The 461,373-nt window shown below is 71.6% G+C and carries 406 protein-coding genes, 6 tRNA genes, 1 other RNA gene, 1 pseudogene and 2 riboswitches (1 of these 416 running past the window's edge); of the genes and pseudogenes, 197 read left to right on the top strand and 217 right to left on the bottom strand.

Translation table 11 applies throughout. The annotated features are described in order from the left end of the window. Position 1 precedes the first annotated feature (1 nt). Positions 2-1,591, top strand: a complete 1,590-nt coding sequence (locus QN157_05280; GenBank protein MDR7555002.1) for an ABC transporter substrate-binding protein — start codon at positions 2-4, stop codon at positions 1,589-1,591. A gap of 41 nt (positions 1,592-1,632) precedes the next feature. Further along, positions 1,633-2,211 carry a redoxin domain-containing protein gene (locus QN157_05285; GenBank protein ID MDR7555003.1) on the top strand — a complete coding sequence of 193 codons (579 nt, stop codon included), beginning with the start codon at positions 1,633-1,635 and terminating at the stop codon, positions 2,209-2,211. A gap of 22 nt (positions 2,212-2,233) precedes the next feature. Here QN157_05285 and QN157_05290 read toward each other — a convergent pair whose 3' ends face one another. After that, on the bottom strand, positions 2,234-2,839 hold the full coding sequence (locus QN157_05290) for an N-acetyltransferase family protein (GenBank protein ID MDR7555004.1): 606 nt from the start codon (positions 2,837-2,839) through the stop codon (positions 2,234-2,236). Positions 2,840-3,176: 337 nt separating this feature from the next. Here QN157_05290 and QN157_05295 point away from each other — a divergent pair, with 337 nt between their 5' ends. The 6 genes from QN157_05295 to QN157_05320 all read left to right on the top strand — a co-directional run bounded on the left by QN157_05295 (position 3,177) and on the right by QN157_05320 (position 10,064). Beyond that, a complete protein-coding gene (locus QN157_05295; GenBank protein ID MDR7555005.1) occupies positions 3,177-4,466 on the top strand; it encodes an ammonium transporter in 1,290 nt (429 codons plus the stop codon). A 46-nt stretch (positions 4,467-4,512) separates the two neighbouring features. Beyond that, positions 4,513-4,875, top strand: a complete 363-nt coding sequence (locus QN157_05300; protein ID MDR7555006.1) for a P-II family nitrogen regulator — start codon at positions 4,513-4,515, stop codon at positions 4,873-4,875. A gap of 559 nt (positions 4,876-5,434) precedes the next feature. Next, the gene (locus QN157_05305; protein ID MDR7555007.1) at positions 5,435-6,583 is read left to right on the top strand and encodes an alanine--glyoxylate aminotransferase family protein; all 1,149 of its coding nucleotides are present in this window, start codon (positions 5,435-5,437) and stop codon (positions 6,581-6,583) included. Between the two features lie 196 nt (positions 6,584-6,779). Beyond that, entirely contained in the window at positions 6,780-8,465 is a 1,686-nt protein-coding gene (serA, locus tag QN157_05310) for a phosphoglycerate dehydrogenase (GenBank protein MDR7555008.1), read from the top strand. A 34-nt stretch (positions 8,466-8,499) separates the two neighbouring features. Beyond that, on the top strand, positions 8,500-9,789 hold the full coding sequence (gene serS, locus QN157_05315) for a serine--tRNA ligase (GenBank protein MDR7555009.1): 1,290 nt from the start codon (positions 8,500-8,502) through the stop codon (positions 9,787-9,789). Next, positions 9,786-10,064, top strand: coding sequence for a hypothetical protein (locus QN157_05320; protein ID MDR7555010.1), 279 nt, complete (start codon positions 9,786-9,788; stop codon positions 10,062-10,064). Before serS ends, QN157_05320 begins: the two co-directional genes overlap by 4 nt. A 209-nt stretch (positions 10,065-10,273) precedes the next feature. On the opposite strand, the gene QN157_05325 is transcribed toward QN157_05320, so the two are convergent. The 3 genes from QN157_05325 to QN157_05335 form a co-directional block, all read right to left on the bottom strand. Next, positions 10,274-12,475 carry a 3'-5' exonuclease gene (locus tag QN157_05325; protein ID MDR7555011.1) on the bottom strand — a complete coding sequence of 734 codons (2,202 nt, stop codon included), beginning with the start codon at positions 12,473-12,475 and terminating at the stop codon, positions 10,274-10,276. Positions 12,476-12,761: 286 nt separating this feature from the next. Next, positions 12,762-13,196 carry a DUF488 domain-containing protein gene (locus QN157_05330; GenBank protein ID MDR7555012.1) on the bottom strand — a complete coding sequence of 145 codons (435 nt, stop codon included), beginning with the start codon at positions 13,194-13,196 and terminating at the stop codon, positions 12,762-12,764. Beyond that, on the bottom strand, positions 13,193-13,807 hold the full coding sequence (locus QN157_05335; GenBank protein MDR7555013.1) for a DUF488 domain-containing protein: 615 nt from the start codon (positions 13,805-13,807) through the stop codon (positions 13,193-13,195). Before QN157_05335 ends, QN157_05330 begins: the two co-directional genes overlap by 4 nt. Before the next feature lie 1,531 nt (positions 13,808-15,338). Here QN157_05335 and QN157_05340 point away from each other — a divergent pair. The 4 genes from QN157_05340 (at position 15,339) to QN157_05355 (ending at position 22,383) form a co-directional block, all read left to right on the top strand. Further along, positions 15,339-16,709 carry an ABC transporter substrate-binding protein gene (locus tag QN157_05340; protein MDR7555014.1) on the top strand — a complete coding sequence of 457 codons (1,371 nt, stop codon included), beginning with the start codon at positions 15,339-15,341 and terminating at the stop codon, positions 16,707-16,709. A 193-nt stretch (positions 16,710-16,902) separates the two neighbouring features. Continuing rightward, positions 16,903-19,272, top strand: coding sequence for a hypothetical protein (locus tag QN157_05345; protein MDR7555015.1), 2,370 nt, complete (start codon positions 16,903-16,905; stop codon positions 19,270-19,272). A 191-nt stretch (positions 19,273-19,463) separates the two neighbouring features. Continuing rightward, on the top strand, positions 19,464-21,674 hold the full coding sequence (locus QN157_05350; protein ID MDR7555016.1) for a copper resistance protein CopC: 2,211 nt from the start codon (positions 19,464-19,466) through the stop codon (positions 21,672-21,674). Positions 21,675-21,714: 40 nt separating this feature from the next. After that, entirely contained in the window at positions 21,715-22,383 is a 669-nt protein-coding gene (locus tag QN157_05355) for a DUF429 domain-containing protein (GenBank protein MDR7555017.1), read from the top strand. 70 nt (positions 22,384-22,453) lie between these two features. Here the strand turns inward: QN157_05355 and QN157_05360 are convergent, their stop codons facing one another. From QN157_05360 to dnaX, 16 genes are all read right to left on the bottom strand, one after another. Continuing rightward, positions 22,454-23,617, bottom strand: a complete 1,164-nt coding sequence (locus tag QN157_05360; protein ID MDR7555018.1) for an ATP-binding protein — start codon at positions 23,615-23,617, stop codon at positions 22,454-22,456. 1,286 nt (positions 23,618-24,903) lie between these two features. After that, positions 24,904-25,422 carry a Holliday junction resolvase-like protein gene (locus QN157_05365; protein MDR7555019.1) on the bottom strand — a complete coding sequence of 173 codons (519 nt, stop codon included), beginning with the start codon at positions 25,420-25,422 and terminating at the stop codon, positions 24,904-24,906. Then, entirely contained in the window at positions 25,422-25,928 is a 507-nt protein-coding gene (locus QN157_05370; GenBank protein ID MDR7555020.1) for a Holliday junction resolvase-like protein, read from the bottom strand. Before QN157_05370 ends, QN157_05365 begins: the two co-directional genes overlap by 1 nt. Before the next feature lie 131 nt (positions 25,929-26,059). Then, the gene (locus QN157_05375) at positions 26,060-26,734 is read right to left on the bottom strand and encodes a DUF4143 domain-containing protein (protein ID MDR7555021.1); all 675 of its coding nucleotides are present in this window, start codon (positions 26,732-26,734) and stop codon (positions 26,060-26,062) included. After that, complete coding sequence (locus QN157_05380) at positions 26,694-27,203, bottom strand: AAA family ATPase (GenBank protein MDR7555022.1); 510 nt, start codon at positions 27,201-27,203, stop codon at positions 26,694-26,696. Before QN157_05380 ends, QN157_05375 begins: the two co-directional genes overlap by 41 nt. Before the next feature lie 99 nt (positions 27,204-27,302). After that, a complete protein-coding gene (locus tag QN157_05385) occupies positions 27,303-28,994 on the bottom strand; it encodes an AMP-binding protein (GenBank protein ID MDR7555023.1) in 1,692 nt (563 codons plus the stop codon). Positions 28,995-28,998: 4 nt separating this feature from the next. Continuing rightward, a complete protein-coding gene (locus QN157_05390; GenBank protein ID MDR7555024.1) occupies positions 28,999-29,790 on the bottom strand; it encodes a hypothetical protein in 792 nt (263 codons plus the stop codon). A 21-nt stretch (positions 29,791-29,811) separates the two neighbouring features. Beyond that, positions 29,812-30,552 (bottom strand): ABC transporter ATP-binding protein, encoded by a 741-nt coding sequence (locus tag QN157_05395; GenBank protein MDR7555025.1) that lies wholly within the window; start codon positions 30,550-30,552, stop codon positions 29,812-29,814. Continuing rightward, positions 30,545-31,291 (bottom strand): ABC transporter ATP-binding protein, encoded by a 747-nt coding sequence (locus QN157_05400; GenBank protein ID MDR7555026.1) that lies wholly within the window; start codon positions 31,289-31,291, stop codon positions 30,545-30,547. The genes QN157_05395 and QN157_05400 overlap by 8 nt, the downstream gene beginning before the upstream one ends. Positions 31,292-31,365: 74 nt before the next feature. After that, positions 31,366-32,385: a branched-chain amino acid ABC transporter permease gene (locus tag QN157_05405; GenBank protein MDR7555027.1), complete on the bottom strand. Its 1,020-nt coding sequence runs from the start codon at positions 32,383-32,385 to the stop codon at positions 31,366-31,368. Further along, the gene (locus tag QN157_05410) at positions 32,382-33,272 is read right to left on the bottom strand and encodes a branched-chain amino acid ABC transporter permease (protein MDR7555028.1); all 891 of its coding nucleotides are present in this window, start codon (positions 33,270-33,272) and stop codon (positions 32,382-32,384) included. Before QN157_05410 ends, QN157_05405 begins: the two co-directional genes overlap by 4 nt. An 82-nt stretch (positions 33,273-33,354) precedes the next feature. Further along, positions 33,355-34,455, bottom strand: a complete 1,101-nt coding sequence (locus QN157_05415; GenBank protein ID MDR7555029.1) for a zinc-binding dehydrogenase — start codon at positions 34,453-34,455, stop codon at positions 33,355-33,357. Positions 34,456-34,675: 220 nt separating this feature from the next. Then, positions 34,676-35,146 (bottom strand): ribonuclease H-like YkuK family protein, encoded by a 471-nt coding sequence (locus tag QN157_05420; GenBank protein MDR7555030.1) that lies wholly within the window; start codon positions 35,144-35,146, stop codon positions 34,676-34,678. A gap of 284 nt (positions 35,147-35,430) precedes the next feature. Next, positions 35,431-36,027 (bottom strand): recombination mediator RecR, encoded by a 597-nt coding sequence (gene recR / locus QN157_05425; protein ID MDR7555031.1) that lies wholly within the window; start codon positions 36,025-36,027, stop codon positions 35,431-35,433. A gap of 29 nt (positions 36,028-36,056) precedes the next feature. Next, entirely contained in the window at positions 36,057-36,377 is a 321-nt protein-coding gene (locus QN157_05430; protein MDR7555032.1) for a YbaB/EbfC family nucleoid-associated protein, read from the bottom strand. A 26-nt stretch (positions 36,378-36,403) separates the two neighbouring features. Then, the gene (gene dnaX, locus QN157_05435) at positions 36,404-38,158 is read right to left on the bottom strand and encodes a DNA polymerase III subunit gamma/tau (protein ID MDR7555033.1); all 1,755 of its coding nucleotides are present in this window, start codon (positions 38,156-38,158) and stop codon (positions 36,404-36,406) included. A gap of 81 nt (positions 38,159-38,239) precedes the next feature. On the opposite strand from dnaX, the gene QN157_05440 reads away from it, so the two are divergent. The 5 genes from QN157_05440 to QN157_05460 all read left to right on the top strand — a co-directional run bounded on the left by QN157_05440 (position 38,240) and on the right by QN157_05460 (position 43,637). Then, positions 38,240-39,073 (top strand): CPBP family intramembrane glutamic endopeptidase, encoded by an 834-nt coding sequence (locus QN157_05440; protein MDR7555034.1) that lies wholly within the window; start codon positions 38,240-38,242, stop codon positions 39,071-39,073. A gap of 194 nt (positions 39,074-39,267) precedes the next feature. After that, complete coding sequence (locus QN157_05445; GenBank protein ID MDR7555035.1) at positions 39,268-40,440, top strand: NEW3 domain-containing protein; 1,173 nt, start codon at positions 39,268-39,270, stop codon at positions 40,438-40,440. Then, positions 40,437-41,378, top strand: coding sequence for an ABC transporter ATP-binding protein (locus QN157_05450; GenBank protein MDR7555036.1), 942 nt, complete (start codon positions 40,437-40,439; stop codon positions 41,376-41,378). Before QN157_05445 ends, QN157_05450 begins: the two co-directional genes overlap by 4 nt. Beyond that, positions 41,375-42,352 (top strand): ABC transporter permease, encoded by a 978-nt coding sequence (locus QN157_05455; GenBank protein ID MDR7555037.1) that lies wholly within the window; start codon positions 41,375-41,377, stop codon positions 42,350-42,352. Before QN157_05450 ends, QN157_05455 begins: the two co-directional genes overlap by 4 nt. A 463-nt stretch (positions 42,353-42,815) precedes the next feature. Beyond that, positions 42,816-43,637, top strand: coding sequence for a hypothetical protein (locus QN157_05460; protein MDR7555038.1), 822 nt, complete (start codon positions 42,816-42,818; stop codon positions 43,635-43,637). Positions 43,638-43,777: 140 nt separating this feature from the next. On the opposite strand, the gene QN157_05465 is transcribed toward QN157_05460, so the two are convergent. From QN157_05465 to QN157_05495, 7 genes are all read right to left on the bottom strand, one after another. Further along, positions 43,778-44,320 (bottom strand): NTPase, encoded by a 543-nt coding sequence (locus QN157_05465; GenBank protein ID MDR7555039.1) that lies wholly within the window; start codon positions 44,318-44,320, stop codon positions 43,778-43,780. 76 nt (positions 44,321-44,396) lie between these two features. Next, positions 44,397-44,714 carry an EthD family reductase gene (locus QN157_05470; protein MDR7555040.1) on the bottom strand — a complete coding sequence of 106 codons (318 nt, stop codon included), beginning with the start codon at positions 44,712-44,714 and terminating at the stop codon, positions 44,397-44,399. 184 nt (positions 44,715-44,898) lie between these two features. Further along, positions 44,899-45,684, bottom strand: coding sequence for an enoyl-ACP reductase (locus QN157_05475; GenBank protein MDR7555041.1), 786 nt, complete (start codon positions 45,682-45,684; stop codon positions 44,899-44,901). A gap of 424 nt (positions 45,685-46,108) precedes the next feature. After that, positions 46,109-46,699 carry a DUF305 domain-containing protein gene (locus tag QN157_05480; protein MDR7555042.1) on the bottom strand — a complete coding sequence of 197 codons (591 nt, stop codon included), beginning with the start codon at positions 46,697-46,699 and terminating at the stop codon, positions 46,109-46,111. Positions 46,700-46,878: 179 nt separating this feature from the next. Then, positions 46,879-47,718: a sulfurtransferase gene (locus QN157_05485; protein MDR7555043.1), complete on the bottom strand. Its 840-nt coding sequence runs from the start codon at positions 47,716-47,718 to the stop codon at positions 46,879-46,881. 56 nt (positions 47,719-47,774) lie between these two features. Beyond that, entirely contained in the window at positions 47,775-47,993 is a 219-nt protein-coding gene (locus tag QN157_05490; protein ID MDR7555044.1) for a hypothetical protein, read from the bottom strand. Then, positions 47,987-49,051 carry a hypothetical protein gene (locus QN157_05495; protein ID MDR7555045.1) on the bottom strand — a complete coding sequence of 355 codons (1,065 nt, stop codon included), beginning with the start codon at positions 49,049-49,051 and terminating at the stop codon, positions 47,987-47,989. Before QN157_05495 ends, QN157_05490 begins: the two co-directional genes overlap by 7 nt. A 504-nt stretch (positions 49,052-49,555) precedes the next feature. Here QN157_05495 and QN157_05500 point away from each other — a divergent pair. From QN157_05500 to QN157_05550, 11 genes are all read left to right on the top strand, one after another. Next, on the top strand, positions 49,556-50,572 hold the full coding sequence (locus tag QN157_05500) for an AI-2E family transporter (protein ID MDR7555046.1): 1,017 nt from the start codon (positions 49,556-49,558) through the stop codon (positions 50,570-50,572). Positions 50,573-51,111: 539 nt separating this feature from the next. Then, the gene (locus QN157_05505) at positions 51,112-52,125 is read left to right on the top strand and encodes an ABC transporter substrate-binding protein (protein MDR7555047.1); all 1,014 of its coding nucleotides are present in this window, start codon (positions 51,112-51,114) and stop codon (positions 52,123-52,125) included. Further along, complete coding sequence (locus QN157_05510) at positions 52,125-52,913, top strand: ABC transporter ATP-binding protein (GenBank protein MDR7555048.1); 789 nt, start codon at positions 52,125-52,127, stop codon at positions 52,911-52,913. The genes QN157_05505 and QN157_05510 overlap by 1 nt, the downstream gene beginning before the upstream one ends. 157 nt (positions 52,914-53,070) lie before the next feature. Further along, on the top strand, positions 53,071-53,877 hold the full coding sequence (locus QN157_05515) for an ABC transporter permease (GenBank protein MDR7555049.1): 807 nt from the start codon (positions 53,071-53,073) through the stop codon (positions 53,875-53,877). A 258-nt stretch (positions 53,878-54,135) separates the two neighbouring features. Then, a complete protein-coding gene (locus QN157_05520) occupies positions 54,136-55,404 on the top strand; it encodes a sugar ABC transporter substrate-binding protein (protein ID MDR7555050.1) in 1,269 nt (422 codons plus the stop codon). A 111-nt stretch (positions 55,405-55,515) separates the two neighbouring features. Then, a complete protein-coding gene (locus QN157_05525) occupies positions 55,516-56,412 on the top strand; it encodes a sugar ABC transporter permease (GenBank protein ID MDR7555051.1) in 897 nt (298 codons plus the stop codon). 3 nt (positions 56,413-56,415) lie between these two features. Beyond that, entirely contained in the window at positions 56,416-57,336 is a 921-nt protein-coding gene (locus QN157_05530; GenBank protein ID MDR7555052.1) for a carbohydrate ABC transporter permease, read from the top strand. A 75-nt stretch (positions 57,337-57,411) separates the two neighbouring features. After that, complete coding sequence (locus QN157_05535) at positions 57,412-58,497, top strand: queuosine salvage family protein (GenBank protein ID MDR7555053.1); 1,086 nt, start codon at positions 57,412-57,414, stop codon at positions 58,495-58,497. A 21-nt stretch (positions 58,498-58,518) separates the two neighbouring features. After that, entirely contained in the window at positions 58,519-59,622 is a 1,104-nt protein-coding gene (locus QN157_05540; protein MDR7555054.1) for a queuosine salvage family protein, read from the top strand. A gap of 257 nt (positions 59,623-59,879) precedes the next feature. Then, positions 59,880-60,818 carry a nucleoside hydrolase gene (locus QN157_05545; protein ID MDR7555055.1) on the top strand — a complete coding sequence of 313 codons (939 nt, stop codon included), beginning with the start codon at positions 59,880-59,882 and terminating at the stop codon, positions 60,816-60,818. A 27-nt stretch (positions 60,819-60,845) separates the two neighbouring features. Further along, entirely contained in the window at positions 60,846-61,646 is an 801-nt protein-coding gene (locus QN157_05550) for a glucose 1-dehydrogenase (protein ID MDR7555056.1), read from the top strand. A 154-nt stretch (positions 61,647-61,800) separates the two neighbouring features. On the opposite strand, the gene QN157_05555 is transcribed toward QN157_05550, so the two are convergent. Then, positions 61,801-62,289, bottom strand: a complete 489-nt coding sequence (locus QN157_05555) for a hypothetical protein (protein MDR7555057.1) — start codon at positions 62,287-62,289, stop codon at positions 61,801-61,803. Positions 62,290-62,418: 129 nt separating this feature from the next. After that, positions 62,419-62,910, bottom strand: a complete 492-nt coding sequence (locus QN157_05560) for a nucleoside 2-deoxyribosyltransferase (protein MDR7555058.1) — start codon at positions 62,908-62,910, stop codon at positions 62,419-62,421. Between the two features lie 423 nt (positions 62,911-63,333). Here QN157_05560 and QN157_05565 point away from each other — a divergent pair, with 423 nt between their 5' ends. From QN157_05565 to QN157_05575, 3 genes are all read left to right on the top strand, one after another. Beyond that, complete coding sequence (locus QN157_05565; GenBank protein ID MDR7555059.1) at positions 63,334-63,708, top strand: cupin domain-containing protein; 375 nt, start codon at positions 63,334-63,336, stop codon at positions 63,706-63,708. Positions 63,709-63,882: 174 nt separating this feature from the next. After that, a tRNA-Lys gene (locus tag QN157_05570) sits at positions 63,883-63,958 on the top strand. A gap of 681 nt (positions 63,959-64,639) precedes the next feature. Beyond that, entirely contained in the window at positions 64,640-65,743 is a 1,104-nt protein-coding gene (locus tag QN157_05575; GenBank protein MDR7555060.1) for an arsenic resistance protein, read from the top strand. 51 nt (positions 65,744-65,794) lie between these two features. Here the strand turns inward: QN157_05575 and QN157_05580 are convergent, their stop codons facing one another. Together QN157_05580 and QN157_05585 are read right to left on the bottom strand one after the other, a co-directional pair. Beyond that, positions 65,795-66,763 carry a kelch repeat-containing protein gene (locus tag QN157_05580; GenBank protein MDR7555061.1) on the bottom strand — a complete coding sequence of 323 codons (969 nt, stop codon included), beginning with the start codon at positions 66,761-66,763 and terminating at the stop codon, positions 65,795-65,797. Positions 66,764-66,809: 46 nt separating this feature from the next. Further along, positions 66,810-67,964, bottom strand: a complete 1,155-nt coding sequence (locus QN157_05585) for a polysaccharide pyruvyl transferase family protein (GenBank protein ID MDR7555062.1) — start codon at positions 67,962-67,964, stop codon at positions 66,810-66,812. 133 nt (positions 67,965-68,097) lie between these two features. Between QN157_05585 and QN157_05590 the strand changes: the two genes are divergently transcribed. Then, the gene (locus tag QN157_05590) at positions 68,098-68,628 is read left to right on the top strand and encodes a DUF402 domain-containing protein (GenBank protein ID MDR7555063.1); all 531 of its coding nucleotides are present in this window, start codon (positions 68,098-68,100) and stop codon (positions 68,626-68,628) included. A gap of 190 nt (positions 68,629-68,818) precedes the next feature. On the opposite strand, the gene QN157_05595 is transcribed toward QN157_05590, so the two are convergent. Next, positions 68,819-69,349: a YSC84-related protein gene (locus tag QN157_05595; GenBank protein MDR7555064.1), complete on the bottom strand. Its 531-nt coding sequence runs from the start codon at positions 69,347-69,349 to the stop codon at positions 68,819-68,821. 275 nt (positions 69,350-69,624) lie between these two features. Further along, positions 69,625-69,831, bottom strand: a complete 207-nt coding sequence (locus tag QN157_05600; protein MDR7555065.1) for a cold-shock protein — start codon at positions 69,829-69,831, stop codon at positions 69,625-69,627. A gap of 410 nt (positions 69,832-70,241) precedes the next feature. Between QN157_05600 and QN157_05605 the strand changes: the two genes are divergently transcribed. After that, positions 70,242-71,015, top strand: coding sequence for an N-acyl homoserine lactonase family protein (locus tag QN157_05605; GenBank protein ID MDR7555066.1), 774 nt, complete (start codon positions 70,242-70,244; stop codon positions 71,013-71,015). Between the two features lie 228 nt (positions 71,016-71,243). Here the strand turns inward: QN157_05605 and QN157_05610 are convergent, their stop codons facing one another. Beyond that, the gene (locus QN157_05610) at positions 71,244-72,986 is read right to left on the bottom strand and encodes an ATP-dependent DNA ligase (GenBank protein ID MDR7555067.1); all 1,743 of its coding nucleotides are present in this window, start codon (positions 72,984-72,986) and stop codon (positions 71,244-71,246) included. 98 nt (positions 72,987-73,084) lie between these two features. Between QN157_05610 and QN157_05615 the strand changes: the two genes are divergently transcribed. Both QN157_05615 and QN157_05620 read left to right on the top strand, forming a co-directional pair. Continuing rightward, positions 73,085-73,759: a methylated-DNA--[protein]-cysteine S-methyltransferase gene (locus tag QN157_05615; GenBank protein ID MDR7555068.1), complete on the top strand. Its 675-nt coding sequence runs from the start codon at positions 73,085-73,087 to the stop codon at positions 73,757-73,759. A 51-nt stretch (positions 73,760-73,810) separates the two neighbouring features. Continuing rightward, positions 73,811-75,148: an aspartate aminotransferase family protein gene (locus tag QN157_05620; protein ID MDR7555069.1), complete on the top strand. Its 1,338-nt coding sequence runs from the start codon at positions 73,811-73,813 to the stop codon at positions 75,146-75,148. 132 nt (positions 75,149-75,280) lie between these two features. Here the strand turns inward: QN157_05620 and QN157_05625 are convergent, their stop codons facing one another. Beyond that, positions 75,281-76,663: a glutamate-1-semialdehyde 2,1-aminomutase gene (locus QN157_05625; GenBank protein MDR7555070.1), complete on the bottom strand. Its 1,383-nt coding sequence runs from the start codon at positions 76,661-76,663 to the stop codon at positions 75,281-75,283. Between the two features lie 253 nt (positions 76,664-76,916). Next, entirely contained in the window at positions 76,917-77,576 is a 660-nt protein-coding gene (locus QN157_05630) for an endonuclease V (GenBank protein ID MDR7555071.1), read from the bottom strand. A gap of 238 nt (positions 77,577-77,814) precedes the next feature. Between QN157_05630 and QN157_05635 the strand changes: the two genes are divergently transcribed. Together QN157_05635 and QN157_05640 are read left to right on the top strand one after the other, a co-directional pair. Further along, the gene (locus tag QN157_05635; protein ID MDR7555072.1) at positions 77,815-78,651 is read left to right on the top strand and encodes a DUF72 domain-containing protein; all 837 of its coding nucleotides are present in this window, start codon (positions 77,815-77,817) and stop codon (positions 78,649-78,651) included. Positions 78,652-78,883: 232 nt separating this feature from the next. Continuing rightward, the gene (locus QN157_05640) at positions 78,884-79,789 is read left to right on the top strand and encodes an SMP-30/gluconolactonase/LRE family protein (GenBank protein ID MDR7555073.1); all 906 of its coding nucleotides are present in this window, start codon (positions 78,884-78,886) and stop codon (positions 79,787-79,789) included. Between the two features lie 74 nt (positions 79,790-79,863). On the opposite strand, the gene QN157_05645 is transcribed toward QN157_05640, so the two are convergent. Continuing rightward, entirely contained in the window at positions 79,864-80,655 is a 792-nt protein-coding gene (locus QN157_05645) for an ABC transporter ATP-binding protein (GenBank protein ID MDR7555074.1), read from the bottom strand. 2 nt (positions 80,656-80,657) lie between these two features. Between QN157_05645 and QN157_05650 the strand changes: the two genes are divergently transcribed. After that, positions 80,658-81,830: an MFS transporter gene (locus tag QN157_05650; protein MDR7555075.1), complete on the top strand. Its 1,173-nt coding sequence runs from the start codon at positions 80,658-80,660 to the stop codon at positions 81,828-81,830. A 70-nt stretch (positions 81,831-81,900) separates the two neighbouring features. Here the strand turns inward: QN157_05650 and QN157_05655 are convergent, their stop codons facing one another. Further along, a complete protein-coding gene (locus QN157_05655; GenBank protein MDR7555076.1) occupies positions 81,901-83,163 on the bottom strand; it encodes a DUF1343 domain-containing protein in 1,263 nt (420 codons plus the stop codon). Between the two features lie 231 nt (positions 83,164-83,394). Between QN157_05655 and QN157_05660 the strand changes: the two genes are divergently transcribed. The 4 genes from QN157_05660 to QN157_05675 all read left to right on the top strand — a co-directional run bounded on the left by QN157_05660 (position 83,395) and on the right by QN157_05675 (position 87,248). After that, entirely contained in the window at positions 83,395-84,576 is a 1,182-nt protein-coding gene (locus QN157_05660; GenBank protein ID MDR7555077.1) for an amidohydrolase family protein, read from the top strand. A gap of 77 nt (positions 84,577-84,653) precedes the next feature. Beyond that, on the top strand, positions 84,654-85,391 hold the full coding sequence (locus QN157_05665; GenBank protein ID MDR7555078.1) for a PilZ domain-containing protein: 738 nt from the start codon (positions 84,654-84,656) through the stop codon (positions 85,389-85,391). A gap of 176 nt (positions 85,392-85,567) precedes the next feature. Continuing rightward, positions 85,568-86,071 (top strand): ferritin, encoded by a 504-nt coding sequence (locus QN157_05670; GenBank protein ID MDR7555079.1) that lies wholly within the window; start codon positions 85,568-85,570, stop codon positions 86,069-86,071. 157 nt (positions 86,072-86,228) lie between these two features. Then, the gene (locus tag QN157_05675) at positions 86,229-87,248 is read left to right on the top strand and encodes a 2-dehydropantoate 2-reductase (protein MDR7555080.1); all 1,020 of its coding nucleotides are present in this window, start codon (positions 86,229-86,231) and stop codon (positions 87,246-87,248) included. 73 nt (positions 87,249-87,321) lie between these two features. Here QN157_05675 and QN157_05680 read toward each other — a convergent pair whose 3' ends face one another. From QN157_05680 to QN157_05705, 6 genes are all read right to left on the bottom strand, one after another. Next, positions 87,322-88,119, bottom strand: a complete 798-nt coding sequence (locus QN157_05680; protein ID MDR7555081.1) for an SDR family oxidoreductase — start codon at positions 88,117-88,119, stop codon at positions 87,322-87,324. A 53-nt stretch (positions 88,120-88,172) separates the two neighbouring features. Next, entirely contained in the window at positions 88,173-89,027 is an 855-nt protein-coding gene (locus QN157_05685) for an ABC transporter permease (GenBank protein MDR7555082.1), read from the bottom strand. Beyond that, positions 89,024-89,872, bottom strand: coding sequence for an ABC transporter permease (locus tag QN157_05690; GenBank protein ID MDR7555083.1), 849 nt, complete (start codon positions 89,870-89,872; stop codon positions 89,024-89,026). Before QN157_05690 ends, QN157_05685 begins: the two co-directional genes overlap by 4 nt. Then, a complete protein-coding gene (locus QN157_05695; GenBank protein ID MDR7555084.1) occupies positions 89,869-90,990 on the bottom strand; it encodes an ABC transporter ATP-binding protein in 1,122 nt (373 codons plus the stop codon). Before QN157_05695 ends, QN157_05690 begins: the two co-directional genes overlap by 4 nt. Before the next feature lie 8 nt (positions 90,991-90,998). Next, positions 90,999-92,057: an extracellular solute-binding protein gene (locus tag QN157_05700; protein ID MDR7555085.1), complete on the bottom strand. Its 1,059-nt coding sequence runs from the start codon at positions 92,055-92,057 to the stop codon at positions 90,999-91,001. Positions 92,058-92,278: 221 nt separating this feature from the next. Continuing rightward, the gene (locus QN157_05705; protein ID MDR7555086.1) at positions 92,279-92,641 is read right to left on the bottom strand and encodes a 4a-hydroxytetrahydrobiopterin dehydratase; all 363 of its coding nucleotides are present in this window, start codon (positions 92,639-92,641) and stop codon (positions 92,279-92,281) included. A gap of 458 nt (positions 92,642-93,099) precedes the next feature. Between QN157_05705 and QN157_05710 the strand changes: the two genes are divergently transcribed. The 3 genes from QN157_05710 (at position 93,100) to QN157_05720 (ending at position 97,101) form a co-directional block, all read left to right on the top strand. Next, positions 93,100-94,623 carry an MDR family MFS transporter gene (locus QN157_05710; GenBank protein MDR7555087.1) on the top strand — a complete coding sequence of 508 codons (1,524 nt, stop codon included), beginning with the start codon at positions 93,100-93,102 and terminating at the stop codon, positions 94,621-94,623. Beyond that, the gene (gene lhgO, locus QN157_05715; protein MDR7555088.1) at positions 94,620-95,849 is read left to right on the top strand and encodes an L-2-hydroxyglutarate oxidase; all 1,230 of its coding nucleotides are present in this window, start codon (positions 94,620-94,622) and stop codon (positions 95,847-95,849) included. Before QN157_05710 ends, lhgO begins: the two co-directional genes overlap by 4 nt. Before the next feature lie 61 nt (positions 95,850-95,910). Continuing rightward, positions 95,911-97,101 (top strand): dipeptidase, encoded by a 1,191-nt coding sequence (locus QN157_05720; GenBank protein ID MDR7555089.1) that lies wholly within the window; start codon positions 95,911-95,913, stop codon positions 97,099-97,101. Positions 97,102-97,169: 68 nt separating this feature from the next. Here QN157_05720 and QN157_05725 read toward each other — a convergent pair whose 3' ends face one another. Continuing rightward, positions 97,170-97,628 (bottom strand): DinB family protein, encoded by a 459-nt coding sequence (locus QN157_05725; GenBank protein MDR7555090.1) that lies wholly within the window; start codon positions 97,626-97,628, stop codon positions 97,170-97,172. Between the two features lie 189 nt (positions 97,629-97,817). Here QN157_05725 and QN157_05730 point away from each other — a divergent pair, with 189 nt between their 5' ends. The 17 genes from QN157_05730 (at position 97,818) to QN157_05810 (ending at position 115,295) form a co-directional block, all read left to right on the top strand. Then, positions 97,818-99,086, top strand: coding sequence for a threonine synthase (locus tag QN157_05730; protein ID MDR7555091.1), 1,269 nt, complete (start codon positions 97,818-97,820; stop codon positions 99,084-99,086). Next, positions 99,086-99,727 (top strand): ABC transporter permease, encoded by a 642-nt coding sequence (locus QN157_05735; GenBank protein ID MDR7555092.1) that lies wholly within the window; start codon positions 99,086-99,088, stop codon positions 99,725-99,727. Before QN157_05730 ends, QN157_05735 begins: the two co-directional genes overlap by 1 nt. Before the next feature lie 58 nt (positions 99,728-99,785). Continuing rightward, positions 99,786-100,691 carry a glycine betaine ABC transporter substrate-binding protein gene (locus QN157_05740; GenBank protein MDR7555093.1) on the top strand — a complete coding sequence of 302 codons (906 nt, stop codon included), beginning with the start codon at positions 99,786-99,788 and terminating at the stop codon, positions 100,689-100,691. 13 nt (positions 100,692-100,704) lie between these two features. Next, positions 100,705-101,361: an ABC transporter permease gene (locus QN157_05745; protein ID MDR7555094.1), complete on the top strand. Its 657-nt coding sequence runs from the start codon at positions 100,705-100,707 to the stop codon at positions 101,359-101,361. 29 nt (positions 101,362-101,390) lie between these two features. After that, the gene (locus tag QN157_05750; GenBank protein MDR7555095.1) at positions 101,391-102,398 is read left to right on the top strand and encodes a succinylglutamate desuccinylase/aspartoacylase family protein; all 1,008 of its coding nucleotides are present in this window, start codon (positions 101,391-101,393) and stop codon (positions 102,396-102,398) included. Between the two features lie 4 nt (positions 102,399-102,402). Continuing rightward, positions 102,403-103,320: an ABC transporter permease gene (locus QN157_05755; GenBank protein ID MDR7555096.1), complete on the top strand. Its 918-nt coding sequence runs from the start codon at positions 102,403-102,405 to the stop codon at positions 103,318-103,320. 2 nt (positions 103,321-103,322) lie between these two features. Continuing rightward, positions 103,323-104,228: an ABC transporter permease gene (locus QN157_05760; GenBank protein MDR7555097.1), complete on the top strand. Its 906-nt coding sequence runs from the start codon at positions 103,323-103,325 to the stop codon at positions 104,226-104,228. A gap of 102 nt (positions 104,229-104,330) precedes the next feature. Continuing rightward, a complete protein-coding gene (locus QN157_05765; GenBank protein ID MDR7555098.1) occupies positions 104,331-105,872 on the top strand; it encodes an ABC transporter substrate-binding protein in 1,542 nt (513 codons plus the stop codon). A gap of 5 nt (positions 105,873-105,877) precedes the next feature. Continuing rightward, positions 105,878-106,900: a membrane dipeptidase gene (locus QN157_05770; GenBank protein ID MDR7555099.1), complete on the top strand. Its 1,023-nt coding sequence runs from the start codon at positions 105,878-105,880 to the stop codon at positions 106,898-106,900. Then, entirely contained in the window at positions 106,893-107,888 is a 996-nt protein-coding gene (locus tag QN157_05775) for a membrane dipeptidase (protein ID MDR7555100.1), read from the top strand. Before QN157_05770 ends, QN157_05775 begins: the two co-directional genes overlap by 8 nt. 136 nt (positions 107,889-108,024) lie before the next feature. Continuing rightward, positions 108,025-108,747, top strand: a complete 723-nt coding sequence (locus QN157_05780) for a GntR family transcriptional regulator (GenBank protein MDR7555101.1) — start codon at positions 108,025-108,027, stop codon at positions 108,745-108,747. Then, a complete protein-coding gene (locus QN157_05785) occupies positions 108,734-110,323 on the top strand; it encodes an ABC transporter substrate-binding protein (GenBank protein MDR7555102.1) in 1,590 nt (529 codons plus the stop codon). Before QN157_05780 ends, QN157_05785 begins: the two co-directional genes overlap by 14 nt. 66 nt (positions 110,324-110,389) lie before the next feature. Next, positions 110,390-111,340 (top strand): ABC transporter permease, encoded by a 951-nt coding sequence (locus QN157_05790; GenBank protein ID MDR7555103.1) that lies wholly within the window; start codon positions 110,390-110,392, stop codon positions 111,338-111,340. Then, a complete protein-coding gene (locus QN157_05795) occupies positions 111,340-112,245 on the top strand; it encodes an ABC transporter permease (GenBank protein MDR7555104.1) in 906 nt (301 codons plus the stop codon). The genes QN157_05790 and QN157_05795 overlap by 1 nt, the downstream gene beginning before the upstream one ends. A 106-nt stretch (positions 112,246-112,351) precedes the next feature. Then, positions 112,352-113,446 carry a Gfo/Idh/MocA family oxidoreductase gene (locus QN157_05800; GenBank protein MDR7555105.1) on the top strand — a complete coding sequence of 365 codons (1,095 nt, stop codon included), beginning with the start codon at positions 112,352-112,354 and terminating at the stop codon, positions 113,444-113,446. Between the two features lie 39 nt (positions 113,447-113,485). Then, the gene (locus tag QN157_05805) at positions 113,486-114,007 is read left to right on the top strand and encodes a pyridoxamine 5'-phosphate oxidase family protein (GenBank protein MDR7555106.1); all 522 of its coding nucleotides are present in this window, start codon (positions 113,486-113,488) and stop codon (positions 114,005-114,007) included. Continuing rightward, on the top strand, positions 113,991-115,295 hold the full coding sequence (locus tag QN157_05810; GenBank protein MDR7555107.1) for a M20 family metallopeptidase: 1,305 nt from the start codon (positions 113,991-113,993) through the stop codon (positions 115,293-115,295). The genes QN157_05805 and QN157_05810 overlap by 17 nt, the downstream gene beginning before the upstream one ends. Before the next feature lie 16 nt (positions 115,296-115,311). Here QN157_05810 and QN157_05815 read toward each other — a convergent pair whose 3' ends face one another. The 5 genes from QN157_05815 to QN157_05835 all read right to left on the bottom strand — a co-directional run bounded on the left by QN157_05815 (position 115,312) and on the right by QN157_05835 (position 120,741). Next, positions 115,312-116,292: a hypothetical protein gene (locus QN157_05815; protein ID MDR7555108.1), complete on the bottom strand. Its 981-nt coding sequence runs from the start codon at positions 116,290-116,292 to the stop codon at positions 115,312-115,314. A gap of 93 nt (positions 116,293-116,385) precedes the next feature. Beyond that, positions 116,386-117,864 (bottom strand): tripartite tricarboxylate transporter permease, encoded by a 1,479-nt coding sequence (locus QN157_05820; GenBank protein ID MDR7555109.1) that lies wholly within the window; start codon positions 117,862-117,864, stop codon positions 116,386-116,388. Positions 117,865-117,867: 3 nt separating this feature from the next. Beyond that, on the bottom strand, positions 117,868-118,425 hold the full coding sequence (locus QN157_05825) for a tripartite tricarboxylate transporter TctB family protein (protein MDR7555110.1): 558 nt from the start codon (positions 118,423-118,425) through the stop codon (positions 117,868-117,870). Between the two features lie 222 nt (positions 118,426-118,647). After that, positions 118,648-119,610: a tripartite tricarboxylate transporter substrate binding protein gene (locus QN157_05830; GenBank protein MDR7555111.1), complete on the bottom strand. Its 963-nt coding sequence runs from the start codon at positions 119,608-119,610 to the stop codon at positions 118,648-118,650. A 198-nt stretch (positions 119,611-119,808) separates the two neighbouring features. Next, positions 119,809-120,741, bottom strand: a complete 933-nt coding sequence (locus tag QN157_05835) for an acetamidase/formamidase family protein (protein ID MDR7555112.1) — start codon at positions 120,739-120,741, stop codon at positions 119,809-119,811. 482 nt (positions 120,742-121,223) lie between these two features. On the opposite strand from QN157_05835, the gene QN157_05840 reads away from it, so the two are divergent. Continuing rightward, positions 121,224-122,054: an aldo/keto reductase gene (locus tag QN157_05840; GenBank protein MDR7555113.1), complete on the top strand. Its 831-nt coding sequence runs from the start codon at positions 121,224-121,226 to the stop codon at positions 122,052-122,054. Between the two features lie 73 nt (positions 122,055-122,127). Next, entirely contained in the window at positions 122,128-123,282 is a 1,155-nt protein-coding gene (locus QN157_05845) for a membrane dipeptidase (protein MDR7555114.1), read from the top strand. Here QN157_05845 and QN157_05850 read toward each other — a convergent pair. From QN157_05850 to QN157_05870, 5 genes are all read right to left on the bottom strand, one after another. Continuing rightward, positions 123,221-124,120: an ABC transporter permease gene (locus QN157_05850; protein MDR7555115.1), complete on the bottom strand. Its 900-nt coding sequence runs from the start codon at positions 124,118-124,120 to the stop codon at positions 123,221-123,223. The genes QN157_05845 and QN157_05850 overlap by 62 nt on opposite strands. 75 nt (positions 124,121-124,195) lie before the next feature. Continuing rightward, positions 124,196-125,137, bottom strand: coding sequence for an ABC transporter permease (locus tag QN157_05855; GenBank protein ID MDR7555116.1), 942 nt, complete (start codon positions 125,135-125,137; stop codon positions 124,196-124,198). Between the two features lie 239 nt (positions 125,138-125,376). Continuing rightward, on the bottom strand, positions 125,377-126,933 hold the full coding sequence (locus tag QN157_05860; protein ID MDR7555117.1) for an ABC transporter substrate-binding protein: 1,557 nt from the start codon (positions 126,931-126,933) through the stop codon (positions 125,377-125,379). 165 nt (positions 126,934-127,098) lie between these two features. Then, positions 127,099-127,767 (bottom strand): LysE family transporter, encoded by a 669-nt coding sequence (locus QN157_05865; GenBank protein MDR7555118.1) that lies wholly within the window; start codon positions 127,765-127,767, stop codon positions 127,099-127,101. A gap of 18 nt (positions 127,768-127,785) precedes the next feature. Further along, the gene (locus QN157_05870; GenBank protein ID MDR7555119.1) at positions 127,786-128,574 is read right to left on the bottom strand and encodes an aldolase/citrate lyase family protein; all 789 of its coding nucleotides are present in this window, start codon (positions 128,572-128,574) and stop codon (positions 127,786-127,788) included. A 219-nt stretch (positions 128,575-128,793) separates the two neighbouring features. Between QN157_05870 and QN157_05875 the strand changes: the two genes are divergently transcribed. The 6 genes from QN157_05875 to QN157_05900 all read left to right on the top strand — a co-directional run bounded on the left by QN157_05875 (position 128,794) and on the right by QN157_05900 (position 134,925). Continuing rightward, the gene (locus tag QN157_05875; GenBank protein MDR7555120.1) at positions 128,794-129,573 is read left to right on the top strand and encodes an MBL fold metallo-hydrolase; all 780 of its coding nucleotides are present in this window, start codon (positions 128,794-128,796) and stop codon (positions 129,571-129,573) included. 81 nt (positions 129,574-129,654) lie between these two features. Further along, positions 129,655-130,479, top strand: a complete 825-nt coding sequence (locus tag QN157_05880; protein MDR7555121.1) for a carbon-nitrogen hydrolase family protein — start codon at positions 129,655-129,657, stop codon at positions 130,477-130,479. A 62-nt stretch (positions 130,480-130,541) separates the two neighbouring features. Beyond that, the gene (locus tag QN157_05885; GenBank protein ID MDR7555122.1) at positions 130,542-131,588 is read left to right on the top strand and encodes a VWA domain-containing protein; all 1,047 of its coding nucleotides are present in this window, start codon (positions 130,542-130,544) and stop codon (positions 131,586-131,588) included. Between the two features lie 81 nt (positions 131,589-131,669). Next, complete coding sequence (locus QN157_05890; protein MDR7555123.1) at positions 131,670-132,662, top strand: zinc ABC transporter substrate-binding protein; 993 nt, start codon at positions 131,670-131,672, stop codon at positions 132,660-132,662. Then, positions 132,659-133,417 (top strand): metal ABC transporter ATP-binding protein, encoded by a 759-nt coding sequence (locus QN157_05895; GenBank protein ID MDR7555124.1) that lies wholly within the window; start codon positions 132,659-132,661, stop codon positions 133,415-133,417. Before QN157_05890 ends, QN157_05895 begins: the two co-directional genes overlap by 4 nt. Then, the gene (locus tag QN157_05900; GenBank protein ID MDR7555125.1) at positions 133,414-134,925 is read left to right on the top strand and encodes a metal ABC transporter permease; all 1,512 of its coding nucleotides are present in this window, start codon (positions 133,414-133,416) and stop codon (positions 134,923-134,925) included. The genes QN157_05895 and QN157_05900 overlap by 4 nt, the downstream gene beginning before the upstream one ends. A gap of 19 nt (positions 134,926-134,944) precedes the next feature. Here the strand turns inward: QN157_05900 and QN157_05905 are convergent, their stop codons facing one another. Further along, positions 134,945-136,357 carry an MBL fold metallo-hydrolase gene (locus QN157_05905; GenBank protein ID MDR7555126.1) on the bottom strand — a complete coding sequence of 471 codons (1,413 nt, stop codon included), beginning with the start codon at positions 136,355-136,357 and terminating at the stop codon, positions 134,945-134,947. 41 nt (positions 136,358-136,398) lie between these two features. Next, positions 136,399-136,902 carry a DinB family protein gene (locus QN157_05910; protein MDR7555127.1) on the bottom strand — a complete coding sequence of 168 codons (504 nt, stop codon included), beginning with the start codon at positions 136,900-136,902 and terminating at the stop codon, positions 136,399-136,401. A gap of 150 nt (positions 136,903-137,052) precedes the next feature. Here QN157_05910 and QN157_05915 point away from each other — a divergent pair, with 150 nt between their 5' ends. Genes QN157_05915 through QN157_05925 form a run of 3 tightly spaced genes read left to right on the top strand, consistent with a single transcriptional unit; the run spans position 137,053 to position 139,866 of the window. After that, a complete protein-coding gene (locus QN157_05915; GenBank protein MDR7555128.1) occupies positions 137,053-137,739 on the top strand; it encodes a hypothetical protein in 687 nt (228 codons plus the stop codon). A gap of 28 nt (positions 137,740-137,767) precedes the next feature. Then, a complete protein-coding gene (locus QN157_05920; protein MDR7555129.1) occupies positions 137,768-139,027 on the top strand; it encodes an FAD-dependent oxidoreductase in 1,260 nt (419 codons plus the stop codon). A 23-nt stretch (positions 139,028-139,050) separates the two neighbouring features. Continuing rightward, positions 139,051-139,866, top strand: coding sequence for an MBL fold metallo-hydrolase (locus QN157_05925; GenBank protein MDR7555130.1), 816 nt, complete (start codon positions 139,051-139,053; stop codon positions 139,864-139,866). 117 nt (positions 139,867-139,983) lie between these two features. On the opposite strand, the gene QN157_05930 is transcribed toward QN157_05925, so the two are convergent. Beyond that, positions 139,984-141,906, bottom strand: coding sequence for an ABC-F family ATP-binding cassette domain-containing protein (locus QN157_05930; GenBank protein MDR7555131.1), 1,923 nt, complete (start codon positions 141,904-141,906; stop codon positions 139,984-139,986). Between the two features lie 307 nt (positions 141,907-142,213). Between QN157_05930 and QN157_05935 the strand changes: the two genes are divergently transcribed. Next, positions 142,214-142,909, top strand: coding sequence for an RraA family protein (locus tag QN157_05935; GenBank protein MDR7555132.1), 696 nt, complete (start codon positions 142,214-142,216; stop codon positions 142,907-142,909). 74 nt (positions 142,910-142,983) lie between these two features. Here QN157_05935 and QN157_05940 read toward each other — a convergent pair whose 3' ends face one another. Continuing rightward, a complete protein-coding gene (locus tag QN157_05940) occupies positions 142,984-143,340 on the bottom strand; it encodes a cupin domain-containing protein (GenBank protein ID MDR7555133.1) in 357 nt (118 codons plus the stop codon). Between the two features lie 143 nt (positions 143,341-143,483). Between QN157_05940 and QN157_05945 the strand changes: the two genes are divergently transcribed. From QN157_05945 to QN157_05960, 4 genes are all read left to right on the top strand, one after another. Then, positions 143,484-144,425, top strand: coding sequence for an aldo/keto reductase (locus tag QN157_05945; GenBank protein MDR7555134.1), 942 nt, complete (start codon positions 143,484-143,486; stop codon positions 144,423-144,425). 184 nt (positions 144,426-144,609) lie between these two features. Further along, positions 144,610-145,626, top strand: a complete 1,017-nt coding sequence (locus QN157_05950) for an ABC transporter substrate-binding protein (protein MDR7555135.1) — start codon at positions 144,610-144,612, stop codon at positions 145,624-145,626. A gap of 68 nt (positions 145,627-145,694) precedes the next feature. Continuing rightward, on the top strand, positions 145,695-147,314 hold the full coding sequence (locus tag QN157_05955; protein MDR7555136.1) for an iron ABC transporter permease: 1,620 nt from the start codon (positions 145,695-145,697) through the stop codon (positions 147,312-147,314). After that, entirely contained in the window at positions 147,315-148,418 is a 1,104-nt protein-coding gene (locus tag QN157_05960; protein ID MDR7555137.1) for an ABC transporter ATP-binding protein, read from the top strand. A gap of 78 nt (positions 148,419-148,496) precedes the next feature. Here the strand turns inward: QN157_05960 and QN157_05965 are convergent, their stop codons facing one another. Next, positions 148,497-148,676, bottom strand: coding sequence for a hypothetical protein (locus QN157_05965; GenBank protein MDR7555138.1), 180 nt, complete (start codon positions 148,674-148,676; stop codon positions 148,497-148,499). Positions 148,677-148,996: 320 nt separating this feature from the next. Beyond that, positions 148,997-149,347 carry an SPW repeat protein gene (locus QN157_05970; protein MDR7555139.1) on the bottom strand — a complete coding sequence of 117 codons (351 nt, stop codon included), beginning with the start codon at positions 149,345-149,347 and terminating at the stop codon, positions 148,997-148,999. Positions 149,348-149,766: 419 nt separating this feature from the next. Between QN157_05970 and folE the strand changes: the two genes are divergently transcribed. The 7 genes from folE to QN157_06005 all read left to right on the top strand — a co-directional run bounded on the left by folE (position 149,767) and on the right by QN157_06005 (position 155,102). Continuing rightward, positions 149,767-150,405 carry a GTP cyclohydrolase I FolE gene (folE, locus tag QN157_05975; GenBank protein MDR7555140.1) on the top strand — a complete coding sequence of 213 codons (639 nt, stop codon included), beginning with the start codon at positions 149,767-149,769 and terminating at the stop codon, positions 150,403-150,405. A gap of 35 nt (positions 150,406-150,440) precedes the next feature. Beyond that, the gene (locus tag QN157_05980; protein ID MDR7555141.1) at positions 150,441-151,172 is read left to right on the top strand and encodes an SDR family oxidoreductase; all 732 of its coding nucleotides are present in this window, start codon (positions 150,441-150,443) and stop codon (positions 151,170-151,172) included. 21 nt (positions 151,173-151,193) lie between these two features. Then, on the top strand, positions 151,194-151,553 hold the full coding sequence (gene folB, locus QN157_05985) for a dihydroneopterin aldolase (GenBank protein ID MDR7555142.1): 360 nt from the start codon (positions 151,194-151,196) through the stop codon (positions 151,551-151,553). Further along, the gene (gene folK, locus QN157_05990; GenBank protein ID MDR7555143.1) at positions 151,550-152,086 is read left to right on the top strand and encodes a 2-amino-4-hydroxy-6-hydroxymethyldihydropteridine diphosphokinase; all 537 of its coding nucleotides are present in this window, start codon (positions 151,550-151,552) and stop codon (positions 152,084-152,086) included. Before folB ends, folK begins: the two co-directional genes overlap by 4 nt. Positions 152,087-152,116: 30 nt before the next feature. After that, positions 152,117-153,400 (top strand): four-carbon acid sugar kinase family protein, encoded by a 1,284-nt coding sequence (locus QN157_05995; protein ID MDR7555144.1) that lies wholly within the window; start codon positions 152,117-152,119, stop codon positions 153,398-153,400. Further along, positions 153,388-154,374 (top strand): 4-hydroxythreonine-4-phosphate dehydrogenase PdxA, encoded by a 987-nt coding sequence (gene pdxA, locus QN157_06000; GenBank protein MDR7555145.1) that lies wholly within the window; start codon positions 153,388-153,390, stop codon positions 154,372-154,374. Before QN157_05995 ends, pdxA begins: the two co-directional genes overlap by 13 nt. Before the next feature lie 71 nt (positions 154,375-154,445). Beyond that, the gene (locus QN157_06005) at positions 154,446-155,102 is read left to right on the top strand and encodes a hypothetical protein (protein ID MDR7555146.1); all 657 of its coding nucleotides are present in this window, start codon (positions 154,446-154,448) and stop codon (positions 155,100-155,102) included. A gap of 47 nt (positions 155,103-155,149) precedes the next feature. Here the strand turns inward: QN157_06005 and QN157_06010 are convergent, their stop codons facing one another. Both QN157_06010 and QN157_06015 read right to left on the bottom strand, forming a co-directional pair. Continuing rightward, a complete protein-coding gene (locus tag QN157_06010) occupies positions 155,150-155,728 on the bottom strand; it encodes a hypothetical protein (GenBank protein ID MDR7555147.1) in 579 nt (192 codons plus the stop codon). After that, positions 155,716-156,201, bottom strand: coding sequence for an isoprenylcysteine carboxylmethyltransferase family protein (locus QN157_06015; protein MDR7555148.1), 486 nt, complete (start codon positions 156,199-156,201; stop codon positions 155,716-155,718). The genes QN157_06010 and QN157_06015 overlap by 13 nt, the downstream gene beginning before the upstream one ends. A 234-nt stretch (positions 156,202-156,435) precedes the next feature. On the opposite strand from QN157_06015, the gene QN157_06020 reads away from it, so the two are divergent. After that, entirely contained in the window at positions 156,436-157,137 is a 702-nt protein-coding gene (locus QN157_06020) for a hypothetical protein (GenBank protein ID MDR7555149.1), read from the top strand. Between the two features lie 255 nt (positions 157,138-157,392). On the opposite strand, the gene QN157_06025 is transcribed toward QN157_06020, so the two are convergent. Continuing rightward, complete coding sequence (locus QN157_06025) at positions 157,393-158,871, bottom strand: aldehyde dehydrogenase family protein (protein MDR7555150.1); 1,479 nt, start codon at positions 158,869-158,871, stop codon at positions 157,393-157,395. Positions 158,872-159,101: 230 nt separating this feature from the next. Between QN157_06025 and QN157_06030 the strand changes: the two genes are divergently transcribed. Then, entirely contained in the window at positions 159,102-159,968 is an 867-nt protein-coding gene (locus tag QN157_06030; protein ID MDR7555151.1) for a type 1 glutamine amidotransferase, read from the top strand. A gap of 144 nt (positions 159,969-160,112) precedes the next feature. On the opposite strand, the gene QN157_06035 is transcribed toward QN157_06030, so the two are convergent. The 13 genes from QN157_06035 to QN157_06095 form a co-directional block, all read right to left on the bottom strand. After that, positions 160,113-161,018 carry a CehA/McbA family metallohydrolase gene (locus QN157_06035; GenBank protein MDR7555152.1) on the bottom strand — a complete coding sequence of 302 codons (906 nt, stop codon included), beginning with the start codon at positions 161,016-161,018 and terminating at the stop codon, positions 160,113-160,115. 222 nt (positions 161,019-161,240) lie between these two features. Beyond that, positions 161,241-162,548, bottom strand: a complete 1,308-nt coding sequence (locus QN157_06040; protein MDR7555153.1) for an MFS transporter — start codon at positions 162,546-162,548, stop codon at positions 161,241-161,243. Continuing rightward, positions 162,541-163,485: a choline/ethanolamine kinase family protein gene (locus QN157_06045; protein MDR7555154.1), complete on the bottom strand. Its 945-nt coding sequence runs from the start codon at positions 163,483-163,485 to the stop codon at positions 162,541-162,543. Before QN157_06045 ends, QN157_06040 begins: the two co-directional genes overlap by 8 nt. An 82-nt stretch (positions 163,486-163,567) precedes the next feature. Further along, positions 163,568-163,846, bottom strand: a complete 279-nt coding sequence (locus QN157_06050) for a virulence factor (protein ID MDR7555155.1) — start codon at positions 163,844-163,846, stop codon at positions 163,568-163,570. A 145-nt stretch (positions 163,847-163,991) separates the two neighbouring features. Then, on the bottom strand, positions 163,992-164,663 hold the full coding sequence (locus QN157_06055) for a corrinoid protein (GenBank protein MDR7555156.1): 672 nt from the start codon (positions 164,661-164,663) through the stop codon (positions 163,992-163,994). Between the two features lie 19 nt (positions 164,664-164,682). Continuing rightward, on the bottom strand, positions 164,683-166,056 hold the full coding sequence (locus QN157_06060; protein ID MDR7555157.1) for a monomethylamine:corrinoid methyltransferase: 1,374 nt from the start codon (positions 166,054-166,056) through the stop codon (positions 164,683-164,685). Positions 166,057-166,163: 107 nt separating this feature from the next. Further along, a complete protein-coding gene (locus tag QN157_06065; GenBank protein MDR7555158.1) occupies positions 166,164-167,075 on the bottom strand; it encodes a homocysteine S-methyltransferase family protein in 912 nt (303 codons plus the stop codon). A gap of 20 nt (positions 167,076-167,095) precedes the next feature. Further along, the gene (locus QN157_06070; protein ID MDR7555159.1) at positions 167,096-169,015 is read right to left on the bottom strand and encodes an ASKHA domain-containing protein; all 1,920 of its coding nucleotides are present in this window, start codon (positions 169,013-169,015) and stop codon (positions 167,096-167,098) included. Positions 169,016-169,029: 14 nt separating this feature from the next. Further along, on the bottom strand, positions 169,030-169,653 hold the full coding sequence (locus QN157_06075) for a vitamin B12 dependent-methionine synthase activation domain-containing protein (GenBank protein MDR7555160.1): 624 nt from the start codon (positions 169,651-169,653) through the stop codon (positions 169,030-169,032). A gap of 118 nt (positions 169,654-169,771) precedes the next feature. Then, complete coding sequence (locus tag QN157_06080) at positions 169,772-171,460, bottom strand: formate--tetrahydrofolate ligase (protein MDR7555161.1); 1,689 nt, start codon at positions 171,458-171,460, stop codon at positions 169,772-169,774. Then, on the bottom strand, positions 171,457-172,281 hold the full coding sequence (locus QN157_06085; GenBank protein MDR7555162.1) for a dihydropteroate synthase: 825 nt from the start codon (positions 172,279-172,281) through the stop codon (positions 171,457-171,459). Before QN157_06085 ends, QN157_06080 begins: the two co-directional genes overlap by 4 nt. After that, positions 172,263-173,834, bottom strand: coding sequence for a methylenetetrahydrofolate reductase C-terminal domain-containing protein (locus QN157_06090; GenBank protein ID MDR7555163.1), 1,572 nt, complete (start codon positions 173,832-173,834; stop codon positions 172,263-172,265). The genes QN157_06085 and QN157_06090 overlap by 19 nt, the downstream gene beginning before the upstream one ends. 220 nt (positions 173,835-174,054) lie before the next feature. Further along, positions 174,055-175,323 (bottom strand): response regulator transcription factor, encoded by a 1,269-nt coding sequence (locus QN157_06095; protein ID MDR7555164.1) that lies wholly within the window; start codon positions 175,321-175,323, stop codon positions 174,055-174,057. Between the two features lie 576 nt (positions 175,324-175,899). Between QN157_06095 and QN157_06100 the strand changes: the two genes are divergently transcribed. The 6 genes from QN157_06100 (at position 175,900) to QN157_06125 (ending at position 185,438) form a co-directional block, all read left to right on the top strand. Beyond that, entirely contained in the window at positions 175,900-178,320 is a 2,421-nt protein-coding gene (locus tag QN157_06100; GenBank protein ID MDR7555165.1) for an FAD-dependent oxidoreductase, read from the top strand. A 10-nt stretch (positions 178,321-178,330) separates the two neighbouring features. Then, positions 178,331-180,967 carry an FAD-dependent oxidoreductase gene (locus QN157_06105; GenBank protein MDR7555166.1) on the top strand — a complete coding sequence of 879 codons (2,637 nt, stop codon included), beginning with the start codon at positions 178,331-178,333 and terminating at the stop codon, positions 180,965-180,967. Positions 180,968-181,234: 267 nt separating this feature from the next. Next, entirely contained in the window at positions 181,235-182,422 is a 1,188-nt protein-coding gene (locus tag QN157_06110; GenBank protein ID MDR7555167.1) for an ABC transporter substrate-binding protein, read from the top strand. 33 nt (positions 182,423-182,455) lie between these two features. Then, entirely contained in the window at positions 182,456-183,364 is a 909-nt protein-coding gene (locus tag QN157_06115; GenBank protein ID MDR7555168.1) for a hypothetical protein, read from the top strand. A gap of 121 nt (positions 183,365-183,485) precedes the next feature. Next, a complete protein-coding gene (locus QN157_06120; GenBank protein MDR7555169.1) occupies positions 183,486-184,274 on the top strand; it encodes an ABC transporter permease subunit in 789 nt (262 codons plus the stop codon). A 3-nt stretch (positions 184,275-184,277) separates the two neighbouring features. Next, positions 184,278-185,438: an ABC transporter ATP-binding protein gene (locus QN157_06125; GenBank protein MDR7555170.1), complete on the top strand. Its 1,161-nt coding sequence runs from the start codon at positions 184,278-184,280 to the stop codon at positions 185,436-185,438. A 124-nt stretch (positions 185,439-185,562) separates the two neighbouring features. Here QN157_06125 and QN157_06130 read toward each other — a convergent pair whose 3' ends face one another. The 8 genes from QN157_06130 to QN157_06165 form a co-directional block, all read right to left on the bottom strand. Then, positions 185,563-186,690, bottom strand: coding sequence for a 2-aminoethylphosphonate--pyruvate transaminase (locus tag QN157_06130; protein MDR7555171.1), 1,128 nt, complete (start codon positions 186,688-186,690; stop codon positions 185,563-185,565). A 4-nt stretch (positions 186,691-186,694) separates the two neighbouring features. After that, complete coding sequence (locus QN157_06135) at positions 186,695-188,401, bottom strand: putative 2-aminoethylphosphonate ABC transporter permease subunit (protein MDR7555172.1); 1,707 nt, start codon at positions 188,399-188,401, stop codon at positions 186,695-186,697. A 3-nt stretch (positions 188,402-188,404) separates the two neighbouring features. Continuing rightward, positions 188,405-189,520, bottom strand: coding sequence for a putative 2-aminoethylphosphonate ABC transporter ATP-binding protein (locus QN157_06140; GenBank protein ID MDR7555173.1), 1,116 nt, complete (start codon positions 189,518-189,520; stop codon positions 188,405-188,407). Between the two features lie 117 nt (positions 189,521-189,637). Further along, positions 189,638-190,684: a putative 2-aminoethylphosphonate ABC transporter substrate-binding protein gene (locus tag QN157_06145; protein ID MDR7555174.1), complete on the bottom strand. Its 1,047-nt coding sequence runs from the start codon at positions 190,682-190,684 to the stop codon at positions 189,638-189,640. Between the two features lie 157 nt (positions 190,685-190,841). Further along, positions 190,842-192,311 carry an aldehyde dehydrogenase family protein gene (locus tag QN157_06150; GenBank protein MDR7555175.1) on the bottom strand — a complete coding sequence of 490 codons (1,470 nt, stop codon included), beginning with the start codon at positions 192,309-192,311 and terminating at the stop codon, positions 190,842-190,844. A 148-nt stretch (positions 192,312-192,459) separates the two neighbouring features. Then, positions 192,460-193,353, bottom strand: a complete 894-nt coding sequence (locus tag QN157_06155; GenBank protein ID MDR7555176.1) for a citryl-CoA lyase — start codon at positions 193,351-193,353, stop codon at positions 192,460-192,462. Positions 193,354-193,357: 4 nt separating this feature from the next. Next, positions 193,358-194,176, bottom strand: a complete 819-nt coding sequence (locus QN157_06160; GenBank protein MDR7555177.1) for a CoA-transferase — start codon at positions 194,174-194,176, stop codon at positions 193,358-193,360. Beyond that, on the bottom strand, positions 194,176-195,168 hold the full coding sequence (locus tag QN157_06165) for a CoA-transferase (protein MDR7555178.1): 993 nt from the start codon (positions 195,166-195,168) through the stop codon (positions 194,176-194,178). The genes QN157_06160 and QN157_06165 overlap by 1 nt, the downstream gene beginning before the upstream one ends. Before the next feature lie 335 nt (positions 195,169-195,503). On the opposite strand from QN157_06165, the gene QN157_06170 reads away from it, so the two are divergent. The 5 genes from QN157_06170 to QN157_06190 are packed head-to-tail and all read left to right on the top strand — an operon-like array spanning position 195,504 to position 200,685. Then, entirely contained in the window at positions 195,504-196,481 is a 978-nt protein-coding gene (locus QN157_06170; GenBank protein MDR7555179.1) for a LysR family transcriptional regulator, read from the top strand. 18 nt (positions 196,482-196,499) lie between these two features. Continuing rightward, positions 196,500-197,864 carry an aspartate aminotransferase family protein gene (locus QN157_06175; protein MDR7555180.1) on the top strand — a complete coding sequence of 455 codons (1,365 nt, stop codon included), beginning with the start codon at positions 196,500-196,502 and terminating at the stop codon, positions 197,862-197,864. Further along, the gene (locus QN157_06180) at positions 197,861-198,520 is read left to right on the top strand and encodes a histidine phosphatase family protein (GenBank protein ID MDR7555181.1); all 660 of its coding nucleotides are present in this window, start codon (positions 197,861-197,863) and stop codon (positions 198,518-198,520) included. The genes QN157_06175 and QN157_06180 overlap by 4 nt, the downstream gene beginning before the upstream one ends. A 12-nt stretch (positions 198,521-198,532) precedes the next feature. After that, a complete protein-coding gene (locus tag QN157_06185; protein ID MDR7555182.1) occupies positions 198,533-199,858 on the top strand; it encodes a glutamate-cysteine ligase family protein in 1,326 nt (441 codons plus the stop codon). A 56-nt stretch (positions 199,859-199,914) separates the two neighbouring features. Next, the gene (locus QN157_06190; GenBank protein MDR7555183.1) at positions 199,915-200,685 is read left to right on the top strand and encodes a glucose 1-dehydrogenase; all 771 of its coding nucleotides are present in this window, start codon (positions 199,915-199,917) and stop codon (positions 200,683-200,685) included. A gap of 50 nt (positions 200,686-200,735) precedes the next feature. On the opposite strand, the gene QN157_06195 is transcribed toward QN157_06190, so the two are convergent. The 3 genes from QN157_06195 to QN157_06205 are packed head-to-tail and all read right to left on the bottom strand — an operon-like array spanning position 200,736 to position 203,807. Continuing rightward, complete coding sequence (locus QN157_06195; protein ID MDR7555184.1) at positions 200,736-201,593, bottom strand: histidinol-phosphatase; 858 nt, start codon at positions 201,591-201,593, stop codon at positions 200,736-200,738. Next, complete coding sequence (locus tag QN157_06200; protein ID MDR7555185.1) at positions 201,584-202,483, bottom strand: ABC transporter substrate-binding protein; 900 nt, start codon at positions 202,481-202,483, stop codon at positions 201,584-201,586. The genes QN157_06195 and QN157_06200 overlap by 10 nt, the downstream gene beginning before the upstream one ends. 22 nt (positions 202,484-202,505) lie before the next feature. Beyond that, complete coding sequence (locus tag QN157_06205; GenBank protein ID MDR7555186.1) at positions 202,506-203,807, bottom strand: MFS transporter; 1,302 nt, start codon at positions 203,805-203,807, stop codon at positions 202,506-202,508. A gap of 213 nt (positions 203,808-204,020) precedes the next feature. Between QN157_06205 and pckA the strand changes: the two genes are divergently transcribed. Beyond that, positions 204,021-205,622, top strand: a complete 1,602-nt coding sequence (gene pckA / locus QN157_06210; protein MDR7555187.1) for a phosphoenolpyruvate carboxykinase (ATP) — start codon at positions 204,021-204,023, stop codon at positions 205,620-205,622. 123 nt (positions 205,623-205,745) lie between these two features. Next, positions 205,746-206,828, top strand: a complete 1,083-nt coding sequence (locus QN157_06215; protein MDR7555188.1) for an ATP-dependent 6-phosphofructokinase — start codon at positions 205,746-205,748, stop codon at positions 206,826-206,828. 143 nt (positions 206,829-206,971) lie between these two features. Here QN157_06215 and QN157_06220 read toward each other — a convergent pair whose 3' ends face one another. Genes QN157_06220 through QN157_06235 form a run of 4 tightly spaced genes read right to left on the bottom strand, consistent with a single transcriptional unit; the run spans position 206,972 to position 211,198 of the window. After that, positions 206,972-207,739 (bottom strand): ABC transporter permease, encoded by a 768-nt coding sequence (locus QN157_06220; GenBank protein ID MDR7555189.1) that lies wholly within the window; start codon positions 207,737-207,739, stop codon positions 206,972-206,974. After that, complete coding sequence (locus QN157_06225) at positions 207,739-208,692, bottom strand: ABC transporter ATP-binding protein (protein ID MDR7555190.1); 954 nt, start codon at positions 208,690-208,692, stop codon at positions 207,739-207,741. Before QN157_06225 ends, QN157_06220 begins: the two co-directional genes overlap by 1 nt. Next, positions 208,685-210,163 (bottom strand): hemolysin family protein, encoded by a 1,479-nt coding sequence (locus QN157_06230; protein ID MDR7555191.1) that lies wholly within the window; start codon positions 210,161-210,163, stop codon positions 208,685-208,687. The genes QN157_06225 and QN157_06230 overlap by 8 nt, the downstream gene beginning before the upstream one ends. Continuing rightward, positions 210,164-211,198, bottom strand: a complete 1,035-nt coding sequence (locus QN157_06235) for an SIS domain-containing protein (GenBank protein MDR7555192.1) — start codon at positions 211,196-211,198, stop codon at positions 210,164-210,166. A 172-nt stretch (positions 211,199-211,370) separates the two neighbouring features. On the opposite strand from QN157_06235, the gene QN157_06240 reads away from it, so the two are divergent. Together QN157_06240 and QN157_06245 are read left to right on the top strand one after the other, a co-directional pair. Continuing rightward, the gene (locus tag QN157_06240; protein MDR7555193.1) at positions 211,371-211,601 is read left to right on the top strand and encodes a GntR family transcriptional regulator; all 231 of its coding nucleotides are present in this window, start codon (positions 211,371-211,373) and stop codon (positions 211,599-211,601) included. After that, positions 211,598-212,650, top strand: a complete 1,053-nt coding sequence (locus tag QN157_06245; GenBank protein MDR7555194.1) for a DUF4392 domain-containing protein — start codon at positions 211,598-211,600, stop codon at positions 212,648-212,650. Before QN157_06240 ends, QN157_06245 begins: the two co-directional genes overlap by 4 nt. A gap of 197 nt (positions 212,651-212,847) precedes the next feature. Here QN157_06245 and QN157_06250 read toward each other — a convergent pair whose 3' ends face one another. Together QN157_06250 and QN157_06255 are read right to left on the bottom strand one after the other, a co-directional pair. Continuing rightward, the gene (locus tag QN157_06250) at positions 212,848-213,831 is read right to left on the bottom strand and encodes a phosphoglycerate dehydrogenase (GenBank protein ID MDR7555195.1); all 984 of its coding nucleotides are present in this window, start codon (positions 213,829-213,831) and stop codon (positions 212,848-212,850) included. Next, on the bottom strand, positions 213,828-214,763 hold the full coding sequence (locus QN157_06255) for a dihydrodipicolinate synthase family protein (protein ID MDR7555196.1): 936 nt from the start codon (positions 214,761-214,763) through the stop codon (positions 213,828-213,830). Before QN157_06255 ends, QN157_06250 begins: the two co-directional genes overlap by 4 nt. 118 nt (positions 214,764-214,881) lie before the next feature. Here QN157_06255 and QN157_06260 point away from each other — a divergent pair, with 118 nt between their 5' ends. From QN157_06260 to QN157_06285, 6 genes are all read left to right on the top strand, one after another. Beyond that, the gene (locus QN157_06260) at positions 214,882-216,171 is read left to right on the top strand and encodes a Zn-dependent hydrolase (GenBank protein MDR7555197.1); all 1,290 of its coding nucleotides are present in this window, start codon (positions 214,882-214,884) and stop codon (positions 216,169-216,171) included. Positions 216,172-216,402: 231 nt separating this feature from the next. Continuing rightward, the gene (locus QN157_06265; GenBank protein MDR7555198.1) at positions 216,403-217,641 is read left to right on the top strand and encodes an ABC transporter substrate-binding protein; all 1,239 of its coding nucleotides are present in this window, start codon (positions 216,403-216,405) and stop codon (positions 217,639-217,641) included. 86 nt (positions 217,642-217,727) lie between these two features. Then, positions 217,728-218,606, top strand: coding sequence for a branched-chain amino acid ABC transporter permease (locus QN157_06270; GenBank protein MDR7555199.1), 879 nt, complete (start codon positions 217,728-217,730; stop codon positions 218,604-218,606). 7 nt (positions 218,607-218,613) lie between these two features. After that, positions 218,614-219,729, top strand: a complete 1,116-nt coding sequence (locus tag QN157_06275; protein MDR7555200.1) for a branched-chain amino acid ABC transporter permease — start codon at positions 218,614-218,616, stop codon at positions 219,727-219,729. After that, on the top strand, positions 219,722-220,471 hold the full coding sequence (locus QN157_06280) for an ABC transporter ATP-binding protein (GenBank protein ID MDR7555201.1): 750 nt from the start codon (positions 219,722-219,724) through the stop codon (positions 220,469-220,471). The genes QN157_06275 and QN157_06280 overlap by 8 nt, the downstream gene beginning before the upstream one ends. Before the next feature lie 85 nt (positions 220,472-220,556). After that, positions 220,557-221,249 (top strand): ABC transporter ATP-binding protein, encoded by a 693-nt coding sequence (locus tag QN157_06285; GenBank protein MDR7555202.1) that lies wholly within the window; start codon positions 220,557-220,559, stop codon positions 221,247-221,249. 146 nt (positions 221,250-221,395) lie between these two features. Here the strand turns inward: QN157_06285 and QN157_06290 are convergent, their stop codons facing one another. Next, the gene (locus QN157_06290) at positions 221,396-222,559 is read right to left on the bottom strand and encodes a Gfo/Idh/MocA family oxidoreductase (GenBank protein ID MDR7555203.1); all 1,164 of its coding nucleotides are present in this window, start codon (positions 222,557-222,559) and stop codon (positions 221,396-221,398) included. Positions 222,560-222,857: 298 nt separating this feature from the next. On the opposite strand from QN157_06290, the gene QN157_06295 reads away from it, so the two are divergent. From QN157_06295 to QN157_06375, 17 genes are all read left to right on the top strand, one after another. Beyond that, positions 222,858-224,057 (top strand): ROK family transcriptional regulator, encoded by a 1,200-nt coding sequence (locus QN157_06295; protein ID MDR7555204.1) that lies wholly within the window; start codon positions 222,858-222,860, stop codon positions 224,055-224,057. Beyond that, on the top strand, positions 224,054-225,820 hold the full coding sequence (locus QN157_06300) for a CehA/McbA family metallohydrolase (GenBank protein ID MDR7555205.1): 1,767 nt from the start codon (positions 224,054-224,056) through the stop codon (positions 225,818-225,820). Before QN157_06295 ends, QN157_06300 begins: the two co-directional genes overlap by 4 nt. Next, complete coding sequence (locus QN157_06305) at positions 225,820-226,845, top strand: ROK family protein (protein MDR7555206.1); 1,026 nt, start codon at positions 225,820-225,822, stop codon at positions 226,843-226,845. The genes QN157_06300 and QN157_06305 overlap by 1 nt, the downstream gene beginning before the upstream one ends. Beyond that, positions 226,842-227,603 carry an ABC transporter ATP-binding protein gene (locus tag QN157_06310; GenBank protein MDR7555207.1) on the top strand — a complete coding sequence of 254 codons (762 nt, stop codon included), beginning with the start codon at positions 226,842-226,844 and terminating at the stop codon, positions 227,601-227,603. The genes QN157_06305 and QN157_06310 overlap by 4 nt, the downstream gene beginning before the upstream one ends. Continuing rightward, entirely contained in the window at positions 227,587-228,408 is an 822-nt protein-coding gene (locus tag QN157_06315) for an ABC transporter permease (GenBank protein ID MDR7555208.1), read from the top strand. Before QN157_06310 ends, QN157_06315 begins: the two co-directional genes overlap by 17 nt. Next, on the top strand, positions 228,405-229,175 hold the full coding sequence (locus QN157_06320) for an ABC transporter permease (GenBank protein MDR7555209.1): 771 nt from the start codon (positions 228,405-228,407) through the stop codon (positions 229,173-229,175). The genes QN157_06315 and QN157_06320 overlap by 4 nt, the downstream gene beginning before the upstream one ends. A 42-nt stretch (positions 229,176-229,217) precedes the next feature. Next, complete coding sequence (locus QN157_06325; GenBank protein MDR7555210.1) at positions 229,218-230,258, top strand: ABC transporter substrate-binding protein; 1,041 nt, start codon at positions 229,218-229,220, stop codon at positions 230,256-230,258. A gap of 6 nt (positions 230,259-230,264) precedes the next feature. Further along, the gene (locus tag QN157_06330) at positions 230,265-231,299 is read left to right on the top strand and encodes a Gfo/Idh/MocA family oxidoreductase (GenBank protein ID MDR7555211.1); all 1,035 of its coding nucleotides are present in this window, start codon (positions 230,265-230,267) and stop codon (positions 231,297-231,299) included. Further along, a complete protein-coding gene (locus QN157_06335) occupies positions 231,296-232,348 on the top strand; it encodes a Gfo/Idh/MocA family oxidoreductase (GenBank protein MDR7555212.1) in 1,053 nt (350 codons plus the stop codon). Before QN157_06330 ends, QN157_06335 begins: the two co-directional genes overlap by 4 nt. After that, entirely contained in the window at positions 232,348-233,862 is a 1,515-nt protein-coding gene (locus QN157_06340) for a DUF3604 domain-containing protein (protein ID MDR7555213.1), read from the top strand. The genes QN157_06335 and QN157_06340 overlap by 1 nt, the downstream gene beginning before the upstream one ends. 256 nt (positions 233,863-234,118) lie before the next feature. Further along, positions 234,119-235,573 (top strand): type I glutamate--ammonia ligase, encoded by a 1,455-nt coding sequence (glnA, locus tag QN157_06345; protein MDR7555214.1) that lies wholly within the window; start codon positions 234,119-234,121, stop codon positions 235,571-235,573. Positions 235,574-235,914: 341 nt separating this feature from the next. Beyond that, complete coding sequence (locus QN157_06350; protein ID MDR7555215.1) at positions 235,915-236,316, top strand: nitroreductase/quinone reductase family protein; 402 nt, start codon at positions 235,915-235,917, stop codon at positions 236,314-236,316. 341 nt (positions 236,317-236,657) lie between these two features. After that, positions 236,658-238,229, top strand: a complete 1,572-nt coding sequence (locus QN157_06355) for an ABC transporter substrate-binding protein (GenBank protein ID MDR7555216.1) — start codon at positions 236,658-236,660, stop codon at positions 238,227-238,229. Between the two features lie 3 nt (positions 238,230-238,232). Then, the gene (locus QN157_06360) at positions 238,233-239,219 is read left to right on the top strand and encodes an ABC transporter permease (GenBank protein ID MDR7555217.1); all 987 of its coding nucleotides are present in this window, start codon (positions 238,233-238,235) and stop codon (positions 239,217-239,219) included. After that, positions 239,220-240,056, top strand: a complete 837-nt coding sequence (locus tag QN157_06365; GenBank protein MDR7555218.1) for an ABC transporter permease — start codon at positions 239,220-239,222, stop codon at positions 240,054-240,056. A gap of 6 nt (positions 240,057-240,062) precedes the next feature. Beyond that, positions 240,063-241,121: an ABC transporter ATP-binding protein gene (locus QN157_06370; GenBank protein ID MDR7555219.1), complete on the top strand. Its 1,059-nt coding sequence runs from the start codon at positions 240,063-240,065 to the stop codon at positions 241,119-241,121. Beyond that, positions 241,118-242,140 carry an ABC transporter ATP-binding protein gene (locus tag QN157_06375; protein ID MDR7555220.1) on the top strand — a complete coding sequence of 341 codons (1,023 nt, stop codon included), beginning with the start codon at positions 241,118-241,120 and terminating at the stop codon, positions 242,138-242,140. The genes QN157_06370 and QN157_06375 overlap by 4 nt, the downstream gene beginning before the upstream one ends. Before the next feature lie 12 nt (positions 242,141-242,152). Here the strand turns inward: QN157_06375 and QN157_06380 are convergent, their stop codons facing one another. From QN157_06380 to QN157_06395, 4 genes are all read right to left on the bottom strand, one after another. Beyond that, positions 242,153-243,040, bottom strand: coding sequence for an LLM class F420-dependent oxidoreductase (locus tag QN157_06380; GenBank protein MDR7555221.1), 888 nt, complete (start codon positions 243,038-243,040; stop codon positions 242,153-242,155). Positions 243,041-243,260: 220 nt separating this feature from the next. Then, positions 243,261-245,096, bottom strand: a complete 1,836-nt coding sequence (locus QN157_06385; protein MDR7555222.1) for an adenine deaminase C-terminal domain-containing protein — start codon at positions 245,094-245,096, stop codon at positions 243,261-243,263. Between the two features lie 11 nt (positions 245,097-245,107). After that, the gene (locus QN157_06390) at positions 245,108-246,328 is read right to left on the bottom strand and encodes an MFS transporter (protein ID MDR7555223.1); all 1,221 of its coding nucleotides are present in this window, start codon (positions 246,326-246,328) and stop codon (positions 245,108-245,110) included. Positions 246,329-246,600: 272 nt separating this feature from the next. Continuing rightward, positions 246,601-247,131: a hypothetical protein gene (locus tag QN157_06395; GenBank protein MDR7555224.1), complete on the bottom strand. Its 531-nt coding sequence runs from the start codon at positions 247,129-247,131 to the stop codon at positions 246,601-246,603. Positions 247,132-247,649: 518 nt separating this feature from the next. Between QN157_06395 and QN157_06400 the strand changes: the two genes are divergently transcribed. The 7 genes from QN157_06400 (at position 247,650) to QN157_06430 (ending at position 257,313) form a co-directional block, all read left to right on the top strand. Continuing rightward, the gene (locus QN157_06400) at positions 247,650-248,534 is read left to right on the top strand and encodes a restriction endonuclease (GenBank protein MDR7555225.1); all 885 of its coding nucleotides are present in this window, start codon (positions 247,650-247,652) and stop codon (positions 248,532-248,534) included. 315 nt (positions 248,535-248,849) lie between these two features. Then, entirely contained in the window at positions 248,850-250,526 is a 1,677-nt protein-coding gene (locus QN157_06405; GenBank protein MDR7555226.1) for a class I SAM-dependent DNA methyltransferase, read from the top strand. Continuing rightward, on the top strand, positions 250,523-250,831 hold the full coding sequence (locus QN157_06410) for a nucleotidyltransferase domain-containing protein (protein MDR7555227.1): 309 nt from the start codon (positions 250,523-250,525) through the stop codon (positions 250,829-250,831). Before QN157_06405 ends, QN157_06410 begins: the two co-directional genes overlap by 4 nt. Next, complete coding sequence (locus QN157_06415; protein ID MDR7555228.1) at positions 250,821-251,162, top strand: DUF86 domain-containing protein; 342 nt, start codon at positions 250,821-250,823, stop codon at positions 251,160-251,162. The genes QN157_06410 and QN157_06415 overlap by 11 nt, the downstream gene beginning before the upstream one ends. Before the next feature lie 63 nt (positions 251,163-251,225). After that, positions 251,226-252,515: a restriction endonuclease subunit S gene (locus tag QN157_06420; GenBank protein MDR7555229.1), complete on the top strand. Its 1,290-nt coding sequence runs from the start codon at positions 251,226-251,228 to the stop codon at positions 252,513-252,515. Next, positions 252,512-254,167 carry a hypothetical protein gene (locus QN157_06425; protein MDR7555230.1) on the top strand — a complete coding sequence of 552 codons (1,656 nt, stop codon included), beginning with the start codon at positions 252,512-252,514 and terminating at the stop codon, positions 254,165-254,167. The genes QN157_06420 and QN157_06425 overlap by 4 nt, the downstream gene beginning before the upstream one ends. Continuing rightward, positions 254,164-257,313 carry a type I restriction endonuclease subunit R gene (locus QN157_06430; protein ID MDR7555231.1) on the top strand — a complete coding sequence of 1,050 codons (3,150 nt, stop codon included), beginning with the start codon at positions 254,164-254,166 and terminating at the stop codon, positions 257,311-257,313. Before QN157_06425 ends, QN157_06430 begins: the two co-directional genes overlap by 4 nt. A 45-nt stretch (positions 257,314-257,358) precedes the next feature. Here the strand turns inward: QN157_06430 and QN157_06435 are convergent, their stop codons facing one another. From QN157_06435 to QN157_06450, 4 genes are all read right to left on the bottom strand, one after another. Beyond that, the gene (locus tag QN157_06435) at positions 257,359-259,080 is read right to left on the bottom strand and encodes a gamma-glutamyltransferase family protein (GenBank protein ID MDR7555232.1); all 1,722 of its coding nucleotides are present in this window, start codon (positions 259,078-259,080) and stop codon (positions 257,359-257,361) included. A 202-nt stretch (positions 259,081-259,282) separates the two neighbouring features. Next, positions 259,283-260,092, bottom strand: a complete 810-nt coding sequence (locus QN157_06440; GenBank protein MDR7555233.1) for an ABC transporter permease — start codon at positions 260,090-260,092, stop codon at positions 259,283-259,285. A gap of 46 nt (positions 260,093-260,138) precedes the next feature. Then, the gene (locus QN157_06445; GenBank protein MDR7555234.1) at positions 260,139-261,068 is read right to left on the bottom strand and encodes an ABC transporter permease; all 930 of its coding nucleotides are present in this window, start codon (positions 261,066-261,068) and stop codon (positions 260,139-260,141) included. 134 nt (positions 261,069-261,202) lie between these two features. Then, complete coding sequence (locus QN157_06450) at positions 261,203-262,738, bottom strand: ABC transporter substrate-binding protein (GenBank protein ID MDR7555235.1); 1,536 nt, start codon at positions 262,736-262,738, stop codon at positions 261,203-261,205. Positions 262,739-262,962: 224 nt separating this feature from the next. Here QN157_06450 and QN157_06455 point away from each other — a divergent pair, with 224 nt between their 5' ends. Beyond that, positions 262,963-263,418 carry a hypothetical protein gene (locus QN157_06455; protein ID MDR7555236.1) on the top strand — a complete coding sequence of 152 codons (456 nt, stop codon included), beginning with the start codon at positions 262,963-262,965 and terminating at the stop codon, positions 263,416-263,418. A 17-nt stretch (positions 263,419-263,435) separates the two neighbouring features. On the opposite strand, the gene QN157_06460 is transcribed toward QN157_06455, so the two are convergent. The 37 genes from QN157_06460 to QN157_06640 form a co-directional block, all read right to left on the bottom strand. Beyond that, a complete protein-coding gene (locus QN157_06460; protein MDR7555237.1) occupies positions 263,436-264,185 on the bottom strand; it encodes a fumarylacetoacetate hydrolase family protein in 750 nt (249 codons plus the stop codon). An 85-nt stretch (positions 264,186-264,270) separates the two neighbouring features. Next, positions 264,271-265,410 (bottom strand): hypothetical protein, encoded by a 1,140-nt coding sequence (locus QN157_06465; GenBank protein ID MDR7555238.1) that lies wholly within the window; start codon positions 265,408-265,410, stop codon positions 264,271-264,273. Positions 265,411-265,564: 154 nt separating this feature from the next. Then, positions 265,565-267,499 (bottom strand): tripartite tricarboxylate transporter permease, encoded by a 1,935-nt coding sequence (locus QN157_06470; protein MDR7555239.1) that lies wholly within the window; start codon positions 267,497-267,499, stop codon positions 265,565-265,567. 66 nt (positions 267,500-267,565) lie between these two features. After that, complete coding sequence (locus QN157_06475) at positions 267,566-269,884, bottom strand: xanthine dehydrogenase family protein molybdopterin-binding subunit (GenBank protein ID MDR7555240.1); 2,319 nt, start codon at positions 269,882-269,884, stop codon at positions 267,566-267,568. Further along, positions 269,881-271,161, bottom strand: coding sequence for a Xaa-Pro peptidase family protein (locus tag QN157_06480; GenBank protein MDR7555241.1), 1,281 nt, complete (start codon positions 271,159-271,161; stop codon positions 269,881-269,883). Before QN157_06480 ends, QN157_06475 begins: the two co-directional genes overlap by 4 nt. A 76-nt stretch (positions 271,162-271,237) precedes the next feature. Continuing rightward, complete coding sequence (locus tag QN157_06485; GenBank protein ID MDR7555242.1) at positions 271,238-272,068, bottom strand: ABC transporter permease; 831 nt, start codon at positions 272,066-272,068, stop codon at positions 271,238-271,240. Positions 272,069-272,087: 19 nt separating this feature from the next. Then, positions 272,088-272,855: an ABC transporter ATP-binding protein gene (locus tag QN157_06490; GenBank protein MDR7555243.1), complete on the bottom strand. Its 768-nt coding sequence runs from the start codon at positions 272,853-272,855 to the stop codon at positions 272,088-272,090. A 1-nt stretch (position 272,856) separates the two neighbouring features. Next, positions 272,857-273,912: an ABC transporter substrate-binding protein gene (locus tag QN157_06495; GenBank protein MDR7555244.1), complete on the bottom strand. Its 1,056-nt coding sequence runs from the start codon at positions 273,910-273,912 to the stop codon at positions 272,857-272,859. A 21-nt stretch (positions 273,913-273,933) separates the two neighbouring features. Then, positions 273,934-275,136, bottom strand: a complete 1,203-nt coding sequence (locus QN157_06500) for a Xaa-Pro peptidase family protein (protein MDR7555245.1) — start codon at positions 275,134-275,136, stop codon at positions 273,934-273,936. Between the two features lie 45 nt (positions 275,137-275,181). Then, positions 275,182-277,065 carry a TRAP transporter fused permease subunit gene (locus QN157_06505; protein ID MDR7555246.1) on the bottom strand — a complete coding sequence of 628 codons (1,884 nt, stop codon included), beginning with the start codon at positions 277,063-277,065 and terminating at the stop codon, positions 275,182-275,184. A gap of 21 nt (positions 277,066-277,086) precedes the next feature. Further along, a complete protein-coding gene (locus QN157_06510) occupies positions 277,087-278,115 on the bottom strand; it encodes a TAXI family TRAP transporter solute-binding subunit (GenBank protein ID MDR7555247.1) in 1,029 nt (342 codons plus the stop codon). A gap of 204 nt (positions 278,116-278,319) precedes the next feature. After that, on the bottom strand, positions 278,320-279,309 hold the full coding sequence (locus tag QN157_06515; protein ID MDR7555248.1) for an amidohydrolase family protein: 990 nt from the start codon (positions 279,307-279,309) through the stop codon (positions 278,320-278,322). 16 nt (positions 279,310-279,325) lie between these two features. Then, a complete protein-coding gene (locus QN157_06520) occupies positions 279,326-280,303 on the bottom strand; it encodes a DMT family transporter (GenBank protein MDR7555249.1) in 978 nt (325 codons plus the stop codon). Between the two features lie 64 nt (positions 280,304-280,367). After that, positions 280,368-281,429, bottom strand: coding sequence for an alcohol dehydrogenase catalytic domain-containing protein (locus tag QN157_06525; protein ID MDR7555250.1), 1,062 nt, complete (start codon positions 281,427-281,429; stop codon positions 280,368-280,370). Continuing rightward, positions 281,429-282,445, bottom strand: coding sequence for a branched-chain amino acid ABC transporter permease (locus tag QN157_06530; GenBank protein MDR7555251.1), 1,017 nt, complete (start codon positions 282,443-282,445; stop codon positions 281,429-281,431). The genes QN157_06525 and QN157_06530 overlap by 1 nt, the downstream gene beginning before the upstream one ends. Before the next feature lie 4 nt (positions 282,446-282,449). Next, positions 282,450-283,331 carry a branched-chain amino acid ABC transporter permease gene (locus QN157_06535; protein ID MDR7555252.1) on the bottom strand — a complete coding sequence of 294 codons (882 nt, stop codon included), beginning with the start codon at positions 283,329-283,331 and terminating at the stop codon, positions 282,450-282,452. Positions 283,332-283,517: 186 nt separating this feature from the next. Beyond that, entirely contained in the window at positions 283,518-284,282 is a 765-nt protein-coding gene (locus QN157_06540) for an ABC transporter ATP-binding protein (protein MDR7555253.1), read from the bottom strand. Then, complete coding sequence (locus tag QN157_06545) at positions 284,266-284,985, bottom strand: ABC transporter ATP-binding protein (GenBank protein MDR7555254.1); 720 nt, start codon at positions 284,983-284,985, stop codon at positions 284,266-284,268. Before QN157_06545 ends, QN157_06540 begins: the two co-directional genes overlap by 17 nt. 14 nt (positions 284,986-284,999) lie before the next feature. After that, a complete protein-coding gene (locus QN157_06550; protein ID MDR7555255.1) occupies positions 285,000-286,217 on the bottom strand; it encodes an amino acid ABC transporter substrate-binding protein in 1,218 nt (405 codons plus the stop codon). Positions 286,218-286,266: 49 nt separating this feature from the next. After that, positions 286,267-287,664, bottom strand: coding sequence for a dihydrolipoamide acetyltransferase family protein (locus QN157_06555; GenBank protein ID MDR7555256.1), 1,398 nt, complete (start codon positions 287,662-287,664; stop codon positions 286,267-286,269). Positions 287,665-287,673: 9 nt separating this feature from the next. Continuing rightward, positions 287,674-289,020 carry a Xaa-Pro peptidase family protein gene (locus QN157_06560; protein ID MDR7555257.1) on the bottom strand — a complete coding sequence of 449 codons (1,347 nt, stop codon included), beginning with the start codon at positions 289,018-289,020 and terminating at the stop codon, positions 287,674-287,676. Between the two features lie 28 nt (positions 289,021-289,048). Continuing rightward, positions 289,049-290,068, bottom strand: coding sequence for an alpha-ketoacid dehydrogenase subunit beta (locus tag QN157_06565; GenBank protein MDR7555258.1), 1,020 nt, complete (start codon positions 290,066-290,068; stop codon positions 289,049-289,051). Further along, complete coding sequence (locus QN157_06570) at positions 290,061-291,062, bottom strand: thiamine pyrophosphate-dependent dehydrogenase E1 component subunit alpha (GenBank protein ID MDR7555259.1); 1,002 nt, start codon at positions 291,060-291,062, stop codon at positions 290,061-290,063. The genes QN157_06565 and QN157_06570 overlap by 8 nt, the downstream gene beginning before the upstream one ends. Then, on the bottom strand, positions 291,059-291,946 hold the full coding sequence (locus QN157_06575; GenBank protein MDR7555260.1) for an NAD(P)-dependent oxidoreductase: 888 nt from the start codon (positions 291,944-291,946) through the stop codon (positions 291,059-291,061). The genes QN157_06570 and QN157_06575 overlap by 4 nt, the downstream gene beginning before the upstream one ends. Then, a complete protein-coding gene (locus tag QN157_06580; GenBank protein ID MDR7555261.1) occupies positions 291,943-292,665 on the bottom strand; it encodes a FadR/GntR family transcriptional regulator in 723 nt (240 codons plus the stop codon). Before QN157_06580 ends, QN157_06575 begins: the two co-directional genes overlap by 4 nt. A gap of 284 nt (positions 292,666-292,949) precedes the next feature. Further along, complete coding sequence (locus tag QN157_06585; protein ID MDR7555262.1) at positions 292,950-293,804, bottom strand: DUF6282 family protein; 855 nt, start codon at positions 293,802-293,804, stop codon at positions 292,950-292,952. Between the two features lie 170 nt (positions 293,805-293,974). Next, positions 293,975-294,451, bottom strand: coding sequence for a Rid family hydrolase (locus tag QN157_06590; protein ID MDR7555263.1), 477 nt, complete (start codon positions 294,449-294,451; stop codon positions 293,975-293,977). A 1-nt stretch (position 294,452) separates the two neighbouring features. Beyond that, a complete protein-coding gene (locus tag QN157_06595; protein ID MDR7555264.1) occupies positions 294,453-295,160 on the bottom strand; it encodes an ABC transporter ATP-binding protein in 708 nt (235 codons plus the stop codon). Continuing rightward, positions 295,153-295,896, bottom strand: coding sequence for an ABC transporter ATP-binding protein (locus QN157_06600; GenBank protein ID MDR7555265.1), 744 nt, complete (start codon positions 295,894-295,896; stop codon positions 295,153-295,155). The genes QN157_06595 and QN157_06600 overlap by 8 nt, the downstream gene beginning before the upstream one ends. Continuing rightward, complete coding sequence (locus tag QN157_06605) at positions 295,889-297,016, bottom strand: branched-chain amino acid ABC transporter permease (GenBank protein ID MDR7555266.1); 1,128 nt, start codon at positions 297,014-297,016, stop codon at positions 295,889-295,891. Before QN157_06605 ends, QN157_06600 begins: the two co-directional genes overlap by 8 nt. Further along, positions 297,013-297,891 carry a branched-chain amino acid ABC transporter permease gene (locus tag QN157_06610; protein MDR7555267.1) on the bottom strand — a complete coding sequence of 293 codons (879 nt, stop codon included), beginning with the start codon at positions 297,889-297,891 and terminating at the stop codon, positions 297,013-297,015. The genes QN157_06605 and QN157_06610 overlap by 4 nt, the downstream gene beginning before the upstream one ends. Positions 297,892-298,071: 180 nt before the next feature. Further along, on the bottom strand, positions 298,072-299,310 hold the full coding sequence (locus QN157_06615) for an amino acid ABC transporter substrate-binding protein (protein MDR7555268.1): 1,239 nt from the start codon (positions 299,308-299,310) through the stop codon (positions 298,072-298,074). A 53-nt stretch (positions 299,311-299,363) separates the two neighbouring features. After that, complete coding sequence (locus QN157_06620; GenBank protein MDR7555269.1) at positions 299,364-300,287, bottom strand: cupin domain-containing protein; 924 nt, start codon at positions 300,285-300,287, stop codon at positions 299,364-299,366. 171 nt (positions 300,288-300,458) lie between these two features. Continuing rightward, on the bottom strand, positions 300,459-301,160 hold the full coding sequence (locus QN157_06625) for an SDR family oxidoreductase (GenBank protein ID MDR7555270.1): 702 nt from the start codon (positions 301,158-301,160) through the stop codon (positions 300,459-300,461). 332 nt (positions 301,161-301,492) lie between these two features. After that, complete coding sequence (locus tag QN157_06630) at positions 301,493-302,839, bottom strand: amidohydrolase family protein (protein ID MDR7555271.1); 1,347 nt, start codon at positions 302,837-302,839, stop codon at positions 301,493-301,495. Positions 302,840-302,910: 71 nt separating this feature from the next. Continuing rightward, on the bottom strand, positions 302,911-304,014 hold the full coding sequence (locus QN157_06635) for a hypothetical protein (GenBank protein MDR7555272.1): 1,104 nt from the start codon (positions 304,012-304,014) through the stop codon (positions 302,911-302,913). A gap of 108 nt (positions 304,015-304,122) precedes the next feature. After that, positions 304,123-305,202, bottom strand: coding sequence for a hypothetical protein (locus tag QN157_06640; protein ID MDR7555273.1), 1,080 nt, complete (start codon positions 305,200-305,202; stop codon positions 304,123-304,125). A gap of 101 nt (positions 305,203-305,303) precedes the next feature. On the opposite strand from QN157_06640, the gene QN157_06645 reads away from it, so the two are divergent. After that, a complete protein-coding gene (locus QN157_06645; GenBank protein ID MDR7555274.1) occupies positions 305,304-307,799 on the top strand; it encodes an ATP-binding protein in 2,496 nt (831 codons plus the stop codon). Then, on the top strand, positions 307,796-308,761 hold the full coding sequence (locus QN157_06650; GenBank protein ID MDR7555275.1) for a 2-dehydropantoate 2-reductase: 966 nt from the start codon (positions 307,796-307,798) through the stop codon (positions 308,759-308,761). The genes QN157_06645 and QN157_06650 overlap by 4 nt, the downstream gene beginning before the upstream one ends. A 359-nt stretch (positions 308,762-309,120) precedes the next feature. Here QN157_06650 and ffs read toward each other — a convergent pair. Continuing rightward, positions 309,121-309,386, bottom strand: an RNA gene (ffs, locus tag QN157_06655) — signal recognition particle sRNA large type. Between the two features lie 276 nt (positions 309,387-309,662). Between ffs and QN157_06660 the strand changes: the two genes are divergently transcribed. The 3 genes from QN157_06660 to QN157_06670 all read left to right on the top strand — a co-directional run bounded on the left by QN157_06660 (position 309,663) and on the right by QN157_06670 (position 315,083). Then, complete coding sequence (locus QN157_06660; GenBank protein MDR7555276.1) at positions 309,663-311,393, top strand: long-chain fatty acid--CoA ligase; 1,731 nt, start codon at positions 309,663-309,665, stop codon at positions 311,391-311,393. 208 nt (positions 311,394-311,601) lie between these two features. Continuing rightward, positions 311,602-314,721, top strand: a complete 3,120-nt coding sequence (locus tag QN157_06665; protein MDR7555277.1) for a tetratricopeptide repeat protein — start codon at positions 311,602-311,604, stop codon at positions 314,719-314,721. 95 nt (positions 314,722-314,816) lie between these two features. Next, positions 314,817-315,083 carry a DUF4242 domain-containing protein gene (locus QN157_06670; GenBank protein MDR7555278.1) on the top strand — a complete coding sequence of 89 codons (267 nt, stop codon included), beginning with the start codon at positions 314,817-314,819 and terminating at the stop codon, positions 315,081-315,083. A gap of 87 nt (positions 315,084-315,170) precedes the next feature. On the opposite strand, the gene lepB is transcribed toward QN157_06670, so the two are convergent. The 6 genes from lepB to QN157_06700 form a co-directional block, all read right to left on the bottom strand. Then, the gene (lepB, locus tag QN157_06675; GenBank protein ID MDR7555279.1) at positions 315,171-315,740 is read right to left on the bottom strand and encodes a signal peptidase I; all 570 of its coding nucleotides are present in this window, start codon (positions 315,738-315,740) and stop codon (positions 315,171-315,173) included. Positions 315,741-315,868: 128 nt separating this feature from the next. After that, a tRNA-Ser gene (locus tag QN157_06680) sits at positions 315,869-315,963 on the bottom strand. A 108-nt stretch (positions 315,964-316,071) separates the two neighbouring features. Continuing rightward, complete coding sequence (locus QN157_06685) at positions 316,072-316,785, bottom strand: response regulator transcription factor (protein MDR7555280.1); 714 nt, start codon at positions 316,783-316,785, stop codon at positions 316,072-316,074. Continuing rightward, positions 316,782-318,221, bottom strand: a complete 1,440-nt coding sequence (locus tag QN157_06690) for a HAMP domain-containing sensor histidine kinase (protein MDR7555281.1) — start codon at positions 318,219-318,221, stop codon at positions 316,782-316,784. Before QN157_06690 ends, QN157_06685 begins: the two co-directional genes overlap by 4 nt. A gap of 370 nt (positions 318,222-318,591) precedes the next feature. Beyond that, on the bottom strand, positions 318,592-319,518 hold the full coding sequence (locus QN157_06695; protein MDR7555282.1) for a hypothetical protein: 927 nt from the start codon (positions 319,516-319,518) through the stop codon (positions 318,592-318,594). A gap of 287 nt (positions 319,519-319,805) precedes the next feature. After that, positions 319,806-319,895: transfer RNA gene (locus tag QN157_06700), tRNA-Ser, on the bottom strand. A 66-nt stretch (positions 319,896-319,961) separates the two neighbouring features. On the opposite strand from QN157_06700, the gene QN157_06705 reads away from it, so the two are divergent. From QN157_06705 to QN157_06750, 10 genes and pseudogenes are all read left to right on the top strand, one after another. Next, positions 319,962-321,131, top strand: a complete 1,170-nt coding sequence (locus QN157_06705) for a DUF1646 family protein (GenBank protein MDR7555283.1) — start codon at positions 319,962-319,964, stop codon at positions 321,129-321,131. Between the two features lie 358 nt (positions 321,132-321,489). After that, entirely contained in the window at positions 321,490-322,500 is a 1,011-nt protein-coding gene (sppA, locus tag QN157_06710; protein MDR7555284.1) for a signal peptide peptidase SppA, read from the top strand. A 6-nt stretch (positions 322,501-322,506) separates the two neighbouring features. Beyond that, positions 322,507-324,168, top strand: a complete 1,662-nt coding sequence (locus QN157_06715) for a patatin-like phospholipase family protein (GenBank protein MDR7555285.1) — start codon at positions 322,507-322,509, stop codon at positions 324,166-324,168. A gap of 211 nt (positions 324,169-324,379) precedes the next feature. Continuing rightward, positions 324,380-325,723, top strand: coding sequence for an SAF domain-containing protein (locus tag QN157_06720; protein MDR7555286.1), 1,344 nt, complete (start codon positions 324,380-324,382; stop codon positions 325,721-325,723). A 64-nt stretch (positions 325,724-325,787) separates the two neighbouring features. Then, a complete protein-coding gene (locus QN157_06725) occupies positions 325,788-326,840 on the top strand; it encodes a sugar-binding domain-containing protein (protein ID MDR7555287.1) in 1,053 nt (350 codons plus the stop codon). Continuing rightward, a pseudogene (gene pdhA / locus QN157_06730) lies at positions 326,837-327,802 on the top strand (pyruvate dehydrogenase (acetyl-transferring) E1 component subunit alpha). Before QN157_06725 ends, pdhA begins: the two are co-directional and overlap by 4 nt. Positions 327,803-327,972: 170 nt before the next feature. Next, positions 327,973-328,962 carry an alpha-ketoacid dehydrogenase subunit beta gene (locus QN157_06735; GenBank protein ID MDR7555288.1) on the top strand — a complete coding sequence of 330 codons (990 nt, stop codon included), beginning with the start codon at positions 327,973-327,975 and terminating at the stop codon, positions 328,960-328,962. Positions 328,963-328,998: 36 nt separating this feature from the next. Beyond that, the gene (locus QN157_06740) at positions 328,999-330,195 is read left to right on the top strand and encodes a sugar phosphate isomerase/epimerase family protein (protein ID MDR7555289.1); all 1,197 of its coding nucleotides are present in this window, start codon (positions 328,999-329,001) and stop codon (positions 330,193-330,195) included. A 168-nt stretch (positions 330,196-330,363) separates the two neighbouring features. Then, a complete protein-coding gene (locus QN157_06745; protein MDR7555290.1) occupies positions 330,364-331,365 on the top strand; it encodes an ABC transporter substrate-binding protein in 1,002 nt (333 codons plus the stop codon). Positions 331,366-331,370: 5 nt separating this feature from the next. Then, a complete protein-coding gene (locus QN157_06750; GenBank protein MDR7555291.1) occupies positions 331,371-333,095 on the top strand; it encodes an iron ABC transporter permease in 1,725 nt (574 codons plus the stop codon). Between the two features lie 22 nt (positions 333,096-333,117). On the opposite strand, the gene QN157_06755 is transcribed toward QN157_06750, so the two are convergent. From QN157_06755 to QN157_06780, 6 genes are all read right to left on the bottom strand, one after another. Beyond that, positions 333,118-333,771: an HAD-IA family hydrolase gene (locus QN157_06755; GenBank protein MDR7555292.1), complete on the bottom strand. Its 654-nt coding sequence runs from the start codon at positions 333,769-333,771 to the stop codon at positions 333,118-333,120. Between the two features lie 227 nt (positions 333,772-333,998). Next, positions 333,999-335,501 (bottom strand): tripartite tricarboxylate transporter permease, encoded by a 1,503-nt coding sequence (locus QN157_06760; GenBank protein MDR7555293.1) that lies wholly within the window; start codon positions 335,499-335,501, stop codon positions 333,999-334,001. Beyond that, positions 335,498-335,965 (bottom strand): tripartite tricarboxylate transporter TctB family protein, encoded by a 468-nt coding sequence (locus QN157_06765; GenBank protein ID MDR7555294.1) that lies wholly within the window; start codon positions 335,963-335,965, stop codon positions 335,498-335,500. The genes QN157_06760 and QN157_06765 overlap by 4 nt, the downstream gene beginning before the upstream one ends. 43 nt (positions 335,966-336,008) lie before the next feature. Next, positions 336,009-336,989 carry a tripartite tricarboxylate transporter substrate-binding protein gene (locus QN157_06770; protein MDR7555295.1) on the bottom strand — a complete coding sequence of 327 codons (981 nt, stop codon included), beginning with the start codon at positions 336,987-336,989 and terminating at the stop codon, positions 336,009-336,011. Positions 336,990-337,239: 250 nt separating this feature from the next. Continuing rightward, complete coding sequence (locus QN157_06775; GenBank protein ID MDR7555296.1) at positions 337,240-338,688, bottom strand: MmgE/PrpD family protein; 1,449 nt, start codon at positions 338,686-338,688, stop codon at positions 337,240-337,242. 82 nt (positions 338,689-338,770) lie between these two features. Beyond that, positions 338,771-339,673 carry an oxaloacetate decarboxylase gene (locus QN157_06780; protein ID MDR7555297.1) on the bottom strand — a complete coding sequence of 301 codons (903 nt, stop codon included), beginning with the start codon at positions 339,671-339,673 and terminating at the stop codon, positions 338,771-338,773. Positions 339,674-339,764: 91 nt separating this feature from the next. Between QN157_06780 and QN157_06785 the strand changes: the two genes are divergently transcribed. Next, entirely contained in the window at positions 339,765-341,798 is a 2,034-nt protein-coding gene (locus QN157_06785; protein ID MDR7555298.1) for a thioredoxin domain-containing protein, read from the top strand. 23 nt (positions 341,799-341,821) lie between these two features. On the opposite strand, the gene QN157_06790 is transcribed toward QN157_06785, so the two are convergent. Further along, positions 341,822-343,006, bottom strand: coding sequence for a S8 family peptidase (locus QN157_06790; protein MDR7555299.1), 1,185 nt, complete (start codon positions 343,004-343,006; stop codon positions 341,822-341,824). A gap of 390 nt (positions 343,007-343,396) precedes the next feature. Between QN157_06790 and QN157_06795 the strand changes: the two genes are divergently transcribed. Further along, the gene (locus QN157_06795) at positions 343,397-344,863 is read left to right on the top strand and encodes a hypothetical protein (GenBank protein MDR7555300.1); all 1,467 of its coding nucleotides are present in this window, start codon (positions 343,397-343,399) and stop codon (positions 344,861-344,863) included. A 51-nt stretch (positions 344,864-344,914) separates the two neighbouring features. Here the strand turns inward: QN157_06795 and QN157_06800 are convergent, their stop codons facing one another. From QN157_06800 to QN157_06830, 7 genes are all read right to left on the bottom strand, one after another. Beyond that, positions 344,915-345,619, bottom strand: coding sequence for an LLM class flavin-dependent oxidoreductase (locus QN157_06800; GenBank protein ID MDR7555301.1), 705 nt, complete (start codon positions 345,617-345,619; stop codon positions 344,915-344,917). Positions 345,620-345,633: 14 nt separating this feature from the next. Beyond that, positions 345,634-346,896 (bottom strand): amidohydrolase family protein, encoded by a 1,263-nt coding sequence (locus tag QN157_06805; GenBank protein MDR7555302.1) that lies wholly within the window; start codon positions 346,894-346,896, stop codon positions 345,634-345,636. A gap of 166 nt (positions 346,897-347,062) precedes the next feature. After that, on the bottom strand, positions 347,063-348,640 hold the full coding sequence (locus QN157_06810) for an ABC transporter substrate-binding protein (protein ID MDR7555303.1): 1,578 nt from the start codon (positions 348,638-348,640) through the stop codon (positions 347,063-347,065). 95 nt (positions 348,641-348,735) lie between these two features. Further along, positions 348,736-349,629 (bottom strand): ABC transporter permease, encoded by an 894-nt coding sequence (locus QN157_06815; GenBank protein MDR7555304.1) that lies wholly within the window; start codon positions 349,627-349,629, stop codon positions 348,736-348,738. Positions 349,630-349,639: 10 nt separating this feature from the next. Then, on the bottom strand, positions 349,640-350,587 hold the full coding sequence (locus QN157_06820) for an ABC transporter permease (protein ID MDR7555305.1): 948 nt from the start codon (positions 350,585-350,587) through the stop codon (positions 349,640-349,642). Between the two features lie 10 nt (positions 350,588-350,597). Beyond that, positions 350,598-352,394, bottom strand: coding sequence for a M28 family peptidase (locus tag QN157_06825; protein ID MDR7555306.1), 1,797 nt, complete (start codon positions 352,392-352,394; stop codon positions 350,598-350,600). A 38-nt stretch (positions 352,395-352,432) separates the two neighbouring features. Beyond that, complete coding sequence (locus tag QN157_06830; GenBank protein MDR7555307.1) at positions 352,433-353,131, bottom strand: AroM family protein; 699 nt, start codon at positions 353,129-353,131, stop codon at positions 352,433-352,435. A 468-nt stretch (positions 353,132-353,599) separates the two neighbouring features. Here QN157_06830 and QN157_06835 point away from each other — a divergent pair, with 468 nt between their 5' ends. Further along, positions 353,600-354,526 (top strand): hypothetical protein, encoded by a 927-nt coding sequence (locus tag QN157_06835; GenBank protein MDR7555308.1) that lies wholly within the window; start codon positions 353,600-353,602, stop codon positions 354,524-354,526. A 165-nt stretch (positions 354,527-354,691) separates the two neighbouring features. Here QN157_06835 and QN157_06840 read toward each other — a convergent pair whose 3' ends face one another. The 5 genes from QN157_06840 to QN157_06860 are packed head-to-tail and all read right to left on the bottom strand — an operon-like array spanning position 354,692 to position 360,484. After that, entirely contained in the window at positions 354,692-355,816 is a 1,125-nt protein-coding gene (locus tag QN157_06840; GenBank protein MDR7555309.1) for a type IV pilus twitching motility protein PilT, read from the bottom strand. Further along, positions 355,795-357,864 (bottom strand): response regulator, encoded by a 2,070-nt coding sequence (locus QN157_06845; protein MDR7555310.1) that lies wholly within the window; start codon positions 357,862-357,864, stop codon positions 355,795-355,797. Before QN157_06845 ends, QN157_06840 begins: the two co-directional genes overlap by 22 nt. Beyond that, a complete protein-coding gene (locus QN157_06850) occupies positions 357,861-358,346 on the bottom strand; it encodes a response regulator (GenBank protein MDR7555311.1) in 486 nt (161 codons plus the stop codon). Before QN157_06850 ends, QN157_06845 begins: the two co-directional genes overlap by 4 nt. Further along, positions 358,339-359,451: a response regulator gene (locus QN157_06855; protein MDR7555312.1), complete on the bottom strand. Its 1,113-nt coding sequence runs from the start codon at positions 359,449-359,451 to the stop codon at positions 358,339-358,341. The genes QN157_06850 and QN157_06855 overlap by 8 nt, the downstream gene beginning before the upstream one ends. Position 359,452: 1 nt before the next feature. After that, on the bottom strand, positions 359,453-360,484 hold the full coding sequence (locus QN157_06860) for a response regulator (protein ID MDR7555313.1): 1,032 nt from the start codon (positions 360,482-360,484) through the stop codon (positions 359,453-359,455). Positions 360,485-360,833: 349 nt separating this feature from the next. On the opposite strand from QN157_06860, the gene QN157_06865 reads away from it, so the two are divergent. Then, positions 360,834-363,209 carry an FdhF/YdeP family oxidoreductase gene (locus tag QN157_06865; protein ID MDR7555314.1) on the top strand — a complete coding sequence of 792 codons (2,376 nt, stop codon included), beginning with the start codon at positions 360,834-360,836 and terminating at the stop codon, positions 363,207-363,209. 16 nt (positions 363,210-363,225) lie between these two features. Next, positions 363,226-364,167, top strand: coding sequence for a formate dehydrogenase accessory sulfurtransferase FdhD (gene fdhD, locus QN157_06870; GenBank protein ID MDR7555315.1), 942 nt, complete (start codon positions 363,226-363,228; stop codon positions 364,165-364,167). Positions 364,168-364,307: 140 nt separating this feature from the next. On the opposite strand, the gene QN157_06875 is transcribed toward fdhD, so the two are convergent. From QN157_06875 to QN157_06890, 4 genes are all read right to left on the bottom strand, one after another. Next, positions 364,308-365,042: a molybdenum cofactor guanylyltransferase gene (locus QN157_06875; GenBank protein ID MDR7555316.1), complete on the bottom strand. Its 735-nt coding sequence runs from the start codon at positions 365,040-365,042 to the stop codon at positions 364,308-364,310. Between the two features lie 18 nt (positions 365,043-365,060). Then, complete coding sequence (locus QN157_06880) at positions 365,061-365,516, bottom strand: prepilin-type N-terminal cleavage/methylation domain-containing protein (protein MDR7555317.1); 456 nt, start codon at positions 365,514-365,516, stop codon at positions 365,061-365,063. Positions 365,517-365,799: 283 nt separating this feature from the next. Next, positions 365,800-366,045, bottom strand: a complete 246-nt coding sequence (locus tag QN157_06885; protein ID MDR7555318.1) for an Rdx family protein — start codon at positions 366,043-366,045, stop codon at positions 365,800-365,802. Between the two features lie 395 nt (positions 366,046-366,440). Next, positions 366,441-366,953: a hypothetical protein gene (locus QN157_06890; GenBank protein MDR7555319.1), complete on the bottom strand. Its 513-nt coding sequence runs from the start codon at positions 366,951-366,953 to the stop codon at positions 366,441-366,443. Between the two features lie 663 nt (positions 366,954-367,616). On the opposite strand from QN157_06890, the gene glgP reads away from it, so the two are divergent. Beyond that, positions 367,617-369,293, top strand: a complete 1,677-nt coding sequence (glgP, locus tag QN157_06895; GenBank protein MDR7555320.1) for an alpha-glucan family phosphorylase — start codon at positions 367,617-367,619, stop codon at positions 369,291-369,293. Positions 369,294-369,681: 388 nt separating this feature from the next. Here glgP and mnhG read toward each other — a convergent pair whose 3' ends face one another. The 7 genes from mnhG to QN157_06930 form a co-directional block, all read right to left on the bottom strand. After that, positions 369,682-370,104 (bottom strand): monovalent cation/H(+) antiporter subunit G, encoded by a 423-nt coding sequence (gene mnhG / locus QN157_06900; GenBank protein ID MDR7555321.1) that lies wholly within the window; start codon positions 370,102-370,104, stop codon positions 369,682-369,684. Then, positions 370,101-370,364: a monovalent cation/H+ antiporter complex subunit F gene (locus QN157_06905; GenBank protein ID MDR7555322.1), complete on the bottom strand. Its 264-nt coding sequence runs from the start codon at positions 370,362-370,364 to the stop codon at positions 370,101-370,103. Before QN157_06905 ends, mnhG begins: the two co-directional genes overlap by 4 nt. Positions 370,365-370,581: 217 nt before the next feature. Then, positions 370,582-371,049 carry a Na+/H+ antiporter subunit E gene (locus QN157_06910; protein MDR7555323.1) on the bottom strand — a complete coding sequence of 156 codons (468 nt, stop codon included), beginning with the start codon at positions 371,047-371,049 and terminating at the stop codon, positions 370,582-370,584. Further along, positions 371,046-372,656, bottom strand: coding sequence for a Na+/H+ antiporter subunit D (locus QN157_06915; protein ID MDR7555324.1), 1,611 nt, complete (start codon positions 372,654-372,656; stop codon positions 371,046-371,048). Before QN157_06915 ends, QN157_06910 begins: the two co-directional genes overlap by 4 nt. Then, the gene (locus QN157_06920; GenBank protein MDR7555325.1) at positions 372,653-373,000 is read right to left on the bottom strand and encodes a Na+/H+ antiporter subunit C; all 348 of its coding nucleotides are present in this window, start codon (positions 372,998-373,000) and stop codon (positions 372,653-372,655) included. Before QN157_06920 ends, QN157_06915 begins: the two co-directional genes overlap by 4 nt. A gap of 36 nt (positions 373,001-373,036) precedes the next feature. Continuing rightward, positions 373,037-373,453, bottom strand: a complete 417-nt coding sequence (locus QN157_06925) for a Na+/H+ antiporter subunit B (protein ID MDR7555326.1) — start codon at positions 373,451-373,453, stop codon at positions 373,037-373,039. A 65-nt stretch (positions 373,454-373,518) separates the two neighbouring features. Continuing rightward, complete coding sequence (locus QN157_06930; GenBank protein MDR7555327.1) at positions 373,519-376,242, bottom strand: proton-conducting transporter membrane subunit; 2,724 nt, start codon at positions 376,240-376,242, stop codon at positions 373,519-373,521. Between the two features lie 931 nt (positions 376,243-377,173). Here QN157_06930 and QN157_06935 point away from each other — a divergent pair. From QN157_06935 to QN157_06950, 4 genes are all read left to right on the top strand, one after another. Further along, the gene (locus tag QN157_06935; protein MDR7555328.1) at positions 377,174-377,677 is read left to right on the top strand and encodes a transcription termination/antitermination NusG family protein; all 504 of its coding nucleotides are present in this window, start codon (positions 377,174-377,176) and stop codon (positions 377,675-377,677) included. Positions 377,678-378,266: 589 nt separating this feature from the next. Further along, the gene (locus tag QN157_06940) at positions 378,267-378,497 is read left to right on the top strand and encodes a hypothetical protein (protein MDR7555329.1); all 231 of its coding nucleotides are present in this window, start codon (positions 378,267-378,269) and stop codon (positions 378,495-378,497) included. A 363-nt stretch (positions 378,498-378,860) separates the two neighbouring features. Then, complete coding sequence (locus QN157_06945; GenBank protein MDR7555330.1) at positions 378,861-380,090, top strand: SLBB domain-containing protein; 1,230 nt, start codon at positions 378,861-378,863, stop codon at positions 380,088-380,090. A gap of 43 nt (positions 380,091-380,133) precedes the next feature. Further along, the gene (locus QN157_06950; protein MDR7555331.1) at positions 380,134-380,496 is read left to right on the top strand and encodes a zinc ribbon domain-containing protein; all 363 of its coding nucleotides are present in this window, start codon (positions 380,134-380,136) and stop codon (positions 380,494-380,496) included. Between the two features lie 36 nt (positions 380,497-380,532). Here the strand turns inward: QN157_06950 and QN157_06955 are convergent, their stop codons facing one another. Next, a complete protein-coding gene (locus tag QN157_06955) occupies positions 380,533-380,937 on the bottom strand; it encodes a PIN domain-containing protein (GenBank protein ID MDR7555332.1) in 405 nt (134 codons plus the stop codon). Next, the gene (locus tag QN157_06960) at positions 380,934-381,191 is read right to left on the bottom strand and encodes a ribbon-helix-helix protein, CopG family (protein ID MDR7555333.1); all 258 of its coding nucleotides are present in this window, start codon (positions 381,189-381,191) and stop codon (positions 380,934-380,936) included. Before QN157_06960 ends, QN157_06955 begins: the two co-directional genes overlap by 4 nt. A gap of 160 nt (positions 381,192-381,351) precedes the next feature. Between QN157_06960 and QN157_06965 the strand changes: the two genes are divergently transcribed. The 12 genes from QN157_06965 to QN157_07020 all read left to right on the top strand — a co-directional run bounded on the left by QN157_06965 (position 381,352) and on the right by QN157_07020 (position 399,478). Continuing rightward, positions 381,352-383,013 (top strand): capsule assembly Wzi family protein, encoded by a 1,662-nt coding sequence (locus QN157_06965; protein MDR7555334.1) that lies wholly within the window; start codon positions 381,352-381,354, stop codon positions 383,011-383,013. Further along, the gene (locus QN157_06970) at positions 383,003-385,453 is read left to right on the top strand and encodes a polysaccharide biosynthesis tyrosine autokinase (protein ID MDR7555335.1); all 2,451 of its coding nucleotides are present in this window, start codon (positions 383,003-383,005) and stop codon (positions 385,451-385,453) included. The genes QN157_06965 and QN157_06970 overlap by 11 nt, the downstream gene beginning before the upstream one ends. A 299-nt stretch (positions 385,454-385,752) precedes the next feature. Beyond that, positions 385,753-387,987 (top strand): glycosyltransferase family 4 protein, encoded by a 2,235-nt coding sequence (locus QN157_06975; GenBank protein ID MDR7555336.1) that lies wholly within the window; start codon positions 385,753-385,755, stop codon positions 387,985-387,987. Positions 387,988-388,001: 14 nt separating this feature from the next. Then, positions 388,002-389,057 (top strand): glycosyltransferase family 4 protein, encoded by a 1,056-nt coding sequence (locus tag QN157_06980; GenBank protein MDR7555337.1) that lies wholly within the window; start codon positions 388,002-388,004, stop codon positions 389,055-389,057. After that, the gene (locus QN157_06985; protein MDR7555338.1) at positions 389,057-389,710 is read left to right on the top strand and encodes a methyltransferase domain-containing protein; all 654 of its coding nucleotides are present in this window, start codon (positions 389,057-389,059) and stop codon (positions 389,708-389,710) included. The genes QN157_06980 and QN157_06985 overlap by 1 nt, the downstream gene beginning before the upstream one ends. A 262-nt stretch (positions 389,711-389,972) precedes the next feature. After that, the gene (locus tag QN157_06990) at positions 389,973-391,340 is read left to right on the top strand and encodes a hypothetical protein (protein ID MDR7555339.1); all 1,368 of its coding nucleotides are present in this window, start codon (positions 389,973-389,975) and stop codon (positions 391,338-391,340) included. A gap of 98 nt (positions 391,341-391,438) precedes the next feature. Then, on the top strand, positions 391,439-392,602 hold the full coding sequence (locus tag QN157_06995) for a glycosyltransferase family 4 protein (protein ID MDR7555340.1): 1,164 nt from the start codon (positions 391,439-391,441) through the stop codon (positions 392,600-392,602). Continuing rightward, positions 392,599-393,975 (top strand): lipopolysaccharide biosynthesis protein, encoded by a 1,377-nt coding sequence (locus QN157_07000; GenBank protein ID MDR7555341.1) that lies wholly within the window; start codon positions 392,599-392,601, stop codon positions 393,973-393,975. Before QN157_06995 ends, QN157_07000 begins: the two co-directional genes overlap by 4 nt. After that, a complete protein-coding gene (locus QN157_07005) occupies positions 393,972-395,102 on the top strand; it encodes a glycosyltransferase family 4 protein (GenBank protein ID MDR7555342.1) in 1,131 nt (376 codons plus the stop codon). The genes QN157_07000 and QN157_07005 overlap by 4 nt, the downstream gene beginning before the upstream one ends. An 84-nt stretch (positions 395,103-395,186) precedes the next feature. Further along, complete coding sequence (locus QN157_07010) at positions 395,187-396,365, top strand: glycosyltransferase (GenBank protein MDR7555343.1); 1,179 nt, start codon at positions 395,187-395,189, stop codon at positions 396,363-396,365. A gap of 69 nt (positions 396,366-396,434) precedes the next feature. After that, positions 396,435-397,427: a GDP-mannose 4,6-dehydratase gene (locus QN157_07015; GenBank protein ID MDR7555344.1), complete on the top strand. Its 993-nt coding sequence runs from the start codon at positions 396,435-396,437 to the stop codon at positions 397,425-397,427. Between the two features lie 53 nt (positions 397,428-397,480). Continuing rightward, entirely contained in the window at positions 397,481-399,478 is a 1,998-nt protein-coding gene (locus QN157_07020; GenBank protein MDR7555345.1) for a hypothetical protein, read from the top strand. A gap of 98 nt (positions 399,479-399,576) precedes the next feature. Here the strand turns inward: QN157_07020 and QN157_07025 are convergent, their stop codons facing one another. After that, positions 399,577-399,960, bottom strand: a complete 384-nt coding sequence (locus tag QN157_07025; protein ID MDR7555346.1) for a type II toxin-antitoxin system VapC family toxin — start codon at positions 399,958-399,960, stop codon at positions 399,577-399,579. Continuing rightward, complete coding sequence (locus QN157_07030) at positions 399,953-400,207, bottom strand: AbrB/MazE/SpoVT family DNA-binding domain-containing protein (protein ID MDR7555347.1); 255 nt, start codon at positions 400,205-400,207, stop codon at positions 399,953-399,955. The genes QN157_07025 and QN157_07030 overlap by 8 nt, the downstream gene beginning before the upstream one ends. Before the next feature lie 13 nt (positions 400,208-400,220). On the opposite strand from QN157_07030, the gene QN157_07035 reads away from it, so the two are divergent. Beyond that, complete coding sequence (locus QN157_07035; GenBank protein ID MDR7555348.1) at positions 400,221-400,502, top strand: carbamoyltransferase C-terminal domain-containing protein; 282 nt, start codon at positions 400,221-400,223, stop codon at positions 400,500-400,502. Here the strand turns inward: QN157_07035 and QN157_07040 are convergent. Together QN157_07040 and QN157_07045 are read right to left on the bottom strand one after the other, a co-directional pair. Next, on the bottom strand, positions 400,459-400,899 hold the full coding sequence (locus QN157_07040) for a PIN domain-containing protein (protein MDR7555349.1): 441 nt from the start codon (positions 400,897-400,899) through the stop codon (positions 400,459-400,461). The genes QN157_07035 and QN157_07040 overlap by 44 nt on opposite strands. Continuing rightward, positions 400,896-401,183, bottom strand: coding sequence for an AbrB/MazE/SpoVT family DNA-binding domain-containing protein (locus QN157_07045; GenBank protein MDR7555350.1), 288 nt, complete (start codon positions 401,181-401,183; stop codon positions 400,896-400,898). Before QN157_07045 ends, QN157_07040 begins: the two co-directional genes overlap by 4 nt. A gap of 192 nt (positions 401,184-401,375) precedes the next feature. Here QN157_07045 and QN157_07050 point away from each other — a divergent pair, with 192 nt between their 5' ends. From QN157_07050 to QN157_07060, 3 genes are all read left to right on the top strand, one after another. Further along, a complete protein-coding gene (locus QN157_07050) occupies positions 401,376-402,410 on the top strand; it encodes an SDR family oxidoreductase (protein MDR7555351.1) in 1,035 nt (344 codons plus the stop codon). A gap of 139 nt (positions 402,411-402,549) precedes the next feature. Further along, positions 402,550-402,702, top strand: coding sequence for a hypothetical protein (locus QN157_07055; GenBank protein ID MDR7555352.1), 153 nt, complete (start codon positions 402,550-402,552; stop codon positions 402,700-402,702). A 39-nt stretch (positions 402,703-402,741) separates the two neighbouring features. Then, entirely contained in the window at positions 402,742-403,305 is a 564-nt protein-coding gene (locus QN157_07060; protein ID MDR7555353.1) for a Uma2 family endonuclease, read from the top strand. Between the two features lie 625 nt (positions 403,306-403,930). Here the strand turns inward: QN157_07060 and QN157_07065 are convergent. Beyond that, entirely contained in the window at positions 403,931-404,173 is a 243-nt protein-coding gene (locus QN157_07065) for a type II toxin-antitoxin system prevent-host-death family antitoxin (GenBank protein MDR7555354.1), read from the bottom strand. Positions 404,174-404,320: 147 nt separating this feature from the next. Between QN157_07065 and QN157_07070 the strand changes: the two genes are divergently transcribed. The 5 genes from QN157_07070 (at position 404,321) to QN157_07090 (ending at position 407,786) form a co-directional block, all read left to right on the top strand. Further along, positions 404,321-405,682, top strand: a complete 1,362-nt coding sequence (locus tag QN157_07070; GenBank protein MDR7555355.1) for a nucleotide sugar dehydrogenase — start codon at positions 404,321-404,323, stop codon at positions 405,680-405,682. Between the two features lie 56 nt (positions 405,683-405,738). Further along, positions 405,739-406,032: a hypothetical protein gene (locus tag QN157_07075; GenBank protein MDR7555356.1), complete on the top strand. Its 294-nt coding sequence runs from the start codon at positions 405,739-405,741 to the stop codon at positions 406,030-406,032. Between the two features lie 61 nt (positions 406,033-406,093). Then, positions 406,094-406,636, top strand: a complete 543-nt coding sequence (locus QN157_07080; protein MDR7555357.1) for a PIN domain-containing protein — start codon at positions 406,094-406,096, stop codon at positions 406,634-406,636. Positions 406,637-407,157: 521 nt separating this feature from the next. Then, positions 407,158-407,394, top strand: coding sequence for a type II toxin-antitoxin system prevent-host-death family antitoxin (locus QN157_07085; protein ID MDR7555358.1), 237 nt, complete (start codon positions 407,158-407,160; stop codon positions 407,392-407,394). Positions 407,395-407,444: 50 nt separating this feature from the next. Next, a complete protein-coding gene (locus QN157_07090) occupies positions 407,445-407,786 on the top strand; it encodes a type II toxin-antitoxin system VapC family toxin (protein ID MDR7555359.1) in 342 nt (113 codons plus the stop codon). Positions 407,787-407,803: 17 nt separating this feature from the next. Here QN157_07090 and QN157_07095 read toward each other — a convergent pair. Beyond that, positions 407,804-407,879, bottom strand: a tRNA-Arg gene (locus QN157_07095). Positions 407,880-408,107: 228 nt separating this feature from the next. Here QN157_07095 and QN157_07100 point away from each other — a divergent pair. Next, the gene (locus QN157_07100; protein MDR7555360.1) at positions 408,108-408,668 is read left to right on the top strand and encodes a TIGR00730 family Rossman fold protein; all 561 of its coding nucleotides are present in this window, start codon (positions 408,108-408,110) and stop codon (positions 408,666-408,668) included. Positions 408,669-408,722: 54 nt separating this feature from the next. Here QN157_07100 and QN157_07105 read toward each other — a convergent pair whose 3' ends face one another. The 6 genes from QN157_07105 to QN157_07130 form a co-directional block, all read right to left on the bottom strand. Further along, a complete protein-coding gene (locus tag QN157_07105; protein MDR7555361.1) occupies positions 408,723-409,580 on the bottom strand; it encodes an NAD(P)-dependent oxidoreductase in 858 nt (285 codons plus the stop codon). Continuing rightward, positions 409,577-410,836 (bottom strand): GGDEF domain-containing protein, encoded by a 1,260-nt coding sequence (locus QN157_07110; protein MDR7555362.1) that lies wholly within the window; start codon positions 410,834-410,836, stop codon positions 409,577-409,579. The genes QN157_07105 and QN157_07110 overlap by 4 nt, the downstream gene beginning before the upstream one ends. Positions 410,837-410,968: 132 nt before the next feature. Next, positions 410,969-411,997: a diguanylate cyclase gene (locus tag QN157_07115; GenBank protein ID MDR7555363.1), complete on the bottom strand. Its 1,029-nt coding sequence runs from the start codon at positions 411,995-411,997 to the stop codon at positions 410,969-410,971. A 166-nt stretch (positions 411,998-412,163) separates the two neighbouring features. Beyond that, complete coding sequence (locus QN157_07120; GenBank protein MDR7555364.1) at positions 412,164-412,874, bottom strand: HAMP domain-containing sensor histidine kinase; 711 nt, start codon at positions 412,872-412,874, stop codon at positions 412,164-412,166. 142 nt (positions 412,875-413,016) lie between these two features. After that, positions 413,017-413,091, bottom strand: a riboswitch (cyclic di-GMP riboswitch). A gap of 100 nt (positions 413,092-413,191) precedes the next feature. Further along, positions 413,192-413,956 (bottom strand): creatininase family protein, encoded by a 765-nt coding sequence (locus QN157_07125; protein MDR7555365.1) that lies wholly within the window; start codon positions 413,954-413,956, stop codon positions 413,192-413,194. Between the two features lie 135 nt (positions 413,957-414,091). After that, positions 414,092-414,739, bottom strand: a complete 648-nt coding sequence (locus QN157_07130; GenBank protein MDR7555366.1) for a DUF4386 family protein — start codon at positions 414,737-414,739, stop codon at positions 414,092-414,094. Positions 414,740-415,168: 429 nt separating this feature from the next. Here QN157_07130 and QN157_07135 point away from each other — a divergent pair, with 429 nt between their 5' ends. From QN157_07135 to QN157_07145, 3 genes are all read left to right on the top strand, one after another. Next, positions 415,169-417,136, top strand: a complete 1,968-nt coding sequence (locus tag QN157_07135; protein MDR7555367.1) for a TRAP transporter permease — start codon at positions 415,169-415,171, stop codon at positions 417,134-417,136. 81 nt (positions 417,137-417,217) lie between these two features. After that, positions 417,218-418,195 (top strand): TAXI family TRAP transporter solute-binding subunit, encoded by a 978-nt coding sequence (locus QN157_07140; GenBank protein ID MDR7555368.1) that lies wholly within the window; start codon positions 417,218-417,220, stop codon positions 418,193-418,195. Positions 418,196-418,230: 35 nt separating this feature from the next. Then, entirely contained in the window at positions 418,231-418,776 is a 546-nt protein-coding gene (locus QN157_07145) for a DUF1850 domain-containing protein (protein ID MDR7555369.1), read from the top strand. 3 nt (positions 418,777-418,779) lie between these two features. Here QN157_07145 and QN157_07150 read toward each other — a convergent pair whose 3' ends face one another. From QN157_07150 to QN157_07165, 4 genes are all read right to left on the bottom strand, one after another. Further along, complete coding sequence (locus QN157_07150) at positions 418,780-419,802, bottom strand: ABC transporter ATP-binding protein (GenBank protein ID MDR7555370.1); 1,023 nt, start codon at positions 419,800-419,802, stop codon at positions 418,780-418,782. Positions 419,803-419,823: 21 nt separating this feature from the next. Further along, the gene (locus tag QN157_07155) at positions 419,824-420,672 is read right to left on the bottom strand and encodes an ABC transporter permease subunit (GenBank protein ID MDR7555371.1); all 849 of its coding nucleotides are present in this window, start codon (positions 420,670-420,672) and stop codon (positions 419,824-419,826) included. Continuing rightward, complete coding sequence (locus QN157_07160; protein ID MDR7555372.1) at positions 420,669-421,496, bottom strand: sugar ABC transporter permease; 828 nt, start codon at positions 421,494-421,496, stop codon at positions 420,669-420,671. The genes QN157_07155 and QN157_07160 overlap by 4 nt, the downstream gene beginning before the upstream one ends. Before the next feature lie 61 nt (positions 421,497-421,557). Continuing rightward, positions 421,558-422,694: an extracellular solute-binding protein gene (locus QN157_07165; GenBank protein ID MDR7555373.1), complete on the bottom strand. Its 1,137-nt coding sequence runs from the start codon at positions 422,692-422,694 to the stop codon at positions 421,558-421,560. 712 nt (positions 422,695-423,406) lie between these two features. Here QN157_07165 and QN157_07170 point away from each other — a divergent pair. The 4 genes from QN157_07170 to QN157_07185 all read left to right on the top strand — a co-directional run bounded on the left by QN157_07170 (position 423,407) and on the right by QN157_07185 (position 426,085). Continuing rightward, the gene (locus QN157_07170) at positions 423,407-423,871 is read left to right on the top strand and encodes a hypothetical protein (GenBank protein ID MDR7555374.1); all 465 of its coding nucleotides are present in this window, start codon (positions 423,407-423,409) and stop codon (positions 423,869-423,871) included. Between the two features lie 599 nt (positions 423,872-424,470). Next, on the top strand, positions 424,471-425,007 hold the full coding sequence (locus tag QN157_07175) for a thermonuclease family protein (GenBank protein MDR7555375.1): 537 nt from the start codon (positions 424,471-424,473) through the stop codon (positions 425,005-425,007). A 48-nt stretch (positions 425,008-425,055) separates the two neighbouring features. Next, the gene (locus QN157_07180; GenBank protein ID MDR7555376.1) at positions 425,056-425,421 is read left to right on the top strand and encodes a hypothetical protein; all 366 of its coding nucleotides are present in this window, start codon (positions 425,056-425,058) and stop codon (positions 425,419-425,421) included. After that, on the top strand, positions 425,378-426,085 hold the full coding sequence (locus QN157_07185) for a hypothetical protein (protein ID MDR7555377.1): 708 nt from the start codon (positions 425,378-425,380) through the stop codon (positions 426,083-426,085). Before QN157_07180 ends, QN157_07185 begins: the two co-directional genes overlap by 44 nt. Positions 426,086-426,168: 83 nt before the next feature. Here the strand turns inward: QN157_07185 and QN157_07190 are convergent. Beyond that, a tRNA-Arg gene (locus QN157_07190) sits at positions 426,169-426,244 on the bottom strand. 310 nt (positions 426,245-426,554) lie between these two features. Continuing rightward, positions 426,555-426,649 (bottom strand) — tRNA-Ser (locus tag QN157_07195). Positions 426,650-427,035: 386 nt separating this feature from the next. On the opposite strand from QN157_07195, the gene QN157_07200 reads away from it, so the two are divergent. Further along, positions 427,036-428,100, top strand: coding sequence for an Ldh family oxidoreductase (locus tag QN157_07200; protein ID MDR7555378.1), 1,065 nt, complete (start codon positions 427,036-427,038; stop codon positions 428,098-428,100). A gap of 127 nt (positions 428,101-428,227) precedes the next feature. Here QN157_07200 and QN157_07205 read toward each other — a convergent pair whose 3' ends face one another. The 6 genes from QN157_07205 to QN157_07230 form a co-directional block, all read right to left on the bottom strand. Then, the gene (locus QN157_07205) at positions 428,228-428,737 is read right to left on the bottom strand and encodes a DUF309 domain-containing protein (GenBank protein MDR7555379.1); all 510 of its coding nucleotides are present in this window, start codon (positions 428,735-428,737) and stop codon (positions 428,228-428,230) included. 426 nt (positions 428,738-429,163) lie between these two features. After that, positions 429,164-429,613, bottom strand: a complete 450-nt coding sequence (locus tag QN157_07210) for a DUF1844 domain-containing protein (GenBank protein ID MDR7555380.1) — start codon at positions 429,611-429,613, stop codon at positions 429,164-429,166. A gap of 5 nt (positions 429,614-429,618) precedes the next feature. Continuing rightward, positions 429,619-431,670: a TRAP transporter fused permease subunit gene (locus QN157_07215; GenBank protein ID MDR7555381.1), complete on the bottom strand. Its 2,052-nt coding sequence runs from the start codon at positions 431,668-431,670 to the stop codon at positions 429,619-429,621. A gap of 66 nt (positions 431,671-431,736) precedes the next feature. Then, positions 431,737-432,156, bottom strand: a complete 420-nt coding sequence (locus QN157_07220) for a hypothetical protein (protein ID MDR7555382.1) — start codon at positions 432,154-432,156, stop codon at positions 431,737-431,739. 151 nt (positions 432,157-432,307) lie between these two features. Continuing rightward, entirely contained in the window at positions 432,308-433,288 is a 981-nt protein-coding gene (locus QN157_07225) for a TAXI family TRAP transporter solute-binding subunit (protein MDR7555383.1), read from the bottom strand. A 271-nt stretch (positions 433,289-433,559) separates the two neighbouring features. Continuing rightward, the gene (locus tag QN157_07230; protein MDR7555384.1) at positions 433,560-434,426 is read right to left on the bottom strand and encodes a DUF86 domain-containing protein; all 867 of its coding nucleotides are present in this window, start codon (positions 434,424-434,426) and stop codon (positions 433,560-433,562) included. A gap of 428 nt (positions 434,427-434,854) precedes the next feature. Beyond that, positions 434,855-434,967: riboswitch (TPP riboswitch) on the top strand. A 42-nt stretch (positions 434,968-435,009) separates the two neighbouring features. Here QN157_07230 and cytX point away from each other — a divergent pair. Continuing rightward, positions 435,010-436,392: a putative hydroxymethylpyrimidine transporter CytX gene (gene cytX / locus QN157_07235; GenBank protein ID MDR7555385.1), complete on the top strand. Its 1,383-nt coding sequence runs from the start codon at positions 435,010-435,012 to the stop codon at positions 436,390-436,392. A gap of 121 nt (positions 436,393-436,513) precedes the next feature. On the opposite strand, the gene QN157_07240 is transcribed toward cytX, so the two are convergent. The 13 genes from QN157_07240 to QN157_07300 all read right to left on the bottom strand — a co-directional run bounded on the left by QN157_07240 (position 436,514) and on the right by QN157_07300 (position 449,598). Then, entirely contained in the window at positions 436,514-437,404 is an 891-nt protein-coding gene (locus QN157_07240) for an ABC transporter permease (GenBank protein ID MDR7555386.1), read from the bottom strand. A 2-nt stretch (positions 437,405-437,406) separates the two neighbouring features. Further along, a complete protein-coding gene (locus QN157_07245) occupies positions 437,407-438,366 on the bottom strand; it encodes an ABC transporter permease (GenBank protein ID MDR7555387.1) in 960 nt (319 codons plus the stop codon). Positions 438,367-438,430: 64 nt separating this feature from the next. Continuing rightward, positions 438,431-438,898 (bottom strand): hypothetical protein, encoded by a 468-nt coding sequence (locus QN157_07250; GenBank protein ID MDR7555388.1) that lies wholly within the window; start codon positions 438,896-438,898, stop codon positions 438,431-438,433. A 57-nt stretch (positions 438,899-438,955) separates the two neighbouring features. Continuing rightward, positions 438,956-440,473: an ABC transporter substrate-binding protein gene (locus QN157_07255; protein MDR7555389.1), complete on the bottom strand. Its 1,518-nt coding sequence runs from the start codon at positions 440,471-440,473 to the stop codon at positions 438,956-438,958. A 268-nt stretch (positions 440,474-440,741) separates the two neighbouring features. Further along, a complete protein-coding gene (locus QN157_07260) occupies positions 440,742-441,737 on the bottom strand; it encodes a hypothetical protein (protein ID MDR7555390.1) in 996 nt (331 codons plus the stop codon). 197 nt (positions 441,738-441,934) lie between these two features. After that, the gene (locus QN157_07265; protein ID MDR7555391.1) at positions 441,935-442,330 is read right to left on the bottom strand and encodes a plastocyanin/azurin family copper-binding protein; all 396 of its coding nucleotides are present in this window, start codon (positions 442,328-442,330) and stop codon (positions 441,935-441,937) included. Positions 442,331-442,473: 143 nt separating this feature from the next. Further along, positions 442,474-443,379 (bottom strand): ABC transporter permease, encoded by a 906-nt coding sequence (locus tag QN157_07270; protein MDR7555392.1) that lies wholly within the window; start codon positions 443,377-443,379, stop codon positions 442,474-442,476. A 69-nt stretch (positions 443,380-443,448) separates the two neighbouring features. Next, entirely contained in the window at positions 443,449-444,396 is a 948-nt protein-coding gene (locus QN157_07275; GenBank protein ID MDR7555393.1) for an ABC transporter permease, read from the bottom strand. 61 nt (positions 444,397-444,457) lie between these two features. Continuing rightward, positions 444,458-446,047, bottom strand: coding sequence for an ABC transporter substrate-binding protein (locus QN157_07280; GenBank protein ID MDR7555394.1), 1,590 nt, complete (start codon positions 446,045-446,047; stop codon positions 444,458-444,460). 162 nt (positions 446,048-446,209) lie between these two features. Then, positions 446,210-447,193, bottom strand: coding sequence for a uroporphyrinogen decarboxylase family protein (locus QN157_07285; GenBank protein MDR7555395.1), 984 nt, complete (start codon positions 447,191-447,193; stop codon positions 446,210-446,212). A gap of 30 nt (positions 447,194-447,223) precedes the next feature. Further along, a complete protein-coding gene (locus QN157_07290; GenBank protein ID MDR7555396.1) occupies positions 447,224-448,216 on the bottom strand; it encodes a threonine/serine dehydratase in 993 nt (330 codons plus the stop codon). Between the two features lie 192 nt (positions 448,217-448,408). Next, positions 448,409-448,996, bottom strand: coding sequence for a histidine phosphatase family protein (locus QN157_07295; protein MDR7555397.1), 588 nt, complete (start codon positions 448,994-448,996; stop codon positions 448,409-448,411). Positions 448,997-449,088: 92 nt separating this feature from the next. Continuing rightward, a complete protein-coding gene (locus QN157_07300; GenBank protein ID MDR7555398.1) occupies positions 449,089-449,598 on the bottom strand; it encodes a GNAT family N-acetyltransferase in 510 nt (169 codons plus the stop codon). 396 nt (positions 449,599-449,994) lie between these two features. Between QN157_07300 and QN157_07305 the strand changes: the two genes are divergently transcribed. Further along, positions 449,995-450,852 carry an inositol monophosphatase family protein gene (locus QN157_07305; protein ID MDR7555399.1) on the top strand — a complete coding sequence of 286 codons (858 nt, stop codon included), beginning with the start codon at positions 449,995-449,997 and terminating at the stop codon, positions 450,850-450,852. 153 nt (positions 450,853-451,005) lie between these two features. Further along, positions 451,006-451,929: a dihydrodipicolinate synthase family protein gene (locus QN157_07310; GenBank protein MDR7555400.1), complete on the top strand. Its 924-nt coding sequence runs from the start codon at positions 451,006-451,008 to the stop codon at positions 451,927-451,929. Positions 451,930-452,135: 206 nt separating this feature from the next. Here QN157_07310 and QN157_07315 read toward each other — a convergent pair whose 3' ends face one another. Further along, positions 452,136-453,470: a hypothetical protein gene (locus QN157_07315; GenBank protein MDR7555401.1), complete on the bottom strand. Its 1,335-nt coding sequence runs from the start codon at positions 453,468-453,470 to the stop codon at positions 452,136-452,138. A gap of 458 nt (positions 453,471-453,928) precedes the next feature. Between QN157_07315 and QN157_07320 the strand changes: the two genes are divergently transcribed. From QN157_07320 to menE, 6 genes are all read left to right on the top strand, one after another. Continuing rightward, a complete protein-coding gene (locus QN157_07320; GenBank protein ID MDR7555402.1) occupies positions 453,929-454,771 on the top strand; it encodes a TetR/AcrR family transcriptional regulator in 843 nt (280 codons plus the stop codon). A 3-nt stretch (positions 454,772-454,774) separates the two neighbouring features. Next, the gene (locus QN157_07325) at positions 454,775-456,310 is read left to right on the top strand and encodes an isochorismate synthase (GenBank protein ID MDR7555403.1); all 1,536 of its coding nucleotides are present in this window, start codon (positions 454,775-454,777) and stop codon (positions 456,308-456,310) included. Further along, the gene (gene menD, locus QN157_07330; GenBank protein ID MDR7555404.1) at positions 456,307-458,100 is read left to right on the top strand and encodes a 2-succinyl-5-enolpyruvyl-6-hydroxy-3-cyclohexene-1-carboxylic-acid synthase; all 1,794 of its coding nucleotides are present in this window, start codon (positions 456,307-456,309) and stop codon (positions 458,098-458,100) included. Before QN157_07325 ends, menD begins: the two co-directional genes overlap by 4 nt. A 7-nt stretch (positions 458,101-458,107) precedes the next feature. Continuing rightward, the gene (menB, locus tag QN157_07335) at positions 458,108-458,926 is read left to right on the top strand and encodes a 1,4-dihydroxy-2-naphthoyl-CoA synthase (protein MDR7555405.1); all 819 of its coding nucleotides are present in this window, start codon (positions 458,108-458,110) and stop codon (positions 458,924-458,926) included. After that, on the top strand, positions 458,926-459,801 hold the full coding sequence (locus tag QN157_07340) for a 1,4-dihydroxy-2-naphthoate polyprenyltransferase (protein ID MDR7555406.1): 876 nt from the start codon (positions 458,926-458,928) through the stop codon (positions 459,799-459,801). The genes menB and QN157_07340 overlap by 1 nt, the downstream gene beginning before the upstream one ends. A 90-nt stretch (positions 459,802-459,891) precedes the next feature. After that, on the top strand, positions 459,892-461,373 hold the 5' portion of the coding sequence (gene menE, locus QN157_07345) for an o-succinylbenzoate--CoA ligase (protein ID MDR7555407.1). Its footprint extends 855 nt past the window's final position; only the first 1,482 of its 2,337 coding nucleotides appear in the window; it begins with the start codon at positions 459,892-459,894; its stop codon lies beyond the right edge, outside the window.

Raw genomic sequence — 461,373 nt, forward strand, 5'->3', positions numbered from 1 at the left:
GATGGCGAGGGTGCGGGCGATGCCGGGAGCGTGCGCCATGGTGCGGGGCGCCGCGGTGCTCGCGGTGCTCGTGGTCGGAAGCCTCGTCGCCCAGGCCGCCGGTGCACCGGCGGAGCAGCCCGTGCGCGGCGGCGTGCTCCGGGTCGCGCACACCGGCGAGCCGCCGACGCTGGACCTGCACTGGACCACCGGCGCGCCGACGCAGGACGTCGCCATTCACCTCTTCGAGGGGCTCTTCGCGCTCTCGGCCCGCTACCAGGCGAAGCCCCTGCTGGTAGACCGCTGGAGCATGACTTCCGACCGGCGCACGTACACGTTCGCGCTGCGCCGTGGGGTGCTGTTCCACCACGGCCGGGAGCTCGTCGCCGACGACGTGGTGGCGTCGCTGCAGCGGTGGGGCCGTCTGGCCGCCCGGGGCCGCGAGCTGTTCCGCGACGTCGTGGAGCTCGTCGCCGTTGACCCCTCGACGGTGCGCCTCCGGCTGCGCGAGGCCAACGGGCTCGTGCCGCTCGCCCTGGCCATCCCCAGCCAGGGCGCGGTGATCTACCCCCGCGAGGTGGTGGAGGAAGCCGGCAGCGGGCCCATCCGCCGCCTCATCGGTACCGGGCCCTACCGCTTCGTCGAGCATACACCCGACGTGCGCATCCGCCTCGAGCGCTTCGACCGCTACCGCCCCCGCGACGACCCGCCCGACGGCCAGGCCGGCCGGCGCGAGCCGTACCTCGACGCCATCGAGTTCCTCCCCGTGCCCGACGCCTCCGTGCGCATCGCCGGCGTGCAGCGCGGCGACTACCACTTCGCCCACTCGATCCCCACCGACGAGTACCCACGGCTGGCAGCGGTGCCGACCGTGCGGCCGCTGGTGATCACCACGCCGCAGTGGGCCGGCTTCGTGTTCAACCACCGCAGTCCGCTGACCGCCAACCGGGCCCTGCGCCGTGCCGTCGTGGCCGCGCTCGACGAGGAGGCGATCCTGCGCGGGGTCTACGGTCCGCGCCAGTTCTGGCGGACGACGCCCTCGTTCTTCCCGCCCGAGCATCCCCTGTGGACGCCCGCCGGCGGCGAGATCTACCGGGCGCGCGGGCCGGCGGCCGCACGGCCCTGGCTGGAGGCCGCGGGCTACCGCGGGCAGCCGCTGCGATGGATGGCCAGCAGCGAGATGCCCCACCACCTGACCGCGGCGACGATCGCCCGCAGCCAGCTGGAGCAGGCCGGCATCGCCGTGGATTTGCAGGTGATGGACTGGGCCACGCTCGTGCAGCGGCGCAGCCGCCCCGAGGGCTGGGACGTGTTCACCACGACGTTCGGCTTCGTGCCCGACCCGGTCTTCCTGCTGCCGCTGCTGCCCTCGTGGCCGGGGTGGTACGACGACCGGGAGATGGCGGCCCTGCTGCGGCTGCTCACCCGGCACGTCGACCCTGCCGTGCGCGCGGCGCTGTGGGCCCGGGCGCAGGCGCGCTTCTACGACCAGGCGGTGGCGGTGCGGCTGGGTGACTGGTTCCCCCTGCAGCTTTACCGCGCCGAACTGCGGGGCGTGGTCGGCGGCCCGGGCACTTACCACTGGAACGTGTGGTTCGCACGGCACCCCTGAGCGCCGCCCGCCCTGCGCAGCCACAGAGAGGAGGCACACCGATGCGACCCGAGATCGTGCCAGGCGCGACGTTCCCCGACTACGAGCTGCCCGACCACACCGGCACGCGGCGGCGACTCTCGGAGCTGCAGGGGCGAGACGCGCTGATCCTTGTGCTGGCCCGCGGGCACTACTGCCCCAAGGACTTCCACCAGCTCAAGGGCTACGTGGCGTTCTACCCCGAGCTGCGGGTCGGCTATACGCGGCTGGTGACCATCACCACCGACCACCTGCCCGAGCTCAACGAGCTGCGCGACAAGCTGGGCGCCCCCTGGCCGTTCCTCGCCGACCCCATGCGCACGGTCCAGAAGGATCTCGACATCCAGGAGTACACCGATCCGCGCCACGACCCCATGATCCCGTACACCTTCGTGCTGGCCCCGGGCCTGGTGATCTTCAAGATCTACAACGGCTACTGGTACTGGGGCCGGCCCTCGCCCGAGGACCTGCGGCGCGACCTGCGCGAGCTGTTTCAGCAGATTCGTCCCGACTGGAACATCGACACACCCGAGATGAAGGCAGCGTGGGCGCGCGGGGAGCGCGAGCGGTTCTTCCCCTACCGGGCGGCGCCGAAAGGCTGACCGGCGTGTGCGCGGTGCACCCCTAGCCCGACCCCTCTAGCCGCAGCCAGCGGGCGGCTGCCTGCAGGGCGTCGGCCACCGCCGTGGCGTCGCGCAGGTGCGCGAACGGGACCGGCGCTGTGGGCGCGTCGCCAGCCTCGCGCAGCGGGCGTTGCCACCAGCCCACGTCGTGCCAGCGGCCGAGTTTGAACCCGACGTTGCGGTAGACGCCGACCGGCACGAACCCCATCGCCTCGTGCAGCCCCACGCTGGCGGGGTTGGGCAAGCCGATCCCTGCGAAGGCGTTGTAGAACCCCTGCAGGCGGAGGATCTCCAGCAATGCCGCGTAGAGGGCGCGCCCGACGCCGCGGCGCCGGACCGTCGCGGCCACGTAGATCGACACGTCGACGGACCACTGGTAGGCTGCGCGGGTGCGGTGCGGGCTCGCATAGGCGTAGCCCAGGACGCCGCGCTGTGGGGCGCAAACGATCCAGGGGTAGCGCTGCAGCGTCGTGCGGATGCGGTGGGCCATCTCGGCCACCGACGGCGGGTCGACCTCGAACGAGATGGCGGTTTCGCGGACGATCGGCGCGTAGATCGCGCAGATCGCCGGGGCGTCGTCGCGGGTGGCGATGCGCAGCGCGGCCATGACACTCTGTTCGGTGGGCGGGCGCGGTGAGTCCTGCGGGCAGGTGTCGGCGTCGCGAGTTCTCGCGAGGCTTTCGCCCGGGCTTGACAGCCTGGCAGGGCGTGCTACCATGAGCGCAAGTCGAAAGCGTACACTCCACGGGCCGTGACGCCCGCGCCGCCACTGCTGGCGCGGGCGTCGTGCGTTCGAGGGGGAGGGGTGGTCTGCGCGCCCGGGCCGCGACGCCCGTTGCGGACCCGGGCGTTGCTGTGCGCGCACGCGGCGCGGCGTCGGACGGGGTCACGGCGCACCCGCCGCGCCGCGCGGACCACGGAACGCGAACCACGGAGGTGGCGCGATGGCGATCCAACCTGCCGATACGGCGTGGATGCTGGTGGCGACGGCGCTGGTGCTGCTCATGACCCCCGCCCTGGGCTTCTTCTACGGCGGCCTGGTCCGCGCCAAGAATGCGCTCAACACGCTGATGATGAGCGTGGTGGCCCTGGGCGTGGTGGGCGTAGTCTGGGCGGTGCTGGGGTACTCGCTGGCGTTCGCCGAGGGTGGCCCGTGGCTGGGCGGCCTCTCGAAGGCGTTCCTGCGCGACGTGGACCTGGCGCCCCAGGGCACCATCCCTCAGCTCCTCTTCATGGCCTATCAGGGCACCTTTGCCATCATCACCGCGGCCCTGATCTCCGGCGCCATCGTCGAGCGCATGCAGTTCCGCGCCTACGTAGCGTTCCTCGGCCTGTGGGCACTGGTGGTCTACGCGCCGGTAGCGCACTGGGTCTGGGGCGGCGGGTGGCTCGCGCGCCTGGGGGCGCTCGACTTCGCCGGCGGCACGGTCGTCCACGTCAACGCGGGCGCGGCGGCCGCGGTGGCGGCGTTGGCGCTGGGCGCGCGCAAGGACTACGGGCGCCAGGCGATCCTGCCCCACAACGTGCCGTTCACGCTGCTGGGTGCGGGCCTGCTGTGGTTTGGCTGGTTTGGCTTCAACGGCGGCAGCGCGCTGGCGGCCAACGCCAGCGCGGCGCTGGCCTTCGTCAACACCATGCTGGCGCCGGCGGCCACCCTTGTGGTCTGGACGCTACTCGACCTCGTCCGCACCGGACGCGCCACGGCGGTGGGTGCGGCGACCGCCATCGTCGTGGGCCTGGTGGCCATCACGCCGGCTGCCGGCTTCGTCGGCCCGATGGCGGCGCTCGCGCTCGGAGGTGCTGCCGCGGTCCCCAGCTACGGCGTCATCCTCTGGCGGGCGCGCACACGGCTCGACGACTCCCTCGACGTGCTCGCTGCGCACGGTGTGGGCGGCACCGTGGGCGCGCTGCTGACCGGCGTGCTGGCCCACAAGGTCTGGAACGGCACCGCCAATGGCCTGCTGTTCGGCAACCCGCTGCAGCTGGGCGTGCAGGCCGTGGCGGTGCTCGCGGCTGCGGCTTACAGCGCTGCGGGGACGTTCGTGCTGCTGAAGCTGGTGGGCGCGCTGCTGCCGCTGCGCGTGGCGGATCCCGACGAGGAAGGCGTGGGGCTCGACGTGAGCCAGCACGGCGAGGAGGCGTACACGACCGGGGAAGGCGCCATCCTGGTGCTGTCCGAGCCGGCACCGCCTGCGCCGGCACCGGCGCCGTCGCCCGCGGGGAGCCAGGCATGAGGCCGGCAGACGCCGTGCCACACGAGGAGTCGGAGGGAAACCGGGGATGAAACTGGTGGTCGCCGTCGTCCGTCCCGAGAAGCTGACCGCGGTGCTGGAGGCGCTGTTCCACGCCGAGGTCCGCGGGTTGACCATCAGCCGCGTGCAGGGCCACGGCGGCGAGATCGAGCGCGTCCAGACCTACCGCGGCACCACGGTGAAGATGGAGCTGTCGGAGAAGGTGCGGTTGGAGATCGGCGTCTCCGACCACTTCGTCGAGCCCACCGTGCGGGCCATCCTCGAGGCAGGCCGGACCGGCGCCGTGGGCGACGGGAAGATCTTCGTGCTGCCGGTGGAGAAGGTCTACCGCATCCGCACCGGTGAGCAGGACGAGGCCGCGGTCACGCCGGTCGCAACGGTCGGTTCATAGGCGGGCTGCCGCAGCGTGGGAAGGGCCCGTGCGCTGGCCTGGTTCTTTTTGAGACCGGCCAAGCCCCGTACCGGTCCCGGTCCCGACATGGTGTCGTGGCATCCTTCCTTGGGCCTCCCGCTGGGAACGGCGAGCTGTCTGGAAGGCGAACTGGCGGACCTGTGGTGAGCTGGTGCGAGAGGGTTGTCGTCCGCGCGGCCGGATGCTAGTATCGATCGCGATATCGTCAGCATAGCGGCGATGACGGAGACGAGTAGGCGCGGCGCCGCCTGAGGAGAGAGCCGGCGGGCGGTGCGAGCCGGTCGGGCCCGCGACCGAATCCCCTCCTGAGCGGCAGACGATGCCGGCCCGGTGCGCTGGAGGCCGGCCGAAGTCCCCGGGTTGCGCCCGTGACAGCGCGTACGAGGGCCCGGTGGGCCGCGCGGCATCGGTCGCGGCGGCGCGTGATGTTGTGCGGACCGTACGCGCGGATCCCGGGAACGCGAGTGGCACCGCGGGGAGTACCCCGTCTCGAGCGCGAGGCGGGGTGTTTTGTTTAGGGCTTCACAGGAGGTGACCCGTGCAGCAGTACCTGTTGATCCCAGGCCCCACGCCGCTGCCCGAGGAGGTCCTGCGGGCCGGCGCCCGGCAGATGATCAACCACCGCGATCCCGAGTTCGGCCGGCTGCTGGCCGAGATCCTGGCAGCGCTGCGGCGGGTCTTCATGACCCGTCACCCCGTCATCCCCTTCGCGGCGTCGGGCACCGGCGGGCTCGAGGCGGCGCTGGTGAACCTGTGCTCGCCCGGCGACGAGGTGGTGGCGGTCTGCGCCGGGGCGTTCGGCGAGCGGTTCGCCGCCATCGCGGAGGCCTTCGGCCTGCGCGTGCGGCGCATCGAGGTGCCGTGGGGGCAGGCGGTCGATCCCGAGGCGGTGCGCGCGGCCCTGCACGCGACGCCGCGGGCCAGGGCGCTGCTGGTCACCCACAACGAGACGTCGACCGGTGTGCGGCAGGACCTGCAGGCGATCGCCGAGGCGGCGCGCGGCCACGACGCGCTGCTGCTCGCCGACGCCGTCAGCTCGCTGGGTGCCGTGGAGCTGCGCGCCGACGCCTGGGGGCTCGACGTCGTCATCACGGGATCGCAGAAGGCGCTGATGGCGCCGCCGGGCCTGGCGCTCGTCAGCGTCTCCGAGCGGGCGCAGGCCGCCATGCAGACGGCGCGGCTACCGCGCTTCTACTGGGCGTTCGACCGCATGCTGGCCGAGCTCGGTGATGCAGAAGCCTACACGCCGTTCACGCCGGCGATCGGCACCCTCTACGCGCTGCGCGAGGGCCTGCGCCTGGTCGAGGCCGAGGGGCTGGAAGCGCGCTGGGCGCGGCACCGCCGCACCGCGCGCGCGGTGCGGGCGGGCCTGCGGGCCCTGGGGCTGCGGATCGTACCCGACGAGGCGGTGGCCAGCGAGACGGTGACGGCGGTCTGGCTGCCCGACGGGGTCGCGGCCGCGGCGCTGCTGGAGCGCCTGCGGGTCGAGCACGGGGTGACGCTCAGCGGCGGCCAGGGACAGTTCCGGGGCAGGATCGTGCGGTTCGGGCACCTGGGGTGGGTGCCCGACGAGGCCGTGCTGGCGGGGCTGGCGGCCCTCGAGGCGGTGCTGCCGCAGGTGGGCGGGCCGGCCGTCCGGGGCGCGGTGGCTGCCGCCCGCGAGGCGCTGGCGGGCGCGCCGGCGTGACCGATCAGGGGCACAGGATCGCCAGGCACCAGGCGCACGCGCAGCCAGGGGGTGCGCCCGGGGCGCGATCTGCGGGGTATGGAGGCACCAGGTGCGCATGGAGACAGACGCTGCGCTGGCCACCGTTAGGGTACCCGCGGGCAGTCACCCCGCACCGCAGCCCCCTGCGGGTGCGGTGGATGCGCACGTCAATGCCGTGAGGGTACCCGCGAGCAGCCAGACGGCACCGCAGGTGCGCGAGGTGCACGCTGTGCACCGGCGCCGGGACGTCGAGGCGCCTACCGTCGCACCGGGCGCATCGCCGCCGCGGGTCGTCGTGGCCGACGGGCTGGATGCGCTGGGCCTCGAGCGCCTGCGCGTCCGGGCCCGCGTGGACGTCTTCGGCGGGCTCGACGAGGCCGGGCTGATCGAGGCACTGCAGGCCGCCGACGCCGTGATCGTGCGCAGCCGCAGCCGGCTCACCGCCCGGGTGCTGGAGGCGGCGCCGCGCCTGCGGGTGGCGGCCCGCGCGGGCGTCGGGGTGGACAACATCGACGTGGACGCCGCGACGCGATGCGGCATCCTGGTCCTGAACACCCCCGAGAGCAGCACCGTCAGCACCGCCGAGCACACCATGGCGCTGCTGCTGGCGCTGGCGCGCTGGATTCCGCAGGCCAACGCATCGGTGGCGCGCGGCGAGTGGCGACGCGAGGCGTTCGTGGGGAGCGAGCTCTACGGCAAGACCCTGGGCGTCATCGGGTTGGGGAAGATCGGCGCCGAGGTGGCGCGGCGCGCGCAGGCGTTCGGGATGCGGGTGATCGCCCACGATCCGTACATCAGCGAGGACCGGGCCGCGCGCCTGGGTGTCCAGCTGGTCGATCTGCCGGCGCTGCTGACGACCAGCGACGCGGTCACGCTGCACGTGCCGCTGACGCCACGGACGGTGCGACTGCTGGGGCCCGAGCACCTGCAGCGCATGAAGCCCGGCGCGTTGCTGGTCAACTGCGCGCGTGGGGGGCTCGTGGACGAAGACGCCCTGCTGGCGGCGCTGGAAACAGGTCACCTGGGCGGTGCAGCCCTGGACGTGTTCGAGCACGAACCCCCGCAGCGGCGCGCCCTGCTGGCGCATCCACGGGTGGTGGCGACGCCGCACCTGGGCGCGTCCACGCGCGAGGCGCAGCGCTCGGTCGCCGTCGACGTCGCCGAGCAGGTGCTCGACGCGCTGGAAGGGCGACCGGTGCGCGGTGCGGTCAACGCGCCGGCGCTGGTAGCCGAGACCTGGCAGCGGCTGCAGCCCTACCTGGTCCTGGTGCGCCACCTGGGCCTGCTGGCACAGCAGCTCGCCGACGGCCAGATCGAGGCGGTGGAGCTGCGCTACGCGGGCGCGGTGGCGCAGGAGGACCCGGCGCCGCTGACGGCCGCCTTCCTGGTGGGACTGTTCGACGGGGTCTCGGCACGGCCCGTCAACATGGTGAACGCACCGGTGCTGGCGCGCGAGCACGGCATCCGCACCAGCGCGGTGCGCGAGGAGGAGAGCGAGGACTTCCAGAGCCTGGTGGTCGTCACGGTCCGGACCACCCGCGGGCCGCTGGTGCTGGCCGGGACGCTCTTCGGCCACCGGGAGCCGCGCATCACCCGCATCGGCGACTTCCGGCTCGACCTGATCCCGGCCCGCCAGCTGCTCTTCGTGTGGAACGCCGACCGGCCGGGGATGATCGGCAAGGTGGGAACGCTGCTCGGCGCACACGCCATCAACATCGCCAACATGCACGTGGGCCGCATCGCGCCCGGCGGGGGAGCGTTGATGGTGCTGACCGTGGACAGCGACGTCCCCGCCGAGGTGCTGGCGGCGCTGGCCCGGCTCGAGGGGATCAGCGCCGTGCGCGCGGTGCGCCTGGACTGAGCCACGGCGGTCGCACGCCGCGGGAGGCACGACGATGCTCGACCTCAAGAAGATCCGCGATGCGCCCGAGCGCTACCGGGCGGGGCTGCGCAAGCGCGGGCTGGATCCCGGCGCGATCGACGCGGTGCTCGAGGCCGACCGCCGGCGCCGGGAGCTGCTGGCGCAGATCGAGACGCTGCGCGCCGAGCAGAACCGCGCCTCGGCCGAGGTGCCGCGCCTGACGGGCGAGGCGCGCCAGGCGCGCATTGCGACGCTGCGGGACCTGGCCGAGCGGCTGCGGGCGCTGGAGCCGGCCCTGGAGCGCGCCGAAGCCGACCTCGACCGCCTGCTGCGGGCCCTGCCCAACCAGCCCGACGACAGCGTGCCCGACGGGCTGGACGCCTCGGCCAACGTGGTGGTGCGCACCTGGGGCGAGCCGCCGCGGTTCGACTTCCCGCCGGCCGACCACGTCGACCTGGGCGCCCGCCTGGACATCCTGGACTTCGAGCGCGGGGCCAGGGCGGCGGGCTCGCGTTTCTATTACCTGAAGGGCGACGGCGTGCTCCTGGAACTGGCGCTGGTGCGCCTCGCCGTGGACCTGCTGCTGGCCGAGGGCTTCGTGGTGATGGAACCGCCCATGCTGGTGCGCACCGGTGTCATCACGGGGGCCTGGGGCGGGGTGACCTTCGACCCGCAGCAGACCTACAAGGTGGAAACCGACGACCTGGCCCTGATCGGCACCAGCGAGCAGTCCCTGGCCGCCTACCACATGGACGAGATCCTGGACGGGGCCCGCCTGCCCCTGCGCTACGGAGGGCTGTCGTGGTGCTTCCGCCGGGAGGCGGGGTCCTACGGTCGCGACGTCCGCGGGCTGTACCGGGTCCATCAGTTCTTCAAGGTCGAAATGTTTTCGTTCGCCCATCCCGCGCGCTCGGCGGACGAGCACGAGTACCTGGTCAGCCTGGAGGAACGCTACGTGCGCGCCCTGGGCCTGCCCCACCGCGTGGTGCTGTTGTGCGGCGGCGACCTGGGGCTGGCCATGGCCAAGACCTACGACGTCGAGACGTGGATGCCCGGCCGCGGCGGGTGGGGTGAGACACACTCGTGCAGCAACGCCCACGACTTCCAGGCGCGCCGGCTGGGTATCAAGTACCGTGAGGGCCCGCGGGGGTCCGCGGAGTTCGTCCACACCCTGAACGGGACGCTGGTGGCGACCAGCCGGATGCTGATCGCGCTCCTGGAGAACTACCAGCAGGCCGACGGCTCGGTGCGCGTGCCGGAGGTCTTGCAGCCCTACCTCGGCGGTCGCACCGTGCTTCGCCCCCCGTCCCCGGTCGCCCCGTGATCGCCCTGCTCGCCGGCGTGGCGCTGGTGGGCGGGTTCGTCCTGGCAGCGCGCGGCGGCCGGGGTACGCCCGTCCGTTGGCTCGCGTGGGCGGGGGTCGCTGTGGGCGGCGCGGGCGCCTTCTACTGGGACCACCCGCCGTTCGTCTACCTGGCCGACCTGCTCGGGTACTACTACGCCCTGGTGATGCTGGTGGTCTTCTACGCCTCTGCGGGCGTGCTGGTGGGCGCTGTCTACCGGTACCTCGCGCGCTCCCCCGGCCCCCTGCGGCGCTAGGCGATGACGAGTACGCGGTCGAATCTGAGCTTGTTCTAGTACGAAGACACGGCATTCCACGCGGGGGCCGCGTGGCACTTCTATGAGCTCTGCCGGACTGTCATCCAACTACACGGGCAAGCAAGCGCGTGATCGAGCGGATGCGCTGAGAGAAGATCGCGACCGAGACACCGGGAATTTAGAGAGTCCGTGTGTCTGCGCGTCTTCAGCTATGGACACTTGATCAACTGTAGCAACCCCGAGGCGTGGTTGCGTACTGCGCTCAGCGTCAGACGGTAAGCAGCCCGCATCATGGCTGTGTACAAAATACGCCGGGCCCGCTCGAGCTGCTCCGGGTTGTAATCCCGTGATGGTAACCGGCGCTCAGTCACTCCGACGATAAACACCACCGGAAACTCGATGCCCTTTGCACTGAAAGTGGTGATGAGTTTCACGCTGGGCTCAAAGATATCGATGGATCTGCGACCGTCTGCCTTTTCGTAATGTTCAGAAGGGATTCCCCGGGCCTTGAGTTCCCGGGCCGCCCGGTTGAGCAACGCGCGTTCCTGGGCAAATACCGCGATGGCCGACGCCGGCGTACCTTCTTGAATGAGGGTAAAGATACGCTCGGCGATCTCCTTCAGTTCGGCGGTCTCGTCGTCGGCCAGCACCACCTCTGGCGGAGGACCCTCAAGCTCAATCGCCTCGGGCTCCACTAGGTCCTCGGCGAGGTTGCGGCGAAGCCCGGCCAGAAGCGGGGTCGCTGCCTTTACGATGGCGCGGGTGGTCCGGTAGCAGCGGCGCAGCACGGTCACGTGTCCGCCGGTTACCCGAAGACCAGTGTCCGCCCAGCGGAAGCTGGAGCGGTAGACGTTCTGGGCAGCGTCGCCCAGCACCATGAGGTTTCGGTCGGAGCCTTTCTGCACTCGCAACAGTACACGAAAGACCACTGGTAAAAGGTCCTGGGCCTCATCCACCACGACGGCGTCGTAAAGTGGCCAGTCCGGGTGAGATGCCTGCAGGGATTGCAATAGATGGAGCGGCAGCCACTCCCACAACGCTCGTCCTTCTCGCGCGGCCTGCGCCTCAAATCGTTTGAACAGCCGCCATAGGTAGCGCCGCTCGTCCGGCAAGAGGGGAACGCCCCGCCCCAAGCGCTGGGTCTGCTCAGGGTCAACGTAAGCTGCCTCGCCAGGCACTGCTCGGCCGTACATGACCTCGGCGAACTCTTCAAGAATATAATAATTTTCCAGCCGCGCCACGCGCTGGGTCGGCGGAGGCAAGGCAGGATCCTCCCGCAGCGCTTGAAGCATCGAGACAAATTCGTTGCGGCCTGCGAGATTGGGCCTGGGACCGACAAGGTAGCGACTCTGGAGTTCGCTAAGCCACTGGTAGGCCGTCTTGACGGTCACGCCCAAATCCTCGGGGAGGTTGCCGAGAGTATCCTTGAGCATCTGGTAAGCGGAGTCCCTCAGCACCCGGTTGTAGCACAGGAAGAGGATGCGAAGCGATCTTGGCGCTCCCATAAGCAAATGTTCTATCCGCCGGATTCCCACTACAGTCTTGCCTGTGCCGGCTGCCCCCTTCACGATAATGAGGCCCGCATCTTCCCGCTCAATAAGACGACGCTGCTCGTCACTCACCTGTGACAGGAACTTATGGAGAGGCAGGCGCAGGTAACCCGAGAGCTGTTCGACGGATAGCACTGTGAGGCCGGCAGCTGGTCCCACTTCATCTGAAGGCAGCGCTTCGTTCGTACGCCCCACGGCGGGCAACGGAACGGGAATCGGAGCCGATGGGAGACGGCCCTGGTAAAGGGTCTCCAAGGCATCGGCCACTGGCTCCTCGAGACCCACTTCCACGAGGGGCGTCCGGCTGGAGGCCTCCAGGACCGCCGGGATGAGTTCCACGGGAACGCCATGGTAACGCAAGTCGTTCTCCGTAAGGTACTCGCCATAAGTGCCTGGTCGAGCTCCTTGCCGCCGCCAGGGAGAGTCGCGACGGGCGCCGACCAGTGGGGAAGAGACACGGGCCGGATCGGGAGCGCTCGGACGTTCCGGCTGCGCGGGGCCTGCCGTAATCTCCTGGACGACTTGTTCGTGGCTGATATCTCTGTCGTACTTCTCAGCCCACTTGTTAACGGAGTGATCGCCTAGGGTGAGCAGCAGGGAATCGCCCGGACGCCCGTCCACGGGCAGGTCAATGAGACGGTCCGACCTTGACACGCGAGTATGGAAGATCCGGTGCTTTGGGTTGTGGAGTGGGCTGCGCTGCAAGGTGGTGTAGTCCGTCAGCAGGCCCCGTAACACCCGATCCACCGCTCCACGCCTGCGAGGCTTGTCGGTCAGGTAGCGTTGCAGGGCGCGGTGGAACCGCTTGGTAAGCAGCAGCCTGTCAAAGCGCATTGGAGAGGAAGCAGGCGGCTTGGTCATCGATCCCCGCTACCGACGTGGTCTTGAACATCTTGAGTGGCGTACGATTTCCGTCGGGAAAGCGTGTGAGCAACTTCTAAAAGGGGAATCTAGCCATCGGCCCTCGGGGCATCGGCCAGCTGCGGGGCCAGAAGCGCCTCGCGGCTCTAATGAGCGTAAGCGGGCGCTGCTCCTGCAAGCGAATAGTCTAAGATGTGGGTGGTTGGGCGATGGCTGAAATAGCAAACACGGTACTCGAACTTGAAACCTTAGACCCGCATGTAACGAATTCACTGCTCCATTTGGACTACAGGTGAACGATATCAACATCCTTCCACCTGTCTCTTAGGTACTCTGCAACTAGGCGACGATGGCAACGTTCAGGCTTGTGTTCGCTGCAAAGAAGACAAGCGTCCTCGAGTACCGGGCGCGGGAGGGTTTCCTCAATCCTGCGGTCGTGCATCAACTGAAGGAACCGTTGTTCATAGAGAGCCCAGTCGATGCGTCGCTTCTTGTACGCATGGAAAATCTCTTGAGTCGGTGCTAGTTCCGATCTGTGCTCATAACCTATTCCGCAAATGACTCTCAAGAAATACTCCAAATCTCCCTTTTTTGCGAATCCTGCGAGCTGGGAAGCATTGTTTAACCGCACGTCAACAACTTTCTTAACGCCCGCCCGCGTCAATCGCGAGAAAAACGACTCGGCCGTCGTTCTCGTGAACCCGATTGTGTAGAGCTTCACCGTTCCCCTCGTCGTACTGACGTGTGCTGCGTGAAAGACTCGGTGGAGGCAATCTGTTGGCTACGTTTGCTGTATGCTTCGATGACTACTTCTCGGAAGAGGGGAATTGTCGGTAGCTTGAGTTCCTCAAGCAGCCTGGAGAGAGCGTCGTCGTGACTTTCAAGGCGGCCATCCTCGAGAATGTGGTAGCATCGCCAGCCGCGCTCTACAAGGTGCCTGCAGATCAAGATAGCCCGGTGGCAAACTATGGGGTCTTTTTCCGCGCACATGAGAGCCACTCGATGGGTGCTTGCCAGCTGGACTACGCGGTCCAGCCCGGAGCGAAAGAGCGGGGTTTGTGCCAAGAGATCGTACGCTACCTTTCCATCGACGTAGCAAGTGGGATCCGCAGGGCGAGCTCCGAGTTCGCGTCCCAAGTACACGTAGCGTATCCCGATGCTCTCCAAGAGCTGAGAGAATGATTCGCGATTAAACTGTGGATTGAGTCGACTGTATGGGTGGGAACGGACATCAGCAACCGTTCTGATTTCATGAAGGCGCAAGAGTTTGATCACCGTCTCTGTCGAGTGCGTCGAGTGTCCTATCGTGTACAGCACGTTCGTCATGTTCATGTCCTCGCGCGCTCAGGGGTGATGATGGCTGCCGCCAGCTTGTACGCGTACCCTTGAAAGACCTCCCCCAGGGAAACGCAGATAAGGGCGTCCGGCAACGACGCCACTTCGTGGCCCCGCTGAAGGTACTCGCGTTCGATCCAGGGGTCCGTAACGACGATGCGGTAGGGGTGCCCGTTTAGGCGGAAACGAGCTCGTACGCGGCGTCGGGGCGGGCCGGAGCTCCGATCTTCCTGAACGACCTCCAACTGGAGTCTCTCGGGATGGACGAGATAGAGTGACCGGTCCCACCTCGTCGTTTCCGCTTCCGGGACGCGGTCGTTCTCGCCGTGAGAACTTGAGTAGCCGTTGCGCCATAACGGGCCCCGGGGATTTTCAACCGCATCTTGGATTGCTGACCATGTGGCGCGACCTACCAACCTCCAGCAGTGGCCGGAATCGATGACGTGGTTCTCTTGCTGATGACGCTCCGGCTCCCGACGTAAGAGTGGAATGTCAATGATGTCGAGAGGCTCCGGGTCTCGTCCGTTCTCGTAACAGCGCTCTTCCTTAGAGACCTCGCGGGTTGGGCGTGCGCTAACGGGGCGGATCCAGGGTCCGAAGCCTCCCGGGAGCACCTGTCTGCCTGCCACGCACCTGCCAGATGGCGGCTTACGGGAGTTGGCGAAACAGACTATCCTCGCTATGTAGCTCATAGACGTGTAGCTGAGGCGTCAGGTTTGTTGTGCAGATAGCCTAACAGCACCAGGTTGCTTAACTACCTCGGATTATCCAAACATAGCCAACTGATGCAGTGCCGCCGCGACGCAGAGTGGTCATCTCCTGCCTCATGTCGGGGCTGCCAGACCGTTTACGGTACGTAGCCGCCATTGCACCGTGGTCAGCCCGAACCCGCACGGCCTCCCATGCGACTGATTGCTACGGCGCCGGATGTAAAGCGCCAAGACCACGAAGTTTGGAACCTGCTTCTGCCACAGTCCCCACCAGAGTCCCCACGCCAACAGCTGAACGCCAGATGACGCGTACTGCCTCCTTAAGGCTCATCATGAGGGCCCATCATGGTTTCCGTGAGTCTGCGCGGAGATTGCCAGTTTCGCAAACCTCCACGATAGCAGAGGAAACATTGCCATCTTACCACGGCCCCAATACCCCAATAAATGAAGGCTTGCCGGCGAGCAGCCAGGTCGACACTAGAGATCAGTCCACCATTCCAACCACCGCAGTTTTATAGCGTACCAGAAGAGAAGGTGAGTGTGGAAGCCCTCGAACCTATGGCCGTCGCTGCCTTGGCTTGGCCGGGCAAGTGCCTGTGGTACTCAGCCTGTCCCTTGCCCCTCGGCGGCGAGCTCCGGTACCCGCCTGTCCGGCAGGACACCCGCCCGGCCAGCACGAACTGCGGCCCTACAGTCTCCACGATGTCGTGTCCCCAAGGGGGGTGAGAGCGCAGTCGCAGCCGCGCCGTGTACGAGCACTCTTCCGGCCAACGCCCGACTCCGCCACGCGGAGGGGTACTGCAAGGGAGGGGAGAGGCATGTCGGAGGAAGTGAGCCGGAGAGAGTTCCTGAAGTCCCTGGGCGTGACCGTAGGGGCCGCGGCGGTCGGCGGCCTCGCCGGGCAGGCCCTCCAGCCGGCGCCGGTCGAGGCGCAGGCACCACCGCGCGGGCGCATCCCCGACACGCCCTACAAGACCGGGCACATGACGTTCCTCTCGGGCCCAGCCGCGGTGCTCGGTGAGCAGTCGCGCAAGGGCCACCTGCTCGCCGCCGAGGAGATCAACGCCAGGGGCGGGTTGCTCGGCAAGCGCAAGATCGAGACGATCTTCGCCGACGAGGCCGCCGGCACCGACGCCAACGTGAAGGAACTCAAGCGGATGAAGCTGGAGGCGAAGATCGACTGCTTCACGGGCGTCATCTCCAGCGGCAACACCCCGGCCCTGGGACCCGTCGCCGAGGACCTGAAGGTGCTGACGCTCTTCACCGACGGCTGCACCGACTTCCTGTTCGACAAGGCGGTGCCCAACCCGAAGTACATCTTTCGCCTCACCAACATCCAGTCGGCTGACGGGGTGATGTGCGCCCTCGCGGTCGCCCAGGCCTGGCCCGAGGTGCGCAAGATCGCCCACATCCACCCCGACTACTCGTACGGGCGCAACGCCTTCGACCACTTCACGGTGGCGATCCAGAAGCTGCTGCCGGGTACCGAGGTCGTCTCCGAGGCCTGGCCGAAGCTCGGCACCACCGACTTCACGGCCCACATCACCAAGACCCTGTCGGCCAAGCCCGACCTGCTGGTTTCAGCGGTCTGGGGCGGCGACTACATCGCCTTCTACAAGCAGGCGCTGGGCTACGGGCTCTTCAAACAGATGAAGTTCGCCAGCACCATCGCCTTCGGCGTGGCGCCGCACGCCATCGGGAAGGACCACCCGGAGGGCATCGTGGCCGGTGTGCACGCCAACTACTACTGGACGTTCCCCCCGGGCAACAAGTGGCCGCTCAACAACCTGTTCGTGCGCAAGTTCTTCAACCGGTGGAAGGAGTACCCCAACTTCGAGGCCGAGGGCGCCTACGTGGCGCTGTACATGCTGAAGGAGGCCGTCGAGAAGGCCAACCGCCTGGTGGGCGGGTGGCCCGACGACGAGGCGATCATCGCCATGCTCGAGGGCATGATGTACCCCGGCCCGGCCGGGTACTACTACATCCGCCCCGACAACCACCAAGCTTATAAGGACGCCATGACGGGGTTCGCCAAGAACGACCCCAACTACCCGTTCCTCATCCTCGACCCGAGCACGGTCATCACCGTGCCGATCCGCAACATCACCGCGCCGCCGGGCTACCCGCGGGGCGAGCCCACCACCACGTACAAGTGGATTCAGGAGACCTGGCCGCGCGTGCGTGGGTGAGGGCGGCAGGGCTGCGTGCGGGGGCAGCGCCCCGTCGGGGCGCTGCCCCCGTGTCCGTACGCCGTACCGCCATCACGTGCAGGCCCCTGCGACACCCCAGGACCCGCGCCACCCGACGCGCTCCACCACCCTCGTGACGGGCACACTCGCAGGCGGCGTTCTCTGGCGCGCGCGCCGCCGGATGCGCTGGCGGATGCGTTGCCTCGTCGCCCTCACCCTGCTGCTGGCTGCGGGTGTGGGCCCCGTGCAGGCGGGCCACGAGCTCGCCTACTCGCCGGCGTTCTACCCGCACGAGATCCACATCGAGCCTGCAGGCGCCGATGCCGCCGCGCGGCTGCGGCGTGGCGAGCTGCACGCGCTCGTGGGCCTCGACCCGTTCGCGCCGGGCCCGCTGCCAACCGACGTGGCGGCGGTCGCGTCGCTGGGCGCCTATGTGGTGGTCGTCGCCGACGGCCCAACGCTGGCTGGCGCTTCGCGCGACGCCCGCTGCCGCGCGCTGGAGGGCGCGCTGCGCGCGCTGGCCCGCGCGCCCCGCTTCCACGTCCACCCGTATCCCGTGACCCCGTTCCACGAGGACTACCTGTACCACGCCGACCTTGCCCGGGCCGCGCGGGTGCGGTACGCGGCGGCTGGTGGAGACGCCCGTGCGCCGCGCCTGCGCGCGCGGGACGCGCGGGCGGCCGCGCTGCTCGAGGGTGCTGGTGTGGCAGCTCTCCGCCAGGTTGAGACGGCACCGGCCCGCGGGGGCACAGGAACAGCACGCGGCACCCCGGGGCCTCCTGGGGCGGCTGTTCGGACCCCCTGGGACGTGACGGTCGAGGTGGTGCCGATCGAGCAGCTGCTCGCCCGGTGGGCGACGCGGCCGGACGGCGGCCAAGGGCCGCCGTGGGTGCGGGAAGGCTGGTTCCACGCGGTGCTGGTCCTGCGCGGCCATCTGACCGACGCCGAAGGCCAGGCCGTCGACGCTCTGGTGGCGCGCCGTGCGACAGGTACACCGCGCCGGCTGGAGGAGCGCGTGGCGCTGGAGCGCGAGGTCCCGGCGCGCCTGGCCGAGGCCTGCCGCGCGGCGGTCGCCGGGTACGTGCTACGCCGCGAGCCCTACACCACCGAGTTCACCGCCGGCGTCGAGAACGTGGCGTTCGATGCCCACGCGGGGCTGAACGCTCCGATCTTCATCCGCACGGTGAAGCTCAAGGACTTCCCCTGGAACGGCGTGTTGCGCCTGGCCGTCGCGGGCGTGCCGCAGGCGCCGTGGAACCCGCTGGGCGGCTTCACCGATCCCTTCGGCCGCCTGCTGTGGGCCGCGGTCGGTGATCCGGCGCTGCTCACGGCGCCCTACGGTGCCGGCATGGTGCCCAACCGCGTCGTGCCGCGATCGGCGCCCCCGCCGGGGATCGCGGACCGCCTGCGTCGGTGGGTGGCCCAGCTGGCAGGCGGTACCGTCCTCTTGCCCCGTGATACCCTGGCGCCTGACGCCAGCGGCCGGTGGCGTCCGGTGGGTTGGCGCGCGGCGGCGCAGGCCCGCGTGGTATATACGGTACGTACCTCGGCGTTCCACGATGGCACGATGATGACCGCGGCCGATGTGCTGTACCCCTACCTCCTGGCGTTCCGGTGGGGCGCGGCCGGCCCGGCCCACGACCCGCGCCTGGCAGAGGCCACGGCGCTGGTGCGGGCGCACCTGGCCGGGGTGCGCGTGGCGCGCATCGAGGAGACGACGCTCGTTCTGGGCGACCTGCGGCTGCGGTGGCGCGACCCGGTCGTCGAGGTCTACCTGCGCGGCAACCTGCCCAATGCGCACTACCTCGCGGCCCTGGCACCGCCGTGGAGCACCGTTCCCTGGCACCTCATGTACGTGATGGAGGAAGCCGTCCGCCGCGGCCTGGCGGCCTGGTCGGTCGACGAGGCGCGCCGGGACGGGGTGCCACCGCTGGACCTGGTGCGCGACCCTGCGCTCCTCTCGCGCCTGCGCGCGCTCGTCGCCGAGTTCGAAGCCCGTGCCGCCATTCCCCCGGGGCTCGAGGCGTACGTGACGCCGCAGGAGGCACGGCTGCGCTGGCGGGCGCTGGGGCGCTTCGCCGCCCGCACCGGCCATCTGCTGGTGACCGCCGGTCCCTACCGACTCGCACGCTGGGACGGGCAGCGTGCCACGCTGGCGGTGTTCCGCGACCTCACCTACCCGTTGGTGATCGGCGCCTTCGACCGTTATGCGCTTCCCCGGCCCGCGCACGTCGTCGCCCTGCGGGTCGCAGACGGCCAGCTGCGCGTGCGGATCGAGGTCGAGCTCAAGGAGCGCGTGCAACGCGACTACCAGGTCACGCGCGAGGCGCTGCGCGACGACATGCTGCAGGGGACGCCCCGCGTGCGGCCGGTCTGCCGCTTCATCGTCGTTGACCCCGCCGGACGCGTGCTGCAGGTCGGGGAGGCGGCCTACGCCGGCGGCGGCGAGTTCGCTGCGCCGCTGCGGACGTCCGGGCCGGCCACGGTGCTGGTCGCCGCATACCAGGACGAGAACTTCGCAGCACCGCAGATCCACACGCTGGCACTGCCGGGCACGCGATGACGGTGCGAGGTCGCAGCGCCGGGCGAACGCGGAGTGCGGGCTCGCGGGCCCGCTGCCCGGCAGGCCGTAGGATGCGCAGCAGGTTCGGCGGCAGCTTCCGGGGCGGCCGTTGGAAGGTGATGTCGCTGCCCGTTCGTATGGACCGCACGACGCGCGCGACGGACGCGACCGTTCGCGTTGCGTGTGCGGCGGTGCTCGTGCTGCTCGCGGGTGTCTTGTGGCCCCTTCCGGCCCGCGCCCATGCGGTGCTCGACCGCGCGCTGCCCGCGCCCGGCGCCAGCGTGGGCACGCCGCCAGCCGAGGTCGTGCTGGTCTTCAGCGAGCCGATCGACGCTCGGTTCAGCGCCGTCGTCGTGCGCGACGCCAGGGGCGCGCAGGTCTCAGGGCCGGTGCACGCCGGCGACGACGGCAGGACGCTGATCGCGTCCCTGCCGTCCCTCCCCACCGGCGTCTTCACCGTGCGCTGGCGCGTGCTCTCGGCGGTCGATGGCCACGTCACCAGCGGGGTCTACCTCTTCGGCGTGGGCGAGAGCCCGGCTCCCGACCGCGGTGCCGCGCAGCCCCGTCCCGAGCTCGACCGTGTGCTGGCACGCTGGCTCGCGCTGGCGGCGGCGCTGGTGCTCGCGGGCGCGGTCTACGCCCGGCTCCTTGCGTTCGAGCCCGTCGCGCGCCGTCTGGCACCACCCGCGGGCGACCTGCTGCGCGCGCGACTGCGTGCCGTGACGCGTGCCGCCGGTAGCGGCGTCGCGGTGGTCCTGGCCGCCGACCTCCTCCATCAGGCGCACTTGGTGGCCGCAAGCGGCGGTGCCGGCGCAGCGTTCCTGTGGGACAGCCGCACCGGGCAGGTAGCCTTCCTGGGTATCGTCGCTGCGGTGGTGACGGCTGCGCTGGCAGGGCGACCAGGTGGGTCCGGGGGGCGTTTGCCCAGCAGCCGCTCGCCCGGCGACTCCGCCTCTCAAGCGAGGCGGCACCCGCACACCCGGGGCATCCAGGGACGCGACGCCCTGGCGGCCGCCACCGCCAGTGCGATGCTGCTGGCCTTCACCCTGACCGCGCACGCACCACCTGCCGGCCCGCTCGCCATGGTGGCAGACTGGCTGCACCTCGCCGGCGCCGCGGCCTGGCTGGGTGGGCTCGCCGTGCTGGTGCTCGTCGTCCGAGGTCTCGACGATACCGCGCGGGCCGACGTCGCCCGGCTCGTGGTGCGTCCCCTCTCGCGCCTGGCGGCTGCCGGTCTGCTGGTCACCGCGGCCACCGGACTCTACGCAGCCTGGCTCCAGGTGCCGGCGCTGCGGGCGCTGGTGACGACGACCTACGGGCTCGCCCTGCACGTCAAACTGCTGTTGCTGCTTCCGCTGCTGGCCTTCGCCGCGGTGAACCGCTTCCTGCTGCGGCCGCAGCTGGAACGCCAGGCGCACCCGGGGCTGACGCGGCGGTTCGTGCGTTCGGTGACCGGCGAGGTCGGCGTGGCGACGGCCATCGTGCTGGCGGCCGGCGTGCTGACCACGACGCCGCCGGCACGAAGCACCTACGGCGCCAGCGCGCAGACCGCGACGTTGCTCGTGGGCCTTGCGGGCGACACGAAGGTGCAGCTCGTCGTCGACCCTGCCCGCCCCGGCCGCAACCGCTACGAGGTCACCTTCGATGCGTTGTCTAACGCCGCGCAGGACGGACGCGTGCTGCTGCGGTTCGTGAAGCTCGACGAAGACCTCACGCCCACGGCCGTCGTCCTGACCCCTGCCGGTGGCGGGCGGTTCGAGGCACAGGGCGATCACCTCGCGGCCGCCGGCTGGTGGGAGGTCGAGGTCGTGCTCCGCCGTCGTGGTGTGCCCGACGTCTCCACGTTCTTCGCCCTCGACCTCGGCAACGGGCTGCCGGCGCAACGCGACCCCGAGGCGCTCCACCTGCTGCAGGAGGCGCGCGAGGCACCGCTGGGCGCCTGGCGCGAGTGGGAGCAGGTCACCGACGGCGCCGGCAGCCTCGTCATCACCCAATACCGATTGGCGCCACCCGACCGGCTGCACCTGCGCGCCCGCTACGCCCTGGCACCCACCGGCGCTGTCGGCCAGACCGAGGTCGTCGTCATCGGCGACCAGCGGTACGAGCGCCGCGACGGCGGGCCCTGGGTGCACACCACCCTCCGCCAGCCCGTGATCGCCGAAGGGCACCGCGTCTACCTCAAGCTCGCCGAGCACGTCGCCCTGGGGCGCGCGGGGCGCTGCGACGACGAGCCCTGCCGCGTGGTGCTGTGGACCAACCCCGGCGGCAGCCCGGCGTTCGCCGCCTGGATCGGCCAGCGCACCCTGCGGGTGCACCGCCTGTACATGCGCGCGCCGGCGCACTACATGACCGTGCGGCCGTCACCGCCCGACGCGCGTGTGGTCATCACGGCCCCGCGGTAGGGGATGGCGTGCGGGAAGGCCATTCTCTGAGGAGAGAGCGATGAAGGTCGTCGGGGCAGACGCCGCGCGGGGAGGCTGGCTCGCGGTGTGCCTTACTGATGGGAAGTATGCAGAGACCAGCTTCTTTAAAGCATTTGGCGCCTTGCTCGACGCTTTTCCTCAAGCGGCGGTCGTTGCGGTCGATATCCCCGTCGGGCTGCCGCGTGGCGTCCGCCGGGCGGACGAAGAAGCCCGCAAGAGGCTCGGCTCCCAGGCTCGCAGCGTCTTGCCCACGCCGCCCCGTCCCGCACTGCACGAGCGGAATTTTCGCAAAGCCTACGCGATCGCCAGAGCATTGGATGGTCGTCTCACGAAGCAAAGCCACGCCCTCAGTGCGAGGATCGTCGAAGTCGAACGCTACGCTGTCAGGAACTCCCGTATCGTCGAAGTCCACCCCGAAGTGTCGTTTTGGGCGATGAACGGGCAGCAGCCGCTGGCCTTCCCAAAGAGAACGTGGAACGGCCTCATGCTCAGGCTCGACCTGCTGCGGAAGCACGGAATAGAGCTTCCGTCGCAGATTAGCGGGACAGGTCCCGCTTCTGCGGCCGACGTCGTGGATGCTGCCGCGGCTGCCTGGTCCGCGTGGCGGGTGGCCCGGGGCGAGGCGCGGTGCCTCCCAGATCCGCCACCAGATCGCACCAGCACCGACGGTGGGGCGATCTGGTACTGATCACGCCGCGGTCGACGCCGACGATGCTGAGCCACATCCGATGCGCATCTCCCAGGCCTGGGACGCTTCCTCACAGTACCCTCCACCACGGAGCGGCGAGCACGCCGGGTGCCAGCCACTCGAGGGTATTCCCGGCGTGCAGCAGGAGCCCGGCACGAGCCCGGTCGCCGTACTCCGCACGAAACATACGTAGGATGGTGGCGTCCGGCACCCGCGGGCGGGCGGTGACCTTGACCTCTATCGGCAGCAGCTGGTCGCCGGACTCGATCACGAAGTCCACTTCCTGGCCGGCGGCCGTGCGCCAGTAGTAGACTTCTGCACGTTCCAAGCGTGCGTCGCGCCAGGCAATGAGGTCCGTGAGCACCAGGTTCTCGAGGTGAGCGCCCGTCGGCTCTTCCAGTCCCGCCAGGTGCAGCGCCAGGCCGGTATCGGCCCAGTAGAGCTTCGCGGCCTTGATGAGCCGCTTGGTCCGGCTTCCGGCGTATGCCGGAAGGCGCAATGCAAGGTACGAGGTCTCGAGCAGGTTCAACCAGCGGTGCACCGTGGGCTGTGAAAGCCCGATATCCCGGGCGAGCTCGGTCTGGTTGAGAAGCTGGCCCAGCCGGAGGCAGGCCGCGCGCATGAGCCGACGGAAGTCCGGCAGTGCGCTGATGGCCGCCAGGTCCTGGAGGTCCCGCTCCAGGTAGGTGCGCACGTAACCGTCGAACCAGATGCGGCGCTCTGCGGCGCTCCTCGTGTGCAGCGCAGGCGTGGGGAAGCCACCCCGGCGTGCCAGAGCCTTCCAGTCCGCCAGTTCCGCCTCGCCTTCTCGCAGTAGGTCGGTCCACTCTTTTTCCGGTGTCTTCAGCAGATCTTCCCACCGTCCGCACGCGCCGAGTCCGAGCTGCTCCCGCCGGGTCATGGGCCAGAGCGTCAAGTACGTTGCGCGGCCGGCTAGCGATTCGGACACGCGGCGCATCAGGAGCAGATTGGCAGAGCCCGTGAGGAGGAACCGGCCGGGCGTCGGCTCGCGGTCGACGGCCCGCTTGACCGCCAGGAGGAGCTCGGGCGCCCGCTGCACTTCATCGAGGGTGACCGCCTCGCGGCCTCCCACGAGCACCTCCGGGTCGCGACGGGCGGCGTCGAGGACGTCCAGGTCGTCGAGGGACCGGTAGCGGCGGCGGCCAGGCACCAGGAACTGGGCCAGCGTGCTCTTGCCCGTCTGGCGCGCCCCGGTCACCACCACGACGGGCATTACCCCAAGGTACCGGGTGAGAGCAGGGCTGACCGCACGGGGCAAAGCTTTCACGGAATGAATGATAATCATTCACGACACGAATGGCAACCTCATAGCGGGGGCCTTAGCTCGTGGAAGCAGCTCGGTCAGGTTGTGGTTCACGCTGGTTGTCCCGAAGTCCGGCTTGCGTCGGAGGAGCGGCGTGCGTCTCCCGGTCCATGGGCTCGTGGCCCAGGAGGCTTTCCACCTCCGTGACGGTGGTCCGGGACGAGGCGGCGCTACAACCACTTACCTCTGCAGCAGCCGCTCAAGTCGGTTGCGCTCGGCCCTGCTCAGCGAGCGTGGTCTCCATTTGAGAGGATGCTTCAAGGCGTCGTCGAGTGATCTGCGGTCGCCCGCGACCCGCCGCCGGGCATCCAGCCGATCTCTTGTGAGGCGCATGTCCCGAGGGGAAGGTCGACGCAGACGATAGACCGCCAGCCGCTAGCGACGTTCGCGGAACCGCGCTCCGAGGTCCACCGGCTGCACCACACGGTATGGCCCTTCAAAGGAGCCAAGGGGCCTGTGTTTCTCTGAACGCCACCAGCAAAAGCACCAGTCTCCTCCTCTGGCGCGACGGTAGATATCCGCCCCACACTGGAAATACCACACCAACTCCCTCTCGTCCGGGATCCCGTGTTCTTGGACGAGCCGCCGTGCCTCCTGGCGTGCACGCCGCCGTTCCGCCGGAGTCTCCTCGTGGTCTTGGCCTGTAGGGAGCAGCCAAACCCGATCTGCCAGGTGGGCCGACCGGGCCTTCTTGGGTCGCACGGGGCGACGTGGCACCCGGCGGGGCTCCCGTCGGGCCCGGGCTCTCAGAACCTCTTCTGACAGGGGCGTGGCGTCATTCAACAGGCGTCTAACGTAGCGTCGCACGGACTCCACTTCTTTACGTGCTCTGACAACCACGGCAGCCTCTTCCAAACGGTGGCGGGACTCCTCCGACAAATTCATGGATCCGATGACGGCCCGCTTATCGAAGAGCAGCACCTTGGCATGGAGGCTGGAATACTCACTGACCCGGATGCCCTTACGCAGTAGCCTCAGGGCGCCACGGGCATACGAGGCCCCTTCCCGTACCTGCGCTTCGCTCAGATCGGCAACCAGGGTGACGTCGCGCGGCCATTTGAACAAGCGGTCCGACCGTGCCCCCACGAAGGCCACGGCTGCCGTGAGCGAGCGGCTGCCATGTGCGAGCCGGTCGATCTCCTCCCAGAGACGCTCGCCGTATAGGAGCCGTGCCACCATCTCCCCTCCCTTCCTCGTCACGGCGCGTTGCCGCGCCAGGGCACCACGGTTCCATCCTCCTGTACTCGGAGCGCAAGCCACTCCACGTCGCCCTGCCGGATTACCCGTTCGATGGAGCGCTGGAGCCGCTCCCGCACACGGTCCCGTGCCGGCAGGTCCAACAGCACCACCGATCGGAGTCGCGTGCGAGTGCTCAGGCCGTCAAAGACGACGTAGTCCACGGGGTCAAGCAACGGGCGCGCGTCTTTCGGGTAGTACCCGTGCGCAGTGAACAGGGGGTCGCAGGAGCGCAGCCGGCGTCGCAACCGGCGACTCGCCTCCTGCCTCGAGCGCTCCCGCAGCCTGCGAAGCTCCTCTTCAAGGCGTAGCTGGATCCGTTCGAGGCGGTCTTCTTCCACACGGAGCCGGTCGAAGGGGGTTGGGCGAGGCTCCCTCCACCGGTACAGGCGGGCTTCTGAGAGCCGGAAGAGGTCGCCGCAACAGGGACACTGGCAGAGGATCTCCTGAAAGGCCAGCAGGTGGCTTACCCGATCCATCACTCCGCCTCCTGTGCCGTCCGGTCGACCACCCGGAATTCCACCTTGCCGCCCTGCACGGCGTGCTCCACCATGCGCTGGCGCGCGTTGAGTCCTGCGCCTCCTGTCTTCACCTCGACGAACCGGATCGCTTCTACGCGTCCCCGAGAAAGCCCGGGGAAGACCAGGAAGTCGACGGGATCACCCATGGGACGCCATTCGCGATGGGGAACGTCCTTCTGCCGGACAGGGACCACCACTTCCAGGAGCTGCCCGGCCTGCGTGGCGATACTGCTCCGACCCGGGGCGGCCCGCGCCTGTTCTCGCCTTCGGGTGATCTCGTGTCTCCACGACCGCAGCTCCTCCTCCCAGTGCCGCAGCGCCTGCCCGGCAGCGTCGGGGTAGGGACCGCGAGCAGGGAAGAGCAGCGCCTGTCGCAACGAGAAGTTACGCCGGCAGCGGGGGCAGACGGACCTCAGGCCCGGCTCGGACTGCAACGCGCGGATCGTTCGCTCCACGGTGTTCACCACTCGCCTCCTGGTCGCCCATGAGCACGGGCAAATGCAACGCCCTATCCTTGCCCACTTCGCCCGATAGCCATAAGGCATGGCGCCATTGGGATTGCCTCATGGCTCCAGCGACGCCCGCCGGGGCGTTCTTACCCCTCGTGGTGCGAAGCCATCACGCTGCCATCGGTAAGCATCCACTGATAGGCCGGCCAGCAAGTGATGTCCTTGGGCGGATCGGGTAGCGTACCGTCTCTCGTGGGCGTCAGCAACCACCGTTTGGCCTGCGGTCGATGGCGCCCCGCTTCCCGAAGTGCCCGTATCTCCCGCGCGGCGGTATCGGGATCGGAGGCATCGGCACACACCTGCAGCAAATGCTCTGTGCCATCCGGTGCGCGCGCCAGGAAATCCACCTCGTGGCCTTCAGGAGTGCGGACATAGGTCACCTCAGCCCGCCGTCGCTCCAGCTCGATCAGTACCGCCGTCTCGAGGACGTGCCCCAGATTTCCTCGTCCAGAGCGATCGAACACCCGGATAAGGCCCGGATCTACCGGATAGACCTTGCGTGGATTGACCATGCGCTGGCGTGCGGAGTCTGCCTCCATCCATACGGTGCGCACCAGGAAGCAGTCTTCGAGGTAGCCCAGCAGGTGATGGAGGGTGTCCCGGGAGACTGCGATACCCTGGCTCTTCAACACGCCGTGAAACCGTTCGACGCTGAACGAGCTCGCCGCATTCGCCAGAAGATGACGAACCAGCCACCGGAGGGCCACGACGTTGCTCACGTTATGGCGCTCGACCACGTCCCGCAGGATGGCGACGTCCACGTAGTCCCGGAGCAGCTGATGCCAACTTGGCGGATGATCCGGTCACGACCACCTCGGCCGTCCCGCTGTCCAGCAGGCGGCGCACGAAGCGCTCCCAGCCTGGCACGACTTGGATCTCGTCGAAGCACCAGAGGACCTTGCCGAGTTTGGCCGCGTCGGGCACGCGGCGCCCGTACTCCTCCAGTAGAAATCCAAGCTGCGTCCCTTTCAGTCCCGCCAACCGCTCGTCTTCGAAATTCAGGCAGGGCACCAGAACCCGGGCGCCCCCAGCCGCCAGCCGCTCACGGCGCAACTGGTGGACGAATGTGGTCTTGCCCGCCCGGCGCACTCCCGGAATGGCGGTGACCTTCCCGGGAAGCTGTACCGTTCCGTAGACGCGGCGCGGAGTGCCCTCGGGCACAGGACCTCCGGGGAAGTTTGCCGGGGGTTCCGTCAACGCCTCCCGGACGGGTCCGGCGAGCGCGGCCATCGAGGAAGTGGCCCTCCTTCCAAGGAGGAGGGTGATGGGCTTTTTTCTCCTTCTCTGAAGGAGAACAGACCATGTTTTTCTCCTCCGTGCAAGGACAAGTTAACACTTCGATCCTCCCCGCCGTGCCGCCTCCCGCGCCCGCAACTCCGCCCGGCGGATCTTCCCGGTGGTCGTCAGGGGCAGGGCGTCGATGAACTCGATCTCGCGCGGGTACGCGTAGGCGGCCAGGCGGGTCTTCACGTGCTGCTGGATCGCCGCGGCCAGGTCGGGTGAGGGCACATATCCGGCCCGCAGCGTTACGAAGGCCTTGACGATCTGGCCGCGCACGGGGTCGGGTGCGCCGATCACCGCGCATTCGGCCACCGCAGGGTGGGTGAGCAGGCTGCTCTCGACCTCGGCGGGCCCGATGCGGTAGGCGCCGCTCTTGATCACGTCGTCGGTGCGTCCTTCGAAGTAGAAGTAGCCGTCCTCGTCGCATCGGGCCAGGTCGCCGGTGCGCAGCCACACGCTCTGGTACTTGGCGGCGGTGGCCTGCGGGTTGCGCCAGTAGCCCAGGAAGACGACGGGGTCGCCGGGGCCGCGTACTGCGATCTCGCCAGCTTCGCCGGGCGGGGCGGGGGTGCCGTCGTCGCGTAGCACGACCACGTCGTGGCCCGGGAACGCCCTGCCCAGGGAGCCCGGGCGCACGGGATACAGGCGCGAGCAGTTGCCGCAGACCAGGTTCGCCTCGGTCTGGCCGTAGATCTCGTGGAGCAGGACCCCAGGCAGATGGCGGTCGCGCCACTCGAGGATCACCGGGTTGACGGGTTCGCCCCCGCTCATGATCGCCCGCAGCCGCAGGTCGCCAGCCGGCGGCGGCACCTGCATGCACATCTTCAGGGCGGTGGGCGGCAGGAACGCGTGCGTGACGCCATAGGCGGCCATCAGCCGGAACGCGCGCTCGGGATCGAACTTCGTCGTCTCGAACGCCACCACGGGGCCGCCAAATCGCAGCGCCGGGAAGAGCAGGTCGTAGGCGCCGCCGATCCAGGCCCAGTCGGCGGGCGTCCAGTACACTTCCCCGCCCTGGGGCACGAAGTCGAAGTACAGTTGCACGGAGGGCACGTGCCCCAGCAGCACGCGATGGCCGTGCACCGCGCCCTTGGGTGGGCCGGTGGTGCCCGACGTGTAGATGATGAGCGCGGGATCGTCGGGCCCTGTGGCCTCCGGCGTGAACGTGCTCGCCGCTGGGGCGAGCAACACGCGCCACGGCGCGTAGCGGCAGGCGCCGACGCGGCCGCCCTCGGGCAGCTCGGGCAGCTGCGCGTCGTGGACGACGACGACCAGCTGCAGGTCCGGCGTCTGGTCGTGCAGGCCCGCCAGCACGGGCACCACGCGTGGGTCGGCCACAGCCACCCGGCAGCCGCTGTCGGCGAGCCGGTAGGCCAGCGCATCGGGCCCGAACTGGCGTGTGAGCGGCACGGCCACCGCGCCCAGCCAGTAGATAGCGATGTGCGCGGCGGCGGTTTCGGGGCGCTGGTGCAAGATAACCGCCACGCGATCGCCGCGCTGCACGCCGTGGGCGCGCAGGGCGTTGGCCAGGCGCGCGGCCTGCGCGCGCAGGTCGCCGTAGGTCACGGTGGCGCGCGCGCCGGCGTCGGACTCGTAGTGGATGGCGATCCGGTCCGGCGCGGTCTGCGCCCACCGGTCGCACACGTCGACGCCGATGTTATAGGCGGTGGGAATCTCCCAGCGGAAGGCCCGGCGGGCCTCCTCGTAGGGCCGCCCGACGAAGTGCTCGTAGCGGATCACGACCTCAGACGCGCATCGGGGTGGACGGAGTGGAGCCCGGGTCGCGCGGCGCGCCTGCGCCCGACGACCCCGACCCTGGCGCGCCTGCGCCCTGCACCCCCGACCCTGGCGTCCCCAGCGTCCCGGCCGCCACGTGCCAGGCGAGCACGGCGATGCCGGCGAGAACGCCCGCGTAGACGACAAGGGAGAGCGCCTGCGCGGTCCCGCTGAGGGTGGCCAGCGTCTGGCTCGACAGCTCCAGGCCCGAGAGCGCCAGGCCCAGCACCGGCAGCACCGGCGCTCCGCACCCGATGACGCTGCACGGCAGGGTGGAGAACCCCACGGTGGAGAGCAGGGCCCCGGCCACACCGGCGCGCCGGCCGGTGGCGGCGACCGGCACCGCGCACGCCCGCAGCCGGTCGCGCCGCGCATACCACAGCGCGAAGTACGTGGCGAAGAGCAGCGACAACACTACCCACCGCACCACGTCGCGCACCGTGGCCGTGTACCCCCACTCGGCGTCGTCGTACGTGCCGGAGGCGATCACCCAGTAGAGCGCGGCGTTCCAGAGGAACTCGGCCTTGCGCTGCCAGGTGGCCTCGTCGGAGGCGAGCCACGCGGGCAGATTGCGCAGCCAGGGGTTGACCGAGACGTGGTCGGGCGGCTTCCGCGCCACCGTCAGCACCAGGGGCGGCAGCACCACGTTGACGAGGAACACGGCCGCCGCGACGGCGGCGAAGAGGCGGCGGCGTTCACCCACCGCGACGGCGATGCCCGTGAGCGCGCGGCGAACGGCGCGCAGGCGCTGGCGGCTCATCGGACTCCCCCCTTTTACCGGTCAGCCCCGGATAGTGCGCATCACCTCGTCGGCGGCCAGGGCCTGGTCGGGCGTGCCGCTGAAGATGATCTCGCCCCGGTCGATGACGTACAGGCGGTCGGCCACCTTCGCGGCCGTCATGACGTTCGACTCGGCCACCAGCAGCGAGACCCCGGCCGCCTTGATCTGCTTCACCGCATCGGCGAACCGGTGCACCACCACGGGTGCCAGCCCTTCGAACGCCTCGTCCAGCAGCAGCAGCGCCGGCGCCGTGGCCATGGCGCGGCTGATCGCCACCATCTTCTTCTCGCCGCCGCTGAGCAGCAGCCCACGCCGCTGCATCAGGCGGTCGAGCTCGGGGAACAACGTGCGGATCAGCGCCGCGCGGTCGTCGCTTCCGTTCCCGCGGGCACCACCGTTGGGACGAGCGCCCCTGGCCATCCAGAAGCCGATGGCCAGGTGCTCGGCCACCGTCAGGTCCGGGAAGAGCCCGCAGTCCTCCGGCGCGTAGCCCAGGCCCAGGCGCGCGCGGGCGTGGGGCGGCAGCGAAGTGATCGCCCGGCCCTGGAAGGTAATCTCACCGGTGCGGATGGGGACCAGGCCCATGATGGCCTCGAGGGTGGTGGTCTTCCCCGCGCCGTTGCGGCCAACCAGGCAGACGATCTCGCTTGGGCCCACCGCGAGGCTGATCCCGCGCAGCACGTGTGCCGGTCCCCGGTAGGCGTGCAGGTTGCGCACCTCGAGCATGGTGACCTCAGGCATGGCCCAGCAGCGTGGTGACCACCCGGTCGTCCGCGCGGATCTGCTCGGGCGGCCCGTCGGCCAGGATCTGGCCCTGGTGCATGACCAGGATGCGGTCGGAGTACGTGAACACGATGTCCATGTCGTGCTCGACGATGACGGCGGTCAGCCCGCCCTCCCGGCAGACGCTCGCCACCGTGTCCATGATGCGGCCCTTCTCGCGGGTGCCCACGCCGCTGGTGGGCTCGTCCAGCAGCACGAGCTGTGGGCGCAAGGCGTAGGCCACGGCCACGTCCAGCAGCTTGCGCTCGCCCTGGGCCAGGCTGGCGGCCGGCAGATCCCACTTGGGGGCCAGCCCGAACTGCTCCAGGATCGCCATGGCCTCGTCGCGGATCGCCGTGTCGCGCTCGGCCAGGGTCGTGGCCGTGCGGATCTTGCCGTTGCGGGCGAAGAGGGCCAGGCGGACGTTGTCCAGGGCCGTCAGCTGGTCGAACAGGTTCACCAGCTGGAAGCTGCGGGCGATGCCCGCGCGGATGCGCTGTGGGACCGGCAGGTGCGTGATGTCGACGCCCTGGAAGAAGATGCGACCGCGGTCAGGCGCCAGCAGGCCGGTGATCAGGTTCACCAGGGTGGTCTTCCCCGCGCCGTTGGCGCCGACGAGCGAGACCAGCTCCCGGGGCTGGATCGTCAGGCTGACGTCGTCCACGGCGTGCGTCTCGCCGAAGTACTTGCGCAGGTGCTCGGTCACCAGCAGCGCCACGTCAGCCCCTCCGCAGGCGCGGTGCCGACGGCCTCCGTGGGTGCCGGCGCTTCGGCTCACCAGCAGGCGCCACGTCAGCTCCTCCGCAGCCGGGCAGCCAGCCGGGCGCCCGCCCCGACCAGGCCGGTCGGCATGAGCAGCACCAGCAGGACCAGCACCACGCCCAGCACCGCCTGCCAGTAGGTGGCGTAGCCCACCGCGTACGCCTCCAGGTGGTTGAACACCACGGCGCCGATCAGCGGGCCGACGAAGCTCTTGAACCCGCCCAGCACCGTCATGAACACGATGCGGCCCGAGAACGGCCAGTAGAGGACGTCAGGGGTGACGTGGCCGTTGAGCGGGGCCCACAGCGCGCCCGCGATCCCGGTGAACGCCCCCGACAGCACGAACGCCACCAGCCGATAGGTGCGCACCGGCACGCCCACGAACTCGGCGCGCACCTCGTTGTCGCGGATCGCCTGGAGGGCCTTGCCAAACGGCGAATGCACCACGAGCCACAGGGCGCCCACGCACAGCGCGAAGATCGCCAGCACGTAGTAGTAGTAGGTGGTGGCGAGGAAGGTGAGCTTGTCGTCGCCGCCGCCGATCAGCCCGAACAGCAGCGTCGGCGAGGGCACGCGGATGCCGTCGGTCCCGCCGGTGATCCAGAACAGCTTGATGGCCAGGCCCCACAGCACCTGCGAGAGCGCCAGGGCCAGGATCGAGAAGAAGATGCGCGTGTACCGCACGCACACCACGCCGAACACGACGGCCACCACCAGGCTCGACAGGAAGCCGGCCGCCAGGTAGGCCTCCATCGAGGTCAGGTGCAGGTAGCGCACCAAAAAAGCGGTGGTGTAGGCGGCGGTGCCGAAGAACGCCGAGTGGCCGAACGAGAGCAGGCCCGTGTAGCCCAGCAGCAGGTTGAAGGCCAGCGCCGTGATGCCCGCGATGAGGCCGTAGGACAGCAGGATGCGCTGGAACGGCGGGACCTGGGGGATGAAGGGCAGGGCGATCAGCAGGGCCGCGAGGGCGGCCACGTAGCCGGCCCGGCCCAGGGTGCGCGCGGGCGCCGGTCGGGGAATCGCCTCGGTGGACGCCGCCCCGCGGTTCACGCCCGCCGGGCCTCCCGGGTGCCGAACAGCCCGCTGGGCCGTGTGATCAGCACCACGGCCGCGATGAGGTAGAGGATGGCCAGCTCGAGCTCGGGCACGTACTGGATCGCGGCGGTCCGGACGAGCCCCACGATCACGGCGCCCACCAGGGCGCCCTCCAGGCTGCCCAGCCCACCGATGACCACGGCCACGAACGCCAGGATCAGCGCCTCCACGCCCATGCCCAGCACCGCGCCCTGGATGGGCACGATCACCGCGCCGGCCAGCCCCGCCATGAAGCAGCCCAGCACGAACGCCTGCAAGTAGATCCGCCGGACGTCGATGCCCAGGGCGGCGGCCATGCGCATGTCCTGCGAGGTGGCCCGCAGTAACACGCCAAACCGGGTACGGTAGACGAAGGCCCACAGCAGCGCCGCGGCCACGAGCCCGACGAGGATGACCAGCAGGTTGTACGTCGGGTAGGGCGCGCCGAGCACCGTCACCGGCCGGAAGGAGGCCCACAGCGCCGTGGCCGACAGCGGCGTGGGGCCCCAGACGAAGCGCATCAGGTCCTCGAGGAGCAACAGCAGCCCGAAGGTCATCAGCAGCTGGTACTCTTCCGCCCGCCGGTACAGCGGGCGCAGGAACGCCGGCTCGATGAGCGCTCCCACCGCCGCCACCGCGGCCGCGGCCAGAGGGAGCACCGCCAGCAGCGCAGGCGCGGGCAGGCGCGCGGCCAGTCCGCCCACCAGCCAGGCCATGACGTAGGCGCCCACGGCATAGAGGCTGCCGTGGGCGAGGTTGACGATGCGCATGACCCCGTAGATCAGGCTGAGCCCTCCGGCGATCAAGAAGAGGATCGCCGCGTACAGGAGCGCGTTGAGCAGCTGGATGACCAGAATGCTCATGCCGCCTCCGGAGCGGGGCCACCCGGCGGGTTGCTGCAGCAGATTCCCCCGCGACTCCGGGTGATCCTGCCTGTTCACCCGCTCAGGCCATGACCACGATCGCACGGCCCACGATCTCGCCGCGGTCGAGCGCGGCGTACGCCGCCGGCGCTTCCTCCAGGGGCACGCGCTGCGTGATGGCGCGCTGCGGTGCCACGGCGCCCGCGCGCACGAGATGCAGGAGCGCCGGCATGTCCCCCCGCACCCGGGCGCCGTACGACCCGATCAGCTGTACGCTGCGCCGCACCAGGCGCGTGATCTCCACGGGCACCGTGACGTCGCGCGGCGCGATGCCGATCACCACCACCCGGCCACCGTCCCGCACCGCCGCCAGGGCCGCGCGCACCGTCTCGGGCCGGCCCAGGGCCTCGAACGCCACGTCGACGCCGCGGCCGCCGGTGGCCTCCCGCACCGAGGCGGCGACGTCGGTGCGCGTGGCGTTCACCGTGTGCGTGGCGCCCAGCGCGCGTGCCGCCTCGAGCTTGTCGTCGCGCACGTCCACGGCGATGATGGGCGTGGCACCGAATGCCCGGGCCATCTGGACCAGGTTGCTCCCCACCCCGCCCGTGGCCACGACCGCCACCGCCTCGCCCGGGCGGACCGCCGCCTGGTGGCGTACCGCGCCGTAGGCCGTCAGCAGCGCGCACCCCAGCACGCAGGCCTCGGCCAGGGGTACCTCCGGCGGCAGGGGGAAGACGTCGGTGGTGGGGACGACCGCGTACTCGGCCAGACCGCCCATGCTGTACATGGCCAGCGGGGTGCCGTCGCCGCGGTAGAGGCGTGTGGTGCCGTCGTAGAGCACGCCGCGCACGCGGTTGAGCTCGAAGAAGGTCTCGCACAGGTCGTCGCGCCCCTGGGCGCAGAACGCGCAGGTACCGCACGGCATGATGAAGGCGCTGACCACCCGGGTGCCCACCGGCGGACCGGTGACGCCCGGCCCCAGGGCGGCCACCGTGCCCGAGATCTCGTGGCCCAGCACCGCGGGCGTGGGGAACGCGACCTCGCCCTTGATGACGTGGAGGTCGGTGTGACAGACGCCGCAGGCCGCGACCTTGACCAGGACCTCGCCGGCTTTGGGCTGGGGGAGGGGGATCTCCTCCAACCGCAGGGGCGCCCCGACCTCGGCCAGGACCACGGCGCGCATCGGTACCCGAAGACTACGCCGGTTGAGGACGATTTCCTACCGTGCGGGGGCACGAGAGCCCGGCCTCTGCAGGCTATTCTGCTTGCCGCTTCCGATCTGTTACGTCGAGGTGTGAGTGTTGGTATCTTCCGGGGCGTCGGCGTGGGCCCGCCGTCGCGGACCGGCTGGCCCTGCTGCCCCCTAGGTAGCGGCAGACTCTGCTGGCCGCCAGCGCGTGCAGTTACTTGGAGTGCTTGTCGGCGACTTTGGTAGCGCCGTAGGCGTCGGGTTTGATCACGGCGGCGTACCCCGAGCCCGAGACCATGCCGACGACTTCGCGCACGATCTGCCGGGTCTCACCCTGCTGCCCGACGTCCAGGTGGATCTCCACTGGCAGCTTGGAGAGGCCGTTGCGGGCCAGGGCCGCGGTGATCAGGTGCGCGATCTCCAGCGACAGCGACGTCTCGAAGAGGATGCGCTGGCGCAGGCTCTCGATCTTGCGGTTGCGGAACTTGCGGTAGAAGTACCGCCCGCCGTGCCCGACGCGGTGGATGATCACCGCGGTGACGAACGTGGTGTCGTCGGAGAGCAGGGAGTCGGTGCCGATGATCAGGTGGTAGTGCTGGTCGGGTTCGCTGCGGATGTAGCCGACCAGCTGCTGAAACATCTCCTCGAACGACATGCGCCCCGCTGAGGGGCTGACGAACTCCATTGCGGTCGCCTCGGTGCCAGTATACCCCTGACGCGCCCGCCGGTACAAGAACGCCACAGCGGCCGCCGACGTCGGCGGTACCGTCGGCCACGGCGTGGCGCGATGCCCCCACGCCGGGCATCTGCGCAGTCTCGGCGCACCGGGGCGTGGTGTGGCGAGCGGAAGTCGCCAAAGGCATGTCGCGCACGGCCCCCGGCGCGCCAGGGCGTGGTGTGGCAGGCGAAGGTCGCCAGGGGCGTGCCGCGCGCGATCCCGGCGCGCCGGGGCATGATACCGGCGCGTCCCTACAGGTCGCGGCGGCCTTCCAGGGCCCGGGCCAGCGTCACCTCGTCGGCGTACTCCAGGTCGCCGCCCACCGGCAACCCGTGGGCGATGCGCGTGACCCGCACGCCCAGCGGCTTGAGCACCCGCGCCAGGTAGAGCGCGGTGGCCTCACCTTCCACCCGGGGGTTGGTGGCGATGATGACCTCCTCGATGCCGCCAGCCCGCACGCGCTCGACCAGCTGCGCGATCCGGAGATCGTCGGGGCCGATGCCGTCCAGGGGCGAGATCGCCCCGCCCAGCACGTGGTACCGCCCCCGGAACTCCCGGGTGCGCTCCAGGGCCACCACGTCCCGGGGATCCTCGACGACGCAGAGCACCGTCTGCTGCCGCGACGGGTTGGCGCAGATGGCGCACGGGTCGACGTCGGTGATGGCAAAGCAGATGGAGCAGTGGCGCATCTTGGCCTTGACGTCGAGAATCGCCTCGGCCAGCGCGCGAGCCTCCTCGGGCGACAGGCGCAGGATGTAGAACGCCAGCCGCTGGGCCGTCTTGGGCCCCACGGTGGGCATCTTCATGAGTTCGTCGAGCAGCCGCTGCAGCGGTTCGGGGTAGTCCATGCGCACGCGGACGCGGGCCCGGTCCTCCTCTACCGCGGCCAGCCAGGCAGCCCCAGGCCGCCGGCGACTGCCTGCATACGCGCCTCGGCCAGCGCCCGGGCATTGCGCTGTGCCTGGCGCACCGCGGCCAGCACGAGGTCCTGGAGGAGTCCCACGTCGTCGGGGTCGACCGCAGCCGGATCGATGGTCAGGGCCACGAGCTCACCGTGACCGTCGGCCACAGCCTTCACCGCGCCGCCGCCCGCCGTGGCCTCCACCCGCGCCTGGCGCAGCTCGTCCTGCACCCGTTCCATCTCGGCCTGCAGCTTCTGGACCTGCTTCATCATCTTGCCCATGTTGCCCAGTCCCATCGGTCCGCCTCCGTCCGACGGCGACCTCACCCGATCGGCCGCTCGTCGATGATTTCGGCGCCGAACAGCTCCTGGGCGCGCGCGACCAGTGCGGCCGCGTCCGCAGCGCTGGGAGTCGCCGACGCGCTGCGAGGTGGTGCCGTGGGCGCGGGGGTCGCCACCGCGTCCTCCCCCGGCGCCGGTACGGACGCGCTGGCATCGGGCGCGGTGGTCTCGGCGTCAGGGCCGTCCACCAGCCGACACTGGAACCGGAGGGGGCTGCCCAGCACACGCTGCAGCGCTGCCTCGACCACCTCGCGGTTCTCGGGCCGCTGGAGGCTGTCGACGTGAAACTTGTAGACCGAACGCAGCGCGACGACGACGGTCTCGCCCTGGACGTCCACGGGTGTTCCCTCGATGAGCAGCGCATGGCAGAGCATCTTCCGGCGCTTGATGTCCTCGAGCACGCGCGCCCACTGCCGTCGGACGTCCTCGAGGGTGACGACACTGGGAGCGGTGTCCGGCGAGCTTGCGGCGACATGCGGCGGCGTCTCGACGGGGGACGCCGCGCGGCCGGATGAGGCCGATGGCGCACCGGCAGACGGTGCGGTGCTCGTCGGCGGTGCGGCGGCCTGGGGCTTCCCCGCGCCAGCAGCGCGCCGCCCCTCCAGGCGCTCCAGCCGGCTCAGCACCCCCTCCAGCGTGGGATCCATCTCGGGCCGGGCCAGCCGGATCACCGCGACCTCCAGCGCCAGCCGTGGTTGCGTGCTCCACCGTGCGTCGACTACGGCCTCGTTGAGCACCCGCACGGCGCGCAGCAGGTCGGGGATCGTCAGGCCGTCGGTCTGGGCGCGCAGGCGCGCCATGCGCTCCTGGGGGGCGTCGAGGATGGCGGCCGCCTCGTCGCCGCACGTCTTCACCAGCAGGAGGTCGCGCACGTACTCCAGCAACGTCCGCAGCAGCTGCCGCGGGTCCTTGCCGGCGTCGGTGGCGTCCTGCGCCAGGCGCAACGCCGAGGCCACGTCCCGGGCGATCACGGCGTCGGCCAGGGCCGCGGCCGTCTCCTCGTCGACCAGCCCCAGCACGCTGGTGACCAGATCGCGGCCGATCGGCCCGTCGGCGTAGGCGCTGAGCTGATCGAGGATCGACTCGGCATCGCGGACCGACCCGTCGGCACTCCGCGCGATCTGGGCCAGCGCCGCGTCGTCGATCTCCAGCCGCTCCTGCTGTGCGATGGTGCGCAGCCGTCCGACGATCTCGGGAAACGAGACGCGACGGAAGTCGAACCGCTGGCAGCGCGACAGCACCGTCGGTGGGATCCGGTGGGGCTCGGTGGTCACCAGGATGAACACCGCGTGGGCCGGCGGTTCCTCCAGCGTCTTCAGCAGGGCGTTGAAGGCGCTGGTGGACAGCATGTGGACCTCGTCGATGATGTAGACCTTGTAGCGGCTCTGGGCCGGGGCGAGGACGATCTTCTCCTTGAGGTCGCGGATGTCGTCGACGCTGGTGTTGCTGGCACCGTCGATCTCGATGACGTCCATGCTGGTCCCGCGGGCGATCGCCTCGCACGCGTCACACCGGTTGCACGGCGTGGGCGTGGGCCCCTGGGCGCAGTTGAGCGCCTTGGCGAACAGGCGTGCGGTCGTGGTCTTGCCCGTCCCGCGGTGGCCGGCGAACAGGTAGGCATGGGTCGTGCGGCCGGCCCGGATCGCGTTCTGCAGGGTCCGGGTGATGCGTTCCTGGCCGACGATCTCCTCGAACGTCTGCGGCCGCCAGCGGCGATAGAGCGACACGTGGGTCACGATGCGACACCTCGGCCCCGACTACTTCGGCGCGCGGTGGCGCCCTCCTTGCCGTGCGGCGCCGTCCCCGCTACGCTCTGGATGGTGTCCGCGGCGCTCTACCCCCTGCCCAACGTGACCGCCGCCACGGCCGCGCTGCTCGCGCTGGCTGCCGGCGTGGCGCTCCCAGTCTACCTGCTCTTCTACCGTCCGGTCGGCGACGAGCGCACCTGGGGGCTGGCGGAGATCGGCGCCATCTCCATCCTCTTCATGCTGACCCTGCCCGTGGCGTTCGTGCTGGCGGGCGTCGCCGAGCCGTTCACCCTGGCGACCTTCAGCGCCGCCACCCTGCTGCAGAACGGCCTCTTCGTGGGGCTGTCGGCCTACGTCGTCGCCGTCCGGTACCGGCAGGATCTCGGCCGCCTGGGTCTGCGGGCTGCCGGCTGGCCGCAGGCCGCAGCACTTGGGGTGGCCGCCGCCCTCCTGACGGTGCCCCTGGCCATGGGCGCCGAGGACGCGGCGGTCTTCCTCCTCGGGCTCGTGGAAGGACCGGCGCAGGCCGCCGCCCGCGCGGCCGCCGAGCACCTGGACGACCCGTTGCTGCCGGTGCTGTCGACGCTGGGGGGACCGCTGGAGGCGGCGTGGTTCCTGCTGCTGGTGGTGGTGGTCGTGCCCGTGGGCGAGGAAGTGTTCTTCCGCGGCCTGGTGTACGGTGCGCTGCGGGCGCGCTGGGGGGCGCTGGCGGCCGCAGCGACGAGCGCACTGTTCTTCACGGCCGTCCACCTGCAGGTGGTGCACGCCCTGCCGATCTTCCTGCTGGGCGTGGTCCTGGCGGGGTTGTACGAACGCACCGGGACGCTGGTCCCGGCGATCGTCGCCCACGCGGCGAACAACGTCGTGGCGGTCGTGGCGCTGTGGCGGGGGTGGGGGTGGTGAGCTTGCGCCGCCTGGCGCGTGCGGTGGTGCGGCGGCCGCAGCAGGCGCAGACGGCAGAGGCGGGGACGGTGGACTCGCGCCGCCCGGGGAGCCCTGCCGCGCGGCGCGGGCTGCTTGACAAGTTCAGACGCACTCCTCAATTTGTAGGTTTCGGGGGACGTCCTGCACGGTCGAATGCCATGCGGAGGTGGGTCATGCTGCGCCACGTGGGACTGACGGCAGCGCTGGTCTTGGCCTTGAGTCTGCCCGGAGGTGCGGCTCCGGCCCCTGCCGCGTCGCCGGGCTATCGGGGGATCTCGCTCTCCACGCAGTACCCTGCGCAGACGGTGCGATCGGGTGAGCCGGCGTCGTTGACGCTGACCGTCAAGAACTACGGCGAACCGCCCCAGGTCGTGAACCTGCGCGTGGTGGAGGTGGCACGGGGCTGGAAGGCGGTGTTGCTGGGTGGCGGCCGGCCGGTGGACGCGGTCTACGTCGGGCCCGACCAGGAGGTCACGGTGACGCTGCGGCTGGAGCCGCCGGCGGGCGCGCGGGCCGGTACCTATCGGTTTCGGGTCGTGGCCGAGGGCCAGAGCAGCCGCGCCGACCTGCCGCTGCGGCTGACGCTGGGGCAGGTACTGCCGCCGCGGCTGAGCCTGACGCCCGAGCTGCCGGTGCTGCGCGGGCCGGCGACCTCGTCGTTCAAGTACCGCCTGACGCTGAAGAACGACAGCGACCAGGACCTGCTGGTCAGCCTGGAGGCCGACGTGCCCCGGGGCGCGCAGATCAACTTCACCCCGGCGTTCGGCACCCAGCAGGTGACCAGCCTGCCGGTGAAGGCGGGCGAGTCCAAGGACCTCGACGCCGAGGTGACGCTGCCGCGGACGACCAGCGCCGGCACGTACCCGGTTGTCGTCCGCGCCTCTGGCGGCGGCGCGCGGGCCGAGGCGAAGTTGACGCTCGAGGTCACCGGGCGGCCCGACCTGTCCATCACCACGCCCGAGGGGCGGCTCTCGGGCAGCGCCAACGCCGGCCGCGACTCGACGGTGAAGCTGGTGATCAAGAACACCGGCAGCGCGCCGGCGCGCGACGTGGAGTTGTCGGCGTCCGAACCCAGCGGGTGGAAGGTGTCGTTCGAACCGCAGCGGATCGACCAGATCCCGGTGAATGAACAGAAGGAAGTTACCGCCACGATCCGGCCGTCGGCCAAGGCCGTGGCGGGTGACTACATGGTCACGCTGCGGGCCAGCGCCGGTGACGTGTCGACGTCGGCCGACTTCCGGGTGACCGTGCTGACCTCCACGCTGTGGGGCATCGGCGGTATCGCGCTGGTGGCGGTGGCGCTGGCCGTGGTCGGACTGGCGGTGTCGAGGTACGGACGGCGGTGAGCACCCCCGCGCCGGTCATCGAGACCCAGGGCCTGACCAAGCGCTACGGCGCGTTCACGGCCGTCGACAACCTCACCCTGCGCGTGTACGCCGGGGAGGTCTTCGGGCTGCTGGGGCCCAACGGGTCGGGGAAGACCACGACGATCCTCATGCTGCTGGGGCTCACCGAGCCCACCAGCGGGACGGCGCGCGTGCTGGGCGAGGACCCAGCCCGCAACCCGCTGGCGGTGAAGCGACGGGTGGGCTACCTGCCGGACTCGGTGGGTTTCTACGACGAGCTGACCGCTGTGGAGAACCTGGTCTACACCGCCCGCCTCAACGGCCTGCGCGGGCGGGAGGCCGACGAGCGCATCGACGAGGTGCTGGCCCGCATGGGCCTGGCCGACGTGGCCCACAAGCCCGTAGGCACGTTCTCGCGGGGCATGAAACAGCGCCTGGGGCTGGCGGAGATCCTGCTCAAGCGGCCCCAGGTGGCGATCCTCGACGAGCCCACGGCCGGGCTGGACCCGCACGCCGCCCACGAGTTCCTCGACCTGATCCGCGGCCTGCGGGCCGACGGGCTGACGGTGCTGCTCTCCTCCCACCTCCTCCACCAGGTGCAGGCGGTCTGCGACCGGGTCGGGTTGTTCAACAAGGGGAAGATGGTGCTGGAGGGCACGGTGGAGGAGCTGGCCCGGCGCGTGCTGGGCGGCGCCTACCGCATCAGCGTCGAGGTGACCGGCGACGACAACCTCGAGGCCGCGCTGGCCGGGCTGCCCGGCGTTGTCCGCGTGCACCGCGAGCGCCCCGGCCTCTACACCCTCGACACCCAGGCCGACCTGCGGGGTGAGGTGGCACGGCGCATCGCGAGCACCCGGGCCAACCTGCTGGGCATCACCATCGCGCAGCCGAGCCTCGACGAGGTCTACGAGAAGTACTTCCAGGTGAGCGCGGCATGATCCGACGGGAAGGCACACCACAGCGCGAGGGCTCGCCCTGGACTGGCCTGTGGGCCGTGGTGGTCAAGGAGATGGCCGACCACCTCTCCAGCCCACGGATGCGCGTGCTGGAAGGGCTGATCCTGCTGACCGCCATCGGCACCGTCTACCTGGCCATCCAGAACATCCGCCAGACCATCGGTGAAGACCCGTTCTTGTTCCTGCGGCTGTTCACCACGGCGACCGAGCCGCTGAACTACTCGTTCGTGGCGTTCATGGGCTTCCTGATCCCCCTGACGGCGATTGCGCTGGGCTTCGACGCCGTCAACGGCGAGTACAACCGCCGGACGCTCTCCCGGGTGCTGGCGCAGCCCATCTACCGCGACGCCCTGCTGCTGGGCAAGTTCCTCGGGGCGCTCTTCACGCTGACCATCACCCTGCTCGGCCTGTGGCTGCTGGTGACCGGGCTGGGGATCTACCGGCTCGGGGTGATCCCCAGCGGCGAGGAGGTCGCGCGCAGCCTGCTGTTCCTGCTGGCGACCGTCGCCTACGCGGCCATCTGGCTGGCGCTGGCCATGATGTTCTCCGTGCGGTTCCGCCAGCCCGCCACCTCGGCCATGGCCGCGATGGCGATCTGGCTGTTTTTCGCGGTGTTCTGGGACATCATCGTCCGCATCGTCGCGGGCATCGTGCGGCCCGTGCAGTACGGGTTCGGGGAAGAGCAGCTGGCCCAGGCGCAGCTGCAGTTGGCCCTCTCGCGCCTGTCGCCCAACACCCTCTACGCCGAGATGATCCTGGCGTTCCTCAACCCCCAGGTGCGGGCCCTGGGGCCTGTGCTCCTGGCCCAGCTCGAGGGCGCGATCCTGGGCACGCCCCTGCCGCTCTCGCAGAGTCTGTTGCTGGTTTGGCCCCAGCTCACCGGGCTGACCGCGGCCGTGCTGATCCTCTTCGCGATCACCTACGTGAACTTCCAGCGACAGGAAGTGCGGGCGTAGCGAGCACCTCCTGCGTTCCCTGCGCCAGCTGGTGGACCGGATGCTGGCGGAGCTCGGGCCGCCGCCGGGTACCGCGCCGCATGTCCCCGCGGGGGGCACGGCGGTTCCGAGGGCGCCCCGGGGCCGCCGGTGGCCGCGCTCGTGGAAGCGCCTGGTCAACCTCCGCGCGAACCTGTTCGTCGTCGGCCGTCGTTGTCGAACGCTCCGGCACGCGATCGGCCCCACGCGCTGATGCGCACGCGGGTCCGCTTATTGTGTCCGCTGCCCGCGAAGAGGTCCAGCACCACGTCGCCCGTGCGCTGAGGCCCGCACGCGGGTCTACTCATGCTGTCCGCTGCCCGCGAAGGGGTCCGACACCACGTCGCCCGCGCGCTGACGCGCGCACGCGGTGTACCTATTCGGCGCACTGGAGTGGGCAGCCCCGCACGGGTGTGCTAGCATTGACGATAGATCAACTAGAGGGATGAACGTGTTGGAGGCCCGTGTAGACAGGCTCGAGGCGGCCCTCCAGCGACTGGCCGAGGCGCAGGCTCAGACGCAGGTGGAACTGCGCGCGCTGGCCGAGGCCCAGCGGCGGACGGAGCAACGGCTGGACACGCTGACCGCGCGGGTGGACGCCCTGGCCGAGGCCCAGCGACAGACGGAGCAGCGGCTGGAGGCGTTGACAGCGCGGGTGGATACACTGACCGCGCGGCTGGACACGCTGACCGCGCGGGTGGATGCCCTGGCCGAGGCCCAGCGACAGACGGAGCAACGGTTGCAAGCGTTGACGGCACGGGTGGATACCCTGGCCGCACAATTGAGCGAACTGGTGGGACAGGTCTCCCGACTCGCGGGCATTCTGGGAGATGTACGCGGCAGGGTGCTGGAACTCGACTACCGAGAGAAAGCGCACAGCTACTTCTTGAGGATCCTGCGGCGCATCCAGCCGGTGACCCGGATGGAGCTGGCCGCCATGGCCGAGGACGCCGAGCAGCGCGCCCTCCTCTCACTGGACGAGCACGCAGACCTCCTGCAGGCCGACGTGGTCGTCCGCGGGCGGCACCGCGACAGGGACGAAGAGTGCTACCTCGTCGCCGAGGTTTCCGCGGTGATGGATGCACGCGACGTGGAACGGGCGGCGCGCCGAGCACGGCTGCTCGAGCGCATCACCGCCGTGCCGGTAGTGGCCGCGGTGGCCGGGGAGCGCGCCACGGCCGATGCCAGCCGGGAGGCGGCGGCGGCAGGGGTCTGGCTCGTGGTCGACGGGCGCGCGTTCCCGCCGGGGAGCGCCCCCGAGAGCTGACTTCGCGCAGGTCGCCATTTGTCGTTGGTGAACTGCGGTGGCCCTCCTGGGTCAGAGGCGCCGGGGAGCGGTTTCCCGCCGAGAGCAGTCAGCGTCGCAGCGTGGTCGGATCAGGATACGTGCAATCCGCACGCGTGGTTTCACTCTGCGGGTCTTGCCAGGAGCCTTGCGGCCCAGGTTCTGATGGCGTCTTCCACGCGATTCCGGTTGGCGGGCGTGAGGACCTGCACGACCGCGTCCGGATGCCGCTTGAACGCATCGGCCCAGGGGTGCGGGGCGGCGGTGATGGTGGCGAGCAGTGGTACGGACGCGCGAACGATCTCCTCAAGGGTATGGCGGAAGGCTGCGCTCAGGAGCTCCATCTTGCCAATCTCGTCCACCACGACGATGTGCCCCCGCTCCGCTGCGTGGCGGAGGGCAGCCACACCGATCCCCTCCAGGACGGCGAGGTCCACGCCATAGCGCCCGACGCGGTGGGGTGACCGGCCGGCGAGGTCGACATGGGCGAAGACGGCGGAGCGGCCGTCCAGCGTGACAAGGCGAAACCCCGTGCGCGCTCCACCATGTCGGACCTCCTCGGTGTAGAAGCCTCCGGCGCGTCCGCCGAGCCACGTTGTCACCCGCCGGATCAGCGTGGTCTTGCCCACGCCGGGACGGCCTGTGATCAGGAAGATGTCGGCCAATGGGGAATGAGAGTCGAGCGGCCGCGAGGGTGGTGGGTACTCCCGAGGCCCATGGAACCGCTTGGCGATTCGCGCGCTAGACGATCCGGTACTCTTCGGCGAACATCGCGCCCGACTCGGCGCAGAAGTTCGAGAGGTCGAGCATCACCTCGCGGCCGGCGGGCGTGGTGAGGGCGGCTGTGAACGCCTCCTGCGAGTCGAACTCCAGTTCCGCCACCCCCTGCACCAGCGGCTCTCCCCGCGGGGCGCCCGTCACGACGTTGATGGTGTAGCGCCGCAGCCCCTGGAGCTTGTCGCGGGCCAGCGGCGCGTGCACCTCGAGCCAGTAGCGCTTGAACTGCTCGGGGCTCTGTCCGCTCTTGCCGCGCAGCCAGACCAGGACCTTGAACACCATCTCACCTCCCGCTCCGGCGGTTTCACCGGTCCCTCCGTCCCTGCTGTGGGCTCTGTCCCGTCATGCCCCAGACCGGCGGGCGATCCACCGGTCCCTGTGGCCTCGCCATCGTCTACGCCGGTGCCTCGCCCTGCCCCTGGCAGCGCCTGCGCATCGGGCCGTTGGCGGTGACCACCGGCGTCGGCTACGCTGGCGCCTTGCCGCGTACCTCGGCGGCACCCGCGGCGCCCATGACGTGGAACCCGCTGTCAACGAACAGCGTGTTGCCCGTCACGGCGCGCGCCAGGTCGCTGGCGAGGAAGACCGCGGCGTCGCCGACGTCTTCCTGGGTGATGTTGCGCCGCAGCGGCGCCACCTCCGCGACGACGTCGCGGAACGCGCTCAGGCCCCGCACCGCGCTGGCGGCCAGGGTGCGCAGGGGACCGGCGGAGATGGCGTTGACGCGGATGTTGGCCGGTCCCAGCTCGGCGGCCAGGTAGCGTACCTCGCACTCCAGCGCTGCCTTGGCGATGGCCATGACACCGTAGGAGGGCACCACCGCCGTCACCGCGTTGTAGGTCAGCGTCAGGATGGCCCCACCACCTGCGGCCTCCAGGAGCGGGCGTGCGGCACCGGCGACGCGGAGCAGCGAGTAGGCGCTGATCTCCAAGGCCTGCGCGTAGCCCTGGCGCGAGATCTGCGTGAAGGGGCGCGCGAGCTCCTCGCGTCCGGCGAACGCCAGGCAGTGGACCAGCACGTCGAGGGCGCCCCACTGCGTCCGCAGGCCCGCGAACACCGCATCGATCTGCTCGTCGCTTTGGACGTCACATGGGAAGATGGGGAACCGCTCGACGTCGCCCAGCTCGGCCAGCAGCTCGACCAGGTTCTCCTTCAGCCGATCGTTCTGGTACGTGAAGGCCAGTTGCGCGCCCTCGCGGTGGAACGCCCGGGCGATGCCCCAGGCGATGCTGCGCTTGTTGGCGACGCCCATGATCAGGGCCCGCTTGCCGTGCAGGAGCACAGGACACCTCGCTTCGTGGGGTGCAGATTGCGTATCGGCTTCGGGGCCACCGCCCGGCGTCCCTTTTTCGGACGATACGCGCGCATCTGGGAGGGAACATCCGCAGGGTCCGGGGGGCGCCAGGGGGCGGCCCTTGTTCAGGCGTGGCGGGCGTACGGCCGGGGGGGCGCTTTTGGAGCAGCCGCCCGTCGGCCGGTGCGGCTGCGAGAGCGAGCCGCGCGGATGCCGGGTGTCGCGGCCGCCCGACCCCGGACCGCCCGGATACCGTCTGCGGCGGCTTGGGGTGGCCTGGTAGTCGTGGAGGGCTAACGCATAACCACGCAGACCCTCCGATACTGTCGGGGACGCCCGGGGTCGGCCTGGCGTTGTCCTGGCACCGGCACTCTGGCGCGACCTACTTACCGTACCACCGCCGGAGCCAGTCACGCAGCATCGCGGCCTCGCGGGTTTCGGTCTGCACGATCTGCCGGGCCATGGTCCGGACCTCGGCGCGCGAGGCCTTGGTGACCGCCAGTCGCGCCAGCGCCACGCTCTGCTCCAGGTGGGCGGCCATCAGGGGCAGGTAGACCTTCTCCAGCGCTGCCCCCTTGAGGCTGCGCACTTTCTTGACGGGCTCGGTGACGGCGTTGGCGTTGCGCCGGCCGGGCGCGGCGCCGGCAGCCTGCAGCCACGCCAGCATCTGTCGCACCTGCGCGCTCTTGCGGTCGATCACAACCTGGTTCCACTGCAGCAGCTCGGGATGGTCGGCGTTCAGCGTCGCGGCCAGGGCGATCTCGATGGCTTCCTCGTGCACCGGGATCAGCTCGCGCAGGAAGGCCACGTCGAAGGTTGCGCCGTTGAGCGTTGCCAGTGTGGCCAGCGCCGGATGTGGGGCGGGGACAGCGCCCGGCGGCGCGGCGCCCGCAGCAGCCGAGGGGGCAGATGGCGACGCGACGAGCGCCGCGACGACAACGGTGACGAGGGCAAGCGAACCGACCACACGCATGGCACACCTCACGGGAGAGAGTCGTCCGCCCTCCGGCAAGGCGGCACGTGCCGTGTGGAGATGTACCCACCTCGGCCGGCGGGTAGGCGGGGCCGCGCCCCCGCCTACCCGGTCCGAACACGGTACCGCGGCAGGCCGCAGGCCGCTGACGCTGCTCCTCGCTCTCCGACCCTGCCGCGCTACTTCTCGATCGGCACGTTTACCAGGCTGCCGTACTCGGTCCACGAGCCGTCGTAGTTGCGCACGCGAGGGTAGCCCAGCAGCTCACGCAGCACGAACCACGTGTGCGCCGACCGCTCGCCGATGCGGCAGTAGGCGATGACCTCCTTGTCGGGCGTGATGCCCTGGCCTTCGTAGAGCGCGCGTAGTTCGTCGGCCGTCTTGAAGGTGCCGTCCTCGCGGACCGCCATGCCCCAGGGAATGTTCTTGGCGCCGGGGATGTGCCCGCCGCGCTGGGCGCCTTCCTGGGGCAGGTTCTCCGGGGCCAGCAGCTCGCCCGTGTACTCCCTGGGCGAGCGCACGTCGACGAGGCCGTGGCCCGGCTGCCCGAGCCGCGCCAGCACGTAGTCGCGCAGCGCGCGGATCTCCGGGTTGGGGGCCGCCGCGCGGTACTGGGTCTGCGGGTACGATGGCACGTCCTGCACCAGCGGCCGGCCCTCGTCGATCCACTTCCTGCGGCCGCCGTTCATGATGCGCGCGGCGCGGTGCCCGTAGTACTGGAAGATCCAGTAGGCCCACGCGGCGAACCAGTTGTTGTTGTCGCCGTAGAAGACCACAGTGTGGTCGTTGCTGATGCCCGCCTCGCTCAGCAGGGCCTCGAACTGCGCCTGCGAGGGCAGGTCCCGGCGCAGCGGGTCGGTGAGGTCGACCTTCCAGTCGAGGTTCAGAGCGCCGGGGATGTGCCCCTGGTCGTAGGCGGTGCGGTCCACCGACACTTCCACGATCCGTAGGGCCGGGTCGCCCAGGTGCTCGGCGACCCAGCCGGTCTCCACCAGCACATCGGGTTTAACGTAGCCCATGCCCATCCCCCCTTTGTGTGATCTGTGCGACGGGCCCATGTGCCGCGACGTGTGGCTCACCCGTCGGCAGACGCGATGGCGACGATGTGGTGGTAGTGGATCGTCTGACGCGTGCCCGGTGCCCCGTCGGGTTCGACCGTCACCAGGGCGCCGTCGAGGGCGTCGAGCACGCCGAGCACGCGCCCCGTGACCGTCGGACCGCCCGGGGCGCCGGGCGCCAGCGTCAGTGTGGCGCGGCGTCCCACCAGCTGCTGCAGTGCGTCCCGGGTTACCATGTGCGCCTCCCCTGCATCACCGGCACGCTGGGCGCCGCCTCGTCCGCTGCCGGTCGCGGTGCCCGGGGGCGGCCGGCGCGCGCCAGGCGTTGCTCGATGACATCGACCAGCACCGGGAAGGGATCGAACCCCACGACCCGCGGCGCGTCGGCGACGAAGTTCGACAACACGTTGATGTCGTAGTAGTAGCGCCTGCCGTCGCGCCGGCTGATCAGGTACTCGACGCCGCCCAGGTCCAGCCGGGCCGCAGCGGCGATACGCAGTACGTCGTCGATCACCTGCGCAGGCGGCCGGTAGCCTTCCACGCGCAGGTGCCTCTTCGGCAGTTCCACGGGGCAGTAGTCGAACGTCGGGGCGGTAGGCGCCGCTGGTGCATCTGCCCCCTCGGCGTGGCAGATGTCGGCCGGGCAGAGGTTGAAGCCCGCCGACGGGTCCGGGAAGACCTTGATGGCGTACAGGAAGCGGCCATCGAGCACCTCGACCCGCACGATGTGGTCGTCGGCGGGCGCGTGGTACTCCTGCACGAGGGCGATCCCGTCGATCCCCAGCGGCACCGTGCCCGCCCGCGCGGCCGCCTCCAGGTCGTCGGGTCGGTCGAACCGCTGGATGCCCGCGCCGCTGCCGCCGATGTTGGGTTTCACCAGCACTGGGAAGGTGAGCGCCCGGGCGGCCCGGACGGCCTGTGCTGCGGTGTTCACCACCTGCGTGCGGGGATGGGGCAAGCCGAGAGCCGCCAGCAACGTGATCTGTGCGGTTTTCGAGAGTTCCAGGGCAAACGCCGCCGCTCCGTTGATCACCGACACGCCCACGGCCTCCAGCCAGTGCAGGTACGCCAGTGAGGCGAAGATCGCCTGACCGTGCCCGCGCAGGTAGGCCGAGGGGCTCATGCGGTTGACGACGAGGTCATAGGGCGCCTGCCGGCTGGCAGGGTCGAACGACAGATCCGCAGCGTGGATCCGGTCGTAGGGCACGCGCCGGCGGTCGAGCTCGGCGAACAGCGGCACGAACCACTGGGGGTGCTCGTACAGGATGCCAAGGCGTGGTGCGGTGGTCCTCATGCTCTGTCCTCCCGTCGCCCGCGGGCGTCCAGACCCTGCCGCCCGCCCGCGGCGCTACGCGCGTGTGTTGTGGCGTCAAAGCCTGGCTAGGCCGGATGCGCAGGCGAAGGCGTTGCGGCCTTCGCCCGAGGACAGATGCAGTCTCGGGGGAGAGGAACCTCTCGCAGGTGCCGCCACGTCGGCCCCATACTTGCCGTGAATAGTAGCACAGCGCGTCGAGCCGTTCAACCCGAAGGCACGTACAGGCGGACGCCGCGCTGACGGCGGCGGCGCTGCACCACAGCGCGTCGAGCCGTTCAACCCGAAGGCACGGACAGGGGGCACGCGTGGTCGCGGCGTGCGGGCCCGGCCAAAGGCCGCTCCCCGGCCCGGGGCCAGCGCCGCGGCTCGATGGTCGAGCAGCCACGTATCGACGGTCGGGCATCCACGGTCCCCGGATCGCCCGCAGCCCGCAGTGACGGCTACTCCAGGAACCACCCACGCCAGGCGACGAATCCTGGGGACATGGATCGGCGGTGGCTGCGCCTGGCGGCGTGGGGTGGCGGGATCCTGGTGCTCTGGTGGGTACTGGGACAACTGCGTACGCTCACCGGCATGGCCATCGTCGTGCTCATCATCACCTTCCCCATCTATCCCGTGGTCGATTGGCTGGAGGGTCGGGGGCTGGGACGCGCGGCCGCGGCGGCCCTGGTGCTGCTGGGCGTGCTGGCCGGGCTGACCCTCGGGCTCGCCGTGGTCATCCCCTGGCTGGTCGATCAGGTCAACGTGCTCGTCCGCGTCGCGCCGGCCGGGATCCGCGCGGTCACCGAGTTGCTGGCGCGCTGGCAGGCGCAAGTCGCGGAGCCCACGTTCCCCCACCTGCTGCGCACGGCCTGGGAACGTGCCGGCGAGAGCGCCGTCAGCGCCGCCAACGGGCTCGCCTCGCGCCTGGTGAACACGGTGGTCGGGTGGCTGGGCCAGCTCTACCTGGTGCTGCTGCTACCGTTCGTGATCTACTTCGTGTTGCTCGACTACCGGCGCGTGCGCGCGGCGACGCTCGCGCTGCTGTCGCCGCAGGCGCGGCCCCGGGTCGAGCGCCTATTGGGGACGCTGACGCAGACGCTGCGGTGGGGGTTGTGGGCGCAGGTGGTGGTGAGCGGCATCGTGGGTGGCCTGACGGCCATCGGACTCGCGGTGCTCGGCGTGCCCGGGCCCCTGGCGATCGGGCTGTTCGCGGGGGTGGCGGAGGCGATTCCCTACATCGGCGGCTTTGCCACCTACGGGGTGGCGTTGTTGGCGGCGATCCCCCAGGGCGGCGCGGTGTGGCTGTGGGCTGTGGTGGTGGTGACCGTCGTGAAGCTGTTGTCCAACGTCCTCGTGCCGCTCGTGCTGGGGAAGTTCACCCACATCCACCCGCTGGCCATCATCGCGGCGCTCCTGGCCCTGGCGCAGCTATTCGGTCTGGTGGGGATGTTCTTCGCCGTCCCGGTGGTGGTCATCATCCGGGAAGTGCTGGCGTGGTGGCAGGAGGCGCGCCCGTGACCCCGGTGTCCGCGACTTCAGTGCGCCCCTTGCCCTGTCACGCTGGCTATGATAGGTAAGGAGTACCCGCAGCACTGGCGGGTCGTGGTCCCGATGAACGCGATGCCGTCGAGCCGTCGTACCAGATCCAGTCGCCCGCGCGAGTGCATCTGTCCATCGCGAAGGCGCTAGCCTTCGCGTTCCCCCACACAGCCTGATTCCACATCCGGGTGCCGGCCCGTGGGCGCGGGCCCGGAGGTCCTGACCGCAGCCGGGTCGGCAAAGGCTTCTTCGCCGGTCGCCAGCCGCTGACGGCGGTCCGGGCACACGTGCACGGGCCCGTGCGCCGGGCATGCGCCGGGGCTGCGCTGGTACCTCAGGTGCGAGGCCTCTGCCGCGAACGGCGAGTGCGTTGCAGGCGCATGAGGGTGCTGCGACACAGGAGTGACGACGCAGGAGGGAGAGCCATGGACGACACGTTGGAACCGCAGGCTTGGTCCACGCCTGGCGCGGATCCGTCGTGCTGCCCGCCAGATGATGCTGAGCCGAGCGGCGGGTTCATGCCACGGCGCGAGTTCCTGGCGAAGCTGACGCAGTTCGGCCTCGCCGCAGCCGGCCTGGCCTGGCTGGCCGATCGACCCGCGGCGGCGCAGGGGCGTCGGCGCGTGCGGCTGGCGTTCTGCAGCCAGCTGCTGTGCATCATTCCCTACGAGGTCGCCCGGCGCCAGGGTTACTACGCCGAGGCCGGGCTGGACGTGGAGCTCGTCTACTTCCGCGGCGGCACCGCCGCGATGCAGGCCCTGGTGGGCGGCGCGGTCGACTACGCGGCGACGTCGTTCGACGTGGCGCTGGCCGCCGCCGGTCGCGGCGCCGACGTCGTCCGGTTCTTCACCACCGGGCGGCTGCCGCTGTTCGCGCTGGCCGTGGCCCCGCACACGGCGGAAGCGGTGCGTGGGCTGGCCGACCTGCGGGGGCGCACGGTGGGCGTCTCAGGGCTGGGCAACGCCGACCACCTGCTGGCCGTCTACCTGCTCCGGCGTGCCGGCGTGCCGCCGACGGCCGTGCAGTTCGCGGTGCTGGGGCCCAACCTCTTCGAGGCCCTGCGCGCCGGGCACGTCGACGCCGGCATGGTGCAGGAGCCCGCGGCCACCCTGCTGGAGCAGGCCGGCGGGCGCGTGCTCGTCAACCTCATGGACCTGGCCCAGGCGCGCCGGTACCTGGGCGGCCCGTACGAGTTCATGGGCGTGGCGGTCCGCGGCGCCGAATGGCAGGAGCGTCAGGCAGAGATGCGGGCGCTGGCGCAGGCGCTGGGGCGCGCGCTCCGGTTCATCCACTATGGGACCCCGCGGCTGGTGATCGACGCACTGCCGGGCGAGCTCATCGCCGGCGGCGACCGCGCGCTGCTCGAGCAGGTGCTGGCCCGACACCGCAAGTCGCTCTACCCGCAGGACGGCCGGCTCGACCTGGACGCGGCCCGCCGGGTCGTGACGGTGCAGCAGCAGGCAGGCCAGCCAGTGACGGCGGATCTCGGGCGCCTGCTAAACCCGGCGATCGCGGGAGCGGCTGGGCGCTGATGCCGGTCGACGCCGCGCTGGAGATCGTGGGCCTCACGGTCGCCTACGGCCGCCACGAGGTGCTGCGTGACCTCACCCTGGTGGTGCGGGAGGGTGAGTTCGTCGGCCTCGTAGGCCCGTCGGGCTGCGGCAAGAGCACGCTGCTGCGCGCCGTGGCAGGGTTGGTGGTGCCGGCGGCGGGCACGATCGCGGTCTTCGGCCGTCCGGTGGCCGGCTGTATGCCCGAGGTCGGCATCCTCTTCCAGGAAGACGCGCTGCTGCCGTGGCGCACCGCGCGGGACAACGTCGCGCTGGGGCTGCGCTGCCGCGGCGTGCGACCGGACGAGGCGCGCGCCCAGGCCCAGGCGTGGCTCGAGCGCGTGGGGCTGGGGGCGTTCGCCGACCGCTTCCCCCACGAACTCTCCGGTGGCATGAAGCAGCGCGTGGCGCTGGCGCAGGTGCTCGCGCCGCGGCCCCGTGTGTTGTTGATGGACGAGCCCTTCGCCAGCCTCGACGCCATCGTGCGGACGCTGCTCCAGGCGGAGTTCGCGCGGCTGGTGCGCGACGAGCGGCTCACAGTGGTGCTGGTCACCCACGACCTGGAGGAAGCGCTGCTGCTGGCCGACCGCGTCGCGTTGCTCTCGGCGGGGCCGGGCGCGCGCCTGGTCCGGGTCTACGACGTGCCGTTTGCGCACCCGCGCGACCCGGTGCACCTGCGCGGCGCGCCGGCCTTCGGGCGCTTGGTCGAGGCGCTCTGGGAAGACCTGCGGGGTGAGGTGGGCCGAATGGGGTGGGAGGTGATGGTGTGAGCCGTGGCGCGCGACGGCGCCGGGCCGTGCGTGACGTTGACCGCGGAGAGAGGCCAAGCGTGCGGCACCGGCGGACGAGGCCCTGGCATGAGGCGTCTGGCGCGCTGCCTCGCGGTGGGCCATGCGGCGTGCGCTGCGGGCGAGAGGAGGCCCCGGCATGAGGCGTCTGGGCGCGCTGGTGGTGGTTTTGGGCGCGTGGGAAGGGGTCACGCGGTTGCGATGGGTCAGCGCGCTGGTGGTCCCCCCACCGGCGGCCGTGGTGGGCGCCCTGGGAGAGCTGGCGCGAGGCGGTGCGCTCTGGGGACACGTCGGTGCAACCGTCGCAGAGGCGCTGGGCGGCCTGGGCCTGGGTGTCGCTGCGGGCGGGTTGCTGGGCCTGGCGGCGGCATTGCTGCCGCCGGTTGCGGACGTGCTGGCGCCGGTCATGGCCGTGCTGAACGCCGTGCCCCGTGTGATCCTGGCGCCGCTGCTGGTGATCTGGTTTGGCATCGGCATGGCGTCGAAGGTCGCGTTGAGCTTCCTCCTGGTGGCGGTCACGGTGTTCTTCGCCGTCTACGGGGGCATCCGCGAGACCGATCGTCGCCTGATCGAGCGCGTGCGCACGCTCGGCGGTGATGCTTGGGTGGTCATCCGCGAGGTCTACGTGCCCTCGGTGGGCGCCTGGGTGCTCGGCAGCCTCAAGCTGGCCGTCGGCTTCGCGTTCACCGGCGCGGTGGTGGGCGAGTTCGTCGCGTCGAGCCGTGGGCTCGGCTACCTGCTGTCGTTCGCGCAGAGCACCTACAACGCCGCCCTGACCGTCGCCCTCATCGTGCTGGTCATGGCGGTGACGCTGGCGTTGTTTGCCGGGTTGGAGCGCCTGGAACGGCGGCTGCTGCGGTGGAGGACCGGCACGGTCGGCGCTGGTGGGCGGCGCCTGGGGACCGCAGCGCGCACGCCGGCGCGCGGGGAGGCGGTGGTGCCTTGAGGGGGAGGGCGGTCGGGGCGATCCTTGGGGGCCATGCCCGGACACAGTGTAGCCGAGGCTCGATCGACCGACGGGCGATCCTGCCGCTCATGATCCCGGCCGCGACGCGCTGTGGTGTGACGTCACGCAGCGGCCGGGGTCTCCTGCGCCGCGGGCCCGCTGTGGTTTTCTCCTGGTGAAGGAACCCTCTGGAGGCAGCCCGAAGGCTCTGACGGTTTCTCTCCACAGGGAGGGATACAGGCACAGGGGGTGAGGTGAATGTCAGTAAACTTTACGGTCACCCGCTGGCGATGGATGGTCATAGCCGCGGCCATCATGACGCTCCTTATCGTGCTGAGCTCGTGGGGTATCGCTCAACAGCGGGTGACCCTGCGGTTTTGGATGTCGGCGGATCCGGCCCTGGAGCAGGCGATGGATGCGCTGCTGCAGGCCTACATGCGGGTCAACCCCAACGTGACTGTCCAGCGCGACGCGTTCCCGTTCAACGAATACCACCAGAAGCTGACGACGGCCTTTGCTGCGGGCGATCCGCCCGACGTGTTCTGGATGGACGTGCGTACGGCCGCCTTCGCGGCACAGGGGAGCCTCGTGGTCCTCGAGCGGTTCCTGACGCCGCAGAACAAGGCCGATATTCTGGAGTCGGGGCTGATCGAGCCGGTGTGGAAAGGAAAGCTCTACGGCATTCCCATGCACGAACTCACCGAGGGGCTCTTCGTCAATCGCACGATGTTCGAGGAAGCCGGTATTCGCATTCCGCAGCGCCTCAACGAGGCGTGGACGTGGGACGAGTTTGTGTCGATCGCGCGGCGACTGACCAAGCGCACGGGCGATCGCACTGACGTCTGGGGCTTCGGTGTCCTGCGGCACCTGAGCGACTGGCCGATTCTGCCCATCATTTACCAGAACAATGGCGCCGTGCTCAGCCCCGATCTCAAGAAGGCCACCGGCTACCTGAACAGCCCGGCGACAGTCGAGGCGTTGCGCTGGTACCAGGACCTGTTCACGCGGCATCGGGTCATCGCGTTCGATCCAATCCCGGAGGGGTTCCCCGCGGGCAAGATCGCGATCTTCCAGGCGCCGAGCACGTACCGGGCAGTGCTGGATCGGCGGTACCCGGAGTTCAAGTACGCGGTGGTCCCGATGTTCCGCGGGAAGCGGTGCGCGGTGACAGCTGGAGGGTGGAACGTATCGATCTCGGCCAAGACCAAGCATCCCGAGCTGGCGTGGTCACTGGTGGACTGGCTTACCCGGGAACGGCACCAGGAGTGGGTGCGGACCAGCGGGTACCTTCCGGTGCGCAAATCCCTGCTCCAGCGGGACCCGCAGTTTCGTCAGTACCCTTGGAACATCTTCACTGCACAGCTTCAGAGCTGCGCGATCCACCGCCCCCACACGCCCGCCTACAACTTCTTCTTCGACACGTTCCTGGCTATCGCCAAAGACATCGCTCTGGGGCGGGATGTGCAGAGGGTGCTGGACGACGCGGCGGCGCGCCTGGACGCAGCCCTGGCCCGCGGCGGTCGCTAGGCAGGCCGTGATCAGAGCCACGCGGCGGGTCACCCCGCGTCCCGTGGCGGAACCCGGAACCGGATCCACCCGGCCGGGGCGTCCATGAGGCGTGTCGGTCGCCCTGTCCAGGTGCCGCCTCGTGCAGCCCGTGGGTCGGGACTGGCCCGTCAGCGGTACGCCGCTGCGGCGGTCTTTCTGCTCCCGGCCACGGTCGGGATCGTATTGTTCGCGGTCCTCCCGATCCTCCAGGCGCTGCGCCTGAGCTTCTTCGACTACTCCCTACTCAACCCGCAGCTCGTCTTCGTGGGCGGGGCCAACTACGTGCGGGCGGCGCAGGATCCGGTGTTCCGCATTGCCCTGCGCAACACCCTCGTCTACGCTGGGCTGCTCGTCGTGGCGCAGACGGTGGCTGCATTGGGACTCGCGCTGGCCCTGAACCGCCCACTGCGCGGGTTGGCGTTCTTTCGATCAGCCTTCTTCATCCCCGTGGTCACCTCGCTGGTGGTCATCAGCACGGTCTGGAAGCTGCTCTACAACTCCCAGGGGTTCATCAACAGCGTGCTGCAGGCCCTGGGCCTGCCTTCCCAGCCGTTCCTGGCCAGCGCCGACCAGGCCTTGGTGAGCCTGGTAGCCATGAGCGCGTGGAAGGAAGTGGGCTTCTACATGCTCATCTTCCTGGCCGGCCTGCAGGCGATTCCCGCGGATCTCTACGAGAGCGCGGCCATCGACGGGGCCACGGGCTGGCAGAGCTTCTGGCAGATCACCGTACCGCTCCTGCGGCGGGCTGCGGTCTTCGTGGTGGTGGTCGGAACGATCTCGGCCTTCAAGGTGTTCACCCCAGTCTACCTGATGACCGATGGCGGCCCTGCGGACAGCACCATGGTCTTGGTGTTCTACATCTTCCGAACCGCGTTCCGGTACTTCGAGATGGGATTTGCCGCCGCGATGTCGTTCTTGCTGCTGGTGATCGTGCTGGTCTTCACCTTGCTGCAGTTTCGGCTGCTGCGGACCACGGTGGAGTACTGAGCGATGCGGCGGCCTGCAGATGGCTCCCTGGTGGTGCCCGCCCGGGCGAGGCCCCGGGCGGTGGTCTCTCCCTGGGCCGTGGTCCGCCGTGCCAGCGGGCGCGTGGGCCTGTACGCGATGCTGACGGTCCTGGCGGCGATTTTCCTGGTGCCGTACCTCTGGATGGTGGCGTCCTCCCTGCGGCCGCAGGTCGAGATCTTTCGGTACGTGTCGCCGCTATCGTGGCGCACCTTCGTGCCGGAGGTGGTGACGTTCGACGCGTACCGTGAACTGTTTCGGCTGGTACCGTTCCCGTTCTCGCGCTACCTGATGAACAGCGTGATCGTGGCCACCGCGGTCACGGGTCTCAGCCTGATGGTCAACGCCATGGCGGCGTACGCCTTCGCACGCCTAGCCTTTCCCGGGCGCGATGTGCTCTTCGCGCTGTTCCTGGGCACGATGATCGTACCCTTCGAGGTGCTCGCCATTCCCCTCTACCTGCAGGTGCGCGCGCTGGGCTGGGTCAACACGTACCAGGCGCTGATCATTCCGTGGGTTGCGAATCCCCTGGGGATCTTCCTGCTGCGGCAGTTCTTCCAGGAGATTCCCCGGGAGTTGGAGGAGGCTGCCCGGATCGACGGGTGTTCCTATTTTGGCGCGTTCCGCCACGTCGTGCTTCCCAACGCGGTGCCTGCCCTGGTGGCGTTCGCCCTGATTCGGTTTCAGGCCAGCTGGGACGCGTTCCTGTGGCCGTTGATCGCGGCACCGGCGGCCGAGAAGCGTGTGATCCAGGTGGCCATTGCCAGCTTCGTAACCGAGGTGCAGACACGCTGGGACCTGACGTTTGCAGCCAGCACACTGGCCACCGTGCCCATCATCGTTGTCTTTCTCATCCTGCAGCGATACTACGTCCAGGGCGTCGTGATGAGCGGACTCAAGGGGTAGGCACATGGGCTCCGCGAACATCGGCCGACGGCGTGGTGCTGTTTCTGAGGGCGCGAGGCGGAGGAGGAGGGCTGCATGGAGGTACGGACGTACGAGGCGATGCTGGATGCCCTCCGGGCAATCGCGGCGTCTGCTCGTCACGTGACGATCGACCGCGCGCAGTTGGTGCGGGTTGCGGCGGTGCTTCGGGAGCGTCTTGGGGCTGACGACTTCCAGATCCGCCGCGAGCGCCCGGCCTTGGCGCCGGCGGACTGCCTGCAGTTCGCGCTGGTTGCCGGTACCCACAACTTCCTCATCTGGCAACGGATGCCTACTGGGGACGTGGAGCCCTGGCGGGTACACGTCGACGGCGAGGAGCGCTACGGTGCCCCGGCCATCTACGCGTGCCACCTGCGAGCCCTGCGCGCCGGCAAGAACATCCTTGACCCCAACTACCTGGTCTCGATGACACTGGCCGACATGGAGGACTACTACCGGGACGAGCGCACCGGCGCGGTAACCTTGCAATTCCTCCCGGAACGCCTCGCTAAGTTCCATGAGGTAGGGCGGGTCCTCCGTGCCCGCTACCGCGGGTCGTTCGTGACGCTGTTCGAACGCGCCGAGGGCTGGCTGTTCCGTCCCGATGGTCAGGGGATCGTGCAACGGCTGCTCGACGACTTTCCGCTGGCGTATGGCGACTGGCCGTTCTGCAAGCTGATCATGGTGACCGTAGGGAACCTCTACGCCGACCAGGAGTGGCTGGGGCCGCCGGGCACCCCCGTGCGCACGCTGGTGGACCTGCGCGACCCCGAGCATCTGGAGGTGGGTGCCGACTACTATCGACCTTTCTTCCTCTACCGAGTGGGGGTGTTGCGGGTGAGCGAGGCCTTGCGAGAGCATCTGCGGCAACGCGCCCTCATTCCACGCGACAGTCCCATGGAAAGGGAGTACCGGGCCTGGACGATCCTGGCCACGCGCGAACTCGCCGCACACCTGGGCGTGCTTCCGCACGCCCTGGCCACAGAGACGTGGGCCATGGGGTTCATGCGGTGCCGGCCCTGCCACCCGGGGGTGGACCCCGAGACAGTGCCGTGCGACTACCGAGGCGTCTGTCGAGCCTACACGAGCGACCCCGCGCTGATGGAGGCGCTCTGGCCGCTGGTGCTGACCCCATGGTACTGAGCTGACGACTAAGGAGGCCGCATGCCGTACACCTACGAGGCGATGCGTCGAGAGATCGCGGACCTGGTTGGGGCCGCAGTGCACGTGACGATCGACGACGGGGCGCTGGCCGACGTCGCCGTGGTGATGCGGCAGCAGCTGGCCACGGGCGGTACCGCGTTCCAGACCGATCCGCAGCGGTTCCCGGCCGAATCGCCGGCCGAGAACAGCCGTGACACCCTGCAGTTCTACCTCGTCTTGACGTCGCAGGAGTTCTGTATCTGGCGGCGCCGGCCCGACGGGGCGGTGGAGGCCTGGGAGATCACCATCGGCGGGGAGCGCTTCGTAGGGGCACGTGGCATCGCGGCGGCGCACATGCGGGCCCTGCGGCGCGGCCAGCCGATCCTGGATGCGCGCTACCTGGCCGCGATGACCCTCGACGACGTGCGCAACATCTACCGTGACGAGCGAACCGGTCAGGTGACGCTGCAGCTGCTGCCGCAGCGGCTTGCCAAGTACAACGAGCTGGGCCGGGTGCTCCTGGAGCGCTACGACGGGCACGCGGCCAACCTTCTCGAGGCCGCCGACGGCTACCTGTTCCGCGGGGACGACCAGGGGCTGATCCAGCGGCTGCTGCTGGACTTTCCCACGGCGTACTTCGACTGGCCGTTCTGCAAGCTGGCGATGCTCTACCCGAAGTTCCTGAGCACGCGGGCCGTCGACGGTATTCCGACCACGCCGGGCTACCGGAGGCTCGTCCGCATCCGTGACCCCGAACACTTCGAGATCGCCGCCGACTACTACATTCCCCTGTTCTTCATCCGCACCGGGATCTTTCGGATCAGCGCAGACCTGGCCGATCGCCTGCGTGAGCAACGCCTCATCGCCCGTGACAGCCGTATGGAGCGGGAGTACCGTGCGGCGACGGTCACCGCTGGCCGCCGGCTGGCCACAACCACCCACGCGGCGGTCAACGCGGTGGACACCGAGTGCTGGCGCATGGGGTACCTCGGCTGTCGGCCCTGTCGGGTGGGTGTCAGCGACGCTGAGCACCCGTGTGCGTACCGCGGGGTGTCCCGCGCGTTTCAGCGGGAGCACGCGCTCATGGAGCTGCGGTGGCCGCTGGTGCTGACGACGTGCTACTGACGTTGTTGCTGAGGAGGCCGCGTGGCGCGGAGACACGGTGGGCTGGCGAGCAGCGCAGCGCGCTATCCACGTAGCGTAGACACCGTGGAGAGTACCATCGCGCAGCGAGGCGTGTCATCGCGGGGCATGACGCACGGCGCTCTCACGCTTCCTCGCGCCAGTTTGCGCACGCTGCGCGGACGTCGTTGCCCGTGCCCGGGGCGCGGCCGTGCCTCCCTGCCGCAGCCGGAAGCACGCAGCCACCGAGGAGGCCGGGGATGCGGGTGATCATCGATACCGATCCGGGGATCGACGACACCGCGGCGATCTTCCTCGGGCTCGCCGCCGGGCTTGACGTGGATGCGATTACCACGGTCTTTGGCAATACCGACGTCGAGCAGTGTACGCACAACGCCCTGGTCATCCTGGAAGCGGCCGGTCGGCCCGACATCCCGGTGTACCCTGGAGCGGCCCGGCCGCTGCTACGCGAGCCGACGTACGCCAGGGCGATCCACGGACAGAACGGGCTCGGCGACGTTGCGTTCCCCGCGCCAGCGCGGGCCCCCGCGGCAGCAGGCGCAGTGGAGACGCTCATCGAGCGCATCCTGCAGGCACCGGGCGAGATCACCGTGGTGGCGCTGGGGCCGCTCACGAACGTCGCCCTGGCACTCGCCGCGGAACCCCGTGTGGCGCGGGCGGTGCGCCAGATCGTGCTCATGGGGGGCGCCGTGCTCACCTGGGGCAACGTCACGCCGGCTGCCTCGGCGAATCTCTACAACGACCCCGAGGCCGCGCGGATCGTGTACCGCTCGGGAGCACCGCTGGCCCAGGTCGGGCTCGACGTCTGCCGGCCCACTGTGATCACTGCGGCGCACCTTGCGCGCCTGCGGCGGGCAGACAACCCGGCCGTGGGGCTGCTGCTGCAGATCACGCCGTTCATCCAGGAGGCGTACCGGCGTCGTGGGATTGCGGCGGTCGCCGGTGGCGGGGTGCAGTACAATGACGTGGTGTGCATGTCCTATGTCCTTCGCCCCGACCTGTTCCGGGTGCGACGCCTCCCCGTCGACATCGAGACCCAAGGCAGCCTGACCGCGGGGGCCACCGTGGCGGACTTCGACGGGCAGTGGGGGCGGCCCGCGAACGTGGATGTGGCGCTCGAGGTGGACGCGGGGGGCGTAGCGGACGTCTTCACGGAGACGCTGCTCGCCTGGCGCTGACACGCGGTCGACGAGGGGGGCGGATTAGTGCGGCTGGCAGGGAAAGTTGCCGTCGTCACCGGAGGCGCGCAGGGCATCGGACTGGCCATCGCTAGGCGGTTCGGCGCGGAAGGCGCGATGGTGGTGGTCGCCGACGTCGACGAGGAACGGGGAACCCGAGCGGCGGCGATGCTGCAGGGGCACGGAGCCCCGGCGCTGTTCGTGGCCACGGATGTTGCGTGTGCTGACCAGGTGGCCCGGCTCTTCGTCCGGACGGTGGAGGCGTTCGGCCGGGTGGACGTGCTGGTCAACAACGCAGCCCTGGCCCACGGCCCCGGAGTCGAACGCCACTTTCTGGATACCGACGAGGCCACGTGGGACCGCGTGATGGCGGTGAACCTCAAGGGTGTGTACCTGTGCGCGTGGCACGCCGCGCGCCAGATGGTGGCGCGCCGCGCCGGGTGCATCATCAACATGAGCTCGTGCGGCGCCACGCGCGCTCATCGCCATCGAGTCGCCTACGATGCGGCCAAGGGGGCGGTCGAAGCGGCCACACGCGCCATGGCCTTGGATCTGGCACCGTGGGGCATCCGTGTCAATGCCATCGCCCCGGGCGCGATCGCCGTGGAACGACGCAGCCCCGTGGGGGCGGAAGCGCGGACGGCCGTGAGCGACGTCATCCCGTTGGCCCGCATGGGCACCGGCGCCGACGTGGCGGGCGCAGCGGTCTACCTGGCATCCGATGACGCGGCCTACGTGACCGGCACCGTCGTCACCGTCGACGGCGGGCTCTCGGCCCAACTCCGGTCACCGGCGGTCGACGTGAAGATCGTGTTCACGGGCCAGTAGCAGAAGCCACGCATCCCAGCACCGCTGTCGGCAGCCGCTGGTCAGGCGACTGCCGCCAGCTCGGGCACGTGCTGTGGCGCCGAGCGGTTGGTCCGGTGCGCGTATCGTGTGCGCGTAGCGTGCCACCTATGTCTCGTCACGGACCATGGAGCGTTTACGCGATGCCAGCGTCCACGGAAGAGGTCTCATCGGTCCGGCCTGCCCAGCGCAGGAGTTCGGCAGTCGCTTCGGCGAACGAGGAGACGATCCGGCCGCGCTCGTGGATGCACTCGACGACGTAGGCGTTGACCGCACGGGCACCCGCGGCCCAGTCCCACCTGGCCACCCGCGTGTCGTGCAGGACGCCGATGATGCCCTGCTTGGGCATTCCCAGGCGCATCATGGCGTGGAAGGCGCCGATGTGGGCCGCGACGGCGTCGTCGACGCTCAGGCCGTCGAGGATGGCGACGAGGGCGTCGGCTTCGTGTAGGGCGGCGAAGTCATCAGCCACGGTACTCTCAGCGCGGTCGCCGACGGCAGGCGTCCACGTGCCCTCGACGGGAGTGTAGCACGTAATTCCCTTATCCCGGAGCACGCGTGCGCACTTGACCAGGAACTCACGAGCGTAGGGCGTAGCGATGATGCCGGTGAGGAAGACCTTCACGGAATCCCTCCTGCAACATGTAGGTGTGTAGTCGGCGCGGCCAGGCATGCATCGACTCGAGCTGGCAGGGCCGATCTTTCTGAGGCACGGAGAAACACAGTGGGCATGATCGGGGGCCTGGGTATCGCGTCAGAGGAGCAACCCCTCAGCATGCAGCTCCCGGCGCCAGACATCGAGGTGCGCAATGACTTCGTCGAGCGTACGGTAGACGGCGCCCGCGGCTTCGACGGTGCCCAGCGTGAACGCATTGATCGGCGGTGCACCAGCAGCGGCCCGCTTCCATGCACGGGCGTCGGTGAGCAGGCCGAGGATACCCTTTTTCGTCTTGTCGTGCTGCATCAGGCCGTAGAAGATGCCGATCTCAGCTGCGGTGCCGCTGCTGACGTCCGGATCATCCAGCAACGCGACGATTGCGTGGGCGTCTGCGACCATCTTGTAGTCCATCTGGAAGATTTGTGCTGGCGTGAGGACCTTGCCAGTCGCCCGGTCGATTTCATGCACGACGCCGCGCTCGTGTGGCACCAGGCATACGAAGCCCGCGTCTCGTAGGCGCTCGGCATTACGGGCGATGAAGGCGCGATGGTACGGGGTGAACAGCGGACCTGCCATGTAGATCTTCATGGTGTCTCCTTGGTCGAACGCATCTGTGCAATGATTCCGGCCGGGGGCACCCGGTCCCCGCGTGCCGATGGTGGTCCCGGGTGGAGGACTGCTGGACCGCATCCCCTGGCCAGGGTCCCTCCCGTGCTCGACGCATTCGCCTACACGATCGGTCATTCCCCCTCCGAGGGTTGGCTGCGCCGTTGCCCGAGGGTGAAGTGCGAGGGTTAGGAGGCAGCGTGTGATCGGTTGCGACTTCGTTTTGTCCTGGCCTGCAGGCGGCGCTTTCGTGGCTGCGCCGGGCTCTGGATCCTCCTGGCGGGAAGGGTGAATGCAGGCGCCGAAGGGTGGGGAACCGTCCGGGTCGGGGTAGGCGGCGCGCTGTGCACAACCCAATACCATGGGACGGTCGAATGGCGCTCACACTGTAGAGGGGGGACACAGATGCCGCAGGCATCCAGGGCAACAGCATTTCAGGTGGAGGTGGCGGAGGGGTTTGAAGGTCGGTACCAGGAAGTGGGTAGCTACACGATTGGGTTCGAAACCTACACCGCCCATGCAGATTTGACTCCCCTGTTCAAGGGACTCCCAGACGACCGCTGTCAGTGTCCGCACTGGGGCATCGTGCTGCAGGGCAAGCTCGTTTACCACTACGCTGACGGCGACGACGTAAGCACCGCGGGAGAAGCGTACTACGCCGCTCCCGGCCACACCCCCGAGATCTTCCCGGACACCGAGGTCGTCGAGTCCAGCCCTACGGTGGAGTTGAGGAAGACGATGGACGTCGTGATGAAGAACGTTGCGGCGATGGGCGGCTAGGCCGGAAGGCCCTGGGCCTCGGGGCCGCGTTTTTCGGGTGTTCAGAGCGGGATCGTTGCCCCGACGAGGGTGCGGCCCCGGGGGCCGGTCGCACGTTGATTGCCACGGCCGGCCCGCGGTGTTAAGGTGAGAATCTGGAGGCGGCGGCTATCTGACCGCCGCGTGACGGCAGTAGGGCCCTTAGCTCAGCAGGCAGAGCGGCGGGCTTTTAACCCGCGCGTCGGGGGTTCGAGTCCCTCAGGGCCCACCATCACGAGCTGCGCAGACCAGGGGCTCGATTGGGCGAGGGTTCGCAAGGTCTGCCCCTGGTGTCGCACGCACCGCGCTCGTGTGGCGTGACGGGCTGAGCGAGAGCGCAAACTCGGCAAGGCCACCTCGCTAGGCGCGCGCGTTTGCGGCGGACGTGTCGTAGCATTGACGCCCAGCGGTGCGAACACGACACGGCCACCGCTGCTGGACGCACTGAGTACGCGGGCCCGCCCGCGCTTCACGGCTTCACTAGATCTCAGCGACCTCGATGACGACGCCTGGTCGCCGGTGCCGTAAAGCGGTCAGGAGCGCCTCCTCTTGATCGGCGCCCTCCCAGACCAAGCCTCCTGGTGGTTCCCACACTTGAAACCCTGGCATGAGCGTTCACCTCGTGTTCCTGCGCCCGCTCAGCGCTGTGCTTCGACGCGGCCGTTCATGGGTCCGTGGCGCGCGTAGTTGCGAAGGGCCTGTCCGATGCGGCCGGCGCAGACGTGCACTGCCTTCGCCTCATGTACGTGACCATCGGGGCAGTGGCGGTGACCGCGCTGGCCGTCTTCCTGGTCCTGGCCAACACGGCGCCGGGGAGCCTTTGCCATTCCACGGGCGGCGCGTGGGGATTTTCCCGCCGCAGATTTCGGGATGTCCCCGCTATGCTCGCACCGCGGACTGGGGTTGAATGAGGATGGACCTGTACGACAGGAGGCCGCAGGTGACGCCGCCATCGCCCGCCCTGGCACTGGAGACGACGCTGGGCCGCCTCGATCGCCTGCAGCCGTTCTTGCTGCTGAGCGCCATCGCCGTAGGGTTGGCCCTGGCGGCGATGGCTCCGACGGTGGCGGCACGACTGGCCCCCGTGGTCACAGGTGGCGTATTCCTGGTCATCTACTTCATCATGCTTGGCGTGAGCGCACGAGGTGTCATGCGGGCCTTCGCGCGCTGGAAACCGGCCACGGTGGCGGTCGGGATCAATTTCGTGGTGACACCCGCGCTCGCCTGGGTGCTCGGGTATCTGTTTCTGCGCGGCGACCCGGACATTTGGGTGGGGCTCATCCTCTACCTGGTCACGCCCTGCATCGGTTGGTATCTCGTGTTCACCGAATTGGCCAGCGGCGACGTCGAACTCGGTGTCAGCCTCTTGTTCTGGAATGTGGTGCTGCAGATCGTCCTCCTGCCAGTCTACATGGTGGTGCTCGCCGGCGCCGTCGTCCACATCGAACCCTCCGCCATCCTACGCAGCGTGCTCGTCTTCTTGGTCGTGCCGTTTCTGCTGGCGGGTGGCACACGCTGGAGCCTGGGCCGCGCCGGCATTTCCATCGAGCTTGCCAAGCAGCGCCTCAGGCTTCCCTACCTGAAAACGGGCACGCTGATGGCGGTTGTCGCCTCCATGTTTGCATCCCAGGGGTCCGTGGTGTTCGCGAATCCGGCCGTAGTGGTGAAAATGATCCTGCCGGGGCTTGGCTTTTTCGCGACGGCGTTCGGCATGAGTGTCGTGGCGGCCCGGCTCTTTGGGCTCGCGTACCATGAGTTTGCGTTGCTCGTCTTCACCACCTCGGCCCGCAACTCCGAAGCTTCCCTCGCCGTGGCGGTCACCGCGTTCGCCAGCCCGCTGGTGGCGCTCACCGTGGTGATCGGGCCGAGTATCGAGCTGCCCGTGCTGATCCTCATGCTGCACGCCGTGCTGTGGATACGACAGCAGGAATGGTTCGTCGGGTCCCGTGTGGACAGTGCTCGACGGGCGGTGGCAGCGGACGGTCCGCTGCGCCACCGTCCGCTGCACCGACGGTAGGCGGACGGGCATCGAGCATGTGATACGAGGGCGTGGACCTTCAGAGTCTCTTCAGGGCGCAAACGCCTCGTGGGCGTCAGAAGGTCGACTGCCGCCGACGGTGAGCCCGCCCCCCGGCACGTAGATCCATGCGCCCACAGCCGCGGCGCCGGTCCCGTGGCGCGGGGTGGGCATGGGCGCCATAGCTACCCAGCGATCTGCCTGGGGGTCGTAGGCGTCGTTGTCCGGGAAGACGCCGCCCGTCTCCTCGCCCCCGAACACGTAGATGCGCCCGCGCAGCACCGCTGCTGCCACGCCGCTGCGCGGCTTCGGGAGCGGCGCGCGCTCCTCCCATCGGTCGCGGGTGGGGTCGTAGACATGGTGGATGGCGCGGTTGTTGGCGAAGGTGTTGAAGCGGCCTCCGATGGCGTGGATGCGCCCGTCGAGCACCACCAGGCCCAGGTGGTCGCGCGGGCCCGGAAGCGGGGCGCGGGCGTGCCAGCGGTCCGCCGTGGGGTCGTAGACCTCGTGCGTGCCGACGCTCTGCTGGTCGCGGCCGCCGACGAGGTGGAGCAGGCCGCCCAGCTCGACCGCCGAGGCCGCCCCGCGGGGCGCCGGCAGGGGCGCGATGCGCTCCCAGTGGTTTGCGGCGGCGTCGTAGACGTAGGCGTCCGCCACGGCGTTCCGGTTCTGCTCCACGAATCCGCCAAACGCCCAGATGCGTCCCCGACTGCCCACCACCGCGACGTGGTTGAGGCCTCTGGGCATCGGGGCGAGGTCGCGCCAGGCGTCCGCCTGCGGGTCGTAGGCCTGGGTGTAGGGCTGGTCGACGCGGCCATGGGCGTATCCCGCGATCACGTACACCTTGCCGTCGAGGGCCGCGACGCTGACTTCCGTGCGGGGGAATGGCAGTGAGGCCCGCCGTACCCAGCGTCCGGACGTCTCGGCGGCCGCCCCCCGCGTCGCGTGCCCCATACCGACGGCCGGGGCGACGACCGTGCCAGCCACCACCGTCAGGAACTGCCGCCGTGTGATTTCCATGGTCTCCTCCTCACCTCATGGCGTGCATCCCGTCAGCGCGTGGTCGCTACGCGAGAGGGCCCCCACGGGGCCCTGCGGCGGCCGGCGTCGACTGCGCGAACGCCGCGGCGACGTGCAGCGCCTCGTCGAGCGTTCGGGCCCAGTGGACGAGGCGTGAGGGCTGTGTCCAGGTCCGGACGAAGCGCCGGAGCTTCCCGTAGCGGTCGTCGAGCAGCACGTGCGGTCGTTCCAGCAGCATCGCCAGGATGTGGCCGTGCAGGCGGTCGGTGACGACGACGTCGCTGTCGGCGATCAGCCGGACGCCCCTGTGCACCAGCCACGTCGCCAGGGCGTCGTAGGCGGTGAGGCGGGCAGACACCGCGGGAGACACAAGCGGGACGTCGGCCGCTGTCCACCGGGCCATCCGCAGGCGAAGATCGGCCAGCATGATACGCGCGACGTACCGGACGAGCGCTGCCCAGTCGCGGCCCGCGATCGTGACCCAGTCGACCGCCTGCGGATGCTGTCCTCTGGTCAGTGCCGCTTCGTGGTCCCTGCGGAGCAGGAGGAGCACGCGCCGTGTAGGGGCCGGTGCTGCCAGCGGGGCGGCGGCCCCGGGCAGGGGATCGAGCGCAAACGCGGGGTCCGGACACAGGACTGCACGGACACGGAGCTCCTGGTCGACGATCCGCAGGCTCTCGGTATCCCGGACCAGCACGGTGAGGTCGGGATGCCGCCGGAGGACGGCGCCCGCGCGCTCGAGGGCCGCCCGCTGCACGAAGGTGACCGTCTGCGGCAGCAACACGATGGGGCGGTCGGGGCACGCCGCGACGACCGTCTCGCAGAACACCTCGTGGACCGGCCAGAGATCACCCAGCTTGCCACCGCCGTGGAAGAGGATGGGGGTGGCGCGCGGCAGCCTCCGCACCACGGTCGCGCTGAAGGTTCTGCGGTCGGCGGTGTAGAGCACCCGAATCCCGCATCGGTCGAGCAGCGTGCGCTCGCCGGCCCAGATGAGGCTGTCGCCCACGTTGGTGCGGTTGGGGAAGTCGAGCAGCGCGCACGTGCGTGTAGCCCCCAGCACCGCCCGGAGGACGTCGTGCAGCGTGCCCCGCAGCGCGGCGACCAGACCCGTGCCGGCGGAGGGGACAGCGACACCCCGACCACGAAGATCCCGGAGGTGGGTAGCACGGTGGATTCCAGACGCGTGGTGCACGGACACGATCTGCCCCCTTGGGCGGACGCCCCATGCATAGGACGCCACGGGCACGGAAACGGTTTGTTCGTACCAGCGCATCGCGAGGCCGGCGCGGCAGCGTGCGTCGGGGAGCCCCCGTGCGCCGCCCGGTGAGCCCGTGACGGTCCACCCGCCCCGCAGCAAGGGGCAGATCGTGTTTGAGTTCGTGCGCCCGCCGGACCGGCGCGTCGCGTTCACGGCGCACCTGCTCGAGGCCACCGAGCACCTCATCGTGGTTGCCCACGACCTGGCGCCGTCGCGTCCCCTCGACTACGATGGTGTGCCGGTGCTGGCAGCCGGGTATGGGGCCGTGTGGTTCCTGTTCAAGGACCAGCCCTTCGACGTGGGCCGGATCTACCGCCCCGATGGGACCTGGACGGGGTACTACGTCGACGTGCTGGAGCCGGTGCGGTGGCAGGATGCGGACCCGCACACCCTGGACCCTCTCGTGGACCTCTTCCTCGACCTCTGGATCGCGCCCGACGGCAGGCACCTGGTGCTCGACGAAGACGAGTTCGCGGCGGCCGTGCGCCTGGGGCACCTGACCCCCACGCAGGCGGCCCACGCCCGCGCGGTCCTGGACGCGCTCGTGGCGGCCACCGCACGGGGCGAATTCCCGCCGGAGGTCGTGCGGACGTACGCCCTGTAACGGCCCGCGCCGGGGTGTGGTGATGCGGGCTGGGGCTACCGCCTGCTTCCGCGGCGGGCAACGGGGATGCCCCGAGGCAAAGCGCTGCCCGACAGCGCGGCGCAGGCCGGGCAGGCGTCTACCGTCGTCCTACGCGCACGACGCAGCGACGAGTGTACGCCCGACAGTCCGGTACAGGCCGCGCAGCCGTCTACCGGTCGATCTTCGAGATCTTCGCGCCTTCCAGCGTCAGGTTGTACATCAAGCCCTTCTGGCCGATCACGAAGCCCACGATGGGCTTGTTGGCTTTTTGCGTGTCGATCGATGCGTCGGCGCCCAGGTCGACGAGCACCACCGAGCCGTTCACGCCCACCTGCCAGCCGGTGCTGGCGCGGAAGTCGGCCAGCGCCTTGCTGTCGAGGAAGACGATGATGATGTCCTTCTTCTGGGCGCCCAGCTGTAGCCCGATGGAGGCGGCGGCCAGGCTGTAGTAGGCGACCGTGCGTCCGCCGATGCGCAGCGCGCCTTCGCCGTACTCGCCGCCGACGCCGATGCCGGCCTTGATGACGCCGGGGAAGACCAGCACGCCCTTGGCGGTCCGGAGGAACTCGCGGGCGCCCTTGACTTTCTGCATGAACTGGTCCAGCACGGCGTCCACGCCGGCGTCGATCTCCTTCGCCGTCTTGGCGGACGCCGACGGTGCCAGCGCAAGCGTTGCTGCCATCGCGAGGACGACCGCCACCAGGACCCTCCGACCAGCTGCGCTGCGGTCCATCGCCCACCTCCGTGTCGTCGCCAGGCGTCCAGGGCTGTGCCGGCGACGAAAGATGCGGTTCCGTGGAACCGTTACCCGCCCGGCACGGAGATACCTGCTCGGGGCGCGGTGGTGCGGGCGACCGCTCGCTGCTGACAACGCCGCGGGCCCGGGCGCGCAGCGCCCGGGCCCGCTAGGCTCATCATCCCGCTGACAGCCGTCCCCTTCTCCTGTCAGGCGGGAGACGGCGCGGGGCCGCCCGGTTAGCCGATCGGGCGCACCCGCGTGGCCTGCGGTCCCTTCTGGCCCTGGGTCTGCGTGTACTCGACCTTCTGCCCCTCGACCAGCGATCGGTAGCCGTCGCCCTCGATGCCGCTGAAGTGCACGAAGAGATCCTTCGTGCCGTCGTCGGGTGTGATGAACCCGTAGCCCTTCTCGTTGCTGAACCACTTCACGGTGCCTGTTGCCATCGTCCTGCCACCTTTGCTGCAAGCTACCACAGACGCCTTGCCCTCTGCGATGCCCGGCCATTGTCTCACGGGTTGGGCACGAGCGCAAGACCACCGGCTGGCCGCGCCACGAGGCCCGGCTGCCAGGTAACCGCAGCGGACGGGAACCTCTGGGTGCCCTCTGGGGAAGCGCCCGCTGCCGCGTTCCTGCCGGTGCCGACCATCGACGGCAGATGGATCGTAGTGGCACACGAACCGGGGCTGGGCTGCCGCGTTCCTGCCGGTGCCGATCACCGACGACGGATGGAGCAGCTGACCACGTCTCCAGGTGGCACGCGTTGCCGCGCCCGTGTCGCGCAGGCCCGCGGCGGACGCGCGCGAATATCAGCGGATGGCGCCGATTCGGCAGCGCGATGGGAGGAGGTCATCTTATGCCGACGTGGCAGGTGTTCGCCTTGAGCCCGGGGGGCCGTACGGTGGACTGGTCGACGCGCCTCTACCTGCACCCGGTAGGCGAGACGACGACGTCTGCCTACTTCCTGTGGGTGCTGGAGGGCGCCGACGGTCCGGTGGTAGTGGACACGGGGTTCACGCCACGCCTGGGACGCCTCAAGGGCATTCCCGTCGACGGGCTGCGGCCGCGTGAGCAGTTGCTGGCTGCGGTGGGCGTGCAGCCCGAGCAGGTGCGCACGGTGCTGCTCACGCACCTGCACTGGGATCACTTCGACCTGGAGGGGGCGTTCCCGGCAGCCACGTTCTGGGTGCAGCGCCGTGAGGTGGAGTTCTGGACCGGCTACGGTGCCGGCGAGCCCTGGCACCAGCGTTTCCTGAGCGACCGGTTCACCGAGGAGCTGGGAGACCTGCAGGTGCACGGCCGGCTGAAGGTCGTCGAGGGCGTGCTGGAACCGCTGCCCGGTGTGCGGCTGGAGTGGGTGGGCGGGCACTCGCCGGGGATGCAGATCGTGGTGGTGGAGACCGCCAGGGGGCCGTTCGTCATCGCCAACGACGCCCTGACGACCTACCGCAACCTGCGCGACTGGATGCCCCCGGCAATTCACCTCTGCAGCGTCGCGGAGTGCCTGGACGCCATGCGGCGCATTCGAGCGCTGTGCGACGGCGACGAGAGCCGGCTGTGCCCGGGCCACGACGGCGAGGTCTGGCGCCGCTTCCCCGAGGTGGCGCCGGGTGTGTACCGGCTGGCGTAGGCGGTCACGCGCAACCGCGGCCCCACCATCGCCGTCCGCGGCGCTGCGGGTGGCCCTGCCGCGCTGCCGACGGGGTGATCGCCCCCCCGGGCTACGGATAGTGTGCAGCGTGCGGTGCGGTCAGCCGTTTCCGCCGACGGGGTGTCGTCGCCGGGAGCTCAGGATGCGGCTCGACGAGATGCGCGAGTCACCCGGCACCGTGGCCGACAGGGTGGTCGTCGCGCGGGCTCAGGATGCGGCTCTCTTCAGGCGCTCCCGGTACATGGCGAGGAGCTCGGCCACCGTGGTGGCGTCGGTGGGGCCCTTGTCGTCCCGCACGCGCACGAACCGCGGGAACCGAATGGCGAGCCCCGCGCCCGCCCGGACGGCTCCCCACCCCGCGGTGTGGATGGGGCTCAAGGTGATCTCCGCGCCGATCACCTCGAACACCAGCGCCGGTTCGACCCACCGGTCGGGGACCAGACGACTGTCGACCCGGGCGGGGCGCTCGGGCCGCAGGTGCGGGCGCAAGAGATCGGGCAGCGTGCGCAGGAACTCGTCGGTGAACCCCGAGCCGAGCTTGCAGACCGTGGGGAACGTGCCCGACGGCGCATCGTAGGCGGCCATGAGCAGCGCGCCGTAGGTGCCGGCGCGGCGGCCGCGCCCGTGTAGCGCCCCGACGACGACCAGGTCGACCGTGTCGGTCAGCTCGCTGCGGTACTCGCGCTTGAACTTGATCCACAGCCACCCGCGGGCGCCGGCCTGGTAGACACCGCCCGCCGCCTTGCAGATCAGGCCCTCGCAGCCATCGGCGACGGCCTGCTGGAAGAACTCCTCGAGGGCCTCCACCGACGTCACTTCGCGTCCGGTGGCGAGGTGGAACCGGTCGTTGGGGGCGATGGTCCGCTCGAGCCGCCGCCGCCGCTCACTGTACGGCTGCTCGGTTAGATCCTGGCCGTCGACGTAGAGCAGGTCGAACGCGTACACGGCTGCAGGCAGCGCGGCCATCGCTTCCTCGATACCGTACTTGCGGCGGCGGCGCATCAGGTCCTGGAAGGGGCGCAGGTCGCCGGTGTCGGGGTCGACAGCCACGACCTCGCCCTCCAGGATGGCGTCCTTCGCCTTGACGTGACGGCGCACCAGGGCCACGACGTCGGGGTACTGGGTGGTGATGCGTTCCAGCCGGCGCGAGTAGAGCTCGACCTGGGTGCCCTGCTTGTGGATCTGCAGCCGCTCGCCGTCGTACTTGTACTCGGCCGCGCAGCGGCCGCCGAGCTTGGCCAGGATCTCGCGGGGATCGGCGAGCCGCTCGGCCAGCATCGGGCGGATCGGCTTGCCCACCACGACATGGACCTTGCGCACGGCAGCCAGCCCGCCCCGCGCCACCGTGGCGGCCACGTAGCCGAGGTCGGAGGTGAGGTTGTAGGCGCGCTCCAGCGCGGTGCGGGCGGGGCGGCCGCCGCCGAACACCTCCGCCAGCGCGTCCAGCACCGTCATGTCGCCGACGCCCAGGCGCAACTTGCCGGTCACGGTGCGCACCAGGTACTTGGCTTCCAGGGGTGTGGCCCGGCGCAGCAGGTCGGCGATGGCGGCGAGCTTGGCGGCCTGCGCGCCCTTGCCCGTGGCGCGTGCTGCGGCTTCCAGCGTCTTGTGGACGTGCTCGACCGTGAGGGCCGGTCCGGCAGGACGCACCCGCTCGAGCAGCGCCTCGGCCACCGTGCCGAGGTCTCCGGCGCGGGCCAGGCGCCGGGCGACTTCCTCGGGCGCCACACCTGCGGCCTGGGCCACGGCCCGCACCGCCAGCTTCTCGGCTACGCCGACGTCGAGGCCGGCAAAGCCCGGGGCGAGCTGGCCCTGGGTGAGGTAGACGACCAGGGGGAGCACGCGTTTGGGCGTCGCGCGGAACAGGTCGGCGAGCAGGCGCGTCATAGCCAGCCGCGCGGTGGTGGCCTCGATGCGGGCGTAGGCCTCGGCCAGCTCCCGGTAGCGCATGGCAGGTCCTTCCCATGCAAGAGTTCAGCCATGGGCCGCAGAAAACCCTGCAGCGGACAGGGACGGAGGGACCCGTGCGTCTGGGAGGAGTGAGGGCTATGACCGACGCGAAGCGCCCGCACCGCGTGCTGGCGCGTGACGCGACAGGCGACCGGCGGAGCGCACCCGACGTGCGAATCCGATTCACCACGCTCGGCGTGCCCCTGGGCCGCCTGCTGATCGCCGCCACCGACCGCGGCGTGTGCGCGGTGCGGATGGGCGACAACGACGCTGCGCTGACGCGGGGGCTGGCGCGGGAACACCCGCACGCGACGCTCGTGCGCGACGATCGCGGGCTGCGCCAATGGGCCCGCGCCGTCCTGACCTACCTCAGGGGCCGGCGGCCGCACCTGGCGCTCCCCCTGGACGTGCGCGGCACGGCGTTCCAGCAACGGGTGTGGCGGGCACTGCAGCGCATCGGGTATGGCGAGACCCGCACCTACGGGCAGATCGCGCGGGCCGTCGGCGATTCCAGGGCCGCCCGCGCCGTCGCCCGTGCGTGCGCCACGAACCCGGTGGCGCTGGTCATCCCCTGTCACCGCGTGGTGCGCGGCGACGGCCAGCCCGGCGGGTACCGATGGGGTGCGCGGCGGAAGCGCTGGCTGCTGGCCCGCGAGGCCATGAGGCGCCGCGGTCGCGGTGTAGCGTTCCAACGCGCTGGCATGCACAGCGGCGCCGGGGGCGCGCCCGCGCTCAGCGCCCGCAGGACGTCGTCGCAGGACTTCGCCACTTGAGTGCGGTAGAGAGACGGTAGCCTGGCATCTCACACCCGCCGAGGAGTCTGCATGGAGACGCGCACCACCACCGCGTTGATCCAGACCGATCAGGCGCACCTGATCCACCCTCTGCACCATCCGGCCGACCACGCGCCGCCGCTGGTCTTCGTGGAAGGGCAGGGGGCCGTGCTGCGCGACGCCGATGGGCGCGAGTTCATCGACGGCCTCGCGTCGCTGTGGAACGTCAACGCCGGCCACGGCCGCGCGGAACTGGCCGAGGCCGCCGCCGCGCAGATGCGTCGGCTGGCCTTCGCCTCGAACTACGTGGGGTTCACCAACGAGCCCGCGGTGCGGCTGGCCGAGCGACTGCTCCAGCTGGCCTACCCCAACCTCTCGGGCGTCTACTTCACCACGGCCGGCGCCGAGTCCAACGAGGCGGCGTTCAAGACGGCGCGGTACTACTGGAAGCGGCGGGGGCTGCCCACCAAGACCAAGATCATCGCCCGCATCCACGCCTACCACGGCGTCACGCTAGCGGCGATGAGCGCCACCGGCATGGCGTCGTATCACACGATGTTCGCGCCCACGGTCCCGGGCTTCGTGCACGTCCTGCCCTCGTACCCGTACCGGTACCCCGGCTCGATGGCCGAGGCGCTGGAGGAGGCGATCCTGCGCGAGGGGCCCGACCAGGTGGCGGCGTTCATCGCCGAGCCGGTCATGGGTGCGGGGGGCGTGATCCCGCCGACACCCGACTACTTCCCCAAGGTGCGCGAGATCTGCGACCGCTACCAGGTGCTGTTCATCGCCGACGAGGTCATCACCGGCTTCGGGCGGACGGGCCGCTGGTTCGCGCTGGGCCACTGGGGTGTGCAGCCCGACATCGTGAGCTTCGCCAAGGGCGTGACCAGCGCGTACCTGCCGCTGGGTGGCATCATGGTGTCGCGGGCGATTCACCAGGCGATCCTGGACGCGCCGCCCGCGGAGCGCTTCATGCACGCGGCGACCTACTCGGGCCACCCGGTGTGCTGTGCCGTGGGGCTCCGCAACCTGGAGATCTTCGAGCGCGAAGGGCTGGTGGACCGGGCGGCGGCCATGGGGCGCCGGTTGCTGGCAGGTCTGGAGAGCCTGCGCGAGTTCCCCGTCGTCGGGGACGTGCGCGGCCTGGGGCTCATGGCCGGCGTGGAGCTCGTCGAGGACCGCGCGGCCAAGACCCCGGCCGTAGGCCTGGGTGCCCGCGTGCTGGCCGAGGCCCGCGCCCGGGGGCTCGTCACCCGCGTGCGGCCGGGCCAGACGGGCGACTATCCCATCGGCGACACCATCTGCCTGGCCCCTCCCCTGGTCATCACCGAGGCGCAGGTGGACCGGATCGTGGAGATCCTGCGGGAGTCGATTCGCGCGGTGCTCTGAAAGCTCGGCGCCGCCGGCTGTCCCGCATCGGCGCTCCGCAGCGCCAGGTGCGGGCCTGCGGACCGGATCTGCGCCGTGGAGATCACGAGGTGGACCGCACCGGTCTGACGCCGGGGCTGCCGGGCGACCGTCTCAGCGCACTGCGGCCATGATGCGGTCGACGACGCGGCGCGCCGCCGTCAGCGCCTCGTTCACCTCGTCCGGGCCCATGGGCAGGCTCGTGGCCATCATGCCGCGGGGCGCACAGAAGACGCCTTCCAGCAGCAGGCCCAGGTGGAAGGCGGCGGTCAGGACGCGGTCGGCCGTGCGGGCCGCGCGGACGTTGACCACCTCGGCGTCGGTGAACAGGACGGTGAGCAGCGACCCGATGCCCGTCACGCGGGCGGGAAGCCGTGCCTCGTCGAACAGGGCCTGCAGCCCCGCGCGCAGCGTCTCGCCCGTGCGGTTGCACCGCGCGATCGCCTCGGGCGTCAGCAGCCGCAGGCCCGCGATCCCGGCGGCGACCGTGACGGGGTTGGCGTTGAACGTCCCCGACTGTGCCAGCGCCCCCGGCCGGCGGGGGTCGTAGAGATCCATGATCTCCCGGCGGCCGCCAAACGCGCCCACCGGAAAGCCGCCGCCGATGATCTTGCCCAGCACCGTCAGATCGGGGCGCACGCCGAACAGGCCCTGAGCGCCGTGGTAGTCGAGGCGGAAGCTGATCACCTCGTCGAAGATCAGCACGATGCCGAGCTCCGCGGTGATGGCGCGCAGGAACGGGAGGAACCCCTCTTGCGGCGGAATCGTGCCCGCCACGCCCTGGACCGGTTCCACGATCAGCGCGGCGATCTCCCCGGCCTGTGCGCGCAGCGTGGCCTCCACGGCTGCGGGGTCGTTGAACGGGACCACCAGGACGTCGCCGGCGACGCCGGCAGGGATGCCCGGACCCTCGGGGACCGCCACCGGCCGGCTGGCCGGGCCGGCGCGGACGGGGTCGGACTGCACGCTGATCGCCACCGCATCGTACGAGCCGTGATAGCCGCCTTCCATCTTGACGATCTTGTCGCGACCGGTGAACGCCCGGGCCGCGCGGATGGCGTGCATCGCGGCTTCCGTGCCCGAGTTGGCGAACCGGATGCGCTCGACCGACGGCAGGCGCGCGCAGAGCATCTCGGCCAGGGTGAGCTGCGCGGGGGTGGGCGCGGCGAACCCCGTGCCCTGTGCGATCTGGGCGCTTGCGGCGGCGACGATCTCCGGATGGGCGTGTCCCCAGATCATCGCGGTGTAGTTGCCGAGCAGGTCCAGGTACGTGTGCCCGTCGACGTCAGCGATCCGGCAACCCTCGCCGCGGGTGATGAACACGGGGAACGGCTCGTAGTGCGTGACCGTGCGCGTGTCGCCACCGGGCAGGGATTCCCGGGCATGCGCGGCCAGGGCCGCGGATCGCGGGTGGCGGCGGACGTACTCGTCCACGATCTGCGCGTGCGCGCGGGCCGCTGCACGGGCCAGGGGCGTGGGGCCGGTACGATTGGGCATACTGGAAGGTTCTGGGCTCGCCCCTGCTTCCCCTATCGGGGCTTCCCTCCCGGGTGCTGCAGGATGCCGGGGCATTTGTGCCTGCGGTCGCGACCGCGTCTGAGGCGCGACGGCGTCTGGGGATGAGGCGTACCGGGGAGTCTGCGCACGCCGGGTGCGACTCCCTGTGGGACCAGACCAACGGGGCGCTCGTACTCCGTCTGGGGCTGGTGAGTGCGCACGATGGACGTACGCGTCCGACGGACCGTCCGGGTCATGGCCCGCGGGTGTCTGCTGCGCGGGCATCGCGCGCCGCGCGCCTGGCCTGGCGCAGTGGCTCGGGCGTCAGCGCGGGGCCCACGAGGGCCAGCACCACCGTCGCCGCCACGTCGGGATCGGTGCGCCAGGCCGCATGCACCGCCAGCGGTCGCACGCCCGGGCGCACGCGCAGCCAGTAGCCCACGTGCTCCCCGTCGAGCAGCAGCGGGCTGCGCGCGCCCGGCGTGTCGGCGGGTGCGGCGCCGGAGGCCAGCAGCGGCCTGCTGGTCACGCCGATCGTCGGCAGGTCGAGTCGTGCCCCAAGATGGAGCGCGAGGCCCGCGCGGCGTGGGTGGTCGCGGCCGGTGGCGTTGACCAGGAGGACCTGCGGGCGCAGCCGCAGGGCTCGGACGGCCGCTTCCAGCAGCGGGCCCTCCCGCAGCGCCAGCAACCCGGGTTCGTACGGTGCGCCGGCCGCGCCGCGGACCGCCGCGGCGTCGACCAGGCGGCCGTCGGCAAGCAGCGCAGCACCAGCCCATCCGGCGTCGCCCGCCTGGCCGCGGCCCGTCTTGCCGCGCGCGAAGCACACAAAGCACCCCGCCGCCATCCGCACGCCGCTGGGATCGGGCAGCCAGGGTGCCGGCGTGGCCCTGGCGAGCGCCTCTTGTGCGGCCACCAGGTCCGCGGACGTGCGTGGCCATGGCCCCGGTTCAGGCCACGCGGACTCGGCCACCGACCACGAAGGCTCCGGCAGGGGCGGTGGCAGGAGGTCGTCGAGGACGGCGAGCCGGGCGCGGCCAGGCCGCCGATCGCTGGCCTGCGGTCCGCAGGGTGGCAGGGTGTTGCGCATGGCGTCGTCAAGATTACTCTACGCGCCCGTGGCCGCGCCGCGCACGACGCAGGGTGGACGCTGCATGCCGACGGTGGTGGCCCGGCGGACGGCCTGGCAGCGCGGCCCGGTACGCAACACGGTTGGAAGGGACTGGACGTCCGTGCCCCGACGCCCGGCCGATGCCATCAAAGTGGGCTGCTGCGGGTTTCCCCGTCGGCTCGAAGAGTACGCCCGGCATCTGGACGCCGTGGAGGTGCAGCAGACGTTCTACCGGCTGCCCCGTCTGCAGACGGTGGAACGCTGGCGGGCGCGCGTGCCGCCCTCGTTCACGTTCACCCTCAAGGCGTGGCAGCTCGTCACCCATCCGCCGACCAGCCCCACGTACCGGCGGCTGGGACGCGCGATCCCCGAGTCCCGGTGGGACCGCTACGGGTTCTTCGCGCCCAGCGACGAGGTGGCCGAGGCGTGGGCCCAGACGCTGGTGGTGGCGCGGGTGCTGCAGGCCCCCGTCGTGCTCGTCCAGTGCCCGGCCAGCTTTGTGCCCACGCGGGTGCACGTCGCGCGCTTGCGGCGGTTCTTCCGCACCGCGCCGCGCGACGGGCTGGCGATCGCCTGGGAGCCGCGCGGCGACTGGCCGCCCACGCTGGTGGCCCGTCTGTGCCGCGAGCTGGGGCTGATCCACTGCGTCGATCCCCTGGCCGATGCGAGCCGCCACGGCCGGCCTCACTACTTCCGCCTCCATGGCCGCACGGGCTACCGGTACCGCCACACCGACGACGACCTGGCGATGGTGGCCGCGGCCTGCCGCGGGCCGGCGTACGTCTTCTTCAACACCATCGCCATGTGGGACGACGCGCTGCGCTTCCGACGGCTGGTCGACGACGCCGGGGGTGCGCCCCACCGGGCGAGGGACCGGTGACGGCTCCCCGCCCGGTGGCGGTCCGCCACGCCCGAGCGGCGCCGCACGGGCGGCGCACGACGGGGTGGCGCAGCGATGACCCTCACCCGTCGCTGTCGGCAGAGCAGGAGGTTGCCGCGGTGTGGGTAATGGGTCAGGACGTGGGCCGGCGTGCGCTGGCCGACGCCAGCCCCGCGAGCGCCGCTGCTGTCCGACGGACGGCGATGCGAGATCACGGCCCGGGGGGAGACCGATGAGCAGAAACGGCATGCAGTGGTGGAGCCTGGTGTCGATCGCGGCGGTCCTCGCGCTGGGGGCAACGACGGCGCCGGCTGCCCCGATGGCGAGCATGACGGTGAGCGGCGTAGGCTTTCAGACGCCGGAGTCGGTGTTGCACGACCGCGCAGCCGACGTGTACCTGGTCTCGAACATCAACGGCAATCCGACGGCCGCGGACGACAACGGGTTCATCTCGCGCGTGCTCCCCTCGGGCAGGGTCGCTGCGCTCAAGTGGATCGACGGTGCGGCGCCGGAGGTGACGCTGCACGCGCCGAAGGGCATGGCGATCGTCGGCGACACGCTGTACGTCACCGATATCACCGTGGTCCGGATGTTCGACCGCCGGACCGGCCGGCCGAAAGGCACCATCGAGGTGCCGGGTGCCACGTTCATGAACGACCTGGCCGCCGGACCTGGTGGCGTCGTCTACGCCACCGACAGCGGGCTCAAGCCCGACTTCAGCCCCTCGGGCACCGACGCGGTCTATCGGATCGACGCGGCCGGCACGGTCAGGGCTGTGGCCAGGGCCCCGGCGCTCAACCACCCCAACGGCGTGGCGGTGCGGCCCGACGGCACGGTGGTGGTCGTCACGTTCAGCGCCACCGGCGACATGTACACAATCGCGCCGACGGGACAACGGCGGGCGCTGCCGGCGCCGCCCAAAGGGCAGCTCGACGGCGTGGAACTGCTGCCGGGTGGCGCCATGTTGGTCTCGAGCTGGGCAGCGTCGGCTGTCTACCGGATCGACGCCGCCGGCAAGGCGACGGTTGCCGTGGCCAACGTCGAGTCGCCCGCGGACATCGGCTACGACCGCAGGCGGGGGCGGGTGTTGATTCCGCTGTTCACCAAGCACGCTGTGGCGATCCAGGCGGTGCGCTAGCGGCCGCGCAGGATCGCGAGCAGGACCGCCGTCGGGTTGACGGGGGCTCTGGTTCCCCGGGGTGCCGGCCGCGTTCAGAGCCGCAGGGCCTGGCGGACGAGCGCCTGGGTGTAGGGGTGCCGCGGGGCGATGAACAGGTCGGCTGTGGGGCCCGACTCCACGATGGTCCCGTCGCGCATGACGTACACGTGATCGGTCCAGTGGGCGACCAGCCCCAGGCTGTGGGTGATCAGCAACAACCCCATCCCCAGGTCGCGCTGCAGCCGACGCAGCAGGTCGAGGATCTGCGCCTGGACGGTGACGTCGAGCCCCGAGGTGGGTTCGTCGGCGATCAGGACCGAGGGGCCCGGCGCGATCGCCGCGGCGATCAACACGCGTTGCCGCTGGCCTCCGGAGAGGTGGTGCGGGTAGCGCCCGAACAGCTCGGCGGGCAGCCCGACCTGACGCATCACCTCCAGCGCGCGCTCGCGGGCGCCGCGCTTGCCATGGTGCACGACGATGCCTTCCATGATCTGCTCGCCCACGGGCAGCACCGGGTTGAGGGCAGCCCCCGGTTCCTGGAAGATCATGGCCACCCGGCGGCCGCGGTAGCGCGCGAGGGCCGGCTCGGGCAGGGCCGTCAGGTCCACGTCGCCCAGGAGGATACGGCCTCCGGCGATCACTGCGGCGTCGGTCGGGAAGAGCCGCAGCACCGCGCAGGCGGTCATGGTCTTCCCGGCGCCCGACTCGCCCACCAGGCCCACGCTGTGACCGGCGGGGACCGTCAGCGACACCCCGCGGACCACGGCCTGGGCGCCGCCTGCGCGGCGGAGCTCGACCGTCAGGTCCTCGATGCGCAGATCAGCCGGCTCGTGCCACGTCACCACGGATGCCCTCCCGGTTGTCCCTGAACGCGCCCACCGCGTCCGGACGTTCCCGGCGCACCGCGCCGCTGCTACGAGGGCCGTTCGCGCGGCTGTGGGTGGTGATCCTGCTGGTCTCGTTCGCGTTCCACCTGGTCACGGCCAGCCTGCCCTTCTACGCGGCACGCCTGGGCGCCGACGAGGCCGTCGTCGGGCTGCTGATCGGGCTCATCGCCGCCGCGGCACTGGTGGCCCGGCCGCTGGCCGGCCTGTGGATCGACGCGGGCGCGGGGGCGACCGCCCTGGTGGTGGGCCTGCTGCTGTACGCGCTGTGCGCGGTCGGGTACTGGCTGGCGCCGTCGGTGGGGGCGCTGCTGAGCTTTCGGGCGCTGACCGGCGTGGCCGTGGGCCTCTACGGCACCGCCAGCCAGGCGCTTGGCGTGGCGTTCGCGCCGGTGGAACGTCGCGCCGAGGCCCTGAGCCTCCATGCGGCGGCGATCAGCGTGGCCCAGGGGCTGGCCCCGAGCCTCGGCGTCGCGCTGGCCGCCGCCATGGGCTTCCCGGCGCTGTTCATCGCGTGCGCAGCGGTGAGCACGGCGGGGGCGATCCTGGCGTGGCCCCTGCGCCGGGTGGTCGCCCGCCCGCTCGCCGGCGCCGTCCGACGGATCTTCCATCGGGGCGTGGTGGTTCCGGGGCTGCTGCTGGTGGCGCTGCACGTGACCTTCGGTGCCAACGTCGCGCTGCTGCCGCTGCACGCGGGCCGGCGCGGCCTCGCGAACCCCGGGCTGGTGCTGGCCACGCACGCGCTGGGGCTGTTCGTGGCCCAGGCCGTTGCAGGGCGCGTCTCGGATCGCGCTGGCCGCACCGCCGTGATCGTCCCGGCGCTCGGGTTGGCCGCGGCAGGGATGTGGACGACGGCGCTGGTCGGTGGGTGGGCCCTGTTGCTGGCGGCAGCGCTGTCGGGCATGGGGCTGGGCGCCGGCCAACCGTCGATCGTGGCGCTGGCGGCCGACCTGGTGCGGGAGGAGGAACGGGGCGCCGCGCTGGGCACGATGGGCATCTTCCACGAAGTGGGGATCGTGGCCGGCGCGGTCGGCGGCGGCCTCGTGGCCCGCCTCCTGGGACTGCCGGCGATGTTCGCGCTGGTAGGGATCGTCCCGGCGGTGGCCGCGGCCCTGACGGTGCGGCGCGGGCGGTGAGCGTCCCGCCCCCGCGTCGGCGCCGGTGCGGCGACCGCTGCGGCCCGGCAGCGTCATGCCGCGCCGCAACCTACTGGTAGAGGAGGAACCCTTCCCGGAGCTTCAGGAACCGCTGCAACGCGGGCTGCCAGCGCGCCACGATCGTCGCCGCGTCGTCGCCGCGGAGCAGCCCCAGCCGTACGTCCTTGGTGCCCCACACCAGGTCGAACAGGTACGGACCCCGTCGCGGCGCGGTGAAGCGCAGACGGTCGCCGTGCAGGCGCCGGATCTCCACCAGGATGTACACCAGGGTCGTTGACGGGCGGAAGACCGCCGGATCGGTGACGTGGAGCCGCACGCCGTACCAGACGCGCCCGGTGCGGGGATGCGGCAGCGCCGAGGCGGCGAAGCGCACGCCGGGCAGCCCGTACCGGTTGAGGCGTGCTGCCAGCCGGTGGCCGTCGAGCCACGGCGCCAGGACCACCTGGAAGCGCGAGTCGGTGGCGACGCCGTTCCACAGGTTGGTGCCGTCGACCGGCCCGGTGGCCGCGTAGGTGAAGACGGCGTCCGGTCCGGTGATGCCCGGCGACGGGTTGATCCACGGCAGGCCGGTGTCGCCCCAGCGCATCGTGCGGGTCCACCCGTCCATGGGCACCACGGTCAGGTCCGCACCGATCCCGAACGCCCCGTTGTAGAGCCGGGCCAGCTCGCCGATCGTCATGCCGAACACGTAGGGGATGGGGTACAGGCCAATGAACGAGCGCAGCGCCGGTTCCAGCACCGGGCCGTCCACGATCGTCCCGCCCATGGGGTTGGGGCGGTCGAGGACGACGACCTTCTTGCCTGCCTCGCGGGCCGCGGCCATCACCAGGGCCATCGTGGACGTGTAGGTGTACGCGCGCACGCCCACGTCCTGCAGGTCGACCAGCAACGCGTCGACACGCGCCAGCATCTGACGCGTGGGGCGAAACGTGCCGCCGTAGAGGCTGAAGACCGGCGTGCGGCCCGGAATGGTGGGGACGGCCTCCCCCGCATCGTACGTGCCGTCGAGTCCGTGTTCGGGCGCGAACAGCGCCGTCAGCCGGACCTCCTCGACGTCGGCCAGCAGGCGGGCCGAGGGGGTCCCGTCCCGATTGACCCCCGCCTGGTGCGTCACCAGACCGAGGCGACTGCCGCGCAGGGCGCGCAGGTCTTCGAGCAGACGGTCGATGCCGGGGCGCACCGCAGGGGGCGCGCCACGGGGCCCGACGGCCTGTAGCGCAGCCAGCGGCCGGGCGGCTGGCCAGAGCATGGCGGCCAGGGCTACGCACCATACGACCGGGAAGCACACGACCGGTGAGGACACGCGGCGCATACGGCCTCCTTGTTTCGACGCGGGCGTCGGGGGAGCCTTGTCTGCACTGTGCCCATCGAGTGGGGTGGACCCGCCTGGCACACCGTCCGCCGGCGGCCCGGGGGAAACGGGGCCGGTATGGGGAACTGAAAGCGGCGCGATCTCGCCGACGGACGATCGGACGCGCCGGCACCGCGGCGCCGGGCGGTATCGGCGGAGCAGTCCGCGGCGTCGAGAGGACGGTGGGGCAGGGTGTGGATCGCGGTGAAGGCGCAGCACATCCTCGACGGCACGGGCCGGCCGCCCATCGAGCACGGGGTGGTGCTGATCGAAGGCGAGCGCATTCGGGCCGTGGGGCGGCAGGCGGACGTGGCGATTCCCGAGGGCGCGCAGGTCTACGACTGCGGCACGCACACCGTGCTGCCGGGGCTGGTCGACGCGCACTCGCACGCCTCGATCGTTCCCGGGCTGGGCGACCAGATCGGGCAGTTGCGCCAGCCGCCCGCTCGCCAGCTGCTGCGGGCGGTGCGGAACCTGCGCACGGACCTGCGCGCGGGGGTCACCACGATGCGGGTCGTGGGCGAGGAACACTTCATCGACATCGAGCTCCGGGACGCCATCGCGGCCGGCCGCCTGCTGGGGCCCCGGCTGCGCGTCGCGACGCGCCCCATCACCGCGCGCCACGGGCACGGCGCCGCGCTCACCTTCTCCGACGGCGAAGACGCGATTCGCCGGCACATCCGCGAGAACGTGGCCGCCGGCTGCGACCTGATCAAGCTCTTCATGACCGGCGGCATCTCGAGCACCGCGGGCGGTGCCCTGTGGTATGCGTATACGCCGGCCGAGCTCGCTGCTGCCGTGGACGAGGCCCACCGCAACCAGCGGCCGGTCGCCGTGCACGCGCACGGCGGCCCGGGCCTGCGGCTGTGCATTGCGGCGGGCGTCGACACCATCGAGCACGGCAAGCTGGCCACGCGCGACGACCTGGAGGCCATGCGCCGTCGAGGCATCTGGCTGGTCACCAACAACGCGGTCAGCGGACACCCCGAAGGCATCGAGCGCGGCGACGGGCACAACCCGGTGATCATGGCCAAGCTGCGCGAGGCCCGGGCGCATGCCCCCGAGAACTTCCGCCACGTGCTCGAGAGCGGCGTGCGGTGGGCGTTGGGCACCGACGCCATGCACGGCCTGATGTGGTGGGAGATCGCCCAGGTGGTGGCGTGGGGCGCCGATCCGCACGACGCCATCCTGGCCGCCACCCGCCGGGCGGCCGAGGCCATCGGCATGGGCCAGGAGGTCGGCAGCCTGGAGCCGGGCAAGCTGGCCGACCTGATCAGCGTCGACGGTGACCCGCTGCGCGACGTCACCTGCCTGCAGCGCGTGGGCCTGATCCTCCAGGCCGGGCGGCGCGTCGACACCCTCTCGCCCGACTGACGCCCGGCCTGCCCGGGTCTCCTCTGCACCGACTGCCCCCGGTCCGCGATGGGCATATACGCGCCGGAGGGGATCGGATGGGCTGGCTGTGGCGACCCCGGTGGCAGGGCGTCGACCGCCGCGCGTTGCCGCGCATCCCGCTGGCCGTGCCGGTGCGCTACAGCACCGACCGGGGCCACGCCGGCATCGGCGTGCTGATCGACGTGACCGAGCGGGGCGCCGGGCTGCTGGTCCACACCATCACGCCTGAGACGGGCACGATCTGGATCCGGTTCCTGTGGTTCGACGACCGCGTCGGGGCGCAGGGGCGCGTCGCCTTCGTCCGCCCCACGCCCGAAGGACAGCACGTCGGCATGCAGTTCCAGCCCCTGCCCGCCGGGTCGCGGCGGTTCATCACCGAGCTCTTGATTCCCTACGGCTTGCGCAAGTTCCGGCACGACCGGCGCCACCCGTTCTCGCTGCTCCAGGCGCTGGCGGCGTCCGCACCGTCGGGGCGGGTGTCGTGGCGCCGTCGTCGCTACCTCCCCGTGCTCGTGGAACAGGGCGACTACCGGGCGTGGGCCGTGACGGAAGACCGGACCGACGACGGTACCCTGCTGCTGGTCCCCTCCCCACCGCAGCCGGACGCGGCGGTGCGCCTCACGACGTGGGGGACGTTCGTGACGCGCTACGGGATCGTCGAGCGTGCAGACGTCCTCGTGCTGCCCCCAGTCACGTTGCACCGGTTGGTGGTCCGCTTCGTCGACGAGCTGACGCCGCCGCGGGTCGACGCACCTCCAGCCCTCGCGCCCGGCGTGCGCGAGCCGGGTCGCTGAGACGTGCAGCTGCCGCCGCGGACGCGCTGACGATCCCCTGATGGGCCGGCCGGACGGCGCGCACGGCGTGGTGCCGCCGCCGTGTCGCGCCGCGAGGTAGAATCGTGGAGGAGCAGGACGAGGCGGACGGCCATCTGCCCCCGTGGCCGGCCGCACGACCGACGCGAGGAGGACCCATGCTCATCAGCGAGCGCATGAACGTCGCCCTCAACGAGCAGATCGGCCGCGAGTTCGGAGCGTCGCTGCAGTACGTGAACATCGCCGCCCACTTCGCCGAGCAGAACCTGCCGGTGCTGGCGGCGCACTTCTACCGTCAGGCCGAAGAGGAGCGGGAGCACGCGCTGCGGATCGTCCGGTACGTCACCGATGCAGGCGGACACGTGGCGATCCCCGCGGTCCCCGGGCCCAAGACGCAGTTCGCGACGGCCGAGGAGGCCGTGAAACTCTCCCTGGAGTGGGAGCAGGAGGTCACCCGGCAGATCCACCGCCTGATGGACCTGGCGGTCAAGGAGACCGACTACACCACGCAGCAGATGCTCCAGTGGTTCGTGGAGGAGCAGCTGGAGGAAGTGGCCAGCATGGAGGAGCTGCTGAGCGTGGTGCGGCGTGCCGGCGAGGGCGGGTTGCTGCTGGTGGAGGAGTTCCTGGCGCGCAAGGGCCGCGCGGGCGACGGCGCGTAGCGCAGGGACGGGAAGCAGCCGCCGCCAGCCGCGCGGTACCCGGATCGCGCACCGTGCCCGACAGGACGGCTGTCCGCCATGGCGGGCCTTCGGTGCAGGTCCGTCGGCTCGCGTCGGACGGTTGCAGCGTGCGGCTCGGGAGGCCGGGGGGTAGGCCGTGCACCTGACCATCGTCGGCGCGGGCGCCATCGGCGGCATCACCGGTGCGCACCTGGCGCGCGCCGGACACTCGGTGCTCCTGGTCGACCGCAACCGCGCCCACGTCGAGGCGATTCGCGCCCGCGGCCTTGAGATCGTGGGCGCGGCGCGCTTCACCGTCCGCGTGCCCGCCTGCCTGCCCGAGGAGGTGCGCGGCCCCCTGGGCGCAGTACTCCTGGCCGTCAAGACGCTGCACACGCGAGAGGCGCTGGCGCCGCTGGTCCCGCTCCTGGCGCCCGACGGCTACGTCGTGTCGATGCAGAACGGCCTCGAGGAAGAGACCATCGCAGCACTGGTGGGACGCGAGCGCACCGTCGGCGCCTTCCTGACCTTCGGCGGGTACTACGAGGGGCCGGGCCGCCTGGTCTACAGTGGTCCGGCGTCACTGCGCGTGGGCGAGCTCGACGGTCGGATCACCCCGCGGGTACAGACGCTGGCACGGGTGCTCTCCGCCTTCCATCCCTGCGAGCCCACCGCCAACATCACCGGGTACCTCTGGGGCAAGCTGATCCTGGGGACGATCTACTTCGCCACGGCGGTGGTGGACGCCGACGTCGTCGACATCCTGGCACAGCCTGCGGCGCGGGCGGTGCTGGCTGCCCTGGCCACCGAGGCGCTGGCGGTCGCCGAGGCGCTGGGCGTCCGCGTCGAGGCCGTGGACGGGTTCGACCCGCGCGCGGTCCGGCTCGACGCCCGCGGGGCGCCCGTGGACCCTGCGGCCGCGCAGGCGGCCTGGGCGGCACAACGTGTCTACTGGGAGCGCGGCCTGGCCCGACGCACCGGGGTGTGGCGCGACCTGGCGATTCACCGGCGGCCCACCGAGGCCGGGCCGATCTTGGGGGCGCTGCTCGCCGCGGCCGACCGCGCGGGGTGCGCCGTGCCGCGCGTGCGCGCCCTGGTGCGGGTGATCGCCGACCTCGAAGCCGGGCGGGGCACGCTGGGTTGGGCCAACCTGGACGTGGTCGCCGCCGCCCGGTGATCGCCCCGACAGCACCGCGCCCGACGCGCACGGTGTCGGGCGGGGCGGGGTCGCGGCCTCGGCGATCCTGCCGCTAGCGGGACGCCATCAGCCCACGGGCGGGCGCCATGTGCGTGCGGCCGCAGTGGGCCCCGCCCGTGACGTAGAAGATCTCACCGTGCACGTAGCTGGCGCGGGAGGACGCCAGGAAGAGCACGGCCTCTGCGACCTCCTGCGCGGCCCCGGTGCGGCCTAGCGGGATGGCGGCCAGCATGTCGCGGACGTACGGGTGGGGCGCGGGGACGTCCCGGGTCACCACCTCGTCCAGGACGAGCCCCGGCGCCACGGCGTTCACGCGAATGCCGTACGGGCCCAGCTCGATGGCGAGGACCTGGACGAGCATGTTCACTGCTGCCTTCGACCCGCAGTAGTGCGCACCGCCGGCCCGCGCCGAGGTGGCGGCGCCCGAGGAGACGGCCACCAGGGTGCCGCCCGTCCCGCGGGCGATCATGCGCCGCGCCACGGCGCGGCAGCAGAGCATCGTGCCCTTGACGTTCACGTCGAAGGTCCGGTCCCACTCCTCCGGCGCGACCTCCAGCACGGGCGTCGTGGGCACGTAGCCGTGGAACGTAACCAGCACGTCGACCGGGCCCAGGGCCCGCGCACCTTCCTCGACCGCGTGCTCGACCGCCGCGGGGTCGCGCACGTCGGCGGAAATGGCCGCGACCGGCGCGCCCGCGGCGCGCACCGCCGCCGCCGCGGCCTCGAGCCGCGCCGCATCGAGGTCCACCAGCAGCAACCGGGCACCCTCCCGGGCGAAGGCGAGCGCACACGGCCGGCCCAGCCGGCCCGCGGCGCCGGTGATCATCACCACACGGTCTGCGAACTCCATGACGGTCCTCCTGGGGCAGGGGCTGTCGGTCGGGGCCGGGTGTTCGGGGACGCTCAGCGGGGGAACAGGCGCCGTACGTCCGCGCCGCGGCCTGCCAGGACCACGACGCCGACCAGCGCCGCGGCGAAGACGATCAGGAGCGCCGACAGCGCGGCGACGGTGGGATCCTGCCATTTCTCCATGTACAGGAACATCTCGATGGGCAACGTGTTGTTCTCGCCGCGGGTGAGGAAGATCGAGCTCTCGACCTGATCGAAGGAGACGATGAAGGCGAACACGCCGGCCGTGAGTACGCCGGCGCGGATCTGGGGCAGCACGATGCGCCACAGCACCGTGGGCGTCGACGCCCCCAGGTCCTGCGCCGCTTCTTCCAGGGCGACGTCGAGCCCGACGAGGTTGGCAGCGACGATGGTGATCACGAACGGGAGCACGACGATGGTGTGGGCCAGGACGAGGGGCACGATCCCACCCTGGAGCCCGAGCCGTGCGAAGAAGATGAACCAGCCCACGCCCAGCACGATCTTCGGCATCACGATGGGCGACAGCAGGAACCCCCGCAGCAGCTCCTTGCCGCGGAACCGGCCGCGGACCAGGGCCAGCGCCCCCAGCACCCCGATGCCCAGGGCGAGGCCGGTGGCGAGCAGGGCGATGACCACGCTGCGCGCGAACGCCGCGCGGAACGCGGGCAGGCTCAGCAGGTGGCCGTACCAGCGCAGCGACAGCCCCGGGGGCGGAAACACCCCGTAGGGGACGCTGCTGAACGAGTAGACCACCACGATGGCCAGCGGCAGCAGCACGAAGCCCACGCCCAGCAACAGCGTCGTCCGCAGCAGGGCGTCGCGCACCGCGCCGGCCCGGGCCTCCTGGGCAGCGACCGAGGCGTACGCCCGCACCGCCGGCGCGCTCATACCGAGGGCAGGCGCCGCAGCACGGCGTTGAGGGCCCACACGGCGGCCATGGAGAGCGCCAGCAGCACCAGCCCCGAGACGGCGCCCGCGGGCCAGTTGATCTCGACCGTGTTGTTGTAGACCATCAGGGGCAACACCTGGACCCGGCCCCCGCCCAGCAGCCGCGGCGTCACGAAGGCGCTGAGGGCCAGCGTGAAGCAGATCAGCGCCCCCGCCACGACCCCCGGCATCGTCAAGGGCAAGGTCACGTGGCGGAACGCGTCCCACCAGCTGGCGCCCAGATCGGTGGCGGCGTCCTTCAGGTCGCGGTCCACCCGTCCCATCACGCTGTAGATGGGGAAGATGGCGAACGGCAGCATGATGTGCGTCAGACTGATGACCACTCCCCGCGTGTTGAACAGCAGGCTGAGGGGTTCGTCGATCACCCCCAGGGCGCGCAGTGCTGTGTTCACCAGCCCCTGGCTCGCCAGCAGGATGAGCCACCCGTAGGTGCGCACGACCACGCTGACCAGCAGGGGGGAGAACAGCAGCAACGCCAGGAGGGCCCGGGGCCCGGCGGCCCGCACGCGGGTCTGCAGGGCGTAGGCCACGGGATAGCCGATGGCCAGCGCCAGCCCCGTGACCACCAGCGACAGCCGCACCGACTCCGCGATCACCTTGTACGAGAACGGGTCCGTGAAGTAGTCGAGGTACGTCCGCAGCGTCCAGACCGGGAGGATGCGGCCGTCCTTGAACAGGTGGAACGAGTTGACGAAGTACACGCCCAGCGGGATCACGTACAGCACGGCCATGGCCACGAGCGCCGGTGCCAGCAGACCCATCACGGCAACGCCGCCCAGTCTCATCGGTCCCTGACGACCACCGCCTGGTGGGGGTCCCACGCGACGGCCACGGTGTCGCCCCGCTGCCACAGTGGCGTCCCGCTGCGGTAGGGGACCGCGGCGTGCAGACGCAGCGGGCCGGCGGCCAGCCGGTACCTGACCACCAAGCCCGAGAACGCCCGGTCCTCCACCAGGGCGGCCAGGCCGCTGCCCGGCGGGGCCAGCTGCAACCGTTCGGGCCGCACGCACACCGCCACCGTCTCGCCCCGTTGCTCCCCGCCCTGGCCGCGGGCGCGTACGACGCCGGCGGGCGTCCGCACCGTCGCCAGCTCGTCGGCGACTTCCTCCACCACGCCGTCGATGAGATTGGCGTCGCCGATGAAGTTGGCCACGAAGCGGGTGGCCGGCCGCTCGTAGATCTCCATCGGCGTCCCCACCTGGAGCAGCCGGCCACCGTCCATCACCCCGATCCGATCGCTCATGGCGAGCGCCTCGCCCTGGTCGTGGGTGACGTAGAGGAACGTCGTGCCCAGCTCGCGCTGCAGGCGCTTGAGCTCCTCCTGCATCTGCAACCGCAGCTTGAGGTCCAGGGCGCTCAGCGGCTCGTCCAGCAGCAACACCCGCGGACGGTTGACCAGCGCCCGGGCCAGGGCCACACGCTGCTGCTGGCCGCCGGAGAGTTCGCCGATGCGGCGGCCCTCGAGCCCCACCAGCCGTACCAGCTCCAGCGCCTCGCCCACGCGGCGGCGCACCTCGGCCTCGCCCAGGCGCTTCATGCGCAGGCCGAAGGCGATGTTGTCGAAGACGCTGTAGTGGGGGAAGAGCGCCAGACGCTGGAAGACCATGTTGGTCTCGCGGCGGTTGGGCGGGATCCGCCCCATGGGCCGACCGTCGATGACCACGTCGCCTTCGTCGGCGTGCTCGAAGCCACCGATGATGCGCAGGGTGGTGGTCTTGCCGCAGCCCGAGGGGCCCAGCAGCGAGAAGAACTCCCCGCCGTGGACCGTCAGGGACACCGCCGACACCGCGACCACGGTCCCGAACCGCTTGGTGACGGCCCGCACGTCCACCTCGGCGCCACCGGCGGAGACGCTGGGGGCCTGGGGCGGTGCGCCGGGCATGCTGTGGAGCGAACGAGCCACGGGGTGCCTTACAGGCGCGACTTGACCTCCTTCTCCCAGCGCTGACGCCACTCGCTGGCCTTCTGGCCCATCGTGGCCCAGTCGAGCCAGATGGCCGTGTCCAGCAGCTTGGGGTTGAGGATGGCGCGCACCGCCTCCGACAGCTCGGCGTCGGTGCGGGCGGGGATGCCGAAGGTCAGGCGCGCGTACCGGGCGTTGTTCTCCGCCGTGAGCAGCTCGTTGATGATCTCCTCGGCGACGCGGATCTGCTCGGGCGTGCTGCCCTTGACGATCTGCAGGTAGATGGGGAAGGCCACGACGCCCTCCTTGGGCACCGCGAACCCCAGGGGAGCGCCACCGAGCTCCCAGAACTTCCAGATGCTGGTGAACCACGGCGCGATGTGTGCCTCGCCCGTCACCAGCAGCTGCAGCAGCTGATCGTTGCTGTTGGCCAGGGCCCGAATGTTCTTGGCGTTCTCCGCCCAGACGCGGAAGCCGGGGTCGATGTTCTTCTCGTCACCGCCGTTGAACCGGGCCGCCAGCACCAGCGGGATGAAGTTGTTGTCGAAGAAGGTCACCTTGCCACGCCACTTGGGGCTCCACAGCTCCGTCCACGAAGTGGGCGGTTCCTTCACCAGGTTTCGGTTGTACATGTAGCCCACGCCGCTGATCCCGTACCCGATGCCCCGATCGCCCGGACGCCGCAGGGTCCGGTGGACCCTGGTCATGTTGGGGATGCGGGCGGGCGACAGCGGGATCCACATGTCGTCGGCGTCGCCGCGGTTGCTGATGTCGATGTTGAAGTACCCGAAGTTGATCAGCGGGCGCGTGGGATCGGCCTGCTTGGCCGCGATCATGCGCGGGTAGGTCACGGCGTTGTTGGACTCCCAGAACTCGATCTCCACGTCGGGGTGCGCCCGCACGTACCGGGCCACCACCTCGCGGGGCACGACGCCCTGGTTGGCCCCGGCCCAGATGAACATGGTCAGCTTGACCCTGGGGGCGGCCGCTGCCGGCGGCAGCACCAGCGCGCCCAGCACCAGTGCCACGATCGCCCAGCTTCCCGGGCGGACCCATCGCCTCCTCATGCTCCTCGCCCTCCTTTCCCGGGTGGCACAGTGGCCGAATGAGCTCCAGACGGCCGGGTGTGTTGGCGATTCGCGCTGCAACCTCCTGCTGCGCCGGCACCCGGCGTCGTTGGAGACCGTGTGGTGCACGGTGGCAGTTGGCGGCCCTTCTGACAATTTACCGACGCTCACCTCGCACCGCGTGGCGCAACCGCGCGCCGGGGCGCGGAGGTGGGCGACGGTCACGCGCGGCCGTGCGTCGTGGCGGCGTCATACAGCTGGTCGGTCTTCGCGGCCATGATGAAGTCGTTGCGGTGCAGGCCCCGGATCTTGTGGGTCCACCAGGTCACCGTCACGCGCCCCCACTCCGTCAGGATGGCCGGGTGATGGCCTTCCTCCTCGGCCAGGGCGCCGACCGCGTTGGTGAACGCCAGCGCCTGCGCGAAGGTCTTGAACCGGAAGACGCGTTCCAGCCGCTTGATGCCGTCGCGCTCGACCACCTGCCAGTCGGGCACGTGCGGCTGCCACGCGGCGATCTGGGCGTCGGTGAGCGGGGGCTCGTCGCCGCGGCACGCGGTGCACTTGAGGTGTGCCAGCTCGGTCATGGTCTCTCCTCCCGTTGGCCTGTGCACATCCAGCCTCGGCCCGGCAGCACGCAGTGACACGCCGGGACAGATTCCCGGCCAGGGCGAACCGCACCGGCCCTTGTGTCGATGATAGCCCACGGGCAGTTGGCGCGCACATGTGATGCGGCCGATCTAGCGTTCTGCCTGTGGGACCGCGGGCCCGCGAACCCCAGCCGCGCGAAGGTTGCCGTGGGAATCGCCCTGCCCGCGAGAGCACAGACCCGCGGCGGCGCAGGACAACTGCGCCAGCGGCCAGGTGCGGAGGATCGCACTGTCGTGGGCCGGCCGTCCACACTCGTGATGCACAGCGGCCCGCGGATAGTGCCGAGAGGAACCGTACCGTCTTGGGCCGGCTACACGTGCGGACCATCCGCACCACCGGGCAGGACGGCGCCCGCACGTGCCCGAAACCTGCAGGAGCGCACCAGGAGGCCCGCGTGACCCGATCGGAACGGTTCGTGACCCTGGGCATCATGCTGGGGATCTTCATGGCGTCCATGGAGAGCACCGTGGTCGCCACCGCGATGCCCACCATCGTCAGCCAGATCGGCGGCCTGGCGTCCTACAGCTGGGTCTTCTCGGCCTACATGCTGGCGGCCACGGCCACCGTGCCGCTGTTTGGGAAGCTCTCGGACCTCTACGGCCGGCGCAGGGTCTTCGCGGTGGCCATGGGGGTGTTCCTCACCGCGTCGCTGCTGTGCGGCCTGGCCCAGAGCATGCCCCAGCTCATCGCGTTCCGCGCCCTGCAGGGGTTGGGGGCGGGTGGGCTGCTGCCGCTGGCGTTCATCATGATCGGCGACATGTTCACCGTCGAGCGGCGCGCGCGCATGCAGGGGCTGTTCTCGAGCATGTGGGGGCTCTCGTCCATCGTCGGTCCGTTGCTGGGTGGGTTCCTGGTGGACCGGGTCTCCTGGCCCTGGGTCTTCTACATCAACGTCGCGCCGGGGGTGCTGGCCGCGGTCCTCATCTGGCGGTTCTTCGAGGCCGACCTGGCCCCGGGGCCCGCGCGCCCGACGGTCGACTACGCCGGCGCGGTGCTGTTGACGGCGGGAGTGGTGGCGCTGCTGCTGGGGCTGTTCGAGCTGGAGGGCGGGCGCGCCGCGCCACGGCTCGCGCTGGCCGCGGGGTTGTTCGCCGCCCTCGCGTGGGTGGAACGGCGCGCGGTCGACCCGGTGCTCCCCCTGCAGCTGTTCCGGCTGCGGCTGTTCGCCGTCGCCTGCGCCCAGGGGTTGTGGGCGGGTTGGTCGATGTTCGGCAGCCTGGCGTTCGTCCCCCTGTTCGTGCAGGCTGTCCTGCGCACCAGCGCCACCGCCGCGGGCTCGACGCTGACCCCAATGATGCTGGGCTGGGTGGGCGCCAGCATCCTGAGCACGCGGTTCCTGCTGCTGCGCCTGGGCTACCGGGTGCTGGCCCTGACGGGGATGGTCTCGCTGTCGACCGGTACGCTCTTGATGACCCGCGTGGGCCCCGAGGCCACCCGCGGCTACGTCATGCTGGCGGTGACCTTGATGGGGATCGGGATGGGGCTGTCGGTGCCGTCCTTCATGATCGCGGTGCAGTCGGCGGTCTCGCGCCGGGTGCTGGGCGCCGCGACGTCCACGCTGCAGTTCTCCCGCAGCATCGGCGGGGCGTTGGGGGTCAGCGTGATGGGCGCGGTGCTGGCGGCGCGACTGGCGGGTGCGCTGCGCGCCGACGGGATCGACCCCGGGACCGTATCGGTGCACCGTCTGCTCGATCCGCTGGCGCGGGCCGCGGCGGCCCCCGACGGGGCGCTGCGCGCCGCGCTGGCCGGCGCCATCCAGGGCATCTTCGTCGTGGCCTTCCTCGCGGCGCTGGCAGCGCTGGTCGTGACGCTGCTCGCCCCCGGCGGCCGTCTGGTCCTGGGGTCGCGGCCCGAGGACGCCGAACCGGCCCAGCCCGAGCGTGCCGGCGCCGTGCGCCCGGCCGGAGCCAAGTCGTGACGCCGCGCTGTGACGTCGCCGTCGTCGGCGGCGGGATCGTCGGCCTGGCGACGGCGCTGGCGCTGGTCGAGCGGGCGCCCGACCTCCGGGTGACCGTGCTGGAGAAGGAAGCCGACGTCGGCCAGCACCAGACCGGGCACAACAGCGGGGTGATCCACTCGGGCCTCTACTACCGGCCCGGATCGGCCAAGGCGCGGTGGTGCGTGGAGGGCGGCCGCCTGCTGCGGGCCTTCTGCGCGGACGCCGGGATCCCCGTGCACGAGTGCGGCAAGGTCGTGGTGGCGACCGACGCGGCAGAAGCGGCCCGTCTGGACGAGCTGTACGCCCGCGGGGTGGCCAACGGGGTCGCGCGGCTCGAGCTGCTCTCCGCCGGGCGCCTGCGCGAGGTCGAGCCGTACGCCGCGGGCGTGCGCGCGCTGTGGTCGCCCACGACCGCCGTCGTGGACTTCCAGCAGGTGGCCCGTGCCCTGGCCGCCGTGCTGCGGCGGCGTGGGGTCGAGATCGTCACCGCGAGTCCGGTGGTGGGCGTGCGCCGGGCGGACGGCGAGCTCGTGGTGCGGACTCCGCGGACCGACGTGATCGCGCGATGGCTGGTCAACTGCGCGGGGCTGTACAGCGACGTCGTCGCGCGCATGGCCGGCGCGCGGCCCGACGTCCAGATCGTACCGTTTCGCGGCGAGTACTACCTGCTGCGCCCCGAGCGCGCGCACCTGGTGCGCGGTCTGATCTACCCGGTGCCCGACCCCCGGTTCCCCTTCCTCGGTGTGCACCTCACGCGCACGATCCACGGACGGGTGGAAGCCGGTCCCAACGCCGTGCTGGCGCTGGCCCGTGAGGGCTACACACGCTGGCGCGTGCACCCGGCCGAGGTCGCGATGCTGCTGGCGTATCCCGGCGTCTGGCGGATGGCGCGCCGCTACTGGCGCACGGGGCTGCACGAGGTCGTCCGGTCGTTCAGCACGCGGGCCTTCGTGCGCGCGCTGCAGCGGCTGGTGCCGGCCCTGGACGTGGCCGACGTGGTCCGGGCGGGTGCGGGCGTGCGCGCGCAGGCGGTGCGGCCGGACGGGACGCTGGAGGACGACTTTCGCATCGTGGTCGCCGCGGGCGCCATCCACGTGCTGAACGCACCCTCGCCGGCGGCCACCAGCGCGCTGGCCATCGGCCGGCACGTCGCGGCACTGGCGGACGAAGCCTTTGGATTTGCCCGGACGGTGGCGCGCGCCTGAGGGTGCGCCCCCACGGGACGATCACACAGGGCGGGCCGCAGCCCGCCCGGGAGGAGGTCGCATGGCAGCTCGACGCACACCGTCGCTCACCCCTGAGGAGGCGCGCCGCCTCCACGAGACCGCGCTGGTCGTCGACGCGCAGCAACCGCCTGTCATCGGCGGGTTCCTCTTCACCGACGCGATGCGCACGGCGCTGGCCGAGTACCACCGGCGCGGCTTCACCCGCGAGGAGGTCATGCCCATCATGGCGGACATGGCGGTACGCGAACTCCAGACCTCGCCCGCAGCCCGGCGGACCTACCTGGAGTTCTGGCGGACCTCCGGCGTCACGGTGGCGTGCGGGACCTTCTCGGGCTCCCACAAGCTCAGCGACGCGTTCGAGATGGCGGTCAAGCGCATCGCCCAGGCCTACGGCGTGGTCGACGCGCTCGGCGGCGCCCTGCGCGTGTGCCGGACCGCCGCGGACATCGAAGCCGTGCACCGGGACGGGGTCCATGGCCTGGTCCTCGACTTCCAGAACACCACGCCCTTCGGGGACGCCCTGGAGCGCATCGAGCTGTTCGCCAACCTGGGGGTGCGCATGGTGCAGCTCACCTACAACCTCCAGAACCTGGTCGGCGACGGCTGCACCGAAGCCTACGGCGGTGGCCTGACGTACTTCGGCCGCGAGGTGGTCCAGCGCCTCAACGCGCACCGGATCCTGGTGGACGTGAGCCACTGCAGCGAGCAGGTGGCCTGGGATGCGTTGAAGGTCTCCAGTGCCCCCGTCATCGTCTCGCACTCGTCCAGCAAGGCGGTCTGCTACCACGACCGCGGCAAGAGCGACGAGCTGGCACGCGCCATCGCCGACCGCGGCGGGTTCTTCGGCGTGGTGGTGATCCCCGGCTTCCTCTCGGAGCAGCCCGAGCCCACCCTGGACGCGTTCTGCGACCACGTGGAGCACCTGGTGGACGTCATGGGCATCGACCACGTGGGCATCGGCACCGACAAGGCCGGACCCGGGCCGGGCACGGACTCGATGGTAGCGTATCCGCCGGACATGCCCCTGCGCCGCCCCGAGACGTTCAACTGGGCGGGGTTCCGCGACGCCGAGCACCGGCTCACGCCCAACTTCCGCCTGCGGGGATTCGAGAAGTTCAGCGACTGGCCCAACCTGACCGTAGCGCTCGCGCAGCGGGGGTTCACCGAGGACGAGCTGCGCAAGCTGCTGGGCCTGAACTTCCTCCGGGTGTTTCGAGACGTGTGCGGATGAGCGCCCGGCGGCCAGCGACACCGCGCGCCCACTGCCACGGCGTACGGCCCGGGCCCGCCGGGAGGCGGTCACCCGAACAGCCGAGGTTTCCCCAGCAGCGCGCGCAGCGTGGTGATCTTGCCGATGTGGTAGCCGCGGTGGTAGACCGCGAACATCAGCATCTCGCCCACGGTGCTGTAGTTGCGGGCCTCCACACGGGCGGCGGGGTCGGCCGTGCGCGCGATCTCCTCCAGGCGCCCCTGGCCGCGGTTGATGGCGTCGCGCACCTGGGCCAGGGGCGGGTAGGCCGCGGGGCCGCCCGTGCCCGTCGCGAACAGCGCCTCGTAGCCGGCTGGCGGTTCGGTGCGGCCGTCGGCTCGCCGCGCCATGGCGGCATCGGTCAGCGCGATGTGTCCCGCCTGCCACACGATCGGCGAGAGCCCGTGGGGCGTGCGGTGGGCCTCGTCGTCGCTGAGATCCTCCAGGCACCGCAGCAACCGCGCGTGGGTAGCGGCCAGCCCGTAGAGCACCAGGTCCCTGATCTCCATCGCCGTGGAGTTCGGGACCCGTCCGGCGTCTCCCTTGCGGGCGGCGCCGAGGGCGGCCCGTGATCGCCGCACGGTGCCACCGCCGCCGGCGGGCAGCCGCGGCCGGCGCGCCCGGACGGCGGTAGCGCCCTGCATGGTCGCCGCACGGCGCAGGAGGCGACACCGGGCCGGGCGAACGCCAGGACGGTCATGACGGCGCGCTACTCCTACTTGCTGCACCTGGAGTGCACCGCCTGCGGGGCGCGGCTGGACGCCGACCGCCCGCACGGGCTCTGTCCCCACTGCGGCAAGGTCCTGTACGCACGCTACGACCTGGACGCAGCACGCCTCGCGGTGGATCGCGCGGCGCTGGCTGCCCGCCCGCCCGACATGTGGCGCTACCACGAGCTGCTCCCGGTGCGGGATCCCGCTCACGTGGTGACGCTGGGGGAAGGGGCCACGCCGTTGCTGGACGCGCCCCGGCTGGCGCAGCGATTCGGCCTGCGGCGCGTGTGGCTGAAGGACGAGGGCAAGAACCCCACCGGGACGTTCAAGGCGCGGGGCCTGGCGGCGGCCGTGTCCCGCGCCAGGGAACTGGGCGTGCGCGCGGTGGCGATGCCCACGGCGGGCAATGCCGGCTCGGCCCTGGCAGCGTACGCGGCCCGCGCCGGCCTTGCCGCGTACATCGTCATGCCCCGTGACGCCCCGGTGGTCACCCGTGCCGAGGTCGTCGCCTATGGGGCGCACGCGTACGCCATCGACGGCGTCATCACCGACGCGGGTCGCGCCCTGCGCGACCTGGCCCCCGTCCACGGCTGGTTCGATCTCTCGACGCTGCGCGAGCCCTACCGGGTCGAGGGCAAGAAGATCATGGGCTACGAGATCGCCGAAGCCCTGGGCTGGCGCCTGCCCGATGCCATCGTCTACCCTGCGGGCGGCGGCACCGGGCTGGTGGGCATCTGGAAGGCGATCGCGGAGATGCGCGCGCTGGGCTGGGTGGGCCCGCCGCTGCCGCGGATGATCGCGGTCCAGGCCGCCGGCTGCGCGCCGATCGTGCGCGCCTGGGAGGACGGCCACGACCACGCCGTCCCGGTGTCCGCCCCGCACACGATCGCCGCGGGGCTGCGGGTTCCGGCCGCCATTGGCGACTACCTGATGCTGCGGGCCGTGCGCGAGAGCGGCGGCGCGGCCGTGGCCGTCAGCGACGGCGAGATCCTGGCGGCGATGCGCGATCTGGCCGCCAGCGAGGGCGTGCTGGCGGCGCCCGAGGCCGCCGCGACCGTCGCCGCGCTGGTGCCCCTGCGGGCCCGCGGGCTGCTGAGGCCCGCTGACGAGGTCGTGCTGCTGCTCACCGGGTCGGGGCTGAAGTACACGGACCTGTTGGACCACACGTTGCCCGGGCTGGAGGCGCTGGCGCAGACCCCGCCGGCACAGCACGGCGACGACGCCCCCGGGCTGGTCCAGCCCCGGGTCGAGTGATGGTCGAGGCCGCCTACCGCTACGCCCTGGACAACCAGGCGTTCTTCTGGAGCGCAGTGAGCCTGCACGTGCGCCTCTCGGTGCTCGCCCTGGCCCTGGCCAGCGCCGTGTCGATCCCCCTGGGCGTGCATGCCGCCCGGCGCCGTCGGCTGGGCGCGTACGTGCTGGCGGCCGTGGGCGGGGTGCGGGTGATTCCGAGCTTGGCGATCCTGTTCCTCGCCGTCCCGTACCTGGGGCTGGGGTTCCTCCCCGCGCTGGTGGCGTTGACGGTCCTGGCGTGCCCGCCCATCCTCATCAACACCGAGGCCGCGTTCCGGGGCGTCGACCCTGCCGCGGTCGAGGCAGCCCGCGGCATGGGGATGGACGCGGGACAGATCCTCTGGCGGATCGAGGTGCCGCTCGCGTTGCCGGTGGTGGTGGCCGGGGTGCGCACAGCAGCCGTCGACGTGTTCGCCAGTGCCACGCTCGCGGCGTTCATCGGCGGAGGTGGGTTGGGTGACTTCATCGCCCGCGGGTTCGCGCTGTTCGACCCCGCGGTGATGCTCGTCGGCGCCGTCCCGGTCGCCGTGCTGACCCTGGGCGTCGAGGCCGTCCTGGCGGGGACGCAGCGCGTGCTGGAGCGCCTTGCCCGCGTTGGGTGACCGACCGCCCGCTGCCCCGGGACGCCCCGGGGCGACCATAACCTGGAGGTGAGCGATCGTGCGTACCGTCCGCGCTGTGGGGTTCCTGCTCGTTGTCGCGGTGCTGGCGGCTGCCTGCGGGCCGCGGGCGGCGCCGCGGCCCACCCTCAAGGTGGGCTCCAAGGACTTCACCGAGGAGTTCATCCTCGCCGAGATGTACGCGCTCCTACTGGAAGACGCGGGGTTTGCGGTGGAACGCAGGTTCAACCTGGGCGGTACGCCCGTGGCCCACGAGGCGCTGGTCAAGGGCGAGATCGACCTCTACCCTGAGTACACCAGCACGGGCCTGCTGACGGTCCTCAAGCAGCCGGCGCTGCAGGATCCGAAGGCCGTCCTGGAGGCCGTCCGTACGGGCTACCGCGAGCGGTTCGGCCTCGAGTGGCTGGAGCCCGCGGCGTTCAACAACACCCAGGCCCTGGCCACCACCAGGGCCGTGGCCGAGAAGTACGGCATCAGGACGTTCTCGGACCTGGCTCGTAAGGCGCCGGAGCTGCGTCTGGGCGGACCCGCGGAGTTCGCCGAGCGGGAGGACGGCATCAAGGGGCTCCAGCGCGCCTATGGGGGTTTCCAGTTCAAGGAGTTCCGACAGCTGGGGACGGGGAGCCTCCGCTACGAAGCGCTGCGCGCCGGCCAGGTGGACGTGGTGGTGGCGTTCAGCACCGATGGCCAGATCAGCGGCCTGGGGCTGGTGCTCCTCGTGGACGACAAGCGTTTCTACCCCGCCTATCAGGCCGCGCCGGTGGTGCGCGCGCAGGTGCTGCAGCAGCATCCGAAGATTGCCGAGGTCCTCAACAGGCTGACCGGGTTGCTGACCGACGATGTCATGGCAGGTCTCAACTGGCAGGTGGACGGCCCGGACAAGCGCGAGTTCGCCGCGGTGGCCAGGACGTTCCTGGAGGAGAAAGGCTTGATCAAGCGCCGGTGAGCCCAGCAGTTCGATGCGCTACCTCGTAGAGCACCCCGGGGTCGTCCTGCGGCTGCTGGGGCAGCACCTCTGGCTGACGGCTGTGGCGCTGCTGTGCGCGGTGTGCGTGGCCGTCCCCCTGGGCCTCCTGGCGGCCCGCTCCGCCCGCGTGCGGGGCCCGCTGCTCGGGGCGCTCGGCGTGGTGTACTCCATCCCCAGCCTGGCGCTGTTCGTGCTGCTGATCCCGGTGCTGGGGCTGGGGATGCTGCCCGCCGTGACGGCGCTCGCAGCCTACGCCCAGGTCATCCTCGTGCGCAACATCGCCGTAGGGTTGCTGGGCGTCGATCCCGCCGCGGTCGACGTGGCCCGCGGCATGGGCATGACCCCGTGGCAGCGCTTCTGGTGGGTAGAGCTCCCCCTGGCGTTGCCGGTGGTCCTGGCTGGCGTGCGGGTGGCGGTCCTGGCGATCATCGGGATCGGCACCGTCGCCGCGTTCATCAACGCCGGCGGCCTGGGGGTGCTGCTCTTCACCGGCGTGGCCCAGAGCCATCCCGACAAGATCGTCGCCGGCGCCGTGACGGTCTCGGCGCTGGCGTTAGGGTGCGGGGGCCTCCTGCGGTGGGTGGAGGAGCGGGTGGTGCGGGTGGTGCAGGATGGCGGCCAGCGGCCAGGCACTGACGCAACGTCGTGATGAGGTCGAGTGGTATCGGGAGGTGAGCTGTGCAGGCGGCCCGACGACTCCACCGCTACCCCGTGACGATCGACCTGCATGGTGGTGAGATCGCGCTGTACGTCCACGAGGTCATCGGATCTCGGGACGGCCCTACCCTGGGCGTCCTCTCCACACTGCACGGAAACGAGTGGCTGTCGGTAGAGATTGCCCGACGGCTGCTGACGCGCGTGGTTCCGCAGGCACTCGCTGGCAGGTTGTTGGTGGTGCCCGTCGGAAACCCGGTGGCCTTCGCGCACCTCACCCGCAGCACGCCCGACGAATCGGACTCGCCGGACCTGAACCGGATCTTCCCCGGGCAGCACACCTGGATCGGGGACCTGCTGGCGCAAGCCATCACCCGCCACGTGCTCACGCACGTCCAGTACCTCATCGACCTGCACCTCGGGCTGTGGGGGTCCAGCTTCTACTGCGTGGCCTGGCCCAAGGACCTCCCGGACGCCGAGCAGGTCCAGCGGGCGGGCACGATGGCCCAGGCCTATGGCTGCCCCCTCGTCCAGCACCTTGCGCTGCTGACGCGGTTCCCCGGGCCCCGTTCGGCGGCGGGCTACGCCGCGCAACACCTGGGCGTGGTGCCGATCTTGGTGGAGATCGGTGGCGCCGGGTTCGCGCCGGAGCTGGAAGAGCGCTGGATCGAAGAGAACGTGGCGGGCATCATGAGCGTCCTCCGCGCGCTCGGGATGCTGGAGGGCGAGCCACGGTTCCTCGACCGGTATTTGCACTACACCCGGCACGTACGCGTGAACCCCTCCGTTGCGGGCTATCTCCTACCGACGGTGGGCCCCGATGCGCTGGGACGCGAGGTCATCGCGGGCGACGAGGCTGGACGCGTCGTGAGCCCGTACACGTTCGAAGACCTCGAGGTGCTCCGCGCACCGGTGCGTGGCGCATGGGTGCTGGTGTCCCGCCCCTACCCGGTGCGCCCGGGGTACTGGGCGTTTGGCGTCGCCGACCTGGAGGAGCCGGGCACCGGTTGGGGGCCGCCCAGGGCCATCTGAGACCGTGCGGTTCCTTGCGCGACGGTTGACGCAGCTCGTGATCGTGCTCCTCGGCGTGTCTGCCGTGGTGTTCGGCATCGTGCGGCTCACCGGCGACCCGGTGGTGGTCCTGCTGGGCGAGAGTGCCACGCCCGACGCCGTGGCAGCACTGCGCGCCGAACTGGGGCTCGACCGGCCCATCCACGTGCAGTACCTGCGCTTCTTGCGTGGCGCGCTGCGCGGGGACTTCGGGGAATCGCTGCGGTATCGACAGTCTGCTTTCAGTCTCTTCGTGGAGCGGCTGCCCGCGACCCTGGAGCTGGCCACGGCGGCGTTTGGTCTGGCCCTGGCCGTGGGACTGCCTGTCGGCGTCGGCGCGGCGCTGCGGCCGCGTTCGGCCCTCGACGGGCTCGTGCGCCTTCTGGCGTTGATCGGGCAGGCCGTGCCAGGGTTCTACCTGGGGCTGGTGGCGATCATCGTCTTCGGCGCGCACCTCAAGTGGCTGCCCACGGGTGGGCGCGGCACGCCCGCGCAACTCCTGCTGCCGGCGGCAACGCTGGCAGCCTACCAGGTGGCGGTGGTGGCGCGCTTTGCCCGCGGCGCGATGCTGGAGGTCCTGGGAGAAGACTACATCCGGACCGCTCGGGCCAAGGGATTGGCGCGCATGCGCGTTGTGGTGGTGCATGCGCTGCGCAACGCCCTGATCCCCATCGTCACGGTGGTGGGCCTGCAGTTCGGTACGCTCCTGTCGGGTGCGGTGGTCACCGAGACGGTGTTCAGCTGGCCCGGGGTCGGGCGGTTGGCCGTGCAGGCGATCTACGCACGCGACTTCCCCGTGGTGCAGGTGACGGTCCTGATGACCGCGGCGCTGTTCGTTGTGGTCAATCTGCTGACCGATGTGGCCTACGTGTTGATCGACCCCCGCGTGCGTACCGCGGACTGACCATGGCACTGCAGACGTCCCGGCGGATCGTGTACCGGTCGCCTCGGGTCCGGGCGGCGGCCGTCTTCTTCCGTGACCGGATGGCGGTTGCGGGAGTTGTCCTGCTCGCTGTCATCGTGGTGGCAGCCGTGTGGCCCGTGGCCTGGCTCCCGCATCCGCCGGCGTGGTCGGACCTGGACGCACGGCTGGTGCCGCCCGCGTTCCTGCCGGGCGGATCGGTGCGCCATCCGCTGGGCACGGACACCCTCGGCCGCGACCTGCTCAGCCGCATGATGTACGGTGGGCGGTTCTCGCTGTTCGTGGCAGGCGCTGCGGTGGCGCTCGGCGGCGCTGTGGGGACCGCCGCGGGCCTGCTGGCGGGCTATCGCGGCGGTCTGCTGGACGTGGTCGTCATGCGGCTGGTGGACGTGCAACTGGCGTTTCCGCTGGTCCTGCTGGTGATCGCCGTCATCGCCGTGGTGGGGCCGAGTCTGCCGGTGCTGGTGATCACGCTGGGGCTGCCCGCCTGGGCGCACTACGCGCGCATCGTTCGGGGTGCGACCCTGACCGTCGTCGCTCGCCAGTACGTCGAAGCGGCCAGGGCGGTGGGCTGTCCAGAACCGCGCGTCCTGGGACGGCACGTCCTGCCGAATCTGGCGACCCCGCTGGTGATCCTCACCACCTTCGAGATGGCCAGACTGCTGTTGCTGGAGTCGGCGGTGTCCTTCCTGGGCTTGGGCATTCAGCCGCCCACACCGTCGTGGGGCACGATGATCGCCGACGGACGCAACCACATCTACGAGGGCTGGTGGGTGTCCACCATGCCGGGGCTGGCCATCTGCGTGGCGGTCCTGGCGTTCAACTTCATCGGCGACGGTCTGCGCGACGTGCTCGATCCGCGCGCCCACGGCCGTCGCGCCGTGCTGTAGGTCCGCTGTCACTTGACCTGGACGCCCGCGCGGAGGGAGGGTGCGCCGTGACGCCGAACGTGCGTAGCGACTCGGAGAGGCCTGGGTGGAGGGCACACGACGATGCGAGGATCCGGAGGGCACGTGCGGCTGGGAGTACTGTTGCTGGTAGCGGGGTTGGTGGTCCTGGGGACCCAGGGCAGTGTGTTGGGGGCACCACGCACCCCCAGAGACACCCTCGTGGTGGCCCAGGGCTTCGACCCCAGGTGCCTCTCACCGCTGTTCGGGACCGCCCAGCCGGACAAGAACGTCAGCGGCCAGGTGGTCGAGCGCCTGGTGACGTTCTCGCCCGACTCGCTGGGGTTCCTCCCCGAGCTGGCGATTCGGTGGGAGAAGACCGCGGCGGATACACTGCGACTGCACCTGCGGCGGGGTGTGCGCTTCACCAACGGCGAGGAGTTCAACGCCCACAGCGTCCGCTACAGCCTGGAGCAGATGCTGCAGGCGCGCGCTCTGGCCTTCTTCGTGTCGGCCCTACGAGGCGTCGACGTAATCGATCTGTACACCGTCGACGTCAAGGCGAAGGGACCGACGTCCGAACGACTGATGCTCACGGCACTGGCCATGGGATCGTTTCAGTATCCTCCCGCCTACACGGAACAGGTCGGATTGCTGCGCGGCTTCTGCCAGCGTCCGGTCGGTACCGGTCCGTTCAAGCTGGTGGAGTGGGTCAAGGACGACCGCGTCGTGTTCGAGGCCAACCCTGACTACTGGGGTGGGGCGCCCCGCATCCGGCGCCTCATCATCCGTCCGATTCCTGAGGGCGCAGCCAGGGTCGCGGCCCTGCAGGCTGGCGACATCGACATCGCCACGCTGTTGCCACTCGACGCCTACGAGCGCGTGGCCGGCGATCCCAGCCTGACGACGTACTCCATCCGTGGCATGCGGGTCTTTGGGCTGATGCTGGCCCAGAAGTGGGAAGGCCCGCTGCGAGACAAGAAGGTGCGCCAGGCCCTGCAGTACGCCATCGACACCAACGCGCTCATCCGCTCGTTGCTGAAGGGACGAGCCCGTCGGCTGGAGGGACAGCCGCTGACGCCCGAGTACTTCGGCTATCAGCACGACTTGAAAGCCACGCCCTACGACCCCGAGCGGGCCAAGAGACTCCTTGCCGAAGCAGGCTATCCCGCAGGGTTCCAGGTGACGTTCAAGTACCCGCACGGGCGGTACCCGCAGGACAAGGAACTCAGCGAGGCGATTGCGGCGCAGCTCCTCAAGGTGGGGATCCGCACGCAGCAGGTCGTCATGGAACCGGGAGAGTTCTTGACGCAGCTGAGTCAGCTCGGACTGCGGGACATGTTCTTCTTCGGGACGTTGCCACCCCCCGACGCGCACTTCATGCTGACCCAGTACGTCTGCAACTTCCGGTACGCTTACTGGTGCCGCCCCGATTTCGACCAGCTGATGGCGAAGGCCGGGGCCACGGCCGACGACCGGGAACGGCTGCGCCTGTACCGCGAGATGCTGCTCCTCATGCAAGACGATCCACCACACGTGCCGTTGTTCGCCCAGTCCGACCTCTACGCCACGGCCAAGAACGTGGCGGGCTGGCGACCGTACAAGGACCAGTCGCTGTACCTGGCCAAAGCCTACAAGCGGGACTGAGGGACGTGGCGCAGTCGACGCCAGCCGTGGACGCGATGGCGTTCCACCGGGAAGCCATCGTCATCGACATGTGCACGTTCTACTTCCAGGGATGGTCGCCGGAGGTCGCCGCGAGCGGCGCCACGGCGCTCAACGTGACGGTCCCCGAAGTCACCGCATCCTGGGAAGAGGCCCTGGCGGCGCTGGACGCCCACCACGCGCTGCTGGCCCGCGAGCCCCACCGCTGGGTGCACGTCCGGACGGCGGGCGACGTGACGGCTGCAAAGGCAGCAGGGCGCACCGGCGTGATCTTCGGGTTCCAGAACGCCGCGCCGCTGGAAGGAGACCTTGGACGGATCCACACGCTGTGGGCCCGCGGCGTGCGCGTGCTGCAGCTGACGTACAACGAGCGCAATCAGTTCGGGAACGGGTGTCTGGTGGCCGGCGACACCGGGCTCACGCCGCTTGGGCGACGTGCGGTGCAGGAGATGAACGCGGTGGGGGTGGTCGTGGATCTGGCCCACAGCGGCTACCGGACAGCCCGCGAGGCGATCGAGGCTTCGGGCCAGCCGGTGATCATCTCTCACGCGAACCCGCGGGCGCTGGCCGACAACCCGCGAAACGTCCCCGACGATCTGATTCGAGCGGTGGCCGCCAGCGGCGGCGTGGTGGGGGCGTGCGGCTGGGGGCCGATCTGCTGGCGGGGCGGGGACGAACGGCCCGGCGTCGCCGACCTGGTGGCCCACATCGACCACATGGTCGGCCTGGTCGGTATCGACCATGTGGGACTGGGGCTGGACTCTCCCGCCGCGGGAATCGGGACGGTGGCGGCCCACGCGGCCGAGATCAACGCCAAGTACCCGGAGGTCGTCGGGCCGTTCGTGGCGCAGTTCGGGACAGGACTCGAGGGGCGGTACGCCGTGCCGCTGGAGGCGTTGCCCCGGGTGACCGAGGCACTGCTCGCGCGCGGCTACCCGCCCGAGGCGGTGCGGAAGGTGCTGGGGGAGAACTTTCTTCGGGTGTTTGCGGCGGTCTGGCGCGATGGCTGACGCCGCCACGGTCCACGCCGCCAGCATCGTCGTCGACGGCACGACGTTCTTCCTCACGAAGTTCACCGAGCGATTGATGCGCGCCGGGGTGACGGCCCTCAACCTCACGACCGCCTGGCCCGACGACGACCTCGAGCTGGCGGTCCGACGCATCGAGGACTACTACGGGCTGGTGGCCAGCGAGCCACGCGTGGCCATCGTGGAGCGTGCCGAGGAGATTCCCCGACTCAAGCAGGAGGGGCGCGTGGGACTGATCCTGGCCTTGCAGAACGCCCGCCCCATCGGTACCCGTTTGGAGCGCGTGGAGACGTTCCGACGGCTCGGCGTGCGGACGATCCAGTTGACCTACAACGAACGCAACTTCGTAGGCGACGGTTGCGCAGAACCCACAGATGCCGGCCTGAGCGCCTTCGGGCGAGCGTTGGTGCGCGAACTCAACCACGCGGGCATCGTCATCGACCTGAGCCATGCCGGCCGCCGGACATCCCTGGAAGCGATCGAGGCGTCGTCCCGTCCGTGCGTGTTCACCCACTCGAATCCGCACGCGCTGGTGCCCGTGCCGCGGAACATCACCGACGACCAGATCCGGGCCGTTGCGGCGGCAGGCGGCGTGGTGGGGTGCTCCTGCTTCCCACCGCTAGTGTGGCGCGGGGGCGATAGGCCGCCCACCCTCGACGAGTTCATCGACTGCATCGCGTATGTCGCCGACCTCGTGGGGGTCGACCACGTGGGGATTGGCACGGATTCCGAAGCGACGGCGGGGGCCTACCCGTCGGAGTTGCGCGCAAGCCTGCGCAGCAGGTACGCCGCGACGGTGGGACCCTTCCGGGACCGATTCCCCGACGGCCGGGTCGAGGGTCTGGAGGATGGGATGGCCGACTGGCCCCGCATCACCGCCCGACTGCTGGAGCGCGGGTTCTCGGTCGGGGACGTGTACAAGATCAACGGCGGGAACTTCCTTCGGGTGTTCCAACAGGTCTGGCGCTAGCTCCCCGCCCCCAACGTCCCGGGCCCGCCGCCTCCCAGCAGGATTCTGGTATGCAGATGGTATACCAAATCAGCGCATGGGGACCGGCAGGGACCGAGAGGGCCTGGGGCGGATGGGCGCCGCCTCCAAGGAGGCGGTGTACGCGCAGCTGAAGCGTGCCATCCTGACGGCGGCCGTCCGGCCGGGGCAGCCGTTCTCCGAGCGCGCGCTGGCCGCGCGGTTCCACCTGAGCCGGACGCCCATCCGCGAGGTCTTGCGGCGCCTGGAGCACGAGCATCTCATAGAGCTGGTACCGCGCCGCGGCGCGTTCGTGCGGCCGTTGGATCCGCAGGAGGTCGTCGAGATCTTTCAGGCGCGGGAGGCGGTCGAGCCGCTGGCGGCCCGGCTGGCGGCGGCCCGCGCCGACCCCGACGTCCTGGCACGGCTGCGCTGGGAGTTCGACGCGCTGGCGGTGGTCGACCGTCCGGGTGCGCTGGCGGCCCTGGTGGCGGCCGGGCGGCGGCTGCACGACGCGGTCGTCGCTGCCTGCGGCAACCGGTACCTGCAGGAGATGCACGGGATCCTCAGCGCGCAGACGGCGCGCGTGCGGCTGCTGACGCGCGAGCACTTCGCGATCGAGCGGGAATCGTACCGCTGGCACCTGCGGATCCTGGAGGCGCTGCGGCGCCAGGACGCCGACGCGGCCGAGGCGGCGATGCGCGAGCACCTGCGGCGCACCCGCGAGGCCCTGCTGCGCCGGCTGCTGGTCCCCGAGCACCGCGACGGCGACCGTCGCGCCGCATCCACCGGGCAGGGCAATCGAAGACCGCGCGCCGCGACGGCGCGGGCTGCGAGGAGGGAGCAGCATGCGTGGAGATGACCGGTTCGACCGTATGACCCGTCGTCGGTTGCTGGGGCGTGCGGCGGCGGTGGGCGCCGGCCTGTGGGTGGGCCGGACGCTGGCCCACCCGCGCTGGACCCTCGCCGCGCCCGCCGCGGGCACACCCCGGCGCGGCGGCCGCCTCACCTTCGGGAGCGCGGCCCTGCCCGCCAGCATCGAACCGCACCTGGAGGGCGCCGACATCTACCAGCGCCGCAAGTTCCTCTTCTACGAGACGCTGGTCTGGATCGACTTCGACCTGACGCCCAAGCCCATGCTGGCCGAGCGCTGGGAGGAGCGCTCGCCGACCGAGTACGTGTTCCACCTGCGCCGTGGCGTGCGGTTCCACAACGGCCGCGAGATGGACGCCGAGGACGTGAAGTTCAGCTACGAGCGGGTGATGGATCCGCGGACCGGCTCGGGCGGACGCGGCGACCTGATCATGATCAAGAGCATCGACGTCGTCGACCGCTACACCGTCCGGTTCACGCTGCACGAGCCCACGGCCACGTTCCTCATCAACCTCGGCGGCAAGTACAACGCGGTCATCCCGCGGGACGTCCTGCGCACCGGCCGCGAGCTCCAGGGGGCGGCGGTGGGCACCGGACCGTTCCGCGTGGAGAGCTTCGAGCCCAACCGGCTCCTGGCGCTGCGGCGCTTCGAGGACTACTGGGACCGGGGCAAGCCCTACCTCGACGCGCTGGTGTTCCAGGCCATTCCCGACGAGTCGTCGCTGGTGGCGGGGCTCCGGGCGGGGCAGCTGGACATGGTGCAGTTCGAGAGCGGCGTGAACTTCAAGCTGGTGCGCCACCTGCGCTCGCTGAACCACCTGCAGGCGCCCGCCATCCGCTGGGTGGTGCTGGACCTCGTGGGCGACCAGGAGCCCACCCGGCATCCCGACGTACGCCGGGCGATTGCGCTGGGCATCGACCGGGAGGCCGTCCTGCGCATCGCCGGCGACGGGCTGGGGCGGCGGCTGGGCGTCCTGCCGCCCGCCATGGGCTTCTGGCACGTGCCCGTGGAGAACCTGCCCAACCAGCGACGCGACGTGGCGCGGGCCCGCGAGTTCCTCCAGCGGGCGGGGCTGCGGCCGCCGGTGCCCCTGGTGATCCGCAACATCGTGGGGTTCCCCTCGCTGCTCGCGTCGGTGCAGGTCATCGCCGACAACCTCAAGGAGGTCGGCTTCGACGTGCGCGTCGAGACCGTCGACATCGGCGTGTGGATCCGCGACTGGATCGCCCGGCAGAGCCCGCCGACGATGAACGAGTGGGGCGGGTTCGTCGACCCCGACCAGGCCTTCTACCGGCACTACCACACGCCGCCCAAGGGCGTGGACTTCCGGCGCTGGGCGAACCCCGAGGTGGACCGCTTGCTGGACGAGGGCCGTGGGACCCTCGACCGCACCCGGCGCAAGCAGATCTACGACCGGGTGCAGATGCTGATGGCCGAGGACCCCATCAGCGTGCCGCTGTACGCGCCGAACCTGCTCTACAGCATGCAGCACAAGGTGAAGGGGTTCCGGCCGCATCCCACGGGGTTCCTGTACGGGTTGCGGGAGGTGTGGATCGAAGGGTAGGCAGCCGGGGGCCGGCCGCGCGAACGCCGGCCGGGCGCCCGGTGGCCCGGTGGTCCCGGAGGGCGGATGCGCGCGTACATCGCCCGGCGGCTGCTGGCGATGCTCGCCACCCTGCTCGGGGTCAGCCTCATCGTGTTTGGCCTGATGCGGCTGATCCCGGGGACGGTGGTGGAGCAACTGCTGGGGCAGAGCGCCCTGGTCGGCGAGGAGACGATCCGCAGCCTGCGGCAGTTCTTCGGGCTGGATCGCCCCTGGTACGTACAGTACGGCGAGTGGCTGGCCGGGATCGCCCGCGGCGACCTGGGGATGTCCTGGCGCAGCCACCGGCCGGTGCTGCAACTGATCGCCGCGCGCCTGCCGGTGTCGGCTGAGCTGGCGGTCCTGGCGGTGGCGTGGTCGCTGCTGCTGGGCGTGCCGCTGGGCGCGCTGGCCGCGGTGCGCCGGGGCCGGGCCTCCGACAGCGTGGTGCGGTTCGCCTCCACCCTGGGCCTCTCGGTGCCGGCGTTCTGGCAGGGCACGCTGCTGATCCTGCTGTTCTCGGTCTACCTGGAGTGGATGCCATTCCTGCAGTGGGTCCCGCTGACCCGAGATCCGCTGGGGAACCTGGCGATCGTCGCGTTGCCCGCGCTGACGCTGGGGACGGCCACCGCCGCCATGATCAGCCGCATGACGCGGTCGGCGATGCTGGACGTGCTGGGTCGCGACTACATCCGCACGGCGCGGGCCAAGGGCGCTTCCGAGCGGCGGGTGCTCGCCATCCACGCGCTGCGCAACGCCCTGATCCCGGTGGTCACGGTGGCCGGCGTGCAGATGGGCTACATCCTGGGCGGGATCGTCGTCGTGGAGGACGTCTTCAACCTGCCAGGCGTGGGGCGGTTGCTGCTGGACGCGATCTTCCAGCGCGACTACCCCGTGGTCCAGGGGACCATCCTGGTGGGCGCCGCGCTGTTCATGGGGCTGAACTTCCTCGTGGACCTCCTCTACGCGGTGATCGACCCGCGGATCACCTACGCGTGATGGCTGCTGCCGGTGCCACGCCCCCGGTGGTCGCCCGCGCGCCGGCAGGGGCCAGTACGCCCGCCGTGCGCGTGACGCACGTCTGGCGTCGGCGACTGCGCGCGAACCCGCTGTTCGCCGCCGGCGTGGTCATCATGGCGGTCTTCGTGCTGGCCGGGCTGGCCGCGCCCTGGCTGGCCCCCTACGATCCCATCGCCGTCGACGCCCAGGGGATGTTCCAGCCACCGTCCCGTCCGCATCCGTTCGGCACCGACCGCTTCGGCCGCGACCTGTTCAGCCGCGTGCTCTATGGTATCCGGGTCTCGCTGGGGATCGCCGCCCTGGCCATCGGCATGGCCGCCCTCGCCGGGGGCGTGCTCGGCCTGGTGGCCGGGTACGTCGAGCGCGGGGTGGACCAGGTCCTGGGCCGCGTGATGGACGTCTTCTTCGCGTTTCCCTCGGTGCTGCTGGCGCTGGGCATCTCGGCGGTGCTGGGGGCCGGGGTGACCACGGTGGTCATCGCCATCGCGGTGGTCTACGCACCGCTGTTCTTCCGCGTCATGCGCGGCAGCGTGCTGGCCGAGAAGCACCTGGCCTACGTCGAGGCGGCCGCGGCGGTCGGCGCCGGCCCCTGGACCATCATGACCCGGCACATCCTGCGCAACTGCCTCTCGCCCATGATCGTGCAGATCGCGGTGTCGCTGTCCTACGCGATCCTCATCGAGTCGGCGCTGTCGTACCTGGGCGTCGGCGTGCAGCCGCCGACGCCGTCGTGGGGCACCATCCTCAACGAGGGCAAGGAGTTCCTGCCGATCTCGCCGTGGATCTCGCTGTTCCCCGGGCTGTTCATCATGTTCTCGGTGCTGTCGTTGAACTTCATCAGCGACGGGCTGCGCGACTACCTGGATCCGCGGGTGAGGGGCTGATGGGCTGCCGCGCAGGCGGAAGCGTGCGGGCCCGGTGGCGGCTGGCGCCTCGTCGGCGGGTGCGTGCCCCGCGGGCCACGCATCGAGACGCCGTCCGATGAGGCCGGTGCGCATCGCGCTGGTCGGCGCCGGGAACTTCGGGCGCCTGCACGCGGCCGTGCTGGCCGATCTGCCGGGGGCCGCGCTGGTGGCCGTGTGCGATCCGGACCCTGCAGCGCGGCGTCTGGCCCGAGCCGCGATGGCCAGCGCGTCGATGGGCACGGGACCGCGGGCTGCGGCTGCGGCGCCCGCCGGGGCGGAGGTGGTCGCCGCCGGCCGCGACGATGCGCTGCAGGAGTTTGACAGTTTCGATGCGGTCCTGGCCCGGGCCGACGTGGACGCGGTCGTTCTGGCCACCCCGGAGCACCTGCACGCGGCGCAGGCGATCGCAGCGACGGAGCGCGGGTGGGACGTGCTGGTCGAGAAGCCGCTGGCGCTGACGGCGGCGGATGCCCGCGCGGTGGCCGCCGCGGCGGCGCGCACAGGGCGTCTGGTCATGGTGGGCACCGTGCTGCGCTTCAGCCTGCCGCACCGGCAGCTGGTGGAGGCCGTGCACGCGGGCGCGGTGGGCCGGGTGCGCCACGTGCGCAGCGCGCGCTACGTGAGCGCGTCGTGGTTCGCGCGCACGGCGGTGCATCCCGCCCTGCGGGCGGCCATCCACGACATCGACCTGGTGTTGTGGCTGACGGGCCGCCGCGTGCGGGCGGTGGCCGCCGCGGCGCACGCGCTGGCCGGCGAGACCCGCCCCCGCGCCGTGGTGGCGCTGCTGTGGTTGGACGACGGCGCCAGCGCCGTCGTCGAGGCGCACTTCGTCGTGCCCCCGTCGTACCCGGCCACCACCCTGCCGCCGGAGCGGCCCGGCGTGCGCGCCGGCCTGGTCGAGGTCGTCGGTGAGGTGGGCCTGGCGCGACTGGACGACAGCGCCGGGCTGCAGCTGTGGGGCGAGGGCGGGGCGTACGCCCCGGATCTCCACGTCGTCCCCCGGGTGGCGAGCCGGCCGGTCGGCGCGCTGCGGGCCGAGGTGGAGCACTTCGTCGCATCCGTTGCGGCGCGGGCGCCCTCGACGATGGTGCCGCTGGACGATGCCGTGCACGCGGTGGCGGTGGCAGAGGCCATCGCCGCCGCGGCGGACTCCGGCGGCGTCGTGTCGGTGGACACCTGACGACAGGCCAGTGACGCTGACGAGAGGAGGCGTTGGGGCATGAGCACGCCGTCTGTTCCCCTACCGGCGGTGGCGCCACCCGACCGGGTCGGCGGCCTGCGCGAGGACGAGCTCACCGCCTTCCTGGCCCAGCCCTGGAACGCGCGTCTGGCGACCATCACGCCCGCACAGACGCCATACGTCGTGCCGGTGTGGTACGAGTACGACCCGGTCGAGCGCGTGTTCTACGTCGTGGCGCGCGAGCGGTCGGCGTACGTCGAGCACATTCGGCACAACCCCGCCGTGGCGCTGCACATCGCCGACGACATCCACCTGGAGCACACCCGGGTGCTCGTCGAGGGCGTGGCCGAGATCGTGGAGGGCCCCACGCCCCCGGCGCAGAGCCCCCGGTTGCACGCGCTGGCCGTGCGGCTGGCGCGCAAGTACCTGGGCGATCGCGGCCCCGAGTACGCCGAGCGCACCATGGACCGGCCACGCTACCTCATCCGCATCACGCCCCGGCGGTGGCACACCTGGACCGGCCGCGAGTGGGCGCGGAAGTACCGTGAGCCGGCGCGCTGACGCCACACTCGACGCGCGCCGCGTCGAGCGGTGTCTGACGCCGGACGAGGTCGTCGGTCTGGCGCGACGCCTGGTGGCGACCCCAAGCTACGCGGCCGACCACGGGTGGGAAGCCGGCGTCGCGGCCGTGCTGGAGGAGGTGCTGGGCGCCGAGGGCCTGCAGGTGCGCTGGCAGCCCGTCGTCGCCGGACGGGAGAACCTGCTGGCCGTGTTGCCAGGGATGTGCGCGGGTCCGCCTCTGCTGGTCCTGAACGGCCACATGGACACCGTGCCGCCCCCGACCCACCCGCCGCGGTCGCCGTTCGCCGCCGAGGTCGCCGACGGCCGCCTGTGGGGTCGGGGCGCTGCGGACATGAAGGGCGGGCTGGCTGCGCTCGTCGGCGCCCTCCTCGCGCTGCGCCGCGCAGGCGTGCAGCCGCCCCGCCCCATCGTGCTGGCTGCGGTCGTGGCGGAGGAGAGCGGCAACCTGGGGACGGCAGCCCTGGTGCGGTCGCGCGCTGGCTGGTGGCCGACGGAACCGTCGCCGGCCCAGGGCGTCGCAGCGCCGCGCGTCGACACGACGTCAGCGGCCGGTGCGGGTGACGCAGGCCCGGTGTCGTACGCCGTCGTCGCCGAGCCCACGGGGCTCGACGTGGTCACCGCGCACAAGGGCGTCGACCGCTACCGCATCACGGTCCGTGGCCGCGCGGCCCACAGCAGCACCCCCGACCGGGGCACAAACGCCATCGTGCGGGCCGCGCGCCTGATCGTGGCCCTGGAGGATCGGCTGCGCCAGGCGGACGACGAGCCGCCGCACCCGTTGCTTGGCCGGGCATCGTACAGCATCGGCACGATCCAGGGCGGGGTGAGCCGGAACGTGGTGCCCGACCGGTGCGTCTTCCAGATCGAGAAGCGCTACCTGCCCGGCGACAGTCCGCCGCGCATCCGGGCGGCGTTGGAGCGGCTGGCGACAGACGTGCTCGGGCCGGACGTCGCGGTCGTCGAGCGGGAACCGGAGTTCGAGACCGTCCCCCATCCGCCCCTGGAGGTGGCGGCCGACCATCCGCTCGTCCAGGCGGTCAGCGCGGCGGTGGCCGACGTGCGTGGTCGCGCGCCGGCGCTCGTGGGGCTGCCGGGGTTCACCGACGCGGCACTGCTGCAGGCTGCCGGCATCCCCGCGGTCGTCTGCGGCCCCGGCGACCTGGCCGCAGCCCACACCGACGACGAGGCGGTGCCCCTAGACGACCTCTGGACGGCGGCGCGTGTCTACATCCGGCTGGCGCTGCGGGTGATGGCGGCCGTGGCCTGAGGGCACGCGCCGTAGGTCACAGGCGCAGCTCGCCGTCCTCCAGCAGCACGACCCCGTCCAGCCGCAGCGTCGGGCGGTTCATCATGCCGTCGAAGTGCGCTGCGGCTTTCGTGGTCCCGCCCAGGTTCGCGCTGGTCCCGATGCCGATGTGCACCGTGCCGAAGGCGCCGTGATCCTGCGCCCAGACGCCGGTGAGGATCCGGATCGCCGGGTTCAGGCCGATGGCGAGCTGCGCGATGTTGTAGACGGCGGCATCGGCCAGGCTGGCCCACACCTGCCGGATCAGCCGCGCTTCGTGCCCACCCTGGACGTCCACGATCATCCCGCGCTCGACGGTGCAGACCACAGGTTCCCGCAGCAATGCGGTCTTCAGGCGCAGGTTGGGGATGCTGCCGTCGAAGACCAGCACGCCCTGCGCCGTCCCGTCCACCGGCGCGATGTTGGCCTCGATGTTGGGGAAAGCCGAGAACTTCCCCGGCCGGTCGAGGATGCAGTCGTGGGCGTTCCCCGTGCGGCCCCGCAGGTCGAAGGTGCAATCGGTGCCGGCGGGCGTCACCAGGTGTGCGGTGGTGGCACGGGTCAGGCGTGCGGCGACCTCCCGGACCGTCGGCGCGGCCGCCTCGAAGTCGGCCTCGGCGCCTCCCCGCACGAGCTGGTCGGGGGTGACTGCCGGTAGGGACAGGACGCGCGTCCCGCGCGCCAGGGCCTGGCGCACCGCGGTCGAGTGGCTGATCGAGTAGGACACCGGTACCAGCGCCACGTCTGCCGCCTGCAGCGCGGCGGCGACGATCGCCGGCGGCTCGTCCCCGTCCACCTGCCGCGGCGTCATGACCGTCGTCACCACCTCGGGGGTGATCTCCAGCGCAGCTGCGGCCAGCGCCTCGGCCACCGGCACGGTGTCGGTGTCCGCCACGATGGCGACCTTCTCGCCCGGCCGCACCCGGGCCAGCGTGTGTACGACTTTGCGTGCGCCCGTCATGATCCCAGCCAGCACCACGAGCATCCCTCCAGACGTCAGCGTCCTGCTACGTATGCCCTGCCGGTCGCGCCCCGGCACGGCGCCAGGGGCGTCGCGGGATACCGTCCCCGTTCACACCCGCCCCAGACGCCGACGCAGCGCCGGCGCGAGCACCAGGCCCGCCGTCGCCGCCAGGAAGGCGACCGCCAGCGGGCGCGTGACGAAGATCAGCATGCTGCCCTGCGAGAGCAACAGCGACTGGCGCGTGGCTTCCTCCAGGGTCCGTCCCAGGACCAGCGCCAGGACCAACGGCGCGGCGGGGTAGTCGAAGCGGCGCATCACGTACCCCACCGCCGCGAACGCCAGGGCCAGCCACACCTCGAAGACGTGGTTCTCCAGGCTGTAGACGCCCACCACCGCGATGGCGACGATCGCGGGCAACAGCACCGCCCGGGGCACGCGGAGCACCGCCACGAACGCCGGGATCGCCAGGAGGTTCAACAGGACCAGCAGCAGGTTGCTCACGTACATGCTGGCGATGACGCCCCAGACGAACTGCGGGTGCTGCTCGAACAACAGCGGGCCGGGCCGCAGCCCGAAGACCAGCAGGCCGCCCAGCATGATGGCGGTGGCCGCCGATCCGGGCACGCCCAGGGTGAGCAGCGGCACCAGGGCACCCACGGCGGCGGCGTTGTTGGCGCTCTCGGGGGCCGCCACGCCTTCAATGGCCCCGCGGCCGAACCGCGCCGGATCGCGGGCGGCCCGTTTCTCCGCGGCGTAGGCGATCATCGAAGCGGCCGTCGCGCCGGCCCCGGGAAGGACGCCCACCAGGAAGCCGATGACCGCCCCGCGCAGGATCGCCCAGCGGCTGGCGACCCAGTCGGCCGCCGTGGGGAGCACGCCGCGCAGCCGCACGTCGGCGCGCACCACCGTCCCCACGCGGCCCTCGTGCACGGTGCTGAGGACTTCGGCGAGCCCGAAGAGGCCCACCGCCACCGGGACGAACGGCACGCCGCTCAGCAGCTTGAGCTGGCCGAAGGTGAACCGCGGCTGGCCACTGATCAGGTCGACGCCCACGGTGGCCAGCCACAGGCCCGCCAGCGTCGAGACCGCGCCCTTCCACCGGTGCTCGCCGCCCAGGTGGACGACCAGGCTGAGGGCGAGCACGAGCAGCGCGGCGTACTCGGGCGGTCCGAACGCCAGCGCGACGCGCGCCAGCGCCGGCGCGAGGACCATGAGCGCCACGACGCCCAGCGTCCCGGCGATGAACGAACCGATGGCCGCGATGCCCAGCGCCGCGCCCGCGCGCCCCTGCTGCGCCATCTGGTAGCCGTCGAGCGTGGTGACGACCGAGGCCGACTCCCCCGGCAGGTTGAGCAGCACCGACGTGATGGTCCCGCCGTACATGGCGCCGTAGTAGACGCCCACGAACATGATCATCGCGGCCGTCGCGTTGAGGCTGAAGGTCACCGGCAGGAGGATCGCGATGGTGGCGGCCGGGCCGATGCCCGGGAGCACACCGATCAGCTGACCGACGAGCACCCCGGCGGCTGCTGCCGCCAGGTTGATCGGGTGCAGCGCCACGGCGAACCCATCGAGCAGTGGTCCCACGGCTCAGAAGCCCCAGGGGCCGCGGGGCAGCGGAACCTGCAACCAGCGGCCGAACAGCCACACCAGTCCTGCGGTGAGTCCGGCCGCGGCCAGCAGGGCCGTGCGCCAGGACCCGCCCAGCAGCCGCACCGAGCTGGCCAGGAGCAGCACGAGGGTCGCGCCCGTACCGATCCGCTCCAGGAGCGCCACGGCGACCACGGTGACCGCCGCAAGCCCCCACACCACCGTCCGCGCCCCCCGCACGGCTGCGGGGAGCGCGCCCGATGTGGGTGGAGACGGTCCAGCGGGTGGTGCGGTGCCGGGCGCCCGTGCGTCGGAGAGCCCGCGCGTGCTGTCGGCTCGGCCGGTGGCCCCAGGTCGGGAGCTGGCGAGCACGCCGACGGCTGCCACCGCCAACCCGATGCCCAACCACAGGGGCGCAAAGCCCGGGCCGGGGATCCGCTCCTGCCAGTATGCCATCCGACGGGCCTCGGCGATGACGTACAGGGCGAAGGCGAGCACCGCTGCAGCCACCACGCGGTCCCAGCGGGCGTCCGCGTCGTCAGGGCGTCGCTGCTCCACGGAAGTGTCGTCTGGCCGCGTCTGGTGCGCCATCACGTGGCTCGCGGGCTCTCCGGGGACACGCCACGCCCGAGCGTGCCCCTCCGGCGGGCGCCACCAGCGGACGCCACCTGCCGCACCGCGTCCATGCCCGCGGGTGGGCCCACCCCGGGACGTCGCCCCTGGCCTCCTGCCTGGATGGTCGCGCGTCACCGCGCGCGGCCGCGCACGCCGGCGCCTGTCCTACTTGATCAACCCCAGATCCTGGAAGACGCGCCGGTACTTCTCGTTGACCTCCTCCAGCGACTTCGCGAACTCCGCAGGCCCCTGGCAGACCGGCTGCAGGACGTTGGGCTCGATGTACTCGCGCTGCCAGCGCGCGCTGCGGCACAGCTTCGCGAAGGCCTCGGCCATCACGCGCACCGCCTCCGCCGGGACCGCCGGCGGCATGACGACGCCACGGAACTGGTCCCAGACGATGTCGTAGCCCAGCTCGCGGAAGGTGGGCACGTCGGGCAGGATCTTCAGGCGCGTGGCCGCCGTCACGGCCAGCGCACGCACCTTGTTGGCCTTCAGGTGCTCCAGGGCCTCCCCCGGGTTCATCCATGCCGACGAGACGTGGCCGCCCAACAGCGCCGTGAGCGCAGGCCCGCTCCCGCCGAAGGGGATGTAGGTCAGCCGGATGTTGGCCCCGCGCTGCAACAGCCCTGTTGCCACGCGGTCGTCGGAGGCGACGGCCGAGCCCCCGACGCTGATCAGGTCGGGCGATCGCCGCGCCACCTCGATCACCTCGCGCAGCGTGCGGTAGGTCGACTCGCGCCGCACCACCAGCAGGAACACGTCGCTGGCCAGGCCTGCCACGGGCGTGAAGTCCTTGTAGGTGAACGGCGCCTGGCCCACCAGCGGCGTCGTCCAGAAGCTGGCGCTGACCGTGGCGAGGAAGTAGGGGTCGCCGCGCTTGCTGAGCACGTAGCTGTAGCCCACCGCGCCGCTCCCGCCCGGACGGTTGGTGACGGTCAGCGGCACCGGGAGCAGCCGTTCTTCCGCCATGACCTTGGCGATGGCGCGCGCCAGCAGGTCGCTGCCACCGCCGGCGCCAAAGGGCACCACGAACTCGATGGGTCGGCTGGGGTACGCCTGGGACCACGCGGGCAGCGCGAGTCCCAGGAGCACGGCGCAGCACACTGCGGCCGTCAAGGTGCGCATCGCGACTCCCTCCCTCGTTGAGCGTGCACCGCCAGCGGCGGTGTTCACCGCTACCGGCGACCGTCCCCTGTGGGACACAGATGCCCGTTCTGGAGCCAGTACCCGTCCTGGAACCAGTATATCAAGGGGCCTGCCGGGTTCTTGAACTGCGGCGGCGTGCGCGCAGCCACGGCAGGCGGTGCCGGCGCGCCCGGGCCGCTAGGGCGTGAAGATCGACAGCGGCAGGTACGCCGAGACGATCCAGTTGGGCGCATCGACGATCTCGCTGATCTTCAGGTCGACGGCCACGCTGCACAACACGTAAGCGTCCTCGCGCGACAGGCCGTAGGTACGCACCAGGTGGTCGATCATGGCCCGCACCGCGTCCTTGGCGTCCTGCATCAGGTCGGGGCCCACGGCCGTGGTGGCGTAGTAGCCCCGGGCGTCGTAGCGGGGCGTCAGCGGGCCGGGCGTACGGAACTGCGGCGCCGGCAGGCGCAGGCCCTTGCGGACCCCAAATCGCAGGGTGAACTCCATGGGACACTCGATGCCCGTGACGCACACCTCGCCGTCGCCCTGGGCCGCGTGGCAGTCACCGGCCGAGAACAGGGCGCCCTCGACCTGGACCGGCAACAGCAGCGTCGCGCCCCGGTTGAGGTGGCGGATGTCCATGTTGCCCCCGAACACCCCGGGCGGTAGCACGAAGTGCTCGCCCGGCGCGGCCGGCGCCACGCCCATCACCCCGCAGAACGGTTGCAGGGGGATCACGATGTCGTCGCGCAGGCGCGTCGAGTAGCCGTTGCGCAGGTCCCAGTGCCGGATGTACGGCGTGGTGAACTCCTCGGCCAGCAGGCCCAGGGTGGGGATGATGCCCGTCCACCCCCACTCCAGCGGCCGCAGGTCGAGGATCTCCACCTCGAGCGCGTCGCCGGGTTCCGCGCCCGTGACGTAGATGGGGCCTGCCAGGGGATAGATGCGCTCGAAGTCCAGCGACGCCAGCACCGCGGCGTCGCACCCTGGCGTCACCTGCCCGTCGGTGACGTCCCGCGTGCGGCACGTCACCGTGTCGCCGGGCTCCACCACCAGCGCCGGCGGCAGGTCCTTGTTCCACTTGTAGTGCACCCGGTCGGGGGACAGGACATGCGCGGCCATGCGATCATCCCTCCCTCGCGTCGTGCCCGTATCGATGCGGCCCCGCACACTTCTCCGGGGCCTCCACACGGCTCCTCCTGGCGGCTCCTCCTGCAGCGGCGTCCGACGCGGCACCGCACGCACCGCCGCGCGGATGCACGCCAGGCTCGCCCGGCTATGGGACCACCTCACCAGGCGGGCCGCGGCCCCGGGCGGCCCGGCGGGGTGGGGCAGGCAGCGCGTGATCGGAGCGGCGGGTCCGCGTCGTGGTGAAAGAAGCCGGTTGGCCGCGACCTGGAGTCGGCGCAGGTACTCGATCGCCTCGTCCACGAGTACTTCGAGGAGTACGCGGCCGGGACGCGGGGCGGACGTCCGGTGCGAGGGGTACCGCGGGAACCCGGGGCTGGCGCGCTGCGCGTCCGCGCGGGGGAGTGCTGCGCCGGTGTCGCGCTGCGACCGCACCGGCAGGCGTGGGCCACCGCGCATGGAACTCTCTCACCATCATGGAACACCGTCTCTTCGGCCCCACGGGCGTGTCCGTGCCCGTCATCGGCCAGGGCACCTGGCTGCTGGAGCGCGACGATCGGCGCGAGGCGCTCGCCGCGCTGCGCCGGGGCCTCGATCTGGGCGCCACCCACATCGACACCGCCGAGGCCTACGGCGACGGCGCCGTCGAGGAGCTCGTGGGGGAGGCGATCGCCGGCCGGCGCGCCGAGGTCTTCCTGGTGTCCAAGGTGCGGCCGTCCAACGCTTCGCGCCAGGGTACCGTGCGCGCGTGCGAGCGGAGCCTGCGGCGCCTGCGCACCGCGTACCTCGACTGCTATCTGCTGCACTGGCCGGGATCGCACCCGCTGGAGGACACCATCGCGGCCTTCGAACAGCTCGTGGCCGCCGGCAAGATCCGCAGCTGGGGCGTCTCCAACTTCAACGAGGACGAGCTCGCCGAGGCGGTGCGGCTGGCCCCCGGGCGGGTCGCCTGCAACCAGGTGCTCTACCACCTCGGCGAGCGCGGCATCGAGCACTACGTCTTGCCCGCCTGCGCGCGCCATGGGGTGGCGCTGGTGGGCTACAGCCCGTTCGGCCAGGGCGCGTTCCGCAGTCACCCGACCCTGGAGGCGGTGGCCCGCAGGCACGGGGCGACGCCCCGACAGGTGGCGCTCGCGTTCCTGGTGCGCCAGCCGGGCACCTTCACGATCCCCAAGGCAGGACGCGTCGCCCACGTCGAGGAGAACGCCCGCGCCGGCGCCCTGCGGCTGGCCGACGACGACATCCGGGCCATCGACGCGGCCTTTCCGCCGCCGCGGCCCCGCCGGGGGTACCTGCCGGTGCTGTGAGCCGGTCGGCGTCCAGGGTGCGTACGGATGCGCACGCTGGGACGCCCCATGTCCGCAAGGAGGAGGTCGTCCCATGTTGATCGTCGACGCCCACCTCGACCTGGCCATGAACGCGCTGCAATGGAACCGCGACCTGCTGCAGTCGGTCTACACCATCCGCACGCAGGAGAACTACACCCCGGGCAAGGGCCGGGGGCAGGGCACCGTCGCGCTCCCCGAGCTGCGCCGCGGCCGCGTGGCCCTGTGCTTCGCCACGGCCCTGGCGCGCTCGACCGGGCGCCCCGTCCCGCACCTCGACTTCCTGTCGCCCGCGCAGGCGTACGCCGTGGCTGTCGGCCACCTGGCGTACTATCGCGCGCTGGAGCGCGGAGGCCACGTGCGCGTGGTCACCGACGCCGCAACGCTCGACGCGCACATGCAGGCATGGGAAGCGTGGGAGACCACCGGGGCCCACGAGGCCACCGCGCCGCCGCTCGGCGTGGTCTTGAGCATGGAGGGTGCCGACCCCATCCTCGACCCCGACCAGCTGGACGAGTGGGTCCGGGCCGGCCTGCGGGTGCTGGGGCTCGCGCACTACGGGCCCGGCCGCTACGCCGGCGGCACCGGCACCGAGGGCGGGCTCACTGACCTGGGGGTGGCGCTGCTGCCGGCCATGCGTCGCCTCACCGTGGTGCTCGACCTCACGCACCTCTCCGATCGGGCGTTCTGGGAGGCGCTGGAGCGCTACGATGGCCCGGTGCTGGCGTCCCACAACAACGCCCGGACGCTGGCGCCGCACCAGCGGCAGTTCACCGACGAGCAGATCCGCGCCATCGCCGCCCGGGGCGGCGTTATCGGTGCTGCCTTCGACAACTGGATGGTCCTCCCGGGCTGGCGCCACGGCGACGATCCCCGGCTGGTGAAGCTGGACGACGTCGTCCGGCACATCGACCACATCTGCCAGCTGCTGGGGACCGCGCGCCACTGCGGCATCGGGAGCGACCTCGACGGCGGCTTCGGCCGTGAGGGCGCACCCGGCGACCTCGACACCATCGCCGACCTCCAGCAGGTGGCTACCCTCCTGGCGGCCCGCGGGTATCCTGCCGACGACGTGGCGGGCATCATGTACCGCAACTGGTGGGCGTTCCTGCGGCAGGCGTGGGGCGCGGGGGCGGAGCCGCCCGCCGTCACCCCGAGTACCGCAGCCGCGGATCGAGGAAGTCGCGCAGCCCGTCGCCCAGGAGGTTGAGGGCCAGCACCGTCAGGATGATGGCCGCACCGGGGAAGATGCTGATCCACCAGGCCTGCTGCACGTAGAGTTGCCCTGCGGCGATGAGCCCGCCCCAGGTGGGCACCTCGGGCGGCACGCCCACCCCCAGGAAGCTCAACGCCGCTTCGCCCAGCATGGCGTAGGCGGCGATGAAGGTGGCCTGCACGATCACCGGCGAGAGGCTGTTGGCCAGCACGTGCCGCAGCAGGATGCGGCCGCCCGAGGCGCCGATGGCCCGCGCGGCGTCCACGAACTCCTGGTGGACGATCACCAGCACCGAGGCCCGCACCACCCGCGCGACCCGCGGCGTGTAGACGAAGCTCAGCGCGACGATCACATTGCGCAGGCTCGGGCCCAGGGCAGCCATGAGGGCGATGGCCAGCAGGATGTCAGGGAACGCCATCAGCCCATCCATGACGCGCATGACGATGCGGTCCAGCCGCGGACTCGCGCCGGCCACGAGCCCGACCACCACGCCCGCCCAGACCGCCAGGACGGTGACGGCCGCGCCCACCAGCAGCGACAGCCGTGCGCCGAAGACCACCCGGCTGAACACGTCGCGGCCGAAGTCGTCGGTCCCGAAGCGATGCCGGGCGCCAGGCCCCTGCAGCCGGGCCGGCGGGTCCAGCTCCAGCGGGTCGTACGGGGCGATCCACGGGGCAGCGACGGCCACCGTGACCATGGCCGCCAGGATCGCCGCGCCCAGGCCGATGACGCGGCGCCGGCGCACCATGCGCGCCACGAGCGCCACCGCGCCGGGCCGCCGCCCGCCCGGGGCGCCTCTTGGCGTCGTCTCCCCGAGCGCCTCTCGGGCCATCTCAGGACGTCGCCGCGACAACGTGACGGTCAGGCCGTGGGGCCACCGTGGGCCGCCAGCGCCTCCCGGGCCATCTCAGTACTTCACCCGCGGGTCCACGGCCAGGTAGAGGAGGTCGACCACGAGGTTGATCATCACGTAGCTGGTGGTCACCACCAGCGTCACGCCCTGGATCACCGGGTAGTCCCTGCGCAGCACCGAGGAGACCACGAGCTGGCCGATGCCCGGGATCGCGAAGACCGTCTCGGTCACCACCGCGCCGCCCATCAGCGCCGCGAAGGTGAGTCCCACCACGGTGAGGATCGGCACCAGGGCGTTGCGCAGGGCGTGTCGGAAGATCACCACGCGTTCTGCCAGGCCCTTGGCCCGCGCCGTGCGCACGTAGTCCGCGCTGATGACGTCCAGCAGGCTGCTGCGCACGAAGCGGATGATGAGCGCGGAGTTCGGGAGTCCGAGCGCCAGCGCCGGCAGGAGCAGGTGGCGGACGCTGGGCCACAGCCCCTCGGTGAGGGGCTTGAACCCCGACGAGGGCAGCCAGCCAAGCCCCACGGCGAACACCACGATCAGCGACAATCCCAGCCAGAAGCTGGGCACGGCCGCGCCGAGCAGCGCCAGGGCCAGGCTGGCTTGGTCGAGCCAGGAGTTGCGGAAGAGGGCGGAGACGACCCCGACGGGGATGCCAATGCACAACGCCACGGTGATGGCCAGCAGCGCGAGCATCACCGTGGGGCCGAGGTGCTGCGCGATGATCCACCGCACCGGCAGCCGGTTGAAGTACGAGACGCCCAGGTCGCCCCGGACCGCCCGTGCCACCCACAGGCCGAACTGGACCACCAGCGGCCGATCCAGGCCCAGGTGGCGGCGCAGGGCCTGCACCTGTTCGGGGCGGGCGTCTTCGCCCAGTAGCACCCGCACCGGATCGCCGGGCGTGAACCGGGTGAGTCCGAACACCACGGCGCCGACCACCAGGAGCACCGGGATCAGTGCCAGGATCCGCCCGGCGAGGTAGGCCGTCACGACGACTCGTGAGCGGGCGGCACGGCCGCCCTCCGCTGCTCCGGTGCCGTGGAGTGCTCCCGCGCGCAGTCGGTCTGAACCCCGGGCCAGGGCCCGTGCGCCCCGCCGCCCGCGGGCCTTCGTCTACAGCCGGTACGCCTGGACCGCCGGTGCGCGCCTGGCATCCCCGCGCGTCTGCAGGGAGGACGGGGCCCGCCGGGTGCGCCTGCTACCCGCAGCTCACCCCGTCCGTCCGCCGGTCACTTGATCGCCGGCAGGTTCCAGGTGACGAACCACGGCGCGGGCGTGAAGCCCTGGAGCGCCTTGGCCCGCAGGTGCACGAAGAAGAACTCGCCGGTCTTGACCCAGCTGGCCTCCGTGTAGACCAACTCGTGCAACCGGTGCCAGAGGCGCTGGCGTTCCTGCAGGTCGACCGCCCGGGTGAACTGCCGGAAGAGTTCGGTCTTGGTCGGCGAGTCCCACCAGCCAGGGTAGGCCGGGCTGAAGACGTCGATGAGGGCCGGGTCGGGCACGAACCCGTGGCCGGTGGTGAACATCTCCCACTCGCCTGGCCGGGCGCGCCGCTCGACCACGCCCGCCCACTCGTAGACCTGCTGGTCGATGGTGAACCCGGCGCGGCGCAGCTGGGTCGCCGCCACCGTCGTGGCCTTGAACATCCAGTCGTACTGCAGGGTGGTGAGCCAGCGAATGGGCTCGCCCCTGTACCCGGCTTCCGCTGCCAGCCGCTTGGCCCGCTCCACGTCGCCCACGTTGTACCACTCGGCGCCGGCCTCCGAATACCAGGGCGTGCCGCGCGGGTAGAGGCTGGGCGACAGGGCGTAGAGGTCGGGGTTGCCGATGGTCACCTGCAGGATCGGCTGCATGTTGAGGGCCACCAGGATCGCCTGCCGCAGCTTCACGTTGGACGTGAGGGGCGACTTCTTGTTGAAGAAGAACACCAGCCAGATGCCGCGGTCGACGATCTCCGGCACGACCCGCGGGTCGGCCTTCAGCTGCGCGTAGAGGTCGGTGCTGATGCTGTCGGCCACGTCGAACTCGCCGGTCTGGACGCCCGCGATGCGCGTGGCCACGTTGCCCACCGGGTAGAACACGACCTCGTCGGCCAGCGGCTCGCGCCGCCCGGCGTAGAGGTTGGGCGTCTCGGTCCGCGGGCTGTACTTGGTCCACCGGGCCAGCCGGATGTGCCGGTTGGGCACCCACTCCACGAAGCGGTAGGGCCCGGTGCCGATGAACTCCTTCACCGGTCCCACCGGCGTGGCCTCGGCGATCTCCTTGGGCATGATGGCGGCCATGGAGCTCGGCAACGCCAGGAAGGCCAGCAGCGGCGCGAACGGCTCCTTCAGGCGCATCACCACCGTGTACTTGTCCTGCGCGGTCACCGCGTCCACCGACTGGTAGACCACCGCGCCGCGCGAGCCGACCTTGCCCCAACGGTTCAACGACGCCACCACGTCCTCGGCGGTCAGCTCCTTGTCGTTGTGGAAGAAGACGTTGCGCCGCAGGCGGAAGGTGTACGTCCGGCCATCGGGGCTGATCGTGTAGGAGTCGACCAGCATCGGTTGCGGCCGCCAGCTGCGGTCGAACGCGAACAGTCCCTCGAAGATCGAGGCGCCGACGTTGGCGGTCACGCCCACGGTCGTCGCCGAGGGGTCGAGGGTCGGCGGCTCGCCGATCAGCGCGAACCGCAACACGCCACCCCGCCGCGGCGCGGGCCCCGCCGTCGAGGCGGTGACGGCTACCAGCAGGGCGATGAGCACCAGGGCTCCCACGAGCTGGGTGCCAGGCCGACGGATCATGTCGATCCCCTCCCAGGACAGAATGTCCGTCCGATTCGACCGATCTGATGGCACGCTGCAAGGGCTGCTATTCTGACGCGCCGACTGGGTCTCCTGCGGGGCGGGGCGCAGCACGCGCGGCCCCCCGGCTCCGGCACCTTCGCCGGGGCCCGGCCCGACGCCTGCTCAGGGCGCGGTCCAAAGCAGCGTCACCCCGGAGACAGCGAAGTAGACGCTGGTGGCGAGCACGAAGACGCCGCAGACGCCGAGCAGTGCGCGATGCGCGCGCGGCGGAATCCGCCCGCGTCCTGCGCCCACCACCAGCGCCAGCACGCTGCACCAGCCCAGGTCCAGCGCGAGGTGCCCCACCAGGAAGAGCGCGAGCAGCGCAGGGGCCCCAAACCGCGCGAACAGCACGTAGTACGCCGCCCCCACCGTCGCCCACCAGAGCAGCCAGTAGGGGTTGAACACGGTGGCCAGCAGACCTGCGCGCACCACCGCGGCGCCGCTGCCCGCAGGCGCCGGAACGGCCGCGGGCGCAGCGCCCGCCTCCGCGCCCTGGCGCGCGGCCTGCACGATGCCCCAGCCCATCCATGCCAGCACGACACCGCCGACGAGCCCGATCGCGCCCACGACCACCGGTTGCTGCAGCAGGCGGCTCGTGCCCAGGGCCAACGCGGCGAACATGCCCACCTCGGCCACGGCGTGGCCCAGGGTGACCAGCGGGCCGGCCGCCGCGCCCCGCCGGGCGCCTTCGCTCACGGCCAGCGCCGACACCGGTCCTGGCATCAGGACGCCCGAGAGGCTGACCGCCCACCAGCTCAGCGAGACGAGAAGCAGGTCGCCCGCGGCCACGGCGTCGGCGGCGGGCCCTTATGCCCGCGCGCGGGTCCGCGCGGCCAGCCCCTCGCGGATCCTCGTGTAGAGCGCCTGGGCCGCCGCGGCGAAGAGCCGCGCGTCGCTGGTGGCGCCGACGAAGGTGAACCCCTGCTCCACCCGTTCGAGCACCTCCTCGGCACCGCCGCACAGGTAGCCTGCGGCCTTCCCGTGCCGCTGGGCCGCCCGCAACACGCGCTCGCACGCCGCCCGGAACGCCGGATGGTCGAACTGCCGGAAGACCCCCAGGCTGGTCGAGAGGTCGTTGGGCCCGATGAAGAGCACGTCCACCCCGGGCGTGGCCGCGATCTCCTCGACGGCGTCCAGGGCGCCCGGTGTCTCGATCTGGATGACGACCAGGACTTCCTGGTTGAACGTCCGGTAGTACTCGGGCAGGTCCAGGCCGTAGCGCGTGAGCCGGGCACCGGCCACCCCCCGGATGCCCTCCGGCGGGAACTTGGCGGCGGCCACCGCCGCCTGCGCGTCCCGGGCCGAGTGTACCAGGGGCACGACGACCCCGAGTCCGCCCCGGTCGAGGGCCTGCTTGATCAGCGGGACCTCGTTCCCCGCCACGCGCACGATGGGCACCACGGGCGTGCCCTTGATCGCCCGCAGCATGTCCTCCAGGCGCTCGCCGGCGATGGGCGAGTGCTCGGTATCGAAGACCATCCAGTCCATGCCGAACGACGCCAGCAGTTCCACCAGCGAGGGCGACGGCAGGCTGATCCAGTGGCCGATGACGGGTTCGCCGGCTCGCAGGCGGGCTTTCACGGGATTGGTGATCACGCGTGCCACACCTCCACAGCGTCACGGTCTCGGTGACGGGTTCACCGCGGGCGTGCCGCGGGCCTGCCGGCTCGTCGGGCCGCGTGGGGACGCCACGCCCCGGCAGTCGTCTGTGCGCCGGCGGTCTTCGCATCGCCTCGGGGCCGCGCGGGGTGCCGCACGCCACCACGGAGTGCAGGAATGCAGCGGACCGAGTGTGAACCACATGCTCATGCCGTGATGGGGTCCGCCCTCGTCGTGCTGGGGTCCAGCGGCGCCGTGGTGCCGGCGCACCGGGACAACACCGCGCTGGCGCTGCGCCTGGGCGACGCCATCGTGCTGGTCGACTGTCCCGGCAGCCCCGCCGTGAAGTTGCGCCGGGCGGGGCTCGACCCTCTGCAGCTCGCCGCGGTGGTGATCACGCACACGCACCCCGACCACGTGTACGGACTGCCGTCGCTCGTCCACAACCTGCGGCTGCTGGGGCGGTCGGCGACGCTGCCGATCTTCGTCCTCCCCGAGGACCTCGACAGGGTGCGCCGCCTGCTGGCGGTGTGGGGAGGCGAGTTGCACCCGCCCTTTCTCTCGCTGCGGGTGCTCGCGGCCGATGGCGTGACGCCCTTCTGGGAGCAGGCGGGCCATCGACTCTACGCCCGGCCCGCGGACCACAGCGTGCCGACGTGCGCCGTGCGCTGGGACCTGCCGACCGGTGGCCGGGTGGTCTATTCGAGCGACACCCGGCCGGTGGATGAGCTGGCGGCGTTTGGCCGCGGCGCCGCCGTGATGGTCCACGAGGCCACGTACCTGGAGGACGACGCCGACCACGCCCATGCGGTGGGGCACTCGACGGCGGCCGATGCGGGGCGCATCGCCGCGCAGGCCGGCGCGGGACGGCTGCTGCTGGTGCACCTGACCCCCGACGCCGACCCCTCGCGCTGGGTCGCCGAGGCCCAGGCGGTGTTTCCCGGGCCCGTGGAGGTGCCCGACGACGGCGCCGTCTATCCCCTCGACGGCGGCTGAGCGCGCCGACAGGAGCGATACCCGGCCATCGCGAAGGGCGAAGGAGCACGAGACCACGGTGGCGTCTGTGCGGGGTGCGGTATGCGCGTAGGACTGGCTCAGTACGGTGCCACGCCCGACAAGGCTGCCAACCTCGCCCGCGCACTGGAGGTGCTCGCCGAGGCCGGGCGTCGCGGCGTGGACCTGGTGGTCTTCCCCGAGGTGTTCATGGTCCGCTGGGAAGAGGGTAGGGCGCCGCTGGCCGAGGTCGCCGAGCCGCTCGATGGGCCGTTCGTGCGCGCTCTGGCCGCCGCGGCCGTCGAGCACCGTCTGCATGTGGTGATGGGCATGGCCGAGCGCGCGCCGGGCGAGGCCGTGCGGGCGTACAACACCGCGGTGGTGCTCGGCCCGGACGGTACCGTGCGCGGTGCCTACCGGAAGGTGCACCTGTTCGACGCGTTCGGGTATCGCGAGTCCGACCGCATCGTTCCCGGCAGCGCCCCGCCGCCTGTGGTGTCGACGGCGTTGGGGCGCATCGGGCTGCAGATCTGCTACGACGTGCGCTTCCCCGAGTGGACGCGGCTGCTGGCCCTGGCCGGCGCCGAGGTGGTGGCCATGCCGACGTCGTGGGTGGTCGGGCACCTGAAGGAGGACCACTGGGTGACGCTGGTGCGGGCCCGCGCGCTGGAGAACACCGTGTGGATCGCCGCCGCCGACCAGGTGCGCGCCGATCGCGCGGGCCGTTCCCTCGTGGTCGACCCCATGGGCGTCGTGGTGGCCGACGGCGGCGAGGAGCCCGGGCTGGTGGTGGCCGAGATCGACCTCGCCCGCACGCGCCGCGTGCGCGAGACGCTGCCGGTGCTCGGCCACCGGCGGCCGGAGCTGTACGGGGGGCTGGCGACGGTCGCGCCCGTGGCGCTGGGGTGAGGTTGCGTCGTTCATGAACACGTTCCGGAACCTGGTGCGGGGTTGCGAGATCCGGTGATATCGTGACCTGGAAGTACCCCGCCCTCCTCTGGCTGCTGCTGCTCCCCGCAGGCCTGGCGGGGCTGTACGCCCGCTGGGCGCGCCGTTTCCCCCGCCAGGGGGCTGTGCGCTACCCCGCGACGTTGGCGGCGGCTGCCGCGTCTGCCGGCCGCCCCCTGCGCCGGCACCTCGCCGCAGCGGTCTTCCTCCTGGCCGCAGCCGCGGCGGTGGTGGGCGCGGCCGGCCCCGTGGTGCCCTGGCCCGTGGCGTCCGGCCGTCCTGTGGTGCTGATCATCGACATCAGCCGGAGCATGGAGGAGAACGACATCAAGCCCAGCCGCATCGAGGCCGCCAAGGCCGCGACCCTGGAGTTCATGGACCACCTCCCCCACGCCAGCCGCGCGGCCCTGGTGACGTTCGGCAACTTCGCGTCGGTGGTAGTGCCGCTGACCGACGATCGCGAGCGCATGCGCGAGGGCATTCGCAGCCTGACGACCCAGCTGCGGACCCAACTGGGCAACGGGCTCGTGGAAGGGATCCGCGCGGTGCTGGGCGAGCACCCCACCCCGGGCGCGCCGCCGGGCACCGCCGCACCGTTCACGCCACCGTGGCCGTCGCCAGGGAGTCCGGCACCCTACGCCTCGCCGCCCGGCGGGGCCCGGCCGCCCGACGGTGCTCCTGCGGCGTCGCCGCGCGCCATCGCCATCCTGCTCTCGGACGGCCGCGCCAGCGACGGGATCCCGCCGCTGGAAGCTGCGGCCGAGGCGCGCCGGCGCGGCGTGCGGGTGTACACGGTCGGCGTGGGCACCGCGGCCGATCCGAGCACGCTGCGCAGCGGCTACTGGGGCGTGCTGGACGAGCCCACGCTGCGCGCCATCGCCGCCGCGACCGGCGGCGAGTACTACCACGCCAGCGCCGCGGACCGGCTCCGGCAGGTCTACCGGGACCTGGCGCGCCGCGTGGGCTGGGAGCCCCGTCCCACCGAGGCCGCCGCCCTGGCAGGAGCGGCGGCGCTGGTCCTGCTGGTCGCCGCCGTCGTCGCGCGCGTTTGGTTGGCGCCACTCTCCTGAACACGTCCCAACTTGACGGGGACGCGTGTACAGGGTACGCTATCGGAGTAGTATTTAGGTTAGACTAAAATTTTCCAGCTGATGCGCCCTTCCATCGACAGCCAGGCGACGGCTCGCCCATCCTGGCAGCTCGTCGGCGTACTCGTCCTCGCGCTGGTGGCGGGCTGCAGCCCGCGTGGGGCGCCGTCGACCAGCTCGGGGACGTCGCACGGGAGCGGACCAGCGGGTACGCCTGTCCTCCGGGCGGTCGCGACGTATTCCGTGATCGCCGATCTGGCCCGGCAGGTCGGCGGCGACCGCGTGCAGGTCGTCAGCCTGGTCCCACCGGGCACCGACCCGCACACCTACGAACCCCGGCCCGACGACCTCAAGCGCGTCGCCGACGCGCACGTGATCTTCTACAACGGGCTGAACCTGGAACTGTGGTTTGACAAGCTCGTCCGCGGGTCGGGCACCCGGGCGCGCGTGGTCGTGGCCTCCACGGGCGTGACGCCCATCGTGATCCGGGATCCGCTCAGCCGGTACGACGGCGCCCCCGACCCGCACGCCTGGATGGACGTGCGGCTCGTGATCCAGCACTACGTGCCCACCATCCGCGACGCGTTCATCGCGCTGGATCCCGCTGGCGCCGACCACTACCGGCGCACCGCGGAGCGGTACGTCGCCGAGCTCGACGCCCTCGACCGCGCGATTCGGGCGCAGGTGGCCACCATCCCGCCGCCGCGGCGCAAGCTCGTGACCACCGAGAACGCCATGCACTACTTCGCCGCGCGCTACGGGTTCACGGTCGTCGGCTGGATCTACACCCTGGCACCGGAGGCCGAGCCACCGGCACGCCGAATCGTGGAGCTGGTGGGGAAGATCCGGCAGGAGGCCGTTCCCGCGCTCTTCGTCGACGTCACCCTCAACCGGAAGTTGATGGAGCGGCTGAGCCAGGAGACCGGGGTGCCGATCCGCGGTGCGCTCTACATCGATTCCCTGGGCGCGCCCGGGAGCGGCGCCGACACGTACGCGGGCATGATGCGGGCCAACACCGCGTTGTTGGTCAGAGGCCTGGGAGGCAACGGGCCGTGACGCCGGCGGTCGAGGTCCACAACCTGAGCGTCGCCTACGACACCCGCCCGGTGCTCCTGGGCGTCTCCCTCACCGTGCAGCGGGGCGAGGTGGTCGGGGTCATCGGCCCCAATGGCGCCGGCAAGTCCACCTTCTTCCGGGCGCTGCTGGGGCTGGTGACGCCCTGGACCGGGTGGATCCGGCTGCTGGGCGGCGACGTGACGACCAACCGGCGGTGGGTGGCCTATCTGCCGCAGCGGGAGGCCATCGACTGGGACTTCCCGCTCGTCGTGAGCGACGTGGTCATGATGGGCCGCTATCCCCACCTCGGCTGGGGACGGCGGCCGCGTCCCGAGGACCGGCGGATCGTGGCCGCCTGTCTGGACGCCCTGGGGATTGCCGACCTGCACGACCGGCCCATCGGCGCCCTCTCGGGAGGCCAGCAGCAGCGAACGTTCCTCGCGCGGGCGCTGGCGCAGGAGGCGCAGATCCTGCTGCTCGACGAGCCGTTCATGGGCGTGGATGCGGCCACCGAGCAGGCGATCCTGGCGACGCTGCAGCGGCTGCGCGCCGAGGGGAAAACCGCGCTCATCGTCGACCACGACCTCACGCGCGCCGGGGCCGGCACCTACGACCGGGTCCTCCTGCTGAACCAGCGGCTGGTCGCCTACGGGCCGCCGGCGGAGGTGCTCACGACCGAGGTGCTGCGCACCACCTACGCCGGCCGCCTCACGCCGCTGGAACGCCTTGGGACGCCCGGAGGGCGGTCCGCATGACGCTGCTGCGGTCCCTGGTCGAGCCGCTGCAGTACACGTTCATGCAGCAGGCGCTGGTGGGGGCGATCCTGGTCGGCGTGACCTGCGCCGTGATGGGCAGCTTCCTGCTGGTCAAGCGCTGGGCGTTGCTGGGCGACGCCATCTCCCACGCCGTCCTGCCCGGGGTGGCCGTGGCCTTCCTGCTGGGCGTCCCCTTCGTCGTTGGGGCGCTGGTGACCGGGCTGCTCACCGCGCTTGGCATCGGCTTCGTGGAGCGGCACACGCGCCTCAAGCAGGACGCGGCCATGGGGCTGCTCTTCGTCAGCGCGTTCGCCCTGGGGCTGGCGATCATCAGCCGCATCCGCAGCCCCGTGGATCTGTTCCACGTGCTGTTCGGCAACGTCCTGGCCGTCAGCCGGGGCGACCTGCTGCTCACGGGCAGCGCCGGTCTGGTCGTGGTCCTCACGATCGTCGTCCTCTTCAAGGAGCTGTTGCTGTGGGCGTTCGACCCCACCATGGCGGAGAGCGTGGGGCTGCCGGTGCGCGCGCTGCACTACCTCATGCTCCTGCTCACCTCGCTGACCATCGTGGCGTCGCTGCAGGCCGTCGGGATCGTGCTGGTGATCGCCATGCTCATCGCGCCGCCAGCGACCGCCCTCCTGCTCACGGATCGCTTCCACCGCCTGATCGTCCTGGCCGCGGGCATCGGCGTCGGCGCCGCGGTGGTCGGGCTGTTCCTCTCCTACTACCTCGACGTGGCCTCCGGCGCGGCCATGGCACTGGTCGGCACGCTGGCGTTCGGCCTCGCCCTGGGCTTCTCGCCGCGGCGGGGCCTGGTGGCCCGGGCGCTCCGCCGACGTCGAGCGTCGGTCGAGGCCCGCGTGGACGACTACCTCAAGGCGCTCTTCGCCCAGCCGGCGGGCCACGCGACCCTCCCGGAGGTCCTGGGCAACCGGCTGAGTGAGCCCGCGCCGACCGTCCGCGCCACCGTCCGCCGTCTGGTCGACCTCGGCCTCGCGGAGGTGACGCCGCACGGGGTGCGGCTCACCGCACGGGGACGGCGGCAGGCGGCGGAGGTCGTGCGGGCCCACCGGCTCTGGGAGCGGTTCCTGGTCGACCGCGCCGGCCTGCCCTGGGAGGAGGTGCATGCCGCGGCCGACCGGATGGAGCACGGCAGCACCCCGGACGTCACCCAGGAGCTGGCACGGGCCGTGGGGGGGCTCGCCGTCGACCCGCACGGCGCGCCGATCCCGACCGAAGAGGGCGCGGTCGCCGGTCCGGAGGAAGAGTACCTGCTCTCGGAGTTGCAGCCGGGCCAGGGGGCGGTGGTGACGCGCGTCGAGGACGAGGACCCGGAGACCCTGCGGGCCCTGTCGGCCCTGGGGCTCGTGCCGGGCCGGGCGATCCGGCTCCTCGCTGCCACCCGTGAGGGCCTGACGGTCGCCGTGGACGGTGTCGAGACCGCCGTCGCCCGCCGCATCGCGCGCAGCGTGTTCGTGACCCCGACCGGGGAGTCCCGCCCGACCTGACCGGGCCGGGCCCGCGCGCTTACACCTCGAGCGGCACGCCCGGTGCCGGCTGCAGGATGCGCACCTCGGGGACCAGCGCCTGCCACAGCTCGGCCTTCTCGGTGTGCACCGGCACCAGCACCTCGGGCTGCAGCGTCCGCACCATGCGGACCAGGTCGACCTGGCCGGCGTGGCCCGAGGCGTGGGTGTTGAGCCGTCGGCGCACCCCCAGCAGGTCCAACCAGTTGTGCAACCGCCACAGGTCGCGGGCCTGCTCTTCGTCGTGGGCTTCGCTGGCCGAGAAGATGTACAGCGCGTCGGCGCCGATGCCCAGGTCGACGAGGTTCTGGACGTCCCAGAAGGACAGCGCGAAGATCATGCGATGCGCCTCCGGCCGCAACTGCTCGGCGGTCCGCGCGGTGGGCCAGGCCAGGACCCGCCGCTCCCAGGTCTCGTAGTCCTTGTCGCTGTAGGTGCCGCTCTGCTTGCGCTCCTTCAGGATCAGCAGGGGCTCCGTGCGCACGTCCGGCACCAGCGGGTGGCTGCCGTGCAGGCGGTCGAGGAGGAAGGCGTCCTGCGGGAGCACGACCAGCGACCGGTGGGTCTCGCGGGCGATGCGGACGAAGGTGGCCAGGCGGTACAGGTCTCGGGGGGCGAAGTCGGCGATCACGGGGCCTGGGGCCTCGCGCACGGCGGCCAGGGCCTCGGCGAACACGTGGTCCTCGGTGCGGCGGTCGGTGACGTCGAGCCGTGTGCCCTCGGCGATCAGCATCCACACGCCGTCGCGGGCGGCTGCGGCGAGCATCGCCTCGCTGAGGTGCGCCTCCGGACCGTGGAAGCGCAGGTCCCCCGTGTAGAGCACCGGGCCGCGCGTGGTGTGCAGCAGGAACGCCACACAGCCCAGCATCGAGTGGTCGACCGGCAGGGGCGTCACGTGCAGGCGTCCCAGGGGCACCGGGCCGGTGAGCGTGCGAAAGGGCCGCACGACCACGCCGCGGTCGCCCGGGAAAGCCGGCCGCGGGCGGAAGTTGACGATCTCGCTCTCGAACTCGCGCGCGCGGCTGTCCTGGATCGCCGCCAGCGTGCCGTGGGTCAGCGGGGAGCAGTAGACAGGGATGCGCTCGTCGAGGAAGGCGATGTGGCCCGCGTGGTCGAGGTGGGCATGGGAGAGCAGCACCGCGTCCACGGCGGGGAGATCGTGCACCGGGAGCCCGCAGGGGGCGATCCGCAGCAGGTCCCGCCGGTAGATGCCCGGCACCGTGGGGAGCACGCCGGTCACCAGCAGGTCGGTGAGCCCCGCGGCCGTGCGCGGTTTCAGGTACTCCTCGAAGAAGCGCTTGCGTCGCGCGTAGGAGATCCTGAAGTCCAGGAAGACGCGGGTCTCGCCGTCGTCCAGCAGGATCTTGTTCCCGCCGATCTCGTCCGCGCCGCCGTAGACCGTGAGCCGGAGCATTGCGCCCTCTGCCAGGCGTCGCCGGCGTGCCGCGAGCCGGGTTACGCCGGTCGCCTCGGCTCCTGCGCCCGCGCGTACTCCCGGCGGCGCCTGGCGATGGTGCGCAGGTGGTGGTCCACGTGGTCCACGGCGTGTGCCACGATCTGCTCCACGGTCTGCGGACCGGCCTGCGGGTGCTGCCCGACGCGCTGCCAGGCCTCGGGCGGCATCTGGCGCAGCAGGTCGGCCGTGGCCTCGCGGACCGCGCGCAGCAGCGCCAGCGAGGCGTCCAGTGATCGGCCGGCGTAGTCCAGGGTCCGTCCCCAGCGCTCCTGGTCGAACGGAATGACGGCAACGCCGGGGTCGGCCAGGATGTAGCGCAGGCGTGCCGCCAACACCAGATCGGCATCGGCCAGGTGCACGACGTGCTGATGGATGCTCCAGTGGCCCTGACCGGGTGTGAAGCGCAGCTCATCCGCAGACAGCCCCCGCACGGCCGCGGTCACGAGGCGCGGACCTTCGACGTAGGCGTTGAGGAGCATGGCGATGCGCTCGGCTGCCGACATGCGATCTCCTCCGGGCAGGGATCGCCTGCGGCTTCGCGGCAGGCGCCGGTGATCCCTCCCCTGGTGTCGCTCCCCGTACGTCGGGCAACCTCTGGCCGATACACGAAGTGCGCTACACTGAAGGCGAAGGAGCGTTGCGTGGCTGGGGGCATGGGTCGGATCCTTGTGTTGCTGTTCGGTGTGCTGGCGGTCGGTGCGCCGGGCCTCGGGGCGTGGGGCCCTCCGGTGGTCGCGGTACCGCCTGCGCCAGCGCTCGCGCTGCTCGACGTCGCCCATGGGCTCGAAGCCCGTGCGCTGGTGGTCACCGGGACCGTGCGCAATCGCGGGACCGTCCCGGTGCGCGGCATCGCCGTCGACGTGACCGGCACCACCCCTTCGGGCGCGCCGGCGTTCTTTGGCAGCGATGGTGTGCCCTGGCCGCTGGAGCCCGGTGCCGCGACCCGGTTCACGGTGCGCCTGCCCCTGGGCGATCGCGTGGTGCGTGCGTACGTGGTGGAGGTCTGGCTGGCCGGCGGCATCCGGCAGGTGCTGGCCAGCGCGCGGCGCGAGGTGGATCCGTTCCTCTACCTCCCCGTGCTGCCCGCCATGGTGCGCGTGGAGGGCGGCGTGCGGGGCGACGCCCTGGAGGTGCGTAGCCGCACCGGTGATCTGCCGGTGACGCACGTGCTGGTCGACGCCACCGTGAGCCTCCCGGGCCGGCCGACCAACAGCCTGGAGCGTTTCGCCCTGCACGTGCCGGCCAACGGCCGCGCAACGCTCCCGCTGGGCACCCGGGGCGCCTTCCTGGTGGCCCTACGCGTGGTCGACGTCCGCATCCAGCGGACCTGGCTGGAGTGACGGTGAACTCTCGATCTGGGAGGTGCCCATGGCCCAGCGTGCGGTGGTGATCGGTGGCGGCGCGATCGGGGCGGCCGCAGCCTACTTCCTGGCCGCCGATGGCTGGGACGTCACGCTGGTCGAGCGCGGCCAGGTGGGCCGCGGCTGCTCGTACGGCAACGCGTGCCTGATCGTGCCCAGCCACGCGCATCCGCTCCCGCAACCCGGCGTCGTGGGCGAGGCGCTGCGCTGGCTGCTGCACCCTGCTGGCCCGGTGTACATCCGCCCGCGGTTCGATCGGCACCTCGTAGCGTGGCTGTGGCGGTTCTGGCGGGCGTGCACGCCCGCGGCTGCGGCCCGGGCCCACGACGCGCTGGTGGCACTGGGGCGGTTCAGTTTGGCGCAGTACGAGGACCTGGCGCGCACCGTCGCGTGCTCGGTCTTCTTCCAGCGCCGCGGGCTCCTGCACGTCTACCTTGGTCCCCGGGCCGCGGAGCACGCGCGGGCCGAGCAGGCACGCTACGCCGCCGACGGTTTCCCCGGCCGCGTGCTGCTCCGCGACGAGCTGCTGGCGTTCGAGCCGGCCCTGTCCCCGCGCGTGGGCGCCGGCCTCTACCTCGAGGGCGAGGCTCATGGCGACTCGTTCGCGTTCACCCGAGCCCTGGCCGAGGCCGCGACGGCCCGCGGGGCGCGGGTGGTGACAGGGCGCACGGCGGCGCGCATCAGCACCCGCGACGGTCGCGTGACCGGCGTGCGCGTCGACGGCGCCCGCAACGAGGACGTACCGGCCGACGTCGTGGTGCTGGCTGCCGGCGCCTGGTCGCCGGGGCTGGCTGCGACGCTCGGCCTGCGCATCCCGATGCAGCCGGCCAAAGGCTACAGCTGCACCGTGCGGCCGCGCGGGCTGGCGCCGTCGGTGCCGCTGTACGTCATCGGCCGCCGCGTGGCCATTACGCCGCTTGGGGACCGGCTGCGCTTTGGGGGCACGCTGGAGCTCGCCGGCTACGACGAGCGGATCGACCCGCGGCGCTACCGTGCCGTGGTGGCCGCCGCTCGCGAGGTGCTGCGCGACGACCTGGCGTGGGACCACGAAGAGGCGTGGTGCGGCCTCCGACCGCTCCTGCCCGACGGCCTGCCGCTCATCGGGCGCGTGCCGTGGGTCGACGGCGCGATCGTGGCCACCGGGCACGCCATGCTGGGGTTCACGCTGGCGGCGGGCACCGGGCGCGTCGTCGCCGACCTGGCGGCCGGTCGCCCGCCGGCCGTGCCCCTGGAGGCCTTTGCCGTCGACCGGTTTGGCCGCGCGTGAGTATGGACCAGGCGGGCGATCGCATGAGCGCAGCGGCGCCGTCGGCGGTCGTGACGTGCTCGCCCCGCGTGCGGCGGGTGCGGGCCCCCAACCCGTCGCCGATGACCGGCACGGGTACCAACACCTACCTGGTGGGCCACGACGCTATCACCGTGATCGATCCGGGCCCGGACGACACGCGCCACGTGGCCGCGGTGCTGGCGGCCACCGGCGGCAGGCCCGTGCGGTGGATCCTCGTGACGCACCGGCACAGCGACCACGCGCCGGCCGCCGCGGCACTGGCCCAGGCCACGGGCGCCGCCGTGCTGGCCCTGGCCGGCAGCTCCGTGCCCCACGACCGCGCCCTGTGCGACGGCGAGGTGGTCGAGGGCCCGGACTACACGCTGGACGTCCTGCACACGCCCGGGCACGCCTCCGACCATCTGTGTGCCCTGCTGCGGGAGGAGCGCGCGCTGTTCGCGGGCGACCTGGTCGCGCAGGGCTCCACCGTGGTGATCGCCCCACCCGATGGCGACATGGCCGCCTACCTGCGGTCGCTGGCGCGCGTACGCACGCTGGACCTCGCGCGCCTGTACCCGGGCCACGGCGAGCCCGTGGACGCGCCGCGGGCGCTGCTTGACGAGTACATCGCGCACCGGCTGATGCGCGAACAGCAGATCCTGAACGCCCTGCAGGACGGTCCGCGGCGTATCGAGGAGCTCGTGGCCGCGATCTACACCGACGTGCCCGCGGCGTTGCACCCCGTCGCGGCCAGGTCGGTGCTGGCGCACCTCCTCAAGCTGCGGGCCGAGGGCCGCGTGGCCGGCGAGGAAGGCGCGCCCTGGACGTTGCTGGCGTGACCGCCGGCGACCGACAACGCCGGCAGCCCCCATGTGCTTCCGCCAGGGGCCGGACCGACACCGGGACAACCTCGCAGTCCCGCCTCCCGGCGGCGAAGACCGGGGATCTGAGGCCGCTCAGGTCGTCGTCGGACCCGTGGCCGCGTCGTCATCGGCGACGACCTGCTCCAGCAGCGCGTACAGGTCGGCCAGGCGTCGCTCGGCCGCCTCGTACTCGGCACGTACTGTCCGCACCTGTTGCGCGTCACGGTACAGGTCCGGATCGGCCAGGCGCCGGCCCAGGTCGTCGAGGGCGCGCTCGGCCGCGGCGATCTGCGCCGCGACCTCCTCGAAGGTCGGCACCGGTGGTCGCGCGGCGTGGCCCTGGGTCGGGTCGCGGCCGCGCCCGCGGGCGGCAGCCGCCCCGGGTGGCCGCGTGGGGGCCGCGTGCTGGCGCTGGCGCAACTCGCGGTAGCTGCCGTGGAAGTCGTGCAGGCCGTCGTCGCCCAGCGTGAGGATGCGCGTCGCCAGGCGCTCCAGCAGGTAGCGGTCGTGGGTGGCCACGATCATCGTCCCGGGGAACCCGGCCAGCGCCGCCTCCAATGCTTCCCGCGACGGGATGTCGAGGTGGTTCGTCGGCTCGTCCAGGAGCAGCAGGTTCGGTGTGTCGAGCAGCAGCTTCGCGAGCACCAGCCGCTGGCGCTCGCCGCCCGAGAGCGTCGCCACCGGCTTGAAGACGTCGTCGCCCGAGAAGAGGAAGCGCCCCAGGTAGCGCCGGATCTCCTCAGGGGGCTGGGGGCGGTCGGCCAGCACTTCGTCCAGCACGGTGCGGGCGTCGTCGAGCACGGTCGTGGCGTCCTGGGCGAAGTAGCGCGGCACGACCCCCGCACCCAGGATCACCCGTCCGCTGGAGGGCGCCTCCAGTCCGGCGATCAGTCGCAGCAGCGTGGACTTGCCGGTACCGTTGGGACCCAGCAGGCCGATGCGCTCGCCGCGGAGGACGTCGAGGCTGACGTTGCGCACGACCTCCGGTCCGCCGTCGTAGCGCTTGCTGACCTCCCGCAGCCGGACGACCAGCTGGCCAGAGGCCGGGGCCGCGGACGCTGCCAGGCGCAGCGACCGCTGGCGACGCGGGGGCGCAGCCGGGGCGGCCTGCAGGCGCGCCAGCGTCTTCTGGCGGCTCCGGGCCTGGGCCGCGCGTTGCCCCGCGTGATAGCGTCGAATGTAGTCCTCGAGCCTTGCGATCTCCTCCTGGCGGCGCTCCCATGCCTCCTGCTCCTGGCGGGCGCGGAGCGCCTTCTGCGCCGCGTAGGCGCTGTAGGTGCCCCGGTAGGTCGTCAGCCGTGTGTCCTCCACCTCGACGATGCGCGTGGCGACGGTATCCAGGAGCGACCGATCGTGGCTGACGATCAGGCACGCACCCGGGAAGGCGACCAGGTAGGTCTCCAGCCACTCGGTCGCCGCCAGGTCCAGGTGATTGGTGGGCTCGTCCAGCAGCAGCAGGTCGGGCTCGCGGAGCAGCACCCGAGCCAGTTCCGCGCGCGCCCGCCATCCGCCGCTCAGTTCGTCCAGTCGCTGCCCCACGCCGGCGGCGTCGAAGCCCAGGCCGGCCAGCACCTCCCGCGCCCGGGGTTCCAGCGTGAAGCCGCCCAGGTGCTCGAAGTGCGCGCGCACATGGGCGTACTCGTCGAGCACGGCCTCCAGCCGTGCGGGGTCCTGGAGCACCCCGGGCTGCGCCATGAGCTGCTCGAGGGCGTGCGCTCGCGCCGCGAGCGCGTGCACCTCGGTGGCGGCGGCCAGCACATGCGCCCACACTGTCGTCGCACCCGCGGGCGGCGGGGCCTGCGGGAGGTAGGCGATGCGCGCCCACCCTGCGATGGCGACGCGCCCCGTGTCGGGCTCCTCCAGCCCCGCCGCCAGGCGGAGCAGCGTGGTCTTGCCCGCGCCGTTGCGGCCGACCACGCCGAGTTTCTCGCCCGGCTCCAGTGCGAACGTCACCTCGCGCAGCACGGCGTGTGCGCCGTAGGCCTTGGACACCTCGGTGAACGCCAGCAGGGGCATGGATACCTGACCTTAGGCCCGCGGCCGGCGCGCTGTCAACCGCCAGGGGCGGGAGTCCACGATTCCACCCCGCCGCACCCGCCGCGGACGTTCGCGCTTGTCCCCCTATCCACCGCTAATCACGCTTGTCTCGCGCCGCGGGTCCAGGGCTCCCACCGGCCCGCCGTGGGGCAGGCCATGGGCTCCCTCGTCGCCGGCAGCCCGGCCCTGCATTGCGGGGCGCAGCGGGGCCCACAGGAACTTCCCCCGGCGGCGTCCAAGAGCCCACCGCGACGCCCACAGCACCATCGCCGAGGGAGGGAGGATCGTGCCTCTCACGCCGGACACGCTCGCCGCGCTGCGCACGCTGTCCAGCCCCACGGTCGCCAACGCCATCGAGACGTTTCGCGTGCGGCCCCGGGAGGCCGGCAACCTCGCCGCCGGGATCCGGGCCCTGTTCCCCGAGCTCGGGCCGATGGTGGGCTATGCCGTCACCGCGGTGGTGCGCGCCGAGCGCCCCGCCCCCGAAGGGCGCCGCGCCAGCACCTTCGCGTGGTGGGACTACGTGCTGACGATGCCGGCGCCCCGCGTGGTGGTAGTCCACGACCTCGACGACCCGCGCGGCCAGGGTGCCTTCTGGGGCGAGGTGCAGGCGAACATCCACATGGCGCTCGGGTGCGTGGGCACCGTGACCGACGGCTCCGTGCGCGACCTGGACGAGGTCCGCGCGCTGGGGTTCCAGTGCTGCGCCGCGCACGTCTCGGTCTCGCACGCCAACGTACACCTGGTGGACTTCGGCATCCCCGTCAAGGTCGGCGGCGTCTGGATCGCCCCCGGCGACCTGCTCCACGCCGACCAGCACGGCGTCGTGGTGATCCCCGCCGAGGTGGCCGAGCGCATCCCCGAGGCCGCCGAGCGCATCGCCGCGGACGAGCAACGCATCATCCAGGTCTGTCAGAGCGGCGGGTTCTCGCTGGAGCGCCTGAAGGCCGTCTACAAGGCGGTGCGTCCCGACGCGTACTGAGGCACCATCGGGCTGCCCGTCCGCCGCGCCGCGGCGGGGTCGGTGCCCGTAGCCACTGGTGCGTCCGCGCGGCGCTACCGTCGCAGGTAGGCGTCTGCGCCCGCGATCCAGTCCTGCCGCGGCGGGCTGAAGATGTCCACGTCGACGACGTCCTCCAGGGCCTCGGCACCGTGGGGGAGGTTGCTGGGGATCAGGAGCATCTCGCCGGCCCGCAGGACAACCTCGCGGTCGGGGAAGGTGAAGCGCAGCGTGCCGCTCAGGCAGTAGGAGAGCTGCTCGTTCTCGTGCTGGTGCGTGGGGACCACGGCGCCCGCCTTGAGCTCCAGCACCGCGCACATGATACGGTCGCCCCAGAACATGCGGCGGGTGATCTTGGGATTCACCGTCTCGGGGGGCATGGCAGCCAGGACATGGTGCTGCAGGTCAGCCATCCGTCGCCTCCTGTACGTGAACTCCGGACACGGGGAGGGTTGCACGTCGGTCGGTGGCTTCCTGCTGCAGGAAGCGCCGGCGGTCGAAGCTAACCAAGAGGGCGCTTTCGTACAACCCGACACAGCCGCAGAGGAGGAGCGTGATGAAGTACCGCCGCCTGGGCGCGTCCGGGCTGGAGGTCTCGGTCGTTGGCGTGGGGTGCAACAACTTCGGCCGCGCCTGCGACGCCGCCCAGACCGCACGCGTGGTGCACGCCGCGCTGGACCGGGGCATCACCTTCTTCGACACCGCCGAGATCTACGGCGAGACCAGATCCGAGGAGTACCTGGGGCGCGCCCTGGAGGGACGCCGCGACCGGGCGGTGATCGCCACGAAGGTCGGCTGGCGGGTCGGGCCGGGCCCGAACGAGGGCGGCGCCTCGCGCCGGCGCATCCTGCAGGCCATCGAAGGCAGCCTGCGGCGCCTGCGCACGGACCACGTGGACCTCTACCAGATCCACCAGTGGGATCCCCACACGCCCATCGAGGAGACGCTGGCGGCGCTGGACGCGTTGGTGCGGCAGGGCAAGGTGCGCTACATCGGGTGCTCCAACTTCGCGGCCTGGCAGCTGGTCTGGGCGCTGTGGACCGGTGACCGCCGGGGGTTCGCCCCCTTCGTGTCGGTCCAGCCCCACTACAGCCTCTTGCACCGGGAGCCGGAGGCTGAGCTGCTGCCGGCCTGCCAGGCCCTGGGCGTCGGCGTGATCCCCTATTTCCCCCTGGCGGGCGGCATGCTCACGGGCAAGTACCGGGAGGACGCCCCGCCGCCGCCGGGGACGCGCTTCGAGGCCCTGGAACGCATGCGGGTGCGGTTCGCCACACCGCGCAACTTCGCGATCGTGCGGGCGCTGGAGGCGTGGGTTCAGCCGAGGGGACGCACGCTGGCCGAGCTGGCCATCGCCTGGCTGCTGGCGCGGCCGGCGGTGTGCACCGTGATTACCGGCGCGACCACGCCCGAGCAGATCGAGGCCAACGCCCGGGCGGCCGACTGGGAGTTGACGGCGGTCGAGGTCGAGGAGGTGGCGGCGCTGGCGCCGATGGGGTAGCCGCAGCCTCCAGCACGTGCAGAGATCGATGGCCGAGGGCGCATTCCCTTCAGCGTACCTCATGCGCACATGCGCCGCACCATCATCTCCCCGGAGATCGGGTCGTCACCCGATGCCCGTGACCGGGCCGGAGGCTAAAATGTATCGGAAGAGCATGTCTCGCGAAGTGCGGGAGGTGACGTAGATGGTTCGTCTTGTCGCCCTCGTCGTCCTGGCCGCGCTGGTGCTCGTCGGCCCCCACGCTGGAAGCGCGCAAGCCAGGCGCATCGTCGTCTACGCCGCTATGGACGAAACGGTCATCAGCCGTATCGTCAGAGCGTTCACGGAACGGACCGGGATTCAAGTGGAGATGTTGACGGTCGCCGCTGCCGGCACCGTTGCCGCACGCATCACGGCGGAAAAGGCGCGTCCGCGGGCCGATATCTTCGTGGGCGGGTCCATCGACTTCCACGCACCGCTGGCCGCCGAGGGGATTCTTGCGCCCTATCGGTCTCCTGCGGCGGCCGAGGCCAAGGTGCCCAGGGAGTTCATCGACCCCAAGGGGTTCTGGCACGGGTGGTACTTTGGCGTACTGAGCGTGGTGGTAAACCGCCCGGTCTTCGACCGCACCTTGGGAGCGGCAGGCATTGCGCTGCCCAGAACGTGGGATGATCTGACGTTGCCGGCGTTCCGCGGGCAGGTAGTGCTGCCCAGCCCTGTCACGACCGGCGCCGGGTACATCTTCCTCGCGACCCAGTTCTTCAGGCTGGGGGAAGAACGCGGGTGGACGTATCTCAAGGCCCTGGCGGCGAACACGTCACAGTTCGCCCCTACTGTGCCTGCGGCGATGACTCTGGTGGAGCGCGGCGAGGCAGCGCTGGGCATGAACTGGGCCCACGTGGGGCTCATCGCCCGCAACCGAGGCGTGCCCATCGACATTATCCTCCCCCCGGACACCGGCTACGAGATCGGAGGCGTGTCGATTATCAAGGGCGGTCCGAATCCCGAGGGGGCCAAGGAGTTCGTCGATTTCGTCTTCTCCAGACTGGCCCAGGACATCGCGGTCAAGTATCACCTGACCTATCCCGTGAGACTCGATGTGCCCAGCCCCGCGGGGATGCCGGCGCTGGAGAACGTGAAGCTGGTCAAGTACGATCGCGACTGGGCGATTGCCAACATGACCCGGGTGCGAGAACGGTGGATGCGCGAGGTGGGGCGCTAGAGGAATGACACGCACGCTGCGATGACTGGGAGGCGGCGACGTCTGCAGGTCTGTACTGTGAGACGGCTATGACCGTGGCCCGCCGTCTCCTGCGCGATCCTGCGCTGACAGCCGCGTTTCTCGTCGTGGGCGGCGCGCTATTGATCTTCGTGCTGTATCCTACCTTGCGAGTTCTGACGTTTCCCGGGCTGCAGGAGTACCTTAGCGTTCCCCAAAGCGTGCGGTGGTTGCAGGCGTTGCGGAACAGCCTGGTGATGATGGTGCTGTCCAGCACTACCGCTACCGCCGTCGGTCTGGTCTTCGCGTTTGCGCTGGTTCGCGGGGATGTGCCCGGGGCCGGCGTGTTTCGCCTCGCAACGCAGCTTCCTTTGTTTGCGCCGCCGTTCATGGTGGCGTTCGCCTACATCTTGCTCTTTGGACGCCAGGGACTGATTACCCGATCCCTGTTGGGGCTCGACCTGAACATCTTTGGCTGGCCCGGGTTGTGGGTGGTCCAGACGGTAGCGTTCTTCCCGTACGCAGCGCTGGTCATCGAGAACGTGCTGCGTGGCATCAACCCGACGCTGGAGTACGCCGCCCATAGCCTGGGCGCGACGGAGACCGACGCCCTCCGGGACGTGACCCTGGCGCTCGCATGGCCCGGTGTCACGGGCGCGATCCTGGTGGTGGCGATCACCGTGCTCGCCGACTTCGGGAACGCGGTGATTATCGCGGGCGGGTTCCCACTGCTGGCCACGGAGGCGTGGTTTCGGTTGGAAGGCACTGCAGACCTGCGAGGCGCAGCGCTGGTCGTGTCGATTCTGATCGTGCCCACGACGATCTTGTTCCTGTTGGAGCGGTGGCTGGTTGGGCGTCGGTCGTACGTGACCGTCACCGGACGCGGCGCGCGGCTCGAGCCCCTTCGGACGCCCGCGGCGTTGCGCTGGGGAGTGTTTGCTGTGTGCGCGGTGATGTCGGTGTTGGTGCTGCTGGTGTACGCGGCGATCGTGCTGGGAGCGTTCACCGCGGCATGGGGGTACAACTGGAGCCTGACGCTCGACCACTGGCGCTTGTCTTTCGACCGGCTCGGCACGCTGGCGAACAGCCTGAAACTGGCCGCGGTCAGCGCTGTGGCGACCGCCAGCCTCGCGTTGGTGACGGCGTTCCTGGTATCGCGCGGCGGCGCAGGGCAGCGTCCCCTGGATTTCCTGGCATTGCTTCCAGGCGCGTTGCCGGGGGTGTTCGTCGGGGTGGGGTACGTGTTGGCGTTCAACCAGCCTCCCGTGGAGCTCGTGGGCACGTTCTGGATTCTGGTCCTCGCGCTCACCGTCTGGCATCTGCCCCTTGCCTACCAGACGGCCCTGAGTGCGTTGCGCCAGATCGAGCGTGCCATCGAAGAGGCCGCCAGCAACCTGGGTGCCAGCGCGCTGCACCTGGTTTGGGAGATCTACCTGCCGCTGTTACGTCGTGCGTTCGTCGATGCGGCTGCCGTCTCGTTCGTCCGGGCAGTTGTGAACGTGAGCATCGTGGTGTTCCTGGTATCTCCGGGCAACGTGGTGGCTACTTTCGCCATCCTCTCGTTGATCGTCAACGGCGCGTGGGGCGGCGCTGCTGCTCTGACGTCGCTGCTGCTGCTGCTTACGCTCGGTGCAGTGGCGGTGAGCCGACGCCTTCTCGGCTACCCGATTCGAACCGGTAGGGTGACGTAAGTGGCGCGGGTCGAGATCGTCAATGTCACCAAGCGTCTCGGCGCGACGCTGGCCGTCGACCGGCTGTCGCTGGTGGCCGAGGAAGGGAAGTTTACGACGCTGCTGGGACCATCGGGGTGCGGGAAAACGACGCTGCTGCGAATCGTCGCGGGGTTCTACCGCCCGGATGCGGGTGAGGTACGCATCGGTGGCCAGGTCATGACCGACGTTCCTCCCTACCGGAGGAACACCGCCATGGTATTTCAAGAGTACGCGCTGTTCCCCCATATGACGGTTCTGGACAACGTGACCTATGGCCTGCGCAAGCGCGGGCTCGGGCGTGAGCAGGCGGCCGCTCGGGCCCGCGAGGTGCTCCACCTGGTGGACCTGCACGGCGTCGAGCGAAAGTTCCCCCACGAGCTCTCCGGAGGGCAACAGCAGCGCGTCGCCCTGGCGCGCGCGCTGGCCATCGAGCCGCAGGTGCTGTTGCTCGACGAACCGCTGAGCAACCTCGACGCGAAGCTACGCGTGCGCGTGCGCGGCGAGTTGCGCGCCCTGCAGCGGGCGATCGGCAAGACGACGCTGTACGTGACCCACGACCAGGAGGAGGCCCTGTCGATCTCAGACGTCGTGGCGGTGATGCGCGACGGGCGGATCGTCCAGGTCGGGTCGCCGGCGGAGGTCTACTATGCGCCGCGGACAGCGTTTGTGGCGGACTTCGTTGGAATTGCAAACTTCGTGCGCGGGCGGATGCGCGGGACATGGCTGGAGGCCGACGGAATAACGCTGCGGCTCGCCGTGGCGCAGACGCGGCCTGACGGGGACGTGACCGCAATATTCCGTCCCGAGGCCGTCCGGGTCTTCACGACACCCCCGGACGGCGACAACGTCGTGGCGGGCGAGATCGTGAACGCGTTGTTTCACGGCCCTGTCGCGCGGTACTGGGTCCGAGTTCGCCGGTGGACCTGGACGGTGGACGTGCACGACCCGCATGGCGGGTTGCTTGGCGGCACGGTGTACCTGCAGGTGCCGGCTGACCGCTTGCACCTAGTGCAGGCAGACGAGATTCAAACAGACGAGCTGTCTCCGGTGGGCACTTCGCTGCCATCGCTTGGGGTGCGGTGAACTCCTTGCTCCCGCCGCACACGCATGTCAGCCGCGTGCGGACCTGAGCGGCCGCAATTCCCTTGCTGAGCAGCGCGCTCAGCGCACCAACACGCCGAGCACCGGCAGCCCCAGCAGACCGTAGGCCAGGGTCAGGAAGATCCCGGCGACGAGTTCCTGGTCTTCGGGCACGTGCAGGACGCGCAGCGTGTACCGGGTGAGGGGGACGATCGCCGCGATGGCGGCGGCGATGAGCAACGGCAGCTTGAGGACCACCATGGCGCGCTCCCGTCGGGATCGAGTAACGGGTCGCAGTATACCACGGGACGTTGACGTGAGGCTACCCGACGGCCGTGACAACTCCAGACGTTGAGCGTTCGCGCAGGCGCTGGCCCGTATTTGCAGGTCCCGGCGCCCATCCCGACACGAGGAGGGCCACGTAACGGATGTTTCCCGGCGCGCGCTCCTCCAGGCGCGCATTCCCGGGCGGGCGCACCGGGGCGTGGAGCGTGGAGGATGGATACGCGAATGGGACGGCGCATCGTTCCACCGTCCCATTCCCGCCGACGGGGGACCGGCCGGGCACAGCCAGGGATGGACTAGCGAGCTGGCTGCTCCTTCGCCAGCACCCCAAACGCCAGCCAGGCGCTCAGGACCAGCGCCGCGATCCCGCCGATCAGCGACGTCCACAGGATGGCCGGCGTAGCCGACAGTGCGAAGACGAACGGGAAGAGGACGAACCAGATGCCGACCAGCCCGTTCACGTACTGCACCCATCGCTGCCGGCGGGTGGTCTCGTCGAGCGCGGCCCAGCCGCCCAGCACGAAGAGGATGGCACCACCGACGATGCTCGTCCACATCGCTCCGGTCTGGGTGCTGTAGCCCAGCACGAACGGAGCGATGACGAACCAGAGACCGATGAGCGCATTGACGACGTTGGGCCACGTCATCCGACCTCACCTCCTCTGGACGTCATGAGACTGCGCCGGCCGGTCCCACCCGGCGTCAGCTTGCACTAGCTTGCACCTATATTGTACCGCATCGTCGTCTTGTCAAGTAGTATGCCTTGACGGTGCCTCCGGCGCACCGTGGCGCCGCAGCGGTGGGCAGCCCCGTGGACGATCCTGGCGACGCTGGCAGACGCCCGGGGGGCGCACCGTGGCGCCGCAGCGGCGGGCAGCCCCGGGCGGCAGGAGGCGGCGCTTCCGCAGCGTACGACACCCCGTCTGCCCGGCTGCGGGCGGGCCCGGTCATGGGGAACATCGGCAGGGACCCGGCGGTTGTCTGGGAAAGAGTCGACGGGCGTCGTGCCCCGGCCCGTGACGGCGCCGCAGGCCGACCCGCAGAGGAGACGCAGGGGGGACGTGGCATGCACGTGGTGGACGACGAGATCGCGACGGCGTTCGACGACGGCCCGGTGCTCTCGGCCGGGTGCAAGCGCGTGGTGGCCCAGGCGGTCCGGCACATCCTGGAGGCCGTGGGCGAAGACCCCGCCCGCGAGGGGCTGGCGCAGACGCCGGCGCGGGTGGCGCGCATGTACGACGAGCTGCTGGTGGGCTACACCCAGGATCCGATGAGCGTCCTGAACGGTGCGCTGTTCGAGGTGGAGTACGACGAGATGGTCGTCGTCTCCGACATCGAGTTCTACAGCCTGTGCGAGCACCACCTGCTGCCCTTCAGCGGCACGGCGCACGTGGCCTACCTCCCGGACAAGCGCGTGGTGGGCCTCTCGAAGATCCCCCGCATCGTCGACGTCTTCGCGCGGCGCCTGCAGGTGCAGGAGCGCATGACGCAGCAGATCGCCGACTTCCTGCAGGCGATCATCGCCCCCAAGGGCGTGGCGGTGGTAGTGGACGCCGTGCACCTCTGCGTGGCCATGCGCGGCGTGCGCAAGGCCAACGCCCGCATGCGGACCAGCGCGCTGCTGGGCGCCTTCCGGGAGGACGAGAAGACCCGCGCCGAGTTCTTCAACCACATCGACCGCGGCGGCGGGACCGTCCGCGGGTAACCCGTGGGCCGCGGCGGCAGCACGTGTAGGTCACCGTGGACCTCGCCGGCCGCGTGGCCGTGGTGACCGGCGGCGGGCGCCGCCTGGGGCGCGCCATGGCCGTGGCACTGGGGGCCCGCGGCATGCGGGTCGTCGTCCACTACGGGACGTCGGGCGCGGAGGCCGACGCCACGGCCGCGGCGATCCGCGCCGCCGGTGGCGAGGCCCTGGCGGTGCAGGCCGATCTCGCGGACGAGGCTGCTGTGAGCCGCCTGATCCCGACGGCAGTGGAGCGCTTCGGGCGCGTGGACGTGCTGGTGAACAGCGCGGCGATCTTCGAGCCCGGCGGGGTGACCGACACGACGTCGGCGGCCTGGGACCGGCACTTCGCCATCAACCTGAAGGCGCCGTTCCTGCTGAGCCAGGCGTTCGCGGCGCACCTGGCGCCCGAGGCGACCGGCAAGATCGTGAACGTCAGCGACTGGCGGGTGTTCCGGCCCGACGCCGGGCACCTGGCCTACACCCTGACCAAGGCTGCGCTGCTGACGCTCACCCAGGCGCTGGCGGTCGCCCTGGCCCCACGCGTCCAGGTGAACTGCCTGGCGCTGGGCGCCATCCTGCTGCCCGCCGGTGCTGAGGCCACCTACCGGGAGCGGCTGCTGGCGCAGATCCCGGCCCGTCGCCTGGGGACGCCCGATGACGTCGTCCGCGCCCTGCTCTTCCTCCTGGAGCACGACTACGTGACCGGCGAGGTGCTCCTGGTCGACGGGGGGCGACATCTCGTCTGAGCCCAGGAGCGTGGGGGTGTCATGGACCGCATCGTGATTCGCGACCTGCTGCTGCGGTGCGTCATCGGCACCAACGCCTGGGAACGCGAGGTCAAGCAGGACGTCGTCCTCACCGTGGTCCTGCACGCCGACCTCCGGCGCGCTGGGATCAGCGACGACCTTGCGGACACCGTGAACTACCGCACGGTGGCCAAGCGGATCATCGAGCACGTCGAGGCCTCGCAGTACCATCTGGTGGAAGCCCTCGCCGACGCCGTCGCCCGACTGTGTCTGGCCGAGCCGCAGGTGGCGCGCGTCGAGGTCACGGTGGAGAAGCCCGGCGCGCTGCGCTTCGCGCGCGCGGTGGGCGTGACCGTGGTGCGGGAGCGGTCGGCGCCATGAGGCCGGCGCGCACGCACCGCGCGGTGGTGCTGCTGGGCTCCAACGTCGACAGAGAACGCGCCCTGCCGCAGGCGGTGGCGCTGCTCGCCGCCCGGGCGCGGCTGCGGGCCCTCTCGTCGGTGTACGAGACGGAGCCCGTGGGCCGGCCCGACCAGCCGCCGTTCTTCAACGCGGCCGCCGTGGTCGAGACCGACCTCGACCCCGCGGCGTTCCGGCGGGAGGTGCTGGCGCCCATCGAGGCGCAGCTGGGCCGGCGGCGGACGGCCGACAAGTGGGCGCCGCGGACGATCGACCTGGACCTGATCCTGTGGGACGACGAGGTCTGCGAGGTGGAGGGACGGCCGGTGCCCCATCCGGAGTTGCTCACCCGCGCCCACGTGGCCGTGCCCGTGGCCGAGGTGCTCCCCGACGCGAGGCACCCGGTCACCGGCGAGCGCCTGGCCGCGCTCGCAGGGCGGCTCGCGGCGCTGACGCGCATCGTCAGGCGTGCGGACGTGCGTCTGGAGTCTGCTGCCGGGCGCGCGCAGGCCTGACCCGCACGGGCCCCGCAGGTCCCGACAGCCATGCACCTCGCCGTGATCGCCGACGACCTGACGGGCGCGTGCGCCACCGGCGCGCTGCTGGTGCCCCTGGGCCGTGTGCGGGTGACGCTGGAGTACACGGCCGGCCGCCTGCGCACGGTGGGCGGCGCGCCGGACGCCCTGGTCGTGTGCACCGACTCGCGGGCCGAAAGCCCCGAGGTGGCCGCGGCCCGCACCGCCGCAGCGGCCACCGCGCTGCGCCGGCTGCGGCCAGCGGTGATCGGCAAGCGCATCGACTCGACGCTACGCGGGTGGATCGGGCAGGAGGTGCGGGCCCTGCTGGAGGTGCTGCCCGATCGCGCCGTAGTGGTGCCCGCCGCGCCGGCGGCCGGCCGGACGGCCGTCGGCGGCGTAGTGCGCGTCGGCGGGACGCCGCTGGGCAGGGTGGAGGACGCCGGTGGTCCCGCGGAAGACGTCACGGCGCACGTGCCGACGCTGGTGGCGCGCCAGAGCGGCATGGAGGTGGCGCACGTGCCGCTGGAGACGGTCCGCCACGGTGCCGACGCCGTGCGCGACGTCCTGGCCGCCTACCACGGCCGCATCGTCGTCGTCGACGCCGAGACGGATGCCGACCTGGCGCGCATCGCCCGCGCCTGCGACGGGCTGTCCGTGATCCCCGTCGATCCGGGGCCGTTCACCGCGGCCCTGGCACGGCGCCGCATCCCCCACGCCGTCGGCCATGGCGCGGTGCAGCCCACCGCGGTGCGCGTCCTCGTGCTGGCGGGGAGTCCCACCCCGCTGGTGACGCGTCAGGTGCAGGCGCTGGTGCGCGAGACCGGCGCAGACGTCGTGCACCTCGATCCGGCGCGCGCCGGCGATGGGGCCCACTGCAGCGACGTCGCCGATCGTGCGCGCGCATGGCTGGCGCGCGCCGGCGTGGCCATCGTCCGCCCCGCGCCTGCCGACGGGAGCGGCGGCGCCGACGCAGGCCGCGCGCGGCCCGAGGCCATGGCCAGCCCCAGCGCGCGCGTCGTCGCCCGCGCGCTGGGGGCCATCGCCGGGCGTGTCCTGGAGGCCGGGCCGCCGGGCGTGGGGCTGGTCGTCACCGGGGGAGACGTGGCGCTCGCCACCTGCCGTGCCCTCGGTGCCAGGGCCATCGAGATCCTGGGCGAGGTGTTCCCGTTGTGCGCCGCCGGCCGTCTGCTGTATGGTCGCCATGAGGGAACGCCAATCGTGACCAAGGGCGGCATGGTCGGCGACGACGATGGGCTGGTGCGCGCGTGGCGCGCCCTACGGGAAGGGTGGGTACCCGCATGGAGCCCGTGATCGGCGTGACGATGGGTGATCCGGCCGGCATCGGGCCGGAGATCGTGGCCAAGGCCGTCGTACGTCCCGACGTCCTCGGCCACGCCCGCCCGCTGGTGATCGGGAACGCCGCGTACCTCGCGCGCACGGTCGCCGCCCTCGGGCTGGACGCGCGGGTCACGACGGACGGCGACCCCGGGCCTGACCGCATCGTCGTCCACGACGTGGCGGTGCCGGCCCTCGATGGGGTGCGGATGGGTGCCGTGCAGGCCATCGCGGGGCAGGCCGCCGCGGCCTACGTGGAGGCGGCGGTGCACCTGGCGCGCGAGGGCCGCATCGTGGCCGTCGCCACGGCGCCGCTGCACAAAGAGGCGCTCTGGGCCGCGGGCTACCCGTATCCCGGGCACACCGAGATGCTGGAAGCCCTCACCGGCAGTCCCTACAGCCTGACGATGTTCCAGGTGCGGGGGCTGCGCATCTTCTTCCTCACCCGCCACCTGGCGCTGCGCGACGCCATCGCGCAGATCACGGCCGAGCGCACGCTTCAGACGCTGGCGCGCATGCAGGAGACACTGGCGCGCCTGGGGCTCCCGCGGCCACGCATCGCGGTCGCCGGCCTGAACCCCCACGCCGGCGAAGGCGGGCGGCTGGGCACCGAGGAGCGCGACCACCTCGCGCCCGCCATCGCCGAGGCGCGACGGCGCGGGCTGGACGTCGTCGGGCCCGTGCCGGCTGATGCGGTGTTCGCTCAGGCGCTGGAGGGACGGTACGACGCGGTGCTGGCCCTCTACCACGACCAGGGGCACATCGCCGCCAAGACCCTCGATTTCCACGGGACGGTGAGCGTGACGCTCGGGCTGCCCTTCATCCGGACGTCGGTCGACCACGGGACGGCATTCGACATCGCGGGCAAGGGCCTCGCGCGCGAGGACAGCATGGCTGCGGCGATCGTGGCGGCGGCACGGCTGGCGCGCGTTGGGGTTGGGACCCGATAGGTGCGGGGCGACACGCGTCGCATCCGGGCGGCGCCCGTGGTGGCAAGAGGCCAGGGTGGAGGTGATCGCAGGTGGACGACCTCAGACTGCGTTCGGGGGTTGCCGCGCGGCCGACCCGCCGTGCGTTCCTGCAGAGGTCGGCGGTGGCCCCGGTCCTGGGTGCGCTCGCCGGCGCCATCTGGCAGGTGACCGGCGGGCGGTTGGGGGCGCTGGCACAGCCCGTGGCGTTGCAGCCCACACCGCCCTGCCCGGACGCCGACGACGTCACCCCACCGCAGACCGCGGGACCCTTCTACAAGCCCAGCTCACCGCGTCGAAGTTCGCTCCTCGAGCCGGGCGTCACCGGGACCAGGTTGGTCCTCTCCGGCCGCGTGGTGACCACGGCGTGCCGGCCGGTGGCAGGGGCGCTGCTGGACTTCTGGCAGGCCGACGACAGCGGTCGGTACGACAACGCAGGCTTCCGGTTGCGCGGCCATCAGATCGCCGACGAGGCGGGGCGGTATCGACTGGAGACCATCGTCCCCGGGGCGTACGCCGGACGCACCCGCCACATCCACGTCCGGGTGGCAGCCCCCGACGGGCCCGTGCTGACGACCCAGCTCTATTTCCCCGACGAACCCCGCAACCAGACGGACTTCCTGTTCGACCGCAGGCTGGTGATGCGGGTCCGCGATGCGTCCGGCGGCAAGGTAGCGACCTTCGACTTCGTGCTGGACGCGCGGCGGTAACCTGCGCCGGCGATCGTTGTCGCCTCGGCCGGCACGGGAGTCCGGCGCTACACCGGCGCCCCCTCGGCCCCCAGCCGACGCATCACGCCCGCCACGAACGCGGCGCGCTCGGGGTCGGTGCGCAGCAGGTCGTCGCGCGCGTGGTCAGCTGGCACGGCGCCGCCCGAAGCGGTCCACCAGGCCTCGAAGTCCTGCGCCCAGCCTTCCTCGGGGCGTTCCGCACTGTACGCGTCGAGCAGCCGGCCCGCGGCTCGGGCGGCGTCCCACAGGGGGAAGTAGCCCTGCCAGCGTTCCTGTGGCGTGAGCAACAGGTACCAGACCGCGTGGCCCAGTTCGTGCAGGTCACCGCGGTACGTGGCGTAGCCGGCGTGGCGGCCGGTCGCGATCGCCTCGGTCATGGCCAGGACCCGCCGGGGCGGATAGTAGAACGCGGGGCCGGACCAGATGGCGGGGTTGGCGTCGTCGACGCGCACCTCGTCACCGGGCTGGACGCTCACGGTCATGCCCCGTGCCAGGCAGGCCTCCACCAGCGGCCGCAGCGGCTCCCAGCGCCGCCGCAGCGCGTCTGGCAGCTCCTCCCAGGTCATGCGCGGCAGCGCATCGCGGCGCGGCGTCAGATCAGCCATGGCAGCAGCCGCCTGGTGCGCGCACGGTAGCCGGCGTAGTCGGGGAAGCGCTCGAGGAGCCACCGCTCCTCGATGCGCGCCTTGGCGTCGAGGTAGAGCGCCAGCGCGCCGGCCAGGGCCAGATGGACGCCGCTGGCGCGCCACAACGCCCAGCCCACCGCGGCCACGATGAGGCCGCCGTAGACGGGATGCCGCACGCGCGCATAGACCCCGGTCTGCACCAGCACGGCGCGATGCCGTGGACGGGGCAAGGGGCTGAGGCTGGGGCCCAGCGCGCGGATCGCCGCAGCAGCGTACGCCAGTCCGACGACGACGAGCGCGGCGCCGATCACGGCGAGGACGCGGCGGGGTGCGCCACCCCATGTCCAGCCGGGTGGGGTGAGCGCCAGCGCCAGGATGAGCGCCGTCTGGCCGGCGACCCACCACTCGCCGCGCGGACCCTTCCACCACGGCTGGCGCGTGCGGACGTCCACGACCGTCTTTCCCCCTGGCCATGGTGATTCGCTGCAACGTGCGCGCATTCCCCACCACGGGCGCAGCGGGATCGCTGGCCGCAGACGCGAACTGCATCCCGGGGCGTGGGAGCAGACGCATGACAGCCTGCGCCCCGGGGAGGGTCGTATGGCACGGATGCTGGTCGAGATCGAGGCCGACGCGATCCTCGGCGCCGGCCAGGCGCCGCCCGGTGCGCCGGCGCGTTGAACGGGATGTCGTCCCCGCGGCCGCTGAACGTCACCTTCGATACGAAAGTCCAGGTGCGATTCGCGGTGTCCGAGGCCGCCGTCGGGCGGCGGCTGCCCGCCCCGTGGCGTCCGGCGCCTCCAGCCGGCGGACCCCACGCCGGCGCCACGGTGGTCGCGGTGTTCTCGGAGGTCCTGCTGCGTCTGGACGCCACTGGCCAGCCGGCACCGGCCGCGCAGACCCGTCACCTGGCGATCCTGGCGCCGGCCGCGCACCCGGCCGGCGAGCGCGCGACGTTCCTGCTCGCGATGTGGACCGCGCACCCTCATGGCGTCCCCGGCCCGCTGGGGCTCGCGCAGCCGGCGGTCGTCCGACATGCGCAGGTGGCGGAGGGCGATGGGGCCGGCGCCACGGGCGAGGAACACTACGAGGTGGCGCCCCGCGACGGCGGGCGCGTGCGCCTGGCGCTCCGCTACCGGCGCGGCCTGCCCGAGCACGCTGCCTGGCCCACCGTGCTGCGGTCGGCGGCGGCGCCCACCGTCGCCCGCCGGTACGAGAACGAGGCGCTGCTGGACGTGGTGCGCAGCGCGCCAGCGGGGGTGGACCGCGTCGCGGAGTTCTCCCTGATCGCGGACCTGCCCGCTCTGGCCGACCTGCTGGACGGGCGCGAGCGCCTGGTCAGCATCACGACCGTGCCCTGGTTCGTCCGCCGGGAGTACGCGTGCTGAACGGGCCGCGCGCCGGCACGGTATCCGCGAGGATCACCGCGCCATGCAGCTGCTGCAGCCCGACCGGGTTGCGCGGTCGTACCACCCGTGCACGCCTGAAGCCACGTGATGGCCCACGCGGTGCTGCAGTCCGACCGGGTTGCGCGCGGTCGTACCACCACGCGTACGCCGCACGCCACGTGATGGCCTCACGCTGGTGCTGCGGCCGGCCGGTTGCGCGGGGCCCCGAAGCGGCCCGGGGGCGTAGGGTGGACGCTACACCGCGATGAAGACGTTCTTCACTTCCGTGTACAGGTCCAGGGCGTGCATGCCCAGCTCGCGGCCGAACCCGCTCATCTTGAACCCGCCGAACGGCGCTTCCTGGTGCACGCTGTGGTTGCTGTTGATGCTGAGCACGCCGCTGCGGATCGCCTTGGCCATCCGCAGGGCGCGGCCGAGGTCGCGCGTCCACACCGACCCCGACAGGCCGTAGGGCGAGTCGTTCACCATGCGGATCACGTCGGCCTCGTCGTCAAAGGGGATCAGGCAGGCCACCGGCCCGAAGATCTCCTCGCGGCCGACGCGCATCTCGTTGCGCGCGTCGGCCAGCACCGTCGGCAGGAGGAAGGCGCCGGCCGCCAGGCGCGGGTCGTCGGGCGGGGTGCCACCGTAGGCGACCGTGACGCCCTCGCGGCGTCCCAGCTCGATGTAGCGGAGCACGTGGGCCCGTTGGGCCTGCGAGACCAGCGGGCCCATCTCGGTGGACGGGTCCAGCGGGTCGCCCACGCGCAGACGGCGCGCGGCATCCACGAACAGGGCGGTGAACCGGTCGTAGACGCTCCGTTGCACGAAGACGCGGCTGCGGGCGCAGCAGTCCTGCCCCGCGTTGCCGTAGACCGCCAGCGCGCCGCTGGCAGCCGCGCGCTCCAGGTCGGCGTCGGCGAAGATCACGTTGGGCGACTTCCCGCCCAGTTCCAGCGAGACGCGGGTCATCGTGTCCGCGGCCAGCTTCATGATCTGGATGCCGGTGGTGGTCTCGCCCGTGAAGGCGACCTTGCCCACCAGCGGGTGCGTGACGATGGCCGCCCCGGTGGTCGCGCCGGGGCCCGTGACCACGTTCAGCACGCCGGGTGGCACGCCGGCCTCCAGCGCCAGCAGGCCGAGGCGCAGCGCGGTGAGCGGCGTGTACGAGGCCGGTTTGAGGATGACCGTGTTGCCGGTGGCCAGCGCGGGCGCCACCTTCCACGAGGCGATGAGGAACGGGAAGTTCCAGGGCACGATCAGCCCCACCACGCCGATGGGCTGGCGCAGCGTGAAGTCCAGGCCGCGGTCGGCCACAGGGATCGTCTCGCCGAAGTACTTGTTGGCGGCACCGGCGTAGTACTCGAAGCAGCCTGCCGCCGCCTCGATCTCGCTGCGCGCGTCGGCCAGCGTCTTGCCGCCCTGCCGCACCTCCAGCACCGCGAGCTCTTCGGCGTGGCGGCGGATCGCGTCCGCCAGCCGCAGCAGCACACGGCCCCGGTCGGTGGCGCTGCGGTCCGCCCAGCGGCCGTCCTCGAACGCCTGCCAGGCCACCTGCGCGGCCCGGTCCACGTCCTGGGGCCCGCCCTGGGGCACCTCGGCCACGACGGTCCCGGTGGCGGGATCGACGACCTCGAACGTCTGGCCGTCCAGCGCGGGCACGGTCTCGCCGCCGATGACCATGGACATGGCCAGGCGCTGGATGCTCTGTCGTGTGCTCTGCGATGCGTCCATGTGCATGCCTCCCGGGGTCTTGGGGGACAGTTCCCTGTCCGGTCTGCCACACCCTGCGCGGTGGGACCAGAGGCCCCGGCGCGCCTCACCGACGGCGGAATCCCTCCCGGGCTCCGGTCCGTCCCAGGCCCCCGCGCCAGCGCCGGCGCCACGCGGTACAATGCGGCCATGGACCGGTTGCGCCGTCCGGGCGGGTCCCCGAACCGTCCGATGGCATGGAGGAGGGATCGATGTCGCTACGCCTGTGCGTGATCAACGGGTATCCCGCGCCCAACCGTGAGGTGCTGCGCCAGGCCGGGCACTGCAGCGCCGACGAGATGTACGTGTGGGCGTTCCGCACGCTGGCGCCGGAGGCCCGACTCGACGTGCTCTACCTGGCCGACCTGGACGTCCCCGTGCCCGACGACGACTGGATCGTGGGCTACGACGCCTTCCTGTGGACCGGGTCGAACCTGACGATCTACGAGGACGACCCCCGCGTGCAGCGCCAGATCGCGTTCTGTCGACGCATCTTCGAGGTGGGGCGACCCCAGTGGGGCAGCTGCTGGGGCGTGCAGCTGGCGGCGGTGGCGGCGGGCGGCGAGGTGCGCAAGAACCCGCGCGGCCGCGAGATGGCCATCGCCCGCAAGATCCACCTGACGCCCGAAGGCCGCGCCCACCCCATGTACCAGGGGAAGCCCGAGGTCTTCGACGGGTTCATCTCGCACCTGGACGAGGTCACCCGCATCCCCGAGGGCGGCACGCTGCTGGCCACCAACGCGCACACGCGGGTGCAGGCGCTGGAGGTCCGGTGGGGCCGTGGCGTCTTCTGGGCCACCCAGTACCACCCCGAGTACGACCTGACGCAGATGACCCGGCTGCTCGTGGCCCGCGGCGAGGCCCTGATCAAGGAAGGCTTCTTCGCCGACCGCGCCGCGCTGGACCACCGCGTCGCCCGCATGGAGGCCCTGGCCCGCGATCCGTCGCGCAAGGACCTGCGCTGGGACCTGGCGATCGACGACGACCTGCTCGACGAGCGCATTCGCCTGACCGAACTGCGCAACTGGGTGCACGCGCTGGTGCTCCCCTCGGTCGGTCGGCGGCTGGAGCGGGTCTAGCGGCGACGCGACACGCCGGCTCCTGCGCTCCGTGGGGGTCGAGGACCGTGCCCGGCCAACGGCGTCGGCGACGGGCCGGGCGCAGGATCACGGCGACCGGAGAGACGGAGAACGGCCAGGGCCGACGGGCAGGCAGCTGCGGCGTCATAGAAACCACGGCTGCGTCCAGGCCAGCCCGCCGTTCGAGGAGGACACCCGCGCGCGCACGTACCCCTCGTCGCCTGTCGGACGGTACCGCGCCTGGAGGCCGTGGACGACGGCGAGCGTCGCGCCGCCGCGGCCGATGAAGCGGGTGGTGTACGCGAAGTCGCGCTCGGGTGCGATCTCCACGACCAGCAGGTCGCCGTCGCGCGTGACCACGTCCAGCGTGACCTCGGTGGAGGCGTAGAACTGCCCCTGGGCCATGGCGGCCAGCAGGGCCGCCGGCGTGCAGGCCGGCGCGCGGACCACGATCCACGCCCGGCCGGGTGGGGAGCAGTGGCCCCACCACTCCCGCCGCCAGTGGTGCGCGTCGTCGGCCGCGACGCCGAAGACGCGCCGTCCGGCCGCCAGGAGTCGATCCCAGAGGGCCTCGACGCTGGGACGGCCGCCGCCCCCGCAGTTGTTGCAGTCGCTGCTGGCGTTGTAGATCTCCAGCAGTGCCCAGCCCTGGGTGGCACGGAGCGCCGCCTCGTCGAGCGCCCAGCGGTAGTTCGGATGGTTGACCTGCGGCATGCCGCCGGCTTCCCGCACCGCGTCCACCGCCGCCTGCAACGTGGCCGCCACCGTGGGGCCAGCTGCGGCGCGCGGCAGGCGCGTACAGCTCAGGGCGTTGACGTGCACCGGCCGCCCCTGGCTGCTCAGGCTCACCTCGCACCCTGGGACGAGCAGCAGCCGGTGCCGCCTGGCGTTCCAGCCCTCGACGTCGGTGACACGATCGTGGTCGGTGACGACCACGAAGTCCCAGCCGTGGGCTTCGTACCAGGCAGCGACCTCCTCCAGCGGCGCGTCGCCGTCGGAACGGTCGGTGTGCGTGTGGGTGTTGCCCTTCCACCAACGGCCGTCGGTCATGGTCTCGCTACACGCTGATGCGTGGGAACACGCCCGTACATCAGCGTGCGGCTTCCCTCCTCCAATTCTTCGAATCATTGGACGGCGGACGCCAGCAGGCCCCGCCGTTCCAGAGGTCGAGCACGAACGGACGAGTGGGCCATCTGCAGGGGCCCGCGCCTGGCCCGGCGTGACCGGATGGACGAGTGCCGCCTCCGCCGACGAGGCCATTCACGCAGCGGTTCAGACATCCGACCCGGGGTCTCCTGCAGGTGCCGCAGCGGGCGGGACGGTGGCCGCCCGCAGGCGCGTCGGTGCCAGGGCCACCAGGCCCACCAGCGGGCCCAGCGCCAGCAGCCCGAACGCCAGCCCCCACCGCGTCGCCGTCGTCAGGCTCAGGCGGGCGCCGGCCTCCAGCACCACGCCGACCGCGGCCGGGGACGCCGCCGTGGCCGCCCACCCCAGCAGCATCTGCACCGCGAACGCGCCGCCCAGCGACCGCGCGGGCACGACCTCCATGAGCGCCGCGGAGTACGCCGGCGAGTCGGCCAGGCTGACCGTACCGTACAGCAACGCGGCGGCGGCGATCACCGCCACCGGCGCCGCCACCAGCCATCCGAAGCCCAGCGAGCAGATCAGGCTGATGGCAAGCATGCCCCTGGCCGCTCGCACACGGCCCAGCCTGTCGGCCAGACGCCCGCCGCCGACCGCGCCCACCGCGCCGCCGGCGCCGATCGCCGCAGCCGCCAGCACCCCACCCCAGGCCAGCACGGCGCGGTCGCCCTGGTCCCGGAGCTCGAGCGCGGCGACCATGAACGGCGCCAGCCACGTCCACAGGCCGAACAGCTCCCAGTTGTGGCCCGTGTACGCCAGGATCACCCGGCGGGCCGCCGCGTTGCCCAGCACGTCGCGGGCGTAGCGCGACAACGCCGCCGGGCCCGGGGGTGCCGACAGCGGCACAGTTGGCACCCCGCCCGCCATGACCAGCGCGCCCAGCAGCTCCAGCGCGCCCACGGCCGCCATCGTCGCCCGCCAGCCGATCCGCGGCACCAGCACGCCGGCGTAGACGAGCGGCAGCGCGTAGGCCGCCACGATGACCGCGATGAAGATGCCGGTGGCCGTACCCCGCGCGGCCCCGGGCACCGTGTCGGCGATCTGCTTGAGGGCGGGCAGGTAGAGGCCACCCATCACGACGCCCACCAGCACCCGCAGCGCCAACCCCGTGGAGACGTCGTGCGCCGCGGCGGCGAAGACCAGGTCGCCGAGTCCGACCAGGGCGGCGGCCATGGCCATGACGGGCTTGCTCTGGACGCGGTCGAGCAGGAAGCCGATCGCCACGTACGCGGCCAGCGTGCCCAGCTGGAAGCCACCCAGGATCAGGCCGGCCTGCGCGGCCGACAGGCGCCACTCGACGCTCAACACCGGGATCAGCGCCGAGAACACCAGGCCGGTCTGGTGGCCGAGGAACTGACCCGCGCACAGGGCCACGAAACCGGGTACCCACGCTCGGTCCCCGGCGCCGACGCTGGTGCGGTCTCGTGGTTCACCCATGGCGGGCCTGCAGCAGCCACTGGGGCAGCCGGGGGTCACGCAGTCCCTCCCGGTAGCGCGCCAAGTGCGCCTCGGCCGCAGCCATGAAGTCGGGCCTGCCCCCAGGCGGCGCCTGCGGCAGCGTCTGCGCCGCCAGGTACCACGCAGCGTCGCGCATCTGGGCGACCAGGCGCATGAGCTGCAGGCGTGCGACACCACCCGGCGTCGCCTCGCCGAAGTAGGCCTGGAGCAGTGCCGCATCGGCGGCGTCGTCGGGCGCGTGGTAGATGGCGAAAGTGGCCAGGTCGAAGTACGGGTCGCCGGTGCCCGCGTACTCCCAGTCGACGATCCAGACACGCTCGCCGTCGTCGACGAGGTTGGCGCCCCAGAGGTCGTTGTGGCAGGGGGCCAGGCGCGGGGCGGGCTCGAGGGCGTTGGCGATCTTTGCCAGATGCGAGGTCAGCACCGGCAGGTCGGCAGGGAGCGGGATACCGCCTGCCCGGGCGACGCGCAGGTACGCCGCGATCGTCCCGGTGGGCGAGAACCGCGCACCCGCAGGCGGACGCAGCGCGTGGTAGCGGCGGATGGCCGCGACGACGCGCTGCACGACGTCTGGGGATGCGGGCTCGCCGGGGGCCAGCGTGCGGCCCGGCACGTACCGGGTGACCATCAGTCCGGCCTCGGGCCGGACGTGCACAACCGCTGGCGCCACCCCGGCGCGGCTCGCTGCCAGCGCGCAGGCGCGTTCCCGCCGGCGGTCGATCCCCAGGGCCTCGGCGCCCGAGATGGCCAGCCGTGCCACGAACGTCTGGCTGTCGGCGTCCACCCGGAAGGTGCGGTTGGTGAGGCCGCCAGGCAGCGGCGTGATGCGCACCGCGGCGGCGGTTCGCCAGGCGGGGATGCCCTCCAGCGTGCGCACGACGTCGTCGGTCAGGTCGTGCGCGTCCGACACGCCCATCGGTCCTTCCGGTACCGGGATCCCGCGGTCAGCGCCCGATCGCACCGCCCCGGCGCATCCGTCCGGTACGTCCCCCGCGCGCTCATTCCCGTGCTGCCGCTCGGTACGCGTCGAACTGCGCTTCCAGCTCCGCAGCCACCGCGGCGGCGACGGCCTCGGGCGTCCCGTCCCGCTCCAGTTCAGGCCCGACCCGCCAGCCCTGCAGGTACGCGTCGGTCCCGGTCATCCCCTGGCGCATCGCGACCGCGTCGATGAGCGCCTGGAATCGGGCATCCAGGGGACGCCGCACCCGGCCCGTCGCGTCGAACGCCTCGACCTGCGCCGGGATCGTCTGCCAGTAGGTGATGCGGTAGCGCGCCATGGTGTCTTGCGCTCCGTGGTCCCGTACCCCCGCCCGCTGTGGGCGCCGCCGCGCGGCGGTCCTCCGGCGCATTGACCCGCGCCCGTGATGCCGTGCCCTGCGCGCTATCGCAGCGGCGATGTCGCCGCAGCCTGGCAGGCCGCGGCTACCCCCGGCCAGCAGCGCGCATCTGCTCGGTGAACCGGATCGCCAGGTTGACGCCGTCCTGGGCGGTCTCGCCGTAGCCGTCGGCGGCGATCTTGCGCGCGAACGCCTCGGTCACCGGCCCGCCGCCCACCAGGATGGTGTGCCGCTCACGGATGCCGCGGGCCTCGAAGAACTCGATCACCTCGCGCATCGACGGCATCGTGGTGGTCATCAACGCCGAGAGCCCCACGATGTGCGCACCAGTCTCCTCCGCCTTCTCGACGAACTTGCCTGGGTGCACGTTCACGCCCAGGTTGTGCACCTCGAAGCCGGCCACCTTGAGCAGCGTGCCGAACAGGTCCTTGCCGATGGAGTGCACGTCGCCCTTCACCGTGCCGATCACCGCCACGCCGCGCTTCTGGTGGGCGGTGCCCTGGGCCAGGATCGCCGGTTCCAGGACCTTCATCGCCTCCAGGAAGACCTTGGCGGCCATCATCAGCTCGGGCAGGAAGATCTCCATGGCCTGGAACTTCTCGCCGATGATGGCGATGCCGGGCGAGAGGCCCTCGTCGATCAGGCGCAGCGGGGGCACGCCCTGGGCCAGGCCCTGCTGCACCAGCGCCACGCCGCGCTCGGCGTCGTAGTCCAGTACGGCCTGCTTCAAGCCCTCCAGGAGGGCGGTCGCGTCCATCCATCGACCTCCGGTGTGGTCATCGCAGCGGCAGCCCCAGCCGGCGCAGGTCCTCTTTGGCCCTGGCGTAGATCTCGTAGTGCCAGGGCGCCGGCTCCAGGGTGTCCAGATCGTAGCAGTCCTGGAACCGCGAGCCCTCCGGCGCGTTCTCCAGGTGCGGTTCGTAGCGCGCCAGCAGCGCCTTGACGATCTCGTTGCCCTGCTCGCGCGTCAGCCCCGCCGCGGCATGGGCCACCTCGCACGCGAAGCGCATCTCGAGTGGACTGTAGTTGTCCATGAGGATGCCCTTGGCCGGGTGCACCGTCTCGATGTTGGCTCCCGAGACCACGTCGGTGATGATGCGGGCCGCGGTCTCGTCGTACAGCTGCGGCGTCGCCGTGCCGGCCGCGGCGTAGCCCAGGTTGAAGTAGGGGAAGGGCATGTTGCGGCTGATGGCCTGGCAGCCCAGGGCCACGCTGGTGAGCACCTCGCGCGCGGTGGAGTTGGACTGGGTGATGTGCAGCGAGTAGAGCAGGTGGTACGTGGCGCCCACCAGCAGGGGGCCGGCCATGACGTACGCGGCGTTGAGCACCGCCGAGCCGATGACCCCGCCGGCGAAGCCGCCGTAGATGGCGCCGGCCGCGAACCCCACGTTGCCTCCGAACGAGAGTACGGCGGCGGTCTTGTTCAACACGTTGTAGTCGAGCTTGAGCTCCGAGAGCGAGACGATCAGCCAGCCGTCGCTGGGGCGCAGGCCGTACTCGCGGTTGGTGACGGCCAGCACGCCCATGGGCGACGCCGAGGTGGACAGCAGGTTGATGATCGGCAGCCCGGGCCGCCCGGCGCGGCGCATCGACTCGCGCCCCAGCCGCACCGAGTGGATCGCTGCGAAGATCTCGGACGGCGCGCCGGCCTGCACCGGCATGCCGCGGATCCGGGTGAGGGCGGGGATGCTCATCGAGTCGGCCTGCGGGATGCGCGCGTAGCCTTCGACCACGGCCGAGGCGATCTCGTCCGAGGAGACCGGAATGCCGCCGCCCACGTGGCACCACGGGCGCTGTGGATCCTCGGGCCGGCGTGGCCGCATGGCCTTCGCCTCCTTCCCCTCGCCCAGCGCACACGCCCGCGGGGCGTAGTGGATCGCCTCCTCCAGCTCGTCGCGGGTGAAGGTGATGACCCGGTTGGTGTCGGGGCAGTAGCAGCCCGTCTCCACCAGGAACTCCTTGGCGGCCAGGAAGATGCGGTCAGCCAGGTCGTCGTCCCAGGGCACGACGACGTCCTTCGGCGGGGCCTTCAGCCCGTACTTCGCGATCACCCGCGTCAGGTTCGGCACGAACCGCTGCATGTCGAAGTCGTCGGGCGCCACGATCGGCCCGGTCGCGGCCCGTCGGCAGATCTCCAGGAAGGGCACCATGCGTCATCCTCCTCGGCGTCCCGCGCGCCGCTACCCCGCGCTGCACGCTGCCGGCCAGGGCCCGGAGCGCACGGGCCGCAGGCGCCGGCGCGTCGCCCGCCCCATCGCTACCGACCGCGGCGCACGACCTCGGCGATGCGCCGGATGTGCTCGGGCGTGCTGCCGCAGCAGGCGCCCACCAGGCGTGCGCCGGCTGCCACGATCGCGGGGTAGCCGGCAGCCATCGGCTCCGGCGCCAGGTCGTAGACCGTGCGATCGTCGACGATCTTCGGCATCCCCGCGTTGGGGTACGCCACCAGCGGCCGGTCGGTGGCCGTGCGCATCTGGGCGATGATCACCGCGGCCCGCGCCGGGCCGCCCTCGCCGCAGTTGCACCCGACGATGTCGGCGCCGGCGGCGGTCAGCAGGCGGGCGGCCTCGGCGGGCGTCGTCCCCCACAGGGTCCGGTCCAGCTGCCGGGCCGCGTTGTACTGGAAGAACATCGTGGCCATGACCGGCAGGCCCGTGGCCTCCTTGGCGGCCTGGATCGCCACGACGGCCTCGTCGGGGACCATCATCGTCTCCACCGCCAGCAGGTCGACGCCGCCCTCGGCCAGCGCCACCGCCTGCTCGGTGAAGTTGGCGCGCAGCTCGTCCAGCGAGACGTCTCCCATGGCCGCCAGGGTGTCGGGCAGGTGTCCGGTGGGGCCCATCGCGCCCGCCACGTACGCGCCCGGCGGGCAGGCCGCTCGGGCCAGCTTCGCGCCCAGGTAGTTGAGGTCGCGGACACGTCCCTCCAGCCCGTAGGGCGCCAGCTTGAGCCGCGTGCCGCCGAAGGTGTTGGTCTCGATGACATCCGCCCCGGCGGCGAGGTAGGCCCGGTGGATGCCCGCGACCACGTCGGGTCGGGTCTCGTTCCACAGCTCCGGGCAGGCGCCATCGACCAGGCCCGCCTCGAAGAGCATGGTGCCCATGGCGCCGTCGAGGATCAGCACCTCCGACGCCAGGCGCTCCACCAGTTCCTCGCCGCGTGCTCCCACCGTGTGTCCTCCACCACCGCCTACCGGAACTGCAGCGCCTCCAGGAACACCTCCTGGAACTCCGGGCGCGTCGCGAGCGGCACGTGCCGGATGCGCTGCGCCAGCGCCTCGGCCCGGCGGCGTTCGGTCTCGGAGACCAGCGCCATCTGAGCGCCCAGCCCGGCGGCGTTGCCCACGTAGTGCACCCGCTCGCGCCCCAGGCGCGGGATGAGGCCGATGCGCACGGCGCTGTCGACGTTCAGGTAGTTCCCAAACCCGCCGGCCAGCAGGAGCTCCGCCAGCCGGTCGTCCGGCGTGTCGGTCAGCCGCTGCAGCATCGCGATGCCGGCACGGATGGCGCCCTTGGCGAGCTGGAGCTGCCGGATGTCGCCCTGCGTCAGCACCACGGCCTCGCCGGTGGCGCTCTCGTCCGGCGTGACGACGACGAAGGCCGGTTGGCCATCGGGGAACACCGTCACCCGGCGGCGGAGGGCATCCGGGACGCCCGAAGGCGGCTCGGGGTGCAGGCGCCCGGAGGCGTCGACGACGCCTGCGTCCAGCAGCCCGGCGACCAGATCCAGGATGCCCGAGCCGCACAGGCCGGCGGGCGGGACGTCGCCGATGACGTGGTAGGCGACGTCCTGCGCGATGCGCACGCGGTCGATGGCGCCGCGGGCGGCCCGCATGCCGCAGCGCAGCTGCGCGCCCTCCAGCGCTGGCCCGGCGGGCGCCGAGCAGGCGACGAGGCCGTCGGGGCCGCCGAGCACCATCTCGCCGTTGGTCCCGATGTCCACGGCCAGACGTGGTGCGCGGGCGGCGTCCAGGCGCGTGGCCAGCGCCATCGCGGTGGCATCGGCCCCCACGAACCCCGCCACGATCGGCAGCAGGAAGACCGGGGTCGCGGGGGGCAGGCGCAGGCCCACCTCGGCGGCGCGCAGCCGCAGGCCGCGACGGACCGCGGGCGCGTAGGGCGCCTGCCCGACGTACGTCGGGTCCAGCCCGAGGAAGAGGTGGTGCATCACCGTGTTGCCCACCACCACCACCTTGTAGATGCGCTCACGGGCGATGGCGGCCTGGGCGCACGTGTCCTCGATCTGGGCGTTCAGGTGCTGGAGCAGCCGCACGTGCAGACGGCGCACGTGGGCAGGGTGCTCCTGCGCGAACGCGATGCGCGACATCAGGTCGCCGCCGAAGGCCGCCTGGGGATTCAGGCCGGATACCGTGGCCACCGTGGCGCCGGTCCAGAGATCGACCAGGTACGTGACGACCGTGGTGGTCCCGATGTCGACCGCGAGCCCGAAGGCCTCGGCGCGCGTGTCGCCGGGCTCGACGGCCAGGAGCAGCTTGTCGGCGCACACCACGGTGAGCCCGTGGCGCGCCGTGCGCAGGAGCGCCGGCAGCCGGCGGAGGGCATCGAGGGCCACGTCGTCGGGAAGCCCTGCACCGGCCAGGGCCCCGCCGGGTGCGTCCGCGAGCGCCCGCGCTACCTCCTCCAGGTCGGAGGACGGTCGCGTCTCGTCGTCGGGCGGGGAGGGGACGACGTAGGTCTTGACCACGCCCGCGTCGAGCACCAGCCCGGGGGCCGTCCGCACGGCCGCCGTGGCGGTCACGATCTGGAACCCCGCCTCGTCGATCGGCGGCGCCACCAGCACGGTGAGGTCGGTCCACGCCTCGGCCTGGCAGGCCAGCCGGTAGCGGTCGCGCACCGCGTCGTCGCCCAGCTGGACGCGGTCGGCGAGCGTGGGAGGCGGCGGTGTGCCGGCGGTGATCTGCACCCGGCAGCTGCGACACCGGCCGCGCGCACCGCACGTGGCGACGATCTCCACGCCGGCACGCTGGGCGGCCTGCAGCAGCGTCGTGCCCGCCGGCACCGCGACGTGCTGCTGCGCGGGCGCGAACGTCACGGCGACGGCCTGGGGCAGGGAGGACGTCTGCGGGGCATGCATGACGGGATGCTGCACCTGGCCGCGCGGCCTCACGGCGCGCCGGTGGGCACGAGGCCGTAGAGGCCCGAGACGGACTTGCTGGGGCGCATGACGCAACTCTCGGTGAGGCGCACCGTCAGCGCACTCCCGGCGAACGCGGCGAAGAGCAGACGCTGCTCCTCCAGCGCCCACCCCGCGAACCCGGGCGCCATGCGGGCGGTGAGGCGGTACCCCCGGCGTCGCGCGTCGGCGGCCAGCAGCTGGCGCACGTCGCGCAGCAACCCGTCGATGGCCACCCAGCCGGCGGTGTCGAGCAGGAGACCTTCGACCAGGTGTTCCTCGCGCACCAGCGCCTGCGCGCGCCGCTCGAGCGCCGCCCCGATCGTGAGCACCAGGAGGACGGCCTCGGTCGCGCCCGCCAGACGGTGCGCCAGCGTCCTGCTGTGGAAGACCACGCCATCGTCCAGCGCCACACGCCCTTGTGGGTCCACGCTGCGCACCGACAGGCGGCGCAGCCACCCGCGGGGCTCGAGCAGCGTCTCCGCGGCCGCGGCCATCTGCCGCGCGATCTCGCGCAAGCGCGGGGCCACCTCCGCAGGCCTGCGGTACTTGTGCAGGCGCAGCACGAGGTCGGGGTCCACGCGCGGAGGCCGCAGGCGTAGCTCGTCGATCATGGCCGGACCGAGGAGGCACGCACGTAAGTGGCGTTCGCCCCGGCGCGTACCGTTCCTACTCTCCCACGGCCGGCGTCGGACGGGGGCAGTCCAGCCGGGCGGCGCCCCCCGACGCCGGTCAGGCCTGCAGGCCCAGGATCGTACCGTCGTCATCGATGTCGATCTCCCGCGCGCGGGGTCGCGCGCCCAGCGCGGGCATCGTCAGCATCTCGCCGGCGAGCGCCAACACGAACCCCGCACCGGCCCGCACCGCTGCATCCCGGATCCGCAGCACGACGCCCGCGGGCACGCCGCGCAGCTGCGGCCGGTCGCTGAGCGAGTACTGGGTCTTGGCGATGCAGACGGGCAGCCGGCCGTATCCCCAGGTCTCGGCTTCCGCCAGCCGCGCGCGGGCGGCGTCGGCGAACTCCACGCCGGCGGCGTTGTAGACCACCTGCGCCACCGTGCGGATCTTCTCCGCCAGCGGGGCGCCGGCAGGGTAGAGCCTGCCGCCGTCCGGGAGGGCCCCGTCGGTCTCCGGTCCGGGCGCCTCCTGGGCCACCCGGCACACCAGGTCGGCCACCTCCAAAGCGCCCTCCCCACCGGCGTCGTACGCGCGCGAGATGGCCGCGGGCACGCTCCAGGCCCGCGCGGCGTCCAGGACCGCAGCCTGCTCCCCCGGCGCATCCGTCGTGAAGGCGTTGACGCAGACCACCGGTCGCATGCCCAGGCGCCGGACGATGCCGACGTGATGGCCGAGCAGCGGCAGCCCGGCCCGGAGCGCCTCCTCGTCGGGCGCCGCCAGCTGCTCGACCGGCAGGCCGCCATGGTATTTCAGGGCACGGGTCGTGACCACGACCACCGCGACGGCGGGCCGGGGACCGCCGTGGGCGCCGACGATGTGGACGAACTTCTCCGCACCCAGGTCGGCGCCGAACCCCGCCTCCACGACCACGTAGGACGCCAGCCGGCGTGCCAGGTGCAGCGCCACCAGCGAGCTGGTGCCATGGGCGATGTTGGCGAACGGTCCGGCGTGCACCAGTGCCGGACCACCTTCCTGCGTCTGCACCAGGTTGGGCAGCAGCGCGTCCCGCAGCAGCGCGGCCATCGCGCCGGCCACCCCCACGTCGTCGGCGGTCACCGGCGCCCCGGCCGGCGTCGCGCCCACCACGATACGCCCCAGCCGTTGCCGCAGGTCGCGGTACGACGTGGCCAGGGCCAGGATCGCCATCACCTCCGATGCCGCCGTGATCTCGAAGCGGTCCTCGCGGGGGGTCTGGTCCAGGGCCACCAGCACCCGGCGCAGGGCGCGGTCGTTGACGTCGAGGACGCGGGGCAGGAACACGCGCGCCGGGTCCACCCGGGGCTCGCGTTTCCGGTACAGGTGGTCGTCGAGCGCCGCGGCCAGCAGGTTGTGGGCGGAGGTCACCGCGTGCAGGTCGCCGGTGAAGTGCAGGTTGATGGCCTCGGCCGGTTCGACCGTGGCGCGTCCGCCGCCGGTGGCCCCGCCCTTCTGGCCGAAGATCGGTCCCATGGAGGGCTCCCGCAGGCAGACGATGGCACGTTCGCCCAGCCGCCAGAGCGCCTGGGCCAGGCCGATGGCGGTGGTGGTCTTGCCCTCGCCCGCGGGCGTCGGGTTGATGGACGTGACGAGGATCACCCGCCCGCGCGCCCGCGCCTCCAGCCGCGCCAGGGCCCGCAGCGACACCTTTGCGATCCACGGGCCGTAGGGGATCAGGTCATCGGCGGTCAACCCGATCTGGCGTGCGACGTCGGCGATCGGGCGCAGGCGCGGACGTGCGGGGACCGGCTCGCGCAGCGGCCTCACGGGCGCACCTTGAGGAAGTCGAAGGCACCGGCCCGCGCCGCGGTCAGGTAGCGCCGGCAGAAGTCGTCGTGCCCCAGCAGCATCTCCGCGGTGGCCAGCTGCGCCATGAGGCGCCGGTCCAGCGGATCGAGGATGAAGGCGTCCATGCCATGGGCCAGGCAGAGCACGAGGAACACCTGGTTGATCTGCGCCCGATGGGGCAACCCGAACGAGACGTTGCTGAGGCCGCAGATGGTGCGGATCCCAGGGTAGCGGGCCTTGATCAGGTCCAGCGCCTCCAGGAAGACCGCCACGCACCGGCTGTCGGTCGCGATGGGGAACACCAGGGGGTCCACCAGGATGTCGGCGAAGGGCACGCCGGCATCGGTCAGGCCGTCGACGAGGCGCGCGGCCAGTTCCAGCCGCCCCTGGGCCGTGGCCGGAATCCCCGTGTCGTCCATGCACAGCGCGACGACCTCCGGTTGGAACTCCTTGATCACGGGGAGCAGGCGCGTCCAGCGATCGTGCTCCAGGTTGATCGAGTCCAGGAGCGCGCGGCCGCGGTGGACTTCCAGGCCGCGCCGCAGCGCAGCGGGGTTGGGGCTGTCGATGGAGAGCCGGACGTCCAGCGCGTCCTGGATCGTGCGCACCGCCCACTCCATGCACGCCACCTCGTCCTCCATGAGGGTGGCGCAGTTCACGTCGACGAGGTGCGCGCCCGCGTCCACCTGGCGACGGGCCAGGTCGACGATGGCAGCGGCGTCCCGGGCCTCCAGGAGCGGCTGGATCTGCCGGCGCGTCGAGTTGATCAGCTCGCCGACGATCAGCGTGCGGGGGCGGATACTCGTCGCCCATCACCTCCCGTGGGCAGCCGGGCGGGATGCGGTCCTCCGCCCTGGAAGTGGACGAGCCAGGAGCAGCGATCGCGGTGCGCTTCGGGCACAGCGGGGATCAGCAGGTGCTCGAGGTCGTCCAGCCGGCCGGCGGCCTTGGCCAGGCGGTAGATCCGGTGGTGGATGCACTCGTGCGCCGCGACCTCGCAGCGGCCGTCGCGGCTGCCGCCACAGGGGCCGTTGGCCAGTCCCTTGGGACACGTCTCCGGGCACACGTACGCGGTGGCGGGCAGGCGGCAGAAGCCGCAGCGCCGACAGCCGACCAGCGGGCCCTTCACCGCACCCTCCAGCGCTGCCAGCAGGGCGTCAGCGCCCGCGCGGCCCTCCAGCGCCCGCACCAGCGGACCGAGCACGCGGGCCCCGGCGGAGCCGTCGTGGAACACAGCCCGGTCGACGGCGTCCAGCAGGCGAAACCGGAGCGCCTCGACGCGCCCGGGCCGTGCGCCGTCTACGGGGAACGCCCCGTCGAGGTAGTAGCCATCGTCCGGCGCGACGCGCGCCTGACGGCCATCGGGGAGGGTGAGCATCTCCCCCCAGGCCTGCTGCCACGCGTCTAGGTCGGGGCAGGCGGTGGCGACGGCGTCGACCTCCTCCAGCAACCGTTCGACCTTCGGCCAGGTGTGCAGGCCGCTGACCTGCGCGCCTGCATACCCCAGCAGCCGGACGCCCACGATCTGCAACGCCAGGCGGCGAAACGCCGCCGCCTGGCCCCCGTCGGGCGCACACGCCTCTTCCTCCAGCCGCCGCGCCAGCTCGTCGGTGACGACGACGCCCGGCAGCGGGGTCTGCCGCAGGCGGCGGCAGCCGCGCGGGGTGAGCCACAGCAGGCCCGCCACCAGCGGGACGTCGTAACCGCGGGCCGCCAGCACGGCGCGGGCCTCGTGGTACTTCCGCATGTCCCAGCCGATCTGCGTGATGAGCACATCGGCGCCGGCCCGCACTTTCTTCCCAGCTTTCAGGTACTGCCCCAGCAGTTCCTCCTCGCGGTACTTGAACGGGCACACTGCCGCGGCCAGCAGCGCCCCCGGCGCCTGCTGCCGCGCCTGCGCCAGCGCCAGCACCGCATCGAGGTAGCGCACCGGGCGATCGCGGGGCGGGGCGCGCAGGGCGTCGCCGGTGACCAGCAGGAAGGCGTCCAGGCCGGCAGCCTGCGCCCGCCTCAGGGCCGCGTCGAGGTCGGCCGGCGACCGGTCCTTGCCGGCCAGGTGCACCAGCGGCACCACGCCCGTGGCCGCCGCCAGGTGGGCCCCGATCGCGACGGGATCGTGGTCGTGGTCGGATCGACTCCGGTCGGTGAGCGCGATGGCCGCCACGCGCCCGTCGCTGGCTGCGGCGCGGGCCAGCGCCACGATGGGGCGGACCGCGTCGTCGAACGGCTGGCTGGCCGTCGGCGACGCCACCTCAACGGTCAGGAAGAAGCGGCCGTCGGCCAGCGCGTCGCGGACGCGGTTGTGCCGCGGGCGCACTGCCGGAGGCAGATGCGCCCCGGCGGAGGTCGGCACGACGCGAGGGGCACTCACCGACGCTGCCAGTGTGCAAAGCAGGCGCACGACCGGGCAATCACCGGTTTCAGGGAGTCGCTGGCGGGGCAGCGCATGCAGGACGAAGGACGCTTCAGAGGTGCCGGCGGAGGGAGATGGTGTCCAAGCAACGTCCAAGCAGCGCCACGCAGTGCGCCACCGTGTGGCACGCCACCATCCCCCTGTGCGGCGGCCGGGGGCGCTACTTCTGGAGGTAGCGCACCACGGCTTCGGTGCGCGTGCGAACCTGCAGCTTGGCGAAGATGTTGCGCAGGTGGTGGTGCACCGTCCAGCCGCTGATGCCCAGGCGCGCGGCGATCTCCCGGTCGAGGTAGCCCTTGCTGAGGTAATCGAGGATCTCCTGTTCCCGCGGCGTCAGGCGCGCCATGGCCGTCGTCTCCGCCCCTGCGGACGCGGCGAACAGGCCCTCGAAGTAGCGGCGAATGCGCAGAGCCGCCTGGGCGGCGGTCAGCGGCCGGGCGGCGGCGGGCGGCCCCAGAGGCTCCAGCAGCCGCGCCGGCGGTCGACGGCGCAGGATGTACCCCCCGCTCACCCCGCCAAACGACAGGAAGAGCTGATCGCTGTCCGCGTAGACGCCATAGGTGAACACCGGCAGGTCGGGGCGCTGTGCCGCGAGCTGCGCCTGGGCGCTGGCTGCATCGGGCAGCGCGCGGTTGAGCAGGACGGCTGCGGCCGCCAGGCGCGGGCCCAGACGCAGGAGCTCGCGCGGATCGCCAACGGTCGCCGCCGTCCAGCCCTCGGGATGGAGGGCCAGGCAGGCCGCCATGGCACGCTGCACGCCCGCGTCGGGCTCGACCACGCAGAGCAGCGTGGCGGCGCGCGGCCGGGGTCGTGCGTGGGCGACGGGCAGTGTCGTCGCCTCCGCGGCAGGCGGTGCCGTCGCGGCCGCGGGCACCGCAGGCTCGGTGTACAACGTCGTGTACGTCGACGCCAGCGGGTTCATCGACCAGAACACCGCCACGGTGATCTCCCGGGGCACCAGAGCGCGCACGCGGGCCCATCCCTCCTCGAGCACGGTGCGGTAGATCGTGGCCGCGCGCCGGGCCGCCTGCGCGACGTCGGCGGTGCCCAGCGGCACGTAGTGGCTCTCGCCGGCGTGCTCGATGCGCGCCGAGAGCTCGCCCGCGTGGTGCGGCCGCAGGCCCTCGGTGTAGCGGCGCACGAGCAGGCGCGGGCGCCAGTCGCGTGGATGCAGGCCGGGCGCGGCCGCAACGGCGGCGTCGCGGCCTCCTGCGTCGCGGCGCGAGCGGTCCTGCGCGGCCGGGGCCACGGTGGCCTCCCAGCCCCGCGTCACGATGGTCCTGTAGAGCGCGCGCGCCCGCCGGGCGGCCGTCTGACGCGGGACAGCCCCCAGGGAGAACGTCCGCCGACGCCCCCGGTACTGGATCTTCACGATCCAGGTGCGCAGCCGGATCAGCCGTCCCCGCCGCGTGTACGACGCCGGGGTCACCCGCGCGGCCCAGTAGCGCAGGCTGGCGCGGTCGACGGCGTGGCCCGGTCGCCGGGCGCCCGTACTCCCACGGCGTGCTGCAGGACCCAGGCCCGGGGCGCCTACGCTTCCCTGGCGTGCCGCGCGTCCCGGTTGCAAAGCCCCCCGGCTCCCTCGGCGTGCCGTGCGTTCCGGTTGCAAATCGTCCCCGGTCCCCCGGCGTGCCGGGCCGCCCGATCCCCGGGCGTCCACCCCGTGCAAGTCCCCGCTGCTTGGACGCTGCTTGGACATCTCTCCAGCAGGTTCGCTGGCGGCGTCCGCGGTCCTGCGCCCCTCTGGCGTGCCGCCGGGGATGGCCCTGTGGCGCGGTCTCGCCCAAACCGGGGATTGCGCGCCGCAGCGCCGTCCCGGGAGCAATTCGCAGCGCAGCCGCAGCGCCGCCAGGGCGCGTCGGGTTCGGGAGCGAACGGTGGGAAGAGGCACACCAGCACGGTAGCCGCGACCGCGGCGACTGATGCTGGCGGAGGTACCGGGCCCAGGGGGAAAGAGCGCACGCCAGGGTGGTGGCGCTAGCGTGGTGGCGCGGGAGGCGAGCGGGTGAAGACGGATGCCCAGGCGGTGATCATCGGTGGTGGCGTCTACGGGTGCAGCGTCGCCTACCACCTGACGGCCCTCGGCTGGCGCGACGTGGTGCTGGTGGAGAAGGGCCGTCTGACCGGTGGCGCGACGTTCCACGCAGCGGGCCTAGTGGGCCAGCTGCGGGCGACGCTGGGCCTCACCCGCATGATCATGTACAGCGTCGAGCTGTACCGCCGCCTGGCGGCCGAGACCGGGCAGGATCCCGACTGGCGCGAGACCGGCAGCCTGCGGCTGGCCGCGACCCCCGACCGGCTGGTGGAACTGCGCCGCCACGTGGCCACCGCCAGGACGTACGGCCTGGAGATGCACCTGCTGACGCCGCGGGAAGCCGTCGCCCTGTTTCCGGTCATGAGCGACCGCGACCTGCTGGGGGCGGCCTACGTGCCCACCGACGGCAGCGTCGACCCCACCGGGCTGACCCTGGCCCTCGCCCGCGGCGCCCGGGCCCGGGGCGCCGAGATCCACGAGGGGGTCGAGGTGAGAGAGATTCTCACCCGGAACGGCCGCGTGCGTGGCGTGGTTACCTCGCACGGCACCATCACGGCCGAGGTGGTCGTCAACACCGCCGGCATCTGGGGGCGGGAGCTCGCCGCGCGGGTGGGCGTGGTCGTGCCCATCTACCCCATCGAGCACCAGTACCTCCTGACGGGCCCCATCGACGGGCTGCGCCGGGGCCTGCCGGTGGTGCGCGACCCCGATCTGCTGATCTACTTCCGCGAGGAGGCACGCGGCCTGTGCCTGGGTGGCTACGAGCGCCATCCCCTGCCGTGGGGAGTCGATGGCATCCCGCCCGACTTCCACCACCGGCTGCTGCCACCCAACTGGGAGCAGTTCGAGCCGTTGGCCCGCAACGCCGCCCGGCGCATTCCGGCCCTGGAGACCGCGGGGGTGCGCGAGCTGGTCAACGGCCCCGATGGCATCACCGCCGACGGCGAGCTGATCCTGGGCGAAGCGCCGCAGCTGCGCGGGTTCTTCGTCGCCTGCGGCACGCCGGGCATCGCCTCCGCCGGCGGCGTCGGCCGCGTCCTGGCCCAGTGGATCGTGGAGGGCGACCCCGGGCTGGACGTCTGGCGCATGGACATCCGCCGCTTCCAGGCCCACTACGGCGACCCGGCCTACGCCCGTGCCCGCGCGCTGGAAGCCTACTCCAAGAACTACGTGCTCCGCTACCCCTTCGAGGAGTGGGAGTCCGGCCGGGGCCTCAAGCGCAGCGCGGTCTACCCGCGGCTGGTGGCGCTTGGCGCGGTGTTCGGGGAGAAGGGCGGGTGGGAGCGGCCGAACTGGTGTGCGGCCAACCTCCCCGACGGTCCCCCCGCATGGGAGCCCGTGGGCTGGTTCCGCCACAACTGGTCCCCGGCCATCGCCGTCGAGCACCAGGCCTGCCGCGAGGCCGCGGGGCTGTTCGACTTCACGTCGTTCTCCAAGTTCGAGGTCACCGGGCCCGGGGCGTTGCGCCTGCTGCAGTGGCTGTGCGACAACGACGTCGACCGGCCGCCGGGCACCGTGGTCTACACCCAGATGCTGAACGCGCGCGGCGGGATCGAGTGCGACCTGACCGTGACGCGGCTGGGACCCGAGCGCTTCGCCGTCGTCACCGGCAGCGCGTTCGGGGTCCACGACCTCGCCTGGATCACGCGCCACCTGCCCGAAGACGGCTCGGTCACCGTGCGCGACGTCACGGTCGAGCAATGCTGCCTGGGGCTGTGGGGACCCCGGGCCCGCGAGATCCTGGCCCGGGTCACCGACGCCGACCTCTCCAACGCGGTGTTTCCCTACATGACCGCGCGGGAGATCACCATCGCCGGCGTCCGGGTGCGCGCGCAGCGCGTCACCTACGTGGGCGAGCTCGGCTGGGAGCTCTACATGCCAGCGGAGGCAGGCCTGGCGGTGTGGGATGCGCTGTGGGCGGCCGGGCAGCCGTTCGGGCTGCGGGCGGTCGGGTACCGCGCCGTGGACTCGCTGCGGTTGGAGAAGGGCTACCGGTACTGGAGTGCGGACATCACGCCGGAATACACGCCGTACGAGGCGGGCCAGGGGTTCTGCGTGAAGCTGGACAAGGGGAGCTTCCAGGGGCGGGAGGCGCTCGTGCGGCAGAAGGCCGAGGGGGTCCGTCGCCGGCTGTGCTGCCTGGTGCTAGCCGACCCGCGGCGGGTTGCCCTGGGCAACGAGCCGGTGCTGGCCGCCGACCGGCCCGTGGGCCGGGTGACCAGCGGCGGGTACGGCTACACGGTGGGGGAGAGCCTGGCCTACGCGTACCTGCCGGTGGAGCTGGCTCACGTGGGCACCGCCCTGGTCGTCGAGGTCGACGGCGATCCGGTGCCAGCCACGGTACAACGCGAGCCGCGCTACGACCCCACGGGAAGCCGCATCAAGGCATAGGAGGCCGCGCATGGAGGAAGAGGCGCAGGCCGTCGTCATCGGCGGCGGTATCGTCGGGTGCAGCGTCGCCTATCACCTGGCGGCGATGGGCTGGCGCGACGTGGTGCTGGTGGACAAGGCCGACCTGACCAGCGGGTCCACCTGGCACGCGGCCGGCCTGGTCGGCCAGCTGCGCGGCACGTTGAGTCTCACGCGCATCATGATGTACAGCGTCGAACTCTACGCGCGGCTGGCGGCCGAGACCGGGCACGATCCCGAGTGGCGTCAGGTGGGCAGCCTGCGCCTGGCGTCGTCGCCGTTGCGCATGGAGGAGAACCTGCGTCAGGCCGCGCTGGCCCGCACCTTCGGGCTGCCGGTGGAGGTGCTGGGGCCACGCGAGACGCTGGCGCTGTGCCCGCTGCTGTCCGACCGCGACCTGACAGGCGCGGTCTACATGCCCACCGATGGTCGCGTCGACAGCAGCGGTGTGACGTTCGCGCTGGCCCGGGGTGCGCGGCAGCGCGGCGTGCGGATCTACCCGAACACGCCCGTGCGGCGCATCATGGTCCGCCGCGGGCGCGTCCAGGCCGTCGTCACCGACCGCGGGATGATCCGGACGCCCGTCGTGGTCAACGCCGCCGGCATGTGGGCCGACCAGATCGGCCGCATGGTGGGCGTGCGGGTGCCGATCGTGCCGATGCAGCACCAGTACCTGTTGACCGAGCCCATCGACGGCGCGCACCGCGATCTGCCGGTCGTGCGCGATCCCGACCTGCGCCTGTACCTCCGCGAGGAGGTCCGCGGGCTGCTGGTGGGCGGTTTCGAGGCCGACCCTGCGCCCTGGGCGGTCGACGGCGTGCCCGAGGAGTTCGTCCACCGGCTGCTGCCGGTGAACTGGCCGATCTTCGAGCCGATCGTGCGCAACGCCGCCCGGCGGGTTCCCGCCTTCGAGCACGCGCAGATCGCGAAGATCATCAACGGCCCCGAGGCGTTCACCCCCGACGGCGAGTTCATCCTGGGCGAGGCGCCCGGCGTGCGCGGGTTCTTCGTGGCCGCGGGATTCTGCGCCTACGGCATCGCCGCCGGGGGCGGCGTCGGCCGGGTGCTGGCCGAGTGGATCGTGGACGGCCAGCCGAGCCTGGACGTCTGGCGCATGGACATCCGGCGGTTCGGTCCGCAGTTTGCCGACGCGGCCCACACCGTGGCGCGATCCGTGGAGGCGTACGCGCGCCGCTACGGCGCGGTGGCCCTGCCGTTCGACGAGTGGGACACGGGTCGCAACTTCCGGCACAGCCCGATCCACCCCCGCCTGGTGGCGTTGGGCGCCGCGCTGGGGGAGAAGGGCGGCTGGGAGCGTCCGAACTGGTTTGCGTACAACCTGCCTGCCGACGGGCCAGAGGGTGCGTTGACCGGCGCAGCGGTCGGCGCGGGAGCGTCTGCCGCAGCGGCCGCCGGCGGGGTGGCGGCAGAGGGCACAGCGCAGGCTGCGGCATCGTCTGCTGGGGCGCCGTTGGCAGGGCCACGCAGTGGGCCGTCGTCGCCCCGGGAGCCTGGGACATCGGCGTCTGCCGTGGAGCTCGACCAGGTGGCGTCCGCCCCCGCGACCTGGCGGCCGCGCGGCTGGTTCCGGCACAACTGGTCGCCGGCGATTGCGGTCGAGCACCGGGCGGTGCGGGAGGCGGCGGGGCTGTGCGACTTCACGTCGTTCTCGAAGTTCGAGCTCACGGGGCCGGGGGCCGTGGGGCTGTTGCAGTGGTTGTGCGACAACGACGTGGACCGGGCGCCGGGGACGGTGGTGTACACGCAGATGCTCAACACGCGGGGCGGGATCGAGTGCGATCTGACGGTGACGCGCATGACCGCGGACCGGTTCTTCGTGGTGACGGGGAGCGCGTTTGGGGTCCACGATCTGGACTGGATCACGCGCCACCTGCCCGACGACGGGTCGGTGGCGGTACGGGACGTGACGACCGAATGGGCATGTGTGGGGCTGTGGGGGCCGCGGGCGCGCGAGATCCTGGCGCAGGTCACCGATGCCGACCTGACCAATGCGGCGTTTCCCTACATGACGGCCCGGTGGGTGCGCGTGGGAGATGCGGACGTGTGGGCACAGCGGGTGACGTACGTGGGCGAGCTGGGGTGGGAGCTGTACGTGCGACCCGAGCAGGCGCTGGGCGTCTGGGACGCGCTGTGGGAAGCGGGGCGGCCCGCAGGCTTGCGGCCAGTGGGATATCGGGCCGTGGACTCGCTGCGGCTGGAGAAGGGCTACCGGTACTGGAGCGCGGACATCACGCCCGAGTACACGCCGTACGAGTCAGGCCAGGGGTTCTGCGTGAAGCTGGACAAGGGAAGCTTCCAGGGGCGCGAGGCGCTCGTGCGGCAGAAGGCCGAGGGGATCCGCCGCCGCCTGTGCTGTCTGGTGCTGGCCGACCCGCAGGCCGTGGCGCTGGGGAACGAGCCGGTGTTCGACGGTGCGCGGGTCGTTGGGCGGGTGACCAGCGGCGGGTACGGCTACACGGTGGGGGAGAGCCTGGCCTACGCGTACCTGCCGGTGGAACTGGCCCGGGTGGGCACTGCGCTGGTCGTTGAGGTCGACGGCGCCCGCGTGGCGGCGGTGGTCGCGCGCGAGCCGCGCTACGATCCCGAACACACCAGGCTCAGAGCCTGAACCGGGCCTCACCGGGCGGGATGCCTGCGCTGGAGGGCGGTGGGAACCTCAAGGGATCAGGCAACGTTGCCACGCGCTCAGGAAGAATCAACGTTGGTCTCCACCGTTCGCGCGTGGCTCTGTTGCAAGGATCGGCTCACCGGGCCGCGTGGTCCGGGGCAGCGGTCCGCCGGTACGGAAGGGGGGTGGAACGGCCGGGAGGAGAAGGTTGCGGTTCCTGGAATTCCAGGATCGCACGCACGGGCCAAGCGCAGAGGAGGGAGGACTATGCCACGCGAGGACGATCCGCTGTGGGCCGGGGAGGCTGCGCGCCTGTCGCGCAGGAAGTTCTTGCAGGTCGGGATGGGTGCCGCCGGTGCCCTGACGGTGGGCCCGCTGCTGGCGGATGCGGCACAGCGGCTGGCCGCCGCGGGCGCCATGCAGCCGCCGTCTGCGGCCAGCCAGATGAGCATGGCCGACCTGGTGGCCGCTGCCAAGAAGGAAGGGACGCTGAACGTCATCGCCCTTCCCCCCGACTGGGCCAACTACGGCGAGATCATGGCGACGTTCACCAAGAAGTACGGCATCAAGATCAACAGCGCCTCGCCCAACGCTTCCTCCGCTGAAGAGCTGCAGGCCATCAAGGCCCTCAAGGGCCAGAAGCGCTGTCCCGACGTGCTCGACCTGGGGCCGTCGTTCGCCATCCAGGGCAAGCAAGAGAAGCTGTTCGCGGCCTACAAGCACTCGCAGTGGGCGACGGTGCCCGACAGCATGAAGGACCCCGAGGGCTACTGGGTCGGCGACTACTTCGGCGTCATGGCGTTTGGTGTCAACCGCGACGTCGTCAAGACCGTCCCCCAGCGCTGGGCCGACCTCAAGAAGCCCGAGTACAAGGGCAAGGTGGCGCTCAACGGCGACCCGCGCCGCGCCGGCGCGGCGTTTGCGGGCGTGTGGTCGGCGGCGCTGGCCAACGGCGGGTCGCTGGACGACATCACCCCGGGCGTGGAGTTCTTCGCCGAGCTGAAGAAGCTGGGCAACTTCATCCCGGTGGACGCCACGCCGGCGACGGTGCAGAGCGGCCAGACGCCCATCACGGTGGACTGGGACTACCTGCAGATCGGGTACAGCAAGCAGTTCGCCGGGAAGATCAAGTGGGAGGTGGCGCTGCCCCAGGACGGCATCTTCGGCAACTACTACTGTCAGGCGATCACGGCCTGGGCGCCCAATCCCTTCGCCGCCCGGCTGTGGCAGGAGTTCCTGTACTCGGACGAGGGGCAGATCCTGTTCCTGAAGGGGTTCGCACACCCGGCGCGCTTCGACGACCTCGTGAGGCGCAACGTGATCCCCAAGGACCTGATGGCGCAGCTCCCGCCGCCCGAGCCGTACGCCAAGGTGAAGTTCCCCACGGTGGAGCAGACGAAGAAGGCCCAGAAGGTGGTGGCGGACCTGTGGGGTCCGAAGGTGGCGGGGAAGTAGTCGCGGGCACGGGCACGTAGGGAGCGCACGTCCATGGCGCAGCCGGCACCGCTGGCCGGCCGCGCGGTTGGCGCCGCGCCGGGGGGCCTGCGCACGCGCAGGCCCCCCGTGCTCGACCTGCTGCCCGTCGTCCCCTACTTCGCGTACACCCTGGCGTTCCTGCTCCTGCCCGCGGCGACGGTGCTCGTGGGCGCCTTCTTCACCCAGGACGGGCAGTTCACCCTGGCGCATCTGGCGGCGCTCCTGGAGGGCCAGCACCTGCAGGCGTACGTGAACAGCCTGCAGCTCAGCGCCGCCACGGCCGTGGCCGGCGGCGCCCTGGGCGGTCTGATGGCCTACGCCGCCGTCAGCCCCGGCGCCCCGCGCTGGATCCGCCCCACCCTCACGACCTTCGCCGGCGTGGCGGCCAACTTCGCCGGGGTGCCGCTCGCCTTCGCGTTCATCGCCACCCTGGGCACCGTCGGTCTGTTGACGCGGCTGCTGCAGGCGCTGGGGGTGGACCTCTACGGTGCCGGGTTCACCCTGTTCTCCTTCGCGGGCCTGGCGCTCACCTACACCTACTTCCAGATCCCGTTGATGATCCTGGTGATCGCACCCGCCCTGGACGGATTGCGCGTGGAGTGGCAGGAGGCCGCTGCCAGCCTGGGCGCGACCGGGGTCCAGTTCTGGCGGTACGTGGGGCTGCCGGTGCTGGCGCCCTCGGTGCTGGGCGCGATGGTGCTGTTGTTCTGCAACGCGTTCGCCGCCTACGCCACCCCGTACGCGCTCACCTCGGGCGTCGTGAACCTGGTGACCACCCAGATCGGCAACGTGCTGCAGGGCAACGTCCTGACCGATCCGCACCTGGGCCACGCCCTGGCGCTGGGCATGATCGCGGTCATCGCGGTGGCCATGGCGGGCTACGCGCTGCTGCAGCGGCGGGCGGCACGGTGGATGCGCTGACCGCGCGGGCGCGCGGCGCGGACTCCGTGGCGGAGCCGGGAGACGACCGGATGTGCGGCGCGGCGGAGGCGGCACGGGGTGGCGGAGGCACCCGGGGCGAGCGTGCGGTGAGGGCTGCGCCGTGACCGGACGCTTCTCGGCCTGGCGCGCCGTCTGGTTGCTGCTGGGCGGCTGCTACTTCCTGGTCCCGCTGGTGGCCACCGCGGAGTTCAGCCTGCGCGCCGGCGGAGGGCGCTACGACCTGTCGGCCTACGCCTTCGTGCTGCGCGATCCCCGCTTCCTCGAGAGCTTCCGGCTGTCACTGGTGCTGGCCCTGGAGACCATCGCGGTGGCCCTGGTCCTGCTGCTGCCCACGGTGTACTGGGTCCACCTGCGGCTGGCGCGCCTGCGCCCCCTGGTGGAGTTCGTCTCGGTGCTGCCGTTCGTCGTGCCGCCCATCGTCCTGGTGGTGGGCCTGCTCAACCTCTATCGGGGGGCGCCCGAACTGCTGGTCGGCTCGCCGCACTTCCTGGTCACCGGCTACGTGATCCTGGCCCTGCCCTACGTCTACCGGGCCCTCGATGCCGGGCTGCGCGCCATCGACGTGCACACGCTCACCGAGGCTGCCCAGAGCCTCGGGGCCGGATGGCTGACGACCATGGCGCGAGTGATCCTGCCCAACCTCCAGGGGGCGGTGCTGAGCGGGGCCTTCCTGACCCTGGCCATCGTGATGGGCGAGTTCACCCTGGCCAACGTCATGCTCTTCTCGACGTTCTCCGTGTACATCAACTACATCGGGGAGACGCAGGCGACGCCGGCGGCGGCGCTGACGCTGGCGAGCTTCGCCGTCACCTGGGTGGCGATGGCGGGCATCCTGGTGGTTGGCCGGCAGCTGGGCGGCCGGCAGGCGCAGATCGGCGGCGCCCGCTAGACGATGGCGTACCTGGAACTGCGGGGCCTGCACAAGCGGTTCGGCGAGGTCGTCGCCCTCGAGCAGTTCGACCTGGCGCTCGCGCGCGGCGAGTTCGTGGCGCTGCTGGGCCCCAGCGGCTGCGGCAAGACCACGGCCCTGCGCATCGTGGCGGGCTTCACCGCTCCGGACGCCGGCGCCGTGGTGCTGGACGGCCAGGACATCACCGGGGTGCCGGCCAACCGCCGCCACATGGGCATGGTCTTCCAGGCCTACAGCCTCTTCCCCAACATGACCGCGGAGGAGAACGTCGAGTTCGGGCTGCGGATCCGCAAGGTGCCGCCGGCCGAGCGCCGCCGTCGCGTGGACGAGCTGTTCGCCCTCGTGGGGTTGGAGGCCGCGCGGCGGCGCTACCCCCACCAGCTCTCGGGCGGGCAGCAGCAGCGGGTCGCGCTGGCCCGCGCCCTGGCCATCGAGCCGCGGGTGCTCCTGCTGGACGAGCCGCTCTCGGCGCTGGACGCGCGGGTGCGGGTGCAGCTGCGGGAGGAGATCCGCCGCATCCAGGGCCGGCTGGGTATCACCACGCTCTACGTCACGCACGATCAGGAAGAGGCGTTGTCGATCTCCGACCGCGTGGCGGTCATGGCCGCCGGGCGGATCGAGCAGGTCGGCACCGCCGCGGAGATCTACGGCGCGCCGGCCACGCCGTTCGTGGCGGAGTTCGTGGGGACCATGAACCGGCTGCCGGGCCGCATCGTCGACGGCACCCGGGGGCTGGTGGAGTGCGCCGGCGTGCAGGTCCTGGCCGACGCGGCCCGCGGGCAGCGCGACGGCGCACCCGTGCTGGTGCTGATGCGTCCGGAAGCCCTGGAGGTGGAGCCGCGGGGCGACGTGCCTCCGGGCCGCGCGGCCCCGGCTACGGCGGGAGGCGGTCCTGCGGCGCAAGCCGCGGGCACCGGCGCGCCCGCAGGCGTCTTCGAGGGACGGATCGCCTCCAGGGCGTTCCTGGGCCCGATCACCAGGGTGAAGATCGCCCTCGCCTCCGGTGAGGAGCTTGCGGCGGACATTCCCAGCGCACGCGCCGACGCCTTCCCCGTGGGCACGCGCGTCACGGCCCGGTGCGCGCCGGAGGCCGTGCGCCTCCTCCCGCTGGCCAGCGGGCCGCTGGTGTCTGGACGCCGGTAAGCCGCACAGGCTCGTCGCCCGGGCGTCCAGCACGCGCGACGGCCCGGTGGCGTCCGCAGCGATGTGGCGTCTGCAGCAAGCCGGTATGCGGGTGGCGGCGGAGACGCGCGCCCCGCCGCGGTGGTCAGCTGGCGGCGGACACCGGCACCCGCACGCCCATCTCGTCCAGCACCGCACGGATCGCCGCCAGCGCCCCGCGCACGTGACGCTCGTCGATGCGCCCGATGCACCCGATGCGGAACGAGTCGATGCGGGTGAGCTTGCCCGGGTAGATCAGGTAGCCGCGCTGCGCCAGGCGGGTGTAGAACGTCTGGAAGTCGAAGCGCGGGTCGGGCGGCGTGTGGAAGGTGACGATGATCGGCCCCTGGAGGTGGTCGGGCAGCAATGGGCGGAAGCCCAGCGCCCGCATGCCCTCCACCAGGACCTGGCAGTTGCGCCGGTAGCGGGCGGCGCGGCCGGCCACGCCGCCTTCGGCCGCGTGCTCGTCCAGCGCCCGGTCCAGCGCCGCCAGCACGTGGGTCGGCGGGGTGAAGCGCCACTGGCCGGTGCGGTCCATGAACGCCCACTGGTCGGCCAGGTCGAGCGCCACCGAGTGCGCACGGCCCGCGGCGGCGGTCAGCGCGCGGCGGGCCGCGATGACGAAGGTGACCCCCGGGACGCCTTCCAGGCACTTGTTGGCCGAGGCCACCAGCGCCTCGTAGCCCAGCGCCTGCGCGTCGCAGGGCAGTGCGCCGAAGGCGCTCATGGCGTCGACCAGCAGCCGCCGGCCGGCAGCTGCGACCACGTCCGCGACCGCAGGGAGCGGGTTGACGATGCCCGACGTCGTCTCGGAGTAGACCACCGCCACGTGGGTGATCCCCGCGTCGGCGGTCAGGGCGGCCGCCGTTGCCGCGGGGTCGACCGGCTGGTCCTCGTCCCACTCCAGCACCGTGTGCGCCCGGCCGATCGTCCGACAGATCTGGGCCATGCGATGCCCGTACGCGCCGTTGACGAGGATGAGCACCTTGCCGTCGCGGGGCACGAACGTGCCCAGCATCGCCTCGACCCCGAACGTGCCCGAGCCCTGCAGCAGCACCGCCTCATGGGTCTCCGCGCCGCCGGCGAGCGCGACGAGCCGGCGGCGGACGCGTGCGGTCATGGCCGCAAAGGCGGGATCGCGGGATCCCCAGTCGCGCAGCATCGCCTCGCGCACCGTCCGCGAGGTGGTCAGCGGTCCGGGGGTCAGCAGGATGGGCAGGTCGTCGTCTTGCATCGGCTCACCGCCGCCGCCACGCCTGGGTGCGCCGGTCCAGCACCCGCGCCACCAGCAGGTGCAGCAGCTTCACCGCCGCCGACGTGTAGAAGATCATCATGGCCATGGCGGCCGCCGCGCCCTGCTGGCCCGTGTCGTCCATGTAGACCACCGCGATGGACGCCAGGCGCGTGTGCGGCGCCCACAGGAAGATCACCGCCGAGACGGTGGTCATGGCGTTGACGAACAGGTAGACGGCGATGTCGAGGATGGCCGGCAGGCAGACGGGCACCGTCACCCGGGCGAACGTGCGGTAGAACGGCGCGCGCAGCGACGCCGAGACCGCCTCGAACTCGCTGTCGAGCTGCTTGAGGGCCGTCACCGCCGTCAGGTGGCTCACGGTGTAGAAGTGCACAATGGTGTTGACGACCATGATCGCCAGGGTGTTGTAGAGGAACCCCAGCGGGTTGGCCGGGTGGTTGAAGAAGAAGATGTAGCTGATCCCCAGCACCAGGCCGGGGACCGCCAGCGGCAGCATCGCCAGCAGCTGGGCGACGACGCGCACCGGCTGCCAGCCCCGCGTCTTCTCCAGCAGGTAGGCGCCGGTGAAGACCAGGGCGGTGCCCAGCAGGGCCGTGGCGCCGGCCATCTTCAGCGAGTTGACGTAGGGCAACCAGCCCTGGGTCTCGAACCGGGCGAAGTTGTAGTTCTTGAGGCCCAGCGCCAGGTTGTACGGCCAGAACGACACGAACGAGCCCCACGCCGCCACCACCAGCAGGCCCACGATGGGCACGGCGATCAGGGTGCACAGGCCCAGGAACGCCCAGTCCACCGCCGGCCGCGGACGGGGCTGGAGCGGCACCGCCTGCGGCGTCAGCGCCGCCTGCTGGCGGCGGTGCACGTACCGCTCCGCCAGGAACGAGAGCACCGCGGGCACCAGCAGGATCATGCTGACCACGGCGCCGGTCTCGAAGTTCTGGCGGCCGAACACCTGCTTGTAGACGTCGGTGGCCAGTACGTTGAACTGCCCGCCGATGACCTTCGGGATGCCGAAGTCGGTGATCACCAGGGTGAAGACCACGAAGGCGGCGCTCAACAGCCCGTACTTCGCGCCGGGGATGGTGACCGTGAGGAAGATCCGGCGGGGCGAGGCCCCCAGGGCCGCGGCCGACTCGTACAGGCGCGCGTCGGCCGTGGCCAGCGCCGTGGTCAGGATCATCAGCGCGTGGGGGAAGCAGTAGACCGCCTCGGCGATCACGATGCCGAGCGGCCCGTAGATGGAGCGGCCCAGCAGCAGCTCGCGCAGCAGGCCCTGGTTCCCGAACAGGTAGACGAGCGCCAGGGCCTGGAGGAGCGACGGCGCCAGGATGGGGATGAGGGCCACCGCGCCGAAGAGCCCCTTGGCCGGCATGCGCGTGCGCGTGAGGGCGTAGGCGTACAGGAACGCCGCCGGCACCACCACGCCGGTGGTGACCACGGCGATCCCCAGGCTGTGCCAGATCGAGGACGCCAGCGCGGGGCTGGCCAGGTACTCGGCGTAGTTGGCCAGGCCCACGAAGCGACCGTCGCGGTCGAGGAACGACTTCGACAGCAGCGCCCACAGGGGTGCGGCCACCGCCAGCACCAGCCACAGCGCCACCGCCGCCAGCCCACCCCGGGCCACCCACTCGTCTCGCGCCAGCGCCCGGCGGACCGGCGGGGCCGCGGCAGCGACGAGGGTCGAGGTGGCCACGGCTCAGGTGCCGGGGAAGACGCGGACGCGGTCGGCGGGCAGCGAGACGGTGATGGCTTTGCCCGGCGCCAGGGCGAACTCCCGCTGGAGGTGGACGGGCACGTCGGCCCGGACGTCGGCGGCGTCGGCGACGGCGGGCCGCAGGGTGGCGCGGTAGAACGAGCCCAGGAAGTCCAGCGCCACGATCTGGGCCTCAAGGGTGTTGGCGAAATCCGCCCGCGCCCCGCGGACGTCCACGTCCTCGGGCCGGAAGCACACGCGCACCGGCGCGCCCGCCGGCAGGCCGTCGGCTGGCACGCAGGCCAGTTCCGTCGCGCCCACGCGCACGCGGTCGGGCGCCACCAGCACGCCCTGGAGGAAGTTCATCTCGCCCACGAAGTCGGCCACGAACCCCGTGGCCGGATGCTGGTAGACCTCCATGGGCGTGCCGATCTGCTCGATGATGCCCTGGTTCATGACCACGATGCGGTCGGCCATGGTGAGGGCCTCTTCCTGGTCGTGGGTGACCAGGATCGTGGTCACGCCCAGGCGCCGCTGCAGGCTGCGCACCTCGTGGCGCAGGCGCACCCGCAGGCGCGCGTCCAGCGCCGACAGCGGCTCGTCGAGCAGCAGCAGGCTCGGTGACGGCGCCAGCGCCCGGGCCAGGGCCACGCGCTGCTGCTGGCCGCCCGAGAGCTGGGCCGGGTACTTGCTCTCCTCGCCCACGAGCCCCACCAGCGCCAGCATCTCCTCGACGCGGGCGCGGATCTGCGTCCGGCCCATCCGGCGGCTGTAGAGGCCGTAGGCGATGTTGTCGAAGACCGTCAGGTTGGGGAACAGCGCGTACGACTGGAAGACGATGCCGAAGTCGCGTTCGGCGGGCGGGCGGGCGGAGATGTCGCGGCCCTCCTTGAGCACGCGGCCGCGGGTCTGCACCTCGAGCCCCATGATGATGCGCAGCAGCGTGGTCTTCCCGCAGCCCGACGGGCCCAGCAGGCAGACGAACTCCCCCTGGTCGACGCCGAACGAGATGTCCCGCAGGGCCACGAACGCGCCAAACGTCTTCCAGACCCCGTCCACCTCGAGGTAGGCGACGGCGCCCGCTCCCGGCGCTGGGCGACCGGACGACGAGGTGCTCACGGCCTCTGGACACCGGAGGCCCGTGCCGTCACGACACGGGCCTCGGGATACCGACCACCCGACACACGCAGGACACCGCGGGGAGCCCGCACCGCGTGGGGCGAGCGCCGGGGCGCCCTAGCGGGTCGGCTTCCCCTCGTAGCGGCGTGCCCACTCCTTGAGAATGCGGTCACGGTTCTTCGCCATCCACTCGAAGTCGTTCTTGATCATCTTGGCCTCGCCGTCGGGCGGGTAGAACGGCGGCAGGTTGGACATCCCGGGCATGGCCACGATGGCGTACCACTGGTTGTACATCTCCATCGCCCGGCGGCTGACGGAGAAGTCGGCCAGGCGCCGGGCCGCGGCCAGGTTGCGCGTGCCGCGGTGGATCGCCGTGGCCTCCATGTCCCAGCCAGCGCCCTCCCGGGGGATGATGACGTCGATGGGCGCGCCCTCCTGCTTCAGCCGGGCCCCGCGCATGTCGAACCCGATCCCCAGCGTGAACTCGCCCCGGGCCGACTGCACGCAGGGCGCCGAGCCCGAGTGGGTGTAGACCCCGATGTTCTCGTGGATCTGGTCCAGGAACTTCCAGCCGTCCTGCTCGCCGAACAGCTGCAGCCAGGCGGCGACGGTCAGGAAGCCGGTGCCCGACGAGTTGGGGTTGGGCATCACCAGCAGGCCCTTGTAGATGGGGTTGGTCAGGTCCTTCCACGACTGCGGCCGGCGGATGCCGCGTCGGGCCGCTTCCCGGGTGTTGAAGCAGACCACCGACAGGAACGCATCCATGCCCGTCCACGTCATGGGCGTCTTGCTGCTGCGGAACTGGGGCTTGAGCTGCTCGGCGCCCCGCGGCGTGTAGGGCTCGATCATCCCCAGTTCCTCGAAGACGATGATGCTGGTGACCGCCAGGCCCCAGATCACGTCGGCCCGGGGGTTGCTGCGCTCGGCCAGCAGCCGCGCGGTGATGGTGCCCGTCGAGTCGCGCACCCAGTCGATCACGATACCGGGGTTCTCGCGCTCGAACGCCTCCTTGTACGGCCCGAGCTGGTCGTTCTCCAGCGCCGTGTAGACCGTCAGGCGGGTCACCTGCGCGCGCGCCTCGCCCAGCAGGCCCACCGCGAGCGCCCCCACGACCACCGAGACCGCCAGGTACTGCGCCGTGCGGATCCAGCGTGCTCCTCGCATACCGACCCCTCCCCTGGGCGGAACGATCAGCGATCGTCTCGCGTCTGGTATTCCGCAGCCCTCCGCCAATCCCTTGCGGCCCTGCCCCCGGACCGCTTACCCGCCCAGGCGCATCCGGATGCTCGCAGCGCCAGCGTGCAGATCATCGACCGGCAGACTACCGGTCCAGGCGCATCCGGATGCTCTTGACCTGGGTGTAGCTCAGCAGCTCCTCCAGGCACTCCTCCCGGCCGATGCCGCTCTGCTTGACCCCCCCGTAGGGGACCCCCAGCGCGTGTCCGCCGGGGATGTTCACCCAGACGTACCCGGCCTCGAGGCGCCGGGCGACCCGCAGGGCCCGGGCGTGGTCGTGCGTGTAGATGGCCGCGCTCAGCCCGTAGATCACCCCGTTCGCCTGGCGGACCATCTCGTCCTCGTCGGTCCAGGTGAGCACGGCCATCACGGGGCCGAAGATCTCCTCCTGGGCGATGCGCATCTCGGGCCGCACGCCGTCGAAGACCGTGGGGACGACGAAGAACCCGCGGCGCAACACCGGGTCGTCGGGCGGTCCGCCGCCGTAGACGCACCGCGCGCCCTCGCGGCGCCCGGCCTCGATGTAGCCCAGCACCTTCTCGTACTGCTCGCGGGACACCAGGCAGCCGACCTGGCTCTCGTCGGCCTCGGGCGGGCCCAGGCGCAGGGCGCGCAGCCGCGCCACCAGGGCCTCCAGGAAGGCGTCGTGCAAGTCGCGGTGCACGAAGACGCGCGAGGTGCTGCTGCACGACTGGCCGGCGCGGTTGAGGTTCATGGCGGCCACCGCCGCCTCGGCGGCCTCCTCAGGAGCGACGTCGGGGAAGAGGACCAGCGGGTTCTTGCCGCCCAGTTCCAGGGTCACCACCTTGAGGCCGTCGGCGGCTGCCCGCATCACCGCCCGGCCGGCCTCCACCGAGCCGATGAGCGCTATCCGCCGCACGCGCGGATGGCGCACCAGCGCCGCGCCTGTGGTCGGGCCGTCGCCCGGGACGATGTTCACCACCCCCGGGGGGAAGAGGTCCTGCACCAGGCGGCCCAGGACCAGGGAGGAGAGCGGTGCCTGCTCGGGGGGCTTGACGATCACGGTGTTGCCCGCAGCCAGCGGCGCGGCCAGCTTCTCGGCCGCGAAGCGCAGGGGGTGGTTGTAGGGGTTGATCTTGGCCACGACGCCGAACGGCTCGCGCACCGTGAACGCGAACTCGCCGGGCGGGGCAGGGTAGGTCTCGCCCTTGAGTTCCGGGAGCAGGCCGGCGAAGTAGTCGAGGGAGTCGGCCGCCCAGTCGACGTCGCGCCGCATGCCGGAGATCACGTTGCCGGAGTTGACGGCATCCAGACGCGCCAGGGCCTCGCGGTGCTGGCGCAGGACCGCGGCCAGGGCCCGCAGGCGCGCGGCGCGCTCCGCAGGCGGCGTCTGGGCCCAGCCGGGCACGGTCGCTTCGGCCGCGGCCACCGCCCGGTCGACGTCGGCCTCGTCGGCGACGGGCACGTGGGCCAGCACCTCGCCCGTGGCGGGATTGTAGGTGGGCAGCGTGCGCCCGGAGCGGCTCTCCTCCCACCGGCCGCCGATGAAGAGCCGGTCCGAGGGGACCTCCCCCAGCAACGCGACGGGGCTCACCTACCCCACCTCGGTGCGCTGCGCCGGAGATCGACGCCCCGGCCCGCCGCGTGGCCGACGTGTGCAGACGACCGCCGGCTCTGCCCTGCACGAGGCCGCCACAGGCCCGATCCCGGGCGCAGGGGGTGCCGCAACGACCGTCGTTTCTTCACCTGGCGGTCCCGCTCCCGTCTCCCGCACCGGGTGCGGGCACCGGCGTGCGCTCGGGCGGCAACGTCCGCTCCGGTGGCCCGTCGTAGAACTCCGGCTTCTGCAACTCCAGGTCCAGCGGTTGCACGATGGGCGCGTTGGTCGAGGCGCGCCACCCGCGCTCGCGGTGCATCTCCTCGTAGGTGTGGGCGATCAGCCCGACGATGCGCGACAGCAGGTAGACCCCCTTGATCAGGTCCAGGTCGAAGCCCATGTCCATGCAGATGGCGCCCACGGCGCCGGGGCCGTTGAGGTAGATGCGCCGGCCCCAGAACTCCTCGGTGGCCGCCTCGATGGCGCGGGCCATGGCCACGTGGCGCCCCGCGACCCCATAGACGTCGGCGAGCTCCAGCAGGCGCGCGGTCCGCGGGTCGACGATGTGCTGCGCGTGGTGGTAGCCGGGCAGCCGCCGCCCCTCGCGCCGCGCCTCGCCGGCGACACGGCGCGCGGTCTCCTCCAGGGTGAGCCCCTCGCGCTCCATGCGCGCCAGCGCCTCCTTGAACAGCGCGGCCGGCCGGTCGGCCGTGCCGTGCAACGAGCCCAGAGCGAGCAGCCCGCCGGCCACGCCCACGTGCAGGGGCACGCCGCCCGAGGTGACGAAGCGACACGCGGCCGACGACGGTGAGAACGCGTGCTCGCACTGATTCACCAGGATGGCGTCCAGCATCCGCGCGTGGGACTCCGGGGGCAGCTCGCCGCGCCAGACCAGGTAGGCCATCTCGGCGAACGAGACCCGGCCCGTCAGGTCGTTGACGTTGTACCCGCGAATCACAACCCGGTCGCGGGTCTTGTACGAGATGGCCGTGCGCCAGTGGAACGGCTCCCGGCGCGCGGCGGTTCCTGCGGACTCCATCCGGCTACCTCCTTGCGGCCGCGGGCTCGTCGGCCTTCAGGTACACCCGCTGGGGGTCGAGCTCCTCGCGCAGCACCGTGAGGTCGTCGGCTGCCGGTGGCGCGACCTCCTGGAGGTCGGGGGCGACCTCGGGGCGGAACCCGGTGTGCGCCCACACCGTCGCCACGTCGACGCCGGGCATCAGGCCGGTCAGGCGCAGCGTGCACGTCGACGGGTCGGCCTCCAGCACGGCGAGGTCGGTCACCACCGTGACCGCGAAGTCGGCGGGCAGCCCGGCCCGCTGCCGCCCCCCCGGCCCGTCGAGGAAGCCGGGGCTCGTGACGTAGTCGCAGCGTTCGGGAAACCGCCGGGGCTCGTGGTGGGTGATGACCAGCAGCCGGCGGCAGTGGCTGGCCATGTCGTTGGCGCCGCCGCTGCCGGGCAACCGGCGGCGCAGCGCCCCCGGTGGGCCGATCTGCGTTGAGTTGATGTTGGCGTGGCGGTCGATCTGGGCGCCGCCCAGGAAGCCCACGTCGATCAGCCCTCGCTGGAGCAGACCACCCAGCACCTCGCGCAGGGTGCCCAGCCGCATGGCGCGCGCCATGACCTTGGGGTCGGACACGGAGATCGGCGTGGGCCGGACGAGCGGCGCGATGACGCCGCTCTCGATGACCATGACGATGTTGGGCGCGTGTCGGCGTTGGGCCAGCGCCGTGGCCAGCAGCGGCAACCCCGTGCCGACGAAGACGACCTGGCCGTCGTGCAGCCGGCGGGCCGCCTCGATCACCATGAGTTCCTGCCGGGTGAACGCCGGGGTTGGGGCCTGCGCGGCAGCTTCGTGCACTAGAGCACCTCCCGCATGGCCGCCCGCAGCGCCTCCAGACGCGCGGGCCCTGCGCATCTGGCCAGGTAGTCGTCGAACGTCGCGCAGTCCCACACCGCCTCCTGCAGGTACGCGGCGACCGCCGCCGGCCCGCTGCGGGCCGCTTCCTGGTAGCGGGCCACCTCCGCCGCATCGTAGTCGTAGTACCCGTAGACCGACGTGGGGTAGGCGCCAAAGGGCGCCACCACCACGGCGTCGACGTACAGGAACGGCACCGTGGTCCGTTCCGGCGCCGCCCGGATCGCGTCGGTGGGGACCAGCTCCTCGCACGAGACGATGACCGTCTGCGAGGCGCGCAACATCTCCGGCTCGTGGGTGGCGAAGCCCTCGATGACGACGTTGCCCAGGGGGTCGGCGCGCTGGACGTGCACGATGGACACGTCCGGTTGCAGGGCCGGCACCAGGACCACGGGCTCGCCCGGCGCCCAGGGGTTGTCGACCACCACGGCCTTGGGTGGGGAAGCGCGCTGCGCGGCCGCGGCGTCGTGCGCGCCGCCTGTGGCCCGCGCGCCCCACGACAGCACGGGCGCGTCCGCCAGCATGTCGGAGCCCAGCAGGCTGCGGGTGGGCATGAAGGGCACGCCCATCTCACCGGCCAGGAAGCGGCTGACCATGGCCAGGTGGCTGTAGTCCTCGTGGACGAGGGTGCCGTCCTCGATGCCCCGGCGCCAGCAGTACGTGACCCCGAACCGCTCCAGGTTGCCCGACCCCGATGCGGTGCGCCGGACCAGCCCTGCGCCGACCAGCTGGTCCATGCCCAGGGAGAGGTTGCAGCCCACGACGGTGAGGTCGCCGATCCTCTGGCGGATGATCTCGAAGGTGAGCGCCTGCGGGCAGCGGCCGATGTTCTGCCCGCCCATGCCCAGGACGCTCCCCGGCCGCACGAAGCGCGCGACCGCCTCGGCTGCCGTCATGACCTTGGGCGCAGGACGCGCCGCACTGCGCAGGGCCACGCTCGTCCTCCGTGCATCCACGCGCCTGCCCGCCGCACTGACGGGCCATGGATCCGCCCTGACGACCCGCTACGGGCCCGCCGCGGCCAGAAGACTGCAGATCCCGCCCTGACGACCGGCCACTGGCCCGCCACGGCCAGAGACCGCGGATCCCGTCGTGACGACCGGCCCCGGCCCGCCATCCCAGGCCGCGGATCCGCGGCGGTGACAGGCCACGCCACGCCGCCCGCCCCAACGGCAGATGCCGCGCGCGTGCCTGCATTATAGGGAGCGTCCAATTGATAATGTCAAATAAGGATTGCACGGAATATCAAAAGCAAATATTATACATGGCGATGGCCCACGCCCTCGCGCCAGACCCACGCCCGCCCCTGCCGCTGGGGCCGCTGCGGGCGTTCCACCACGTGGTCGTCCACCAGGCCGTGCACCGGGCGGCGCGCGCCCTGGGCGTCACGCAGCCCGCGGTCACCCAGCAGCTGCGCAGGCTGGAGCAGGCCACCGGGGTCGTCCTCTTCGAGCGCGACGGTCGCCGGTTGGTGCTCACCGAGGCGGGCCGGACGCTGGCCGGCTACGCCCAGCGCATCTTCGACCTGGTGGAGGCCGCGCAGGACGCCCTGGCCGGTGAGCGGGCGCTGCGCACCGGCGTCCTGCGCGTGGGCGCGAGCCGCACGGCCGGCGCGTACTACGTCGCCAACCTGCTCGACCGGTTCAAGCAGCGCCACCCCGGCGTGAAGGTCAGCCTGACCGTGGCCAACTCCGAGATCGTCCTGGACCGGATCAAGGACTTCTCGCTCCACGTGGGGCTCGTGGCCGGTCGACCCGACGACCCGGCGCTCGTGACGCGGCCGCTGGTCCGGGACCGCATGCTGGTGGTCCTCCCGCCGGGCCACCCGCTGGCGCAGCGGGCGCGCGTCTCCGTCCGCGATCTGCGCGGCTGGCCGCTGGTCCTGCGCGAGCCGGGGTCCACCAGCCGACGCCTCATCGAGGAGGCCGCAGCAGCCCACGGGGTCGTGGTCGACGTCGCCATGGAGCTGGAGAGCAACGAGGCCATCAAGAGCGCGGTGGCCGACGGCATCGGCGTGGCCATCATGGCCCAGGCCGCGGTGGCCCAGGACCTGGCCAGCGGACGCCTGGTGGGCCGGCCGCTGCGCGAGCCGCTGGTGTTGGACTTCGCGCTGGTCTACCACCGCGACCGGATGCTGGCCCCGGTGCTGGCCGCGTTCCTGGCAATGGTTCCGGCGTCGGTGCGCCGGGCCCCACGCCAGCAGCAGAGGAAGACCCGCGCCGGGGCAGGAACCAAGGGGCCGGCGTGAGAACCCGGAGGCGTCGTGATGGAGCGCGTCGTGCCCAAACCCTCGGAAGGTGACGTGAACCTCTCGCCGCGGCGGGCGGCGTGGCAGGCGGCGATGCTGGACGAGCCGACCCGCGCGCTGCTCGCCGAGGACGCGCGCTACTTCCTCCACCAGGCGCTGTCCACGCCGTGCCTGACCGCCCTGCGACGGTGCGAGGGCATCTACCTCGAAGACCTCCAGGGTCGCCGCTACATGGACTTCCACGGGAACAGCGTCCACCAGGTGGGCTTCGGCAACCCGGCAGTGGTGGCGGCGATCAAGGCGCAGCTCGACGCGTTGAGCTTCTGCCCGCGCCGGTTCACCAACGAGCCGGCGGTGGCCCTGGCGCGGAAGCTGGCGCAGCTCGCGCCGGGCGACCTGCACAAGGTGCTGTTCTGCCCCAGCGGTACCGGCGCCATCGGCATCGCCCTGAAGCTGGCCCGCACGGTGACCGGTCGCTACAAGACGATCTCCATGTGGGACGCCTTCCACGGCGCCTCCCTCGACGCCATCTCGGTGGGCGGTGAGGAGCTGTTCCGGCGCGACGTCGGGCCCCTGCTGCCGGGCACCGAGCACGTGCCGCCGCCCGACCCGTACCGCTGTCTGTGGGACTGTCAGGCGCGGGGCGGGTGCGACCTCAAGTGCGCCGGCTACATCGAGTACGTGCTCGAGAAGGAGGGCGACGTGGCCGCCGTGATCGCCGAGACGGTGCGTGCCACGCCGGTGATTCCGCGGCGCGAGTTCTGGCAGGCCGTGCGCGCGGCGTGCGACCGTCACGGTGCGTTGCTCATCCTCGACGAGATCCCCACGGCGCTGGGGCGCACCGGTGCGATGTTCGCCTGCGAGCACTACGGCGTCGTCCCCGACATCCTCGTGCTGGGGAAGGGTCTGGGCGGTGGCATCATGCCCCTGGCGGCGGTGCTGGCCCGCGAGCGCTTCGACGTGGCGGCCGACCGGGCCCTGGGCCACTACACCCACGAGAAGAACCCGGTGGCCGCCGCCGCGGCGCTGGCCACGCTGCAGTACATCGAGGACCACGGCCTCGTCGAGCGGGCGCGCGTGCTGGGCGAGCACGCCCTGCAGCGGCTGCGCGCCATGCAGGCCCGCCACCCGCTGATCGGCGACGTGCGCGGGCTGGGGCTGCTGCTGGGCGTCGAGCTGGTCACCGACCGCGCCACCCGGGCCCGGGCCGTCGCCGAGGCCGAGGCGGTCATGTACGCGGCGCTGACCCGCGGGCTGAGCTTCAAGGTCAGCATGGGCAACGTCCTGACCCTGGCGCCGCCGCTCGTGATCACCCGCGCCGAGCTCGACCGTGCCCTGGACATCCTCGACGACAGCCTCGCGGAGGTCGAACGGCACCGATGATCGACCAACCCCCCCTGGCTCCGGGCCAGACGCTGCTGTACACCCTGCGCCACGGCCTCACCGAGCTGAACCGCACCAAGCGCACGGGCGGCCGCCTGGACGTCCCGCTGGCCGACGAGGGCCGCCGGCAGGCCGAGGAGGCCCGCCAGCGCTTCGCGGGCACGGCCCTGGACGTCGTGATCGCCTCGAGCCTGCGCCGCGCCATCGAGACCGCCGAGATCGTCACCGGGTGGCCGCGCGAGCGCATCGTGATCGACGACCTCGCCGTCGAGCGCAGCTTCGGGCAGATGGAAGGCCTGACCCAGGACGAGATCCGCGTGCGGTTCCCCGACGTGATCTACGTGCCGATCGACCACGTCCGGTACTCCCTCAACCCGCCCGGCGGCGAGTCGTTCGAGGCGCTGCGCGCCCGCGCGCGGACGTTCCTCGCGCGCGTGCTGGCGGCTTATGGGGGCAAGCGCATCCTGGTCTCGTCGCACCAGAACTTCATGCAGCAGCTGCACGGTGAGCTGCGCGGCCTCGACCCCTACGCCGCGCTCAAGTACGACATCCTCAACCTGGAGCTGAACCAGTTCCACCTGGACGTCGATGGCCGACTGCTGGCCCACCGCGTCTACCAGCTCTGCCCCGACGCCGCCAAGTACCCGTCGTTCTGACGGCGGGACGGGATGGCGGCCGCAGACGGGCGAAACGGGGCGGTGGTCGCGGACGCCCGGCGGCTCCAGGCGGCGATCGAGGACCTGACCGCGCAGCTCGCGCAGCGGTTCCCGGCGCGGGTCCGCGGGCTGCGCCGCGTGGGCCGTGAGGCTGAGTTCCCCCTGGTCTGGCCCGACGGTCGGGCCGCGCCGGTGGCCCGCCTGTGGGACGGGCTGCGCACGCACAGCGCCGCCCGCGTCCGCTACGACGACCCCGACCGGACCGTCATCGCGCGCGTGGACGTCGGCGGCGCGGGCTACGAGGTCGAGGTCGGCCGCGCCACGGTCGAGGTGGTGCTGCCGCCCGTCGACGACCTGCACACGCTGGCGCAGGTGTCGGCGTCCGCTATCGGCCGGCTGGTGCAGGTGGCCACCGCTGCGCGCCTGCGCGTGCTGGGCTACGGCATCCAGCCCCGGACCCAGGCCCGCGCCGGCCTGATCACGCCCAAGCGCCGGTACGCCGCGTTCTACCGCAGCCTCGGGCGGCCGTGGTTGCCGTTCACCACCACGGCCAGTGACCAGGTGCACGTGGACGTCGGGCGCGACGAGGTCGTCGGGGTGGTCAACGTCCTCAACCTGCTCTCCGGAGCGATCATCGCGCTCACGGCGAACTCGTCGGTCTACGCGGGGCGCGTGGGGCGGTTCTGCTCGGGGCGGGAAGGCCTGCTGTGGGGGCTGGGCGAGCGCCACGGCATGCCGCCCCGGCCGTTTGCCGACCTCGAGGACTACGTCCGGTTCGTCTGCCAGCAGCCGTGCGCCGTGCTGCGGCGCGGCCCCTCGTACGCGGCGTACGGCCGTCCGCTGGCGGCCTACCTGCAGACGCGCGGCCCGGACCTCGACGCGTTCCTCTGGCACGAGCACTACTTGTGGTACAGCGCGCGGCCCCGCGCGCAGCACGCCACCGTGGAGGTGCGGCCGGCCTGCCAGCAGCCGCCCGAGGACCCGCTGGCCGCCGCGGCCCTGGCGCTCGCCCTGGTGGAGGGCTGGCGCGAGGCGCAGGCGCTGGTGGCCGAGGCGCTCGGGGGCGATGCGCTGGGGCGCCGCGCGTGGCGAGTGATGGCGGCCTACCGGCGCGCCGCCGTCCGCTGCGGCGTGCGCGCGCCCGAGCCGGCCCCCCGGTTCCTGGCGCGCCTGCTGGACGTGGCGACCGACGCGCTGCGACGGCGCGGGCGGGGCGAAGAGCGCTTGCTGGACGGCCTGCGGCGCCGCCTCGAGACGCGGCGGCTGCCGGCCGACGACGCCGTGACCACGTTTCGCCGCGGCGGGGCTGCGGCGCTGGTGGCGGCGCGGGCGCTGTAGGCGCCCGCGCGTGCGGTGCACGAGAGGAGACCAGACAGCCTGCGAGGAGGGAGACCATGGGACGGCTGGACGGCAAGGTGGTGTTCATCACCGGTGCAGGGAGCGGCATGGGGCGCGCCGCCTCGGTGCGGTTCGCGCGCGAGGGGGCCAGGGTGGTGGTCGCGGAGGTGGCCGAGGCCGCAGGGCGCGAGACCGTGGACGAGGTGCACGCCGCGGGCGGCGAGGCGCTCTTCGTGCGCACCGACGTCTCGCGCGAGGCGGACGTGGCCGCGGCGATCCGCGCGGGAGAGGCCGCGTTTGGCCGCATCGACGTCCTCTACAACAACGCCGGGATCTTCCCGCCCGAGGACGGCTCGGTCGTCGACCTGGACGAGGCGGTGTGGGACCGGGTGATGGCCGTCAACCTGAAGGGCATCTACCTGGTCTGCAAGCACGGCATCCCGGCGCTGCTGCGCGCGGGCGGCGGGTCGGTGATCAACATCGCGTCGTTCGTGGCGCTGGTGGGGTGCACCGTGCCGCAGGACGCCTACACCGCCAGCAAGGGCGGGGTCATCGCGCTCACCAAGTCGCTGGCCGTGCAGTTCGGCCCCCGGGGCATCCGCACCAACGCCATCTGCCCCGGGCCCATCGAGACGCCACTGCTGACCGAGTGGCTGCTGACCAACCCCGAGGCGAAGGCGGTGCGCCTGGCGCGCATTCCCATGGGGCGCTTCGGCCGGCCCGACGACATCGTGGCGATGGCGCTCTACCTGGCGTCCGACGAGTCGAGCTGGACGAACGGCGCGGTGCTGGTGGTCGACGGCGGGATCACGTCCAACTACTTCTGAGGGCGGGGGCCGCGGGCGCACGGGGCGGTCGTCCATCCGCGCTGGCGGCCTCATGGCGGCGCGTCCAGCGGCACCATGGTCCACGCGCCGTCGCGCAAAGCGGCCACCTCGGTGCAGCCCACCTCGCGCAGCAGCGCGTCTGCTTCCTGGTGGTGGTCCGTCACCTGGGCCGGGGAGTGGGCGTCGGTGGTGACCAGCAGGCGGATGCCCAGGGCCAGGCAGCGGCGGAGGATCCACGGGCTCGGGTACGGGCTGCGCACGGCGTCGCGCCAGCCGGCCGTGTTGAGCTCCACGATCAGGTCGGCCCGCGCGCAGGCGTGCAGGGTGGCCTCCACCTCGCGCACGTACCAGGCGTCGTCCTCCCGGAAGTAGCGGTTGCCGGCGTTCCACTTCTTGACGCGGTCCAGGTGGCCGACGATGGCCACCCCGCCCCAGGCCGCCAGTCCCCGGATGCGCTCGTAGTAGGCGCCGACCAGTCGCCGCACCTCGCCGGCGAAGTGGCGGTGCAGCCCCTCCTCGAAGCCGCGCCGGGTGAGGTCGTACGCCCACGGAACTCCCAGGGCGGTCTCGCCGAGGAAGTGCACCGAGCCGATGAGGAACTCGAACGGGTACGGCGCGACCAGGGCCCAGAGGGCGTCGTGGCGCTCGGGGATGTAGTCGAACTCCAGCCCCAGGTGGACGGCCAGGCGGCCCTGCCAGGCTGCGCGCACGCGGGCCACGTCGGCGCAGTAGGCCGGCAGGTCGGCGGCCCGCATCGCGGCCTCGTCGGGAAAGTCCAGCGGTGCGTGGCTGGTGACCCCCAGCGCCCCCAGCCCCGCGGCGGCCGCAGCCTCGGCGTACTGCGCGATCTCGCCGATGCCGTCGCAGTAGCGGTTGTGGGTGTGGTAGGCCGTCCGGATCAGAGCGATTCGGCTCCTTCGGTACGCAACGGCCCGCCGGGTGCCCGCAGGAGCTCGGCCAGGATCTCCACGCCGCGGGCGATGCGGGGGCCGGGCCGGTTGAAGTAGGCGCTGGCGTCGGTGAGGTAGACGCGCCCGGCCCGCACCGCCGGGAGCGCGTCCCAGCCCGGCCGGCCGGTCACCAGGTGGCGCTCTTGGCGCGTGCGCGCGATGTCGAACCCGCAGGGCATGAGGACCACCACGTCGGGCGCGGCATCGAGCACCTGCTCCCAGTCCACGACGAACGACTCCTGGCGCGGCCGTCCCAGCACGTCGATCCCGCCCGCGGCCTCCACCATCTCGGGCACCCAGTGGCCGGCCACGAAGAGCGGATCGAGCCACTCCAGGCAGACGACCCGCGGCCGCGGTGCGGGCGGCGGCAGCCGGCGGACCCGTTCGATGCGCGCCCGCAGCGCGCCGACCAGGGCGGCGGCCGCCGTGTGGGCGCCGGTGTGCTGGCCGACGTCGAGGATCGTCTCCAAAATGTCGTCCAGACCGCGCGGCTCCAGCGAGAGGATGGAGGGCGTCCCTGCGAGCACCCGCGCGGCCCGGCGCACCTCGGTGAACGACGGCGCGCACACCCGGCAGAGCTCCTGCGTGAGGATGAGGTCGGGCGCAAGCGCGGCGAGTTGCGCGGCGTCGAGGTGGTAGACGCTGGTGCCGGTGTGCACCGCGCGGCGGATCGTGGCGTCGATCTCGGCGCTGGGCCGGTCGGCGGTCACCACGGCCTGGCTCAGCGCGGGCAGCGCGCGCACCTCGGGTGGCCAGTCGCAGTCGTGGGAGACCCCCACCAACCGGTCGCCCAGGCCGAGCGCGCAGACGATCTCGGTGGCGCTGGGCAGCAGCGAGACGATCTTCACCGCGGCGGCCTCCCGCTGGGGCTCACGGCGCGTTCCAGGGCGTCCGGCCCGTCGCCGCGGGCGCAGGCGGCACGGGCTCCGCGGCCGCGGCCCGTGGCGTCGCCCCCGCGGGCATCCGCCCCGTCTCCTCCGGCGGCCGAATGTGCCGGAAGCACGCGAACAGCAACAGGTCGTAGGCGATCTTCATGGCGCCGGCGATCACGAAGGGCGCGCCGAGCCCCACCAGCTGCATCGACGCTCCCGCCACCAGCGGGGTCGTGGCCTGCGCCACGTTGCGCACGATGTTGGTCAGGCCGGCTGCCGCGATGCGCTCTTCCGGGTCGACCACGGCCACGACGTAGGACTGCCGCACGGGCACGTCCATCTGCGACAGGGCGAACCGCGCCAGCAGCAGGCCGATCGCCCACGCCAGCGACGGCGCCAGCGGGATCGCCATCAGCAGCACGTTGGACGGCAGGTGGGTCGCCACCATGGTGTTGACCAGCCCGATGCGCTCGCCCAGCCGCCCGGCGGCGTAGAACGACGCCGCCTGGAGCAGGCCCGCGCCCAGGAAGACGGGCCCCAACACGTCGGGCCCGGCCCCCCACCGCGCGCTGAAGTAGAACGCGATCATGCTCTGCACGACGAAGCCGCCCGCCAGCGAGTCCACGACGAACAGCGCCGCCAGCCGCAGCACGGTGCCCCGCGAGCGCCGCAGGCCACTGGCGGCCTGCGCCACCGTCACCGCCTCCACGTGCGGGCCCAGCCGGCTGAACAACCTCAGCGTGACCATGCCGAGCGCGGCGTACACCAGGAACATGACACGGAACGCGTCGTCGGCGGTCAGCCCCGCCCGCTGCAGCAGCGCCGGCACCCCGGCCGCCAGCGCGCCGAGCGAACCTGCCAGCGCGCCCACCAGGTTGTACAGCGAGAAGGCACGGGTGCGGCGGTCGGCGGAGGTGGTCAGGGGGAGCATGGCCTGTTCGAGCGACAGGAACGGACCGACCTCCCCGGTGGTGACGCCGACGGTCCCCGTGAGCGCGACGAGGAGCAGCACAGGGTAGGATGTGGTGACGGCGAAGGCGACACCGCTGCCTACCATGCCCAGCGCCGACAACATCAGGATGCGGCGTCGGCCGTAGCGGTCCGCGGTGGCGGCGAACACCGCGGTCAGCGCCGCCGAGCCGAGCAGGGTTGCCGTGAGAATGGCCCCGACCTGCCAGGGGGCCCAGCCGGCCCGGTTCAGGTAGACGCCCAGCAGCACCGCCTGGAAGCCGTACGCGAACGTGCGGACGGCGCGCGCTGCCAGGATGCGCTGCCCGTCGGGCGCAAGCCAGGCCAGCACCCGTCCCGTCTCACCGGAGGCTCGCCGGTCGGGTGCGCTGGTGGGAAGTCCCCCAGGCCGCATACCCCGGGGGTTCGCGCGCCCCGGGGTCCGGTCCTGGCGGCCGGCGGGAAGCCCGGCCGGCGACCGCGAACTACTCCGCTGGCTTCGGGACGTCCCAGGGGGGCGGCGGCGCTGGGGGCGTCCTGCGCGCCTGGAGGTGGGGACGTGGTCATCGAGGAAGGCATCCGGAGCCGCCATGGACTGGAACTGCAGGGGATCGAACCGGGCGCGGTGGCGTGGAACCTCCCCCCCGCGGCCCTCTACGAGCACGCCATCCGCCGGCGCGAGGGCCACCTGGCGGCCGACGGCCAGCTGGTGGTGGTCACGGTGCCACACACCGGACGATCGCCCCAGGACAAGTTCGTCGTGCGGGAACCGTCCAGCGAGGCCCACATCTGGTGGGGGAGGCACAACCGGCCGATTCCGCCCGAGAACTTCGAGCGGCTGCACCGGCGCCTCCAGGCCTACCTCCGCGGCCGGGACCTGTTCGTCCAGGACCTGTTCGTCTGCGCCGACCCGCGCTACCGCCGGGGCGTGCGGGTCATCACCGAGTACGCCTGGCACAGCCTGTTCGCCCGCACGATGTTCATCGTGCCCGACGAGCGCACCCGCGCCCAGCACACGCCCGAGATCACCGTCATCGACGCGCCCGGCTTCCTGGCCAACCCGGCCGAGGACGGCACCCGCTCGGAGGTGTTCATCCTGCTGCACCCGGCCCGCAAGCTGGTGCTGATCGGCGGCACGACCTATGGCGGGGAGATCAAGAAGTCGGTGTTCACCCTGCTGAACTACCTGCTGCCGCTGGAGGGCGTGCTCTCCATGCACTGCTCGGCCAACCGGGGTCCTGCGGGCGACGTGGCGCTGTTCTTCGGCCTCTCGGGCACGGGGAAGACCACGCTGTCCGTCGACCCCGACCGGGCGCTCATCGGCGACGACGAGCACGGCTGGTCGGACGAGGGGATCTTCAACTTCGAGGGCGGCAGCTACGCCAAGACGATCCGCCTGTCCAAGGAGGGCGAGCCGCAGATCTACCAGGCCACGCACATGTTCGGCACCATCCTCGAGAACGTGGTGATGGATCCCCTGACCCGTCGGCTCGACCTGGACGACGACGCGCTGACCGAGAACACCCGCGCGGCCTTCCCCATCACCTACATGCCGAACGTCTGGCCCGGCGGCGTGGCCGGGCATCCGCGCGCCGTGGTGTTCCTGACCTGCGACGCCTTCGGCGTGATGCCGCCCATCGCGCGCCTGACCCCCGAGCAGGCGATGTACCACTTCCTGACGGGCTACACCGCCATCGTGGCGGGCACCGAGAAGGGCATCACGGAGCCCACCGCCACGTTCTCGGCCTGCTTTGGGGCGCCGTTCATGGCGCAGCGCCCCACGGTCTACGCGCAGATGCTCGGCGAGCGCCTCAGGCGCCATGGGACCACGGTCTGGCTGGTGAACACCGGCTGGAGCGGGGGCGCCCAGGGCGCGGGCGGCGAGCGCATCAAGCTGGCGTACACCCGGGCCATGGTGCGTGCGGCGGTCGCGGGCGTCCTGGACGACGTGCCCGCCACCCCCGATCCGGTCTTCGGCGTGCTGGTGCCCGAGCGCGTGCCGGACGTGCCAGCGGAAATCCTGCATCCGCGGGCGACGTGGGCCGACCCGGCGGCGTACGACGCCAAGGCCCGGGACCTGGTGGCGATGTTCCACCGCGCGTTCGAGGAGTTCGCGCCCTACACCTCGGCGGCGGTGCGGGCCGCCGGGCCGCGCATGCCGCAGTAGCGTGGGCGGTCCGGCGCTCGGGGCGGTCGGTACCGTGCGGGTGGTCGGGCCCGTGCGGGCCTTCGGAGCACGCGGCGGGCGCGGCGCCGCGCCGCGCCGGGCGCAGCGGGGGCGGCCGTGAGCGTGCGCCGGCGCATCGGCGTCCTAACCGGCGGCGGGGACTGCCCCGGGCTCAACGCGGTCATCCGGGCGGTGGTGCTGTCCGCTGTGCGCGGGTTCGGGTGGGAGGTCGTCGGCGTCCTCGACGGGTTCGACGGCCTGCTCCACGACCGCACGCGCCCGCTGGGCATCGAGGAGGTCCGCGGCATCCTGGCCCAGGGCGGCACGATCCTGGGCACCTCCAACCGTGGCAACCCGTTCGCCTGGCCGGTGGTGCGCAACGGGCAGGTCGAGGTCGTCGACGCGTCCCCCATGGTCCTGGACCGCCTGCGCGCGCTGGACCTCCAGGCCCTGGTCGTCATCGGCGGCGACGGGACCCTGCACATCGCCCAGCAGCTCTACGAGATGGGCGCGCCGGTGGTGGGCATCCCCAAGACCATCGACAACGACATCGCCGCCACCGATGTGACTTTCGGCTTCGACACGGCCCGGCTCACCGCCACCGAGGCGATCGACAAGCTCCACTCCACGGCGGAGAGCCATCACCGCGTCATGGTGGTGGAGACCATGGGCCGCAACGCCGGCTGGATCGCCCTCGAGTCGGGGATCGCCGGCGGCGCCAACGTGGTGCTGATCCCCGAGATCCCCTACCGGCTGGAGGCCGTGGTCGCGGCCATCGAGGACCGTGCGCGGCGCGGGCGGCCGTGGTCGATCGTCGTGGCCGCAGAGGGCGCGCACCCCGTGGGCGGGACGCAGGTGTACCAGGACACCGGCGGCCCCGGCCGGCTGCCGCGGCTGGGCGGCATCGGGCAGCAGGTGGCGGCCCAGCTGGCCGAGGCGACCGGACGCGAGACGCGCTCGCTGGTGCTGGGGCACCTGCAGCGCGGCGGCAGCCCCACCCCCTTCGACCGCCTGCTGGCGACGCGCTTCGGCGTGCGCGCCGTCGAGTGCATCGCCGCCGGACGTCTGGGCGTCATGGTGGCCCTGCGGGGCACCGAGATCGTCGACGTGCCGCTTGCCGAGGCCATCGCCACCCCCAAGCGCGTGCCGCCCGACGGCCAGCTGGTGCGTACGGCGAAGGCGCTGGGGATGTCGGTGGGGACCTGACCCGTGGCCCCGGCGGCGCCCCTGCGGGGCAGCCCGCGGGCCGGTCGGTCACGGGCGGTCTGGTCGCGGGACAATGGGGCCGGCGGTGTCCCGGCGCGGCAGCCCGCGGGCCCATCGCGCAGCGCGCGGCGGCCCGGGCGTCGTCAGCGGATCAGCCGGCGGCGCATCAGCCGCAGCGGGGCCGGGAACAGCGCGACGGTCACCGCCAGCATCCAGGCGACGTCGGCCAGGACGCGCGCGTCGGCCGTGCCCAGCGCCAGCGCCCGCGCCACGCGCACGACGTGCGAGAGCGGGGTCAGCCACGCCGCGACCTGCACCCAGGCCGGCAGGGCGTCCAGGGGGAAGAAGACGCCGCTGAACATGAACATGGGCGTGACGAACAGGGCGAAGTAGAACGTGAAGTAGTCGATGTTGGGGTTGATGGCCGTGAACGTCATGGCGATGACCGCGAACATCAGCCCTGCCAGGAAGAACACCGGCGGGAGCAGCAGCGCCAGGGGCGAGCGCACCACCCCGAACAGCGTGATGACCACCAGGAAGGCGGTGCCGTAGAGCACGCTGCGCGTCGCGCCCCAGGCGATCTCGCCCACCACCACGTCCTCCACGTTCAGGGGAGTGGTGATGACGGCGTCGTAGGCCTTCTCGTAGTACATCTGCACGTAGGCGTTGTAGGTGCACTCGAACGTCGCCCCGAACATCGCGGCCGTGGCCACTAGGCCCGTGGCCACGAACGTCAGGTAGGGCAGGCCGCCGATGGTGCTCAGGTAGGCGCCCAGCCCGAACCCCATGGCCAGCAGGTAGATGACCGGCTCGAGGAAGTTGACGGCCACCGACTCGGGGAAGATGCGCCGGAAGATGTAGACGTTGCGTTGCCAGAACCGCAGGGCGCCCCGGGGCCAGAAGAGCCTCATCAGTCGCGCAGCATCCTCCCGGTGAGCTTGAGGAAGACGTCCTCCAGGGTCGCGCGGCGCAGGATCGCCGCCTCGACGTCGACCCCCGCGGCACGGATGCGGTGGAGCACCGCTTCGCCGTCGGCCGTGTAGAGGAGGACCAGGTCGCCGTGCACTTCGTGGGCGTCGGCGGTGTCGCCCGCCGCGGCCAGCACGCGGCGCAACCCGACCCCGCCCTCGCCGTCGCGCGCCAGCCCGTGCAACTCCACCACCTCGCGGCCCACGTGGGCACGGATCAGCTCGGCCGGCGTCCCTTCGGCCACGATCCGGCCGCCGTCCATGATGGCCACCCGGTCGCACAGCGCGGCGGCTTCCTCCATGTAGTGGGTCGTCAGGATCTGCGTGACGCCCCGGCGCTTGAGCTGGCGCAGTTTCTCCCACACCAGCTGGCGGGCCTGGGGGTCCAGCCCGGTGGTCGGCTCGTCGAGGACCAGCAGGTCGGGGTCGGCGACCAGCGCACGCGCCACCATCAGGCGCCGGCGCATGCCGCCGCTGAGGGTCTCGACGCGGTCGGCCGCGCGCTCGGCGAGCGCCACGAACGCCAGCAGCTCGTCGGCCCGCCGCCGGGCCGTGGCCCACGGCAGGTCGAAGTAGCGGCCGAAGATCACCAAGTTCTCGCGCACCGACAGCGCCGTGTCCAGGGTGTTCTCCTGCGTGACCACCCCCAGCCGGGCCTTGATGGCCCGCGCCTGGGTGCGCACGTCGCAGCCCAGCACCTCCAGGCGGCCCGCCGTGGGCGGCAGCACGCAGTAGATCATCTTCATGGTGGTGGTCTTGCCCGCACCGTTGGGCCCCAGGAAGCCGAAGCACTCGCCGCGGCGCACGGTGAACGTGATGCCGTCGACGGCCACCAGGGCACCGTAGCGCTTGGTGAGACCCTCGGCCCGCACGACGGCGTCCGGGACGTCACGCATCGGCGCCATCCCACCGGGCGGCGTCGCGTACGGTGCGGGGTTGGGGGCCATCCTCCAGGCGTGCTGCGGCCCCGTGCTGCCCCGGCGCTGGCGGTGATGGAGGGGACGTCGCGCCCGGGACGTCGGGCGATCCGGCCGCGGTGGGCTCTTCGGGCGTGCCGGGGCCGCGCGGGGACTCCTCCGCCCGGGTGACGAGCACCTTGTCGACGCGGTGCCCGTCCATGTCGACCACCTCGACCCGCCATCCGGGCAGCAGCACGTGGTCCCCGGTAGTGGGGATGCGATCCAGCACCGTCATGACCAGGCCGCCCACGGTCTCGTAGCCTTCGCCCTCTGCGGGCAGGGCCTCCAGGCCCAGCAGGGCTTTGAACTCGTCCGCCGGCAGCATGCCGTCGACGAGCCACGAGCCGTCCGGCCGCCGGACCACCGACGGCATCGCGGCCTCGCCCGCCTGCGGGATCTCGCCCACGATCGCTTCGAGGATGTCGTCGCTCGTCACCAGTCCCTGCAGCCCGCCGTACTCGTCGATCAACAGCGCCGTGTGCGTGCCGGCCTGCCGGAACTGGTCCAGCACCGATAGGGCCGGGGCGGTCTCGGGGACGAACAGCGGGCGCTGCGCCAGCGCCCGCAGGTCGATCGGGCGTCCGGCCATGAGGTGGACGAGCAGGTCGCGCGCCTGCACGATGCCCACGACCCGGTCGAGGGTGCCCTCGGCCACCGGGTAGGCAGCGTAGCGGCTCGAGGTCACCTTGCGGCGGATGTCCTCGAGCGAGTCGTCCACGTCGAGCCAGACGATCTCGGTGCGCGGGGTCATGATGGCGCTGACGCGGCGGTCCGCCAGGCGGAAGACGCGCTCGACCAGCCTGCGCTCGCCCGGCTGGAACACCCCGGCCTCGGCGCCGCGTGCGATCAACAGCCGGACTTCCTCTTCGGTGACGGGCGGCTCGGCCACGGCCGGCACCCGCAGCAGGCGCGCGACCAGCTCGGTGAGGGCGCTGAGCACGTGGACCACCGGGGCCGCCACGGCCGCGAGCCCGCGCATCGCGGGCGCCAGCGCGGCGGCCAGGCCTTCCGGCGCCGCCAGCGCGACGCGCTTGGGCACCAGCTCGCCCAGCACCAGCGAGAGGACCGTGATGAGCACCACGACCAGGCCGAGCGCCGTCGCCTGGGCGTAGGGCGCCAGGGCCGGGACCGTGGCGAGCCACGCAGCCAGCGGCTGCGCCAGGGTGGCACCGCCGAACGCGCCCGCGAGGATGCCCACGAGCGTGATGCCGACCTGCACGGTCGAGATGAACCGGCTGGGCGTGCGCAGCAGGTCCAGCGCCACGCGGGCGCCGCGATCGCCCGCGGCCGCCCGCTGCTCCAGGCGCGTGCGCCGGGCAGCCAGCATGGCGATCTCGGCCATGGCGAACAGCCCGTTGGTCAGCACCAGCAGCAGGAGGATCAGGATCTCCAGGGACAGGTCGCGCATCTACCAGGTCACCGTGACCTTGCGCAGCCCCCGGGGGGCGTCGGGGTTCAGGCCCCGGGCGACCGCCAGGTAGTAAGCGAAGAGGTGCACCGCCGGCGCCGCCGCCACCGGCACGAGGGCTTCGGGCAGCCGGACGTCGGCGGCCAGGTCGCCCGGATCGTCGCCGAAGGCAAAGGTGAGGGTGGGCACCGACCGCTGGCGCAGCGTCACCCGCAGGTCGATCAGGCTCGCGCGGGTGCGTCCGGGCGGCAGCAACAGGATCACGGTGCGGGTCCGATCCAGCGCCGCGATGGGCCCGTGGAGCAGCTCGGCTGCCGACATCGACTCGGCGAACGCGTAGGCGCTCTCCTTGAGTTTCAGGGCGGCCTCGTCGGCGACGCCGAGCATGTACCCGCGCGTGGTGACGATCCACGGCTCGCGCCTGGCGTAGCGCCGCGCCAGCGCCTGGAGCGTGGCCGCGCGGGCGATCACCGCCGCGGTTGCGTCGGGCACCCGCGCCAGCGCGCGCCCCAGCCCGCGGTGCTGCGCCCAGCCGGCGACGAGGGCGGCCAGCGCAGCCAGCGACGCGGTGAAGGTCTTGGTGGCCGCCACGGCGCGTTCGGGCCCGGCACCCAGCGGCAGCACGTGCCCGCTGTGCTGCGCCAGGGGCGCGGTGGGATCGTTGGTGATGGCGATGGTGAGCGCGCCCTGCCGGCGGGCCTCGGCCACCACTTCGGCGACGTCCACCGAGCGGCCCGACTGCGAGATGCCGATCACGACCCCTGCCGACCAATCGGGCGTGCGGCGGTAGAGCGTCGTCACCGAGGGCATGGCCGTGGCCGTGGGCAGCCGCAACAGCGTCTCGACGAGGTACTGGCCGTAGATGGCCGCGTTGTGGGACGTGCCCCGCGCGACGAACACCACCACGGCCGGGGCGCGACGCCGCAGCGCCTCGCCGATGGCGCCGATGGCGGCGGCCTGCTCGGTGAGCAGGCGGGCCAGTACCGCCGGCTGCTCCTGGATCTCGGCCAGCATGGCGTGGGTCGGCGTGGGCACAAGACGGACTCCGCTGCGCTGGTGAACCGGCAGACCCCTTCGTCGGCGCCTGCCCGGTCCCTGCCAGACCGGCTGTCGGAGAGTGTGGAGATCGTCGCGCTGGCCGCGCACCGGCGGCGGGGCGCTGCCCGTGGCAGGAACCGCCTGCGCGAAGCCCAATGATCATACCATTATGACGAATGCCGTCACGCGGCGCTTGCCGGCGCCGCTGTACTACCGGGTTGAGACCTGGCTGCGGCAGTACCTGGCTCGCGACGGCCTGGCGCCGGGCACGTGGATGGCGATCCCAGAGGCGGTCCTGCGCCAGCTGGGCGTGAGCCGGATCACCGTGCGCCGGGCGATGGAGCGTCTGGTGCAGGAGGGCCTGATCTCCCGCGTGCCCGCACGGGGCGGTGTGCCATGACGTCGGTCGAGCTCGACGCGCGGCACCTCAAGGTGGGCGAGGCCATCGACCGCCTCTGCACCATCGAGATCACGGGCCGCGGTGTCGTCGGCGACCTCTACGCCGCCGCGCGTGCCGTGCACCACGGGCCGCTGTGTCTGACGGTCGCGCGCGTGCTGCTCGAGCGCGTCACGCCGGGTGACGTGGTGGTCATCGCCACCGGCCTGCCCACCTATCCGTGGTTCTCGGGCGAGCAGGACGGCCCGGTCGGCGCGGCGACGCTGGCGCGGGCGCTGGTGCTGGGTCTGGCCGCGCGGCCGGTCATCCTGACCGAGCCCAACCACGTGGAGATGTGCGCAGCGGCGGTGCGCGGCGCGGGCCTCTACGCCCGGGGCGTCGACGAGGCCCTGCGGCTGCCCACGACCGCCGCCGTCACGGGCTTTCCCCTCGACTGGGCCGAGGCCGAACGCGCCGCCGAGGCGATGCTGGCGCGCCTGCGGCCGAAGGTGCTGCTGGCCATCGAGCGGCCCGGCGCCAACGAGCACGGCCACTACCACAGCGCGGGCGGGCACCGGCTCACCGACCACTGCGCCAAGGTCGACGTGCTGTTCGCGCGGGCGCGCGCGGCCGGCATTCCCACCGTGGGCGTCGGCGACGGTGGCAACGAGCTGGGCTGCGCGCTGATCCGCGAGGCCGTGTTCGCGGCCGTGCCCCGCGGCCGTCGCTGTCAGTGCCCGTGCCAGGGGTCGGTGGTGCCCGCGACGCCCACCGACTACCTGGTGCTCACCGCGATCTCCAACTGGGGGGCCTATGGCATCGCCGCGGCCATGGCGCTGCTGCTGGGCCGGCCCGAGGTGCTGCACACCCCCGAGATCGACCGGCGCGTGCACGACCTGTGCGCGGCCGCCGGTGCCAACAACGATGGCCCCGGCCTGCTCGACGTGGGTACCGACGCCGTGCCGGTGGAGCTCCACGGCGCCGTGCTGGCGTTGCTGCGCTTCATGGTCGGCAGCGGCATCGACTTCGGCCGGTTGTACCGCGAGCCCCGCTACCCATGGCTGGCGATCTGAGACGGCCCGCGGTGCCCATGCCGCCCGACGATCGGCGATGGCCACGGTGACGCCTGCCGAGCTGCGCGCCCGCATCGCGGCGCTCCCCCGCGTGCGGCTGGCCTGGGGACTGAACCTCCTGGGGGACGGGCTGCGCGACCTGTTGAACCCCAGGATGCCTGTGGCGGGCGTGAACGAGGGGGGCCGTGCGGTGCGCCCTACTCGGGCGCACGCGCGTAGACCTCGGGGTTGGCCACGTGCGCCGGACGCTCCCCGCGCAGCACCGCCAGCACCGCCTCCGCGCAGGCCCGGTCCATGCGGGCCAGCGTCTCCCGGGTGTGCGAGGCCACGTGCGGGGTGGCCACCACCTGGTCGAGCTGGACGAGGGTCCAGTCGACGGGCGGCTCCTCGACGAAGACGTCCAGTCCGGCGCCGGCGAGGTGGCCGCTCTGCAGGGCCCGCAGCAGCGCAGCCTCGTCCACCACGGGGCCGCGGCTGGTGTTGATCAGGATCGCGCCGGGCTTCATGCGGGCCAGCGTCGTCTCGCCGATCAACCCCCGCGTGTCGGGCAGCAGCGGCACGTGGATCGACACGAAGTCGCTCTGGGCCAGCAGTTCGTCCAGCGCGCACAGCCGCACGCCCAGCGCGCGGGCCGCGCCCTCGTCGGGGGCCACGTCGTACGCCAGGACCCGCAGCCCGAAGCCGGCGGCGCGCCGTGCCACGGCGCGGCCGATGGCGCCGAAGCCCACCACGCCCAGGATCTTGCCGTAGACGTCGATGCTGATGGCGCGGTCCCACTCGCCCGCCTTCATGCGCCGATCGAGCCAGGCGACGCGCCGCGCCGTCGCCAGCAGCAGCGCCATGGCGTGGTCGGCGACCGCCTCGGTGTTCACCCCGCGGGTGGTGGTGACGACCACGCCCCGTGCCGTGGCGGCGGCCACGTCCACCGAGTCGAGCCCGACGCCCCGTCGGGCCACGATCCGCAGCCGCGGCGCGGCGGCCAGCACGCGGGCCGTGATCGGCTCGGTCCCGGCGATGATGGCGTCGGCGTCGCCCACCAGCGGGAGCAGGTCGGCCTCGGTGAGGCGTCCGGCCTTCGGGTAGAACACCACCTCGACGCCGGCGTCCCGCAGCAGGCGCAGGGGTTCGTCGCTGGCGCGGCCGACGTCGGGACTCAGCAGGCAACGCGCGCGCCGGTTCATGGCCGGGCCGCTACCGCGCCCACGGCCACGGGCGTGGCGCCGGCGTGGGCCAGGTCCAGCGCGGCCAGGAGCTCGTCGAGCTCGGCGCGGCTCTCGGGGTCCAGGGCCGGGCCCGGATGCCGGATGGCAGCCGAGGCGATCACGCCGCGGCGGCGCAGGATCTCCTTGCGCAGCGCCAGGCCGATGCCCGGCTGGCCCTCGTAGCGGATCAACGGCAGGTAGCGGTAGAAGATCGTGCGGGCAGCCACGCGGTCGCCCGCCGTGTAGGCCGCGTAGATGGCCACCAGGATCTCGGGGAACGCGAACCCGGTCATGGTCCCCGCCGCGCCGCGCGCCAGCTCCTCGTAGAAGTACACCCCGCCCATGCCGCCGTAGACTGCCACCGGCTGCCGGGCCGCGGCCCGCACCTGTGCGACCTTCACCGGTGACGGCAGTTCCTCCAGTTTGATGGCGCGGGCGCGGGGGAGGTCGTCGGTCAGCGCGGCCAGGAATGTGGCCGGCATCACCACGCCGGAGAACACCGGCTCGTCCTGCACCACGAGCGGTGCCCGGGTGGCGTCATGCACGCGCCGGTAGAACTCGCGGACCGCGTCCAGGCTGCGCAGGTTGACCGGTGGCGCCACCATGAGTGCGGTCGCGCCCAGCGCCTCGGCCTCCTGACCGTACCGGATGGCCAGGTCGGTGGCCGGCGCCGACGCCCCCGCCACGACGGGCACACGTCCCGCGGTCCGACGGACCACGGTGGCCACCACCTGCCGCCGCTCCTCTTCCCCCAACTTGTGCGCCTCGCCGAGGATGCCGAGGATCGTCAGGCCGTGGACGCCGGCAGCCAGTTCGAACTCCACGACGCGCTCCAGGCTGGTCAGGTCGAGCCGGCCGTCGTCGGTAAACGGTGTCGGGAGGATGGCGTAGACGCCCGGGGGCAGGGTCATCGCAGAACTCCTGGCGGTGGATTCGAGCCAGAGGAGAACTCAGGCTCCTTCGGGTATTACGCAACGGACCCCGGCGCCCCTGCTGCCGGTTGCCGTCGCCGTGCGCGATCGTATGCCCATGACCACGACGACACCGACGATCCGTCCCGAGCGCCTGCGCGCCCGCCTGGAAGCCCTGGCCAGGGTGGGCGCCGACCCCGAGGGCGGCGTCAGCCGCTTTCCGTACAGTCAGGCCCACGCTGACGCCGTGCGGCTGGTGGCGGGCTGGATGCGCGAGGCCGGCCTGGCGGCGGGTTGCGACCCCCACGGCAACGTCGTGGGTACCCGGGGAGGGCGCAGCGGCTGGCCTGCGATCCTGCTGGCCTCGCACCTGGACAGCGTCCCGCAGGGCGGCATCTTCGATGGCGCGCTCGGGGTCGTTGCCGGCGTCGAGGTGGCCCAGGCGCTGCACGAGGCCGGCCGGGCGCTAGGGCACGGGCTGGCGGTGCTGGGCTTCGCCGACGAGGAAGGCCACTGGTTCGGCGTGGGCACCCTCGCGTCCCGGTGCCTGGTGGGGGACGTGCCGCCGGGGGGCTTCGAGACGCTGCAGGGACGCGACGGCCGCACGCTGGCTGCCGCGCGCGCCGCGTTCGCGCACGGGCTGCCGACCGCGCACGTGCCGTCCGCGGTCGGCGCGTACCTCGAACTGCACGTCGAGCAAGGTCCGGTGCTGGCCGCCAGTGGTCGCCGTGTGGCCGCCGTGAGCGCCATCACGGGGATCGCGCGCACGCGGGTGGCGTTCGACGGCGAGGCCAATCACGCGGGAACCACGCCGATGCGCGGCCGACGCGACGCGTTGGTCGGCGCCGCCGGGGTCGTGCTGGCCGTGCGCGCGCTGGCCGAGGCGGCGGGCGCGCCGACCGTGGGCACGGTGGGCGCGCTGCGCGTGCACCCTGGTGCCGCCAACATCGTCCCCGGCCGCGCCGAGTTCACGGTGGAGGTCCGCACGCCCGACGGCGCGCGCCTGCGCCGACTGTGCGAGGACATCGAGGAAGAAGTCCGCACCGCGGCAGGGCGTGAGGGCCTGACGATGCAGATGGCCCCGTGGGACCTGCGGGATCCGGTGCCGATGGCGCCCGAGGTGCGGGGTGTCATCGAGGAGGCCATCGCCGCGCTGGGGCACGAGCCCTTCGCCATGCCCAGTGGTGCCGGGCACGACGCGATGATCCTCGCCCCGCACATGCCGGCGGGCATGATCTTCGTGGCCAGCCAGGGAGGCATCAGCCACTCCCCGCGCGAGTGGACCACGTGGGAGGACGCCGCGCTGGGGGCCGAGGTGCTGCTGCGCACCGTGCTGCTGCTCGACGAGCGCGGTCCGCTGCCGGCGCGCACGCTGCCCGCCCACGGGCGGCCGACGGCGCCCCCGTAGACCACTCCCGAGCATCGGCCGCCGGCCCCAGGCCCGTGGCCGTCTGCGCCGGCACAAGGACGGCCGCCTGCCCGGTAGGGACGATGGACGTGGGGGGCGGGCAGACCGGACCCGGGCGCAGGAGTGCTGCGCTGGCGGCGGGAAAAACAGCACTCACCGGGGCCGGACACGGTGCTGTGCGGCGGGCGTCCGGCCGGTGATACGCGTAGACGCCGCAAGGGGGTACCTGCGATGGGGCAGGTCAGGCGCGGTCTGGTCCTCGCCGTGGCGGCAGGGACGGCGCTGGCGGTGGCGGTGGCCGCCGCCGGCGTGGCGGGCCCGGCCCCGCGGCTGGAGCGCAACATCAAGGTCGGCATCGTCGACACCTACAGCGGGCCGCCGGCGGTCTTCGGCAACGACGCGCTCAACGGGTTCAAGCTGGCCCTGGCCGACATCAACCGCGAGGGCGTGCTCGGCGCGAAGATCGAGTTCGTCACGCGCGACGAGCGTTTCTCGCCGGAGATCGGGCTCAGCATGGCCCGCGAGCTGGTGCTGCAGGAGCGGGTGGATCTGCTGGTGGGCACCATCAACAGCGCCACCGCGCTGGCCATCTCGGCATTCGCCCGGGAGCAGCGCATGCCGTTCATCGTGTGGATCTCCAAGAGCGAGGCGATCACCGGGGCCAAGGGCCACCGCTACGTCTTCTCCACCGGTGAGAACACGGCCATGGCGGGCAAGGCGCTCGCCGAGGCCCTGGCGAAGAAGGGCTACACGCGGTACTGGCTGGGGGCCGAGGACTACGAGTACGGCCACGCCATCACCAACTCGTTCTGGCGCTTCACCAAGCGGGTCAAGCCCGATGCCACCCTGGCGGGCCAGACGTGGTGGCGCCTGGGCGAGATCGACCTGGTCCCCTACCTGACGCAGATCATGCAGGCCCGGCCCGAGGTGGTGTTCTTCGGCACCGGCGGCGCGGGCATGGCCAACGTCCTGCGCACGATGCGCGTGCTGGGGTTCGCAGCCCGCGTGCCCGCTGCGATCCACACCGCCATCGACCACGCCGTGCTGCGGCCGCTGGGCCCCAACGCGCCCGAGGGGGTCTTTGGCACCATCGACTACCTGTTCTACTACCCCGAGTCGCCCGCCAACCAGGCGTTCGTGCGGGCGTTCCAGGCGGCCTACGGCGGCCCGCCGGGCTTCCCCGCCTTCCACGGCTACATCACCGCCCACTTCATCGCCGAGGCGTACAGGAAGGCGCGCACGCTGGACCGCGAGAAGTTCATCGACGCGCTGGAGGGCCTGCGGATCGCCACGCCCGTCGGCCCGGTGGAGATGCGGCCCTGCGACCACCAGGCGGTGCTGCCCCTCTTCTTCGGCGTGACGAAGAAGACGCCGCAGTTCGAGTTCCTGGTGGCCTCCGACATCGTCACGATCCCGGGGCCCGAGGTCATGCCGACGTGCGACGACATCCGCCGGGCGCGGGGGCAGTAGCGGCGTAGCGGCCGCGCGCCCCATGGGACGGGCCGCCCGCGGCGCACGCTCGCCAGGGGCGTCGCCGGCATGAGTGTGGGCGATCCGTGGACCTGACAGCCCTCACGAGCCAGCTGCTGGTCGGCCTGAGCCGGGCGATGATCCTCTTCATCGTCTCCGCCGGGCTCAGCTTCGTCCTGGGCGTCCTGCGCGTGCCCAACGTCTTCCACGGGTCGCTGTACATGCTCGGCGCCTTCGTGGCCTGGACGGTGGCGACGCGCCTGGGCGAGGGGCCGGGCAGCCTCTGGGTGGCCCTGCTGCTGGCGCCCCTGGTGGTGGCGGCCGTAGGCCTGGTGATTGAGCGCACGCTGCTGGCACGCCTCTACCAGCGCGAGCACCTGATGCTCATCCTTTTCACCTTCGGGGTCATGCTCGTGCTCAACGACCTGGTGAAGCTCGCCTGGGGGCCCGATTACCGCTCGGTCGTCCCGCCGCCCGCGCTCCAGGGCGCGGTGGTCGTCGCGGGCGTGGCGGTGCCGCGCTACAACCTGTTCCTCCTGGCGGTCGGTCCGGCGGTGGCTGCGGCGCTGTGGGTGTTCACGCACCGCACCCGCGTGGGCAAGATCGCCCGGGCGGCGGCGGTCGACCGCGAGATGGTCGCCGTGCTGGGGATCGACGTGAGCCGGGTGTTCGCCCTGGCCTTCCTGGTGGGGTGCTACCTGGCCGGGCTCGGCGGCGCGCTGGTGGCGCCCACCACCAGCATCACGCTGGGGATGGACCACACGATCATCATCGAGGCGTTCCTCATCGTGACCATTGGGGGGCTGGGCAACATCTGGGGCGCGCTGGTGGGGTCGCTGCTGTTTGGCATCACCCAGTCGGTCGGACTGCTGGTCTGGCCGCAGTTCGCCATCGTCTTCCCCTACCTGGCCGTGGTGCTGGTGCTGCTGGTGCGGCCCACCGGGCTGCTGCGGTCGGTCTGGTGAGCCCGGCATGCTGACCGCGGCGGCACAGGAGCGGGCGCCGAGCGCGCGCCGTCCCGCCGCGTGGCTGGCGCTCGCCGCCGCCGTGCTGGCGGCACCGGCGGTGCTGCCGCCCTTCTACGTGTACCTGGGAGCGCTGGTCCTGGTCATGGGGCTGCTGGCCGCCAGCCTCAACCTCGTGCTGGGCTACGGCGGCCTCTACCAGTTCCACCACGGGGTGTTCTACGGTGTGGGCGCGTACGCCCTGGCCCTGACGATCACCCGCCTGGGCTGGCCGGCGTGGGTGGGGATCCTGGTGGCCCCGCTGGCGGCGGCCGCCGCGGGGTGGGCCATCGGCGTGTTCTGCGTGCGTCTGACCCGGCTCTACTTCGGGATGCTGCAGATCTCGCTGGGCTCGCTGCTCTGGGCCGTGGCGCTGCGCTGGTACCCGGTCACCGGCGGCGACAACGGCATCCACGGCATTCCGCTGCCGGCACCCCTGCACACGCTGAGCGGGGCCTACGTCTTCATCGCGGTGACAACGGGGCTGGCGTTTGGGGCGCTGTGGTGCATCGTGCGCTCACCGTTCGGGGCGACCCTGCAGGCCATCCGCGACAACCCCCAGCGCTGCCAGGTGGTGGGGATCGACGTGCGGGCCCATCAGCTGCTGGCCATCGTCCTTGCCGCCGGATTCGCGGGGCTCGCGGGCGCGCTCTACGTGGTCCTGGAGCGGTCGGTCTTCCCCACGATGCTGTTCTGGGTGCTCTCGCTGGAGATCTTCGTCATGTGCCTGCTGGGCGGCTGGTTCACCTTCTCCGGGCCGCTGGTGGGGGCCGCGCTGATCGTCGTGCTGCGCGCGTTCGCCGGACGACACACCGAGTACTGGACGCTGATCCTGGGCACCATCCTCATCCTGTTGATCTTCTTCATGCCCGAGGGGATCATGGGCTTCGTGGGCGAGCGCCTGCGCCTGCGGGCGTCCGGGGGCGCGGCCGCCCGGCGTGGCGTCGCCGGCCCGGACGCTGTGGGTGGTCCGGCCCGGGACGTGACCGCGGATGCCGGCGGGGCGGCCGGCAGCGGGACGGGACGCGGGGCGCCTGCGCCGGCGGCGGACGACGCGGGCGGAGCGGAGGGTGCCCGTGGCTGAGCTCCTCCGGGTAGACGACGTGCACAAGGCGTTCGACGGCTTCCCCGCCGTGCGCGGCGCGCACCTGTCGGTCGAGGCCGGGCGCGTCGTCGCCGTCATCGGCCCCAACGGCGCGGGCAAGACCACGCTGTTCAACCTGATCACCGGCGTGCTGACTCCAGACCGCGGCCGCATCGTCTTCGCCGGCGAGGAGATCGGCCGCCTGCCGGCTCACCTCCGCTGCCGGCGGGGGCTGGGCCGCACCTTCCAGCTCGCCACCGTCTTCCCGCGTCTGACGGTGTTCGCCAACGTGCAGGTCGCGGTGCTGGCCCGCCAGGGGCGTAGCCGCGAGCTGCTGCGGCCGGCGACGCGCTTCGGCGTGGACGAGACGCGGGCGATCCTCGAGGTCACCGGCCTGCTCGCTCGGGCGGACGAGGTGGCGGGCACGCTCTCCCATGGCGACCAGCGGATCCTCGAGATCGCTATCGCACTGGGCAGCCGCCCGCGGCTGCTCGTGCTCGACGAACCCACCGCGGGGATGTCGCCGGAAGAGACGGCCGCCACCATCGGGCTCATCGGCCGCCTCGCGCGCGAGGGCGGGCTGACGGTGCTCTTCTGCGAGCACGACATGGACGTGGTGTTCTCGGTCGCCGAGAGCATCATGGTCATGCGGCAGGGCCGCACCATCGTGCAGGACACTCCTGACGCCGTGCGGCGCCACCCCGAGGTGCAGGAGGCGTACCTGGGGGTCGCCGGTGCCTGAGCGACCGCACGCCGCCGTACCGTCGCAGCCAGCCGGGCCACCCCAGCCCGCCGGGGCGCCGCAGCGAGGCGGGGCACCCCAACCCCTGCTCCTGGTCGAGGACCTCCACGCCTACTACGGGCAGAGCCACGTGCTCTTCGGCGTCTCCCTGCGCGTCGATCGCGGCGAGGTGGTCTTCCTGCTGGGCCGCAACGGCGCGGGCAAGAGCACCACGCTCAAGAGCATCATGGGTGTCGTGCCGCCCCGACGCGGGCGCGTGTGGTACAAGGGCGAAGACCTCACCGGGCGGCCGCCCCACGAGATCGCCCGGCGCGGCATCGGGTACGTGCCCGACGACCGGCGCATCTTCGCCGACCTGACCGTGGCCGAGAACCTCGAGATCGCCACGCGCGACGGTGGCGGGTACTGGACGCTGGGCCGCGTCTTCGAGCTCTTCCCGGTGCTGCGGGAGAAGCAGCGGCACAAGGGCGGCCACCTCAGCGGCGGCGAGCAGAAGATGCTGGCCATCGCCCGGGCCCTGGTGGGCGACCCCGAACTCCTGCTGCTGGACGAGCCCATGGAAGGCCTGGCGCCGCTGCTGGTGCGGGCGCTGGAGGAGCGCATCGCGGCGCTCAAGGCCACGGGCCTCACGGTGTTGCTGGCCGAGCAGAACGTCCATGCGGTCCTGCGCCTGGCCGACCGCGGCTACGTCATCGACGACGGGCGCATCCGCTACGAGGGGACCGTGGCCGACCTGCGGGCGAACGACGAGGTGCGCCGCCGGTACCTGCTGGTGTGAGCCGGGTAGCGCGCGCAGCCGCACCGGGCGTCAGGCCGTCCCGCGCGCCGCTGGTGCGCGTCACACCGTCCCGGGTGCCCCCGGCGCGTCACGCCGTTTCGCGCGCCGTCGGCGCGCGTTCCACCGTCCCGCGCGCCGCCGACGCGTCATGTCGTCCCCGTGGACCGTCGGCACATCACGCCATCCCGCGCGCGCCCCGACCTGCCGGGGCCGTCGCGACCGCCTGGGCGGCCTGGTACGCGCACTCCAGGGCAGTGGCCAGGCTTCCCATCGCGGACTCCAGCGCCACGGCCGGTGGCCGGCCCTGCGCGATGGCGTCGAGCACGTCGACGACCAGCGCGGCCACCGCGTCGCGGAAGACGTCCTCCTTGGTGCCGGGGAGCGTCTGACGGAGCTCCACCGTCCACGGCCGGAACAGGGTGCGCCCCTTGCCCATGAGGTTGCGGTCGTACTGCGCGGTGGCCCGCACGGCGTCGGCGCCCAGGGCCTGCACCAGTGCGGGGATCTCGTCTTCTTCCAGTAGCGCCACCCCCCTCCAGGCGCAGCGGCACCCAGCCGTGCAGCTCCACGACCCCGCGGTCGAACACCAGGCGCACGACGGTGCGCTCGATCTCGTAGGGGCGGTCGAACGAGTGGCAGAACGTGGCGAAGATGGCGCCCGGGTATTCGACGGCGCAGTAGGCCCGGTCGACCGGCCCGTCAGGGCGCTGGTAGATGCGCGCCAGGAGCACCGCGGGGCGCCCCAGCAGCTGCTCGAAGACGTCGAAGAAGTGGACGCCGTGTTCCACGAAGATGCCGCCAGAGCGCGCCGGGTCCCAGAACCAGTGGCTGGGCGCCAGCGGCTCGTCGCTGGCCAGGTTGTCCACGGCCACGCGGGTGAGGGCGCCCAGCGCGCGGGTGGCAAGCAGGCGGCCGACCGCGCGGTAGAGCGGGTTGAAGCGCATGTGGTAGTCGACAGCCACCACCCGTCCGGCGTCGGCCGCCAGGCGGCAGAGGCGGTCGCAGTCGGCGAGGGTCAGCACGGGCGGCTTCTCCAGCAGCACGTGCTTGCCGGCGGCAAGCGCCGCCGCGGCCATCTCGGCGTGCAGGTATGGCGGCGACGCCACCACCACGAGGTCCACCGGGGCCTGCGCCAGCATCGCCCGGTAGTCGGCGCTCCAGTAGGGGATGCCGTAGCGCGCGGCGGTGGCCTGCGCCGTCGCCTCCACCGAGCCGACCACGGCGGTCAGGGTCACGTCCTCCACCGTCCGGAGCGTCTCGATCAGGAACCGGCCGTACCGGCCGGCGCCGATGATGCCCACGCGGGTCATGTGCGGACCTCCTTGCCCACGACTGCACACGGACAGCAAGCGTCTGCGGACTCCCCACACTATGGTACGCGACGGCATGGCGCGCGGGGACGTTGCGAGTACCGCGAAGTTGCCATAGCGCATCTCCCAAATCTGCCGACCTTGCAGACGAGGTGCGCCGTCATGAGACGCGCGCCTTCCGGGGAAGCGCCACCATCTACGTCCAGGGCGCGAGGTTCTCTTGACGGTGGCCGAGACTTTCTTATAGCCTTTGTTATAAGATAAAACGAAAGTCGCGGCAGGCGGGGCGGTGCTGGGAGTGCGACGGTCCGAAACCAAGTCACGCTCGTGGAGCGGCCGCCCTCCCGCCGACCTGCCCTCCAACTCCCTGCGCATCCTCAGCGCCCTGCGAGGGCGTGCCCGCTCCGCCGCGGAGCTCGAACGAGCCACCGGCTTCAGCCAGCTCACCGTCCGGCGCCATGTGGAGGCGCTCCAGCGGCAGGGGCTGGTGGCCCTGGCGGGTTTCGGACGGTCGAACGGGGGCCGGCAGCCGCGTCTCTTCAAACTGGTGTCAGACAGCCGTCTGGCGCTGGCCATCCACCTGCAGTTTCCCGGGGCCAGCGTGGCCACCGTGGGGCTGGACGGCAGGATCGTCGCCGCGCGGCATGTCCCCGTGGACGGCGCTGAAGATCCCGTGACGGTGCTGCACCGGCTTGCCGATGCCGCGGAGTCCCTTGTGCGACGGGTGTCGAGAGGACGGCTGATCGGCCTCGGCGTGGCGCTGCCCGGATACGCAGATCTAACGCGGGGAATTGCGTTGCGCATCGGGCGGGCATCCGCCTGGAGGGACGTTCCTGTCACTGATAGCCTGTCCCGGCGGCTGGGTCTCGCCGCGTGCCTGGTGCACGATACAGCCGCCATGGCGCTCGCCGAGTCCGAGGTCGGCGATGCCCGCGGACAGCAGCACTTCGCGTTCGTGCTGGCCGAAGAGGGCGTAAGCGCCGGGTTGTTCCTGGACGGCACGGTCTATCAGGGCGCGTTTGGCAACGCCGGCCTCCTCGGCCACATGACGGTCAGGCCGGCTGGTCGCCTGTGCTTGTGCGGCAGCGCAGGGTGTGTGGAGGCCTACGCCTCCGTGCGCGCGCTGGTAGAGCGGTCCCTGGAGCTCGGCGTGGAGACCGCCGGGGCCCCGCCTTCGCATCGCGACGTGATCCGGTTTGCGCTGGATGGGCGGGAGCCCTTCCGAACCGTGCTGGACGAGGCCTTGAACCTCCTCGGCATCGCGATCGCCAACTTGGCAAAGATCCTGGAGGTCCGCACGGTCTTCGTGGGCGGCTATCCAGCCACCCTGCCAGAAGCGGTCCGCCAGCAGGTCTTCGATGTGGCGCGCGCGCACCTCCAGCCCCCGCTGCGAGGCAACTTCGAGATCCGCTACAGCCGCGTCCGCGATGCCGGGCTGGTCGGTGCGGCTATTCCTGTGATTCGTCGGTTCATGGGAACCCCGGTGGCCACGCGATGAGCGCCATGGAGGCTACGCTCCTCGGCCCCGATCGTGTCCGCGCTGGCGGTCAGACGCGGGTGGAGCTGCGACTGCGCATGCGCGAGCCGCTGGAGGCCGGGGCATCCATACGTCTACGCGTGCCGCTGGGCTGGACGCCTCCCTCGCTGGAGGGCGGGGCCGGGTTGACCCGCTGGCACGTGGCCGGCCGTGCGCTGGTGCTGGGCGAAGTCGTGCGCCGGCGCCACCTGCAATTGAACGTGACCGGTGGCCGCCTCCGTCCTGGCGACGAGATCGTGGTCACCTACGGCGCTGGCCCTGAAGGGGCCACGGTGCAGCCGTGGGTGACCGATGCGCCGTGCGCGTTCGAGGTCGAGGTCTGCCGGCACAACGAGCGACGCTACGGTCCAGGTGGTTCGATTCCCATCGCCGTGGACCCAGGTCCACCGGCATACCTGCATGTCGTGGCGCCGTCGGGCGCGCGCCCCGGCATCGAGGTTGCCATCCGCGTGCGGGTGCTTGATGCGTTCGGTAACCTCTGCCAGGCCTGCGAGACCGACGCGCTGGTGGCCGGGATGCACTCCCTCCGCGTTCAGCGCGGGTGCGGCGAGGTGCACGTCCCCTTCCCCACGGCGGGTGTCTACCGGGTTGACGTCGCGCTCCGCGATCCGGATCTGTCGGGACGCTCGAACCCGTGCAGGGTCGCGCGGGACGCGCCCGCGATCTGGTGGGGCGATCCCCACGTGCACACCACGCTCTCCGACGGGGTGGCGTCGCCCGACTTCGCTCTGGCCTACGGGCGAGACGTTGCGTGTCTGGACTTCACCGCCATCACCGATCACGACGTCGAATACCATCACGCCTGGTTTACCAGGCGGTGTCAGCGTCTGACGGACGAGGCGTGGGCGGCGCTGGCCGAGACCATCGGTCGGTACCGCACCGGGGGGCGGTTCGCGGTCCTGCGGGGGTACGAGTGGACCGGGCGCCCGTACGGGGACCGGTGCGTCTACCTGTGGTCCGATGGAAGCGCCATCTGTCGGTACGAACCGAATGACGCTGCCACACCGGCGGAACTGTGGCAAACGCTACGACGAAGGGCGCCCCACCAGGCACTGGTGGTCCCTCACACCCCTGCATCCGGTTTCATGGGGACAGACTGGACCGAGCACGACGACGAGCTGGAGCCCCTCGTGGAGATCTACTCCATGCACGGAGCGTCAGAGTGTGCCGGCGGCCCCGCAGAGATGATCGGGGCAGTGCCGGGCCGATACGTCCGCGACGCGCTCGCCCGAGGGTACCGCATGGGGTTCGTGGCGGGCGGCGACATGCACAGCAGCCAGCCGGGCAACCCGGTCCTGGCCGTCGGCCCGTATCGCACGCTACGTTTCAAGCCGGGCCTGACCGCGGTCGTCGCCGATCGCCTCGATGAGCGGGCCATCCTGGATGCCATGCGAGATCGGCGGACATACGCGACCACCGGTGCTCGCATCCTGCTGCAGTTTTCGGTGAACGGCGTGCCACTGGGTGGCCAGCTCGCCCTTGGTGCTGACGGGCCGGTCGTGGTGCACGGAACCATCCACGGAACGGCTGCGCTGGCCGAGGTGGCCGTGGTCCGGGACGGCGCGCCTGCGTACGTGGCGCGCCCCCTGCAGGAGGATGCCGAGATCCGTTGGGAGGATCCGGCGCCCGTCGGGGGAGGGGGCGGTTCGTATTACTACCTGCGTGCAATCCAGGTCGATGGTGAGGTGGCCTGGTCGAGTCCTGTCTGGGTGAACCGCCCGTGATGGGCGGTCGGCGCGATCCACGCGCGGCGCATCCCCTGGCAGCGTGCGATACGGGCACCGCAGCGGACCGGGGGATCGTGGTCGGGATTGACCTCGGCGGCACGAAGGTGGCGATCGGTCTCGTGTCTCGCTCTGGGGATGTCGACAGGTTCCGCAGCCGCCCGACGCTGGCCGCGGACGGCGCGGGCGCCGTAGTGGGCCGGCTTGCCGCGCTGGTGCGTGAGGTGGTCGCCACCTTGCCGGGCGGAATGGGAGCCGTGGCGGGTGTCGGGCTGGCCACCCCGGGCATCGTGGACGGCCACACCGGCACGGTGCGCTACGCGACGCCAGCCCTCCCGGGCTGGACGGGCCTGGCGTTGGGGCCGCGTCTCGCCGAGATTCTCGGTCTGCCGGTGTTCGTACACAACGACGGGCACGCGGCGGCGGTCGGCGAATGGACGGTTGGCGCGGCAGCGGGTGCGGCGGACGCTGTCGTGGTCGTCCTCGGCACCGGGATCGGCGGCGGGATCATTGCTGGCGGTCGCCTCCTGCGGGGACACCTGGGCAGTGCAGGCAGGATAGGCCACCTGAGCGTCGAGGCTGGCGGTCGGCGCTGTTGGTGTGGAGCGCGGGGCTGCATCGAGCAGTACGCGTCTGGGTCGGCCGTGGCGCGTGACGCACAGGCCGCCATCGATGGCGGCGGGGCCACGGCGTTGCGTGCGGTGCGGCGGCCGCTGACGGCAGCCGATGTGGTGCGAGCCGCCAGGCGCAAAGACCGGCTGGCCCTTGGGCTCCTGTCCGAGGCCGGACGACACCTGGGTGTGGCGCTGGTGTCAGTGGTGAACATGCTGAACCCACAGGTCATCGTGGTCGGCGGCGGCCTCGCGGAGGCGGGCCAGTTGCTCCTCGGCTCCGCTGAGGAGGTCCTCCGCGAGAGGTTGCCGGCTCCGGTCTGGGCCTCCGTCGAGGTCCGCCCCTCGACCCTGGGGTATCGCGCGGCAGTGGCCGGAGCCGGCCTGCTGGCGTGGGAGCGCCTTCGGGCATGAGTCGCTTGACGGCGGGTCCCAAGATCGTCGTGAGCCATGTCACCCACCGGTTCCCCGCGGAGGAGGCCGAGCGGGGGCTGGCTCTCCAGGATGTCAGCCTGACCATCGCGCCCAACGAGTTCGTGGCCGTGGTCGGGCGCAGCGGATGCGGCAAGACGACGCTGCTCAACCTGATCGCGGGGTTGCTGCGGCCCACAGCAGGCGAGGTGCGCGTAGACGGCCGCCCGGTAGAGGGCCCCGGTCCCGATCGCGGCATGGTGTTCCAACACTCGGCGCTTTTCCCGTGGTTGACCGCGATTCAGAACGTAGAATTCGGCCCGCGCAACCTGGGCGTGCCACCGGACCGCCGCCGCGCACTGGCACGGGAGCTCATCGACCTGGTGCGGCTTCGCGGGTTCGAGAACCGGTATCCGCGAGAGCTGTCTGGCGGCATGAAGCAGCGCGTGGCCATCGCCCGGGCGCTCGCCACCGACCCGGAGATCCTCTTGATGGACGAGCCGTTTGGCGCCCTCGACGAGCTCACACGGGCCGAAATGCAGGAAGAGTTGCTCCGCATCTGGGAAGCACGCCGCAAGACAGTGGTCTTCGTGACCCACAGCATCATGGAAGCGATCTACCTGTCGGATCGCGTGATCGTCCTGAGCCCCCACCCGGGCCGGGTCCGCAAGGAAGTGCCCATCGCCCTCCCGCGGCCCCGCCAGCGCTCGTCCGGCGCGTTCATGGCCTACTACGAGGAGATCCATGGCAGCATCTTCTAGGCCCCAGGTGGTGAGCCGCAGCGGGAGTGCCCAGCGCATGGTGGGGGTGCTCACCATCGCCACGTTGCTGGTCGCCTGGGAGGTCGCGGGCCGCGCTGGCATGCTCAGCCCGTACCACTTCCCGCGGCCATCGCGCCTGCTGGCCACCCTCGGGGATCTGGTCGTGGTCGGGTTTCCGGTGGGGGTGACCGTCTGGCAACACGTGGGAGCCACGGTGGCGCGGATCGTGCAGGGATACGTCCTGGCCGCGGTGCTGGCGATTCCGACCGGGTTGGTGGTGGGCGGTACGCCTGCGCTCGACCAGGCCTCGGCACCGGTCATCACGTTCGCCCGTTCGGTGGCCACGATCAGCTTGCTGCCCCTGGCGGTGGCGTGGTTTGGGGTGGGGGAGCTGGCTCGAGTGCTGCTCATTGCCTACGGATGCTTCTGGGTCATCCTGACCAACGTGATCGAGGGCGTCAAGTCCGTAGACCGGGAGCTGATCCGGGCGGGCCGCGTCTTGGGTGCCTCGCCCCGACAGGTATTCACCCGCGTGGTGCTCCCGGCTTCGACTCCTCGGATCTTCGCGGGCATGAAGGTCGCTTTGGGCCTGGCCTTCATGGTCATCGTGGGCGTGGAGATGATCGGGACGATCAAGGGTCTGGGCGCCCTGATCATGGAGGCGCGCACCTTCTACCGCAGTGACGCGGCCATGGTCGGTATGGTGTTCATCGCCCTGTTCGGCTACACGTTGTCCCGCCTGCTCGACAGGCTGGAGCGCAGCCTCCTGCCGTGGAGCGCGGGTGTGGAGGAGACGGGACGGTGAGCACGCGCCACGCCAGCCGCCGCATCGGGGTGTCGTGGTCCGGGGTCGGTGCCGTCCTGGTGGTCTGGCAGGCGGTATCCACCTCCGGGGTGATCGATCCGGTCGTCTTTCCCGGCCCGGTGGAGGTGGTATGGGCCGCGCTGACGCTGGCACCGCCCGAGCGGGTCCTCGTCCATGTCCGCAGCAGCCTGGTGCGCATCGTCTGGGGGTTTGCGCTTGGCGCCGGGTTGGGCGTGCTCATCGGTGTGGCGTCGGGGTGGTACCGACGGCTGGGCCACGTGCTGCGGGCGCCCATCGAACTGCTGCGGCCGATTCCGCCGCTGGCGTGGATTCCCATGGCCATCATCTGGTTTGGGCTCGGCGAAGCGTCGAAGGTCTTCATCATCTTCCTGGGCGCGTTCTTTCCGGTCGTGACCAACGCCCACAAGGGGATGATCGGCATCGACCCGGACCTGTTCCGCGCCGCCCAGACGCTGGGGGTGCGCGGCTGGCGGTTGCTCCTGCGCGTCGCGCTGCCGGCCGTGCTGCCGGACCTCGCCACGGGCGTCCGCGTCGGGTGGAGCCTCAGCTTTGGCGCCCTGGTCGCTGCTGAACTCATCGCCGCCGATCGCGGCCTGGGCTTCATGATCATGAACGCCCGCGAGCTGGGCCAGATCAGCGTGATCATGTACGGCATCATCGTGATTGGTGCACTGAACTTTCTCACCGACTGGTTGATGCGGGAACTGCTGTTCAAGCGGCGGTTGCGCTGGCATTTTGGGGCGTAACGAGCACGAGGGTAGCAGCAAGACGACGAGGAGGGATGGCCGATGGGCGGGTTCGCGAGGTTGAGTGTGGTGGTGGCCCTGGTGGTGGCGGTGGCCGGACCATCGTTGGCCGCGCCAGGTGGGACGCTGGAGATCAAGACGCTCTCCCTGGGATTCGGCGTGGACCCCGTATTTGCGCCGCATATCATCGCCATGGAGAAGGGATGGTTTCGTGAGGCCGGCTTCGAGCGGGTCGAGACCAAGACGTTCACCGCCGGCGCGCTCGCCGGCGAAGCGCTGGCGGCGGGGCAGATCCAGTTGTGGACGCCCGGCAACCTGCCCCCGATCAGCATGCGGCACAACGGGCTGCCGATCGTGGTCCTGGGCACCAATACCCTGGCCTACATCGACAGGCTGGTGGTACGGGCCGACGCCAACGTCCAGCGACCGGCCGACCTCTACAACATCCGCATCGGGCTCCTGGAGGGGTCGGTGGCTTCAGCTGTGCTCTATCGTATCGCTGAGTACTACCGGCTCGACGTGCGACGGTTGCAGGTCGTGAACCTGCCGCCGCCGGAGCAGCTCACGTCGCTGATCAACAACAACATTCAGGCGTTCATCTGCTGGAACCCCTGGCCGTACCTCGCGCAGCAGCGGGCCAACGTGAAGATCCTGCATACGGGGACCGTGAGCCACTTTGCCGACGACGACGGCCGCAAGGTCCAGACCTCCAACACCCGGTCCATCTTCGTGGTTTCCGAGGACTTCATCCGGCGGTCGCCCAACGCCGCCCGGGCCATGATGCGGGTGTTGCTGCGGGCCCAGCTGTACGTGTCGGACCCGAAGAACCGCGACGAGGTCATTGCGACCATCTCCAGGTTCCTGCAGCAGCCGGTAGAGCAGAACCGCGCGCTGTGGGGCGACTACGTCTTCGACCCCCGCTTCGACAAGAAGTACTGGGAGGACATGAAGGTCTACACGGATTTCCTGGCCAAGACCGGGCGCATCCGCAATCCGGTGGACCCCCTGGAGTACACCTACACCGGGTATGTGGAGGAGTTCAACCCGGCCCTGGTGACGCTGAGGGGGAAGTGGAAGCCGTAGGCGCGCATGAGCCGTAAGCGTCCCGGCTTCGGCATCATCGGCGCCGGGTACATCAGTGACTACCACATCGTGGGCCTGCGCGAGGCCGGCGCCGAGGTGCTGGCCCTGTGCGGGCGCCGGGCCGAGGCGGTGCGGGCCAAGGCGATGCGCTACGGTATTCCGTACGCCACCACCGACCCTGATGCGCTGCTGGCACGGGAGGACGTCGATGCGGTGGTGATCGCGACCCCCGATTCTACCCACGAGTCGCTCGCCCTGGCCGCAGTGCGCGCGCACAAACCGATGCTGATCCAGAAACCCATGGCGCGCAACGGGGCGGAGTGCCGGCGCATTCTGGCGGCGGCCGAGGCGGCCGGTGTGCCGGTCTTCGTGAGCTTCATGCACCGCTATCTGGAGGAAGTGGAGCAGACGCGCCGCCTGCTGGTCCAGGGGACGCTGGGGCCGATCCACAGCGTTCGTCAGCGCAACGCCACGCCGGGAGCCGGGTGGGCAGCCTGGTTCTACCGGAAGGCCGATGTGGGTGGGGGCGTCGTGCTGCAGCTCGGTACCCACGGGATCGACCTGCTGCGGCACCTGTTCGGAGAGATCGCGGCTGTCTGGGCCACGACGGCCACGTTCCGCCGGGAGCGCGTGCTGGACGACGGCACGGTGGTGTACCCCGACAACGAGGATCATGCGGTCGCGGTGTACCGCTTCGCGTCGGGCCTGCGGGCCGTACACGAGATGGACTACACCGAGGTAGCGGGCACCGACCGGTTCCGGATGGAAATCTACGGCGAGCGCGGCACGGCATGGCTGCGCACGGAGCGCGGGCGCCTGGCCGTGGCGGTGCCCGACGCGACCGGCAAGCCCGCGTGGTCTGCCCTCGACCTACCGCCCGAGCGCCCCGGGGCCAGACAGCACGCGCACCTGATCGCCATGCTGCGGGGCGAGGTGCCACCGGACGACTCGGGGCGGGCCGGCCTGGCATCGGTCCTTGTGGCCGAGGCGATCTACCGGTCGGCGGCCTCGGGCCACTGGGAGGACGTTGAGCGGTGGTGAGCACGCCCATCAGGTTTGGTGTGCTCAGCTTTGCCCACTACCACGCCGAGTTCTGGGCGGAGGCGGTCGCGAACCATCCCGAGGCGCGTCTGGCGGGCGTGTGGGACGAGGATCGCTCCCGAGGAGAGGCCGCCGCGGCCCGCCATGGCACCCGCTACTTCGCCGAGCTGAACGCCCTGCTGCGGGAGTGCGACGCGGTGGGCGTCACGTCCGAGACCGCCCGACACGCCGATCTCGTGGAGGAAGCGGCCCGTGCCGGCGTGCACATCCTGTGCGAGAAGCCCATGGCTGCCACGCTCGCCGATTGCGACCGCATACAGCGTGCGGTCGAAGCGTCCGGGGTCGTGTTCATGCAGAACTTCCCCAAGCGCTTCGACCCGGTCAACCTCGACCTGGTCGCCCGAGTCCGGAGGGGCGATCTCGGTCACGTGGTCCTCGTGCGGATCCGACACGGCCATGGCAGAGGCCACCAGCCAGAGTTCTTGCGGCAGTGGTTTGTCGACCCCGACCTGGCCGGTGGCGGGGCGCTGCTGGACGAGGGCGTGCACGCCGCTGACTTTCTGCTGTGGCTGCTCGGTCCCCCTGAGCAGGTGACCGCGGTCGTGTCCCACCGGGCGCTGGGATTGCGGGCGGAAGACACAGCCGCGGCGATCTTCACCTTCCCGGAGGGCAGCCTGGCCGAGGTCGTCACGAGCTGGAGCTTCGCCGCGGCCGAGCAGTCCATCGAGGTGTACGGGACCGAGGGGACGGCCCTGCTGTCGGGCGTCGATCTGGCATCGCGGGACTTTGCGTGCCCTCCTCACCTGAAAGTCTTCCGGCGCGGCGGCACTGTTGGCACGTGGGAACCTTCGCCCGCAACCACGACCTTCGGCGGCCAGCGGTTCCATCAGAGCGGCCCCAGGCATTTCATCGAGTGCCTGCGCGGCGGCCGGCAGCCGCAGCTTGGCGTGGAGGAAGGCCGGCGCGCTGTGGAGATGGTCCTCGCAGCCTACCGCGCCGCAGCCAGCGGGCGCAGCGAGTCTGTGGTCTTTGCGAGGGCGCCGCGGTGATGGTGCCGGGCTACGAAGGGCTCAAGGCGTACTTCGGTGACCTGCACAGTCACTGCAACGTCGGGTACGGCTACGGCGCGCCCGAGGACGCCTATGCCAACGCGCGGCTGCAGCTGGATTTCGCCAGCGTGACGGCCCACGCGGCCTGGCCGGACATGCCTGCTTCCGACGCTCGGCTGTCGGACACCATCGCGTATCACCAGCGCGGCTTCGCACAGGCAGCGGCCCGGTGGCCCCGCCTGCGGGCGGTGACCAATGCGGCCAACGACGAGGGGCGCTTTGTCACCTTCCTCAGCTACGAGTGGCACTCCCTGCGCTACGGTGACTACAACGTCTACTATCGGGACGGCGATGGCGAGATCGTGCCCGCGGTCGATCTGGAGGGGCTTCAGGCGGCGATACGGGAGCTGACCGCTGCGGGTCGACCCGCGCTCCTCATCCCCCATCACATCGGCTACCGGGTCGGCTACCGGGGCATCGATTGGGCAGCGTTTGCCCCGGAGTGCTCGCCCATCGTCGAAATCGTTTCCATGCACGGCGTCGCCGAGTCCGACGACGCCCCCTATCCGTATCTCCACACCATGGGCCCACGGCACGGCCCCAGCACCATGCAGCACGGCTTGCGGCTTGGGAAGGTGTTTGGTGTCATCGGATCCACCGACCACCACGCTGCCCATCCCGGGAGCCACGGATGGGGGCGCGCCGGAGTCTGGGCTGCCGAGCTGACGCGCCAGGCGATCTGGGAGGCGCTGCGGCGACGTAGGACGTACGCCTTGACCGGCGACCGTATTGTGCTGGCCTTTGCCGTCAACGGGCAGCCGATGGGATCAATCCTGGGTTTCGCCCGCCGCCGGCGTATCGAGGTGGCCGTTGAGGCTGGAGGTGCGATCGACTACGTCGATGTGGTGCACAATGGTCGGTTGCTTCATCGGTGGACACCCGCTGTGCGTGATGACACCTCCGACTCCTGGAAGGTGGCGCTGGAATTGGGGTGGGGGGATCGAGCCGTGCCCGTTCGATGGCGGGTCGACCTCAGCGTGGAGCACGGCCGGTTGTTGGACGTAGAACCGCGGCTGCGGGGCCACGACGTGGTGTCCCCCGGGGGAGGGAGTACTGAGCATCTCGTCCTGAGCGCATGGGAACGTCGTGGGGATCGGGTTCTGCTCGAGACCACCACCTGGGGCAACCCCAATCCGTTGACGCCCGGCATCCAGGCCATCAGCCTGCACGTCGCCGGCGCTGAGGCCACCCGGATTGTGGGGCGTATCAACGACCAAGACGTCGCCGTCTCGCTGGCCGCGCTCCGGGACGGCGCGGAGGTGCGCTATCTCGGGGGATTTCGCACAGCGGCGTTTCGGTTCGGCCGCGCAGCAAGCCGCGGCGAGTTTTCTGGATCCTTTGCGCTGGAGCATGAGAGCGAAGGTGAGGGCGACTGGTACTACGTCAGGGTACGCCAGACGAACCATCAGTGGGCCTGGAGCTCGCCCATCTGGGTAGGCAGGTCCAACGCATGACGTGGCCGATGGATTACCAAGGCCACCGGACTCAGGTCGCAGTCCGGGCCCTGGAGCATGGGGTCGGGCCGACGACCTCTTGAGCCTCTTCGTCGATCCCCTCCCGCGAGCGCCCCGCTCGCCCCTGTTGACGACCGCCGGCCGGGCTGCTATGGTATGGCCAAGTTCTCATAGCCTCGCTGGGCCATGACGCCCCCGGATCCGGGGGCGTTTTTGCGTTCCTGCGGCCCCGCGGGGAGCGGAGGAGGGAGCTGGTATGGCGATCGTGGGCGACCGCCCGACCGCCGACGTCGCGGCGAGTCCCGAGCAGGTCCTGGCCATGGCGCGCGAGCGGGGGGTCCAGATCGTGGACCTCCGGTTCACCGACCTGTTCGGCATGTGGCAGCACTTCTCGATCCCGGTCACCGAGCTGTCGGCCGACCTGTTCACCGACGGCATCGGCTTCGACGGCAGCAGCATCCGCGGCTTCCAGCACATCCACGAGTCGGACATGATCCTCATCGGGGATCCGTCCACGGCCGTGGTCGACCCGCTCAGCCGCATCCCCACCATGCTGCTGACGTGCGACGTCTACGATCCCGTCACCCGCGGCCGCTACACCCGCGACCCCCGGTTCATCGCCCAGAAGGCGGAGGAGTACGTGCGCAAGAGCGGCATCGCCACCACGGTGTACTTCGGGCCGGAGGCGGAGTTCTTCGTGTTCGACGAGGTCCGCTACGACCAGACCGCCAACCAGGCGTTCTACATGGTGGACAGCAGCGAGGGCATCTGGAACAGCGGGCGCGACGAGAAGCCCAACCTGGGCTACAAGCCGCGGCACAAGGAGGGCTACTTCCCCGTGCCGCCGTCGGACAGCCTGCAGGAGTTCCGCAGCGAGCTGGTCCTGAAGATGCAGGAGGCCGGCATCGAAGTCGAGGTGCACCACCACGAGGTGGCCACCGCCGGGCAGTGCGAGGTCGACATGCGCTTCAAGAGCCTGACCCGCATGGGCGACCAGATGCAGCTGTACAAGTACCTGGTGAAGATGCTGGCCCGCGCGCACTTCAAGACGGCCACCTTCATGCCCAAGCCCCTGTTCGGCGACAACGGCTCGGGCATGCACTGCCACCAGAGCCTGTGGAAGGACGGGGTGAACCTCTTCTACGATCCCCGCGGCTACGCCAACCTGAGCCAGCTGGCGCGGTGGTACATCGGCGGCCTGCTCAAGCACTCGCCTGCGCTGCTGGCGTTCGCGGCGCCCACGACCAACTCGTACCGGCGCCTGGTGCCCGGGTTCGAGGCACCGGTGAACCTGGTCTACTCCAAGCGCAACCGCAGCGCCGCCGTGCGCATCCCGGTCTACTCCAGCAACCCCAAGGCGGTGCGCATCGAGTACCGGCCGCCCGACCCCCTGGCCAACCCCTACCTGGCGTTCGCGGCCATGACCATGGCCGGGCTGGACGGCATCAAGCACAAGATCGACCCCGGGGAGCCCATGGACGTGGACCTGTACGAGCTGCCGCCCGAGGAAGCGGCCAAGGTCAAGCAGGTGCCCGGGTCGCTGGACGCGGCGCTCGCGGCGCTGGAGGCCGATCACGCCTTCCTGCTGGAGGGCGACGTGTTCACCAAGGACGTCATCGAGACCTGGATCGAGACCAAGCGCAGGAAAGAGGTCGACTACATCCGGCTGCGGCCCCACCCATCGGAGTTCTACCTGTACTACGACGCGTAACGACGTCAGGCCGTCAGAGCACGGTGAGTCGCCGGGGGAGGCGGGAGCGCTCCCGCCTCCCCGCGTGTTCCAGGCGAGCTGCGGCCGGGCTGCAGCCCTGCCGTGGGCACGTACCACCAGGAAGTGCTGCGCGCCTGCGCCTGCCAGTCCGCGTCTTGCTGCTGTCACCTCCTGCTGCCGTGGGCACGGTGCCACCAGGAAGTGCAGGACGGGAGCAGAACCACGGGAGCAGAAACAGACACGCCCGGGTGAGCCCGCGCAGCGTGCGCGCTACGGCCACGGCGTGCCCCACCGCGCCGCGGGAGGAGGCGGGCCGTGAGGCGGGCTGCGAGGAGGCGGGTATGGCGCAGGCGTCATTCGCCAGCGCCCTGGAAAGGCGCGAGGAGATCACCATCGCCGTCCGCGGGCGGCGCACCGGCAAGACGATCACGCTGCCGGTCTGGTTCGTGCACGACCGCGCGACGCTCTGGTTGTTGCCGGTGCGGGGGTCGCGCAGCCAGTGGTTCAAGAACGTCGTGGCCACCCCCACGATCACGGTGCGGGCCGGCCGGCAGCGGCAGACCCTGCCCGCCTACCCGGTGAGGGACGCCAGGACCGTGAGGGCGGTGGTGCGGAAGTTCCAGGCCAAGTACACGCCAGCCGAGATCGCCCGGTACTACGACGTCTTCGACGCGGCGGTGCGCGTGCCGCTGGGGACGGCGGCGCGCAGCCGACGCACGCGGGGTAGCAGGCGCCCCGCCTGAGCGCGCTGTCAGCCGACGTTCACCGGACGGCGTCCGGGGCGTAGGCGGTGTGCCCGGGCGCAGGCGGTCTGCCGCCACACGCCGTCCGGGCGGTGCCGGCTACTCCTCGCCGCACGACGTCTAAGTGTGGCGGACCGCCCGCTGCGGTCCGGGCCGGGGGCGTGGTCCCGCAAGGCGCGTGGCACGGTCCGGACGTTGCGGCCCACCCGCCGTGGCAGGCGTTTGCTGTCACTTGCCTCCCGTCGCATCGGGGCAGGGGCCGGCATCCCGGCGTCAAACAGAACCTCGCAGACTGCACGCTACCGCAGAGCAGGTGCAGCGACGTCGTGGGAGGAGACAGCATGCGTGTGTGGTTGGCGATCGTGCTCTCGGGCGTGGTCCTGGCGACGAGCGCCGCCGCCGGGCCCGCCCAGCCCCAGCGTGGCGGCACGGCGGTCGTCGCGCTGGGCAGCGATCCGGAGACGCTGAACCTGGGCATCACCACCAGTTTCCCCGTGGGCGCCGTCGGCGCCAGCCTGTACAACGGCCTGATCTGGGTGGACCCGCGCGGCGAGATCCAGCCGCAGCTGGCGGCGTCGTGGACGATCTCGCCCGACGGGCTGCAGTACACGTTCCAGCTGCGGCCCAACGTGAAGTGGCACGACGGCCGGCCCTTCACCGCGGCAGACGTGAAGTTCACCATGGAGGAGGTCACCGGCAAGTACCAGGGGCGGTTCCGGCGCGCCTTCGAGCAGATGGACCGCATCACCGTCGTCGGGCCGACGACGCTGGTGATCCGGTTCAAACGACCGTTCGCCCCGTTCCTGCGGCTGCTGTCGGTGTTCGACTGCCCGATCCTGCCCCAGCACGTCTACGCCGGCGGTGACGTCCTGCGCCACCCGCGCAACATGGAGCCGGTGGGCACCGGCCCGTTCCGGTTCCGCGAGTGGGTGCGCGGCGACCGGATCGTCCTCGAGCGGAATCCGGACTACGTCGACCCCGTCTACCTCGACCGGCTGGTCTTCCGCGTCTTCCCCAGCCCCACGCTGCGCGTCACCGCGCTGGAGACCGGCGAGCTCGACCACATCTCCGACTTCTACCTGCCGAAGACCGACGTGGACCGCCTGCGGCGCAACCCCGCGATCCGCGTGCGTATCGGACAGCCGATTCCCTCGGTGGGGTTCTTCTACATGAACACCCGCCGCCCGCCCCTCAACAACGTGAAGGTGCGGCAGGCGCTGGCCTTCGCCATCAACCGGGTGCAGATCACCCAGCAGGCGATGGCCGGGTTGGCCCGCCCGGCGCGCGGGCCGTTCGGCGACGGGTTCCGGTGGGCGTGGTCGCCGGCGGCGGACTTCAACAAGCTCTACCCCTACAGCCCCGAGCGCGCAGCCGCGCTGCTGGACGAGGCGGGGTTCCCGCGGGGCGCGGGCGGCGAGCGGCCGATCCGCCTGCGGCTCGTCTACGACGCGGCACGGGCGCCGCTGGTGGCGGCGGCGGCCATCATCCAGGACAACCTCCGCGCGGTGGGCGTGGCGGTCGAGCTGGTGCCGGTGGACGCGGCGGTGCGCATCGACCGGGTCTACATGCGGGCCGACTTCGACCTGGCGCTGGAGACCTACACCAGCAGCGGCGACCCGGCCATCGGCTACCACCGCATCTACGCCACGGCACCCCCGCGCGTGCCGTTCGTGAACGCCAGCGGCTACAGCAACCCCGCCGTGGACGAGCTCCTGACCCGCGCCACCGAAGCGACGTCGCGCGCGGCGCGCGCGCAGGCGTACGCCGAGGTCGGCAAGCTCCTGGCCGCGGACCTGCCGGCGCTGATGCTCTTCGACGAGGTGGGGGTGGACGCGGCCCGGGCCACCCTGCGCGGGGTGTGGACGGGCGCCGACGCGCGCGACCGGTGGGACGCGGTGTGGATCCAGAAGTAGCCGGTGCCCTCGGGCCGTAGCACGCCGCTGTGGCGCTACGCGGCGGGCCGGCTGGCGCAGGCCGTCCCGCTGCTGGCCGGCGTCGTCGTCGTCAACTTCACGCTGATCGCGCTGGCGCCCGGCGACCCGATCACGACGCTGCTCGGCGAGTACCCCGCACCGCCCGACTACGTGGCGCAGCTGCGGCAGGAGTTCGGGCTCGACCGCCCCCTGCCCGTCCGCCTGGTGCGCTACGCGTGGAACGTCGCCCGCGGCGAGCTGGGGTTCTCGTTCGCGTACCGCCTGCCCGTGGCCACGCTGGTGGTCGGGCGCCTGGGCAACACCCTGCTGCTGATGGCCACCGCGCTGTGCGTCGCGGCCGTCGTGGGCGTCGCCCTGGGCGTGGTGGCGGCGCGCCGGCCCGGGGGCGGGGTGGACACGGCGGCGACCGGGGTGGCGCTGGCGGGCTTCTCGATCCCCGACTTCTGGCTGGCGCAGCTGCTGGTGCTGCTGTTCGCCCTGACGCTGGGCTGGCTGCCCGCGCAGGGCGTCCGCTCGGTGCGCGAGGAGTACACGGGGCTCGCGGCGGTCGTCGACGTGGCGCGCCACCTGGTCCTGCCGGCTGCGGCCCTGTCGTTCCGCTACATGGCGCTCATCGCCCGCCTGACCAGGGCGGCGATGCTGGAGGCCCTGAGCCAGGACTTCGTCCTGGCGGCCCGCGCCCGCGGGCTGGCCGAACGGGTCGTCCTGGTGCAGCACGGGCTGCGCAACGCCGCCCTCCCGGTCGTCACCGTGATCGGGTATAACTTCGCCTTCGTCCTGGCCGGCTCGGCGCTGGTCGAGACGGTGTTCGGCTGGCCGGGCGTGGGCCGGTTGCTCTACGACGCCATCCTCAAGCGCGACACGCCCGTGCTGCTGGGGGTGCTGCTGGTCGTCTCGGCCACGGTGGTCGTCGTCAACCTGCTGACCGACCTCCTCTACGCGGTCCTCGACCCGCGGGTGCGCTACTAGATGGGCACACCGGCCGAGATCTGGCGCCGCTTCCGCCGCCGCCGCGCCGCACTGGTGGGCCTGGGGTTGGTGGCCGTGCTGGCGGCCGTGGCGCTGGCCGCGCCGTGGGTGGCGCCGTTCGACCCGCTGGCCACCTCGCTGGCTCATCTCGCGCCGCCGGGGCGGGGTGGGCATCTGCTCGGCACCGACCACCTGGGCCGCGACGTGCTGAGCGGCGTGGTGTGGGGCAGCAGGGTCTCGCTGGTGGTCGGGGTGAGCGCAGCCGCCACCTCGGTGGTGCTCGGCATCGTGATCGGCGCGCTCGCCGGGTACTACGGCGGCGCGGTGGACGCGTTGCTCGGGCGCCTGACGGAGCTGTTCCAGGTGATCCCGCGCTTCGTGCTGGCGCTGCTGGTGGTGGCGCTGTTCGGAACCGGGCTGCTGAAGTTGATCCTGGTCATCGGCATCCTGTCGTGGCCCCAGGCGGCGCGGGTGGTGCGGGGACAGTTCCTGGCGCTGCGGGGCGCCGCCTACGTGGACGCGGCGCGCATGCAGGGACAGCCGGCGACGCACATCATGCTGCGGGAGATCCTCCCCAACGCGCTGCCGCCGGTGGTGGTGATCGGGTCGCTGGACGTCGCGGTGGCGATCCTGCTGGAGGCCTCGCTGGGCTTCTTCGGGCTCGGCGACCCCAACCTGGTCTCCTGGGGCGGCATGCTGAACGCGGCCCAGGCCCACCTGCGCGAGGCCTGGTGGATGAGCGTCTTCCCCGGCCTGGCCATCTCGTGGGCCGTGCTCGGCTTCAACCTGGTGGGCGACGGTCTCAACGAGGCCACCAACCCGCGGCTGAACGAGTGACCTGGCATGGCTGACGTCCCGCCCGACACCCTGCGCGCATCGCCCGGACCGGCCGACGGCATCCTGCCCCACCCCCTGCGCGCATCGTCCGGATCAGCCGACGACGTCCTGCTCTCCGTGGAGGACCTGCACACCCACATCGTCACCCCGCGCGGCGTCGTGCGCGCGGTGGACGGGGTCTCGCTGACGGTGCCCGTCGGTGGCGCGGTGGGCCTGGTGGGCGAGTCGGGTTCGGGGAAGTCGATGACCGGGTTCTCGATCCTGCGCCTGTTCCCCACCCGCGGCGCGCGCATCGTCGGCGGGCGCGTGCGCTTCGCGGGCCGGGACCTGCTGGCGCTGCCGGAGGAGGAGATGCGCCGGCTGCGTGGCGGCGAGATCGCCATGGTGTTCCAGGACCCGACCACCTACCTGAACCCGGTGCTGCCCGTCGGGCACCAGGTGGCCGAAGCCTACGCCGTGCGGCACGGGTGGGCCGGCGCCCGCGCGCGCGCCGTGGAGGCCCTGGCCCAGGCAGGGCTGCCCGACCCGGCCGAGGTCTACCGCCGCTACCCCCACGAGCTCTCGGGCGGCATGCGCCAGCGCGCGATGATCGCCATGGCCACGGTCTGCCGGCCGCGGCTGTTGATCGCCGACGAGCCCACCACCGCGCTGGACGTCACGATCCAGGCCCAGATCCTCGACCTGCTGGCGCGCCTGCGACGCGAGCTGGGGATGGCGCTCCTGCTGATCACCCACGACCTGGGCGTGGTGGCGGAGGTCTGCGAGACGGTCTACGTGATGTACGCGGGGCGCATCGTCGAGGCCGGCCCCACCGCGGCGGTGTTCGCCCGGCCGGCGCATCCGTACACCGAGGGGCTGCTGGCCAGCGCGCTCTCGGTGGAAGAGGCCCGGCCCATCGTGCGCGTGCTGGAGGGCGCGGTGCCCGACCTCGCCGCGCTCCCGACGGGCTGTCGCTTCCACCCGCGCTGTCCTAGCGCGCTCGACCGCTGCCGTACTGCCGACCCGCCCGAGATCTCCATGGGCGCGCAGCGCGCGGCCTGCTGGCTCCACGCGCCGCCACCGTGATCCTCGAAGGCCGCGGCCTGGTCAAGCGCTTCCCGTGGGGCCGCGCGTTCCTCGGCCCCCGCCGGTGGGTGCACGCGGTCACGGACGTCACGCTGGGCGTGGGGCCCGCCGAGACCCTGGCCGTGGTGGGCGAGTCCGGGTCGGGCAAGACGACGACCGGGCGGTTGCTGGCCGGGTTGGAGGCGCCGACCGCCGGCGAGGTGTGGTTCGCGGGCGCGCCCGTCTCGACGCTGCAGGGCGACGCCTGGCGGCGCTACCGGCTGGGCGTCCAGGTCGTCTTCCAGGACTCGCAGGCGTCGCTGAACCCGCGCCAGACCGTCGAACAGGTGCTACGCACCGCCCTGGCCGCGCGGGCCAGGGCCGGCGCGCCGGCGCGCGGCGCGGGAAAGGAGGACGCCGCGGGGCAGGACGACGTCGCGGCCGTCCGGCGTCTGCTGACCGAGGTCGGGCTGGAGCCGCCCGAGGTCTTCCTGCGGCGGTTTCCGCACCAGCTGTCGGGCGGCCAGCGCCAGCGGGTGAACATCGCCCGGGCGCTTGCGGTCGACCCCGAGGTGATCGTCGCCGACGAAGCCGTCTCGGCGCTCGACCTGTCGGTGCGCGCGCAGATCCTGCTGTTGCTGCAGCGGGTCCAGCGCCAGCGGCAGGTTGCGTTCGTCTTCATCAGTCACGATCTGGCCGTGGTCCGTGCGGTGGCGCACCGCGTGGCCGTGATGTACCTGGGGCGCATCGTGGAAGACGGCCCGACCGAAGCCGTCTTCCGCCGGCCCGGCCATCCCTACACGGCGGCGTTGCTGTCAGCCACGCCGGTGCCGGACCCACGGGCCGCGCGGACGCGCCGGCGCATCCTGCTGCCCGGCGACCCGCCCTCGCCGCTCGCCCCGCCCGACGGCTGCCCGTTCCACCCGCGCTGCCCCATGGCGCAGGAGATCTGCCGGCGCACGTTCCCACCGCTCGTGGACCTGGGCGGCGGGCAGCGCGCGCTGTGTCACTTCGCCGGGGAGGTGTCGGGAACGTCGTAGCGTCTTGGGCAATTAGCCCCTGGCCGCCTCCAGGAAGCGGCGCACCGCGTGGATGTGGGCCTGCGGGGTCGGCAGCCCGGCCCGCATCGTGACCACGCTCACGTGGGTGGCGCCCAGGCGCCGCCAGCGCTCGACCTCCTGCCGCCACTGGTCGGGCGTGCTGCCGGCGATGGCGATGCGGCCCTCCAGACCGATGGCGGCCGGGTCGCGGCCCGCCTCGCGCGCGTAGCGCCGCAGGCGCTCGACCTGTTCGGCGCGGTCCTGCTGGGGCAGGCGCTCGCGCTCGGTGCGCAGCGTGCCGCCGGGGAACCAGCCGTCGGCCAGGCGCGCGGTGCGACGAATGGCCGCATCCGACTCCCCGCCCATCCAGATGGGGATCGGCCGCTGGACCGGGAGCGGGTTGATGCCGGCGGCGGTGATGCGGTGGCGGCGCCCGCGAAACGTCACGACCGGCTGGGTCCACAGCAGCCGCAGGACGTGGATCTGCTCCTCGATGGCGGCACCGCGGCGGCGGAAGTCCATGCCCAGCGCCTCGTACTCCACCGAGTTCCAGCCCAGCCCCACGCCCAGGCGCAGGCGGCCGCCGCTCAACACGTCGACCTCCGCCGCCTGCTTGGCCACCAGCGCGGTCTGGCGCTGCGGGAGGATCAGGATGCCCGTCACCAGCTCCAACCGCCGCGTCACGGCCGCCAGGTAGCCGAAGAGCACGAGCACCTCGTGAAACATGTCCTCGCTCGTGTAGCCCAGCCACCCGGGGCGGTGCGTGACGTCGGCACCCAGCACGTGGTCGTAGGCCAGCAAGTGGTGGTAGCCCATCTCCTCCACAGCCTGGGCGAAGTCGCGGATCGCCACGGGATCGGTGCCGATCTCGGTCTGGGGAAACACCACGCCAATGCGCATGCGTCCTCCGGGCTTCACGCCATGGATGGTCGGAACGCCCTCAGTATAGCAGGACCAGCGCGGGCAGGACGCGTGCCGCTGCGGCGGGAATGGCGGCCGTCGCGCCGCGTGCGCAGCCACGCCCGCAGCCGTGCCCGCGGCCGCGCTGGGAGCCGTGCTCGCGGCCGCGCCCGGAGCCGTGCCCTAAGCCGTGCTCGCAGCCGTGCCCGCGGCCCGGCGCTCAGGCGGGATCCGGCAGGAAGAGATCCACCAGCTCGCCGCGGTCCACGTCCACCAGGCCCAGGTCGGTCAGGCGCAACGCGGGGGCCACCGCCAGGGGCAGCACACCCAGCGCCATGATGGGCGAGCGGTTGACGAAGCCCAGCTCACTGGCAAGCGCCGTGCGAAACGCGGCGAGCTGCTGGGCCACCACGGCCACCGGCTGATCGGACATGATGCCGGCGACCGGCAAGGGCACGCCGGCCAGCACCGTCTCGCCGCGGACCGCCACGATGCCACCGTCGTGGGCGATCACCCAGCGCGCGGCGACCGCCATCTCGGCAGCCGAGCGTCCCAGCACCAGCAGGTTGTGGCTGTCGTGCGCCCATGTCGTGGCCACGGCACCGTGCTGGAGCGCGCCGCGCACGAGCCCCAGGCCGACGGTGCCCGTGCGGCCGTGGCGCTCGAACACCGCCGCCAGGCACAGGTCGGTCGCTTCCCAGTCGAGCGTGCCCGCGGCCACCGGCACCGTGGCCTCCCCCGCGCGCGTCACCGTCCCTGTGGGAAGCATCTCGATGACGCGCACCCGCGCCGTGCGCGCGGTGCGGCCCGCGGCGGGCACCGCGATGTGGAACCGCTCCGGTCCCGGCGGGGCGAGCCGCACCGTCCCGCGCCCCACGCCGCCGGACGCCTGCGCCGACGGCCAGGCGCCCGGTACGGGCCGGCCGTCCTTTGCCACCAGCACGCCCCGCGCGAACACCATCTGCGCGCGGAACTCCTCCAGGTCGTCTGCCAGCACCAGGTGCGCGACCAGGCCCGGCGCGATGCCGCCCCGGTCGTACAGCCGCATGCGCCGCGCCGGCGCCAGCGTAGCCGCGCGGATCGCGTCGACCGGGTCCCAGCCCAGCCGGATCGCCTCCCGCACCAGCACGTCCAGGTGGCCGCGGGCCACCAGGTCGTCGGCCATCACGTCGTCGGTCACCAGGCAGACGTTCAGCGCGCGGCCGTACTCCTCGGCCGTGCGCAGCACGTCGGGCGCCAGCGACTTCTCCTGGAGGAGCAGCGTCATGCCGGCGCGCAGGCGCTCGCGCGCCAGCTCGGCCGTCACCAGCGTGTGGTCGGACGTGATGCCCGCGGCCACGAACGCCGCCAGGTCGCCGTCGCGCAGGTTGGGCGCGTGGCCTTCCACCACCGCGCCGGCTGCCAGGGCCGCGCCGACGATCGCGTGCATACGCTCGTCCCCCGCCAGCACCGCCGGGTAGTCCATCACCTCGCCCAGCGCCACGACGCGCTCCCAGCCCAGCGCGGCGCGCACCTCGGCGGGCCCGATGGCGCTGCCTGCGGTCTCCAACGCCGTGGCCGGTACGCAGGAGGGCACCTGGAAGAAGACGTCCAGCGGCAGGTCGCGGCTGGCCTCGAGGAGCAGGCGCATGCCCTCCAGGCCCATGACGTTGACGATCTCGTGCGGATCGGGCGTCACCGTCAACACCCCGCGCGGCACCACCGCCTCGGCGAACGCGGCCGGCAGTACCATGCTGCTCTCGATGTGCAGGTGGCAGTCGACGAGTCCCGGCACCGCGAAGCGCCCCCCACCGTCGACGCTGACCGTGGCGGGGCCGGGCGTCGCCTCCAGCGGGAAGATCCGGGCGAAGAGCCCGCCGGCGATCCCGATGTGTCCGGGCAGCACCTCGCCGGTGTAGACGTTGACGACGCGGACGTTGCGGATCACCAGGTCGAACGGGCGGCGGCCTGCGGCAGCGGCGGCTGCGATCCGGTGGGCCTTGGGGTCTGCCGCGGCGATCCAGCGGGCCTCGGGGGCTGCCCCAGCGGAACGGTGAGCCGACGGCTCGGACGGCACGGCGTTCCCTCCTATACCTCGCGCAGCGGTGCGGCAGCGGGCTGCAACCGGCTGCCGGGATGCGCGGTCATCGCAGCGGCCGCCAGCGCGGCGGCCAGCAGGAACCCTGAGGCCACCACGAAGGCAGCCCGGAAGCCAAACCCATCGATGACGAACCCCACCACGAGCGGCGCGACCACGGCCCCCAGGTCGCCCAGCGTCCGGTTGATGCCGAGCGCCGTGCCCCAGTGCGCCTCGGGAACCCGGTCGGTGATCATGGCGATGACGAAGCTGCCGCCCAGGTTGGCCCACGACACGAGCGAGACCGCCAGCACCAGGCTGGCGGGCGAGCCCACCGCGAGAAAGCTCAGCACCGAGAGCGCCAGCACCACCAGACCGCCGATCACCACCGGACGCGTCCCGTGCCGGCGCACAAGCCAGCCACCCAGCAGCGCGCTGACGAACCGCTGGAGCGTGCCCGCCATGAGCAGGGTGCCGATGACCGCGGCGCTCAAGTGCACCTCGCGCGCGGCATAGAGCGGGATCAGCGTGGTGAGCACCCCGCCGTGGAAGAAGAGGAAGGCGAACATGCAGAGGCCCGGCCCCACCACGTCGCCGGCGCGCGGGCGCAGGGCCGTCGCTGCCGCGCCCGCTGGCGGATCGGCCGGAGGATCGGGCGCCGGCAGCCTGCGGCCGGTCGCTGCCGCCAGCAGACCCGCTACCACCGACAACGCGAAGGCAGCCCGCCAGCTCAGCCAGTCGGCGAGCAGGCCGCCCGCGGCCGGGCCGAGCGCGCTGCCCACCAGCCCGGCCAGCTGGTGGGCGCTGAACAGCTGCGCTTTCGTCTCCGGGGTGGCCAGGCGGGCCAGCCAGAACTGCACCGACAGGAAGAACAACGCCGAGCCCACGCCCATGATCGCGCGTCCGACGATCACGAGCCAGAACGTCGGTGCCGTCGCCGCCACCAGCGCCCCCGCCACGAGGATCGCGCCGCCGGTCGCCACCGCCTGCGGCAGCTGCGAGCGCGCCACGTACCGGCTCATGGGCATGTTGAACAGCAGCCGGACGCCGTTGTAGACCCCCAGCGCCAGCGCCACCGCACCCGCCGAGACCCGGAAGTCGCGCTGGATCTGCGGGACCAGCGGACCCATGAACGAGACGCCCAGGTCGATCACCAGCAGCAACGCCAGCAGCGGCACCGCGCCGGCGGCGGCCGCCGACCAGCCTCGGGCGAGGGTGCGCGTGGAGGACACCCGTGCTCCGGTCAGGGTGTGGGACGTTGTGGGTTGTTCCTCTTGCACTTTATCGTGTTTCCATCCGCATGCACGCGTGGTTCCGCAGTACCAGCGTTACGTCGCGCGCTGTTCCTCTCGCACGGCCCGAGGATCTCGCCGCGGCGTGGAACGCGATCATGTGCCGCCGTTACGTCGCGTGTTGTTCCCCTCGCACATTCTCGTGCGGGTGACGGCCACTCCGCGCTCCGATCAGCGCGTGGGACGCTGGGCGCCTGCCATGCGGTGTGGCGCTAGGAGCGCGGGTTGACCGGTGAGAACCCCGGACCGCGGTCCGGCTGCGGGATCGGCAGCCCCGGAATCGCCGGGCCCTGGTACGGATCGAGCCGGAAGTACTCGGGCGGCGACGTCGGCCGGCCGGGGCCGGTCTGCGGTCCCGGTCCGGGCCGCAGCTGGTAGAGCTGCCCGTCGTGGTAGAAGAGGATGATCGGCTCGCAGTCGCCCTGCTGCGCGCCCGGGAGCTGACCCGGCAGCTGCTGCCCCGGTCCTGGCATGGGCAGCGGGACGAACTCGCGCAGGTTCGGCGCGGGCCCCGGTGCGCCGGGGAGTGCCGGCGCCTGCTGCTGGAGCGGCGCCTGCTGCGGGAACGGCGCCGGCTGACCCGGCAGGAACGGCTCGAGGGTCTGGGCCGGCCGGACGAGCGGGCGCGGGCTCGCGGGCGCAGCCGCCGCCTCGCGGCCGGCTCTTACGCCCGCCGCGTACGCGAGCGCCCCCACGACACCCGCCACGACGATGACCAGCACGAGCACGCGCGCTTTGCCCATGACGTCCGCCTCCCAGGGCTCGATGGCTCCAGGGTAGCACAAAACGGCCGGCGGTTCACGTGCAAGTTGGCCGGCTCAGCGGACGAGGAGGCGTACCGTGAACTTTGAGCGGTTCGCCGTCGTGCGTCTGCCGTTTGCGCTCACGGACCAAGAGGTCACCAAGAACAGGCCAGCCACCGGCTCGTCCGGGGCCAGTTGGGCCATCTCAGCCCTGCCGATGAAGCGCGGGTCCGCGAGGGCCTTGCGGCGCTCTTTGGGCTGGCGCGCAGGAACCTGACCGGGGGCGAGCGCGGTGAACCGCGAACTGGAAGAGCCTCCGCCGGTCGGAGAAGGCCGGGATGACGGGAGGAAGACGCCATCACCAACATCCGGGAAGCGTAGGCCCCAGACGACCGGTGCGGTCGCAGGTGGTTTGGCAAGGGGAAAGTAAGTAGAGGATGACAGAGGCCCTGAGGTTGCCCAGGCGGGGATAGTAGGCTGCCCTGTACTGGTCTCAGGCGCCGACGGAGGGATCAGTGATGGCTGAGATGACCGCGAAGCGACGGGGAGAGCTTGTCCGCGGGGTACTCAGCATTCTGGCAGCGGCACCTGACGGTCTTCCCGCGAAGGAAGTGCTACAGCGGCTTCAGACTATCGTGCCGCCAACGCCATTCGAGGAAAGCGATTATCCGAACCGGCCCGGTGTGCGCCGGTACGAAAAAATCGTCCGTTTTTCGACGATCAAGGCCGTAAAGGCGGGTTGGCTGACAAAGGAAAAAGGCCGATGGTCGATCACGGATCAAGGACGGGAGGCTTTCAAGCGCTATCAGGACCCTCAAGAGTTGGCACGGGAGGCGGACAAACTTTACAAACAATGGAAGTTGTCCGTCCCAAGCGGTTCGGTCGATGAAGAGATTGAGACGGAGCCGACAGCGACGGTAACGATTGAAGAAGCGGAAGAGATGGCCTGGCGTGAGATTGAGGACTACTTGATGAACATCAGCCCCTACGACTTTCAAACTTTGGTGAGTTCGCTTCTGAAAGGGATGGGCTATCACGTGGCCTGGACGGCACCACCTGGCCCCGACGGGGGTACCGACCTTATCGCCTTTTCCGATCCGCTCGGAACCCGACCTCCGCGAGTTCGTGTTCAGGTAAAGCGGAGGCAGGACAAGGTCTCGGTGGAGGGATTGCGGGCTTTCATGGCGGTTCTCGGGAACGAGGACATCGGCCTGTTCATTTCGACCGGAGGGTTTACTAAGGAGGCTGAACAGGAAGCACGGTCGCACCCGGCCCGGCGCATTACCTTACTCGACCTGGAGAAACTCTTCGACTTGTGGGTGACCTACTACAAGGACATACCCGAAGAGGGACGGCGACTGCTGCCGCTAAAACCCATCTACTACCTGGCGCGGGAGGGTTAGCGACCTACCGGAGATGCGGGTCTGAATCTGGTTAACGGAGTGGGCTTGTTGCAATGGCTGTGATCCAGGGAAGATGCGTTCGTTTTCCTTGGGTCGTTGAGCGCGTTTGCTCGGGGGCCATGAGGCCTGAGGAGCTTCGGTCTGGTGTGACCGTCGGTGGAGTCCTTCCGGACGTTGCGGTGGCGTGGCAAGAACCTCCTCCGGGAAGGGAAATATAACAAGACTTCTGGCGCCGGGAATCGGCGTCAGCCTGAAGGGCGGGGTTGGGTCAGGCGAAAAGACCAAGGTTGTAAACCTGGCTGGGAGCGTGCACGCATGGCGCGACGCGTGAGGGCATCTAGCGCTGTCAAGCTGAGGAAAGCGTCTTCCTCTGGGCTACGTGCTTCAAAGGCCCGGCCTACCAACTCCACGGGTGCTGTCGTCGGCTACGAAGCCGAGCTCTGGCGCATGGCCGACGCGCTGCGCGGCTCGATGGACGCCGCCGAGTACAAGCATGTCGTCCTTGGCCTCATCTTTCTCAAGTACATTTCCGATGCCTTCGAGGAACACCGCGCACGGCTTGAGGCCGAGCGCGCCGAGGGGGCAGACCCCGAGGACCCCGACGAGTACCGCGCCCAGAACGTTTTCTGGGTCCCGCCCGAGGCCCGGTGGGAGCGCCTGCGGCAGAGTGCCCGCCAGCCTGAGATCGGCCAGATCGTGGACCAGGCGATGGAAGCCGTCGAGCGCGACAACCCCTCGCTTAGAAACGTCCTCCCCAAGGATTACGCCCGGCCGGCCCTGGACAAGCAGCGCCTCGGGCAACTGATCGACCTCGTCACCAACATCCGCGTGGGCGACGCCGACGCCCGGGCCAAGGACGTCCTCGGCCGCGTGTACGAGTACTTCCTGGGACAGTTCGCCAGCGCCGAGGGGAAGAAGGGCGGCGAGTTCTACACGCCCCGCTGTGTGGTCCGCCTGCTGGTCGAGATGCTGGAGCCGTTCCAGGGGCGCGTCTACGACCCGTGCTGCGGCTCGTCGGGGATGTTTGTCCAGTCGGTGGAATTCATTGAAGCTCACGCTACGGGCAACGGCAACGGCGGCCGCGCGCGCAGTCAGATCAGCATCTACGGCCAGGAATCGAACTACACTACCTGGCGGCTCGCGAAGATGAACCTGGCCATTCGCGGGATCGACGGCCGGATCGAGCAAGGCGATACCTTCCACAACGACCGCTTCCCCGACCTCAAGGCCGACTTCATCCTGGCGAATCCGCCGTTCAACACGAAGGCGTGGGGCGGCGAGCAGCTGCGGGAGGACAAGCGCTGGAAGTTCGGCGTCCCGCCCGTGCGCAACGCCAACTTCGCCTGGGTGCAGCACATCATCCACCACCTTGCTCCGACGGGCTACGCCGGTTTCGTGCTGGCCAACGGGTCCATGTCCTCCAACCAGTCTGGCGAGGGTGAGATCCGCAAGAACATCATCGAGGCTGACTTGGTGGACTGCATGGTTGCGCTACCCGGTCAGCTCTTCTACTCGACGCAGATCCCCGCCTGTCTCTGGTTCCTTGCCCGTGACAAAAGCGGTCGGCCTCCCGCTGGACGGAGGGAGCCTCTCCGGGATCGACGGGGTGACGTGCTCTTCATCGACGCCCGGAAAATGGGCGTGATGGTGGACCGCGTCCACCGGGAGCTCACCGACGAGGAGATCCAGCGCATCGCCCGCACCTACCATGCCTGGCGCGGGGAGAAGGAGGCCGGCGAGTACCGGGACGTGCCCGGCTTCTGCAGGAGCGCCACGCTGGAGGAGATCCGCCAGCACGGCCACGTGCTCACGCCCGGCCGCTACGTCGGTGCCGAGATTCAAGAGGACGGTGACGAGCCGTTCGAGGAGAAGATGAAACGCCTAGTGGCGCAACTGCGCGAGCAGCAGGCCGAGGCGCGCCGGTTGGAGGAGGCCATCGCCGCCAATCTCGCGCACCTTGGCTATGCTTTGGACGAGAGGGATAAGCAGTGATCCCGGCCATCGAACAGCGCCGAGGCGAGCTTGAGGCCCTTTGCCGCCGCCTTGGGGTGCGCCGACTGGAGGTCTTCGGCTCCGCAGCGACGGGCGAATTCCAGGGGGAGACCAGCGACCTGGATTTCCTGGTGGAATTCGAACCGCCCATCGGCTCAGGCTACGCCGACCGCTACTTCGGGCTGCTGGAGGCCCTGGAGGCGCTCTTCGGGCGGCCGGTAGACCTGGTCGTCGCCTCCGCCATCAAGAACCCCTATTTCCTCGAGTCGATCGAGAAGACCCGGGTCGTGCTCTATGCGGCTTGAGGCGAAGAAGTACCTCTACGATATCCAGCAGGCCACAGAGCTCATCGCCGGCTTTACGGCGGGGAAGACCTACGCGGACTATGAGAGGGAGGCCATGCTGCGTGCCGCCGTGGAGCGCCAGTTCGAGATCATCGGTGAGGCCCTCTCGCAGCTCGCCCGCTTGGACGAGGCCGTGGCCGCGCGGATCAGCGAGTACCGCCGCATCATCGCCTTCCGCAACATCCTGATCCACGGCTATGCGGAAATAGACCACCGCATCGTCTGGGACATCGTCCAATCTAAACTGCCCACGCTGCGCCGCGAGGTGGCGGTCCTGCTGGAGGAGAAATAACCATGGCCAGCGGAGCACGCGGCCTGAGAGCAGCCGTAGGCGGCAACCTGTAGGAGCTGGGTTATGACGGGTGAATGGCGAACGGTTCGCATTGAAGAAGTAGCCGAACGCGTAGCAATGGGACCGTTCGGGTCTTCAATTAAGGTCGAAACATTTGTTCCAGATGGTGTGCCAGTCATCAGCGGCCAACACTTGAACGGCTTTAAGGTCGACGACTCCGTTGGGTTCAACTACATTACTCTCGATCACGCAGAGCGCCTCAAAAACGCAAATGTACAACGCGGCGATGTGATCTTTACACACGCAGGCAACATCGGGCAGGTTGCTTACGTTCCACCTGATTCAAAACACGAACGCTATGTGATCTCACAGCGCCAGTTCTACATGCGACCGGATACGTCAAAGGTGCTTCCAGAATTCGTAGTCGCTTACTTCAAAACGGCTGAGGGGCAGCACAAGCTTCTCGCCAACACTTCTCAGGTTGGAGTTCCGTCCATCGCCCAGCCTGTGACTTATCTTCGCACAATAGAGATTCCTTTACCTCCCCTCCCCGAACAGCGCGCCATCGCCCACATCCTCGGTACGCTGGACGACAAGATCGAGCTGAACCGGCGGATGAGCGAGACCCTGGAGCAGATGGCGCGGGCGCTGTTCAAGGCGTGGTTCGTGGACTTCGAGCCGGTGCGCGCCAAGATGGAGGGCCGCTGGCGGCGCGGCCAGTCGTTGCCGGGTCTGCCCGCCCATCTCTACGACCTCTTCCCCGAGCGGCTTGTGGACTCCGAGCTAGGAGAGATTCCGGAGGGGTGGGAAGTAGCTCGTTTGGGTGACCTGATAGAGCTTGCCTATGGTAAGAGCCTCAAAGAACAAGAGCGCAGGACCGGTTCAGTTCCCGTGTATGGGTCCAACGGTCAAGTCGGATGGCATGATGAGGCGCTAGCACGAGGACCCGGTATTGTTGTTGGGCGCAAGGGGAATCCGGGAACGGTAACTTGGGTTCCTAGCGACTTTTTTGCTATTGATACCACTTTCTACGTTGTGCGAAAAAGCAGATGCCTAAGTCTCTACTTTCTTTTTTACGCACTTTCCAGCCACGATCTGCCTTCGTTGGCTGCGGACTCTGCAGTACCTGGCTTAAACCGTAACTTCGTATACGCTAACCTGCAAGTTTATCCAAGCACAGAAGTCATGGATGCTTTCGACAAAGTGGTAATTCCATTATTTAACCAGCGTTACCGTAACGATGTTGAATCCCGTACCCTCACCACCCTGCGCGATGCGTTGCTGCCAAAGCTCATCAGCGCGGAGATCCGCGTGAAGGACGCCGAGCAGTTTTTGAAGGAGAGAGGGCTATGAATCCATCCAAGGACTACCGGCACGATCTAGACTACCTTCTGCAACAAGACCTTATCGCTAATTTCATTCCATCTATAGGGCAAAAGCCTTGGCAAGTTGTTTATGCCATTGATGACAGGGGTCCCGACAGATCTGCTATCTTTTGTGCGTTGTTGGAGCGCAAAGCGGTTAAAGGGGCGTTGGAGAAGGACGGCTGGGACTTGGCCATAGGCGATGGCCTTCCTGGTTTCAGTCAGTCCTGGCAAGAAGGGAAAACAACAACGACTTACCACCGATTCGGCACCGAAGGACTGCGCCCTCTAGTTATATCGAGGAACTTCCACGGAGCGTTCCCTTGCTACTTAGAGCTGTGCGAAGAGTTTCGGCTCTTCCATAACCTTGCGGAGGATCATCAGCGTGGGCTTTTGTTGGACTTCGATGAATCGGGGTATGAAGTAGAAGTAGCGCGGATAACCGAACGCAAAGTAGAAGTAAACTGGAGATACTTGCTGCAGTTCCTTGCAGCTACGCAACTGTATCTTGCCATATACTTCGACTCTATCCGTTATTCTATGATCCCATTGGAGAAGGTTCCCAAAGAGAAGCAACAGTTAGAATATCGAGAGAAGAAAATGCGGTACTCTGTAAATGTTCGGGAATGCGATTTCCAGAGAGACTACCGTACATTGTCCCGCCTGTTGGGCAAGGTTATCGTTGCGCCGCTGCCCATTAAGAAATGTGGCAAGTGGCCATTCGAGGAGAGAGGGACGGACCCCGAGGTGTCATTTATCATCGGCGTTACTCCTGATGGCCGATTCCAAGAGTTCACTTCCAACCCAGAAAAGCTTTCTAACTATTTCGGCGCCAATCAAGGGGCGCCGCACTACCTGACGCCAGTGTATTTTAGAAAGGAGGTGTTGCAAAAATACTACGCGGAACCCGATCGATATTCTGTTGAGGATGGTTATCTCCGCTGTCTTGGTCTTTGGGGGATGCAGATCGATAACGATCATCCGACCCACGTTATTGCGTTCCTTGGTGACCTTGGTCGCGATCTCCCTTACCGCGAGCGCTTGCACTGGAAGCAGTACAATGTGCCGCCGCCAGCAAATGCAGGTATCAGTGCCACCTGTTTCCGTCGGAGCTTTCTAGCGCAATTTGCTGATCCCGAGAGTGTAGATCTCGTTTTTACCCAGAAGTACCAGGAATTGAACAAGACCTGGCGTGAACGGATGGGATGGCCGCTTTTTCTCGAGCCAAAACCTGGGGATGAGCATGTCTTAGCGGTGCACATTCCCGTTACTGGTTCCCAACGTGAGTTAGACGAGCAAATTCTGGCTCTTACAAAACTGCTTGTGGACTCGCTCAACGAACAGGGACTGGAAAGGGAGTTGACCGAGAAACGCAAAGAGGAGCGAGGCATCCAAAAGTTTGAACGCTTCCTTAAAAACAAGGGATGTAAGCATGGAGAAGAAATAATCGTCTTTCTACGAGACCTTCAAGGTCTTCGCTCTGCTGGTGTAGCTCATCGCAAGGGCAGTGAGTATGAGCGACGATTAGAAAGATTAGGAATACTGGGAAAGGATAATCGAGACGTGATGAAAATTCTATTGATGCGAGCGGTAAATGCTCTTCACTTACTGCTGCTTGACTGCGTGCAGGGTATGGAATGAAGAGAGCGTTGTACGAGTCAGAAGTCGAATCGGTTGCCCTTTCGTGGCTGGAATGGCTCGGCTGGACGATCAAGCACGGCCCGGAGATCGCCCCGGATGGGCTGTTTGCCGAGCGGCAGGACTACCGCGAGGTGGTGTTGACGCAGCGGCTGCGAGATGCCATGGCACGGCTGAACCCGGACCTGCCCCAGGAGGCGCTGGAGGATGCTTTCCGCAAGATTACAAATCCCGAGGGCGCCACGCTCGAAGCCCGCAACCGTGCATTCCACCGGATGCTCGTGGACGGTGTGACCGTAGAGTACCGACGACCCGACGGAACCATCGCCGGGGCACAAACGCGAGTCCTCGACTTCGAAGATCCGGAAAACAACGATTGGCTGGCGGTGAACCAGTTTACGGTCAGCGAGAATCGCCACACGCGCCGGCCAGACATCGTCCTGTTCGTCAACGGGCTCCCTCTTGCCATCATCGAATTGAAGAATCCCGCCGACGAGGAGGCCACCATCTGGACGGCCTTCCAGCAACTCCAGACCTACAAAGCCGAGCTGCCGTCGCTCTTTTCGCTCAATGAACTGCTGGTCATCTCCGACGGGCTCGAGGCGCGCCTCGGTACCCTCACAGCCGGTCGGGAATGGTTCAAGCCTTGGCGTACGATCTCGGGGAAACAGGTCGAGGATATCGGGGTGTCGCAGCTCGAGGTCCTGCTGAAGGGTGTCTTCGACCGCAGGCGCTTTCTTCAACTCCTGCGAGATTTCATCGTCTTCGAGGATGATAGAAGCGGGAAACTCGACAAGAAGGTTGCAGGATACCACCAGTTCCACGCGGTTCAGGTGGCTGTGGCCGAAACACTCCGGGCAGCACATTTGCGAGCCGAGGCCGATCACGTGGCCGAGCAATCTGGCCGCTATGAGGCAGGCCGAAAACCCGGCGGGAAACCTGGCGACCGTCGAATCGGTGTTGTCTGGCACACGCAGGGATCCGGCAAGAGCCTCACCATGGTGTTTTACGCAGGGCGGATCATCCGCGAACCAGCGATGGAAAATCCGACCCTTGTCGTCCTCACCGACCGCAACGACCTGGACGATCAACTCTACGGCACCTTCGCCCGCTGCCAGGGTCTCCTGCGCCAGCCGCCGGTGCAGGCCGAAAGCCGCGCCCACCTGCGCGAATTGCTCTCCGTGCAGGCGGGCGGGGTGGTCTTCACCACGATCCAGAAGTTCCTGCCGGAAGAACGCGGCGATCGCCACCCGATCCTTTCCGAGCGCCGCAACATCGTCGTCATTGCAGATGAAGCCCACCGCAGCCAGTACGACTTCATTGACGGCTTCGCCCGTCACATACGCGACGCGTTGCCGAACGCCTCGTTCATCGCCTTTACGGGCACGCCGCTCGAACTCGAAGACCGAAACACCCGTCTGATCTTCGGCGACTATATCTCCATTTACGACATCCAGCGCGCGGTCGAGGACGGGGCGACCGTGCCGATCTATTATGAGAGCCGCCTGGCCAAGCTCGAGCTGGATGAACAGGAGCGGCCGAGGATCGACCCAGAGTTCGAGGAAGTCACCGAGGGCGAGGAGGTCGAGCGGAAAGAGAAGCTCAAGACGAAGTGGGCGCAGCTCGAGGCGATTGTCGGGGCGGAGAAGCGGATTCGTCTGATCGCCCAGGACGTCGTGGAGCACTTCGAGCGACGCCTCCAGGCGTTGGACGGGAAGGCCATGGTCGTGTGCATGAGCCGGCGCATCTGCGTGGATCTGTACCGTGAGATCGTGAAACTGCGGCCCCAGTGGCACCACGACGATGACGACAAAGGTGTGGTCAAGGTCGTCATGACCGGCTCGGCGTCCGACCCCTCGGACTGGCAACCCCATATTCGGAATAAACAGCGCCGCGAACTCCTCGCAAATCGCTTCCGGAATCCCAACGATCCCTTCGAGATGGTGATCGTGCGCGATATGTGGCTGACGGGGTTCGACTGCCCGAGCCTGCACACGATGTACCTGGACAAGCCCATGCGCGGTCACGGGCTCATGCAGGCCATCGCGCGCGTCAACCGCGTCTTCCGCGATAAGCCCGGCGGGCTCGTGGTGGATTACCTGGGTCTCGCCCACGAACTGAAGCAGGCGCTGGCGACCTATACCGAGAGCGGCGGGACCGGCTGGACGGCGATTTCGCAGGAGAAAGCGGTCACCGTCATGCTCGAAAAGTACGAGGTCTGCAGCGACCTCTTCCACGGCTTCGACTGGTCGCGCTGGAAGACAGGGCGCCCCGAGGAGCGCTTGAGTCTCCTCCCCGCTGCCCAGGAGCATATCCTTGGCCAGGAGGACGGAAAGGAGCGGCTACTTGCGGCGGTGCGGGATCTCTCGCGCGCCTTCGCCCTCGCTGTCCCCCACGAGGAGGCCATGCGGATCCGCGACGACGTGGCGTTCTTCCAGGCGGTGCGGGCCGCCCTGGTCAAGCGCGCGCCGGGAGAGCCGAAGGCCGAGGAGGAACTGGACCAGGCCATCCGCCAGATCGTCTCCCGTGCCGTGGCACCCGAGGGCATGGTGGACCTCTTTGCCGCCGCCGGCTTGAAGAAGCCCGACATCTCGATCCTTTCTGACGAGTTCCTGGCCGAGGTCCGGGGTATGGAGCACAAGAATCTGGCCGTGGAGCTTTTGCGCAAGCTCCTCGCCGGTGAGATCCGGACGCGGCGGCGGAAGAACGTCGTCCAGGCGCGGTCGTTCGCCGAGCTGCTCGAGCAGGCGATCCGGCGCTACGAGAACCGTGCCATCGAGGCGGCACAGGTGATCGAGGAGCTGATCGCCCTCGCCAAGGAGATGCGCGAAGCCGACCAGCGCGGCGAGGCGCTGGGGCTCACTGAAGAGGAGCTCGCCTTCTACGACGCGCTGGAGACCAACGACAGCGCGGTGAAGGTGCTGGGGGAGCCCACGCTGCGGCGGATCGCGCAGGAGCTGGTGCGCACCGTCCGGGACAACGTGACCGTGGACTGGACGGTGCGTGAGAGCGTGCGGGCGCAGCTTCGGGTGGTCGTCAAGCGCATCCTCCGAAAGTACGGCTACCCGCCGGACAAGCAGGAGAAGGCTACGCTCACAGTGCTTGAACAGGCGGAAGCGTTGTCGGAGGTGTGGGCGCAGGCGGCATGATGCGGCCTGGCGGGGGATCCGGGCGAGTTCTGGCTCCCGGGTGACCTACCAACCCACCGCGTAGGACAGCCTGCGGGGATCGGCGGCTGCGGCCACCACGCCCTCGGCGGGGTCGCGCAGCGCCGCGCAGACCCCGCCCGCCTGCGGCGTCCACTGGGGCCAGGACTCCACCCGGTGGCCTCGGGCCTGCAGGTCGGCACGGACTTCCTCGGGGATGCGCGCTTCGGCCCGCACCAGGCCTGGCTCGTAGCGGTGGGGGTGGGTGGAGGCCGGGAAACTGTAGGTGGCGACCCGGGCCGCCTCCACCGCCTCCTGGGGGTCCATCCCGTACTCGATGAGGTTGAGGAGAAACTGCAGCATGGCCTGGGGCTGCACGTCGTAGCCGGGCGTCCCGAAGGCCAGGACGAATCCGTCCGCGCGGGTCACCACGGCGGGGCTGGGGGTCAGCCGGGGGCGCTTGCCCGGCGCCACACAGGCGGGGTGGAAGGGGTCCAGCCAGGACTGGCTGCCCCGCGGCGAGATGACGATCCCTAGCCCCGGCACCAGAGGTGTCTCCAGCACGCCGTCGCTGGGCGTGGCGGAAAAGGCGTTGCCGTCGCTGTCGACGATGCACACGTAGCTGGTGTCGGCGGCTCCCTCCCGCCCGCCGGCCCAACGGGGCTCGGGTGGGGGAACCGGGGCGGCGGGGCGTCCTGCGTCCCCAGGTTCCGGCATGCCGGGGAACGCCCGGCGGGGGTCGATGCGGTCCCGCCACCTGGCAGCGTACCCTTTGGACAGCAGCACGTCCACCGGCACCGGCACGAAGTCCGGGTCCCCGTAATACGCGTGGCGGTCGGCGAAAGCCGCCAGTAGCGCCTGCAGGATCAGGTGGAGGCTGTCGGCGGACTTGTGGGGGAGGGAGGCCAGGTCATAGCCTTCTAGGATGTTGAGGGCCTGCAGGAGCACCGGGCCCTGGCACCACGGCCCGCACCCGAAGACGTCGTATCCCCGGTAGGTGGTGCGCACGGGAGGCTCCTGCCCGACGCGGAAGCGGGCGAGGTCGTCGGTGGTCAGCAGTCCCCCTTCTTGCTGACAGAACGCGGCCAGCCGCTGCGCGATGTCGCCCCGGTAGAACCGGTCGCGCACCGCCTGCAGGCCCTGCGCCCGGGAGGTGGTCGTGCCCTCGGCCTCCACCAGCAGGCGCAGGGTGGCGGCCAGCTCGCGCTGGACCAGGACCTCGCCCACCTGCGGCGGGCGGCCGCGGGGAAGGTAGACGGCGCGGGTGGACGGCCAGCGTTCCAGCGCGGGGGCGGCGGAGGCGAGATTGTCGTGGAGGAACCGGTTGACGGGGAACCCCTGCTCGGCCAGCTCGATGGCGGGGGCGGCGACGTCGGCGAAGCGCATGGTGCCGAAGGCCGCCAGGGCTTCAACCCACGCGTCCAGGGCGGCGGGGACCACGCTGGCCAGGATGCCGCTGGAGATGTCCCCGCCGCGGCGGAAGAGCTCGTCGACCGTGGCCGCCTGCGGCCAGCGCCCCAGGCCGCTGATGGTCGCCACCTGGCCGTCGGCGCGGCGCACCACGATGGGCGCCACCCCTCCCACGTTGGTCATGTCGGGTTGCACCACGTTGAGGCACAGGCCGGCGGCCACGCCGGCGTCCACCACGGTACCCCCAGCCTCCAGGATCCGCGCCGCCGCCTGGCTGGCCAGGTGGTGGCCGGAGGCCACCGCGTAGCGGCGCCCCATCACGGGCGGGCGCGTGGTGGGAAGAGGTCGCAGCGCGATCACGGCGCGCGTCCTCCGTCGGGGAACGCAAGTGCCCACGCGGGGAAGTCCTGGTTCGAGTGCGCCGTCACCGGTCGTCCCTCTGCACCCGCCTGTGCGCCTGCGGTGCGAACGCGGACGACGAGGATCGCCCCTGTCGGAATCACCACCCGCCGGTGCGCCTGCGGGAACCGTCCGCGTCGGGAGGACGTTCGCACCGGCGTCCTCACAGCTGACCACGCAGCCGCGGGTCGAGGACATCCCGCAGCCGGTCCCCGATCAGGTTGAAGGCCAGGACCACCAGGGTGATCGCCAATCCGGGAAGGGTCGGCATCCACCACGCCTGCCACACGACTTCCTGAGACTCGCCGAGCATCTGTCCCAGACTGGGCGTAGGCGGCTGGATCCCCAGCCCCAGGAAACTGAGCGCGGCCTCCCAGATGATCACCACCGGCAGCTGCAGCGTGGCCAACACCAGCATGGTGGGGAGCACGTTGGGCAGCACGTGGTGTAGCAGGATCCTCCTCTCCGACGCGCCGGCAGCCCGGGCGGCCGTCACGAACTCGCGCTCGGCCAGCGCCAGGACCTCGGCGCGGATCACCCGGGCGTAGGTGGGCCACCCCGCGACGGCGAGGACCAGGATGATCTGCGCGAGCCCGGTGCCCAGCACCGCGACCACGGCGATCATCAGCAGGAGGGTAGGAATCGCCAGTTGAGTGTCCACGACACGCATCAGGACCAGGTCCAACCACCCCCGGCGGAACCCGGTGACCAGCCCCGCCACCAGGCCTGCGACGGCGGACAGGGGCACCACTGCCAGGCCCACCAGCAGCGAGATGCGCAGACCGACCACCAGGCGGCTGAGGATGTCGCGTCCGAGCTTGTCCGTCCCCAGCAGGTGCAGCTGGTCGCGCACGGGTGTCAGGGAAGGAGGGTGGAGCGTCAGGCTGAGGTTCTGGGCCGACGGGTCGTAGGGCGGAACCCAGGACAACCCGAAGCCGGCGACGACCACCGCGCCGAGCAGCGCGACTGCCACCGCGCCCGACGGCCGGCGCAGCAGGCGGGCGGCTGGCGATGTGCGCCTACGCCCGCGCCGTGGTTGCGCGAAGGCGAGGGTCCACCCAGCCATACAGCAGGTCGATGACGAAGTTCACGGTGAGGAACACGGCGGCCCCCACGATGGTGACGCCCTGCACCACCGGGAAATCTCGAGCCAGCACTGCCTGCACCGCCAGCCGTCCCATCCCGGGCCAGGCGAAGATGGACTCCACGATCACCGCGCCGCCCAGCATGCGGCCGAAGTCCATCCCCAGCACCGTGAGGATGGGCAGCAGCGCGTTGCGCAGCCCGTGGCGCACCAGCACTGCGCGGGAACTCAGCCCTTTGGCCCTGGCGGTGCGCACGTAGTCCTGGGCCAGGACCTCCAGCAGACTGGCCCGGGTCAGACGGCTGATCTGCGCTCCGTAGAAGCCGCCCAGGACCACGGCCGGCATGAGGAGGTGGGCGAGGCTACCGTACCCGGAGATGGGCAGCCAGCCCAGGTGCACCCCGAACGCGATGATGAGCAGCAGCCCCAGCCAGAAGCTGGGCACGCTGGTGCCCACCAGGGCTGCCGTCATGGCAGCTGTATCCCACAGCGACCCCCGGCGGGCGGCGGCCACCAGGCCCAACGTTACGCCCGTGCCCACCGCCACCGCCAGGCCGGCCAGGGCCAGTTCGAAGGTCGCCCGCAGGCGCTCGACGATGAGCTCGGCCACGGGCAGTCCCTGGCGGAAGGAGTAGCCGAGGTCTCCACGGGCCACCCGCGCCAGGTAGCGGAGGTACTGCACCCCCAGGGGTTGGTCCAGCCCGTAGGCCCGGCGGATCCGTTCCATGTCCTCGCGCGTGGCGTCCTGGGATACCAGGAGGGTGACGGGGTCTCCGCTGGCGTGCAGCAGGACAAAGACGACTGACACCACGCCCAGCAGCGCCGTCACCGACAGTATCAGTCGCCGGATGGCCAGCTCACCCATGGCGCCCAACCCCACGCCGACAGCCGTGGCCTTCCGTCCCGCCAGCGGGCGTCGGGTCTTCCCGACCGTGCCGGAGTCCGCTGCGGGGCCGGTGGTCCACCCCTGGGAAAGGGGAGACCTGTAGGGTCACAGCGTCACTTCCAGGCTGCGTCCACCATGGTCAGGAGCAGGTCCGGGCGCGGCGTCCACTCCAGGTTGCGGTGCATCCCGTAGACGTTGGGCGCGGTGAACAAAGAGATGGCTGGAGCCTCCTCCACGAACATCGCCTGGATCCGCCGTGAGACCTCCCGCATCCGTGCCTCGTCCGTTGCGGTGTCGGCGGACTCCATCAGCTGGTCGAACTGTGGGTTGCCGGGGCGCCACAACGACCACTCCCCGCGTGAGTAGAAGGCCCGGAACGGGATGATGTGGCTGAGACCAAAGAAGTCGGTAAATCGCGTGAACCAGCCGTCTTCGGCCAGCTGGCGGGCCTGCACGGTGCGCAGCTGCACACCGTACTCGGTCACGTTGACCCGGGCGCGCACTCCCACTCGCGCGAGCTGGTCGGCCACAGCCAGGGTGATGTCGCGGTCGCCCGGATAGGCGCCGCTGGTCGTGGTGATGGAAAAGTCCACGCCGTCGGCGTAGCCGGCCTCCCGCAACAGCGCTCGGGCGCGGTCGGGGTTGTAGGAGAACCCCGCCAGGGAGGTGTCGCAGCCCAGCATGACCTCGGTGCAGAACGTACCGACCTGCGATCCCACGCCGCGCATCACGCTGGCCAGGATGGCCTGGCGGTCCACGGCGTAGTTGAGGGCCTGCCGGACCCGGCGGTCCGCCAGGGGCTTGTCCCGGGGGATGTTCACCAGGTTGTAGATCACGAAGAAGACGCTCAGGCTCTTGCCGGGCACCAGCTTGGCACGCCCCGACAGCTGCAGGGGGCGGAAGAGCTCGGGGGGCACCAGGTTGATGAGGTGCACCGACCCGGTCAGCAGTTCGGCCAGGCGGGACGACTCGGACGGGATGGCGCGGAAGATCACCCGGCCGATTTGCGGACGGCCGCCCCAGTACGCGGAGTTGGCCTCCAGCTCGACGCGGTCGTCCCGCACCCACCGGGCGAACCGGTAGGGCCCGGTGCCCACGGGCTGGCGCACCAGGGCCTCATCCCCGTTTTGGGCCAGGTAGTTCGGAGGGACGATCATGCCGTAGTAGCCAAGGAAGCGCGGCAGCAGCGGCCAGGGACGCTCGGTGGTGAATCGGACGGTGAAGTCGTCCACTACAGTGACGGACTTGACCAGCCGCAGAGCTCCCGCACCAGGCCAGCGCGTCCGAGGATCCAGCATGCGCTCGAATGAGAACTTGACTGCCTGGGCGTTGAACGGCTCGCCGTTGTGGAACCGGACGCCCTGGCGCAACCGGAACTCCCAGGTGGTAGGGTCCACAGCGCGCCACGACACCGCCAGCCCCGGGTGGAGGGTGAGGTCGGCGTCGCGCCGGACCAGAGTCTCATAGATGTTGGCCAGGACGTTCATAGCGTGGGTCAGGGTCGTCTTGTGAGGGTCGCCGGTCTGGATGTCGACACCCTGGGCCACCACCAGGGCCTCCGGTACCCGGGGCTGGGCCTGGCCCCAGGTCCCGACGCCCACGACTGTGAGCAGGACCGCCGCTGCAACCACCGCGGACACCACGCGCACGCACACTCCCCCCTTCTGTGGGCCGCCCGTATTCCCGGGCAGCACGCCGGGGACGCGACCCGCGGCCTTCCGGACAACATCCCGCGGCCCGCGCAGAGAGAGTGACGTGCTGCTCGCCGCTCGACAGCAGGGACACAGGCGGCGTTAACGATGTCGGATGTTCGACCCAGGCGGACGTCCGCCCTGCCCCCACCGACGTGAGTACGCGTGAGGACGACTGGTCGTTGGGTGCGGTGATGTGGAAGGCGATCCGGCTCGAGGGGGCACGCAAATTGACGCACTCGCCGCGGCCTCCGTACAATGAACCCACCATGGCCCTGATCTTCACCTTCCCCTGCGGGGGCTGCGGGCGGCGGTACACCGTCTACTACCCCAAGGCCCTCATGTACGAGCTGTCGGGCACCGGTACGCGGGAGATGGGCGTGAAGGAAGACGAGGCCGAGCGCGCGGCGGGCAACGTCGACGCGGCGCGGCGCCGGGCCGAGGCCCAGGGGAACGTCTGGGTCGACGCGTCCGAGCGCCTCGAGATGGTGTGCACCTGCGGCAAGAAGCTGAACTTCAACATCGCCCAGCACCCGCGCGTGCCGCAGTCCAAGCAGTCGGCCCAGAAGCGCCAGACGGGACTGATCCCCTTCCCCGAGGTGGCGAGGTCCCGGCACGGGCCGAAGGGTCCGGCCTGATCGGGGCCCGCGCCGGGTTACTGCCCTGTCACCACCCGGTTCCGCAGCACGCCGATCCCGCCGATTTCCACCTCGACGACGTCACCCGGCTGCAGGGGACCCACACCGGCGGGGGTGCCGGTGGCGATGACGTCGCCGGGCTCGAGCGTCATGAAGGACGAGACGACCTCGATGAGCGTCGGCACGTCGAAGATCATGTGGCGGGTGTTGGATGCCTGCGTGGTCTTCCCGTTGACCCGCGCGGCGATGTCGAGGGCGCCGGGATCGAGGTCGGTGACGATCCACGGCCCCAGCGGCGCCGCGCCGTCGAACGCCTTGGCCCGCACCCACTGGCGCTCCTCGCGCTGGACGTCGCGCGCGGTGATGTCGTTGAATGCGGTGTAGCCCCACACCACGTCCAGCGCGCGCGCCCGGGGGACCTGCCGGCACCGCCGGCCGATGACGACGGCCAGCTCGGCCTCGTACTCGAGCTGGCGCGTGTGCGCGGGGTAGGGGATCGGCGCCTCGTGCCCCACCAGGGCGCTGGGCGGTTTGAGGAAGAGCAGGGGCTCGCGGGGCGGCTCCCACGCCAGCTCGGCCGCGTGGTCCCGGTAGTTGAAGCCGACGCAGACGATCTTGGTGGGGGTGCAGGGCGGGGCGAAGGTGGCCTGCGCCACGGGCAGGCGCAGCGCCCCCGCCACGACCACGTCGCCCTCGACACGGGCGTCGAGGACGGCACCGTCGTGCACGATGCGGGCGTGGATCATCGGGGTGCCCCTGGTTGCCATCGGTGCTGCTGCCTCATGCTTCCTCCAGGATGTCCAGCGTGCCGTCGCGGTCCTGCGCCCGGACTCCCGCCAGGCGGTCGAGGCGTCATGCTTCCTCCAGAATGTCCAGCGTGCCGTCGAGCCGGTCCACCAGGTAGATCAGCCCGTCGGCGTCGACGTACACGTCGTTGGACTGTGGCCGCCCGGTGGCGACCGCAGGGACGTACCAGGCGACCTCCTGCGGGCGGAACGGGTCCCGGATGTCGATCACGCGCAGCCCGCCCGCGAAGTAGGTCAGGTAGACGCGCTCCTCGCTCTGGCGCCCGCCCGGCCGGTTCTCGTGGATGTTGTGCGGGCCGAAGCGGACGTCGGGATCGGCCAGGCCGTCGGGGTCGACGCGGAACGCCGCCACCGGAATCGGGTTGCGCTCTTCGCGGACGTCGACGACCCACAGGAACTTCTCCCGGTCCGTCCCTTCCCGCCACGGCCGCAGCGCTTCCTGCGTGCAGAGCACGAGCCGACGGCCGGGCAGGGGCAGCGCCGTGTGCAGCATGTCGCCAAACGGCGGGTGGAAGGTGTGTCGGGTGAGCAGCCGCGGCTGCGCCCACGACGTCATGTCGAGGATCGCCCAGCCCCAGTCCACGCAGCCCACGTAGCACCGGTCGCCCACCACGAAGGGCGCGCCGTGGACGCGCACCCGCCAGTGCGCCGGCCAGTCGGGCACCTCGCCGCCCGCCGCATGCTGGCCGGGGATCCACCAGCGTCCCACCTCCTCGGGCCGGTCGGGGCGCGCCAGGTCCACGATGCGGTAGATCTGGTCGGTGTAGCCCTCGGCGCCCGCCGACAGGTGCGCGTACCGTCCGTCGACGAACCAGCAGCGGTGCACGCCCGGCCCGCCGGTCGGGAAGAACGCGAGCTCCCGGGGCCGGGTGGGGTCGTGCACGTCGTAGACGCCGATCCCGGCGGTGAAGTCGGTGCCCCGATACCCGGGCAGGCGCTCGTAGTTGACCACCATCAGGTCGCCGGCGACCTGGACCTTGTGCATGTGCGTGTTCGGCGGGCAGGGCAGCTGTGCCACGACCCGGGGGCTGCGCGGGTTGCGCACGTCGACGATGGTCGTGCCCACGTCCTTCATGGGCGCGATGTAGGCGAAGCCGCGGTCCACCACGACCTGCCCGGCACCCACCGGGCCGTAGGGGGTCCGGCTGACGAGCCGGAGGTTGTGCAGGCGTCCTGGTTCGCTCACCACGTGCCTCCTTCCATGCGCGCGTCATGTGCGCTGAGGTCGCACTGCGCGAAGGTCGGGCGCGCTGCGCCGCCCCACGCCGTCTGCGTCGCCCCGCGTCGTCTGCGCCGCCCCGCGTCGTCTGCGTCGCCTGGCCGTCTGCGTCGCCGCGCGGTCACCGCCGCAGCGCGAGCATCCCCTCGGGCCAGTGCACGCCCAGCAGCGTTCCGAAGCCTGCCAGCGCGCCCACCGTCAGCGCGGTGTACACGGTCGCCGGCAGCGGCCGCATGCGCGCCTCGCCTAGCGTCACCGCCAGCATGAATGCGGCTGCCGCCAGGTGGAACCCGACCACCCAGATCAAGACGAAGAAGACGCCCAGGCTCGCGAAGCCGGCCAGCCCCCGTCGCAGGTCGGCGGCTGTCGGAGGATCTTCGTCGCCGACGCCCGAGCGCCCTTGCAGGGCCCGGAGCACCTGCAGCGCCGCCAGCCCCAGCCCCGGCGCCGCCACCAGCAGGGGCATCACCCGGGCGCCGGGGACGAAGCCGCGGATCTGGGCCAGGGCGACGACGAAGACGCCCGCGACCACCAGGCTGAGCAGCAGGTCGGCCGGCACGCGACCCGCCGCGGCCGCCGCGCGCGCCTGACCGCGGCCCCGCATCCACCGCACCAGCCCCCAGACGAACGGCGCGATGAGCACGGCGCCGATGGCGAGCACACCCGGACGAGCGAGCCACGTCCAGCCGTAGAGGTTGTGCGTGACCACGAAGTAGCGTTCCATCGGTCCGGCCAGCACGAACCCGATGAGCAGCGGGGCGCGCGGCCAGCCCGTCTTGCTCATGGCCCAGCCCAGCAGGCCCAGGAGGAAGAGCGCCACCAGGTCGCCCATGTCCTGCGTGGTCTGGTAGGCGCCGAGCGCGATGGTGATGAGCACCGGCGCCGCCAGGCGCGCAAACGGCACCTGCGTGAGCTTCGCCATGGCCGGGCTCGCCGCGAAGCACAGGCCGGCGCCCAGCACGTTGGCCAGCGCGTACGACCAGACGATCACGTAGATCAGCGAGAGGTGGTCGGTCACGATGCGCGGGCCGGGCAGGATGCCGTAGCGCAGCAGGGCGCCCACCAGCAGGGCCGCCGACGCGCTGCCCGGCACCATGAACAGCAGCGTGGGGATGAGGTCGCCGGCGGCCACCGCGTTGTTGGCCGCCTCGGGCGCGATGATCCCGCGGATGTCGCCCTTGCCGAATCGACTGCGGTCGCGGCTGGTGGCGACCACGTGCCCGTAGGCCATCCAGGTGCCGGCCGTGGCGCCCAGCGCCGGGAGGATGCCGGCCCAGACGCCGATGAGCGCGCCCCGCAGCACGAGCCAGCGGTGGGTGAGCACGTCGCGCAGGCCCTGCGCCCACCCGACGCCCAGCGTGGTCGGCGCGTCGGCGATGGCGCCGCCCCGGGAGAGCAGCGTGATCACCTCGGCGATGCCGAAGACGCCCAGCGCCACCACCACCAGCGGGATGCCGTCCATGAGGTAGAGCCGCCCGAAGTCGAAGCGCACCTGGGCAGCCGCCGGCGACGGCCCGATCATGCCCAGCAGCAGGCCCACGAGGCCGGCCAGCAGGCCCTTGCGCGCCTCCTTGCCGAGCAGGCTGCCCGCGTAGGAGACGCCCAGCGCGGTGAGCATGAACAGTTCGGGCGATCCCAGCGCCAGGACCAGCGGGCGCGCCACCGGAATGGCGAGCGTGAGCCCCAGGGCGCCGACGAGGCCGCCGGCCAGCGACGAGAGGAACGCGGCCGCCAGGGCCCGGGCTGCCTGGCCCTGGCGGGCCAGCTGGTGGCCCTCGATCACCGAGACGGCCGACGCGGCCGAGCCCGGCGCGCCGATCAGCACCGAGGTGATCGTGTCGGAGGTGTGGACCACCGCCAGGGCCCCGGTCATGATGGCGGCGGCCGCCACGGCGTCGAGCTTGTAGATGTAGGGCAGGATCAGCGACACCGCGACGATGCCGCCCATGCCGGGCATGACGCCCACCACCAGGCCCGCGAGCACGCCCGCGAAGAGCAGCCCAAGCCGCGCGGGGTCGGCGAAGATCGCCAGCGCCGAGACTGCCGCCTCACCCATAGGCCGCGTGGCGGGACCGCGCGGGGCCGCCCGCCGGGGTCCTGCGGGGCGCGCGACGCAGGCGCGTCACCTGCCGGCGAGCAGCTTCCACAGGCGCGGCGGCGTGAAGGGGACGTCGACGTGCCGGATGCCCAGCGGCCGCAGCGCGTCGGCCACGGCGTTGGCCACCGCCGGCAGCGTGCCGATGGTGCCCGACTCGCCGATCCCCTTGGCCCCCAGCGGGGTGAACGGCGAGGGAGTCTCCAGGAACGCGGTGACGATGGGCGGGACGTGGGGCGCGCGGGGCAGGGCGTAGTCGGCGAAGGTCGCGGTGCGCAGCTGTCCCGTCTCGTCGTAGACGACTTCCTCCCACAGCGCCTGACCCAGCCCCTGGACGGTCGAGCCGATCACCTGGCCCTCGGCCAGCAGCGGGTTCACCAGGCGCCCGGCGTCGTCGACGGCGACGAAGCGCAGGATGCGCACCTCGCCGGTCTCGCGCTCGACCTCCACCACCGCAACGTAGACGCCGTAGGGGAACACCGGGCCACGCAGGGCGATGTACCGTACCGCGTGCAGGCCGGGTTCCAGGCCCGCCGGCAACTTCGTGGGGTCGTAGGCCGCCGCCGCGACCTGCGCCCACGGCACGGCCCGCGCGGGGAGGCCCCGCACGTGGAGCGCGCCGTCGGCCCACTCGATGTCGTCGACCGCCGCTTCCAGCAGGTGCGCGGCGATCGCCGAGGCCTTCTCGCGGATCGCGCGCGCACACAGCAGCACCGCCGACCCGCCGGTGGCCATGGAGCGGCTCCCGAACGTGCCGACGCCCCGCGGGACCACCGCCGAGTCGCCCTGCCGGACCGCGACCTGCGCGGGGTCGAGCCCCAGCACGTCGGCGGCGATCTGCGCAAAGGTCGTCTCGTGGCCCTGGCCGTGGGCGGTGGACCCGGTTCGCACCACGACGCGGCCGCCCGGATCGACCGTGACCTCGGCGCTCTCCCAGAACTGCGGTGCGGCGCGCTCGACGTAGAGCGCCAGCCCGATCCCCAGCAGGCGGCCGTCTGCCCGCGCGCGGCGCTGCTCGGCGCGCCAGCGGTCGTACGCCACGAGGTCCAGGGCGCGGTCCAGCGCCTGCGCGTAGTTCCCCGAGTCGTAGGTCAGGCCCAACGGCGTCGTGTAGGGGAAGGCCTCAGGCGGAATGACGTTGCGCCGGCGGATCTCCGCGGGATCGAGCCCCACCTCGTGCGCCAGCAGGTCCATCATGCGTTCGACGATCAGCGCGGCCTCGGGCCGGCCGGCCCCGCGGTAGGGGCCCAGCGGCACCTTGGTGGTCGCCACGCTGAGCACCTCGACCTCGGCGGCCGGCACCGCGTACGCGCCCACCAGCAACGTGCCGGTGGTCACGGGCATGTTGGCCGTGGGCGGGAAGAGGTAGGCGCCGCTGTCGGCCACGAGACGGGCGCGCACCGCCAGCACGCGGCCGTCGGCGTCGGCGGCCACCGCGACGTCGGCGTCGAGCCCGCGCCCCTGGTACGTCGCCTGCAGGTTCTCGCGGCGATCCTCCAGCCAGCGCACCGGCCGCCCGAGGTCCACCGCGGCGATGGCGGCGAGCGCGGCCTCCGGCGGGAGCGCGCCCTTGACGCCGAACCCGCCGCCGACGTCGGGGGTGATGACCCGGATGCGGTCCTCGGGGCGGTCGAGCACGCGGGCCAGCTGCGCCCGCGGACGGTGGGGGTCCTGGGCCGAGATCCACAGGGTGAGCACGTCGGTGCCCGGATCGTACGCGGCCAGCGCGCCGCGGGGCTCGATGGGCGCGCCGGCGAGCCGCGGGATGTGGAAGGTCTGCCGCACGACGTGGGCAGCGCGCGCGAACGCGCCCTCGACGTCGCCGCTGGCCCGCCGCCATCGCGCCAGCACGTTGTCGGCCACGCCGTCGTGCAGCCGCACCTCGCCCCGCAGCGCCTGGTGCGGATCGACCACCGCCGGCAGGGGCTCGTAGGCGATCTCCAGCAGGTCCGCGGCGTCCTCGGCCGCGGCCTGGCTCTCGGCCACGATGGCGGCCACCGGCTGACCGACGTAGCGGACGCGGTCTAGCGGCAGGATCGGGTGCGCGGCCTCGCGCGCCACCGCGGTGCCCTCCTGGGCGGCCACCGGCAGGGGGCGGACCCGCCCGGCGAGCGTCTGTGCGGTGAGGACCGCCACCACGCCGGGAGCGGCGAGGACACGCCGTGCGTCGATGGGACCCAGCCGCGCGTGCGCGTGCGGGCTGCGCACGACGAGCAGGTGCAGCATGCCGGGCAGGGTCAGGTCCCCGATGTAGCGCGCCTGCCCGCGCAGGAACCGCTGGTCTTCCAGCCGGCGCAGCGGCCGGCCGATCCACCGGCCGGCGCCGGGCTGCGCCGTCGCGCTCATACGGGTGCCACCAGCAGGTCGAGCGGCACCCGGGTGCCCAGCCGCTCGGCGCCCGTCTCGGTGATGATGAACGTGTGTCCGAAGAACAGCCCCAGCAGGCCGTCGGGCGTGATCAGGTTGGGTTCCAGCATCACCGTCATCCCCGGTTTCATCACCATGTCGTCGGGATCGCCGTGCGCGCCGTCCACCCGCACCTCGGGCGCGTGCGTGACCAGGTCCAGCCCGTGCAGGATGATGGGCCGCGACTGGTAGCCGTGGGCGCGGAAGAAGCCGGCGTGGCGGGCCATGGCCTGGAACGTGTTGCCCGGCCGCAGTTCGCCCGCCAGCAGCTGGAACCCCGGCAGGACCACCTCGTCGAAGATCCGGCGCACCCGGTCGCTGGGCGGTCCCACGCAGATCGGCACGCCCATCTGCGCCGTGTACCCCTCGTAGCCTGCGGCCACCTCGTTGAGGACGATGTCGCCCCGCTCCAGGCGCCGTCCCGAGGGGCGCGGGTTCCCGAAGACCATGCGCGGGGCGTCCATGGGCGTGGCACCCACGATGACGAAGTCGACCTCCCCGCCTCCTTTGAGCATGGCGCTGGCCGCGGCGGCCTTCAGCTCCCACTCGGTCACCCCGGGCCGCGCCGCGTCGACCATGGCCAGAAGCGCGGCCGCGCACAGCTCGCCCGCGCGGCGCACCCGGGCCAGCTCTTCGGCGCTCTTCACCACCAGGAACTCGTGGAAGAAGTCGCCCACGAACTCCAGCGTGGCCTCGGGCAGGGCCCGCGCCAGCGTCACGTACTGGTTCACCGGCAGGTAGTCGTTGTACCGCGGGTCCGCCACGGTGATGCCGATGCGGCCGCGCTCCAGGCCCAGCTCCTTGATGCGGGCCGCCAGCACCTCGGCGAACTGCCCCCGGCTCGCGGGCCGCACGTCGCGCACCGCCACGGCCCGGCGCGTGGCCTCCGCGTGGGTGCCGCCCATGCCGTAGAGCAGCGTGGGCTCGCCCTCGCGCGGCACGAAGACGTAGGTGCACATGGCGTGCCACTCGCGGTGGTTGGTCAGCCAGAACACCCCGCCGCCGTACGACCAGTGGCTGGGCCCGCCGCAGACGATCAGGCCGTCGAGCCCCAGGCGCGCCATTTTGGCGCGGGTCAGCTCGAAGCGCCGCCGGTGCTCGGCCTCGGAGAAGCGGTCGTACACGGCGTCGGTGTAGTACGGCGAGTTGACGAAGTCGGCGAAGTGCTTGGGGTTGTCCAGCGTCGTCCGCACGGCCTCGAACTCGAACGGTGCCACCGGTCACCTCCGTTGCACAGCGTCCGGGCTGCTCCGACCGCGCCGCGCGATCGGGCGGCGCGCCGGGCCCGCCCGGTCAGTCGTCGCGCCCCTGGTGCTGCCAGGGCGCCACCTTGCCCTCCAGCCACCGTAACCCCTGCACCAGCGTGACGCCCAGCAGTGAGAGGGGCAGGATGCCCACGAACATCTGGTCGATGCGCACGTGCTGCTGTGCGCGCATGATCAGGTACCCGATCCCCGAGACGGCCACGTAGAGGTCGGAGATCAGCATGCCGACCAGTCCGCGCCCGATGGCCAGCCGCAGCCCCGCCACGATGAAGGGCAGCGAGGACGGGATGATGACGTCGCCCCACAGCGCGCGCTCGGGGCTGCGGAACGATCGGGCGACCTCCAGCAGGCGCGGGTCCACGCTCTTCACCCCCTGGTAGGTGTTCAGGAGGATGGGGAAGAGGGCGAAGAGGAAGATCACGGCGGCCTTGGCCCGCAGGCCCAGCCCGAACCACACGATCACCAGCGGCATCAGGGCCACCGTGGGCGTGGAGTAGAGGGCGATCATCATCGGCTCCAGCGCGAGGTCCAGCACCCGGAACCGCGCCATGGCCACCCCCACGAGCACTCCTGCCACCGCGCCCAGGCTGAGGCCGACCACGAACACCTTGAGGCTCTCGCTCAGGTACCGCCACAGCTCGCCCGAGGCGAGCATCTCCGCGGCGGCCGCGGCGATGCGCGAGGGCGGCGCGAACAGGAAGGGGCTCATCTGCCGGCCCACCACCTCCCACAGCACCAGCACCACCGCCACGGCCGCCGCGCGGACGGCGCCGTCGCGCGCGGCCTGGCGCTGCCGCAGCCGCGCGGCCGCGGCCCGGGCCGTCGCCCGGCGCTCCAGTTCGAGGGCCACGTTGGACATGGCGCTCACCCTCTCTGGCTCACTGCATCTCCTGGCGCAGCAGCTCCCACAGGCGCGTGCGCAGCTCGCCGAACGCCGGGTCGGCCCGGATCGCGGCCAGCCGCCGCGGGCGCGCGAAGGGGACGGGCACGATCTGCTTCACCCGGCCCGGCCGCGCCGTCAGGACGATCACCCGGTCGCCCAGCAGGATCGCCTCGTCGATGCTGTGGGTCACGAACACGATGGTCTTGCGCTCTTCCTCGAGGATGCGCAGCGTCTCCTCCTGGAGGAGCTCGCGCGTCTGGGCGTCCAGCGCCGCAAACGGCTCGTCCATCAGCAGGATCTCGGGGGCCATGGCCAGGGCCCGCGCCAGCCCCACGCGCTGTTGCATGCCGCCCGAGAGCTGATACGGGTAAACGTGCTCGAACCCCTCGAGCCCTACGAGTCTCAACACCCGCTGCACCCGGGCCTCGATCACGTCGCGGGGCGCGCCGGCCAGCTTGAGCCCGTAGGCGGCGTTGGCCTTCACGGTCTTCCAGGGGAACAGCCCGAAGTGCTGGAAGACCATGGCCACGTTGGGCGGCGGCCCGGTCACCGGTGCGCCGTCGATGGTGATCTGCCCCGCGCTCAGGGGGAGCAGGCCGTCCAGGGCCCGCAGGAGCGTGGTCTTGCCGCACCCGCTGGGCCCCACGAGACATGCGATCTCGTTCTCGTAGACGTCCAGGGTGACGCGATCCAGCGCGAGCACCGCGCCGCCCAGGAACGTGCGCGTGGCGCCCTCGACCCGGATCTTCACCCGTCCGGCCATGCTACTGGCACCCCTGCGGGGTGGGCACCGGGCCGCCTGCCCGCCGCAGCGCCTCGTTGGCGATGGACATGTCGAGGAGCTGGGCGGCCTGGTAGCGCTGCTTCATCTCGCCGCCCTCGTAGCTGTAGTCGATCGTCCACTGGATGCGCCGGAGGTCCAGCCCCAGGTTGCGGGCCCAGACGCACCGCGCGATCATCTGGGCGTAGGCGTAGCCGGCGTCCATCTCCTCGGCGCCCGTGAGCTTGACCAGCGCCCGCACGGCCTCGGCGCGGTTGTTGACGGCGTGCCGCACCGCCAGGATCGACGCGGCCACCAGGTCGATGAGCGCCTCGCGGTGGCGCTCGACGACGCTGCGCATGGCGCAGTAGACGTGGTACTGGTAGTTGGGCAGGGCGTTCTGCAGGTCGAAGATCACCCGCGTCCCGGGCACCTGGCGCAGCAGCCGGCTGGCCTGTTCGTAGTGGAAGATGGCCGTGTCGGTCTGCCCGGAAACGAGCGACGGCACGCGCCCGGCCGTGGTGGTCTGCACGATGGTGACCTCGTCGGGTCGGATGTTGGCCGCCGCCAGCACGGCCCGGTTCATGCGGTCGATGAACCCGCCCGGGGCGCTGGACATGCCGATCTTCTTGCCCCGCAGGTCCTTGATGTCCCGGATGGGATCGCGCGCGACCATGACCACCGGCAGCTTGGGCGCGCCCCCGTAGAAGCCCACCAGGGGCACCCCGTTGCCGAAGGCGTTGACGCAGTCGAGGGTGCCCACCTGCACGTCGCCGGCGATGGCCGCGGTCAGCGCGCGGGTCGAGCCCTCGAAGTTCTTGATCTCCAGGTCGATGTTGAACCTGTCGGTGAACCCGAACTCCTTGGCCAGCGCCATGGGCGTGTGCACCACGTTGGGCGGCGCCACCGGCATGCCCAGCACGAGCTTGCGCTTGGGCCCCGGCGCCGGGTAGATCGGCTGGCCCGTCCCGGCCGGGGCCGCGTACGCTATAGGCGGCGCCGGAAGGCCCAGCGCTGCCGTGATCGCCAGCACTGCGATCGCGCGCAGACGTCCACGCATTCGTCCTCCTCCTCTCCCGCGTCAGCGGGTGATGTAGTACTGCACCGGCAGCCGGTGCAGGCACTCGGCACCGGTCGCCGTGATGAGAAACAGGTTCCCCACCTGTACGCCCGCCCGGAGATCGGGCGTGACCACGTTGGGCTGGACGACCACGCACATGCCCGCCTCGAAGACGAACGGCCGGTGCGGCCCGTCGGCGGTACGCCGGGTGCGCACCGAGGGCGGCAGCAGGCCCACCACGAAGCCGTGCAGCACGTCGTCGACGATCGTGTACCCCGCCTCGTGGATGACCTCGGCAGCGTCCAGCACGTCGTCCACGGTGGCCCCGGGCCGCAGCCGCTCCGCACAGCGGGTGTAGGCCTCGAGGGCCACGTCGCACAGTCGCCGGTACAGGGGGGTGGGCTCGGCCTGGACGAAGATCGGCCGGTGCATCTGCCCCGAGTAGCCCCAGTACGAGATGCCGATCTCGCAGTTCACCACGTCCCCGCGCTGGAGGACCCGTGCCGAGGGGTTCTGCCGCGGGACGCACACCGCGCCGGCGTCCTGCGGGGCCGACGAGAGGTAGGCGAGGTGCAGCAGGCCGCCGGCAGGCAGCGCGGCGCCTTCCACCAGCGCGCCCAGCTCGTACTCGCGCATGCCGGGCCGCAGGCCGTCGATGAGGGCCTGGACGGCCAGGTCGGTCAACGCCGCGCCGCGGCGCGTCCAGGCGATCTCCTCGTCGCTCTTGATCAGGCGCAGCTGGCGGAAGGCGGCGGTGACGTCGACCAGCGTCCACCCGGGCAGGAAGCGCTGCCAGGTGAGGTACGCCTGCACGGGCACCGGCCCGACGTACCCGAGCGTGCCCGGCCCCGCCCGGAGCGCGCGGGCATGCGCCGCCACGGTGGCCGCGGCATCCGGGCCGCCCCAGCGCACCTCGACGCTGGCCATCTCGCGGGCATTCGGCACGTGGTTGTGCGGGTGCACGAAGAGCACCGGGGCCTCCGTCGCGCCGACGACCACGTAGGTCTGCCGGTTGCCCAGGAAGCCCGACAGCCACAGCACGTCGGCCTGGGCGTGCCGGTTCAGCGACGACTCGCCGTGGACGACCAGCACGTCGAGGCCCTCTCGCGCCATGAGCGCCCGGGCCGCGGCCCACCGGCGGCCGAACTCCTGCGCCGAGAACCGCGGGTAGAGCGCCTCGTCCGCGACGGGAGCGCCCGCCGGGCGCTGCGGATCACCGGACATCGCATCCCTCCCTGTCTTGCCGGCCACGGTGGCGCGCCGCCTCCATCAGCCCTGTGGCGCCGGGCCCACCACCGGCGCCAGCAGACGGTGGCCCGCCCGCCGCCGCTGGCGCAGCGCCACCGCACCGGCCAGCGCCACGGCGGCAGCCCAGGCCTCCGGGCGGGGGACGAACCCCAGCACCCCCGCCACGGCCAGTGCCACCCATTCCGCCACCGTGGTGCGCGTGACGAGGTAGGCCGTCCCGACGCTGGCGAAGATCACGGTGCCCAGCGTTGCGGCCACGATGGCGGCCAGGTTCTCCCACACCGACCCCGTCAGCAACAGATGGGTGTACGCGAACAGGACCGGCATGACGTAGATGATCTTGGCGAAGCGGAAGCAGTTCCATCCCGCGCGCATGGGGTCGGCCTGGGCGATGGCCGCCGCAGCGAACGGGCCCAGCGCCACCGGCGGGGTGATGTTGGAGTCGAGGCTCAGCCAGAAGACGATCATGTGCGCCACCAGCAGCGGCACCCCCAGCTCGCGCAGCACGGGCACGGCGATCACGGCCACGATCAGGTAGGTGGCGGTGATGGGCAGCGCCAGGCCCAGCACCAGCGTCGAGACCGCCACCAGCAGCAGCGTCAGCCAGAGCTCTCCCGCCGCCAGGGCCACCACGATGTACGAGAACCGGATGCCGATCCCCGTGAGGGCCAGCACGCCGATGACGATGCCGACGGCGCCGGTCAGCGCGCCGACGAACAGCGACGAGCGGGCTCCCTCGACCAGCGCCTCCCAGATCGCCCGCACCCCCATGCGGGTCTCGCGGCGCACCCAGCTCACGGCCACGGTGGCCAGGATGGCGAAGACGGCCGCCCGCTCGGTGGAGACGTGCGCCACCAGCAGAGCGATCAGCACCGCCACCGGGAGGAACAGGTACCACCCGCGCCGCAGCGTCGAGCCCAGCGGTGGCAGCTCATCGGCGGCCAGACCGCGCAGGCCCAGCTTGCGCGATTCGAAGTAGACCATGAGCCCCACCGAGAGGAAGTACAGCAGGCCCGGGATCGCGGCGACCTTCACGATCTCGGCGTAGGGCGTGGCGGTCATCTCGGCCATGATGAACGCCCCGGCGCCCATTACCGGCGGCAGGACCATGGCCCCCGTGGAGGCCGCCCCCTCCACCGCCGCCGCGATGTGGGGCGGGAACCCGGCGCGTTTCATCAGGGGGATGGTGATCGTGCCGGTGGTGACGGTGTTGGCCACCGGGCTGCCCTGAATCGTCCCCAGCAGCGCGCTGGACATGACCGCGGCCTGGGCCGGGCCGCCGGCGATGCGGCCGAACAGCGCCAGCGCCAGGTCGATGAAGACCCGCGCCGCCCCGGCCCGCTGCAGGAACGCGCCGAACACCACGAAGGGGATGATGAACTCGGCCAGCACCTCGGCCATCACGCCGAAGATGCCGTCGGAGGTCAGGTAGACGTACTCCACCACCCGTCGGAGCGTGAACCCGCGGTGGCCGACGATCGGCGGGAGGTAGTGCCCGAACAGGGCGTAGGCGATGGGCAGGAGCGCCACCAGCGCCATGCTGCGACCCAGCACGCGCCGGGCAGTCTCGACGGCCAGGGCGGTCACCACTGCGCCCATGGCCACGTCGAGGGTGGTGTACGCGCCGGCGCGGTAGGCCATGGCCTCGTGCTCGACGATCCAGTAGGCCACGCCGGCTACGGCCGCCAGCGCCAGCACCACGTCCACCGCCGCGGGCGCGTCGTCGCGGTCGCGCCGCCAGCCGCGGTAGAGCAGCAGCGGCACCACCAGGCTGTACAGCACGGCGATGCCGCGGTAGTACTGCAGCGACGCCGCACCGTACCAGGCCAGCCACAGGTAGTAGAGCGAGGTGGCGCCCAGGAGGACCTGGGCCACGAGGTCCCACGGCCGGCCCAGCGCGCGCATCAGCGCTCCTGCGGCTGCCGCTTACCGTGCCCGGATCGCATCGGGGATCTCCAGCCCCACCGACCGCCAGTGCGCCTCGGCGCCGCGGTGCAGGGGGATGGTGATGCCCTGCAGCGCCTGGCGCGGGCGCATGTCGGCGGCAGCGGAATGCACCCGGAGCATGTGCTCGTGCCCCTTGGTGCTGTACGCGGCCGCGACGATGGTCTGCACCAGCGGCGCCGGCACGTCGACGTGGGCCAGCCACAGGAGCGGCACGCCCAGTGCCGGCACCGGTTCGGTCACCCCCGGGTAGCCGCCGGGCGGGAAGACGTACCGCGAGTAGTACGGGTACTGGCGCAGGAAGCCCGCAGCCACCGCCGGGGTGTAGACGTCCAGGATCCGGATGGGCTTCACCGTCGCGGCCTCGATGGTACCCCGGTCGGGGTAGGGGCCCGTGAAGAAGAACGCGTCCACGCGGCCGTCCTGCAGCGCCTGGCTGGCTGCCCCGCCCAGGAGCGGCACGCGCGACAGGCGGTCCCACAGCCCGATGGCGCGGAACGCGCGCTCGGCGGTGGCGAACGTTCCGGAGCCGGGCGTGCCCACCGCGACGCGCTTGCCCGCCAGGTCGGCGGCGGTGCGGATCCCGCTGTCCTGGTAGGTGACCACGTGCGAGGCGCCGACGAAGACCAGGCCCAGCGCCCGCAGGTTGGTGTGCGCCGTGCCGCGGAAGATCTCCAGGCCGTGGTAGGCTTCGTGGGCGTCGGACGCGAACGCCAGGCCCATCTCGGCGTTCTTCGCCTGGAGCCGCCGCACGTTCTCGGTGGAGCCGCCGGTGGCGGCCACCGACACGTCGATCTCGGGCACGGCACCGTTGAGGAAGGTGGCGATGCCCGTGGCGAAGATGCCGAAGACGCCGGCGGGCGGGCCGCCCAGGATCGTCAGGCGCACCTTGGGCGCCGCCAGCAGCGGCCCCGGTGCCGACATCGCCAGCAGCGCGACCGCCAGGCCCAGCAGCACCGCTGGTCTCAGCGCTGCCGCAGGGCGTCCCCCGTGTCTCGACCGCGTGTCCATCCCTGCACCTCCTCGCATGCGCGCTCCACCAGGGCGTGGGTCATCGTGCGGTGCGGGCGCCGACCTCCGGTCACCACGGCATGCCTCCCGCTCCAGCGCATGCCAGCTGCCAACCGGGGTCTGCGAGCGCAGACCTGTCACCACGTCTGGCACCTCGGGCGCCCGGGCTGTCCGTTCCAGGGCGACACCGCCGACGCCCGCATGCTACGCCCCTCGCGCCAGCAGCCGTGCCGCGTTGCCGCCCAGGATCTTCGCCTCCTCCTCGGGCGGCAGGCCCAGCGCTCGCACCGCCTCGGCCGGCTGTTCCACGCCCATGTCGAACGGGTAGTCCGAGCCCAGCACCACCTGCTCCGGGCTCGCGTACGCCACGAGCCCGCGCAACAGGTCGACGTCGTGGGTCACCGTGTCGTAGTAGAACCGCCGCAGCGACGCGTCGACCGGTTCGCGCAGGCGCGCCCGCGCCGGCGCCGTCACCCGGTGTGCGTGCCGCAGGCGGCCGCGCAGCGCGGGCAGGGCCCCGCCGCCGTGGGCCAGCACCACCTTGAGGCGCGGGTGCGCCTCCAGCACGCCCGCCAGCACCATTTGCGCTGCCGCGATCGTCGTCTCCAGCGGGTTGCCCACGGCGTTCCACAGGTAGTAGTCGGCCAGCGCCGGCAGGTCGAACCCGCGGGTGGTGGGGTGGACGAAGACCACCGCCCCGGTGGCCTCGGCGGCGGCCCAGAAGGGCCGAAAGCGGTCGTCGCCCAGGTAGGCGCCGTTGACGCTGGCTGCGACCTCCACGCCGCACAGCCCCGGCAGGCGCAGCACCGTCTCCAGCTCGCGCGCCGCGAGCTCCGGGTCCTGGAGCGGCACAGTGCCCAGGGCGCGGATGCGCGTGGGATGGGCCTCGGCCAGGCGGGCCAGCCCCTCGTTGTAGAGGCGGCTGGTGCGCAGCCCTTCCACAGGCGGCACGTCGTAGCGCAGCAACGACGCCCACGGGCTCAGCACGACGCAGTCCACCCCGGCAGCGTCCTGCGCCGCCAGGATGCCATCTGGGTCCACGAACTCCCGCACCGCCGAGGTGAGCCGACGGCCGCCGTGCTCGATCACCTGGCGGCCCGCGTCCCAGTAGACCCGCGGACGCCAGGCCTCGGCGGGCGCGGCGTCGCGCAGGAGCGCGGGCACGATGACATGGGCGTGGAGGTCGACGATCACGGCCGCGCCCCCGTCGTCACGACGCCAGGACCAGGAGCAGGACCCCCGCAACGGTCGCACCCGCGCCCAGCCACAGGCGCCCGGACACCGCTTCCCCGTGCCGCTCCCCCAGCAGTCGAGAGAGGACCAGCACCAGCGGCACCGAGATCTGGGACAGCGCCAGCACCACGCCCACCGGGGCCAGGTCCAGGGCGATCCACCGGGCCCACTGCGACAGGCCCACCAGGGCGCCCGCCGCCACCTTGACGGCGAACGCCGTCGAGTGCAGCACGGCGCGCACCTCCTCCCGTCGCGCCAGCATGCCCACCGCGTAGGCCACCACGCACGGCACGAGCCCCAGCGTGAGGCCCAGCAGCGGCGAGGGCAACCCGGCCAGGCCGCGGCGCACGAACACCGGGCTGATCGCCCAGCACAGCGAGGCTCCCAGACCGTAGAGCACGCCGGTGCGGCCGGTCCGCGACGCTCGCGTGTCGTGCACCGCTGCGGCCCCCGGTGCCGCCGCGGCCGCAGGGACCGTGGTACCAGGCCCTGTCGGGGGCACGTCTGGTGTCGCCGCCGACGCCTCCGCGGGCTGTTCTCCCGCGATCGCGCACACGCCCGCGACCGTGACGGCGATGCCCGCCAGCGCTGGCGGCGACGGGAGCTCGCGCAGCACAGCGGCGGCGATCGCGGTGGCGAACAGGGGGCTCGTGCTGATCAGCGGGCTCGTCCGCGCCGCGCCGATCCGCTTCTGGCTTGCGTTGAGCAGGGTCCAGCCCACGACGAAGTGCACGAACGCCCCGATCGCGAACTGCACGACCGCCGCCCGCGGAGCGTGCCAGACGCGGCGGACGTCCGTCGTCGCCCAGGCGATGGCGGCCAGCACCGCCGTGCTCACCACCAGCTGGAGGAACGTCGACACGTACACGCTCATCCGGCGCACCGCGATGCGGTTGATGGTCTGGAAGGTGCCGAAGCCAAGTCCCGCCAGCAGTGCCCATAGCGCACCGCTCATCTGGCCGCACGCCGGCAGGGGAGCGAGGGCCCCCGTACGATCCGCGCGCGCGGCCCGCGACGGCTCATGCCTGCGGGTCCACGACGATCTTGCCCGTGGCGCGCCGCGTGGCCAGCGCCAGCAGGCCGTCGTCGACCAGGTCGTCGAGGGCGATGACGCGGTCCAGGACCCGCGCCGCCACGTCGGTGGTGGCCAGCAACCGGATCGCCGCGGGCAGGTCGGTCGGGCAGACGTGGGCGACGGTGGTGAGCAGCGTCACCTCGCGCAGCACGAGGTCGCGCACGTCCATGGGGTGACGGTCGTGGGGCAGCCCCACCTGCAGGAGACGCCCGCCGCGCCGCACCAGGCCTGGCGCCAGGTCCATCGACGCCGGGACGCCCGCGCTCTCGATCACCACGTCGGCGCCGTCGCCGTCGGTGACGTCGTGCACGACCCGGACGGGGTCGTCGGCGCCCAGGTGGACCACCCGGGTTGCCCCCAGGGCCTCTGCGACGCGCAGGCGGTGGGGGTCGACGTCGACGGCCACCAGGGACCGGACGCCCCGGGCGCGCGCGGCGGCCACGATCAGCGACCCGATGCCACCGACCCCCAGCACCACCAGGTGCTCGTGCGGCGCCACACCGCTGCGCGTCACCGCGTGCATCGCCACGGCCAGCGGCTGCGCCAGCGCCGCCGCCTCGTCGCTGCACCCGTCGGGCACGGGCGCGCACGTCTTGGCCGGCACGCGGACGTACGTGGCCAGCCCGCCGTCGGCCTGCAGCCCCAGCGTGTAGTAGCGCGCGCACAGGTTGGGCCGGCCTGCCCGGCACCAGGCGCACGCCTCGCACCACACCCCCGCGCCGCTGGCCACCCGCTGTCCCGGGGAGAGCTCCGCAACGCCAGGTCCGACGGCCACCACCCGCCCCGCGAACTCGTGGCCGAGGATCACCGGCCCCTGGTACCCCGTGACCGGATCGGGGCGACGGACGGGGATCGCATGCGGTCCATGCAGGTACTCCGAGACGTCGGTCCCGCAGATGCCGGCCCGGCTCACTGCCAGGAGCACCTCGCCGGGGCCGGGGGGCGGCGGGTCGGGGCGGTGTTCGATGCGCACGTCGCGGGTCCCGTAGTAGACGGCCGCCTTCATCAGACCCCCAACCTCCTGGCCCGCACGGGCCGGAGCACGCCCATCAACCCCTCCCGCGCGTAGAGGGCGATCAGGATCAGCGCACACCCGAGCACGACCCGGTTGAACTCCACGGGCACGCGCGTGCCGAACAGCGCCACCTTCGTGACCCCGACCCGCAGCAGTTCCGCCAGGAGCATCACCAGCGGGACGCCGAGGATCGGCCCCTGCCACGTCCCCGCGCCGCCCACCATGGTCATCAGCACCACGTCGATGGAGATGTCGAGGCTGAAGGTGCCCGTCGGCTCGATGTACCCGATGCGCTGGGTGTACAGCCCGCCGGCGACGCCTGCCAGCAGCGCCCCCGCCAGCAGCGCGCCGATCTTGATCCGGGTGGTGCGCACACCCAGGATCTCGGCGGCGTCCTCGTCTTCGCGGATGGCCACCAGCGCGTATCCGAATCGCGACCGTTCCACCCTGGCCACGAACCACGTCACGACGAACGCCAGCGCCAGGTAGGTGAAGTAGAACACCTGCTCCACCGTGTGCCGGTCCCAGGGCAACGGCGTGACGTAGATCCCCATGGCGCCGCGGGTCACGGCGGCGTTGTAGGCCAGGGACTGCACCAGGAAGCCCAGGATCATGGTCAGGATGGCGAAGTACGGCCCGCGCACCCGCAGGCTGGGGATGCCCACGGCCGCGGCCCACACGACCGCCGTGAGTCCGGCCAGCGGCGCGGTCGCCAGGGGCGGCCAGCCGTAGCGGTAGGCGAGAATTCCCGTCGTGTACGCGCCTACCCCGAAGAAGACCGCCATGCCCAGGTTCAGGTAGCCGGCGTACCCGCCGAGCAGGTTCCAGGCCTGCGCCAGCACCACGAACAGGAACACGGTGGTCAGGGTGCTGAGCAGCCCCAGCGCCTCGACCGTCGCGCCCACCACCGCCAGCCCTGCGGCCGCGGCGGCTGCCAGCCACGGCGTCGCCCTGTCCACGGCCGCCGCGCGGGGCGTGAGGGAGCGGTGGAGGACCCGTTCGCTCATCGACCTAGACGGTCCGCTCCCGCACCGTGGCCAGCCCCTGGCCCCGCAGCAACAGCGCCGCCGCCAGGAGGCCGTAGACCACGAGGTAGACGTACTGGAAGGGCAGGAGCACACCGCTCAGCGTCTCCACCTCGCCCACCAGGAGCCCGGCCGCCAGGCTGCTCCGTACGCCCCCGAGCCCGCCCACCACGACCACCAGGAACGCCCACGCCAGCCAGCGGACGTGGTCTTGCGGTGCGAAGGGGAAGATCATGGCCAGGGCGACGCCGCCCACCGCGGCGGAGGCGGCGCCCAGCCCCATCACCACCAGGCCGATGCGGCGCGGGTCGACGCCCAGCACCAGCGCCGCATCGGGATTCTGGCCCACCGCGCGGATGGCTTTCCCCAGGAGCGTGCGGCGCAGCAGCGCGTCCAGCAGCAGCACCATGCCCAACGCCAGCGCCGCTGCCACCAGGCGGGACAGCGGCAGCGTCAGCCCGCCCAGCGCGAGCGTGGCCTGGCCGGCGCGCCAGGGGAGGACACGGGTATCGGTGGTCCAGAGCAGGATGGCGGCGCTCTCGAGGACGATCATGAGGCCGAAGAGGACCAGCAACCCGACGGCCTGGGGCGCCGCGGCGACCCGCCGCACGAGCGTGCGGTCCACCGCGGCCCCGACCAGAAAGAAGAGCGGCACCGCCAGCACCATGGCGGCAAGCGGCGAGAGCGCGGCCCGGTGCAGCAGTTCCCAGGCGAAGAACGCGCCCAGGATGACCAGCGTGCTGTGAGCGACGTTGACGATGCCCAGCACTCCGAGCGTCAGGCTCAGACCCACGCCGATCAGGGTGTAGACCAGGCCCAGCAGCAGGCCGTTGACGGCCGCTTGCCCGAGCAGGGCCAGCGTGATCATGCCGCCGCTGGCGCGACGCTGCCCCGGCGGCGCAGTGGCAGGCGTCCGACACGCCTCACCGCATCCTCACCCCACGCCGTAAAAAACCGCCCTGAGCGCGCGGTGGCAGAACGCGTCGGTGCCCACGCGCGGCGGCCGGGACAGCCGCCCGGATCCCTGCTCACCGTGCGGCGCACGAGGCGGCAGCTAAACACGCAACCAGCTCCGCACCACGGTCCCCAGCTTGCCGTCGAACTCGGCGCGTGGGCCTTCCAGCTGGTTGCGACCGAATTCCAGGGTGTACACGTAGTCGGCCAGCGCCACCGCAGCCCGGACGTTCTGATCCACCAGGACGATCGTGCGCCCTTCCTCGCGCAGGCGGGCGACCTCCGCGTAGACCTGGTCGGCGACCACGGGCGCCAGCCCCGCGGAGGGCTCGTCCAGCAGCAGCACCGAGGGGTCGGTGACCATCATGCGCGCGATCTCCACCGTGCGCTGCTGCCCGCCGCTCAGGCTGCCGGCCAGCCGGGTGCGCCACGCCTCCAGCATGGGGTAGCGCGCGTAGACGCGTGCGACCGCTTCCCGGCGGCGGGACGGGGGCAGGCTCCAGGCACCCAGCTCCAGGTTCTCGTGGACGGTCAGGCCGGGGAAGACCGACCGGCCCTGCGGGAGCAGGCCGAGGCCCAGCGTGACCCGCTGGTGCACGGGCACGGTGGTGATGTCGCGGTCCTGCATGACGACCCGTCCGCGCCGCGGGTGCACCAGCCCGTACAGCACCCGCAGAGCCGTCGACTTGCCCGACCCGTTGGGGCCCAGCACCGCCGTCAGGCTGCCCGCACGGGCGACGAGCGTCACGTCGTCGAGCACCACCTGCTCAGGGTAGTAACCAGCCACCACGTGCTCCATGCGCAGCTCCGCCGGCGCCGGCGGGCGCTGGATGCCCGTACGGGTGGCGTCAGGCGCCGGTCGCATGGCCGAGGTACGCCTCGATGACCGCGCGGTCGTTGCGGACGCTGGCCGGGGTGCCGTCGGCGATGATGCGCCCCTGGTGCAGGCAGACGATCCGTTGCGACAGCGCCATCAGCACCGGGATCTCGTGACTCACCACGATGAACGCCACGCCCTCCCGGCGCAGGGCGTCGATCCGCGCCGTCATCACCTGGGTCACCTCGGGGTGGACGCCCGCGAAGGGCTCGTCCATCAGGACCAGGCGGGGTGCCGTCATGAGGGCGCGGGCGAACTCCAGCAGGCGCTGCTGGCCGCCCGAGAGCTGGCTGGCCGGCACGTCCGCGTGGCGGTCCAGGCCGACCGCAGCCAGCAGGTCCAGCGCCCGTGCGCGCGCGGTACCGGGATCCACCGGCTGGTGCAGGAGCGGCACCAGCATGTTCTGCAGCACCGTCAGCGTGCGGAACACGCGGGTGTGCTGGAACGTGCGCATCACGCCCAGCGCCGCCAGCCGGTGCGGGGGCAGGCCCGCCGCGGGCTGTCCGTCGAGCCGCACCGTGCCGCGATCGGGCGCGTGGACGCCGTTGAGGGTGTTCAGCAGCGTGGTCTTCCCCGACCCGTTGGGGCCGATCACGCCCAGCACCGTGCCGGTCGGGAGGTCGAACGAGACCCCGTCCAGCGCCACGATGCCACCGAACGTCTTGGTCAGCGTCCTGACCTCCAGCAACACGGGGCCCCCGCACCTCAGGGCATGGGGATGACGGGTTTGGCCGTCGCCCGCGCGGGCGGCCAGATCACCTGGTTGCGGCCCCCGAGGAACTGGACCAGCACCTGGTTGTAGCTCGGGATGCCGTCCTTGTCGTACTCGATGAGCCCGTGCGCGGTGGCGAACTTGCGGCCCACCACGTAGGCCCGCAGCCTGGCCTGGTCGAGGGTGCCGGCGCCCTTGACCGCCTGCTCGAGCACCTGGAGGATCGTCAACGCTACGGTGGCGTACGCGGGGATCTCGCGGTACCCGAGCTTGGTCTGGAGGAAGGTGTGCAGCACCCCGATCTCCTTGAACTTGTCGGTCTGCGTGGCCATGGTGGTGCCGATGATGCCCTCACCCGCCGGGCCCAGGTCGCGCCAGTAGGGCAGCGTCGTCACCTGCGAGCCACACGCGCAGTAGATGGCGGGCTTGAAGCCCTGCTCGCGTGCGGTGCGCGCCAGCAGCGCCGCCGGGTTGGGCAACGAGAGGGCGAAGAAGAGGTCGACCCCGGCGGCTTTGGCCCGCTGGATCAACCCGCTCACGTCGCTGACCGTCGGCGCGTACTCCTCGTTCAGCACCACGGGGATCCCGCGCTGCCGGGCGAAGTTCAGCACGCCGCCGTACCCCTGGTAGCCGTTCTTCACCACCAGGGTGAAGGGGTTCTGCTCGGTGACCACGCCGATGCGGCGCGGCCGCTGGTCCGGCGGCAGGCTGTCGACCAGCTCGAAGATCCCCCGCGGGTAGTCGGGCTCCTGGTAGGTGTAGGCGCCCACGATCCACCGCGACTTCTTGAACAGCTCGATGCCGACGAACCCGCCGTTCCACAGGACCTTCTGGGCGGACTCCACGATGGGGATGACCGCTCCGCCCACGAGCGTGGTGTAGGGCGCCAGGACGAGGTCGACGTTGTCCTCTTTGAGCAGGCGCTGGTAGAGCGCCTGCGCCACCGCGGGCTTGCCCTCGTCGTCGTAGATGATCAGCCGCACCGGGCGGCCCAGCAGCCCGCCCTCGCGATTCACGCGGTCGGCCCAGTACTCGTAGATCGCCTTGTAGACCGCCGACGGACCGGAGAACGGGCCCGTCAGCCCCAGGCTGCCGCCGATCAGGACCGGTTTCGCCTCGGCCGGCCCGCCCGTGCCGGGCAGCCCGGCGACGGCGACCAGTACGAGCGCGGCCAGGGCCGCCGCCAGCCCGCGGCGTGTTCCGTACGTCATGTGCCGTCACCTCCTGGTCGTGCGCTGCCAGATGCGCGCAGTGCACGTCTCACTGCAGCAACCCCAGCGGTTCCTCGATCAGGTCGGCCAGCGTCTGCAGGAACGCTGCCCCCCGCGCGCCGTCGACGACCCGGTGGTCGCACGACAGCGCGAGCCACACCATCGGCCGGATCGCTGCGCGGGTGCCGGCGGGCACGACGCGCGGCGCGATGCGCCCCACGGCCAGGATGGCGGCCTGGGGCGGGTTGATGATGGCCGTGAAGGCGTCGATGCCGTACATGCCCAGGTTGCTGATGGTGAAGGTGCCGCCGGCTAGGTCCTCGGGGCGCAGCCGGCCGGCCCGCGCCCGCTCCACCAGCGTCGCGCGACGCCGGGCGATCTCGTCCAGCGGCAGCCGGTCGGCGCCGGCGATCACCGGCACCACCAGCCCGTCGTCCGTGGCCACCGCGATGCCCACGTTGATCGCCTCGCCGTCGACGATCGTGCCCTGGTGCCACCGCGCGTACACCCGTGGGTGCTCGCGCAGCGCCATCGCCACCAGCTTCACCAGCAGGTCGGTGTAGGTCAGGTCGACCCCAAGCCGCGCCGCGGCCTTCTCCCGCCAGGTCACGAGCCGTCCGGCGTGCACCTCGCGCAGCAGGAAGAAATGGGGCACCGACGTCCAGCTCTGCGTCGTGCGCTCGGCCATCAGCCGCCAGACGGTCGGCAGGGCGGCAGCCGCGGCCGGCGCTGCCGCCGGCGCCGGGCCGGCTGCGGGCGCGGCACCCGGTCCCACCAGGAGCGCCGGGCCGGCTGCGGACGCGGCACTCGGCCCTGCCACGGGCGCCGGACCCGCCACCGGCGCGGCCGCACCCGCACCCGTCCGCACGGCCGCCAGCACGTCGGCAGCGAGCACCGCACCTCCCGGGCCGGAGCCGGACCCGGCCAGCGTCCGCAGGTCGACCCCGTGTTCGGCCGCCAGCCGCCGCGCTTTGGGTGAGGCGGCCACACGACCGCCCCGTGCGGCAGACGCCGGGGCCGATCCAGGTGCCGGGGGCAGCGCGGCTGCAGGCGACGCAGAGGCCGCAGACGCAGCTTCAGCCGGCACCACGCTCGCTGGCGCCTGCGCGGGTGCTGGCGGCGACGGTGCCACCGTCGCTGGCGCGGCTGGGGCGGCCCCAGCCTCGACGATGGACGGCCCCACCTGCTCCGCTTGGCCCCGGGCCTCCGCCGGCGCCAGGATCCGCGCGATGACCCGGCCCACCGGCACCTCGTCGCCCTCGGCCGCCGACACCTCGGCCAGCACCCCCGAGGCCGGCGCCTCCAGCTCGACGGTGGCCTTGTCGGTCTCGATCTCCAGCAGCGGCTCGCCCTCGCGGACGCTGTCGCCCTCGCGCTTGAGCCAGCGCAGCACCTTGCCCGTTTCCTGGGCCATGCCCAGGGCCGGCATGATGACGTCGGTCGGCACGCGCGCCTCCTACCGCGCCGGCGCCTGGCTGCCTTCGACCGCGGCGCCGGCCATCACGGCCTCCAGCGGGCTCGTCGCCCGGTTCTTGTGCGACTCGGTCTCCCGGGTGGTCTCCAGCGGGCCCGTGGCCGTGTAGTAGCGGCGCCCGGCCACCATGAGCTTCTCGGCCGGGAAGCGGGTGATGACCTCGCAGCCGTCCTTCGTCACCACCAGCTGTTCCTCGATGCGCGCCGCCGACCACCCATCGGCCGCGGGCCAGAACGTCTCCAGGGCGAACACCATGTTCTCCTCGATGACCTCGGGGGCGTCGAACGACACCAGCCGGCTGAAGATCGGCTTCTCCCAGATCGAGAGGCCGACGCCGTGGCCGTACTGCAGCGCGAACGCCGCTTCCTCGTTGGGGAAGCCGAACTCCTGTGCCTTGGGCCACACCCGCACCACGTCGGCCGTGGTGGCGCCGGGACGGATCAGGGCGATGGCCGCGTCCAGGTAGTCGCGGCACCGCTTGTAGGCGTCCACCTGCGCCTGGCTCGCGCTGCCGATGACGAAGGTGCGGTAGTAGCACGTGCGGTACCCCAGGAAGGCGTGCAGGATGTCGAAGTAGACCGGGTCGCCCGGCCGCAGCACCCGGTCGGTGTAGACGTGCGGGTGCGGGCTGCAGCGCTCGCCCGAGATGGCGTTGACGCCCTCCACGTGCTCGGAGCCCAGCTCGTAGAGCACCTTGTTCACCAGCGCCACGCACTCGTTCTCCCGCATACCGGGCCGCATCGCCTCGTAGAGCGCCTCGTAGGCCGCATCCACCATCATGCAGGCCGTGGTCAGCAGGACGATCTCGTCCTGGGTCTTGATCTTGCGGACCTCCTGCATCAGCGCCTGGCCGTCCACCACCGTGAGGCCCTCGGCCCGCAGGGCCTCCAGGACCGGCACCTCCACCACGTCCACGCCCAGGGGCTCGCGGTGCAGGTTGCGGGCCTCGAGCTCGACGCGGATCTTGCGGGCGACGTCCCGCGCCTGTCCCGGGTAGGCGCCGCGCAGGGTCGAGATGCCGGCCCGCGACCGCTCGCCCAGCCACGGGCAGTAGAGCTGGTGGTGGCGCGCCGCCGAGCCGAAGTCCCACAGGATCGGCTCGTCGTCCTGGGGCAGCAGCGCAAAGCGCACCAGCTTGTCCATGGCCCAGGTGCCGATGTGGGTGGCGGTGATGTACCGGATGTTGTTCATGTCGAAGCACAGCAGCGCGCCCAGCTCCGAGGCCTTCAGGAACCGCTTGGCGCGGGCCAGCCGCTCGCGGCGGAGCCGCTCCATGTCGACCCGCTGCTCCCAGTCCACGTGCATGAGGCCGAACGTCTTGAGTCCCATCGTCCTCCCTCCCGTCGCGCAGGCGGTCTCAGCGCGTGCCGCAGAGTTCCCGCGCCACGGCCGCGACCCGCTCGGCCGTCGGCACGGTCAGGTCCTCCAGCACCGGCGAGAACGGCACCGGCACGTGCATGGCGCCGAGCCGCCGCACCGGCGCGTCGAGGTCGTAGAAGGCGCCCTCGGCGATCACCGCGGCGAGCTCCCCGGTGACCCCGTACTTCTCGTAGCCCTCGTCCACCACGATGACGCGGCCGGTCTTGCGGGCCGACGCCACCAGGGTCTCCACGTCCAGGGGCACGGTGGTCCGCGGGTCCACCACCTCGGCCTCGATCCCCTCGCCGGCCAGCAGCTCGGCGGCGGCCAGTGCCACGTGCACCATGCTGCTGGTGGCCACGATGGTCACGTCGCGCCCCGCGCGTTTCACGTCGGCGACGCCCAGGGGGATCACGTAGTCGTCCGCCGGCACCGGCCCCTTGAGCTGGTAGGTCATCTTGTCCTCGAAGACGATCACCGGGTTGTCGTCGCGGATGGCGGCTTTCAGCAGGCCCTTGGCGTCGTAGGGCGTGGAGGGCAGGGCCACCTTCAGGCCGGGGACGTGGCAGAGCCAGGCGTGCAGGCTCTGGCTGTGCTGGGCGGCCGAGCGGCGCGTGGCGCCCAGCGTCGTGCGGACGACCATGGGGACCCTGAGCTTGCCGCCCGACATGTAGTGGACCTTGGCGGCCTGGTTGACGATCTGGTCCATGGCCAGCGTGATGAAGTCGCCGAACATGATGTCCACCACGGGCCGCATGCCGGTCATGGCGGCGCCGACGGCGATGCCCGTGAATCCCGCCTCGGAGATGGGCGTGTCGATGACGCGGTCGCGGCCGAACTCCTCGACCAGGCCCGTCAGCACCTTGAAGGGGTGGCCCGCTTCGGCCACGTCCTCGCCGATGATGAACACCCGCGGGTCGCGGCGCATCTCCTCGGCCAACGCCTCGCGCACCGCCTGCGCGAAGGTGAGCTCCCGGACCTCCGGGGCAGTGGCGGGCTGGACCTGCGCGCTAGGCATAGACATGCTGGTCCACCTCGCTCGCGTCGGGATAGGGGGCGTCCAGCGCGAAGGCCAGGCCACGGGCGATCTCCTCCCGCACCTTGGCGTCGAGCTGCGCCAGCAGGGCGGCGTCGGCGATGCCGTGGGCCGTCATCCACCGGGCCAGCAGCGTCAGCGGGTCACGCTCGGTCATCCACCACTGTTCCTCCTCGCGCGTGCGGTAGGCCCGGTTGACGTCGCCCACGTGGTGACCGCGGTACCGGTAGGTGTGGCAGAGCAGGAACGACGGCCCCTCGCCGGCCCGCGCCCGCGCCACCGCCGCGCGCGCCGCGCGCAGCACGGCGCGGACGTCCTGGCCGTCCACCTCCGTGCAGGGAATCCCAAACGCTTCGGGCCGCGCCGTCATGGAGCCGGCGGTCGTCTCGCTGGCCGGCGTGTACTCGTTGTAGAGGTTGTTCTCGCACACGTAGACGACCGGCAGGCGCCACAGCGATGCCATGTTCATCGCCTCGTAGAGCAGGCCCTGGCCCAGCGCGCCCTCCCCGAAGAAGCACACCGCCACCTGGTCCGTCCCGCGCATCCTGGCCGACAGTGCCGCGCCGGCGGCGATGCCGGCCGAGCCCCCCACGATGGCGTTGGCGCCCAGGTTGCCCACCTCGGGGTCGGCGATGTGCATCGACCCGCCCTTGCCTCGACAGTAGCCCGCGGCCTTCCCCAGCAGCTCGGCGAACATGCGGTCCACCGATGCGCCCTTGGCCAGGCAGTGGCCGTGGCCGCGGTGGGTGCTGGTGATGTAGTCGTCGCGCCGCAGCGCGGCGCACACCCCCACGGCCACCGCCTCCTCGCCGATGTAGAGGTGGGCGAGTCCGGGCATGCGGGCGCTGGTGTACAGCTCGTTGACCTGTTCTTCGAACCGCCGGATGGTCAGCATCTGCCGGTACAGGGCCCGCCACTGCTCGGGCCGGACGTCGGCCAGCTCGTCGCGGGGCGAGATCTCGGTCGCTCGCGTCATGGGTGCCCTCCCCCACCGGCCATGTCGGCCAGCACGTTGAACAGCGCCGCGAAGTCGCGATGGCCGTAGCCCATGGCGCGTGCCGCGCTCAGGAACTCGTTGGTCAGGGCGGTGGTGGGCAGCGGCACGCCCGCCTGGCGGCCCAGCTCCAGCGCCAGCAGCAGGTCCTTCTGCATCATGCGGCAGTCGAACCAGGCCTCCGGCGGCGGGGCCAGCACCAGCGGGCCCCGGTAGACCAGCATCGGCGAGGCGGCGACGCTGCGCAGCAGCACCTCCACGGCCGTCGCGCGCGGGATCCCGTTCTTCTCGGCCAGCAGCACGCCCTCTGAGAACGCCAGCATCTGCACGGCTAGGCTCAGGTTGGTGGCGATCTTCATGGTGACGGCCAGCCCCTGGGCGCCCACGTAGGTCACCGTCGGCCCGATCGCTTCCAGGACCGGCCGCACCCGCTCCAGGACCTCGCGGTCCCCGCCCACCATGATGGAGAGCCGGCCTTCCTCCAGCGTGGTCACGCTGCCCGAGACCGGGGCGTCGAGCATGTGCGCCCCGCGCGCCGCGACCTCGGCGGCCAGGGCCCGGCTCTCCGCGGGGCTCACGGTGCTCATGTCGATGTACACCGTGCCGGGGCGCAGGCCCGCCAGGATGCCGTCGGGCCCGCGGGTCACCGCGCGCAGGGCGTCGGTGTCCGCCATCATGGTGATGACCACGTCGGCCGCCTCGGCCACCGCCCGCGGCGAGTCGGCCCAGCGCATGCCCAGGTCCACCAGCCACTGCGCCTTGGCCCGGGTGCGGTTGTAGCCGACCACCGGGTACCCGGCGTCCAGCAGCCGCTTGGCCATGCGGCTGCCCATCACGCCCAGTCCGACGAACCCGACCTGCGTCATGCCTCACCCTGCCCCAGCAACACGCTGCGGATGTCCCGCTCGACCCGGCCCAGGTGCTCGCGCATCCGACGGCGGGCGGCCTCCGCGTCGCCGGCGCTGATCGCCGCCACGATCTGCCGGTGCTGCTGGATCGACCGCTGCGGGCTGCCGGGAATGTGGTAGACCTGCGCCAGCGCCCGGTGCAGGGTGTCGCGGATCGCGTGCATCATGCGAAGCGCCAGGCGGTTGCGGGTGGCCGTGGCCACGGCCAGGTGGAACCGCAGGTCGGCGCCGATGTACTGGTCCTGGGCGCCCAGCCCGGCCTCCATGTCGGCGATGGCGGCCGCCATCTGCCGGAGGTCGTCGTCGCTCCGGCGCAGCGCGGCCAGCCCCGCCGCTTCCACCTCGAGGATCTTGCGGACCTCGTAGACCTCCAGCAGGGTAGCCTCCTCGAGCTCGAGGAGGAGGTGGAGGGAGTGGCGCAGCGGGTTGCCGTAGTCGGCCACCTGGAACGTACCGTTGGCCGACGCCCGGATGAGGCCGCGCGACTCCAGCATGCGCAGGGCCTCGCGCACCGAGGAGCGCCCGACCCGGTACCGCTGCATCAGCTCGCGCTCGGTGGGCAGCGGGTCGCCCGGGCGCAGCCCGCGGTCGCCGATCAGCTCCTCCAGCCGCTCGGCCACCAGCTCGTAGACCTTGCGGCGTTCGATGGGCGCGGTCGCGATGTCGATGTGTGGCAAGCTGCTACCTCCTGGATGTCGGACCAGCTGATCGTCTGACACGAGCCCTCAGGAGACTTCCCTCCGCACCTGGCGTCTTCCTCCGACACGGGCGGCTGCGGCACGTCCCGACCGGCGGGCGCTGCGCTCGCCGCGCAGCGCCGCGAATGCCGCTGGCGGCACGTCCCCACCGGCGCTGCCGACATCTGCCCGCCTGCGCTACTCGATGCCGCGCCTCCGGGTTCGCCTCGTGCAGAACCTCTTCCCACGTGCGCGTGCCGCTCGTTGCCGCGCCCCCCACGGGTTCACCCCGCGAGCAACTGGGCCGGGTTGCGCCGGCCCATCAGGTCCAGCTCCCGGTCGGTGATGCCGTGCGCCCGCAGCTCCCGCACGAAGGCCAGGAAGCCCTCTGCCGGCGTCAGGCACGGAGAAGCGCCCAGGTCGCTGGCCAGGATGCAGCGCTCGGCGCCCACGGCTTTGATCGCGGCCGCCATCTGCGCGACGGACACCCCGCGCCACCCGCGGAAGCGTTCCACGGGCGACTGCGGGCCGAGGAACACGCCGATGTACGCGTGCTCGATGTAGGCGCCCAGCCGGGCCGCCTCGCGCTGGTCCTCGATGCTCATGTTGATGGGATCGTAGTCGGCGTGGGTGCAGACGATCCGCTCGACGCCCGCCGCCCGGGCTTCCCGGATCAGCGCGAGCGCCTCGGGCGCGGAGAGGTGGCTGGTCTGCAGCACCAGCCCGTGGGCGGCGCACAGCGCCAGGATCTCCCGCATGGCTGGCACGAGCCGGGTACCGTCGAACACGTCGACGCCGGGCTGCGCGATGCCGAACCGCTCGTGGTGGTTGCGGGCGTTGATGCTGGGCAACCACACCACCCGTCCCAGCCGCTCCGCGCCGGCGCCACGGAACGCCAGCATCGCCTCGACGGCCGCAGGGTTGATGCCGCCCATGGGCCAGTTGAGGACCACCCCGCCGAACACCTGGAGCCCGTCCACCGCGGCCCGAGCCTGCGCCGCCCGGGTCACGGTCTCGAACGCGCCGCCCTTGAGCACGATCGCGCGCATGCCCAGCGCCCGGGCCGCGCGCGCGGCCTCCACCGCGTCCACGGTGCGGTCGAAGTTGTCGGGCGCGGTGTGCACGTGGAAGTCGATCATCCCTTCGGTCTCGTCCCGCACCGCCTGCAGGCGCTCGGCCTGCTCCTCGGCCGCGGGCGCCGCGTGGAGGACAGGCGCCGCGGAAGCCGGGGCGCACCCCAGCGCCCGGGCGCGCGCAACGTGCGCAACAGGAACGCAGGCTGCAGCACCCCAGCACATCGCCAGCCGCCTCAGGCCGTCCCGTCGGGCCCTGCGGTCGCGACCCGCGCCGCGACGTCCGCCGGCGCCACGGCCAGCGCCTCGATCTCGACGCGCGCGTCCGGCACCACCAGGGCCGCCACCTGCACCGTGGTGCTGGCCACCTGGTGGTCGCCCAAAACTTCGCGCTGGACCGCGTTGAGCTCGTCCTGCTCGCGCATGTCGGTGAGGTAGCGCGTCACCTTCACCACGTGCCGCCAGGTCAACCCCAGGGCGTCCAGGGAGAGCTGGATGTTCTGGAAGACCCGCCGGGCCTGGTCGCGCATGGCCGGCGGCAGCACGTGCTCCTCCGGTACGTGCGGGTGGTGGTGGTACACGGGCGAGGCGTGGCACCCCGAGATCAGGACCAGCGCCGCCCCGGGCGGGACCACCACCGCGGGCGCGTAGGGCATCGTCACCTTGCCCCGCAGCGGATGGGGCGGGAACACGGGGATGCCGTACTCGGGCACGTCAACTCACCCCCAGGTAGGCTTCCTGGACCTGCCGGTCGCGCAACAGCTCCTCGCGCGTGCCCTGGACGACGATGCGGCCACGGTCCATGACCGCCGCGCGGTCGGCCGCCGCCAGGGCCCGGATCGCGTTCTGCTCGACGAGGAGCACCGACGTGCCCAGGCGTCGGACGTCCTCCACGAACCCGAACACGACGTCGGCCATCACCGGCGCCAGCCCCAGCGACGGTTCGTCCATCAGCAGCAGCTTCGGGCGGCTCATGAGCGCCCTGCCGATGGCGAGCATCTGCTGTTCGCCGCCGCTGAGGGTGCCTGCCCGCTGGCCCAGGCGCTCGCGCAGCCGCGGGAACAGCGCCAGGACCTGGTCCAGCGTCTCGCGCGCCCGACCGCGCGCCCGCCGGGCGAACGCACCCAGTTCCAGGTTCTCCCGCACCGTCAGGTCCGCGAACACCCTGCGTCCCTCGGGGACCACGGCGATGCCGCGCTCGCACACCTGTTCCGGCGGCAACCCCGTGATGGGCTCGTCCAGGAACTCCACGACCCCCCGCCAGGGCCGCACCCACCCCGCGATGCTCTTCACCAGCGTGCTCTTGCCCACGCCGTTGGGCCCCAGGACGGCCACCACCTCGCCGTCGCCCACGGTCAGGCTCACCCCGTCCAGAGCGCGGGCCTCGCCGTAGCGCACGTCCAGGTCGCGGACCTTAAGCATGGCCGCCGTGGCTTCCCAGGTACGCCGCGCGCACGCGTTCGTCGCGCAGCACGTCTTCGGGGGCGCCTTCCGCGAGCACCGTGCCCTCGTGCAACACCACGATCCGGTCGGCCAGCGTCCGCACCGCCTTCACGTTGTGCTCGACCACCAGGAGGGCGACGCCCATGGCCCGGATGGTGCGGATCGCATCCAGCACCCGCTCGATCTCGGCAGGCGTCAACCCCGCCAGCACCTCGTCGGCGAGGATGATCCGCGGGTGGCTCGCGAGCGCCCGGGCGAGCTCCAACAGGCGGCGTTCCTGCAGCGTCAGGCGGTGCACGGGATGCGGGGCCGCACGGTCCATGCCCAGCAGGTGCAGCCACCGCTGCGCTGCGCCCTGTGCGTCCGCCGGTGCCCTGCCGCCGTCGCCCGCGCCGAACAGCGCTCCCACCGCCACGTTGTCCTGGGCGCTCATCGAGCCGAACGGCCGGGGGTGCTGGTACGTGCGGGCCAGCCCCATGGCGGCCCGGCGGTGCGGGGCCAGGCCGGTGATGTCGACGCCGCGGAACAGCAACGTCCCCGCATCAGCGCGGTAGTACCCTGCGGTCACGTTGATCAGCGTCGACTTCCCCGACCCGTTGGGGCCGATGAGCCCGACGGTCTCGCCCTCGCCGACCGCCAGCGACACACCCCGCAGCGCGCGCACGCCGCCGAAGTTCTTGCGCACGTCGCGCACCTGCAACAGCGGGTCAGCCACCGGTGACCTCCACCCCTCGCTGTCGCCTGGCCGGCCAGCGGCCGCCGCTCAGCCGTGCCGGGGCCACCAGCACCACCATGAAGGCGCCCACGCCGAGGGCCACCGCGTCCAGCAGCCCGGTCCCCGCGGCGGCGGCCATCCCCAGGGCCGCCAGCCCCACCGCCCCCGCCACGGCCCCGCGCTCGCGCAGCCGGCCGTAGATGCCCTCGGGCAGCGCGGCCACCACCACCATGAGCAGCAGGCCCATGAGCACCTCGCTCACCGTGCCCAGGCCCGGACCGCTGAGGCGGTCGTTGATCGCGTGCACCACGCCCGCGCCCAGCACCGGTCCCAGCCAGTGCCGCCGGCCGCCCAGCACGCACATCATGATCACCAGCAGCGGCACGCGCAGGGAGAACACCGCGTCGGCCGTCACGTAGCGGACCTGGAGCGCGTGCAGCCCGCCGCTCAGGCCGGCGACGGCGCCGCTCAGCACCAGGGCCGCCATCTTGTAGGCGAACGTCGGCACGCCCAGGCCTTCCGCGACCGGCTCGTCGTCGTGGATCGCCCGCAGTCCCCAACCGTGTCGGCTGCGATAGGTCCACCATCCGATCCCCACGGCTACCAGGCCCACGAGCAGCCCGGCGTAGTACAGGAACTGCACGTCCGCCAGGCCAAACGGATAGACGAGCTTGGGCAACGGAATCCCGCGTCCGCCGTCCAGGTAGCCCACGTTGTTCACCAGGCTGTGCAGTGCCACCGCGACCGCCAGGGTCACCAGGGCGAACACGGGCCCGCGGATCTGCCGCAGGCGGAACACCACCAGGCCGATCCCGCAGGCGACGGCTGCGCTCGCCGCGGCGCCCGCCAGGATCGCCAGACCGTAGGGCACCCCGTGCCGGTCGATCAACACCGCCGCCCCGTACACGCCCGCGCCGTAGAAGGCGCCCTGGCCGAAGCTGAAGTAGCCGGCGTATCCGGAGATCACGTTCCAGCTGGTGGCCTGCGCCGCCCAGAAGAAGAAGAAGTACAGGAAGACCAGGTAGTAGGCCGGCAGGCCCAGGCGGTGGACCGCGACGGGCACGGCCAGCAGCGCCGCCACGGCAGCACCCATCGCCCAGCCCGCCCGTGACCGCCTCATCCGTCCCGCCGCACCAGCGCGCTGGGGAGCAGGCCTTCCGGGCGCACCAGCAGGCCTGCCAGCAACGCGCAGGCGCCGACCAGCCGTGCGACCGCGGTGGCGCCCAGCGCCTGCGCGATGGCCTCGCCCACGCCGATGACCATCCCGCCCAGGACGACACCCGCGGGGTTGCCGATGCCCCCGAGGATGACCGCGGCGAACAGCAGGCCGATCCACTGCTCGGCCGCGTTGGGGTAGAGCGCGTGGTTCATCGCGATCAGCACCCCGGCGACCCCGGCGGTAGCGCCCCCGAGCGCCGCCATCAGCAGGCGCAGCCGCTCCACGTCGGCGCCGCACGCCCGCGCCATCTCCTCGTCGGACACCGCGGCCCGCAGCGCCCTGCCCGGGTACGTGGCCCGCAGCCACACGGCCACGGCCACGGCGACGAGCATCGCCACGGTGAACGACAGCACCTGGGTGATCGGCAGCGCCAGCTCGCCCAGAGCGAGCGCGCCGGCGGCGTAGGGGTTCTGGGCCACGGGGATGCGGCGGTAGTCGGCCGTCCACACCATCTTGGAGAGGCCCTCGAAGACCACCAGGACCCCGAACGTGAAGACCAGCGAGCGGGCCGCGTCCAGGCGCAGGCGGCGCATCAGGAAGCGCCAGCCGGCACCCGCGGCAGCGCCCAGCGGCGCCACCACCAGCAGCACCGCCAGCGGGTCCATCCCGCGGGTCGCGAGCTCGTAGGTGACGTACCCGAACCCGAAGATGAACGCGAAGTGCGCGAAGTCGATGGTGTCGAGGAACCCCCAGGCCAGCGTGAGGCCCAGCGCCAGGAGGGCGTAGAACCCGCCCATCAGGATCCCCGACGCGCCGGCCTGCACCAGTTCGAGCATGGGACGTGCCCTCAGCCGGCCGGGTGCGTCACCCGCACGGGACGCCTGCGGGGGCCGCGCGGGCGGTTCCCCGCCCGCGCGGCCCCGTGCTCTTGCCGCAGCGCGCGGCGGTCACCGGGGCTGCCGGTACGACGGCGGCCACGACGGACACGGTGACCTCCCTGCCGCAGCGCGCGGCCCTCACCGCAGCTGCCGGCCTTCCGCGGCCATCGACTGCGGCCAGACCGCCCACCACCGGCCGTCCTGGATCTGCATCACGGCCTGGATGTCGTCGCCGTAGTTCTGCTGCTGCCGGTCGAACCGCAGCATGCCCTGGACCGTGGGCACGGGCTTGGAGAGCAGCACCTCGGCGATCGTCGCGTGGTCCAGGCAGCGGCACTCCTGTACCCCGAAGGTCAGGACCTGCCAGGCCGACCACGAGGCCGCGGACTGCACGTCGGGTTCGCTGTAGGCCAGCCCGGTGGCCTTGGCCCACGCGCGGTAGCGGTTGACGAAGTCCCGCGCCCCCGGGTACGAGAGGTAGGGCTCGTGGGGCACGAAGATCGTCACGCTGGTGGCGCGGTCGGTGAGTGGCAGCGCCGCCAGCATCGCGCCCGGCGACGGCCACTGGTGGAAGTGGTGTCGGGGCCGCCAGCCCAGCTGGGCCAGGGCCTGGAGCAGGTTCACGCCGTCCAGTGCCAACCCGGCGACGTAGAGGAGGTCGGGGTTGGCGCGCCGCACCTGCTGGGCGATCGGCACCCAGTCGGTGGTGCCGAGGTCGAACGAGAGGTCCAGCACCGTCCGCAGCCCCTTCTGCTCGGCGACGCGCACCGCCCCGCCGGCGTTCTGCCGCCCGTACGCCAGGAACTGGGTGCCGGGGAACTTGTTCACCACGAAGCCGACGGTCTGCGGCCGTCGGCTACCCGGCAGGCTGCGGTAGGCGTCGAACACCTTGGCCGGGGTCGTCATGTGGGTATTGAGGCCCACGTACCACGTCGGGAAGTGCCGCCGGTAGGTGTAGGCGTAGGTCAGGCTCGCGGTGTGGTGGGGGAACACGTAGCCGTACTTCTCGGCCACCCGCATCGCCGCCGTGATGGATGCGGTGCCGTACGGCCCGATGATCAGGTCGACCTTGTCCTCGGTGATGAGGCGCTCGTAGAGGGCCGCGGCCTTGTCGGGCTGCGACTCGTCGTCGAGCAGCACCCACTCCAGCTGTCGGCCGAGCAGGCCGCCCTTCTCGTTGGTCATCTGCACGAAGGCCCGGCCTGCGGCCTCGTGCACCTTGCCCTGTGCGGCGAACACCCCGGTGAGGGGCAGCGTCCCGCCGACCCTGATCGGCCGGGGCTGGGCACTGGTCTGCGCCTGCAGCACCACCAGCGCCAGCACGACGCCCAGGGCGGCCCACGGTCCGACTGCCTTGCTCGCGTGCCTGACGTGCATGGTCACGCACCCCCTCCTGCAGTCTGTACTGCGGTGTGGCCTGTCGTCGGTGCTCACGTCCCTGCCGTGGCCGATGGCGCCGCCAGCAGCTGCTCCAGGTAGTCCCACTCCCGGTTGAAGCGGTACGAGTGGTTCCGCGGCGGCTGCGGCGCCTGTGTCTCGATCCACCGGACTTTGCGGTTCGACCGGTTGTAGAAGGCGTGGATCGTCCCCACGCCGGTCCAGAAGAAGTCGCCCGCTCGCAGCCGGTAGGTCTGCCCGTCGGCCACGGCGTCCACTTCCCCGTCGACGATCAGGTAGGCCTCCTCCAGCGGGTGGTCGTGCGGGTGCGCCACGCCCCCGGGCTCGTACTCGACCATGAACATCGTCAGCAGGTTGGCGTCCTGCCGCTGGTCCACCAGCATCTTGATCCCGATGCCGCTGTAGACGAGCAGCGCCGTCACCATGCTGGGCGAGACCGTGGGAGCGTCCACCCGGCTCCCCCGGCGGGCGCTGTCCAGGTCCATCTGCCCCAGCTCGAAGTGGAAGAAGGACCGGCAGCGCGGGTCGCGGGCGTCCACGCGTCGGGGGGCGCCGGCCGTGCGCGGGGGCGGTGCAAAGAAGACATCGGCCGGCTCCCCGGGCTGTCGGGGACGCGGCGCCACCATCTCCACCCACGTGCACGGCTGCGCGCCGGGGTTGCGCAGGGCGTGGAGGGCGCCGACCGGAATCAGCCCGCCCTCGTCCTTGCCCAGGCGCACGGTCTCGCCGTGCAGCGTCAGCTCGAGCTCACCCTCGAGCACGTAGATGGCCTCCTCGTACGATTGGACGTGGGCGGCGACGTGCCCGCCGCCGTCCAGTTCGCACGCGGCAAACCCCATGTGCACGGACCCGGTCGTCCCGTCCACCAGCGACTGCCGGCGAAAGCCCGTGCTGTGCGCCGCGAAGCGCTCCGGCACGGTCATCTGCGTGCGGTCGATCCGTGTCACGCGATGCATCCCGCCGTCGACCCTCCTCGTGCTCCGACGTGACGCCGGCGCGCCCGGCGCCAGCTCCTGATCACCCGTGAGCGCCCGTCCCTGTCGGCCCCCGCCGCGGCTGCCCGGACCGCTGGCGGTTATACCTCCGCCCTCGTCCGCCGTCGTCCGCCGGGGTCGACCACCGGGCCCCTAGCCGAAGACCCAGCCCCCGTCCACGTAGAGCTCGACCCCGTTGACCGCCGGGTTCTCCAGCAGGAACGCCACCGCGTCGACCACGTCCTGCATGCGCACCAGGCGGCCCGTGGGCGTCCGGGCCTTGACCCGGTCGAGCATGGCCTGGTTGTTGGCCCAGTAGGGACTATCGCCCACGATCCCGGGGTGGATGGCGTTCACCCGCACCGGCGCCAGCTCGGTGGCCAGGGTCCGCACCAGGCCCGACACGCCCGCATTGATCGTCGTGACGGTGGTCGAGCCCGGATAGGGACGTTCCTTCGCCAGACCGCCGAAGATGACGATGGCGCCATCGGTCGCGAGGCGGCTGTGGAGCGCATGGACGACGGCGGTGTAGCCCACCAGTTTGAGGGTCACGAGGTTCAGAGCCCCCGCGACGTCGTACTCGCGCACGCTGTTCCGGTCGCGGTCGATCGCCGCCAGCACCAGGCCGCTCACGGGGCCCACGTCGGCGAGGCGGCCCGCCACCTCGTGGGGGCGGGTGAGGTCGACGCCGACGCCGCGGACGGTGCTGCCCAGTTCGCGGGCGACCGCGCCCGCGCGGTCAGCGTCACGCCCCGAGATGATTACCGCGCGGCCCTGCCCCGCGTAGTGCCTGGCCACCTCCTTGCCGATGCCCGAAGTGCCGCCGATGACGACCACCGCGCCCGCCCGATCCATGCCTGCCCTCCTCTATGCGTAGCGCCTCGATGTGCGGCCGCGCGTCTTCGCTCTCCGCGACGGCCCGCCCTCCTCTATGCTGCAGCGCGTCGATGTGCGCAGGTCCTCGGCAGGGCACAGGTCCCTGGCAGTGTCCCGCAGGGTGTGCTGTGCCCCGCACGGCCTGTTGCCCGCGCCCGCGCGTCGTTCCACGGCCGGACGTTCGGTCCGTGGCCACGCGGACCGCCCGCTCTTTCCCCGGCCGCCCTGACCAATCCGCGCCACGGGTCTGTCAGACCAGCAGACGGTCCGACTTGTTAGCCAGCTGCACGCGGACTTCCTGCTCGGCCCGCTCAGATCTGCGGCAGCTGGAACCCCGAGGCGGCCACCACGTGGTCGCGGGAGGCGTAGGCCAGCCGCCGCAGGCGGTCCAGGTCCACCCCCAGCAGCTGGCCGTTGCGCTTGAGCGGGCGCCCGGCCACGAAGACCGAGTCCACGTTGCCGGTATCCATCCCCCAGACCACCGCGCCGATCGGGTCGTTGACGGGGAAGACGTTGGGGCGGTCCATGCGGAGCATGATGATGTCGGCGTCCTTGCCCGGCGTCAGCGTGCCGATCCGGTCGGCCAGGCCGTTGGCGCGCGCGCCCTCCACGGTGGCGTACTCCAGCACGTCGCGCGTGGTGATCGGCGCGGGTGCGGCCTCGTTGCCGGCCAGTCGCTGCTCGAACACCAGGGCGTGCTGCAGGGCGATCGTGGCGCGCATCTGGGTGAACATGTCGTTGGGCACGTTGGTTTCGACGTCCACGCTCAGGCTGGGCCGCAGGCCCCGGTCCAGGAACCGCTGGATCGGCGGCATGCCGTGCCCCATCATCATCTCCACGGGGCAGGCCAGCGACACGGTGGCGCCCGAGTCCACGATCAGCTGGACCTCGGCGTCCTGCAGCGTGCAACAGTGGATGAAGGTGGTGTCCGGCCCGTACAGCCCTGTCTGGCCCACCGCGCCCACCTTGCCGTGGCGGCCGAACGTGCCGACGCCCACGTGGGCGGTGATGCGCGCGTCGAGCTCGCGGGCGAGCTGCCAGTCCGCCCGGCAGCCCTCCAGGGAGTCGAACTCGGGGCCGAAGACCGCCAGGGCCAGGGTCAACAGCTGGTCCTTGGACGCGAAGTACTGCGCCGCCGCCCGGCGAATCCACGTGGGGTGCTCCGGCTTGGGCGCTTCGAACCAGGGACGGCCGTAGGCGAAGACGGCGCGGATGCCCGACTCCCGCAGCGCGCTGACCGCCGCGTCGGTATGGTCCGGGGTGGTCTGGATGTGCGACCAGTCCAGGACCGTGGTGATGCCGGCGTCGATGCAGCCGATGGCGCTGACCAGGGTGCCGGCGTAGACGTCCTCGGGGCGGTAGGCGGGCGCCAGGGTGTTCAGGACGAAGGCCAGGTAGCTGACCGGGCCCTCCAGCGGCACGTCGGTGCCGATGTTGCGCAGGATGCCCTCCCAGCAGTGGCGGTGGGTGTCGATGAAGCCCGGCATGACGACCATCTGGGAGGCGTCGATCACCTCGGCGTCTGCGACCGCAAGGTGGGGCCCCACGGCGGCGATGCGCGAGCCCTCGATGAGCACGTCCCCCCGCGGGAAGTTGCCGATCTGCCGGTCGAGCGTGAGCACACACCCGCCCTGCAAGAGCGTGCGGCGCGCTGTCATCGTTGCTCCCCCCTTGGCGGATACTGGCGCCCGGCCCCGCCTCGACCCGCTCGCGCGGCGCCCCGGGCGCGTCAGATCACCTGTCCGTACTTCTCGCGCATCAGGTCCCTGATGAACTTCGACACGTCGAGGGTCACCCGCAGGGCCCGGTGGACCTGGGCCTCGACGCGGTCGCCGCGGTAGAGGGGGTAACCTTCCATGAGCTTGCGGGCCTGGTCCTGGAACTCGCGGTCGGCGTTCATGCGGTCGATGCCCTCCCACAGGGTGCGCAGCGCCTCGGGCGGGGTGCCCTCGGGGGCCCAGATGCCGCGGCCGTAGGTCCAGGAGGCGGCCACGAGGGCGCGGAAGGCCTTCCAGCGCAGGAGGCCGTCGGGCTTTTTCTGGAAGAGCTGCTGGTAGACCTCGTAGACGGTGGGCAGGTCGGGCACGGCCGGATCGCGGACCATCTCGCCCTTCTCGTTGATGAAGCCCAGCGTCATGAGCCCCACGGCCTTGCCCTCGCGCACCAGGGGCAGCACCTGCGAGGCGTAGACGAACGACGCCTGGAAGTCCAGCGAGAGCTCGCCCCGCTCGAAGGCCAGGCGGATGGGGCCGCGGGACTCGAAGCCGAAGACCACCTTGGGGGCGATCCCCAGCAGCTCGAAAGCCAGGAGTGCCGGCAGCTCGACCCCGGGTGGGGTGTTGCTGCCGAAGACCAGGCCCGTGGCCTTGGGCAGGTCGGCGGCGGTGCGCACGCCGGCCCGCGGCGACGCGTAGATCACCGCCCCGGAGCCGTTGATCGACACCAGGCGCCAGCGTGTGAAGTCGTAGCGCACGGCGGGGTTGCCGAGCATGTAGGCCACCTTGGACGCCACCGTGCTCGCCAGCAGCATGGAGCCATCGGGCTTGGCGTTGGCGGCGAACCAGTTCATCCCCAGCAGCGTCCCGCCCCCGGGCATGTTGCGGATGCGCACGGTGGGATTCCCGGGGATGTGCTTCTCGAGGTAGGGGGCCAGGAAGCGGTTGAGGATATCGGTGGCGCCGCCCACGGCCGTGGGCACTACCAGGTCGATCGTCTTGCCGGCGTAGAACGGCGCCTGCGCGCCGCCCGGCGTGCTCGCGCACAGGGCGAGCGCCAGGACGGCGATCAGCCAGGCGGTGTGTCGTACCCTCCGGCGTGCCGCGGGGTTCGCCACAGCGTCCACCTCCTCGTATGTCTCGCCCCTCCCAACGCCGCCCGCGCCGTGCGCGGTGCCGGGTGCGCTGCAGACGGCGCCCCCGGCGTCAGTCCGGAAGGGGCGGCCTCAGATCGTCTGGCCGTACTTCTCCCGCAACAGATCGCGTACGTACCTGGTCACGTCCAGCGTCACCCGCAGGGCCCGGTGGACCTGAGCCTCGACGCGGTCGCCGCGGTAGAGGGGGTAACCTTCCATGAGCTTGCGGGCTTGGTCCTGGAACTCACGGTCGGCGTTCATGCGGTCGATGCCCTCCCACAGGGTGCGCAGCGCCTCGGGCGGGGTGCCCTCGGGGGCCCAGATGCCGCGGCCGTAGGTCCAGGAGGCGGCCACGAGGGCGCGGAAGGCCTTCCAGCGCAGGAGGCCGTCGGGCTTTTTCTGGAAGAGCTGCTGGTAGACCTCGTAGACGGTGGGCAGGTCGGGCACGGCCGGGTCGCGGACCATCTCGCCCTTCTCGTTGATGAAGCCCAGCGTCATGAGCCCCACGGCCTTGCCCTCGCGCACCAGGGGCAGCACCTGCGAGGCGTAGACGAACGACGCCTGGAAGTCCAGCGAGAGCTCGCCCCGCTCGAAGGCCAGGCGGATGGGGCCGCGGGACTCGAAGCCGAAGACCACCTTGGGGGCGATCCCCAGCAGCTCGAAAGCCAGGAGGGCTGGCACCGTGGCCCCGGGCGGCGAGTTGCTGCCGAAGGTCAGGTCGGTCGCCTTCGGGAGGTCGGCCGCCCGCCGCACCCCGGCCCGCGGCGCCGCATAGAAGACCCCGCCGCTGCCGTTGATGGCCACGAGCCGCATGCGCCGGAAGTCGTACCGCACCGCGGGGTTCTCCATCATGTACGCCACCTTGGACGACACGGTGCTGGCGAACAGCATGAGCCCGTCGGGTTTCGCGTTCGCCGCGAACCAGTTGCCGCCCAGGATGCTCCCGCCCCCGGGCATGTTGCGGATGCGCACGGTGGGATTCCCGGGGATGTGCTTCTCGAGGTAGGGGGCCAGGAACCGGTTGAGGATGTCGGTGGCGCCGCCCACGGCGCTGGGCACCACCAGCTCGACGGTCTTCCCGGCGTAGTACGGCGTCTGAGCCCTGGCGGCGGGCAGGCTGGCCGCCAGCAGCAGCCCGGCGGCCGCGATCAGGGTCCGCGTTCGCATCATGGTCGTGTCCTCCCGCGATCGTGTATATACTGGGCATGCTGGGTTGGCCCTGCCCCAGCAGGATCGAGACGGACCACAGGACAGCACCCGAGGGATGAGGGATGTCGCAGCAGACCACGCATGGTGACGAGTTTCGCGCCCGGCACCGGGTTCCCGCCGACCAGGTCCGGTGGACCTGTGCCCCCGAGGACCTGCCCTTCGAGACCACCGCCGGCCTGGCGATCGAGGACAGCATCGTGGGACAGGATCGGGCGGTGCGGGCTTTGGACTTCGGCCTCTCGGTGCCCCAGCCCGGGTACAACATCTTCGTCTCGGGACCCACCGGGACCGGCCGGACGACCTACACGCTCAGCCAGGTCACGCGGATCGCTGCGGCGCAGCCCGTGCCCTCCGACTGGGTGTACGTGCACAACTTCCAGCAGCCCGATCAGCCCCTTGCCATCAGCCTGCCGCCCGGGGAAGGCAGCCGGCTGCGGCGCGATGTCGACCGCCTCATCGAGGAGCTGAAGGATAGCATCCGCAAGCTGTTCGCCAGCGAAACATTCGAGGCCAAGCGGAGCGGGCTCCTGCACAGTTTCGAGCAGCGGGCCGGGGCCATCTGGCGGGAGCTGGAGCAGGAGGCGCGCCGGCTGGGCTTCGCCCTCCAGCGGACGCCCATGGGGATCGTGACGATCCCGGTCGGCCCCTCGGGCGACCCCCTGGCCGACGAACAGCTGCAGCAACTGGGCGCCGCGCATCGGGACGAGCTCGAGCGCCGGGCCCGCGCGCTGCAGGAATCGGTGGCGGAGGCCACCCGGAAGGTCCGCACCATCGAACGCGAGGCCCGCGAGGCCCTGCAGGATCTGGAGCGGTCGGCCGTGCGCAGCGTGGCCAGCGTCGCCCTGGAGCCCCTGCGCCAGCGCTACGCCGACCACCCCAAGATCGTGGCCTGGCTCGACGCGTTCCTGGCCGACGTGGTCGAGCGGCACGACGACTTCAAGGAAGACGGGGAGCCGCACCCCCCGCTCCCGCTGCCGTTCCGGCGGCCCGACTTCACCCGGTACCGGGTCAACCTGTTCATCGACCACAGCAAGACCACCGGCGCCCCGGTCGTCTTCGAGTCGAACCCCACCTACTACAACCTGCTGGGGAAGGTGGAGTACCGCGGCGAGTTCGGCGCGCTGGTCACCGACTTCACCATGATCAAGCCCGGCGCGCTGCACCGCGCCAATGGCGGGTACCTGGTCCTCCAGGCGCGGGACGTGCTGCTGGCGCCGCTGGCCTGGGAGGCCCTCAAGCGCGCGCTGAAGAGCCGGGAGGTCCGCATCGAGAACATCGCCGAGCAGTACGGCCTGGTGCCCACCGCCAGCCTGCGCCCCGAGCCGATCCCCCTCGACGTGAAAGTGGTCGTCATCGGAGGCACGCTGCTCTACCATCTGCTCTACCTCCTCGACGACGACTTCGCCAAGTTGTTCAAGATCAAGTCTGACTTCGACGTGGACATCGAGCGGACGCCGGAGACCATGGTGCAGTACTGCCAGGCGCTGGGCACCATCTGCCGGCGCCAGGGCCTGCTGCCCTTCGATCGGACCGCCGTGGCGCGCACGCTGGAGCAGAGCGCGCGCCTGGCCGAGCACCAGCGGCGGCTCTCGATGCGGTTCAACGACGTGGTGGACGTCCTCTACGAGGCCTCGGCCTGGGCCCGACGCGAGGGCGCCGCGGTGGTCACCGCCGCCCACGTGCGCCGGGCCATCGAGGAGCGCATCTACCGCAGCAACCGCATCGAGGAGCGGATCCGGCAGCTGATCCGCGAGGGGCAGCTGCTCGTCAGCGTCGACGGGGCGGTCGTGGGGCAGGTGAACGGCCTGTCAGTGCTGCAGCTGGGCGACTACGCTTTCGGGCGTCCGACGCGCATCACCGCCCGCACCTACGTGGGCGGCCGCGGCGTGGTCAACATCGAGCGCGAGACCCAGCTGTCGGGCCGCATCCACACCAAGGGCGTGTTCACCCTGGCCGCCTACCTGGGCGGGAAGTACGCCCAGCAGCGGCCGCTCTCCATGTCGGCGTCGATCACCTTCGAGCAGACCTACGAGGAGGTCGAGGGCGACTCCGCCTCCTCGACCGAACTGTACGCCCTGCTCTCGGACCTGGCGGGCGTGCCCATCGATCAGGGGATCGCCGTGACCGGCTCGGTCAACCAGAAGGGCGAGGTGCAGCCCATCGGCGGCGTCAACGAGAAGATCGAGGGGTTCTACTACACGTGCAAGGCCCTGGGGCTCACCGGGCGGCAGGGCGTGTTGATCCCCTACCAGAACCTGCCCAACCTCATGCTGAACGAAGAGGTGACCGAGGCGATCCGCGCGGGGCAGTTCCACGTCTGGGCGGTGCGGACCATCGACGAGGGGCTGGAGGTCCTGACCGGCATGCCGGCCGGCGAGGCCGATGCCACCGGCGCCTTCCCCGACGGGACGCTCAACGCCCTGGTCAGCAAGCGGCTGGGCGAGCTCGCCGACCGCCTGCGCCGCTTCGGCCCGCTCGCCCGGGGCCGCGACGAGGGGCGCGAGGAGGGCCGCGAGGAGGCCGAGCGCAACGCACCCGACCCGCCGGCGCGGCCATGAACGTCACGGTCGTCGGCGCCGGCGGCCTTGGCGGCTACTACGGCGGCCTCCTGGCGCGGGCGGGGCATGCCGTCACCTTCGTGGCCCGCGGCGCCCACCTCGAGGCGTTGCGCCACCAGGGCGGCGTGCGCGTCCAGGCCGCCGACGGCGAGTTCTTCGGCCCGGGGCGCGCGGTGGCCACGCCTGCCCAGGCGCCGCCGGCCGACCTGGTGCTCTTCACCGTGAAGTCGTTCGACACCCGCGTGGCCGCCGAGGCGCTGGCCGGTAGCCTGGCGCCCCAGACCGTGATCCTCTCGCTGCAGAACGGGGTGGACAACGAGGACGTGCTGGCCGCGGTCTGCGGCGCCGACCGCATCCTGGGCGGGACGGCCTACGTCTTCGCCACCATCGCGGCTCCGGGTACGATCGCCCAGACCGGCGGGCCGCGACGCGTCGTCATGGGCGCGTGGCCCCGTGGGGCCAGCCCTCGCGTCGAGCGCCTTGCGGCCACGTGTCGCGACGCAGGGTGGATCGTCGAGACGACCGACGACATCCTGCGCGAGAAGTGGATCAAGTACGCCTTTATCTGCGCCCAGGCCGGCATGACCGCGGTGACCCGCCTGCCGGTGGGTGTGCTCCGCGCCTGTCCGCCCACGTGGGCGATGTTCCGCCAGCTCCTCGAGGAAGCCACCGCTGTGGGCCGCGCCCGCGGCGTGCACCTGCCCGACGACCTCGTCGAGCGCCACCTGGCGCTCGCCGCGCGCCTCGAGCCCCACGTCTCGTCGTCGCTCGCGTCCGACCTGGCGCAGGGGAAGCGCCTCGAGGTGGAGGCGTTGCACGGGACCCTGGTGCGCTACGGGCAGGACGCGCGCATTCCCACGCCGGCCGCTGCCGCCGTGTACGCGGCGCTGCTCCCGCACCACCTGCTGGCCACAGGTGCCCTCGGCTCCGACGGATCGATGACAGCGCCACTGCCAGGGTAGGCCCGCGCGCGGTGGCCGCGACACCGCCGCCGTCGGCGACCACCGGTCTCTCTCGCCAGCTGCAGCCGCAACGCGCTGCCATCCTGCGGCCCGAGGAGCACGTCTTCGGCGATCACCGGTCTCTCTCGCCAGCTGCGGACAGCCGACGCGGCCCCGGCGTCGTCTTCTGTCGTCCACCCGCGCGGCGCAGGCATCAACGCATGACCGGCGGATAGCCGAAACGACACCGGCGTTGTCTTGTGCTGTCCACCCGCGCGGCGTAGGCATCGGCACATCACCTGCGGATGGCCGACGCAGCACCGGCGGGCAGAAGGCGTCGCCGCGCCTACAGCGCACCGTCGTGGTCAGCCGAACAGTGGCCGTGCACCCCCCGTCGACGACCGTCCCCCGGGCGGTGTCCGCGCCGCTGGCTCAGGCCAGGTGCCCCTGCGGCACACGGAAGCGCTGACGTACCGTTGCTCCCTTCCGGGCCTGGCGGGGTTGGTCAGTTTCCGTTGCACAGGACCCGGCCGTCGTCGCTGCGCGCGCGGGCCTGACCCCACGAGACGACGCCTCGGGGTGGGAGTTCAGCCCCGCTGTAGCGGCTTGCGGGTACAGGGAACCGCTAGCTCCCCGCCTAGCACGGCCGCATCCATCATAGCACGGCAACGCCCGAGACGCGGGCACCTGCTGTCGCGCCAGCGGATGCCCATGAGCGCAGGAGCCCGGTGGAGAGCCGTCGTCCCGGGCCGCGGTCGGCGCGCGCCGGGACGGCCCCGAGTCGCAGGAAGCCCCTGGCCGGCCGCGAACGTCCTCGGACGGCACCTCCCACCACCGGCTGATGGAGTGGCCTCCGTGCACGCCGTTGGTGCACCGGGGGCATGGCTTATCCGGGACGGGTCGCGAGCAGGGGGCGGGGGCGGTGGCGGACAGCGGGATCTTGGTGGGCTACCCCTGGTACCGCTGGTACGAGCCCGGCGTGCCGTGGACCATCCAGGTCCCTGACCATCCCGTCCACGGGTTCCTCGACCAGAGCGCCCGGCGGTTTCCGCGGCACGTCGCGCTGATCCAGGCCGGGCCCAGGTTCGACCGGCGCCTCACGTACGCTGCCCTGGACCAGCTCACCGACCGCTTCGCCCGTGCCCTCGTCGCCCATGGCCTGCAGCCCGGCGATCGCGTGGCGGTGATCCTGCCCAACTGCCCGCAGTACGTGGTCGCCGCGTTTGGCATCTGGAAGGCCGGCGGCATCCTCGTGCAGACGAATCCGCTCTACAAGGGCCGGGACCTCGCGTTCGTCCTGCAGGACGCCGGCGCGCGGTTCGCGGTGGGACTGTCGCGGCTCTACGACCAGCTCCGCGAGGTGCGACCGCACACGGCGCTGGAGACGGTCTTCCTCACCAACCTTCACGACTTCTTCCCGCTGCGCTGGCGCCTGCTGTACGGGTGGCGCCGGGCACGGAAGGAAGGCGACGTGGTGCCAGCCACGGCAGGCGTCGTGCCGTTCGCGACGGCACTGCAGGCTCCCCGTCTCGCACAGCGTCCGGCGGTTGCCCCCGACGAGGTCGCCGTCCTGCAGTACACGGGCGGCACCACCGGTGTGCCCAAGGCCGCGATGCTCACGCACCGCAACCTCGTGGCCAACGCCCTGCAGGCCCGAGCCTGGCTCCCCGATCTCCGGGAAGGCGCCGAGCGTATCCTGGCCGTAGTGCCGTTCTTCCACGTGTTCGGGCTCACTGTGTGCCTGAACGTGGCCGTCGCCCTCGCCGCCACCACGATCGTACTGCTCATGCGCCTGTTCGAGGCGAAGACGGTCGTGGAGGCGATGGCGCGCTACCGGCCCACGATCTTCCCCGGTGTCCCCGCCATGTACCTGGCCATCACGCAGATGCGGGGCGTCGAGCGCTACGACCTCAGGTCGATCCGGGCGTGCGTCTCCGGCGCGGCCCCGCTGCCTGGCGAGGTTCAGCGGCGCTTCGAAGAGCTGACCGGCGGACGCATCGTCGAGGGGTACGGCCTTTCGGAAGCCTCGCCGCTCACCCACGCCAATCCCATCCACGGCACGCGCAAGGTGGGCTCCATCGGCCTCCCCGTGCCGTCGACCGAGGCCAAGATCGTCGACGCCGAGACTGGCACGCGCGACCTGCCTCCTGGCGAGCTCGGCGAGCTCGTGATCCGCGGCCCGCAGGTGATGAAAGGTTACTGGCGCAAGCCCGGGGAGACGGCGGGGGCGCTTCGCAACGGCTGGCTGTACACGGGCGACATCGCCCGCATGGACGAGGACGGCTTTTTCTTCCTCGAGGATCGCAAGAAAGACATGGTGAACATCGGTGGGTTCAAGGTCTTCCCCCGGGAAGTCGAGGAGGTGCTCTACGCCCATCCCCACGTCCAGGAGGCGGCCGTCGTGGGGGTGCGCCACCGGATCCGGGGCGAGATGCTGGTGGCCCATGTCGTGCCCCGGGAGAGGGTGGACCCCCGGATGTTTGCGCGCGAGCTGTACGACCACTGCGCGCGCCACCTCTCGGCGTACAAGGTGCCCCGTCGCTTCGAGATCGTCGACGAGATTCCCAAGACGCTCCTGGGCAAGGCCCTCCGGCGCGCGATCCGCGAGCGAGAAGAAGCGCGGGCTGCGGCGGATGAAGGCGAGGAGACCTAGGAGCCGACTCGTCTTGATCGTCAAATCGCGCATTCAACATGCAGGCTCGAGGAGGGACCGAACAGGCTCTGCTGGGGGTTCCGGGCGAGCCGGTGCCCGACCTCGGCGCTTGGACCTTCAGTGACCTGCAACGAGCAGGAGTCCAGCAAATGCTAGTGGAACTCCGGCTCACGCTCGCGGGCGACTCTGTGTGGTCCTGGTGGATCCCATGGCCACGATGAGCGGCACCGTCACCTTCCTGTTCACGGACATCGAGGGATCGACGTTGGCGTGGCAGGATCTGGGGGACGCCGGGCACGTCGGCGTGCTGGCAGACTACCGCCGCCTGCTGCGCGAGGCCTGCGCCGAGTGCGGGGGCCGCGAGCTCGAGGCCCCGGGCGACGGCTTGCTCTTCGCCTTCCCGTGCGCCCTGGACGCACTGCTGGCGGCGGTGGCCGCGCAACGCCTCATCGCCCAGCACGCCTGGCCGGGGGGAGCCCGCGTCCGCGTGCGGATGGGATTGCACACCGGAGACCCGTTGCCGGCCGAGAGCGGCTACGCCGAGATCGACGTCCACCGCGCGGCCCGGATCTGTGCCGCGGCGCGCGGCGGGCAGATCCTGGCCTCCCAGACGACCTGCGACCTGGTGGCCGCGGGCCTGCCGGAGGGCATCGACGTGCGGGATCTCGGCGAGCACCGGCTGAAAGATCTCAAGCGGCCGCAGCGCCTCTTCCTGATCACCGCCGCCGATCTGCCCGCCGACTTCTCTCCGCCGGCGTCGTCCGGTGCCGCCCCCGACCCGCTCCGCCCAGCGCCCCTCCCCGCGCGGCCGACCCCGCTGATCGGGCGGGACCGCGAGCTCTCGGCGGTGGTGCAGTCGATCCGCGCGGGCGTGAGACTGCTCACCCTCACCGGCGCGCCGGGTATCGGCAAGTCTCGCCTGGCGCTGGAAGCGGCGACCCGGTTGCAGGATGCGTTCGCGGGCGGGGTGGCGCTGGCGGATCTCGTGCCCGTCAGCGACCCCGGACGGATCGGCGCCGTGATCGCGCGTGCGCTGGGATTGGCGGATGCGGAGCAACCGCCGCTGGCGCGGGCCGCCGAGGCGCTGGGCGACCGCCCGTTCCTATTGGTCCTCGACAACGTCGAGCACCTGGTCGATGGCGCGCCGCAGGTGGCCGAGCTGCTGGCAGCGTGTGCAGGCCTGCAGATCCTGGCGACCAGCCGCGTGCCACTGCACCTGTCCTGGGAGCGGGAATTCCCCGTCCCGACGCTGCCGGTCCCTGATGCCGACGTCCCGGTGGCGGTGCCGGCGCTCGCCGCCTGCGCGTCGGTGGCGCTGTTCGTGTCCCGGGCCCAGGCGGTCATCCCGGACTTTGCGCTCTCCGAGGCCAACGCCCGCGCCGTGGCCGAGATCTGCCGCCGGCTCGATGGCCTCCCCCTGGCCATTGAGCTGGCCGCTCCCCGCGTGAAGCTGCTGCCCGTCCACACCGTCGCGCAGCGCCTGCAGCATCGCCTGGACTTCCTCCGCCGCATCGGCCGCGATCTGCCGGCGCGGCATCAGACGCTGCGGGCGGCGGTCGGCTGGAGCTACGCGCTGCTCCAGCCGCACGAGCAGGCCCTGCTGCGGCGGCTGGCCGTCTTCGTCGGCGGCTTCACCCTCGACGGCGTAGAGGCGGTGTGCTGGTCGTCTGATCAGCCGGGGGAGGCCGTGGACGCCCTGACGGCCCTTGTGGACGCCAGCCTCGTGGTGCGGGAGACCGACGAGGCACCTCGCTTCCGCATGCTGGAGACGATACGAGAGTTCGGCGTCGAGCAGCTCACCGCCACCGGGGAGCTGTCGCGGATCCAGCGCTATCACGCCGCGTACTTCCTGGCGCTGGCCGAGCACGCGGCGGCCCGTCTGCATGGACCCGAGGAGAGGTTCTGGCTGGTCCTGCTCGAGCGGGAGCACGACAACCTCCGTGCCGCGCTGGCCTGGGCCCTTGCACAGGGCGAGGGGCCGGCGGCCCTGCGGCTGGCCACCGCCCTGTGGTGGTTCTGGTACGTGCGGGGCTACCTGGAGGAGGGGCGCGCCTGCCTGGAACGCGCGTTGCGCGCGGCGGGCGCAGGGGACCCCCGGATCCGGGCGCGGGGGCTGCACGCCGCCGGCGTGCTGGCTTGGCGCCAGGGCGAGTTCGAGCGGGCCGCGGAGTACGGCGACGAGAGCCTGCGCATCCACCGCGACCTTGGGGACCGGTGGGGGATGGCCAACGCCCTGTTCCTGCAGGAGATGGTGGCGCGCTCCCACGGCGACTACGCCCGCGCGGCGGCGCTGATCGAAGAGAGCCTGGCCCTGTTCACCGAGGTGAACGATCACTGGGGGGTTGCGACGTCCCTGCTCGGCGTGGCGACCATCCTGCGGCTGCGGGGGGACCACGAGCGGGCGGCGACCCTCCATGAGGAGAGCCTGCAGCGGTTCCGTCGGCTGCAGGACGACTCGGGGATCGCAGCCTCGCTGTACGCGCTGGGGATGGTCGAGCGCGAGCGCGGCAACATCGCGCGGGCGGCCGCGTTGAGCGAGGAGTCTCTCGCGGTCGCGCGACGGCTGAACGACGTCTCCCGCGAGGCGTTCGCCCGACACCTGCAGGGGCTGGTGGCCCGCGACCGCGGCGAGTACACCGGCGCCGCCGCCGCACTCGAGCACAGCCGCGTCCTGTTTCAGCAGATCGGCGACACCTGGGGAGTCGCCTACACGCTCGGCAGCCTGGGCACCGTCGCCCGCCTGCAGGGCGACCTTCCGGCTTCGGTGGCGCTGTTCAAGGACAGCCTGGCCCTGCGTGTCAGGGTCGGGGACCGGTGGGGCATCGCCGAATGCCTGGAAGGGCTGGCTGGCGTCGCCGCGGCCCAGGAACGCAGCGAGCAGGCCGCCCAGCTGTTTGCCGCCGCCGCGGCGCTGCGCGAGAGGCTGGGCACGCCGCTGGGACCGGCGGACCGACCTCGCCACGAGCGCAGCGTCGCCGCCGTCCGCGCGATGCTGGGGAAGCGGAGGTTCGACGCCGCCTGGCAGGCGGGCCAGACCTCGCCCGTGGACGTCCTGATCGGCGAGCTCCTGGCGGAGGAGCCTGAACCCGCCGCGACGCCTGCCCGACGGCGGGCACCCGGGCCGCTCTCCCCACGGGAGCTGGAGGTGGCGGAGTTGATCGCCCGGGGGATGACGAACCAGGAGATCGCCCGCGCCCTGTACGTCAGCGCCGGCACGGTGGCCACCCACGTGCAGCACATCCTGAGCAAGTTGGGCTTTTCGTCCCGCGCCCAGATCGCGGCCTGGGCGGCCGCGCGAGGGGCACCCCGCGGGCCCGCCCCGGAGTAGCCCGAGAATCTGCGGCCGCATCTACTGTCTTGTAGATGTCGGCGGCGGCGTCGGCCGGTAGGATGAGGGCAATTCGGACAGGGAGGTGGAGGGACATGAAAGTCTACATGGCCGATCGGGACCTCCCGGGGATCACCCTGGAGCAGCTCGCGGACGCCCAGCGCCGGGCCATCGAGACCAGCCGCCGGTTCACCCAGGAGGGGAAGCCGGTCCGCTACATCCGGAGCACGTTTGTGCCCGGCGAGTCCCACGTCATGTGCCTGTTCGAGGCCGCCAGCGCTGCGCTGGTCGAAGAGGTGAATCGGGCCGCCGGCATTCCCTTCGTCCGGGTCGTCGAAGCGCTCGACCTCACGCCCCGGTAACGCTTTCCACCTGCCGGCTCCAGGAGACGGGACGCGATTCCCGTCCCGTCTCCTGTGCTGTCGGGGGTGGCGGTCCCCGGGAGAGCCCTACGGCAGCAGCCGCGCGCGATGCGGCGGCCAGTAGATGAGGATCGCCGGGCCGACGATCTGCTCCCGCCGCAGGAACCCGAAGACCCGGGAGTCCTCGCTGTTGTTCCGGTTGTCCCCCAGCACGAAGTAGCTGTCGGGCGGCACCACCTCCGGGCCCCAATCCCCGGTCGGCGGGCCCTGGATGCCGTTGAGGTAGACCTCCTCGACCGGCCGATCGTCGACCAGCAGCTGCCCCGCCCGAATCTCGACGCGGGCGCCGGGGCCCGCCACGAGCCGCTTGATGTAGTTGCGGGTCGGATCGCGCGGGTAGCGGAGCACCACCACGTCGCCGGGGCGCGGGGCGCGGAGCCGGTAGACCAGCTTGTTGACCAGCACGCGGTCGTGCGGGAGCAGCGTGGGTTCCATCGAGGACTGCTCGACCTGGTAGGCCTGCGCCACCGACGTCATCACCAGCTGCGCGAGGACGACGGCCACCAGCACGATGGCCAGCACGTCGCGCGCCCCGCGCACGGTGCGACGGAGCGCCTCCCACGCCCGGGCGGCCTGCAACTGCGGGATGGTCCTCATGCGTCCTCCGCGTCCGTCGGTCCGCGTCGGTGGGAGCGCGCCCTCATCGGCGTCGGCCGGGCGGCCTGCCACCGCGCCGGGCCTCCCCCGACGTCGTCGCGTGCCCCTGGGGCCGAACCGACGTACGGTGGCGGAGGGGGTGGGATTCGAACCCACGAGGCAGGCTCGACGCCCACCTACACGCTCTCCAGGCGTGCCGATTCAACCGCTCTCGCACCCCTCCGCGGTCGTCTTTCAGTATAGCGTGCGCGCATGCGCACCGACCAGGTGGGCTGGCGGCGCACTGAACGGGGTTGGTGACCGGACACAGGCCGCCGCCGCGTCCGGGACATCATGGCGCCGACGGACCACTGAGCTCGCCGGACGCGCCGGGCTCCGGGGGCACGAACCGGTAGCCGAACCCGCGCACGGTGACGATCACCTTCGGCTGGCCGGGGTGCTCCTCGATCTTGGCCCGCAGCATGTGCACGTACTTCTTCACGTCCTCGGCGGCTGCGTCGTCGCGGTCGGGCCAGACCGCCGCCACGATCTCGTCGGTCGAGAACACCTTCCCGGGGCGCGCGGCCAGCAGCCGGAGCAGCTCGTACTCCTTGGGCGACAGCACCACCGGCCGGCCCCGCACCACCACCTCTTTGCGTTCGTCGTCCAGCGTCAGCGCACCGGCGCGGATCAGCCGGGGCGCGGTGGGGTAGGCCCGCCGGGCGACGGCGGTGATCCGGGCGTCCAGCTCGCGCAGATCGAACGGCTTGGTGATGTAGTCGTCCGCGCCCAGGTCCAGACCGGCCACCTTGTCCTGCGGCGTGTCGTGGACCGTGACCATGATGACCGGGACCCGGCTGACCTTGCGCACCGCCTCCAGCACGCGCCAGCCGTCCATGACCGGCAGGTTCACGTCCAGCAGCACGAGCTCGGGGTCGTGGGCCGCCACCGCCGCCAGGGCGCGGCCGCCATCGTCCGCGGTGATCACCTGGTGCCCCTTGGCGGTGAGGTAGCGCACCAGGAGGTCGCGCGAGCGCGCGTCGTCCTCGACGACCAGGATCCTCATGCCGTCCTCCCCCGGGGCAGAGCGACGTAGAACGTCGTCCCGCCCTGCGGACCGCTCTCGAACCAGATGCGGCCGTCCAGCAGTTCCACGTACCGGCGGACCACGGCCAGGCCCAGCCCGATGCCGTCCACCTCGCGGCGGGCCGCGTCGCCCGCGCGCCGAAACGGTTCGAACACCGTGGCGGCGTCCTCGGGGGCGATGCCGGGGCCGGTGTCGGCGACGCTGAAGACCACCTGGCCGTCGGCGGGCGCAACGCCCACCGTGATGCTCCCCCGGGCGGTGTACTTGATGGCGTTGTGCAGGAGGTTGATCAGGATCTGCCGCAGCATCGTCTCGTCGGCGCGCGCCGTCACCGTGCCGTCGATGCGGGTCTCGATGCCGAGGCCCTTGGCGCGGGCCAGGTGGGCCACGTTCTGACACGCCTGCTCGACGACCCCGGCCGCGGGCACGTCGGCCAGCTGCGGGGTGATGCCGCCCGCCTCCAGCGCCGAGTAGCGCAGGATCGCCTCGATGAGGTGGAGCAGGTGGTCCCCGGCCGCGTGGATCGCCTCCAGGTCGCGGCGCTGGGCGTCGGTGAGCGGGCCGTCGATGCCCTCCAGCATGAGCTGGGCATAGGCGCGGATGGCGTGCAGCGGCGTCTTGAGCTCGTGGCTCATGGCTGCCGAGAACTCGTCCTTGATGCGGTTGGCCCGGCGCAGGGCCTCGTTGACCCGGGCCAGCTCCCGGTCGCGCGCCTCGATGGCGGCGGCCATGGCGTTGAACTCCTCCGCCAGCAGCTGCAGCTCGTCGCGGGTCGTCGCCTGCACGCGGGCGGCGTAGTTGCCGCGGCGCACGTCGCGAATGCCCGCGGCCAGCCGCTCCACCGGGCCCAGGATCGCCCGCGACAGCCCCACGGCGGCCAGCGTGCCCGCGGCCAGCAGCAGCGCCCCGGCCAGCGCGATCATGCGCGTCTCCCGCCGGATGGCGCGGGCGACGTCCGAGAGCGGAAACCCCACGCGGACGAAGACCTGCCGCTCCAGCGGGAACTCGGGGACGGCCCGCAGGAGGTCGAGGTAGGGCGTGCCCGAGGGCGAGCGGCGCATGTAGATCGCCATCGGGCGGTCCAGCGGCGGGACGGCGACGGCCAGATCGGCGCGCCCGTCGGTGAACTGCAGGCGGCCGTCGCGGTAGATCTGCGCGTACAACACGGTCCCGGCCACCAGCCGGCGCGTGAGGCGGCTGCTGGTGGGCCCGGGCGTCAGGCCTTCCGGGGTGCGCAGGAACGACGACGCTTCGCGCGCCAGCTCTTCGGCCACCACCTTGGCCCGCAGCCGCACCTGCTCGCCAAGCGCGGCGCGCAGGCGCGAGGCCGCCAGCACTCCGAAGACCGCCGCGAACAGCGCGGCCAGCCCGACGAAGGCCAGCAGGAACTTGCGCCGCAGGCCAGGCCCGCTCACGTCAAGATCTATAGTACCCCAATCGCTGCAGAGTACGCCGTGGCCGCACGATACGCCGGCGCCCCGGCGGCACCGTGCAGCCGTCGGCACGCTGCCAGGCGCCGACGCGCGTCTCCGACACTGGCACGAACGCGGGCGGCGCGCCGGCTGGCGCGCCGCCCGGGGGCATATGATGCACGGGCACAGGCGATCTATCCGCAGCGGCGCAGGGGTTCTTCGCGCCGCGTGCCCGCGCCGTCTCCTTACGCCGTCCTCCGCTCCGTATCCGTCTCTGGGGTACCAGAGCGAAGCGGTGCGAAGGCAGCGGTTTGCCGTCTCCTTACGCCGTCTTCCGCTCCGTACCCCGTCTTCCGCTCCGTACCCCGTCTCCCTAGCGGTCGATCGCGATCTGGACGATCTTCTTCGCCGTCTCGAGGGTGCGCACCACCGCCTGCATGAGCTGCGCTGCCTCGTCGGAGACCCGCGCGGTCTGCACGTCGCCCTCCAGCCCGCCACCGCCGCCGGCTGGCTGCGTCCGCGCCGCGAGGGTCAGGGCTTCGGCTGCCTGCCGGATCGCGCGGTCGACGAGCTGCTGGGCCTGCTCCTCCGGCCGCATCCCGCGGGTGCCTAGCACGCCGCTGGGTCCGACCGTCGCGGAGAGGTCCAGCGCTGGCTGCGCGGGCTGTGGGGTCGTGGTCTCGGGGGCGGTCCCTGCCTGGGCGAGCTCGGCCACCTTCCTGGCCGCCGCCTCGGTCCGGCGCTGCATCGCCGCGATCCACTGGACCTCGGCCGCCTCGCGGACCACCCGGGCCTGGATCAGCAGGGGCCGGACGCCCTTGTAGGTGTTGGGATCTCCGGCGATCAGCCGGAACTGGGGCTCCCCGGCCCCCGCAAGCAGGTTCACCGACTCCTGGATGTGCCGCTGCTGCGCCGCCGCGTCCACCGCCACGACCGCGAGCTTGGCTTCGTGGAGCGCGCGGTCGAGCTCGGCCATGGCCTGCATCAGGGGGGTCTTGTCCACGACCAGTTCGGGCAGCGGTTCGTCCTTCTCTTCTTCGACCTGCGTCGGCACCTGACCCGTGGTCGCCTCCTGCTGCTGCGGCTTGGGGGGCTCGCTCTGGGCGACGACGGTCTTGCGGACCTCCGGCGCAAGGGCGGGCGCCTGGGGGGCGGGCGCATCGGCTGCGACCGGCGCGATCACGGTCTCCTCGGCCGGCGGCGCGACCTCGTCGAGCGGATGCGTGTAGATGTGCGTGAACGCCAGTGACGCCGTGGCCAGGATCGTCACCGGCACCAGCGCCAGCAGGAATCGCTTCACCGTGACACCTCCGGGGATTCAGGATCGTTCCCGTCTTTCTTATAAGGGTGCCAGCCGGCCGGGCGCCCGACCATGGTAGGGCCGTTCCCGGAAGGTGGAAATTCGGTCAGCGGCCCCGGACGGTCGAGGTCGTGGGGACCCCAGACGACCACGGAGCGGGACGTCCGGACGCTGCCACGACGTGCGGTCTCCGCGGCGCCGCTGACGGGCAGACGATGGCGGCGCCCACGTGCCCGCGCGCACCATGCGACACCAGGATCCCTGCGGAATCGGTAACGCCCGGACGATGGCGGAGGAGGTGGGATTTGAACCCACGAGGCGCGCATGCGCCCAACGGTTTTCGAGACCGTCCGGGTACCGGGCTCCCGAACTCCTCCAACGTCTCAATGTACCATGTCGCGGCCCTTGACGCCATGCGAGCCGGTGCGGTGTAATCCTGAACCGTGCCGTTCCCCATCCTCGCCAACCTCGTCGTCCTGCTGGTGGTCCTGGCGGGCCCGTTCCTCTCCCGCCGGATCGAGCAGAACCTCGAGGCATTCCTGTTCGTCGCCGGCGTGGCCTCGGCCCTGGCGTCGGGGGTGCTCACGGTGCCCCTGATCGGTGAGGCGCTGCGCCATCCGCTGCCGATCACCGCAGCGGTCTTCGGGTTCGGCCTGCTCTTCCTGTGGGCGCGCACCCACGTGGGGCAGGCCGTCGACTGGGCCCAGGCCCGGATCGGCGCCGGCGCCCTCGTGGCGGTGGCCACCGTGGGGCTGGGGCTGGCCGCGAGTGTCGTCACGGCGATCATCGCCTCGCTGGTGCTCGTGGAGTTCATCTCGGCCCTGCGCCTGCCCCGGCGCACCGAGACCCGCATCGTGGTGTTCGCCTGCTTCGCCATCGGCCTGGGCGCCGCGCTCACGCCGGTCGGCGAGCCGCTGTCGACCATCGCCACGGCCAAGCTCCGGCAGGAGTTCTGGTTCCTGCTGCGGCTGCTGGGGCCCTACGTCGTCCCGGGCGTGGTGGCGCTGGGAGTGCTGGCGCGCGTGGCAGCGCGGGACGCCGTGCGGGGCGCGGGCGACGCCGCATCGACCGGTGCGCCGGGCGCACCGCTCGCAGACGCGCCGGGCGCCTCCGGGACCCCCGACGCCCCCCTGGCCTCGGCAGCGGGCGCGTCGCCCGACGCCCTCCCAGCCCCCGCAGCGGGCGCGTCGCCCGACGCCTCCCTGATCGCGTCGCCTGCGGTCGAGTCGGTGCGCACCGTGGTGGTCCGGGCCGCCCGCGTCTACCTCTTCGTGGTGGCGCTCACGCTGCTGGGGGAAGGGTTCCGGCCGGTGATCGAGGCGTACGTGATCGGCCTCGACGCGCGCGTGCTCTACTGGATCAACATGGTCTCGGCCGTGCTGGACAACGCGACGCTGACAGCCGCCGAGGTCGACGCGCGCATGAGCGCCCGGCAGGTCCAGGCCGTGCTCATGGGGCTGCTGGTCAGCGGTGGGATGCTGATCCCCGGCAACATCCCCAACATCGTCGCCGCGGGGCGCCTGGGGATCGGGAGCCGCCAGTGGGCGCAAGTGGCGGTGCCGGTGGGCGCCGCGCTCCTCGTGCTCTACTACGTCGTCCTGTTCGTGCTGTAAACGACAAACGACCGGAGACTGCACCACGCGGCCGGCCGCTGGCGTGGTGGCCGCGGGTGGCAGCCCCGGTACCGGCACCGGGGCTGCGATGTCCCGCAGGACGCAATAGCGGCACGACGACATCGGAGGCCACACGGCGCCGAAGGCTGCGCGCCGGCGCAGGCCGAACCCCTCCAGCGGCGGTGCGGGACAGGACGCGGGGCGCGTTCGCGGGCGCGCCGCCGGGGCCGACCCCGTGGTGCGTCGTCGGGGGTGCCAGAGGGCGCCCCGTCGGCGTCGACTACGGCGCCCCGGCACGTGGGCGGCAGGTGGAGGACGTGCGGTGCGTCGGAGGACGTGCCGTCGGGGAGGGACGACGATGCGGCAGACGATGTGGGTCGCAGCGGGTGTGGTGCTCGCCGCCGCGGCGCTGGCGGCCGCGACGGCAGCGGGGGGCGTGGCGGGGTTCCTGTGGGGCGCCCGCATGGGCGGCCTCGCGCGCTGGGACGCACCGGCGGAACGCTACCTGAGCGGCGAGGGGCCGGAGAAGATCGCGGTCGTGCGGGTCGTCGGGCCGATCTCGCGCGAGGGCCGGGGTGTCGCGCTGCTGGGCACCGGGGCCTCCAGCCGCGCCCTCGTGGCGTTGCTGGAGCGTGCGCGGCGCGATCCGGCCATCCGGGCGGTGATCGTCGAGCTGGACACGCCGGGCGGCTCGGTGGTGGCCAGCGACGAACTCTACCAAGCCCTCGTCGCGCTGCGGCGTGCCGGCAAACCGGTCGTGGCCCTCCTGACCGAGGTGGCGGCCTCGGGTGGGTACTACGTCGCCGCGGCCGCCGACCACATCGTCGCAGCGCCCACCACCGTCACGGGTAGCATCGGCGTGATCGTGGCGCTGGCCAACACCGAGGCGTTGAGCCGCAAGATCGGCGTCCGCACCATCGTGTTCAAGAGCGGTGCGTTCAAGGACCTGGGTAACCCCAACCGCCCGATGACGCCGGCCGAAGCCGCGATCGTGCAGCGCCTGGTCGACGAGGCCTACGCGCGGTTCGTCGAGGCGGTGGCCCGGGGCCGCAGGATGGATCCCGCGCGCGTGCGGCGGCTCGCCGACGGACGCATCTACACCGGGCTGCAGGCGCAGCGGCTGGGCCTGGTCGACAGCCTGGGCCACCTGCCCGCAGCGGTGACGATCGCCATGCGGCGCGCAGGGCTCGCGCAGGCGACCGTGGTCGAGTACGGCGCCGGCGGCGGCCTGCTGCAGGCCCTGCTCGGCGCGCTCGGCCGCAGCCTGCCCGTGGGGTGGGACGCGGTCGACCCGGCACCGGTGCCCGAGGCCACGGGGGCGGCGCTGGCGGGCTGGGGACTCAGCGTCCAGTACCTGATGGTGCCCTGAGGGCGCGTGGCCGTGACGACGCGGCTGGCGCTGGTGCTCTCGGGCGGCGTCTCGCTGGGCGCCTACCAGGCGGGCGCGGTCGCCGAGCTGCTCTGGGCCCTCGAACATCGCCTCGACGCGTCTGCACCCGTCGTGCTCGACGTGGTCACGGGGGCGTCGGCGGGGGCGATGACCGCAGCGGTGCTGGCCCGCGCGCTGATGGTCGACCGCGCCGCGGCGGCCGACCTGCACCGCGCCTGGGTCAGGGAGATCTCGTTCGCGCAGCTGACCGAGGGGCCGCCGGGTGCGAGCTTCTTCTCCGATCGGGCCATCTGGGCGCTGGCCCGGGCGATCCTGCTCCGCCACCCCGCGACGGCTGCGCGTCCCGCGGCGGGCCCCCACCCCGCGGCCCCCGCCACCCTGCGCGTGGCGTTCGCGCTCGCCAACCTGAACGGTGTGCGCTACTCACTGGGGTACGCCAACACCCCGGGACGGTTCGACACCGCGCTCTTCGCCGACTGGATCACCTTCACGGTGCGGGCGGGCGTTCCCGCCGACTGGCAGGCGATCGCCCGGGCGGCGATCGCCTCCGGCGCGTTTCCGTTCGCATTCCCCACCGTCCGCCTCGAGCGGCGCCTGGCCGACTACCGGCACGCGGACATCTACGCGCCGGACGGCATGCGGGCCTTCACCTACGCCGACGGCGGGCTGTTCAACAACGAGCCGGTGGGGCTGGCCCGCGACCTCGTCGAGGCGGTGGAAGACGAGGAGCCGGCAGCGGCGGCCGACCGCAGGGTCTACCTCCTCGTCGACCCGTTCCCCGGTGCGGCGGCGGTGGCACCGGACCTGGGCGAGGCGCCGCTGTCTGCGCGCGTGCTGGCCGATCGACTCCTCAACGCGGTGCTGGGCGAGGCGTCCAAGCGCGACTGGATCCGCGCCAGCCGCATCAACACGCGGCTGCGCTGGCAGGACCGCCTGCTCGACTGCCTGGCGGCCGTGGTCGCCGACGCCCCGGCACCGTCGCGCGCGGCGGCCGCAGCGCGGGCCGCGGACCTGGTGGCGGAGATCGCAACGTTCAAGGGCACCCGCGCGGCCGGCGAGACCGTCCCGCCCGAGGAGGCACGCCGCCGCCACCTCGACGAGAACCTGCGCCGCCTGGGCCCGCTGCTGGCCCGCGACGACGCGCTCTACGCGCGGGTGCGCGACGATCCCGCGGCGGCCGCGCTCTTCCTCGACCTGGCCTACGCGCTCGAGAACGTCGCGGGGCTGCGCAACAAAGTCGACCTGGACCTGCACCTCATCGCGCCGGCGCCCGGCACGCTGGCCGGCGACTTCCTGGGCAACTTCGGCGGCTTCTTCGACGAGGCATGGCGCGAGCACGACTACCGCCGCGGACGCGCCGACGCCCGGCAGGTGCTGGAGGCGCTGGCACAGACGGTGCCCGCGCTGGCCTACGTCCCGGATGCCGCGGAAGCCTACCGCCCCGCGCGCGACCTAAGCGCGGTGGGCGGCCCCGACGTGCCACCTGCGGCCGCCGCGCACCTGGCGGCGCGGCTCGCCGCACACCTCGCCTGCGCCCTTGTCCCCTCCGCGCGGCCGCGCCTGTGGCGCGCGCTGGCGACGCTGGGCGCCCGCATCGCGGCCCGGCGCATCGTGGCGGGGCTGCTGCGCCGTCCCGCCGGCAGCTAGTCGCTTCGAGACACCTGCGGCCGCCCCAGCGCGCGTCGGGGCGCATGCGCGTCGGGGCACATGCGCATCGGGGCTCCACATCGGGACGCACGCTCGTCAGGGAGCCGGGGGCCCCGCGTCGCACCGCCGGCTTCGGGCAGGGGATCGGGCCGGTGCTGCCGAACGCCTATATGCACGTTTGCGCGTTCATGAACATTTGTTCACTTTGCCGATGGGACTGCTGACGCGCCTGCAGGCGCGCGCGCGCGAGGGACGGCCGATCCGCGTGGCGGTGGTCGGCGCGGGCCAGATGGGCGCGAGCCTGTGCCGGCGGTTGGGACGCCTGCCCGGGTTCGTCCTGGTGGGTGCCTGCGACGTGGTGCCCGACCGCGCGGCGGCGGCGCTGGCGCACGCCGGCGTCCCCGTCGGGTCTGCCGGGGACGACGGTGAGGCCACGCGCCTCGCGCACGCAGGGCGCGCGGTGGCCACCACGCGCGCCGATGTGCTCCTCGACCTGCCCGAGGTCGACGTGGTCGTAGACGCCACGGGCGACCCCGACGCCGGTGGGCGGCTGGCGCTGGCGGCGCTGGCGCGGCGGCGTGCCGTGGTCACCCTCAACGTCGAGGCCGAGGCCACGGTGGGGCCGCTCCTGGCGTGGCAGGCGCGCGCTGCCGGCGTGGTCTACACGCTGGCCGCCGGCGACGAGCCCGCGGTCCTGGCCGAGCTGGTCGAGTTCGCGCGGGTGGTGGGGCTCGACGTGGTCTGTGCGGGGAAGGGCAAGAACAACCGCCTCGACCGTACCGCCACCGCGGCGTCGGTGGCGCTGGAGGCCGCGCAGCGGGGCATGAGCCCGCGCATGCTGGCCGCCTTCGTGGACGGCACCAAGACCATGGCGGAGCTCACGGTCCTGGCCAACGCCACCGGCCTCGTCCCCGACCGCCCTGGCCTCCACGGTCCGCGGGCAGACCTGGCCGACCTGCTGCGCGTGTTCGTGCCCGTCGCCGACGGCGGCCTCCTGCAGCGCAGCGGTGTGGTCGACTTCGCCGTGGGCGACGTGGCGCCCGGGGTCTTCGTGGTGGGCCGGACGGACGATGCTGCGTTGCGGCGGGACCTCGCCTACCTCCGGATGGGTGCGGGGCCCTACTACCTGCTCTACCGTCCGTACCACCTGGCCAGCCTGGAGGCGCCGGTGACGATCGCGCGCGCCGTGCTCGACGGCGAGGTGACCATGGCGGCATCCGGCGCCCCCGTGGCCGAGTGCGTCGCGGCCGCCAAGCGCGACCTCCACCCGGGCGACGTGCTCGACGGCATCGGCGGGGATGCGGTCTACGGCGTGACCCTGGCGGCCGACGAGGCGCGGGCGCGCGAGGCCGTGCCGGTGGGGGTGACCACCGGGGCGCGCGTGCGCCGCCCGGTGGCCCGCGACGCGCTGCTGACGGCGGCCGACGTTGAGCTCGACGAGTCCCTGGCCGTGGTGCACCTGCGGCGGCTGCAGGACGTCCTGGTGCGCGACGGCACGCTGCCGCCGCTGGCCGCAGACGCCGGGCGCCTGCCCGCGCGGGCGGGATCGGCATGACGCACCGCACCCCGGCGCCTCGCGTCCCGGCTCTGCCACATCGGGGCTGGCGGGTGCACGCGTCATGAGCCGCGGCGAGACGGGCGCGGGCGAGACGCGCGCGATGGAGGGCCGGACACAGGCCGCGCGCGCGGGGGCGCGCGCCGCCGCGCTGCTGGCCAAGGTGGCCGACCTGTACTACCTGCGCGACCTCACGCAGCAGGAGATCGCCGCACGCCTGGGGCTGTCGCGGCCCACGGTCTCGCGCCTGCTGCGGCGCGCCCGCGAGGTGGGCGTCGTGCGCATCGAGATCGCGGCCCCGCCCGGGACGCACCACGAGCTCGAGCGCGCCCTGGAGGACCGCTTCGGCCTGCGCGAGGCCATCGTGGTCACCGGCGACGCCGGCGATCCCGAGGCGACGCGGCGCGCGCTGGGCCGCGCCGGCGCCCGCTACCTCGAACGCGCGCTGCAGGGCGGTGCGCGCGTGGGCATCTCGTGGGGGACCACGCTGCGGGCGGTGGTGGACCACCTGCGGCCCCGGCCATTGCGGCCGGTGGTCGTGCCGCTGGTGGGCGGCGTCGGGCAGGTGGCACCCGGCATCCACGCCAACGACCTGGCCGCCGGCCTGGCCGCTGCGTTCGCGGGCCAGGCCCACCTGCTCCACGCGCCGGCCATCGTCGCAGCGCCCGCGCTGGCGCGCGCCCTGCTGGCCGACGTCGGCATCCGACGGGTGCTGGCGCAGGCGCGGACGGTGGACGTGGCGGTGGTGGGGATCGGCGCGCTCGTGCCGTCGTCCACGCTGGTGCGCAGCGGCTACTTCTCGGCGGCCGACCTGGCGCAGCTGCGGCGGCGGGGCGCCGTGGGCGACATCTGCACGCGGGCCTACACCGCGACGGGCGCACCCGTCGACGGCGCCCTCGACCGGCGCATCCTGGCGGTGACCCTCGACGACCTCCGGCGCATCCGCACCGTGGTGGCGGTGGCCGGCGGGGCAGAGAAGGCGGCGGCGATCGCCGGGGCGCTGCGGGGCGGCCTGGTGGACGTGCTCGTCACCGACCACGTGGCGGCCGCCGCCGTGCTGGACGCTGCCCGCACCGCGACGGTGGCCTCCGCAGCGCGCGCGGAGGGCGTACGGTGAAGGCGCTGGCCCTGCCCACCGATCGGCTCGTCGGGCTCCTGCGCACCATGCTGCTCATTCGGGCGTTCGAGGAGCGGGCGGAGGTGCTCTTCACCCAGGGGCGCGTCCACGGCACGATGCACCTGAGCATCGGGCAGGAGGCGGTCGCCGCGGGCGTCTGCGCGGCGCTGCGGCCCGACGACTACATCCTCAGCACCCACCGGGGCCACGGCCACTGCCTGGCCAAGGGCGCCGACGTGCGCGCCATGATGGCCGAGTTCCTCGGGAAGGCCACGGGGCTGTGCCGCGGCCGGGGCGGCAGCATGCACATCGCCGACGTCGAGGGCGGCAACCTGGGCGCCAACGGCATCGTGGCCGGCGGCCTCCCGATTGCCACCGGGGTGGGGCTATCGATCCAGCTGCGGCGCAGCGGCCAGGTGTGCGTGGCGTTCTTCGGCGACGGCGCCGCCAACGAGGGCGCGTTCCACGAGGCGCTGAACCTGGCCTCCATCTGGCGGCTGCCGGTGGTGTTCGTCTGCGAGAACAACCAGTACGCCATGTCCATGCCCGTGGCGCGCAGCATGAACGTCGAGCGCATCAGCCAGCGCGCCTGCGCCTACGGCATCCCCGGGGAGACCATCGACGGCATGGACGTCCTGGCGGTCTACACCGCGGCGGCTGCCGCCGTGGCTCGGGCGCGCGCCGGCGAGGGCCCGACGCTGCTGGAGTGCGTCACCTACCGCTACCGGGGCCACAGCAAGAGCGACCTCCAGCGCTATCGCACCCGCGACGAGGTCGACGCCTGGCGGCAGCGCGACCCCATCGTGCGCTTCCGGCAGTGGCTGGTGGCCGAAGGCCTGCTGACCGACGACGCGGCGGCGCGGCTCGAGGCCGAGGCGCGTGCGATCATCGACGACGCGCTGCGGTTCGCCGAGGCCAGCCCCGAGCCCGATCCGGCGACGCTGCTCGACGACGTCTACGCAGACGACGGCCCGACCGCTGCCGCCCCTGACCCGGCCGCTGGCGATCCCGATGCTCATGCGCGCCGCCCCCGCGACGGCCAGGGTCCGCCTCGGGTGCCGGATGCCGATTCTGCGGGCGCCGACGCGCCCCACCGCGGGTCGGGGCACGCTCCGGAGGCCGGCGCGCTGTGATGACGGCCACGCGTGAGCTCACCTACCGCGAGGCGCTGCGCGAGGCCCTGCGCGCGGAGATGCGCCGTGACCCGCGGGTCGTGCTGCTGGGCGAGGACATCGGCGTCTACGGCGGCGCGTTCGCGGTCACCGACGGCCTGCTGGCCGAGTTCGGCCCCGAGCGGGTGCGCGACACGCCCATCTCGGAGGCCGCCATCACCGGGTGCGCCATCGGCGCGGCCCTCACGGGCCTGCGGCCCGTGCTGGAGATCCAGTTCATGGACTTCATCACGCTGGCCATGGAGCAGCTGGTGCTGCAGGCCGCGAAGATCCGCTACATGTTCGGTGGCAAGGCGCGTGTGCCCATGGTGGTCCGCACGCCTGCGGGCTCGGGCACCGGCGCCGCCGCCCAGCACTCCGAGAGCCTGGAGGCGTGGTTCGCGCACGTGCCCGGGTTGAAGGTGGTGGCGCCGGCCACGCCGGCCGACGCGGCCGGGCTGCTGCTGGCGAGCATCCGTGACGACAACCCGGTGGTGTTCGTGGAGCACAAGCTGCTCTACAAGGAGCGCGGCCCCGTGCCCGAGCCGCTGACCCCGGTACCGCTGGGCCAGGCCGCGGTGGTGCGCCCGGGCAGCGACGTCACCGTGATCGCCACGTCGGTGATGGTCGGGCGCGCCCTGGCCGCCGCCGCCCGGCTGGCGCAGGAGGGCATCAGCGTCGAGGTGGTCGATCCCCGCACCCTGCGGCCGCTCGACGTGCCCACGCTGGAGGCCTCGGCGCGCAAGACCGGGCGCGTGGTCATCGTCTACGAGGCCACCAAGACCCTGGGCATCGGCGCCGAGATCGCCGCGCGGCTGGCCGAGACGGAGACGTTCTACTACCTCGACGCGCCCATCGTGCGCCTGGGCGGACAGGAGTGCCCGCTGCCGTACAACCGCACCCTCGAGCGCGCCGCGGTGCCGCAAGAGGAGGACATCGTCGCCGCCGTCCGGCAGGTGCTGGGCGGCTAGGGGCGGAAGCAGGTCTGGGTCCACGCGGAGGACACCGTGCCGACCGTCGAGGAACGCTACGAGGTCGAACTCTACTGCGGGCGCTGCCGGCGGGCCACGGCGCACCTGGTGGCGCCCGGGGCCGGCGGGCTGTCGCGCGTGCTGTGCGCGGTCTGCGGCCGCGCCGTGGCCGTCGACACCCTGCACTTCATGGAGCAGTACGTCAACAGCGTGGCGCGTCGCCTGCTGGCCAAGCCCTTCGAGATCACCACCGAGTTCCGGCGGAGCCCGCGGGAGTTCATCACCACGCTGCCCGGGCGCGTCTTCACCAAGCCCTTCCGCGTGGCGGCCGAACTGCGGGCGACCATGGACATCGTGCGCCCGCGGCCCCGGCCGCGGCGCCGCCACCGGCCGGTGCTGGCCGCCGCGCCGGGCGAGTTGCCGCCGGTGCAGCGCCACTGCCAGGTGCTGCTGAGCGCGCCGCTGCTGTGGGCGCACGACCCCGCCGACGTGCTGGATGCCGCCGTGGAGTTCGGCTACGACGGCGTCGAGCTGTGGGCCTACCACCTGGTGCGCGACGGCGCCGACCCCGCGGCGCTCGGGGAGGCCGCGCGCCGGCGGGGCCTCGTGGTGGTCCTGCACGCGCTCAGCTGGGACCTGAACGTCACCTCGACGCTGGAGGGCATCCGCCGGGCGTCGCTGGAGGCGCTGCAGACGTCGCTCGCCATGGCGGTGGCCCTGGGCGCCCGGCTCGTGGTGATGCACCCCGGGCGCACCACGGCGCCGCACGACGACGCCGAGGCCTACTGGCCCGGGCTGGTGGCGGCGGTCCGCACGCTGGCCGACGAGGCGGCGGCCAGGGGCCTGGTGGTGGGCGTCGAGCACATGGAGCCGCGCCAGGGCGAGTTCGTCGTAACGCCCGCTGACGCCAACCGGCTGGTGCGCGAGGTCGACCGCGCCAACGTCGGCACCGTGGTCGACGTCGCGCACATCCCATGGGGCGAGGACGAGGTGGCGTTCATCGCGCAGCTCGAGCGGGTGGTCCACGTCCACCTCAGCGACGCCGACGAGGCGCGTCTGCACCTCCCCCTGGGCCAGGGCGGCCGCGACCTCGCGCGCATCCTGGCGGGGCTGCGCGACTACCGGGCGGCCATCGCCCTGGAGGGCTTCTCGCTGGGCGCCGGGCGCGACCTGGCCCGCTGGAACAAGGCGCGCTTCGAGGAGCTCTGGCGCGAGGCCGTGGTGCCGACCTGACCGACGCGCCCCCGCGGGCCCACGGCGCGGGTGATGGTGCGGGCGGCGGCGCGACGGGTAACGAGTGTCGAGATCCCAAAGCGTCGACGGGGTGGCCGGGCGCCGGTGCCCTCGGCACGCGCGACGGCGTAACGCCCGTCGAGATCACGTGGTGGAGGAGGGTAGCGTATGATGCGTGGCGTGCTGGTCGCGATCCTGATCGCCCTGCTGGCGGCGGGCGGCCCGGGGGCCGCGGGCGCCGGGCCTGCAGTCAGCGGGACGTTCACGCTCTATACGTCAGAGTCCGAGGACGACATCAACCTGCTGGTGGGCGACTTCAAGCGACGCCATCCGGGCGTCGACGTGAAGATCTTCCGGGCCGGCTCGGGGCCGGTGGTCGCCAAGCTGCAGGCCGAGCTCCAGGGCGGCCGCATCCAGGCCGACGTCATCTGGTTCGCCGACATCGCCTTCTTCCAGGACCTGGCCCGGCGCGACCTGCTGCTGGCCTACGCCCCGCCCACCGGCCGACGGGCCGACCCCAAGCTGCACTACGACGGCAACCGCTACCACGAGGTGCGCCTGATCTTCAACGTGGTGGCGTTCAACACCAACCACGTCCGGTTCCGGCCGACGTCGTGGTGGGACCTGACGCTGCCGCGCTACCGGGGCCGCGCGGGCATGCCCAACCCGTTCGTCTCGGGCGCCGCCTTCGCCCACGTCGGCACCTTCGCCAGCATGCGGGAGTTCGGGTGGGACTACTACCGCAAGCTGAAGGAGAACGACGCCAGGATCCTCCGCGCGAACGGCGACGTGCTGCGGGCGCTGGCCGCCGGCGAGATCAGCATCGCCCAGATCGTCGACTTCTTCGTGCGCGCGGCCAAGGCCCAGGGCTCGCCGGTGGACCACATCTGGCCCCAGGAGGGCGCCGTGCTGGTGCCCACGCCGATCGCCATCATCAAGGGGACGCCCAACGAGGCCGCCGCCAAGGCGTTCCTCGACTACCTGTACACGCCCGAGGCCCAGCGCCTGTTCGTGCAGCGGGCGTACGTGCCGGTGATCCCGGGCATCCCGCTGCCGCAGGGGGCGCCCGATCCGTCCGACCTGAAGCTCATCCAGACCAACCTGGGCTACATCGACAGGCACCGCGAGGAGATCAAGCGGACCTTCTCGGAGCTGTTCGGCATCCAGTGACGGCCATGCAGGAGGCCGCCGTCCCGCTGCGCCGGACGGACTGGCCGCGCGCCGCCCTGCGCGTGGGGGCCGCCGCGGCCGCCGTGGCGCTTGCGGGACTCCTGCTGGTGCTGGTGCTCTACCCCTCGGTGGTCCTCATCCTCCAGTCGTTCGTCGCCGAGGGGCGTCTCTCGATGGCGCACTACGTGCGCCTGGCCCGCGACCCGGCGGCCCAGCGCGTGCTGGTCAACAGCCTGGTGACCTCGGGGTGGGCGACCGTGGGCGGCACGGCCCTGGGCGCGGTGCTGGCCTGGCTCGTGGCCCGCACCGACCTGCCGGGCCGCGGCCTCTGGCGCACCCTGCTCCTGCTGCCCTACATGATCCCGCCGTTCATCGGCGCCATCGCGTGGGTCTACCTGGCTGGCCCCGCCGGGTACCTCAACCAGGCGTGGCGCGCGCTGACCGGCGCCCAGGAGCCGCTGGTGGTGATCTACGGCCAGGCCGGGATCGTGCTGGTCCTGATCCTCTACGGCTACCCCATCGCGTACCTGGCGGCGCTGGGCGTGCTCGAGCGCATGGACCCGTCGCTGGAAGCCGCGGCGCGCCTGGCGGGCGCGGGCCCCTGGCGCGTGCTGCGCGACGTCACGCTGCCGCTGGCCGCGCCGGGCGTGCTGGCCGGCGCGCTGCTGCTGGCCATGTCGTCGCTGGCCAACTTCGGCATCCCCGCGGTGCTGGGCTTTCCCGCCCGCTACTTCGTGCTGCCCACGCGCATCTACACCACGATCCTGAACTTCGACCTGCGCGACAACCTGCGGGTGGCCGCCGCGCTGTCGATGTGGCTGGTGGCGATCGCGGGCGTGCTGCTGGCGGCGCAGCGCGCGCTCCTGCGCCGCGGGCGGTTCACCGTCGTGGGCGGTCAGACCGCCCAGCGGCACCTGGTGGCGCTGGGTCGGTGGCGCGGCCCGGTGGCGGCGCTCCTGGGCCTGTTCGTGTGCATCAGCGCCGGGCTGCCCTTCCTGGCGGTGCTGTTGACCTCGCTCATCCGCGCCTACGGCCTGCCACCCCACTGGGAGCACTTCACCCTGCAGCACTACGCCACGGCGCTGTTTGGCATCCCCAAGGTGCACCGCGCGCTGCTCAACAGCCTGCTGCTGGCCGGCGGCGCCGCCACGCTGGTGGTGATCCTGGGCGCGGCCATCGGCTACCTGCGCACCCGTGCACGCCTCCCCGGCGCCGGGGCGGTGGACCTGCTGGTCATGCTGCCCTACGCGGTGCCGGGGACGGTGGTCGCGCTGGCGATGATCCTGGCCTGGGTGCGGCCGGTGCCCGTGCTCGGCATCCGGCTCTACGACACGATCTGGATCCTGCTGGTGGCGTACGTAGCGCGCTTCCTGGCGTTTGGCGTGCGTACGGCGGCAGCGGGCCTGGCCCAGGTGCACGAGTCGCTGGAAGAGGCCGCGCGGTGCAGCGGGGCGCGCCCGCTGCAGGCGTTTCGCGACATCGTGCTGCCCATCATCCGTCCCAGCCTGATCGCCGGATGGCTGCTGGCGTTCATCCCGGCGGTGGCCGAACTCACCCTGTCGATCCTGCTGTTCTCGGTGGGCAACGAGACGCTGGGCGTGGTGATCTTCGGGCTGCACGACGAGGGCAAGATCGCCCTGAGCGCGGCCCTGGCGGTGCTGGTCACCACCCTGCTGGTGGCCTTCAACCTGCTGGCCCGGCGCGTGCTGCAGGGCGAGGTCGGGGTCTAAGGCCGCCCGCGCGCCCACAGCGTCACTTGCGGCGGAGGTCGTCGACCAGGGCCACCACGTCCGCGGGGTGGGCCGCCTCGTAGTCCGGGCCGGCCGCCCGCAGCCGCCCGGCTTCGCGGCTGCCCCATAGCGCCGCCACGGCCCGCACGCCCGCGCGCCGCGCCGCCTCGATGTCGAAGACGCCGTCCCCGACCAGCAGCGCGTCGGCAGGGGTGGCCCCCAACGCGTGCAGCGCATGCCAGATCGGGTCGGGCGCCGGCTTGGGGCGCGGTGTGTCCTGCTCGGTCACCACGACGTCGATCCACCGGTCGAGGCCGAAAGCACGCACCGCCAGGTCGGTGGTGCGCCGGCGCTTCGACGTCACGATGGCCATGCGGCAGCCGCGCGCCCGCAGTGCGTCCAGCATCTCGGGGACCCCGGGGAAGAGACGGGCCAGGCGGTCGTGGGCCGCCTCGTAGGCGGTCAGGTAGGCGTCCATGAGCGGCCGCACCTGCTCGGGCCGCACGCCGGGGAGGCGTTCGAACCGCCGCCGCAACGGCGCGCCCCAGTCGGCGGTGATCTCCTCCTCGGTGAGGTCGCGCCCCAGCACCTCCTGGCAGGCGTGACGGAACGCCTCGCTGATCAGGCGGTACGAGTCGAGGAGCGTGCCGTCCAGGTCGAAGAGGACGCACCGCACGGCCCCGTCGCCATCCCGCCTCGACCCACGGACGCCCCGGGCGGCCACCGCCGGTTCCTCCGCGCTCCCGGGCGCCGGCGTCGCGTCGCCAGGGAGCGCGCCCCCGGGCACCGGCGCCGCAACACCTGGAAGCGCGCCCTCAGGCACCGGCCCGCGCCGATCCGCTTCCTGCCCGTGGTTGGACGGTGAGTTCCCAAGCGCCGCTGGCCCGCGGCGCACCGGCCCGCTCACGCAGCGCTCGCGCGCTGCCGCCACCTGCGGTAGCGCGCGACGAGGACCGGCGCGGCCAGCGAGACGGCGGCCAGCGCCAGGATGACCGCCGAGATCGGCCGCCGCACGAAGGTGGTGGGGTCGCCGTTGCTGATGATGAGGGCCTGGCGCATCGTCTGCTCGAGCCGGTCGCCCAGCACCAGGCCCAGGATCGCCGGCCCCAACGGGTAGTCGTGCTTGCGCATGTAGTAGCCCACGGCCCCCAGCGCGACCATCAACGTCAGGTCCACCTGGCTGCGGCCCACGACGTAGACGCCGATGACGCAGACGGCCATGATCAGCGGGTAGAGGTAGCGCTCGGGCGTGCGCAGGATCTGCACGAACAGCCCCACCAGCGGCAGGTTCATGACCAGCAGGACCGTGTTGCTGACGTACATGCTGGCGATCAGGCCCCAGACCACGTCGGGGTGCTTCTGGAAGAGCGTGGGCCCGGGCAGGACGTTGAGGATCAGCAGCGCGCCCATCATCACCGCGGTGGTGGACGATCCGGGCAGGCCCAGGGTGAGCATGGGGATCATGTTCCCCACGGCCGCGGCGTTGTTGGCCGCCTCGGGCGCCGCCACGCCCCGGATGTCGCCCTTCCCGAAGGTCGAGGGGTCCCGGGCGAGGCGCTTCTCCAGGCCGTAGGAGAGGAACGACGCGATGGTGGCGCCGGCGGCCGGCAGGATGCCGATGTAGAAGCCCACGACGGTGCCGCGGATGATCGCCCAGAACGCGTCGGCGAAGTCGCGCGCCGACAGCCAGATGCGCTGGAGGGCCAGCAGCCGCGGCCGGATGGCGATCTCGTTGACCACCAGCATGACCTCCGAGACCGCGAACAGGCCCACGGCGACCGTGACCAGGTCGATGCCGTCCAGCAGCTGCGGGATGCCGAAGGTGTAGCGGTCGGTGCCCGTGACCAGGTCGGTGCCAACGGTGGCCAGCATCAGCCCGAAGCAGGTCGCCAGCAGCGCTTTCACCAGCGACTCCCCCGCCAGGGTCGAGACGCTGGACAGCCCCAGGACCATCAGCGCGAAGTTCTCGGCCGGGCCGAAGGCCAGGGCGTAGGTGGCCAGCGGCACCGAGAACAGCATGAGCGCCACGATGCTCAACGTCCCGGCGATGAACGAGCCGACGGCCGCGATGGCCAGCGCGGGCCCGGCGCGGCCCTGCAGCGCCATCTGGTAGCCGTCGAAGGTCGTCGCCACCGACGACGCCTCGCCGGGCACGTTCATCAGGATCGACGTGGTCGAGCCGCCGTACATCGTGCCGTAGTAGACCGCGGTGAGCATGATCATCGCCGACGCGGGGTGCAGGCCCACGATGAGCGGAATCAGCAGGGCGATGCCGCTGACCGGGCCGATGCCCGGGAGCACCCCGATCATCGTGCCCACGAAGGCGCCCACGAACGCCAGCAGGAGGTTGGTGGGCTGCAGGGCCACCCCGAAGCCGTACCACAGGTTGTGGAGGATCTCGGTCATCGGCCCAGCACGCCGGCCGGCAGCACCAGACCCAGGACGCCGGCGGGCAGCGCCAGGCCCAGCGCGCGGTCGAACACGAGCCACAGGGCCGTGGTGAGGCCCGCGGCCAGCAGCACGGCGCGGGCCGGGCGGCGCTCGCCCAGCCACAGGTGCGAGCCCGCCAAGTAGAGGAACGTGGAGACGACGAACCCCAGCGGCTCCAGTGCCCGGGTGTAGGCGAAGAGGCTGGCTGCCAGCAGGATGGGCCGGCCGTGCTGCCGCCAGAACGGCTCACCGCCGGCGCCGTCGCGCGGGCGAACGAACTGGACAGCCGCCAGCAGGGCGGCGAGGCTGCCAACGAGCACGGGATACGCCGAGGGCCCCACCACGTCGGCCACGGTCGCCCCGCGGAAGGTGGTGGCCTCCCGCGCGTAGAGCACGGCGACGGCGAAGATGACCAGGGCAGCCAGGCGGTCGGACGTCACGGGCAGAGCCTGGCGCGCTGGCGCCCGCCCCCGCCCACTGCGGCTATCGGATGAGTCCGAGGTCGCGCAGGACGCCCTGGGTCGTGGCCAGGTCGCGGTCGAGGAACTGCCGCAAGCGCTCGCCCGTCAGGACGAACGGCTCCCAGCGCGTCTCCTGCAGGATCCTGGCCCAGGTGCGGCTGCCGAGCATCTTCGCGAACGTGTCCTCCCAGAACTTCACCACATCGGCGGGTGTCTCGGGCGGCATGTAGAACCCGCGCCAGTTGGCGAACACGAAGTCCACGCCCTGCTCGCGCGCGGTGGGGATGGTCCGGAGCGCGCCGCCCAGACGCTGCGGCGCCGTCACGGCCAGCACCCGGATCTGCCCGGCCTCGATGTTCGCCAGGGTCTCCGAGAGGCTGCTGGACAGCACGGTGGTGGTCCCGCCCAGGATCGACGCCATGGCGGCGGCCCCGTCGCCGAACGGCACGTAGCGCACCTTCGTCACGTCGACGCCGACCAGCCCGGCGAGCTGCGCGAAGGTCAGGTGGTCCAGCGCCCCGGGTGCCGACCCGCCGCCCACCGTGATCGCGCCCGGGTCGCGCTTGAACACCTCGAGCAGCGTCTTGAGGCTGTTGAACGCCGAGTCCTTGCGGACCGCGATCACCTGGAAGTCGGCGGTGATGGCGATGATCGGCGTCACGTCGCGGTAGGTGTAGGGCACGGCGCGCCGGGCCAGGGTGCCGGTGAGGGCCGAGCCCATCACGGCCAGCACATGGGTGTCGCCGCGGCGGCGCGTCACCATGTGGGCGATCCCGACCGCGCCGCTGCCGCCCGGCATGTTGATCACCGAGATCGGCACCGTCACCAGGCGCTCTTCGGTCAGCGCCTTGGCGGTCATGCGCGCGGTGGTGTCCCAGCCGCCGCCGGGGCCGGCCGGGGCGATGAACTCCAGGGCCTTGCTGGGGTACGCGGGCCCGGCGCCACCGTGCGCGAGGCCTGCGAGCAGCACGAACGCTGCCACCAGGACGGCTGTTCGTCTCATCGGTGTCACCTCCGGATGCTTCCTGGCTTCTCCCTGGCGTACGAGTCTTCCTACGCGCACCCTGCGCGTACCTGCGCCCCACGCGCCCGGCCCCCGGCGTGCCGCAGCGGTGCGCCCCTGTCCCCCGCGCGGCCCACGGCCGTTCCTGTTCCCTGACCCCGCTGTTGTCCCGCCGCGCCGGCGCCCGGCCTACCCACCGTGGGGCTCCTCGCCGACCCTCCGCTGGCCGCCATCGTTGCCGACGGCCGACCTACTCGCCGTGGGGCGCCCCTGGCCGCACCAGCAGCGGGGTGACCTCCCGGACGGACGCGTACTGGTCGAGCGTCCACAACGCCCGCAGCGCCGCGTCGGTCCGCGGGCCCAGCACCGGCTGGGCCAGGTGCCGGAACTTCTCCTCGAGCTGCGCGTCGCTCAACGGGTTGCGTGCGTGGCCCGGCGGGAAGTCCACGCGCGCCGTCCACGTGCGCCCCGACCGCTCATACACCTCCACGACCGTGGGGATGCCGCGCGGATAGGCCGCGGTCAACGCTGGGTCCTCGACCACCTCGGTGCGCGCCATGAGCTGGCGGACATCCTCGCGCTGGATGCGCGCCGGCGCGAACTGGCGCGCGGTCACCTCGCCGTCCAGGAGGGCCGCCGCCACCAGGTAGGGCATGCTGTGGTCGGCCGTCTCGCGCGTCGTCGGCGCCCATTTCTCGGGCTCGCCGCCGATGATCTCGACCGCCACCCGGAACGTGCGGATGACCACCCGGTCGATCGCCTCGGGCCGCAGCCCCTGCTGGCGCAGGTCGAGGGCCGCCGCGATCGCAGCCTGCGAGTGGTACTCGGCCGGCCAGTACTTGATGTCGGTCTCCAGGAGCTTGAAGGTGGCCGGCGGCGGGGGCGTAGCGTCTGCGGGCCTGCCGCCTTCCTCTTCCCATCGCAGCTCGTTCTCCGAGGGCTCGGGCGCCTCGCCCGCCATGGGCGGAATGGCAAGCGGGCCCGAGACCTGGGCCATGAAGCCCCGGCGTCCCTCGAAGACCGGCGACGGTCCGGTGATGCCCTCCGTCGCCAGGTAGGCGGCGAAGACGGCGTTGTGGCTGGCGCCGCCGTAGGCCGCGCCCTTCCACATCGACAGGTGCCCGACGCGGGTCTGGCGCAGGTTGATCCCCGTGGTGGCGGCGATGTTGATCGCCTGCTCGATGGCGTCGACGTCGCCCCCCAGCAGGCGGGCGGCGCCCGCAGCCACGGCGATCCCGCCGTAGGTCACGTGGTCCCAGCCGCGGTCACGGATGCTGCTGGCGTCGGCCAGCCGGCAGACGATCTCGTAGGCCGCGACCAGCGCGGCGAGCAGGTCGCGGCCGGTGGCCCCGGCGTCCTCGGCCGCAGCCAGCAGCCCGGCCAGGTTGTCCGACGGGTGCAGGGCTTCCCTGGACAGGTAGGTGTCGTTGTAGTCGAGGTAGCGCACCATGTACCCGTTCACGAAGGCAGCCACGTCGGGCGCCGTGCGCTCGCCCCACGCCAGCACCGTGGCCCCGCCGGACGGGCTCAGCCGGCCGGCCGCGCGTCGGGCCGCCGCGATGGGCGGCTCGGCGGCCGCGCCCAGGGCGCACGCCACGGCGTCGATCACCCGGCGCTTGGCCTCGTGGATCACCTGGGCGGGAAGGGCCTCGTAGGCCAGGCCCGCCATGTACGCGGCGAAGCGGCGGGCCAGCGTCACGGGCCGGTGCCCCTGTACGGCTGGCGGGCGGCAGCCGCGCCGCCGGGTCGGGCACAGCGCTGGGTGTGCCTGCGTGCCGACCTCACCGCATGGCCTCCCCGCGGGCGGATATTGCCCCGTAGCGGCGTTCCCGCTCCTCCCATGCGGGCAGGTCCACGAGCCGGTCGCGTTCCGCGAACGAGGCAAGCCGGTCGCCCATGCCCGTGGCCGTGCCCGTGGTGCGCACCAGGGCGGCAGCTTCCTGCATGGCGGCGATGGCCGCCCGCTGCAGGTCGGAGGGCACGATCATGATGCGGTACCCCATGGCCTCCAGGCGCGCGGGTGGCACCAGAGGGGTCTTGCCGCCCGCGAACATGTTCACCAGCAGCGGTGCTGCCACGGCGCGCGCGATGCGTTCGAGCTCGTCTTCCGATTCGGGGGCCTCCACGAAGAGCACGTCGGCGCCGGCCTCGGCGTAGCGGTTGGCGCGTTCGATCGCGGCCGCAAGCCCCAGCACCGCCCGGGCGTCGGTGCGGGCGATGATCACCAGGTCGGGGTCGCGCCGGGCATCGAGCGCGGCGCGCAGCTTGCCCACGAACTCGTCGGTGGAAACCAGCTGCTTGCCCGCGTAGTGCCCGCACTTCTTGGGCGTCACCTGGTCCTCCAGGTGCAGGGCGGCCACGCCCGCCCGCTCGAACTCCCGCACCGTGCGGACGACGTTGAGGGCGTTGCCGTAGCCCGCGTCGGCGTCGGCGATCACGGGCAGCGGCGTGGCGTCGGTGATCTCGCGGACCCGGGCCAGCACCTCGGACAGGCCCAGCAGGCCCAGGTCGGGCAGGCCCGCGCTGCGCGCGATGGCGCCGCCGCTGGCGTAGAGCGCCTCGAACCCGGCCTCGGTGGCGATGCGTGCCGACAGCCCGTCGAAGACCCCCGGGGCGATCAGCAGGCCCCCGGCCCGCAGCCGCTCGCGCAGCCGGCGGGCTGGTGAGGGCGCGGTGTGGGACATCGTCGGGGCCTCCCGGAACGTCAGGGTGTCGTGCAGTCTGCAGCATACGGGATTCCCCGCGGCCTGGCAACGCGGGTACAATGAAAGGACGATGCCCAACCGCCTGATCGGCGAAACGAGTCCCTACCTCCTGCAGCACGCCCACAACCCCGTCGACTGGTACCCCTGGGGTGAAGAGGCGTTGCGCCGGGCGCGGGAGGAGGACAAGCCCATCTTCCTCAGCATCGGCTACGCCGCGTGCCACTGGTGCCACGTGATGGAGCGCGAGTCGTTCGAGGACCCCGCGGTGGCGCGCCTGATGAACGAGCACTTCGTCAACGTCAAGGTCGACCGCGAGGAGCGCCCCGACCTCGACGACATCTACATGCAGGCGGTCGTCGCCCTCACCGGGCACGGGGGCTGGCCGATGAGCGTCTTCCTCACGCCTGACGGCGTCCCGTTCTACGGCGGCACCTACTTCCCGCCCGAGCCGCGGCACGGCCTGCCGTCGTTCCGACAGGTGCTCGAAGCCATCGCGGCCGCCTGGCGCCACCGGCGCGACGAGGTGCTGCGCGGCGGCCAGGCCCTGCTGGAGGTGCTGCGTCGGAGCAGCGCGCCGCCGCAGGCCGACAGCACCCTGCGCCCGGCCACGCTGGATGCCGCCTTCGCGCAGCTGGAGCGGCAGTTCGACCTGGCCCACGGCGGCTGGGGCGGCGCGCCCAAGTTCCCCCAGCCCATGGCCCTGGAGTTCCTGCTGCGGACCTACGTGCGCACGGGCGAGGAGAGCGCGCGCCGCATGGCCGAGCGCACCCTGGAGAAGATGGCGCGCGGGGGCATCTACGACCACCTGGGCGGCGGGTTCCACCGGTACGCGGTCGACGCCCTCTGGCGCGTGCCCCACTTCGAGAAGATGCTCTACGACAACGCGCAGCTGGCGCGCGTCTACGTGCAGGCCTGGCAGGCGACCCGGCGCCCCCTCTACCGCGCGGTCGCCGAGGAGACGGCGGACTTCCTGCTGCGCGAGATGCAGGACCCCGCTGGCGGCTTCTACAGCAGCCTCGACGCCGACAGCGAGGGCGAAGAGGGGAAGTTCTACGTCTGGACGCGCCAGGAGCTCCGCGCGGTGCTGGGCGAGGACGCCCCGCTCTTCGAGGACGCCTACGGTGTCACCGCCGAGGGGAACTTCGAGGGGCGGTGCGTGCTGTACCGGGCGCGCGAGCCCGACGTGCTGGCCGAGCGCTGGGGTGCGGACGCCGACGTGCTGGAGGCGCGGTTGGCCGCGGCCCGGCGCCGGCTGCTGGCCGTGCGCGCCGCGCGCGTGCGGCCGGGGTGCGACGACAAGGTGCTGGCGGCGTGGAACGGCCTCGCGATCGGCGCCCTGGCCGACGCGGCGCGGGTGCTGGGGCGCGACGACTACCGTGAGGCCGCCGCGCGCGCTGCGGCGTTCGTGCTGGAGGCGATGCGCACGCCCCAGGGCCGCCTGCGGCGCTCGTGGCGCCAGGGCGTGGCCAGGGGCGAGGCCTTCCTGGAAGACTACGCGAACCTCGCCGACGGGCTGCTGGCGCTCTACGAGGCCACGTTCGAGGGCCGCTGGTTCGTCGAGGCACAGCGGCTGGCCGAGGTGATGCTCTCCGGCTACCGCGATCCCGCCGGCGGCTTCTTCGACGTGGCCGACGACCACGAGGCGCTGGTCGTGCGGCCCAAGAGCCTGCAGGACACCGCCACGCCATCGGGCGGCGCCGCGGCCGCCGGGGCACTGCTGCGTCTGGCCGCGCTGACCGGCGAGGGACGCTACCGCGACCTGGCCGAGGAGGCCCTGCGCGCGGTCCAGCCGCTGGCCGCCACCTATCCGACCGCGTTCGCCCGCTGGCTGTGCGCGCTCGACTTCGCGCTCGCCCCGCCCCGCGAGGTGGCCCTGGTCGGCGACCCCGCCAGCGCCGACACGCGGGCGCTGCTCGACGTGCTCTGGGGCGCGTACCGACCCAACCAGGTCGTCGCTCTGGCGCGGCCGGGCGAGGTGCCCGTGGTGCCGCTCCTGGAAGGGCGCACGGCGCAGGACGGTAAGGCCACGGCGTTCGTCTGCGAGCGGTTCGCCTGCCGGTTGCCGGTCACCGACCCCGCGGCCCTGGCCGCCCAGCTGGGCTGACGGCGGGGCGCTTGCCTAGCGGCTCAGAAATTGACGGCCTTGAAGTAGTTCACCCGTCCGTACTTGTAGTACGTGCCCACTCCGGGAACGGCGTCGGTGTTCTGCTCGATGCGCGTCCGCACGCACGATGCGGTGGTGCACGTGTTGCGCGCCAGCGCGCGCGCCCACACCAACCCCGCCAGCCCGGCCACGTGCGGCGTGGCCATGGAGGTGCCGCCCCACGCCTCGTACCCGTTGTTGAGCACCGTGGACAGGATCCCAACCCCCGGCGCGACCACGTCGACCCAGCTGGCCCCGTAGTTGGAGAACCAGGCCTTGGTGTCGTTCTGGTCGCTGGCGGCCACCGCGATGCAGCGGTCGTAGGCCGCGGGGTAGAGCTTCCAGTTCATGCCGTCGTTGCCCGCGGCGCAGGCCAGCACCGCGCCCTTGTTCCAGGCGTAGTTCACCGCGTTCTTGAGGGTGTTCGACGGCCAGTAGCCGCCCAGGCTGATGTTGATGCACCAGGCGCCCTGGTCGGCCGACCAGGTGATGCCGTTGGCCACGGCAGCGTAGGTGCCCGACCCGGACGCGCTCAGCACCTTGGCCGCGACGAGGGCCACCGACCAGTTGGCCCCGACGCCGCCCGTGCCGTTGTTCGCCAGCGCGGCCACGGTGCCGGCGACGTGCGTGCCGTGGCCGTTGTCGTCGGAGGCGTTGTTGTCGTTGTTCACGAAGTCGCGCTGGGCCGCAAGCCCCGGCAGGTCCTCGTGGGGTCCCACGCCGGTGTCGACGATGGCGCAGCGCACCGTCTCCGACCCGGTGGTGAGGTCCCAGGCCTGCGGCGCGCTGACCTTGGGCCAGGCCCACTGCTGGCTGTACAGCGGATCGCTCGGCGTACCAACGGCGTGCGCGATGCCGTTGGGCTCCGCGTACTCCACCAGCGGGTGGCGCGAGAGCATCTGCACCGTGCGCTCCACCGTCCCCGCGGGGATCTTGAAGACGTGGACCCCCAGCGCGTCCACGCTGCCGCCGACGCTGGCGCCGATGGAGCGCGCGAACACCTGCGGGTTGACGCTCACGTCCGCGCGGAACTTCACCAGGATCTCGTCGGGAACGAACGGCTGGGACGGGCCGGGTGTGCGGGGCGCGGCAGGCGCGCCCTGGCCGCCCCCGAGGATCGCGACGAGCAGCACGGCCACCGTACACACTACCAGCAGTCCGCGACGCATGATCGCCCCCCCTGTCCGTGGCCGAGATGCTGCCGCGACGGCGACAGCCCCGACCGGGATCCCCGAGTGCGGGTCCGTAACAATGATCGAACCACTGTGCGGGGGTTCTGTCAACGGCAGTTTGCCGGCAGTTTGGGGAAGTGCCGATCGCACGTGGCAGGGCATCGGTGGACGCTTTGTCCACGGCGGTTCGCCGGCGGCTCGGGGGAGGGCTTGCGGCGTCTGGCAGAGGTCAGCAACAGGTGGGCAGCTGGCGATCGGCTTCAGACTGCTGCGGTAGAGGCCCGCAGTGCGGCGTCCGTTAGGGGCCAGCAACAGGTGGGGGCAGGGTAGAATACAGGGCAGGCGCTCAAGCACTCGCAGGCGCGCGTGGCAGGAGGCAGCCGCCTGATGCTGCACTCGGTGCCAGGCGGCATGGAGGGCTCGACGATACGACCGGTTGCGGGCAGGCAGCAGCGATCTGGCGCGTCCAGCGCGGCGCAGGGCACTGCGCTCGTGGCCGTGCTCGTCGTCCTGCTGCTGGCGACGGCGCTCGCAGGGTCGGCCGCGTGGCTGTTGCAGCGCCAGCAGGCTCGGGCCGGCACCCGCTACCGCTCGGCTGCCGCCCTGGCCGCGGCCGAGGCCGGCGTCCACCGGGCGCTGGCGGTCCTGGAGTCGGTGGCGCCCGACGGCTGGTCGCCGGGCGCCCTCTGGCGACCGAGCGGGCACGTCGAGCACCACCGCGTCGGGGCCCTGGATGCGCGCTCGATCGTGAGCATCACCGACGAGGCCGACGGGGCCCTGCTCGTCACGGCCACCGGTGAGGCCGGGGGTACCGCCAGGCGCATACGCGCGCGCGTCTACCTGGCGTCGCCGGCCCTGCTGGTGGGCCTCTACGCCACCAGCCTCGTACGCCTGGAGGAGCCCCCAGCCGCGACCGTCGTGCTTCCCTACGGGCACGGCATTGGGGATCGCCCGTGGGTCCACGTCGCCGCGGGCGAGGGCGTGTGGTTTGCGACGGGCAGCGTGTCCATCAACGACCCGTCGGTGCGCCTTCCGATCGGCCCGGGCCCGGTCGACCCGCCCGGCGCGCCGCCCGAAGCGCCCCGCGCGGGGCCCGTGCGCCTGCTGCTGGCGCGCCGCGCCCAGCTGACACTGGGATGGGACCGGCAGCCGGTCGAGCTGGCGTTCCTGCGCGCGGCGGGCATCCACGTGGAGGGCGTGGTCTACCGCGACGAGGCGTTGCCCGCGCTGCCGCAGGTCGATCGTGCCTACTACCGCGCCCGCGCCGCGGCCAACCACCTGAATGCGCCCGTGCACCGGGCCGCGGGCGTGTTCCTGGGCGACCGCGCCCTGACCGACAAGCTCGACAGCGTTTACACGCCCGAGGAACTGCGACAGGTGCTGCGCTACTTCCGGAAGAGCGGTGCGCCACCGCGGCTGGCTGGCATCGTCTACGTGCGGGGCGGGGTCGAGCTGGTGGATCGCGCGCGGCTCGTCGTCATCGACGGCGCGCTGGTCGCCGAAAGTACCGTGCACCTCATCGAGGAGGCCGTCCTCGAGATCCTGCACTCGCCCGCCACGCGCACCTGGCCGGGCCTGGTGGTGCTCGACGACGGTGCCCTGCTGCTGGCCCAGGGCGCGCGCCTGCGGGTGCACGGCCTCGTCTACGTCAGCCGCCTGGTCGACGCGGGCGACGGCGTGACGGTCGATGTCGTGGGCGCGGTGCTGGCGGGCGATCCACGCCACAGCGTGCGCAACCGCGCGGCGACAGTGGTGATCCGCTACGATCCTGCCGTGATGGGCACCCCGGGCCTCCGCTGGACGCCCGGCGGGGCCCCGGTCGTCTGGGTGGCCGCCTGGGAGGAACTCCCGTAGCGCCAGACCGGCGACTGCGGAGCCGAGGCGTGGTGGGCCGACGCTTTAACCTCACCCGCCGGCCGGGCGGCCGGAGACCGCGGGCGCGAAGGTATCGAGGATGCGCTGGATCTGGTGGCGGGCAGCCGGCCGTAGCAGCGGCAGCTGCACGCCGGCGTCCCGGTAGGCCGCAATGCGCCGCGCCACGTCGTCGGCCGTCCCGCACGCGGTGAGCTCCTCGATGTAGGCCCGGGGGAGGGCGCGGGCCAGCGCCTCGGGGCCGCCCTGCTCGAAGGCCGCCCGAAAGGCCGGCAGGTCGTCCTCACGGATGACCGGCTCGCCCACCGCCGTGCGGACGCGGGCGTTGTACGCCATGCGCCGGGGGTGGAACTTGCTCGCCACCTCCCAGCGGATGGCCTCGATGGCGGCCTCGCGCGTCTCCTCCAGCGAGGTCGGCACGATGGCCGCCACCTCGAACTGCGCCCAGTCCCGCCCGGCCGCCTCGGCCGCCTGCCGCACGATGCGCAGCGCGTTGGCCGCGTAGCCCGGTGAGGTGACGGCGTTCAACAGCACGCCGTCGCCGATCTCGCCAGCCAGGCGCAGGCGCCGCGTCGCACCGGCGAACGCGGCGAGCGCGCTCACGGAGTCGCGCACGAGGTTGATCGTTTCGGAGAAGAAGCCCAGCTCGTACCCGCGGGCGTCGGCGTACTGCATCCAGGAGGCCATCTCCTGGACGCGCATCGTCGGATCGTACCCCAGGGCGAAACCGATGCGCATCGTCCGCGGCGCGCCTAGATCAGGTCCTGTCCGTCCCACCGCACGAACCGGCCGGCGGCGACGATGCCGTCGATGCGCTGCTGCTCGCCCGGGGCCAGCACCCGCAGGTCCTGGAGCGGGTCGCCGTCGACCACCAGCAGGTCGGCGGCCAGCCCCGGTCGGACCGCGCCCGTCACGCGCTCCAGACCCAGCGCCCGGGCGGCCTCGGACGTGGCCGCGGCCAGGACCTCGCGTGGACTGTACCCGCAGGCGGCCAGCATCAGCATCTCGACGCCCACCGACCCGTGGCAGAACAGCGCGTTGCCGCCGGCATCGGTGCCCGTCGCGACCCGCACGCCATGGGCACGCGCGATGCGCATGCGCTCGTGCACCCGCGGCACCACGAACCCCATCGCCTCGAGCTCGCGCTGGCGCGCGGCCTGCGCCGGGGGCACGGCCTGGCGCTCGCGCGCCTGGTCCAGGAAGTGGTGCACCGCCAGCGTCGGCACCAGCCACGTGCCCTGCGCGGCCATGCGGGCCGCCAGCGCGTCGTCCAGGAAGGTGCCGTGCTCGAGGGTGTCGACGCCGGCCTCCAGCGCGATCTCGATGCCGGCGCGCGCGTGGGCGTGGGCGGCCACCCGACGGCCCCACCGGTGGGCCTCGTCGACCGCCGCCCGCACCTCCTCCAGCCGGTACTGGGGTAGCCGCGGGTCCTGGCCGGGCGAGGCCAGGCCGCCGGTCACGCCCATGACCTTGATCCAGTCGACCCCCTGGGCCACGTGCTCGCGCACCGCCCGGCGCACGCCCTCCTCGCCGTCGGCCTGCAGGCAGCGCCAGTGCACGTGCCCGCCCGTGGGCGTGATCCCCAGGCCGGCGGCGACGATCCGCGGCCCGACCACCAGCCCCGCGGCCACCGCTTCCCGGAGGTGCACGTCGAGGTAGGCGCGGCACCCCAGCACGCGCACCGTGGTGATGCCGGCCAGCAGCGTGCGGCGTGCGGCCTCGACGGTGCGCAACGCGTGCAGCCCTTCGGGTTCGTGCAGGCGCCGCGAGGTGGGATAGTCGCCGTAGGGCAGGGGCTCGCCCCCGACCAGGTGGGTGTGGGCGTCGATCAGGCCCGGCATCACCGTCTTGCCGCCCACGTCGAAGCGCACGGTGTACTCCGACGGCACCGCCAGCCCGGCGGCGGCCGCGACGATCCGCCCGTCCTCGACGAGGATGGTGGCACCGGCCACGTCGCCGCCCTCCCCGTCCAGCAGGCGGGCGCCGGTGAGCGCGAAGCGCGGTGGCGCCATCATCGGGAGCCGGGGTGCGCACCGCGCGGTGCTGGCGGCAATGCACGGTTGGCGCGCCGGCCGCCATCTCTCGCGATCTCCGGGCAGCCCTGCCCCGTCACGGCACGCAAACCAGGTGCATCCACGCCAGTGGCAGGGCGGAGAGGGGCTTCGTCGTCCGCGACCTTCGTCACGGCACGCTGACCAGGTGCATCCACTGCAGGGCGTCGCGGATGCCGAGGTCGGGGTAGCCCTGCACCCGCTTGTTCATCGCCAGGATCTCGGTCTGGTAGTAGATCCACACCACCGGCACGTCCTGGTAGATGAGCTCCTGCAGCTTGTGGTAGAGCTCGACGCGTCTGCGGCGGTCGATCGTCTGCCGGGCCGCGGCCATCAGCCGGTCCACCTCGGGGTTGGAGTAGCCGTAGTGGTTGTTGACGCCGCCCGTGGTGTACTCGGGGGTCTTGTCGGGGTCGGGCGGGGTGATGCGCCAGCCGGTGCGGGCGTCGTAGTCGCCCGGCAGGGCGTTGCCGCGCCGGATGTAGACCGACCACTCCTCCGCGGTGAGCTTCACGTCGGCGCCCAGTTGCCTCCACGCCTGCTGCGTGACCAGGGCCATCTGCTCCCGCACCGGGTTCCCGCGGTCGACCATCAGCTCGAACGCCAGCCGCCGCCCGTCCTTGGCCAGCACGCCGTCGGGCCCCGGACGGAACCCCGCCTCGGCCAGCAGCTGCCGGGCTTTGGTGACGTCGAAGGGGTAGGGCTTGAGGGCTGTGTTGACGAACGGGCCGAAGGCGTTGGCGTAGGCCCCGGCGGCGAGCGGCGCCGTGCCCTTGAGGATCTGCCGCACCATCAGCTCGCGGTTGAGCCCGTACATCAGGGCCTGCCGCACCAGGCGCTCGCTGAACGGCCAGCGGGTGTTGTTGAGGGCGATGTAGAAGGCGCTGGGCAGTTCGGTGATCTTGAACTGCAGGTGCGGCACCCGCTCCAGCGCCTCCTTGTGCACCGCCTCCACCACCGCCAGGTCCAGCTCGCCTGTGCGCAGCTGCGCCACGACCGTGTTGATGTCGGGGATCACCTTGAACACGATGCTCTTCAGCTTGGGCGCGCCCCCGTAGTAGTCCGGGTTGGCCTCCACGGTGATGTGCGAACCCTTCACCGCCTCCTTGTAGCGGAACGGGCCGGTGCCCACCGGGCGCTGCGCGAAGTCGCTCAGGTCGTTGAGGTCCTTGCCCTCCAGCAGGTGCTTGGGCGCGATGGGGATGTTCCAGGCCAGCACGATGGGCAGCGAGGGGTAGGGCGCGTCGAACTCCATGCGCACCGTGTAGTCGTCGAGGGCGTCCACCTGGCGCAGCCCGCGCAGCGTGCTGCGGAATAGGGCGCGCACCCGGGGGTTGACGATGTTCTCGTAGGTGAACTTCACGTCGGCGGCGGTGAACGGCCGTCCGTCGTGCCACCGCACCCCGCGCTTCAACTTGAACACCCAGACGCGGCCGTCTTCTGCCGCCACCCACGACGTGGCCAGGTCGCCCACCGGCTGCAGGTCACCGGGCCGGTAGCGCGTCAGCGTGCTGAAGACCACCTTGGCGACCATCGTCGTGGGCAGCTGCTGGGGCAGGGTGAACGGGTTCAGGGTCACGTCGCCGATGATGGCGATGCGCAGCACCCCCGCGGGCGCCTGGGCCAGCGCCGGCGGGCCGCCGGCGAGCCCGCCGGCCAGGGCCGCGGCCACCACGGCGACGACCGTCGCAGTCAGCACTCGTCGCATGCGCACTCTCCTCCTTTCGGGATCACATCGTCGACCTGGCGTTCCCTGTGCCTCCGGTGCGCGACCCACCCGGTGACCGCGCCGGCTGCTCCGGCTCATGTCCCCGCATGGCGCGGGTCCAGTGTGTCGCGCAGCGCGTCCCCCACGGCATTGTACGACAGCACCGTGAGCATGATCATGGCGCCGGGGTAGACGGCCAGGATCGGCTTCGTCCACACGTAGTGCTGGGCTCCGGTCAGCATGTTTCCCCACGTCGGCATGGGCGGCTGGACGCCCAGCCCCAGGTAACTCAGGGCCGACTCCGTGAGGATCGCGTAGGCGACGCCCAGGGTCGCCGCCACGATCATCGAGGGCAGGGCCTGCGGCAGCAGGTGGCGGAAGAGGAGGCGCGCATCGCTGGCACCGATGGCCCGCGCCGCCGCCACGAACTCCTGGGGGAGCGTGCGCAGCACCTCCGCGCGGACCACCCGGGCCACCACCATCCACCCCATGCCCCCGATGGTCAGCACCACGTTGACGATGTTGGACCCGAACACGGCCAGCACCAGCAGCGCCAGGAAGAAGGTCGGGATGGTCAGCATGCCGTCGGCGACGCGCATCACGATCGCGTCGACCACCCCGCCGTAGAAGCCGCTGACTGCGCCCAGCAACGCCCCGATGGTCATGGCCACGGCCATGGCCGCCAGCCCCACCGCCAGCGACGTCCGGGCGCCGAAGATCAGGCGCGAGAGGACGTCGCGGCCGGTCTCGTCGGTGCCCAGCGGGTGGTCCCGCGAGCGCGGCCCGAACTGGTTGAGGAGGTCGATGGCCTCCGGCGGGTGAGGGGCCAGCCGGGGGGCGAGGACCGCCACGAGGTGGACGACCAGGAGGTAGGCCAGCGCCACCAGCGCCAGCCGGTTGCGCCGGAAGCGTCGCCACAGGTGGCCCGCGCGGCGGTCGGCGGGTACCGTCGGCGCCAGGGGGATCGCGACCAGCGTGCGCTGTGCCACCGTCGCCTCCCTACCGGAGCGTGATCCGCGGGTCGAGGGCCACGTAGGCCAGGTCGGTCAGCAGGTTGCTGAGCACCACCATCCCCGAGACGAGCAGCGTCACGCCCATGATCACCGGGTAGTCGCGCGTGATCGCCGAGTCCACGGCCAGCCGGCCCAGTCCCGGCCAGGCGAAGATCGCCTCGGTGATGACCGCGCCGCCCAGCAGGCGGGGGACCAGCACGCCCAGCACCGTGACGACGGGGATGAGCGCGTTGCGCAGCGCGTGGCGGACCAGCACCGCCACCTCCCCGAGCCCCTTGCTGCGCGCCGTCCGGACGTAGTCCTGGGCGAGCACCTCGACCATGCTCGACCGCATGTAGCGCGCCAGCTGCGCCAGCGGGAACGTCGACAGCACCACCGCGGGCATGAGCAGGTGGCGCAACAGGTCGCCCCACGAGAACGCCGCGCCCACCGTGGTCATGCCCGCCGAGGGGAGCCACCCCAGGTGCACCGAGAAGACGATGATCAGCATGATCCCCAGCCAGAAGATGGGGATCGAGACGCCGAAGAACGCCGTGACCGTGGCGGCGTAGTCGAGCAGCGAGTACCGGTAGACCGCCGAGACGACCCCCAGCGGCACGGCCACCAGCACGGCCAGGACCAGCGCCGTGCCCGACAGCAACAGCGTGTTGGGGATCCGCCCGGCCAGGAGCTGGGCCGTGGGGATCCCGTGCTGGTAGGACCGCCCCAGGTTGCCCTGCAGCACGTTGCGCAGCCAGCGGGCGTACTGGACCGGAATGGGGTCGTCCAGGCCCAGGGCCTGCCGGTACTCACGGGCCAGCGTGGGGTCCACGTCGGGGTTGTTGAGCAGGGCGGGGCCGCCCGGCGCTGCGTGGACGATGGCGAAGACCACCATGCTGACCACCAGCAGCAGGAGCACGCCCTGGAGGAGTCGGCTCGCGATGTACCGGCTCACGGCGCACCGCTCACCCCACCGCCGCCAGCAGCTCCTCCACGTGCTCGATGGCCGCCTGCAGCGCGTCGGCGACGCGGTTGCGCTCGCGTACCAGCCGGGTCCGCAGGAAGCCGTACGCGTCGCTGGTGGGGTCGAGCCGGGCCAGGGCCCGCACGCGCTGCAGGCCGGGCAGCAGCGGCACCTGCAGTGCCGGGTCGTGGTGGTAGGGGCCCTCGACCGTGTACAGCACCGGGTTGAGGATGCGCGACAGGCGCATCAGGCCGCGGTTGAGGCGCGCGATGCGCGCCGCGGTCTTCCCCCGCGGCCGCGCGGGGGCGCTGGCCGCGGCCGCTGCCCGCACGCCCTCCAGCCGCGCCGCCAGGCCCTGCAGGTGCGTGGCCCGGGCCACCAGGTCGTCCAGCGCCAGCGTCCCGCCCGCAGCCTCGTGCAGCTCGCGAAGCAGCCTGACGAAGTCGCCCGCAGCGGGTACGAAGTTGAAGGGCAACACCGGCGGGACCACCAGGCGTGCCGCGATGGTGAGGTAGAGCCCGGTGTCCTGCGCCAGGATCTCGGGGTCGGCCTTGTCGAGCGTGTCGGCGGGCGTGTGCCACCACCAGCCCCCGCCGCTGCCGCCCACGGTGGCGCGGTCGGGATGGTCCAGCGGCAGCATGCGGAACGCACCCAGCGACGGCAGCCCGATGCCCCAGAACGACTGGTCGCCCGCCTTGAACGGCCGCCGGATGTTGGGCGACTGGCCCGTGACCTCGGGCACCACCTGCCGCATCAGGTCCTCGACCTCGCCCATGTTGTACCGGCAGTCGAAGATGGCGGTCTCGCGCACGCCCGGCGAGTCGATGTTGAGGTAGCCCAGGGCCCGCTGGCGCAGCTCGTCGAAGGCCGCATCCGCGTACCACGTTGACCCCGCGTAGCGGCCGTGGGAGTGCCCCGGCCACCACGCGAAGCGCAGCCCGCGGCGCAGCCATCGGCGGTGCCGGTGGGCCACGCGCGCCATCTCCATCAGGCAGGCGTCGCCGGTGGCGTTGTCGGTGATGCCCTCGTACCACGAGTCGATGTGGGCGCCCACCAGCAGGAACTCGGGCTCCGCGCCGGGCACGTCGGCCACCAGCAGCGGCAGCGTGCGCCACGTGGTCTCGGTGCGGGCCCGGATGCGCACGCGCACCGGCCCGCGGGCCAGCAGCGCCCGCAGCCGCTCGCCATCGGCCTTCGCCAGCGACAGCGCGGGAATCGTGGGCAACCGACCGATCGACTCGGGCGTGGGCGTGCCCCAGATGCTGGTGACGATCATCTCGTGGATCGCATCCTCGCCCGAGGGCCACATGTGGAGGTATGCGATGGCGCCGTGCTCCATCGCCCGCTTGACGCCATCGGGGCCGCCGGCAGTCCCCAGCACCACCTTGCCGCGGGCGTCGATCCCCTCGTACTCCGACTCCTCGCCGGTGCGGGCGAAGATCATCGCCGTGCGGTCTTCCTCCAGCGAGCCCACGAAGACCAGCTCGCCCTCCAGCCCGTCGGGCGGCGTGCTGGCCCCGAACGACCGCGGGCGGCAGGGCAGGGTCATCGGCTCCGGCGCCACCACCTCCAGGCTCGCCTCCCGCGGGAAGCTCACGAACCCGCGGAACTCGTGCAGGCGCGTGGCGATGCCGTGGCCTTGGAGCGTGGTGGCGATGTAGTCGACCGCGGCGCGCTCGTCGGGGCCCCCGGTCTCCCGGTGCCACCGCGCGAAGCGGCGCAGGTGCCCGGCGAGCCGCCGGGCCGAGACGGCCGCGCGCAGCCGGGTCTCCAGGTCGACGCGCTGTGCTACTGCCATCTGCATGCCTCCATCTGTCGGATCTGGTGTGCCGGATCTCAGGCCACCGCGACGCGTTCGACCGCCAGGAACTCGTCGATGATCCGGGCCAGGATCGTGCGGGCCAGGATCACCGGCTTCCCGGTGACCTCGCGCACGATCGTCCGCATCGCCTCGTCCATGCCCACACACGTCATCCAGACCAGGTCCACGCCCGCGTCCCGCAGGGTCTGCGCCGCCACCCGCACGTCGTGCAGGCGCTGTGGCCCCGTGTACGGCGACGCCGCCGTGACCACCGCATCGATCCCGCGCTCGGCGAACTGCCGGCGCGCCTGCTCGACCTGGCCGGGCGACGGCTTGATGACCCCCAGCCGCCAGCCCGCCGCCAGCGCTGAGATCACCGCTGGGTAGACCCTGCCCGGGTTGACGACCAGCACGGGCGAGCGGATCGCCGACCAGTCGGCCCCGCACAGGATCACGATCAGCCCGACGCCCCGCGCGACGGCCTGGTCGACCAGCGCCTGCATCCTGGGAAGGATCTTGCGATGCGAGAGGAGCGTCGACGACCCGTCGCGCAGCCGGGCGACGATGCCGACCTCCCCCGGCTCGGGAGCCAGTGCCGCCATGGCCTCACGGGAGAGGCCGTCGAGGACCCCGGCTTCCCAGATCGCGACCTTGCGTGAGAAGACCGCGGCCATGTGCGGCACCAGGTCGTCGCGGGGTGCCTGGCCTACGGTCAGCATGGCGATGGCGTCCATTGCTCTCCCTCCGGGTGCGTGCCGTCGCCCGCCCGGGTAGCGCTCGGCCCGGGCACGGGTATCTGGCGCGGAACCACCGTACTCCAGGCGGGCACGCGCACGCGGCGGTCTACTGCTGTGCAAGTACGACGCTACTTCCCGACGCGGGAAGCCAACTCCTCCGACGTCTGGCGTCTCGAGCGGCAGTAGCGGTCACCGGCTGCTGCACTCTCCGATCAGCTGTCGCCTTGGCACGCGTGACCCGGCAGAGGTGCAGCGCCCCGGCCGCTGCGGTCGTCGAAGGCCGGCTGTCGCGCCTCCACGCCCACGGCCGCGGAACCGTTTTCGCTCCGGGCCCGTATCACGTGTCGGAGCGACTGCGCACGTGGGACCCAGGGCGCGCGCTCGTCCGCCCGATCGCCCGGGGCAGTGGCGCGTGCCGGCGCGACCACGCACGTGGGCCATCGGGCGCCACAGGAGGGAGCAGTCATGCGGCAGGCGGTGTCGTGGATCGCAGTGCTCGTCGTCGTCCTTGCCCTTGCAGGGAGCGCGCCCGTGCGCGCCCAGAACGATCCGCCCGGGGCCGACCCGCCCCGGCCGCCCGACGGGGATACGGTCTCCGACGCCGACGCCCATGGCGCACCGGACCTCCTGGTCCCGCGGGCTGGGTACTCGATCTGGATCGAGGGCGACGTGGTGCGCGTGCGGTGGTCCAGCAGGGGGGCGTCCCGCCTGTTCAGCGGCGATGCCACTGCCGACCGGGCGCTCCTCGACGTCCGGGCCGTGGGCCTGGAACCCGGTGACGTCGTGCGCCGCGTCGGCAACACCGTGACCTGGCTCGCCCGCGCCCGCGGGGGTGTCGACGGCGTCGACCTCCTGGCTGCGCGCGCGACCCGCTGGGTGCGCTTCACGCTGCTGATCGACGGCCGGCTGGCGACCCGTGACGAGATCGTCCTGGGACGCGGCCTGCGCCGTCCGCCGGGCAATCCATTCGTCCTGAGCCTGGCGCCGGACTTCGGCCGCGACCGCTGGCCCCCGATCGTCCGTGGACGTCCGGGCACCGTCCTAGGGGTCGGGTACCTCATCTGGCTCGACGACGACCTCTGGCAGGTCCGTTGGGTGGGTGCGGGGCGCGAGGCCGCCGGTCTGGTGACCACCGACGGCCGGTTCCACGAGGTGCGGCGCGAGCGCCTGGAGGGCGACGACCGGATGGCGCGGGGAGGGTCGCTGGTGGCCTGGGCCGCGCGGGGCTACGACCTCGACGGCGTGGCCTTCCGCACCGACGGCAGCCGGCTCACCTTCACGCTGCTGCTGGACGGCGCCCTGGCGGCACCGCACCAGATCTGGCTGGGGGCGCGCGGCGCGCACCCGCCGCGCAATCCGTTCACGGTGGGGCGCACCGCGGTGATCTACTGACCGCCGGCTCACTGTCCCGAACCGGCGGCTGCCGGGGAACCGCCTGTCGACTCTCCGGGAAACCGGCCGTCCGGGGAACCGACGGCCGCTCGGGAGCCACCGACTGCCCGGGAGCCGCCAGCCGCCCGAGAACGACAGACTGCCCGGGAGCCACCGGTCGACCGCCTACGACTCGCCGGCCACCGACCCTGCCCGGCGGCTCAGGAACCCCATGGGCTCGGCAGGCGGCGCGCTGGCGGCAGGTCGCTGCGGGCCGAACGCCTCGCGCTCGGTCGCGCGCTTGACCGCTTCCTCGGGGCTGATGCGGCGCTGCTTGACCAGGGTCTTGAGGTGCTGGTCGAGGCTCTGCATCCCCTCGCGCGCGCCCGTCTGGATCGCCGACGGGAGCTGGTGCACCTTGTTCTCGCGGATCATGTTCCGCACCGCGGGGGTGGCCACCATGATCTCCAGGGCGGCCACCCGGCCCTGCCCGTCGAGGGTCGGGATCAGCGTCTGCGCGATCACGCCCAGCAGCGACTCCGCCAGCTGCGTGCGGATCTGCTCCTGCTGGTGCGTGGGGAAGACGTCGACGATGCGGTTGATGGTCTGCGGCGCGCTGTTGGTGTGCAGGGTGGACAGCACCAGGTGGCCCGTCTCGGCCGCGGTGAGGGCCTGCTGGATCGTCTCGAGGTCGCGCATCTCGCCCACCAGGATCACGTCGGGGTCCTCCCGCAGCGCGCTGCGCAGCGCGGCCGCGAACGACAGCGTGTGGGGGCCGACCTCGCGCTGGTTGATGTTGCACTTCTTGGGCCTGTGCACGAACTCGATGGGGTCCTCGATGGTGATGATGTGGTGCTCGCGGTGCTCGTTGATGTGGTCCACCATCGCTGCCAGCGTGGTGGACTTCCCTGAGCCCGTGGGTCCCGTCACCAGGATCAGCCCCCGGTCCCGCATGGCCAGGTCCTTGAGGATCGGCGGCATCTCCAGCTCGTCCAGCGTCCGGATCCGGTCGGGGATCAGGCGCAGCACCATGCCCTCGCCGTGGCGCTGCACGAAGGCGTTGACCCGGAAGCGGCCGACGCCGGCGAGCTCCAGCGAGAAGTCCAGGTCGTGGGTGGCCTCGAACCGGGCCTTCTGCTCGTCGGTCATGAGGTCGTAGAGCATCGCGTGCATCGCCTCGCGCGACAAGGGCGCCGCGTCCAGCCGCACCAACCGGCCGTGCACCCGCAGGCTGGGCGGCGCCCCGGCCGCCAGGTGCAGGTCGGAGGCGCCCCGTTCCTTGGTGAGGATCAGCAGGTCGGTGATGTCCATGGCGTCTGGGGGGCGAGGATGTCCATCACGGCGGCGAGCTCCGCGGGGCAAACGAGCCCGTCGTCCAGCAGGGCTGTGGCCTGCGCGCGCAGCTGCGCGTCCAGCGGCTCCGCCGCGCGCGCGAGCGCGTCGGCCCGCTGTCCGGCGCGCAGCAGCGTCCGGGTCTGCGGGTCGACCACCCACACCTGGGCGAGGAGGCGCTGCCCGCGGTAGCCGGTGAACCCGCAGGCCTCGCACCCCACCGGCAGGAAGGTGCGCCGTCCCCCGACTGCGGGTGGGGCGGCCTGCTTGCAGGCAGGACACAGCAGGCGCACGGGGCGTGCGGCGAGCACCGCGCGCAGCACGGACGCCGTCAGCGCCGTCCCCAGCGCGTCGACCATCTCGGCCAGCAGGTCGAGGGCGTTGCCCTGCGGGTGGCCCGCCAGCACCGTGGCGCGGCGGGCGGCGTCGGCCGCGGCGGCCAGCGCCTCGGGTGCGGCCACGTCGTCGATGCCGATGTAGTCGGGACGTGCGGCGGCCACCAGGCGGACCTGGGCGGCCAGCCCCTCCGGGGTGGTCAGGGTCTGGTGCAGGGTCGGCCGCCGGAACACCGGCACCGTCTCCACCGTCCAGCCCTTGCCCTGGGGCGCCGCCGCCAGCAGCCCGTGCAGCAGGGCGGCGCGCACAGCGCGGTCGACGCAGCCGACGAGGACCAGGCCGCCGGGAGGCTGCAGGGCGGCGCGCAGCGCCGCGAGCTCGCGGCCGGCGACGCCCAGCTGCGCCAGATCCGGCACGTCGCTGCGCTCCGGGTAGAGCGTGACCGTCGCGGCCGGCCCCGCCGCCGTGGGGACGAACGCTGCGACCAGGGTGAGGGCACTGCTGCCGGCGGTCACGCGCGCGGTGCCCACCCCGGCGCTCGCCTCCTGCCCGGTCAGCCGGCGCAGGTGCTCGAGGATGGCCGCGTGCAGCTCGCCGGGCGCTCCGGTCCGGTCCACCAGCACTCCCTGGATGCGGTAGCGGATCCGGCCCTCGCCGTCGGGCCCCACGTCGAGGTGGATCTCCGTGGCGCCCTGCTGGAGCGCCTGCACCAGGTGGAACTGGAGGTACTGCGCCGCAGGGCTGCCGCTCGCGGCCGACGGCGCGCGAGCGGCCCGCGGTCGCGCGAAGACCTCGTCCAGTACCGTCGCGATGTTCGACGCCAGCGCCAGCGCGCGGTTGATGCGCAGGCCCGTGCGCGCGGCCACCTCGTCGATCGTGGCCTGGTCGGTGGGGTCGGCCATCGCCAGCGTCATCTCGTGCCCGAACTTCAACACCGGCAGCACCCGCCGCTCGCGCATGAAACCCTCGGGCAACAGGCGCACGGCTTCCTCGTCCACGAGGTCGCGGGTGAGGAAGACGTACGGGTAGCCGAGCTGGTTGGCCAGCGCCCACGCGATGTCGTCCTCGGTGAGCACGCCCTGCTCGACCAGCACCTGCCCCAGGCGTTTGCCGCTGCGCGCCTGCGCCTCGATGGCCCGGGCGAGCTGGTCGCGCGTGACGAGGCCGTTGGCGACCAGGATTTCGCCCAGCAGGTCCCGGGGCCGCCGTGCGCCGTCCTCCTGCCGGTCCTGTGCTGCCGCACCCCGCCCTGGCGGCGTGGCGGCAGGCGCAGGGCTGGGGCGGTCCTGCCCCCGATCCTGCGACGCCGCGCCCGGTCGCAGCCAGCGCGCGACGCTTTGCGCGAACGTCGCAACGTCGATGGGTTTCGCGATCACGTCGGCGCACCCCGCCTGCAGCCAGAGCGCCCGATCCTCGGGGGTGACCATGGCGCTGACGGCCACGACCGGCAGCGCGGCGCCCCAGGGGCTTTCGCGCAGCCGACGCAGGACCTCGAGCCCGTGCATGTCGGGCAGGTGCATGTCGAGCAGCACGAGATCCGGCCGCGTCTCCTGCGCGAGGGCCAGCGCTTCGGCACCCGAGCGCGCCACCCTGACGTCGAAACCCTCGCGCTCGAGCACGTGGCGCACCAGCGCCAGGCTGGCCGGCTGGTCCTCCACGGCGAGCACCCGGGCGCCCGTGCGCGTGGTCATCGGTCGCAGCTGCCTGTGCTCGCTGCAGGGGGCCGCCCGGCCCCGCCGGTCCGCCGGTAGAGGTCGTCCTCCGCGTACCGCTGGCGCAACCGCGCGCCGACCCGGGCGGCCAGCTCCGCGGCGTCGAACGGTTTGGTCACGTAGTCATAGGCGCCGATATCGAAGGCGCGAACCTTGGTGTCGACGTCTGTCAACGCGGTGAGGAAGATCACCGGGATGCGGGCCGTGGTCGGGTCGGCCTGCAACGCCTGGCAGACCGCGAGGCCGTCCATCCCCGGCATGAGGATGTCCAGGAGGATGAGATCGGGCTGGAAGGCGCGCGCGGCGGCCAGCGCGTCCTGTCCCGTCGACGCGGTGGCGACCGTGCAGCGCCAGCGCTCCAGGTGCCCCGCCAGCACTGCCAGGTTGGCCGGGTGATCGTCCACCACCAGGATGCGCGGCACGCGGTCGCCGATGAACGGGGCGAGGGGCGTCTCAGGCATGGCCCGTCCCCTGGCTGTCGGTCAGGTCGTCGCGCGGCTCCTCGCGCAGAAACGCGGCCACCACGGCCGGGTCCCACTGCGTGCCCGCACCGGCGGCGAGGATCTGCCGCGCCTCCTCAGGGCTCCGCGCCGGCTGGTAGGGGCGGGGGGAGGTCATGGCGTCGTAGGCATCGGCCACCGCGACGATGCGGCCGGCCAGCGGCGTCGCCGCACCCGCCAGGCCGCGTGGATACCCCTGCCCGTCCCAGCGCTCGTGGTGGGTCCAGGCGATCGTCTCGGCCATGCGCATCAGGGGGAAGCGTCCGCCGCCCAGCAGCCGCGCGCCGATCGTCGCGTGACTCTGCACGACCGCCATCTCTGCCGGCGTCAGCGGGCCCGGCTTGAGCAGGATCTCGTCCGGCACCGCGATCTTGCCCACGTCGTGCAGGGGCGCGGTGCGCTCGATCAGCGTGACGAACGTCTCGGGCATGCCCAGGGCGCGCGCCAGCCTGGCCGCCAGGGCGCCCACACGCCGCGTGTGCTGGCCGGTGGCATCGTCGCGGAACTCCGCGGCGGCGGCCAGCCGGTCGAGGATCTCGAGCTGCGTCTGCTCCAGCTCGCGGGTGCGTGCCCGCACGCGGGCTTCGAGCAGTTCGTTCTGACGGGCGAGCGCCTGGTGGAGCCGGCGCGTGCCCAGGAGGTTGCGAATGCGCAGCAGCACCTCCGCGGGGTCGAAAGGCTTGGTGAGGAAGTCGCTGGCGCCCGCCTCGAGCGCCTGCGCGCGGGCCTGGCGCGTGGCGTCGGCTGTCAGGACCACGATGGGCAGGAACGCGCCCGCGGGCGTCCGCGCGCGCAGCCGCCGCAGCAGCGCGATGCCGTCCAGCTGCGGCATGTGCAGGTCGAGCAGCACGAGGTCGGGGGCCGTCGCGTCGAACAGCCGCTCGGCGTCGAGTGGATCGGTGGTGCTCACCAGGTCCGCGTACCCGGCCCGGTCGAGGGTGGCCTCCAGCACGCGCACGTTGGCGTACTGGTCGTCGACGATCAGAATCCGCGACCGCGCGGCCCCGGCATCCAGACCCTCTGCCGGACCCCTGCCCGGTGCCGCGCGTCCGGCGGAGGCGGTCATCTTACCGGTGGTCCGGCAACAACTGATGCAGGCGGAGCAGCCGTTGCTCGCGCTCCGCCACCAGCCGTTCGCTCACCGCACGCGCGATGGGGTCGAACAGCTCGACCAGGCCGGGCTCCCACTGGCCGTCGGCGCCAAACCACAGGACCTCCAGCGCCTCCGACGCCGACAGCGCGGGCCGGTGCGGCCGGTCGGAGGTCAGGCTGTCGAAGGCGTCGGCGATGGCGACGATGCGCGCACCGAGAGGAATCGCCTCGCCCTTGAGGCCGTCGGGGTACCCGCCGCCGCCCCACTGTTCGTGGTGTGCCCGCACGATCGCGCTCATCTGCGCGCCGTCGGCGAGCGCGGCGAGGAGGTCTGCGCCCACCACGGGATGGCGTTTCACCGCCGCGAACTCCTCGGCCGTCAGCGCCCGGGGCTGCGTCAGGATGGTCTCGGGCACCGCGATCATGCCCACGTCGTGCAGCAACGCCGCCCGCTGCACCACTGCCAGCGCCTCGTCCTCGAGCCCGGCTGCCCGCGCCAGCTCGGCGCTGTACCGCGCCACGCGCCAGGGGTGCTCGGCGCTGTGGTGGCTGCGCCGCTCGATCGCCACCGCCAGCGCCGCCAGCGCGGCCTCGGCCGCTTCGGCGGTCTGCTGCGCCCGGCGCAGCCGCACCAGCCGCCGGACCCACGACAGCAGCAGCGCCCGGTTGAACGGCTTGGGGACCACGACGTCGGCACCGCTGGTCAGCCACATGTCCTCGAGCGTCGGCACGGCCGTGAGGAACACCACCGGGAGGTGTGCCGTGGCGGGATCGGCCCGCAGCCGGGCGCAGAACGTCGGCCCGTCTTCGCCTGGCATCATCACGTCGAGCAGCACCACGTCGGGCGGATGGCGCTCCATGGCACCCCGCGCCTCGGCGGCGCTGCCCACGGCGACGACGCGGTAGCCTTCGGTGGTCAGCATGCGCTGCAGCAGGCTGCGGATGCCCGGATCGTCGTCGACAATGAGGATTATCGGTGGTTGAGCGACAGTTGACTTCGAACTCACGTGCGGCCCTCCGTCGTGGTTTTTCCCGATCCAGGGCGTCGATAGACCCCACCCGTACCTCCGCGCCGTGTTAGCCGCCGCTGCGCCGGGCATCACGGCACGCCTGCGAGGAGAGACGGTACCTCGTCGGCTCGGCGTGCGCGCGCAGCGCCCCGGGACCCCACGCCGGCGATGAAGACATCTCCCGAGGCGATCGCCGACGGCTCGCTACTTGCTGGCCGCTGCCAGGCCCACGCCGGCCAGGACGAGACCCAGCCTCGGCGATGGCCGCGCAGATGCGCTTGCGGGCCCCACGCCGGCCAGGAAGAGACCTCCCCCGAGGCGAAGACGGTGCGGGGAGGAAACCGCGATGCGGTGGACCCCGGCGCTGTGGGCGAGCCGCCGGCCGTTCGGGCTCGGCGAGCAGCGCCCCAACAACTACCTGGAGATCTGGCGGGCGCTGTGGGAGAACCGCGGCGCGCTGCCCTACGCGTGGCGCATCCTCACGCAGGGCGTCTGCGACGGGTGCGCGCTCGGCACCAGCGGGCTGCGCGACTGGACCCTGCCCGGCGTGCACCTGTGCAACGTCCGCCTGCGGCTGCTGCGGCTGAACACCGCCCCGGCCCTCGACATCCGGCTGCTGGCCGACGTGGGCCGCCTGCGCGGGCGTCCCGCCCATGCGCTGCGCGCGCTGGGCCGGCTCCCCTACCCGATGATCCGGCGCCGTGGCGAGGCCGGCTTCCGACGCGTCGCCTGGGACGAGGCCCTCGACCTGGTCGCGGCCCGCATCCGCACGGCCGGACCCGAGCGGCTGGGCGTCTACCTCACCAGCCGGGGGGTGCCCAACGAGACCTACTACGCGGCGCAGAAGGCGGTGCGCGCCATGGGCACCAACGCCATCGACAACGCCGCCCGCGTCTGCCACGCGCCCTCCACGTTCGGGCTCAAGCAGGCCCTGGGCGTGGCGGCGTCCACCTGCTCGTACACCGACTGGATCGGCACCGACCTGCTGGTGTTCATCGGGTCCAACGTGGCCAACAACCAGCCGGTGGCCATGAAGTACCTGCACTACGCGCGCAAGGCCGGCACGCGGGTCGTGTGCGTCAACCCCTACCGCGAGCCCGGCATGGCGCGCTACTGGGTCCCGTCGGTGCTCGAGAGCGCGCTGTTCGGCACGACGATCACCGACCGCTTCTTCCTGGTGAACGTGGGCGGCGACGTCGCCTTCCTCAACGGCGCCCTCAAGTGGATGCTCGCCCGCGGCTGGGTCGACCGCGCGTTCGTCGACGGGCACACCACCGGCTTCCCCGAGCTGGCAGCAGCCCTGGCCGCGCAGCCGTGGGAGGCGCTCGAGCGCGCCAGCGGCGCCTCGCGCGAGGAGATGCTGGCGTTCGCCGAGCTGGTGGGCACCGCCCGCACCGCCGTGTTCGTCTGGTCGATGGGCGTCACGCAGCACGAACACGGCGAGGACAACGTGCGGGCCATCGTGAACCTGGCCCTCGCCCGCGGCTTCGTGGGACGGCCGCACTGCGGGCTGATGCCCATCCGCGGCCACTCCGGCGTGCAGGGGGGCGCCGAGATGGGCGCCTACGCCACGGTCTTCCCCGGCGGGCTGCCCATCACGCCCGAGCACGCCCGGCGGTTCGCCGCGCTGTGGGGCTTCCCGGTGCCGGCGACGCCCGGGCTGACCGCGCCCCAGATGATCGACGCCGCTGCCGAGGGCCGCCTCGAGGTGCTCGTGTCGGTGGGCGGGAACTTCCTCGAGGTGCTGCCCGACCCGCGCTACGTGCGGGCGGCGCTGGAGCGCGTGCCGGTGCGGGTGCACCTGGACATCGTGCTCTCCACGCAGATGCTGCTCGAGCCCGGCGACGTGGTCGTCCTGCTGCCGGCGGCGACCCGCTACGAGACGCCGGGCGGGGTGACCCAGACCACGACCGAGCGGCGGGTGATCTTCAGCCCCGAGGTCCCGGGGCCCCGCATCGGCGAGGCGCGGCCCGAGTGGGAGGTGTTCATGGACCTCGCGCGGCGCGTGCGCCCCGAGTGGGCCGATCGCCTGACCTTCCGCGACACCGCGGCGATCCGCGAGGAGATCGCCCGGGCCGTGCCCTTCTACGACGGCATCCAGCGGCTGCGCCGCGCCGGCGACCAGTTCCAGTACGGCGGGCCGCACCTGTGCGCCGGCTGGACCTTTCCCACGGCCGACGGCCGGGCGCACTTCGCCGTGGTGACGCCCCCGGTGGTGGAGGTGCCCGCCGGGCAGTTCCTGCTGGCCACCCGCCGGGGCAAGCAGTTCAACAGCATCGTGCACGAGCGCACCGACGCCCTCACCGGGGCCGGACGCGACGCCGTCTTCATGCACCCCACCGACGCCGCGCGCCTGGGCCTGGCCGAGGGCGCGCCGGTGGTCGTACGCAGCGCCGCCGGCGAACTGCGCGGCCGCGTGCGGCTGGCGCCGGTGAAACCCGGCAACCTCGAGGTGCACTGGCCCGAGGGCAACGTGCTGCTCGACCGGCGGCGACGGTCGCGCGAAGCGGGCATCCCCGACTACAACGCGGTGGTCACGGTGACGCCCGCCGCGGTGGCGCAGCCGGCCGCCGCGGCGGCGGGGGTTGCGTCGGTTGCCACGAACCCGCACGGCGACCCCGTGGTGCAGCGGGTGCAGCCGGTCACCGCGCCGGTGGACGCCGCACCGGTTGATGCCGCACCGGTGGATGTCGCGCCGGGCGCCAGGGCGCCCCAGGCGTAGGGCGCCTGCCGCCGCCATGGACGCGCGCCCATCCAGCAAGACCCGCCTCGACCTGATCGAGGTGGAGGCGGGCCGCCGCCGCTCCCGCACCGACCTGGTGGTGACCGAAGAGCCTCTCGAGATCCGCCTGGCCGCGGGCGGCGAGCGGCGCACCGTCGCCGTCACCATGCGCACGCCCGGCGCCGACTTCGAGCTGGCGGCCGGGTTCCTGCTGGGGGAAGGCGTCGTCGCCGGCCGCGACGCCATCGCCCGCATCGCCTACTGCACCGATCCCGACCTGGACGCCGCCCAGCAGTACAACGTCGTACAAGTGACGCTGCGCGCCGATCGCCTGCCGCCACTGCAGTCGCTGGAGCGGCACTTCTACACCACCAGCGCGTGCGGCGTGTGCGGGAAGGCCAGCCTGGAGGCGCTGCGGGCCCGGGGCCTGCGCCCGCCCGCCGGCGAGGTTGCGGTCAGCGCCGACGTGCTGCGCGCGCTGCCCGGCCGCCTGCGCCAGGCCCAGGGGTTGTTCGCGGCCACCGGCGGGCTGCACGCCGCCGCGCTCTTCACCGCGCAGGGCGACCTGCTGGCGGTGCGCGAGGACGTGGGCCGGCACAACGCGCTGGACAAGCTGGTCGGCTGGGCGCTGCTCACCGACAGGCTTCCGCTGTCCGCGCATGTCCTCCTGGTGAGCGGGCGCGCCAGCTTCGAGCTGGTGCAGAAGGCGCTCGCCGCGGGCGTGCCCGTCTTCTGCGCCATCTCGGCGCCCAGCAGCCTGGCGGTGGCGCTGGCCCGCGAGTTCGGGGTGACCCTGGTGGGCTTCCTGCGGGGCGAGCGGTTCAACGTGTACGCGGCGCCGGCGCGGGTGCGCGTGGCGCCCGAGGGCGAGCCGCCGGTCGCGAGCGATGCCCGGGCCGCCCGCGGGTCCCCGAGCGATGCCCGCGCCCCCCGTGGATCCGCCGGGCTCGCGCGGTAGGCTACGCCGACCGCCCGCGTCCTCCACCAGCAGCACCGGCCTCCCATGCAACTGCAGACTCCGCACGGCAAGCCACCCGCGCCGGCCATCCATGGAACCCCCGAGTTCCCGGCGTACCGCCCGGATCGGTCACCGACCGGCTACTCCGCGGCGATCTCCCTCGCGCGCACCAGATCGTCTGGCGTATTGATGTTGAAGAAACTGTGCAGCTCGGGGTCGTCTGCCCTGAGCACCTCCTCGGACACGTAGGCCACGCGCGAGCCCAGGGCGTCCAGCAGGGCGTGCATCGCGCGCCGGGGCCCGGACAGCAGGTCTTCGGCCACCGAGGCCACGCGCGCCGCATACACCGCGCACAGCGGCTGCGCCCGTCCGCCCACCACGGGCACCACCGCATCCTGGCCCCCGGCCCGGGCGATCGCGATGAGGCGGGCGAGCACCGCCGGCGCGACGAAGGGCATGTCGACCGCAACCACCGCCGCCAGCGCAGCCTCCCCCCCGGCGGGCTCGCCCGGCGCACCTTCCAGGAAGCGCAGCCCGGTCGCCAGCCCTCCCAGCGGCCCCGCCTCGGGCCACCGGTCGGCGACGACCGCGACCTGGCTCTCGCGCGGCGTTGCCACGGAGGCGAGCAGGGCACGGGCCGCCGGCGCCGACGCCGCCACCACGATCACGGGCCGACAGACCGCCGCCAGGCGCCGCACCGCCCGCGCCAGCAGCGTCTCGTCGCCCAGGCGCAACGCCGCCTTGTCGACGCCCAGGCGTCGGCTGCGGCCGCCGGCGAGCACGATGCCTGCGTTCCAGAGCGAGTGGGTGTCCTTCAGCGGTCCCCCGGCACACCCGCGCGCGGCACCGATCCCGGCGGGCCGCGTGGGGCACATGCTCCTGGTTAGTGCGCGCTAGGGCAGCGCCTGGACCCGCTGCGAGGACCCGTCACTGTTGAGGGTCAACGTGATCGTCACGCCAAGCGCGGGCGCACACTCGATGGGCGGTGAGGCGCCCGTGGCCTTAACCTGGATCTGAGTGTCCGTCGCTGCCTCCACGCTATAGGTCCAGCACGACGATGGCGCCGGGGTGAAGCCCAGGCGGGCCTGCACGTTGCTGGTGTCGATCCCCTCCCATGACTCGTGCTGCTGGTAGTAGGCCCAGGCCAGGGTCTTCACTTCCTGCAGGATGTGGTTCGCCTCGGCGATCAGTGCGTTGCGGCGCGCCGCCAGGTACCGCGGCACCGCGATGGCCAGCAGGATACCGATAATGGCCAGGACCGTGACGAGCTCGAGCAGCGTCAAGCCGCTCTCGGTGCGCCTGGCGGCGTGCCCTCCGTTGGCGGGCGCCCGCGGAGAGCGGTTGGACACGGGCGTGCGCGGCGCGGCCGTTCCCCATGCGGACATGCGCGTCGACACAGGCACCCCCCACGTGCTCGGTGTCGCGAACGCTCGACATCGAGGTCGCATCCCTGTATGTTGCCAGCAACGCCCGCACGCGCCAAAGGCGTGTCGGCGGCGACGCCAAGGTCGCACTTCTGTTATGATACGGTACCCCCGCGGCCCTGTTTGTAGACCCTGCGCGCGGACGCCTGCGCGCGACTACGCTTGTCTGCGCCAGGTCGAAGCATAGGCCCGCATGGAGGTGTCGACCTCACAGGGCTTCAGCCAGCAGGCGCGCTGCCTCGCCGGGCTGAGGAAACCGGCCGGCGCTGGCCTTGTTGAAGATCGTGCGCCTGCCGGCGAAGATGGCGAACCGCCCACCCGACGACGGGACGATCACCACCGACGCGATGCGGTCCGCGTGCTCGCCGAGCAGCTCCTCCGCCACACGGGCGGCGTGTCCTTCGTACCCTCATTCCGCGCAGTACTCGATGCGCACCGTAATGCGCTCGGGCATCTGTCACCTCCGGGTGCGCTCCCGCAAGCCCACGTGGGAGAACGAAATTCTTCTACAATAGTCTTCTACAAAGTTGGCGGGAGATCCCGGTCACCCTGCTGCAGGCGGCTGCCACTCTAGAATAGCCCGTTCGGGTGCTCGCACGTGCGACGGACTGGCGGTGCCGCGGCTGCAGGCCCGTGACCCTGGAGCTGTGTGGTTGGCTGATTGTGCGGGACGACGAGCTGAGGATACAGCCACCGCGGTCCCAAACCTACGGTCAGCTGTCCATGGATCGCGCGCGGAGGTGAGCCGGCGATACCGCGGCGGCGGGCGCCCCGTCCCGTAGGTGGCCGTTGGGTGGCGGTTGGGTGGCCGTTGGGCGGCCGTTGTAGATGGGCCCGTTGCGTTTCCCGTTATGGAAGAGGTACCGTTACTCCCCCATCGAGGATCCACGCCAGCACCCGCGGCAGCACCATCCCGGACGGCCGCACGACGGCGTTGCGGCCGACCAGCAACACCACGATGCGGTCGGCGATCAAGCGGCCGGTGGCCGCCCGCCAGCCGTCGACCCTGATCAGGTCGTCCGGGGCCAGGGCGGCGGCCGACGTCCGCAGCCCTGTCACGTGGCTGGTCGCCGTGACGAGCACCTCGACCGTCCTGTCGCCGACGGCCAGCGTCAGCACGTCGCCGGTACGGGCGACGACGAACCCCTTGGTGGACTGGTAGATCCGGAGGGAGGGCCCGGTTTGGATGGTCGGGACGCCAGGTGCGGTCGTGGTGGCCAGAGCGACGAGCGCGGTCTGGCTGGTCGAAGCGACGGATATCGTCTGATCGGTCGGAGCGCCGGATATGGTCTGGCTGGCCGGAGGAATGTGCAGGGTCCGGCTGCCGCGGACAGCGGGCACGGTTTGGTCGGCGAGGGCCATGGTTGGAGCGAGCGGTGTCGCGGGGGCGTGCGCAAGCGCGGGGCTTCCCGGGCCTGTCAGGACCAGTAGCACGATCCAGAGGACCCCTAGCACGAGCACGGCGCAGGGCACGCCTCGCACGGTCCAGGGCACGCCGGCGCGCAACATGGGCAACTCCCTCCCCGTCACGGTCGGCCCTCCGGCGGCCTGTTGCGTCCAGCGTGCAGAGGATACGGTGGAAATACCATGGCGGGCAGGTGGGGAAAAGGTCCGGGTTTGGTTCCGGTACCATCTGGGCCCCGGGCACTCATGATGCATAGGTCAAAGATACTCAACCGGCGTAGCCCAGGGGACCTGAGGGTGACAAACGTAGGGGGGCATGGGGGAATCTCCACGTCCGCGAGCCCAGCACAGCCCTTTACGGCCGAGGGGGGTTGCGCCCAGGTGGTACTCTATGGGGCGGGTCCGGGACGTGATGGGGCCGGTTCGGATGTACTGTGCCCCGCAGCATGCCCTGCTGCGCGATCCATCTAACCTGGATCTACCGGAAGCCGCACCGTCTGGCCCGGCTTCTGCGGGGGTGCGTCTGGTGCGGTGCGTCCGGGTATTCGGGCATGAGAGATTGGGGAGTCGTGACGCTACCCGTACCTGGGGGCGCCGAACGCTGTTTCACTGAGGTGTAGTCTGACCGTCGCGTACTTTTCCATGGAAGTCGGTCTCGAGCCCGGCATGCCGACCTACAGCGGCGGCCTGGGGGTGCTGGCCGGCGATACCTTGCGGGCCGCGGCCGACCGGGGGCTGCCCATGGTGGGCCTGACCCTGCTCCACCGGGGCGGGTACTTCCGCCAAGTACTCGACGAGCACGGGCATCAGTCCGAGCTGCCGGTCAGTTGGGAGCCCGAGGCCTACATGCGGCCGCTGCCTACCACGGTCACGGTGACGATCGAGGGCCGGCCCGTGCAGGTGCAGCCGTGGCGCTACCTGGTGCGGGGCGTGAACGGCCACGGCGTGCCCGTGCTGTTCCTCGACGCCGCGCTACCCGCCAACGCCCCGGAAGATCAGGCCCTGACAGGTGTGCTCTACGGCGGCGACGCCCGCTACCGCCTCGCGCAAGAGGTGCTGCTCGGCTACGGGGGCATCGCAGTGCTTCGGGCGCTGGGCTACACCGACGTGCGGGCCTACCACATGAACGAAGGCCACTCGGCGTTGCTCACCCTGGCGCTCCTGGAGGAGCGCACGCGCGGCCGCGGCCTGCGCAGCGCGACCGACGCCGACCTCGAGGCCGTGCGCCGCCAGTGCGTCTTCACCACCCACACGCCCGTGCCCGCCGGGCACGATCAGTTCGGCATCGACCTCGTGCGTCAAGTGCTGGGCGCCGAGCGCGCCGCCTTCCTCGAAGGCTCGCCCGCCTGCCCCGGCGGCGTGCTGAACATGACGGCGCTCGCGCTGTACCTGGCGCGCTACGTCAACGGTGTGGCGATGCGCCACAGCGAGGTCTCGCGGCACCTGTTCCCCGCCTACCCGATCAACGCCATCACCAACGGCGTGCACGCCGTCCACTGGACCTCGCCACCCTTCGCCCGGCTGTACGACCGACACATCCCGGAGTGGCGGCGGGACAACCTCTACCTGCGGTACGCTGTGGGCATCCCGCTGGAGGAGATCCAGGCCGCCCACGCCGAGGCCGAGGCTGCGCTGCTCGCCGAGGTCGAACGCCGCACCGGAAGGCGGCTCGCCCCCGGGGTACTCACCCTGGCCTTCGCCCGTCGCGCCACCGCCTACAAGCGGGCCGACCTGCTGCTGAGCGATCCCGAGCGGCTACGGCGGATCGCACAGCAGAGCGGGGGGCTCCAGGTGCTCTACGCCGGCAAAGCGCACCCGCGCGACGACGACGGCAAGGCGCTCATCCGCCGCGTGTTCGGCATCGCGGCGGCGCTGCGCGACGCCGTGCCCATCGTCTACCTGGAAGAGTACGATCTGGCGCTGGCGCGCCTGCTGTGTGCCGGTGCGGACGTGTGGCTCAACACCCCGCAGAAACCGCAGGAGGCCTCCGGCACCAGTGGCATGAAGGCCGCGCTGAACGGCGTGCCCAGCCTGAGCGTGCTCGACGGCTGGTGGATCGAAGGGCACGTCGAGGGAGTGACCGGGTGGGCCATCGGCGACAGCAGCCCCGCCAGCGATCCCGTCGCCGAGGCCGCCAGCCTCTACCACCAGCTCGAAGCGGTCGTCGCGCCGCTGTTCTACCACCGTCCCGACGAGTTCCTACGCGTGCGCCGGGCCGCCATCGCGCTGAACGCCGCGTTCTTCAACGCGCAGCGCATGCTGGATCAGTACATCAGGAACGCGTACGTGGCCGAGTAGCGTCCCGCTGGCCATCCCAGGCAGTAGCCCCGCGCGGCCCGGAGGCGCTCCGCGACGCTCGTCCACCGTAGACACCCGGTGTAACACTTAGCGTAAACGCCCAGCGTAAACCACCCAGGGTAACCACCGAGGGTAACCACCCAGGGTAAGCACCCAGGGTAACCACCCAGGGTAACCACCCAGGGTAACCACCCAGGGTAACCACCCAGGGTAACCACCCGGGTTCGACACAACTGCGTCCAGCGGCCCCTGTGCCGCAGCAGCCGTCCCCTGTCGACGCCCGCACCCTAGTTCGACAGCCCGGGTGTACGAACTGTTAGTACACCCGCCTGATTCTTCTAGGGAAACACCATCGCGTACTAACTGTTAGTACACCCGGCCGTTTCCACTACGATCGTGTGTTCGGGGTACCCGCGCCCCAGCGCTCATCGCCGCGGGGTGTTGACGCTCCCCGACTGCGCCCGGGCTGCCGTCCCTGCCACTCGTCGACCAGCGTGCCGTCCCACAGGTCGGCGCCGTCCAGGTAGCCGGCGCGCGCGATCATGTGGGCCGCTACAGGCGCCGTCAGCAGCACGAAGACCACCGCGGCGAGAGCCCGCGTCCGCACGCCCGGATCGTCGGTAGCCAGCGCCACGGCCAGCAGCAGGCAGCCCGTCCCCAGCGTGGTCGCTTTGCTGGCCGGCTGCATGCGGGTGAAGAGGTCGGGCATGCGAGCCACGCCCAGCGCGGCCAGCAGTACGAACAGGCTTCCGAACACGAGCAGCCCGGCGAGCAGCCACTCCGCCACCGGCACCAGGACCGGCAGCATCATCGTCGGGTTCTCCGTTCGAGGTAGCGGGCGAACGCCACCGTGCTGAGGAAGCCGATCAACGCCAGCACGATCGCGGCATCCAGAAGGGCCGCCTCGCCGGTCTGGATCACGTAGACCGCGATGAGGCCCACCACGATCAATGCGGTGAGGTCCAGGGCCACCACGCGGTCGGCCAGGTGGGGGCCGCGCACGAGCCGGGAGAACGCCAGGACCAGCGCTGCGCTGAGCAGCACTTGCGCGAGGGGCACCACCACGGCCAACGGCCCTCCCCGCGTGAGCGCCAAGTCTCCAGCTGGAAGCGCCGCGCCCGGGCCCTGCGCCATCGCCCCTGCATCAAGGACCACGGCCCCAACACCCGGCACCACGGCCCCAACACCCGGCACCGCCATCCCGACACCCGCCACCGCCATCCCGGCACCCAGCACCACCGCTCCAACGCCCAGCACCATCGCGCTCACGCGCATCCCCATCCCCCGCTCACCGGAACAACTCCAGCACCCGCCGCTCGAGCTGGTCCTTCAGGCGCCGCCGGAATGCCTCCACGTCGTCGATGTACATGGCGTGGATGTAGAGGACACGGCGGTCGGGCGTGACGTCCAGGCTGAGGGTCCCCGGGGTCAGGGTGATGAGGTTGGCGAACAACGTGATCTCGGCGTCAGTCTGTACGTCGAGGGGGATCGCCAGGATGCCGGGCCGCATGTGGTGCGTGCGCGTTACGACGTCGTAAGCCACGCGCAGGTTCGCCAGCAGCAGCTCCCACAGGTAGAACAACGCGAAGCCCAGCGCCAGGCGCAGCCGGCGTCCGTAGCGCCCGTCGCCGCCGCCCGCCAGCCGCAGCGCCGCGAACCCCAGCAGGAACCCGACCGCGAAGTTGGCGAACGTGAAGCGCCCCGTCACCGCCATCCAGACCAGGGCCAGCAGCACGTTGGCGAGCAGGGGCGTCACCGGGCGTCTCCTAGCACGGCCCGTACGTAACCCGTCGGGTCGGCCAGCTGCGCCGCGGCGCGCGCCGTGAGCCTGAACGCGGGCTCGGCGAGGAGCCCGAACAGCACGGTGATGACGGCCAACCCCACGATGGGCGCCAGCATCGCGAGGGTTCGTCCGCGGGCCTGCGCACCCGCGCCATGCGAGCGTACACTCCCGCGCACACCAGCCGTGCGCACACCACGCGCACCCACCGCCGGCAGACCCGCCTCCTCCCTTCCCATCGACGGCAACAGCCGCTCCTCGGGCTCGAGGACCACCTCCGGGGCGTCCTTCCAGAACACCTCGTGCCAGATCTTGGTCATCGAGAACAGCGTGAGCAGGCCCACCACCAGCGCCGTGGCCACGATGGCGTAGGCTGCGCCCGCCAGCCCCGCCTGCACCAGCGCCAGCTTGGCCGCGAACCCCGACAGCGGCGGCATGCCCGCCAGCGACAGCGCGGGAATCGCGAACAGCAGTGCCAGCGCGGGCGCGTCGCGGTAGAGGCCACCCAGCGGTGCCAGCGCATACGTCCCCCGCAACCGCCACACCGCACCGCTGACCAGGAACAGGTTGGTCTTCACGATGATGTGGTGCACGATGTAGAAGATGCTCCCCGCCAGCGCCGCCGGCGTGTAGAGCCCCAGGCCCATGATCATGTACCCGATCTGGCTGATGATGTGAAACGAGAGGATCCGCCGGAACTCACGCTGGGCCACCGCCCCCAGCACCCCTGTGACCATCGTGAGTCCGGCGAGCACCAGGATCACCCGGTGCGTGGTCCCCGGGTCGTGCACGAACAGCAGGGTGAAGACGCGCAGCAGGGCGTAGACGCCCACCTTGGTCAGCAGGCCCGCGAACACGGCCGAGGTGGCCGCCGGGGGCGTGTGGTACGATGCCGGCAGCCAGAAGAACAGCGGGAACACCGCCGCCTTGATGCCGAACGCCGCCAGGAAGAGCATGGCCAGCGTGGTCTGCAGCCCCGGGCTCGCCACCTGGGGGAGCCGGCGCGACAGGTCGGCCAGGTTCAGCGTGCCCGCCACCCCGTAGAGGATCCCCACGGCCGTGAGGAACAGCGCCGAGGCCAGCAGGTTGATGGTCACGTACTTGATCGTGCCTTCCATCTGGGCGCGCTCGCCGCCCAACGCCAGCAGCGCGAACGAGCCGATCAGCATCACCTCGAACCACACGTAGAGGTTGAACACGTCGCCGGCCAGGAACGCGCCGCAGACGCCCAGCAGCAGCACGTGGTACAGCGCTTGGTAGCCGAAGGCCTCCCGCCGGGCGTCCATCGTGCCCAGCGCGTAGGTGGCCACCGCGAGCCCCACCAGGCCCGTCACCGCCACCATGATCGCCGCGAAGAGGTCGGCCACCAGCGTGATGCCAAACGGCGCGGGCCACCCGCCGGCCTGCGTGGCCGTAATACCCCGCGCTGCGACCGTCCACAGCAGGAAGAGTCCGGCTCCCAGCAGCCCGGCCGCGCCCGCCAGGCTCAGGCGCCGCTGCACGGCGGGCCGGCCCCACGCCAGCAGGCAGGCCACGGCCGTGCCCAGGGGGATGAGCAGCGGCAGTGCCAGGACGGCTGTCACGTGTCCGTGCTCCGCATCGCGTCGAGGTCGTCGGTGCCCACGGTCTGCACCACCCGGTGGACCAGCACCACCATGAACGCCAGCACGCCGAAGCCGATCACGATCGCCGTCAGGATCAACGCCTGGGCCACCGGATCGGCAGTGGGACCCGGTGGTGCCACGGCGCCCGGTGGGACGATCGGCGGCCGCGCGCGCACCAGGCCCGCGGAGGTGAAGATCACCAGGTTGGTGGCGTTGTTCAACAGGGCCAGGCCGATCAGCAGCTTCACGATGCTGCGGCGCAGCATCATGTACAGGCCGACGGCGTACAGCCCGCCGATCACCAGCGCCAGCAGTCCCGTCACCCCAGCCCTCCTCCGGCGCCCAACGGTCCCATGACCTCAGCTCTCCTCCGCCAGCGACAGCACGATCACCAGCGTCGCGCCCACCACGACGAGGAAGACGCCGACGTCGAACAACAGCGGGGTACCCACCTCCAGGGCGCGGCCGCCCCCCAGCGACACCGCCACCCACAGGCCCGCCAGCAACCCGCGCCCCGCCGCGAGCCCGGCCAGCGCGCTCGTAGCGGCCACGAGCAGGCCCGCGCCGATCAGGCGCAGCGGGTCGGCGCGCAGCAAGCGCCGCGCCGCGTCCGGCCCTTCCGCGAACGCCACCAGCGCCACCGCTCCCGCAGCCACCAGCCCGGCCGCGAACCCCCCGCCTGGCTCGTGGTGCCCGCGCACGAGCAGGAAGGCGGCAAACAGCAGCAGCAGGGGCAACAGGAACCGCGCGGCCGCACTGAGGATCACCGACCGCACCGACCCTCACCTCCGATGTGCTGCTGCCGCCGCGCCCACTTCACCCTGGCTCTCCTGTCCCGGCGTCACCCGCCCGCACCACCCACACCGCCCGCACCACCGGCGCCGCCCGCACCACCCCGGCCCTCGCTCCCGCGCAGCCGCAGCATCACGTACACTCCCATGGCAGCCGTCGCCAGCACCGTGATCTCGCCCAGCGTGTCGAGCCCGCGGAAGTCCACGAGGATGACGTTCACCACGTTGCGGCCATGCGCGGCCGGCAGGCTCTGCTCGGCGTAGTAGCGCGCGACCTGCCTGCCCTTGGGCGCCCCCGCCGCCATCAGCACCAGCACCGCGGCCAGCGTGCCGACCACCCCGGCGGCCAGCGCGTCGCGCACCCGCGCCGGCCGGCTGCTCAACCGGGCGAAGCGCGGGAGGTGGTAGAACGCCAGCACGAACAGCAGCACCGTCAGCGCCTCCACCAGGATCTGCGTCATCGCCAGGTCGGGCGCGCCGAACAGCGCGTAGATCAGCGAGACGCCAGCGCCGACCACTCCCAGCGCGGCCACCGCCCCCAGCCGCGACCGCGACGCCGCTGCGACCAGCGCCCCCGCGAGAATCAGGCCCGCCACCACGACCTCGTAGAGGTGCACGTCGGCGAGGTACACGTCGGCCCACCCTGGCACCGACGAGGTCGACACGGACGAGGTCGACGCGGGCGAGGTCGACACAGACAAAGTCTGCGCAGACGAAGCCGGCACGGACGACGTGGCCCCGGGCAGCGTCGCAACCCCTGCCGGTGCCACAATTCCCGCAGCGCCCCGCGCGAGCGCCAGCCACGCGGCCCCACCGCTCGCCACCATGATCAGCAACAGGTACAGGCGCAGGTAGCCGCTCTGCAGCAGGCGCGTCTGCCGGTCGGCCGTCCAGGCAAGCAGACGCAACCCGGCGTCGTACCAGCGCGCCGGCCCCCACCAGCGTGCGGGCGCAGCGACCGCGCGCACCCGCGGCCACCCCAGGTAGATGCCGACCCCGACCACCACTGCTGCCGCGCTCGCCGCCAGCGACGGGCTCAGACCATGCCATAGCGCCAGGTCGACCGGCACCGGGCGGCCCGCGACGCTGGCCGCTGCGGGCGCGACGAGCGCGTACACGAGCGCCGGCTGTATCCCGAAGACCACGCCCAGCACAGCCAGCAGCAGGGGCCCCGCGGTCATGGCCCACGGCGCTTCGTGCGTCGTCTGGTCACCGGTTTCGGCCCGGTCCGGTCGCGGGGCTCTCGCCCTCTTGGCGTCGGCTCGCTCCGGTGGCGGGGCTCCCGATCCCCGGGCCTCGGTCCAATCGGGTGGCGCGCCCCCCGACCCCTCACCTTCGGCCCACTCCGGTGGCGGGGCTCCCGATCCCCGGGCCTCGGTCCAATCGGGTGGCGCGCCCCCCGACCTCTCACCTTCAGCCCAATCGGATGGCGCGCCCTCAGACCTCTCGCCTTCGGCCCCAGTCGGTTCCACCGGCAACGGCGCGCCGACCCCAGGCGTGACACCGGCCCCCGGCGACCCGAAGAACGGCCGCAGGAACACCACGCCCGCCAGCGCGACCCCCGCGGCCGCCGACGCCCACAGCGCTGCCACGGCGACCATCTGTAGCCCGCTCGCCGCCCCACCGGCCAGCAGCGCCTCGAACGCCATCTCCTTCCCCACGAAACTCAGCACCGGGCCCATGCCCGCAAGCCCCAGCGCCGCCACGCCCATGACGACCGCGGTTGCGGGCATGCTCGCCCCTAACCCGCCCAGCGCCGACACGTCGCGCGACCCCGTGCCGTGCTCGATGCTGCCCGCGCCCAGGAACAGCGCGCCCTTGTACAGCGCGTGGGCGAGCAGCACCACGACCGCTGCCGCCACCGCCGCGGGGCTGCCCGCGCCAAGCAGCATCACCAGCACCCCGAGCGCGCTCACCGTGGTGCAGGCCAGGATTCGCTTGAGGTCGGTGGTGCCCAGCGCCAGCACCGCGCCCGCCACCGCCGTGGCCGCGCCGCCCGCGGTCACGCTCACCTGCCACAGCGCCGTGCCCCCGAGCGCAGGCGCCAGCCGCGCCAGCAGGTAGACCCCCGCTTTGACCATGGTGGCCGCGTGCAGGTATGCGCTGACCGGTGTGGGCGCCTCCATGGCCGCCGGCAGCCAGAAGTGGAAGGGTACCTGCGCCGACTTCGTGAACGCACCCACCAGCACCAGCCCCAGCGCGGCCGGATAGCGCGCATCGGCGCGCACCGCCGCGCCGGCCCGCACGATCGCCGACAGCTCGGTGCTGCCTGCCATCGCTGCCAGCAGCAGCAGGCCCCCAAGCAGCGCCAACCCGCCCAGCCCCGTGACCAGCAGCGCCTGCAGCGCGGCCTCGCGCGCCGCGGCCCGCTCGTGCCGGAACCCGATGAGCACGTACGAGGCCAAGCTGGTGAGCTCCCAGCACACGAAGAGCAGGATCACGTTGTCGGCCAGCACCACGCCCAGCATCGCCGCCGCGAACAGCGCCAGCGCCGCGTAGAACTGCCCCAGGCGCGCCTCGCCGCGCAGGTAGGCACCCGCGTAGAGAAACACCACGGCCCCGATGCCGGTGACCAGCAGCGCGAAGAGCAGGCTCAGGCCGTCGAGGTGGAACGACAGGCGCGCGCCCAGCGTCGGGATCCACGGCAGGCCGACGACCAGCGTCTGCCCCGCCACCACCGCCTCGATGCGCGCCGCCAGCACCGAAAACAGCGCTGCAGCGCTCGCAGCAAGGGCCACGCCCCCGACCGGCAGCCGGGCACGGGTCCTGGTCATGACGCCTCGCCTGCGTGACGCCTCGGGAGCACGTCCCGTCTCCCCATCACGTCCCGCCTCCCCATCACGTCCCGCCTTCCGCTCATGCTGCCTCCCCGTGGTGACCTCTCCCGATGGTCCGACGCGTCCTGGTCATAGCGCCTCCCTGCCGTGACCTCTCCCGATGGTCCGACGCGTCCTGGTCATAGCGCCTCCCTGCCGTGGCCTCTCCCGATGGTCTCGCACGTGCTGTCATGGCGCCTCCCTGTGGTGACCTTCCGCTCATCCGACACCTTTGGCGCATGGCGTGTCACGGCATCTAGCGGCGCGCATTAACCGGCGCGCATTAACGAAAGGGGCCGACCCTGCCGGTCAGCCCCACTGGCAATCCCCTGACGTGCCACAGCCGTGTGAACGTGTCGCCTGTGGCACACAGGATTCGCAATCGCCGGGGCTTCTCCTGCCCTGCAGCCTCTGCCGCCTCGCATGTCACCCGTCCGTCTGGACGCGGACGGGCGCGCTCATACTGGAACCGCATCGACGCATGCACCAGACGACCCGTCTACACGCGGACGGGCGGGCTCCGCTGATGCGTCGCCTTTGCCGCCGTGCATGCCGCCCGTCCGCCCGGCGATACCCGTAGCCTACCTGTTGTACGCGCGGGCGGGGTGAGGGCAGTTGCCGCCGCGCATGCCGCCCGTCCGCCCGGCCATACCCACCGGGCTTGCCGGCTAGACCGGTTGGGCTTGCGGTACTGCCCTGGAAGATCTCCGTCGATTCGAGGTTGACTTCGGAGAAGGAGTTCGCCATCCAGCAGAGAATATGAGAACCCAACAGCCAACGTTGATGGCTTTACTCAACTAAGTACGGGCGGGTGTTCTAGCAACTGCAAGGGGCCAGGGTCCTTGTATGTTGCGACGTCGCTGCCGTTCAGCAGCGGCCTATGTTTGCGATGACCGAACCATCCTGGTTCGTGGTGCAGACCAAACCCCGGGCCGAGGACCACGCCGAGGGGATGCTGGCGCAGCGCGCGGTGCCCACGTTCCTCCCGCGGCTGCTGGTTCGCAAGCGCCACGGGTCCCGCCGCTGGGATGCCCTCGAGCCGCTGTTCCCCGGGTACCTCTTCTGCCGGTTCGTCCCTACCCCCGAGGCCATCGCGCGCGTCCGGTGGGCGCCAGGGGTCAAGCGGCTGCTGGGCGACGACGACGGGCCGATCCCGGTGGCCGACGACGTGGTGGGCTACCTCCAGGCGCGGGCAGCAGGCACCGGCTACATCGTGGCCGGTCGGCCGCTGGCGCCCGGCGACCGGGTGCGTTTTCGCAGCGGTCCGTTCGCGTTGCTGGAAGGCATCATCGACCGTCCGGCTTCGCGGGCCGAGCGGGTGCGGGTGTTGCTGGTGTTGATGAACGTGCCGGTCACCGTCGAGGTCGACGCGGCGGAACTGGAGCGCATCTGACAGGGGCCGTGCCGGCGAAGCGCAGGAGGCACGGACGCCGGCTCGGGCTGGCGGATTGCAAGACGCATCCGACGCCAGGCCAGGCCCGGTGGCCTGCAAGAGGCAGGGGACGTCGGGTGGAGCCTGGCGCGTAGCAGCGGGCAACAGGCGGTGCGGCCGTCACCCTGGCCGCACCCGGCAGTGATCCGAGCACGGCCGCAGCGATGATCGCGGCCGCAGCGCGCAACGCAGGACGCTCGGGGGCGAGGACCGTGTACCCCACGGGCGGAGCCATGCCCGGCCCGTCCACGTCGCCTTGCACACCGCCTGGCGAGGCGTGCCTCCACGGCGCACAGGAGGCCGCGGGCGTCAGGCTCGTGCACGTCGTCCCGCACACCGCCTGGCGAGGCGTGCCTCCACGGCGTACACGAGGCGGCGGGCGTCAGGCTCGTGCACGTCGTCCCGCACGCCGCCTGGCGAGGCGTGCCTCCACGGCGCGCAGGAGGCGGCGGGCGTCAGGCCAATGCACGTCGTCCCGCACGTCGCCCCGCGCGAGGTTGTGAACAGGCCTGCGCGGGGTCGTGAGCAGGCTGACCAAAGGGGGTACGCGGTGGGCGTCGACTCCTCTCCGCACCGTACGAACGCCGTCGAGAGGTCACCCGGACCCACATTCGACGGCGACCTGCGGTCCTGCGAGGCCAAGCTGCTCTCGTACATCCGGAACCACTGGGCCCTCGAGTTCGGCACCCGGGAGGTCCGGCTCGTCATCGAGTACCAGAACGGCGTGCCGGTCCTGATCCGCGTCACGGGCAACATCGTCAAGGAGGAGAAGTTGCGGTAGCGCTGCGCACGGCGGTGGCCCGCCCCGCAGTGCGGTAACGCACGCGCACAGCGCTGTGGCGCGAACGCACCGCGGCCGGCGGGAGCGAGATCACGGTGGCGTGATCCACTGCCCGGCCGCTGGTCCACCAGACGGCGCGGCCCGCCGACGACGCACAGACTGCGGCGGCAGGATCCGCGCCAGCCGCCGCGCAACTGCATAACCAACCCGGGTCCCTGACCCGATGAGCCGGGAGGGGGCCGTTCGCGGGCGTGTGCTCCAGGCGCGCCCGACGAGCGGCCCCCTTTCGCGTTGACGGTGTCCGTTCAGTCTCAGGAGGTTGTTCCGATCGGGTTGCTCGTTCAGCCCAAGGGGGTTACGCCGATGCGTCGTGCGGTCTCGATCGCCCTGCTCCTCGTGCTGGCAGGCGGCGTGCCTGCGCCCGCGCAACCTGGCCCGCCGCCCACGCCGGGTGCTGCGCCGACGAACGCCACAGCACCCGCCGGCGCCTACGTGCTCGGCCCCGAAGACGTGCTCGAGATCTCCGTCTGGGGCTACCCCGACCTCACGCGTGTGGTGGCCGTCCTGCCCGATGGCCGCGTCAGCGTGCCGCTGGTGGGCTACGTGCGGGCGGCCGGCCTAACCGTCGAGCAGCTCACCCGCGCCCTCGTGCGCGGCTTCGCGCGCTACATCCGCGACCCGCAGGTCACGGTGATCGTGAAGGAGTTCCGCCGGGTGCGGGCGTCGGTGCTCGGCCAGGTGACCAAGCCCGGCACCTACGCGCTGCCGCCCGGGGCGCGGCTGCTCGACCTGATCTCGGCAGCGGGCGGGCTCACCGAGCTCGCCTCGACCGGCGACGCGCAGTTGCTGCGCCCCGACCGCTCGGCGGTCACCGTCGACCTCGAGCGCGTGCTGGCCGGCGACCCCGACGCCAACGTCGAGTTGACTGGCGGCGAGACGCTGGTGGTGCGCGAGGACCTGGTCAACCTCGTCAACGTCGCCGGCGAGGTGGCGAAGCCCGGCCGCTACCGCCTCAAGGGCGAGATGCGCGTGCTCGACGTGCTGCTGCTGGCCGGCGGGCTCACCGAGAAGGCCTCGGTCACGGAAGCCCGCCTGGTGCGCGCCGGCCAGGCCGTGCCGCTGGGCCTCGACGCGCTGCTGCTACGGCAGGAGATGAGCCGCAACGTCCGCCTGCAGCCCGGGGACACGCTGCTCGTGCCCGAGGAGACCAACAACAAGATCTACGTCGTCGGCGACGTGAACCACCCCGGCGTCTTCGCCCTGAAGGGCGACGTGACGCTGCTGCAGGCCGTGGCCATGGCCGGCGGGCCGGTGCAGCGCGGGCCGGCCACGGCGCGCACCGTGCACATCGTGCGCCGCGGCACCGTCGAGCGCACCGTGGTGGCCGGCGCCGGTCGCGAGGTGAAGGTCGAGGCGCTGCCCGGCGGCCGCGCGCTGATCACCGCCGACCTGCAGGCGCTGCTGCGCCAGAGCGCCACCCGCGACATCGCCGTGGCCCCGGGCGACGTCATCGTCGTGCCGCAGTCGGGGCTCACGGGCCTGCAGATCGCCCTGAACATCCTGGCGGGTCTGGTGTGGCCGTTCCGGTGGTAGGATTGCGGATAAGGGGCGCGAAAATGGACGCCCCGGTGAGCCCATGCCGATCTACGAGTACCGTTGTGCCGACTGCCGGGCGCGCTTCTCGGTCTTCTTCCTGCCGCCCGAGCAGCCCGAACCGCGCTGCCGTCGCTGTGGCAGCACCAACGCCGTGCGCCTGATGTCGCGGTTCGCCACCGTGCGCTCCGACGAGGCGCGCCTCGAAGCCCTGGCCGACGACCCCGACCTGTCGCAGGTCGACGAGTCCGACCCGCGCAGCGTCGCCAGGTGGATGAAGCGCCTGGGGCGCGAGATGGGCGAAGACCTGGGCCCCGAGTTCGACGAGGCGGTGGAGGAGCTGGAAGCCGGCGGGGAGCGCGGGGACGAAAGCCCGGGGGAACGGGAAGGTACCGAGCTGGATTGAGGCGACATGTCTCGGGAGAGGTTCGCAGAGAAACCCTCAGGGTTGCACCACGAATCGACCGTATTGGCGGAAGTGCTCGTCGAAAGTGAAGGCTCGGTCGAGACGTAGATGCTCCATGAGCGCGAAGCTCGTGCAGTCGGTAAAGCTGAACTCTTTGTCCGCGAAGGCTTTGAAGATCCTCCAGGCCGCTTCGATGATCTCCTCGGTGAGGTATTCGATTCGGAGCAAACGGCTCGCTCGGATATCCTCGCCAAACTGCACAGCTATCGTATGCCCTGCCCGAAGCCTGATGAGCGTATAGCTCTCGTCCAGTACGTAATCGCTAGTGACGAAAGTCTCGCCCGCTTCGAGCGCGGCGGCGCGGAAGCCAAGGGCCTTTTCGTGATGGGCGTCGCGGCGGTTCTCGATGGCGAGGAACGCCGCCGTGTCTACGAAGATCATCCGCCCTGCCTTGACCGGTAGAGGTAGCGGTCGTGCCGCTCGGCTAGGTCCGGCGGGCCGTCGAAGGAGCCGCTGCGCCGGGCGAACGGGTCTGTGGAGTACAACGCTCTGAGGTCCTCGGAAGGCCGGGCACGGTGTTCTTCGATCAGCTTGCGGATCAGGGCGGAAACAGTCGTTCCTCTGGCCGCAGCCTCCTTGCGGAGAAACTCATGCTGGTCCACCGGTAGCTCGATTGTCAGCCGCTTGGTCGCCATAATTCACCCGATAGCACGTACCCCACTTATGTACGTGCACATCCGAGCCTATCAGTCACCAGGCCGGCCGGTCAATTGGACGAGCGGTGTTGGCGGTCACAGGGGCTTCGCAGCGGCGAGCGGTGTTGCGGTCCTGTGTGCCAGCCTCGCGACCTGCGCATTGCTCGTCGCGCTGGCGCAGGGTGTCGCATCCGCCAGCCCCAACGCCTTCGTCCCCGCCGACCACTGGACCTACACCGCGCTCTACCGGCTGGCCGCCCGGGGGCTCGCCCCGCTGTGGACCACATCCGCCAGACCCCTGCCCCGTCTCGAGCTCGCCCGCATGGTGGCCGATGCGCTCGAGCGCGCCGCGCAGCGTGAGACGACCCCGATGAGCGAGGGCGTGCGCGCCGACCTCGCCGCCCTGCGCGACGAGTTTGCCGACGAGCTGCGGGCCCTGGCAGCCGCGCGCGCCGGCCAGCCGCTGCCAGCCGCTGTAGCCGTTGGCGTCGCCGGTACTGCGCGCCTGCTCGACGGCGCGCCCCCACGCTTCGTCCGTCACACCGGGGGCGGAGTCGAGCTCACCCGGCTCTCCCTCGCCGGCCGGTTCGGCGACGTGGCCGCCTGGGCCGGACACGAGCCCCTCTGGTGGGGACCTGGCTACCGCGGGGCGTTCCTGCTCTCCGAGAACACCGGGTCTCTCACAAGTCTCACAGTGACGCTGGCCTCGGGGCCGTTGCGTGTTACTAAACTGATTGCACCGCTCTCCGCGCCTGGAGTACTCCCGGCTCCGCCCGTGCCCTCGATGCTCACCTCACCCGGTCCCCTGGCCCTACTGGCAACACCTGCCCCCTCGGAACGCTACCTCTACGGCCTGCGCGTCGACTGGCTCGCCCGCGACGACCTGCGGGTGGGTTTCGGCGAGGTCATGGTGGGCGTTGGCGGCCTGTCACCGCTCTACGCCCTGAACGTCGTCCCCGGACTGGCCTACGCCATCGCCCTGCGCGTCCGCGCACCCACCTACGACGACAACTACAACTTCACCCTCGACGTCGAGTGGCGGCCGCGCCCCGGCATAGTGGTCTACGCGGAAGCCTACGTCGACGATCTCGTCGGTCCCGGCAACCCGTTCCCCCACCGCCTGGGCGGCACCGCCGGGCTCTTCCTCGCCGACCCCTTCGCCGACGGCCGCACCAGCGTGCGGTTCGAACACAGCCGCGCCACCAACTGGATCTACGCGACCCCCAATCCTGCCGGCGCGTACATCCGTGACGGCCGGGCCCTCGGTCACTGGTGCGCGCCCGACTGCGAACTGTGGTCGGTCGCCGTCGTCCGCGCCCTGTCGCCTGCGGCCAGCCTGACCGTGGGCTACGACCTGATCCGCAAGGGCGAAGGGGTCCTCGGCCAGACGTGGACCGACCCCGACGACGCCCGCCGGCGCTACTACCTCTCAGGAGTGGTCGAGACCACGCACGCGCTGCGGGTCGTGGCCATCTGGACGCACCGCCTGAGCCATCGGCCCCCCGCAGGCTTCGGCGTTGCCAGCCCGAGCGGCCTTCTTCCGGCGCACCTCGCTGGAACGACGGACCTCTCCCTGCCTGGAAACGTCGGTTCCGGGGATGTCCGTGCGACCGCGGCTGCTTGGAGTTCCGGGGAGCCTCGCCTCCCTGGGCCCCGCGCCGCTCCACGGCTGGCGTCAACCGGGCAGATGGCTTCGATGCCTGCTGGGGAACTCCGTCTTGCCGCCACCGCCGTCTGGTCGTCGACGTCGAATGCCGAGCACGTCGCCGGGGCGACCCGGCAGGGATGGTTCTTCCTGATGGAGGCAGCCTATGGATTCTGAACCCCACGCCAGCAGCCCAGGTCCCGGCTCGGGCCGGCCCGACCCCAGCTCGAGCCGGGTCGATGCCGACTGGGGCCGGCCCGACCAAAGCCCTCCCGGCCCAGGCCGCCCCGACCCTCACCCCCAGTTCCTCGCCCCCGCCGACCTCCGCCCCGCCCCCGAGCCCGACGAACCCGGCCTGCGCGACTACCTTTTCGTCCTCACCCGCCGCTGGTACCTGATCACCGCCGCCACCGTCGTCGCACTCGCCGTCGCCATCGGCCTTAGCCTGGGCACACCCCCGGTCTACCGCGGGCTGGCCACCGTCGTCGTCGACCGCGGCAGCGGGTCGTTCGGGCTGACCGCCGACATCACCGGCATCAGCCAGCAGGCCTTCGTCGACACCCTGGCCGAACTGGTCAAGAGCCGCGCCGTCGCGGAGCAGGCCCTCGAGCGCCTGAAGGTGCCCGAGGAGCTGCGGCCCGCCGCGCTGCGCCAGCTCCAGGGCGGCCTGCGCGTGCGCCGCGTGCGCAACGCCGACCTGATCGTCATCGAGGCCGAAGGGCCCACGCCCGCCGCCGCGGCGTCTTCCACCAACGCCCTCGCCGAGGCCCTGGTTGACTGGCACGTCGACTCGCGCCGCCGCCAGGCCTCGGCCGGCCGGCAGTTCATCGAAGAGCAGGTGGCCGCCGTGGGGCGCGAACTGCGCGCCGCCGAAGAGGCGCTGGCGCACTACAAGGTGCAGGGCGGGCAGGTCTCGCTCTCCGAGCAGAGCACGCTGGCCGTGACCAAGCTCGCCGAGTTCGAGGCCCAGCGCCGCGCCGCTGCCGCCGAGCGCCGGGGCGTCGAGGCCAGCCTGCGCGAGGCCCGTGCCGCGCTGGCACGCCAGGCGCCCACCGTGCCCGCCTCGTTCGTCGAGGGCGAAGATCCCGTCGTCGCCCAGATCCGCGCCGACCTCGCCAAGCTCGAACTCGAGCTGGTGGGCCTGCAGCGGCAGTTCACCGACCGCCACCCGCAGGTGCTGGCCACGAAGGCCCGCATCGAGGAGGCCAAGGCCCGCCTGCGCCGGCAGGCCGGGCGCACGCTGCTCTCGCAAGAGTTCGCGGCCAACCCCCTGCGCGCCGACCTCGCCGGGCAGGTCATCAAGTTGGAAGTCGAGCGCCAGGCCCTGGCCGCCCGCGAGGCGGCGCTGGCCGCCGTCGTCGGCCAGTACGCCCGCGACGTCCGCGACCTGCCGCCCAAGGAAGTCGCGCTCGCCCGCCTCACGCGCGACTTCAAGGTGGCCGAAGAGACCTACCTGCTGCTCTCGCAGAAGTTGCAGGAGGCCCGCATCGCCGAATCGCAGGTCGTGGGCGACCTGCGCATCGTCGACCGCGCCACCCCGCCTGAGGTGCCCGTGCGGCCCCGGCCCCTGCGCAACGCGCTGTTCGGCGCGCTGCTCGGCCTGATGGTGGGCGTGGGTGCCGCCTTCGTGCAGGAGGCACTCGACACCACCTTCCGCACGCCTGACGAGGCTGCCCGCGTCCTCGGGCTGCCGCTGCTGGGCGCCATCCCGCGTCTGGCCACCGTGCCTGCCGCCGACAACGGCCGCCGCGGGTCGTTTCGGCTCGGGGGCTGGCGGAGGCCGCGGCAGGCGCGTGCCAGCCCCCGACCGGCCGACGCCGCCCCAGCAACCTCCGGGGCCGGCGGGGCCGGCGGACACGCCGCCCGGCGCAACGCTGCGCGCGCACACCCCCCAGACGTCACCACACCCCTGCTCATGACCGCCGAGCAGCGCCGCTCGCCCTTCGCCGAGGCCTTCCGCCACCTGCGCACGAACCTCCTCTACCTCAGCCCCGACCGGCCCCTGCGCACGCTGCTCGTGACCGCCGCCGCCGCCGAAGAAGGGAAGAGCACCATCGCCGCCAACCTGGCCGTGGCCCTGGCCATCGGTGGCCGCCGCACGTGGATCGTCGAGGCCGACCTGCGCAAGCCCACACTGGCCTGGGCCTTCCAGCCCGCCGGCACCCGCGGCCTCACCGACGTGCTCGTCGAGGGCACCGCGCCCGAACAGGCTCTCGCGCCAACGCAGGTCGAGAACCTCTCGTTCCTGCCCCCCGGCACCCTGCCGCCTGACCCCGCCGAACTGCTGGGCAGCCAGCGCATGCGGGCCTTCCTGGCGCACGCCCGCAAGCAGGCCGACGCCGTCGTCATCGACGCTCCCCCCGTGCTGCCCGTGAGCGACGCCGTGGCGCTCGCCCCCCACGTCGACGCCGCGCTGCTCGTGGTCGACCTCGAGCGCACCCCGCGCGAGGCCGCCCGCCGCGCCGCCGACCAGCTGCGGGCCGTCGGCGCCCGGGTGGCGGGAGTGGTGGTCAACAACGTGCCGACCAGCGGGCGCGGGTATTACTACTACGCGGCCTACTACCCGTATGCGCGCGAGGAGGCGCCGACGGAGGCAGACGCACGTCAGACCAGATGAACGCGGCCTTCCGCCGCCTGCGGCAGGACGTGCTGAATCGAGGCGGGGCTTGAATTAGTGTCGCTCGATGCCCCACTCTGGGCATTTAGCGTGGTGGCTCAGGGTCTTGTCGAAATAACGAGACGCTTCGCTCTGGCTCGGTTGGAACCTTGGATCGAAAGAGCGGCAGGATGGCTCGACGGGCATTTCAATGCATCGAAACGTGAGGCGGCTTTTGCTGCGGCCTATCTTGCAGAAGGAAGACGAAGGTCCCTGAGAAGGCAGCCTGGGGCAGAGGTCTGCGGATCGACCGACAGCACATGCAGCTCGCCATAGTGACCGGCATCTACCCTCCGGACATCGGCGGACCGGCGAGCCACGCCGCAGACCTCCGCAGTGCTCTGCGGAACCGGGGCCACACAGTGGAGGTTGTAACGCTGGCCGATGCGGATCGTGCCGCACGGAGTGACGGAGTCATCCGGTTGCCCCGCCGCTGGCCGTGGCCCCGGCGGATCGTGGCCGCGGCCCGTGCGGTCGTCCGCGTTCGCCCCGACGTGATCTATGGCGTCGGCATGCACGAGACCGCCGCCCTGGCGGCCATCCTCGCCCGCTGCCCCCTCGTACTTCGTGTGCCCGGCGACCACGCCTGGGAGCGGGCTTGGCGTCTCGGGCTTACGAGCCTCAGCTTCGAGGAGTTCCAGCGGGCCCGCGGAGGGACGCCGCGTGTGCGGCTGATGCGGTGGATGCGGACCTGGGCCGTGCGCCGGGCCACTGCCGTGATCGTGCCGAGCGAGTATCTGGCGGCCACGGTCCGCCGCTGGGCCCCCGGGATCCAGGCGCAGGTGGTCCGCATTGGCGTGGCCGGGAACCAGTGGCGATGCCAGCAGCGGGAGACCCGCCGAGGACAGCTGCGCGCGGTCTGGGTGGGTCGGATGGTGGGTTGGAAAAAGCTGGATGTTCTACTTGAGGCCGTCGCGCTCACCTCCGGCGTCGAGCTCAAGCTGATCGGCGACGGCCCGGAGCGCGGAGCCGTCGCAACGCACATCGAACGGCTCGGTGTCGGGGGTCGGGTGCATCTGATCGGAGAACTCCCCCGTGAGCACGTGGCGGCGCACCTGGCCGGGGCGGATGTGCTGGTCCTCGCGAGCGCCTACGAAGGGCTCCCCCATGTTGCCGTGGAGGCCCTCGCCTGCGGCACGCCGGTCGTGGCACCGGCCGCGCCCTGGGCCAGGGAGGTCGTGGCCGACGGCGAGACGGGGGTACTGGTGTCGGAAGCAACCCCCGAGGCCTTCGCCGAGATCCTGGGGCGGCTGCGCGACGACGTGGAGTGGCGGAGTACGCTTGCTCGACAGGCGACCGCGCGGGCGGGCCAGTGGACGCTCGAGGCGGTTGTCGATCGTATCGAGGCCGTCCTTCGCTATGCCGTCAGGCCGCGCGCGGTGTTCGTGGGCAAGGGTGGGCTCGAGCCGCCCGGGTCGCTCCGCTCGAAGTTCGAAGTGCTGGCCCGTCACCTCAAGGCCGCCGTGGTCTCTGTGCGACCGCCCGGCCCCGTCCCGCCGGTACCTCTTCGAGTCGTCGCATTCCCGAGGCGGCCGAAGGTCGCGGCCTCGATCCTCTTCTATACTATGGGGCCGGTGGTGGCGGTCGCCCTTGCGGCTTGTCGGCGAGGCGTTGTCGTGTGCCAGAGCCCGTACGAGGGTGCCGTGGTGCAGGGGTTCCGCTGGCTGCTCCCCAAGGGATACCGGCCACGGGTCCTCGTCGAGGTGCACGGCGACTGGCGGGCGGCGAGCCGCCTGTACGGGTCGCTCCTCCGCCGCCTACTCGCCCCGGCGGCGGACCGGGTGGCGGTGTGGGCCCTGCGCCACGCCGATCGCGTCCGGGCTGTCAGCGCGGAGATGGAGCGGCTGGTGCGCGAGGCGGGCTACGCCGGGCCCGTAGACCGCTTCGTAGCCTATAGCGACTTCGCCCACTTTCTCGACGCCGCGCTCGCGCCCCTGCCCGAAGAGCCCGTCGCGCTCTTCGTCGGCGTACTCGAACGGCACAAGGGCGTCGACGTCCTGCTCGACGCCTTCGCAGGGGTCCTGGGGCGGATCCCCGCAGCCGAGCTCTGGATCGTTGGAGAGGGGCCACGCCGGGCCGAACTCGAAGCGCAGGCGGCGCGCCTCGGGGTTTGGAGGCAGGTCCGGTTCCTCGGCGCCCGACCGCGCGCGGAGCTCCTGGCCCTGATGGATCGGGCTCGCCTCCTCGTCCTCCCCTCCCGTAGCGAGGGCCTGCCGCGGGTGATCATCGAGGCCATGGCCCGGGCCCGCCCGGTGGTGGCCAGCCGCGTCGGGGGAATCCCCGAGGTCGTTGAACACGGCGTGACGGGGCTGGTCGTTCCGCCAGCGAACGCGGACGCGCTCGCGGAAGCGCTCATCCTGCTCCTCACAGACCGGAACCTCGCGGAACGGATGGGCCGGGAAGGCCGCCGCCGCGCAGAGGCGCGGGACCCTTCCCGGGAGTTCGCCGAGGGGACCGCGCGGATGGCAGCGTGGGCGGCTGGAAGCAAGCGATGAGACGTGCGCGGCTGGTGTTCGTGACGCAGGTCATGGACCCTACCGACCCGGTGCTCGGGTTTACGGTCGGGTGGATCCGAGCACTCGCCAGTCGCTGCGATAGGCTCACGGTGATCGCCAACGAGGTCCGCCGGGTGCCGGATGACCTCGAGGCCAGGGTGGTCTCGCTCGGCAAGGAGCAGGGCGCGCCTCCGTGGCGCCGGTTCGCGGCGTACCTGGCGCACCTGCAGCGTACCCTCGTGAACGACCGCCCCGACGCGTTGTTCGCCCATATGTGCCCCCGGTACCTGAACGCGGCAGCTCCGCTGCTGAGCCTCCACGGAGTTGCGGGCGTTCTGTGGTTCGCCCATCCTCGAGACTCCCGAGCGCTCCGCATCGCGGAGCGAGCGTCCGCGCTGGTCCTCACGTCGCTGCCGGGAGCCTTCCCCTTCTCAAGCCGAAAGGTCCGAATTATCGGACAGGGGATCGACATGGCTGCTTTCTGCGGCATCTACCCCCCGGTGCCCCACGATGGCCTAGACCTCCTCGCACTCGGGAGGCTGTCGCCTGTGAAGGGTCTCCATACGATAATCGCCGCGGCGTCGAAGCTGCGGGCCGACGACCTGCCGGTTCGGTTGCGCATCGTGGGGCCGGCGACGACCTCGCAAGAGGAGGCGTATGCGCAACGGCTCCGCCGGCTTGCTGCCGAGACCGACGGATGGGTCAGTATCGAATCCCCTGTGCCAGCCCCGGAGGTGCCGCGCGTGCTCGCGGAAGCGGACGTCCTCGTGAACGGAACCAGGGCAGGCTCGGGGGACAAGGTGGTCCTCGAGGCGATGGCAGCGGGGCGGCTCGCTGTGTGGTCCAACCCCTGCTTCGATGGCCTCGCCGAAGGCTTGCCGATGCGCCTCCGTTACCGTGAAGGTGACGCGACCGACCTGGCCGAGGTCCTCAGGGGGATCTGGAAGGCGCCCGTCGCCGTCCGGGCGCAGACGGCAGAGGAGCTGCGCGCCCGAGTGCGCGAGGGGCACTCGCTGGACGGATGGGCCGATCGCGTGGTGGACGTGATCGGGAAGCTGGCCGTCGAGTGATGCAGGTGGGAAGAGCGAGACGGATCCGCGAGATCTACCGTCGACACAACGCAACCCGCGGAGCCGATTTCATCTACGGTGGCGAAGAGCGCGTTACCCGGATCCGCCAGGCCTTGCCCGCCGCCCCGACGCTCGTGCTCGACCTGGGTTGCCGGGACGGGGCCCTGGCGCACGCCCTCGGGCTTGACCCGGCACGTACGGTGGGCGTCGACATAGATCTCGATGCGCTCAGGACTGCGCGGGGCTCCGCGAGGCTCCGCCCGGTTGCATGCGACCTGTGGGCCGGTCTGCCCTTCAAAGACGGAACCTTCGACGTCGTGCTGGCGGGGGAGATCCTCGAGCACGTCCCCTTCCCCGAGGTCGTGCTGGAGGAGGCTCGCCGGGTCCTACGTGAAGGAGGCGTGCTGGTGGGGTCCGTCCCGAACGCGTTCAGACTCAAGAACCGGCTTCGGTTCCTGTTCGGGAGGCCGTTCGAGGACGACCCCACCCATCTGCATCACTTCTCGCCGGCGACGCTTTTCTGCACGCTTGAGCGCTACTTTGAAGAGGTGTCGGTGAAGCCGTGCGTCGGCCGGCTGGCGCGGTTCGCTCCGCAGCTCACGTCCAACGACCTCGTGTTCTTTGCCCGCCGGTCGATGACAGGCGATGGCTAGGCTGTCTTCGGATCGAGACCGCCGGTTGACGTGGCAGCATAGGAGCCTTTGGCGGGGGCTCGGAGCTGCCCGCGCGACGGGCAAGTGCGCAATCCTAGTTAGTGTCGCGCGTGGTAGCCTTGTGATCGTTCCATCTGTTGCGGTTGGCCTCCTTGCTGGTACGGACCGGCTATGGCTCGCCTTGCTTATCCTATGCCTTGTTTGGATGGAAGCGTCTCGTAGACGTCTTTCTCGTCGGGACCTGCCACTCGCGCTTCTTCGTATGGTGATCGCTGCTTACGCCGTGGTGTTGATCGCAGACTACTCCAGCGGCCCGCCACGCGAGTCTCTGCTTCTTGTCGGTATGGCGGGCATAAATTTCGCGATAGCAACGCTGATTTGGCGTCGGACCCGAGACCCGCTGCATCCAGGTCTTCTCGTCATTGCCCTGCTCATGATCCGATACTGGTTCCCCTACGCTCTTGTCCGATGGCTGCACGTGGAAGCACCTGTGCTGGTGCTCTTGGGCATAGGACCGGAAGAGTTTCTCAGGGGCCTCGGATTGACGGCCGTGGCGGCGACCAGCTTTCTCTTGATACTGGTGGGTGAACTGACGGGGAGACGGAATCGCGCCAAGGCACCTGTGCGCACCGAGCACGAGCTCAATTTGGCGTTCAGCATGCTGGGAATTCCTATCTGGCTTGCGTACTGGTTGGGGGCGGCGTCATTGGCACTGTTCGTTGTGACAAACACGGGCGATTTGGTTGGTACCGCACTAAGCGGCGCCTTCAGAGGTGCGACAATCCAGGAGGGTTCTGGCATTTGGTTCTACACGTCGTTGCTGATGATTGCTGCAGTCGGGATGATCACTTGGAAGGGGAGCGTCACACATCCCTTGAGGTTGCGGAGTCTGACTCCGGCATTTTGGGCAGCGATACTTTTCCTGGTGCTAGGGGGTCGAAGCCGGGCCTTGACACCAGTGGCGATCGCGATTCTCATCTGGCAGATGGAGAGGCAGAGGTGGCCAGCGAAGCGATTGAAGTTACCAGCTGCCGGCCCGGGGTTCGTTTCCTTACTGCTGTTGGCCACCTCGGCCGTCGTGGTGTTTGCCGGAGCGCTGTATAGGGGCGGCGGCATAGGAGCCCTCACCAGCGCGGGTGCGTGGTCGGCCTACATAAGAGAGCTTGGGTACCTCATGGTGGTTGACCTGGGGCAACTACATGGTCCAGCAGCAGCGGCGGCCCATGAGAGCAAAGTCTTGGGGCCTGGCCCGATTCTCGGAGCGTTACTGTGGCCCATTTCGGAGTTCGTCGATGTTGGTGGGCGTAGTCCTGGTGTGTTTCTTGCCATGTCACGTGGGCTCGTGAGGGAGAGGCCGTGGGGGTTTCACGCTGGCATCGCGGGCGCGGGATACCTGACGCTTGGCATTGGGGGAACGGTTGTACTTGCTGCGGGCCTAGGGTTCATCGCGGCTCGTGCGTATGAGGCTGCCAAGACCTCAATCCCGGTGCTGCCATCGATCGTCATGTGGTACGTGATTCGGATTTTCTTCGAGGGCATCGAGAAATGGGGGGAGATGATCGTCGTAGTGGGCATGGCAGGGGTTCTCTTGTGGGTCGGGAAGGCCACTCGTTTGCGAGCTGTTGGTTGAATGCGTTGGCGGGCGCCTGTGAAGAGGTATGACGGCTAACTAAAGTGGCCGGCAACAGCGCGGAGCCCGAGTGAGGGTGGCGGAGGCTACGAGGGAGCGTGTCTGGGTTCTATCGCCTAGTCATCCTTGAGATCTGGTGCCCTGACCTCACCACCGCGGCGGGCGTCGAGTGGTACCGCTACGAACTCGGTCGTGACTTTCCGTGGGTCCTTGAGGACGACCGAATCGTGGTCGAGGCGTGGGGCCTGCGGCGCCGGCCCGGCGCGAGCGAGGACCCGAAGCTGGGCGCGCGGGGGCCCGTCGTACCGTGGAACCTGCCGGCACCGATCGCCGTGCCGCTGGCCTGGCTCGCCCACCGTGTCCTGGCCTTGACGAGACGCGGTCCTGGTGTGTTCGTCGCGCCCACCCCATACAGCGCCGTTGGCATCGCCGGACTCGGTTCGCGCCGCGCCGGCCCCGCCTTGGTTGTCCGCGTGCAAGGCAATCCCGCAAGCAAACAGTTCAGGGTGCGGGGCCGCCGCTGGGCCGCCCAGCTGCTCCGCAGACTCGAGCGCGCCGTTCTGCGCCGGGCAAGCCTCGTGGTCCCGATGGGGCGCTTCACGCGGCACTTGGCACAAGCCGCCGGGGTCCCGTCGGAGCGGATCGTCGAGCTCCCCTTCCCGACGTCGTGGAGGGAGACCGTTCTCACACCCGGGCGGAAATCGCCCAACCCGCTCGTTACGTGCGCAGCGCGACTGGTGCCGGAGAAGGGCGTCGACATGCTGCTGCGGGCGTGGGGACGGGTGGTCCAAGCCATCCCGCAAGCCGTGTTGGAGGTGGCCGGGGACGGGCCGGAGCGTGCGCGTCTTGAGGGGATGGCATCGCGCCTCGGTCTGGAGGATCGCGTGCGGTTCCTTGGTTGGGTGGCCTCCCACGACATGCCCCAGCTCTACCGGCGCGCGTGGGCCGTGGTGCTGCCCTCCCGTTGGGAAGAAGGGCTCGGGATGTGCCTCGTCGAGGGCGGCCTGGCCGGATGTGCGCTCGTGGGCACCGACCTCGGCGGTATTCGGGAAATCGTGCGTCCAGGTCGGAACGGTACCCTCGTCCCGCCTGAGGATCCGGAAGCCCTCGCAAGGGCTCTTGAGGGGCTGTTGTCCCGGCCAGCCGTGGCAGCGGCATATGGCCAGGCTGCAAGGGAGGACGCGCTCGCCTACTTGGGGCGACGGGAAGAGGCGCTCATAGAGCTACAGCGCCGGATGGAAGAGCTTCTGGGGATCTCGTGAGCCTGCAAGAGGCTGACCACAGCGCGGCGTTCTGGCAGACCGGTACGTTCTGGCGGCGCGTGGGCATCGCGGTTCCCGGCCTGTGGGCGTCGGTGGCTCTGGGGTTTGCGACCACCCTGGTTCTGGCCAGAAGCCTGGGCCCTCAAGGATTCGGAGCTCTCGCCCTGGCCACCTCGGTTGTCGCGACGGTCGCCGTCCTGCTGGACGTGCCCCTCGAGGAGGCCGTCGTCCACCACGGATCGCGGGCGCTCGTCGCCGGGGCGCCTGGGACGCTCTACGGGATCCTCCGACGCTCGCTCGTGGCGGACGCCGTGACTGGTGTCTCGGTCGCCTCGCTCGTGCTGGCCCTCGCGGAGCCCGTAGCATACCTCACGTCGGGCGGCTGGCTCGATCCCCAGTTGGTCCGCCTGGCTGCCCTGACCACGATGGTCCAGACGGTCGATGGCACCACGGGGGCCGCGCTCCTGCTTGCGGGCCGGCCGCACACGCGAGCGTGGCTGATGGCAGCCTCCGGGGCCCTCAGGCTGACCCTAGTGGGCAGTACGGCGTTCGCCACCCAGTCGCCTCGTTGGACCCTCTTCGCAGCACTCGTTGCTGCTGTCGCAGGAAGCACGCTGCAGGGCTGGGCGGCTTGGCGGGCGGGCGGGCGAGAGTGGCGTCGGGATCGTGTCCGAGCTGACGTCGAAGTCGGGATCGGGCCGCTTCTGAGCTTCGGGCTGCGCTCGGCGTTGGCGACGACGGTCTCGGGTGCGAGGAACGGGCTCATTCCCGTGGTCTTGGGGCGCCTTTCCGGGCCAGCGGCGGTCGCGGTGTTTGAGGTCGCCACGTTCCCGCTCCAGGCGGCGGACGTAGCGGGGGCGCCCGTGCGCCTCGCCCTCTTCCCCGAGCAGGCGCGCCTGGCGGCCGAGGGGCGCCACCGCGAGTTGCCCGACTCGAGCCGGGCCTACGTGCGAGCGGGCTTGGTAATCGGCGTGCCAGCGGCGATCGCCGGGTGGTTCCTGCTCCCCTGGCTGATCCCGACGCTCTATTCCGCCCGCTACGCGGACGCGGTCACCCCCGCGCGGATCTTCCTCCTGGCAGCGATCGGGAGCCTCGCGTTCGGCTGGACGAAGACGCTCCCTGCTGCCCTGGGCCGACCGGACGTGCGCGTTGTTGTACTTGCTCTGGACGCGGTGGTTGTCCTGAGCCTTCTCGTGATCTTCGCACCACGGGGCGCGGTCGGCGGTGCGATCGCCGTGACAGCGGGGCTGCTCACCCAGGCTGTGGTCTGGACGGTCCTCCTTCGCCGGGCGGCATGGCGGCATTCACCCTATCCAGCACCTGCAATCCATCCACGGCAAGTGCTTCGGTCCCGCAAGGCGAGCGAACCGTGAAGATCCTGCACGTCCAGAAGGTGACGGGTATCGGAGGCTCCGAGCGGCACCTGCTCGACCTCCTCCCCGCCCTCGCCGCGCGGGGCGTCGAGGTACGGATGGTGGTCCTCACCGCAGGGCGGGCCGACCGGTTCCTCGCTGCTGCCGAGGAACGGCGGATAGCGGTGGATGCGGTCCCGGCCGGGCCGGATGTGAACCCGGTGGTCGTCTCCACGCTCGTCCGCCTGATCCGTCGCTTCAGGCCGGACCTGATCCACACCCACCTCATCCACGCCGACCTCCACGGCGCCGCCGCTGCGGTCATCGCCGGGGTTCCGACGGTCTCGAGCTTCCACGGGACACACCCCTTCTTCGAGCGCCCCGGGGTCCGCCACGTTGAGGCCTGGGCGCTGCGACGGGCGTGCAGGGTCATTGCCATCTCCCACTGGGTCGCGCGGTTTCTGGCCAGCCGTGGACTCGCCGAAGCATCCAATGTCCGGGTCGTTCACTACGGGGTTGACCGCCGGGTCTGGCAACCGCTAACCCCGGATGAGCGGGAGGCCGCACGTCGGAAGCTCCACGTTGAGCCGGACGCGTTTGTTGTAGTCATCGCATCCCGCCTCGTGACCGGCAAGGGCCACGACACGCTTTTCCGAGCGGTAGCTCAGCTCGGCGGTGTCCCACTTCGGCTAGTGGTTGTAGGTGATGGACCGGAACGCGAGCGTCTCAACAAGTTAGTAGCTGCGCTCGAGCTCGCGCACCGCGTCCGGTTCTTGGGCTTCGTTCCTGACGTACGCAGCGTGCTTGCAGCTGCTGACGTCGCAGCGGTGCCGACATCCGCGCGCCTGCGGGAGGGCTTCGGCCTCGCTGCCCTGGAGGCGCAGGTGCTCGGGGTGCCGGTGGTCGCGTCGGCAACCGCCTCGCTCCCCGAGATCGTGGCCGATGGGGAGACTGGGATGCTCGTCCCGCCGGACTCGGTGCCCGCGCTCGCAGACGCGCTTGCTGGACTGGCCGCGGATCCTATGCGTCGTCGCGCGATGGGGGAGGCGGCGGTTTGGCGAGCCCGTCAGCGCTTCTCGCTCGACCGGATGGTCGAGGCGACGATCGAGGTGTACCGGGAGGCACTGGGTGCCGCAGTGATGTCGTGAGAGAGAGGCGATCTGAGCCGATGCCGGTGCCGGCTGTCCTGGTCTAAGTAAGGCTGGGCAATCCGGGCAGAGGTAAGCGCGCCGATGCTACACAGACTCTCTCGCGTTAAACTTCTGCGCGTCATCACGCGCCTGAACGTGGGAGGACCGGCACGCCACGTGGTAACGCTTCACACCGGCCTCGACCAGCGACGTTTCCACTCTCTGCTGGTCGTGGGCAGGGAGAGTACCGGCGAAGGGTCACTTGTTGAGTGGGCATATTCTCAAGGCGTGCAGCCCATCTTCGTTCCCGAGATGATGGCCACTCTGACGCTAGGCCCCCACGATTTCAAAGCGCTAACAAGAATTCTCGCGATTATCCTGCAGGAACGACCACACATCGTGCACACACACACCGCGAAGGCAGGCTTTCTCGGCCGCATCGCAGCGAGGCTCGCGGGAGTTCCTGTGGTGGTTCACACGTTTCACGGTCACATCTTGCGGGGCTACTACGGCCCGGCGAGGAGCTGGCTGCTGAGGCGGATGGAACGGCTCCTAGCAGGCATGAGCGACCGCCTGATCGCGGTGAGCGAACAGGTGAAGCGCGATCTGGTCGCCTACAATGTCGCGCCGCCGTCGAAGATAGACGTCGTTCCACTGGGTTTGGACTTGGAACCGTTTCTCGACGCGTCTCAGTACCGAGGGGCGTTCCGCCGGGAGCTGGGGCTGGACGACACGTATCCTCTGGTGGGTATCGTGGGACGACTCTTTCCCGTGAAAAACCATCAACTGTACCTCGATGCTGCCGCAGAAGTCGCTGAGCGCTACCCGTCCGCCAGGTTTGTCATTGTCGGCGATGGTCCCCTGCGGCCGAGCCTGGAGCGGCAGGCGTACGAGCTAGGTCTCAACGGCAGGGTAATTTTCACGGGGTGGCGGTTCGACCTTCCGAAGGTGTACGGCGATCTCGACGTCCTTGTCGTGTCGTCGCTGGACGAGGGGACACCTGTCGCGGTCATTGAGGCGATGGCTGCGGGGTGTCCCGTCGTCGCCACGCGCGTTGGGGGTCTGCCCGAACTTATCCGGGGCGGTCAAACCGGATTTCTCGTGCCTGCTGGTGATCCTTCGGAGTTGGCCTCGACGATCCTGGCGGTGCTACAGGATCCAGCCGCCGCACGGGCGATCGGCAGACGCGCCCAGAGTGTGGCTCGGGAACGCTTCGCGTCGGCTCGCCTGATTGCCGAAATGGAACGACTGTATGACATGCTCTTGGAGTCCATCAGGTGAACGACTTCGGCAAACATCCTCGTATTAGCCAGCCGACTCACGGCGACTCCTGACAGGGGGCGACCAGCCATGAAACTTCTCATCACCGGCGGAGCGGGCTTCATCGGCTCGCACCTGGCTGAAGCGCTGCTCGCCCGGGGCGACGAGGTGATGGCCCTCGACGACCTCTCCACCGGCAGCCTGCAGAACATCCTCCACCTCATGCGCCGGCCGGGGTTCCGGTTCATTTTGGGCTCGATCATGGACGAGGGTGTCGTTGACGAGGCGGTGGCGGGCTGCGAGGCCGTCTACCACCTGGGCGCGACGGTGGGGGTGCGGCTGGTCTTCGAGCAGCCGGTGCGCACCATCGAGACGAACGTCAAGGGTACGCAGCACGTGCTCGATGCCTGCCTGCGGCATGGGCGCAAGGTCTTCGTCGCGTCGACCTCCGAGGTCTACGGCAAGGACGTGCGCAACGGCACGGGCCGCTTCCGCGAGGACGACGACATCACCATCGGCACGTCCATCCGCTGGTGCTACGCCACCAGCAAGGCGCTCGACGAGTTCCTGGCGCGCGCCTACTGCCAGGAGAAGGGGCTGCCGGTGGTCATCGGGCGGTACTTCAACACCGTCGGCCCCAGGCAGTCGCCGGCGTACGGCATGGTGCTGCCGCGCTTCGTCGAGCAGGCGCTGCGGGGACAGCCGATCACGGTCTACGGCGACGGCTCGCAGGTGCGGTCCTTCACGTGGGTGGGCGATGCGGTGGAGGCGACGGTGCGCCTGATGGAGACGCCGGCGGCGGAAGGCCGGGTCTTCAACGTGGGCTCTGAGGAGGCGGTGACCATCCGCGACCTGGCCGAGCGGGTGTGCCGCCTGACGGGGTCGGTCTCGGAGATCGTGCACGTGCCCTACGAGGACGCCTACGGCCGCGGCTTCGAGGACATCCACTACCGGGTCCCCGACGTCACCCGGCTGCGGGAGACCGTGGGCTACGCGCCGCAGACGCCGCTCGAGGTGATCCTGGAGCGGGTGGTGGCCCACGCCCGGGCGCACCTGGCGCGGCAGGTGGAGGCGGTGCGGTAGCGCGGGCCGAAGGGGCCGACGTCGCCAGCCGAACATCGTCTGGCGCGCCCACGGTGCTGGACGCCATGCAGTTCCTCTTAGTTCCGACGAGTCTCGCGTTCGCGCTGAGCTACCTCCTCACCTGGGGAGTCCGGCTCACCGCGCCGCGCCTGGGCCTGGTGGACCGCCCTCGCGAGGACCGCTGGCACCGTCATCCGGTGCCGCGCCTGGGCGGGGTGGCCATCTACATCGGCTTTCTGGTGCCGTTGTTGCTCTTCGCGCGCCCGGACGTGCGCGATGCCCTGCTGCCACTCCTCGTCGGTGGAGCGTTCGTCTTCCTGGTAGGCCTGGCGGACGACCTGCGTCCGCTGGAGAACCGGCCCAAGCTCACGCTCCTCATCCTCGCGGCGTTCTTGCCCGTGCTGCTGGGCGTGCGGTTCGAGGTGCTCCCGCCGCTGGTGGAGGCTCCGCTGGCCGCCTTCTGGATCCTGGGCGCGACCAACGCCTTCAACTGGCTCGACAACATGGACGGGGTGGCGGCCGGCGTGGCGGTGATCGCGGCAACCGGGTTGGTGGCGCTCTCCCTGGACGGCGGTGACCACCTGGGGCTGCCCGCCCTGGTGCTGGGCGCGTCGGCGTTGGGGTTCCTGGTCCACAACTTCCCGCCGGCGCGCGTCTTCATGGGCGACTGCGGCAGCGGGTTCCTGGGCTTCACCCTGGCCACGCTGGCTGTGTTGGGCTCGCACCGCAACGTTGGCAGCGTGCTGCTCACCGTGGTGGTCCCCGGGCTGATCCTGGCGGTGCCGATCTTCGACAGCGCCATGGTGACCGTGCTGCGGCTGCTCAACCGCCGACCCCTCTTCCAGGGCGGGCGCGACCACCCCGCCCACCGGCTGGTCACGCTGGGGCTGCCTGAGCGGAAGGCCGTGGTGCTGCTCTACGCGCTCAGTGCCGCGGCGGGGGCGGCCGGGCTGGCGGCGACCGAGCTCAACCCGCTCGCCGGGCTGACCGTGAGCGTGCTGCTGGCGCTGGGGTTTGCCGCGCTGGGGTTGGTGCTGGCGGAGGTGCGGGTCTACGAGCACGAGGCCGGGGCGCGCGAGGGCGGGGCGCACGGCGGCTTGCCGCGCGGCGACGGACGCGACACGAACGGCCGGCATCGAAGCCGGGACGACGTAGGGGGTCGGGGCGAAACGCTAGACCGTGCCGGGGCTGTCTCGCCACGGTGGCGTCACGCGGACGGCGACACGGTAGTTGGAATGCCCGGCGGTACTCGGGACGGAGTGCGGTCACGCCATGTGGCGCCTGGGCTACGGCATGTACCGCCTGGGCAGACTGCGTTGCCGACGCCCTTCTTCCACAAGAAGTGGATCACCATCATGCTCGTTGACCTCGTGCTGGTGCCCACGGCCTTCGTCGCCGCGCACCTCTTGCGGTTCGAGGGCACACTGCCCCCGACAGTAAGCGCAGCCGTGGCCCAGGCGCTACCACTGGTGGTGGCGCTCAAGGTGGCGGCGCTGTCGCTGACGGGTGTCTACCGCGGGGCGTGGCGGTACGCTGGCGTGCTCGACCTGCTGCGGCTCGCCTATGGCGCAACTGCGGGCTCGGCGGCTGCGGTCGCGGCGCTGCTGGCGTGGACGGGCCTGCAAGGACTCTCCCGCGCTGCCCTCGTGCTCGACTGGCTGTTGACGGTGCTGCTGTTGGGGGCCAGCCGCTTCTCGCTGCGGGTTGTTCGTGAGTACCTGGCCGCCCAGGCCGTGGGCGGCCGGCCGGTGCTGATCTTCGGCGCAGGAAGCGGCGGCGTGCTGGTGTTGCAGGAACTGCGGCAGAACCCGACGCTCGGCTACCGGCCCGTCGGGTTCGTCGACGACGACCCGGCCAAGCGCGGGGCGGTGGTACAGGGGCTGCGCGTGCTCGGCAGCCGGCAGGAGCTGGGCGAGCTGGTGCGCCGCTACGGGGTGGAAGAGGTGTTGGTGGCAGCGCCGTCGGCCCCGCCCGAGGTGGTGGAAGAGGTCGTCGGCGCGTGCCAGGCGGCGGGGGTGCGGGCGCGCCGCGCGGGGGTGGTGGTGGCGTAGGGCATGGGTCCTATGCCGCAAGTGAGGCGGTGCTCCTGGAGTACCGAGGCTCGCGGCTTACGCGGTGCGCCACGGTCCGCTCTGCTAGCACGCGGGCCCTAGCGCATGACGCGGACCTCGAGGCCGAGCCGCAATGCCTTCCAGGCCTGGTCTGCGGTCAAGACCGGAAGCCGCCTGGATCTGGCCAGGGCCAGACAGGCGCTGTCCCCAAGGGAGAGGCCCGACCGCTTGGTGGCGGGCCGGAGCAGGCCGGCCTGGTAGGCCTGGGCGGCATCGAAGTCGACGACGTGGAGTCCCAGCGGTTCAAGGGTGGCCCGGATCTCCGTCTCGGGCATCCCGGCGTCGGCGAGCTTTGCGACGACCTCGGAAAGGTTCACCGCGCTGATCACGGCGTTTCCGATGACGGCATCCCAGCGCTCTACCCCGGCCTCGCCCTGCAGCAGTGCCAGGAGCGCGGAGGCGTCCACGACGAGGCTACTCACGCTGCGACTCGGCGCGACGTTCGGCGAGGAGTTCGCGGGCCAGGGATCGGTCGGGCGCCACGTAGCGACGCACCAGCTCGCGAGCACGTGCCAGCGCCTGCCGGGGCGTCAGGATGCGCAGTTCTCCTTCCTCCAGGCGGACGATGACCTCGTCTCCGACGCGCAGGCCCAGGAGGCGACGGTAGGGTGCTGGAATGACCAGCCTGCCACCTTTGCCGATATGTGTCCTGATTTTTTGATGTGTCATCTTGAGTTAAATTATGCCACAAAGGCATATCGTGTCAACAACACCGAAAGCATACGTCGAGCGGGCATACCCCTCGCCGTTCATGATCCTGGCCTACCCGGTCCGTCTCGAGAAGCGGAGTGTGATTCCCGCCCCCACCCACGTGGACGGCACCGGGTGGCTGCAGACCGTGAGCCGACAGACCAATCCCCGCTACTGGCACCTCATCAAGGAGTTCGAGCGGCCGGCGCTTTTGGAACGGCGATTGCGTACTAGCGCTCGACCCAGCGACGAAGAAAGTCACCTGGGGTCATGATCTCGAATGGGAGGCCGGCCTCGAGGACCGTCCGAGAGAGGAAATGGGCGCGATCTAACGTGAGGAGGACCTCGGCGTCCCCCTTCACCGCCGCCGCGAGCACATGGGCGTCCTTGGGGTGGATGATCCGACTCATGTCCGCGATTTCCTTGGGGGAAGGGGTGTCGACCAGATCGAGGTCGAGGTCGCCGATCTCCCGGTAGAACCGGAGGAGAGCTTCCCGTCCGAGCTTCGCCCGGATGTTCCGCTCGGCTTCCAGCAAGACGAGGCGGGTACTCATGGCCTTGGCTTGCCCATGCCGGCAGACCTCCAGCACCAGGGTCGAGGCTCCCGTGCGGGACTCGGCCGCGGCGATCAGAACGCTGGCGTCCAGAAACAGGCGAGGGGGCGCCGTCACGCCGGCGCCGTCCGGCCGAGGAGGTTGCGGACCTTCGCTGCCGTATCCGGATCGAGCCGGTCCTCCGCAAGGAAGCGCTCGATGTCATCGTCCCCGTATTCCCGCAGGGTCCCCTCCTGGGGGACGGGGCGCAAAGGAACGATCTCGATTTTGCCCTCTTTCAAGGTGAGGCTCAGGATAGTCTCCGCGTCGATCCTCAACCGGCGCCGAAACTCCGCAGGGAGAGTGATCTGCCCCTTGGGAAGGGGTCGAACGAGCTTCGTGAGCGACTTGCTCTCGGGCATAGCAGTCCTCCAAAGCTCAACCATCCAAAAGGTGGAATTACCAAAAAGTAGATTAACAGACTTTCTATCAGTCGTCAAGCCTGCAATGCTTCGCCCTACGGCAAAGATCTGTCGTTTTCGGCGGTGCTGCTGGCTGGAATGGCCGGAGCGTCGGGCGATCGAGCTGTGTTGGAGGTGACGCGCGTGGACACCCTGCGGCGAGTTCTCATCACCGGTGGCGCCGGGTTCCTGGGCAGCCACCTCTGCGACCGCCTGCTCGAGCGGGGGTGCGAGGTGTGGTGCCTGGACAACCTGCTGACCGGCACCGAGAGCAACATCGCCCACCTGCTGGGCCACCCGCGCTTCCGGTTCATCCGCTATGACGTCTGCGAGTACCTCTACATCGAGGAGCCCCTGGACGCGGTGCTGCACTTCGCCTCGCCCGCCAGCCCCCGCGACTACCTCGAGTACCCCATCCACACCCTGAAGGTGGGCGCTTTCGGCACGCACAAGGCCCTGGGGCTGGCGCGCGCCAAGGGGGCGCGCTTCTTGCTGGCGAGCACCTCGGAGGTCTACGGCGACCCTCTGGTCAACCCGCAGCCCGAGACCTACTGGGGCAACGTGAGCCCCATCAGCCCGCGGGGGGTCTACGACGAGGCCAAGCGCTTCGCGGAAGCCATGACCATGGCCTACCACCGCTACCACGGGCTCGACACCCGCATCGTGCGCATCTTCAACACCTTCGGGCCGCGCATGCGGCCCCACGACGGGCGGGTGATCTCGACGTTCATCGTGCAGGCGCTGCGCGGCGAACCCCTCACGGTGCACGGCGACGGCACCCAGACCCGCAGCTTCTGCTACGTCGACGACATGGTCGACGGGATCCTGGCGGTGCTGTTCCACCCCTCCGACCGGCCGCCCGAGCAGCGCACCGACCGGGCGTTCCTGCACACCAACAACGAGCACGAGGACTCGATCCACCACCCGATCAACCTCGGCAACCCCGACGAGCGCAGCGTGCTGGAGATCGCGCGCCTGGTGTTGGAGCTGACCGGCAGCCACAGCCCCCTGGAGTTCGTGGCGCGGCCGGTCGACGACCCGCGGGTGCGCCGGCCCGACGTCGCCCGCGCGCAGCGGCTGCTGGGCTGGGCGCCGCGCGTGCCGCTGCGCGACGGCCTGGCCAGGACGGTGGAGTACTTCCGGGCGCGGCTGGCGGCTCCGGCGGCGATCGGTGACCTGCGCCCATGAGCCCGGGCGCGGTCGGTGGCGCTGGTCCCATGATCAGGCGTCACGGCCGGTGACGGTCGCGGCAGAGGCGAATGGGCGCAGGTTTTGAGGGTCGAAGAAATGCGGTACAATGCCGCTAAGAGAAGCGGGAAAAGTTCGGGTGGCGCAGGGCACGCTGGACGAGCGGGTGGTGGGGATTCAGGTGGCCGTTCTGCTGGCTGTGGTGAGGGCGCTGATCGGCGCACGCTTCCGGGGACAGGACGATCCGGCGGTGCTGGAGGCCTGCGACGCTGACGGTATTGGAGGGTGTTAGTGGGTAGCCTGAAGGGGAGCTGGTGAGAGGAGGGTGGCGATGGCCACTCCGCTTCTGAAGCGCTTGTTTACCGTGGCCGAATACCACCGGATGGGCGAAGCCGGCATCCTTGGCGAAGACGACCGGGTGGAGCTGATCGAGGGAGAGATCGTGGAGATGGCTCCTATTGGAAGTCGCCACGCCGGCACCTTGAAGCGTCTTCTGGACAAATTCATCCCTTTACAGGCGGCCGGCAGGATCATCCTCAGCGTCCAGGATCCCATCGACCTCGGGGAGCGCTCAGAGCCCCAGCCGGACCTCATACTGCTTAAGCCTCGCTCCGATTTCTACGCTTCATCGCACCCCGGCCCCGAGGAGGCCCTCCTCGTCGTGGAAGTGGCCGAGACCTCACCGGCGTACGATCGAGAGGTGAAGCTCCCCCTCTATGCCCGGGCCGGGATTCCGGAGGTCTGGCTGGTGGATCTGGCGGAGGGGCTGCTGGAGGTCTACCGGCAGCCTGACCCCCGAGGCTACCGGGAGGTCCAGCGGCTTCAGCGAGACCAACGCGTGGCCCCTCAAGCCTTTCCTGACCTAGAGCTGGTTGTGGGCGACGTCTTGGGATAATTCCTCCATCACACGGTCAGCTCAGCGTGTCGAACCCCTGGCGGCGAAAATCATCGTCGAAGGCGCTAGTCATCGGCGTCAAGAACCGCCAGGAATGCTGACGTGTCGACGAACACGCTCACGGACGGTGAGTGTCTGCCAGATACCGGTCGTGTTCAGCGGCCAGGTCGGGGAGACCCGAGCGAAACCTACCCGCGGCCGCAAGAGCCCGGCGTCGCTGCTCCTCGCGGTTCCCTGTTCCTGCGGTCTGCAGGAAACGCTCCAGGCTCTGGCGGATGAGCTCGGCGACAGAGATCCGCGTTCGGCGGCGATGCGCTTCAGAGCCCGAGCCTGCGATGGCATACCCGAGGGATATGTCAATCTTCGCCTGGATCTGGCCAGGGCTAGGCAATGCTCGGCAGGCTGCGCGTTCCGGGCCTCTTGGGGGCGGGCGCCTTATCCGGCCAGGGTGGGGATCGACCGGGAGCGCAGCAGATGCCTGTCGGCCGTTACCAGGGTGAGGTCATCACCATCGGGGAGATCCAGAGTTCATTGCCGGGGTGCTCCAGGGCCGCAGCAGCCCGTTTGCTCAGGCGGTCGGGGTCGAGCAGACCCCAGAGGAAAATGTGCGTGTCGAGGAGGAGCCTCAGGAACGCAAGACCTCCCACTCCTCCTCGGCGACGGCCGGGCTGATGATGTCGCCGGTGATCCGTCCAGTTCCCCGAAACGAGCCCAGCCAGGAGGGCGGCTTGGGCGGCGGCGGCGGTGGGATGACCTGGGCGATCGGCTCCCCCCGACGGGTGATCAGTAGCGGGCGGCCGGTTCGCTTGACTCGCGTCAGCAGCGCCAGGCAGGACGCTTTGAACTTGGACACGGTGATCCTCTCCATCTGAGCCCTACCCTCCCAAGGTTGATGCGAGAATACCATGGTCAATTCCCATGGTCAATTCTTTGGCTGGCTTCACCCGGGTGAATACCTGGTGAAATACCCGGGCAGCGGATTGAACCCCAGGAACGAGCGCGGGAACCCATCGACGTGAACCCTGCAGATCAGCCAACCCTGGCGACACCGCCGGGAGAGCGCGGGAGCCCCGACCCCGCCGCGGTGCTGGAGGCCCGCATCGCCGCGGGGACGGCCACCATCGCGGTGCTCGGGCTGGGCTACGTGGGCTTGCCCCTGGCGCTGGCGTACGCGCGGCGCGGGTTTGCGGTGCGGGGGCTCGACGTCGACGCCGCCAAGGTGGCGACGCTGGCCGCGGGCCGCTCGTACCTGCGCGACGTGCCGGCCCCTGCGGTGCACGAGGCCCTCGCCGAGGGGCGCTTCCTGCCCACCACCGATGCGGCGGTGCTGGCGGGCTGCGACGCGGTCTTCATCTGCGTGCCCACGCCCTTCACCCAGCAGAAGGAGCCCGACGTGCGCCACATCGCGGCAGCTGCGGCCGAGGTGGCGCGCTGCGGCCGGGCGGGGCAGCTGGTGGTGCTGCGCAGCACCAGCTACCCGGGGACTACCGAGGAGGTGGTGCGGCCGGCGCTGGAGAGCGCGGGGCGGGTCGTGGGCCGCGACGTCTTCCTGGCCTTCGCCCCCGAACGCGTCGACCCGGGCAACGCCCGCTACCCGCTGGAGCAGGTGCCGGTGGTGGTGGGCGGGTGCGAGCCGCTGAGCGCGCGGCTGGCCGCGGCGCTGCTGGGCCGTCTGGGATGCCCGGTGGTGACCGTCTCGTCGCCCGCAGCGGCCGAGATGGCGAAGCTGCTCGAGAACGTCTTCCGCAACGTGAACATCGCCCTGGTCAACCAGGTGGCTCAGCTGTGCGAGCGCATGGGGCTGGATGTCTGGGAGGTCGTGGACGCCGCCGCCACCAAGCCCTACGGGTTCATGCCCTTCCGGCCGGGGCTGGTGGGCGGACACTGCATCCCCGTCGACCCCTACTACCTGGCGTGGAAGGCGCGCGAGCACGACTTCCACATGGACTTCATCGAGCTGGCCGCGCGGGTCAACGAGGAGATGCCCTTCTACGTGGTCAACCGGCTGCTGGCGGCCCTGCACGACAACGGCGCCGGCGGGCGCGAGCGGGTGCTGGTGCTGGGCGTGGCGTTCAAGCGCGACATCGATGACGCCCGCTACTCGCCGGCGGTACGGGTCATCGACTTGCTGCAGCGGCGGCACATGGAGGTCGTCTACCACGACCCGTACGTGCCGGCGATCGAGGTGCGCGGGCAGCACCTGCGCAGCCAGCCGCTCTCCGACGACCTGGTGGCGTGGGCCGACTGCGTGCTGATCCTCACCGACCACTCGTGCATCGACTACGCGGCGGTGGTGCGGCGGGCGCGGCTGGTGTTCGACGTGCGCAACGCGACGGCGGGGGTGCGGGAGGGCCGGGAGAAGATCGTGCGGTTGTAGGGGAGCGACCATCGTGGGGCGTGGCCCTGATACTACGTAGGCCCGGGGGGGCGGCTATGCCAACACATCTCAGCGTGACCGAGGTGGCACGCAACCTCTCAGAGATCCTCGGACGTGTGCGCTTCAAGGGCGAGCGGTTCGTGGTGTTCCGGGGCGGCAAGCCCGTGGCCGAGCTGAGGCCCACGGCCGCAGCACCGGCGGTGCGGGCTGCCGACCTGCCGGTGATGCTGGCCGATCTCCCACGGCTGGATCCCGACGAGGCCGAGCAGTTTGCCCGCGACCTGGAGGCCGTGCGGGCGGCGGGCCGGTCGTCGGCAGGCCTGTCGTCGGCGGATCTGTCGCGGTCGTGATCGGGCCCTTCGACCTTCTGGCGCGCTCGCGTGGCCCGCGCGCGCGGTTGTTTGCGACGCCGTGGGCACATGTGCCGACGTCGCAGGCATCCTGGCCGACGTCGCGGGCATCCTGGCCGACCCCGTGGGCATCTTCGTCGACGCCGTGGGCATTTTGGCCGACGCGGCGGGCATCGTGGCCGTGGGTATCTTGATCGACGCCAGCGTCTTCGTGGCCGTGGCGCGGGGCGCCGCCGCCCCCGCCGGCCTGGTCGTCGGCTACGAGGCCGAGCCGGTCGCCGTCAGCGTGCTCACCATCATGCAGCTACTCCAGGCCGCCCACCGCGCGGCCACCCCGCACCAGCGCGCCCGACGCGAGCGCTTCGTGGACGCCGTGCTCGCGCGCTTCCCCTGCGTCGAGTTCGGCCCCGAAGAGGCGCGCGCGTACGCGCGGCTCTCGGCGGAGCTGGCCGCGCGCGGAGAGGTGGTTAACCCGCTCGACGGTCTCGTGGCGGCCACGGCCCTCGCCCACGGGTACCGCCTGGCCACTGTGGACGCCCGCGAGTTCCCCCGGATCCCCGGCCTGCAGGTCCTCCACTGGGGCGGACGGGCCGAGCGAGGATAACCGCCCCGGGATCCACCCCTGGACCGCCGCCCGATCCCCCGTTCGAGTGCCCCTGAGCCCCACCGATTTTCCCCTGAACCGCACCCCGCCTGTGCTGGCTGCGCGGACCCTAGTTCCACACGCCGCCTGTACTAACTGTTAGTACACCCGCCCGTTTTTTCTAGCACCGATACGGGGATACCAGAGGTGTACGAACTGTTAGTACACCCCCAGGTTTTCCCTAGGGATCGTGCTCGGACCCCCGGGACCTTGCCTACCGCCGCCCAGGGCTCTATTGGTGGGTCCCGGGTGTCCAGGTTCTTCCGGCCGTGTGGCCGTTCAGACTCACCGTCCCGGGGATGTCCGGGGGCGGGGCGATGGTAGAGGCGAAGCCGCGTCCGGGGCGCTTCCTTGATGGCGTACATTGTGACCATGTACAGTGACCATGGTCAGAATGGAGACGCGGTCGCCCTGTTGATGTTGTCTGCTCTCAGCATCGAGCGCCAACATCGAGTGTCAGGGTCGAGGGGTGAGGCGCACCGATGGTGGTCGAGCAGGTCTCCAAGTCCCGCTTCAAGGCCCGGGCCCTGGAGTACTTGCGCAGGGTGCAGGAAACCGGCCAACCGGTGGTGATCCTGGATCGCGGGCGCCCGGTAGTGAAGGTGGTGCCGTACACGGGGGACGCACACGAGATCTTGCGTGTCCTGCGCGGGTCGGTGCGGCGCTACGAGCAACCCACACGGCCGGTGGCCCTGGACGACTGGGAGGCTCTTCAGTGACCCTCCTCGACACCCACGCGTGGGTGTGGCTGGTCGCCGACCCCTAGCGGCTGTCCACGCGTGCCCGCCGCCACCTCGACAGCGAGATGCGCAAGGGGCCGCTGCTCGTCTCGTCGATGAGCGCGTGGGAGGTGGCGATGCTCAGCGAGCGGGGGAGGCTGGTGCTGACCATCGGGGTGGACGATTGGGTCGCCCACTGCGAGGCACTGCCGTTCCTGTCGTTCGTGCCCGTGAGCAATCGCATCGGGCTGGCGTCGGTCCGCTTGCCCGCGTTTCCCTCTCAAGACCCTGCGGACCGGATTATCGTCGCCACCGCGCTCGCGCTCGGTGCTGCCATCGTGACCGCGGACCGGGACATCCAGAGCTACTCCCGGGTCCGCACGATCTGGTAGGCGCCTGAACCATAGGCTGGCGGGCCCGGAGGGAATCGAACCCCCGACCAGAGGCTTAGGAGTCCCCTGCTCTATCCACTGAGCTACGGGCCCGCGCGATCACGACAGCCGCCTCGATTCTAGCACGTCTAGCACGCTGCATGGGGTCCTCCACCACCCGATGGGCGACAGGGCGGGATGGCATAGGCCATGCGCTGACGGAACGTTGCGGGCGGGGCCTGAACGCGGGTGGGCCGGGTACACGGGCAGGTGTGCCGCCACGTCTACACGCCGGGTGGTCGGCACAAGGGCCGCCGGCGGTGACCACGAATACCATGGCGGATGCGGCGCGTCACCGTCTTCTGCGGCTCCAACGCTGGCGCCCGGCCCGAGTACCTGGACGCGGCCCGTCGGCTGGGGCGGGCGCTGGCCGCGCGGGGGCTGGCGCTGGTCTACGGCGGCTCGAACGTGGGCCTCATGCGCGAGCTCGCCCGCACGGTGCGCGCGGCCGGCGGCGAGGTCGTCGGCATCATCCCCACGCTGCTGGTCGAGCGGGAACTGCTCTACCCCGACCTCACGCGGGTGCACGTGGTCGGCTCGATGCACGAGCGCAAGGCTCTCATGATGGAACTGGGCGACGCGTTCGTGGCGCTGCCGGGCGGCTTTGGCACGCTGGAGGAGTTCTTCGAGGTCGTGGCGTGGGCGACGCTAGGGCTGCACCGCAAGCCGGTGGGGCTGCTGAACGCGGCGGGCTACTACGATCCCCTGATGCGGTTCATCGACCACGCGGTGGCCGAGCAGTTCGTGCGGCCCGAGTACCGCGAGGTGATCCTGGTCGACTCCACGCCGGAAGGTCTCCTCGAACGCCTCGACGGGGTCTGGCGGCCGTCCGGGAGCCGCTGAGCCGCCGTCCGCTCCGCCCGCCGTGAGAGCCCGGGCGCGCCGTCGGTTGCCCTCTCACGTCCACAGCAACTTGTGCACCGCCGAGTGGTCGAGGTCGCCGTCGCCCCGGGCCACCACCTGCTCGTAGCGCGCGATGGCGCTCTCGAGGTGCGGCAACATCAGGCCCACCTGGCGCGCCAGCGCCTGGGCCATGCGCAGGTCCTTGAGCTGCAGGGCCGCGCGTCCGCCCGGCGTGTAGTCGCGGGTGATCATCCGCGTGCCGTGGATCTGCAGGATCTTCGAGTCGGCGAACCCGCCGCGCAGGGCCTGCTGCACCCGCCGCGGGTCGAGGCCGCAGCGCTCGGCCAGGGTGAGCGCCTCGGCCACGGCTTCGATCGTCAGCCCGACGATCAGCTGGTTCACGATCTTGGTGGCGTGCCCGCTGCCGGGGCCGCCGACGTGCACCACGGTGCCCAGGGCCTCGAGCACGGGCCGGGCGCGCGCGATGTCGTCCGCCTCTCCGCCGGCCATGATGGCCAGCGTGCCGGCGGCCGCTCCTTCGGGGCCGCCCGAGACGGGCGCATCGACCCACGCGATGCCCCGGGCGGCCAGGCGCGCGGCGTGGGCCACCGAGTGCGCGGGGTCGGACGAGCCCATGTCCAGCACCAGGTGCCCGGCGCGCAGGTGGGGTTCGAGCCGCTCCAGCACGGCGTCGGTGGCCGCGGAGTCGGCCAGCATGAGCAGGCAGACGTCGGCCTCGGCGGCGTCCGCCAGCGTGGCGCACAGGGGGATGCCGGCCACCAGCTCGGGGGCGAGCGGCGAGCGGTTCCAGCCGCGGACGTCCACGCCGGCCTGCGCGAGGCGGCGCGCGATGGGGCGGCCCATCTGGCCGAGCCCCAGCACGGTGACGCGCGGGTGGGCGCCGGAGCTCACGAAGCGGGCGGCGTGCCGTCGCCTGTGGCGAGGATCAGCGCCAGCCGGCGGTTGAGCGCGTCCAGCGTCGCGGCGATGACCGCCCTTCCCACGTCGCCGGTGGCGCGGGTGCTGCCGAGGTGGCGTTCCGGCGGGCTCGTGCCCTTGCTCAGCAACACGGCCACGATCACCACGGTCTCCAGCGGGTGCCCGATGACCCGGACGTCGTGCAGTACGGCCTTCCATCCGTCGGGCAGCGCGCGGTTCACCGCCTGGACCGTCGCGTCGGCCAGCTGGTGCCAGCCGGCCAGGCCGACGTTGGTGCCCACGGCCTCGCCGACGTAGCGCCGCGGGCCCAGGCCGAGCTCGACCGTCGCCGTCGTCCGTCCCTCTGCGGCGTCCAGCACCGCCCGCCGCACCTGCAGACGCGGCGGGGCTGCGATGGCGGTCCGGTCGGGGGCCGCAGCCTTCTCCCTGGCGGCCTTGACCTGGGTGCTGTGCCGGCTGGCCAGCGTGATCAGGTCGTCCACCGTGGCCTGGAAATGGATGTCGTGGCGCTCGGTGGTCCGCTTGCCGCCCGCAATGCCCACCGAGGCCGTGAGGCGGACGTCCGCGGGGAGGCCCGGCGGCCGGGTGGCGGCGATGGCCTCCAGGGCACGGCGCCCCAGCGCTTCGGCCTCGGGGCGCGGTCGCGTGGTGAGCACGGCGAACTCGTCGCCGGCGTACCGGCAGAGGAAGTCGCGCGTTGGGTCGACCACCGAGGCCAGCGCCTGCGCCACGGCCTTGATGCACCGGTCGCCGGTCACGTGGCCGAAGCGCTTGTTCACCGCGCCAAAGTCGTCCAGGTCGAAGAAGAGGATGGCGATCTCGCGGCCCTCGCGCAGCGCCTCGACCGCGCGCTCGCGCATCGTCACCGCCCAGGGCAGGTTGGTGAGCGGGTCGATGGGCAGGCCCAGCGCCCGCACGGCGTCCTCGCGGTTGAGCAGCCCCACCACCCGGTCGCCCACCACCACGGGCAGCACCGCCACGCCCTGGGCTTCCATGGTCGCGTGCGCCACGGTGATGGACTCGTCGGGCGAGATCACCGGGACCTCGCGCCGCATCACGTCCTGCAGCGTTCGGTACGGGGGGGCGCGCAGGAGGTCGCGCATGGTGACCACGCCGACCAGCCGCGCGTCGGCGACCACGGGGAGCACCGTCATGTCACGCTCGAGCATGATCGTCGCGGCCTCCGCGACGGTCCGCGTGGCGTCCACGGTGGCCACGTTCGTAGACATGACCTGGCCCACCGTCTTCATGGAGACCCCGGCACGCGCATCGCCCGCTGGAACGTGTGGCTCCGGGAACATTCGCACTCTCCCCCCGTTCCCCTGCCCGGCGTCGCCCTGCCCGGGACAGGGGGGAGGTCCCTACACCAGGCTCACCGGGTGTTGGCCTGGCGCCTCCTCATCGAGCGAGTGCTCGATCTGCAGCTCGAGGTAGACCACGCGGTTGCGGCCCTGCTCCTTGGCCTGGTAGAGGGCCCGGTCGGCGTGTTCGAGCAGCGCCTCCGCGCGCAGGCGCCCGTGCTCCTTCCAGAGGTACGTCGACACGCCAACGCTGATGGTGATGTTGAACGAGTTCTCACCCGTGGGGATGTCGATCTCGTTGACGGCGCGGCGCAGCAGGTCCGCCATCTCCACCGCCAGCCCCTTGTCGATGCCGGGCAACAGCCAGACGAACTCCTCCCCACCGTAGCGACACACCACGTCGCGGTCGCGCTTGCGTTCGAGCACGACCTTGGCGAGCTGGCGGATCACGTCGTCACCGACCTTGTGGCCGTAGCGGTCGTTGATCTCCTTGAACAAATCGATGTCCAGGATGAGGCAGGAGAGGGGGTGCCCGCTGCGGCGCGCGCGCTCCATCTCGAGATAGAGCCGCTCTTCGAGGGCGCGGCGGTTGAGGAGGCTGGTGAGCGGGTCCGAGGTGGCCAGCTCCTCGAGGAAGGCGATACGGCGGCGCAGCGCGTCCTCCCGGCTTTTGACCTGCAGCACCTTCTCGACGCGCGCCAGGACCTCGCCGGGGTGGAAGGGCAGGGTCAGGCAGTCGAACGCCCCCTCCTCCAGCGCCCGCACCCGTCCCTCGACGTCGTTCCGGTCGAGCACGACGAGTACCGGAATGGGATGCGTGACCGGATCGGCCCCCAGCTGTCCCAGGAGGGGCCACGCCTCCGGAATAGTGCCGTCGAGGACGATGACGTCGGGCCGGGCCTCGCGCGCGGTCTCCATGAGGCTGCCAGGTGTCTCGAGCGCGTCGACCTGCGCACCGAACTGCTCCAGCTTCCGTAAGGTGGTGCGCACCCACGGGTCATCGTCGACGACCAGCACCCGGCCGGCCCGGGAGCCCACGCGCAGCCGCAGGGCGGCGCTGTGCACGCGCAGGTGGAGCTCTTCGGGCACAGCGGACTGTTCCGCCCCATGACCGGACGTCTTCTGAGCGCGCAGCGGTGTCATCGATGTTGAGGCCGGTGTACTGGTGGTGTTATGCCCACCAGCGGGTGCGGTCAGACCGGAGGACCGCAGCGCTCCCCTGCCGGGTACCCGGCTGGAGCAGCTCCGGCGCGGGTCACGCGCCCGCGGCGCTCCTACTGTCGTACGCGGCCGGCATGAGCGGGAACTCGATCCAGAAGGTCGCGCCGTGACCGGGGCAGCTGTCGACTCCGATGGTGCCTCCCATGGCGTGGACAAGCCACTTCGCGACCGCCAGGCCGATACCCGCGCCGCCGACAGCCGACACGCCCAGCCGCTCGAACGGCACGAACAGCCGGTGTTGCTGCTCGGGCGGGATCCCCGGTCCCTCGTCGGCCACGGCAAGACGCACGCGATCGGCGACGACCCGTTGAGCCGTCACCCGCACCGTGCCCCCGGGCCGGTTGTACTTCACCGCATTGGTGAGGAGGTTGAGCAACACCTGTCCGAGCCGCCGGCGGTCTCCCGCCACGCACCAGCCAGCCGGCGCTCCCCCCACGGCGAGCCGCACCGGGCGCTCACTGGCGAGCGGGGCCACCATGGCTACCGCTTCGCGCATCACCTGAACGACCGGGACGGGCTCGCAAGCCAGCCGCAAGCGACCCTGCTGGAGGAGGGAGAGATCGAGCGTGTCGTCTACCAGACACCGGAGGTGGTGAGCGGCCGCGAGAATCTGGCGGACATACTCTTGCTGCTCGCGCCGCAGGTCCCCTGCGGCCAGCAGTTGGGCGTAGCCCAGAATGGCGTTGAGCGGGGTGCGCAGTTCATGGGCCAGGTGCGCGGACAGGGCGACGACCTCCGGCGTCATCGTCTTCCCCTCGGGTGTCGAACGTCAGCCCCAAAAAACCCCGACGCGAGATCCACGTGTCGAGGATCTCGCGTCGGGTCGGCCCGGCTCCGCCTGGGGCAGCACGAGGAGATCTTCGCGACCGCTCGACCGCGAAACCCTCTTCGGCAACCCAGCTGACCGCGGGGGCCCTGTGGCTTTGCGTCCCTGCCTCGCGGCAGGTTTGCCCTTATCGGAGGCTGCTATAAGGAGTTATGCCCACCGTCTAGTCTCATTAGACGTCGAAGGTCAGACGTCAAGCACCCGGCCGCGCGGGTGGACGGGTGTGGCGCCGGCAGTCAGGTGTGGCGGACCAGCGCTTCCACCGCGTCGGCGACGATCGTGGCCAGGGCGTCGTAGAGCGCGTGGCCCTCTTCGGCGGACGACCGGGCGGGATCCCCGAAGTAGGCCAGGGGCGACCCGGCCTCCGCGAACGAGCGGGCGCCGGCGCGCAGGGCGGCCGGCAGGTCCACCCAGACGGGCGGGAGGCTGCGGGCGACGTCGAGTCTGACCAGGTCCGGGCGCACCGCCAGCACCAGCGACGTCTCGTAGGCGCCCGCGTGGCGCGCGCCGCGGCGGAACTCCTCCGAGAGGCGTGCGGCCCACTGGGGCTCGCGGATGTCCAGCACCGCGGCGCGCACCGTGGTCTCGCGGCTCAACGTCACCGCCGCATGGTGCAGCGTGTCGAGGTGGATCTGTTCGAGGTGCGCGCTCGCCAGCAACAGGTGCCGGACGCCGTGCCGTTCGAGGCTGCGCCCGATGTCGACCACGATGGCCTGCAGGGTGGGCGGGGTGATGGCGACCGTCCCCGGGAAGGGCGCGCCGGCGTACGTGACCACGTAGTCCAACGCGGCGAGCACCACGACCTCAAGGCCGCGGCGGCGCAGTTCCGCCGCGCCGCGGGTGGCCATCTCGTCGGCGATGATGACGTCGGTGGCGGTGGGCAGGTGGGGGCCGTGGGCCTCCTGGGCGCCCACGGGCAGGATCGCGGCGTGGGCGGTCTGGAGGCGTTCCCGCGCCTCTGTCCAGGTGCACTCGTACAGCCGCAAGGGCAGCGTGGTCATGGTGATCCTCCGGCGTCGACGCTCCTCCCCGCCGCCCCTGCCGCGCGCCGCGTGCAGGGCAGCAAGGTCATGGGTGATCTCTCCGGCGTCGGCGCGGTCGGTCCAGGTCGGCGGCGCGGCCCGTGCCGCGGGCCGTCAGGCCGTGGTCCGGCGCAGGGCGCTCCCCGCCCAGAGGAGCCAGATCACCGGCAGCACGAACGACCCCAGGTAGAGGATCTCGACGCTGGGGGCGAGCACGGCCAGGGCCACGAGGATACCCGCGATCACCCCATACCAGGCCAGCGCCGCGCTGAAGGCTCCCGAGGCGACCGCTGCCCAGCCGGCCAGCAGGATGAACAGCCCGCTGAAGAGGTTGCCAACACCGTCTACGGTCCCGGCGACGGCGTTGAGCGCAACCCACGCGTGGGACGCCGCCACCTGGTCGGTCGCCGCGTACGCGGTCAGTGCCGGGACGGCCGACCAGAACAGCAATGCGCCGATCCCATGCCCGGCCAGTCCCAAGAGCCCGAAGTAGAGTGCGGCCGTTGCCCTGGTCGGCGTGCGCTCGCGCAGCGCGGCGGCGACGCCCGCGACGAAGGGCACGGCGAACCCGATGGTCAGCATGAAGAGGAGGGCGAGGACGCGAATCCGCGCAAGATGCTGTGTGAGGAAGGGCAGCGCCTTCCCCGGATCCCGAAAGGTGTCGGCTGTGGCGCCCATCGTGAAGAAGACGACGGTGGCCACGGCCAGTGCGATACCCGCGATGATGCCGGAGAGCCCTGCGGTGTCCTGACGGGGAACCATAGTCGCGCCTCCGGCCCGCTCCAGGATGAGGGCGGTCGAAGCGGGGCACGTGCGGGCCGTTCGCCGGCCGCAAGGGGGTTCCTGCTCGACCCGCGCGGGTACCGTGGTGGTCGCGGCAGCGTGCGACCGGTGCGCTGCGCGCGGGGGCCTGCGGGGCGGGGGCCGCGCACGGCCTGCCGGGCGCCGGCCGCGCACGGCCTGCTGGTGCGAACAAAGTGGGTGCGCCTCGCGCGTGTCCATCAGGTTGACGCCCGTCGGCTGCGGGGTGCATGATGGACACCCGACGGGGTGCACGATGAACACCCGATGGAGTGCATGAAATGAACACCGGATGAAATGCATGATGAACACTGGATGAGATGCATGATGAACACCCGGTGGGGTTCATGATGGACATCCGATGACCGACGATCTCTCGTGCGCGCAACGGTGACGCCCGCGCTCCCGCCCGCCGAGGTCGAGACGCTCCTCCGCGAGGTCGAGCCCGAGTACAACTACCGACGGCTGACCGGGGTCTGGGCCGGCGTGGTCGGCGTCATCGGCGTGGCGATGGCGCTGTTCCACCTGTACACGGCGCGCTTCGGCGCGCTGGAGGCGCTGCGCCAGCGGGCGGTGCACCTGGCCTTCGCGTTCACCCTGGTCTTCCTGCTCTACCCGCCGCGACGGCGCGGAGCCGCCATGGCGCGCATCGGCGTTTCCGACCTGCTCACGGTGGCGGCGGCCCTGGTGCCGATGCTCTACGTCGTCTACTACCACGCCGACCTGGCCCAGCGGGCGGGCAACCTCACCCGCACCGACCTGCTGGTGGGCGCGCTGGGCGTGCTGGTGGTGCTGGAGGCCGGGCGCCGGCTCATGGCCGTGGTGCCGGTCATCGCTGCCCTGGCGCTCGCCTACCCGTTCCTGGGCCGGTACCTGCCGGGAGCGCTGGCGATCGCGCCGATCTCGCCCCAGCGGGTGATCGAGCAGATGTTCTTCACCACCGAAGGGGTCTTTGGCATCCCGGTGGGCGTGTCGGCCACGTTCGTCTTCCTCTTCGTGCTGCTGGCGGCGTTCCTGGAGCGCACCGGCCTTGGCCAGCTGTTCGTGGACATCGCCATGGCGCTGGCGGGCTGGATGACCGGCGGGCCGGCCAAGGTCTCGGTGCTCTCCAGCGCCTTCATCGGGACGGTCTCGGGCAGCTCGGTGGCCAACGTGGTGGCCGACGGGGTCTTCAACATCCCGTTGATGCGCCGGCTGGGCTACCACCCGCGGTTCGCGGCCGGCGTGGAGGCGGCCACGTCGGTGGGCGGCCAGCTCGTCCCGCCGGTCATGGGCGCCGCCGCGTTCGTGATGGCCGAGTTCCTGGGCGTGCCCTACCTGACCGTGGTGAAGGCCGCGGCGATTCCGGCGGCGCTGTACTATCTCTCGCTGGCGTTCATCATCCACTTCGAGGCCAAGCGGCTGGGCCTGGCGGGGCTGCCGCGCGACCAGCTGCCCCGGCTGCGCGACATCGTGGTGCGCCGGTTCTACCTGGTGGTGCCGCTGGTGGTGCTGGTGGGCTTCCTGCTGCACGGGGCCAGCCCGATGCGGGCGGCGTTCTGGGGCATCGTGGTGTCGGCCGGCGTGCACGCCGTGACCTGCCTGCTCGAGCGCCGGCCCGCCGACTGGCCGCGGGACGTCTGGGACACGCTGGTCTACGGCGCGCGCCTGGCGCTGCCGGTGGCGGTGGCGACGGCCGTGGTAGGGATCTTCATCGGGATCGTGACGCTGACCGGCCTGGGCCTGACCTTCGTCAGCCTCACCATCGCGCTGGGGCAGGGCATCCTGTTCCTGACCCTGGTGTGGATCATGGTCGCCTGCACCATCGTGGGCTCGGGCATCCCCACCACCGCCACGTACATCATCCTGGCGGCGATCGCAGCGCCGGCGCTGGTGCAGATGGGCGTCGAGCCGCTGGCCGCGCACCTGTTCATCTTCTACTTTGGCGTGCTGGCCGACATCACGCCGCCCGATGCCCTGGCGGCCTACGCCGCAGCCGGCATCGCGCGCACCGATCCGTTCCAGACCGGCCTGACCGCCACGCGCCTGGCGCTGGCGGGCATCCTCATCCCGTACGTGTTCGTGTACTCGCCGACGATCCTGTTGCAGGGGGCGTCGCCGTCCGAGATCGTCGTGACCACCGCCACTGCCGTGGTGGGCATCGTCGCGCTGGCAGCGGCGGTGGCAGGGTACCTGTTCGGGCCGGCCCGGCCCCTGGAACGCGCCGTGCTGGGATTGACGGCCGTGGCCCTGATCTTCCACGATGTGCGTGCGGACGTGCTGGGGCTGGGCCTGCTGGTCGCGGTAGCCGTCGTCCAGCTGCTCCGGCGCCGCGGGGCGAGGGCGGCTCCGGCCCCGGCGGCGCCTGGGGGCGGTTGACAGTATGCCAGGACGCGCGGGGGGGTTGCGGCGTCGAATGCCCCGGCGGCGCCTGACGGTGGTTGAGAGGGAGGGAGGACGATGATGCGACGTTGGGCAGTGCTGACAGTGACCGTCGCGCTGGTCGTCGGGGCCACCGCGCCGACGGCGGCGCAGGTGCGCCTGCTGTCGCTGGTGACCGGCGGCACGGCGGGCGTCTACTTCCCGCTGGGCGGCGCGATGGCCGAGATCTGGAACGCGCGGGTCCCGGGCGTGCGCGTGGCCTCGCAGAGCAGCGGGGCGTCGGTGGCCAACATTCAGTTCCTGGCGCGCGGCGATGCGCACCTGGCGCTGGTGCAGAACGACATCGCCTACTACGCGTACCAGGGCCGCGAGATGTTCGCCGAGGCCGGGTCGAACCGACCGCAGCCCATCACCGCGTTCCGCGGCGTCGCCATGCTCTACCCCGAGACGATCCAGATCGTGACGCTCCGGGGCAAGGGCATCACCAGCGTCGAGCACCTGCGGGGCAAGCGAGTGGTCGTGGGCGCGCCGGGCAGCGGCACCGAGGCCAACGCCCGGCAGATCCTGCAGGTGCACGACATCTTCTACCGCGAGCTGCGCGTGGAGTTCCTGTCGTTCGCCGCGGGCATGGACCAGCTGCGCGACGGCATCGTCGACGCGGTCTTCCTGACCGCCGGCATCCCCACGGCGGCCGTGACCGACATCGCGGCTTCGCGCGACATCGTCATCGTGCCGGTCGGCGACGAGGCGCTGCAGGCGTTGCGCGGCCGCTGGCCGTTCTACACGCGGCAGGTCATCCCGGCGGGGACCTACCGGGGCGTGACCACGCCGGTGCCGACGGTGGCGGTGATGGCGATGCTGATCGCCCGGGCCGACCTGCCCGACGACCTGGTCTACAACCTGACCAAGGCCCTGTGGGAGAACCTGGACCGCGTGCGCGCCGCCCATGCCCGCGGGCGCGACCTCGAGTTGGCGAAGGCGCTGGACGGGATGCCGGTGCCCGTGCATCCCGGGGCCGAGCGGTACTACCGCGAGCGCGGCGTGCGGGGGAAGTAGCGACGCGCGCGCTGGTCGTCGGTGGTGCGTTGAGCGTGGCGGCGGCCCTGGCCGCCGCCACGCTGCTTGTGGAGCGGCCTCTAGAGGTGCGCGTCGAAGCCGCCGACGAGGCCCCCGGAGGGGCCGGGCAGACAGCGTGGGACGGGCCCACCGCGTCGCGTGCCCGGTCGGTGGTGCCGACCTACCGTCGCGCGGTGCGCATTGGCGGGCTCTCGCCCGGCACGAGGATCGAGGTTCGCTACCAGCACACCGTCGAGCGCACGCCCATCGTCGAGGTCTTCCGTGTCGAGCGCGACGGCCTGTGGTTCGAGGAGGTGCGCTTCGCCTCGCAGGGCGCGGGCCTGCCATCCGACGGCTACGTGCGGGAGGGCGACCACTACGTCCTGCGCCAGCCGCGGCGGATCGGCGCGCTGGCGCTCCGGGTCTCGGCGCGGGCCGGGCACCGACTGCGGGTGGGAGGAGAGGAGGTTGCGCTCGCGGCGACGTTCGGCGATGGCGCCAGCGTCGTGATGACCGCGGGGCCGGGTGGGTGGCGGCTGCGATGGCGCCGGTTTCGTGGCGAAAGCGGCGCCTCAGCGTGAAAGTCAGCTCGCGGCTCTGGAGCGCTCGAAGACAAACAGTTTCTCGCGGGGGATGACGAGGCGTACCGGCCCCCGGTCTACCGGCGTGCGGTGGTCGACCATCAGCAACTGGTCCCCGACGCGCACGTATGCCCGATAACCGGCGCCCAGGAACAGCACGTCCACCACGTGACCGTCTACCCAAACCGTCCCGGGCTGCGGTGGAGCGCCCGGCGTGGCCAGTCCGATGTCCTCGGCCCTGGCAATGAGCGTGCTGTCACCGGACAGCCGGATCTGGCCGTCCTCGTCCACCGTGGCCGCCAGCACATTGGCGGCGCCCAGGAACTCGGCCACAAACGGATCGGCCGGCCGGGCGTAGACCTCCTCGGGCTGCCCTGCCTGGACCACGCGGCCGCTGTCCATCACAACCAGCACATCCGCGATGCTCATGGCCTCTTCCTGATCGTGGGTCACGTAGATGGCGGTGATGCCCGTGCGGCGCTGGAGCGCCCTGATCTCGACCCGTACCCTGAGGCGGACCTTCGCGTCCAGGTTGGAGAGCGGCTCGTCCAGCAGGAGCAGTCTGGGGCGCACGGCCACGGCCCGGGCCAGGGCCACCCGCTGCTGCTGCCCGCCGGAGAGCTCCCGAGGCCGGCGGTGTTCGATGCCCGGGACGCGATCCAGCTCCACCAGCTCCAGCGCTTCGCGCACGCGTCGGGGGATCTCCGCCGCGGGCACCTTGCGCAACCGCAGCCCGAAGGCCAGGTTCTCGTAGACGTTCATGTGCGGCCACAGCGCATAGTTCTGGAAGACCATGGCGCAGTCGCGTGCCTGGGGGGGCACGTCGGTGACGTCGCGGCCCCCCATCCACACGCGGCCACCATCGGGCGTGACGAACCCGGCCAAGCAGCGCAGCAGCGTAGTCTTCCCGCACCCCGACGGGCCCACGATCACCGTGAGAGCACCCGAGGGGAACTCCTGCGTCACGCCGGCGAGGGCCGTGACGGCCCCGTAGCGCTTGGTCAGGCCTTCGACGCGCACATCCATCGGCTCACTCCACGCCCGTCGTCACAGACGCCCGAAGAACGCCAGATACTCGGCGCGCAGGAACCGTTCCATCAGTACCAGTAACACCACGCCCGGGGCCATCAGGACCAGGGCTGTCACCGACGCAATCTGCATCTCATAGCCCAAGCTAGCCGTGTACATGTAGACCGGCAATGTGGTCACGTACGGCGCGCCCACCAGCAGGGTGCCCGTGAACTCGTCCAGGGAGTAGATGAAGACGAGAATAGCGCTGGCCACGATGCCCGGGGCGGCCAGGGGCAGGGCGATGCGGAAGAACGTATAGGTCATCGAGGCGCCCAGGTTGATGGCAGCCTCTTCCAGGTCCTCCCCGATCGAGCGAAAGACCGCCGTCATGGTCCACACGGCATAGACCAACCCGCCCACCAGGTGGATCAGCACCACCCCGGCCATCGTGCCGGCCAGGTTCCACCGGTAGAAGAGGACGGCGGCGCTGGCGAAGACCGGGAGCTGCGGGAACGCCTGGGGGAGCAGGAACAACATGAGCACCACCGGGCCCAGCGGCAGCCGCTTCCGCGCCGCAGCGTAGCTCACCGGAATGGCGGTCAGCAACGCGAGGGCGGTGGTGATGACGGCGATGGTCACGCCCCGCACCAGCGCACCGAACAGGTCGCCGCGGGTGATGCGGGCCCAGTATTTGAGGCCGACCGCCTGGGGGACCAGGGCGGGCCAGTACCAGCGTTCGGCCACTGACCACACCACGAGACCGAGCAGGGGGCCGATGATGACGGCGCACAACAGCGCCACCAGGGCCGCGCGCGCGGTTGCGACCAGGAGCCCCGGATAGCGCCCGGCCGGGGGAGCGAGGGCGTCGGCCGCGCGAGCGCTCACCGCGACACCGTTCGCAAGTAGTAGTAAGCGGCTCCCGAGGCCAGCAGATACGAGACCACGCCCAGCGCGCTGGCCACACCGAAATCGCCGTGCTGGCCAAATCGGTAGTAGAGATCGATCATGAGCATCTGGGGGCCCGAGCCCCGGCTCATCATCAGGGGGATGGAAAACGACGCCAGCATGGAGGTCAGGGCCAGCACGGCTGCCAGGGCCAGCGACGAGGCCGACATCGGCACTAGCACGGCCCAAATCTGCCTAATGGTCCCCGCGCCAAATCCTCGCGCGGCCTCCAGATACGACTCGTCCACGGCGCGGAACGCACCCATCAGCAGGAGCACGATCAGGGCCAGGTGCTTCCACGCCAGGGCAATGGCCAGGCCCAACCAGGTCTGCCCGAACCCCAGGCTGGCGTCGGGCGAGATCAGCCCCAGGGCGTGCAGCACCGAGAGCAGCGTGCCCCGCGGGGCCAGGAAGATCCGCATGGCGTGGCCCACGACCACGAAGGGCACGAACAGGGGTATCTTGAGCAGAAACTCGACGGTCGGGGCGGCGTGCAGCCGCAGGTAGCCCGCCAGCGGGATGCCCGCGCCGAAGGTCAGGACCAGGCCCGCGGCGGCCACCAGCACCGTGTAGACCACGTCCTGGCCGTACAACCGGTAGACCAGCTCGTAGTTGGCCAGGGTGATGCGGCCGTCCCGCACGAACGACGCTGCCAGCGATTGGAGGAGGGGGACGCCGAACCCCACCACGATGACCGCGGTGGCAGGCACCGCGGCCATCCACCAGAGGAGCTGCTCGACCGGTCGGGCGCGAGGCACCCTCACCCCCATCCCGGCCGGTCGCGCCCCACCATCGATGCCGTCCTGTCGCCCGCAGTCGGTGTCGCTATCGGACAATCTCCTCGTAGGCCAGCAGGATCGCGTCGTAGTACTCACCGATGGGCATCTGCTGCGAGTAGCGGGCCAGGTCTTCCGGCGTCACACCCTTGAACAGCAGGGCTCTGGCCGCGGGCGAGACCAACGGCATCACCCGGTTGGGATCGATCCCAGGATACCAACCGAACTGCTCCACGATGACCTTGGCCTGGATCTGCGGGTTGGCCACCAGGTCGATGTACTTGACCGCCCAGTCGCGGTTGGCCGCCTCCCGGGGTACGGTGAGATACAGTGGGTAGATGGGCAGTCCCGGGGCGATGAGGACGGGCGTGATCTCGGGATTCATGCGTCCCTCGTTCTTCCAGGCCACGAGCTGGTCCACCCACACGGCCCCCATCCAGATCTCGGCCCGGTTCAGCGCGTCCAGCGTGCCTGCGTTCCCCGACGTGATGACCACGTTCCGGTTGAAGTCACGGAGCTGCTCGATGGCGCTCCGGATGATCCGGTCGTTCGCCTTGTCGAACGGCCCCTGGGTGAACAGCTCGTAGCGGCCCGTCTTGTAGTAGACCCAGGCCATGACGAAGCCGATGCCGGAGACGCCCCCCTTGATCCCGTTGTACCCGAAGCGCCGGGGGTTGGCCCGGACCCATGCCTCCAGCTCCGCGAACGTCTTGGGCGGCTGCGCCACGAACCGCGGGTTGTAGGCGATGGCGATCTGGTTCTTGAACATGGGGACCACGTAGCCCTTGACATCGACGCCGAACGCGCGGACCGTGTCGGGGCCCACCACGTACGGGGCGAACTGCAACTCGGGCACGTAGCGGTACAGGAGGTTCTCCCGCACCATCTGCGACGCGTACCGCATGGACACCAGCGCCACATCGATGTCCCAGTTGCGCCGGCCGGCATCCGCCTGGGCCTTCAGCTTCGTGTAGATGGCGCGGCTGGCGGCCTCGCCGGTCCCCGTGCCCACCGCGTGCACTGTCACGTGCGGATGGTTCTTACTGAAGGCGACGCCCAGGAAGTTGCGGTGTACCTCCACCACGTTGACGTCGGCCGCGATGGCGACCTGGAGCGTCACACGCGCCTGCCCGTATCCGGGCGTGGTCGTGGCGATGAGGACCACCAGCACCGCCGCTAACCCCACCGCCCACCTTGTCGTCCTGCTGCAAGTGCTTCGCACCGTTCATTCCCCCTCTCCGGTCTGGGATGGCTCTTCGACCCTGCCACCCGGAGCGCCAGTCCGTCGCTGCTGTGCGGCGTCCCAGGCCCACTCCACCGCCACCTGGGGTGCGATCACCCTGGTGTGCACCGGGCTCCTCCCGGTACACTTTGTAGCAGTAGTCGACGGGCACATCGTCGTCCACGAAGGTCGTGTCCTCCACGATCAACACCGGCGCGCCCGGCATGATGCCAGGCAGTCTGGCCTCGGAAGGCGTGGGCGTAGCGCCCGGGGCGCGTCACCAAACTACCTCACCCGTGGTTTGGCATCAGCAAGATGGCGGTGCGCCACGCCGTGACGGAGCTGGTACAGGAAGGGTACCTGCGCCGCGACCACGCCACCAGCGCCTGCTCCGACGGCAGCCGGTGGCCCCCGGCAAACCCGTCGCGCTGGATCCACCGCATCAGGCCTTCCTTCACCTGCAGCTATCGGGGAACCCGCGAGTGCGGGCTGACCGGCCGGATCGCCAGCTCGTCCAGACGTCTACGAATCATTTCCAGCCTCAACGATGCCGGCCCTGGCCGTAGGTGTCAAGGGGCGCGGAATCCTCTCTTGCGGCAGGCGGTGGCCTGCGTTACACGGTCGTGAATCATCGGGCGTAGAGATGATTACACGACGTCGATGGGGGTGATGCCCGATGCGTGCCGTGTACGTGCTGTTCCTGGTGGTGCTGCTGCTCGCCGGCACCGGCCAGCTGGCCTACGCGCCCTACCACAACCAGTCGCCGCAGACGACGCAGGCAAGCCCGCTCGATCGGGCCAGGCAGCAGCTGACCACGGCGAAGACGCACGCGGGATTCGCTGCTGCCGCCGGGAGCCTGGGCGGCGTGCAGCAGCACACCGGTCATGCCGTCAACTGCCTGGTCGGCCGCGCCGACCGTCGGTTCGATCAGAAGTGGGGCGACGTGTGCGAGGGCCAGGGCAACGGCGCGCTGGTCGACCTCAAGGCCGCAGGCTCGGGCGGCGCGGCAGCGTTGAAGATCGCCGAGGAGGCGACCAAAGTCGGCGTGGAGACGCTGGGGGCGAGCAGCCTCGCGGCGGCACAGGCCGGGGCGAAGAAGCTGGCAGGGCTGCTGGACGACGCGCTGAAGGCCCTCAAGTAGGGCGCGCCGGACGCATCGGGCGCACCGCCGGCATCGTCGGGGCGGTTCTAGCGCTCCACCCTGCGCGCGATGAGGTATAGGTCCCCCGGTAGGTCACGGCCGGTGGCATTGCCCTGTGGAGCCCTGCCCTTCCGTCAGGGCGAGGCGGTGCCACGCTGCCTGGAACAGCCGGAACGACCGGGACGCCACGGACAGGCCGGCACTGGCCCGCGGGCCTGCCGTATGCTACCGGCAGGAGATCGCCAACACCCGTGCCGAACTGCAAGCGGGGATCGCGCATACGAGCGCCGAGCTTCGCGCAGAGATCGCCCGTACCCGCGCCGACCTCATCAAGTGGATGTTCGTTTTCTGGGTAGGCCAGGTGGCCGTCATTTCAGGTATTCTGTTTGCCTGGCTCCGCAGGTAACGTCGTCCAAGAACAAGAGCCAGCGCTGCGCGTTGCGGCGCGCCGATCTTCTAAAAGCTGGGCGACTCTACAAGGACTGCGTGAGTCATGGTGTGTCAGGCATGACCGCGCCGGTGCGGGTGCCAGGTGATGGCCTGGACCCCGGCGCGGGATGGCCGGGGATGCCGTGATGCCCCTGTCCGGCGTGCTATAGATGCGCGCGGTCGTACTCGCCGCCGTCCTCGTTGCGTTCGGTGGGCTGTCGCCACAGGGTGCCCTCGGGTGCGTCAACCCGCCGCGACCGTCGACCCTCCTTCCCGCCACGGTCACGAGCGTCATCGACGGCGACACGGTCCGCGTCCGTCTGAGCGGCAGTGCGCCGGAACGGGTGCGGTTGCTGGGTATCGACACGCCGGAGGTCCACGACAGCGCCAAGATGCGCCGTGACGTGCGGCGGTCGGGGAGGTCCAAGGAGGCGGTCCGCGCCCTTGGGCTCCTCGCGGCCAGGTTCACGACGTTGCACCTGGATGGGAGGGCCGTGGGGCTGGAGCTCGACGTGCAACCGCGCGACGTCTACGGGCGGTTGCTGGCGTACGTGTGGCTGGACGACGGTACGCTGTTCAACATGCTGATCCTTCGGGAGGGCTACGCGCAGGTCCTAACAGTCCCCCCAAACGTTCGCTACGCCGACCTGTTCCTGGCGTGCCAGCAAGAGGCGCGCGTGCAGGGGCGGGGGCTGTGGGGCCGGTGAGGGTAGGCGGCGGGACGGATTTGGGTATGCGGAATCGGGGTGATGGTCATGGATCGTGGCGACGGGCAGCTCTCGCCGATTCCTGGGCTGGTTCTGGGCGCCGTGCTGCTCCTGCTGGCGATTCTCCCATGGCCATATGGGTACTACGTGTTCATGCGTTGGATCGTCGTGGCTGCCAGCGGGTATGCCGCCTGGGTCGCCTACGCCGGCAGCCGCCATACCTGGACGTGGATACTGGGAGCAGTTGCCGTGCTCTTCAATCCCGTCTTTCCCATCCACATGCGCCGCAACGACTGGATGGTGTTCGACCTCGTGGGCGCAGGCTTGCTCGGGATGGCGGCGCTGCGGCTACGAAGAAGCATGACGCGTGATGATCGCCTGGGTCCTCGTCCGGCGAACCGATCTCGCCCGTGAACTGACACGATTGGCCCGCCTGGCGCGGGCGCCACAGCGGCGTGCTGACGCCGTCCTCACGTTCGCCGACCGACACCTCACCATTACGCTTCCGGGCATGAGCGCGGCCGTCCCGGCCGACGGCACCTGGGTGCCGCACGTTCGGGTTCAGGGGCGCATCCTCCTCGGATTCGCCCGCGATCTTCCTGACGAGGATCCGTTGCTGTTGAAGGTGCAGGAAGGCCACCTGGTGCTCGGCGGACACGCCATCCCGTGCCGGACTGACCACCCGGAGTTCCGCTTGGTATCATTGCCGCAGAACGCCACCCTGATCGACATTTTGCGTGTCGCCGCTACCCACTCCGCCGAGGACATCGCGCGCTCAGGACTCACCCGCCTGGTATCTCAGGCCCAGGCACGGCGCCGGCGGCTGGTCGCTCGAGCCGCCACCCTCCTGGAGCGCCTGCGGATCACAGCCGACGACCTCGATCAGCTGGTCGAGGAGTGTTTGCACGGTCGCGTCCAGCCGCCCCGCCAGCCGCGTGAGCGCTATGCCGGGTTGGTCGCTCGCGTCGCGTCCATTCTCCAGCCCCTGGGAGTTCCCCCAGAGGTCCTGGACGAGCTGGTGAGAGTTCGCGTGCGGACCTACTGGACGGGAGAACGCCGGTCGCCCGGGGCCCGGTAGCCGGACGATGGAGCGCACGCCGATCAAAGTGGCGTCCAACCGCGACCGCCCAGCAGTCGCCAACACGTGCGTTTTGCCAGGATTGGCGCGCCCGGCGGGACTTGAACCCACGACCTTTGGCTCCGCAGGCCAACGCTCTATCCACTGAGCTACGGGCGCGCATCAGGGCCGATACTGGCCCCGGTGCGATCAAAACACATTCTAGCAGCGGGCCGGGCCGGTGGCTACGGTGCGGACGCTGCCGTCGTGGGGGTCCTGCTACGCCAGCCTCCGCCTCCACCACGCCGCCTGCCAGGGGGGTAGATGCCGCCGTCGTGGGCGTCATGGTACGCCGCACCGCGAACCGCAACCTGTGCGCAGACACCGGCGCATGGTCCCCGGCGGTCGATGGCGTGGCGCGCGAAGGCAAGGACGCATGGTGCGTATTCGCAGACGTCCCGCCGACGCCGTGCCGCCGTACTCCGTGCTCTGGCGGAGGAGGCGGGATTTGAACCCGCGAGGCGAGCTCAACACTCGCCCACCCGCTTAGCAGGCGGGCCGGTTACCGGGCTACCGTACTCCTCCGCGGCGCAAACGCCGGAGACACCTGCGCCGGCTCCCGCAGACGAACCGCCGCGCTGGCGAGCCTAGCGTAGCACAGTGCGGGGGTCTGTCAAGGCACACCACCAGCTGCGGGCCTCCTCGTCGCAGCCGCGGGCCCTCCTCGTCGCAGCTGCGGGCCCTCCTCGTCACAGCCATGGGCCCTTTTCTCGGGTCAAGCCTGCCCACCGCTCGTGAGCGGGGAGACGGCGGTGGCCGGCGGGCAACAGGGCCCACGCGGGCGAGGTGGAAGTATGAGGCAGAGTCACGTGCGCGTGCACTCGCCTTGCTGGATCGTCACCCGAGGCACGCCGCTGATTACGCGGTGGCAGTATGAGGCAGAGTCACGCGCACACGCGCGGGAGCCATCGATGAATGGTGCCACGAGTGGTGCCACCCGCTACGACGCCGCGGCCCTGCGCGCCTTCGCCGAGCGCGCGCTGGTGCTGGTAGGCGCACGGCCCAATGACGCCCGCCTGACCGCCGACGGCCTGGTCGCGGCCGACCTGCGGGGCGTGCACACCCACGGGGTGGTGCGCCTGGGCGTCTACGTCGCCCGTCTGCGGCAGCGCTCGTTCGACCCCGAGGCGACGCTGGCGACCGTGCGGGACAGCGGCGCGACGGTGCTGCTGGACGCGGGCGGCGGGCTGGGCATCCCGGCGTTCGTGCGCGCCATGGACCTGGCCGTCGACCGGGCGCGCCAGCACGGCATCGCGGCGGTCGGCGTGCGCAACAGCAACCACTGCGGGATGCTGGCCTACGGCGCGCTGCGCGCGGCAGAGCGCGGGGCCATCGGCATCGCGCTGACCAACGCCGACGCGCACGTGGCCCCATGGGGCGCGCGGACGAAGTTCCTGGGCACGAACCCCCTGGCGGTGGCGGTGCCCGCGGGCCACGAGCCGCCAGTGGTACTCGACATGGCCACGAGCGTCGTGCCGCACAGCCGGGTGCAGGCCGCGGCGGCGCGGGGCGAGCCGATTCCCCAGGGCTGGGCGCTGGACCGGGAGGGCCGGCCGACCACCGATCCGCTCGCCGCACTGGCCGGGGCGCTGCTGCCGCTGGGCGGGCCGAAGGGGTCGGGGCTGGCCCTCGTCGTGGACATCCTGGCCGGGCTGCTCACCGGCGCGGGCACCGGCCCGGAGATCGCACCGCTGTACGATGCGCTGGACCGCCCGCAGGGGTTGGGCCACCTGTGCGTGGCGATCGCGGTAGAGGCGTTCGTGCCGCGCGAGGAGTTCGCGGCGCGCATGGACGCTTTGATCCGCGCCGTGCGGGCGCTACCGCCCGCCGAAGGCGTGGACCGCGTGTACCTGCCGGGCGAGCTCGAGCACCTGCGCGCGGTCGAGTACGCGGCCGGCGGCATTCCTCTTCCCCCGCACGTGGTGGCGGAAGTGGAGAAGGTGGCGGCGGCCCTGGGTGTCGCGCCGCCGGGGTAGGTGCCCCGGGGAAGGTGCTCCGGGGAAGGCGTTGACCCGCTGTCGCCTTACGTCGGATCGTCTCCAGCGTGAATGCGGTCGGCGGCGACGGCCAGCACGATGGCGCCAGCGGCGTGGGGCGGTCCCCTCACGTCGGGTCGGCGTCCAGCGTGAGGGCGGGGATCTCGTGGGCTTCCAGCGGCCGGCCGGGTTCTCCACGCGCGATGCGCGCCAGCCAGGGGTCCAGCCGCTGCAGCCAGCCGTCGATCTGCAGGCCGACGCGCGCGGGCGCACAGCGCCGTAGCCGTTTGATGCCCTCGGCCAGCTTGACCCGCGCGCCGTGCAGGTTCCCCTTCTCGTAGTGATAGAACGCCGCGGCCACCAGGATGATCCCCTGGTAGCAGGGCCGGTCGGCCGCCGGCGCCCGGCGCCAGATCCCCTCGAAGAACTCGTGGCACTCGAAGAAGAGGCCGGCGTTGAACAGCACGGCTCCTCTGGCCGCTGCGGCGCGGCGGCCGCGCAGGTGCCGGCCGGCGTGCCGTGTCCGCAGCGTCTGCCACGTCTGCAGCGCGAGGGCCAGGCGCTGGGCGTAGCGTTGCGCGTAGGCCCGGTAGGCGGCGTAGGCCTGCGGGACGACCAGGGTCCCCTGGTCGCGCACGAGCAAGCCGTCGCGCAGCAGGCGACGCAGGCCTGCAGCGGTCGGCCCAGGGGTTCGGACAATGGCGGCGGCCCCAGGTGCGCCGTTCCCGTACGTCGCGGTGTGCTGGGACGCACATGGCGGGCATGGCGCTGCGGTCGGGCCGCTCCCACGTGTCACGGCAAGATCGTCGGGCGAAGCAGCCGCCAACGGGCCGCTGCGGCTCGTCGTGGCGGTGTCGTTGCGCGAGGCAGCCGCCCACAGCGCCGACAGGTGCGCTGCCGCAGCGCGCGCCGCCGGCCGCCCGCGCAAGGCGTCGAGGGCCAGGGCGCTGAGCGTATGCTTCAGCCGGACGTAGCTCCCGGCGGGCGCCGCCGGCCCGGTGCGAGGAGATGGTGCGGGCGGCGCCGGGAGGGACGCGCCGGACGACGCGGGCCCGCGCATGGTCTACTGCGCCCGGCTCTTCTGCTCGACGAAGTTCAGCCGCAGGTTGGTGATGAGGGTCTCGACCTCCCGCCGGTCGCGCTCGCCGACGCGCGGCCGCAGTACCTCGGCCAGGGCCGCGGCGGCGTCGATGGCCAGCTGCGCGTCGTCCAGCCGGCGTTCCACCTTGCCGCTCGAGGGGTCGGGGACCAGGCCCAGGTGCTGCCAGGCCCGTGCGGCGAGCACGTTCAGGAACGTCTGGACGAGGTCGAGTACCGGAGGCTGCGCGACCGGTTCCCCACCGGGCGCCGCGTCGGTCCCCGTTTCGACCCGTCCCCCCGGTGCCGAAGCGCCCGTGCCTGTGGCGCCTGCAGCGTCAGTAGGAGCGCCGGGACGGCTGCGGGCAGCCGCCTCGGTCCCCGCGGCGCTGCCGCCGGCGCCCGCCGCGTCGGCGCGCTCGTGCTCGTTTCCCATCGTGCTCACCCCCGCGTCGCCGCCACCGGTCGGGTGCGCGTGAACCACTGCACGATCCCCACGGCCAGCACCGCCGCGATCGCCACCAGGTCTTGGGCGCCAGCCGGGTAGATCAGCACCAGGCCAGCCGCGGCCAGGACGAGCCGTTCCGGCATCGTGGCCTGCCGGAGGAACCAGCCCGTGAGCGCGCCGGCCAGCGCCACGAGCCCGAAGGCGGCGGTCGTCGTCACCTGGGCGACGACCGGCCACGGCGCCTGCAGGAGCAGGCCCACGCCGTCCCGGTGGATCGTGAACATGAACGGCACCACGAACGCCGGCAGCGTGTACTTCCACGCCATCATCATCGTCCGGAACGGGCGGCCACCCGTCAACGCCGCCGCAGCCAGCGGCGACAGGCCCACGGGGGGCGAGACCTCGGAGAGGATGGCGTAGTAGAAGATGAACATGTGCGCGGCGAGTTCGGGGACACCGAGTTTGGTCATGGCCGGCGCGACGATCACCGCCGCGACGATGTAGGTGGCCGTGATGGGCAGGGCCAGGCCCAGGACCCACAGGGCCAGGGCCGCGTAGATCAGCGTGGGCAGCAGGCGCCCGCCGGCGTAGGTGATGATGATGTCCGAGACCTTGAGCCCCAGGCCGGTGAGGTTCACCACGCCGACGATCAGGCCCGCGGCCGCGCACGTGACGGCCACGCTGAGCACCTGGCGGCTGCCAGCGTCCAGGGCGCCGATCAGCCCGCGCGGGTCGAGCACCCGGCGGCCCAGGCGCAGGCCGCCAGCCAGGAGCCGGTCGGAGGGCGCCCCGTCGCTGCCGCCCGCCGCCACCGGCCGCCATCGCACCAGCGAGGTCTCGGGCCGCAGGAAGCTCGTGAGGATCGCAAGCCCGATGGCCCAGATCACGGCCTTGATGGCGGTGAAGCCGATCACCATGAACAGCGGGATCACCACCAGTGACGACAGCAGGTACCAGTAGCGCAGCACCAGCGCCCGCGCCTCGCCCGCCGGGATCTCCACCGCGCGCAGCCCCATGCGCCGCGCGTCGAACTCGATCATCAGCATGATCGAGAAGTAGTAGAGGAACGTCGGCACGATGGTCATCACGAGGACCTGCAGGTAGGAGATCTTGAGGATCTCGGCGATGATGAACGCGGCCGCGCCCAGGATCGGCGGCGAGATCACCGCGCCGATGCCGCCGGCCGACAGCAACCCGCCCGCCGACTCGGGGTCGTAGCCGGCCCGCTTCAGCAGGGGGTAGGTGATGGCCCCGACGGTGACCGTGGTGGCGACGCCGCTGCCCGAGGGACCGCCCAGCAGGAACGACGCGATGGTGGTCGCCTGGCCCGGCGCCGTCCGCCGACCGCGGGTGAGGGCCAGGGCCAGGTCCACGAAGAACCGGCCCGCGCCCGAGGCCTCGAGCACCGCGCCGTAGATCGTGAAGAGGATGATGAACGTCGCCGAGACCTCCAGCGGCACGCCGAAGATCCCCTCGAGCGTGATGTAGAGCTGGCCCACGACGCGCACCAGGTCGTAGCCGCGGTGCGTCCACGGCTCGGGCAGCCAGGGGCCGACGAAAGCGTAGACGAGGAAGGCGATCACGACCAGCAGCAGGGCGTTGCCGACGGTGCGCCGCGTGGCCTCCAGCACCAGCAGGATGGTCACGATGCCGAACAGCATGTCCAGGGACGTCGGGATGTACGCGCGGTAGATGAACGCCTCGAAGTCCACGAGGATGTAGCCCAGGGCGACCAGGGCCGCCGCCGCCAGCACCAGGTCCCACCAGGTCGGCGTAGCTCGTGCGAGTGACTTCCGCGTGCCCGGGTAGAGCAGGAAGCACAGGACCAGCACGAACATCAGGTGCCGCACGAGGTGGATCTGGCGGACGAACGGGACGGTGGCCGCGTAGAGGTGGTAGAGCGCCATGGCCACGCCGATGGCGACCGCCAGCGTGCCCCACCAGCCGCCCAGGCGCCGGGTCTTGCCCTCGTACTCTTCGACGATCTCCTTGAGCTCGTCCTCGGACTTCGCGAGCTCGGGTGCGTGGACGTCGGGTGGTGTCATCCTCGACTCCTCGGTGTCCCCGTAGTGAGGACGGTGCTCGTGCTGCCTGCGCGCCGGTGGCGCGTGCTACTCCCGGGGTGGCGCTGGCCGCCGCCACAGGGCAGCACCCCGGGCGTGGCGGCCCACGGTGATCCGCACCGCCTGGCCCGTGCCCGCGCGGTGAAGCGCCAGGGCCGTGCCCTCGACCACCAGCCGCTGCTGGCCGGTCGGCCCGATCCGCGTCACCAGTGCCGCCAGCCGCACCGGCTGGGGCGGCGCCGCCGCCAGCCACCCCTCCCGCCGCGCGTAGGGCGGGTCCATGCGCAGGTACTCGAACACCGCCTCCGCCGGCGCGAGCACCTCGACCAGCCGCAGCGTCGCGCCCTCGACGGTGAACCGCTCGACCACCGGGACCTGGAAGAGCGAACTGGTGTAGCGCAGGTCGACCACCGTGCCGTCGTGCACGGGCAGCCGCCACAGGAGCCGGCCGGTGTCGGCGTCGGTCACCTCGAGCACCTGCGTCGGGGAGAGCAACGTCGCGGCGAGGGCGACGACCCCCGCCGCGACGCCCAGTCTCGTCAGGCGCCCCGGGCCTGTCCGGCCACCGCCGGGCGCGGTACCACCTCCGCGAACCGCCCCTACCCTCCGCCCGGGCGCGCTAGAACCCTTCGACGCCGCGCTCCTTGAAGTAGCGGATGGCGCCGGGGTGGAACGGCACGGGCGAGCGGCCCGCCACCCCGATCAGGGTGATGTTGGCGGCTTCCTTGTGCACCCGCGCCAGCTCGTCGCGCTTCTCGAACAGCAGCTTCGTGATGCGGTAGGCCAGATCGTCGCTGAAGTCCTGGTGGACGACCAGCAGGTTCGCCACCCCGATGGTCGGCGCGTCGGCCGCCATGCCCGGGTAGAACTCCTTCTGGATGACGGCCCGGAAGTACAGGTTACCCCACTTCTTCTGCATGGCCGGCAGCACCCCGTCCAGCGGCACCAGCTTGATGCGCACGCCGGGGGAGACGGCCAGGTCGAGCACGCTGGGCGTGGGCAGCCCGCCGCTCCAGAAGAAGGCCACGATCTTGCGGTCCTTGATGGCGTCTGCCGACGGCGCGGGCCCCAGGCGCTCCTTGCGGATGTCGCGGTCGGGGTTGAGGCCGGCGGCTTCGAGGATGCGCAGCGCCGTCAGCTCGGTGCCGCTGCCCGGCGGCCCGACCGAGACCGGCTTGCCCCGCAGGTCGGCGATGGTGTTGATGCCGGTCCCCTCGACGGTAACCAGGTGGTTGAAGTTGTTGTACAGCGGGGCCAGGGTGCGGATCGGCACGGGCGCGCCGCGGAAGGCCTCGAGTCCCTTGTAGGCATCGTAGGCCGTGTCGGCCAGCGTGAAGGCCAGGTCCGCGCGCTTGGCCTGGATCAGCCGCATGTTGTCGACCGACGCCGGGGTGACCTCGGCGGTGGCGGTGACACCGGGCAGCTCCTTGGAGATGAGCGAGGCCAGCCCGCCGCCCAGGGGGAAGTAGACGCCGCCCGTGGTGCCGGTCGCGATCGACAGCCGGACGGTGGGCCCGGCCGCCACGTGCGGCGCCAGGCTGCCCGCGAGGGCAATCAGCAGGACGGCCACGCCCAGTGCGCCTGCGAGCGTCCGAATCAACCGACATCCCTCCTTGTCGCGTGGCGTGATGTCCCGGTACTCATCGGCTCCAGGACCGTTTCTCCTGGATCGTTCGCACGCGCCGCCAGGTAACGTTCTCGCGGGACGGCGCGATCTCATTGTACCCGTCGGTGGCAGCCGCCACCACGGGGTGCCGCCAGGCCTCCGACACCACACCACGTGGCAGCCCCCGGTACCCGTCCGCGCCGGGGCCGCACGAGGCGCCGTGCACCTCGGCCGCCCATGGCCAGGGGCACGGCGCCGGGCTCCGTCATGCACCGGTACCCTCGGGGAGACGCCGCAGCCACGCCGACACGGCCTCGCCAAAGGCGCGAAACGCGCCTGGCGCGGTGTGCAGCGCCGATGCCACTTCCTTGAGATCGATCCGGACGTACTCGTGCACCAGCACGTTCCGAAGGCCGCCAGCGCCCCGCAGCCGGCCGTAGACCTCGTCAGGGAGGACGCCGCAGGCACGCAGCTCGGCGAGCAGTCCCTCGTACGTGTCGGGGGTCCGGCGGAACTGTGCCGCCAGGATGTGCTCGGCCACCTGGAAGACCAGGCCAAGGCCGGCCAGCAGCCCGCGTTCCACCGTCCAGCGCAGGCTGAGGTCGGCGGCCAGATCCTCGGCGGTGGCATGCCGGTACTTTTCCAGCTCGTCGGCGACACGCTCCAGTTCGACCAGGGCTTGGGCGATCAGGTCGCGGCGCAGGACCATCGGCACCATGCCTCCTGTAGCAGCGGTCAGGCGGATCCACCGCACCCTGTGGTCGCGGTAGCGGCCGTAGACCGCGCGCTCGTACGCCGCGGCCTCGTGCAGGCTGGCAGCCCAGAGGCGCCGCCCGGTGGTGACCACTTCCCACTGGAGCAACGGCGACGCCTGGCGCAGGTCCACCAGATCGAGACGGTCGGTGCCCAGCGCCGTGGAGAGGTCGGCGTAGGCGGCAGGGAAGGAGAATCCGCCGTCGGGCAGCACGGCCAGGTCGACGTCGCTGGCGGCTGTCGGATCCCGGACGATCGAACCGAACACGTACGCCAGGCGCACCGGATGCCGCCGCAACACGGCGGGGACCGCCTCCAGCCGGCGTCCGATGTCGGCCGGCAGGGGTTTCAGCCGCGCATGTCTCTCCTTCAGACCCATCGCGTTCCATCCCCTGGCAGCCGCGCCCTGGCCGGGCGAACGCGTGGCGGTCTGGACGTCTCCTCCCGCGGAACGCTGACGCCAGCGAGCCTCGCCGTGACGCTGCCGTGGTTCCATGGTACGACACGCGCACTGCCGGCGGGTAGCAGCGCAGGGCCGCCACCCACCGTGCGGGCGCCGGCCACCGGGCAGCGCCACCCACCGGATGGGCGCCACCCACCGGGTGGGCACCACCGACAGGGTGGGCACCGCACACCGGAGGGCCCTGGCATGGCCGAGGGCCTTGGCATGGCCGAGGGTCCTGGCATGGCGCGCACGCTGCCGGAAGGAATCCGCCGCCCCCTCTTGCCCGGGTTCAGATAGATCCGAAACACCCTGACCCTCTTGCCGGATACGCGCCGGGCCTCTACGCTGGGGGGGCAGACAACTGCACAGCACGCGGGAGCTCGGGGAGCCGGGCTGAGAGGGTGGCCGTCCCGCCACCGACCGTCTGAACCTGAGCTGGGTAATGCCAGCGGAGGGAGGGGATGCGTCAGAGCCGCCGGTTCGCCGGCGGCTCGTTGCGTGCGTTCGGGGGTGAGGCATGGCGACGACGCTTGCGCAGCAGACCGTCGATGCGGGGATCGCGCCCATCCCGGCCGAACGCCGGGCACTGGGCCTGTGGGATACCTTCGTCCTGTGGGCCGACCTGGGCGTCAGCTTCCTCGTGATGGTGGTCGGGATGTTCCTGGTGCCGGGGCTGGGGCTGGGCCAGGCGCTGGTGGCCATCGTGGTGGGGGCGGTCATCGGCAACGCGCTGCTGGGGCTGGCGGCAGCCATCGGCAGCGACGCCGGCGTGCCGACCATGGTGCTGTTGCGGGCGCCGCTGGGCGTGCGCGGGTCGTACGCGCCGACGGTGCTCAACGTGCTCCAGCTGCTGGGGTGGGCGGCCTTCGAGGTCATCGTGATGGCGCAGGCCACGGACATGCTGATGGTGCGCTTCCTCGGGCTGCCGTCGGCCTACCGCCTGTGGGCGCTCGTCTTCACGGTGCTCACCGTGGTCATGGCGCTGGGCGGCCCGATCGTGGTGGTCAAGCAGTGGCTGGAGCGGTTCGCTGTGTGGGCGGTGGCGGCCTCGACGGTGTGGATCACCGCGGCGCTGCTGGCGGCCCACGACCTGCGGGCGCTGCTCGCCCGGCCGGGCACCGGCGAGATGTCGTTCTGGCTGGCCGTGGACCTGGTGGTGGCGATGCCCATCTCGTGGTTCCCGCTGGTGGCCGACTACAGCCGCCTGGCGCGCTCGCGGCGCGATGCCTTCTGGGGCACGGCGGTAGGGTACTTCGTCCCCCACGTGTGGTTCTACGCCCTGGGCGCGGCGCTGGTGCTGGCGGCGGGCGTGGCGTTCGACCCCCAGGCCCCCATCGCGCCGCTGCTGGCCGCGATCGCCGGGCTCACCGCCGGCTGGCTCGCGCTGCTCGTGATCCTGGTGGACGAGACCGACGAGGCTTTCGCCAACATCTACTCCACGGCCGTCTCGCTGCAGAACCTCTTCCCGCAGGCGTCGCGGCGGCGGCTCATCCTCGGGATCGGGGCGGTGGTGCTGCTGGTGGCGTGGACCGTGCCGCTCACGCAGTACGAGAGCTTCCTGCTGCTGATCGGCTCGGCGTTCGTGCCGCTGCTGGGCGTGCTGGCCGCCGACTACTTCGTCGTGTGCCGCGGACGGTACGAGGCTGCCGCGCTGCTGCTGCCCGGCGGGCGTTACTGGTTCCGCGGTGGGGTGAACTGGCCGGCCATCGTGGTGTGGGCCGTCGGGGTGGGTGTCTACCTGGCGATCGCGGGGCTGCCGGCGCTGGGGGTGCGGGGGCTGGCACCGCACCTGGGCGCCTCGCTGCCCAGCTTCGGCGTGGCCTTCCTGCTGCAGGCGGTGCTGGGGCGCCTTGGCGTCTGGCGCACGCTAGGCCCGCCAGCCCCTGGGACGCGGGCGTGAGCGGTCGGGCCGCGCAGCGACACATGTCACGGCCTCGGTTCCCCTACCTCGGACGCCCGGCACGCGGGCGTGAACGGTCGGGCCGGGCAGCGGGCGAGTGCAGCGCGCAGTGGCCGGGAAGTCACCGCAGCCGCGGGTCGAGCACCTCGCGCAGCCCGTCGCCCACCAGGTTCAGCGCCAGGACGGTCACGAAGATCGCCAGGCCCGGCCACAGCGCCATCCACGGCGCCCGGGTGAGGTAGGCCTGGGCGATGTTGAGCATCGAGCCCCACGACGGCGTCGGCGGCTGGGTGCCCAGGCCCAGGAACGACAGCGTGGCCTCGGCGGTGATCGCGGCCGCCATGGCCAGCGAGGCCTGCACCAGTACCGGTGAGAGGCTGTTGGGCAGGATGTGGCGCCAGACGATGCGCCGGTCGCTGGCGCCCAGCGCACGCGCGGCTTCGACGTAGACCTTCTCGCGCTCGCTCAACACCTGGGCGCGCGCCAGCCGGATGAACCCGGGCGTGAAGACGATCCCCACCGCCAGCATCGCCTTGGTGAGGCCGGCGCCCAGCACGGCGGCGATGGCCAGGGCCAGCACCAGGAGCGGGAAGGAGAGCAGAGCGTCGGTGATGCGCATCAGCACGTTGTCCAGTCGGCCGCGGAAGTAGCCGGACAGCAGGCCCAGCGGCACCCCGACGGCGACGGCCAGCCCCACGGCGATGATGCCGGCCAGCAGCGAGGTGCGCGCGCCGTAGATCACGCGGCTCAAAATGTCGCGCCCCAGGTCGTCGGTGCCCAGGAGGTGAGCGCGGGACGGCGGCTGCAGCAGGGCGCCGAAGTCGGTCCTGGTCGGGTCGGCGGGAGCCAGCGCTGGCGCGAACACGGCGGCCAGCACGACGGCAGCCACGACCCACAGGCCCCACAGCGCCAGGCGGTTGCGCGCGTAGCGGTTCAGGAGGTAGCGGGCGCCGGCGGGCGGGCCGGCCCGGCGGCTGCGGGCGACCAGCAGCGCCTCGTCACGCGCCGCCATGGCTAGGCGCGCGGCTCCTCCACCAGGCGGATGCGGGGGTCGAGCACCGAGTACAGCACGTCGACCGCGAAGTTGACGAACACGACGGCCACGGCGCTGATCAGCACCACGCCCTGCACCATGGGGTAGTCGCGGGTGAAGATCGACTCGATGGCCAGGCGCCCGATGCCGGGCACCGCGAAGATCGTCTCGGTCACGACCGCGCCCCCCAGCAGCCCGCCGAGCTGCAGGCCCATGACCGTCGCCACCGGGATCATGGCGTTCTTCAGAGCGTGCTTGAGGACGACCGCGCGCTCGGCCAGCCCCTTGGCATGGGCGGTGCGGATGAACTCGCTGCCGAGGACCTCGAGCATGCTCGAGCGCAACAGGCGCATGACCAGCGCCGCCAGGGCGGTCCCCAGCACCGTGGCGGGCATAATCATCAACTGCAGGTTGCGCACGGGGTCCACCCAGGGTTCGACGTAGCCCGAGGGCGGCAGCCAGCGCAGGTTCACGGCCAGCAGGTAGATCAGCATGATGCCCAACCAGAAGTTGGGGATCGAGATGCCGGCCAGCGCCACCGTGGTCGCGGTGTAGTCCAGCGCCGTGCGCTGCTTCCAGGCGGCCAGCACGCCCGCGGGCACCGCGATCGCCCAGCCGACGCCCAGGGAGATCACCGCCAGCTCGACGGTGACCGGCAGCTTCAGCAACAGGACGTCCAGCACGGGCCGGCCGTCGCGGACCGACCGGCCGAAGTCGCCCTGGACCAGGCGCCCCAACCACTGGACATACCGGACGACGACCGGGCGGTCGAGGCCCAGCTGCTTGCGGATGGCCTCGATCGCGGCGCGGTCGGCCTCGCCGCCGGCGATCACCAGCGCGGGGTCGCCCGGCACCAGGTTGATCAGCGAGAAGACCACCACGGTGACCAGGAAGAGCACCGGGATCGTGGCCAGCAGGCGGCGGACGATGTAGCGGGTCATGGGAGGGTCCGCGGGCGGCGTGGTGGCCCGTGCCGCCGAGGTCGGGGCACGCTACCGCCGGTCACTATGCAGGTCGGGTTCCCGGGCACGAACGGTGCGCCGCAACGCCGGGCACCCGGCGAGGGCCCGGGCGATCCCATGGGACGGCCCGCCAGGTCCAATCCGTGGAAGCGATACGCCCGAGTCGAGCGGGAGCGCCGACGCATGCTCGAGCGCTGGCCGGCCTCGACCCGGTGCAGAGTGCCCACGCGGGCATGACGACCGCCGAGGTGGACACCACGACGACCCGCCGGATGCTGCGCCACAGGTAGCCCACGAAGCGGTGTACCCAGAGCAGGTACTGCTTCCAGTACGGCTCGCGGGGATCGATCTGCTGGCGCAGGGCGCGCAGGTCGTGGAGCCAGCGCGGGTTCCCCAGCATCTGGAAGAGCGGGTCGTTGGGCGGCAGGTTCAGGACCTCGAACAGGGCCACGCTGAGGAACAGGACCAGCAGGATGCCGATGACCACCCAGCGCCCGATGTCCCACAGCATGGCGACAGGCCGGCGGGCGGGGGCGACCAGTGGCCGCCCCCGCCCCGTGGTGCTACCTCACGGCGCGAGCCAGACGTGCCGGAACCGCATCATGCCGTCGGCGATGTGGACGAAGCCCTGCACCTTGGGCGACAGGAGCTTGTACTCCTTGGGCCACCACAGGAACAGGTAGGGCAGCTCGTCGTTGAGGATCGTCATGATCTCACCGTAGACGCGCTTGCGGTGGTCGGCGGTGGTCAGGATCCGCGCGGCGTCCAGCAGCGCATCGACGCGGGCGTTGCTGTAGGCGCTGTTGTTCAGCCCGCCGTCGGTGACGAAGAACCCGTAGATGTTCCCGTCGGGATCGGGGCGGCCGCTCCACCCCAGCAGGGCCGCCTCGAACCGGTGCGAGTCGAGCTGCGAGAGCAACGTGCCGAACTCGACGATCTCGATGTTCACCCGGATGCCGACCTCGCCCACCATGGACTGGATCACCTGGGCCACCTGCTGCGGGACGCGACCGGGGGTCACCTTCAGCGTGAACGTGAACCCGGTGGGCTGACCCCCCTCGCGCAGCTTCTGCCGGGCCAGGTCGAGGTTCCGCTCGGGGACCTTGGCGTTGGGCCCCGCGTCGTAACCCAGCAGGCCCGGCGGGAACGGTCCGTTGGCGGGCAGCGCCGTGTCGCCGAAGACCACCCGCACCAGCGCCCGACGGTCGATGGCCGCGTTGAGGGCCTGCCGGAGCGCCTTGTTGTTGAACGGCGGGCCGGCCACCATGATCCACATGCCCTGCCAGCCCAGGCCCGAGCGCTCCAGGAGCCGCAGCCGCGTGTCCTTCTTCAAGTTCTCCGCCTCGGTGGGTGGGATCTGGTCGATGATGTCGAGCTCGCCAGCCCGGATGTTGGCCAGGCGCGCCTGCTCGTCGGTGAACGGCCGGTAGACGATGCGGTCGACCCATCCGGCGGTGCGGTCCCAGTGTCGGTCGAACCGCTCGAGCACGATGCGCTCCTGCGGCCGCTTCTCGACGAAGCGGTAGGGGCCCGTGCCGATGGGCTCCCGGGCGAAGTCGCGCCCCAGCCGCCGGGCCGCCGTCGGCGAGACCATCATGCCCGCGCGATCGGAGAGCACGGACAGGAACGGGCTGAAGGGCTTCTCCAGGTCGATCTGCACCGTGAGCGGATCGACGACCGTGACGCGCTGGACCAGGTTGATCTCGGAGCGGCGGGGCGAGCCGAAGGCCGGGTCGAGCATGCGGTCGAAGTTGTACTTGACGGCCTCGGCGTTGAACGGGGTGCCGTCGTGGAAGACGACGTTGGGGCGCAGCTTGAAGGTGTAGGTGCGGCCGTTGTTGGTGATGGTCCACGACGTGGCCAGCATCGGGACGATCTCCAGGTCCTGGTTGATGTCCACCAGCTTGTCGAAGAAGTTCTGGAAGACCTGGCGGTCGACCGCGGCCGTCGACCGGTGGGGATCCATGTTCGGGGGGTCAGCGTTCAGCCCGACCCGCAGAGTGCCCCCGCGGCGGGGGGACTGGGCGAAGGCCATCGCGGTGACCAGCGCCACCAGCACGACCACCACGAGGACGACTCGCTTCACACGCATCACCTCCGTGGCCAGCGGACCGTAACACGCCGGGCAGCGTGCTTCAGGGCCACTGCTTCCCGAGACGTCCGGGTTCTCCTGCTGCGGTGGTTCCAAAGGAACCGGGCCGGGGCTGGCTGCGGGCTCGGGGCCTCCGGCAAAGGGGCGGCCCCGGGGGCTAGCCCCCGGGGCCGCCCCCCGGCGCGTTGGTGGGGCGGTGGTGGTCTCCACGCGCCCCGCGGCCGCCTCCGTTGCCCCCGGCGCGTTGGTGGGGTGGTGCGCGCTACTGCACCACGATGACACCCTTCATCTGTTCGACCGGCGTGTGGATCTGGCAGACGTACTCGTACCGCCCGGGCTTCGTGAAGGTCAGGCTGTAGCGCTTGGGCAGCATGGGCGGCGTGCCCTCCGGGAAGAGGATGCCGGAGTTCAGCATGCCCCTGCCGTCGTAGGTCTGCGTCTTCGAGACCATGAGCACCTGCTCGTGGAAGCGCAGCCTGGGTGGCCCGCCGGGCTGCGGCTCGGCCACGATCAGCTCGGGCTGCCTGGCGCCCGCGAAGAACGTCACCGTGTGGATCTCGAAGGGGTCTTTCATTACCCAGGTCACGGTCGTGCCCCGCTTCACCGTCAGCGGGCCGCGGGTGTACCGGAACACCGAGTAGCCGGCCCTGGCATCGCCGATCATGGGCACGACGACCTCATTGCCCTTCCGCGTGGCCGCCAGCTTGGCGAGCGCGGCCTGTCCCGCGCGCAGGGTCGCCTGCTGCTCCGCCTTCCCCTTGGCCAGCACCGCTGCCGGGGTGCTGCGGGCGCGCGCCCCCACCACGACCGTGCCTGCCTGGGCCGGGCCGTGGATCGCGCAGTAGTAGTGATACGTGCCGGCCTTGGTGAACGTGAGCTGGTAGCTGGAGGGCTTGGGGAACTCCTTTGGTACCCCGGAGTTCCGCAGCCCGGTGCCGTCGTAGCTGGCGTCGCCCACGGGGAAGAAGACCTGGGGGTTCAGGTACCGTTTGCCGCCTTCCTCGACCTCGAGGGCGAGCGGCTGGGCGCCGCTGAGGAACGTCACCGTATGGAACCCTTCGACCTGCCACTTCACCGTGTCGCCCACCGCGATCTCTACGACGCGCGGATGGTAGGCATTGGACACGACCGCCCAGTCTTTGGTGTTGCCGCCGGCCAGCACCGTCCACGTCTGTGCGGCGGCCGCCGTCCGGGGCCCGATCGTGAACGGCAATCCGAGCAAGGGCAGAACGATCAGTGCCAGGAGCACCCTGCGCATCTCTGTTCCCCCCCCAAGATGGCCGGTCGGAGCCCCGCTCCGACCGGACGTGTTCGGCCGCCCTGCCGCCACTGCCAGTCGTCAGCGCAGGCTCAGGCGGCCGACCGGACGTGTTCGACCGCTCCGACACCACCGCGGGCGCGATGGCCTGCGGGCGTCTGGCGGTCCTCGGTGCGCGCACCTCCTCTCCTGGAGTGTCAGTGCACCTCGATGGTCCCCAGCATCCCGTTGAGCACGTGCGGGCGGCAGAGGTACCGGTAGGTCCCGGCGCGCGTGAACGTGAACGAGAACCGCTGGCCGACGGCCAGCACGCCGTCCCACCCCGCGTCGATGCCGGTGGTGGTGTGCATGAGGGTTCCGCGGTTGATCCAGGTGACCGTGGCCCCGGCCGGGATGCGCAGCGTCGCCGGCAGGAACCGGTTGTCGGTCACCTCTACGGTGATCTCCGCGCCCCGCGCCGGCAGCCACGCGCGCCACCAACGTGAGGTGACCGGGCCGACCTGGGGCACCCACCGCGGGGCCAACAGCAGCGCGCCGGCGACCAGCGTCAGCACGACGATGGCCAGCCACCGGGCGCGCTGCGGGGAGGTCATGCGGGGCGGATCACGCGGATGGTAAACACTCAATTACCATAGCACAAAATTGTCCCGATTGACATCAGGAGTATATCCGCAGCCGCGGGTCCTGCCGTGCCGGGGCCGACGCCGCCGTGGCTGCGGGCGGGCTGACATCGGCATTACATCCGCAGCCGCGGGTCCAGGGCGTCGCGCAGACCGTCACCGATGACGTTGAGGGCCAGCACGGTGACGAAGATGGCGGCGCCGGGGAAGAGCGTGAGCCAGGGGGCACGCTCGATCCACTCGCGGCCCTGGGCCAGCATCGCGCCCCACGAGGGCGTCGGGGGCTGGGTGCCCAGCCCCAGGAACGACAGCGCGGCCTCGGCGAGGATGGCGAAGGCCAGGGACAGCGACGCCTGCACCACCGCGGTGTCGATGGTGCCCGGCAGGACGTGCCGCAGGACGACGCGGCCGTCGGAGGCCCCCAGGGCGCGCGCGGCCTCGACGTACTCCTGGGCCTTCACCTGGAGGGTGCTGGCCCGGACGACCCGAGCGAAGATGGGGATGTAGACGATGCCGATGGCGATCATGACGTTGACGGTGCCCGGGCCCAGGATCGCCATGATGGCGATGGCCAGCAGGATCGCCGGGAACGCCAGGACGACGTCCATGGCGCGCATGATGAGGCTGTCGGTCCGGCCGCCCACGTAGCCCGCGGTGATGCCCAGCACGACGCCCACGCTCAGGGCGATGCCCACGGCGATGGCGCCGACCTGCAGGGAGATGCGGCTGCCGTGGATGATGCGGGAGAGGACGTCGCGGCCGAAGTCGTCGGTGCCCAGTGGATGGCGCAGCGACGGTGGCTGCAGGCGCTCGGGCATCGCGATCTGCAGCGGCGGGTAGGGCGCTACCAGGTCGGCGAAGATTGCCGAGCCCACCAGCAGCCCGACGACGACCAGGCCGGCGGCGGCCAGCCGGTGGCGGCGCAGCATCTTCCACACGCGTGTCAGCGTGCCGGCCGGGCGGTACGCTGGCCACTGCTGCACGGCCGCGTCGCGCTCCCGCGTCGCGAGTTCCCGGGCCATGGGCGCTACCCGGCCTCGGCGGCCGCGCAGCCATCGCCGCGGCCGCCGGGCGTATGGGCGGTCCAAGCCTTACCCACCATAGCGGATCTTCGGGTTAAGCCAGGTGTAGGCGACGTCCACCAGCAGGTTGGCCAGCGCGAAGACGGCGGCCACCACCAACACCACCCCCTGCACCACGGGGTAGTCGCGCTGCGAGACGGCGATGAGCACCAGCCAGCCGACCCCGGGGTAGGCGAAGACCTGCTCGATGATCACCGCGCCGCCCATGAGGAAGCCGAACTGCAGGCCCAGCACCGTGACGGTGGGGATGAGGGCGTTCTTCAACGCGTGCTTGTAGACCACGACGCGCTCCGCGAGCCCCTTGGCGCGGCCCGTGCGGATGAAGTCCTGGGCCAGCGTCTCCACCATCGACGACCGCGTGAAGCGCGCCAGGCTCCCTGCGAGGAACAGGCCCAGCGAGAGCGCGGGCATCGCCAGGTGCCGCAGGTGCTCGCCCAGCCCGCGGGCCACCGGCGCGTAGCCCGACGCGGGCAGCCAGCCCAGGGAGAGGGAGAAGAGGAGGATGAGCAGGATCCCGAACCAGAACGACGGCATGCTGACGCCGAACAGCGCCAGCGAGGTGATGGAGTAGTCCAGGCCCGTGTACCGCCGGCTGGCCGAGATCACACCGGCGGGGATGCCGATCGCGGCGGCCACCAGCATGGCCACCAGCGTCAGCTCCAGCGTGACGGGGAACCGGGTGAGGATCAGCTCGGCGACGGGCTTGCGGCTGATGTACGAGACCCCCAGGTCGCCCTGGAGCACCCGGCCCAGCCACAGGCCGAACTGCACGATCCACGGCCGGTCCAGGCCCATGGCGCGGCGCACGCGGGCCAGTTCTTCCGGCGTGGCCTGCACGCCCAGCAGCGTGGCCGCGGGATCGCCCGGGGTGAGCTTCAACATGACGAAGACCACCACCGAGATCCCGCACAGCACCAGGACCATGTGGAAGAGACGGCCGGCCAGGTAACGAGTCACGGCGAATGAGGCGGGGAGGAGGTCGCGACGGCCTCCTCCCCGCCGCGGGGCCGGCGGGCGATCAGCGGGCCAACCACACGCGCCGGAAGTCCATGTCGTAGCGTCCGGTCATGACGAAGTCCCGCAGGTCGGCGGTCACCGGCATCACCGACTCGCGGTAGACGATGTGGGTCATGGGCGCGTCGGCCACCAGCTTCTCCTGGATCTGGTGGTAGAGCGCCTGCCGCTCGCGCTGGCTGGTGGCCAGGCGGGCCCGATCCAGCAGTTCGTCCATGCGCGGGTCCGCGTAGCGCCAGATGTTGAACACCTGGCCCGACTTCAGCCACTGGTAGAAGAAGTCGTCGGGGTCGATGCCCCCCGAGATCAACACGATCTCCGCTTCGTAGTTCCCCTGCGAGACCACCTCGCGGATCCAGGTCGACCATTCGAGCTGGACGATGTTGAGCCGGATGCCCAGCTGCGCCAGCGAAGCCTGCAACAGCTCGGCCATCTTGATCTGGTCGGGGTAGGTGGGCGAGACCTTGACGCTGATCTCGCTGGGCCGGGGGTTGGCCTCGGCCAGATAGCGCCGCGCCCGGTCCAGGTCGTAGCCGTGGGCTCCCCGCACCTTGGGGTTGAAGGCCCAGTGGCTCTCGGGGATGGGCACCATGGCGGGCTTGGCATGACCGAACAGGATGTCGTCCACGATGGTCTTGCGGTCGACGGCCCAGGCCAGGGCCAGGCGCAGGTTGGGGTTGTTCTGGAACGGCGGCCGCTGCATGTGGAACCCCAGGTGGTCGCGGACCACGCCCATCTGCCGATAGACCTTGATCTTCGGGTCGCGCTCCAGCGTGCTGACGTCCTTGAGCGGCACCGCGTTCAGGACGTCCACGTCGCCGGTGCGCAGCGCCACCACCCGCGTGGCGGGCTCGGGGATGGGCCGGAACTGCACGCCGGCCAGGTAGGGCAGGCTCTCCTGCCAGTAGGCGTTGTTGCGCCGCAGCGTGATGTGCTGGCCCGAGACCCACTCGACGAACTGGAACGGGCCGGTGCCGATGGGCTGGCGGGCGAAGTCGTGCCCCGGGAGCTTCGGCACGATGCGCAGGGTCTCCAGCTTGGAGATGAACGGCGAGAACGGCGCCGACATCACGAAGCGCACCGTGTAGTCGTTCACCACCTCGAGGGCCTTCACCGGCAGGAAGTCGGGCCGGCGCGGCGAGGCAAACCGCTGGTCCATCACCCGCTCGAAGGTGAACACCACGTCCTCGGCCTTGAACTCCTTGCCGTTGTGGAAGCGCACGCCCCGGCGCAGGTGGAAGACGTACGTGGTCGGGTTGGGCTGCTCCCAGCGTTCGGCCAGCAGCGGGACCATGCCGTCCAGCGTCGGGTTGGCCCGCACCAGCCCTTCGTAGATCTGCGTGTAGACCTGGAAGCCCACGATGGTGACCGACTTGTGCGGATCGATCGTATCGATCTCGCCGTCGAGCGCCACGCGCAGCGTGCCGCCGCGCCGGGGCTCGACGGCCCCCGCCGCGGCGGGTGGCAGGCGTCCGGCCAGCACGTCGGCCACGAATCCGGCCGACAGGCCCAGGGCCGCGGCCCGGGCCAGGAACGCGCGGCGCGACAGCCTGCCCGTCCAGAAATCCACAGCGAGCCGATCGACCTGCGACATGCCCTTCCCCCCTCTCGGTGGTCAGCGTGCGGTCTTCGGCGTGCGTGGACTGCGGACCGGTTGCTGAGGGCTTGTTCACGAACGGCCCGCCAACTCCTGCTGCGCACCGCCCGCGGCCCCGGGAGCGCCCGCGTGGCGCTGGCGCGGCGACGCCGAGGCGCTCTACGCCTGCACGACCTCCACGGCCTGACGCACCGCCCGCAGGTTGGCGTCGGGCGCGTCGATGGGGATCACGCACCCGGCGGTGACGATGTGGCGATGCCCTTTGGTCTGGGCGATGGCGTCCCGCACCTCGGCGATGACCTTCTCCGGGGAGGCGCCGCCGATGGTCTCCATGCTGTCCACCCCGCCGGCGAGGGTGCCGGAGTAGAGCTCGCGTGCTTCGGCCAGGCTGGGGTGCGTCTTGCGGTCGTGCCAGTTGATGACGTTCACGGGGTAGTCGGTGAGCTGCTCGAACATGATGCGCTCGCCGTGGATGTGGAGCAGGATGATCTCGGCGTGGCGCGCCGCGTCCAGCACCCGCAGGTCGTAGGGGCGCCCGAACTCCTCGTACTCCTCGATGGTCATGTAGGCCGTCGAGGCGCACTGGGTGGCGAAGAAGATGCCGTCGGCCCCGGCGGCCAGGCACTCCTCGGCGAAACGGCTTGTGGCCTCGGCGATGATGTCGAGGCCCTCGTGCATCTCGTCGGGCGTCTCGCGCAGGTAGCGCAGCAGGGCGGTCTCGCCGGCCAGGCTGCGGGCGATGGTCAGCGGGCTGAACACCGACGCCAGCACGATCTCGTCGGGCAGGGCCTTGCGGATCAGCCGGATCGTCTGCAGCTCGCGGCCGTGGGCGCCGGCGGTGACGTCGAGCCGCTTGAGTTTGGGCCAGTCGGTCTCCTTCTTGATGGGCCGGTCGGTGTAGTGGCGCACGCCCTCGCGGTTGGGGCGGTAGACCGACCGCAGCCCCCAGTCGTCACCGTAGAAGGACGAGGCCGGTGTGATCTTCAGGAAGTCCCAGTCGTAGGTGGTGAAGAAGGCCACGTGGGCCTGGGCCAGCAGGTCCGGCTTGTGGTCCTCCTGCGGGAAGTGCCGCCACAGCGCCACGGGGGGGCGGTCGACCGGCTTCCCGTCGATCGCGGCGTACACCCGTTCGCGCTTCGTCACCGATCTCCACTCCTTTCGCTGCACGCGCGTTCACGGCACCCGCGCCCCGTCCGACGCCTGGGCGAGGATCGCGCGCAGCGCCTCCATGGTGATGTTCGCGCCACTGAGAATCAGCCCGACCTTCCGGCCAGCGAGGCGATCCCGCAGGCGCCTGGCGGCCGCGACGGGCGCCGCGCCGGCGTGCTCGGCCACCTGGCGGGTCGTTTCGAGGAGAATTCGAATCCCCTCCTCCATCTCCTCGTCGGTCACCAGGACCATGTCGTCCAGGCGCTCCCACAGGATCCGCAGCGTCAGCTCGAAGGGCACGCGGCTCGCCAGGCCCTCGGCCTTCGTGGCGACCTCGGCGGTCGGGATCATCCGGCGCTCCCGCCACGACCGGGCCACGGCGGGCGCGCCGGCGGCCTGCACGCCGATCACCTCGATCCGGGGGTTCAGGGTCTTGGCGACGATGCAGTGGCCGCAGGCGCCCGAGCCCGCGCCCACTGGGACGACGACGACCTCCAGGTCGGGCACGTCTTCCAGGAGCTCCAGGCTGATGGTGGCCACGCCGGCAATCAGCAGGGGTTCGTTGGCCGAGTGGATGTAGCGATAGCCTTCGGCGATGGCAGTGCGCTCGACCCACTCGCGAGCCTCGTCGAAGTCGCGCCCGACCTCGACGACCCGGGCGCCCAGATCGCGCATCGCCGCCAGCTTGACGGGGTTGGCGTTGCGCGGCACCCCGATGGTGGCGGGCACGCCGAACAGCCGCGCCGCGTAGGCCACCGACTGCCCGTGGTTGCCCGTGGACGAGGCGATCACGCCGCGCCGCCGCTCCTCGTCCGTCAGGCGTGCGATCAGGTTGATGCCGCCCCGGACCTTGAAGGCGCGCGTGGGGTTGACGTTCTCGCACTTGACGAAGGCCTGGCAGCCCAACACCCGGTCCAGCAGCGGCGAGGTGACCACCGGGGTGCGCCGCAGGTGCGGCGCGATGACCCGGCGGGCGTCGAGCACATCGGCGAATGTCGGGGGGCGCAGGTCCGTCACCGATCCTCCTGCACAGGTCGCATCGCGAGGGAACCCCTTTTGCCCAGTGCCGGCGGCTGGGCGTGGCGGTGATCCACGCCCTGCGCAGGTCGCAGCATGGGAGAACCCCCCTCGCCTGCCAGCCGGGCGTCGGCCTCGCGATCCCCTGTAGACGTCGCGATCCTCCGGGCGCGCTGCGATCCCCTGTACACGTCAGGCGTCCCGTCGCACGGGAAAGTCCTCCACCAGGTAGAACCGGCCCTCCACGTAGTCCACCACGGCCGTGCCCAGGTCGGGCATGCCCAGCACGTCCTCGCGGACGGGCTGGCGGCCCCGCTGCGCGGCCCAAAACGCCGCCAGCACCGCCGGGTGGCTGACCACCAGGGTGGACCGGCCGTGGAACCGGTCGCCGATGCCCATAAACGCGTAGGTCAACCGCTGCGCGCCGTCGACGAGCGACTCACCGCCGCCGGCGGCGCCGGCGAACAGGTCGTCAATCCACGCAGCGTAGGCCGCCGCGTCCGTGATGGGCATGGCGGCCCGCAGCTCGTCGAGGTCGTCGCGCCACGCCACCGGCACGCCGCGGATGGCCGCGAGGACCTCGGCCGTCTCCCGGGCCGCGCGTTGCGCGCTGGCGACGATCTGGGCGAACGCCGGCAGCCTGGCGGCCGCTTCCTCGACGGCGGCCAGCCCGCTCGCGGACAGGAGCGGGTCCTCCCCGCCCGCCTGGGCCCAGTCGACCGGGCCCCGGCAGAGGAGGACCAGGCGCGTGCGGACGGGACGCAGGCCGAGCGCGGCCACGGAGATCACCCGCTGGCGGCGCGGCCGGCGACTCCGTCGGGAGGCGAGGTGTCGTGCAGCCGGTGCATACGGACGCTGGCGTGGCGGAGCCGTCAGCGCAGAGCGCGCCTGTAGTGTAGCATGTAGGGCGTAAACCCCAGGCGTTCCCAGAACCCGATCGCCTCGGTGTTGCGCACGGCCACCGTGAGCTCCACGGTGGCGACGCCGGCCTGCGCCATCCAGTCGAGCAGCGCTTCGACCAGGCGCCGGCCGACGCCGCGGCGCCGGTACGCCGGGCGTGTGACCACGTCGTGGATGTAGCCGCGGCGCCGCTCCGCGAAGAATCCCGGCAGCAGCGTCAGGCGCCCCACCGCGTACCCGACCACGCGCGCGTCGCGGACGGCGACGACCGCCAGCGCGTCGTCGCGCCCCAGCAGCGACCGGAGGAAGTAGCGATACTCGTCCTGCCAGGTGGCCGACGGCGCGAAGGCCGGGTCGAGGCCGGCATGGTGGTGCGCCAGCTCGCCCCACAGCGCCACGATCTCGGGCACGTCGCGGGCGGTCGCCGGGCGGATCTCGCAGTCGAGTGGCATCACGTCGGGGCGCGCGCGGGTGGTGGCCATGGCCGGTCCGGATGAAGCCTTCGGCCGCGGGAAGCCGACTCCTGCGTGGCCCGGACGGCTTCTTGGTCGCCGCCGCCCTTGGCGCTGGCCGGGAAGCCGACTCCTGCGTGGCCCCGACCCCGAGCCGGAAACGGCCGGTCGCCGCGCGCCCCCGAGGCCCGTAGCCCCTGGAGGCCGACGGTCCGCGCGCCGGGTGGTGGCTCCTACGGCTGCGGCGAGAAGCCCTGTACCGGGCGCTCACCGCAGGAGCCCGGTACTCCGTCCCCAGGCTGCACCCCCGGACGGCCTCTCCTCCCCGTCGGCTGACTGTGAACAAACAAGGCACTCCGCAGGAGCAGGCCGCCGGCTGCCCCTCTGTCGAACAATCATTTCGTGGACGCTGATCGCACGGTTTCTGTGGTACTGCCACCCAACGCCTCCGTCACCCTCCAGCGGGCACTGCAGATCGCCAGGGAAGCAGCCGATCTGGTGATGCGCATCCTGCCCGAACCGGCCGCGGCCAAACAGGTGCGGCTGAAGGGCCCCGCCGACCTGGTGACGCGGGCCGACCGCGAGGCCGAATCGCTCATTGCGCGCAGGCTGCGCGAGGCGTTTCCCGACCATCGGGTGCTGGGCGAGGAAGCCGCAGGCCGCGACGACGCGGGGCAGGCGCGCACGGACGCAGCGGCGTCGCCCCGCTGGCTGATCGACCCCATCGACGGCACGACCAACTTCGCGCACGGCGTGCCCTGGTTTGCGATCTCGCTGGGCCTGGAGGTTGCCGGTCAGGTGCAGTGCGGCGTGGTCGCCGTGCCGCCGCTGCACGAGTTCTACGTGGCCGAGCGCGGGCGTGGTGCCTACTTGCTCCAGCGGAATCGCGCGCCGCTCCGCCTGGCCGTCTCAGAGATCGCCGACCTGACGCAGGCGCTGGTGGCGACCGGGCTGCCGGGCGAACCGGCCCGGAGCCAGTGCCTGACCGCCATCCCCGAGGTCATGCGGCACGCCCAGGAGGTGCGCATCATGGGCGCAGCGGCCATTCACCTGGCGCTGGTGGCGGCGGGGCGCCTCGAGGCGTTCTGGGAACCCGGCCTGCACCCGTGGGACGTGGCCGCAGGTGTGCTGCTGGTGGAGGAAGCGGGGGGCCGCGTGACCGACCTGCAGGGGCGCGCCCTGCGCGGTCCGGACGGCGACGTCCTGGCCAGCAACGGCCGAGTCCACGACGCCCTGCTGGCGGTGCTCGGTGGGCGGCCCCGCGAGGAGCCTGGCCAGGGCTGACCGGTCGCGCGATGTCGCACGACCGTGGAGGCCCCGGCAGCTGGCTGCGCGGGAAGCCCGCTGGGTCGCGGTAGGTTGGGAGGGCGAGGATGTGCATCCACCTCGCCGTGGACGCTCCGTACGCTCGCCCATGGACGTTTGAGGAGGAACACGGTGTTCGACAGGACGCGACTGCACGGCATCATCGTCCCCGTGGTGACGCCCTTCGAGGAGGACGGCTGCACCGTCAGCGAGCGCGGGGTGCACCAGCTGGTGGACTTCCTCGTGGCCCAGGGAATCCATGGGATCTTCGTGGCCGGTACCACCGGGGAGGCAGCTGCCCTCGACGACCTCCAGTGGCGTCGCCTGGTGGGGGCTGCCAGCCAGGCCCTGCGGGAACGGCTCCCGCTGCTGGCAGGCGTCATCGCGCCGACCACGGCCCTGGCCGTGGCGCGGGCCCGGCTGGCGGCCGATCTCGGCGCCGACGTCGTGGTGGCGACCACGCCCTATTACTACCTGCCAAGCGAGCGTGAGCTCGTGGCCCACTTCAGGGCGATCGTGGACGCCACTCCGCTCCCGGTCCTGCTGTACAACATCCCCCAGAACACCAAGGTGCCCATCACGCTCGCGGCCTGCCAGGAGCTGGCAGCCCACCCGCAGGTGGTCGGGCTGAAGGACTCGGCGGGAGACGTCACGGCGTTCCGCAACGCCGTGCTGGCGCTGCGCGCTGGCGGCCGCGACTTCCGCATGCTCCTGGGCACCGACCACCTGACGGACGTGGCGGTGCTGATCGGGGCGCAGGGTACGGTGCCGTCGCTGGGCAACGTGGCCGGGCGAGACCTGGTGGCAGCCTACGAGGCGGCGGTGGCCGGCGACTGGGCGCGCAGCAGACGGCATCAGGAGCGTGCAGCCGCCCTGGCCCGTCTCTACGACGTGCGGAACGAGGTTCCCCAGACCGGGATCATCGTGGGGCTGAAGTGCGCACTAACGCTGCTCGGGGTCGCTGCGGGCCCGCCGGCCCCGCCCGTGCGCCCGCCCAGCGACGACGAGACCCGCGCGGTGGAAAGCATCTTGCGCGAGGCCGGACTGCTGCGGTGACTCGAACACCGTGGCCGCCGTGTCCTCACGGTGCCGGCGGCGCAGCGCACTCGCTCAGGGGGCGTTGGAACGCAACGTCGCGCTTGAACTGCTCGACCAGCGCGGCCACCGCTCGCCCAGGGGCGTTGGGACGCAACTGCACGGCTTGCAACCCCGGCGGACGATGCCGTGGCTGTTAGCCTCTGCCGCCCGAGGACCGGTAGACGTTATCGGCGTTCGCTTGCGGTCGCGGGGCGAGGCGACCCCTGCTCCGCGGGAGGGTGTACGCTGCCGGCCGCTCGCCTGGCGGTCGCGTCGCGCTGCCCCGTAGCCAGTCTGGCCCACTCGACGATGCTCAGCAGGCCGAGGACAGTGTACGGGATGGCGTAGCCGGCGGTCACGACCGGGCTCCACTCGCCCGCAGGCGTGACGAAGACCGACCGATCGGCGAGCAGCACCGCGGCCACGGAGACCGCGGCCGCCATCGGCACCGCCAGCAGCGCGAGCGCCCACCACCGCCCCGGCATGCGCGGTCCGACGAGCAGCCACGACGGCGCGAACCGGTCGGGCTCGAGGTCGGCGAGGTCGCGCCGCACCGCCAGCGCCCGCCGGAGGCGGTAGTAGAGCGTCAGCGCGAGCGCCCCTGCCAGCAGCGGGTAGAGGCGGACCCCGTCGTCGAGGCCCAGCGGCATCCATGCGCTGCCGGCGCGGAGGGCGGCGAGGCGGTGCGCGGCCTGGCGGTGGCGTTCGCGGAGGTCCCCCGCGCGATCACGGTAAGCCCGCGTCTGGTTTTGCAACGTCGCGCTCATCGCGGCGAGCTGGCGTAGCGCGCGCGCGAGCGCGTCGTCGATGCGTCGTGCCGCGTCTCCCGCCTCAGGCGACACCCCCGCGTACAGTGCGGGCTCCTGCTCCCACTGCCGCCAGAAGTCGGGGTACCGGGCGAACGCCTGCAGCATCGCCTCGTGGAGCGCCACCGTGGCGGGACCGATGGCCGCCTGGGTCTCCGTCACGAGCGCGCGCAGCGCCGCAGGCAGGTCGGGGCGCGCGAGCAGCGGCGCCGCTGCGGTCTCGACCGCCAGACCGATCTGCTCGACGTGGCGCCCGATCGCCTTGCGCACCGCTTCCTCGACGGGCACCGTTTCGCCGCCCGCGGCAGGACCTGCGGGCCCGGCGGTGACGCGGACTGCGGCCTTGTAGGGATCGTCGGGCTCCAGCGCGCGCCCCTGCTCGACCAGGTGCGCGATCTCGCGCCGCAGCCGGTCAGGCCCCATGGTCGCCACGCGACGTGCTGCCGCGAGCGCCTCGGCGGCCTCGCGGGTGGCCTCGTGGTCGCGTTCCAGCCGGAGCGCCTCGCGCTCTGCCGCAGCCGCGGCGGCTTCGAGCCCGCGTGTCGCCGCCCGCAGGTGCAGCCAGGGGCGGACGGCGAGGGTGTAGCCGCCGACGACGACCAGCAGGACGACAGCGCCCAATGCGTGCACCGCACGCATCTCCGCACTGTGGGCCGCGGCCACGCGGTCGACCGCAGCCTGCTGCTGGGCCGACACCCGGGTGGCCGGGGACATCACGACACCCCGTCGAGCCTGGACCGTGTGGCGAACCGGACCTCTGGCAGCGGTCGGGTGGGCGAGGACATAAGGGCCTCCCGTCGGGCAGGGTTTGGACGCTCTCCCTCGGGGTGAAGTTGGCCGTTGGGCCGCCCGACGCCTGCCGGGTGGGGCATGCCCGAACACTCCATGGGCCTCCCTGGCGGTGAGCACTTGCGCTCCTGATGCGGCGGGCTTGCGTCGTGCGTGGTCGATCGGGTAGGATCAGACCGACGCGTCGGTCTGGTGCCCGCGGGTGGCCTGCCGGGACGAATTTGACCGGTGGGATGCGGGCAACTGCCCCGCAGGGTTGGAACTTGCGGATGCGATCCGAGTCGTCGGCGCGTCCGACCAGGTGGACACCGGCGGACTGGCGAGCTGCCCCGCAGGGTTCGAACCGCCAAGGGGCCCGGCACAGGAGCGGAAGGGGTCATGCGATGGTCACGCGTGCGGCGCGCCGGCCGGCCGGCGATGTCGGTACCCGGGAGCGGCTGATCCAGGCGGCCCTGGACGTGTTCGCCAGCCGGGGCTACCACGGCACCACCGTGGACGACATCGTGGCCGCGTCCCGCACGTCGAAAGGCGCCTTTTACCACTACTTTCCGAGCAAGCAGGGCATCTTCCTTGAGCTGCTGGACCAGCTGGCGGGCATGATGGAAGCCGGGGTCGAGGCGGCCATCGCCGCAGAGCACGGCGCGCTCCCCAAGGTCGAGGCGGCGTTGCGCGTGGTGCTCGAGGTAGCCTCCGCGCATCGGGAGCTCGCGCGCATCCTGCTCATCGAGGCGGCCGCGCTGGGACCGGAGTTCGAGCAGAGTCGGCTCGGGATCCACCGCCGGTTCGCGGGCCTCATCCAGCGCCACCTCGAGCGCGCCGTGGTCGAGGGAGCCATTCCCCCGCAGGATACCCGTGTGACGGCCATGGCCTGGATCGGCGCGATCAACGAAGTGCTCACCCAGGAGCTGGCAGCGGGGCGCGACCTGCTGGCGGCGTTGCCCGCGCTGCGGACAGTGCTGCTGCGCAGCATCGGGGCCCCGGTCGTGGAGCGCGGCGGCGCCGAGGGGGCGAGCGGCGACACCGGTGGGGCGGGCGGGGGCGTCAACCGGGCGAGCGGCGGCGCCGAGGGGAGGATCGGCGACGTCGACCGGGCGAGCGGCGGCGCCGATGGGGCCAGCGGTGACGTCACCGACGACGACACGCTGGAGCATCGCAGCGTCCCTGAGGGCAGCGGTCCTGGCGCGGCACAGGGCCGCGACGTCGCGCGCGGGCGCGGAGTCTCCTGAGGAATGCAACGCGCGCATCTCGCCACGCCCTCCGTGCTGCTGCTGGCGCGCCTGGAGGACGCGCTCGCGCGGGCCCGCAGCGCTGCCCGACGCTCCGGCCGACCGGTGCTGGCATGGGCCTCGGCGCCCGCGCCCGCCGCGGACCCGGTGACGCTCTTCGCGCGCGCCGAGGGCCTGGTGACCACACGGCTGCTGTGGGCGCGTCCGGCAGACGACCTGTCGATCGTTGGGCTGGGCGTCGCCTGGGAGGTCGTGGCAGGTGGCGACCGACGGTTCGCCACGGCGGGCGAGGCCTGGCGGCGCTGTCTCGCCCAGTCGTGCGGTGCCGGTGACGTGCACGGTCCGGTGGCTCTGGGTGGATTTGCCTTCGCGCCCCAGGTGGTACAGCAGCCCGCATGGGCGGCGTTCCCACCCGGTCTGCTCGTGGTTCCCGCGCTCACGGTGCGAACGCAGGGTGCCCATATGGAAGCGATCCTCAGCGTGCTCGTGCCACCGGAGGGGGAAGAGGCGCCGCGACGCGCGGTCGAGCAGCTTGCCGCGCTCCTTGCGCCGGACGATCCGACCCAGCCGGTAGCGCCGCCCGGGGCCGGCCCCGGCCGGCGTACTGGCCTCGTGGGATCTCACCACACGGGCGACGCGCCGGCTGCAGGAACGCCCGGGGACGTGGGCAGCCCGCGCCGGCTGAGGCAGCGGACCGCATCGCTTGCAGAAGAGCACCCGCCTGCTGCGATCTGGAAGGCGCTCGTCGCCGATGCCGCGGCAGCGGTGCAGCGTGGCGAGCTGCGCAAGGTGGTGCTGGCGCGGGCGGTGACCGTAGACGGCATCGGCGTGGACGCCACCTCGGCCCTGCGCCGTCTGCAGGTGGGCTATCCGGACTGCACGCTGTTCGCCGTGGCGCGGGGAGACACGTGCTTTCTCGGGGCGACGCCCGAGCGGTTGCTGCGCGTGCGCGATGGCATGGTGGCAACGGGCGCGCTGGCCGGATCGGCGCCCCGCGGGACAACGCCCGATGACGACCAGCGCCGTGGCGAGGCGCTGCTGGCCAGCCCGAAGGACCGGATCGAGCACGCGGTGGTCGTCGACGCGATCCGCGAGGCGATGGTCGCTGCGTGCGCCGAAGTGGCCGTAGCCGCTGCGCCGCGGCTGTTGCGCGTCTCGAACGTGCAGCACCTCTACACCCCTGTGCAGGGTCGCCTGCGCGACCGGTACGGGCTACTCGACCTGGCAGGCCGCCTGCACCCCACGCCGGCAGTGGGCGGGGTCCCACGAGACGCAGCGCTGGCCTGGATCACCGCGCGCGAGGGCTTCGAGCGGGGCTGGTACGCCGGCCCCGTCGGGTGGGTGGACGCTACGGGCGACGGGGAGCTCGCCGTCGCCATCCGCTCGGCGCTGCTGTGCGGTAGCCGCGCCACCCTGTTCGCCGGCTGCGGGATCGTGGCCGATTCGGACCCCGACGCCGAGTACGCCGAGTCGTGCCTGAAGCTGCGGCCGCTGGCCGAGGCGCTGGAGGCGCCTGCGGCGCTGTCGGGCTGTCGATGATCCCCGAGAACGCCACCTACGCGTTCGTGGGCGCGGTGGTCGACGAGCTCGTGCGGGCCGGGGTGACGCACCTGTGCCTGTGCCCGGGCTCGCGCTCGACGCCGCTGGCCATCGCGGCCGCGCGGCAGCCGGGGCTGAAGGTCTGGACGCACATCGACGAACGCGCGGCCGCGTTCTTCGCGCTGGGACTGGCCCGGACGGCACGGGCGCCGGTCGCCGTGGTCTCGACGTCGGGCACCGCCGCGGCCAACTTCTTCCCGGCGGTGGTGGAGGCGCGCTTCGGCCGCGTGCCGCTCGTGGTGCTCACCGCCGACCGACCGCACGAGCTGCGGGATGCGGGCGCGAACCAGACGATCGACCAGCTGCGGCTGTTCGGCGTGCACGTCAAATGGTTCGCCGAAGTGGCCCCGCCCCTGGCCACCGCGCCGATGCTGCGCTACGCGCGTCAGCTCGCGGCGCAGGCTGTGGCGGTGGCGCTTGGGGCGCCGGCGGGGCCCGTGCACATGAACTTCCCGTTCCGGGAACCGCTGGTGCCCCAGCCGGCCCCCCACGAGTTGCCGCCAGACGACGACCGTGCAGGCGTGGCGTGGGTGGGGCGGGAGGGCGGCCGGCCCTACACGGCGGTCGTGCGCGGGGTGCACGCCGTCGAGCCCGAGGCCGTACGCGCGCTCGTCGAGGCGCTGGAGGCGGCGCGAAGGGCCCTGATCGTCTGCGGGCCGCAGGACGACCCGGCCTTCCCGGCCGCGGTGGCCAGGCTGGCAGCGGCTCTGCAGGCGCCGGTGCTGGCCGATCCCCTGTCGCAGGTGCGCTGCGGCCCCCACGACCGCCGCCTGGTGGTCGACGCCTACGACCTCGTGCTGCGCGCGGAGGCCGCCACGGCGGCGCTCGAGCCCGACGTCGTGGTGCGCTTCGGCGGGCTGCCGGCGTCGCGGCCATTACAACAGTACCTGCAGCGGCATGCCCGCGCGCGACAGATCGTGGTGGACGACGGCGGCTGGAGCGACCCGCTGCGGGTTGCTAGCGACCTGGTGACCGCCGACCCGCGCCGGGTGTGCGATGCGCTGGTCGCGGCGCTGGACGGCCGTCGCCCGGTTCCCGCCCGCGATGCGTGGACCACGCGGTGGCTCGCGCTCGGCCGCGCGGCGCGCGAGGCGACGGCGCAGCGTCTACGCGAGGTCGCAGAGCCCTTCGACGGCCGGGTCTTCGCCGAGCTGGCCGACCTGCTGCCCGATGGCGCGCTGCTGGTGGTTGGCAACAGCATGCCGGTGCGCGACGCCGACACGTTCCTCCCGTCGGTGGGCACGCGCCTGCGCGTGCTGGGCAACCGCGGCGCGAGCGGCATCGACGGGCTGGTCTCGACCGCCCTGGGCGCGGCCGCGGCCGCAGCGGGGCCCGTGGTGGCGGTGCTGGGCGACCTGGCGTTCTACCACGACATGAACGGCCTGCTGGCGGCGCGGCTGCACAGGCTCGCGGCCACGATCGTGCTGCTGAACAACGACGGCGGCGGGATCTTCAACTTCATGCCGCAGGCGGCGTACCCGGCCTACTTCGAGCCCCTCTTCGGCACGCCCCACGGGCTGGCGTTCCGCCATGCGGCCGCGCTGTACGACGCGGCGTACGCCGCCTTCGAGAGGTGGGACGCGTTCCGGGCCCAGGTGCGCGCCGGGCTGGCAGGGTCGGGGCTGTGGATCGTCGAGGTGCGCACCGACCGGGCGCGCAACGTGCGCCTGCACGAGGAGATTTGGGCCGCGGCAGCCGAGGCGCTCGGCGCCGGCCTGTCGACGAGGTGATGGGAGGATGCCCGTAGCGTGGCAGAAGGTGCGCGAGTACACCGACATCCTGTACGAGCAGGCCGAAGGGATGGCGAAGATCACCATCAACCGGCCAGAGGTCCGCAACGCCTTCCGCCCCCAGACGATCGTGGAGCTCATCGACGCCTTCTCGCGCGCGCGCGAGGACCCCGCGGTGGGCGTGATCCTGTTCACCGGCGCAGGCACCGAGGCGTTCTGCTCGGGTGGTGACCAGCGGGTGCGCGGCGATGCGGGCTACCTCGACGAACGCGGGATCCCCCGCCTCAACGTGCTCGACCTCCAGCGGCTGATCCGCGTGCTCCCCAAGCCCGTGATCGCCCTGGTGGCAGGGTACGCCATCGGCGGCGGCAACGTGCTCGCCACGGTCTGCGACCTGACCATCGCCGCCGACAACGCCATCTTCGGCCAGACCGGACCACGGGTGGGTTCCTTCGACGCCGGGTACGGGTCCACGTACCTGGCCCGCATCGTCGGCCACAAGAAGGCCCGCGAGATCTGGTACCTGTGCCGGCAGTACACCGCCCAGCAGGCCCTCGAGATGGGCCTGGTGAACGCCGTGGTGCCCCTGGAGCGCCTCGAGGAGGAAGGCATCCAGTGGGCGCGCGAGATCCTCGAGAAGAGCCCGCTGGCCATCCGCCTCCTCAAGGCGGCGTTCAACGCCGATACCGACGGGCTGGCCGGGATCCAGCAGCTCGGCGGCGACGCCACGCTCCTCTACTACCTGACGGCCGAGGCGAAGGAGGGTCGCGACGCGTTCCTCCAGAAGCGCCGGCCCGACTTCTCGAAGTTCCCGCGCTACCCGTGATGCCTCGCTGGCGGGCCTGGGTGGTGGCGGCCCGCATCCCCACCCTGTCGGCGGCCGTGGCACCGGTGCTGGTGGGTAGCGGTGCGGCCGCGGCCGAGGGCGGGTTTGCGCCCCTGGCGGCGCTTGGCGCGCTGATCGTGGCGCTCGCGATCCAGATCGGCACGAACCTCCACAACGACGCCGCCGACTTCCTGCGGGGCGCCGATACCGCCACGCGCCAGGGACCCCCTCGCGTCACCCAGGCTGGCTGGCTGCCGGTGCGCGCCGTGCTCACCGGCGCCTATGCATGCTTTGGCGTGGCCGGGGCCGTCGGGCTGGTCTTCGTGTGGCAGTGGGGCTGGCCGGTGTTCGTGGCCGGGGCGCTGTCGATCCTCGCGGGGATGGCGTACACGGCCGGGCCCTGGCCGCTTGGCTACCACGGCCTGGGCGAGGTGTTCGTCTTCGTGTTCTTCGGGATCGTGGCCGTGACCGGCACGGCCTTCGTGCAGCTGGGGCGCCTCAGCGGGGTGGCGCTGGCCGCCTCGGTGCCCGTGGGCCTGCTGTGCGCGGCGATCCTCGTGGCCAACAACCTGCGCGACCTCGCCACCGATGCGGCGGCCGGCAAGCGCACGCTGGCCGTGCGCCTGGGCCCGGTGCGCACGCGCCTGCTCTACCAGGCGCTGTTGCTCGCGGCGGTCGTCGCGCCCCTGGCGCTGTGGCAGGCCGGCTGGGCCAGCCGGCGGTTCTGGCTGCCGTGGCTCGCGCTGCCCGAGTTCCTGGCCCTCGGACATGCGGCGTGGTGGCACCGCGACCCGCCGGCACTCGTGGCGGTGCTGAAGCGCACCGCCCGGCTCCACCTCGTCTACGGCGCGTTGCTCGGCGCCAGCCTGGTGTGAGGAGGACTTTGTCGTCGCGCAAGCCGGAGCCGGCACGAGCGCGCCGGGCGGTGCGTACCGGCCGGGTATGAGAGGAGCCAGGGACGCGGCATGCTGACGCCCGACTGGCTGGCCTACCGCGCGCGCGTCGCAGGCGGGCGGCTGGCCCTGGTGGCCGGCGACGAGCACCTCACGTTCGCCGACCTCGATCGGCGCGCCGCTGGCCTTGCCCGGCGGCTGGCTGGCCTGGGAGTCGCGGCGGGGGACCACGTCGCGGTGTTGCTCCGCAACGGCCCGGCCTACGCCGAGACCGCCTTTGCGCTCGCACGCCTGGGCGCGGTGATGGTGCCCCTCAACACGCGCCTCGCCACGCCCGAACTCGCCTGGCAACTGGCGGACAGCGGCGCACGGTGGCTGCTCAGCGAAGAGCGCCTGGCCGCCCAGGCCCGGCAGGCGGTTGGTGACGGCACGGTCACGCCTGGGGCTTCGCGCCTGCTGCTGGTCGAAGCCGTGGCACGGGAGCCAGAGGCCGATGCCCGGCTGCAAGAGCGCATCGACCTGTCGCAGGTGCAGGGGATCGTCTACACCTCGGCCACGACCAGTCGCCCCAAGGGCGCGCAACTCACGTTCGGCAACCACTGGTGGAACGCGGCGGGATCGGCGCTGCACCTGGGCGTGCGGCGCGACGACGCCTGGCTGGCGGTCCTGCCCTTCTACCACGTGGGCGGCCTGGCGCTGCTGTGGCGGTGCGTGCTGTACGGCATTCCGCTGGTCGTGCACGAGGGGTTCGACGCCGACGCTGCGAACCGGGCCATCGACGCCGGGGGGGTCACGATGGTCTCCGTGGTGGCCACCATGTTGCAGCGGATGCTCGACGCCCGGGCCCACCGGCCGTTTCCGCCCTCGCTGCGGTGCGTGCTGCTCGGCGGCGGCCCGGCCGCAGATGCCCTGCTCGAGCGCTGTGCGGCGCTGGGCGTGCCGGTGGCGCCCACCTACGGGCTCACCGAAGCCGCCTCGCAGGTGGCCACCCTGCCGCCCGACGAGTTCGCGCGCAAGCGCCGGGCCGCCGGCCGGCCGCTCTTCCCGGTGGAGGTGCGCATCGACGCGCCACCGGGCGCAGTCGGCGAGATCCTCGTGCGCGGTCCGACCGTCATGGTGGGGTACTGGAACCGGCCCGAGGAGACCGCGCACGCCCTGCGCGACGGCTGGCTCCACACCGGCGACCTCGGCTACCTCGACGCGGACGGCGACCTGGTCGTGGTGGACCGCCGTGACGACCTGATCGTCACCGGCGGCGAGAACGTCTATCCGTCGGAGGTGGAGGCGGTGCTGCGGGCCCATCCGGCCGTGGCCGATGCGGGCGTGTTCGGGGTGCCCGACCCCGAATGGGGCCAGGTCGTGGCGGCGGCAGTGGTCGCGCGCCCCGGCGCGCAGGTGGACGTGGCGGCGTTGCAGGCGTTCTGTGCCGCGCGGCTCGCCCGCTTCAAGGTGCCCCGTCGCATCTGGGTGGTGGACGATCTGCCGCGCTCGACCGGAGGGAAGCTGGTGCGGCGCGCGCTGCCAGCGCAGGTACTCGCGACCTCTGTGCCTGCG

Source organism: Armatimonadota bacterium (assembly GCA_031459855.1).
GTDB lineage: Bacteria > Sysuimicrobiota > Sysuimicrobiia > Sysuimicrobiales > Humicultoraceae > Fervidifonticultor > Fervidifonticultor primus.

What these genes read in the sequence shown, in the direction of transcription:
- QN157_06745 (MDR7555290.1), top strand. Translation starts at nt 330,364, where the DNA reads ATGATGCGTGGCGTGCTGGTCGCGATCCTGATCGCCCTGCTGGCGGCG.
- QN157_05745 (MDR7555094.1), top strand. Translation starts at nt 100,705, where the DNA reads ATGCGCTACCTCGTAGAGCACCCCGGGGTCGTCCTGCGGCTGCTGGGG.
- QN157_06340 (MDR7555213.1), top strand. Translation starts at nt 232,348, where the DNA reads ATGGTGCCGGGCTACGAAGGGCTCAAGGCGTACTTCGGTGACCTGCAC.
- QN157_07085 (MDR7555358.1), top strand. Translation starts at nt 407,158, where the DNA reads ATGGTGGTCGAGCAGGTCTCCAAGTCCCGCTTCAAGGCCCGGGCCCTG.
- cytX (MDR7555385.1), top strand. Translation starts at nt 435,010, where the DNA reads ATGGCGACGACGCTTGCGCAGCAGACCGTCGATGCGGGGATCGCGCCC.
- QN157_06935 (MDR7555328.1), top strand. Translation starts at nt 377,174, where the DNA reads ATGACCGAACCATCCTGGTTCGTGGTGCAGACCAAACCCCGGGCCGAG.
- QN157_05295 (MDR7555005.1), top strand. Translation starts at nt 3,177, where the DNA reads ATGGCGATCCAACCTGCCGATACGGCGTGGATGCTGGTGGCGACGGCG.
- serS (MDR7555009.1), top strand. Translation starts at nt 8,500, where the DNA reads ATGCTCGACCTCAAGAAGATCCGCGATGCGCCCGAGCGCTACCGGGCG.
- QN157_06420 (MDR7555229.1), top strand. Translation starts at nt 251,226, where the DNA reads ATGACGGGTGAATGGCGAACGGTTCGCATTGAAGAAGTAGCCGAACGC.
- sppA (MDR7555284.1), top strand. Translation starts at nt 321,490, where the DNA reads ATGCGGCAGACGATGTGGGTCGCAGCGGGTGTGGTGCTCGCCGCCGCG.
- QN157_06750 (MDR7555291.1), top strand. Translation starts at nt 331,371, where the DNA reads ATGCAGGAGGCCGCCGTCCCGCTGCGCCGGACGGACTGGCCGCGCGCC.
- QN157_06185 (MDR7555182.1), top strand. Translation starts at nt 198,533, where the DNA reads ATGGCGGCCGCAGACGGGCGAAACGGGGCGGTGGTCGCGGACGCCCGG.
- QN157_07230 (MDR7555384.1), bottom strand. Translation starts at nt 434,426, where the DNA reads ATGGGTCTGAAGGAGAGACATGCGCGGCTGAAACCCCTGCCGGCCGAC.
- QN157_05335 (MDR7555013.1), bottom strand. Translation starts at nt 13,807, where the DNA reads ATGAACATGACGAACGTGCTGTACACGATAGGACACTCGACGCACTCG.
- QN157_06040 (MDR7555153.1), bottom strand. Translation starts at nt 162,548, where the DNA reads ATGGGTGAACCACGAGACCGCACCAGCGTCGGCGCCGGGGACCGAGCG.
- QN157_06275 (MDR7555200.1), top strand. Translation starts at nt 218,614, where the DNA reads ATGCTGACCGCGGCGGCACAGGAGCGGGCGCCGAGCGCGCGCCGTCCC.
- QN157_06645 (MDR7555274.1), top strand. Translation starts at nt 305,304, where the DNA reads ATGTCGCAGCAGACCACGCATGGTGACGAGTTTCGCGCCCGGCACCGG.
- QN157_06800 (MDR7555301.1), bottom strand. Translation starts at nt 345,619, where the DNA reads ATGCGCATCGGTTTCGCCCTGGGGTACGATCCGACGATGCGCGTCCAG.
- QN157_07150 (MDR7555370.1), bottom strand. Translation starts at nt 419,802, where the DNA reads ATGGATGTGCGCGTCGAAGGCCTGACCAAGCGCTACGGGGCCGTCACG.
- QN157_06570 (MDR7555259.1), bottom strand. Translation starts at nt 291,062, where the DNA reads ATGACGCGAGCGACCGAGATCTCGCCCCGCGACGAGCTGGCCGACGTC.
- QN157_05650 (MDR7555075.1), top strand. Translation starts at nt 80,658, where the DNA reads ATGCCCTCCCGGTTGTCCCTGAACGCGCCCACCGCGTCCGGACGTTCC.
- QN157_05850 (MDR7555115.1), bottom strand. Translation starts at nt 124,120, where the DNA reads ATGGCCCGAGAGGCGCTCGGGGAGACGACGCCAAGAGGCGCCCCGGGC.
- QN157_06425 (MDR7555230.1), top strand. Translation starts at nt 252,512, where the DNA reads ATGAATCCATCCAAGGACTACCGGCACGATCTAGACTACCTTCTGCAA.
- QN157_06985 (MDR7555338.1), top strand. Translation starts at nt 389,057, where the DNA reads ATGCAGGTGGGAAGAGCGAGACGGATCCGCGAGATCTACCGTCGACAC.
- fdhD (MDR7555315.1), top strand. Translation starts at nt 363,226, where the DNA reads ATGGACGCGCGCCCATCCAGCAAGACCCGCCTCGACCTGATCGAGGTG.
- QN157_05620 (MDR7555069.1), top strand. Translation starts at nt 73,811, where the DNA reads ATGGAGACGCGCACCACCACCGCGTTGATCCAGACCGATCAGGCGCAC.
- QN157_06290 (MDR7555203.1), bottom strand. Translation starts at nt 222,559, where the DNA reads ATGACCCGCGTGGGCATCATCGGCGCCGGCCGGTACGGCCGGTTCCTG.
- QN157_05910 (MDR7555127.1), bottom strand. Translation starts at nt 136,902, where the DNA reads ATGTCGGCAGCCGAGCGCATCGCCATGCTCCTCAACGCCTACGTCGAA.
- QN157_06845 (MDR7555310.1), bottom strand. Translation starts at nt 357,864, where the DNA reads ATGACCACGCGCACGGGCGCCCGGGTGCTCGCCGTGGAGGACCAGCCG.
- QN157_07180 (MDR7555376.1), top strand. Translation starts at nt 425,056, where the DNA reads ATGGATCGTGGCGACGGGCAGCTCTCGCCGATTCCTGGGCTGGTTCTG.
- QN157_06020 (MDR7555149.1), top strand. Translation starts at nt 156,436, where the DNA reads ATGTCGTCCCCGCGGCCGCTGAACGTCACCTTCGATACGAAAGTCCAG.
- QN157_05575 (MDR7555060.1), top strand. Translation starts at nt 64,640, where the DNA reads ATGGACCTGTACGACAGGAGGCCGCAGGTGACGCCGCCATCGCCCGCC.
- QN157_06260 (MDR7555197.1), top strand. Translation starts at nt 214,882, where the DNA reads ATGACCACGACGACACCGACGATCCGTCCCGAGCGCCTGCGCGCCCGC.
- folE (MDR7555140.1), top strand. Translation starts at nt 149,767, where the DNA reads ATGCACGTGGTGGACGACGAGATCGCGACGGCGTTCGACGACGGCCCG.
- QN157_06405 (MDR7555226.1), top strand. Translation starts at nt 248,850, where the DNA reads ATGGCGCGACGCGTGAGGGCATCTAGCGCTGTCAAGCTGAGGAAAGCG.
- QN157_06475 (MDR7555240.1), bottom strand. Translation starts at nt 269,884, where the DNA reads ATGAGCGCGACGGCGCAGCCCGGCGCCGGCCGGTGGATCGGCCGGCCG.
- QN157_06625 (MDR7555270.1), bottom strand. Translation starts at nt 301,160, where the DNA reads ATGGATCGGGCGGGCGCGGTGGTCGTCATCGGCGGCACTTCGGGCATC.
- QN157_05735 (MDR7555092.1), top strand. Translation starts at nt 99,086, where the DNA reads ATGGTCGAGGCCGCCTACCGCTACGCCCTGGACAACCAGGCGTTCTTC.
- QN157_06190 (MDR7555183.1), top strand. Translation starts at nt 199,915, where the DNA reads ATGGGACGGCTGGACGGCAAGGTGGTGTTCATCACCGGTGCAGGGAGC.
- QN157_05475 (MDR7555041.1), bottom strand. Translation starts at nt 45,684, where the DNA reads ATGGGCGTCGCCAACAAGCGCAGCATCGCCTGGGGCATCGCCCGGGCG.
- QN157_05970 (MDR7555139.1), bottom strand. Translation starts at nt 149,347, where the DNA reads ATGACGTGGCCCAACGTCGTCAATGCGCTCATCGGTCTCTGGTTCGTC.
- QN157_05875 (MDR7555120.1), top strand. Translation starts at nt 128,794, where the DNA reads ATGGGGTCCGCCCTCGTCGTGCTGGGGTCCAGCGGCGCCGTGGTGCCG.
- QN157_05840 (MDR7555113.1), top strand. Translation starts at nt 121,224, where the DNA reads ATGGAACACCGTCTCTTCGGCCCCACGGGCGTGTCCGTGCCCGTCATC.
- folB (MDR7555142.1), top strand. Translation starts at nt 151,194, where the DNA reads ATGGACCGCATCGTGATTCGCGACCTGCTGCTGCGGTGCGTCATCGGC.
- QN157_06490 (MDR7555243.1), bottom strand. Translation starts at nt 272,855, where the DNA reads ATGGCCGGACGGGTGAAGATCCGGGTCGAGGGCGCCACGCGCACGTTC.
- QN157_06855 (MDR7555312.1), bottom strand. Translation starts at nt 359,451, where the DNA reads ATGACCGCCTCCGCCGGACGCGCGGCACCGGGCAGGGGTCCGGCAGAG.
- QN157_05890 (MDR7555123.1), top strand. Translation starts at nt 131,670, where the DNA reads ATGCGCCCTTCCATCGACAGCCAGGCGACGGCTCGCCCATCCTGGCAG.
- QN157_07320 (MDR7555402.1), top strand. Translation starts at nt 453,929, where the DNA reads ATGGTCACGCGTGCGGCGCGCCGGCCGGCCGGCGATGTCGGTACCCGG.
- QN157_05565 (MDR7555059.1), top strand. Translation starts at nt 63,334, where the DNA reads ATGCCGCAGGCATCCAGGGCAACAGCATTTCAGGTGGAGGTGGCGGAG.
- QN157_05280 (MDR7555002.1), top strand. Translation starts at nt 2, where the DNA reads ATGGCGAGGGTGCGGGCGATGCCGGGAGCGTGCGCCATGGTGCGGGGC.
- QN157_05905 (MDR7555126.1), bottom strand. Translation starts at nt 136,357, where the DNA reads ATGCTCCGGCTCACGGTCTACGGCGGCGCGGACGAGATCGGCGGGAAC.
- QN157_06630 (MDR7555271.1), bottom strand. Translation starts at nt 302,839, where the DNA reads ATGACAGCGCGCCGCACGCTCTTGCAGGGCGGGTGTGTGCTCACGCTC.
- QN157_05925 (MDR7555130.1), top strand. Translation starts at nt 139,051, where the DNA reads ATGAGCGCAGCGGCGCCGTCGGCGGTCGTGACGTGCTCGCCCCGCGTG.
- QN157_05440 (MDR7555034.1), top strand. Translation starts at nt 38,240, where the DNA reads ATGGTGTCCGCGGCGCTCTACCCCCTGCCCAACGTGACCGCCGCCACG.
- QN157_05915 (MDR7555128.1), top strand. Translation starts at nt 137,053, where the DNA reads ATGGGTCGGATCCTTGTGTTGCTGTTCGGTGTGCTGGCGGTCGGTGCG.
- QN157_05610 (MDR7555067.1), bottom strand. Translation starts at nt 72,986, where the DNA reads ATGCGCTACCGGGAGCTGGCCGAGGCCTACGCCCGCATCGAGGCCACC.
- QN157_07245 (MDR7555387.1), bottom strand. Translation starts at nt 438,366, where the DNA reads ATGACCCGCTACATCGTCCGCCGCCTGCTGGCCACGATCCCGGTGCTC.
- QN157_07280 (MDR7555394.1), bottom strand. Translation starts at nt 446,047, where the DNA reads ATGTCGCAGGTCGATCGGCTCGCTGTGGATTTCTGGACGGGCAGGCTG.
- QN157_05940 (MDR7555133.1), bottom strand. Translation starts at nt 143,340, where the DNA reads ATGGCTGACCTGCAGCACCATGTCCTGGCTGCCATGCCCCCCGAGACG.
- QN157_05495 (MDR7555045.1), bottom strand. Translation starts at nt 49,051, where the DNA reads ATGAGGACCACCGCACCACGCCTTGGCATCCTGTACGAGCACCCCCAG.
- QN157_05325 (MDR7555011.1), bottom strand. Translation starts at nt 12,475, where the DNA reads ATGACCAAGCCGCCTGCTTCCTCTCCAATGCGCTTTGACAGGCTGCTG.
- QN157_06125 (MDR7555170.1), top strand. Translation starts at nt 184,278, where the DNA reads ATGGCGTACCTGGAACTGCGGGGCCTGCACAAGCGGTTCGGCGAGGTC.
- QN157_05690 (MDR7555083.1), bottom strand. Translation starts at nt 89,872, where the DNA reads ATGAGACTGGGCGGCGTTGCCGTGATGGGTCTGCTGGCACCGGCGCTC.
- QN157_07175 (MDR7555375.1), top strand. Translation starts at nt 424,471, where the DNA reads ATGCGCGCGGTCGTACTCGCCGCCGTCCTCGTTGCGTTCGGTGGGCTG.
- QN157_06850 (MDR7555311.1), bottom strand. Translation starts at nt 358,346, where the DNA reads ATGCCTGAGACGCCCCTCGCCCCGTTCATCGGCGACCGCGTGCCGCGC.
- QN157_06105 (MDR7555166.1), top strand. Translation starts at nt 178,331, where the DNA reads ATGGAGGAAGAGGCGCAGGCCGTCGTCATCGGCGGCGGTATCGTCGGG.
- QN157_06350 (MDR7555215.1), top strand. Translation starts at nt 235,915, where the DNA reads ATGGCGCAGGCGTCATTCGCCAGCGCCCTGGAAAGGCGCGAGGAGATC.
- QN157_07210 (MDR7555380.1), bottom strand. Translation starts at nt 429,613, where the DNA reads ATGGGAAACGAGCACGAGCGCGCCGACGCGGCGGGCGCCGGCGGCAGC.
- QN157_06575 (MDR7555260.1), bottom strand. Translation starts at nt 291,946, where the DNA reads ATGACGCAGGTCGGGTTCGTCGGACTGGGCGTGATGGGCAGCCGCATG.
- QN157_05445 (MDR7555035.1), top strand. Translation starts at nt 39,268, where the DNA reads ATGCTGCGCCACGTGGGACTGACGGCAGCGCTGGTCTTGGCCTTGAGT.
- QN157_06990 (MDR7555339.1), top strand. Translation starts at nt 389,973, where the DNA reads ATGGTGATCGCTGCTTACGCCGTGGTGTTGATCGCAGACTACTCCAGC.
- QN157_06115 (MDR7555168.1), top strand. Translation starts at nt 182,456, where the DNA reads ATGGCGCAGCCGGCACCGCTGGCCGGCCGCGCGGTTGGCGCCGCGCCG.
- folK (MDR7555143.1), top strand. Translation starts at nt 151,550, where the DNA reads ATGAGGCCGGCGCGCACGCACCGCGCGGTGGTGCTGCTGGGCTCCAAC.
- QN157_05430 (MDR7555032.1), bottom strand. Translation starts at nt 36,377, where the DNA reads ATGGGACTGGGCAACATGGGCAAGATGATGAAGCAGGTCCAGAAGCTG.
- QN157_06265 (MDR7555198.1), top strand. Translation starts at nt 216,403, where the DNA reads ATGGGGCAGGTCAGGCGCGGTCTGGTCCTCGCCGTGGCGGCAGGGACG.
- menD (MDR7555404.1), top strand. Translation starts at nt 456,307, where the DNA reads ATGATCCCCGAGAACGCCACCTACGCGTTCGTGGGCGCGGTGGTCGAC.
- QN157_06075 (MDR7555160.1), bottom strand. Translation starts at nt 169,653, where the DNA reads ATGATCGACGAGCTACGCCTGCGGCCTCCGCGCGTGGACCCCGACCTC.
- QN157_06735 (MDR7555288.1), top strand. Translation starts at nt 327,973, where the DNA reads ATGACGGCCACGCGTGAGCTCACCTACCGCGAGGCGCTGCGCGAGGCC.
- QN157_05845 (MDR7555114.1), top strand. Translation starts at nt 122,128, where the DNA reads ATGTTGATCGTCGACGCCCACCTCGACCTGGCCATGAACGCGCTGCAA.
- QN157_07120 (MDR7555364.1), bottom strand. Translation starts at nt 412,874, where the DNA reads ATGACGCCGGAGGTCGTCGCCCTGTCCGCGCACCTGGCCCATGAACTG.
- QN157_07125 (MDR7555365.1), bottom strand. Translation starts at nt 413,956, where the DNA reads ATGACCACGCTGCCCTTGCGGCTGTACGAGTGCACCTGGACAGAGGCG.
- QN157_07265 (MDR7555391.1), bottom strand. Translation starts at nt 442,330, where the DNA reads ATGACCTCCCCGCAGCGCGCCCGGTGGCTGGCCATCGTCGTGCTGACG.
- QN157_06025 (MDR7555150.1), bottom strand. Translation starts at nt 158,871, where the DNA reads ATGGACGCATCGCAGAGCACACGACAGAGCATCCAGCGCCTGGCCATG.
- QN157_07170 (MDR7555374.1), top strand. Translation starts at nt 423,407, where the DNA reads ATGCGTGCCGTGTACGTGCTGTTCCTGGTGGTGCTGCTGCTCGCCGGC.
- QN157_06370 (MDR7555219.1), top strand. Translation starts at nt 240,063, where the DNA reads ATGGCTGACGTCCCGCCCGACACCCTGCGCGCATCGCCCGGACCGGCC.
- QN157_05300 (MDR7555006.1), top strand. Translation starts at nt 4,513, where the DNA reads ATGAAACTGGTGGTCGCCGTCGTCCGTCCCGAGAAGCTGACCGCGGTG.
- QN157_06960 (MDR7555333.1), bottom strand. Translation starts at nt 381,191, where the DNA reads ATGGCGACCAAGCGGCTGACAATCGAGCTACCGGTGGACCAGCATGAG.
- QN157_05625 (MDR7555070.1), bottom strand. Translation starts at nt 76,663, where the DNA reads ATGCCCAATCGTACCGGCCCCACGCCCCTGGCCCGTGCAGCGGCCCGC.
- QN157_05580 (MDR7555061.1), bottom strand. Translation starts at nt 66,763, where the DNA reads ATGGAAATCACACGGCGGCAGTTCCTGACGGTGGTGGCTGGCACGGTC.
- QN157_06875 (MDR7555316.1), bottom strand. Translation starts at nt 365,042, where the DNA reads ATGTGCCCCACGCGGCCCGCCGGGATCGGTGCCGCGCGCGGGTGTGCC.
- QN157_06540 (MDR7555253.1), bottom strand. Translation starts at nt 284,282, where the DNA reads ATGCGACCGGCGCCTGACGCCACCCGTACGGGCATCCAGCGCCCGCCG.
- QN157_05830 (MDR7555111.1), bottom strand. Translation starts at nt 119,610, where the DNA reads ATGCGCACCTTGACGGCCGCAGTGTGCTGCGCCGTGCTCCTGGGACTC.
- QN157_05950 (MDR7555135.1), top strand. Translation starts at nt 144,610, where the DNA reads ATGGTTCGTCTTGTCGCCCTCGTCGTCCTGGCCGCGCTGGTGCTCGTC.
- QN157_06045 (MDR7555154.1), bottom strand. Translation starts at nt 163,485, where the DNA reads ATGGGCGTGTCGGACGCGCACGACCTGACCGACGACGTCGTGCGCACG.
- QN157_06110 (MDR7555167.1), top strand. Translation starts at nt 181,235, where the DNA reads ATGCCACGCGAGGACGATCCGCTGTGGGCCGGGGAGGCTGCGCGCCTG.
- QN157_06685 (MDR7555280.1), bottom strand. Translation starts at nt 316,785, where the DNA reads ATGAGGATCCTGGTCGTCGAGGACGACGCGCGCTCGCGCGACCTCCTG.
- QN157_06145 (MDR7555174.1), bottom strand. Translation starts at nt 190,684, where the DNA reads ATGCGAGGAGCACGCTGGATCCGCACGGCGCAGTACCTGGCGGTCTCG.
- QN157_06485 (MDR7555242.1), bottom strand. Translation starts at nt 272,068, where the DNA reads ATGTCCAACGTGGCCCTCGAACTGGAGCGCCGGGCGACGGCCCGGGCC.
- QN157_05900 (MDR7555125.1), top strand. Translation starts at nt 133,414, where the DNA reads ATGACGCTGCTGCGGTCCCTGGTCGAGCCGCTGCAGTACACGTTCATG.
- QN157_06535 (MDR7555252.1), bottom strand. Translation starts at nt 283,331, where the DNA reads ATGATCACGCTGGCCCTGCTCGGGCAAGCGGCCGTCAACGGCCTGCTG.
- QN157_06595 (MDR7555264.1), bottom strand. Translation starts at nt 295,160, where the DNA reads ATGCTTAAGGTCCGCGACCTGGACGTGCGCTACGGCGAGGCCCGCGCT.
- QN157_06795 (MDR7555300.1), top strand. Translation starts at nt 343,397, where the DNA reads ATGCTGCACTCGGTGCCAGGCGGCATGGAGGGCTCGACGATACGACCG.
- QN157_07260 (MDR7555390.1), bottom strand. Translation starts at nt 441,737, where the DNA reads ATGCGCAGGGTGCTCCTGGCACTGATCGTTCTGCCCTTGCTCGGATTG.
- QN157_07030 (MDR7555347.1), bottom strand. Translation starts at nt 400,207, where the DNA reads ATGACACATCAAAAAATCAGGACACATATCGGCAAAGGTGGCAGGCTG.
- QN157_06055 (MDR7555156.1), bottom strand. Translation starts at nt 164,663, where the DNA reads ATGGACGCGACCGCCCTCCTGGAGGGCTTGAAGCAGGCCGTACTGGAC.
- QN157_05920 (MDR7555129.1), top strand. Translation starts at nt 137,768, where the DNA reads ATGGCCCAGCGTGCGGTGGTGATCGGTGGCGGCGCGATCGGGGCGGCC.
- QN157_05635 (MDR7555072.1), top strand. Translation starts at nt 77,815, where the DNA reads ATGCCGACGGTGGTGGCCCGGCGGACGGCCTGGCAGCGCGGCCCGGTA.
- QN157_06315 (MDR7555208.1), top strand. Translation starts at nt 227,587, where the DNA reads ATGGCAGCATCTTCTAGGCCCCAGGTGGTGAGCCGCAGCGGGAGTGCC.
- QN157_06945 (MDR7555330.1), top strand. Translation starts at nt 378,861, where the DNA reads ATGCGTCGTGCGGTCTCGATCGCCCTGCTCCTCGTGCTGGCAGGCGGC.
- QN157_06955 (MDR7555332.1), bottom strand. Translation starts at nt 380,937, where the DNA reads ATGATCTTCGTAGACACGGCGGCGTTCCTCGCCATCGAGAACCGCCGC.
- QN157_05560 (MDR7555058.1), bottom strand. Translation starts at nt 62,910, where the DNA reads ATGAAGATCTACATGGCAGGTCCGCTGTTCACCCCGTACCATCGCGCC.
- QN157_06610 (MDR7555267.1), bottom strand. Translation starts at nt 297,891, where the DNA reads ATGCTCGAACTGGTGCAGGCCGGCGCGTCGGGGATCCTGATGGGCGGG.
- QN157_06565 (MDR7555258.1), bottom strand. Translation starts at nt 290,068, where the DNA reads ATGCCTAGCGCGCAGGTCCAGCCCGCCACTGCCCCGGAGGTCCGGGAG.
- QN157_06640 (MDR7555273.1), bottom strand. Translation starts at nt 305,202, where the DNA reads ATGATGCGAACGCGGACCCTGATCGCGGCCGCCGGGCTGCTGCTGGCG.
- QN157_06400 (MDR7555225.1), top strand. Translation starts at nt 247,650, where the DNA reads ATGGCTGAGATGACCGCGAAGCGACGGGGAGAGCTTGTCCGCGGGGTA.
- QN157_06255 (MDR7555196.1), bottom strand. Translation starts at nt 214,763, where the DNA reads ATGACCCTGCCCCCGGGCGTCTACGCCATCCTCCCGACACCGTTTACC.
- QN157_06780 (MDR7555297.1), bottom strand. Translation starts at nt 339,673, where the DNA reads ATGTCCCACACCGCGCCCTCACCAGCCCGCCGGCTGCGCGAGCGGCTG.
- QN157_05775 (MDR7555100.1), top strand. Translation starts at nt 106,893, where the DNA reads ATGGCTGACGCCGCCACGGTCCACGCCGCCAGCATCGTCGTCGACGGC.
- QN157_05605 (MDR7555066.1), top strand. Translation starts at nt 70,242, where the DNA reads ATGCCGACGTGGCAGGTGTTCGCCTTGAGCCCGGGGGGCCGTACGGTG.
- QN157_06760 (MDR7555293.1), bottom strand. Translation starts at nt 335,501, where the DNA reads ATGACCGAGATCCTCCACAACCTGTGGTACGGCTTCGGGGTGGCCCTG.
- QN157_05665 (MDR7555078.1), top strand. Translation starts at nt 84,654, where the DNA reads ATGGGCTGGCTGTGGCGACCCCGGTGGCAGGGCGTCGACCGCCGCGCG.
- QN157_06220 (MDR7555189.1), bottom strand. Translation starts at nt 207,739, where the DNA reads ATGAGGCTCTTCTGGCCCCGGGGCGCCCTGCGGTTCTGGCAACGCAAC.
- QN157_07340 (MDR7555406.1), top strand. Translation starts at nt 458,926, where the DNA reads ATGCCTCGCTGGCGGGCCTGGGTGGTGGCGGCCCGCATCCCCACCCTG.
- QN157_06650 (MDR7555275.1), top strand. Translation starts at nt 307,796, where the DNA reads ATGAACGTCACGGTCGTCGGCGCCGGCGGCCTTGGCGGCTACTACGGC.
- QN157_07065 (MDR7555354.1), bottom strand. Translation starts at nt 404,173, where the DNA reads ATGGAGAGGATCACCGTGTCCAAGTTCAAAGCGTCCTGCCTGGCGCTG.
- QN157_05930 (MDR7555131.1), bottom strand. Translation starts at nt 141,906, where the DNA reads ATGCCCCTGCTGGCGTTCACCGAGGTGTCCAAGGCCTACGGCGCACAC.
- QN157_05880 (MDR7555121.1), top strand. Translation starts at nt 129,655, where the DNA reads ATGCGCGTAGGACTGGCTCAGTACGGTGCCACGCCCGACAAGGCTGCC.
- QN157_06550 (MDR7555255.1), bottom strand. Translation starts at nt 286,217, where the DNA reads ATGACGTACGGAACACGCCGCGGGCTGGCGGCGGCCCTGGCCGCGCTC.
- QN157_06330 (MDR7555211.1), top strand. Translation starts at nt 230,265, where the DNA reads ATGAGCCGTAAGCGTCCCGGCTTCGGCATCATCGGCGCCGGGTACATC.
- QN157_06505 (MDR7555246.1), bottom strand. Translation starts at nt 277,065, where the DNA reads ATGCGCGCGCTGGGCCGGCCGTGGGACCTCGTGGCCCAGGTCCTCCTG.
- QN157_07300 (MDR7555398.1), bottom strand. Translation starts at nt 449,598, where the DNA reads ATGGCCACCACCCGCGCGCGCCCCGACGTGATGCCACTCGACTGCGAG.
- QN157_06770 (MDR7555295.1), bottom strand. Translation starts at nt 336,989, where the DNA reads ATGAGACGAACAGCCGTCCTGGTGGCAGCGTTCGTGCTGCTCGCAGGC.
- QN157_05360 (MDR7555018.1), bottom strand. Translation starts at nt 23,617, where the DNA reads ATGCCCGTCGTGGTGGTGACCGGGGCGCGCCAGACGGGCAAGAGCACG.
- QN157_07045 (MDR7555350.1), bottom strand. Translation starts at nt 401,183, where the DNA reads ATGCCCGAGAGCAAGTCGCTCACGAAGCTCGTTCGACCCCTTCCCAAG.
- QN157_06230 (MDR7555191.1), bottom strand. Translation starts at nt 210,163, where the DNA reads ATGCGCGACCTGTCCCTGGAGATCCTGATCCTCCTGCTGCTGGTGCTG.
- QN157_05965 (MDR7555138.1), bottom strand. Translation starts at nt 148,676, where the DNA reads ATGGTGGTCCTCAAGCTGCCGTTGCTCATCGCCGCCGCCATCGCGGCG.
- QN157_06620 (MDR7555269.1), bottom strand. Translation starts at nt 300,287, where the DNA reads ATGCATCGCGTGACACGGATCGACCGCACGCAGATGACCGTGCCGGAG.
- QN157_07130 (MDR7555366.1), bottom strand. Translation starts at nt 414,739, where the DNA reads ATGGTTCCCCGTCAGGACACCGCAGGGCTCTCCGGCATCATCGCGGGT.
- QN157_05725 (MDR7555090.1), bottom strand. Translation starts at nt 97,628, where the DNA reads ATGGAGATCAGGGACCTGGTGCTCTACGGGCTGGCCGCTACCCACGCG.
- QN157_05470 (MDR7555040.1), bottom strand. Translation starts at nt 44,714, where the DNA reads ATGGTGTTCAAGGTCCTGGTCTGGCTGCGCGGCAAGAGCGGACAGAGC.
- QN157_07110 (MDR7555362.1), bottom strand. Translation starts at nt 410,836, where the DNA reads ATGTCTACGAACGTGGCCACCGTGGACGCCACGCGGACCGTCGCGGAG.
- QN157_05955 (MDR7555136.1), top strand. Translation starts at nt 145,695, where the DNA reads ATGACCGTGGCCCGCCGTCTCCTGCGCGATCCTGCGCTGACAGCCGCG.
- QN157_05700 (MDR7555085.1), bottom strand. Translation starts at nt 92,057, where the DNA reads ATGAGGAGGCGATGGGTCCGCCCGGGAAGCTGGGCGATCGTGGCACTG.
- QN157_07075 (MDR7555356.1), top strand. Translation starts at nt 405,739, where the DNA reads ATGCCAACACATCTCAGCGTGACCGAGGTGGCACGCAACCTCTCAGAG.
- QN157_07010 (MDR7555343.1), top strand. Translation starts at nt 395,187, where the DNA reads ATGCTACACAGACTCTCTCGCGTTAAACTTCTGCGCGTCATCACGCGC.
- QN157_05540 (MDR7555054.1), top strand. Translation starts at nt 58,519, where the DNA reads ATGCCGTACACCTACGAGGCGATGCGTCGAGAGATCGCGGACCTGGTT.
- QN157_06395 (MDR7555224.1), bottom strand. Translation starts at nt 247,131, where the DNA reads ATGGGCAAAGCGCGCGTGCTCGTGCTGGTCATCGTCGTGGCGGGTGTC.
- QN157_06445 (MDR7555234.1), bottom strand. Translation starts at nt 261,068, where the DNA reads ATGGGTGAGCTGGCCATCCGGCGACTGATACTGTCGGTGACGGCGCTG.
- QN157_06155 (MDR7555176.1), bottom strand. Translation starts at nt 193,353, where the DNA reads ATGGAGTCCGCAGGAACCGCCGCGCGCCGGGAGCCGTTCCACTGGCGC.
- QN157_05535 (MDR7555053.1), top strand. Translation starts at nt 57,412, where the DNA reads ATGGAGGTACGGACGTACGAGGCGATGCTGGATGCCCTCCGGGCAATC.
- QN157_07240 (MDR7555386.1), bottom strand. Translation starts at nt 437,404, where the DNA reads ATGGCGGCGCGTGACGAGGCGCTGCTGGTCGCCCGCAGCCGCCGGGCC.
- QN157_05760 (MDR7555097.1), top strand. Translation starts at nt 103,323, where the DNA reads ATGGCACTGCAGACGTCCCGGCGGATCGTGTACCGGTCGCCTCGGGTC.
- QN157_06585 (MDR7555262.1), bottom strand. Translation starts at nt 293,804, where the DNA reads ATGATCGACTTCCACGTGCACACCGCGCCCGACAACTTCGACCGCACC.
- pdxA (MDR7555145.1), top strand. Translation starts at nt 153,388, where the DNA reads ATGGAGCCCGTGATCGGCGTGACGATGGGTGATCCGGCCGGCATCGGG.
- QN157_06835 (MDR7555308.1), top strand. Translation starts at nt 353,600, where the DNA reads ATGCGGCAGGCGGTGTCGTGGATCGCAGTGCTCGTCGTCGTCCTTGCC.
- QN157_06890 (MDR7555319.1), bottom strand. Translation starts at nt 366,953, where the DNA reads ATGGCCCTCGCCGACCAAACCGTGCCCGCTGTCCGCGGCAGCCGGACC.
- QN157_05705 (MDR7555086.1), bottom strand. Translation starts at nt 92,641, where the DNA reads ATGACCGAGCTGGCACACCTCAAGTGCACCGCGTGCCGCGGCGACGAG.
- QN157_05600 (MDR7555065.1), bottom strand. Translation starts at nt 69,831, where the DNA reads ATGGCAACAGGCACCGTGAAGTGGTTCAGCAACGAGAAGGGCTACGGG.
- QN157_06665 (MDR7555277.1), top strand. Translation starts at nt 311,602, where the DNA reads ATGGCCACGATGAGCGGCACCGTCACCTTCCTGTTCACGGACATCGAG.
- QN157_07035 (MDR7555348.1), top strand. Translation starts at nt 400,221, where the DNA reads ATGCCACAAAGGCATATCGTGTCAACAACACCGAAAGCATACGTCGAG.
- QN157_05795 (MDR7555104.1), top strand. Translation starts at nt 111,340, where the DNA reads ATGGCTGCTGCCGGTGCCACGCCCCCGGTGGTCGCCCGCGCGCCGGCA.
- QN157_07140 (MDR7555368.1), top strand. Translation starts at nt 417,218, where the DNA reads ATGATGCGACGTTGGGCAGTGCTGACAGTGACCGTCGCGCTGGTCGTC.
- QN157_05420 (MDR7555030.1), bottom strand. Translation starts at nt 35,146, where the DNA reads ATGGAGTTCGTCAGCCCCTCAGCGGGGCGCATGTCGTTCGAGGAGATG.
- QN157_05365 (MDR7555019.1), bottom strand. Translation starts at nt 25,422, where the DNA reads ATGGATCGGGTAAGCCACCTGCTGGCCTTTCAGGAGATCCTCTGCCAG.
- QN157_06615 (MDR7555268.1), bottom strand. Translation starts at nt 299,310, where the DNA reads ATGCACGTCAGGCACGCGAGCAAGGCAGTCGGACCGTGGGCCGCCCTG.
- QN157_07060 (MDR7555353.1), top strand. Translation starts at nt 402,742, where the DNA reads ATGGCCACTCCGCTTCTGAAGCGCTTGTTTACCGTGGCCGAATACCAC.
- QN157_05480 (MDR7555042.1), bottom strand. Translation starts at nt 46,699, where the DNA reads ATGCGTGTGGTCGGTTCGCTTGCCCTCGTCACCGTTGTCGTCGCGGCG.
- QN157_05655 (MDR7555076.1), bottom strand. Translation starts at nt 83,163, where the DNA reads ATGCGCCGCGTGTCCTCACCGGTCGTGTGCTTCCCGGTCGTATGGTGC.
- QN157_06790 (MDR7555299.1), bottom strand. Translation starts at nt 343,006, where the DNA reads ATGCGTCGCGGACTGCTGGTAGTGTGTACGGTGGCCGTGCTGCTCGTC.
- QN157_05340 (MDR7555014.1), top strand. Translation starts at nt 15,339, where the DNA reads ATGTCGGAGGAAGTGAGCCGGAGAGAGTTCCTGAAGTCCCTGGGCGTG.
- QN157_05285 (MDR7555003.1), top strand. Translation starts at nt 1,633, where the DNA reads ATGCGACCCGAGATCGTGCCAGGCGCGACGTTCCCCGACTACGAGCTG.
- QN157_06010 (MDR7555147.1), bottom strand. Translation starts at nt 155,728, where the DNA reads ATGGCTGATCTGACGCCGCGCCGCGATGCGCTGCCGCGCATGACCTGG.
- QN157_06380 (MDR7555221.1), bottom strand. Translation starts at nt 243,040, where the DNA reads ATGCGCATTGGCGTGGTGTTTCCCCAGACCGAGATCGGCACCGATCCC.
- QN157_05945 (MDR7555134.1), top strand. Translation starts at nt 143,484, where the DNA reads ATGAAGTACCGCCGCCTGGGCGCGTCCGGGCTGGAGGTCTCGGTCGTT.
- QN157_06495 (MDR7555244.1), bottom strand. Translation starts at nt 273,912, where the DNA reads ATGCGTGGACGTCTGCGCGCGATCGCAGTGCTGGCGATCACGGCAGCG.
- QN157_05515 (MDR7555049.1), top strand. Translation starts at nt 53,071, where the DNA reads ATGAGGCGTCTGGGCGCGCTGGTGGTGGTTTTGGGCGCGTGGGAAGGG.
- QN157_06840 (MDR7555309.1), bottom strand. Translation starts at nt 355,816, where the DNA reads ATGGACATCACCGACCTGCTGATCCTCACCAAGGAACGGGGCGCCTCC.
- QN157_05345 (MDR7555015.1), top strand. Translation starts at nt 16,903, where the DNA reads ATGCGTTGCCTCGTCGCCCTCACCCTGCTGCTGGCTGCGGGTGTGGGC.
- QN157_06975 (MDR7555336.1), top strand. Translation starts at nt 385,753, where the DNA reads ATGCAGCTCGCCATAGTGACCGGCATCTACCCTCCGGACATCGGCGGA.
- QN157_06520 (MDR7555249.1), bottom strand. Translation starts at nt 280,303, where the DNA reads ATGAGCGGTGCGCTATGGGCACTGCTGGCGGGACTTGGCTTCGGCACC.
- QN157_05395 (MDR7555025.1), bottom strand. Translation starts at nt 30,552, where the DNA reads ATGCCTGAGGTCACCATGCTCGAGGTGCGCAACCTGCACGCCTACCGG.
- QN157_06785 (MDR7555298.1), top strand. Translation starts at nt 339,765, where the DNA reads ATGCCCAACCGCCTGATCGGCGAAACGAGTCCCTACCTCCTGCAGCAC.
- QN157_06530 (MDR7555251.1), bottom strand. Translation starts at nt 282,445, where the DNA reads ATGAGCGAACGGGTCCTCCACCGCTCCCTCACGCCCCGCGCGGCGGCC.
- lepB (MDR7555279.1), bottom strand. Translation starts at nt 315,740, where the DNA reads ATGAGGACCATCCCGCAGTTGCAGGCCGCCCGGGCGTGGGAGGCGCTC.
- QN157_06805 (MDR7555302.1), bottom strand. Translation starts at nt 346,896, where the DNA reads ATGATGGCGCCACCGCGCTTCGCGCTCACCGGCGCCCGCCTGCTGGAC.
- QN157_05500 (MDR7555046.1), top strand. Translation starts at nt 49,556, where the DNA reads ATGGATCGGCGGTGGCTGCGCCTGGCGGCGTGGGGTGGCGGGATCCTG.
- QN157_05680 (MDR7555081.1), bottom strand. Translation starts at nt 88,119, where the DNA reads ATGGAGTTCGCAGACCGTGTGGTGATGATCACCGGCGCCGCGGGCCGG.
- QN157_05615 (MDR7555068.1), top strand. Translation starts at nt 73,085, where the DNA reads ATGACCGACGCGAAGCGCCCGCACCGCGTGCTGGCGCGTGACGCGACA.
- QN157_06470 (MDR7555239.1), bottom strand. Translation starts at nt 267,499, where the DNA reads ATGGGTGAGGCGGCAGTCTCGGCGCTGGCGATCTTCGCCGACCCCGCG.
- QN157_06500 (MDR7555245.1), bottom strand. Translation starts at nt 275,136, where the DNA reads ATGTCCGGTGATCCGCAGCGCCCGGCGGGCGCTCCCGTCGCGGACGAG.
- QN157_05785 (MDR7555102.1), top strand. Translation starts at nt 108,734, where the DNA reads ATGCGTGGAGATGACCGGTTCGACCGTATGACCCGTCGTCGGTTGCTG.
- QN157_06325 (MDR7555210.1), top strand. Translation starts at nt 229,218, where the DNA reads ATGGGCGGGTTCGCGAGGTTGAGTGTGGTGGTGGCCCTGGTGGTGGCG.
- QN157_07325 (MDR7555403.1), top strand. Translation starts at nt 454,775, where the DNA reads ATGCAACGCGCGCATCTCGCCACGCCCTCCGTGCTGCTGCTGGCGCGC.
- QN157_07250 (MDR7555388.1), bottom strand. Translation starts at nt 438,898, where the DNA reads ATGCTGTGGGACATCGGGCGCTGGGTGGTCATCGGCATCCTGCTGGTC.
- QN157_05805 (MDR7555106.1), top strand. Translation starts at nt 113,486, where the DNA reads ATGAGCACGCCGTCTGTTCCCCTACCGGCGGTGGCGCCACCCGACCGG.
- QN157_06030 (MDR7555151.1), top strand. Translation starts at nt 159,102, where the DNA reads ATGTCGCTACGCCTGTGCGTGATCAACGGGTATCCCGCGCCCAACCGT.
- QN157_05485 (MDR7555043.1), bottom strand. Translation starts at nt 47,718, where the DNA reads ATGGGCTACGTTAAACCCGATGTGCTGGTGGAGACCGGCTGGGTCGCC.
- QN157_05355 (MDR7555017.1), top strand. Translation starts at nt 21,715, where the DNA reads ATGAAGGTCGTCGGGGCAGACGCCGCGCGGGGAGGCTGGCTCGCGGTG.
- QN157_06060 (MDR7555157.1), bottom strand. Translation starts at nt 166,056, where the DNA reads ATGGTGCCCTTCCTGGAGATCTGCCGACGGGCCGCGACCGGGCCGATC.
- QN157_06035 (MDR7555152.1), bottom strand. Translation starts at nt 161,018, where the DNA reads ATGACCGACGGCCGTTGGTGGAAGGGCAACACCCACACGCACACCGAC.
- QN157_06240 (MDR7555193.1), top strand. Translation starts at nt 211,371, where the DNA reads ATGACGAATGCCGTCACGCGGCGCTTGCCGGCGCCGCTGTACTACCGG.
- QN157_06170 (MDR7555179.1), top strand. Translation starts at nt 195,504, where the DNA reads ATGGCCCACGCCCTCGCGCCAGACCCACGCCCGCCCCTGCCGCTGGGG.
- QN157_05730 (MDR7555091.1), top strand. Translation starts at nt 97,818, where the DNA reads ATGACGGCGCGCTACTCCTACTTGCTGCACCTGGAGTGCACCGCCTGC.
- QN157_06300 (MDR7555205.1), top strand. Translation starts at nt 224,054, where the DNA reads ATGAGCGCCATGGAGGCTACGCTCCTCGGCCCCGATCGTGTCCGCGCT.
- QN157_07185 (MDR7555377.1), top strand. Translation starts at nt 425,378, where the DNA reads ATGATCGCCTGGGTCCTCGTCCGGCGAACCGATCTCGCCCGTGAACTG.
- QN157_05720 (MDR7555089.1), top strand. Translation starts at nt 95,911, where the DNA reads ATGGCAGCTCGACGCACACCGTCGCTCACCCCTGAGGAGGCGCGCCGC.
- QN157_06305 (MDR7555206.1), top strand. Translation starts at nt 225,820, where the DNA reads ATGGGCGGTCGGCGCGATCCACGCGCGGCGCATCCCCTGGCAGCGTGC.
- QN157_06970 (MDR7555335.1), top strand. Translation starts at nt 383,003, where the DNA reads ATGGATTCTGAACCCCACGCCAGCAGCCCAGGTCCCGGCTCGGGCCGG.
- QN157_07315 (MDR7555401.1), bottom strand. Translation starts at nt 453,470, where the DNA reads ATGTCCCCGGCCACCCGGGTGTCGGCCCAGCAGCAGGCTGCGGTCGAC.
- QN157_07015 (MDR7555344.1), top strand. Translation starts at nt 396,435, where the DNA reads ATGAAACTTCTCATCACCGGCGGAGCGGGCTTCATCGGCTCGCACCTG.
- QN157_06245 (MDR7555194.1), top strand. Translation starts at nt 211,598, where the DNA reads ATGACGTCGGTCGAGCTCGACGCGCGGCACCTCAAGGTGGGCGAGGCC.
- QN157_06225 (MDR7555190.1), bottom strand. Translation starts at nt 208,692, where the DNA reads ATGCGTGACGTCCCGGACGCCGTCGTGCGGGCCGAGGGTCTCACCAAG.
- QN157_06310 (MDR7555207.1), top strand. Translation starts at nt 226,842, where the DNA reads ATGAGTCGCTTGACGGCGGGTCCCAAGATCGTCGTGAGCCATGTCACC.
- QN157_05995 (MDR7555144.1), top strand. Translation starts at nt 152,117, where the DNA reads ATGCACCTCGCCGTGATCGCCGACGACCTGACGGGCGCGTGCGCCACC.
- QN157_06720 (MDR7555286.1), top strand. Translation starts at nt 324,380, where the DNA reads ATGGGACTGCTGACGCGCCTGCAGGCGCGCGCGCGCGAGGGACGGCCG.
- QN157_06865 (MDR7555314.1), top strand. Translation starts at nt 360,834, where the DNA reads ATGCGGTGGACCCCGGCGCTGTGGGCGAGCCGCCGGCCGTTCGGGCTC.
- QN157_06180 (MDR7555181.1), top strand. Translation starts at nt 197,861, where the DNA reads ATGATCGACCAACCCCCCCTGGCTCCGGGCCAGACGCTGCTGTACACC.
- QN157_05530 (MDR7555052.1), top strand. Translation starts at nt 56,416, where the DNA reads ATGCGGCGGCCTGCAGATGGCTCCCTGGTGGTGCCCGCCCGGGCGAGG.
- QN157_05790 (MDR7555103.1), top strand. Translation starts at nt 110,390, where the DNA reads ATGCGCGCGTACATCGCCCGGCGGCTGCTGGCGATGCTCGCCACCCTG.
- QN157_06250 (MDR7555195.1), bottom strand. Translation starts at nt 213,831, where the DNA reads ATGAACCGGCGCGCGCGTTGCCTGCTGAGTCCCGACGTCGGCCGCGCC.
- recR (MDR7555031.1), bottom strand. Translation starts at nt 36,027, where the DNA reads ATGGACTACCCCGAACCGCTGCAGCGGCTGCTCGACGAACTCATGAAG.
- QN157_06355 (MDR7555216.1), top strand. Translation starts at nt 236,658, where the DNA reads ATGCGTGTGTGGTTGGCGATCGTGCTCTCGGGCGTGGTCCTGGCGACG.
- QN157_05835 (MDR7555112.1), bottom strand. Translation starts at nt 120,741, where the DNA reads ATGGCCGCGCATGTCCTGTCCCCCGACCGGGTGCACTACAAGTGGAAC.
- QN157_05685 (MDR7555082.1), bottom strand. Translation starts at nt 89,027, where the DNA reads ATGAGCGCGCCGGCGGTGCGGGCGTACGCCTCGGTCGCTGCCCAGGAG.
- QN157_06050 (MDR7555155.1), bottom strand. Translation starts at nt 163,846, where the DNA reads ATGGCGCGCTACCGCATCACCTACTGGCAGACGATCCCGGCGCAGGTC.
- QN157_06950 (MDR7555331.1), top strand. Translation starts at nt 380,134, where the DNA reads ATGCCGATCTACGAGTACCGTTGTGCCGACTGCCGGGCGCGCTTCTCG.
- QN157_05505 (MDR7555047.1), top strand. Translation starts at nt 51,112, where the DNA reads ATGCCACGGCGCGAGTTCCTGGCGAAGCTGACGCAGTTCGGCCTCGCC.
- QN157_06605 (MDR7555266.1), bottom strand. Translation starts at nt 297,016, where the DNA reads ATGAGGCGGTCACGGGCGGGCTGGGCGATGGGTGCTGCCGTGGCGGCG.
- QN157_05490 (MDR7555044.1), bottom strand. Translation starts at nt 47,993, where the DNA reads ATGGTAACCCGGGACGCACTGCAGCAGCTGGTGGGACGCCGCGCCACA.
- QN157_06525 (MDR7555250.1), bottom strand. Translation starts at nt 281,429, where the DNA reads ATGAAGGCGGCCGTCTACTACGGGACCCGCGACGTGCGCATCGAACAC.
- QN157_06560 (MDR7555257.1), bottom strand. Translation starts at nt 289,020, where the DNA reads ATGGGACTCAAGACGTTCGGCCTCATGCACGTGGACTGGGAGCAGCGG.
- QN157_07215 (MDR7555381.1), bottom strand. Translation starts at nt 431,670, where the DNA reads ATGACACCACCCGACGTCCACGCACCCGAGCTCGCGAAGTCCGAGGAC.
- QN157_06830 (MDR7555307.1), bottom strand. Translation starts at nt 353,131, where the DNA reads ATGGACGCCATCGCCATGCTGACCGTAGGCCAGGCACCCCGCGACGAC.
- mnhG (MDR7555321.1), bottom strand. Translation starts at nt 370,104, where the DNA reads ATGATGCTGCCGGTCCTGGTGCCGGTGGCGGAGTGGCTGCTCGCCGGG.
- QN157_05290 (MDR7555004.1), bottom strand. Translation starts at nt 2,839, where the DNA reads ATGGCCGCGCTGCGCATCGCCACCCGCGACGACGCCCCGGCGATCTGC.
- QN157_06175 (MDR7555180.1), top strand. Translation starts at nt 196,500, where the DNA reads ATGGAGCGCGTCGTGCCCAAACCCTCGGAAGGTGACGTGAACCTCTCG.
- QN157_06810 (MDR7555303.1), bottom strand. Translation starts at nt 348,640, where the DNA reads ATGCGACGAGTGCTGACTGCGACGGTCGTCGCCGTGGTGGCCGCGGCC.
- QN157_05860 (MDR7555117.1), bottom strand. Translation starts at nt 126,933, where the DNA reads ATGATCCGTCGGCCTGGCACCCAGCTCGTGGGAGCCCTGGTGCTCATC.
- QN157_06670 (MDR7555278.1), top strand. Translation starts at nt 314,817, where the DNA reads ATGAAAGTCTACATGGCCGATCGGGACCTCCCGGGGATCACCCTGGAG.
- QN157_07100 (MDR7555360.1), top strand. Translation starts at nt 408,108, where the DNA reads ATGCGGCGCGTCACCGTCTTCTGCGGCTCCAACGCTGGCGCCCGGCCC.
- QN157_05640 (MDR7555073.1), top strand. Translation starts at nt 78,884, where the DNA reads ATGAGCAGAAACGGCATGCAGTGGTGGAGCCTGGTGTCGATCGCGGCG.
- QN157_07270 (MDR7555392.1), bottom strand. Translation starts at nt 443,379, where the DNA reads ATGGCCCGGGAACTCGCGACGCGGGAGCGCGACGCGGCCGTGCAGCAG.
- QN157_06460 (MDR7555237.1), bottom strand. Translation starts at nt 264,185, where the DNA reads ATGGCAACCAGGGGCACCCCGATGATCCACGCCCGCATCGTGCACGAC.
- QN157_05460 (MDR7555038.1), top strand. Translation starts at nt 42,816, where the DNA reads ATGAACGTGTTGGAGGCCCGTGTAGACAGGCTCGAGGCGGCCCTCCAG.
- QN157_07200 (MDR7555378.1), top strand. Translation starts at nt 427,036, where the DNA reads ATGAATGGTGCCACGAGTGGTGCCACCCGCTACGACGCCGCGGCCCTG.
- QN157_05510 (MDR7555048.1), top strand. Translation starts at nt 52,125, where the DNA reads ATGCCGGTCGACGCCGCGCTGGAGATCGTGGGCCTCACGGTCGCCTAC.
- QN157_06430 (MDR7555231.1), top strand. Translation starts at nt 254,164, where the DNA reads ATGAAGAGAGCGTTGTACGAGTCAGAAGTCGAATCGGTTGCCCTTTCG.
- QN157_06510 (MDR7555247.1), bottom strand. Translation starts at nt 278,115, where the DNA reads ATGGACACGCGGTCGAGACACGGGGGACGCCCTGCGGCAGCGCTGAGA.
- QN157_06415 (MDR7555228.1), top strand. Translation starts at nt 250,821, where the DNA reads ATGCGGCTTGAGGCGAAGAAGTACCTCTACGATATCCAGCAGGCCACA.
- QN157_05410 (MDR7555028.1), bottom strand. Translation starts at nt 33,272, where the DNA reads ATGAGCATTCTGGTCATCCAGCTGCTCAACGCGCTCCTGTACGCGGCG.
- QN157_05380 (MDR7555022.1), bottom strand. Translation starts at nt 27,203, where the DNA reads ATGGCCGCGCTCGCCGGACCCGTCCGGGAGGCGTTGACGGAACCCCCG.
- QN157_06130 (MDR7555171.1), bottom strand. Translation starts at nt 186,690, where the DNA reads ATGCAAGACGACGACCTGCCCATCCTGCTGACCCCCGGACCGCTGACC.
- QN157_05545 (MDR7555055.1), top strand. Translation starts at nt 59,880, where the DNA reads ATGCGGGTGATCATCGATACCGATCCGGGGATCGACGACACCGCGGCG.
- QN157_06365 (MDR7555218.1), top strand. Translation starts at nt 239,220, where the DNA reads ATGGGCACACCGGCCGAGATCTGGCGCCGCTTCCGCCGCCGCCGCGCC.
- QN157_05670 (MDR7555079.1), top strand. Translation starts at nt 85,568, where the DNA reads ATGCTCATCAGCGAGCGCATGAACGTCGCCCTCAACGAGCAGATCGGC.
- QN157_05765 (MDR7555098.1), top strand. Translation starts at nt 104,331, where the DNA reads ATGCGAGGATCCGGAGGGCACGTGCGGCTGGGAGTACTGTTGCTGGTA.
- QN157_05455 (MDR7555037.1), top strand. Translation starts at nt 41,375, where the DNA reads ATGATCCGACGGGAAGGCACACCACAGCGCGAGGGCTCGCCCTGGACT.
- QN157_06725 (MDR7555287.1), top strand. Translation starts at nt 325,788, where the DNA reads ATGAGCCGCGGCGAGACGGGCGCGGGCGAGACGCGCGCGATGGAGGGC.
- menB (MDR7555405.1), top strand. Translation starts at nt 458,108, where the DNA reads ATGCCCGTAGCGTGGCAGAAGGTGCGCGAGTACACCGACATCCTGTAC.
- QN157_05520 (MDR7555050.1), top strand. Translation starts at nt 54,136, where the DNA reads ATGTCAGTAAACTTTACGGTCACCCGCTGGCGATGGATGGTCATAGCC.
- QN157_06825 (MDR7555306.1), bottom strand. Translation starts at nt 352,394, where the DNA reads ATGGCAGTAGCACAGCGCGTCGACCTGGAGACCCGGCTGCGCGCGGCC.
- QN157_06930 (MDR7555327.1), bottom strand. Translation starts at nt 376,242, where the DNA reads ATGACCAGGACCCGTGCCCGGCTGCCGGTCGGGGGCGTGGCCCTTGCT.
- QN157_05415 (MDR7555029.1), bottom strand. Translation starts at nt 34,455, where the DNA reads ATGCGCGCCGTGGTCCTGGCCGAGGTCGGGGCGCCCCTGCGGTTGGAG.
- glnA (MDR7555214.1), top strand. Translation starts at nt 234,119, where the DNA reads ATGGCGATCGTGGGCGACCGCCCGACCGCCGACGTCGCGGCGAGTCCC.
- QN157_05390 (MDR7555024.1), bottom strand. Translation starts at nt 29,790, where the DNA reads ATGAGCCGCCAGCGCCTGCGCGCCGTTCGCCGCGCGCTCACGGGCATC.